The organism is Burkholderia sp. AU16741 (assembly GCF_002223345.1).
Taxonomy (GTDB): Bacteria; Pseudomonadota; Gammaproteobacteria; order Burkholderiales; family Burkholderiaceae; genus Burkholderia; species Burkholderia sola.
On sequence record NZ_NKEZ01000007.1, the window covers coordinates 1 to 460,189 of the forward strand.

General features: G+C 66.6%; 408 protein-coding genes, 1 tRNA gene, 12 pseudogenes and 2 riboswitches (1 of these 423 cut by a window edge). Of the genes and pseudogenes, 216 read left to right on the forward strand and 205 right to left on the reverse strand.

The genetic code is table 11. From position 1 onward, the window contains the following. Together CFB89_RS16810 and CFB89_RS16815 are read right to left on the reverse strand one after the other, a co-directional pair. Positions 1-142: SDR family NAD(P)-dependent oxidoreductase (locus tag CFB89_RS16810; RefSeq protein WP_131932263.1), on the reverse strand; the 142-nt coding region annotated here is incomplete at its 3' end. Between the two features lie 52 nt (positions 143-194). Next, on the reverse strand, positions 195-935 hold the full coding sequence (locus CFB89_RS16815) for an acetoacetate decarboxylase (RefSeq protein ID WP_089468834.1): 741 nt from the start codon (positions 933-935) through the stop codon (positions 195-197). Between the two features lie 432 nt (positions 936-1,367). Between CFB89_RS16815 and CFB89_RS16825 the strand changes: the two genes are divergently transcribed. Next, positions 1,368-1,949: an undecaprenyl-diphosphatase gene (locus tag CFB89_RS16825; protein WP_089468835.1), complete on the forward strand. Its 582-nt coding sequence runs from the start codon at positions 1,368-1,370 to the stop codon at positions 1,947-1,949. Positions 1,950-1,974: 25 nt separating this feature from the next. Here CFB89_RS16825 and CFB89_RS16830 read toward each other — a convergent pair whose 3' ends face one another. The 6 genes and pseudogenes from CFB89_RS16830 to CFB89_RS16855 all read right to left on the reverse strand — a co-directional run bounded on the left by CFB89_RS16830 (position 1,975) and on the right by CFB89_RS16855 (position 7,073). Continuing rightward, complete coding sequence (locus CFB89_RS16830) at positions 1,975-2,208, reverse strand: hypothetical protein (RefSeq protein WP_089468836.1); 234 nt, start codon at positions 2,206-2,208, stop codon at positions 1,975-1,977. A gap of 153 nt (positions 2,209-2,361) precedes the next feature. Further along, entirely contained in the window at positions 2,362-3,183 is an 822-nt protein-coding gene (locus tag CFB89_RS16835) for a siderophore-interacting protein (protein ID WP_089468837.1), read from the reverse strand. Positions 3,184-3,221: 38 nt separating this feature from the next. Continuing rightward, complete coding sequence (locus tag CFB89_RS16840) at positions 3,222-3,935, reverse strand: PadR family transcriptional regulator (RefSeq protein ID WP_089468838.1); 714 nt, start codon at positions 3,933-3,935, stop codon at positions 3,222-3,224. Positions 3,936-4,117: 182 nt separating this feature from the next. Continuing rightward, positions 4,118-5,206: pseudogene (locus tag CFB89_RS16845) on the reverse strand (2,3-butanediol dehydrogenase); the annotation flags it as partial. A 1-nt stretch (position 5,207) separates the two neighbouring features. Next, positions 5,208-6,521, reverse strand: a complete 1,314-nt coding sequence (locus CFB89_RS16850; RefSeq protein WP_089468839.1) for an MFS transporter — start codon at positions 6,519-6,521, stop codon at positions 5,208-5,210. An 18-nt stretch (positions 6,522-6,539) separates the two neighbouring features. Next, on the reverse strand, positions 6,540-7,073 hold the full coding sequence (locus CFB89_RS16855; protein ID WP_089468840.1) for a 2,4'-dihydroxyacetophenone dioxygenase family protein: 534 nt from the start codon (positions 7,071-7,073) through the stop codon (positions 6,540-6,542). A gap of 176 nt (positions 7,074-7,249) precedes the next feature. On the opposite strand from CFB89_RS16855, the gene CFB89_RS16860 reads away from it, so the two are divergent. After that, positions 7,250-8,221 (forward strand): helix-turn-helix domain-containing protein, encoded by a 972-nt coding sequence (locus tag CFB89_RS16860; RefSeq protein ID WP_089468841.1) that lies wholly within the window; start codon positions 7,250-7,252, stop codon positions 8,219-8,221. A gap of 203 nt (positions 8,222-8,424) precedes the next feature. Here CFB89_RS16860 and CFB89_RS16865 read toward each other — a convergent pair whose 3' ends face one another. Further along, positions 8,425-9,372, reverse strand: coding sequence for an aldo/keto reductase (locus CFB89_RS16865; RefSeq protein ID WP_089468842.1), 948 nt, complete (start codon positions 9,370-9,372; stop codon positions 8,425-8,427). Positions 9,373-9,720: 348 nt separating this feature from the next. Beyond that, on the reverse strand, positions 9,721-10,341 hold the full coding sequence (locus tag CFB89_RS16870; RefSeq protein ID WP_089468843.1) for a LysE/ArgO family amino acid transporter: 621 nt from the start codon (positions 10,339-10,341) through the stop codon (positions 9,721-9,723). A gap of 111 nt (positions 10,342-10,452) precedes the next feature. Between CFB89_RS16870 and CFB89_RS16875 the strand changes: the two genes are divergently transcribed. Further along, entirely contained in the window at positions 10,453-11,346 is an 894-nt protein-coding gene (locus CFB89_RS16875) for a LysR family transcriptional regulator ArgP (protein ID WP_006480142.1), read from the forward strand. A gap of 48 nt (positions 11,347-11,394) precedes the next feature. Here the strand turns inward: CFB89_RS16875 and fnr are convergent, their stop codons facing one another. The 3 genes from fnr to CFB89_RS16900 form a co-directional block, all read right to left on the reverse strand. Further along, positions 11,395-12,141 carry a fumarate/nitrate reduction transcriptional regulator Fnr gene (fnr, locus tag CFB89_RS16880; protein ID WP_089468844.1) on the reverse strand — a complete coding sequence of 249 codons (747 nt, stop codon included), beginning with the start codon at positions 12,139-12,141 and terminating at the stop codon, positions 11,395-11,397. Between the two features lie 103 nt (positions 12,142-12,244). Further along, positions 12,245-12,712 carry a universal stress protein gene (locus tag CFB89_RS16885; RefSeq protein WP_089468845.1) on the reverse strand — a complete coding sequence of 156 codons (468 nt, stop codon included), beginning with the start codon at positions 12,710-12,712 and terminating at the stop codon, positions 12,245-12,247. A 518-nt stretch (positions 12,713-13,230) separates the two neighbouring features. Further along, a complete protein-coding gene (locus CFB89_RS16900; RefSeq protein WP_089468847.1) occupies positions 13,231-13,638 on the reverse strand; it encodes a DUF3005 domain-containing protein in 408 nt (135 codons plus the stop codon). A gap of 279 nt (positions 13,639-13,917) precedes the next feature. Here CFB89_RS16900 and CFB89_RS16905 point away from each other — a divergent pair, with 279 nt between their 5' ends. Further along, positions 13,918-14,151 (forward strand): hypothetical protein, encoded by a 234-nt coding sequence (locus tag CFB89_RS16905; RefSeq protein WP_006480138.1) that lies wholly within the window; start codon positions 13,918-13,920, stop codon positions 14,149-14,151. 135 nt (positions 14,152-14,286) lie between these two features. Beyond that, positions 14,287-15,207: a serine O-acetyltransferase EpsC gene (gene epsC / locus CFB89_RS16910; RefSeq protein ID WP_089468848.1), complete on the forward strand. Its 921-nt coding sequence runs from the start codon at positions 14,287-14,289 to the stop codon at positions 15,205-15,207. A gap of 166 nt (positions 15,208-15,373) precedes the next feature. On the opposite strand, the gene CFB89_RS16915 is transcribed toward epsC, so the two are convergent. The 3 genes from CFB89_RS16915 to CFB89_RS16925 all read right to left on the reverse strand — a co-directional run bounded on the left by CFB89_RS16915 (position 15,374) and on the right by CFB89_RS16925 (position 17,835). Next, complete coding sequence (locus CFB89_RS16915) at positions 15,374-16,177, reverse strand: SDR family oxidoreductase (protein WP_089468849.1); 804 nt, start codon at positions 16,175-16,177, stop codon at positions 15,374-15,376. Continuing rightward, positions 16,177-16,812: a GTP cyclohydrolase I FolE gene (folE, locus tag CFB89_RS16920; protein ID WP_089468850.1), complete on the reverse strand. Its 636-nt coding sequence runs from the start codon at positions 16,810-16,812 to the stop codon at positions 16,177-16,179. The genes CFB89_RS16915 and folE overlap by 1 nt, the downstream gene beginning before the upstream one ends. A gap of 96 nt (positions 16,813-16,908) precedes the next feature. After that, complete coding sequence (locus CFB89_RS16925) at positions 16,909-17,835, reverse strand: LysR family transcriptional regulator (RefSeq protein ID WP_089468851.1); 927 nt, start codon at positions 17,833-17,835, stop codon at positions 16,909-16,911. A 117-nt stretch (positions 17,836-17,952) separates the two neighbouring features. On the opposite strand from CFB89_RS16925, the gene pobA reads away from it, so the two are divergent. The 7 genes from pobA (at position 17,953) to CFB89_RS16960 (ending at position 24,986) form a co-directional block, all read left to right on the forward strand. Then, positions 17,953-19,185 carry a 4-hydroxybenzoate 3-monooxygenase gene (gene pobA, locus CFB89_RS16930; RefSeq protein WP_089468852.1) on the forward strand — a complete coding sequence of 411 codons (1,233 nt, stop codon included), beginning with the start codon at positions 17,953-17,955 and terminating at the stop codon, positions 19,183-19,185. 144 nt (positions 19,186-19,329) lie between these two features. Next, a complete protein-coding gene (locus CFB89_RS16935; RefSeq protein ID WP_089468853.1) occupies positions 19,330-20,046 on the forward strand; it encodes a 3-oxoacid CoA-transferase subunit A in 717 nt (238 codons plus the stop codon). 69 nt (positions 20,047-20,115) lie between these two features. Then, positions 20,116-20,772, forward strand: a complete 657-nt coding sequence (locus tag CFB89_RS16940) for a CoA transferase subunit B (protein WP_089468854.1) — start codon at positions 20,116-20,118, stop codon at positions 20,770-20,772. A gap of 88 nt (positions 20,773-20,860) precedes the next feature. Next, complete coding sequence (locus CFB89_RS16945; protein WP_089468855.1) at positions 20,861-22,219, forward strand: 3-carboxy-cis,cis-muconate cycloisomerase; 1,359 nt, start codon at positions 20,861-20,863, stop codon at positions 22,217-22,219. 16 nt (positions 22,220-22,235) lie between these two features. Further along, positions 22,236-23,021 (forward strand): 3-oxoadipate enol-lactonase, encoded by a 786-nt coding sequence (gene pcaD / locus CFB89_RS16950; protein ID WP_089469406.1) that lies wholly within the window; start codon positions 22,236-22,238, stop codon positions 23,019-23,021. A gap of 9 nt (positions 23,022-23,030) precedes the next feature. Beyond that, positions 23,031-23,417: a 4-carboxymuconolactone decarboxylase gene (pcaC, locus tag CFB89_RS16955; protein WP_089468856.1), complete on the forward strand. Its 387-nt coding sequence runs from the start codon at positions 23,031-23,033 to the stop codon at positions 23,415-23,417. Positions 23,418-23,627: 210 nt separating this feature from the next. After that, positions 23,628-24,986 (forward strand): MFS transporter, encoded by a 1,359-nt coding sequence (locus CFB89_RS16960; RefSeq protein ID WP_089468857.1) that lies wholly within the window; start codon positions 23,628-23,630, stop codon positions 24,984-24,986. Between the two features lie 132 nt (positions 24,987-25,118). On the opposite strand, the gene CFB89_RS16965 is transcribed toward CFB89_RS16960, so the two are convergent. Together CFB89_RS16965 and CFB89_RS16970 are read right to left on the reverse strand one after the other, a co-directional pair. Beyond that, positions 25,119-25,367, reverse strand: a complete 249-nt coding sequence (locus CFB89_RS16965; RefSeq protein WP_089469407.1) for a hypothetical protein — start codon at positions 25,365-25,367, stop codon at positions 25,119-25,121. Between the two features lie 110 nt (positions 25,368-25,477). Continuing rightward, positions 25,478-26,095 carry a LysE family translocator gene (locus tag CFB89_RS16970; RefSeq protein WP_089468858.1) on the reverse strand — a complete coding sequence of 206 codons (618 nt, stop codon included), beginning with the start codon at positions 26,093-26,095 and terminating at the stop codon, positions 25,478-25,480. A 1,072-nt stretch (positions 26,096-27,167) separates the two neighbouring features. Between CFB89_RS16970 and CFB89_RS16980 the strand changes: the two genes are divergently transcribed. From CFB89_RS16980 to CFB89_RS16995, 4 genes are read left to right on the forward strand one after another with little or no spacing between them, the layout of a single operon-like run. Beyond that, complete coding sequence (locus CFB89_RS16980; RefSeq protein ID WP_089468859.1) at positions 27,168-28,358, forward strand: KamA family radical SAM protein; 1,191 nt, start codon at positions 27,168-27,170, stop codon at positions 28,356-28,358. Positions 28,359-28,405: 47 nt separating this feature from the next. Then, the gene (locus CFB89_RS16985; RefSeq protein WP_089468860.1) at positions 28,406-29,767 is read left to right on the forward strand and encodes an ATP-grasp domain-containing protein; all 1,362 of its coding nucleotides are present in this window, start codon (positions 28,406-28,408) and stop codon (positions 29,765-29,767) included. A 28-nt stretch (positions 29,768-29,795) separates the two neighbouring features. Further along, positions 29,796-30,500, forward strand: coding sequence for a 2OG-Fe dioxygenase family protein (locus tag CFB89_RS16990; protein WP_256979688.1), 705 nt, complete (start codon positions 29,796-29,798; stop codon positions 30,498-30,500). A 6-nt stretch (positions 30,501-30,506) separates the two neighbouring features. Beyond that, positions 30,507-31,772 (forward strand): MFS transporter, encoded by a 1,266-nt coding sequence (locus CFB89_RS16995; RefSeq protein ID WP_089468862.1) that lies wholly within the window; start codon positions 30,507-30,509, stop codon positions 31,770-31,772. 180 nt (positions 31,773-31,952) lie between these two features. Here CFB89_RS16995 and CFB89_RS34310 read toward each other — a convergent pair. Further along, positions 31,953-32,063, reverse strand: a pseudogene (locus CFB89_RS34310) (TetR family transcriptional regulator); the annotation flags it as partial. A 149-nt stretch (positions 32,064-32,212) separates the two neighbouring features. Between CFB89_RS34310 and CFB89_RS17000 the strand changes: the two are divergent. The 4 genes from CFB89_RS17000 to CFB89_RS17015 all read left to right on the forward strand — a co-directional run bounded on the left by CFB89_RS17000 (position 32,213) and on the right by CFB89_RS17015 (position 37,538). After that, entirely contained in the window at positions 32,213-32,368 is a 156-nt protein-coding gene (locus CFB89_RS17000; protein ID WP_306427130.1) for a hypothetical protein, read from the forward strand. Between the two features lie 367 nt (positions 32,369-32,735). Then, on the forward strand, positions 32,736-34,034 hold the full coding sequence (locus CFB89_RS17005; RefSeq protein WP_089468863.1) for a dicarboxylate/amino acid:cation symporter: 1,299 nt from the start codon (positions 32,736-32,738) through the stop codon (positions 34,032-34,034). 451 nt (positions 34,035-34,485) lie between these two features. Further along, entirely contained in the window at positions 34,486-36,420 is a 1,935-nt protein-coding gene (locus tag CFB89_RS17010) for an SMP-30/gluconolactonase/LRE family protein (protein ID WP_089468864.1), read from the forward strand. Positions 36,421-36,707: 287 nt separating this feature from the next. Then, entirely contained in the window at positions 36,708-37,538 is an 831-nt protein-coding gene (locus CFB89_RS17015) for a peptidyl-prolyl cis-trans isomerase (protein ID WP_089468865.1), read from the forward strand. A 25-nt stretch (positions 37,539-37,563) separates the two neighbouring features. Here CFB89_RS17015 and CFB89_RS17020 read toward each other — a convergent pair whose 3' ends face one another. The 14 genes and pseudogenes from CFB89_RS17020 to CFB89_RS17090 form a co-directional block, all read right to left on the reverse strand. Further along, positions 37,564-38,001: an N-acetyltransferase gene (locus CFB89_RS17020; RefSeq protein WP_089468866.1), complete on the reverse strand. Its 438-nt coding sequence runs from the start codon at positions 37,999-38,001 to the stop codon at positions 37,564-37,566. A gap of 42 nt (positions 38,002-38,043) precedes the next feature. After that, the gene (locus tag CFB89_RS17025; protein WP_089468867.1) at positions 38,044-38,997 is read right to left on the reverse strand and encodes a hypothetical protein; all 954 of its coding nucleotides are present in this window, start codon (positions 38,995-38,997) and stop codon (positions 38,044-38,046) included. A 467-nt stretch (positions 38,998-39,464) separates the two neighbouring features. After that, positions 39,465-39,755: a barstar family protein gene (locus CFB89_RS17030; RefSeq protein WP_089468868.1), complete on the reverse strand. Its 291-nt coding sequence runs from the start codon at positions 39,753-39,755 to the stop codon at positions 39,465-39,467. Then, positions 39,752-40,834 (reverse strand): MerR family transcriptional regulator, encoded by a 1,083-nt coding sequence (locus tag CFB89_RS17035; RefSeq protein ID WP_089468869.1) that lies wholly within the window; start codon positions 40,832-40,834, stop codon positions 39,752-39,754. The genes CFB89_RS17030 and CFB89_RS17035 overlap by 4 nt, the downstream gene beginning before the upstream one ends. An 82-nt stretch (positions 40,835-40,916) precedes the next feature. Next, positions 40,917-42,383, reverse strand: coding sequence for a xylulokinase (xylB, locus tag CFB89_RS17040; RefSeq protein ID WP_089468870.1), 1,467 nt, complete (start codon positions 42,381-42,383; stop codon positions 40,917-40,919). An 11-nt stretch (positions 42,384-42,394) separates the two neighbouring features. Beyond that, on the reverse strand, positions 42,395-43,330 hold the full coding sequence (locus CFB89_RS17045) for an AraC family transcriptional regulator (protein WP_089468871.1): 936 nt from the start codon (positions 43,328-43,330) through the stop codon (positions 42,395-42,397). A 29-nt stretch (positions 43,331-43,359) separates the two neighbouring features. Further along, positions 43,360-44,553, reverse strand: a complete 1,194-nt coding sequence (locus CFB89_RS17050; protein WP_089468872.1) for an ABC transporter ATP-binding protein — start codon at positions 44,551-44,553, stop codon at positions 43,360-43,362. 3 nt (positions 44,554-44,556) lie between these two features. Beyond that, on the reverse strand, positions 44,557-45,591 hold the full coding sequence (locus CFB89_RS17055; RefSeq protein ID WP_089468873.1) for an NAD(P)-dependent alcohol dehydrogenase: 1,035 nt from the start codon (positions 45,589-45,591) through the stop codon (positions 44,557-44,559). Between the two features lie 10 nt (positions 45,592-45,601). After that, positions 45,602-46,429, reverse strand: a complete 828-nt coding sequence (locus CFB89_RS17060) for a carbohydrate ABC transporter permease (protein WP_089468874.1) — start codon at positions 46,427-46,429, stop codon at positions 45,602-45,604. Further along, on the reverse strand, positions 46,417-47,376 hold the full coding sequence (locus tag CFB89_RS17065; protein ID WP_256979689.1) for a carbohydrate ABC transporter permease: 960 nt from the start codon (positions 47,374-47,376) through the stop codon (positions 46,417-46,419). The genes CFB89_RS17060 and CFB89_RS17065 overlap by 13 nt, the downstream gene beginning before the upstream one ends. After that, positions 47,360-48,625, reverse strand: coding sequence for an ABC transporter substrate-binding protein (locus CFB89_RS17070; protein WP_373559870.1), 1,266 nt, complete (start codon positions 48,623-48,625; stop codon positions 47,360-47,362). The genes CFB89_RS17065 and CFB89_RS17070 overlap by 17 nt, the downstream gene beginning before the upstream one ends. Positions 48,626-48,858: 233 nt before the next feature. Beyond that, positions 48,859-49,068, reverse strand: a pseudogene (locus tag CFB89_RS17075) (winged helix-turn-helix domain-containing protein); the annotation flags it as partial. A 311-nt stretch (positions 49,069-49,379) separates the two neighbouring features. After that, on the reverse strand, positions 49,380-49,535 hold the full coding sequence (locus CFB89_RS17085; RefSeq protein ID WP_011881216.1) for a DUF3309 family protein: 156 nt from the start codon (positions 49,533-49,535) through the stop codon (positions 49,380-49,382). Positions 49,536-49,659: 124 nt separating this feature from the next. After that, positions 49,660-49,866, reverse strand: a complete 207-nt coding sequence (locus tag CFB89_RS17090) for a DUF1737 domain-containing protein (RefSeq protein ID WP_089468877.1) — start codon at positions 49,864-49,866, stop codon at positions 49,660-49,662. 172 nt (positions 49,867-50,038) lie between these two features. Here CFB89_RS17090 and CFB89_RS17095 point away from each other — a divergent pair, with 172 nt between their 5' ends. The 6 genes from CFB89_RS17095 to CFB89_RS17120 all read left to right on the forward strand — a co-directional run bounded on the left by CFB89_RS17095 (position 50,039) and on the right by CFB89_RS17120 (position 55,639). After that, on the forward strand, positions 50,039-50,713 hold the full coding sequence (locus tag CFB89_RS17095; RefSeq protein WP_089468878.1) for a histidine phosphatase family protein: 675 nt from the start codon (positions 50,039-50,041) through the stop codon (positions 50,711-50,713). Between the two features lie 19 nt (positions 50,714-50,732). Continuing rightward, complete coding sequence (locus tag CFB89_RS17100; RefSeq protein WP_089468879.1) at positions 50,733-51,764, forward strand: phosphotransferase; 1,032 nt, start codon at positions 50,733-50,735, stop codon at positions 51,762-51,764. A 69-nt stretch (positions 51,765-51,833) separates the two neighbouring features. Continuing rightward, entirely contained in the window at positions 51,834-52,598 is a 765-nt protein-coding gene (locus tag CFB89_RS17105; protein ID WP_089468880.1) for an SDR family oxidoreductase, read from the forward strand. A 7-nt stretch (positions 52,599-52,605) separates the two neighbouring features. After that, positions 52,606-53,364 carry an SDR family NAD(P)-dependent oxidoreductase gene (locus CFB89_RS17110; RefSeq protein ID WP_089468881.1) on the forward strand — a complete coding sequence of 253 codons (759 nt, stop codon included), beginning with the start codon at positions 52,606-52,608 and terminating at the stop codon, positions 53,362-53,364. A gap of 45 nt (positions 53,365-53,409) precedes the next feature. Continuing rightward, positions 53,410-54,654, forward strand: a complete 1,245-nt coding sequence (locus CFB89_RS17115; RefSeq protein WP_089468882.1) for an acyl-CoA dehydrogenase family protein — start codon at positions 53,410-53,412, stop codon at positions 54,652-54,654. A gap of 79 nt (positions 54,655-54,733) precedes the next feature. Continuing rightward, positions 54,734-55,639 (forward strand): LysR family transcriptional regulator, encoded by a 906-nt coding sequence (locus CFB89_RS17120; protein WP_089468883.1) that lies wholly within the window; start codon positions 54,734-54,736, stop codon positions 55,637-55,639. Positions 55,640-55,660: 21 nt separating this feature from the next. Here CFB89_RS17120 and CFB89_RS17125 read toward each other — a convergent pair whose 3' ends face one another. The 4 genes from CFB89_RS17125 to CFB89_RS17140 form a co-directional block, all read right to left on the reverse strand. Beyond that, positions 55,661-58,684, reverse strand: a complete 3,024-nt coding sequence (locus CFB89_RS17125) for an FAD-binding and (Fe-S)-binding domain-containing protein (protein ID WP_089468884.1) — start codon at positions 58,682-58,684, stop codon at positions 55,661-55,663. Positions 58,685-58,723: 39 nt separating this feature from the next. Next, on the reverse strand, positions 58,724-59,485 hold the full coding sequence (locus CFB89_RS17130; protein WP_089468885.1) for a 2-keto-4-pentenoate hydratase: 762 nt from the start codon (positions 59,483-59,485) through the stop codon (positions 58,724-58,726). 50 nt (positions 59,486-59,535) lie between these two features. Then, positions 59,536-60,810 (reverse strand): MFS transporter, encoded by a 1,275-nt coding sequence (locus CFB89_RS17135; RefSeq protein WP_089468886.1) that lies wholly within the window; start codon positions 60,808-60,810, stop codon positions 59,536-59,538. Between the two features lie 148 nt (positions 60,811-60,958). Further along, positions 60,959-62,179 carry an alanine--glyoxylate aminotransferase family protein gene (locus CFB89_RS17140; protein WP_089469409.1) on the reverse strand — a complete coding sequence of 407 codons (1,221 nt, stop codon included), beginning with the start codon at positions 62,177-62,179 and terminating at the stop codon, positions 60,959-60,961. A gap of 183 nt (positions 62,180-62,362) precedes the next feature. Between CFB89_RS17140 and CFB89_RS17145 the strand changes: the two genes are divergently transcribed. Continuing rightward, positions 62,363-63,085: a GntR family transcriptional regulator gene (locus CFB89_RS17145; RefSeq protein ID WP_089468887.1), complete on the forward strand. Its 723-nt coding sequence runs from the start codon at positions 62,363-62,365 to the stop codon at positions 63,083-63,085. 49 nt (positions 63,086-63,134) lie between these two features. On the opposite strand, the gene CFB89_RS34940 is transcribed toward CFB89_RS17145, so the two are convergent. The 4 genes from CFB89_RS34940 to kdgT form a co-directional block, all read right to left on the reverse strand. Next, positions 63,135-63,341 (reverse strand): hypothetical protein, encoded by a 207-nt coding sequence (locus CFB89_RS34940; protein ID WP_179233458.1) that lies wholly within the window; start codon positions 63,339-63,341, stop codon positions 63,135-63,137. 207 nt (positions 63,342-63,548) lie between these two features. Then, positions 63,549-64,682, reverse strand: coding sequence for a J domain-containing protein (locus CFB89_RS17155; protein ID WP_089468889.1), 1,134 nt, complete (start codon positions 64,680-64,682; stop codon positions 63,549-63,551). Positions 64,683-65,111: 429 nt separating this feature from the next. Further along, positions 65,112-67,496 (reverse strand): DNA polymerase II, encoded by a 2,385-nt coding sequence (locus CFB89_RS17160; RefSeq protein WP_089468890.1) that lies wholly within the window; start codon positions 67,494-67,496, stop codon positions 65,112-65,114. A 517-nt stretch (positions 67,497-68,013) separates the two neighbouring features. Continuing rightward, complete coding sequence (kdgT, locus tag CFB89_RS17170) at positions 68,014-69,033, reverse strand: 2-keto-3-deoxygluconate transporter (RefSeq protein WP_089468891.1); 1,020 nt, start codon at positions 69,031-69,033, stop codon at positions 68,014-68,016. 250 nt (positions 69,034-69,283) lie between these two features. On the opposite strand from kdgT, the gene CFB89_RS17175 reads away from it, so the two are divergent. Further along, positions 69,284-69,655, forward strand: coding sequence for an SH3 domain-containing protein (locus CFB89_RS17175; protein WP_089469410.1), 372 nt, complete (start codon positions 69,284-69,286; stop codon positions 69,653-69,655). A gap of 18 nt (positions 69,656-69,673) precedes the next feature. Here CFB89_RS17175 and CFB89_RS17180 read toward each other — a convergent pair whose 3' ends face one another. Continuing rightward, positions 69,674-71,278 carry an EAL domain-containing protein gene (locus CFB89_RS17180; RefSeq protein ID WP_089468892.1) on the reverse strand — a complete coding sequence of 535 codons (1,605 nt, stop codon included), beginning with the start codon at positions 71,276-71,278 and terminating at the stop codon, positions 69,674-69,676. A gap of 427 nt (positions 71,279-71,705) precedes the next feature. On the opposite strand from CFB89_RS17180, the gene CFB89_RS17185 reads away from it, so the two are divergent. Then, a complete protein-coding gene (locus CFB89_RS17185) occupies positions 71,706-72,002 on the forward strand; it encodes a hypothetical protein (RefSeq protein ID WP_089468893.1) in 297 nt (98 codons plus the stop codon). Positions 72,003-72,024: 22 nt separating this feature from the next. On the opposite strand, the gene CFB89_RS17190 is transcribed toward CFB89_RS17185, so the two are convergent. Next, positions 72,025-72,339, reverse strand: coding sequence for a hypothetical protein (locus tag CFB89_RS17190; protein ID WP_089468894.1), 315 nt, complete (start codon positions 72,337-72,339; stop codon positions 72,025-72,027). 328 nt (positions 72,340-72,667) lie between these two features. Here CFB89_RS17190 and CFB89_RS17195 point away from each other — a divergent pair, with 328 nt between their 5' ends. Further along, positions 72,668-73,198 (forward strand): YcxB family protein, encoded by a 531-nt coding sequence (locus CFB89_RS17195; protein WP_089468895.1) that lies wholly within the window; start codon positions 72,668-72,670, stop codon positions 73,196-73,198. Between the two features lie 88 nt (positions 73,199-73,286). Here the strand turns inward: CFB89_RS17195 and CFB89_RS17200 are convergent, their stop codons facing one another. The 3 genes from CFB89_RS17200 to CFB89_RS17210 all read right to left on the reverse strand — a co-directional run bounded on the left by CFB89_RS17200 (position 73,287) and on the right by CFB89_RS17210 (position 77,208). Further along, the gene (locus CFB89_RS17200; protein ID WP_089468896.1) at positions 73,287-74,906 is read right to left on the reverse strand and encodes a histidine-type phosphatase; all 1,620 of its coding nucleotides are present in this window, start codon (positions 74,904-74,906) and stop codon (positions 73,287-73,289) included. Positions 74,907-75,088: 182 nt separating this feature from the next. Further along, positions 75,089-75,523, reverse strand: coding sequence for a phosphatase (locus CFB89_RS17205; RefSeq protein ID WP_089468897.1), 435 nt, complete (start codon positions 75,521-75,523; stop codon positions 75,089-75,091). A gap of 326 nt (positions 75,524-75,849) precedes the next feature. Beyond that, positions 75,850-77,208, reverse strand: coding sequence for an NAD(P)/FAD-dependent oxidoreductase (locus tag CFB89_RS17210; protein ID WP_089468898.1), 1,359 nt, complete (start codon positions 77,206-77,208; stop codon positions 75,850-75,852). Positions 77,209-77,308: 100 nt separating this feature from the next. Here CFB89_RS17210 and CFB89_RS17215 point away from each other — a divergent pair, with 100 nt between their 5' ends. Continuing rightward, a complete protein-coding gene (locus CFB89_RS17215; RefSeq protein WP_089468899.1) occupies positions 77,309-78,262 on the forward strand; it encodes a LysR family transcriptional regulator in 954 nt (317 codons plus the stop codon). A 21-nt stretch (positions 78,263-78,283) separates the two neighbouring features. Here the strand turns inward: CFB89_RS17215 and CFB89_RS17220 are convergent, their stop codons facing one another. Further along, a complete protein-coding gene (locus CFB89_RS17220; RefSeq protein WP_089468900.1) occupies positions 78,284-78,478 on the reverse strand; it encodes a hypothetical protein in 195 nt (64 codons plus the stop codon). Between the two features lie 193 nt (positions 78,479-78,671). Here CFB89_RS17220 and CFB89_RS17225 point away from each other — a divergent pair, with 193 nt between their 5' ends. Both CFB89_RS17225 and CFB89_RS17230 read left to right on the forward strand, forming a co-directional pair. Next, positions 78,672-79,589 (forward strand): AraC family transcriptional regulator, encoded by a 918-nt coding sequence (locus tag CFB89_RS17225; RefSeq protein ID WP_089468901.1) that lies wholly within the window; start codon positions 78,672-78,674, stop codon positions 79,587-79,589. 231 nt (positions 79,590-79,820) lie between these two features. Continuing rightward, positions 79,821-80,714 carry an NAD(P)H-binding protein gene (locus CFB89_RS17230; protein ID WP_089469411.1) on the forward strand — a complete coding sequence of 298 codons (894 nt, stop codon included), beginning with the start codon at positions 79,821-79,823 and terminating at the stop codon, positions 80,712-80,714. An 83-nt stretch (positions 80,715-80,797) separates the two neighbouring features. Here the strand turns inward: CFB89_RS17230 and tssE are convergent, their stop codons facing one another. The 6 genes from tssE to tssK all read right to left on the reverse strand — a co-directional run bounded on the left by tssE (position 80,798) and on the right by tssK (position 88,491). Then, positions 80,798-81,223 carry a type VI secretion system baseplate subunit TssE gene (gene tssE, locus CFB89_RS17235; RefSeq protein WP_089468902.1) on the reverse strand — a complete coding sequence of 142 codons (426 nt, stop codon included), beginning with the start codon at positions 81,221-81,223 and terminating at the stop codon, positions 80,798-80,800. 15 nt (positions 81,224-81,238) lie between these two features. Beyond that, positions 81,239-83,962, reverse strand: a complete 2,724-nt coding sequence (gene tssH, locus CFB89_RS17240; RefSeq protein ID WP_089468903.1) for a type VI secretion system ATPase TssH — start codon at positions 83,960-83,962, stop codon at positions 81,239-81,241. 136 nt (positions 83,963-84,098) lie between these two features. Beyond that, a complete protein-coding gene (locus CFB89_RS17245; RefSeq protein WP_089468904.1) occupies positions 84,099-84,584 on the reverse strand; it encodes an Hcp family type VI secretion system effector in 486 nt (161 codons plus the stop codon). Between the two features lie 108 nt (positions 84,585-84,692). Continuing rightward, positions 84,693-86,414: an OmpA family protein gene (locus CFB89_RS17250; protein WP_373559867.1), complete on the reverse strand. Its 1,722-nt coding sequence runs from the start codon at positions 86,412-86,414 to the stop codon at positions 84,693-84,695. Then, positions 86,411-87,142 (reverse strand): DotU family type IV/VI secretion system protein, encoded by a 732-nt coding sequence (locus CFB89_RS17255; protein WP_089468906.1) that lies wholly within the window; start codon positions 87,140-87,142, stop codon positions 86,411-86,413. The genes CFB89_RS17250 and CFB89_RS17255 overlap by 4 nt, the downstream gene beginning before the upstream one ends. Then, positions 87,139-88,491 carry a type VI secretion system baseplate subunit TssK gene (gene tssK, locus CFB89_RS17260; RefSeq protein ID WP_089468907.1) on the reverse strand — a complete coding sequence of 451 codons (1,353 nt, stop codon included), beginning with the start codon at positions 88,489-88,491 and terminating at the stop codon, positions 87,139-87,141. Before tssK ends, CFB89_RS17255 begins: the two co-directional genes overlap by 4 nt. Before the next feature lie 600 nt (positions 88,492-89,091). On the opposite strand from tssK, the gene tssB reads away from it, so the two are divergent. The 12 genes from tssB (at position 89,092) to tssJ (ending at position 109,079) form a co-directional block, all read left to right on the forward strand. Then, positions 89,092-89,604, forward strand: coding sequence for a type VI secretion system contractile sheath small subunit (tssB, locus tag CFB89_RS17265; protein WP_069230479.1), 513 nt, complete (start codon positions 89,092-89,094; stop codon positions 89,602-89,604). A 73-nt stretch (positions 89,605-89,677) separates the two neighbouring features. Then, positions 89,678-91,210 (forward strand): type VI secretion system contractile sheath large subunit, encoded by a 1,533-nt coding sequence (tssC, locus tag CFB89_RS17270; RefSeq protein ID WP_089468908.1) that lies wholly within the window; start codon positions 89,678-89,680, stop codon positions 91,208-91,210. Positions 91,211-91,293: 83 nt separating this feature from the next. Next, positions 91,294-93,633 (forward strand): type VI secretion system Vgr family protein, encoded by a 2,340-nt coding sequence (locus CFB89_RS17275; RefSeq protein ID WP_089468909.1) that lies wholly within the window; start codon positions 91,294-91,296, stop codon positions 93,631-93,633. Positions 93,634-93,642: 9 nt separating this feature from the next. Continuing rightward, positions 93,643-96,273 carry a hypothetical protein gene (locus CFB89_RS17280; RefSeq protein ID WP_089468910.1) on the forward strand — a complete coding sequence of 877 codons (2,631 nt, stop codon included), beginning with the start codon at positions 93,643-93,645 and terminating at the stop codon, positions 96,271-96,273. A 34-nt stretch (positions 96,274-96,307) separates the two neighbouring features. Beyond that, positions 96,308-96,817: a hypothetical protein gene (locus CFB89_RS34320; RefSeq protein ID WP_144030124.1), complete on the forward strand. Its 510-nt coding sequence runs from the start codon at positions 96,308-96,310 to the stop codon at positions 96,815-96,817. Positions 96,818-98,587: 1,770 nt separating this feature from the next. Next, entirely contained in the window at positions 98,588-98,845 is a 258-nt protein-coding gene (locus CFB89_RS17285) for a PAAR domain-containing protein (protein ID WP_089468911.1), read from the forward strand. Positions 98,846-98,911: 66 nt separating this feature from the next. Beyond that, complete coding sequence (locus tag CFB89_RS17290) at positions 98,912-100,087, forward strand: hypothetical protein (RefSeq protein ID WP_256979690.1); 1,176 nt, start codon at positions 98,912-98,914, stop codon at positions 100,085-100,087. After that, a complete protein-coding gene (locus CFB89_RS17295) occupies positions 100,084-103,890 on the forward strand; it encodes an ImcF-related family protein (protein ID WP_089468913.1) in 3,807 nt (1,268 codons plus the stop codon). The genes CFB89_RS17290 and CFB89_RS17295 overlap by 4 nt, the downstream gene beginning before the upstream one ends. A gap of 7 nt (positions 103,891-103,897) precedes the next feature. Continuing rightward, entirely contained in the window at positions 103,898-105,478 is a 1,581-nt protein-coding gene (gene tssA / locus CFB89_RS17300) for a type VI secretion system protein TssA (protein ID WP_089468914.1), read from the forward strand. Between the two features lie 9 nt (positions 105,479-105,487). After that, on the forward strand, positions 105,488-107,302 hold the full coding sequence (gene tssF, locus CFB89_RS17305; RefSeq protein ID WP_089468915.1) for a type VI secretion system baseplate subunit TssF: 1,815 nt from the start codon (positions 105,488-105,490) through the stop codon (positions 107,300-107,302). After that, positions 107,299-108,408, forward strand: coding sequence for a type VI secretion system baseplate subunit TssG (tssG, locus tag CFB89_RS17310; RefSeq protein ID WP_089469412.1), 1,110 nt, complete (start codon positions 107,299-107,301; stop codon positions 108,406-108,408). The genes tssF and tssG overlap by 4 nt, the downstream gene beginning before the upstream one ends. A 143-nt stretch (positions 108,409-108,551) precedes the next feature. Next, a complete protein-coding gene (tssJ, locus tag CFB89_RS17315) occupies positions 108,552-109,079 on the forward strand; it encodes a type VI secretion system lipoprotein TssJ (RefSeq protein WP_089469413.1) in 528 nt (175 codons plus the stop codon). Between the two features lie 154 nt (positions 109,080-109,233). Here the strand turns inward: tssJ and CFB89_RS17320 are convergent. Together CFB89_RS17320 and CFB89_RS17325 are read right to left on the reverse strand one after the other, a co-directional pair. Then, a pseudogene (locus CFB89_RS17320) lies at positions 109,234-110,431 on the reverse strand (benzoate/H(+) symporter BenE family transporter). Between the two features lie 174 nt (positions 110,432-110,605). Then, positions 110,606-111,631: a fatty acid desaturase gene (locus CFB89_RS17325; protein WP_089468916.1), complete on the reverse strand. Its 1,026-nt coding sequence runs from the start codon at positions 111,629-111,631 to the stop codon at positions 110,606-110,608. Between the two features lie 243 nt (positions 111,632-111,874). Between CFB89_RS17325 and CFB89_RS17335 the strand changes: the two genes are divergently transcribed. After that, on the forward strand, positions 111,875-112,699 hold the full coding sequence (locus tag CFB89_RS17335; RefSeq protein ID WP_089468917.1) for a phosphate/phosphite/phosphonate ABC transporter substrate-binding protein: 825 nt from the start codon (positions 111,875-111,877) through the stop codon (positions 112,697-112,699). A 50-nt stretch (positions 112,700-112,749) separates the two neighbouring features. Here the strand turns inward: CFB89_RS17335 and dbpA are convergent, their stop codons facing one another. From dbpA to CFB89_RS17365, 6 genes and pseudogenes are all read right to left on the reverse strand, one after another. Continuing rightward, complete coding sequence (gene dbpA / locus CFB89_RS17340; RefSeq protein ID WP_089468918.1) at positions 112,750-114,147, reverse strand: ATP-dependent RNA helicase DbpA; 1,398 nt, start codon at positions 114,145-114,147, stop codon at positions 112,750-112,752. Next, entirely contained in the window at positions 114,144-114,341 is a 198-nt protein-coding gene (locus CFB89_RS17345) for a hypothetical protein (protein WP_089468919.1), read from the reverse strand. Before CFB89_RS17345 ends, dbpA begins: the two co-directional genes overlap by 4 nt. Positions 114,342-114,628: 287 nt before the next feature. Continuing rightward, a complete protein-coding gene (gene mqo / locus CFB89_RS17350) occupies positions 114,629-116,272 on the reverse strand; it encodes a malate dehydrogenase (quinone) (RefSeq protein ID WP_089468920.1) in 1,644 nt (547 codons plus the stop codon). 550 nt (positions 116,273-116,822) lie between these two features. Next, positions 116,823-117,128, reverse strand: coding sequence for a hypothetical protein (locus tag CFB89_RS17355; RefSeq protein ID WP_179233461.1), 306 nt, complete (start codon positions 117,126-117,128; stop codon positions 116,823-116,825). A gap of 77 nt (positions 117,129-117,205) precedes the next feature. Beyond that, a pseudogene (locus CFB89_RS35660) lies at positions 117,206-117,313 on the reverse strand (Lrp/AsnC family transcriptional regulator); the annotation flags it as partial. 154 nt (positions 117,314-117,467) lie between these two features. Beyond that, the gene (locus CFB89_RS17365) at positions 117,468-118,337 is read right to left on the reverse strand and encodes a mechanosensitive ion channel family protein (protein ID WP_089468922.1); all 870 of its coding nucleotides are present in this window, start codon (positions 118,335-118,337) and stop codon (positions 117,468-117,470) included. Between the two features lie 280 nt (positions 118,338-118,617). Here CFB89_RS17365 and CFB89_RS17370 point away from each other — a divergent pair, with 280 nt between their 5' ends. Continuing rightward, complete coding sequence (locus CFB89_RS17370; protein ID WP_089468923.1) at positions 118,618-119,988, forward strand: M23 family metallopeptidase; 1,371 nt, start codon at positions 118,618-118,620, stop codon at positions 119,986-119,988. Between the two features lie 90 nt (positions 119,989-120,078). Here CFB89_RS17370 and CFB89_RS17375 read toward each other — a convergent pair whose 3' ends face one another. From CFB89_RS17375 to CFB89_RS17385, 3 genes are all read right to left on the reverse strand, one after another. Further along, positions 120,079-120,813 carry a fucose-binding lectin II gene (locus tag CFB89_RS17375; RefSeq protein ID WP_089468924.1) on the reverse strand — a complete coding sequence of 245 codons (735 nt, stop codon included), beginning with the start codon at positions 120,811-120,813 and terminating at the stop codon, positions 120,079-120,081. 158 nt (positions 120,814-120,971) lie between these two features. Continuing rightward, positions 120,972-121,790 (reverse strand): fucose-binding lectin II, encoded by an 819-nt coding sequence (locus CFB89_RS17380; RefSeq protein ID WP_089468925.1) that lies wholly within the window; start codon positions 121,788-121,790, stop codon positions 120,972-120,974. A gap of 123 nt (positions 121,791-121,913) precedes the next feature. Further along, positions 121,914-122,303 (reverse strand): fucose-binding lectin II, encoded by a 390-nt coding sequence (locus tag CFB89_RS17385; protein WP_089468926.1) that lies wholly within the window; start codon positions 122,301-122,303, stop codon positions 121,914-121,916. 961 nt (positions 122,304-123,264) lie between these two features. Here CFB89_RS17385 and leuA point away from each other — a divergent pair. Beyond that, positions 123,265-124,974, forward strand: a complete 1,710-nt coding sequence (leuA, locus tag CFB89_RS17390) for a 2-isopropylmalate synthase (RefSeq protein WP_179233487.1) — start codon at positions 123,265-123,267, stop codon at positions 124,972-124,974. Positions 124,975-125,117: 143 nt separating this feature from the next. On the opposite strand, the pseudogene CFB89_RS35775 reads toward leuA, so the two are convergent. Beyond that, positions 125,118-125,192: pseudogene (locus tag CFB89_RS35775) on the reverse strand (hypothetical protein); the annotation flags it as partial. Between the two features lie 22 nt (positions 125,193-125,214). Here CFB89_RS35775 and CFB89_RS17400 point away from each other — a divergent pair. Together CFB89_RS17400 and CFB89_RS17405 are read left to right on the forward strand one after the other, a co-directional pair. Beyond that, on the forward strand, positions 125,215-125,451 hold the full coding sequence (locus CFB89_RS17400) for a hypothetical protein (RefSeq protein ID WP_256979692.1): 237 nt from the start codon (positions 125,215-125,217) through the stop codon (positions 125,449-125,451). Positions 125,452-125,577: 126 nt separating this feature from the next. Further along, positions 125,578-125,760 (forward strand): annotated as a pseudogene (locus tag CFB89_RS17405) (helix-turn-helix transcriptional regulator); the annotation flags it as partial. A 38-nt stretch (positions 125,761-125,798) separates the two neighbouring features. On the opposite strand, the gene CFB89_RS34330 reads toward CFB89_RS17405, so the two are convergent. From CFB89_RS34330 to CFB89_RS17415, 3 genes are all read right to left on the reverse strand, one after another. Continuing rightward, a complete protein-coding gene (locus tag CFB89_RS34330; protein ID WP_144030125.1) occupies positions 125,799-126,494 on the reverse strand; it encodes a hypothetical protein in 696 nt (231 codons plus the stop codon). Between the two features lie 99 nt (positions 126,495-126,593). Next, complete coding sequence (locus CFB89_RS17410) at positions 126,594-126,914, reverse strand: helix-turn-helix domain-containing protein (protein ID WP_089468928.1); 321 nt, start codon at positions 126,912-126,914, stop codon at positions 126,594-126,596. Beyond that, positions 126,914-127,249, reverse strand: coding sequence for a SymE family type I addiction module toxin (locus CFB89_RS17415; protein ID WP_089469414.1), 336 nt, complete (start codon positions 127,247-127,249; stop codon positions 126,914-126,916). Before CFB89_RS17415 ends, CFB89_RS17410 begins: the two co-directional genes overlap by 1 nt. A gap of 894 nt (positions 127,250-128,143) precedes the next feature. On the opposite strand from CFB89_RS17415, the gene CFB89_RS17425 reads away from it, so the two are divergent. From CFB89_RS17425 to arsH, 4 genes are all read left to right on the forward strand, one after another. Then, entirely contained in the window at positions 128,144-128,491 is a 348-nt protein-coding gene (locus CFB89_RS17425) for a helix-turn-helix transcriptional regulator (protein ID WP_089468930.1), read from the forward strand. A gap of 22 nt (positions 128,492-128,513) precedes the next feature. Beyond that, positions 128,514-129,008: an arsenate reductase ArsC gene (locus tag CFB89_RS17430; RefSeq protein WP_089468931.1), complete on the forward strand. Its 495-nt coding sequence runs from the start codon at positions 128,514-128,516 to the stop codon at positions 129,006-129,008. 61 nt (positions 129,009-129,069) lie between these two features. Next, positions 129,070-130,143 (forward strand): ACR3 family arsenite efflux transporter, encoded by a 1,074-nt coding sequence (arsB, locus tag CFB89_RS17435; protein WP_089468932.1) that lies wholly within the window; start codon positions 129,070-129,072, stop codon positions 130,141-130,143. 20 nt (positions 130,144-130,163) lie between these two features. Further along, complete coding sequence (arsH, locus tag CFB89_RS17440) at positions 130,164-130,886, forward strand: arsenical resistance protein ArsH (RefSeq protein WP_089468933.1); 723 nt, start codon at positions 130,164-130,166, stop codon at positions 130,884-130,886. Between the two features lie 262 nt (positions 130,887-131,148). Here the strand turns inward: arsH and CFB89_RS35360 are convergent, their stop codons facing one another. The 3 genes from CFB89_RS35360 to CFB89_RS17455 form a co-directional block, all read right to left on the reverse strand. Beyond that, positions 131,149-131,274, reverse strand: a complete 126-nt coding sequence (locus CFB89_RS35360) for a hypothetical protein (RefSeq protein WP_256979693.1) — start codon at positions 131,272-131,274, stop codon at positions 131,149-131,151. Between the two features lie 64 nt (positions 131,275-131,338). Beyond that, positions 131,339-132,148, reverse strand: a complete 810-nt coding sequence (locus CFB89_RS17450) for a TlpA disulfide reductase family protein (RefSeq protein WP_089468934.1) — start codon at positions 132,146-132,148, stop codon at positions 131,339-131,341. 298 nt (positions 132,149-132,446) lie between these two features. Then, positions 132,447-133,451 (reverse strand): hypothetical protein, encoded by a 1,005-nt coding sequence (locus tag CFB89_RS17455; protein WP_089468935.1) that lies wholly within the window; start codon positions 133,449-133,451, stop codon positions 132,447-132,449. A gap of 192 nt (positions 133,452-133,643) precedes the next feature. Between CFB89_RS17455 and CFB89_RS17460 the strand changes: the two genes are divergently transcribed. Beyond that, on the forward strand, positions 133,644-134,369 hold the full coding sequence (locus CFB89_RS17460; RefSeq protein ID WP_089468936.1) for a class I SAM-dependent methyltransferase: 726 nt from the start codon (positions 133,644-133,646) through the stop codon (positions 134,367-134,369). Positions 134,370-134,537: 168 nt separating this feature from the next. Here the strand turns inward: CFB89_RS17460 and CFB89_RS17465 are convergent, their stop codons facing one another. After that, positions 134,538-135,575: an aldo/keto reductase gene (locus CFB89_RS17465; protein ID WP_089468937.1), complete on the reverse strand. Its 1,038-nt coding sequence runs from the start codon at positions 135,573-135,575 to the stop codon at positions 134,538-134,540. Between the two features lie 127 nt (positions 135,576-135,702). On the opposite strand from CFB89_RS17465, the gene CFB89_RS17470 reads away from it, so the two are divergent. The 6 genes from CFB89_RS17470 to CFB89_RS17495 all read left to right on the forward strand — a co-directional run bounded on the left by CFB89_RS17470 (position 135,703) and on the right by CFB89_RS17495 (position 140,601). Continuing rightward, a complete protein-coding gene (locus CFB89_RS17470; RefSeq protein WP_089468938.1) occupies positions 135,703-136,584 on the forward strand; it encodes a LysR family transcriptional regulator in 882 nt (293 codons plus the stop codon). Between the two features lie 179 nt (positions 136,585-136,763). Next, the gene (locus tag CFB89_RS17475; RefSeq protein ID WP_050017894.1) at positions 136,764-137,063 is read left to right on the forward strand and encodes a helix-turn-helix transcriptional regulator; all 300 of its coding nucleotides are present in this window, start codon (positions 136,764-136,766) and stop codon (positions 137,061-137,063) included. Positions 137,064-137,082: 19 nt separating this feature from the next. Continuing rightward, positions 137,083-138,435 (forward strand): pyridoxal-dependent decarboxylase, encoded by a 1,353-nt coding sequence (locus tag CFB89_RS17480; protein ID WP_089468939.1) that lies wholly within the window; start codon positions 137,083-137,085, stop codon positions 138,433-138,435. A gap of 183 nt (positions 138,436-138,618) precedes the next feature. Further along, positions 138,619-139,086 (forward strand): cupin domain-containing protein, encoded by a 468-nt coding sequence (locus tag CFB89_RS17485; protein ID WP_089468940.1) that lies wholly within the window; start codon positions 138,619-138,621, stop codon positions 139,084-139,086. A gap of 248 nt (positions 139,087-139,334) precedes the next feature. Continuing rightward, positions 139,335-139,715, forward strand: coding sequence for a hypothetical protein (locus CFB89_RS17490; protein ID WP_089468941.1), 381 nt, complete (start codon positions 139,335-139,337; stop codon positions 139,713-139,715). A gap of 64 nt (positions 139,716-139,779) precedes the next feature. Beyond that, on the forward strand, positions 139,780-140,601 hold the full coding sequence (locus CFB89_RS17495; protein WP_089468942.1) for an SDR family NAD(P)-dependent oxidoreductase: 822 nt from the start codon (positions 139,780-139,782) through the stop codon (positions 140,599-140,601). A gap of 77 nt (positions 140,602-140,678) precedes the next feature. Here the strand turns inward: CFB89_RS17495 and surE are convergent, their stop codons facing one another. From surE to CFB89_RS17510, 3 genes are all read right to left on the reverse strand, one after another. Further along, the gene (gene surE / locus CFB89_RS17500; RefSeq protein ID WP_089468943.1) at positions 140,679-141,458 is read right to left on the reverse strand and encodes a 5'/3'-nucleotidase SurE; all 780 of its coding nucleotides are present in this window, start codon (positions 141,456-141,458) and stop codon (positions 140,679-140,681) included. Between the two features lie 189 nt (positions 141,459-141,647). Further along, complete coding sequence (locus CFB89_RS17505) at positions 141,648-141,956, reverse strand: AzlD family protein (RefSeq protein ID WP_089468944.1); 309 nt, start codon at positions 141,954-141,956, stop codon at positions 141,648-141,650. Next, on the reverse strand, positions 141,949-142,683 hold the full coding sequence (locus tag CFB89_RS17510) for an AzlC family ABC transporter permease (RefSeq protein ID WP_089468945.1): 735 nt from the start codon (positions 142,681-142,683) through the stop codon (positions 141,949-141,951). Before CFB89_RS17510 ends, CFB89_RS17505 begins: the two co-directional genes overlap by 8 nt. Positions 142,684-142,808: 125 nt before the next feature. Here CFB89_RS17510 and CFB89_RS17515 point away from each other — a divergent pair, with 125 nt between their 5' ends. Further along, entirely contained in the window at positions 142,809-143,267 is a 459-nt protein-coding gene (locus CFB89_RS17515; RefSeq protein ID WP_089468946.1) for an Lrp/AsnC family transcriptional regulator, read from the forward strand. Between the two features lie 225 nt (positions 143,268-143,492). After that, on the forward strand, positions 143,493-144,062 hold the full coding sequence (locus CFB89_RS17520; RefSeq protein WP_089468947.1) for a hypothetical protein: 570 nt from the start codon (positions 143,493-143,495) through the stop codon (positions 144,060-144,062). Between the two features lie 58 nt (positions 144,063-144,120). Here CFB89_RS17520 and CFB89_RS17525 read toward each other — a convergent pair whose 3' ends face one another. The 4 genes from CFB89_RS17525 to CFB89_RS17540 all read right to left on the reverse strand — a co-directional run bounded on the left by CFB89_RS17525 (position 144,121) and on the right by CFB89_RS17540 (position 147,191). Continuing rightward, complete coding sequence (locus CFB89_RS17525; protein ID WP_089468948.1) at positions 144,121-144,753, reverse strand: LysE family translocator; 633 nt, start codon at positions 144,751-144,753, stop codon at positions 144,121-144,123. A gap of 140 nt (positions 144,754-144,893) precedes the next feature. Then, a complete protein-coding gene (locus CFB89_RS17530; RefSeq protein WP_089468949.1) occupies positions 144,894-145,763 on the reverse strand; it encodes a PASTA domain-containing protein in 870 nt (289 codons plus the stop codon). Positions 145,764-145,870: 107 nt separating this feature from the next. After that, positions 145,871-146,203, reverse strand: a complete 333-nt coding sequence (locus CFB89_RS17535; RefSeq protein WP_089469415.1) for a DUF2322 family protein — start codon at positions 146,201-146,203, stop codon at positions 145,871-145,873. Positions 146,204-146,486: 283 nt separating this feature from the next. Next, positions 146,487-147,191, reverse strand: coding sequence for a flavin reductase family protein (locus tag CFB89_RS17540; RefSeq protein ID WP_089468950.1), 705 nt, complete (start codon positions 147,189-147,191; stop codon positions 146,487-146,489). A 234-nt stretch (positions 147,192-147,425) separates the two neighbouring features. Here CFB89_RS17540 and CFB89_RS17545 point away from each other — a divergent pair, with 234 nt between their 5' ends. Next, positions 147,426-147,752 carry a thioredoxin family protein gene (locus tag CFB89_RS17545; protein ID WP_006485487.1) on the forward strand — a complete coding sequence of 109 codons (327 nt, stop codon included), beginning with the start codon at positions 147,426-147,428 and terminating at the stop codon, positions 147,750-147,752. A 10-nt stretch (positions 147,753-147,762) separates the two neighbouring features. After that, a complete protein-coding gene (locus CFB89_RS17550) occupies positions 147,763-148,182 on the forward strand; it encodes a secondary thiamine-phosphate synthase enzyme YjbQ (protein WP_089468951.1) in 420 nt (139 codons plus the stop codon). Between the two features lie 58 nt (positions 148,183-148,240). Here CFB89_RS17550 and atsR read toward each other — a convergent pair whose 3' ends face one another. The 3 genes from atsR to CFB89_RS17565 form a co-directional block, all read right to left on the reverse strand. Next, positions 148,241-150,061, reverse strand: a complete 1,821-nt coding sequence (atsR, locus tag CFB89_RS17555) for a hybrid sensor histidine kinase/response regulator AtsR (RefSeq protein WP_089468952.1) — start codon at positions 150,059-150,061, stop codon at positions 148,241-148,243. A 1-nt stretch (position 150,062) separates the two neighbouring features. Then, on the reverse strand, positions 150,063-150,566 hold the full coding sequence (locus CFB89_RS17560; RefSeq protein WP_089468953.1) for a molybdopterin-dependent oxidoreductase: 504 nt from the start codon (positions 150,564-150,566) through the stop codon (positions 150,063-150,065). Between the two features lie 68 nt (positions 150,567-150,634). After that, entirely contained in the window at positions 150,635-151,501 is an 867-nt protein-coding gene (locus CFB89_RS17565; protein WP_089468954.1) for a helix-turn-helix domain-containing protein, read from the reverse strand. Positions 151,502-151,856: 355 nt separating this feature from the next. On the opposite strand from CFB89_RS17565, the gene CFB89_RS17570 reads away from it, so the two are divergent. The 12 genes from CFB89_RS17570 (at position 151,857) to CFB89_RS34950 (ending at position 167,946) form a co-directional block, all read left to right on the forward strand. Further along, complete coding sequence (locus tag CFB89_RS17570; RefSeq protein ID WP_089468955.1) at positions 151,857-152,444, forward strand: tetratricopeptide repeat protein; 588 nt, start codon at positions 151,857-151,859, stop codon at positions 152,442-152,444. Between the two features lie 121 nt (positions 152,445-152,565). After that, entirely contained in the window at positions 152,566-153,393 is an 828-nt protein-coding gene (locus CFB89_RS17575) for a hypothetical protein (RefSeq protein ID WP_089468956.1), read from the forward strand. Positions 153,394-153,514: 121 nt separating this feature from the next. Then, a complete protein-coding gene (locus CFB89_RS17580; protein ID WP_089469416.1) occupies positions 153,515-154,531 on the forward strand; it encodes a hypothetical protein in 1,017 nt (338 codons plus the stop codon). 392 nt (positions 154,532-154,923) lie between these two features. Continuing rightward, positions 154,924-158,007 (forward strand): ATP-binding protein, encoded by a 3,084-nt coding sequence (locus CFB89_RS17585; RefSeq protein WP_089468957.1) that lies wholly within the window; start codon positions 154,924-154,926, stop codon positions 158,005-158,007. Positions 158,008-158,128: 121 nt separating this feature from the next. Next, on the forward strand, positions 158,129-158,317 hold the full coding sequence (locus CFB89_RS17590; RefSeq protein WP_089468958.1) for a hypothetical protein: 189 nt from the start codon (positions 158,129-158,131) through the stop codon (positions 158,315-158,317). A gap of 331 nt (positions 158,318-158,648) precedes the next feature. Next, positions 158,649-159,308: a response regulator gene (locus tag CFB89_RS17595; RefSeq protein ID WP_089468959.1), complete on the forward strand. Its 660-nt coding sequence runs from the start codon at positions 158,649-158,651 to the stop codon at positions 159,306-159,308. 81 nt (positions 159,309-159,389) lie between these two features. Then, positions 159,390-162,398: an ATP-binding protein gene (locus CFB89_RS17600; protein WP_089468960.1), complete on the forward strand. Its 3,009-nt coding sequence runs from the start codon at positions 159,390-159,392 to the stop codon at positions 162,396-162,398. Between the two features lie 345 nt (positions 162,399-162,743). Further along, complete coding sequence (locus tag CFB89_RS17605) at positions 162,744-163,340, forward strand: fimbrial protein (RefSeq protein ID WP_256979694.1); 597 nt, start codon at positions 162,744-162,746, stop codon at positions 163,338-163,340. Between the two features lie 65 nt (positions 163,341-163,405). Beyond that, positions 163,406-164,125, forward strand: coding sequence for a molecular chaperone (locus CFB89_RS17610; protein ID WP_179233462.1), 720 nt, complete (start codon positions 163,406-163,408; stop codon positions 164,123-164,125). Between the two features lie 230 nt (positions 164,126-164,355). Further along, a complete protein-coding gene (locus CFB89_RS17615; protein ID WP_256979695.1) occupies positions 164,356-166,734 on the forward strand; it encodes a fimbria/pilus outer membrane usher protein in 2,379 nt (792 codons plus the stop codon). 472 nt (positions 166,735-167,206) lie between these two features. Further along, the gene (locus tag CFB89_RS34945; RefSeq protein ID WP_179233463.1) at positions 167,207-167,470 is read left to right on the forward strand and encodes a hypothetical protein; all 264 of its coding nucleotides are present in this window, start codon (positions 167,207-167,209) and stop codon (positions 167,468-167,470) included. Between the two features lie 53 nt (positions 167,471-167,523). Then, a complete protein-coding gene (locus CFB89_RS34950) occupies positions 167,524-167,946 on the forward strand; it encodes a fimbrial protein (RefSeq protein WP_179233464.1) in 423 nt (140 codons plus the stop codon). Between the two features lie 105 nt (positions 167,947-168,051). On the opposite strand, the gene CFB89_RS17625 is transcribed toward CFB89_RS34950, so the two are convergent. Next, a complete protein-coding gene (locus CFB89_RS17625; protein ID WP_089468964.1) occupies positions 168,052-169,059 on the reverse strand; it encodes a fimbrial protein in 1,008 nt (335 codons plus the stop codon). A gap of 581 nt (positions 169,060-169,640) precedes the next feature. On the opposite strand from CFB89_RS17625, the gene CFB89_RS34955 reads away from it, so the two are divergent. The 4 genes from CFB89_RS34955 to CFB89_RS17635 all read left to right on the forward strand — a co-directional run bounded on the left by CFB89_RS34955 (position 169,641) and on the right by CFB89_RS17635 (position 171,975). After that, complete coding sequence (locus CFB89_RS34955) at positions 169,641-169,799, forward strand: hypothetical protein (RefSeq protein WP_179233465.1); 159 nt, start codon at positions 169,641-169,643, stop codon at positions 169,797-169,799. A gap of 49 nt (positions 169,800-169,848) precedes the next feature. Beyond that, a complete protein-coding gene (locus tag CFB89_RS17630) occupies positions 169,849-170,043 on the forward strand; it encodes a hypothetical protein (protein WP_089468965.1) in 195 nt (64 codons plus the stop codon). 521 nt (positions 170,044-170,564) lie between these two features. Next, positions 170,565-170,873 (forward strand): hypothetical protein, encoded by a 309-nt coding sequence (locus CFB89_RS34335; protein WP_144030126.1) that lies wholly within the window; start codon positions 170,565-170,567, stop codon positions 170,871-170,873. 73 nt (positions 170,874-170,946) lie between these two features. Then, a complete protein-coding gene (locus CFB89_RS17635; RefSeq protein ID WP_089468966.1) occupies positions 170,947-171,975 on the forward strand; it encodes a fimbrial protein in 1,029 nt (342 codons plus the stop codon). 263 nt (positions 171,976-172,238) lie between these two features. On the opposite strand, the gene CFB89_RS17640 is transcribed toward CFB89_RS17635, so the two are convergent. The 3 genes and pseudogenes from CFB89_RS17640 to CFB89_RS35365 form a co-directional block, all read right to left on the reverse strand. After that, complete coding sequence (locus CFB89_RS17640; RefSeq protein WP_089468967.1) at positions 172,239-175,589, reverse strand: GLUG motif-containing protein; 3,351 nt, start codon at positions 175,587-175,589, stop codon at positions 172,239-172,241. A gap of 183 nt (positions 175,590-175,772) precedes the next feature. Next, positions 175,773-176,960, reverse strand: coding sequence for a ShlB/FhaC/HecB family hemolysin secretion/activation protein (locus CFB89_RS17645; RefSeq protein ID WP_256979721.1), 1,188 nt, complete (start codon positions 176,958-176,960; stop codon positions 175,773-175,775). Between the two features lie 96 nt (positions 176,961-177,056). Further along, positions 177,057-177,509: pseudogene (locus CFB89_RS35365) on the reverse strand (POTRA domain-containing protein); the annotation flags it as partial. A gap of 754 nt (positions 177,510-178,263) precedes the next feature. Between CFB89_RS35365 and CFB89_RS17650 the strand changes: the two are divergent. The 13 genes from CFB89_RS17650 to CFB89_RS17710 all read left to right on the forward strand — a co-directional run bounded on the left by CFB89_RS17650 (position 178,264) and on the right by CFB89_RS17710 (position 194,406). After that, positions 178,264-179,622: an undecaprenyl-phosphate glucose phosphotransferase gene (locus CFB89_RS17650; protein WP_089468969.1), complete on the forward strand. Its 1,359-nt coding sequence runs from the start codon at positions 178,264-178,266 to the stop codon at positions 179,620-179,622. 35 nt (positions 179,623-179,657) lie between these two features. Further along, the gene (locus CFB89_RS17655; RefSeq protein WP_256979696.1) at positions 179,658-180,890 is read left to right on the forward strand and encodes a polysaccharide biosynthesis/export family protein; all 1,233 of its coding nucleotides are present in this window, start codon (positions 179,658-179,660) and stop codon (positions 180,888-180,890) included. Beyond that, a complete protein-coding gene (locus tag CFB89_RS17660) occupies positions 180,887-181,378 on the forward strand; it encodes a low molecular weight protein-tyrosine-phosphatase (RefSeq protein ID WP_179233466.1) in 492 nt (163 codons plus the stop codon). The genes CFB89_RS17655 and CFB89_RS17660 overlap by 4 nt, the downstream gene beginning before the upstream one ends. Before the next feature lie 7 nt (positions 181,379-181,385). After that, positions 181,386-183,638, forward strand: a complete 2,253-nt coding sequence (locus tag CFB89_RS17665) for a polysaccharide biosynthesis tyrosine autokinase (protein WP_089468971.1) — start codon at positions 181,386-181,388, stop codon at positions 183,636-183,638. A gap of 19 nt (positions 183,639-183,657) precedes the next feature. Then, complete coding sequence (wecB, locus tag CFB89_RS17670) at positions 183,658-184,836, forward strand: non-hydrolyzing UDP-N-acetylglucosamine 2-epimerase (protein WP_089469419.1); 1,179 nt, start codon at positions 183,658-183,660, stop codon at positions 184,834-184,836. A 28-nt stretch (positions 184,837-184,864) separates the two neighbouring features. Then, complete coding sequence (gene wecC, locus CFB89_RS17675; RefSeq protein ID WP_089468972.1) at positions 184,865-186,109, forward strand: UDP-N-acetyl-D-mannosamine dehydrogenase; 1,245 nt, start codon at positions 184,865-184,867, stop codon at positions 186,107-186,109. Positions 186,110-186,128: 19 nt separating this feature from the next. Beyond that, positions 186,129-187,397: a hypothetical protein gene (locus CFB89_RS17680; RefSeq protein ID WP_089468973.1), complete on the forward strand. Its 1,269-nt coding sequence runs from the start codon at positions 186,129-186,131 to the stop codon at positions 187,395-187,397. Continuing rightward, the gene (locus CFB89_RS17685) at positions 187,394-188,641 is read left to right on the forward strand and encodes a hypothetical protein (RefSeq protein ID WP_144030127.1); all 1,248 of its coding nucleotides are present in this window, start codon (positions 187,394-187,396) and stop codon (positions 188,639-188,641) included. Before CFB89_RS17680 ends, CFB89_RS17685 begins: the two co-directional genes overlap by 4 nt. After that, the gene (locus CFB89_RS17690; protein WP_179233467.1) at positions 188,638-189,654 is read left to right on the forward strand and encodes a glycosyltransferase family 4 protein; all 1,017 of its coding nucleotides are present in this window, start codon (positions 188,638-188,640) and stop codon (positions 189,652-189,654) included. Before CFB89_RS17685 ends, CFB89_RS17690 begins: the two co-directional genes overlap by 4 nt. Then, the gene (locus CFB89_RS17695; RefSeq protein WP_089468976.1) at positions 189,651-190,415 is read left to right on the forward strand and encodes a WecB/TagA/CpsF family glycosyltransferase; all 765 of its coding nucleotides are present in this window, start codon (positions 189,651-189,653) and stop codon (positions 190,413-190,415) included. The genes CFB89_RS17690 and CFB89_RS17695 overlap by 4 nt, the downstream gene beginning before the upstream one ends. After that, positions 190,405-191,160, forward strand: a complete 756-nt coding sequence (locus tag CFB89_RS17700; RefSeq protein WP_179233468.1) for a heparin lyase I family protein — start codon at positions 190,405-190,407, stop codon at positions 191,158-191,160. Before CFB89_RS17695 ends, CFB89_RS17700 begins: the two co-directional genes overlap by 11 nt. Before the next feature lie 485 nt (positions 191,161-191,645). Beyond that, complete coding sequence (gene poxB / locus CFB89_RS17705) at positions 191,646-193,367, forward strand: ubiquinone-dependent pyruvate dehydrogenase (protein WP_089468978.1); 1,722 nt, start codon at positions 191,646-191,648, stop codon at positions 193,365-193,367. A gap of 451 nt (positions 193,368-193,818) precedes the next feature. Continuing rightward, positions 193,819-194,406, forward strand: coding sequence for a class I SAM-dependent methyltransferase (locus CFB89_RS17710; protein WP_089468979.1), 588 nt, complete (start codon positions 193,819-193,821; stop codon positions 194,404-194,406). Between the two features lie 158 nt (positions 194,407-194,564). Here CFB89_RS17710 and CFB89_RS17715 read toward each other — a convergent pair whose 3' ends face one another. Next, a complete protein-coding gene (locus tag CFB89_RS17715; protein WP_089468980.1) occupies positions 194,565-195,704 on the reverse strand; it encodes an acyltransferase in 1,140 nt (379 codons plus the stop codon). After that, positions 195,701-196,507 (reverse strand): OXA-1043 family class D beta-lactamase, encoded by an 807-nt coding sequence (gene blaOXA, locus CFB89_RS17720; RefSeq protein WP_179233469.1) that lies wholly within the window; start codon positions 196,505-196,507, stop codon positions 195,701-195,703. Before blaOXA ends, CFB89_RS17715 begins: the two co-directional genes overlap by 4 nt. A 490-nt stretch (positions 196,508-196,997) precedes the next feature. Between blaOXA and CFB89_RS35665 the strand changes: the two genes are divergently transcribed. Both CFB89_RS35665 and CFB89_RS17730 read left to right on the forward strand, forming a co-directional pair. Further along, positions 196,998-197,348, forward strand: coding sequence for a hypothetical protein (locus CFB89_RS35665; RefSeq protein WP_089468981.1), 351 nt, complete (start codon positions 196,998-197,000; stop codon positions 197,346-197,348). A 128-nt stretch (positions 197,349-197,476) separates the two neighbouring features. Beyond that, complete coding sequence (locus CFB89_RS17730; protein ID WP_089468982.1) at positions 197,477-198,043, forward strand: hypothetical protein; 567 nt, start codon at positions 197,477-197,479, stop codon at positions 198,041-198,043. Positions 198,044-198,063: 20 nt separating this feature from the next. On the opposite strand, the gene CFB89_RS17735 is transcribed toward CFB89_RS17730, so the two are convergent. Continuing rightward, complete coding sequence (locus CFB89_RS17735) at positions 198,064-198,939, reverse strand: LysR family transcriptional regulator (RefSeq protein WP_027782171.1); 876 nt, start codon at positions 198,937-198,939, stop codon at positions 198,064-198,066. 161 nt (positions 198,940-199,100) lie between these two features. Here CFB89_RS17735 and CFB89_RS17740 point away from each other — a divergent pair, with 161 nt between their 5' ends. Then, positions 199,101-200,420 carry a DUF3422 family protein gene (locus CFB89_RS17740; protein ID WP_089468983.1) on the forward strand — a complete coding sequence of 440 codons (1,320 nt, stop codon included), beginning with the start codon at positions 199,101-199,103 and terminating at the stop codon, positions 200,418-200,420. Between the two features lie 34 nt (positions 200,421-200,454). Continuing rightward, on the forward strand, positions 200,455-200,658 hold the full coding sequence (locus CFB89_RS17745; RefSeq protein ID WP_089468984.1) for a hypothetical protein: 204 nt from the start codon (positions 200,455-200,457) through the stop codon (positions 200,656-200,658). Between the two features lie 105 nt (positions 200,659-200,763). Here CFB89_RS17745 and cynR read toward each other — a convergent pair whose 3' ends face one another. Beyond that, the gene (gene cynR / locus CFB89_RS17750; RefSeq protein ID WP_089468985.1) at positions 200,764-201,693 is read right to left on the reverse strand and encodes a transcriptional regulator CynR; all 930 of its coding nucleotides are present in this window, start codon (positions 201,691-201,693) and stop codon (positions 200,764-200,766) included. Positions 201,694-201,806: 113 nt separating this feature from the next. Between cynR and CFB89_RS17755 the strand changes: the two genes are divergently transcribed. The 4 genes from CFB89_RS17755 (at position 201,807) to CFB89_RS17770 (ending at position 204,150) form a co-directional block, all read left to right on the forward strand. Further along, positions 201,807-202,466 carry a carbonic anhydrase gene (locus tag CFB89_RS17755; protein WP_089468986.1) on the forward strand — a complete coding sequence of 220 codons (660 nt, stop codon included), beginning with the start codon at positions 201,807-201,809 and terminating at the stop codon, positions 202,464-202,466. A 36-nt stretch (positions 202,467-202,502) separates the two neighbouring features. Beyond that, on the forward strand, positions 202,503-202,973 hold the full coding sequence (gene cynS / locus CFB89_RS17760) for a cyanase (RefSeq protein ID WP_089468987.1): 471 nt from the start codon (positions 202,503-202,505) through the stop codon (positions 202,971-202,973). 97 nt (positions 202,974-203,070) lie between these two features. Beyond that, positions 203,071-203,538 (forward strand): nucleoside deaminase, encoded by a 468-nt coding sequence (locus tag CFB89_RS17765; protein ID WP_089468988.1) that lies wholly within the window; start codon positions 203,071-203,073, stop codon positions 203,536-203,538. A gap of 177 nt (positions 203,539-203,715) precedes the next feature. Next, entirely contained in the window at positions 203,716-204,150 is a 435-nt protein-coding gene (locus tag CFB89_RS17770) for an N-acetyltransferase (RefSeq protein WP_089468989.1), read from the forward strand. A 61-nt stretch (positions 204,151-204,211) separates the two neighbouring features. Here the strand turns inward: CFB89_RS17770 and CFB89_RS17775 are convergent, their stop codons facing one another. Then, the gene (locus tag CFB89_RS17775; protein WP_089468990.1) at positions 204,212-205,108 is read right to left on the reverse strand and encodes a LysR family transcriptional regulator; all 897 of its coding nucleotides are present in this window, start codon (positions 205,106-205,108) and stop codon (positions 204,212-204,214) included. 89 nt (positions 205,109-205,197) lie between these two features. On the opposite strand from CFB89_RS17775, the pseudogene CFB89_RS34340 reads away from it, so the two are divergent. Both CFB89_RS34340 and tam read left to right on the forward strand, forming a co-directional pair. After that, positions 205,198-205,339 (forward strand): annotated as a pseudogene (locus CFB89_RS34340) (RNA-guided endonuclease TnpB family protein); the annotation flags it as partial. 170 nt (positions 205,340-205,509) lie between these two features. Then, complete coding sequence (gene tam / locus CFB89_RS17780) at positions 205,510-206,295, forward strand: trans-aconitate 2-methyltransferase (RefSeq protein WP_089468991.1); 786 nt, start codon at positions 205,510-205,512, stop codon at positions 206,293-206,295. A gap of 41 nt (positions 206,296-206,336) precedes the next feature. On the opposite strand, the gene CFB89_RS17785 is transcribed toward tam, so the two are convergent. The 5 genes from CFB89_RS17785 to CFB89_RS17805 all read right to left on the reverse strand — a co-directional run bounded on the left by CFB89_RS17785 (position 206,337) and on the right by CFB89_RS17805 (position 210,890). Continuing rightward, complete coding sequence (locus CFB89_RS17785) at positions 206,337-206,927, reverse strand: GNAT family N-acetyltransferase (protein ID WP_089468992.1); 591 nt, start codon at positions 206,925-206,927, stop codon at positions 206,337-206,339. 128 nt (positions 206,928-207,055) lie between these two features. Continuing rightward, positions 207,056-207,940, reverse strand: coding sequence for a helix-turn-helix transcriptional regulator (locus tag CFB89_RS17790; RefSeq protein ID WP_089468993.1), 885 nt, complete (start codon positions 207,938-207,940; stop codon positions 207,056-207,058). 567 nt (positions 207,941-208,507) lie between these two features. Continuing rightward, entirely contained in the window at positions 208,508-209,899 is a 1,392-nt protein-coding gene (locus CFB89_RS17795) for an MFS transporter (protein ID WP_089468994.1), read from the reverse strand. Between the two features lie 213 nt (positions 209,900-210,112). Further along, a complete protein-coding gene (locus tag CFB89_RS17800) occupies positions 210,113-210,481 on the reverse strand; it encodes a hypothetical protein (protein ID WP_089468995.1) in 369 nt (122 codons plus the stop codon). Between the two features lie 22 nt (positions 210,482-210,503). Continuing rightward, on the reverse strand, positions 210,504-210,890 hold the full coding sequence (locus CFB89_RS17805; protein ID WP_089468996.1) for a helix-turn-helix domain-containing protein: 387 nt from the start codon (positions 210,888-210,890) through the stop codon (positions 210,504-210,506). A gap of 136 nt (positions 210,891-211,026) precedes the next feature. Here CFB89_RS17805 and CFB89_RS17810 point away from each other — a divergent pair, with 136 nt between their 5' ends. Next, entirely contained in the window at positions 211,027-211,665 is a 639-nt protein-coding gene (locus CFB89_RS17810; protein WP_089468997.1) for a glutathione S-transferase N-terminal domain-containing protein, read from the forward strand. Between the two features lie 5 nt (positions 211,666-211,670). Here the strand turns inward: CFB89_RS17810 and CFB89_RS17815 are convergent, their stop codons facing one another. Continuing rightward, positions 211,671-212,681 (reverse strand): sodium:calcium antiporter, encoded by a 1,011-nt coding sequence (locus CFB89_RS17815; RefSeq protein WP_089468998.1) that lies wholly within the window; start codon positions 212,679-212,681, stop codon positions 211,671-211,673. Between the two features lie 69 nt (positions 212,682-212,750). Further along, a riboswitch (yybP-ykoY riboswitch) is annotated at positions 212,751-212,918 on the reverse strand. A 115-nt stretch (positions 212,919-213,033) separates the two neighbouring features. On the opposite strand from CFB89_RS17815, the gene CFB89_RS17820 reads away from it, so the two are divergent. The 7 genes from CFB89_RS17820 to CFB89_RS17860 all read left to right on the forward strand — a co-directional run bounded on the left by CFB89_RS17820 (position 213,034) and on the right by CFB89_RS17860 (position 220,970). Then, complete coding sequence (locus tag CFB89_RS17820) at positions 213,034-213,309, forward strand: metal/formaldehyde-sensitive transcriptional repressor (RefSeq protein WP_089468999.1); 276 nt, start codon at positions 213,034-213,036, stop codon at positions 213,307-213,309. Between the two features lie 12 nt (positions 213,310-213,321). Then, positions 213,322-214,308, forward strand: a complete 987-nt coding sequence (gene dmeF / locus CFB89_RS17825) for a CDF family Co(II)/Ni(II) efflux transporter DmeF (RefSeq protein ID WP_089469000.1) — start codon at positions 213,322-213,324, stop codon at positions 214,306-214,308. 2 nt (positions 214,309-214,310) lie between these two features. Next, positions 214,311-214,496, forward strand: coding sequence for a DUF1289 domain-containing protein (locus CFB89_RS17830; RefSeq protein WP_089469001.1), 186 nt, complete (start codon positions 214,311-214,313; stop codon positions 214,494-214,496). A gap of 98 nt (positions 214,497-214,594) precedes the next feature. Beyond that, on the forward strand, positions 214,595-215,803 hold the full coding sequence (locus CFB89_RS17835) for an MFS transporter (protein WP_089469002.1): 1,209 nt from the start codon (positions 214,595-214,597) through the stop codon (positions 215,801-215,803). 330 nt (positions 215,804-216,133) lie between these two features. Beyond that, a complete protein-coding gene (locus CFB89_RS17840) occupies positions 216,134-217,948 on the forward strand; it encodes an ExeM/NucH family extracellular endonuclease (RefSeq protein ID WP_089469003.1) in 1,815 nt (604 codons plus the stop codon). Between the two features lie 699 nt (positions 217,949-218,647). Then, positions 218,648-220,495 carry a peptidase S10 gene (locus CFB89_RS17855; RefSeq protein ID WP_089469005.1) on the forward strand — a complete coding sequence of 616 codons (1,848 nt, stop codon included), beginning with the start codon at positions 218,648-218,650 and terminating at the stop codon, positions 220,493-220,495. A gap of 43 nt (positions 220,496-220,538) precedes the next feature. Next, positions 220,539-220,970, forward strand: coding sequence for a 2-oxoglutarate dehydrogenase (locus CFB89_RS17860; RefSeq protein WP_089469006.1), 432 nt, complete (start codon positions 220,539-220,541; stop codon positions 220,968-220,970). A gap of 256 nt (positions 220,971-221,226) precedes the next feature. Here the strand turns inward: CFB89_RS17860 and CFB89_RS17865 are convergent, their stop codons facing one another. After that, positions 221,227-222,306, reverse strand: a complete 1,080-nt coding sequence (locus CFB89_RS17865; protein ID WP_089469007.1) for a zinc-binding alcohol dehydrogenase family protein — start codon at positions 222,304-222,306, stop codon at positions 221,227-221,229. A 110-nt stretch (positions 222,307-222,416) separates the two neighbouring features. Here CFB89_RS17865 and CFB89_RS17870 point away from each other — a divergent pair, with 110 nt between their 5' ends. Next, entirely contained in the window at positions 222,417-223,208 is a 792-nt protein-coding gene (locus CFB89_RS17870) for a helix-turn-helix transcriptional regulator (RefSeq protein ID WP_089469008.1), read from the forward strand. A 93-nt stretch (positions 223,209-223,301) separates the two neighbouring features. On the opposite strand, the gene CFB89_RS17875 is transcribed toward CFB89_RS17870, so the two are convergent. From CFB89_RS17875 to CFB89_RS17900, 6 genes are all read right to left on the reverse strand, one after another. Continuing rightward, positions 223,302-224,780 (reverse strand): aminotransferase class V-fold PLP-dependent enzyme, encoded by a 1,479-nt coding sequence (locus CFB89_RS17875; protein WP_089469009.1) that lies wholly within the window; start codon positions 224,778-224,780, stop codon positions 223,302-223,304. 166 nt (positions 224,781-224,946) lie between these two features. Beyond that, on the reverse strand, positions 224,947-225,279 hold the full coding sequence (locus tag CFB89_RS17880) for a TrfB-related DNA-binding protein (protein ID WP_179233470.1): 333 nt from the start codon (positions 225,277-225,279) through the stop codon (positions 224,947-224,949). Further along, complete coding sequence (locus CFB89_RS17885) at positions 225,280-225,537, reverse strand: PAAR domain-containing protein (protein ID WP_089469010.1); 258 nt, start codon at positions 225,535-225,537, stop codon at positions 225,280-225,282. A 79-nt stretch (positions 225,538-225,616) separates the two neighbouring features. After that, on the reverse strand, positions 225,617-227,098 hold the full coding sequence (locus tag CFB89_RS17890) for a virulence factor (protein ID WP_179233471.1): 1,482 nt from the start codon (positions 227,096-227,098) through the stop codon (positions 225,617-225,619). Further along, positions 227,095-229,407, reverse strand: coding sequence for a hypothetical protein (locus CFB89_RS17895; protein WP_089469011.1), 2,313 nt, complete (start codon positions 229,405-229,407; stop codon positions 227,095-227,097). The genes CFB89_RS17890 and CFB89_RS17895 overlap by 4 nt, the downstream gene beginning before the upstream one ends. A 19-nt stretch (positions 229,408-229,426) precedes the next feature. Beyond that, a complete protein-coding gene (locus tag CFB89_RS17900) occupies positions 229,427-232,189 on the reverse strand; it encodes a type VI secretion system Vgr family protein (RefSeq protein WP_089469012.1) in 2,763 nt (920 codons plus the stop codon). Between the two features lie 814 nt (positions 232,190-233,003). On the opposite strand from CFB89_RS17900, the gene CFB89_RS17905 reads away from it, so the two are divergent. Both CFB89_RS17905 and CFB89_RS17910 read left to right on the forward strand, forming a co-directional pair. Then, positions 233,004-233,762 (forward strand): hypothetical protein, encoded by a 759-nt coding sequence (locus CFB89_RS17905; RefSeq protein ID WP_306427131.1) that lies wholly within the window; start codon positions 233,004-233,006, stop codon positions 233,760-233,762. 150 nt (positions 233,763-233,912) lie between these two features. After that, positions 233,913-234,016: riboswitch (SAM-I-IV-variant riboswitch) on the forward strand. Between the two features lie 42 nt (positions 234,017-234,058). Continuing rightward, positions 234,059-234,412 carry a hypothetical protein gene (locus CFB89_RS17910; protein WP_179233472.1) on the forward strand — a complete coding sequence of 118 codons (354 nt, stop codon included), beginning with the start codon at positions 234,059-234,061 and terminating at the stop codon, positions 234,410-234,412. Between the two features lie 907 nt (positions 234,413-235,319). Here the strand turns inward: CFB89_RS17910 and glmS are convergent. Further along, a complete protein-coding gene (gene glmS / locus CFB89_RS17915; RefSeq protein ID WP_089469014.1) occupies positions 235,320-237,149 on the reverse strand; it encodes a glutamine--fructose-6-phosphate transaminase (isomerizing) in 1,830 nt (609 codons plus the stop codon). 156 nt (positions 237,150-237,305) lie between these two features. On the opposite strand from glmS, the gene CFB89_RS17920 reads away from it, so the two are divergent. Next, on the forward strand, positions 237,306-237,797 hold the full coding sequence (locus CFB89_RS17920) for an Lrp/AsnC family transcriptional regulator (RefSeq protein WP_089469015.1): 492 nt from the start codon (positions 237,306-237,308) through the stop codon (positions 237,795-237,797). A 29-nt stretch (positions 237,798-237,826) separates the two neighbouring features. On the opposite strand, the pseudogene CFB89_RS35780 reads toward CFB89_RS17920, so the two are convergent. From CFB89_RS35780 to CFB89_RS17930, 3 genes and pseudogenes are all read right to left on the reverse strand, one after another. Beyond that, positions 237,827-237,958: pseudogene (locus tag CFB89_RS35780) on the reverse strand (3-methyl-2-oxobutanoate hydroxymethyltransferase); the annotation flags it as partial. 26 nt (positions 237,959-237,984) lie between these two features. Continuing rightward, positions 237,985-238,518, reverse strand: coding sequence for a methylated-DNA--[protein]-cysteine S-methyltransferase (locus CFB89_RS17925; RefSeq protein WP_089469016.1), 534 nt, complete (start codon positions 238,516-238,518; stop codon positions 237,985-237,987). Then, on the reverse strand, positions 238,515-239,987 hold the full coding sequence (locus CFB89_RS17930; RefSeq protein WP_089469017.1) for a bifunctional transcriptional activator/DNA repair enzyme AdaA: 1,473 nt from the start codon (positions 239,985-239,987) through the stop codon (positions 238,515-238,517). Before CFB89_RS17930 ends, CFB89_RS17925 begins: the two co-directional genes overlap by 4 nt. 323 nt (positions 239,988-240,310) lie before the next feature. Between CFB89_RS17930 and CFB89_RS17935 the strand changes: the two genes are divergently transcribed. Further along, entirely contained in the window at positions 240,311-241,603 is a 1,293-nt protein-coding gene (locus CFB89_RS17935; RefSeq protein WP_089469423.1) for an MFS transporter, read from the forward strand. 100 nt (positions 241,604-241,703) lie between these two features. Here CFB89_RS17935 and CFB89_RS17940 read toward each other — a convergent pair whose 3' ends face one another. Then, positions 241,704-242,807: a LacI family DNA-binding transcriptional regulator gene (locus tag CFB89_RS17940; RefSeq protein ID WP_089469018.1), complete on the reverse strand. Its 1,104-nt coding sequence runs from the start codon at positions 242,805-242,807 to the stop codon at positions 241,704-241,706. Between the two features lie 71 nt (positions 242,808-242,878). Between CFB89_RS17940 and CFB89_RS17945 the strand changes: the two genes are divergently transcribed. Continuing rightward, positions 242,879-243,715 (forward strand): NAD(P)-dependent oxidoreductase, encoded by an 837-nt coding sequence (locus tag CFB89_RS17945; RefSeq protein WP_089469019.1) that lies wholly within the window; start codon positions 242,879-242,881, stop codon positions 243,713-243,715. A 28-nt stretch (positions 243,716-243,743) separates the two neighbouring features. On the opposite strand, the gene CFB89_RS17950 is transcribed toward CFB89_RS17945, so the two are convergent. Next, positions 243,744-244,064, reverse strand: a complete 321-nt coding sequence (locus CFB89_RS17950; RefSeq protein WP_089469020.1) for a DUF1330 domain-containing protein — start codon at positions 244,062-244,064, stop codon at positions 243,744-243,746. Between the two features lie 177 nt (positions 244,065-244,241). Next, complete coding sequence (locus CFB89_RS17955) at positions 244,242-244,700, reverse strand: MerR family transcriptional regulator (protein WP_089469021.1); 459 nt, start codon at positions 244,698-244,700, stop codon at positions 244,242-244,244. A gap of 79 nt (positions 244,701-244,779) precedes the next feature. Here CFB89_RS17955 and CFB89_RS17960 point away from each other — a divergent pair, with 79 nt between their 5' ends. Beyond that, the gene (locus CFB89_RS17960; protein WP_089469022.1) at positions 244,780-246,024 is read left to right on the forward strand and encodes an NADH:flavin oxidoreductase/NADH oxidase family protein; all 1,245 of its coding nucleotides are present in this window, start codon (positions 244,780-244,782) and stop codon (positions 246,022-246,024) included. Between the two features lie 88 nt (positions 246,025-246,112). Here the strand turns inward: CFB89_RS17960 and CFB89_RS17965 are convergent, their stop codons facing one another. From CFB89_RS17965 to CFB89_RS17980, 4 genes are all read right to left on the reverse strand, one after another. After that, positions 246,113-248,236, reverse strand: coding sequence for a TonB-dependent siderophore receptor (locus CFB89_RS17965; RefSeq protein ID WP_089469424.1), 2,124 nt, complete (start codon positions 248,234-248,236; stop codon positions 246,113-246,115). A 40-nt stretch (positions 248,237-248,276) separates the two neighbouring features. Then, positions 248,277-249,752 (reverse strand): PepSY domain-containing protein, encoded by a 1,476-nt coding sequence (locus CFB89_RS17970; protein ID WP_089469023.1) that lies wholly within the window; start codon positions 249,750-249,752, stop codon positions 248,277-248,279. Positions 249,753-249,994: 242 nt separating this feature from the next. Next, the gene (locus CFB89_RS17975; protein ID WP_089469024.1) at positions 249,995-250,480 is read right to left on the reverse strand and encodes a hypothetical protein; all 486 of its coding nucleotides are present in this window, start codon (positions 250,478-250,480) and stop codon (positions 249,995-249,997) included. Positions 250,481-250,603: 123 nt separating this feature from the next. Next, positions 250,604-250,927, reverse strand: coding sequence for a DNA-binding protein (locus CFB89_RS17980; RefSeq protein ID WP_089469025.1), 324 nt, complete (start codon positions 250,925-250,927; stop codon positions 250,604-250,606). Between the two features lie 588 nt (positions 250,928-251,515). On the opposite strand from CFB89_RS17980, the gene CFB89_RS17985 reads away from it, so the two are divergent. Continuing rightward, a complete protein-coding gene (locus CFB89_RS17985) occupies positions 251,516-252,148 on the forward strand; it encodes a LysE family translocator (protein ID WP_089469026.1) in 633 nt (210 codons plus the stop codon). A 72-nt stretch (positions 252,149-252,220) separates the two neighbouring features. Here the strand turns inward: CFB89_RS17985 and CFB89_RS17990 are convergent, their stop codons facing one another. Next, positions 252,221-253,849, reverse strand: coding sequence for an NADP-dependent glyceraldehyde-3-phosphate dehydrogenase (locus CFB89_RS17990; RefSeq protein WP_089469027.1), 1,629 nt, complete (start codon positions 253,847-253,849; stop codon positions 252,221-252,223). A gap of 829 nt (positions 253,850-254,678) precedes the next feature. Between CFB89_RS17990 and CFB89_RS17995 the strand changes: the two genes are divergently transcribed. Continuing rightward, entirely contained in the window at positions 254,679-256,808 is a 2,130-nt protein-coding gene (locus CFB89_RS17995) for a TonB-dependent siderophore receptor (protein ID WP_089469028.1), read from the forward strand. Positions 256,809-257,002: 194 nt separating this feature from the next. On the opposite strand, the gene CFB89_RS18000 is transcribed toward CFB89_RS17995, so the two are convergent. Next, a complete protein-coding gene (locus CFB89_RS18000) occupies positions 257,003-257,950 on the reverse strand; it encodes a LysR family transcriptional regulator (protein WP_089469029.1) in 948 nt (315 codons plus the stop codon). Between the two features lie 226 nt (positions 257,951-258,176). Between CFB89_RS18000 and CFB89_RS18005 the strand changes: the two genes are divergently transcribed. Next, positions 258,177-259,205: a DUF1338 domain-containing protein gene (locus tag CFB89_RS18005; protein WP_089469030.1), complete on the forward strand. Its 1,029-nt coding sequence runs from the start codon at positions 258,177-258,179 to the stop codon at positions 259,203-259,205. Positions 259,206-259,443: 238 nt separating this feature from the next. Here CFB89_RS18005 and CFB89_RS18010 read toward each other — a convergent pair whose 3' ends face one another. The 3 genes from CFB89_RS18010 to CFB89_RS34960 all read right to left on the reverse strand — a co-directional run bounded on the left by CFB89_RS18010 (position 259,444) and on the right by CFB89_RS34960 (position 260,294). Beyond that, positions 259,444-259,641 carry a CsbD family protein gene (locus CFB89_RS18010; protein WP_006479804.1) on the reverse strand — a complete coding sequence of 66 codons (198 nt, stop codon included), beginning with the start codon at positions 259,639-259,641 and terminating at the stop codon, positions 259,444-259,446. A gap of 53 nt (positions 259,642-259,694) precedes the next feature. After that, a complete protein-coding gene (locus CFB89_RS18015) occupies positions 259,695-260,045 on the reverse strand; it encodes a BON domain-containing protein (protein ID WP_089469031.1) in 351 nt (116 codons plus the stop codon). A gap of 84 nt (positions 260,046-260,129) precedes the next feature. Continuing rightward, a complete protein-coding gene (locus tag CFB89_RS34960) occupies positions 260,130-260,294 on the reverse strand; it encodes a hypothetical protein (protein WP_176730214.1) in 165 nt (54 codons plus the stop codon). A gap of 399 nt (positions 260,295-260,693) precedes the next feature. On the opposite strand from CFB89_RS34960, the gene CFB89_RS18020 reads away from it, so the two are divergent. The 4 genes from CFB89_RS18020 (at position 260,694) to CFB89_RS18035 (ending at position 265,455) form a co-directional block, all read left to right on the forward strand. Then, a complete protein-coding gene (locus CFB89_RS18020; protein WP_089469032.1) occupies positions 260,694-262,226 on the forward strand; it encodes a helix-turn-helix transcriptional regulator in 1,533 nt (510 codons plus the stop codon). 143 nt (positions 262,227-262,369) lie between these two features. Then, on the forward strand, positions 262,370-262,561 hold the full coding sequence (locus tag CFB89_RS18025; RefSeq protein ID WP_089469033.1) for a CsbD family protein: 192 nt from the start codon (positions 262,370-262,372) through the stop codon (positions 262,559-262,561). A 418-nt stretch (positions 262,562-262,979) separates the two neighbouring features. Beyond that, positions 262,980-264,131, forward strand: a complete 1,152-nt coding sequence (locus CFB89_RS18030) for a branched-chain amino acid ABC transporter substrate-binding protein (protein WP_089469034.1) — start codon at positions 262,980-262,982, stop codon at positions 264,129-264,131. 151 nt (positions 264,132-264,282) lie between these two features. After that, positions 264,283-265,455, forward strand: coding sequence for an FAD-binding oxidoreductase (locus CFB89_RS18035; protein ID WP_089469035.1), 1,173 nt, complete (start codon positions 264,283-264,285; stop codon positions 265,453-265,455). 95 nt (positions 265,456-265,550) lie between these two features. Here the strand turns inward: CFB89_RS18035 and CFB89_RS18040 are convergent, their stop codons facing one another. After that, positions 265,551-266,732 carry a serine hydrolase gene (locus CFB89_RS18040; protein ID WP_089469425.1) on the reverse strand — a complete coding sequence of 394 codons (1,182 nt, stop codon included), beginning with the start codon at positions 266,730-266,732 and terminating at the stop codon, positions 265,551-265,553. Positions 266,733-267,009: 277 nt separating this feature from the next. Here CFB89_RS18040 and CFB89_RS18045 point away from each other — a divergent pair, with 277 nt between their 5' ends. The 3 genes from CFB89_RS18045 (at position 267,010) to CFB89_RS18055 (ending at position 269,455) form a co-directional block, all read left to right on the forward strand. Further along, positions 267,010-268,137, forward strand: a complete 1,128-nt coding sequence (locus tag CFB89_RS18045; protein WP_089469036.1) for an aminotransferase class V-fold PLP-dependent enzyme — start codon at positions 267,010-267,012, stop codon at positions 268,135-268,137. A 96-nt stretch (positions 268,138-268,233) separates the two neighbouring features. Next, complete coding sequence (locus tag CFB89_RS18050; RefSeq protein WP_089469037.1) at positions 268,234-268,803, forward strand: YdeI family protein; 570 nt, start codon at positions 268,234-268,236, stop codon at positions 268,801-268,803. Between the two features lie 190 nt (positions 268,804-268,993). After that, complete coding sequence (locus CFB89_RS18055; protein WP_256979698.1) at positions 268,994-269,455, forward strand: GNAT family N-acetyltransferase; 462 nt, start codon at positions 268,994-268,996, stop codon at positions 269,453-269,455. 119 nt (positions 269,456-269,574) lie between these two features. Here the strand turns inward: CFB89_RS18055 and CFB89_RS18060 are convergent, their stop codons facing one another. Continuing rightward, positions 269,575-270,150 (reverse strand): TetR/AcrR family transcriptional regulator, encoded by a 576-nt coding sequence (locus CFB89_RS18060; protein ID WP_089469039.1) that lies wholly within the window; start codon positions 270,148-270,150, stop codon positions 269,575-269,577. A 146-nt stretch (positions 270,151-270,296) separates the two neighbouring features. Between CFB89_RS18060 and CFB89_RS18065 the strand changes: the two genes are divergently transcribed. Further along, positions 270,297-270,989, forward strand: a complete 693-nt coding sequence (locus tag CFB89_RS18065) for a glutathione S-transferase (RefSeq protein ID WP_089469040.1) — start codon at positions 270,297-270,299, stop codon at positions 270,987-270,989. A gap of 308 nt (positions 270,990-271,297) precedes the next feature. Here the strand turns inward: CFB89_RS18065 and CFB89_RS34965 are convergent, their stop codons facing one another. Beyond that, complete coding sequence (locus CFB89_RS34965; RefSeq protein ID WP_179233473.1) at positions 271,298-271,717, reverse strand: AAA family ATPase; 420 nt, start codon at positions 271,715-271,717, stop codon at positions 271,298-271,300. A gap of 12 nt (positions 271,718-271,729) precedes the next feature. Here CFB89_RS34965 and CFB89_RS18080 point away from each other — a divergent pair, with 12 nt between their 5' ends. Next, on the forward strand, positions 271,730-272,104 hold the full coding sequence (locus tag CFB89_RS18080) for a VOC family protein (RefSeq protein WP_089469041.1): 375 nt from the start codon (positions 271,730-271,732) through the stop codon (positions 272,102-272,104). Further along, positions 272,104-272,781, forward strand: a complete 678-nt coding sequence (locus tag CFB89_RS18085; protein ID WP_089469042.1) for a hypothetical protein — start codon at positions 272,104-272,106, stop codon at positions 272,779-272,781. Before CFB89_RS18080 ends, CFB89_RS18085 begins: the two co-directional genes overlap by 1 nt. A 4-nt stretch (positions 272,782-272,785) precedes the next feature. Here CFB89_RS18085 and CFB89_RS18090 read toward each other — a convergent pair whose 3' ends face one another. Continuing rightward, positions 272,786-273,757 carry a LysR substrate-binding domain-containing protein gene (locus CFB89_RS18090; protein WP_089469043.1) on the reverse strand — a complete coding sequence of 324 codons (972 nt, stop codon included), beginning with the start codon at positions 273,755-273,757 and terminating at the stop codon, positions 272,786-272,788. Between the two features lie 135 nt (positions 273,758-273,892). Here CFB89_RS18090 and CFB89_RS18095 point away from each other — a divergent pair, with 135 nt between their 5' ends. Continuing rightward, positions 273,893-276,193, forward strand: coding sequence for an NADP-dependent malic enzyme (locus CFB89_RS18095; RefSeq protein WP_089469044.1), 2,301 nt, complete (start codon positions 273,893-273,895; stop codon positions 276,191-276,193). A 341-nt stretch (positions 276,194-276,534) separates the two neighbouring features. Here CFB89_RS18095 and CFB89_RS18100 read toward each other — a convergent pair whose 3' ends face one another. Then, positions 276,535-276,876, reverse strand: a complete 342-nt coding sequence (locus CFB89_RS18100) for a GNAT family N-acetyltransferase (RefSeq protein WP_256979699.1) — start codon at positions 276,874-276,876, stop codon at positions 276,535-276,537. Between the two features lie 513 nt (positions 276,877-277,389). Here CFB89_RS18100 and CFB89_RS18105 point away from each other — a divergent pair. From CFB89_RS18105 to CFB89_RS18115, 3 genes are all read left to right on the forward strand, one after another. Next, a complete protein-coding gene (locus CFB89_RS18105; RefSeq protein WP_089469045.1) occupies positions 277,390-278,589 on the forward strand; it encodes a PLP-dependent aminotransferase family protein in 1,200 nt (399 codons plus the stop codon). A gap of 12 nt (positions 278,590-278,601) precedes the next feature. Continuing rightward, on the forward strand, positions 278,602-278,793 hold the full coding sequence (locus CFB89_RS18110) for a hypothetical protein (RefSeq protein ID WP_089469046.1): 192 nt from the start codon (positions 278,602-278,604) through the stop codon (positions 278,791-278,793). Between the two features lie 96 nt (positions 278,794-278,889). Beyond that, a complete protein-coding gene (locus CFB89_RS18115) occupies positions 278,890-279,477 on the forward strand; it encodes a pyridoxamine 5'-phosphate oxidase family protein (protein WP_089469426.1) in 588 nt (195 codons plus the stop codon). A 24-nt stretch (positions 279,478-279,501) separates the two neighbouring features. On the opposite strand, the gene gcvA is transcribed toward CFB89_RS18115, so the two are convergent. Next, positions 279,502-280,392 (reverse strand): transcriptional regulator GcvA, encoded by an 891-nt coding sequence (gene gcvA / locus CFB89_RS18120; protein WP_089469047.1) that lies wholly within the window; start codon positions 280,390-280,392, stop codon positions 279,502-279,504. A 134-nt stretch (positions 280,393-280,526) separates the two neighbouring features. Here gcvA and CFB89_RS18125 point away from each other — a divergent pair, with 134 nt between their 5' ends. Continuing rightward, positions 280,527-281,231, forward strand: coding sequence for an SDR family oxidoreductase (locus CFB89_RS18125; RefSeq protein WP_089469427.1), 705 nt, complete (start codon positions 280,527-280,529; stop codon positions 281,229-281,231). Positions 281,232-281,433: 202 nt separating this feature from the next. Then, positions 281,434-282,711: an epoxide hydrolase family protein gene (locus CFB89_RS18130; RefSeq protein WP_089469048.1), complete on the forward strand. Its 1,278-nt coding sequence runs from the start codon at positions 281,434-281,436 to the stop codon at positions 282,709-282,711. A gap of 72 nt (positions 282,712-282,783) precedes the next feature. Here CFB89_RS18130 and CFB89_RS18135 read toward each other — a convergent pair whose 3' ends face one another. Together CFB89_RS18135 and CFB89_RS18140 are read right to left on the reverse strand one after the other, a co-directional pair. Next, positions 282,784-283,185 carry a hypothetical protein gene (locus tag CFB89_RS18135; protein WP_089469049.1) on the reverse strand — a complete coding sequence of 134 codons (402 nt, stop codon included), beginning with the start codon at positions 283,183-283,185 and terminating at the stop codon, positions 282,784-282,786. 107 nt (positions 283,186-283,292) lie between these two features. Next, a complete protein-coding gene (locus tag CFB89_RS18140) occupies positions 283,293-284,678 on the reverse strand; it encodes a PLP-dependent aminotransferase family protein (RefSeq protein ID WP_089469050.1) in 1,386 nt (461 codons plus the stop codon). Between the two features lie 162 nt (positions 284,679-284,840). Here CFB89_RS18140 and CFB89_RS18145 point away from each other — a divergent pair, with 162 nt between their 5' ends. The 8 genes from CFB89_RS18145 (at position 284,841) to CFB89_RS18185 (ending at position 292,915) form a co-directional block, all read left to right on the forward strand. Continuing rightward, positions 284,841-286,127, forward strand: a complete 1,287-nt coding sequence (locus tag CFB89_RS18145) for a hydroxymethylglutaryl-CoA reductase, degradative (protein ID WP_089469051.1) — start codon at positions 284,841-284,843, stop codon at positions 286,125-286,127. An 87-nt stretch (positions 286,128-286,214) separates the two neighbouring features. Continuing rightward, positions 286,215-286,712, forward strand: a complete 498-nt coding sequence (locus CFB89_RS18150) for a hypothetical protein (protein ID WP_089469052.1) — start codon at positions 286,215-286,217, stop codon at positions 286,710-286,712. Then, complete coding sequence (locus tag CFB89_RS18155) at positions 286,712-288,091, forward strand: tripartite tricarboxylate transporter permease (protein ID WP_089469053.1); 1,380 nt, start codon at positions 286,712-286,714, stop codon at positions 288,089-288,091. Before CFB89_RS18150 ends, CFB89_RS18155 begins: the two co-directional genes overlap by 1 nt. Before the next feature lie 256 nt (positions 288,092-288,347). Further along, positions 288,348-289,391, forward strand: a complete 1,044-nt coding sequence (locus CFB89_RS18165) for an alpha/beta fold hydrolase (protein WP_089469054.1) — start codon at positions 288,348-288,350, stop codon at positions 289,389-289,391. Next, positions 289,391-289,936, forward strand: coding sequence for a cytochrome P460 family protein (locus CFB89_RS18170; RefSeq protein ID WP_089469055.1), 546 nt, complete (start codon positions 289,391-289,393; stop codon positions 289,934-289,936). The genes CFB89_RS18165 and CFB89_RS18170 overlap by 1 nt, the downstream gene beginning before the upstream one ends. A gap of 282 nt (positions 289,937-290,218) precedes the next feature. Beyond that, positions 290,219-290,566 (forward strand): DUF4148 domain-containing protein, encoded by a 348-nt coding sequence (locus CFB89_RS18175; protein ID WP_089469056.1) that lies wholly within the window; start codon positions 290,219-290,221, stop codon positions 290,564-290,566. A gap of 83 nt (positions 290,567-290,649) precedes the next feature. Next, positions 290,650-291,441, forward strand: coding sequence for an alpha/beta fold hydrolase (locus CFB89_RS18180; protein ID WP_089469428.1), 792 nt, complete (start codon positions 290,650-290,652; stop codon positions 291,439-291,441). A 76-nt stretch (positions 291,442-291,517) separates the two neighbouring features. Further along, positions 291,518-292,915 (forward strand): amidase family protein, encoded by a 1,398-nt coding sequence (locus tag CFB89_RS18185; protein WP_089469057.1) that lies wholly within the window; start codon positions 291,518-291,520, stop codon positions 292,913-292,915. A gap of 296 nt (positions 292,916-293,211) precedes the next feature. Here the strand turns inward: CFB89_RS18185 and CFB89_RS18195 are convergent, their stop codons facing one another. Next, positions 293,212-294,504 carry a hypothetical protein gene (locus tag CFB89_RS18195; protein WP_089469058.1) on the reverse strand — a complete coding sequence of 431 codons (1,293 nt, stop codon included), beginning with the start codon at positions 294,502-294,504 and terminating at the stop codon, positions 293,212-293,214. A 79-nt stretch (positions 294,505-294,583) separates the two neighbouring features. Here CFB89_RS18195 and CFB89_RS34970 point away from each other — a divergent pair, with 79 nt between their 5' ends. From CFB89_RS34970 to CFB89_RS35375, 6 genes and pseudogenes are all read left to right on the forward strand, one after another. Then, entirely contained in the window at positions 294,584-294,760 is a 177-nt protein-coding gene (locus tag CFB89_RS34970) for a hypothetical protein (RefSeq protein ID WP_179233474.1), read from the forward strand. A 51-nt stretch (positions 294,761-294,811) separates the two neighbouring features. Further along, a complete protein-coding gene (locus CFB89_RS18200; RefSeq protein ID WP_089469059.1) occupies positions 294,812-295,531 on the forward strand; it encodes an SDR family oxidoreductase in 720 nt (239 codons plus the stop codon). 136 nt (positions 295,532-295,667) lie between these two features. Beyond that, positions 295,668-297,617, forward strand: coding sequence for an arylsulfatase (locus CFB89_RS18205; RefSeq protein WP_089469060.1), 1,950 nt, complete (start codon positions 295,668-295,670; stop codon positions 297,615-297,617). Between the two features lie 15 nt (positions 297,618-297,632). Next, positions 297,633-298,682 (forward strand): formylglycine-generating enzyme family protein, encoded by a 1,050-nt coding sequence (locus tag CFB89_RS18210; RefSeq protein ID WP_089469061.1) that lies wholly within the window; start codon positions 297,633-297,635, stop codon positions 298,680-298,682. A gap of 53 nt (positions 298,683-298,735) precedes the next feature. Continuing rightward, positions 298,736-299,491 carry a MetQ/NlpA family lipoprotein gene (locus CFB89_RS18215; protein ID WP_089469429.1) on the forward strand — a complete coding sequence of 252 codons (756 nt, stop codon included), beginning with the start codon at positions 298,736-298,738 and terminating at the stop codon, positions 299,489-299,491. Further along, positions 299,485-299,834, forward strand: a pseudogene (locus CFB89_RS35375) (flagellin N-methylase); the annotation flags it as partial. The gene CFB89_RS18215 and the pseudogene CFB89_RS35375, both read left to right, overlap by 7 nt. Here the strand turns inward: CFB89_RS35375 and CFB89_RS18225 are convergent. Together CFB89_RS18225 and CFB89_RS18235 are read right to left on the reverse strand one after the other, a co-directional pair. Then, positions 299,833-300,723 carry a hypothetical protein gene (locus CFB89_RS18225; protein WP_089469062.1) on the reverse strand — a complete coding sequence of 297 codons (891 nt, stop codon included), beginning with the start codon at positions 300,721-300,723 and terminating at the stop codon, positions 299,833-299,835. The pseudogene CFB89_RS35375 and the gene CFB89_RS18225 sit on opposite strands and share 2 nt — an antisense overlap. 155 nt (positions 300,724-300,878) lie before the next feature. After that, on the reverse strand, positions 300,879-301,811 hold the full coding sequence (locus CFB89_RS18235; RefSeq protein WP_089469064.1) for a LysR family transcriptional regulator: 933 nt from the start codon (positions 301,809-301,811) through the stop codon (positions 300,879-300,881). 205 nt (positions 301,812-302,016) lie between these two features. On the opposite strand from CFB89_RS18235, the gene CFB89_RS18245 reads away from it, so the two are divergent. The 4 genes from CFB89_RS18245 (at position 302,017) to pdeR (ending at position 310,527) form a co-directional block, all read left to right on the forward strand. After that, positions 302,017-302,790 (forward strand): putative hydro-lyase, encoded by a 774-nt coding sequence (locus CFB89_RS18245; protein WP_089469066.1) that lies wholly within the window; start codon positions 302,017-302,019, stop codon positions 302,788-302,790. 87 nt (positions 302,791-302,877) lie between these two features. Continuing rightward, positions 302,878-304,176 carry an MFS transporter gene (locus CFB89_RS18250; protein WP_089469067.1) on the forward strand — a complete coding sequence of 433 codons (1,299 nt, stop codon included), beginning with the start codon at positions 302,878-302,880 and terminating at the stop codon, positions 304,174-304,176. A gap of 128 nt (positions 304,177-304,304) precedes the next feature. After that, positions 304,305-307,943, forward strand: coding sequence for a hydantoinase B/oxoprolinase family protein (locus tag CFB89_RS18255; RefSeq protein ID WP_089469068.1), 3,639 nt, complete (start codon positions 304,305-304,307; stop codon positions 307,941-307,943). A 580-nt stretch (positions 307,944-308,523) separates the two neighbouring features. Then, a complete protein-coding gene (pdeR, locus tag CFB89_RS18260; RefSeq protein WP_089469069.1) occupies positions 308,524-310,527 on the forward strand; it encodes a cyclic di-GMP phosphodiesterase in 2,004 nt (667 codons plus the stop codon). A 49-nt stretch (positions 310,528-310,576) separates the two neighbouring features. Here the strand turns inward: pdeR and CFB89_RS18265 are convergent, their stop codons facing one another. Together CFB89_RS18265 and CFB89_RS35380 are read right to left on the reverse strand one after the other, a co-directional pair. Then, complete coding sequence (locus tag CFB89_RS18265; RefSeq protein ID WP_089469070.1) at positions 310,577-311,440, reverse strand: crotonase/enoyl-CoA hydratase family protein; 864 nt, start codon at positions 311,438-311,440, stop codon at positions 310,577-310,579. 494 nt (positions 311,441-311,934) lie between these two features. Further along, the gene (locus tag CFB89_RS35380; protein WP_256979724.1) at positions 311,935-312,225 is read right to left on the reverse strand and encodes a hypothetical protein; all 291 of its coding nucleotides are present in this window, start codon (positions 312,223-312,225) and stop codon (positions 311,935-311,937) included. On the opposite strand from CFB89_RS35380, the gene CFB89_RS18270 reads away from it, so the two are divergent. Both CFB89_RS18270 and CFB89_RS18275 read left to right on the forward strand, forming a co-directional pair. Beyond that, positions 312,143-314,059 (forward strand): DUF3857 and transglutaminase domain-containing protein, encoded by a 1,917-nt coding sequence (locus CFB89_RS18270; protein WP_089469430.1) that lies wholly within the window; start codon positions 312,143-312,145, stop codon positions 314,057-314,059. The genes CFB89_RS35380 and CFB89_RS18270 overlap by 83 nt on opposite strands. 35 nt (positions 314,060-314,094) lie before the next feature. Beyond that, a complete protein-coding gene (locus CFB89_RS18275) occupies positions 314,095-314,292 on the forward strand; it encodes a hypothetical protein (RefSeq protein WP_089469071.1) in 198 nt (65 codons plus the stop codon). A 31-nt stretch (positions 314,293-314,323) separates the two neighbouring features. Here the strand turns inward: CFB89_RS18275 and CFB89_RS18280 are convergent, their stop codons facing one another. Further along, the gene (locus CFB89_RS18280; protein ID WP_089469072.1) at positions 314,324-315,373 is read right to left on the reverse strand and encodes an AraC family transcriptional regulator; all 1,050 of its coding nucleotides are present in this window, start codon (positions 315,371-315,373) and stop codon (positions 314,324-314,326) included. A gap of 70 nt (positions 315,374-315,443) precedes the next feature. Between CFB89_RS18280 and CFB89_RS18285 the strand changes: the two genes are divergently transcribed. Beyond that, on the forward strand, positions 315,444-316,646 hold the full coding sequence (locus CFB89_RS18285) for an MFS transporter (protein WP_089469073.1): 1,203 nt from the start codon (positions 315,444-315,446) through the stop codon (positions 316,644-316,646). Positions 316,647-316,697: 51 nt separating this feature from the next. On the opposite strand, the gene CFB89_RS18290 is transcribed toward CFB89_RS18285, so the two are convergent. Beyond that, positions 316,698-317,570, reverse strand: coding sequence for an aldo/keto reductase family oxidoreductase (locus CFB89_RS18290; RefSeq protein ID WP_089469074.1), 873 nt, complete (start codon positions 317,568-317,570; stop codon positions 316,698-316,700). Between the two features lie 101 nt (positions 317,571-317,671). On the opposite strand from CFB89_RS18290, the gene CFB89_RS18295 reads away from it, so the two are divergent. After that, positions 317,672-318,571 carry a LysR family transcriptional regulator gene (locus CFB89_RS18295; protein ID WP_089469075.1) on the forward strand — a complete coding sequence of 300 codons (900 nt, stop codon included), beginning with the start codon at positions 317,672-317,674 and terminating at the stop codon, positions 318,569-318,571. 188 nt (positions 318,572-318,759) lie between these two features. Here the strand turns inward: CFB89_RS18295 and CFB89_RS18300 are convergent, their stop codons facing one another. After that, positions 318,760-319,521 (reverse strand): isocitrate lyase/phosphoenolpyruvate mutase family protein, encoded by a 762-nt coding sequence (locus CFB89_RS18300; protein ID WP_089469076.1) that lies wholly within the window; start codon positions 319,519-319,521, stop codon positions 318,760-318,762. A gap of 150 nt (positions 319,522-319,671) precedes the next feature. Beyond that, positions 319,672-320,139 carry a MarR family winged helix-turn-helix transcriptional regulator gene (locus CFB89_RS18305; protein WP_089469077.1) on the reverse strand — a complete coding sequence of 156 codons (468 nt, stop codon included), beginning with the start codon at positions 320,137-320,139 and terminating at the stop codon, positions 319,672-319,674. 81 nt (positions 320,140-320,220) lie between these two features. Between CFB89_RS18305 and CFB89_RS18310 the strand changes: the two genes are divergently transcribed. Both CFB89_RS18310 and CFB89_RS18315 read left to right on the forward strand, forming a co-directional pair. Next, positions 320,221-320,589, forward strand: a complete 369-nt coding sequence (locus tag CFB89_RS18310) for a YciI family protein (protein ID WP_089469078.1) — start codon at positions 320,221-320,223, stop codon at positions 320,587-320,589. 95 nt (positions 320,590-320,684) lie between these two features. Beyond that, positions 320,685-321,302, forward strand: coding sequence for a glutathione S-transferase family protein (locus CFB89_RS18315; RefSeq protein WP_089469079.1), 618 nt, complete (start codon positions 320,685-320,687; stop codon positions 321,300-321,302). Between the two features lie 61 nt (positions 321,303-321,363). Here CFB89_RS18315 and CFB89_RS18320 read toward each other — a convergent pair whose 3' ends face one another. From CFB89_RS18320 to CFB89_RS18340, 5 genes are all read right to left on the reverse strand, one after another. Next, positions 321,364-322,086, reverse strand: coding sequence for an HAD family hydrolase (locus CFB89_RS18320; protein ID WP_089469080.1), 723 nt, complete (start codon positions 322,084-322,086; stop codon positions 321,364-321,366). Positions 322,087-322,110: 24 nt separating this feature from the next. Then, entirely contained in the window at positions 322,111-323,082 is a 972-nt protein-coding gene (locus CFB89_RS18325; protein ID WP_089469081.1) for an ornithine cyclodeaminase family protein, read from the reverse strand. 110 nt (positions 323,083-323,192) lie between these two features. Continuing rightward, positions 323,193-324,323: a DSD1 family PLP-dependent enzyme gene (locus CFB89_RS18330; RefSeq protein WP_089469082.1), complete on the reverse strand. Its 1,131-nt coding sequence runs from the start codon at positions 324,321-324,323 to the stop codon at positions 323,193-323,195. A 101-nt stretch (positions 324,324-324,424) separates the two neighbouring features. Next, a complete protein-coding gene (locus tag CFB89_RS18335; protein WP_089469083.1) occupies positions 324,425-325,384 on the reverse strand; it encodes a LysR substrate-binding domain-containing protein in 960 nt (319 codons plus the stop codon). 134 nt (positions 325,385-325,518) lie between these two features. Then, on the reverse strand, positions 325,519-326,433 hold the full coding sequence (locus CFB89_RS18340; protein ID WP_089469084.1) for an NAD(P)/FAD-dependent oxidoreductase: 915 nt from the start codon (positions 326,431-326,433) through the stop codon (positions 325,519-325,521). 140 nt (positions 326,434-326,573) lie between these two features. Between CFB89_RS18340 and CFB89_RS18345 the strand changes: the two genes are divergently transcribed. The 4 genes from CFB89_RS18345 to CFB89_RS18360 all read left to right on the forward strand — a co-directional run bounded on the left by CFB89_RS18345 (position 326,574) and on the right by CFB89_RS18360 (position 332,505). Beyond that, positions 326,574-327,014: an Rrf2 family transcriptional regulator gene (locus CFB89_RS18345; RefSeq protein ID WP_089469085.1), complete on the forward strand. Its 441-nt coding sequence runs from the start codon at positions 326,574-326,576 to the stop codon at positions 327,012-327,014. A 261-nt stretch (positions 327,015-327,275) separates the two neighbouring features. Then, positions 327,276-327,866 carry a DUF2760 domain-containing protein gene (locus tag CFB89_RS18350; RefSeq protein WP_089469086.1) on the forward strand — a complete coding sequence of 197 codons (591 nt, stop codon included), beginning with the start codon at positions 327,276-327,278 and terminating at the stop codon, positions 327,864-327,866. Further along, the gene (locus CFB89_RS18355; RefSeq protein WP_089469087.1) at positions 327,863-329,701 is read left to right on the forward strand and encodes an Hsp70 family protein; all 1,839 of its coding nucleotides are present in this window, start codon (positions 327,863-327,865) and stop codon (positions 329,699-329,701) included. The genes CFB89_RS18350 and CFB89_RS18355 overlap by 4 nt, the downstream gene beginning before the upstream one ends. A gap of 5 nt (positions 329,702-329,706) precedes the next feature. After that, on the forward strand, positions 329,707-332,505 hold the full coding sequence (locus CFB89_RS18360; protein ID WP_089469088.1) for an Hsp70 family protein: 2,799 nt from the start codon (positions 329,707-329,709) through the stop codon (positions 332,503-332,505). A gap of 97 nt (positions 332,506-332,602) precedes the next feature. Here CFB89_RS18360 and CFB89_RS34360 read toward each other — a convergent pair whose 3' ends face one another. Then, entirely contained in the window at positions 332,603-332,833 is a 231-nt protein-coding gene (locus CFB89_RS34360) for a hypothetical protein (RefSeq protein ID WP_144030129.1), read from the reverse strand. 48 nt (positions 332,834-332,881) lie between these two features. Here CFB89_RS34360 and CFB89_RS18365 point away from each other — a divergent pair, with 48 nt between their 5' ends. Beyond that, positions 332,882-333,331 (forward strand): hypothetical protein, encoded by a 450-nt coding sequence (locus tag CFB89_RS18365; RefSeq protein ID WP_089469089.1) that lies wholly within the window; start codon positions 332,882-332,884, stop codon positions 333,329-333,331. Positions 333,332-333,387: 56 nt separating this feature from the next. On the opposite strand, the gene CFB89_RS18370 is transcribed toward CFB89_RS18365, so the two are convergent. After that, entirely contained in the window at positions 333,388-334,812 is a 1,425-nt protein-coding gene (locus CFB89_RS18370; protein ID WP_089469090.1) for a sensor histidine kinase, read from the reverse strand. Beyond that, on the reverse strand, positions 334,799-335,464 hold the full coding sequence (locus CFB89_RS18375; protein WP_089469091.1) for a response regulator transcription factor: 666 nt from the start codon (positions 335,462-335,464) through the stop codon (positions 334,799-334,801). Before CFB89_RS18375 ends, CFB89_RS18370 begins: the two co-directional genes overlap by 14 nt. 237 nt (positions 335,465-335,701) lie before the next feature. On the opposite strand from CFB89_RS18375, the gene CFB89_RS18380 reads away from it, so the two are divergent. Together CFB89_RS18380 and CFB89_RS18385 are read left to right on the forward strand one after the other, a co-directional pair. After that, complete coding sequence (locus CFB89_RS18380; RefSeq protein ID WP_089469092.1) at positions 335,702-336,727, forward strand: ABC transporter substrate-binding protein; 1,026 nt, start codon at positions 335,702-335,704, stop codon at positions 336,725-336,727. Positions 336,728-336,840: 113 nt separating this feature from the next. Beyond that, on the forward strand, positions 336,841-338,151 hold the full coding sequence (locus CFB89_RS18385; RefSeq protein WP_089469431.1) for an MFS transporter: 1,311 nt from the start codon (positions 336,841-336,843) through the stop codon (positions 338,149-338,151). 355 nt (positions 338,152-338,506) lie between these two features. Here CFB89_RS18385 and CFB89_RS18395 read toward each other — a convergent pair whose 3' ends face one another. Together CFB89_RS18395 and CFB89_RS18400 are read right to left on the reverse strand one after the other, a co-directional pair. After that, entirely contained in the window at positions 338,507-340,312 is a 1,806-nt protein-coding gene (locus CFB89_RS18395) for a sensor histidine kinase (RefSeq protein ID WP_089469094.1), read from the reverse strand. Then, positions 340,309-340,956 (reverse strand): response regulator transcription factor, encoded by a 648-nt coding sequence (locus CFB89_RS18400; RefSeq protein WP_089469095.1) that lies wholly within the window; start codon positions 340,954-340,956, stop codon positions 340,309-340,311. The genes CFB89_RS18395 and CFB89_RS18400 overlap by 4 nt, the downstream gene beginning before the upstream one ends. A gap of 335 nt (positions 340,957-341,291) precedes the next feature. Here CFB89_RS18400 and CFB89_RS18410 point away from each other — a divergent pair, with 335 nt between their 5' ends. Continuing rightward, positions 341,292-341,744 (forward strand): hypothetical protein, encoded by a 453-nt coding sequence (locus CFB89_RS18410; RefSeq protein ID WP_089469096.1) that lies wholly within the window; start codon positions 341,292-341,294, stop codon positions 341,742-341,744. A gap of 108 nt (positions 341,745-341,852) precedes the next feature. Further along, the gene (locus tag CFB89_RS18415) at positions 341,853-343,871 is read left to right on the forward strand and encodes a VTT domain-containing protein (protein ID WP_089469097.1); all 2,019 of its coding nucleotides are present in this window, start codon (positions 341,853-341,855) and stop codon (positions 343,869-343,871) included. Between the two features lie 8 nt (positions 343,872-343,879). Here the strand turns inward: CFB89_RS18415 and CFB89_RS18420 are convergent, their stop codons facing one another. The 5 genes and pseudogenes from CFB89_RS18420 to CFB89_RS35785 form a co-directional block, all read right to left on the reverse strand. Then, entirely contained in the window at positions 343,880-344,086 is a 207-nt protein-coding gene (locus CFB89_RS18420) for a hypothetical protein (protein ID WP_089469098.1), read from the reverse strand. Between the two features lie 30 nt (positions 344,087-344,116). Beyond that, complete coding sequence (locus CFB89_RS18425) at positions 344,117-344,587, reverse strand: hypothetical protein (protein WP_089469099.1); 471 nt, start codon at positions 344,585-344,587, stop codon at positions 344,117-344,119. A gap of 12 nt (positions 344,588-344,599) precedes the next feature. Continuing rightward, positions 344,600-345,148: a M35 family metallo-endopeptidase gene (locus CFB89_RS18430; protein ID WP_256979700.1), complete on the reverse strand. Its 549-nt coding sequence runs from the start codon at positions 345,146-345,148 to the stop codon at positions 344,600-344,602. Between the two features lie 129 nt (positions 345,149-345,277). Beyond that, entirely contained in the window at positions 345,278-345,832 is a 555-nt protein-coding gene (locus CFB89_RS18435) for a PAAR domain-containing protein (protein ID WP_256979701.1), read from the reverse strand. 197 nt (positions 345,833-346,029) lie between these two features. After that, a pseudogene (locus CFB89_RS35785) lies at positions 346,030-346,281 on the reverse strand (hypothetical protein); the annotation flags it as partial. Positions 346,282-346,433: 152 nt separating this feature from the next. Here CFB89_RS35785 and CFB89_RS18440 point away from each other — a divergent pair. After that, complete coding sequence (locus CFB89_RS18440; RefSeq protein WP_089469102.1) at positions 346,434-346,943, forward strand: GNAT family N-acetyltransferase; 510 nt, start codon at positions 346,434-346,436, stop codon at positions 346,941-346,943. A gap of 16 nt (positions 346,944-346,959) precedes the next feature. On the opposite strand, the gene CFB89_RS18445 is transcribed toward CFB89_RS18440, so the two are convergent. The 3 genes from CFB89_RS18445 to CFB89_RS18450 form a co-directional block, all read right to left on the reverse strand. Then, positions 346,960-347,913: a leucyl aminopeptidase gene (locus CFB89_RS18445; protein ID WP_089469103.1), complete on the reverse strand. Its 954-nt coding sequence runs from the start codon at positions 347,911-347,913 to the stop codon at positions 346,960-346,962. 58 nt (positions 347,914-347,971) lie between these two features. Continuing rightward, complete coding sequence (locus CFB89_RS35385; protein WP_006479692.1) at positions 347,972-348,094, reverse strand: hypothetical protein; 123 nt, start codon at positions 348,092-348,094, stop codon at positions 347,972-347,974. Between the two features lie 405 nt (positions 348,095-348,499). Next, on the reverse strand, positions 348,500-348,955 hold the full coding sequence (locus tag CFB89_RS18450) for an Lrp/AsnC family transcriptional regulator (protein WP_089469104.1): 456 nt from the start codon (positions 348,953-348,955) through the stop codon (positions 348,500-348,502). A gap of 116 nt (positions 348,956-349,071) precedes the next feature. Between CFB89_RS18450 and CFB89_RS18455 the strand changes: the two genes are divergently transcribed. Beyond that, complete coding sequence (locus CFB89_RS18455) at positions 349,072-349,617, forward strand: alpha/beta hydrolase (RefSeq protein WP_089469105.1); 546 nt, start codon at positions 349,072-349,074, stop codon at positions 349,615-349,617. A gap of 178 nt (positions 349,618-349,795) precedes the next feature. Next, complete coding sequence (locus tag CFB89_RS18460) at positions 349,796-351,046, forward strand: YbfB/YjiJ family MFS transporter (protein ID WP_089469106.1); 1,251 nt, start codon at positions 349,796-349,798, stop codon at positions 351,044-351,046. An 11-nt stretch (positions 351,047-351,057) separates the two neighbouring features. On the opposite strand, the gene hpaC is transcribed toward CFB89_RS18460, so the two are convergent. Next, positions 351,058-351,603: a 4-hydroxyphenylacetate 3-monooxygenase, reductase component gene (gene hpaC / locus CFB89_RS18465; RefSeq protein ID WP_089469107.1), complete on the reverse strand. Its 546-nt coding sequence runs from the start codon at positions 351,601-351,603 to the stop codon at positions 351,058-351,060. A gap of 350 nt (positions 351,604-351,953) precedes the next feature. On the opposite strand from hpaC, the gene CFB89_RS18470 reads away from it, so the two are divergent. Then, complete coding sequence (locus CFB89_RS18470; RefSeq protein WP_089436016.1) at positions 351,954-352,586, forward strand: response regulator transcription factor; 633 nt, start codon at positions 351,954-351,956, stop codon at positions 352,584-352,586. A 12-nt stretch (positions 352,587-352,598) separates the two neighbouring features. Here CFB89_RS18470 and CFB89_RS18475 read toward each other — a convergent pair whose 3' ends face one another. The 5 genes from CFB89_RS18475 to CFB89_RS18495 all read right to left on the reverse strand — a co-directional run bounded on the left by CFB89_RS18475 (position 352,599) and on the right by CFB89_RS18495 (position 356,752). Continuing rightward, complete coding sequence (locus CFB89_RS18475) at positions 352,599-353,342, reverse strand: SDR family NAD(P)-dependent oxidoreductase (RefSeq protein WP_089469432.1); 744 nt, start codon at positions 353,340-353,342, stop codon at positions 352,599-352,601. Between the two features lie 56 nt (positions 353,343-353,398). Continuing rightward, complete coding sequence (locus CFB89_RS18480) at positions 353,399-354,523, reverse strand: amidase (RefSeq protein WP_089469108.1); 1,125 nt, start codon at positions 354,521-354,523, stop codon at positions 353,399-353,401. Positions 354,524-354,554: 31 nt separating this feature from the next. After that, positions 354,555-355,076, reverse strand: coding sequence for a nuclear transport factor 2 family protein (locus tag CFB89_RS18485; protein WP_089469109.1), 522 nt, complete (start codon positions 355,074-355,076; stop codon positions 354,555-354,557). Positions 355,077-355,084: 8 nt separating this feature from the next. After that, positions 355,085-355,462, reverse strand: coding sequence for a hypothetical protein (locus CFB89_RS18490; RefSeq protein ID WP_011356094.1), 378 nt, complete (start codon positions 355,460-355,462; stop codon positions 355,085-355,087). Positions 355,463-355,558: 96 nt separating this feature from the next. Continuing rightward, on the reverse strand, positions 355,559-356,752 hold the full coding sequence (locus CFB89_RS18495) for an acyl-CoA dehydrogenase family protein (RefSeq protein ID WP_089469110.1): 1,194 nt from the start codon (positions 356,750-356,752) through the stop codon (positions 355,559-355,561). A 149-nt stretch (positions 356,753-356,901) separates the two neighbouring features. Here CFB89_RS18495 and CFB89_RS18500 point away from each other — a divergent pair, with 149 nt between their 5' ends. Then, complete coding sequence (locus CFB89_RS18500) at positions 356,902-358,449, forward strand: sensor histidine kinase (RefSeq protein WP_089469111.1); 1,548 nt, start codon at positions 356,902-356,904, stop codon at positions 358,447-358,449. 50 nt (positions 358,450-358,499) lie between these two features. On the opposite strand, the gene CFB89_RS18505 is transcribed toward CFB89_RS18500, so the two are convergent. The 3 genes from CFB89_RS18505 to CFB89_RS18515 form a co-directional block, all read right to left on the reverse strand. Next, positions 358,500-358,886 carry a 2-hydroxymuconate tautomerase family protein gene (locus CFB89_RS18505; RefSeq protein WP_053526569.1) on the reverse strand — a complete coding sequence of 129 codons (387 nt, stop codon included), beginning with the start codon at positions 358,884-358,886 and terminating at the stop codon, positions 358,500-358,502. A gap of 179 nt (positions 358,887-359,065) precedes the next feature. Further along, the gene (locus tag CFB89_RS18510; protein ID WP_089469112.1) at positions 359,066-359,569 is read right to left on the reverse strand and encodes an aromatic-ring-hydroxylating dioxygenase subunit beta; all 504 of its coding nucleotides are present in this window, start codon (positions 359,567-359,569) and stop codon (positions 359,066-359,068) included. Then, positions 359,566-360,849, reverse strand: coding sequence for a Rieske 2Fe-2S domain-containing protein (locus CFB89_RS18515; protein ID WP_089469113.1), 1,284 nt, complete (start codon positions 360,847-360,849; stop codon positions 359,566-359,568). The genes CFB89_RS18510 and CFB89_RS18515 overlap by 4 nt, the downstream gene beginning before the upstream one ends. A gap of 140 nt (positions 360,850-360,989) precedes the next feature. Here CFB89_RS18515 and CFB89_RS18520 point away from each other — a divergent pair, with 140 nt between their 5' ends. Beyond that, positions 360,990-361,907 carry a LysR family transcriptional regulator gene (locus CFB89_RS18520; protein ID WP_089469433.1) on the forward strand — a complete coding sequence of 306 codons (918 nt, stop codon included), beginning with the start codon at positions 360,990-360,992 and terminating at the stop codon, positions 361,905-361,907. A 115-nt stretch (positions 361,908-362,022) separates the two neighbouring features. Here CFB89_RS18520 and CFB89_RS18525 read toward each other — a convergent pair whose 3' ends face one another. Further along, a complete protein-coding gene (locus CFB89_RS18525; protein WP_089469114.1) occupies positions 362,023-363,012 on the reverse strand; it encodes a PDR/VanB family oxidoreductase in 990 nt (329 codons plus the stop codon). A gap of 215 nt (positions 363,013-363,227) precedes the next feature. Further along, positions 363,228-364,631 carry an MFS transporter gene (locus CFB89_RS18530; protein ID WP_089469115.1) on the reverse strand — a complete coding sequence of 468 codons (1,404 nt, stop codon included), beginning with the start codon at positions 364,629-364,631 and terminating at the stop codon, positions 363,228-363,230. A 410-nt stretch (positions 364,632-365,041) separates the two neighbouring features. Between CFB89_RS18530 and CFB89_RS18535 the strand changes: the two genes are divergently transcribed. Further along, on the forward strand, positions 365,042-366,160 hold the full coding sequence (locus CFB89_RS18535) for a porin (protein WP_089469116.1): 1,119 nt from the start codon (positions 365,042-365,044) through the stop codon (positions 366,158-366,160). Between the two features lie 38 nt (positions 366,161-366,198). Here CFB89_RS18535 and CFB89_RS18540 read toward each other — a convergent pair whose 3' ends face one another. Next, positions 366,199-367,236: a LysR family transcriptional regulator gene (locus CFB89_RS18540; protein WP_089469117.1), complete on the reverse strand. Its 1,038-nt coding sequence runs from the start codon at positions 367,234-367,236 to the stop codon at positions 366,199-366,201. Further along, positions 367,233-368,204: an AraC family transcriptional regulator gene (locus tag CFB89_RS18545; RefSeq protein ID WP_089469118.1), complete on the reverse strand. Its 972-nt coding sequence runs from the start codon at positions 368,202-368,204 to the stop codon at positions 367,233-367,235. The genes CFB89_RS18540 and CFB89_RS18545 overlap by 4 nt, the downstream gene beginning before the upstream one ends. Before the next feature lie 149 nt (positions 368,205-368,353). On the opposite strand from CFB89_RS18545, the gene CFB89_RS18550 reads away from it, so the two are divergent. Beyond that, positions 368,354-369,460, forward strand: coding sequence for an NAD/NADP-dependent octopine/nopaline dehydrogenase family protein (locus CFB89_RS18550; protein WP_089469434.1), 1,107 nt, complete (start codon positions 368,354-368,356; stop codon positions 369,458-369,460). Further along, positions 369,457-370,467 carry a 3-hydroxybutyryl-CoA dehydrogenase gene (locus CFB89_RS18555; RefSeq protein ID WP_089469119.1) on the forward strand — a complete coding sequence of 337 codons (1,011 nt, stop codon included), beginning with the start codon at positions 369,457-369,459 and terminating at the stop codon, positions 370,465-370,467. Before CFB89_RS18550 ends, CFB89_RS18555 begins: the two co-directional genes overlap by 4 nt. An 11-nt stretch (positions 370,468-370,478) precedes the next feature. On the opposite strand, the gene CFB89_RS18560 is transcribed toward CFB89_RS18555, so the two are convergent. From CFB89_RS18560 to CFB89_RS18595, 8 genes are all read right to left on the reverse strand, one after another. Further along, positions 370,479-371,816 carry an MFS transporter gene (locus CFB89_RS18560; RefSeq protein WP_089469120.1) on the reverse strand — a complete coding sequence of 446 codons (1,338 nt, stop codon included), beginning with the start codon at positions 371,814-371,816 and terminating at the stop codon, positions 370,479-370,481. Between the two features lie 170 nt (positions 371,817-371,986). Next, positions 371,987-373,033, reverse strand: coding sequence for an ABC transporter substrate-binding protein (locus CFB89_RS18565; RefSeq protein WP_089469121.1), 1,047 nt, complete (start codon positions 373,031-373,033; stop codon positions 371,987-371,989). Further along, positions 373,030-374,181, reverse strand: a complete 1,152-nt coding sequence (locus CFB89_RS18570) for an FAD-binding oxidoreductase (RefSeq protein ID WP_089469122.1) — start codon at positions 374,179-374,181, stop codon at positions 373,030-373,032. The genes CFB89_RS18565 and CFB89_RS18570 overlap by 4 nt, the downstream gene beginning before the upstream one ends. Next, positions 374,174-375,616, reverse strand: coding sequence for an NAD(P)/FAD-dependent oxidoreductase (locus CFB89_RS18575; RefSeq protein ID WP_089469123.1), 1,443 nt, complete (start codon positions 375,614-375,616; stop codon positions 374,174-374,176). The genes CFB89_RS18570 and CFB89_RS18575 overlap by 8 nt, the downstream gene beginning before the upstream one ends. After that, entirely contained in the window at positions 375,613-375,960 is a 348-nt protein-coding gene (locus tag CFB89_RS18580) for a (2Fe-2S)-binding protein (protein WP_089469124.1), read from the reverse strand. The genes CFB89_RS18575 and CFB89_RS18580 overlap by 4 nt, the downstream gene beginning before the upstream one ends. Then, on the reverse strand, positions 375,960-376,754 hold the full coding sequence (locus CFB89_RS18585) for an ABC transporter permease (RefSeq protein WP_089469125.1): 795 nt from the start codon (positions 376,752-376,754) through the stop codon (positions 375,960-375,962). The genes CFB89_RS18580 and CFB89_RS18585 overlap by 1 nt, the downstream gene beginning before the upstream one ends. Then, positions 376,751-377,734 carry an ABC transporter permease gene (locus tag CFB89_RS18590; RefSeq protein ID WP_089469126.1) on the reverse strand — a complete coding sequence of 328 codons (984 nt, stop codon included), beginning with the start codon at positions 377,732-377,734 and terminating at the stop codon, positions 376,751-376,753. Before CFB89_RS18590 ends, CFB89_RS18585 begins: the two co-directional genes overlap by 4 nt. Continuing rightward, positions 377,735-378,817 (reverse strand): ABC transporter ATP-binding protein, encoded by a 1,083-nt coding sequence (locus CFB89_RS18595; protein WP_089469127.1) that lies wholly within the window; start codon positions 378,815-378,817, stop codon positions 377,735-377,737. A gap of 294 nt (positions 378,818-379,111) precedes the next feature. Here CFB89_RS18595 and CFB89_RS18605 point away from each other — a divergent pair, with 294 nt between their 5' ends. From CFB89_RS18605 to CFB89_RS18620, 4 genes are all read left to right on the forward strand, one after another. Continuing rightward, complete coding sequence (locus CFB89_RS18605; RefSeq protein WP_089469129.1) at positions 379,112-380,017, forward strand: IclR family transcriptional regulator; 906 nt, start codon at positions 379,112-379,114, stop codon at positions 380,015-380,017. 284 nt (positions 380,018-380,301) lie between these two features. Beyond that, entirely contained in the window at positions 380,302-381,048 is a 747-nt protein-coding gene (locus CFB89_RS18610) for an SDR family oxidoreductase (RefSeq protein ID WP_089469130.1), read from the forward strand. Positions 381,049-381,200: 152 nt separating this feature from the next. Beyond that, positions 381,201-382,055 carry a DJ-1/PfpI family protein gene (locus CFB89_RS18615; protein ID WP_089469131.1) on the forward strand — a complete coding sequence of 285 codons (855 nt, stop codon included), beginning with the start codon at positions 381,201-381,203 and terminating at the stop codon, positions 382,053-382,055. A gap of 67 nt (positions 382,056-382,122) precedes the next feature. Further along, positions 382,123-382,596, forward strand: coding sequence for an SgcJ/EcaC family oxidoreductase (locus tag CFB89_RS18620; RefSeq protein WP_089469132.1), 474 nt, complete (start codon positions 382,123-382,125; stop codon positions 382,594-382,596). A gap of 110 nt (positions 382,597-382,706) precedes the next feature. Here the strand turns inward: CFB89_RS18620 and CFB89_RS18625 are convergent, their stop codons facing one another. Both CFB89_RS18625 and CFB89_RS18630 read right to left on the reverse strand, forming a co-directional pair. After that, entirely contained in the window at positions 382,707-383,654 is a 948-nt protein-coding gene (locus CFB89_RS18625) for a GlxA family transcriptional regulator (RefSeq protein ID WP_089469133.1), read from the reverse strand. Between the two features lie 160 nt (positions 383,655-383,814). Next, positions 383,815-384,336 carry a GNAT family N-acetyltransferase gene (locus CFB89_RS18630; RefSeq protein WP_089469134.1) on the reverse strand — a complete coding sequence of 174 codons (522 nt, stop codon included), beginning with the start codon at positions 384,334-384,336 and terminating at the stop codon, positions 383,815-383,817. Between the two features lie 338 nt (positions 384,337-384,674). On the opposite strand from CFB89_RS18630, the gene CFB89_RS18635 reads away from it, so the two are divergent. Then, entirely contained in the window at positions 384,675-385,058 is a 384-nt protein-coding gene (locus CFB89_RS18635) for a hypothetical protein (RefSeq protein ID WP_089469135.1), read from the forward strand. Positions 385,059-385,224: 166 nt separating this feature from the next. Here the strand turns inward: CFB89_RS18635 and CFB89_RS18640 are convergent, their stop codons facing one another. Then, positions 385,225-386,082: a helix-turn-helix transcriptional regulator gene (locus CFB89_RS18640; RefSeq protein ID WP_089469136.1), complete on the reverse strand. Its 858-nt coding sequence runs from the start codon at positions 386,080-386,082 to the stop codon at positions 385,225-385,227. 95 nt (positions 386,083-386,177) lie between these two features. Here CFB89_RS18640 and CFB89_RS18645 point away from each other — a divergent pair, with 95 nt between their 5' ends. Further along, positions 386,178-387,071, forward strand: a complete 894-nt coding sequence (locus tag CFB89_RS18645; protein ID WP_089469435.1) for an SDR family oxidoreductase — start codon at positions 386,178-386,180, stop codon at positions 387,069-387,071. 58 nt (positions 387,072-387,129) lie between these two features. Here the strand turns inward: CFB89_RS18645 and CFB89_RS18650 are convergent, their stop codons facing one another. The 3 genes from CFB89_RS18650 to CFB89_RS35390 all read right to left on the reverse strand — a co-directional run bounded on the left by CFB89_RS18650 (position 387,130) and on the right by CFB89_RS35390 (position 389,505). Next, positions 387,130-388,509 (reverse strand): FAD-containing oxidoreductase, encoded by a 1,380-nt coding sequence (locus CFB89_RS18650; RefSeq protein ID WP_089469137.1) that lies wholly within the window; start codon positions 388,507-388,509, stop codon positions 387,130-387,132. Positions 388,510-388,688: 179 nt separating this feature from the next. Beyond that, positions 388,689-389,264 (reverse strand): hypothetical protein, encoded by a 576-nt coding sequence (locus tag CFB89_RS18655; RefSeq protein WP_089469138.1) that lies wholly within the window; start codon positions 389,262-389,264, stop codon positions 388,689-388,691. A gap of 46 nt (positions 389,265-389,310) precedes the next feature. Further along, on the reverse strand, positions 389,311-389,505 hold the full coding sequence (locus CFB89_RS35390) for a hypothetical protein (protein WP_256979702.1): 195 nt from the start codon (positions 389,503-389,505) through the stop codon (positions 389,311-389,313). A 114-nt stretch (positions 389,506-389,619) separates the two neighbouring features. On the opposite strand from CFB89_RS35390, the gene CFB89_RS18665 reads away from it, so the two are divergent. Continuing rightward, positions 389,620-390,258 (forward strand): LysE family translocator, encoded by a 639-nt coding sequence (locus CFB89_RS18665; protein WP_027805824.1) that lies wholly within the window; start codon positions 389,620-389,622, stop codon positions 390,256-390,258. 192 nt (positions 390,259-390,450) lie between these two features. Here the strand turns inward: CFB89_RS18665 and CFB89_RS34365 are convergent, their stop codons facing one another. Beyond that, on the reverse strand, positions 390,451-390,687 hold the full coding sequence (locus CFB89_RS34365) for a hypothetical protein (protein ID WP_144030130.1): 237 nt from the start codon (positions 390,685-390,687) through the stop codon (positions 390,451-390,453). Between CFB89_RS34365 and CFB89_RS18670 the strand changes: the two genes are divergently transcribed. The 4 genes from CFB89_RS18670 to CFB89_RS18685 are packed head-to-tail and all read left to right on the forward strand — an operon-like array spanning position 390,686 to position 395,563. Continuing rightward, positions 390,686-391,474, forward strand: a complete 789-nt coding sequence (locus CFB89_RS18670) for a DUF3348 domain-containing protein (protein ID WP_089469139.1) — start codon at positions 390,686-390,688, stop codon at positions 391,472-391,474. The genes CFB89_RS34365 and CFB89_RS18670 overlap by 2 nt on opposite strands. A 10-nt stretch (positions 391,475-391,484) precedes the next feature. Next, complete coding sequence (locus CFB89_RS18675) at positions 391,485-394,292, forward strand: DUF802 domain-containing protein (protein WP_089469140.1); 2,808 nt, start codon at positions 391,485-391,487, stop codon at positions 394,290-394,292. Positions 394,293-394,295: 3 nt separating this feature from the next. Next, positions 394,296-394,940 carry an OmpA family protein gene (locus CFB89_RS18680; RefSeq protein ID WP_089469141.1) on the forward strand — a complete coding sequence of 215 codons (645 nt, stop codon included), beginning with the start codon at positions 394,296-394,298 and terminating at the stop codon, positions 394,938-394,940. After that, a complete protein-coding gene (locus CFB89_RS18685) occupies positions 394,937-395,563 on the forward strand; it encodes a DUF2894 domain-containing protein (protein WP_089469142.1) in 627 nt (208 codons plus the stop codon). Before CFB89_RS18680 ends, CFB89_RS18685 begins: the two co-directional genes overlap by 4 nt. 33 nt (positions 395,564-395,596) lie before the next feature. Here CFB89_RS18685 and CFB89_RS18690 read toward each other — a convergent pair whose 3' ends face one another. Together CFB89_RS18690 and CFB89_RS18695 are read right to left on the reverse strand one after the other, a co-directional pair. Further along, a complete protein-coding gene (locus CFB89_RS18690; protein ID WP_089469143.1) occupies positions 395,597-396,169 on the reverse strand; it encodes an NADPH-dependent FMN reductase in 573 nt (190 codons plus the stop codon). 124 nt (positions 396,170-396,293) lie between these two features. Continuing rightward, a complete protein-coding gene (locus tag CFB89_RS18695; protein WP_179233476.1) occupies positions 396,294-396,914 on the reverse strand; it encodes a histone acetyltransferase in 621 nt (206 codons plus the stop codon). Here CFB89_RS18695 and CFB89_RS34370 point away from each other — a divergent pair. Further along, positions 396,913-397,161: a hypothetical protein gene (locus CFB89_RS34370; protein ID WP_179233477.1), complete on the forward strand. Its 249-nt coding sequence runs from the start codon at positions 396,913-396,915 to the stop codon at positions 397,159-397,161. The genes CFB89_RS18695 and CFB89_RS34370 overlap by 2 nt on opposite strands. Before the next feature lie 325 nt (positions 397,162-397,486). On the opposite strand, the gene CFB89_RS18700 is transcribed toward CFB89_RS34370, so the two are convergent. After that, positions 397,487-398,770, reverse strand: a complete 1,284-nt coding sequence (locus CFB89_RS18700) for an isoprenylcysteine carboxylmethyltransferase family protein (protein WP_089469145.1) — start codon at positions 398,768-398,770, stop codon at positions 397,487-397,489. Positions 398,771-398,897: 127 nt separating this feature from the next. After that, the gene (locus CFB89_RS18705; RefSeq protein ID WP_089469146.1) at positions 398,898-400,988 is read right to left on the reverse strand and encodes a collagen-like triple helix repeat-containing protein; all 2,091 of its coding nucleotides are present in this window, start codon (positions 400,986-400,988) and stop codon (positions 398,898-398,900) included. 364 nt (positions 400,989-401,352) lie between these two features. Between CFB89_RS18705 and CFB89_RS18710 the strand changes: the two genes are divergently transcribed. Further along, positions 401,353-401,751, forward strand: coding sequence for a carboxymuconolactone decarboxylase family protein (locus CFB89_RS18710; protein ID WP_089469436.1), 399 nt, complete (start codon positions 401,353-401,355; stop codon positions 401,749-401,751). A 60-nt stretch (positions 401,752-401,811) separates the two neighbouring features. On the opposite strand, the gene CFB89_RS18715 is transcribed toward CFB89_RS18710, so the two are convergent. The 3 genes from CFB89_RS18715 to CFB89_RS18725 are packed head-to-tail and all read right to left on the reverse strand — an operon-like array spanning position 401,812 to position 405,282. Further along, positions 401,812-402,795 (reverse strand): alpha/beta fold hydrolase, encoded by a 984-nt coding sequence (locus tag CFB89_RS18715; protein ID WP_089469147.1) that lies wholly within the window; start codon positions 402,793-402,795, stop codon positions 401,812-401,814. A gap of 7 nt (positions 402,796-402,802) precedes the next feature. After that, a complete protein-coding gene (locus CFB89_RS18720) occupies positions 402,803-404,383 on the reverse strand; it encodes an NAD(P)/FAD-dependent oxidoreductase (protein WP_089469148.1) in 1,581 nt (526 codons plus the stop codon). Next, positions 404,380-405,282 (reverse strand): SDR family oxidoreductase, encoded by a 903-nt coding sequence (locus CFB89_RS18725; RefSeq protein ID WP_089469149.1) that lies wholly within the window; start codon positions 405,280-405,282, stop codon positions 404,380-404,382. Before CFB89_RS18725 ends, CFB89_RS18720 begins: the two co-directional genes overlap by 4 nt. An 87-nt stretch (positions 405,283-405,369) precedes the next feature. On the opposite strand from CFB89_RS18725, the gene CFB89_RS18730 reads away from it, so the two are divergent. Continuing rightward, positions 405,370-406,026, forward strand: a complete 657-nt coding sequence (locus tag CFB89_RS18730) for a TetR/AcrR family transcriptional regulator (protein ID WP_089469150.1) — start codon at positions 405,370-405,372, stop codon at positions 406,024-406,026. A gap of 271 nt (positions 406,027-406,297) precedes the next feature. Here CFB89_RS18730 and CFB89_RS18735 read toward each other — a convergent pair whose 3' ends face one another. Further along, positions 406,298-407,239 (reverse strand): LysR family transcriptional regulator, encoded by a 942-nt coding sequence (locus CFB89_RS18735; protein WP_089469151.1) that lies wholly within the window; start codon positions 407,237-407,239, stop codon positions 406,298-406,300. Positions 407,240-407,365: 126 nt separating this feature from the next. Between CFB89_RS18735 and CFB89_RS18740 the strand changes: the two genes are divergently transcribed. The 6 genes from CFB89_RS18740 (at position 407,366) to CFB89_RS18770 (ending at position 415,221) form a co-directional block, all read left to right on the forward strand. After that, complete coding sequence (locus CFB89_RS18740) at positions 407,366-408,010, forward strand: glutathione S-transferase family protein (protein WP_089469152.1); 645 nt, start codon at positions 407,366-407,368, stop codon at positions 408,008-408,010. Positions 408,011-408,047: 37 nt separating this feature from the next. Continuing rightward, on the forward strand, positions 408,048-410,120 hold the full coding sequence (locus tag CFB89_RS18745; RefSeq protein WP_089469153.1) for a pyridoxamine 5'-phosphate oxidase family protein: 2,073 nt from the start codon (positions 408,048-408,050) through the stop codon (positions 410,118-410,120). A 120-nt stretch (positions 410,121-410,240) separates the two neighbouring features. After that, a complete protein-coding gene (locus tag CFB89_RS18750; RefSeq protein ID WP_050014477.1) occupies positions 410,241-410,444 on the forward strand; it encodes a DUF2970 domain-containing protein in 204 nt (67 codons plus the stop codon). Between the two features lie 626 nt (positions 410,445-411,070). Continuing rightward, on the forward strand, positions 411,071-413,302 hold the full coding sequence (locus tag CFB89_RS18760; RefSeq protein ID WP_089469154.1) for a TonB-dependent siderophore receptor: 2,232 nt from the start codon (positions 411,071-411,073) through the stop codon (positions 413,300-413,302). A gap of 59 nt (positions 413,303-413,361) precedes the next feature. Continuing rightward, positions 413,362-413,994: a nicotinamide riboside transporter PnuC gene (pnuC, locus tag CFB89_RS18765; RefSeq protein ID WP_089469155.1), complete on the forward strand. Its 633-nt coding sequence runs from the start codon at positions 413,362-413,364 to the stop codon at positions 413,992-413,994. Between the two features lie 36 nt (positions 413,995-414,030). After that, positions 414,031-415,221 carry a phosphotransferase enzyme family protein gene (locus tag CFB89_RS18770; protein ID WP_089469156.1) on the forward strand — a complete coding sequence of 397 codons (1,191 nt, stop codon included), beginning with the start codon at positions 414,031-414,033 and terminating at the stop codon, positions 415,219-415,221. Positions 415,222-415,384: 163 nt separating this feature from the next. Here CFB89_RS18770 and CFB89_RS18775 read toward each other — a convergent pair whose 3' ends face one another. Then, a complete protein-coding gene (locus CFB89_RS18775; RefSeq protein ID WP_089469157.1) occupies positions 415,385-415,834 on the reverse strand; it encodes an OmpA family protein in 450 nt (149 codons plus the stop codon). Between the two features lie 15 nt (positions 415,835-415,849). Then, positions 415,850-416,566: a M35 family metallo-endopeptidase gene (locus tag CFB89_RS18780; protein WP_089469158.1), complete on the reverse strand. Its 717-nt coding sequence runs from the start codon at positions 416,564-416,566 to the stop codon at positions 415,850-415,852. A 302-nt stretch (positions 416,567-416,868) separates the two neighbouring features. Between CFB89_RS18780 and CFB89_RS18785 the strand changes: the two genes are divergently transcribed. The 5 genes from CFB89_RS18785 to CFB89_RS18805 all read left to right on the forward strand — a co-directional run bounded on the left by CFB89_RS18785 (position 416,869) and on the right by CFB89_RS18805 (position 425,123). Next, positions 416,869-418,182, forward strand: a complete 1,314-nt coding sequence (locus tag CFB89_RS18785; RefSeq protein WP_089469159.1) for a TolC family protein — start codon at positions 416,869-416,871, stop codon at positions 418,180-418,182. A gap of 26 nt (positions 418,183-418,208) precedes the next feature. Then, positions 418,209-419,678 (forward strand): efflux RND transporter periplasmic adaptor subunit, encoded by a 1,470-nt coding sequence (locus tag CFB89_RS18790; protein WP_089469160.1) that lies wholly within the window; start codon positions 418,209-418,211, stop codon positions 419,676-419,678. 128 nt (positions 419,679-419,806) lie between these two features. Beyond that, on the forward strand, positions 419,807-423,019 hold the full coding sequence (locus tag CFB89_RS18795; protein WP_089469161.1) for an efflux RND transporter permease subunit: 3,213 nt from the start codon (positions 419,807-419,809) through the stop codon (positions 423,017-423,019). Continuing rightward, on the forward strand, positions 423,019-423,702 hold the full coding sequence (irlR, locus tag CFB89_RS18800) for a heavy metal response regulator transcription factor IrlR (RefSeq protein ID WP_006490455.1): 684 nt from the start codon (positions 423,019-423,021) through the stop codon (positions 423,700-423,702). The genes CFB89_RS18795 and irlR overlap by 1 nt, the downstream gene beginning before the upstream one ends. Then, positions 423,699-425,123, forward strand: a complete 1,425-nt coding sequence (locus CFB89_RS18805; RefSeq protein ID WP_089469162.1) for a heavy metal sensor histidine kinase — start codon at positions 423,699-423,701, stop codon at positions 425,121-425,123. The genes irlR and CFB89_RS18805 overlap by 4 nt, the downstream gene beginning before the upstream one ends. An 82-nt stretch (positions 425,124-425,205) precedes the next feature. Here CFB89_RS18805 and CFB89_RS18810 read toward each other — a convergent pair whose 3' ends face one another. Then, on the reverse strand, positions 425,206-425,490 hold the full coding sequence (locus tag CFB89_RS18810; RefSeq protein ID WP_089469163.1) for a DUF4148 domain-containing protein: 285 nt from the start codon (positions 425,488-425,490) through the stop codon (positions 425,206-425,208). 206 nt (positions 425,491-425,696) lie between these two features. Between CFB89_RS18810 and CFB89_RS35395 the strand changes: the two genes are divergently transcribed. Next, complete coding sequence (locus CFB89_RS35395) at positions 425,697-426,026, forward strand: hypothetical protein (RefSeq protein ID WP_256979703.1); 330 nt, start codon at positions 425,697-425,699, stop codon at positions 426,024-426,026. Between the two features lie 115 nt (positions 426,027-426,141). On the opposite strand, the gene CFB89_RS18820 is transcribed toward CFB89_RS35395, so the two are convergent. The 7 genes from CFB89_RS18820 to CFB89_RS18850 all read right to left on the reverse strand — a co-directional run bounded on the left by CFB89_RS18820 (position 426,142) and on the right by CFB89_RS18850 (position 433,993). Beyond that, complete coding sequence (locus CFB89_RS18820) at positions 426,142-427,437, reverse strand: O-acetylhomoserine aminocarboxypropyltransferase/cysteine synthase family protein (RefSeq protein ID WP_089469164.1); 1,296 nt, start codon at positions 427,435-427,437, stop codon at positions 426,142-426,144. 158 nt (positions 427,438-427,595) lie between these two features. Then, the gene (locus tag CFB89_RS18825) at positions 427,596-428,891 is read right to left on the reverse strand and encodes a nitrite reductase (RefSeq protein WP_089469165.1); all 1,296 of its coding nucleotides are present in this window, start codon (positions 428,889-428,891) and stop codon (positions 427,596-427,598) included. 62 nt (positions 428,892-428,953) lie between these two features. Beyond that, positions 428,954-430,105 carry a DUF1176 domain-containing protein gene (locus CFB89_RS18830; protein WP_179233490.1) on the reverse strand — a complete coding sequence of 384 codons (1,152 nt, stop codon included), beginning with the start codon at positions 430,103-430,105 and terminating at the stop codon, positions 428,954-428,956. Positions 430,106-430,363: 258 nt separating this feature from the next. Further along, positions 430,364-431,179, reverse strand: a complete 816-nt coding sequence (locus CFB89_RS18835; RefSeq protein WP_089469167.1) for a nucleotidyltransferase domain-containing protein — start codon at positions 431,177-431,179, stop codon at positions 430,364-430,366. A 55-nt stretch (positions 431,180-431,234) separates the two neighbouring features. Beyond that, positions 431,235-432,458 carry an RtcB family protein gene (locus CFB89_RS18840; RefSeq protein ID WP_089469437.1) on the reverse strand — a complete coding sequence of 408 codons (1,224 nt, stop codon included), beginning with the start codon at positions 432,456-432,458 and terminating at the stop codon, positions 431,235-431,237. A 62-nt stretch (positions 432,459-432,520) separates the two neighbouring features. After that, positions 432,521-433,660: a slipin family protein gene (locus CFB89_RS18845; protein WP_089469168.1), complete on the reverse strand. Its 1,140-nt coding sequence runs from the start codon at positions 433,658-433,660 to the stop codon at positions 432,521-432,523. A gap of 260 nt (positions 433,661-433,920) precedes the next feature. Next, a tRNA-Phe gene (locus CFB89_RS18850) sits at positions 433,921-433,993 on the reverse strand. 337 nt (positions 433,994-434,330) lie between these two features. Here CFB89_RS18850 and rtcR point away from each other — a divergent pair. Further along, the gene (gene rtcR, locus CFB89_RS18855) at positions 434,331-435,947 is read left to right on the forward strand and encodes an RNA repair transcriptional activator RtcR (protein ID WP_089469169.1); all 1,617 of its coding nucleotides are present in this window, start codon (positions 434,331-434,333) and stop codon (positions 435,945-435,947) included. 34 nt (positions 435,948-435,981) lie between these two features. Here rtcR and CFB89_RS18860 read toward each other — a convergent pair whose 3' ends face one another. Next, the gene (locus tag CFB89_RS18860; RefSeq protein ID WP_089469170.1) at positions 435,982-436,734 is read right to left on the reverse strand and encodes a bifunctional 2-polyprenyl-6-hydroxyphenol methylase/3-demethylubiquinol 3-O-methyltransferase UbiG; all 753 of its coding nucleotides are present in this window, start codon (positions 436,732-436,734) and stop codon (positions 435,982-435,984) included. A 13-nt stretch (positions 436,735-436,747) separates the two neighbouring features. After that, positions 436,748-437,374, reverse strand: coding sequence for a LysE family translocator (locus CFB89_RS18865; RefSeq protein WP_089469171.1), 627 nt, complete (start codon positions 437,372-437,374; stop codon positions 436,748-436,750). A 163-nt stretch (positions 437,375-437,537) separates the two neighbouring features. On the opposite strand from CFB89_RS18865, the gene CFB89_RS18870 reads away from it, so the two are divergent. The 3 genes from CFB89_RS18870 (at position 437,538) to CFB89_RS18880 (ending at position 439,989) form a co-directional block, all read left to right on the forward strand. Further along, the gene (locus CFB89_RS18870) at positions 437,538-438,338 is read left to right on the forward strand and encodes a helix-turn-helix domain-containing protein (protein WP_089469172.1); all 801 of its coding nucleotides are present in this window, start codon (positions 437,538-437,540) and stop codon (positions 438,336-438,338) included. A 120-nt stretch (positions 438,339-438,458) separates the two neighbouring features. Continuing rightward, on the forward strand, positions 438,459-438,878 hold the full coding sequence (locus CFB89_RS18875) for an ATP--cob(I)alamin adenosyltransferase (RefSeq protein ID WP_089469173.1): 420 nt from the start codon (positions 438,459-438,461) through the stop codon (positions 438,876-438,878). A gap of 106 nt (positions 438,879-438,984) precedes the next feature. Next, entirely contained in the window at positions 438,985-439,989 is a 1,005-nt protein-coding gene (locus CFB89_RS18880) for a LysR family transcriptional regulator (protein ID WP_089469174.1), read from the forward strand. A 52-nt stretch (positions 439,990-440,041) separates the two neighbouring features. Here CFB89_RS18880 and CFB89_RS18885 read toward each other — a convergent pair whose 3' ends face one another. Then, complete coding sequence (locus CFB89_RS18885) at positions 440,042-440,962, reverse strand: LysR substrate-binding domain-containing protein (protein WP_089469175.1); 921 nt, start codon at positions 440,960-440,962, stop codon at positions 440,042-440,044. A gap of 108 nt (positions 440,963-441,070) precedes the next feature. Between CFB89_RS18885 and CFB89_RS18890 the strand changes: the two genes are divergently transcribed. After that, complete coding sequence (locus tag CFB89_RS18890; protein ID WP_089469176.1) at positions 441,071-442,153, forward strand: tartrate dehydrogenase; 1,083 nt, start codon at positions 441,071-441,073, stop codon at positions 442,151-442,153. A gap of 169 nt (positions 442,154-442,322) precedes the next feature. Further along, positions 442,323-443,633 (forward strand): MFS transporter, encoded by a 1,311-nt coding sequence (locus CFB89_RS18895; protein WP_089469177.1) that lies wholly within the window; start codon positions 442,323-442,325, stop codon positions 443,631-443,633. Positions 443,634-443,711: 78 nt separating this feature from the next. Here CFB89_RS18895 and CFB89_RS18900 read toward each other — a convergent pair whose 3' ends face one another. Further along, a complete protein-coding gene (locus tag CFB89_RS18900) occupies positions 443,712-444,227 on the reverse strand; it encodes a shikimate kinase (protein ID WP_089469178.1) in 516 nt (171 codons plus the stop codon). A 245-nt stretch (positions 444,228-444,472) separates the two neighbouring features. Here CFB89_RS18900 and CFB89_RS18905 point away from each other — a divergent pair, with 245 nt between their 5' ends. The 4 genes from CFB89_RS18905 to CFB89_RS18920 form a co-directional block, all read left to right on the forward strand. Further along, the gene (locus CFB89_RS18905) at positions 444,473-446,611 is read left to right on the forward strand and encodes a filamentous hemagglutinin N-terminal domain-containing protein (protein WP_256979704.1); all 2,139 of its coding nucleotides are present in this window, start codon (positions 444,473-444,475) and stop codon (positions 446,609-446,611) included. Continuing rightward, positions 446,611-448,437 carry a ShlB/FhaC/HecB family hemolysin secretion/activation protein gene (locus tag CFB89_RS18910; RefSeq protein WP_089469179.1) on the forward strand — a complete coding sequence of 609 codons (1,827 nt, stop codon included), beginning with the start codon at positions 446,611-446,613 and terminating at the stop codon, positions 448,435-448,437. The genes CFB89_RS18905 and CFB89_RS18910 overlap by 1 nt, the downstream gene beginning before the upstream one ends. Before the next feature lie 11 nt (positions 448,438-448,448). Further along, entirely contained in the window at positions 448,449-449,369 is a 921-nt protein-coding gene (locus CFB89_RS18915; protein WP_089469439.1) for a peptidyl-prolyl cis-trans isomerase, read from the forward strand. 146 nt (positions 449,370-449,515) lie between these two features. Beyond that, a protein-coding gene (locus CFB89_RS18920; protein ID WP_256979705.1) for a filamentous hemagglutinin N-terminal domain-containing protein crosses the window boundary here: on the forward strand, positions 449,516-460,189 show its 5' portion. It continues 1,182 nt past the right edge of the window; the window shows 10,674 of its 11,856 coding nt (coding positions 1-10,674); the start codon lies at positions 449,516-449,518; its stop codon lies off the right edge, out of view.

Below are 460,189 nucleotides of genomic sequence, written 5' to 3' on the forward strand. Positions count from 1 at the left end.
CGGCGACCGCGTTCGCGCCGTCCTGGTTCAGGTCGGCGATCGCGACGGCCGCGCCGGCCTTGGCCAGCTCCAGCGCGATTTCCTTGCCGATGCCGCTCGCGGCGCCCGTGACGACTGCGGTCTTGCCATTCAGGTTGCTCATGTTCGAATTCCTGTGGTGAAAGGATTGACAGGGAGAAAGGGCTGTTGACGTGTTACTGGGCCAGGTAATCGTAGACGACTTCGCCGAGGCCCAGCGTCAAATCTGCGACGAGGTGGCGCGCTTCGACGATCTCGAGCACGGGCAGGTCGGCCACCGGCGCGAGCGCGTGCGGCGCCAGCTCGAGCGAGGCGGGGCCCGTCCATGCGCCCTTCATCTTGATGTCCTGCATGTAATAGCGCACCAGTTCGCATACGCGCGCGGTGCCGTCGACGTGCGGAATGATCTTCAACAGGAAATTGGGGCCGGCGAGTCGTTTCGCCTGCTCTTCGATATCGAGTTCCTTGTGCTTGTAGCCCATCGTGCCGGTCGCGACACGCACCTTGCCGTAGTCGAGCGTGCCCAGGATGTGATCGGTGTTCACGTGCAGCGTGGGCGACGCGAGCTTCTTCGGGAAGCCCCACAGCTCGCGGCCGCCGGCGATCGGCGGGTGATCGTCGAGATACATCGCGAGCGTATAGCCGCCCGGCTGGCCGTCGTATTCGACGGGGATTACCTGGCCGCTTTCGGTGTAATCGCCGAAGCCGGTCGAATCGGCCATGCGGATGAATTCGTAATGCACGAGCGGCTCGGTGACCTGCAGCGGCTCGGGGACGATTTCGCGGAGGCGGTCCGGATCGGTGCGGTACGTGATGATCAGAAACTCACGATCGACGAAACGGTACGGGCCCATCGGGAACGCGGGGCTGGTCAACGGCATCGCAAACGCCTTCGATCGGACATCGCTGGGTTTCATGCGGACTCCTTGTTGTTGAGCGCTTCGTGGATGAGTGGTCGTAATCGTATGCCTGTGCGTTGCCGTTGTGCGATGCCGCATATGGAATTAATTGTTGCCGATTTCGAATTATTTGAGGCGTAAATATTGAGATGAACGAGGTAAACGGCCTGGACGGCACGAGGCCAAGCGAGGGTCGCATGCGTCGATGACGCCATCATGTGAAAAAGGTGAGGCTTTACGGGAGGCAGGGTGAGCTTTTACGGGGACGTTCACGTGGAAATGTGACAATTGTGTGAACTTGTGTTGCAGTGCAGGTTCTAAGTGCGTTCGCCGCGCGGGCCTCGTCCGGGCGGCTGCCGCATTCAGCCCCGCTTAAGCGGCCACGCTCTGGCATCGTTCGACGCCGGCGGGGCAACCGGCCGAACTTTTACGCCTCACGCAACCGGATTCATGCAGAACGTCAATCTCGCCCTCTTTTCCGCCATCAACGCCGGCGGTGCGTCGCACCCGGGCGTTGCCCGCCTCGCGATCTTCGCCGCCGACTGGCTCGTCTACGCGCTGCCCGCGATGCTGCTGCTGACCTGGATCTTCGGCGCGCGCCCCGCGCGGCGCCAGGCGATCGAAGCCGGCCTCGGCGTTTGCGTGGCGCTCGGGCTCGCGCAGGTGCTCGGGCATGTCTGGTTCTCCCCGCGCCCGTTCATGGCCGGCGTCGGCACGCAGTTGATTCCGCACGCGCCGGACAGCTCATTTCCGAGCGATCACATGACGTTCGCGTGGAGCATGACGGTCGGCCTGCTGCTCGGCGGTACGACGCGGGTCACCGGTTTCGTGATGGCCGCGATGGCCGTGGCGATCGCATGGGGCCGCGTCTATGCGGGCGTGCACTGGCCGTTCGACATGGCGGGCGGCGTGCTGGTCGGCACGGTCGGCGCGCTGGCCGCGCACCTGTACGGGCAACGCGTGACCGCGCCGCTCGAACGGCTCGGCGATTCGGTGCACGCGGTCGTGATGGGGCGCCGGCAGGCGCCGTAAGCGGAAGGCAACCGGCAGGACGCCGTCAGCCGGACGAGCCGGGTGTGCGGGCCGCGTCGGCCGAGGCGGACGGGCCGCCGCCCGCGTCGCGCAGTTCGGGGGTATCGGCCGGAGGCCGCGCGGCATCGCGGTTGAGGGCGCTTTCCGTCAGGATCGCGCACATCGCGACGAACAGCGCGACGACTACCGCGGCGAGGCCGCAATAGCCGGCGATCTTCAGGTGGCGAAGGAAAGGCGAAGCGTGGCTTTCTTTTGTCATGACCGGGCGCTCCTGGGCGGGCTGCGGCGGCTGTCGCCCGACAGCGGCGCGCAGACATAGATATATACCAGCCGCGATGCCGGTGCCAAGCCCGCCGCTGCGCCGGCGCCACGATTGTTTCAGCCGCCCGGCAACCGGGCGCCCATCCCCCGCTCAGTCTTCCAGCGTTTCGTGCACCGCCGCCGCGCCGCGCTTCCAGTAGGCCGCCGCGCGGATGCGCGACTTGTCGACGCCGCGGTCGCCGGTCAGGTGCTGGCGCACCGCACGCATCGACAGCGCTTCGCCGGCCGCCCACATGTAGCCGTCGCCGGACGACGGCAGCGGCAGATCGCGGACGGCGTTCAGCAGCGTGTCGCCGTTCGCCGTGTCGGCTTCGGCGCGGAAACGCCAGATTTCATGCACGTCGGCGCGCGTGTCGAACGAGATCTGTGCGGTGCGATCCGCGACTTCCAGCACGACCGCCGCGCGCGCGCCGGCCGGCAATTCCTCGAGACGCCGCGCGACGGCCGGCAGCGCCGTATCGTCGCCGATCAGCAGGTGCCAGTCGAAATCGGTCGGGATGACGAACGATCCGCGCGGGCCGCCGATGCCGAGCCATTGGCCGACGCGCGCTTGCGCGGCCCACTGCGATGCGGGGCCAGGATGGTTCAGCACGAATTCCAGATCGAGCTCGCAGGCGGCGCGATCGAAGCGGCGCGGCGTGAAGTCGCGCGCGACCGGCTTCGGTTCGCCTTCCGGAAACTTGGGGCCGTTCGCGCCGAGCGTCGGCAGCGCGGGCCGTTCCGCGCCGGGCGGCGGGAAAAAAACCTTCACGTGATCGTCGAACGACGCGGATTCGAAATCCGCGAGATCGGCGCCGCCGAGCGTGACGCGCAGCAGATGCGGCGTCACGGTATGCACGCGCAGCACTTGCAGCAGGCGGAACTTGAGGGTGTGGCGCACGCGGGTGACGGTGCGTTCGGACGTGTTCTGCATCGATCCGTTCTCCTTGGGTTGTGACGGGGCGGCGCGGATCACACGCCGGCGCCGCCTTCTATTTCGGCCGTCGCGCGGCGCATGATGGCCGCGATGCGGCGCTGTTCGTCGGCATCGGCGGCGCTCTTGTGCAGCAGCGCGCGCTTGAGCGCGAGACGCGCCTCGACGAATTCCGGCAGCCAGCCGGGCTGCGATGCGTCCGGCGCATCGGCGCCCGCCGATTCCCCGGCGAACGCGCGGCGCATGAATTCCATCTTGCGAGCGAGGTGCGTGAGGCGCGCGAACAGCGTGTCGACGCGTTCGCGCTGGGCATCGAGATGCTCGCGGCCGGCGTCGGTCAGCGCATAGCGCTTACGGTTGCCTTCCGCCTGCGACGCGACGAAGCCGACTTCGTCGAGATACGTGAGCGCCGGATACACCATGCCGGGGCTCGGGCTGTAGAAACCGTTCGAGCGCGTGTCGAGCGCCTTGATCAATTCGTAGCCGTGGCTCGGTTGCTCGGCCACCAGCGCGAGCAGCAGCAGTTGGAGATCGTCGGAGCTGAACTGGCGGCCGCGCGGCATCGCGTCGTCGCCGAAATCGCCAAAGCCGCCGCGCCCGCCCCGGCCGCCGAACGGGCCGCCACCGAATGCATCGTGGCCGCCGCGACGGTGGCGGCCGATCGCGTGCCAGAGACCGGCGAACCAGTCGGGGCGGGCATGCGCACCATGACCGTCGCATCGGGCATGGCCGCGGAAGTGGTTGTGTCGCATGATCGTGTCCTATATGTCGTAAAACATATCTAAAGATATATATCGAAAGATAGGGAGTCAAGGGGATTATTGGGGGCGGGATGGGGGGCGGCGTGACCGACGGCTTGCGGCGAAGCGGCCCCTACGGCGCTCTGTGGAATTTGAGACCGCATCGATCCCCAGGACCGCAACGCGTGATGCCTCCCGATGGTGGTGGCCCCGCGTGCCGGCCGTTGCGCGGGTGAAACGAGGATCTTGATCTGCGTGCGGTCGGCGAGCAGCGCATCGAAGCCGTCGGCGACGGCATCTTCGAGCGCGACGGTGCGCGTGACGATCGACGTGAGGTCGAGCGCGCCCGACGCGACGATGCGCAGCAGGTCTTCGTACGCGTGCCGGTAGCCGACGCTCGCGGTGAAGGTCAGCTCGTCGTTGACCGCGCGGAACGCGTCGAAACTTGCGTGCGGCATCAGGCCGACCATTACGACGCGGCCGCCTTTACGCAGTGCGCGCGTCGCCGATTCGAACGTGGCCTGCAAGCCGGCCGCTTCGAAACTCGTATCGACGCCGGGCCCGCCGGTGGCCGCGCGAATCGCGCCCTGCATCGACGATGGATCGAGCCCGCGCGCATCGAACGCATGCGTCGCGCCGAAACGCGTGGCCGCCGCGAGCCGTTCGGGCGACACGTCGACGGCGACGATCGTCGTCGCGCCCTGCAGCTTCGCGAGCATGATCAGCAGCAGGCCGATCGGCCCGAGCCCGAATACCGCGCAGGTGTCGCCGAGCCGGAGTTCGCCGCGCCGCAGCGCGTGCAGCGCAACGGCGGCCGGCTCCATCACGGCGGCCTGTTCGAGGCTCACGCCGTCGGGCAGGCGATGCAGCATGTAGGCCGGCACGACCGCGAAGTCGGCCATCCCGCCGTCACCCATCAGCCCGGCGAAGCCCATCGACACGCACAGGTTGTACGACCCCGAGCGGCAATACGCGCACTGGCTGCAGCGATATTCGGGCTCCACCGCGACGCGATCGCCCGCGCGCAGCGCCGTCACGCGTTCGCCGACTTCGACGACGGTCCCGCAGAACTCGTGGCCGAGCGTCAGCGGCGCGGTGCGGCGCGACAGCGGATGCGGCGCGTCGACCGGAATCGCGTGCGGGCCGTCCGCGTATTCGTGCAGGTCGCTGCCGCAGATGCCGCAATACGCGACCGCGATGCGCACGTCGCCGGGGCCGACGCGCGGCGTGTCGATTTCCACGAGACGGACGTCGCGCGGGCCATGCCATTGAAGTGCGCGCATGTCAGCGTCCTCCGAGGTTCGGGGTATCGAGACGGCCCGCGGTGGCGCCTGCGAGCGCACGCTTGTGCAGCACGGCCGGCGCGGTTTCGACGAGGCCTAACGACAGCACGCACGCGAGGATCGCGCCGGCGGCCGACGTCCACATCGCGAACTGCAGGCCGTAACTGTCCGCCGCGAAGCCGGCGACGGTCGGTGCGACGAAGCCGCCGATCAGCTCGCCGGCGCCCATGATCAGCCCGAGCGCGCTTGCGATCGCGCGCGGCGGCACCGTTTCGGCCGGGATCGTCGCCATGAACAGCGTGAAGCAGCCGAGCCCCGTGTACGTGGCGAACACGAGTGCGCCGAGCGCCCAGACCGAGCCGACGTGGATCAGCACGACCGGGCACGCGGCCGCGACCAGCGCGAACACGATCATCGTCGGCTTGCGGCCGATCCGGTCGGAGATCGCCGGCACCGCGAAGCCCCAGAACACCCACGCGGCGCCCACGCAGGTCATCACGACGCCCATGTCGGATGGCGACAGGTGGCGGCTTTGCACGAGGAACACCGGACCGAACGAGATGATCACGACGAACCACGTGAGGAAGAAGCAGCTGATCAGCACGCACAGCAGGATGTTGCGCTCTTTCAACAGCGCCCAGCGGCTGACCTCGGCGCCGCCGGCTGCCTGGGCGCCATGTGTGGTCGCGCTTTCCGCCTGCGCGTGGCGCACGCTGCCGGGCGGCGCTTCGCGCACCCAGCGCCACAGGCAGAACGCGATCAGGAAGCCCGGCACGCACGACACGTAGAACGCCTGGCGCCAGCCGTAGGCGGTCGCGATGCCGATCACGACCGGCGGGCCGATCATCGCGCCGAGCAGGCCGGCGGCCGAGCCCTGCAGCAGGCCCATGTTCAGCCCGCGGCGGCTCGGCGTCGAACTCTCGACCATCAGCGATTGCGACAGCGGCAGCACGGGGCCTTCGGCGATACCCATCAGCGCGCGAAACGCGATCAGGCTCGCGAAGCCGCCGACGAGGCCCGACAGCGCCGAGCACACGGAAAAGCCCAGCACGGCCGCGATCAGCAGCAGCTTGCGAGTGCCGCGCGCGTCGGACCACGCGCTCGTGACGGCGCCCGACAGCGCCCACGTGAGCGCGAGCGCGGACGACACCATGCCGAGTTGCGCGTTCGTCAGGTGCAGCTCGGCTGACATGAACGGGAACAGGAACGACAGCGCGAGGCGGTCGAAGAACACGAAGCCGAACGTCATGAACAGGATCAGCAGCAGCCGGTTCTCGTATGTCCAGGCAGGTCTGGAGGAGCAAGCGGAAGTCATCGTGAGCCTCGCCGCGCGTCAGCGGAACAGCTTTTCGATTGCTTGCGCGCCGAGGCCGACCTTCTCGTAATGCGCCTTGCACATCGCGATGTACGAATGCACGTCGAAGTAGCCGTCGGGATTGCCTGCTTCGTCGAGCCAGATCAGCGGGCCCTTGACGATGAAGAACGCGCGCATCGGCTCGGGGTGATCGAACGCGACGAGCGTGTGACCTTCGCCAGGCGTCTCGTACACGAAATCGCCGCGCGTGGCGGTCCATTCGTGTTCCAGGTAGCCCCATTTCCCCGACAGCGTGTACGCGAACACCTCGTGCGGGTGATAGTGCCGGTTCACGAGCCCGGCTTCCTTCGCCATCAGGATGTCGCACCATTTGTTCTGCGACGGCGAGATCCACAGCGGCCGCGACGAAACCGTTTCGGTGAACGGAACGTAATAGCGCTCGTCGTCGGTGGCCGCGTTCGGGATGTAGGCTTCGGGCAGCGCATCGGGCTTGAACGGATTGGCAATCGCCGGGATGTTTTGCCAGAATTCGGATACGGCTTTGTCGACCACGGTATGTCTCCTCGTATGGGTTGTCGTGGGCTCGACTTTAGCCAGCCGGTGCGCGCCGCTCTTGACTGGGCTGGACGAATTGCTTGACCGAGCCGGACATTGCATCGCACAAGAATCCAGACGAGCCATCCCCCAATCCGTGCCGCTCCGCACGACAGGCGCCAGCAGGAGGCGACGTGACGAATTCGACCGTTCTTTCATGCACGCGAGGCTCGACGGCCGACGTGCCGGCGCGCGACAGGATGGCGTACTGGGATGCGTTCAATGCGGCCACGCTGGTCGGCCTGCGCTGCTCGTCGCTGTCGCCGGCCGGGCTCGAGGCCGAGAAGACGGACATCGCGCTGCCAGGCCTCGGCATCGCCGACATCAGCGGGCAGGACCACGTGATCGAGCGCAGCCCCGCGCTGGTGCGCCAGTTGCCGAAGGAATCATTGTTTGCGTGCCAGATCATGAGCGGGCGCGCCTATTTCATCCAGCGCGACCGGTGCCTGCTCGCGGAAGCCGGCGATGTGGTCGTCTACGACACGCGCGTGCCTTATCTGTTCGGATTCCTGACGCCGATGCGGCAGTTGCTGATCGATATCCCGATCACGACGTTCGACGACCGCCTCGATGCGGAGCTGGCCGCGCTGCCGCTGCGCATCGCGCCGAAGCCGGGCGCGGGCGCGATGCTCGGCGCGACGTTGCGGGCGAGCGTCGAGCGGTTCATGCAGGCGCCAGTCGAGCGCGACGTCGCGCGGTTCGTCGAGCACACGCGCACGCTGATCGCGGAACTCATCGACACGGAAGTGAACGGCGCGGGCGCATCGCGCGCATCGCTGTCGTACCTGCTGACCGCGAAGCAGTACATCGCGACGCATCTCGGCGAGCCGGAGCTCGGACCGCAAGCCGTCGCCGATGCGGTCGGGTTGTCGCTGCGGCATCTGGGCCGCCTCTTCGCGGCCGAAGGCGAATCGATCACGCAGCACATCTGGTCGGAACGGCTGTCGCATGCGCACCGCGAGCTGACCGATGCACGGCTGCGCAAGACGAGCATCGGCGAGATCGCGTTTCGCTGGGGATTTTCGAGCCAGGCGCACTTCAGCCGCGCGATTCGCGAGCGCTACGGCGCGTCGCCGATGGCGCTGCGCGATGCGGCGCGTGCATGACGAGCGTGACGGACGTAACGGGAACGGCGGGCAAGGTGGTTCATCGGCGGTTCTTATGCGTGATTTTGATTCGGCGCGAAGAAGCCCGGTCGAGCCCCGCGGCCATCGGATGCTCGCCATTGTATCCACCCGTCCTGCGTGAATCGCAGGCAGGCCGCGGAACCGCTCGAGCGTGCGATTCCATCGGCCTGCCGCCAGCGGCTTCAGGGCGCGCTGGCCTCGTCGATCCGGCGGATGTCGTCCTGATCGAGCGTGACGCGGATCGCTTCGCCGAGCAGCGCGAGCTGCTCGAGCGACGTCGCGCTCGCGATCGGCGCGGTGATCGTCGGCCGCGCGATTTGCCATGCGAGCGCGATCGCGGCCGGCTGCGTGCCGTGCTTCGCCGACACGTCATCGAGCGCGGCGAGGATGCGCAGGCCGCGTGCGTTCAGATAGCCGGCGACGCGATCGCCGCGCACGCTCTTCTTCAGGTCGGCCTCGCTGCGGTACTTGCCTGACAGGAACCCGCTCGCGAGCGCGTAGTAGTTGACGACGCCGAGCTTCAGCTCGCGCACGACCGGCTCGAGATCGCGTTCGTAGTCGGCCCGATCGAGCAGGTTGTATTCGGGCTGGATGACCTGGTAGGCGGGCAGCCCGTCGCGCGCGCTGATGGTGGCGGCTTCGCGCAGGCGTGCGCCGCTGTAGTTCGACGCGCCGATGATGCGCACCTTGCCCGCGTCGATCAGCGTTTGATAGGCGCCGAGCGTCTCTTCGAGCGGGGCCGTGTCGGCCAGATCGCGATGCGAGAAATACAGGTCGATGTAGTCGGTCTGCAGGCGGCGCAGCGAATCGTCGACGGCCTTCAGGATGTTGTCTTTCGACAGCCCCGCGCGCGTGCCGAGCAGGCCGACCTTGGTCGCGATCACGACCTGCTCGCGCTTGCCGGAGCGCTTCAGCCACTTGCCGATGATCGTTTCCGATTCGCCGCCGTGGTTGCCGGGCGCCCAGGCCGAATAGACGTCGGCCGTGTCGATGAAGTTGATGCCGGTGTCGGCGAGTGCGTCGAGCAACGCGAACGATGCGTTCTCGTCGACGGTCCAGCCGAAGACGTTGCCGCCGAACGCGAGCGGCGAAACCTGGATGCTGGATGTACCGAGGGTGCGATGGGCCATGTTCCTCTCCGATAACTGCAGGTAACGGGATTGAACTGCGGGATGGGTCGAGGCGATCGCGGCGGGACGGCAGGATGCGCGGGGCGGTTCCGCCGTGGTCGCGGGACACCGGACATTCTCGCCGATCGTTTCGATTCGTGCAGGCGCGGTAACGTCGCGATGGTGGACGGATTGCGGCAGATGACGGAGGCCGTGTCCGCTGCGTGAGTCCGCCGGGTGGCTAAGTTCGATCGGGAGCGAATTTTTGCGGCGACGTGCGCGACGGGAATCACGCAGGTTGCGCGGGCGGGGCGCCGACGCGGACGGAAAGCCGGGCGGCACGCGGCCGCCCGTGCGTAGACGGTTCGGTCAGCGCAACTGCACCGCCGCGAGGAACAGCACCATGCTGCCGATCGCGCCATCCAGCACGCGCCACGCGACCGCCTTGCGGAACCACGGCGCCAGCAAACGCGCGCCATAGCCGAGCCCGAGGAACCACACGACGCTGACCGTCATCGCGCCGATCGCGAACGCGAGCCGTGCGCCTTGCGGCTCGCGTGCGCCGGCCGTGCCGATCAGCAGGAACGTGTCGAGATACACGTGCGGGTTGAGCCACGTGAACGCGAGCGTCATCAGCACGATCGCGAGCGCGCCCTGCGGCGGCGGCGCGACGGCGTCGCCGCGCACGTCGAGCGTGTCGTGGCCAGGCTTGAACGCACGGCGCAGCGCATTGATGCCGAACCACGCGAGATACGCGAGGCCGACGTACAGCACAGCGTGAACGAAGGTCGGATAGCGCTCGACGAGCACCGAAGCGCCGCCCACGCCAGCACCGATCAGGATCATGTCGGACACCGCGCACAGCAGCACGATCTTGCCGACGTGCGAGCGCATGATGCCCTGGCGCAGCACGAACGCGTTCTGCGCGCCGATGGTGACGATGAGCGACGCGCACAGTGCGGCGCCGTGGGAAAAAGCGAGCCAGTTCATGAGGGGGGGGCAGCCGTGGAAGCAGTAGACGAATGAATCGGGTAGCGCTAGTCTGCGGTCGGTATGGGAATAAGAGAAGCTAAATCACCTAATGTGGATTAAGGAAATCTAATGCTCGACTACGCGTTGCTCGATGCCCTCGCGGCGGTGATCCGGCACGGCTCGTTCGAGCGGGCGGCCAAGGAGCTGAACGTCACGCCGTCGGCCGTGTCGCAGCGCGTGAAGCTGCTGGAGGAACGGGTCGGCAGCGTGCTCGTCAAGCGCGGGCAGCCGTGCGTCGCCACCACGTCGGGCGCGCTGTTGTGCCGGCATACCGAACGCGTGCAACTGCTGGAAGCCGAGCTGGGCGGCCGGATGCCCGCGTTGCCGGGCCAGATCGCGAGCGCGTGGCCGACGTTGCGCGTGGCCGTCAACGACGACAGTGTCGCGACGTGGTTCATCGACGCGGTTGGGCCGTTTTGCACCGAGCGCGAGACGCTGCTCGACCTCGTGATCGACGATCAGGATTACACGGCGTCGCGTATCCGCGACGGCAGCGTGCAGGGCGCGGTGACCGCGCAGGCCGAGCCGATCCAGGGGTGCCGCTCGGAGCGGCTCGGGCGGATCCGCTATCGCGCGGTATGCTCGCCGGCGTTCTACGCTCGCTATTTCGACGCGGGAATCACGCGCGATGCGCTGCGCCGCGCGCCGTGCGTGATGTTCAATCCGAAGGACGGGTTGCAGGCGCGTTTCATCCGGCGCGTGACGCGCGCGGATCTCGATCCGCCGCAGCACTGGATACCGCACGTCGCGGGCTATCTGCGCGCATGCGAAACGGGATTGGGATGGGGGATGTGCCCGGACCGAATGGTCGACCGCCAGCTGGCGGCGGGTGAATTGATCGACATGTCGCGCGGGCGAACCATCGACATCGATCTGTACTGGCAGAGCTGGCGTTTGTCGATCGGCTGGCTCGACGATTTCAGCGCGGCGCTGAAGGCGCGCGCCGCGCTGTTTCTCGATTGACCGGCGACGTGACGCAGGCGGCGCGCACGCGGTGCGCGCCGGGCGGCGTCAGACGTGCTGCAGGCCGTCGAAGTCGATGATCTGCACGTGACGGCCCTGCATTTCGATCAGGCCGCGCTTCTGGAATTTCGACAGCGTGCGGCTGACCGTTTCGAGCGTCATGCCGAGATAGCTGCCGATGTCCTCGCGCGTCATCCGCAGGTTGAATTCCGACGGCGAGTAGCCGCGCTTCAGGTAGCGTGACGACACGTCGAGCAGGAATGCGGCGACGCGCTCTTCGGCATTCAGCGAACCGAGCAGCATCGTTTGCGACGTTTCGCGCACGATCTGCTCGCTCATCAGCTTGTGCATGCGCAACTGCATCGAGCCGGCTTCCGAGCACAGCGCCTTGAGCGCGCTGTACGGAATCACGCAGACCGAGCTGTCTTCCAGCGCGACCGCGGTGCGCGGGTGCGTATCGTCGCAGATGCCGTCGAGGCCGAGCGCTTCGCCGGCGAGATGCAGGCCCGTGACCTGTTCGCGGCCGTCATGGCGCGTCGCGACGGTTTTCAACGAGCCCGAGCGCACCGCGTACAGGTTGTCGAATGCGTCGCCTTCGCGAAACAGCGCTTCGCCGCGCTTGACCGGGCGTGCCGCGCAGATGACCGACTCGAGGCGGCTGAGCGCTTCGGGCGCGAGGCCCTGCGGCATGCACAGGTGCCGCATCGCGCACGACGAGCAGTGTGCGGCCTGGCGGGGAGCCCAGCTGCCGGTATGGGGCACGGCGGCGGGGCGGGTGGCGACGGGCGTCAGCATGATCGTTTACTCCGGCATTGGATCGACGAAATCATTGTCCCACCGCAAGTTGCCGCTGTCGGGTGACAAAACGTCGCGACCGGCCGCGCGTGCCGAACGCCGCTCAGGCAGCCGGCTCGTCCGCGTTGGCGGCCGCCGGGATCAGCAGCACCGGCAGCGTCGCGTGGCGCACGCATTGTTCGGCAATGCTGCCGAGCACGAGGCGGCGGAAGCCGCGGCGGCCGTGCGTGCCGAGCACGAGCAGATCGGCGCCGAACGCTTTCGCGCCGTCGAGGATCAGCGACGATACGTCGTTGATCGACGTCGCTTCGTTCAGCCGCGTTTCGCCTTTCACGCCGGCAGCCTGCATCAGCTTCGCGAAATCCTGCGCGAGCGCGTTGCCCTGCGCGACGAGCTGATCGCGCAACACGGACGGATCGTAGCCGGGCACGTTGTAGTAGATCGCGGCGTTCTCGACGACGTAGAACGGCTGCAGCTCCGCGCCGTGCGCTTTCGCGAGCGCCAGCGCGGCATCGAACGCATGGCGGGACGTGTCGCTGCCGTCGACGGCAACCAGAATACGCTTGTACATAGTGTCTCCGAATGGCGGGTTGAAACGAAGTCGGCCGGATGGCCGATCGGGCCGGGCAATGCGCCACGCTGCGAGGCAGGGTAAACCAACGGCCGCGATCGTGCAGCGAGGCGCCTGCCGTGCCGTGCGATCGCGCCGTCTGTGCCGGCCGTGCGTGGCCATGCGCGCCACGCGTGATGCATCGCGCGATGCGTGTCGTATGGTTCGGCTGCGTCGTCGGCGAAAACGCATGCGCGCGCATCGACCCGGCATGGCAACCATGCCGATGCGGCGCACGTAGCGCCATTCAATCGAAATCGCGCCGTGACGCCATGACTTCGATCAACGCATGTGCGTCGACACGATGCGCGGCATGCATGATTGCGAATCCCGATGCCAATACGCGGAATCGTTTACCGCGACATCGTGCGAGCACGTCTCGGCCCGCGGTCCGGTCGCGCGCGAATGCACCGCCATCGGTCATCGTCATCGGCCGATGGCGGTTCCCAAACGAACGATCGATTCAAACGTCGCGCGGGCTATCTCGGCACGACGGTCAACTCGATGACGCGCTCCGGCCGGCGGCCATGGCCGGGCCAGTACGCGCTGCCGTACATCCGATGAGCGGGACCGAACGGCGTGTCGCCCGCGGACGGCGCGTCGAAGCCCTTCTCGATCACCATGTAGCCGGCGCGCAGCGCGAACGCCGGATGGTTGCCGTCGGGGCGGCTGTCGAAACCGGCCAAACCGTCGCCGGCTTCCGGCATCGCATTGACGAGCGACGCGTTGCTGCGTGTGATCTGGTCCGGCGAGATCGGCCCGACGCCGGCGAGCCGCGACGCTTCGCGGTGCTTGCCGTCGGTGTCGACCGTGCTGTCGTGCGTGTCGTCGTTGTCGAGTTCGATGCTGCGCGGATGCGCACGACGTGTTTGAGCGGATGATTCCATCGCGGCTCTCCTGGCGGCGACACGCTCCGGATCGAAGCAAATCCCGTTCCGGGCACGACGGGAAAAGGCGCGCGGGCGATCGCCGCAGTCGCGCGACGCGCACTGATTTGTCATGATTTATTTCAGCTAGAAGACGCGTTTTCTACAGAGTATGATTCTTTTCCTGCGAAGCGGCGACAGGGGATGAAGTCTCGCCGCCTCTGCCCGCGCCGGGGCGCCGCAGCACCCTTAAAGACGGGTAGCGAACAACAAAGCAAAGGGACTAGAGGTGGCGGACTCATGCAAGCGACTACTGCCTTCACGCATCGCGGTTATCTGTTGAATTGCGCGCCCGCACGCGCCAGTGACGGTTCGTTCAAGCCCTACGTCGTGATCTCCCGATCGAGCGACGGGGAGCTCGTGGCGAACCGGTTCTTCCCGATCGAGCTCCAGTTCAACGACGAAGGCGACGCGATCGCGCACGCGCGCGACTGGGCCGTGCGCTGGATCGACGCGAGCAGCATCTCGATGTGACGCCCTCGCGCGTGCGGCGTCGGCCGTCCGGCCGATCCGCGGGGCGCCGCTCCCGGACAAAAAACGCGGTAATCTTGCGGAACCCGTCACTTTATTAGCGGCCGTGCAACCGCGCGCGGCTGCCCGCATTGGCCTATGTCGACATCACCCGCCCGTCAGTGGGGCCTCGAAGAAATCGTTGCCGGCTTGCGCGAGTCGCGCGAGGAACTCCATCGCACGCGCCATCCGCGCGGCATCCGCGAACTGCCGTCGCGCGATGCAATCTGCAAGATTGTGACCGGCCTGCGCGCGTCGATGTTTCCGACACACTACGGCGCGCCCGACCTGACCGACGAAAGCGTCGACTACTACGTCGGCCATACGCTCGAAAGCACGCTGCGCATCCTGTCCGAGCAGATTCGCCGCGCGCTGCCGTTCCTGCCCGAACACGTCGATACGCCGTTCGTCGAGCTCGACGAACGCGCGTTCGAGATCGCGCGCGCGTTCGGCCGGCAGTTGCCGGCGATCCGCGCGCTGCTCGTCAGCGACATCCAGGCCGCGTACGCGGGCGATCCGGCCGCGCAGCACATCACCGAGATCCTGCTGTGCTATCCCGGCGTGCTCGCGATGATGCACCATCGGCTCGCGCACGCGCTGCACCAGCTCGGCGTGCCGTTGCTCGCGCGGTTCATCAATGAAATCGCGCACTCGGCCACCGGCATCGACATCCACCCGGGCGCGCAGATCGGCCCGAGCTTCTTCATCGACCACGGCACGGGTGTCGTGATCGGCGAAACCGCGATCATCGGCGAACGCGTGCGCGTGTACCAGGCCGTCACGCTCGGAGCGAAGAGTTTCCCGGCGGATGGCGAAGGCGCACTGGTGAAGGGCAATGCACGGCACCCGATCGTCGAGGACGACGTGGTGATCTATGCAGGCGCGACGATTCTCGGCCGCGTGACGATCGGGCGCGGCTCGGTGATCGGCGGCAACGTGTGGCTCACGCATAGCGTGCCGCCCGGCACGAGCGTCGCGCAGGGCAAGGTTCGCGAGGGGGGGAGCGCCGAGAAGCCGTAACGTGGCGGCGGGCGAATGCGCGGGCGTCGTTTCGCGCAACGCGGCGGATGAAGCGCAATGAATCGACGGCCGGGCCGCCTTCGGGCGTGATCGGTCGTGAGCGGCGCGAAGCCCGCTCGACCCGGCACACGTTGCCGGCGCGCAGCCGCCTTCGTTCATCGAAGCCTCAGTGCTTGCCGTCCGGCGAGCGGTGCTTGTACAGCACGTCCTGATCGACGCGGATCAGGTTCTGGCCCGCATCGACGACGAAATCCACGCCGTTGTACGCATTGCCGGTCAGCAGCAGGATCGCGCTCGCGACATCGTCGGGGCCCGCGATGCGTGCGAGCGGCGTCGATGCGCGGCTCGCGTGTTCGAAGTCGGCCTGGGTCTGGTCGTCGCTCGGCAGCATCAGCCCCGGGAACACCGCATTCACGCGCAGCACCGGCGCGGACGACAGCGCAAGCATCTGCGTGAGGTTGCCGAGCGCGGCCTTCGCGACCGTGTAGCTGAAATGGTCGCGGTGAAAGTTTTCCTTGATCTTCTGGTCGACCACGTTCACGACGACGCCTTGCGTGCCGGCCGCGCGGGCCCGTTCGTAGAACGCGCGCGTGAGCAGGATCGGCGCGCGGCAGTTGACGGCCCACGCCTGGTCGAACGCCGCGAGATCGAAGCTCGGGAAATGGTCCTGCCAGAACACCGACGCGTTGTTCACCAGCACGTCGAGGCGCCCGAAGCGCGCATACACCTGGTCGATCAGCGCGGTGATCTGCGCGGCATCGGACAGGTCGGCCTGCAGCGCGACCGAATCGTGCCCGCGTTCGGCGATCGCGCGGGCGGCGGCGTGCGCGGCATCGGCCGAACGGTCGTAGTGCACCGCGGTGCGATAGCCGTGCGCGGCGAAATACTCGGCGAACGCGCGCCCGGCCCGGCGCGCGGCGCCGGTCACGAGCACGACGGGCGCGTGCGCCGTTTGCTTCGTCTGCTCCATCAGGTATTCGTCAGGTTGACCGAGGAAGGATTGGCGACGATCGACAGGAATTCGCGACGCGTCGACGGATCGGTGCGGAACGAGCCGAGCATGCGCGACGTTACCATCTCGACACCCGGTTTGTGCACGCCGCGCGTCGAGATGCACTGGTGCGCGGCTTCGAGGATCACGCCGACGCCCTTCGGCTGCAACACGTCGAACAGCGTGTCGGCGATCTGCACGGTCATCTTTTCCTGGATCTGCAGGCGCTTCGCGAATGCGTCGACGAGGCGCGCAAGCTTCGAGATGCCGACGACGCGATGGTTCGGCAGATACGCGACGTGCGCGCGGCCGATGATCGGCACCATGTGGTGCTCGCAGTAGCTCTCGAAGCGGATGTCCTTCAGCACGATCATTTCGTCGTAGCCGTCGACTTCGCTGAACGTGCGCGCGAGGATGTCGCGCGGCTCCAGCGCGTAGCCGGCGAAGAACTGCTCGTAGGCGCGTACGACGCGTGCGGGCGTGTCGAGCAGGCCTTCGCGCGCGGGATCGTCGCCGGCCCAGCGCAACAGCACGCGGACGGCGTCTTCTGCTTCTTCACGGCTCGGCCGCGCGGCGACCGGCTGGGATTGTGTGGTTTTCTTTCCCTTACCCATGTAGTGGCTCCATCGAAGGCCGCCTGCGGCGGCCGATATCCGGCCATTGTTTCATGCTTTCGCCGCTCGTGCGTGCGGGCCGCCGCCCACCTTTCTTCACTTCGGCCATTCGTCCTGCTCGTCGTTGAACAGCGACGCGACGACGCCGCGCAGCCACGCGGTGCGCGGGTCGTTGTGGTACTTGCGATGCCAGTGCTGCTTCAGGTCGAAGCGCGGCAGCGCGAGCGGCGGCTCGACGGGCACGATGAACGCGTGCTCGGCCGCATACGCATAGCCGATCGCATGCGGCACCGTCGCGATCAGGTCGGTGCGGCTCAGGATGAACGGCAGGCTCATGAAGTGCGGTGTTTCGAGCACGGCGCGACGCTGCATGCGCTGCTTCGCCAGATATTTCTCGAGCACCTCCTGGCTGCGCCCTTCGGCGCGCACCACCGCATGCCCGCACGCGAGGAACTGCTCGACCGTGAACGGCGGCGTCTGCTCGAGCGGATGGCCGCGCCGCATCAGGCAGACGAACCGGTGCGTGAACAGCCGCTGCTGGAAGAAGTTGTTGCCGTCGAGATCGGGGAAGTAGCCGACCGCGAGATCGATCGATCCGGCTTCGAGGCCGCGACCGACTTCGTCGTGCGCGAGCGAGACCGAACGCAGGTTCGCGTGCGGCGCATGCGTCGCGAACGCCTGCAGCAGCTTCGGCAGGAAGACGATCTCGCCGACGTCCGACAGCGCGATCGAGAACGTATGCGTGCTCGAGGCCGGGTCGAAGTCGTGCGGCGCGACGAGGCCGCGCTCGATCTGCGCGAGCGCGTCGCGGGCGGCCGGCAGCAGCGCGAGCGCGCGCGGCGTCGGCTCCATCCCGCGCGATGTGCGAACGAACAGCGGATCGCCGAAGTACTCGCGCAGGCGGCCGAGCGCCGTGCTCACGCGCGGCTGGCTCACGCCGAGCAAGTCGCCCGCGCGGCTCACGTTGCGCGTGTCGTCGAGCGCGACGAGGTAGGGAATCAGGTTCAGATCGAGCGGGTCCATCGCCGGGGCCGGTATCTTCAAAACGTATACAACATATCTCCTGAATCGCGTTGCCGCATAGTCGGGAAAGCGCTCAAATGTGTTCGACGATTCGAATTAATGTTCAGGAGACGAACAATGCGCACCCAAGTCGCGATCATCGGCGCTGGCCCGTCCGGCCTTCTGCTGTCCCATCTGCTGCGCCTGCAAGGCGTCGATTCCATCCTCGTCGAAGCGCGTTCGCGCGAATACTGCGAGAACCGCATCCGCGCCGGCGTGCTGGAGCAGGGCACGGTCGACACGCTGAACGACGCCGGCCTCGGCGAGCGGATGCGCCGCGAAGGGCTCGAACATCACGGCATCGAGCTGCTGTTCGACGGCCAGCGCCACCGCATCGACCTGTCGGAGTTGACCGGCGGGCGCGCGATCACCGTCTACAGCCAGCACGAAGTGGTGCGCGACCTGATCGCGGCTGGCATCGAGCACGGCCATCAGATGCACTTCGAAGTCAGCGACGTCGGGCTGCACGACGTCGAAAGCGAGCACCCGTTCGTCACGTTCAAGCACGCGGACGGTCGCGCCGACCGCATCGACTGCGATTACATCGCCGGTTGCGACGGCTTCCACGGCATCGCGCGCCAGACGATTCCCGCCGAGCGGCTGAACACGTTCGAGCGCGTCTACCCGTTCGCGTGGCTCGGCATCCTCGCCGACGCGGCGCCGTCGCTCGACGAACTCGTGTATGCGCATCACGACAACGGCTTCGCGCTGTTCTCGATGCGCTCGCCGACGGTCACGCGCCTGTACCTGCAGTGCAAGCCGGACGAAGACCTCGCCGAATGGTCCGACGCGCGGATCTGGGACGAACTGCACACGCGCTTCTCGAACGACACCGGCTGGACGCCGACCGAGGGCCGGATCACGCAGAAGAGCGTGACGCCGATGCGCAGCTTCGTGTCGGAGACGATGCAGCACGGCCGCCTGTTCCTCGCCGGCGACGCCGCGCACATCGTCCCGCCGACGGGCGCGAAGGGGATGAATCTCGCGGTGGCCGACGTTCGCGCGCTGTCCCGCGCGCTCGGCGCGCGCTACCGGACGGGCGACGCGACGCCGCTCGAACGCTATTCGGCGACCTGCCTCGAACGCGTGTGGCGCGCCGAGCACTTCTCTTACTTCATGACGAACATGCTGCATGCGTCGCCGGACGACTCGCCGTTCGTCAATCGCCTGAAGTTTGCCGAGCTGAAATACGTGACGCGTTCGCGGGCCGCCGCGCAGTCGCTCGCCGAAAACTACGTCGGCCTGCCGTTCGACGACGCGACGGCCCCCGAGGGAACCCGCCTTGACAACGCGCTGTGCGCGACTCTATGATCGGCCCATCGTTCGCTAATCGAATCTAGGTTCGAATAACGAACAAAAGCCGAGGGTCGACGAAGGCCTCCGGCGCGGCACGCGGCACCCGCGTGTCCCCTCGACAGGCCGCGCACGAGCTGCGGGTTCGCATCAGGAAGAGACATGGTCAACAAGATTTTCGAATCGCTTCAGTCGGCGGTTGCCGACGTCCACGATGGCGCGACAATCATGATCGGCGGCTTCGGCACGGCCGGCATGCCGTCCGAGCTGATCGACGCGCTGATCGAACAGGGCGCGCGCGACCTGACGATCGTCAACAACAACGCGGGCAACGGCGAGACGGGCCTCGCGGCGCTGCTGAAGGCGAAGCAGGTGCGCAAGATCATCTGTTCGTTCCCGCGCCAGAGCGACTCGCAGGTGTTCGACGCGCTGTACCGCGCGGGCGAGATCGAGCTGGAGCTCGTGCCGCAGGGCAACCTCGCGGAGCGCATCCGCGCGGCGGGCGCCGGCATCGGCGGTTTCTTCACGCCGACGGGCTACGGCACCAAGCTCGCGGAAGGCAAGGAAACGCGCGTGATCGACGGCAAGCCGTACGTGTTCGAGACGCCGATCCACGCCGATTTCGCGCTCGTGAAGGCGTACAAGGGCGATCGCTGGGGCAATCTCGTGTATCGCAAGACCGCGCGCAATTTCGGGCCGATCATGGCCAGCGCGGCGAAGGTCGCTATCGTCCAGGTGTCGGAAGTCGTGCCGCTCGGCGGGCTGAACCCGGAACACATCGTGACGCCGGGCATTTTCGTGCAGCGCGTCGTCGAGGTGCCGCAGGCCGCCCACGCGGCCGAACTGGCCGCCGAACACGCTGCATCGCAAGCCGCCTGACCCACTTGGAACTTTGTATGGGACCGGCGTAAGCGCTGAAGCGCCAACTCCGGTCGACAGGAAACCGACATGAAACGACTGACCCGCGATGAAATGGCCAAGCGCGTCGCCCAGGACATCCCCGAAGGCGCGTACGTGAACCTCGGCATCGGCGTGCCGACGCTGGTGGCGAACCACCTCGACTCGAGCAAGGAGATCTTCCTGCACAGCGAGAACGGCTTGCTCGGCATGGGCCCGGCGCCCGCGCCCGGCGAGGAAGACGACGAACTGATCAACGCCGGCAAGCAGCACGTGACGCTGCTCACCGGTGGCGCGTATTTCCACCACTCGGATTCGTTCGCGATGATGCGCGGCGGCCACCTCGACTACTGCGTGCTCGGCGCGTTCCAGGTGTCGGCGAGCGGCGACCTCGCGAACTGGCATACGGGCGCGCCCGATGCGATTCCGGCCGTCGGCGGCGCAATGGATCTCGCGATCGGCGCGAAGCAGGTGTTCGTGATGATGGAGCACCTGACGAAGCAGGGCGAAAGCAAGATCGTCGCGCAATGCTCGTATCCGGTCACCGGCGTGCAGTGCGTGAGCCGTATCTATACGGATCTGGCCGTGCTCGACGTGACGGCCGACGGCCTCGCGGTGAGCGAGATCTTCACCGACCTGTCGTTCGACGAGCTGCAGAAGCTGACCGGCGTGCCGCTGATCGACGCGACGCAAAAGGTCGCCGCCTGAACGGCAAGCGTGCCGGTGCGCGCATTCGAGCGCACGCCGGCACGCTTGGGTAGACAATAGGCGCACGCCGTTTCCCCATTCTGATGCCATGCTCGAAGACAGCGCCCGCCTGACCTCCCTGATCTGCGGCACCGAGCCGCTCAACCGGATCTGGTCGCCCCGCGCGACGATCCAGCGGATGCTCGACGTCGAGGCCGCGCTCGCGCGCGCGCTCGCCGCGCAACAAGTGATTCCCGCCACCGCGGTCGCGCCGATCGAACGCGCGTGCGATGCCGACCGGCTCGACGCCGATGCGCTCGCGCAAGGCGCCGCGCTCGGCGGCAATCTCGCGATTCCGCTCGTCAAGCAGCTCACCGCGCAAGTGAAGGCCGACGACCCCGAGGCCGCGAAATTCGTGCACTGGGGAGCGACGAGCCAGGACATCATCGACACCGCGACCGTGCTGCAGTTGCGCGATACGCTCGATGTGCTCGAACCGCTGCTCGACGAAGCCTGCGCGTCGCTCGCGGCGCTTGCGCGCACGCACCGCGCGACGCCGATGATCGGCCGCACGTGGCTGCAGCAGGCGCTGCCGATCACGCTCGGCCTCAAATTTGCCCAATGGCTCGACGCGCTGCTGCGCCATCGCGCGCGCTTCGCCGAGTTGCGCGAGCGGGCGCTCGTGCTGCAGTTCGGCGGCGCGGCCGGCACGCTCGCGAGCCTGCGCGAGCAGGCGGCCGGCGTGAGCGCCGCGCTCGCGGCCGATCTGAAGCTCGCGTTGCCGGCCGTGCCGTGGCATACGCAGCGCGACCGCATCGCGGAAGCCGCGTCGTGCTTCGGGATGCTGACCGGCACACTCGGCAAGATCGCACGCGACGTGTCGCTGCAAATGCAGACCGAAGTCGGCGAGCTCGGCGAACCGGCGGCCGCCGGCAAGGGCGGCTCGTCGACGATGCCGCACAAGCGCAACCCGGTCGGCTGCGCGGCCGTGCTGACGGCCGCCGTACGCGCACCGAATCTCGTCGCGACCGTGTTCGCGGGGATGGTGCAGGAGCACGAGCGCGCCCTCGGCGGCTGGCAGGCCGAATGGGACGCGCTGCCTGATCTCGCGCGCCTGACGGGCGGCGCGCTCGCGCAGATCGCGCAGATCGTCGCGGGTCTCGACGTCAATACCGACCGCCTCGCCGCGAACCTCGACCTGACGCACGGGCTGATCCTCGGCGAAGCCGTGATGCTCGCGCTCGGCGATCGCGTCGGCCGGCTCGATGCGCACCACGTCGTCGAGCATGCGTCGAAGGAAGCCGTGCGTACCGGCGCGACGCTGTTCGACGTGCTCGCCGCCGATGCGACCGTGTCGGCCCACCTGTCGCGCGATGCGCTCGCGCGGCTGCTCGATCCCGCACATTACGTCGGCGAGGCGCAGGCCTATGTCGACGCCGTGCTCGCGCTGCACGCGGGCGCGCAATAACCAGGAGAACCTTGAGATGCCTTTCGCCACTGTCAACGGCGTGAAACTGCATTACCGGATCGACCGTGCCGCACGCGACGACGCGCCGTGGCTCGTCTTCTCGAACTCGCTCGGCGCCGACCTGCAGATGTGGGCGCCGCAGATCCGCCCGCTCACGCGGCACTTCAATATCCTGCGCTACGACACGCGCGGCCACGGCCATTCCGACGCGCCGGCCGGTTCGTACACGATCGAGCAACTGGCGGGCGACGTGATCGGCCTGCTCGACCACGTCGGCATCGATTGCGCGCATTTCTGCGGGATCTCGATGGGCGGGCTGACGGGCGCCGCGCTCGCCGCGCGCTACCCGTCGCGCATCGTGCGCGCGGTGCTGTCGAATACCGCCGCGAAGATCGGCTCGCCGGAAGTGTGGGCGCCGCGTGCGCAGAAGGCGCGCACCGAAGGGATGGCCGCGCTCGCCGACGCCGTGCTGCCGCGCTGGTTCACCGACGCATTCGTCGAACGCGAGCCGCGCCTGTTCGATGCGATCCGCGACACCTTCGTGCATACCGACAAGGACGGCTATGCGGCGAACTGCGACGCGCTGAACGCGGCCGACCTGCGCGAGGAAGTGAAGAGCATCGCGCTGCCGGTGCTCGTCGTGACCGGCGCGAAGGACATGTCGACGCCGCCCGATCAGGGCCGCGCGCTCGCCGCCGCGATCCCCGGGGCGCTGCACGTCGAATTCGACGCCGCGCACATTTCGAACATCGAGTGCACCGACGGTTTCAACCGCGCGCTGCTCGATTTCCTGACTGCATGAGGCACGGCGATGGACGACCAGGAACGTTATGAAGCAGGGATGAAGGTGCGTCGCGCGGTGCTCGGCGACGCGCACGTCGACCGTTCGCTCGAGAACCGCACCGAGGTGACGGAGGAGTTCCAGAACCTGATCACGCGTTATGCGTGGGGCGAGATCTGGACCCGCGACGGGCTGCCGCGCCATACGCGCAGTCTGCTGACCATCGCGATGATGGTCGCGCTGAACCGCGGCGAGGAACTGGCGCTGCACCTGCGTGCCGCGCGCAACAACGGCGTGACGCGCGACGAGATCAAGGAGGTGCTGCTGCAGACCGCGATCTATTGCGGCGTGCCGGCCGCGAATTCCGCGTTCCATCTCGCGGACAAGATCTTCAAGGAACAGGATGGGGCCGCGTAGGCGCGGCAGGTTAAGCGCCAGCAGTGATCCGACCGCGCGGCCCGCCGATGCTGGCGAGCCGTGACGATCAACGCGCGCACCGGCAGCGAATCGGTGCGTGAACGAAGGAAAGGCGCGGCCACGAGGCCGCGCGTGTTGCATCTATATCAATGTTGGATGGGACCGGATCGCGCGCTGACGCGCCCACGCCGGCCGACAAGGAGACAAGCGATGAATCGCACACCCGTGGTCGATGTCCAGACCTTCATCAACGAGCAGCCGTTCGGCGGTTTTCAATGGCTCGTATTCCTCATGTGTTTCGTGATCGTGCTGCTCGACGGCTTCGATACGGCCGCGATCGGCTTCATCGCGCCGTCGCTGCTCGGCGAATGGAACCTCACCAAACCCGATCTCGCGCCCGTGCTCAGCGCCGCGCTGTTCGGCCTCGCGTGCGGCGCGCTCGTGTCAGGCCCGCTGTCCGACCGGCTCGGCCGCCGCTCGCTGTTGCTCGGCTCGGTGTTCCTGTTCGGCGTCGCGTGCCTGATGTCCGCGTTCTCGAACACGATCGGGCACCTGACCATCCTGCGCTTCGTCACCGGCGTCGGGCTCGGCGCGGCGATGCCGAACGCGGTCACGATGATGGGCGAATTCTGCCCGGACAAACGCCGCGCGACCGTGATCAACCTGATGTTCTGCGGCTTTCCGCTCGGCGCCGCGTTCGGCGGTTTCCTGGCCGCATGGATGATTCCGCATTTCGGCTGGCGCAGCGTGCTGATGCTCGGCGGCGTGACGCCGCTGCTGCTCGGCGTGCTGTTGCTGCTGAAGATGCCGGAGTCGGTGCGCTTCATGGTCGCGAGCGGCCAGTCCATCGACAAGATCCGCGCCACGCTCGCCCGCATCTCGCGCGACGCGCTGAACGCCGGCTCGTTCGCGCTGACCGAAGTCGCGCCGCAGACCGGCGGCAAGGGCCTCGGGGTCGTGCTGTCGCGCTCGTACGTCGTCGGCTCGGTGATGCTGTGGCTCGCGTACTTCATGGGCCTCGTGATCTTCTACGCGTCGATCAACTGGATGCCGATTCTGCTGAAGGATGCGGGCCTGACGCCGAAGAGCGCGACGCTGATCTCCGCGCTGTTCCCGCTCGGCGGCGTGGGCGCCGTGCTGTGTGGCGTGCTGATGGACCGCTTCAACGCGAACCGCGTGATCGCCGTGTGCTACGCGCTGACGGCGGTGAGCGTGTATGCGATCGGGCAGGCGGCCGGCAATGTCGGCTTGCTGGTGCTGGTCGTGTTCGTGGCCGGCGTGCTGATGAACACCGCGCAATCGTCGATGCCGGCGCTCGCCGCCGCGTTCTATCCGACCGAAGGGCGCGGCACGGGTGTCGCGTGGATGCTCGGCGTCGGCCGTTTCGGCGGGATCGCGGGGTCGTTCCTCGTCGCCGAGCTGACGCGCCGGCACTTCTCGTTCGCGGGGGTGTTCGCGACGATCGCCGTCGCGGGCGTGCTGGCCTGCGCCGCGCTGCTGATCAAGCAGATGGCGCGGCCGCATGGCGTCGCGCAGCCGGCGGGCAAGATCGAGTCGCTCGGGCATTGATTGACTGGCAGGCCGGTGCGGTGCGCCGGCCTCGTGAATGACGGACTCAGGTCGGTTGCAAGCAGATCGACCGACGCACGACACCAGACCGGGCCGCCTTCGCGGCCCGTCGACATTCCGGCCATCGCGCCGTTACTCCTCCGCGTCGTGTTCCTTGACGAAGTTGCGCAGATACGCGCGCAACGCCGCTTCCCGGCGGCGATGATCGTCGTGGTTCGCGGCGCCCATTTCCTCCTCGTCGCCGAACAGCGTCGGCGGCGCGCAGTAAGTGCCGACTTCGATGTTCTCGCGCAGCACGCGGATGTCGTGGGTGACCGGGTGATACTCGGCGATCCAGTGCATGCCTTCGATGTGCTCGCCCGCTCTCAGCATTGGCTTCATCAGCAATCTCCATGCAGAGCAGCGGTGCAGCCGCCGAAACGGTTGCACGCGCCCGTACCGAAAGGGTACGCCTGCATTACGTGAAGCTCAACGGGCGCGCTTGTGAGCGCTCACTGCGGCAGCAGATGGGCGATGAGCGGGTACAGCGACAGGATCAGCAACGCGGCCATCGTCACGTTGAAGATGCGCAGCGCGCGGGGATTCGACAGGAAGCGCCGCAGCCCGAGGCCGAACGCGGCCCACAGGCAGATGCACGGGAAGCCGATCAGGATGAACACGACGGACATCCACGCGGCGTTCATCCCGTAGTCGGCGGACAACTGGACCGTCGTCGCGGCCGTCAGCACCATCATCCACGCCTTCGGGTTGACCCACTGGAACGCGGCGGCTTCGATGAACGTCATCGGCCGCGGCTTGGCGCCGTGCGCCTTTACTTCGCCCGACGTGCCGATGCGCCATGCGAGGTACAGCAGATACGCGACGCTCGCGGCTTCGAGGATCGTGTACAGCAGCGGCAGGCGCTTGAATGCTTCGCCGAGGCCGAAACCGACGCAGAGCATCAGGATCGCGACGCCGATGCTGATGCCGAACAGGTGCGGCATCGTGCGGCGGAAACCGAAATTGACGCCGGACGCGAGCAGCATCGTGTTGTTCGGGCCGGGCGTGATCGACGTGACGAGCGCAAACAGCATGCCGGCAGGCAGCGCGCTGAGGGTGAGGAATTCCATCGCGGATTCTCCATTCGGTTCGAGGCTGGGATGGAGATCAGTTTAGCGACGGTTTTCTGTACGGTACCGGTACAGTTGAGTGGGCAAATGCCGGTACGGGGGCGTCGAATCACTTTGTGTGTACGAAAGGGGCTCGCGCAGCAGGGATACTCGCTCTTCATTCGCGACGAACGTATCTACATTTCCGGCGCGTTGCGACACGCGTCCGGCCTATCCACGCACACCCGCATTTACGAAAGGTGGGCAACTTGCCTATCAAACTGTAAGAAATCATGCCCTGATGAGCTCGATATTAGGCTTATTCAAAGCAGCATCGACGACGAGTATTTCCAAAATTTGGGATAGGCTAAATATTCTATTTTCTAGGCGTGCGTTAAACCTGATGTTTTTACGAGGTGCGCGATTCCTTAAGTATCGAATGATGTCGATGGGTAATTGTAAAAATGCGAGCTGTATGTGTGTTTCCCAATTGAAAGCACGACAGAGGCGTCCGGAAAAGTAGACAAGTGGGAAGGGACTGTTATGGATGGCCGGTGAAATTTTTCTTGCGCTACTTAAATTTGTTAACTTAGGATTGAGACTCATCGAATCGGGAATGCTTATATCCAGAACGGGAAATCTTTCAAACTCCTTTGGCCCGGTCGCCGCAGCGAAATGTCTTGCCGGGTGTAATAGCTCGCATGAATCGCGATCGAGCGGGAACTGTCGTTTTCGCATGCTGAAGCGAAAGTAAATAAACTGCTGCGAAGTATTTAATCGATGCCTCTCCATATTCGTGAGTAGGCTGAGCAGAGTTGCGTCCATATTTCTTTGTTGGGCCGTACTGTGGCTTGGGATTTCTGCATCGCGTAGCTATATCGACGACATGGCCCGATGGGATATTTCAGGTATCCCGTGGCCGGTGTTTTCATGGTTTGATGGATTTGCATTTTGCAGTGTTGTATGGGCCGTATTCCGGTTGAGTGTGGTGTCGATGGTTTTCTATATGGCGCTCGGATCATGGGTCGTGTTGAATTCATGAGCGAAACGATACGTTGATCGCATTTCTTTGGCTTAGAGAGGAATGAGTAAAATGTTGATTGGAAATTCTGGTGGCGATAAAAAATATTCGGACAACTATCAGACTTTTGATGTCGCGTCTGCCGAATGGCGTGACTGGCGCTGGCAGCAACGAAACACCATCCGAGAGGAAGCATCGCTACGCGAGGCCTGCGGGGGCTGGTCGGACGAACTGAGTTCGCACATTCAACACAACCTGAACGGCCGCAAGCTACAGATCACGCCCTATTACCTCCGCTTGATTCGCGAATCGCACGGCGACACCGACGCCGACATTGTCCGGAATCCGCTATGGCGTCAGGTCGTTCCGTTCTGGAGTGACGAAATCGTCGGAGGATACGATGGCGAATCGGAAAACTGGGAGCTGGCGCATGAAATGAAGACGCCGATCTGTCAGCACAAGTACGACAATCGCGTCATTTTGCGCATGGTCAACACGTGCAATTCGTATTGCCAGTTCTGCTTCGAGGCGCTCCGCACACTTGAAGTCAATAGCGAAAAGACCAACGCCAGCCGGGACACGTTCGGCGAAAGCGTGGCCTATATCAAGCAGAATCCGGCAATCGAGGAAGTTATTCTGAGCGGCGGCGACCCGCTGATGCTCTCCGACGCCAAGCTCGACGAGCATCTGTCCGCCCTGCGCGACGTCGGACGCGATCTCCTGATCCGGATTCACTCCAGATCGCTCACCTTCAATCCGTACAGGGTCACCGATCAGTTGGTCGCAATGCTCGAACGGCATCGGGTGAACGCATTCGGCGTTCACGTTTGCCATCCGGACGAACTCAGTCCGGCCTTCACGGACGCAGTGAAGCGGATTCGGTCGGCGGTGCCGATCGTATTTTCCAACATGCCATTCCTGCGCGGCATCAACGACGACGAGGAGACGCTGCATCGGCTCTTCATCGAACTGTATCGCCACGGCGTCAAACCGTACTACCTGTATCACTTCATGCCGTTCTCGCCGGGCGCGTCGGTCTACAAGGCTTCGATCCGCGACGCCATCCGCATCATGAACCGACTGAAGCGGCGCGTTTCGAACGTTGCGATGCCCGAGTATGTGCTGCCTCATGCGAAAGGGAAGTTTACGGTGCCGCTGTTCGAAGGCCAGGGCGACATCCCGCAGTTTGTAGAAACCGGCGAACAACGCATCTACCGGTTCGTCAACTGGCAGGGCGAAACGTGCGACTGGATCGACAACTGAACGGGCCTTGAGCGGTGTGCGGACTGATTTCTCATCCAGGTGAAAACATGCGACAAGACGCGGTTTTATTTGTGCAAATCGAGGGCTCCTTGCTGTCGTTGACCAGCTATCGGGATTATCACTTCGAGGTCGCTCGCAAGATGGGTCTCGCGTGCCTCACGGCCGTCGTGCGCCGGCACGTGCCGACGGACGGCGATGCAGGCGGGGCGCGCGACGACACGTGGTGGCTCGATTCGCTTTCCGTCGAGTCGCTGCTGAGATTGCTCGAGCGTCTGGACGCGCACTATGACGTGAAGGCCGTCTTTTGCTATGCGGGGCAGGCGTCGGCCCATGGAGAGGTGGGCGCGGTGGTCGCCGACGTTTGCCGGATGACCGGCCGAGTCCATTCTCCGTCGGCGGCCGTCGCCGCCTGCAACAACAAATTCCTGATGCGCGCGGCGCTGGAGGAACGGGGGGTACGGTCGATTCGACACGCAATGTGCAGCGATGTCGACGCATTGCGAGAAGCCGCCGACACAGTGGGCTATCCGCTGATCGCGAAACCGCCTTACGGCGCGGGCTCGGCCTTTACCGCCAAGTGTCGCGACTGGAACGAATTGCGCGATCACTATCAGCGATTTACCGCGCAACATGATCAGGCAGTGGTTTCGGACTACTACGGCATGCCGCACGACGTCCACACCCGTGACGGTGCCCAGGTTCGCTATGAGCCGGGCAAGAGCATTCTGCTTGAACAGTACATCGACGGCGTCGAAGGCAGCGTCGAATGTGTGATCGTCGACGATCAGGTTTATCCGGTGCTGATCAACGAAAAACTGATCCTGACGGAGAAGCGCGGCACGGTGCTGGAAAACCTGTTGATCTCGCCGCCGGTGTCCTTTCCGGCGCCCGCGATTGCCGAGATCAATCGGTATGCGATCGATTGTCTCGAAGCGATCGGCCTGCGCAACGCGATCGTGCACCTCGAGTTCCGTCTGTCGCCGACCGGCCCGATCGTCATCGAGATCAATCCGCGGCTCGGCGGACTGTATGTGAACGCGGCGCTCAAGGACATCGCGGGCCTCGACCCGTACGAGTTCTATCTGCGGATGCTGACACGGGCTTCCGGGCTGCACGAACGCCTGCGAAGCGCCTGCGAACGCGCGGCGGACGGGCGTCAGCATTACTCGATGTTCGCGCTGTTTCCAGAGGCGAGCGGAACGTTCAACGGAATCCGCGGGCTCGATTCCGTCGCCGGCGATCCGGCGATCATCGAATGCAAGGTCGCCTGCCCGGTCGGTAGCGAGGTCCGGGCGGACATCGAGGAAAATTATCTGCTGAAGGGCTGGGCGGCAGTAAATGGACGCGATCATGCGATCGATCTCTATGACCGGATCGTTCGCGATCTCGAGCCGGAAATCGTTTCCTGAACGAATGGCCCGACTCACGGGAGACACGATGTCCATCGATACCATCATTGACGAGTTGAATCGCAACGGCTATTGCCATGCACCACGCTTCCACGGCGTGATCCGCTGCGATGGCGACGAGGTCGTTGCGTTCAAGCGCCACTGGGAGCGCCTTGTCGTCGACGAGAACTATAAGCGCTACACGCGACGCGAACGGCGCTTCCTGCTGTATCGCTTCAAGCCGGGCCAACCGTTGAAAATTGACCGGAACACGAATTTCGAGCCAACCGCGACCTACGATGTGGACTATGTGCCGGGCGTCAATCGCTTGACCTATGCCGAGGACTCCTTCATAGAAAGCGCGATTCTCCGCCAGTTGCTGGACGTCGACATCGCCGTCCTCGGGGAGCGGCTGGTTGCGGGGCGGGAGTACAAGATCGATGTACATTTGTTCCGGATCATTGCGGAACAAGGTGAGGTCAGTCCGACCACATCGGGGATTCATCAGGACGGGTTGGAATGGGTCTTCATGCATTTTATCGACAGTCACAATATCCGGCCGGTCGTCTCGGAGATCCATGCGTCGAAAGTTTCCACTGTTCCATTGTTCGCACGGCCGCTGACGGATTTCCTCGATACCGTGGTCGTGAACGACGCCGTGCTGTACCACAGTGCCAATGCCGTTCAGCAAGCCAACCCTGACGAACTCGCGTTCCGGGACATGTTGCTGATTTCCTTTTCCTCAGCGAGATGAGCTGCCATGAAATCCGAGCTGGTTCTAGAAAAACGCGCTTCGTCTTCGTTGGCGCAGTTGTACGTCTGGTTGTCGTTCAAGACGATCTCCGACATCAGTTCGACGATGATCAGCATCGTTCTGGCGACCTACGCGCTCGAGGTCACGGGCTCCGCCGCGCTGCTCGGCTTGACGATGGCGTCGCGCCTGCTGGGCGCGGTCGCGGGCGGCGCCGCGGTGCCGCGGCTGAGCCGGTTCTCCCGCCGTACCCTGATCTTCGCCGCGGAAGCGGGCAGTGCACTGGCGATCGGCGTGCTGGCCACGTCGTCGCGTGCCGCCGACGCGTCGCTCATCTATTTCGTGCCGTTCTTCATCGGCCTTTTTCAGGGGATCTATCGGGTGTCCATCATGTCCGAGGTTCCGGAAATGGTCGGGCAGGAGGGCCGGCATCGTTTCAATGCGATCCTCAGTGCGACCGATGGGGTGTCGGTGGTCGGCGGCAGCCTGCTCGCATCGGTGATCACGCAGTACCTGGCCTACAAGAGCGTATTCCTGATCGATTCGATCACGTTCGCGATCTCCGCCATCGCATTTCTGATGCTGGTGGGCAACATGCCGCGCCGGCATCGACCGGCCGAGGAGACGCACGCTGCGGCCGAGGCCGGCGCACTGCCGCGCGCGGCGCGTTATCTGTCGGTCATCGTGATGCTCGTGATCGGCGCGCGCTTCGTCGAAGCGTTCGGCTCCGGTACGCACAATGTCGGCTTCCCGATCAGGTCGCAGCTGTTCGATCCGAATCAGCCCGCGTTTCTGTATGGCTGGCTGATGGCTGTGTGGGGCGTCGGACGGCTCGTTTCCGCGGCAGTGACGCCGCACTTGCTGGAGCGTCTCGAATCGCGTCACCAGCCGCTCGAGCCGTATTTCATCGTGTTGCTGATCTTGACCTTCGCGTGCTTCCTCGGCGTCTTCGAGGTGCGTGGCATGCCGGGCATGTTGGGCTTCGTCTTGCTGGCGGGCATTTTCGACGCCGCCACGGAGACGATCTACTATTCGCTCCTGCAGTCGACGCCCGCCGCGTCACGCGATCGCGTGATCGGTATCTCGTACGTCGCCGAGCGCACCGGCCTCGGATTGGGCATGCTGGCGGTCGGGTTCGTGTTCTCCCGGCTCGGCACGGACGTGACGGCGCTGCTGTTCTATGGTGGCTCCATCGCGGTGGCCGGTCTGGCGTTCGTGGGCGTCAAAAGACGGCTTGCGCAGGGGGCGGCGGCGGCGGTCGGGCAGATGGATTGATTCCGGATGTTTTCCCTGCTTCGTCAAGGCGGCCCGAGGCATCTTCTCCGAGCGCCCACAACGGGCCGACGAGCGCGAACGTCCAATGAGCGTCGAACAATCAAAGAGGCTTCCGCCGGTGCCCGCCGTCGGTGAGGTCATGAGCCTGCATGCCCCGCGCTGCGCTGCCGGCATAGGGTCCACGTCCGCGGCTTCCGTAATTTCATTGATCGCGACGCCTTCCATCCCCTTTTGCGCCATGAGTACAAAGGCGGCATCCAGCAGGCGCGCCCGCGTCTCGCGTGGCCGGCTGGGCGGGCGGCACGGGCTTCTCGTTCGTGAGCCTGGCCTGGTCCGATCTGATCGACACGGTCTTCACCGAGTCCTTCAGCCCGCCCCAACGCACCCTTTCAAGCACTTGAACCACAGCCTCACGGCCCCCACCCCGTGCGGCGGCCGACATGAGCGCGGGCGCGGTGTTTCGGTATTTCGCCGACAAGCGCGAGATGATCGACGCGATCATTGCGGTCGAGGTCGAGCGTGATACGTCGGTCTTCAACCGCATCCTCGGCAAGGACGGGCGGCGTTGGCTGCCGACATCGCGGCCGGTGAACTGACCGGGATGCCTGACGCCGGCCCCGGCCGGCGCGCGCCGCGTTGACGCATTCGCCCGCTCGCCGCGCCTTTCAGGGCAAGCCGCTCCCTACCGGATCCGCCGACATTCCCCGGCATCCGGCCGCACGGGAAGCGGGCCAGGCCGCGACACCGCCGCTTTCCCGACGACATCAAGACGCAAATCAACGCGCGGGGCTTTCAGATTTGAAAGCCGGTGCACCATTTGCGTTAGAATGCCCCCCCTTGTCCGCCCTGGCGATTGCTTGAAGCGGACAAGTCGTCCGCATGGCGACACAGGTTTCGATTCGCAGCCGGACGCGAATGATTGGCCCGCCGTTAGCAACATACGCCTTGTAATTTGGATCACTAATGAAGAAGCACAACATTACCAAGTACATCGTTGTCGCGATGATGCTTGGTATCGCCGTGGGTTACGCCTGCCACAGCGCGTTTCCCGACCCGAAGATGGCGAAGGAAGTCGCCGGCTACGTGTCGCTGCTGTCCGACGTGTTCCTGCGCTTGATCAAGATGATCATCGCGCCGCTGGTGTTCGCGACACTGACCGTCGGCATCGCGCAGATGGGCGACGGCGGCGCGGTGGGTCGCGTGGGCGTCAAGGCGTTCGGGTGGTTCTTCATCGCGTCGTTCACGTCGCTGCTGCTCGGCCTGCTGACCGCGACGATCCTGCAGCCGGGCAGCCACCTGAGCCTGCCGCTGCCGCCGTCCGATGCGGCGCTCAACCTGAAGACCGGTGCGTTCACGCTGAAGGATTTCGTCGTGCACCTGGTGCCGAAGTCGATCGCCGAGGCAATGGCGAACAACGAGATCCTGCAGATCGTCGTGTTCTCGATCTTCTTCGGCACCGCGCTGTCCGCGCTCGGCGAATCGGGCAAGCGCCTGACCGGCGTGATCGACGATCTCGCGCAGGTGATGCTGAAGGTGACGGGCGCGGTGATGGGGTTCGCGCCGGTCGCGGTGTTCGCAGCGCTGGCGTCGACGATCACGACCGAAGGGCTCGGCATCCTGCTCACGTTCGCGAAGTTCATGGCGAGCTTCTACCTCGCGCTCGCGCTGTTGTGGGCCGTGCTGACGCTCGCCGGCGTGACGTTCCTCGGCAAGCGCGCGTTCACGCTGCTCCGGCTGATCCGCGAGCCGTTCCTGCTGTCGTTCGCGACGGCCAGCTCCGAGGCCGCTTATCCGAAGCTGCTGGACGCGCTCGACCGCTTCGGCGTGAACCGCAAGATCTCGAGCTTCGTGCTGCCGATCGGCTATTCGTTCAATCTCGACGGCTCGATGATGTACTGCACGTTCGCGGTGCTGTTCATCGCGCAGGTGTACGGGATCCATCTGCCGCTCGGCACGCAGATCACGATGCTGCTGATGCTGATGGTGACGTCGAAGGGGATGGCGGGCGTACCGCGCGCGTCGCTGGTCGTGATCGCGGCGACGCTCAACCAGTTCAATTTGCCGGAAGCCGGGTTGCTGCTGATCATGGGCGTCGACATGTTCCTCGACATGGGGCGCTCGGCCACCAACGCGGTCGGCAACTCGATCGCGGCGGCCGTGGTCGCGAAGTGGGAAGGGCAGCTCGATGCGCCGCGCGACGACGACGATTCGGACGACGGCGCGCAGGTAGCCGAAGTGAAGGTGCGCGAAACGTCGGCATGATATGCGGCAATGCGGCGGCGCAACACCGCATTGCCTGACCGCGGCAAATGCTATTCGCCGGCCCGGATTCGATACGGATTCCGGCCGGCGATTTGTTTGGCGCAGTGGTTTTTCCCGATGTTTCAGAAATGGCATTCGCCGTTTCCATTGATCGACGTCGAATTGACGGCGCTATTTCCACAGGCAGCAGCCGGATTCTCCCGATTCCCGATCCGGCGCGGAAGTGACCATTCACTGACGCACGGTCGCACTCGCGGCAAGCGCGGGCGATTCGCAATTTTTTTCGATTTATATAACGCTATTCTCGCCCTGCGCATCAGTGAGCGCATGCCGTACGTCATACCGACCGCGCCGGATGATCCGGGGAAGAATTTACATCTCGCGGACTTCACGCCATCTGGCCGGCCGATCCGTCGTGTGAACGACTACCCGATTCAGGAGAGCCTCCGTCATGGTCGCCAGAAAACGCATCCAGGCTGCGGTCGTCGCCGCGGCGATCGCCGCGCTCGCGCCGGCCGTTCACGCAGCCAACACCACCGACTGGATCGCGAACACGTACGGCACGCTCGCGGCGCACGTCGGCAACGTCGCGCGCGCGATGTGGGTCGCGCCCGAAGGCGTGATCTACACGGCGTCGATGTGGGACGAGGATGAAGGCGGCGTCGCGATCTACCAGAACGGCAAGAGCCTCGGCTCGATCGGCGCGCATGCGGAATTCCAGGGCAGCGCGATCACGGGCAATGCAACGTCGCTGTTCGTCGCGCTGCAGCCGGGCAAAACGTATGGTAGCGGCGCGGTGGGGCGCTACAACCGCGCGACGAAGTATCGCGACCTCGTGATCCAGATCAGCGCGGCGACCAACCAGCCGCGCATCGACGTCGTCACCGGGCTCGCGACGGCCGGCTCGCTGCTTTATGCGAGCGACTTCTACGGTAATCGCGTGCGTGTGTTCACGACCGATGGCGTGTGGCAGCGGGACATCGCCGTGTCGGCGCCGGGCGCGCTCGCGGTGGACGGCGCGGGCAACGTGTGGGTCGCGCAGAAGAGTGCCGGCTCGATCGTCGGGTTCAGCCCGGCCGGCGCGTTGCTGAACACGATCCGGATGCCGGCCGGTTCGCACCCGTCGGCGCTGTATGTCGATACGGCGGCCGGGCAACTGCTGGTGGGCGACGAAGGCCCCGACCAGAACATCAAGCGTTATTCGATTTCGGGCCGGCCCGCGCTGGCCGGCACGTTCGGCGTGCGCGGCGGCTATCTCGACACGACGACGGGCATCAAGGGGCAGGTCGGCGCGCAACGCTTCACGCGCATCGTCGGGATCGGCAAGGACACCGGCGGCAACCTCTATGTGCTCAACAATCCGTGGGGCGGCAGCTGGGATCTCGGCCGCAACGGCGCGACCGACATTCATGCGTACGGCAGCAGCGGCAACCTGCGCTGGACGCTGCAGTCGCTGAACTTCGAAGGCATCGCCGCGCCGGACCCGGTCACGGACGGCGCGATGTTCTACGGCGGCACGCACATCTACAGCGGCAGCGCGGGCGGCAAGTTCGTCGCCAACACCGTCGATCCATTCACGTATCCGTCGGACCCGCGCATCAACATGAGCGACACGCAGCGCGACGAACACTTCGGGTTGCTCACGTCGGTCGGCGCGAACCGGATTCTCGTCGCGGCCGGCCAGAATCCGCCGGTTTTCTACTTCTATCACTTCAATGCGGCGAACGGCTACATCGCGATCCCGGACGGCTCGCTTCCGGGGCCCGCGTTCAACACGACGCAGCGCGTGACGGGCGGCTTCAGCGTCGACAGCCAGGGCGGCATATGGGCCGGGCTCGACAAGACCGGCGCGATCACGCATTACCCGCTGACCGGCTTCGACGCGAACGGCAAGCCGTCGTGGGGGGCAGGCGTCGCGACCCGCATTCCGGCCAGCATCCAGCCGCTCACGCGCATCGTCTATCTCGCGGACAGCGACACGATGGTGCTCGCGCAGGGCGCGCTCGGCAGCAACGACTGGACGTCGATCGGCACGCGCATCGAGGTGTATCACGGCTGGCGCGCGGGCAATACGACGAAGCCGGACCCGGTGATCACGCTGCCGCACAGCGGCGCGAAATCGATCGACGCGGCGGGCAACCACCTGTTCGTCGGCTACTGGTTCAGCAGCAGCGGGCCGCTGTGGCCGAACGTCGACGCGTTCAACCTCACCACCGGCAATCTCGACACGACGCTCGTCAACGCGAGCCCCGCGACCGTCGATACCAGCAGCGCGATCGATGCGATGTACAGCATTCGCGCGTACCGCCGCTCGAACGGCGAGTACGTGGTGATGAAGAACAACGTGAAGGGGAACAGCATCACCGTGTACCGGTGGACGCCCTGACCGTCTGAATGTTCGGCCGCCTCGGGCAGCGGCCGTACTCGCGAAGTCGTGAAAGCAATCGTGAGCGCAATCGATGCGTTTCCGCGGGATTGTTGCGCAACGCGCATGCAATGAACCGCGCGCACCGTGCGGGTACGCGCCATGCCGGGCACGTTTCCGAACCTCCCGACGTGGAAATGCGGTTCCGTGCACAATGGCGGCGGCTCCCGCAGACGGTATGCGGGCGTGCACGATGAACGGGCGCGGCTGCTCCCAGCCGCGTTTCTTATGCTCGAAGCGACCCAACGATGAAGATGAAAACGACACCGAACCGCCTGTTGACGATCGTCGCGCTGGCCGGCGCATTGAGCGGCGCTGTTCACGCGCAGACGGCCGCGACCGTCGCGACCGTCAACGGCACGCCGATCACGCAGGCCGACGTCGATACGCTGCTGCGCGCGTCCGGGCAACCCGATTCGCCGCAGATCCGGCAGGCGATCAAGAATCAGCTGATCACGCGCGTGCTGGTGCAGCAGGCGGCCGAGAAGGCCAACTACGCGGACAAGCCCGAGGTCAAGGCGGCGATGCAGCAGGCGAAGGCGACGGCCGAGGTGCAGCTGTACTTGCGCGACAACGTGAAGCCGGAGCCGGTCACCGACGAGCAGGTCAAGGCGCGCTACGACGAACTCGTCGCGTCGCTTGGCAAGAACGAGTACAAGCCGCGCGTGATCGTCGTCAAGGATTCGGTCGCGGCGGCGACCGTGCTGAGCGAGCTGAAAGCGGGCAAGTCGTTCGACGGGCTGGCGCGCCAGTACAGCCTGGCGCCGAGCCGCGATACCGGCGGCGAGCTGCCGTGGGTGAGCTTCAACACGCCGGCCGCGGAAGGCAAGACGGCCGGGTTGCCGCTGCCGGTCGCGCAGGCGCTCGAGAAACTGCCGGTCGGCGCGGTGACGAAGGATTCGATTCCGGTCGACGGCGTGCGGGCGATCGTGAAGCTGGATGCGAAGCGGCCGACGCAGGTGCCGGGTTTCGAAACCGCGAAGCCGACGCTTCAGCAGCAGTTGCAGGCGATCGCGGCCGAGAAGGCGAGCGCGCAGATGATCGGCAATCTGCTGAAGGACGCGAAGATCACGCAGTAATGCGAAAGCGTCGAATCGCCGCGCGTCACGCGCGCCAGATCATGTTCACGCTGGTGTCGGTTTCCGACGCGACGCGGAAGCCGAGCCGTTCGTAGAGCCGCCGCGCCGGATTGCCGTGCAGCACGCTGAGCGACACCGGCACGTGCGCGCGTGCCGCGTCGGTCAGCAACGCGTTCAGCACGGCCTCGCCGATGCCGCGGCCCTGGTGCGCGGGAAGGATCTGGATCTGGTGGACGTGCCATTCGCCTGCGGCGCGCGTCACCTTCAGCAGGCCGATGGCCGCGGTGCCTTCGCAGACGATCATCGCGTCGTCGAAGTGCGCGCGGATGCGCCGGTCGTGCGCTTCATCGTCGATCGGCGCGCCGACGCGCTGCAGGTGCTCGGTCATCGTCAGTCGACGGAGCATCAGCAGGAACGGGAGATCTTCCTGAGACGCGGCACGCAGATGGATCGCGGGTTTCATGAGTGGTGAGCGGTTGTGTCGGGCACGAGACCGCGACGTGGATCACAGGCCCGGCAGCTGAATCTGCAGGCCAGCCGCGCGATGTTCGAGGACATCCGTGACCTCATACTCGGTTTTTGCGCCGTCCAAAGTTTGCCACTGCTGCACACGGACATTGCACAAGAGGAGGTCTCCCTTGCTGAAACTGATCTGGCTGTTGTTCACGCGCGACAGGAAGCCGGCATCGGTGATCGTCGCGTGAATCGTCGCCGTTCCGTCGTGCAGCCGCCACTTGTTGTCGTCCTTGAACGCGAGCGACACGATCGAGAACGCCATCTTGCGATGCTCATCGAGCAGGAGCGCATCGGTTGGCTCCGGCGCATGAAACCATGCGATCTCGTTGCGGGCGACCATCTCGTACACCTCGGTATCGGTACCGACCGCGAAAATCTCGATGCCTTCGCGCGCGAGCGGCGCGAGCACTTGCGCGGTTGCACGGCGAACGCGGACGTCGCGTAGCAGCGTGAGCACGGGCAGGTCGATTTCGAGTGTGTCGCCATCGACGTCCAGCACCGCGGTGCGGCCCTGCATCCGGACGTGCGTGATCTCGCGCCCGCGCAGCCATTTGAGGACGGCGAAAAGCCCTTTCCTCGCCTTGGGTGCGGCGATGCCAAGGGCGGTCAGGATCGTGACCGCATTGGCGAGCGCCGTGCCTTCGTTGCCGCTCAGCATGTCGCGCATGCGGCCGAGCAGCGAGGTCGCGAGTGTGAAGTCGATGCCGAAGCTGCCGGTCTTGAAGCTGCCGCGCACGTTGACCTGCGGCCGGACCTGATCGCCGCATAGTGCGCGCGTCGACGCGTCGAGCAAATCGCCGAACGCCAGCAGCGCGGGCGCGAGTTCGCGCACGTCCATCTCGGACGATTCGAGCGCGGGCCCGTCGTACGTCACGCGAAATCGGCTCATCGCGTCGAAGGGGCCGATATCGGCCGGGCCGGTACTGTTTTCATGTGCGGTCATGTGGAATGCGGGTGTGAGAGGTGGACGATACCCGAAACGAATGCTTTCGGATGTCCTTCATGTTGAACGCGAATGGCCGTTTACGCGTGATTTTGGCCATCCGGACAAGACGACTTTTCCGACATGTCCCGATAGCGTCCGGCAAGCAACGAACTTTGCCGATCCCGGGCATGCGGTGAGCCCGGCGATGACGCGGAGGAGGGCGCGGCGGGATCCGGAGGCGAATCCATTTCCGGTTACTGCGATCATGAATCGGTCTGACGCACTGTGCGCGCAGATCGAGGCAATGCAACGCCAATTGAACGGCGAGCGATGGCTCGCGCTTCGCATCCGGCAGCGGGATGCGTACCTCTATCCGTTGTCGAACACGGTGAAACATCTGCTCGCTCGGCGGCTGGGCAGCAATCACGTGCCGTTACGCACGTTCATCGCGAGCGGCCGAATCTTGCGGCGCGTGTCGAGTTCGATCAATCGTACTCGACACGGGATGCGAAGGCCGGATATTGCCGAGCCATGTCCTGCAGACAGTCGCGCATCAGCCTCGCGTCGCGGGGAAAGCGGTGTTCGAATTCCGACCAGCCTTTCAGCCGAAGAATGCGCGGCATATCGACCAGCGCGGTAATGGCGTCCCGGAACGCATCCCAGTTTCTTCCATACCAATCCGGGAAACTCGACTGCTTTATCAGCCGTACATGCAACTGTTCGGTCGACTCGATATCGTCGAGCTCGATTTCTACCCGCGTGTCGCGTGCCGTCATGTTCTCCGACGGACAGATCGCGAAGTATTCATTTCGCGCTCCGTACCAAGCATCATAGCGCGCGCTTCCGGCCGCCGCGCAATCCGCTCCCGGACCTCCGGCGCCGCCAGGCACGTGGCGACGGCCTCATACCCCGGTGCACCGGGGTAAGGCGCCACACGCGCAGGCGGGCTGTGATTGGCCGGGCACAGCAGGATGGTTTCGTCGGGGCCGACCGCCGCGAGATCGAGGATCGCCGACGAGCGCGTCAGCAGGAACAGCGGCCGCATGCCGGCGGCCGCGCCTGCGCGCAGATGCGCGATCAACGCCAGTTGCGTAGCCTGGTCGAGGCCCTGTTCGATCATGTCGACGACCCGCGCGCGCGGACCTTCCGCTTCGAGGTGGACGAGCAGGGCGGTCAGCGCCGCCGACAGCGTCGCGCCGCTGCCGGCAAGCGCCGCCGCGGTGCGCTCGACGCGCGACTTCAGTTCCGGATCGGCGCGCAATGCATCGAATGCCGCGGCACAGTCGTCGTCCAGCCGATCGAGACCGACGAACACCGCGCCGGGCAACGCATCGGCCAGCCGAAGCGCGAGCCGCGTCTTGCCGCTCCCCAGCGAACCGATGATGTAGTTCAACGGCCGGATATCGCGACACTCGAACCGTTCGCCGCCCCACGGCCACGGCAGGTCGAACGCGACGCCGGCCGCGCCGGAGTCGACCAGCCGCGTCAATTCGCCGTTGGCCGGCATCCGTCCCCGTGCCAGGCCGGCACGTATCGCGCGCACACTGTCGAGCTTGCCAACGAGATCCTGAATCCCGCGATCGAGCGCCGCTTCGTGAGCCGCCAGCGCGGCATCGAGACTGCGCGCGTCGCCGTCGAGCACGTTCGCCACCTGAGCGAGACCGAGGCCGAGCTTGCGCAGCGCCGCGATATCCGCGGCACGCGCGAGGTCGTCCGGCCCGTACGCGCGGTAACCGGCCGGCGTGCGCTCCGGCGTGACGAGGCCGTGACGCTCGTACAGCCGCAGCGCCTTGATCGAGACGCCGAGCCGTGCAGCGGCGGCCGAAGCGTTCAAGCGGAGTGTGTCCGTACCCATCCGTCACCTCTTTGCTGTCGATTCGTTGCGATCAGCATAAAGGCGATCCCAAGGGCCGGGTCAAGCGCGATCGCGCGGCCGTTCAGTCGGCGGCCGCGAACTCGTCCCGCAGCGCGCGATACAACCGTCGATAGCGCGCGAGCCGGCCCGCCAGCAGGTCGACCGATGCGGGATCGGGCGTCACCGTTTCCGTGACGGGCGGCGCGATACAGACTTCTTCCAGGCTGTCGTTCGTCGCCGCCAGCCGTGCGAGCCGCGCGGCGCCGAGTGCCGCGCCGACCGCGCCGTCCGCATGGCGCTGCATCGCGATCCCGGTCGCATTCGCGCACAGCCGTGCCCAGAACGCGCTTTTCGAGCCGCCGCCGATGAACGACGCCACGTCGAGCGTCGTGCCGGCCGCGCGCAGCGCGTCGTAGCCGTCGGCCATCGCGAACGCGACGCCTTCCATCACCGCATATGCGAGGTCGTCGGCATCGTGTTCGTTCGTCAGCCCGAAGAACACGCCGCGCGCATGCGCATCGTTGTGCGGTGTGCGCTCGCCGCCGAGATAAGGCAGGAACAGCGGTGCGCGGGCGGCGGCCGCGTGTTCGGCGCGCGCGGCCAGCACGCCGGGCGTCGTGCCGTGCGCGCGCGCGAGCCAGTCGAGGCTCGCGGCGGCCGACAGGATCACGCTCATCTGGTGCCAGCGCCCTTCCACGCAGTGGCAGAACGCGTGCACGGCGGCGTCCGGATTCGGCGCGAAGCGGTCGTTGCCGGCGAACAGCACGCCCGACGTGCCGAGCGACAGGAAGCCGCTGCCGGCGCCCGTGACGCCCATGCCGATCGCCGACGCCGCGTTGTCGCCGGCGCCGCCGGCGATCGTCACGGGCCCGGTGATGCCCCATTCGCGCCGCAGCGCGTCGCGCAGCTGCGCGGCGGCCGCGTTGCCTTCGACGAGGCGCGGCATCTGCGCGCGCGACAGCTCGGTCGCGGCGAGCATCCGGTCGGACCAGTCGCGGCGCGCGCAGTCGAGCCACAGCGTGCCCGACGCGTCGGACATATCGGACACGAATTCGCCTGACAGGCGCCAGATCAGGTAGTCCTTCGGCAGCAGCACCTTGTGCACCGCGCGAAACACGGCCGGCTCGTATTTCGCGAGCCACAGCAGCTTCGGCGCGGTGAAGCCGGGCATCGCCATGTTGCCGGTGATCGCGCGCGATTCCGGCACCAGCGCCTCGAGCTCCACGCATTCGGTGCCGGCGCGCGTGTCGTTCCACAGGATCGCGGGGCGCAGCACCTGGTCCGCGCGGTCGATCAGCGTCGCGCCGTGCATCTGGCCGGACAGCGCGATGCCGCGCAGCGCGGCGAAGCCGGCCGGATGCGCGGCGCGCACCGACGCGATCGCGTCGAGCATCGCGTGCCACCACGCCTGCGGGCTTTGTTCGGACCAGTGCGGATGCGGCCGGCTGATCGACAGCGTGGCCGCGCCGCTCGCGAGGGGGACCGATCGGGAATCGGTGAGCAGAACCTTGACCTCGGACGTGCCGAGATCGATGCCGAGATATGTCACGTATGAAGCGGTCACGTATGAAGCGTCCTGTCTGGGGCGCGCGGCGGCGCGCGTCGCGGGGGCGGTGCGTCGTCGCGGCCGTGCGGTTCGTTGAGCCGGTGCAGCGCGCGGAACTTCGACGGCGGCACCTGTTTCATCGCGAGAAACTGACGGTTGAAGTTCGACAGGTTGTTGAAGCCAACCCGGTAGCAGATGTCGGTCACCGTCAGGTCGGAAAACATCAGCAGCTCGCACGCCTCGTTGATGCGCAGCCGGTTCAGGTAGCGCACGAACGACGAGCCGGTGTGACGCCGGAAAAACCGCGTGAAGGTGCTGACGCTCATGCCGGCGAACGCGGCGACGTCGGCTTCGCGCAGCATGCCGGGCAGGTTCTGCTGCAGGTACGACAGCACCTGGTTGATGGTCGACGACATGTAGTGCTGCGCGTCGCTGCGGTAGCCGGGCCCCGCGAGCACGCGCCGCTCGCGGCACGACGACAGCCGGTCGAACAGCGACATCAGGATCTCGACGCGCCGGCAGCCGTGCGCGTCAGCGAGTTCGAGCATCAGCGGCGCGACCTCGACGCCCACGCGGTCGGGAAACTGCACGCCGCGCGCCGCGTCGTCGATCAGCTCGATCACCGGCTGCAGCTCGCTGAACGCGTCGACCATCTTCTCGATCGCATCGCGCGAGAACTGCAGCACGACGTCGCGCGACGGCACGCGTTCTCCGTCGGCGAGTTCGCTGACCCAGTTGTGCGGCAGGTTCGGCCCGGTGACGATCAGGTTGCCGGGCCCGAAATCGCCGATGTGGTCGCCGACGAACACCTTGCCGCGCGACGCCTGGATCAGGTGAATCTCGTACTCCGGATGAAAGTGCCACTTCGCGACCGAATGCGGATAGTCGTGGACCCATGCGCGAAACGATTCGTCGCGGTGAGTGGGAACGATCTCGAGATCCGGGTTCATCGTGTGCTCCGTCGGGGCGTGCCGGCGTGCTACGGACGGGACATCGACCAGCCCGTCGCGGCAGGCGGCGTGGCGCGCGTCGCGGCCGTCGGCGGCGCCGCGTGCGCGGTCGGGTTCGCGTCCGGCAGCGCGACGTTGCGCTCGGTGCCGGCGTCGAACAGATGCAGGGCTTCTTCGTCGAAGCGAAACGCTACCACGGCGCCCGGCGCCGGGGTCATCGGGGCCGGCACGAGGGCCGCGCACGGCTGGCCGCGCCAGTCCAGCGTGACGAGCGCCTCCGCGCCGAGCAGCTCGACGAGCTCGACCGTGCCGGTCAGCGCGAGCGCGCCCGGGGCCGGATCGCCTTCGGCCACGAGCCGCAGGTGGTTCGGGCGAATCGCGGCCTTGACCTGCTGGCCGTGCTGCAGCCGCGCGAAGCGTGAAGACGCGAGCGGCCAGCGCGCGCCGTTGCAGTCGAGCAGCACGTTCGCGCCGACCCGCTCGATCGTGCCGTCCGCGAAGTTCATCGCGGGCGTGCCGACGAAGCCGGCCGCGAACACCGTATGCGGCTGGCCGTACAGCTCGGCCGGCGTGCCGATCTGCTCGATGTGGCCGCCGCGCATCAGCACGACGCGATCGGCGAGCGTCATCGCTTCGAGCTGATCGTGCGTGACGTACAGCGTGGTCGTTTTCAGTTGCCGGTGCAGCCGCTTGATGTCGCCGCGCAACTGCGTGCGCAGCTTCGCGTCGAGGTTCGACAGCGGCTCGTCGAACAGGAACACGGCCGGCGTCTTGATCATCGCGCGCGCGATCGCCGCGCGCTGCTGCTGCCCGCCCGACATCGCGCGCGGGCGGCGGTCGAGCAGCGCGTCGAGGCTCAGGATGCGCGCGACGTCGCGCACGCGGCGGTCGATCTCGTCGGCCGGCACCTTCAGCCGCCGCAGGCCGAACGCGATGTTGTCGTACACCGTCATGTGCGGGTAGAGCGCGTAGTTCTGGAACACCATCGCGACATTGCGCTCGCGCGACGGCAGGTCGTTGACGACCGCATCGCCGATCACGAGCTCGCCGCCGGTGATCGCCTCGAGGCCCGCGATCATCCGCAGCATCGTGGACTTGCCGCAGCCGGACGGGCCGAGCAGCACGATGAATTCGCCGTCGGCGATCTCGAGGTCGAGCGGATGCAGCACGGCGGGGCCGCCGTCGTAGTGCTTCGACAAAGCGTGGCAGACGATTCGGGCCATGGCTCAATCCATTTCGATCTGAATCTTGACGTCGCTCGGCTGGCCGCTCGCCGCTTCCTCGAACGCGCGCACGCCTTCGGAAAACGGGAACGTGCGCGAGATGAACGGCTTCACGTCGATCGCGCCGGACGCGATCAGCGCAAGCGCGCGCGGGAAGATGTTCGCGTAGCGGAACACCGATTCGATGCGGCCTTCCTTCGCCTGCAGCGCGACCACGTCGAGCGGCACCGGCGCGACCGGCATGCCGATCAGCACCGCGCAGCCGCCCGGGCACATCAGGTCGACGAGGCCCGCATACGCGTTCGCGCTGCCGCTCGCCTCGAACACGACGTCCGCGCCCCAGCCGCCCGATGCTTCGGCCACCGCATCGGCCAGCGGCCGCGTGCGCACGTCGACGGTCGTGACGGCCGGGTTGCCGGCGAACAGCGCGAGCTTGTCGGGCACGACGTCGGCGAGGATCACGCGCGCCGCGCCGCCGGCGAGCGCGGCGAGCGCCGTCATCGCGCCGATCGTGCCCGCACCGATCACGACCGCAAGGTCGCCCGGCTTCATCGCCGCCTTCTTCGCGGCCTGCAGGCCGATCGACAGCGGCTCGACGATCGCGCCTTCGGCGAACGACACGTTGTCGGGCAGCCGGTACGTGAACGCGGCCGGATGCACGACGAACGGCGTCAGGCAGCCGTGGATGGGCGGCGTCGCCCAGAAGCGCACGTCGGGGTCGAGGTTGTAGAGCCCGCGCAGCGTCGCGGGCGAATCGAGGCGCGGTACGCCGGGCTCCATGCACACGCGGTCGCCGACGCTCAGGTGCGTGACGCCCGCGCCCGTCTCGACGACGGTGCCGGACGCTTCGTGGCCGAGCACCATCGGCGCGTCGACGCGGAACGGGCCGATGCCGCCGTGCACGTAGTAATGCACGTCGCTGCCGCAGACGCCGACCGTATGCACCTTGATCCGGACGTCGCCGGGGCCGACCGCCTGCGGCAGGTCGATGTCGCGCAGCGCGAGTTCGCGCGTGCGTTCGAGGACGAGTGCTTTCAACGTGTTCTCCTTATTTTCCCTTGACCATCGAATTGAGCAGCCGGCTCAGCATGCCGACGAAGACGAGCGGCGGCAGCGCGAGCAGCACGGTCGACGCGTTGATCACGCCCCACGGCACTTCCTGGCCGAGCGACGTGAACGCGGATGCGACCACCGGCAGCGTCGCGCTGCGCGACGACGTGAGCGCGAGCGCGATCATCAGTTCGTTCCAGACCAGCACGAAGCTGAACACGATGCCGCCGAGCAGCGTGCTCGCGCACACCGGCAGCGCGATGTGCCAGAACACCGCGTACGGGCCGTAGCCGTCGAGCGCGGCGGCTTCCTCGATCTCGCGCGGCAGCCGGCGGAACACGGGGATCGACAGCCACGTGATGGTCGACAGCGTGACGAGCAGGTACGTGACGATCATCGACAGCTTCGTGTCGTACAGCCCGAGATCGACCCAGATCGCGATCAGCGGCAGCGCGACCGCGACGGGCGGCAGGAAGCGCAGCGACAGCAGGAAGAACTGGATGTCGCGCTTGCCGCGCACCGGGTAGCGCGCGATCGCATACGCGGCCGGCACGCCGAGCACCGCGCCGATCAGCACGGCCGCGCCGACGATCGCGATGCTGTTGCCGAGCCCGATCAGCACTTCCGGGCTCGACAGCACCTGTTCGTAGTTCGCGAGCGTCGGCGTGAAGAAGAAGCGCGGCACGGGCGTGACGATGTCGAGCAGGTGCTTGAGCGAATTGAGCACGGCCCAGAACAGCGGGAACGCGGCGACGAGCAGGATCGCGCCGGCGATCGCGACGGTGGAAACGGCGGCGGGGCCGCGGCGGGCCATCAGTCGTCCCATTTGTTGACCCTCTTCCAGATGAGCGTGAAGACGAGCGTGGTCGCGACCATCATCAGCACGGCCATGGCCGACGCATAGGACACCTTGCCCGCGAGGCCGATGCCCTGCTGGTACGCATAGAGATCGAGCGTCTCGGTCGCGATACCGGGGCCGCCCTTCGTCATCACGTAGATCAGGTCGAACGAGCGCAGCGACTCGACCATCTTGATGAACACGAGGCTCACGAGCGGCGCCTTCAGCATCGGCAGCGCGATGTACGCATGCACCTGCCACGTCGTCGCGTAGTCGAGCCGCGCGGCTTCGAGCGGCTCGGGCGGCAGCGTCTCCAGCAGCTTCAGGATCACGACCGCGAAGAACAGCCCCCACTGCCACACGTCGACGAGCGCGACCGCGTACAGCGCGAGATGCGGATCGGCGAGGAATGCGGTGTTCTCGACGCCGAGCGTGCCGAGCAGCCAGCTCAGGATCCCGGTGAGCGGCGCGTACATGAACTTCCAGATGAACGCGGCAGACACGCGCGGCAGCAGCACCGGCATGATCAGCACCAGCGACGCGAGGCGGCGCCAGCGGCCGTGCACGCGCTCGAACAGGAACACCGCGAGCGCGATCCCGACGAGCACCGCGCCGGCGACCGTGACGACTTCCCACAGCACCGACACCTCGATCGCGTTCAGGAAGCGCCGGTCCGACGCGAGCCGCACGAAATTGCGCAGGCCGACGTATTCGCTGTCCGGGTAGCGCAGCACGCGGTTGCGCAGCGCGAGGTTGATCGCGGCGATCGTCGGGACGAGGCTCAGGACCGCGAGCAGCGCGAGCGTCGGCGCAAGGAACACCCACGGCAGGCTCGTGCGGTCGCGGCGCGCGCGGCCGCGCCGGGCCGACGTGGCGGGAGAGGCCGGGCGGACGCCGAGCGCGCGTCCGCCGGCGCCGTCATTTGCGAGCGCCATGTTCGAGCGCGTCCTTCGCGTACTGGTCCGCGTCGTCGAGCGTGCCGCGGATATCCGTCTGCGTGCCGGTGAACACCTGTTCGAGCGCGATGCCGAGGTTGTCGCCGATATCCGGCCACTGCGGCGTGCGCCAGATCGTCACCTGCGTGACGGGGTTGGTGTCGTTCAGCCCGGCCTGGATCTGCGGTGCGACGTGCTGCTTGAAGTACGGGCTCGCGATCGTGCTCGAGCGGTTGTAGTCGCTGAACACGCCGTTACGCAGCCGCGCCTGTTCCTGGTCCTTGCTGGTCGCCCATGCGATGAAGCGGCCGGCGGCCATCCGCGTGCAGTCGTCCTTCGAGCCGACCGCCGAGATCGCGAAGCCGTGGCCGTACGCGGCCGACGGCAGCGGCGCGGGCGGCCGCGTGTAGCCGACCTTGCCGGCCACGCTCGACTTGCTCGCGTCCTCCATCCAGTCCGCGAACGGCGTCGATTCGATCATGAACGCGACCTTGCCCGAACGGAACGCTTCGAGCGCGTTGCTCCAGTCGTAGGTCGCCGAGCCCGGCGGCGCGTACTTGAACAGGTCGCTGTAGAGCTGCGTGGCTTTCACGGCGGCCGGCGAATTGAACGCGGGCTGGCCGCTCTTGTCGGTCCACGCGCCGCCCATGCCGAGCATGAACGGCGACCAGCGCCACACGTTCATCCCCGAGCCGCGCTGGCCGCGTGCGACCCAGCCGTACAGTTTCGGCGGTGCGTTCAGCTTCTTGATCGCGGCGACGAGCTGATCGAGCGTCTTCGGCACCGGGATGTGCGCGGCATCGAGCAGGTCGCGGCGGTAGAACAGGAAGTCGCCGCCGCCGATCAGCGGCGCGAAGTACGCGACGCCGTTGTAGCTCGCGACCGCGCGGCGGCCGGGCAGGAAGTCGTCGTAGTCGTATTCCTTCGGGTAGTACTTGAGGAGCGGCACGATCCAGTGGGCCGACGCGAATTCGGCGACGTTCGCCTCGTCGACGTAGTAGATCTGGTAGGAACCCGCGCCGGTCGACGCGTCGAGCCGCGATTTCGCGCGGCGGTCGTTTTCGCCGAAATAGCTGATCTCGACCTTCGTGCCGCTCTTCTTCTCGTAGTCGGCCAGCGATTTCTCCATCACCGACAGGCCGAGGCTCTTCTGCGCGAGCACCCGAAGGGTCGGCACCTTGCAGGTTTGCGCGGCCGCGACGCCCGGCAGGCAGGCGCCGAGCAGCACGCCGGCTGCGACGATTCGCATCTTGTTCACCCGTGTCTCCTTGATTCTGCTTGTTCGAATGCCGCCGATGACGGCAGGAACAATGGTGTGACGCGGGCGAGGCGATCACCACATCAAAAGAGTTCGGAAACCGATACTTTTTGCTCAGGGTCGGTCGTGCGATGCACAAAATGTGGTGGTCGGGCGCGAACCGCACGTGTGAGCGGCAAGGCCCGCGCGTTCCGTCCGTTCCGTCGGGAAGCGCTCGCTGTCGGCGCCGGCGCGAGATCGTCGAGTTGCTTGCGCAGCTTGCTGACGTGGCTGTCGACCGTGCGCTCCAGCGCGTCGCCTTCCGGCAGGCAGGTCGCCATCAGCTCGGCGCGGCTGAACACGCGGCGCGGCGCGCTCGCGAGTTGCGCGAGCAACGTGAATTCGGCGAGCGTCAGCACGAGCGTGTGGCGCACGCCGCCGACTTCGACCATCGCCAGGCGGTCAGAATCTCGACGATCTCGCGACGGGCGGCCTCACACGAGGCGACATGTTGGGACGCTATGGATCGCTCACGGAGGATGCGCTTGCGCATCGGCGAGAGGCTGTGGCGGGTCGGGAGTGCGCGCTCGCACGTCGCGCACGCGTATCGGCCCAACAGCTTTATCGAAATGTGCGCAGAGGAATCGGGGAGGCACTGCCGTGCTTTGTTGCGCGGGTTGCTTGCGTTTGTAAAGAAGTCGTGAGGGAAACCCCGGTGCTGATACCGGAACGCGCGTGCCCATACCGCAGGCACGCGCGTCCATCCTCAGATGCGACCGAGCAGCACCAGTATCACGACAATGACGACGATCAGCCCGACGCTCCCCGATGGCCAGTAGCCCCAGCTTCGGCTGTGCGGCCATGCAGGAAAGGCTCCAATGAGCAGCAGAATCAGAACGATGATGAGGATCGTACCGAGCATCGCATCCCTCCAGAATTTATTCGACACGGTGTGCGCTGTCGCAATTCGCGTGCCGCGACGAGGGACCGATCACGCCGCAAGGCACCGCGGCCGCATCGAACGATTCGGAAGCGGGCGACCGCGATTACGCGCCGGTGTCCGTGCCGGCGGCGTCCGGCCAGAGCAGGGCCTGGGCGACGACCACGTGATCGCCGTTGAAAGTGGCGGCGGGCGATCCGTACAGGCGATAGCCGAGCGCCAGCGCGTCCGATACGCGGTGGCAAAACGTGGCGTCGTCCTTGCCTGTCAGCAGGCGATAGCGGGGCAGGTCGTTAGGCGGGGAATGCGACATGGGCGGGACTCCTGTGAAGGGGGCGGATCGGGCAGTATAAGTCGGACAAACCTGCGCCGCCGGCGAAGGCGGGCGAGGCATTTACCTCATGAATGCCGATTCATTCAACAAATAAATTTTAAAAATGGCCGCCCGCTCGCTATGCTGAATCCTTCACTCAGGCGGGCATGCAATGGCTGAACTCTTTCTGGTACGGCATGGGCAGGCGTCGTTCGGCACCGACGACTACGACCGGCTTTCCGCGGCGGGCGACCAGCAGGGCGTGTGGCTCGGCGAATACTTTACGCGGCAGGGCCTGACGTTCGACCGCGTGATCTGCGGCACGATGAACCGCCATGCGCAGACGGTCGCCGCGATCCTGCGCGGGATGGGCGGCGAAGGCGTCGCGGTCGATCGCCATCCGGGTCTGAACGAATACGATTTCCACGGGCTGTTCGCGGCGGCCGCCAGCGACTACCCGGAGATCGCGCGGCTCGCGGCCGGCTCGATGAAGGAGCATTTCCGCGCGCTCCGGCAGGTGCTGCAACTGTGGACCGAGGACAAGCTCGGCGAGGCGGCACCCGAAACCTGGGCGCATTTCCAGCAGCGCGTGGCCGACGCGCGCGCGGCGATCCGCGCAGGCGGCGGCCAGCGCGTGCTCGCGGTGAGCTCCGGCGGCCCGATCGCGGTCACCGTGCAGCAGGTGCTCGCGGCGCCGCCGTCGAGCGCGATCGCGCTGAATCTGCAGATCCGCAACAGCAGTCTTTCGCAGTTTTTCTTCAACGCCGACGCGTTCCACCTCGCGTCGTTCAACGGCATCCCGCACCTGGAGGATCCCGAACGACACGCGCTGCGAACCTACGGCTGACCCACGAACGATCGCGACGATGACGAACCCTTCCCAGCAACTCGACGTAGCCCGCCTCACGCGCTATCTGGAAACGCACGTCCCGGGCTTCGAAGGCCCGGTCGACACGGAGAAGTTTGCCGGCGGCCAGTCGAATCCGACTTTCCTGCTGAATGCGAAAAGCGGCCGCTACGTGCTGCGCCGCCAGCCGCCGGGCGAACTGCTGAAATCCGCGCACGCGGTCGACCGCGAGTTCCGCGTGCTCGCCGCGCTGTCGGGTACCGCGGTGCCGGTCGCGCACCCGTATCACCTGTGCGAAGACCGCGACGTGATCGGCAGCCTGTTCTACGTGATGAGCTTCGAGGATGGCCGGATCTTCTGGGATCCCGCGCTGCCGGAACTGCCGAAGGCCGATCGCGCGACCTGCTACGACGCGCTGCTGCAGACGATGGCCGCGCTGCACGACGTCGATGTCGACGCGGTGGGCCTCGCCGACTACGGCCGCCCGGGCAACTACTTCGAGCGGCAGATCGGCGTGTGGACGAAGCAGTATCGCGCGGCCGAAACCGGTCGCCTCGACGCGATGGAGGCGCTGATCGACTGGCTGCCGAAGGCGTGCCCCGAGGACACGGGCCGCCCGGCGCTCGTGCACGGCGATTTCCGGATCGACAACCTGATGTTCGCGCGCGACGGCTACCGCGTGCAGGCCGTGCTCGACTGGGAATTGTCGACGCTCGGCAACCCGCTCGCCGATCTCGCGTACTTCTGCATGTGCCTGCGGCTGCCGTCCGGCGGCCAGGTGCGCGGGCTCGCGGGCCAGGATCGTGCCGCACTCGGCATTCCCGACGAAGCGGCGATCGTCGCGCGCTACTGCGAACTGCGCGGCATCGCGCCGATCCGCGACTGGCATTTCTACCTCGCCTTCAGTTTCTTCCGGCTCGCGGCGATCGCGCAGGGCGTGAAGGCGCGCGCGTTGCAGGGCAACGCATCGAGCGAGCAGGCGCTGCGCGTCGGCGAAATGGCCGGCCGGCTGGCCGAACTGGCCGTCGGCGTGATCGACGCGCATCGCTGACCTCGCCGCGAATCGCCGCGGTCACCACGCGGCGGCACGACAACACAATCAATGGAGGAGCACAGCAACATGGCAACGAATCTGTTCGACCTGACGGGCAAGATCGCATTGGTGACGGGCGCAAGCCGCGGCATCGGCGAGGAAATCGCGAAGCTGCTCGCGGAGCAGGGTGCGCACGTGATCGTGTCGAGCCGCAAGATCGACGACTGCCAGGCGGTGGCGGACGCAATCATCGCGGCGGGCGGCCGCGCCGAGGCGCTGGCGTGTCACGTCGGGCGCCTGGAGGACATCGCCGCGACGTTCGAGCACATCCGCGGCAAGCACGGCCGCCTCGACATCCTCGTGAACAACGCGGCCGCGAACCCGTATTTCGGGCACATCCTCGATACGGATCTCGCCGCGTATGAAAAGACCGTCGACGTGAACATCCGCGGCTACTTCTTCATGTCGGTCGAGGCCGGCAAGCTGATGAAGACGCATGGCGCCGGCGCGATCGTCAACACCGCGTCGGTGAATGCGCTGCAACCGGGCGACCGGCAAGGCATCTACTCGATCACGAAGGCGGCCGTCGTCAACATGACGAAGGCGTTCGCGAAGGAATGCGGGCCGCTCGGCATCCGCGTGAATGCGCTGCTGCCGGGCCTCACGAAGACGAAATTCGCCGGCGCGCTGTTCGCCGACAAAGACATCTACGAGACGTGGAAGGCGAAGATCCCGCTGCGCCGCCATGCGGAGCCGCGCGAAATGGCGGGCACCGTGCTGTATCTCGTGTCGGACGCGGCGAGCTATACCAACGGCGAATGCATCGTCGTCGACGGCGGCCTGACGATCTGAGCACGCGATGAAACTCGCCAGCTACGCCGGCCAGGCCGTGATGATCACCGGCGCCGCGAGCGGCTTCGGCGCGCTGCTCGCGAGCGAACTCGCCGCGATGGGCGCGCGGCTCGCGCTGGGCGACCTGAACGGCGACGCGCTCGAACGCGTCGCCGCGCCGCTGCGCGCGGCCGGCGCGGACGTGATTGCGCAGCGCTGCGACGTGCGCGTCGAAACGGACGTCGCTTCACTGGTGCATGAAGCCGTCGCGCGTTTCGGGCGGCTCGACGTCGGCATCAACAACGCGGGCATCGCGCCGCCGATGAAGGCGCTGATCGACACCGACGAAGCCGATCTCGACCTGAGCTTCGCGGTGAACGCGAAGGGCGTGTTCTTCGGGATGAAGCACCAGATCCGTCAGATGCTCGCGCAGCGCGAAGGCGTGATCCTGAACGTCGCGTCGATGGCCGGGCTCGGCGGCGCGCCGAAACTGGCCGCGTATGCGGCGTCGAAACATGCGGTAGTCGGGCTCACGAAGACGGCCGCGCTCGAATACGCGCGCCACGGCATCCGCGTGAACGCGGTGTGCCCGTTCTACAGCACGACGCCGATGGTCACCGACAGCGAGATCGGCGAGCGCCAGGATTTTCTGGCGCAGGGCTCGCCGATGAAGCGGCTCGGCCGCCCCGACGAAATCGTCGCGACGATGCTGATGCTGTGCGCGAAGGACAACAGTTACCTGACCGGGCAGGCCGTCGCCGTCGACGGCGGCGTCTCGGCCTTCTGAACCGAACCGAACGAACCGAAACACGAAAATCTCGAGGAATCGATCATGGACTTTGGCTACACCCCGAAAGTGGAAGCGCTGCGCGAACGCGTGAGCGCCTTCATGGACGCGCACATCGTGCCGCGCATCCGCCAGTGGAACGACGAAGTGCACGCGGGGCAGTATCCGGTGTCGTTCATGGAGGAACTGAAGGAACGCGCGAAGGCGGAAGGGCTGTGGAACCTGTTCCTGCCGCACCTGAAGGACGACGAGCCGGGCACGGGCCTGACGAACCTCGAATACGCGCCGCTCGCCGAGATCATGGGGCGCGTGAGCTGGGCGTCGGAAGTGTTCAACTGCAATGCGCCGGACACCGGCAACATGGAGCTGCTGCACATGTTCGCGACGCCGGAGCAACGCGAACAATGGCTGCTGCCGCTGCTGCGCGGGGAAATCCGCTCGGCGTTCGCGATGACGGAGCCCGACGTCGCGTCGTCGGATGCGACCAACATCACGACGCGCATCGAGCGCGTGGGCGACGAATACGTGATCAACGGCCGCAAGTGGTTCATCACGAACGCCGCGCATCCGAACTGCAAGATCTTCATCGTGATGGGCAAGACCGATCCCGCGGCCGAGTCGCATCAGCAGCAGAGCATGATCCTCGTGCCGCGCGACACGCCGGGCGTGACGGTCGTGCGCAACATCACGGTGGTCAATCACTACGCGCCGGAAGGGCACTGCGAGATCACGTTCGACGACGTGCGCGTGCCGGCGCGCAACCTGCTCGGCGAGGAAGGCAGCGGCTTCGCGCTCGCGCAGGCGCGCCTCGGGCCGGGCCGCATCCACCACTGCATGCGGTCGATCGGCGCGGCCGAGCTGGCGCTGGAACTGATGGTCGACCGCGCGCAGTCGCGCGTCGCGTTCGGCAAGCCGCTGAACCGGCACGGCACCGTCGGCGAATGGATCGCGCGGTCGCGCATCGAGATCGACCAGGCGCGCCTGCTGGTGCTGAAGGCCGCGTGGATGATCGACAAGGTCGGCGGGAAGGCCGCGCGCAAGGAGATTTCGATGATCAAGGCGCTCGTGCCGACCGTTTATACGGACGTGTGCGATCGCGCGATGCAGGTGTTCGGCGCGGCCGGGTTGAGCCCCGATACGCCGCTGGCCGACCTGTGGACCTGGGGCCGCGCGCTGCGCTTCGCCGACGGCCCGGACGAGGTGCACCTGCAGGCGATCGCGCGGATGGAGATCAAGGACGGCGAACCCGGTTCGACCGCACCGTACCTGACGCCGCCGCCGCGCGGTTGAGAGGCTCCCCTCCCGGGAGCATGAGGTGGACGAACGGGAGGCGCACGCCGTATTAAGATGCCGGCAAGGAGATCCGGCGATGCGCCTTTCGAAGATTGATCTGAACCTGTTCGTCGTATTCGAGGCGATCTACAACAAGCGCAACCTGACGCGCGCGGCCGAGGTGCTGAACCTCACGCAGCCGGCCGTCAGCAACGCGCTGGCGCGGCTGCGCAAGACGCTGAACGATCCGCTGTTCGTCAGCACGCCGGCCGGGATGATGCCGACGCCGATGGCCGAGAACATCGTCGGCCGCGTGCGCGAGGCGCTGCAACTGCTCGATTCGAGCGCGCACGAAGGCGACGTGTTCGATCCGGCTTCGTCGGAGCGCGTGTTCCGGCTCAGCATGAGCGACCTGACCGAAGCGCTGCTGCTGCCGGCGCTCGGCGAACTGCTGCAGACGCATGCGCCCGGCATGCACGTGCGCAGCTACACGATGGACCGCCGTGAAGTCGCGACCGCGCTCGCGAACGGCTCGGTCGACATCGCGATCGACGCGCCGCTGATCGGCGATCCGCATCTGCACCAGGCGCTGCTCGTGCAGGACCGCTACGCGTGCATGATCCGCGACGATCATCCGTTCAAGGGCGACACGCTGACCATGGACGACTACCTGTCGATGGGGCACATTCACGTATCGAGCCGCCGCAAGGGCAGCGGGCACGTCGATGCGGAACTGACGCGGCTCGGGCTGCGCCGCAACATCCAGATGCGCGTGCAGCACTACATGGTCGCGCCGCTGATCGCGATGCGCGGCGATCTCGCGCTCACCGCGCCGCTGCGGCTGCTGCAGCGCTATCCGGCGCGGATTCTCGAACTGCCGTTCGAGATGCCGGGGCTCGATTACTTCTGCTACTGGCATCGCAGCGCCGATCAGGATCAGGGCAGCCAGTGGTTGCGCGGGCAGTTGATGGCGTTGATGGGCGGGATGGGGGAGGGGCGGTGAAGCCGCGCGGCGATGGCGTCGTCAGCATTGCAGCGCCTGCGCCAGCACGCGCGCCACATGTACGGCCTGCGTCTGTGCGCCATCGTGAATCTGATGCCGGCAACTCGTGCCGTCCGCGACGACGATCGCACCTTCGGCCCGCGCCCGCACGGCCGGCAACAGCGACAGCTCGGCCATCGCCTGCGATGCGTCGTAATGCTCGGCTTCGTAACCGAAGCTGCCGGCCATCCCGCAGCACGACGATTCGACCGGCGACACCTTGAGCCCCGGAATCCAGCGCAGCACGGTCTGCACCGGCGTGAAGGCGCCGAACGCCTTCTGATGGCAGTGGCCGTGCACCAGCGCCTCGGCGGTTCCGTCGAGTTCGCGCAGCCGTAGCGACAACCGGCCGGCTGCCTGCTCGCGGACGAGAAATTCCTCGAACAGGAACGCGTGGCTCGCGAGTCGCGCCGCTTCGTCACCGTAACCATAGGCAAGAAACTCGTCGCGCATCGACAGCAGGCACGACGGCTCCAGCCCCACGATCGCGGCGCCGCGTTCGAGGTACGGCCGCAACGTATCGAGCGTGCGCTTGGCCTCGGCCTTCGCTTCGTCGACGAGCCCGGCCGCGAGGAACGTGCGGCCGCAGCACAGCGGCCGCTCGCCCGCGCGCACGTTGAAGTGCACGGTGTAGCCGGCCGCTTCGAGCACCGCTTGCGCGGCGCGTGCGTTGTCCGGTTCCTGGTAGTTGCTGAACGTATCGACGAAGAGCAGCACTTCACGGGGCGACGTGCCGGCACCCGCATGCGTCGCCGCATCCGCCAGAAACGGCCGCGCAAACGCCGGCAATGCGCGCTGCGGCGCCAGCCCGATCCATCGTTTCAGCGCCGACGCGACGATCGGCACGCCGTTCGCGAATGCGATCGCGCCGTGCATCCTCGACGCCCATGGTGCGTAACGCGGCAGATACGCGACGAGCCGTTCGCGCAAGGACGTGCCGTGCTTGCGGCTCCATGCGTGCCGCGCTTCGATCTTGAAACGCGCCATGTCGACGCCGGTCGGGCAATCGCGCTTGCAGCCCTTGCACGATACGCACAGGTCGAGCGCGGCCTTCACGTCGTCGCCGGCGAGGCCGTCGGCGCCGAGTTGCCCCGTCACCGCGAGCCGCAATGTGTTCGCGCGGCCGCGCGTCACGTGCTGTTCGTCGCGCGTCACGCGGTAGCTCGGGCACATCGTGCCCGCGTCGAACTTGCGGCAGTGGCCGTTGTTGTTGCACATCTCGACCGCCGACGCGAGCCCGTGCGTGACGTCGGCACCCGTGCCGGGCGCGGTTTCGTCGCCGGTCAGCGGGTTGCGCGTGACGTTCCAGGCCGACCAGTCGAGCGCGGGCTGCAGCGGCCGCGCGGCATAGCCGGGCGCGAAGCGGAAGTTTTCGCGCGCATCCATGCGCGGCGGATTGACGATCTTGTCGGGGTTGAAGCGGTTGTCGGGATCGAACAGCGCCTTGATCTCCGCGAACGCCGCATTCAGGCGCGGGCCGTACTGCCATGCGATCCATTCGCCGCGGCACAGCCCGTCGCCGTGTTCGCCCGAATACGCGCCCTTGTACTCGCGCACGAGCGCCGCCGCTTCCTCGGCGATCGCGCGCATGCGCGTCGCGCCGTCGCGCCGCATGTCGAGGATCGGCCGCACGTGCAGCGTGCCGACGCTGGCATGCGCATACCACGTGCCTTCGGTTTCGTGCTTGTGGAACACGTCGGTGAGGCGGCGCGTGTATTCGGCGAGATGTTCGAGCGGCACCGCGCAATCCTCGATGAACGACACCGGCTTGCCGTCGCCCTTCATGCTCATCATGATGTTCAGCCCGGCCTTGCGCACGTCCCACAGCGCCTTCTGTGCGCCGGCCTCGGTCATCTTCACGACGCTGCCGGGCAGCCCGAGATCGGCCATCAGTTCGGCGAGCCGGTCGAGTTGCGCCAGTTGCGCGTCGCGCGATTCGCCCGCGAACTCGACGAGCAGGATCGCCTGCGGCTGTCCGACCAGCGCCTGCTCGATCACCGGCCGGAACGCCGGGTTCTCCATCGACAGGTCGATCATCGTGCGGTCGACGAGCTCGACGGCCACCGGCTCGAGCTTCACGATGTGCTGCGCGGTGTCCATCGCCTGGTAGAAGGTCGGGAAGTTCACGACGCCGAGCGTCTTGTGCGCGGGCAGCGGCGCGAGCTTCAGCGTGATCTGCCGGCTGTACGCGAGCGTGCCTTCCGAGCCGACGAGCAGGTGGGCGAGATTCGCGTGGCCGTCGTCGGTGTACGCGCGCGGGTTCTGGCAGTCGAACAGGTCGAGGTTGTAGCCGGCCACGCGGCGCAGCACCTTCGGCACGCGCTCCGCGAGCTCGTCGCGCTCGCGTGTCGCGATCCGTTCGACGCCGTGCAGCAGGTCGAGCGTGCGGCGGTCGGTGACGGGCTGCGCGAGCGATCCGAACCGGCATTCGCTGCCGTCCGCAAGGATCGCGTCGATCGCGAGCACGTTGTGCACCATGTTGCCGTACTCGATCGAACGCGATCCGCACGAGTTGTTGCCGGCCATCCCGCCGATCGTGCATTGCGCGCCGGTCGACACGTCGACCGGAAACCACAGCCCGTGCGGCTTCAGCCATGCGTTCAGGTGGTCGAGCACGATGCCCGGTTCGACGGTGACGGTGCGCGCGTGCGCATCGAATTCGACGATCCGGTTCAGCCATTTGCTGTTGTCGACCACGAGCGCCTCGCCGACCGTCTGCCCGCACTGGCTCGTACCGGCGCCGCGTGCGAGCACGGGGATCTGGCGGTCGCGCGCGATGTCGAGCGCGACGCGCAGATCGTCCTGGTCGCGCGGCACGACCACGCCGAGCGGCATGATCTGGTAGATCGACGCGTCGGTCGCATAGCGGCCGCGGCTCGCGCGATCGGCGTGGACGTCGCCGCGCATGGCCGTGCGCAGCCGCTCGAACAGCGGCGACAGCGCGGCACCTTGCGACGGCACGAGATGGATGGGGCGAACCAGCGAGGGCGTGATGGCGGATGTCATGGTGGCGGTCGGTATCGGGGAGAACGGAACGGGCGACGCTCACGCGAGCGTGACGCTGACGGGCGGCAGCCCCGGCATGCGGCCGACGGCCGTGCCCGCGGTCCGCGGGAAAAACATTCCCGTGTACGAGCCGGTCGTGACGACGGTGCCGGCCGGCAGCGCGATCCCGCGCCGCGACGCGTGATTCACGAGCCACGGCAGCAGGCGGCGCGGATCGCCCGCGGGGTTGGCGCCCGTCGCGGCCTCGGCGATGTCGCGCCCGTCGAACGTGAAAGCGGGAGCCGGTGCGACGAACGGGAAATCCGCGCGATAGCCGGTCATCTCGCCGAGCACGAGCGCGCCGTGATTCTGCAGGTCGGCGAGTTGCGCGGCGGGGGCGACGTCCGGCCATTCGCGGAAGCGGCTCGCGACGATCTCGATCGCGGCGCCCATCTGCGAGATACCGTCGAACACGTCGTCGTCGGCATACGCGGCGGCGCGCGGCGCGAAGTCGCGGCCGAAGCGGAACGCGATCTCCAGTTCGAGCCCGAGCGGCCGGAACGCGCCGCGCGGCAGCGTGACGCCGCTCGCATGCCGGCAGTCGTCCGGCAGCGGCGCGCCCTGGATCGGGCCGTCGGGTTGCTTCGCGCCGACCTTCCACGCGCCGATCGCGGCATGGCGTGCGGCGAGCACGTGCGCCTGCACCGCATACGCGGCGTCGGCGCTGGCGGGGACGAGTTCGGGCGGCAGCGCGGCGAACGCGATGCCTTGGTGCCAGCCGGCAACGAGCCGGGCGGCGAGATCGTGGGTAGCTTGGGTCATCGTCGGTAGCGGAAGAAAAGGCGGGCGCCGGCGGCAGCGCCCGGTTGGCGTCAGGCCGGCGAACGATTGGCGGCCGGGCGTTCGGCGGGCGCATCGGCGAAGCGGCTTTCCGGCTGCATGCGGAACGCGAGCAGCACGCCGACGCCCATCAGCACCATGCTGCCGATGAACGGCAGCTCCCAGTTGCCGAAGCGGTCGATCACGAAGCCGGAGATCACCGGCGACAGGATCGCCGCGAGCGCGGAGCCGGAATTCATCATCCCGCTCGCGGTGCCCGAGTATTCCGGCGCGATGTCCATCGGCACGGCCCACATCGGGCCGATCGTCATCTCGGCGAAGAAGAAGCCGGACGCGAGGCACGCCATCGACACGTACAGGTGATGCGTGAACAGCAGCGGCAACAGCGACAGCAACGTGAGCAGCATGCATACCGACACCATCCAGCTGCGCGCGCGCTTGAGGCTGCCGGTGCGCGCATAGATGCGATCGGTGACGAGGCCGCCGAGCGTGTCGCCGACCACGCCCGCGAAGAACACCGCGGACGCGAACACGGCCGATTTCTTCAGGTCGAGGTCGTAGCTGTGCAGGAAGTACTGCGGAATCCAGCTCAGGAACAGCCACAGCGTCCAGCCGTAGCAGAAGTAGACGATCGTTACCGGCATCATCCGGCGAAACAGCGGCCCCCACGGCACGGTCGCGGGCTTTTGCTTCGGCGGCGGCAGCGCATCGAGTTCGGCCTGCGTGATGCGCGGATGATCCTTCGGATGTTCGGTGTAGACGAGCGCCCAGACCGCGACCCACACGATGCTGATCACGCCGCAGATGTAGAACGATTCGCGCCATCCGTACACGGCCATCACTGCGACGACGGCGGCCGGCGCGACCGCGTTGCCGATCCGCGAGAACGCATGCGTGATGCCCTGCGCGAAGCCGCGTTTCTCGCGCGGTACCCAGCGCGCCATCGCCGACGTGGCCGCCGGGAACGTCGCGCCTTCGCCGAGCCCGAGCAGCAGCCGTGCGGCGAGCAGCGATGCGAGGCCGCCGGCCATCCCGGTGAGCAGCGTCGCGACGGCCCACAGCAGCCCGCACGCGAGCAGCGTGCGGCGCGCGCCGAAGCGGTCGCTGACCCAGCCGCCGATGATCTGGAACACGAGGTACGGATACGCGAACGCGGAGAACACCAGGCCGATCTCCGTCCTGTTCAGCCCGAATTCCCGGCCGAACCCGGCCGCCGCCGTGCTCACGTTCACGCGATCGAGGTACGTGATGAAGTACATCACGCATAGCATCACCAGCACGATGCTGGTCGCCCGGAACAGCTTCATGGTGCGTCTCCTTGATGTTGTCTGGCTTGCCGCTGCCGCGGCGCCGGCTCTGGGGCCGGTTGCGTGCCGATGCAGCGCGGCCGCGCGTCGTGCGGGGCCGCAAAGGGGAACGAGCGGAGCGCCCGCGATGCGCCGCGGGCACCTGTGGTCAGGCCGCCGCGCGCAGCGCGGGCGTGTGGCTGTGCGTTCCGAGCGCGTCCATCGCCGCGACGACGCCGCTCGCGGCAACCGGCACGCCGGCGAGCTTCAGCCCCATCTCGCAGCCGGCGAGCGTCGCCATCAGCGTGAGGTCGTTGCAGTCGCCGAGATGGCCGATGCGGAACATCCGGCCGCGCATCTTGCCGAGCGCCTGCCCGAGCGACATGTCGAAGCGTTCGTAAATCAGCTTGCGCACGGCGTCCGCGTCGACGCCGTCGGGCATCATCACGCCGGTCAGCACCGGACTGTAGACGGCCGGGTCCGCGCACTGGATCTCGAGGCCCCACGCGCGCACCGCGCGGCGCGTCGCCTCGGCGAGCCGCTGGTGGCGCGCGAACACGTTGTCGAGCCCTTCGCCGAGGATCATGTCGAGCGCTTCGGCGAGCCCGTACAGCAGGTTGGTGTTCGGCGTGTACGGCCAGTAGCCGTTCCGGTTTGCCTCGATGATCTCGTGCCAGCCCCAGAACGCGCGCGGCAGCGTGGCGTGCTCGCTCGCCGCGAGCGCCTTGGCCGACACCGCGTTGAAGCTGATGCCCGGCGGCAGCATCAGCCCTTTCTGCGAACCCGACACCGTCACGTCGACGCCCCATTCGTCATGGCGGTAGTCGGCGGACGCGAGCCCCGAGATCGTGTCGACCATCAGCAGCGCCGGGTGGCCGGCCGCGTCGATCGCGCGGCGCACGGCCGCGATGTCGGACGTGACGCCGGTGGACGTCTCGTTGTGCACCACGCACACAGCCTTGATGACGTGCGCGGTATCGGCGCGCAGGCGCGCTTCGACCAAGTCCGGCTGCACGCCGCGGCGCCAGCCTTCGATGCCCGGCAGGCCGAGGAACTCGGGCTTCAGGCCGAGCGCCTCGGCCATCTTCTTCCACAGCGTCGCGAAGTGGCCGGTCTCGTACATCAGCACCGTGTCGCCCGCGCTCAGCGTGTTGGTCAGCGCGGCTTCCCACGCGCCGGTGCCGGACGCCGGATAGATGACCACCGGCTGCGTGGTCTTGAAGATCTGCTTGATGCCGGCCAGCACCCTGAGGCCGAGCGCGCCGAATTCGGGGCCGCGGTGATCGATGGTCGGATAGCTCATCGCCCGCAGGATGCGGTCCGGCACCGGGCTCGGCCCCGGAATCTGCAGGAAGTGGCGGCCGGACGGGTGGAAGTCGAGTTGCAGCATGGTCATTCTATCTCCGTGGTTGTATTTTGAATTTTGCATGCAAAATACTTTAGCAGAGCGATCCCGATGGAACCAAGCGTTGATTTCGCCGAAGATGCCGGTGTTTACCCGACATTAGCCATGCGATATTCGGGTCGGGCCACTTGCAGTAGAATCGCGGGAAGCAAGAAGGAAGGACTTTGCATGCAAGATATGAATGATCTGGAGCATGCCGGCGGCGCGCCGGCACTGCCGAAACTGGAGCGGCAACGGTTGCACGACACGGTTGTCGAGCATTTGCGCAAGTTCATCGTCGAGGGCGTGCTGACGCCTGGCATGCGGCTGAACGAGCGCGAGCTGTGCGAGACGCTCGGCATCTCGCGCACGCCGCTGCGCGAGGCGTTCAAGGTGCTGGCGGCCGAGGGGCTGCTGGTGCTGTCGCCGAACCGCGGCGCGAGCGTGTACCGGATGACGGAATCGGAGATCCGCGAGACGTTCGAACTGATGTCGGGGCTGGAGGCGTTTTCAGGCGAACTGGCGTGCGAACGCATCACGCCGGCCGAACTCGCCGAGATCAAGGCGCTGCATTACTCGATGCTCGCGTGCCGGATGCAGAACGACCTGCCCGGCTACTACAGCCGAAACCAGGAAATCCACGACCGCATCAACGAGGCCGCGCGCAACTCGGCGCTGCGCGCGACGTACCAGTCGATCAACCGGCGGATCATGTCGATGCGGTTCCGTTCGAACCAGCACGTCGAGAAGTGGGATCGCGCGGTGCACGACCACGAGGAGATGATCAAGGCGCTCGACGCGCGCGACGGCAAGGCGCTCGCGGCGATCCTGCGGCGGCATCTGCTGGAAAAGCGCGACGCGGTGCTGTTGCTGCATGCGGAAGTCGATACCGACGTACACAAGCTCGCGTAACGACGCCGGTCGCGGCGCGATGCAGCCGCGTCACTGCATGCGTGTCACGTCACGCAGCGTCGATATCCGCCGGCGTGGACGCAAGGCCGTCGGCATTCCCGCGCGCTGCGCCGCCCTCTGTCTGCGCGTGCTCCGTCCAGCGCTGGATCATGTTGCGGGTGCGCGCGGGCGCGAGCATCGTCTGTTCGGGCTTGAACAGGTTGAAGGATGGGGCCTGCGGGCCGGCCCACGGGTTCGAGCCGTAGGTCAGCGACACCCTCTCGAACGGCACGTTGTATTGGCGGCCGGGCGTGAGCTGCCCGCCCGCGGCAGTGGTCGGATTTCACGTTCTCGTCGTTTCTCGCGCGGATCGACCGCGTGTTCAACCCGACCGGCGAAACGGGGCCGGCCTCGCGGCACCGCGCGTGATGCGCGCCGTGTGAACGGGCACGGCGGCGGCGCGCACGTGCGTGCCACCGTTTCGTCAGAACGGCTCGTCGTCGAAGCAGGATGCGGCGGGCCGGCGCTTCAGGTCCTTCAGCCAGTCCCGGACCTTGTCCGGATCGTCGAACTCGCGCAGTGCGACGGTCAGATCGTGGTTGCTGCGCTGCATGCCGGCAATGTCCCGCGTCAGCATGCGCATCACCGTATCGGGCGCGATCTTGGTCGACGACGCGATGCCGTACGTTCGCCTGAAATCGTTCTCGACGTGCACGATCTCCCGGTCGAGCTCGCGGAGCTGTTCCTCCAGGATGCCGTTGTAGTGCGTCAGCCGCGCCTCGCTCAGGCCGTCGATCGCGCGCCGGTCGATCTGTTCGATCTCCAGTTGCAGCTCCAGCAGGTGCAGGAGGTTGCCTTTCGCATACGCGTGGTTGACGCGTTGCATCAGCACGGTCTTGCGCGCCTGTTCCTCGGGATCGGTTTCGCGATCGGGATGCAGCGCGCTGGCGAGCTTGCGATAGACGTCGCGAAGCGACTTGCTCGATTCGGCCTGCTCGGCTTCGCGTCGCGCCTGCGCGGCCGATTGCCGGGGCGCCTTCTTGCGCTTCGCGCGCTGTGCTTCGCGGGCCTCGTGGGCGGCCATGTCGCGCTTGAACTGTTCGTCGAGTTCGGCCTGCATGCGCGCGGCGAGTTCGTCGGGCGACAGCGCGTCGAGATCGTCCGCCGGTTCGGCGGCGGGTGCGGGATCCGCTTCCGGTTCCGGCTTCGTCCGTGCGGGGGCGGCCGCTGCGCGGTCGTTGTCATCGGACAGGCAGTGCCGGTTGTAGATGATTTTCAACGTCGCGTCGTCGCTGACGCCGAGCAAGTCGCGCGCCATGTCGGCGATCAGCGCGGATAGCGTGCGTTGTTCGGCTTTGCTCAGACCTTTCTGCAAGAACGCGTCGTCGAGCAGGTTGAGCAACTGGATTCGCAACGCCGTCGACGCCTGTTCGAGCGGCAGCAGGCCGTCGACGAACTTCTTCTGGAACGCCGGCATCACGGCGTCCCACGCGCCGAGCCGCTCGCGGCGCTTTTCGATCTGCTTGACGAGCGTATTGAACGTTTGCTGGGCTTTCGACAGGCTGGCTGTCTCGTGGCCGGGTGCGATGGCGACCGCGGCACCGCGACGTGCGGTCATGATGAGTGTCCTCCGGCCGCGGCAGGACGCGCGGCAGGCCGGTATTTTAGCCGGATGCCTGCGAGGCGGCGCGGAATTTAGGAACCTGAACGACCGGATAAACGGCGATTCCTGGCGGGCTGTGTTCGAGAATGCGAGAGCGCGCGCAAGGGCGCATGCCGCTGGGATCGTGCATCGGCACGTGCTGCGACGGCGCTACCCGCATTGACCACTCCTGATGCGCGCGACGCGGACAGAGACGGCAGCCGGAAGCGCGCGGTGTCCGAGTCCGATGTCAGGCCGGGGAAATGGGTGTTGCTTATCGTGCGGCGGGCGGGCGTGTACGAATGCCGATCGATGTCGCTATGAATCGATCGCGAAACAAGGGGAGACGCGCCGCTAGAAGGAAATCGGTTGCACGCGCAACCGGGCCCCCCGGAGTGGGGTCCGTCAGTCGCCGAACAGCTGCCCTTGCCCGGAGATCACGCGTTCGAAATCGTCGCGCAGGAACGGCAGGATCGCATCGGCGACGGGCTGAAGCTGGCGGCTCAGGTAGAACGCGTAGTCGATCGGCGAGCGCATCGTCTCCAGCGGCTCGGGGCCGGCCGTCGTCATCACGTAGCTGATCCAGCCGCCGCGCTGATACTGCAGCGGCCGGCCCTGCGCGTGATTGAAGTCGTCGGCGATCCGCGCCGCGCGCACGTGCGGCGGCACGTTGCGTTCGTATTCGCGCAGCGGCCGGCGCACGCGCTTGCGGTAGACGAGCTGATCGTCGAATTCGCCGGCCAGCGTGCGACGCACGTAGTCGCGAATGAAATCCTGGTACGGCTCGCGCCTGAACACGCGCCGGTACAACTCGCGCTGGAACTGCTGCGCGAGCGGCGTCCAGTCGGTGCGTACCGTTTCGAGCCCCTTGAACACGAGATCCTCGCCGCCGTCGGCCGTCGCCGCGAGGCCCGCATAGCGCTTCTTGCTGCCTTCTTCCGCGCCGCGCACGGTCGGCATCAGGAAGCGGCGGTAATGCCGCTCGTATTGCAGCTCCAGCGCGCTGTCGAGCCCGAACTGCTCGCGCAGATGGACTTGCCACCAGCGATTCACGTGCTCGACGAGCGCGCGACCCTTGGCGCCGGCTTCGTCGTCGTCATGCGCATGGCCGAGCCAAACGAACGTCGAATCGGTATCGCCGTAAATCACTTCGTAACCCTGAGCTTCGATCAGTTGGCGCGTGCGGTGCATGATTTCGTGGCCGCGCATCGTGATCGACGACGCGAGGCGCGGGTCGAAGAAGCGGCAGCCCGTCGAACCGAGCACGCCGTAAAACGAATTCATGATGATCTTCAGTGCCTGCGACAGCGGCGCGTTGCGCTGCCGCTTCGCGTCGTCGCGGCCTTCCCACACGCGGCGCACGATGTCGGGCAGGCAGTGAGCGGTGCGCGAGAAACGCGCGCCGAGAAAGCCGGGCACCGATGCGTCGTCGGCGGGCTGCGCGAGCCCCTCGATCAGGCCGACCGGATCGATCAGGAACGTGCGGATGATCGACGGATAGAGGCTCTTGTAGTCGAACACGAGCACCGAGTCGTACAGCCCGGGGCGCGAATCCATCACGAAGCCGCCGGGGCTGTTCTGCCCTGTCACGTCGCCGAGGTTCGGCGCGACGTAGCCGAGCCGGTGCATGCGCGGCAGGTACAGGTGCGTGAACGCCGCGACCGAGCCGCCGGTGCGATCGGCCGCGAGGCCCGTGACGCTTGCGCGTTCGAGCGCGAAGGAGAGCAGGTCGGCCTTGTCGAAGATGCGCGTGACGAGTTCGCAGTCCTTCAGGTTGTAGCGCGCGAGCGCGGGCTTGTCATGATCGAAGCGGCGCTGGATCTCGTCCATCCGCTGGTACGGGTTGTCGATCGACTTGCCTTCGCCGAGCAGCGATTGCGACACGTATTCGAGGCTGAACGACGGGAAGGTCCACGTCGCGGATTTCAGCATGTCGATGCCGTCGAGGATCAGCCGGCCGGCCGCGCCCGCGAAGAAGTGATCGGGCTGCTGGCCGTGCGCGCGCCAGTCGAGCACGCTGCCGCCGCGCCCGAGCTTCAGCGGGATGCCGAATTGCTCCGCGTGCGCGTGCAGGATGCGCAGGTCGAACTGCACGAGGTTCCAGCCGATCACCGCGTCGGGGTCGTGCGCGTCGAACCAGTCGTTGAGCCGCGCGAGCATGGCGGCGCGGCTGTCGCAATAGTCGAGGTTGAAGTCAAGGGGAGCTGCGCTGCCGCTTGCGTCGCCGTTCGGCGGGCCGAGCATGTAGACCTGACGTTGTCCGCAGCCTTCGAGCGCGATCGAGTACAGCTCGCCGTGAACGCTGGTTTCGATGTCGAGCGACACGCAGCGCAGCGTCGGGCGGTAACCGGTTGCGGGCTTCAGCTCGCCGCCGGTGAGCGTGCCGTCGCGGCCGGGCTGGCCGCGAAACTGAACGCATGCGGTGATGAAGCGCTCCATCGCGTAGCGGTCGGGCGGCTGCACGTCGGCTTCGTAGACATCGACACCGGCGGCGGCGAGCCGCTTCTGGAGCCCGGACAGATGGCGGTAGCGCTTGCAATAGAGGCCGACGACCGGGCGCTGCCGGAAGTCGCGCAGCGCGAGCGGGCGCAACTCGGCTTCGCGCTCGTCGGCCAGCGTCCGTTCGGCAAGCGCCTGCTGTTCGGCCGGGATGAACGCGACCGCTTCCTGCGGGCGCAACCGCACGCGGCGCGGACCGTGTTCGGTTGCCAGCCAGAACTCGATCTCGATGCCGGATGCGGTGTCCCGCCAGTGGCGGGTAAGGATGAAGCCCTGCTCGAACGCCGTCAAAACGCTTGCTCGTGGTGGATGCCCAGGCGGCGGATTTTAGCGCCTGGACGCGGTTTGCGCCGGCGTCGGGCCGATGGCACCAGATGGCAGGAAAGGCGGCGCGCGATGCGCCATCCCGTGCGGGCCGCATCGATCGGCCCAGCAACCAGTGGCGCATGACGATTGCGTGGCGCTTCTGCGTGACGTATTCCTCTATCGCGAGTCGAGGGCACCGTCACCGACGTGGGGCAGTGTCGCGGTGGCGCCGTCGCCATCCGGGAATTCGATGACGACGGGATGCGACTTGGCAGTGCGCGGCACATCATGGTCGAGCGTCACGATGCTGCCCCGGATAGAGGTGCGAATGGTGGGTACGCAGCAGGACGGAAGTGGGCATGGAAGGCACTCCGGAAAACGTCGGCTTGGGAGACGTGGGCCGGATTCTTGAGCCTACATCGAGGTGAGCGTTTGCAACGTCATGGCCGGCGAACGCCCGGATGTTCGGCACCTGAGGCCGCACCCGAACCACCCTCCCCCCTCAAACATGCCCCTCATGCTCGATCGCCCCGCCATGCGCCGCCCGCGCCGCGACCCCCACCGGCATCCCTGATGCCTTGGCCGCCCGTTTCGCCCACATCGCCGTCAGAATCGGCACGAGAATCGCCGTCACAAGGCACGCGGTCGCGACGATCGCCGTTGCCGCCGGCACCATCGGTTTGAACTTCGGAATCATCTCGCCGATGATCGCCGGGTTCGCGACCGCGGCGCCGGCCGTCGACGACGCGGCCAGCCCCGCCGTGCCATTGCCGCCGCCCAGAAACTTGTCGGCAAGAATCAGCGGCACGCCCGTCACGACGATCACCGCGAGCCCGAGCGCGATGCCCGGCAGCCCGCTCTGCGCGATCACGTTGAGATCGATGCCGTTGCCCAGCGCGAAGCCGAAGAACGGAATCAGCGGATGGACGCAGCGCCCGAACAATTCGCGCAACGCCACGTCGAGGTTGCCGAGCGTGAAGCCGATCAGGAACGGCAGCACCGCGCCGACGAAAAGCCGCGTCTCGAACACCGCGACGCCGGCCGCGCCGAGAATCAGCATGCTGACGAGCGGCCCCGATTCGATCGACATCAACACGAACGCGCCGGCTTCTTCCTTGGTGCCGTACTGCTGCATCACGGCCGCATAGAGGCCGCCGTTGGTCATGTCCATCGACGTCGTGATCGCCAGCAGCGACAGGCCCGCGAGCAGGCCCGTGCGGATGCCGTCGTCGGGGATGAACCGCGCGGCGATCACCGTCGCGAGCCACGCGACGACGATCTTCGTCGCGAGCAGCGTGCCCGACTTGCGCAGCACGACGCCTGTTGCGCGCAGGTCGATCGTCGCGCCCATGCAGAAGAACCACACGGCGAGGATCGGCACCGTGCCCGCGATGAGGCCGTTGGTGAACGAGCCGAAGTACTTCCCGGCATTCGGTGCGAACGTATGCACGCATGCGCCCAGCAGCATCGGGACCAGCATGAGCCCGCCGGGAATGCGGTCGATGGCCTGTTTCAGCTTCACGTCTCCTCCGTGGACGTCGATGCGTCCCGTTGTCGAATGATGTCTGCTGACTGACTATAGGACATGATTCGGAAGGGTGGTCCGTTTTTATGCGTTTCGATGGTAGTCGTATCATCCGGAAGCGGCCGGCATCGAAGCGACGAGTCGAAGCGACGAGTCGACGCGACCACGGCCGCGCAGGATCGAGCGTGTGCCGGCCGCGAACCGGCAAACCGAAAAAACGATAAGGCGTAGAGGGCGAACGATGAAGATGAAAATGACGATGCGCATGGGCATCGCGATACTGGTGCTCGGCGTGAGCCTGGGCGCGAACGGCGCGCACGCGAAGAGCGCGGTCGATTGCGGGAAGCTCGACGCGGCCACGAGCGGTCCGGACGACAACTTCCGGCCGCCGGCGTTCGGCACGGTCATCGGCACGGGGCGCGCGTATTTCCATTCGGCGCCCGACGCGCAGTGCATCACGAAGCGGACCTTCATCGTCCCCGGCGATTCGGTGACCGTCTACAAGTCGCACGGGCACTGGTACAACATCATGTACGTGAACGGCAAGACCGGCGACGACTTCGAAGGATGGATCGAAGAGGGCCGCGTGCACCTCGGCGGTCAATACGGCGCGCAGTAGTCGCCGTCGGCGGCGCCGCTACACCGTCGCCGCGGCGAAATCGCGCGTCAGGTTCTCCGCGCGCATGGGTCGCTGATACAGGTAGCCCTGCGCGTACTGGATCCCGACCGCATGCAGCGCGCGATGCTGGGCCTCGGTCTCCACGCCTTCCGCGATGATCTTCAGGCCGTAGTGATGCGCGACGGCCGCGATCCCCTCGATCAGCTTCGCACTGCCGGTATCCAGTTGCGAAACGAACTGGCGATCGATCTTCACGTAGTCGAACGGAAAGCGCGACAGCATGTCGAGATTGCTGTGATGCGTACCGAAATCGTCGATCGCGAACTTCGCGCCTTTGGATCGCAGCGCGTGGAAGATCTCGGTAGTGCGTGCGTTCTTCTCGAGCAGGATGCGCTCGGTGACTTCGAGCACCAGCGTGAAGCCTGGCGGCAGCGCACGGATCGCTTGCTCGACGACGGCCACGAACTGCGTGCGCTCGAGGTCCCGCGGTGCAATGTTCACGGCGATGCGTAGCGGCGCGGACGGTGTCAGCGCGGTCAGTTCGGACACCGCCGTGCGCAGCACGAATTCGGTGACCTTCGGCAGCAGCGTGCTCGATTCCACCTGCGGGATGAACACGGCCGGGCCGATGGCCCCCCACTTCGGATGGTGCCAGCGCAGCAGCGCTTCGACGCCGACCGTCCTGCGCGTCTGCACGTCGACGATCGGCTGGTACACGACATGGAACTCGTTGCGCCGGAGCGCATGGCGCACGGCCTTCAGCAACAGCCGTCGCGGCGCCATCGCGAGCAGGTAGGCAGCCATCACGAGGCTATCGGCCAGCACCACGATCGTCGCGCAGATCAGCCGGTAGTGGCGCCGGACCTGTGACGCATAGCGCGCCGATGCGACGGTCGACACCGTGAACGGCCAACGCTGCGACGCGATCGTGCTGCCGCCCGCAGGGCGTGCGTCCGTTTCCGGCGTGAATTTCCCGTGTTGATCGAGGCGGCCCGAACCCGCGATCGACAGCGTGGCCGTTTCCGCTTCGTTACTGGTGCCGTGGGCGAGCGCGTCGGCCACGTAGTCGCCTTCGATCACATACAGGACGCCCGCCCCGCGCGCGGTGGCGCGGAATACGGACAGCACCGGAATGCCACGCTGGAACGGCGTCTGGCGCAGCAGCGTGACGGTCATCGCGCCGGGGGCGGGCTCGCGTGCATACGCGTCGAGCGGCAGGTCGATCGAACCGAGTGCCGACGAGCACATCAGGCGACCGTCGTTCACCAGCCCGACCGCACGCAGATAGCGCAGGCGAGTGCCCACTTCGGCCAGCGTCCGGAACACCGTCGTGCAGGGCCGCCCGACGAGTGCGGTCAGCTCGTCCGCGTGTCGAAGGCGCACGCCGTCCAGGATGCGGTCCACGGAAGCCACGATGTCGTTTGCCGCGACGCGCTCGTGCGTGGTGACGGCTTCGCGTGCGTAGCGGTCGGCCAGCACGATCGCGACCGCGGGCACGAGGACGCAGATGATCGCGGCGGCGAAAAGGATGGCGCGCGGCCGCGCGCCGCTGCGGTGGAAAAGGGGCGTCGAGCCCGGCGCGCGCGCCCGTGGTCCCGCGATTGCCTTTGGTGTTATACGCATGGATTGGCAAGTCGAACCGGTCGATGCGCCGACGGCGCGCATGCCGCATGCCTGATTCGGGCCATGCGGCTCGCGCGCCGGTTTCGGACGCCTATCGATTCGGCCGTCGCGCCGGGCATTGGCCCGAGCCCGTCGCGATCGGCCATTTATCTGGCAGCATTTCTCAATAACGTGTGCGCATTGCGCGTGTATATCGACGCAGCGTACCGAAAAAAGCCCCGGCCGCACAGTGTGTGCAGCCGGGACAAAAGACACCGTCTCTTGGCACGAGGATGGTGCGCGGCCAGTATAAGACGCGGCGCGCTATTGCGAAATATTGTTGTCTAAATATTGATGAGGTTTCGTGATTGTGTCTCGGAGAGAAACATTTTCATGTGACGCCGTTGTCGGCAGACTGCCGCCCGCGTGTCAAAACCGGAGCGTTGTGATGGAAGAAAATGGCGCACCCACGGTCATCGTGACCGATGGCGCCGCCGTGGCGGACGGCGGTTCGCTGTGGATTCGGATCTCGGTGGACGGCGCCGCCCGCGACTATTCGCTCGATCGGGCGCTTGCGTCGTGCGGTACGCCGCATTACGACAGCATTCGCGGCGCGCACGGCGTGTTGTCGGAAGGAGAACGACGGGAATTGCGGGGGCTGCTGGAGCGCATCGCCGACCCCGCGATGTGGGCCGGCATCGTCGGCGCCTTCATCCAGGTGCTGAAGCGCCCCGACGAGCCGTGAACGAGGCGGTGCCGGCGGCGAGTCAGAAATCGTTGCGCATCTTGTGGAGCAGGCCGTCGGGCGATTGGTGCGTGTCCACCGCGGTGAGGATATCGGTCACGAACCACGGCAGATTCAGGTGTGTGTCGGAATCGCCCACGCAGACGCGGATCGGCGGCGCGCTGGAGGGGGCGCGGGCGCCTTGCGCGGCCTCCCGCGACGGCACGCAATTTTTCGCGTATGCCGCCTGAGCCTGAACCGGCGCGGCGGCCCCGGAGGAAGCGCCGGCGAATGCCGGCACGGGCAGGCTGACGGCGGTAAACAGGGTCAGGGCAGCGGCAAGGGCGACGCGTTTCATGAGGGCTCTCCGACGATGTTAGTTCGACCATGCGAGCCGGCGTGAGTTCGTCGGCGCGAGATGCGTGTCATCCCGAACCGGCCGCTTGGCCGCGTGCGACGCTGCCTGCGCTCCGACTGCCGGTCGCGCCACTTCTGCGGCGGTTCTCCACACGGGTGTCGTTCCGCGCATGTATATTGTCGCCGTGCATCGATCGGCCGGCGATCAGCGATATCACGCGGCTTCGTTTGCCGTCACCGTGTGCGCGCACTGCCAACCCGCCGGAGCGTGGTGCTCGCGGTGAAGCGCCAAGAGTAATTACAAGAACCAGAGAGCGTTCCGAGCCCCCATGAGCGATACCGAAGTCGTTTTCCAAATAACCGCGGATGACCTCGTCCATGCATACCGCCTGCATCTTTGGCGCAGGTACAACCCGAAATACCTGCTCAAGTCATTTGCGATCGGTACGATCGCGTACGTCGTCCTGCTCGTCGGCGGCGTTCGGGTAGCGAGCGGACATTTTCCGGAATGGCGCTATGTCTGGATGGCCGCGGGAATCGCGGCTGTCGTCGCGATCGGCGTGCCCATCCTGAATCATCTGATACTGCCGCGCGCAGGTCGCAAGATTTACGACCAGCAAAAGACGCTTCATCAGGTTTATACGGTCATTTTCCAAAGCGACCGGTTCATTGTGGAAACGCCGACTTCGCGCGACGAAATTCAGTATGCGGATCTCGTTCACTGGAGCGAGGATCGTCAAATGATCCTGCTGTATCAATCATCGGTGATGTTCCGCGTGGTACCGACGCGCGTGCTGAATGACGGACAAGTGGCATTCCTTCATCAAGTTCTGCTTCAGAACGGCGTGCGCAAAGTCTAGCGGGCGTGGAGCCCATGACGAAGTCCGGACGGTCTGCGCCGTCCGGGTTTCAAGGTGTGCTTGCGGCGCGAAAGCCTCACGCGTCAGATCACTGATACCCGTAACACCGCTTGAGCCCCGCGTAGTCGTAGAAGTGGCTGCCCGCCGCGATCTTCGCGCCGTCGCACGCGGCCTGGAAATCGGTTTCGCGTTCGTTGTACAGCATCTTCACGATGAGCCGCGACCCGTTGCGATAGACATCCCACTGCATGTTCGCGGCCATCGGCGACACCTGGTCGCCGCGCCACGAGTTGTTCGCATACGTGTACGTCTGCGCCTGCGGCGTCGGCACGAACACGTTCTTCAGGTTCATGATCGACGCGAACGGAATCACGATCTCCGCGTGCGTGAAGCGCAGCTTCGCGGCGTGCGTCAGGTCGCCGCGCGCGATCGCGTCGACTTCGCCGAAGAAATCGTCCTGCAGCACCTTCGCCATCCGGTAGGTCACCGGGTCGGCTTCCTGGATGCCGGGCCCCTTCTGGTAGTAGTCCTCGGCATCCTGCAGATACGCGAGGTACCGCGCCTGCTCGGCACCGATGTACTTCTCCATCGTGACGCCGCCGGTTTCCGCGGTCATCGCCGGTGCGACCTGCAGCAGGTCGTACAGCACGTTTACCGCATCGACGGCGGTCGCGATCTTCGTCTTGCCGTCGCCTTTCAGCGTGTTGGTGAACTTGCCGTCCGTCGACGTGAACGCATAGGTGCCGGTGTTCGCGAACGTGTAGCCGTCGGCGCCGAGCTTGGCGATGAAGGCCGGCGACACGAGCGCGGACAGCACCGTTTGCGCGACGTCGGCCGCCTGTGGCGCGGCCTTGATCGCCTTCAGCTTCGCGGCCACCGTCGCGTCGTTTGCATAGGTCTGGTACGCCTGGCTCGCCTGATAGGTCGCGTAGTACGGATCGCTCGTGTCGGTCACGAGATCGGTGGCCGGCTTCAGCGAATGGAAATACAGCAGGAAGCGGTTGGTGCCGGCCGGTTGCGCGACCGGTGCGCTCGCCGGATAGCCGGCGGGCGCGGCCGGCAGCGTGATGGCCGGCGCGAGTGCCGGCTGCGCGGCAACCAGCGCCGCCGAGAAATACGTCGAGCTGTCGACCGCGCGATCCTGGCCCGAGTTGACGACGACCACCTGCCGGTTGCCCGTGGCGAACAGCGCGGGCAGCCGCTGCGCGAGACGCGCGGCGAGTTGCTGATGTTCGCGGATGCCGGTTTGCGTGAGGTTGCCGTACCCGGGTGTCGAGATGCCCTGCACGCCATAGCCGAGCAGCGCATTGGCCTTCATCATCGCGTACGTGTCGGCCTTGAGCTGCACGCCGAGCGGCGTCAGCGCGCCGTCGGCCTCGGCCTTGACCAGCATCGCATAGATCGCGCCGTCGTATTTGAAGCCCGACAGCCCGCGCGAGCCGTGACGGGCGACGAGTTCGGTATAGACGGGCGCGTAGCCGGCCGGCGGCGCTTCATACGTCGCGGCATCCTGCTGCGGGCGGTACGGCGTCTTCGTCTGGTAGTAGGTCGCGGGTGCGGGGGGCGGCGTGGGCTGCGGCTGCGGTGCGGGCGCCGTGCCGTTGTTGCCGGCCGACGCGGCGGGCGGTGTCGAATCTGCACCGCCGCAAGCGGCGAGCAACAGGCAGGTAATCGCGAGGGTGGCGGCGGTGCGGGGCGGGCGTGTCATCGTGGCGGGCAACGGACGGGACGAAGCGCTTGTGCGTCGTCCCGTCTCCGGGGGAATGTGGTCGAGCCCGGAAGTGTTGCAAGCGACTTTGACAGCAGAATGTCAGGGTGCGGTCGGGCAATCGTCCGATTGCCGGCGGATCGACGTTGACGGCCGGCCGTGGTCGGCCCGTGTGCCGACGTTCAGTGCAGCCCGGCGGATGCGATCGAGCGCACCGTATCGGTGATGTTCACGCAGCGCGACAGCCCGAAATGCTCGGCTTCACGGCGTTCCGGTTCGCTGCTCGCGATCCCGACCGCGCGCTCGCGCGGCACGCCGAGCGCTTGCAGCGCGACATCGAACGGATGCCGATTCGATCCGGAGTCCTGTTGATTCGTATCCGTGACGACGACCGCGAAGCGGTCGAGGTTTGCGCGGCCGAACTGGCCTTCGAACATGTCGTTGAGCCGCGCGGCCGGCAGCGTCGTGACGAGACCGAGCCGATAGCCCTCTTCCGATGCGCGGTCGAGCCACAGGATGATTGCATCGCGCTGATGGCGCGATTCGCGCGAATCCGGGGTGGCTTCGATCTGCGCGAATGCTGCGTCGAGACGGGTGACGATGGCTTCGATGACCACGGTGATTCCTTTTCAGAAACGTGATGATCCGTTCGCCGACGGGAATGCCACACACCTTAGCGTCGTTCCGGAAAACGCGACCAATTAATATTTTTATCCGACTCATACGATTCGACTAATGAATGAGGCGGCGAGCCAGAGCGGGCGGGGGATGCGTGTCGCGCGGCATGTCCCGCATGAATGGCGTCGTGTCGACGTCGTTCAACGTGATGCACCGGCGTGGCGCGCATTGTGAACGCATCGAGTATATGCATATAAAAAAACGGCATATCGAGCGATGCCCGCCCGATATGCCGCGTCGCGATGCTGGAAGCGAACCGGGGCGATCAATGCAGCTTGATCGACGGCTGGTTGCGGCTTTGCAGCCAATGGCTCAGCGACTGGAACAGCGCGCGCTTCGTGCCGACCACGCTGAACAGGTGCTTGCGATACAGGAACTTGTACAGCCCGATCGCCGCGAGTCCGTCGACGATCAGCGAGCGCGAGCGCACGCCGATGTCCGCCTGATACACGGCGCCCGCATGCCCTAGCGACACGACGGTGCCCGCGTCGTGAAACGTGAAGCCGGCCACCGGCTTGCCGGCGATGCGGCGCGCGAATGCGTTGACCAGATACACGGCCTGCTGGTGCGCGACCTGCGCACGCGGCGGCAGGAACCCGCTTGCACCGGTCGACGGGCACGCCGCGCAGTCGCCGAACGCATACACGTGCGGATCGTCGGGCGTCTGCAGCGTGTCGGTCACGATCACCTGGGTCGAGCGGTTGAGCGCGATGTCGCCGATGTCTCGCAGCATCGCGGGGCCCGCGACGCCGGCTGCCCAGATCGTGATGTCGCTCGCGAGTCGTTCGCCGGTCGCGGTCGTCACGGCGTCCGCGCCGACTTCCGCCACACGCGTATCGGTCAGCACGTCGACGTTCAGCGCACGCAGCTGCGCGTGCATCTTGGCGGACAGCCGTTCGTCGAGTGCCGGCAGGATGCGCGGGCCGCCTTCGATCAGCCGGATGTGGACGTCGCGCGCGGACACCAGCGCCTTGAAACGATACGTGGTCAGTTGCTGGATCGCGTGGCGTAGCGCGGCGGCCAGCTCGACGCCCGTCGCACCGGCGCCGATCACGTTGATGCAGATCGGTGCCGCGCGTCGCGCGGGCTGCTGCTCGGCAACGTGATTCGCCTTCGTGCAGGCGGCGAGGAACTTGCGGCGGAAGTCCTCGGCGTGGTCGAGGTTTTCGAGCGGCAGCGCATGACGCTCGGCGCCCGGCACGTTGAAGAAGTTCGTCACGCTGCCGACCGCCAGCACGAGATCGTCATAGTCGAGCGTGCGCTGCGGCAGTATTTCCGTGCCGTCTGCATCTTGCACCGCCTCGATCGTCGCCGTGCGCGCCGCGCGATCGACCCGCTGCAGCGCGCCTTGCACGAAGCGGAAGCCGTGGCGCTTCGCCTGCGCCGCGTATTCGATCGTGTGGGAGGCCGGATCGCGATGGCCCGATGCGGCTTCATGCAAGAGCGGCTTCCAGAAGTGCGTCGGATAGCGGTCGACGAGCACGACGTCGGCCTGTCCGCGGCGTCCGACCGTATCGCCGAGGCGCGTCGCGAGCTGCAAGCCGCCGGCGCCGCCGCCGACGATCACGATGCGCGGCACACGCGGTGCGCGTTCCGTTGCAAGGGTGGGCGTGATGTTGTCCATGTTGGGCTCCCGCTGAATGACGATTCGGATGACATTGCTCAAGAACCGACGATATAGTTTCGTACCCAGTCGAACAATTTAATGTTTATAAGCGACTCATATGTATTCACTTATAGGAAAGACCGCGACGTTCAAGCAGTTGAAGGCGCTGGACATGATCGCGCGGCTCGGCAGCGTGTCGCGCGCGGCGGAGGAGCTGAACCTGACGCAGCCGGCCGTGTCGCTGCAGGTTCGCCTGCTCGAGGAGGCCGTGGGCGCCGCGTTGCTGCAGCGGGTGGGGCGTGGCGTGCAGCTGACCGCGGCCGGCGAGATCGTGGCGCGCTACGCGCGCGAGATCCTGCATCTGTGGAGCGAGGCCGGCGACGAAGTGGCCGCGCTAACGGGCGATCTCGGCGGCACGCTGCGGATCGGCGCGATCACGACGGCCGAATACCTGATCCCGCCGCTGCTGGTCAAATTCACCGCGACGCGTCCGCACGTGAAGACGTATTTCAAGGTCGGCAACCGCGACGACATCATCCGCATGCTCGCGACGCATGAAATCGATCTCGCGGTGATGGGCAGCGCGCCGAAGGAGCTGCGCACGCACGCGGTCGAGTTCGCGAAGCATCCGATGGTGTTCGTCGCGGCGCCCGGCCATCCGCTGATGCAGCGCAAGCGCGTCGCGCTGAAGGATCTCGAATCCGCGCACCTGCTCGTGCGCGAGCGCGGCGCGGGTACGCGCTCGACCGTCGAGAGCCTGTTCAAGAACGCGGGCTACCGCTTTCATGTGGGTTCCGAACTGTCGAGCAACGAGGCGATCAAGCAGATGGCCGAAGCGGGCCTCGGCGTTGCGTTCCTGTCGTTGCACGCGTGTGCGCTCGAACTGCGCACCGGGCTGCTCGGGCAACTGCCGTTTCCCGGCAACCCGATCGAGCGCGAATGGTATGTCGTCACGCTCGCCGACCGGCGGATCTCGCAGGTGACGGGGCTGTTCCGCGACTTCCTGATCAAGCAGGGCGCGCCGGTGATCGACGGCGCGACGGTGGCCTCGCACGAGCGGCGACGCAAATAGGTGGGGGTGTCGACCGTGCGGTCAGACGAGCCCGAAGTCGTCGTTGCTGTCGGGAATCGACGCGAGCAGCCGTTCGAGCCGGTACCAGCCGACGACGCGCAGGCACCACGCGGCGATGGCGGTGTGGCCGGTGCGGGAATCGGGGCTGGATGAAGGGCGGGCGGAAGACGGCGAACGCGCGACGAACGCTGCGCGTTGCGGGCAGTAATGGGGCATGACGGGACTCCGTAGGTGTCGGATGAGCTGATCGTAAGCGGTGCGGCGCCCGCCGGCGCGCACGCAAGGATCGTCCCGAGCAGAAACGGATGATCTTTTTCTGCTTGATTCGCCGGCGGCCGAGCAGGGCCGGCACGCCGGCCCGAAACGCGTCACAATGCGCGTTCGGCACCTGATCTGGTGGAGACCATCAATGAGCGATCCGATTCTTGCCGCGCCGACGGACAACGGCGTCCCCGTCAGCCTGCGCTCCAGCCGCGGGCTCGGCTGGCGCGGCTTCGGCGCGTCGCTGCTGGAAATTCGCGCGGGCACGTACCGGATTCCGGCGGCCGCGCATCACCGGATCGGCGTGCATATCGGTGCGCCGGTGCGCGCGGATTGCGTGTGCGACGGCGAGCGCGTGTCGCGCATCCAGGCGCACGGCGACGTCGACGTGATTCCGGCCGGCCTGCCCGGCCAATGGACCGACAGCGCAGATTGCCGGATCCTGCACATCGCGCTCAGCGACACGTTCGTGCGGCGCACCGTCGAACAGCTCGAACTGAAGCCGTCGCACGCGCAGATCCGCCGGCGGCTGCAGGTGCGCGACCCGCGGCTGCAGCACATCGCGTGGGCGATGGCCGCCGAACTCGAAGCGGAAGACGCATCGGATCCGCTCTACGCGGAAAGCCTGTGTACGGCGCTCGTCGCGCGGCTGGTCGACGGCCAGCCGGCGTTTCGCGAACGCCGGCGCACGCTGGCGCCGAAGGCCGCGGCGCGCGTGATCGACTATGTCGAGGCGAATCTCGACCGGCGCATGACGCTGGCCGAACTGGCGGCGCTCGTGTCGATCAGCGTGCCGCATTTCAAGGTGCTGTTCCGCGAAACGCTCGGGATGCCCGTGCACCAGTACGTCGTGCGGCGCCGGGTGGAGCGCGCGAAGGCGCTGCTGCTCGAAGGCCGGCTCAGCATCAGCCAGATCGCGCTGGAAGCCGGGTTTGCGCATCAGAGCCACATGGCGAACTGGATGAACCGCGTGCTGGGCGCGACGCCGACGGAGATTGCGCGGTCGGGCGCGCGGGGCGGGTTGCGGCTGGCTTATGACGGTGAGGATGGCGGGAGAGACGCATAACGCAACAGCGGTGCACGGGCGTTGCATTTGAGCCGAGGGTAATTGTTCAACAGGTTGTTGGACAATTACTGCATTCACCTTCTCCGGTTTTGACGCGCTTGCATCGGAGCGCCCCGCATGGCTACAGCCGCTCAACGCGTCATCCTTTCCTGCTCGATTCATCCCTCCGTGAGCGCCTTCGCGGCCGCGCATGCCGACAATCACAACACTTTCATCCATCAGGAGCGAATCGTGTTCGTGATCTTCGGCGCATCCGGCAACGTCGGCCTGTCCACCGTGACAGCCTTGCGCAACGCAGGCCATTCCGTGCGCGCGGTGCTGCGCGACGCACGTCATCGTGAACTTTTCGTGCAGCTCGGCTGCGATGTCGCGATCGCGGGTCTGGCGGACGCGAACGCGATCGCCGCGGCGATCGACGGGGCGCAGGCCGTGCAGCTACTGTGCCCGGCTCCGGCCGTCGATCCCGATCCGGCCGCGACGATGACGCGAACGATCGATGCAGCGACCGCCGCGCTCGCCGCGAATCCGCCGCCGGCATTGCTTGCGTTGTCGGACTACGGCGCGGAGCTCGAAGGCAACACGGGTATCACGCGTCTGTTCCGCGACTTCGAGGCACGTCTGAAGACGATCCCGACGCAGTTGACGCTGCTACGCTCGGCCGAGCATCTGCAGAACTGGGCGCGCGTGTTGCCGGTCGCGCTCGGCACGGGCGTGCTGCCGAGCTTCCACCACCCGGTCGGCGAGGTGTTTCCGACGGTCTGGGCGCCCGACGTGGGCGTCGTCGCGGCGAGGCTGCTGCTCGATGCACCGGAAGGCGGAAGCGGGCCGCGCATCGTCAGCGTCGAAGGGCCGCGGCGGGTGAGCGTGACGGCGATCGCGGATACGTTGGGCGCCGTGGCGCGCCGCGCGATCGTCGCGCACGCGTTGCCGCGCGATACGTGGAGCGCGACGCTCCTGCGTGCCGGGCTCAGCGAACGTCATGCACAGCTGATCGTCGATCTGTACGACGTGCATAACGCGGGGCGCATCGATGTGGAAGCCGACGTGTCGGAGCGGGTGTACGGGACGACGACGCTGGAGGAAGCGCTTGCCGTGCTGGTGCGCGCGCATGCGGCGCGGGCGTGAAGCGGGTAACCGGCATCTGGTGTCCATATCGACGGACCGGGATTGGCAAGTTGCGAAACCCGGCCCGGACGTGAGGGAGCACTTCAATCGTGCCCGACACACCGGCGTTTCAACCACATGCGTCCGGGAGGCTCGAAATATGTACCGAACCGCACAAGTCCGGCTTTTTTCAGATGGCACGTCATTTCAAAACTCACCAGCACGCCGGGATCGTCGTTTTCGAGGATGGCGACGTCGATGGAGCGGATACGAGGCTCATATTTCACGAGCGTCGCCTCCATCTGCTGCTTGAGCATGTGGGCTGACGCGGGCAGCGCCTTGTAGATGTTCGTCAGATCCGGCAGACCATAGTCCGGCAGATGCTTCAGCGCACCGGCTCGCGTGTTCAGGATGCGCTGCACATTCTGCTGGACGCTCATGCACTCGAGTGTCCGGTCGTCGTAAGCATCGAGCGGCTCACCGCCGATCTGGCCGAGCAGCATGTCGTGGAGAGAGGGACGCGCCTGCATGATCCTGGCCTCCGGTTACGGGGTCGCGCGGGTCGGCTTCGTCGCGCCCGCCACGACGTTGCTTCGGTCGATGAAATCGATCGTCACGCTCGCTTCGGCCGAACTCGACAACACGATCCTTTCCGGCGCGGCCCCGGCCGCCATGCGCGCAAGCAGTTCACGCGACACGTTCGGCAAAATCCGCTGGTTGAGGAACGCATCGACGTTGCGCGCACCGGACTCGCGCGCGAGGCAAAGCTCGGCCACCGTGTCGATCAATGATGCGTCGCACGCCAGCTCGACGTCGTGCTGCCGGCGCAGGCGGTCGGCGACCTTCGACAGCTTGAGCCGCACGATCGACGCGAGTGCGGCGGCATCGAGCGGCCGATAGACCAGCGACTGGAAGCGCGCGAGCAGCGCGGGCTGGAAGTGCGCCACGAGCTGCGGGTGGATCGACTCGAGCAGCGCCGCCTGGGAAACCCGCGGATCGTCGGCGGTCATCTCGTCGATTCGTGCGCTGCCGAGATTGGACGTCATCAGAATCACGCAATTGCGGAAGTCGATCTCGCGTCCTTCCCCGTCGCGCATCATGCCGCGGTCGAACACCTGATAGAACACGTCGAGCACGTCGCGGTGGGCTTTTTCGACTTCATCGAGCAGCACGACGCCGTACGGCCGCTGTCGCACGGCTTCGGTCAGGATGCCGCCGCGTCCGTAGCCGACATAGCCTGGTGGCGAACCTTTCAGTTGCGACACCGTGTGTGCTTCCTGATATTCCGACATGTTGATCGTCGTGAGGGCGGCCTCGCCGCCGAACAGCAGGTCGGCCAGGGCCAGCGCCGTTTCGGTCTTGCCGACGCCCGACGGCCCTGCGAGCAGAAAGACGCCGAGTGGCGCGTGTTCATTCTTGAGGCCCGCCTTCGCGGTGCGCAGGCTTTCCGCGAGCGCAGCCAGCGCATCGTCTTGCGCGACCACGCGTGTCGCCAGTTGCCGTTCGAGATTCAGCAGGCTCAGCAGTTCGTCTTCGACGAGGTTGCCGACCGGCACACCCGTCCATTCCGCAACGACACGTGCGACGGCCGCTGCGTCGACGTCGACCGAGATCAGCGGTGCGTTGCCTTGCCGGTCGGCGAGTAAGCGTCTGATGTCATCGAGCTGGCCGCGGCTGGACGCCGAGCCGCCTTCGGCGACCTCCGCTCGACGCTGGTGAACGAGGCGGACCAGCTCGCGTTCGCCGACATGGCGCGCCTGCAGGCCGGTCAGGATGTTCCGCGCCTCGGAAAGCGCGTGCTCCAGCGTCACGCGCCGGGGCGCGACGTCATCGATACCAGCCTGCGCGTCCGCGTCGAGCGTCGCCAGTTCGAGTTCGAGGGCGGAGACGGCGGCGCGTGCGCGTTGCAGTTCAGGGGGCGGCGATTCGAGCCCCATGCGCACCCGCGCGGCAGCGGTATCGATCAGGTCGACTGCCTTGTCCGGCAGTTGCCTTGCGGGAATATAGCGTCGAGAGAGTTTCACTGCCGCGATCAGCGCATCGTCCCGAATGTGCACGTTGTGATATTCCGCATAGCGGGTCTTCAGGCCGCGCAGCATCAGGCATGCCGCATCGTCGTCGGGTTCGCCGACCTTGATGATCTGGAAACGGCGCTCGAGCGCGGCGTCGCGCTCGAAGAATTCCTTGTATTCCGACCATGTCGTCGCCGCGATCGTACGCAGTTCGCCGCGGGCGAGCGCCGGTTTGAGCAGGTTCGCGGCGTCGGCGCCGCCGGCGGCATTGCCCGCGCCGATCAATGTGTGCGCTTCGTCGATGAAGAGCAGGATCGGCTCCGGTGAAGACTGAACCTCGTCGATGACGTTCTTCAAGCGTTGCTCGAATTCCCCTTTCACGCCGGCGCCGGCCTGCAACAGGCCCAGATCGAGTGTCAGGATGCGCACGTCGCGAATCACGTTCGGGACGCTTGCCTCGGCGACGCGCAGCGCGAGGCCTTCGACGAGCGCGGTTTTGCCGACGCCCGGTTCGCCGACGAGGATCGGATTGTTCTTGCGCCGACGCGCGAGCACGTCGACCATTTGCTGGATTTCGCGATCGCGGCCGAATACCGGATCGATCTCGCCGCGTCGAGCTTTGTCTGTCAGATCGATCGCGAAGCGGGAGAGGGCACCACCGTCCGTGGTTCGGCGGGGCGTGTGCGTTGCTGCCGCGACGGGGGCGGCCGATTCCGGCGTCTGATCGACGGCGGGGCCGATCGGGTGATCCTCTGCTTCGGCTTCGATATTTTCTGGTCGCGTGCTCTCGCATGAACGATGAGCAAGGCGCGGCAGGACGCGCCGGATCTGCGTGCTGCTGACGGACAGCAGAGGCCACGCGTTTTGCGCGCGCAGTACGTGGGGCCTATTGACGATCGCCTGCAGCAGGTCGCCGGACCGGATGGTCGCGTCGTCCGTCTCGGACGCGGCGTGCACCCATGCGTCCTGCAGTACGGTCGCCAGTTGCGGAGACAACGCCGGCTTGCCCCGAAGATTGCGTGGCAGATGTTCTATCGACGCGAGCAGCGCATCCCAGACGGTGTCGAGGTCGATACTGTAGTGCCGCAGGATCGCCGGGATGTCCCCGTCGCCGGCCTCCATCAGTTTCAGCAGCCAGTGCTCGACGGTGATCTCGTCCGCGAGACGCGTCTGGCATAAGCTCACGGCCGCTTCGAGCGCCTTCGCGCAGTGCGGATTGAGTCGGCGGAGCAGGTGGGTCGTGTCGCGCGGGGTCATGTCGATGCCTGGAGAGGGAAGGGGCGACGCGCAGTCGTTGGCCGGACTGGGTCTCGGGAACAGGAAGGCCAGCCTGAACCGGTCAGGCTGGCAAAAGAACCGCTCGAGGCGCCGGCGGTTCGACCATCGATAGGGATCAGGACCGCTCGTTCCAGGTGTCCTTGTGGATAATGTTGCCGTCCTTGTACGACCAGGTGATCGTTTCGTAACGAAGCTCCATGTTTTCGAGGTGGTTGTGCTTCTCGTAGGCCGGATTCTTGATGTCGTGCATGACCGGATTCACGGCGACGATCTTCACGTTGTCGAGCTTCGTGTTGAAGTACTCCTTCTCCTTGCCCGCATCGTCGATCTTGTACCACTTGATCTCGACCGACTTGAGCGTCTGGCCGCTCGTCACGGCCTTGTACAGATACGGCGTCGACGCGTCGGTTTCCTTCGTCAGCGTGATCGGCTTGTGGACGCGCGTGCCGGTCAGCTTGCCGGTATTGCCGTCGGTCGGGATATGTACGCCGTGGTCGAATGCGACGAGTTCGACGCTGCCTTCGCGTTCCTGAACCGTCACCGAGCCCTTGATGTCGGCGCCGCCGTCGTCCTTGAGCCACATGTAGGCCGGAATTGCCATTGCCTTGCTCCTTTATATTTCACTGTACGTACTACTAAACTTGCCAGGAGCGGGCCCCTGGGCTTGAGAATCCCGAAGCGGGTTGCTTCGGGGACTGAACCTGGATTGCTACCTTCCCGTGTCCGGTACCAGGGTAATTTCCACGCGACGGTTTCGCGCGCGTCCGTCGGGTGTGTCGTTGCTCGAGAGCGGGCGCGTCATGCCGTAGCCTTGAATCGCAAACCGGGTCGCGGAAATGCCGGATGCGTCGACCAGCCAGTCGCGCACGGCTTCCGCGCGCGCGGTCGAAAGCTTCAGGTTGCTGTCCGGATTGCCCACGTTGTCGGTGTAGCCGGCGACGAGGATGCGTTTATCGGGATGCGCGTGGATCATGTCGAGCGCGCCGACCATTGCACGGTTCGACCCCGGCTTCAGCAGTGCCTTGCCACTGTCGAACAGCGACATGCTGTCGAGCGAGACGACGGCGGGAGGAGGCGGCGGCGGCTCGTAAGATGCGATCGCGTTGTTCAGCATGGGGATCAGCTGCGCGCCCCGATACATGCCGAACGACAGGCGCAGCGGAATACCGGTGCGCGCGTAGCGATCGAGTTGATCGCGATCGGCCACGAGCGCCTGCAGTGCGTCCCGCTTTGCGGTGTCGTGCGTTTCCGGGATCGTCGAATAGCGGCCGAGATCGGCGGCGATACGATCCAGCAGCGCTTCGTTGTTCTTGGCCGCACCCCAGAATGCGACGGTAGCGGCGCAGGCGAGCAGGGCGAGTGCGTGGCCCACGGCGGCTTGACGGGGAGACGTCCGGTATCGTCGCGGTATCGCTTCGATCAGCGATTGCGGGAGCGGCCACGGCGTCGGCGAGGCGGTGGTGGTGACACGCGCCACTTGCGTCTGCATTTCGACATCGCGTTCCCACGGGTTCCGACATGCGCTCGCCGGTCCGTAGTCAATCCAGCCGGAACCGAACGGCGCCCATGGCGATGCGGGTTGTTGTCGGTCCGTCAGTGCGCCGAAAACCACGCGCTGCGTCCAGCCGACGATGGAGGCCAGCGCGGCGGCGCGTGCCGCTGCAACGCAATCGCCGGCCGCGCGCTGAACCTGGTTTTCCGCCGCGCGAACCACGGATTCGAAACGTTCGCCGACCGCGAGGCGGGTGGCCGACGACACGCCGTACCACACCGGCGTCGAGCGGTCGACGGGGCCAGTGGTGAGGCGCTGGTACACCGCGACATAGCCCGGCAGTCGCGTACCCAGCATGCGAGCGGCATCGCCGACGGCCTGCCGCACGGCACGCAGATTCTGGGTCAGCGTGTCGGTTTCCGCGTGCAGCGCAGGCGCGACCGACAGCACGACGCCGTCCGGGGCCCGCCCGCCGCGCCACTGCCGGACTGCAACGGCCGTGCGCGGCAGATCCTGAGCGCGATCGACGCGCAGCCAGATGCCGCCGTCGCCGAGGTGTACGCGACGGACTTCTCCCATACGGTCGAACAGTGCGGGCAGTCCGTCGCCGGTCACCAGCACGAGCGGCATGCGCGTGCGCAGCTTCACCGGAATGTCGGCTGTCGCCGCGCCCAGCGCGGTCAGCACATGTGCGCTCTGGCTACGCGCGCGGCCAAGCGTGCACGTACACCACACCATCAGCGCGAGCGCGGCAATCCCGACGATGGCCGAAAGTGCCCATGCGACGCCGGACCCGAGCGGAAGTACCAGCCAGGTCAACGCGAGCGCCAACACGGTTGCGAACGCGACCATGAGCCGCGACGGATACCCGAGGCCTTCGTGCCCGCGATCAGGCGGCCGCTTCGATTCCGTGGAGAGAACAGACAGGTCGGATTTCACGGGCGAACGGCTTTTGCCGCCACAAGATGTGCGAGCTGTCCGTCGAGAGTGGCGGACCAGATGCTCCATACGATCGTGGCAGCCGCGCATGCGAGTCCGGCGATCGCCCAAGGAGACAGCCGGTAGAACCAGTCGGATAAGCGCCGTCCGACGCGATCCGCGATGAATGGCCGATCGGGGGCGGGGCGCAGCGTCTCCAGTCTGGCATTTAAAGACGCGATCAGCGCGATCCGCTCGGCTTCGCCGTCACGGGCGTACCGGCCGACGAATCCCATTCCGAGGATGGCCGAGTAGCACTCGAGCAACGCGACGGGCGGCGCTGGGTCGCGCATGCGCGCGTCGAGCCGATCGAACACGCGTTCACCGGCTTCGTGCAGGTTGAACTGCTCCACCTGCAGCGGCTCGCGCTCCCATGCGGACCGGGATTCGCCAGGCAAGTGTCGCAGCGCTACTTCGTCGAGCAGCCCGCACTGTGCGACGAGCGCCTCGTTGCGCACGTCGTCCGGAAACCCCCGGTGCTGCAGCGCGCTCGCGAATTGCTCGACAAGCTGCTTGCAGCGCGCTCGCAACGCGACCGCGTCCTGAGTCTGTCCGCCCGAGGCGAGCGTGGTCACAAGCAGTGCGGTGTCGCGCAGCAGATCGCGCATCCCGTCGCCGGGGAGGTTACTGGCGCCCGTCGTGTTCGGCATCAGGGCGGTATCGCTTCGATTGGAGGTCAACACATTCATGAACGCAGCACCGCATAGAGTTCGAGCGAGGCGTCCGGTACCGACGCGGGCAGATAGATCTGGCAGGCTCGCGCAGCGAGCATCTTCGCGTGCACGGCGCTGGACGCGTCCAGCGCGAAATAGTGATTGTCCAGACGCACAGGGATCGCGCCTGGCACGCGCTGGACGGCCTTGAGCGGGACGCCAAGCAAAGCCGAATTGACGATGTGTTCGACGTCGTCGGGGGCGCCGATCTTGCATAGCCGTGGAAACTGCTCGATCAACTCGAATGCGGGCATCGGCGCGTTGACCGACAGGTACCAGTCGGCGGCATCCGCGACGATCCGCTCGTCGAGGAACTGGCCAGTCCACGTGGTCGGCCCCTTGCGGGTGAGGCCGATCGACACGACCCGCGACGGAATGATGGCGTCGAGCAGCGTGCGAATCAGCGATTCCAGTTTCGCGAACACCTCGTCGGCGCGCACATGGTCGTACACCGGAACATCGGTGAGTTGCGCTTCGGTCGAGAATGTCATCAGCGCGCTCGTCAGTTGCGCGAGTGCCGTGTACAGATGCTCCGGAGGGCGGCTCGGATGCGCAGCGAACAGTCGCAACTGAGGCCACGCCGCGTGGATGCAATGAAGCAGCCAGAAGAGTTGCACGTCGGCCACGCCGTATTCCGCGACGTCGGTCATGCGTTCGCTACGACGCGTACCGAGCGCGAGGGTCCGGGCGTGAAGGATGTCCGTCAGACGATTGATCCGCTCGACGTGCAGCGGATGGCTGGCGAGCGTGAGGCACGGCGGCACGAACTGTCGATCGATCTGGAACTGGCCGCTGGCGCCGCGCGTCAGTCGCGCGATCGCGCAGATTGTGTCGTCGGCGTGCGACTCGAAGTCGAACACGAGCCGTACTGCATGCCGTTCGACCGCGATTTCGGCTTCGGCGGTCCCGTTCAGGTCCGCGACCTTGACGAATTCTCGGTAAGCGCGCCGCGGGCGGGCGAGCGACGCCTCGTCGAAACGGCAGTTGCTGCCATTCGCGTCCGGCAACGCGAGCGCTGCGAACACCACGACGCTTTGCAGGTCCGCCGGCACACCTTGCGTCAGGTCGCGCGCAGGCGGCAGCGTATCGGCGACGGACGTATCGATCGGCGTGCCGTCCGGAAAACACAGCTGCAGGCGGGCGAGTTTCAGGCGCCCTGTCGACAGCGCTTCTTCGTCGACCTCGACGGCAAGCGTTCCCCACGGCTGTGCGACAGCCGCGCAGGCGTACTGACGTAGCGCAAATTCGGCCCATCTATCCTGTTGCTGAAAATGCTGCTGGGTCAGGATGAGGCCCTCGTGCCATAGCGGCTTCGCGATTCGCATGGTCTCTCGTGTGATTCGTTTGTTCGTTATTCAAGTCAAGGGCGTAACCTATACACGACATCTTTTCGGATGTGCAACCTATTTTGTGAATGTCCATATGATTTGGTTTACTAATTGAGAGATGTGAAATGTGAACGAAATTTACAATTCGCCGGGTGATTATTTTTGGGATATTTGGATTTTTTTGGGTGAATTCGAGAGGTGCAAAATAGGATGGCGTGCGATCAATGGAAAACGCACGGATCATCGTGTAGCAAGGGAGCGCGGCAGAGTTTCCAGTTACTTTGAGTAACGTCATACGGCTCGAATGTGATTTATCTCGAAAATATTGGAAGCAATTTAAATTTGTAAATTGTTTCGGAACGTTTGCGATTTTTTACATTTGATCGTTGTGGTTTTTTGGGTGACGCGCTTTGACTCATCCGGAGTTTGACGTGTATAAATCCCGAGCGATTTCGTCGAGCGGACGGAGGCCATGCGATGAAAGATAAATCGGGGCACGCTGCGCATTGCGTTCACGGGTGATATATCGAAGAGACCATCGCGACGAACACGCCGTGCGCCCACCAATGCCTGACCATCACTAAATAAGGATTGCAAATGGATAGCTTCCAGAGGGAAATTCCGAAGAGCCGTGTCTCGATCACGCTGGATTTGCATACGGGCGGGGCCCAGAAGAAGGTCGAGCTGCCGTTGAAGCTGCTCGTTGCCGGCGACTTCAGCGCGGGCCGCGAACAGGCGCCGCTGGCCGAGCGCAAGAAGGTCAATATCGACAAGAACAACTTCGACGCGGTCCTGGCCGACCATGCACCGGATCTCAAGATTGCCGCGGAGAACACCCTGGCCGGCGACGGCTCCGAACTGCCGGTGAATCTTTCGTTTCGCTCGATGAAGGATTTCGAGCCCGAGCAGGTTGCTCGCCAGATTCCCGAACTGCAAGCGATGCTGGCGATGCGAAATCTGCTGCGCGACCTCAAGTCGAATCTGCTCGACAACGGCATGTTCCGTCGCGAGTTCGAGAAGATCCTGAAGGACAAGCGCCTGTCCGACAAGCTGCGCGGCGAACTGGGACAAATCGCCACCGCCACCCTGCAACAGGAAGGCCATGCGTGAGCGCGGCCGGCCCAAGACGGCCGTCACCGCCTCCCGCAACCACGCAGCCATACCAAACGTGACTGAGAGAAACATGAACCAGAATGAATCGCGCCAGGGCGCCACGGAAACCATCGCGCTCGACAACGACAGCGTCTACGCCGCGCTGTGCAACAAGATCAACCTGAAGCCGGTCGCCGAGGCTCGGCCGCTCGAAGCGTTTCGCGACAACGACGCATTGTCGGAAGCATCGGCCGACGAACGGGTCGCACGCGGCATGGACGCGCTGCTCAACCTGATCGCGAAGGAAAGCAAGCCGGTCGATCGACTCGACAAGTCGCTGCTCGATTTCTACATCGGGCAGCTTGACCGGCAGATCAGCCGCCAGCTCGACGCGGTCATGCATGCGCCGGATTTCCAGGCGCTCGAAGGTCGCTGGCGCGGGCTGAAGATGCTCGTGTCGCGCACGGACTTTCGCAAGAACGCCCGCATCGAGGTGCTGGATGTATCGAAGGATGCGCTGCAGCGCGACTTCGAAGATTCGCCGGAACTGATCCAGAGCGGCCTGTATCGTCTCACGTATATCGAGGAGTACGACACGCCGGGCGGCCAGCCGATCAGTGCAATGATCAGCGATTTCGAATTCGCGAACTCGCCGATTGATGTCGCGCTGCTGCGCAATATTTCGAAGGTTGCGGCTGCCGCGCATATGCCGTTCATCGGCTCGGTGGGCGCAGCATTCTTCGGCAAGAAGTCGATGGAAGAAGTGGCATCCATCCAGGATATCGGCAACTACTTCGATCGTGCCGAGTACATCAAGTGGAAGAGTTTCCGCGACACCGACGATGCACGTTACGTCGGCCTGACGATGCCCCGCGTGCTCGGCCGTTTGCCGTATGGAAAGGACACGACGCCGGTGCGTGCGTTCAACTACGAAGAAGCGGTGAAGGGCCAGGACCACGACAAGTATCTGTGGGTCAACGCGTCGTTCGCGTTCGCGGCCAACATGGTGCGCAGCTTCGTCAGCAATGGCTGGTGCGTGCAGATTCGCGGCCCACAGGCGGGCGGCAAGGTGGAAGACCTGCCGGTTCACCTGTATGACCTCGGCACCGGCGTGCAGCCGAAGATTCCGACCGAAGTGCTGATCCCGGAAACACGCGAGTTCGAGTTCGCGAATCTCGGCTTCATTCCGCTGTCGTTCTACAAGAATCACGACTTCGCATGCTTCTTCTCGGCCAGCTCGACGCAAAAGCCGGCGCTGTACGAGACGAAGGAGGCGACGGCCAATAGCCGTATCAATGCGCGCTTGCCGTACATCTTCCTGCTGTCGCGCATCGCGCACTACCTGAAGCTGATTCAGCGCGAGAACATCGGCACGACCAAGGATCGGCGTCTGCTCGAGCTCGAGCTGAACAACTGGATCAAGGGGCTCGTGACCGAGATGAAGGATCCGGGCGACGAACTGCAGGCGTCGCACCCGCTGCGCGAGGCGAAGGTGACGGTCGAGGACATCGACGACAACCCGGGCTTCTTCCGCATCAAGCTGTTCATCATCCCGCACTTCCAGGTCGAGGGCATGGACATCGGGCTGTCGCTCGTGTCGCAGATGCCGAAGGCCAAGGGCTGATCCGCCGTTTCATGCATGACCCGTCGGGACGCTGATGGCTGTCCCGGCGGCGCCGTTGTGTTCGTGCACCTGAGAGAAAATCCATGTCGATGATCCTGCCGTCGCAGGCTTATGAATTGAAGCTGGCGCCTCATCCGGCGCCGACGTCCGTGCTGCGGTTTACGGGCCGGGACGCCGTGAGCGAGCTGTACCGCTACGACGTCGAATTCACGAGCCCGATGGCCGGTATCCCGATGGATCAAGTTATTGGCCGTCCTGCAAAATTCATCGTCGCGCCGGTCGATCCGAATTTCGACTACCTGCGCAGGATGTTTGGCGAGAACGCCGGCCAATTCAGCACGATGGCGCCGGCGTATACGATCCACGGCGTCATCACGCAGTTCGACGAGTTCGGCAGTTCGGCCGATCAGACCCACTATCGCGTGCGGCTCGAGCCGAAGCTCGCAGACTTGAACCGGGGTGTCACGAGCAGGTTGTTCCAGAAGCAGTCCGTCGAGGAGATCGTGACCGACACGCTGCGTCATTACGGCTACCGGGCCGGGGTCGATTTCCTGTTTCAGTTGCGCGGCGAATACAAGCGGCGCGAGTACGTTACCCAATATCACGAAACGACATTCGCCTTCATTCAGCGCCTTTGCGCGGAAGAAGGACTCTGGTTCCGCTGGGAGCAGAAGAAGGATCACGCCGTGATCGTGTTTGGCGATGATCTGGATGCTTACGCGCGGAAGCAACGCACCGTGTCGTACCGGAGAGACTCGGGGCTCGAAAGTTCCGGCGCGGACGCGATCAAAACGCTCGAGAAGCGGACCCGGCGCGTGCCCGAAGCCGTGCGTTTGCATGACTATAATCATCGGCAGGCCGGTGTGTCGCTGCTGGTCGAGGAAAACGCCGCGCGCGACGACACGACGACGAGCGGTGTTGATTACCGCTGGGGTGAGCATTACGAGACGCCGGAAGAGGGTAAGAGCGTGGCCCGCCGACGCCACGACGCGCATCTCGCCGCGCAGATCACGTTCAAGGGCACCGGTAATCCGTTCTGGCTCGAAGCCGGTGAAGTCATGCGGATCGAGCCGAACCCGGCCGACGCGAAGCATGGGGTCTTCGTTACTGCTGTGGAGTCGCAGGGTGGCCGCGATCAGTCGTATTGGATGACGTTCGAGGGGATTCCGTCCGGTCGTGTGTGGCGCACGTCCATCGATGCGATCAAGCGACCGGCGATCGACGGGATTCTGCCCGCGCGCATTACCTCTCCCGGGGATTACAAGTACGCGTATCTGACCGAACAGGGCTGGTATGTGATCAAGCTGCCGTTCGATCTCGATGAGTGGAGTCCGGGTGGGACAAGCCGGCCGGTGCGGTTTGCGAAGCCGTATAGCGGTGATGACTATGGGCATCATTTTCCGCTGATCGATGGGGCGGAGGTGGCCGTTGTTTTCACGCAAGGTCATCCGGATCGGCCGGTGATTATCGGGGCGATGCATGACAGCCTGCATCCGGATCTCGTCACCAGTCGGAACCATACCCGGAATCTGATCCGCACCGCCGCGCGGAATGAAATGCGGATGGAGGATAAGGAGGGTGTCGAGCATATTCATCTGACGACACCGTTTCAGATCAGTGAGCTGAACCTTGGGCACATGGTCGATGGTGAGTGCAAGGAGCGCGGACAGGGCGCGGAGTTGCGCACCGACGGCCCGGCGGCGATTCGGGGATCGAAGGGCGTGTTGGTTAGCGCGGAAGGACAGCCGAACGCCGCAGGCCCGCAGCTCGCGATGCAGGACGCCGACGCGACGCTTGAGCAGGCCGAACAGATCCTGAGTGCACTCAACGACTCGGCGAACGCGGCAAAGGCGCTACAGGCCGACATCGATCAACAGCGCGTGTTGATCCAGCAAAAGCTCCAACGGCTTCAGAAGCCGGTCCTCGTCGCAACCGCTCCCGACGGCGTCGGGCTCGTCAGCGGGCAGCAGATGCAGCTTGCCGCCCGCAAGCAGATGTTTGTGACCGCCGGCGACGGGCTCGACATCGGCGTGATGAAGCGTATCGCAGTGGCGGCCGGTGAGGCGATCTCGCTTTTTGCAGCGAAGCTCGGGATTCGCATCTTCGCAGCGAAAGGCAAGGTCCAGCTGCAGGCGCAGTCCGACGCGATGGAATTGATGTCGATGCAGGACATGACAGCGAGCTCATCGGATGGCGAAGTGATCATCACCGGTCGCAAAGGCGTCACGCTCGGCGATGGGGCCGGCGCCTACATCAAGCTCTCGGGCGGCAAGATCATTCTCGGCAGTCCCGCTGGAGAAATCGAACTCAAGGGGAATCTGACCGTCGTCGACCCTGACGGCGGCAGTTTCAAATTCCCGACATGGGCTGCGGCACCCGTCAACGACGTGAAGCACGCAATGAACTTCGGATTCTCCGAATAACGGACAACCATGGCAACTCAACCCAAACCGAAGACGCCGCAATCACCTACGCCGGCTCCGGCCAAGATAAAACCGCTGCCGTTCGCCTTTCCGTTTCTTCGAAAGGGACGGGGCAAGTCCGAGGCTTCCGCGCAATTTACCGATGAGCACGAGATCTACCGCCTCCTGGCCGAACGCGAGCCATCAGGCGCGTATCTCGTGAGCCGCAAGGGCATGTGGCATGGTGGCATCCACGTCACCGAGGCAGGCGCCGGGCAATCGCTGGATCTCGACGCGGGCCTGCGCTGCATTGCCGACGGCACGCTGATTGCATTTCGCGCCAACAAGACCTATCCAGTCAGCGAATTCGGCAAGGCCGGGAGCGAGACGCCCGTTCAGGCGCCTTACAGCACGGGCTTCGCGCTGGTGCGGCATACGATGGAGTTTCCGCGTGATGCGAAGCTGACGTTTTACAGCCTGTACATGCACCTGATGTCGTGGGAGGACTACGCAAACTTCCCGAAGCGGAGCAAGCCGTCGTACTGGCCACGGCAATGGCAGGTCACGCAGTACGCGCAGGACCAGCCGTCGCCGGGTCGTAACGGGCAGGTTCCCGATGAGTCGCAACAGGGGCTGCGGGTTCGAAAAAGCTATCCGCGCGGCGAAATCATTGGCCTCCTGCCGCAGGGTGCGAGCGTCAGCATCGGCAAGCAGGAAAAGGGTTGGGGGCAAGTGACGGATATGTGCGACGCATCGCTGTTTGCCCCCGAAGCTGGCAGCTATGTCGAGCCGGCCGACGCCGTTGGTGGCTGGGTTTTTATCGGCCAGGAAAACGGTGGACCAACCGTCGAGGAGGTCATGCAGGATTTGGTGTTCGACCGAGTAATCGTCACGACAGAACAGACGATTCGGCCGGGCGATCCGCAAGGAGCCGGAGGCGGAATACCGATCAAGGCTGGCGACCTGATCGGCCATCTTGGCCGCTACGATTCGCTGAACGAATGCATGTCCGGTACCCGGATGGCGCACATCGAAGTGTTCTGCGACGACGGCATTCAGTTGTTCCTGGAGCAGGGGCGCGCGTGGGTCAACCAGCACGGTCCGCAAAAAGAGGACTGGACGGCGCTGGGCCTGCCGTCGGAGCCGACGATCCTGCGGATTGCGCCGGGCACGGTGCTTTACCAACGCACCAAAGGTGACAAGTTCGTCCCGGGCGATGACCCGCAGTCGCGAAAGACGGACGCCGTTCAAGTGTATTCGCTCGCCGAGCTGGCACGTGATTCGAATCGGCGAGTTCCCGAGAAGCATCCGAATCCCAATCCGGGTTACCCGGTGAACTGGTGGCACGTCGAGGGGGTGAATGCGCTAGGTCAGCCGATCGACGGTTGGGTGTGCGACTTCAACTTCCCCGGCGGGCGGGTGACGCTGGAGTTTGCGCAGAAGTGGGTCGATTTCGAGTGTCTGGCGGAAGACCACGATCCCACACATACGATTTTCGCGACGACCCGGAAGTGGGCGGATTACGCGAGCGGCGCCGATGCTGCGGACCTTGCTTCGCGTTCGAACATCAGTCCATTGATGCTTAAGGTGTATGACGCCCTGTTCAAGAAAGGCGACGGCAAGCAAGCGGCTGATGAACTATGCACATTGTCGCAGACCGAGCGTGGCGGATATCCGTGGCTGATGCAGGCGGCGTCCCGGTTGATTGTGAAGCACGAAAGCGAATGGGCGAATCCATCGAAGTGGAAGCAGTTGATCGCCGAGTTGGAGAAGCAGGCGGGGCCCAAGGAGCAGCACGGCGAAGAGCAAAAGCGGATCGATATGCTCGCATGGTGGGATGACGTGAAGGCTCATGTCCCCACATTTCCGTCCCCGGATGTCTTTCATTTTAATCCAATTGGCTTGGCTGGGAATTTTTCGCGAGAACCGGAGGTTATTACACTTGAAATGCTTGCGGCTGTCGATCCAAATGGCAATAAAAACTACCATAGGCAGATCCTTCCCGCGCTCAATAAATACGCAAAAGGTTATCGGGTAACTACGCCAAAGAGAATTGCTCATTTTCTCTCGCAAATCGCCGTTGAAAGTGGCTTTAAGAATATCGAGGAAGGGCTTTCATATTCTTCGAAGAGAATGAAGCAGATTTTTGGATGCAACCCTGCACCAAAGGGCAAAAAAAAGTATAGCGAAGTAGATGGGGATATTGTTTGCAATTTCGGACGAATGCGGGATAAGTTGTGGACCGAGACTAGCAAATATGAGCACAATCCAAAAAACCTCGCAAGCTATGTCTATGGCGATCGACATAAAAATGGTAATGAAGAGTCCGGCGATGGTTATAAATACCGCGGTAGAGGGTTGATACAAACAACATTTAAAGGCAACTACATGGTGCTTACGGATGAGCATAATCGACGCTTCCCGGATGATCAACGTGACTTCGTGGAAAACCCGGATCTTGTTCTTAGCGATTTGGAGTATGGGATAGAATCGGCCTTTGTTTACTGGGCTGTTACTGGAGACGTAAATAGAATTGCAGATTCCGGGAATGTCCTTGCGGTCTCGAAGGTGGTGAACGGTGGAAAAATTGGGTATTCAGAGCGCCTTGCTGCCTACAACAATGTGGCGCCAATTCTTGGGCTAAAAAACGAGGTGGCGTAGAATGTTTCCCCCAAAACTGTTGGTGGCGAGCGCAATGTCGCTCCTTCTCCCGTTCAGCGCATATGGGGGTGAACTTGTCTCGAATTGCCCGAACGTAAATATAAATAACAGCGTTTTTGATGCCTCGGCGCTGGGGCGTAATTCTCGGATCTCCATAGAAAATGGCACACCCGAATATCCGATTGTTCTCGATCTTTACCAGTCGACAAAATATGGGTGTGAGAAAGCTGAATTTGCGCGATATTCTGTTGAGGGAGGGGTGCCGACGGTTGAGTCAATATTTTTTATGTCTCTTGATGGTCGCGTCAATGTATTCTCCATTGTTGCGTGGGATATAAACAGCCGCGGCGATGGAACCTATGGCCGGCTCTATCAGGTGTATGCCTATTTTTTTGATAAAAATGGAGTGCTAATTGAAAATGACCGTGTTTCTCAAGATGAAGCCATGACTGGGATCGATGGATATGCTCAGGGCGCGGAGTCAAAGTTTCGATACAGAACGGCTTCTGACGTCAAGAAATACTGGCGCCATGGATCGAGATAGATGAAGGTGGCGAGTTTGGTTGGTTATCAAACAGTTGACGGGCGGACTTTCGATGCAAAGCAATTCGATGCTCAATCTGCGTGGAAACTCAGCTTTACTGTGGGCGATGTAAGCACCTTCGCGGGATGCTATAGGATTTCAAATGATTCGTAGATCCCTATTTTTGTTCTTAGCGGTACTGCCCGCGTGCGTGCAGGCCCAGGTTAGTGTGTCGGGTGAATTAAGTGTTTTACAGTATGCCGATCGCGGGCACAACGCCTACCAATCTCTTCATTTTAAACGGTCAGATGGCGCGACGTTTACCCCTTTCGATGAAGGATTGAGATTCTATGAGTCCGACATGAACAGTTTGTCTCCGGACAAACGGTACTCGATCGTGAATTTTTTCGCTGAGGGAGATCTCACTAATTCAAGCGGTGTGTCTTTGCATTCCGAGTATATGTGTGCCTTCGTACGTATGAAGGACGGTTGCGTTGTGCACGTGGCGCAAGACGCAGTCTGTGGGGGAGAGTGGCGACCGCCTCACCAGTGGTCTGTCAACATTGAGCCGATCTTCGATAATCCACCTAATGTAACCGACATCTATGCCGCTTACTCATCGAAACACAAAGCCGGATACCAAATTTCGCGGCCGCCAATCTTGGCATATTTGGCAGAGGGTACCGCATTTGACAATCTGCTTGCGTGCGATCCCCCAAGTGCAGGTAACAGAAGTGTTTATTCGAAATTACTTGTTCAATTACAGTAGGATGAAGACATCGAAAACGCCGACAAGCTGAAGAAGATTTTGACTGGCGGCCAGAATGGCAATTCTATCCACGTAACATCGACGGAGTCGGGTGCCTGGGTGGAGCATGCAGTGATTTCAAAGAAGGCATATCTATATGCAATGCCTAATAAATCGTCATTTACCGGGGCCTATCTCGTGAAAGGTGATTCGGTATTCGTGAATGAATCTAGCTCGTCGACGGGCTTTGTGGTGTCAAGGTATCGTCAGAAGAACAGTAACGTTATCGAACGATGGATTCGTTGTGAAGATGTGAGTGCGTGTTTCTCGGGTAATTGACTCATTGGGTCCTAATTCCATATTTGATATTTTATTAAGGTGTGCGATGTTCGGTTGCGTTAATGAGCCGGTAAGCGAGCTTGCTGCAATTGTGGGCAATGACACGAATGGCCGTGGCAGGCGCGTCGATAATTTCAAGGAAATAAACGGCCGCGGGGATTTCAATTGATTTGTCGATCGCTACATGTGTCAGCTGGTCTTCTTGGTGTAATTCTTGGATGTCAAGTAGTTAATGCCGATGAGATTACATTGTGCCAGCCACATGAGGAAGTCTATTTCAGTTGTCCGATTGATGGGAAAGTAGTCTCGTTGTGCGCATCGGGGAATATTGCACCAGACAATGGGTACGTGCAGTACAGATATGGAGTGCCGGGTCGTGTCGAGCTTCAGTTTCCGGAAAAACCAAACCCTCCGAGGAATTTATTCGATATTATCGATATTTCAGTGGGAAATTTGAACTTTACACACATAAAATTCATGGCCGGAGCATACGGCTACGTAATTTATCAAGGTTCACCAAGTGGGGTGTATGTAAAAAGGCACGGGGGCCTTATATCAAATCATATGTGCGCACCGGGAATTTATCAGCAGCTAAATCAACGAGTATTTCGTGGATTAAGAACGAATTCATCTGTAGATGGTGTAGATGACTGACTGCATGCTTTTCCCTTCTTCGTGTCGGGTTTGAAAACTCTCTAAAATCGATGAAAAATCTCGCATATGAAGGCGACGCAACGAGCCACGGCGGCAAGATCCTGACCGGCTCGGATCGCATCAAGGTAAAGGGTCGCCGAGCCGCACGCGTCGGTGACAAGGTCTCATGCCCGATCCACGGCGATAACGAAATCGTCGAAGGTAGCGGCAGGATGAGAGATGGCACGACGCTGCTATCGCGCGACGGCGATCACACGCGGTGTGGCGCGGAACTGATTGCGTCGACCGACGGGGCGCGGGTTCGCTAAGCGATGCCTGTCGATTTCAATCGCGTGCCGCCGCGGGTGGCGGTGCCGCCTCCGCCTCAGGTCTCGATGATCATCTGGACCGTCCTGCTGGTGCTTGTGATGGCCGCGGGCGCGGGTCTGGCGATCATGCTCTGGCCAGCGGGCCGTCCGACCAACACGCTGTGGTTCGGATTCTGCGTCGCGGGTTACCCCTTTCTGGTTTGGGCTTTTGCGCTGTTCGCATGGTTCGGATACGGGTACGCCCGCCGTAACCAGGCGCTTGCGACGAACCGGATCAGCGACGAAGCGGATCAGGCCTGCCATGCGTTGGCGGCCAGACCGCTGGCGATACTGGGTCATGCCTGGTGTTTCGCCGCCAACGATTCGGAGAACGCGCTCGAGAGCATCCTGAACGGAAGCGCACTGTCGACACGGCGGCCAAGTGGCGCAGTCGCGGATAGCGACGTCCATGCACGTTGGCTCGACATCCCCGATCTGCGTTTTCTCCCCGGGAACGAACTTGTCGAACATGCGCGCCATCATGCGATAGGTATGTGGTTGCTCGAACGTTTGATCGACGATCTCCTGCCGCAGCTCCGCGCGCTTCCACCACGAACGCAGCTTCAGGTCGAGCTACAGCACCGGTCCAGAATGAAGTCCGAGATCGTCGAGACTCGGATACGGGAGTTGATCGCTGAACGCGTCCCTGTCTTGAAGGTCGACATGAAGTCTGGAGAGCGCACGTCCTCCCTCTTTCGAACGGACGCGTGGTTCGACAAGCGAGACGTCAACACGGCGCACCTGCTCATCGCCGTTGAGCTTCGCGATGCCGTCAGTACCGTCCTGTCGGGTGGTGTTGCAGAGGCGGGCGTGGCCCTGCTCGTGGGGGACTCGCGACTTACGTCGACGGCAAATTCCGTCGGGCTACGGTTGCATCGTCCTGCCAAGGACTCGCTTGATGCTGCCGCCCGGACGGTCGGACTGGCTGCTCGCTGGGGGCAATCTCCGCTCGACCATTTGCGCACAGTGTGGACACACGGCCTGACGAGTGAAAGCGTCGGCGCGGTTCGGCAGGCCGCGCCGTTTTCCGGTGAGACGCATTGGAATGTGCTCGAGGCGTCAGTCGGTGATTGTTCGGGTGCGGGACCGTGGCTTGCCGTCACCCTTGCCGCAGAAAGTGCCCGGATAACGGGCGACTCGCAAATGGTGCTGTGTGGCGACGGAAGAGATTTGATCGCCCTCGTGTGCAGAAAACAGACATGAACGACAACAAGAACGACACCAAGACTCGACCGGCGGGCCTCTTTATTGGCATCGCGGCCGCCATCGTCTTCCTTGCACTCGGTATCGCAGTGTTGGTGGAAGGGCCTCGGCATGGCTGGTCCCTTGAGATACGAATCATCATCGAGCTTATTCTGTTCTCGGTCTTGCTGGTGGTGATCCTGCTGGTCAAGTACCTGGAGGGAGTGCTGCTTTGGATCGCATCGTTGAAAGCTTCCCGCTGGTTCGCCCGATACGACGCTGGTCAGCGTGCAGTGTCGGTTGACCCCAACGATCAAAGCCAACCGCCAGGACAGGCCGACCGGGCTGCTGCGCTACGCAATACGCTGCGTGACTACCACGGATCGCGCTGGCGCTATCGCGCACGATGGGTACTGATTGCCGGCGATGAACCACTCGTGAAGCGTCTCGCGCCGGGTCTGATCGAAACCGGCTATGCGATCTCCGGCGAAACAGTCCTGTTGTATGCAAAGCAGACGAGCAGCACACTCGACACCGCGTGGCTCGACGAGATCCGCCGCCTGCGCCGCCGCCGTCCGGTCGATGCAATCGTCGCAGTCACACGTAACCGCAATTCCGTCGATACCCCATTCGACACCGACAATCTGTCGCAACGGCTCGCACGCCACGCGCGTGCGCTCCGCTGGGCCGCGCCGGTCTATCTGCTCAATGTGACGGATTTCGGCAGCGAGACGTCGAGTCCGGACGAGGCGATCGGCTTCACCTGGTCCGACGCGCGCGTCAGCTCGGATGCGCTCGATGCGTCGCTGCAAGACCTCTCCGACAACTTGGCGGATGCCGGTGTCGTGCGTCTGACGAAGGATGCCGGCGACCGCTTTCCCGCTGAGCTGTCGCAGCACATTTCGAACCTCGGAAGTGCGCTGTCGCGTCTGGTGCTACAAACGTCCCAATCAGGCATCTGGCGGCACGCGATCCACGGCCTTCTGTTTGCACCGCTATCCAGGGAACGGGAACCGGCACCGCCGCAGGCACCGGCCATCACAAACGATGACGACCCGCCGCACTGCACGATATGGCAAACCGTCGCCGATCACAGCCGCAAGATCCATGGTCGCCGCGTAGGCTTCTCTCTGTCGACCGCGGTTGCATGGTTCACAACCGGCCTGATCGGCTGCTGGATTGCCGGCACAATGCTGTCCGGCTTCGTCAACCGCGCAACGATCCAGAGCACAGCGGACACGATCGCTAACCTCTCGACGGTTCAGGACCACACAAAGGAGTTGCAAGCCCTGAACACTTTGGGCCAACAGATCGACACGCTCGAAGTCCATCAGCGCGAAGGCGCACCCTGGTCTTCGCGATTCGGTCTGAATCGCGACAGCGCACTCCTCGACGCGTTGTGGCCGAGCTACGCCGGCGCGGCTAACCGCATCCTCATCGCCCCGATTCGCCAGAAGCTCGAAGCGCGCCTGCAACAGCTCGCATCGCTGTCCGACGCTCAAATCGCCGATGGTGGCGACGCGCAGACCCAGGCCGCCTACGACACGCTCAAGGCCTACCTGATGCTCGCGAAGCCGGAGCGCGCCGTCGCGGCTTTTCTGACGCCCCAGCTTGCCGCGACAGCCGTGCCTGCACGTCCGTCCAACTCATCCTTGTCGCCGGGCGCCTGGGAAGACCTGCGTCTGCACGCTATCGCATTCTTCGCCAACCATCTCGGCCGCGCCCCCGCATCCAATGCATCCGCGTTCGCAATCACGCCGGACGGCAACCTGATTGCATCCGCCCGCCAAACGGTGATCGGTGTGCGGGGCATCCAGAATTCGACGGACGCGCTCTACCAGCAGATCATCGACGAAGCGACGCCGAAGTATCCGCCGGTCTCTCTCGCGACGTTGCTCGGCGACACGACGAGTCGAGGCCTGTTCAATACGACCGCGACCGTTCCGGGCGTTTACACGCGTGCGGCATGGGAGGAGCGCATCTCGAAGGCGATCGACGACGCAAGCGCGAAGCGCGACGTGTCTGGTGATTGGGTGTTGCGCCATGAAGGAAACGCCGTTGGCGCATCCGACAACAACGACAGTAACCTCCCTCCACCAACATTGAAAACCGAACTGCGCCAACGCTACTTCGACGACTACGCGCGCGCATGGGCGCTGTTCCTCAACAGCTTGCGCTGGCAATCCGCGCCGACGCTGTCGGCCACGGCCGACCAATTGACACTGCTCGGCGATTCGCAACGTTCGCCGCTCGTCGCGCTGATGAACGCGATCGTCTACCAGGCAGGCGCGGGCGCAAGTGCACAGTCACTCTCCGAGAGCCTGATCAACAAGGCGCAACAACTGGTCGGCGCCGACGAAAAGGATCCGTCGAAGCAGGCTCAACCGCAGCTTGCGCCGCTTGCCGCGGCCTTCGGCCCGATCCTGCGCCTGACCGGCAGCGATCTGGTGTCCGGCGCACCGGCCAACGGCAAGGCCGCCACTCAACTGGCCGCGACCGGCGACCTCGCTCTCGCGCGCTACCTCGAGCGGGTCACGGCGATGCGCCTGAAGGCATCGCAGATCGTCTCCGGCGCCGATCCGGATGCGATCGCGCGGCTGGCCGCTCAGTCGGTCCTGCAGGGCAAGACGTCCGATATTTCCGATAGCCGCGACTATGCGAGCCGCGTAGCCGCGAGCCTGGGAGAACAGTGGGCCGGCTTCGGTGCGCTGTTTCGTGCACCGTTCGATCAGGCGTGGCAAGTCGTCGTGCAGCCTGCGGCGGTGAGCCTGAACGAAATCTGGCGAACGGCGATCCTGGCCGACTGGAACAAGTCGTTCGGCGGCCGATATCCGTTCTCGGACGCCGACAACGACGCGTCATTGCCCGAGATGGCGCGCTTCATGCGGCCCGACAACGGCGTGATCGCCCAGTTCGTCGCCACGCAGCTCGCCGGCGTCATCGAGCGACAGGGCGATCGGTGGGTCGTCGCGCAAGGCGCCGACCAGGGCGCGCTTACGATCGATCCGGTCTTCCTGAGCGGCCTGAACAAGCTCGCGCGGGTCTCGACCGTGCTGTTCCCGTCCGGAGACGCGCGCGTGCGGTACGAACTGCAGGCAGTCCCGACGCCGGGCGTCACCGGCATGAAGTTCGTGCTGTCCGGGCGCGAACTGCGCTACTTCAACCAGAAGCAGGAATGGGTGCCGTTCGAGTGGCCGGGCCAGTCGCTCGAGAACCTGTCGCACATCGAATGGCAGACCGAGCAGGGCGGATTGCGCACGGCGCTCGACTCGCAGGGGCGCTTCGGCCTGATCCGGCTGCTGGAGCGTGCGAAGGTCGTCCAGCAGGACAACGCGCGTTACTTGCTGACCTGGATGCCGGACACGAGCCAAGGCATGCCGCTGAAGGTGCAATTGCGCGCCGAAGCAGGCGCGGGGCCGCTCGACATACTCCAGTTGCGCGACTTTGCGCTGCCGGCGCGGATTTTCGTCACCGGGGCGGCGGGTACTGGGCCGAAGCTGTCGACAGCCCGCCCGCCGCCGTTACCGGCTGCGGCAATCGCCGCGGCAAAGCACGCTGCCGTGCCGTTGCCGCCGGGACTTCCGGGTGCGATGTCGTTGCCGGATGAGCCTATGCCGGCGACGCCGGAACCGGCGCGTCGTCGAACCGTCGCGGTGGATTCGGCCCCCGCGGACGCGCGGCCGGCTACGTCCGCGATGAAGTCGCCCAAGGGCGATCCGGAGATGGCGGTGTCGTCTCTGGCGACAACGTCGATGTCCGCCGATGCTTCCTCCAAACCGTTCGGACACGCCCTCCAGTTGCTGGGCGACGCATTTGCGTTTTGAGACCTCCATGACGCTAGCCAATTTCGTAAAAACACTTGTCGGCGGTTCACGCATCGATTCACTGCACGAAGCGCGCCGGCATACCTGGGCGGCATGGCTTGCCCCGATACCTGGGGAGCACGCGCATGGCCGCGATCCCGGTTACGAGGATGCATTCTTCGAACTGAAGGACGAAGCGACCAAGCTGTCCGGAATCGACGACGGCCTGATTACCCGCGCATGCGAACAGCTTCTCAAGGAAACCGGAAAGGATCTGCGTCTGGTCGGTTACTACGCGTTTGCGCGGCTGCGTCAGGATGGTCCCGCCGGATTCGCCGACGGACTCGAGTTGGCCGCTTCGCTGGTCGACCGGTTCGGCGAGACATTGCTGCCTGCGCGAGCCGAGGCTAAGCGCGCGGCGCTGGAAATGCTGTCGACCGCGCGAATGATCGAAACGCTGGACAGCCGCGGTGACTTCGGCGCCGCGGATCGCGAGCGCGCGATTGCAGCGCTCGAGGTACTCGTCACCCGCACCGGTACGTGGTCCGACGCCGCCCGTCCGAACCTGCATCCGCTGGTTGCCCGCTTCGGGAGCAAGGACGAACCGGTTCGCAACGTGAGCCTGGACATGGCGATGCAGCAGACGTCCGCCTCAGCAAGCGCATCGAGCGGATCGATCGCATCGGCGCGCGACCTGCTCGATCATGCCCGCGCGATGTCGGCATGGCTGCGCGCTCAGGAAAACGGCTATTTGCCGTCGGTGCGTATCGCGCGCGGCGTTCGGTGGGACACCTTGCACGACGTGCCGCCGTCGGACGTCGCGTCGCACACGCGTCTGACGCCGCCTCGCGCCGAATTGCGCCAGCAACTGAAGCGGCTCGTGCTGCAGAAACAGTGGCACGAACTGCTCGAGCGCGTCGAAGGGGCATTCATGGAAGGCGTGAATCACCTGTGGTTCGACCTGCAGTATTTCCAGCACGTCGCGCTCGATCACGTCGGCGCGCCCTACCATGCATGGAGCGAAGTGCTGCGCACGGACTTTGCGTTGTTCCTCGAACGATTGCCGGGCATCGAGCGGCTTTCGTTCAGCGACGGCACGCCATTCTCCGACGACACGACGCTCGAGTGGATCGCCCGCCACGCGGTCGTGCGCGACCTCGAAGCGGGCGAGACCGTCGCGCCGCTACCGGTCTCCGCGGATAGCGAGGGCGATGCGGGCGACTGGGCGGAGATCGAGGCGCAGGCTCGCGAGCTGGTCGCGAGCGACGGTGTCGAGGCCGCGTTCGCATGGCTTGATGTGCTGCCCGGCATGAAGACCGAGCGTCACCGTTTCCTGCGGCGGCTCGTGATGGCGCGCGTGGCCGATCATGCGGGGCGACCCGATGCCGCCCTCGCATTGCTCGTCGAACTCGATACGTCCTCACGTTCGCTGCCGGTGATGCGCTGGGAGCCTGCGCTGGCGTTCGAGGTCAAGCAGCAACTCGTGCGAGCGTTGAAAGCGACGAGCAACCGCAAGGATGCCGACAAACCGACGCTCGCGCGCCGCATCGGCGAACTGCAGGCGGAACTTACCGTGCTCGACCCGGCGCGAGCGCTGACTCTTTCGTAACGAGAATTCATGGCAAACGACGATCCCATCCTGCGCTACTACGAAGCCGAAATGCGCTATTTGCGCGAGTCCGGCAAGGAATTCGCGAAGGCGCATCCTGATCGCGCACGGCTGCTCAACCTCGACCGTGTCGGCGATCGCGATCCGTACGTCGAGCGGCTGTTCGAGGGTTTTGCCTTTCTGACCGGGCGCCTTCGGCAGAAGCTCGACGACGAGTTGCCGGAACTGACGGAAGGGTTGGTCAGCCTGCTATGGCCGCACTACTTGCGCATGATCCCGTCGTTGTCGATCGTGGAACTCATCCCGCTGTCGGAAAAGCTTCAGAAGATCGAAGTCGTGCCGGCAGGCGTATCGGTACGCTCCGCGCCGATCGCCGTGCCGCCGCCGGCTGGCGCCGAAGGTTTGTCGCCGAAGACCGTGCAATGCATCTACAGGACCACGCAAGCGGTCACGCTGCAACCGGTCACGGTCACGCATGCCGGGCCGACCGTGCGCCATGACGGTCGCTCGGTGATTCGGCTCGGCTTCTCGCTCGGCGGGTCGGCGCGCCGGATGGAAACGGATCTGTCCCGGTTGCGCCTGTACCTGAATGCGGATCTGCCGACGGCATTCGCGATGCACCTTGCGCTCACGCGCCAGGTCGACACGATTCAATTGCGCATTCCGGAGATCCGCGACGGCGAGGCGATGCCGCTCGCCGGCGTCACGATCGAGCCGGCCGGCTTCACGGCCGACGAACGGCTGTGGCCGAAGGCCGATGCGGCTTTCTCCGGCTATCAGTTGCTGCTCGAATACTTCACGTTCCGCGAGAAATTCCTGTTCGTGGATCTGTGCGGACTGGACGTCACGAAGCTGCCCGAACGTACCACCCGGTTCGAGCTGGAGATCGTGCTGACGCAGACCTATCCGTCGGACCAGCGCTTCAGCGCGGAAAACGTTCGGCTATTCTGCTCGCCGGTGATCAACCTGTTCGAGCTGGATGCCGAGCCGATCGAGATCGATCATCACGAAACCGAATATCGCGTGGTGCCGGCCGGCCATCAAGGCGAACATGTCGAAACGTATTCCGTCGACGCGATCGAGGCATTCGACCACGAAACGGCCGAGCGGTATGAATACGTGCCGTTTGCGACGTTCCGCCATCGTGGCGGCATGCTGCGCCACGAGGCGCCGGAGCGGTATTTCCATTCGCGCGTGCGCTCGGGCGTGACGGGGTTGCACGAAACGTGGGTGGTGCTCGGTGGTCATGCATGGGAAACCATGGAGGCGCTGCCCGAGGAAAGCCTGTCGTTGCGTGTGACGGGCACGAACGGATTGCTGCCGCGCAAGGGGCTGCGGGAAGCCAGTCTCGACGAACTCGCGACCAGTTCGCAGAACGTCACCGGGGTGCGCAATCTCGTCTCGCCGACGCTGCCGCTGTATCCGCCGACGGAAGACCGGTTCCAGTGGCGGGTGCTGTCGCACCTGGCGCCGAACTTCCTGTCGATGATGAACGCGGAAGTGCTGCGCGGGGCGCTCGCGCTCTATGACTGGACGGACGACGAACTGAACCGTCGACGGCTCGCGGGCATCCTGTGGGTGTCACAGGCACTGATCGAGGAGGTATCGGGTGGCGCGGTCGAGCGCGGCGTGCTGATCGAGGTCACGCTCGACAGCCATGCGTTCGCCGGGGACGGTGACGTGATGCTGTTCGGCGAACTGCTGCATCGGTTCTTCGCGCTCTACGCGGACATCAACCTGTTCACGAAGCTCGCGGTCGTCAGCCTGCCGTCTCAGGCTCGGATCGAATGGCCACGCAGCAAGGCAGAGCGGGCGCCGTTATGAAACTGCACGACTTCCCGAATCTCGATCCGCTGGTCGCCTCGCTCCTGGCGCGCGCACCGCGAATGAACTTCATGCAGCTTTGCCGGTTGCTCGAAGTGCGTTTTCCCGATCAGCCCGGGTTCGGTACACGGGATGCGCTCGAACATGAACCGGTGCGCTTCCGGCCGCGGCCGCGACTGGGGTTCCCGGCGAGTGAGATCGCGTCGGTCGAGTTCGATGATGGGTCGGACACGTTCGGGCCTCATTCACCGCCAACCGTGCGCACGACTTTCATGGGGTTGTACGGCGTCGACGCGGCGATGCCGTCGCACCTGATCGACGAGATCGTGCAGCGCGAGGAAGGGCACGAGGCGGTCCAGGCATTTCTCGATCAGTTCAATCATCGGTATGTCACGTTGCTGTATCGCGCGTGGCGGAAGTATCGCTATCCCGAGCACTTCAGGCCCGGCGGCGTCGATGCGCATTCGCGCAACCTGTTGTGTCTGGCCGGGTTCGGGTGGGGCGACAAGCCGAAGCGCGCGGGCCTGCCCGATTCGAGGATGCTGGCGTTGCTGGGGCTCCTGATTCAGCGCACGCGCACGCCGGAGGGGCTGGCGGGCGTCGTTGCGCTGGCTATTCCGCGAGCCGAGGTTCGGGTCGACGAGTTCTGGCCGGTCGTGACGTCGACGGGGCGGCCGCGACCGCTTGCCGGTGCCAGGCCTGCTGTCGGGAAATCGGGAACCAGTCAACGTAACGGGTTGGGCGGAGGCTACGTATTGGGAAAGCGGATGGCGTATCGCAGCCGGGCGGTACGGGTGACGTTGCGTCCGGCCGATGCTCGGCAGGCGCAGGACCTCTTGCCGGGTGCAGGGCTGCATCGCGATTTGATGGCCTTTGTACAGTTGTACGTCGGTGTCAAGGCGGACGTACACCTGCGTATGGAGATGTCGTCGCGATACACGCCGGAACCGACGCTCGGTCAGGGAAACGCCGGGCCGGCGCCTCGGCTCGGCTGGACTACCGTGCTGGCCGCTGACGAGGAACGGATCGTCAACATTGCGCTTGGTGTCTACGAGGCTTTTCCTGCGCCGGTCCCGAATCCATACGTTGCCGCATCGCATGCTTGACCAGAAATGACGCATGGCCTTCTGATTTTTCGGATCAGCCGTTGCATCCGTTTTGCTGCGATCGGCTTGCGTTCTGCCTCGGGCCGGCAACTCTCGGCCTCAATACGCTGATGACCTACACCATGCACTGCTGAGGAGCATTGATGTCCATCCGTTTCGCTGTTTCAACTTTCCTGTCCGTCTTGCTGCTGTCCGCGTGCGGCGCCTGGCAATCCGTCTCGGACGCCTCGTCGAGTGCGTATCACGCGGTGTTCTTCAAGCAGGTCAAGGTGCTCAACGTCGATCTGTCCGCCCGGGAGGCACTGAACCCCGACGACGCCGGCCGCGCGACATCGGTCGCGGTGCGCGTGTATCAGTTGAAGGACCGGAAGATGTTCGATGGTGCGTCCTACGAGGATCTGCTGAAGAATGACCGGACGGTGCTTGCCCAGGACCTGCAGGCCAACCTTGCTGCGGTGTTGAATCCGGGGGCGTCGGCAAGTCTTACGCAGCCGATGCAGGCCGATACGAAATACGTCGCGGTCGTGGCGTTCTATCGCAACCCGGGCAATGGCGACGGCTGGAAGTACGTGATCGAAAGGAAGCAGCTCGACGCGGACAAGCCGTTGAAACTCGAACTTGTCGATCAGCTTCTGTTGGCCGGCGGCGCTATTCGCAGCACATCGAGATAGTGCCTGACTGGCGGGGCTTCATGACGATCCTTGAGATGCAAAGGACGTTACCTGACCCGACCCGCGCATTCGATGAACCGAATCGCGAGGGCCGACGAACCCGTGGTCGGGAAGGCATTGCACCGAGTGTTCGAGGACGACGTCATGCACGCGCTCAATCCCCCCGACGCCCCCGCACCCTGTTCAACACCCCATACGCCACCGACCCGATCACGATCCCCCAGAACGCCGACCCGAGCCCGAGCCACGTCATTCCCGACGCGGTCGCGAGGAACGTGATCACCGACGCTTCGCGATGGTTCTCGTCCTCGAAGATCCCGTGCACGTTCGCACCGATCGCGCCGATCAGCGCGAGCCCGGCCAGAATCGCGACGAATGCCTTCGGCAGCGCGAAGAACAGCGTGACGATCGTGCCCGCGAAGAGCCCGCCGATCAGGTAGAACACGCCCGGCGACGTACCGCCGCTCCGGATCCTCGTGCGCGTCCTTGCCGGTGCAGAGCGCCGCGGTGATCGCCGCGACGACGATCGTGATCCCGCCGAAGCACGCGACCGCCAGCGACATCACGCTGGTCGCGGTGATGATCGGGCGCGCCGGCGTGTGATAGCCGGACACGCGCAGGATCGTCATCCCCGGCAGGAACTGGCCGGTGAGGCTGACGACGACGAGCGGCAGCGCGAGGCTGAGCGTCGTGCCGAGCGTCCATTCGGGGGCGATGAAGATCGGCCGCGCGAGGCTCGGCGATACGTTGCCGAGATGCGTCATCCCGAGCAGCGTCGCGAGCGCGGCGCCCGTCAGCAGCACGAGCACGATGCTGTAGCGCGGCAGCAGGCGCCGGAAGATCACGTACGCTGCGATCATCCCGAAACCGAGCACCGGCTGCGCGGTCGCGGCGGAGAACGCCTGCATGCCGAACGGCAGCAGGATGCCGGCCATCATGCCGCAGGCGATGCCGCGCGGAATGTGGCGCACGAGGCGGTCGAAATAGCCGGAGACGCCGATCGCCAGGATGATCAGCGCAGCGGTGATGTAAGCGCCGACGGCCTGGTTGAGCGTCAGTTGCGGGAACAGGCCGACGAGCAGCGCGGTGCCGGGCGCCGACCACGCGGTGACGACGGGCACCTTCAGCTTCCAGCTCGCGAACAACCCGGACACGCCCGCGCCGATCGAGATCGCCCAGACCCACGACGACACCATTTCGTTGGACGCGTGGGCGACCTGCGAAGCCTGGAAGAAGATCGCGAGCGGGCCCGCGTAGGAAATCAGGACCGCGAGAAAACCCGCGGTGATCGCGGAGACGGACCAGTCGTTGCCGATCGTGCGGATCGCGCCGGGTGGGGTGTTCGGTTGCATCGTCGTCGGGAAATGCGGCGCGCGGCCGTGCGGCGGAGCCGGGGCGAATGATTGTCGGAAGCCCCGGATGAGCGGCCATTCTGCGCATTGCCGACGCAATTGGCAATTCACGGGCGACGACGGGTATTGTCGGCTTTTCGTAAGAATGGGTGCCGACACGCGGAAGCTCTGACGTTACGTGCTGATCTGCAACACCCGGTCGATCACCGCCACTTTCGCGCCGCTACCCGTCGACAGCGATGCCGTGCCCTCGTCGAACGGATGCACGGGCGGATCGGTCGGCGTCCACGCATGGCGCGCGAGCAACGCGCGATATCCGCCGCGAATCACGAAGCCGCCGCATTTCTTCGCATACGCGTCGCGCCGCATCCGGTATGCGCGCGGCAGGTCGTACCACGGCAGTTTCGGCAGGTCGTGATGGACGAGGTGATAGTTGTTGTTCAGGTACAGCAGCCGCATCGCGAAGCCGGCTTCGTTGATCGTGATGCGCGCCTTCGGATGCGGCGCGGCGCGATGTTCGTACAGCGAGCGGGTCATCGCGAGCGACAGCGCGGGCCACGTGACGGCCAGCAGGTAGTACCACCACGGCACGCCGATCGTCCATTGCAGCCACGCGAGCAGCGCGACCACGCAGGCAACGTGCGCCAGCCACATCGGCAGATAACGAAAGTCGCCGCGCCGGAACGCGGCGACTGCCTCGGCGAGCGTCGCCACGACGCTCGATGGCGGCCCGACGACGATACGTCCGATGAAAGTCTTGCGCGCGACCGTCAGCGCCCGGCGCCAGCGCGGCAGCCGCACCCAGCGTTCACGCGTGACGTAGTTCGTTTCGGGATCGATGCCCGGCACGGTCAGGTCTTCGTCGCGGTGATGGTCGAGGTGCGTGTCGCGATAGAGCGTGTACGGATACCAGACCGTCAGCGGCGGATAGCCGAGCAGTTTGTTCACGAAGGCGGAACGCGTCGGATGGCCATGCAACAGTTCGTGCTGCAGCGACAGGTGCCACGCGCCGAGCAGGATCAGCGGCGGCGTCGCGGCGGCGAGCGACAGGCGCCCTTCGCGCACGAGCAGCAGCACGGCGAGCCAGCCGCCGTAGATGACGACGACCAGCAGCCAGGTCGGCCACTCGGTGCGGGCGGTGAAGCGGGCGTCGAGCGCGGCGATCGCGCGAGCGTGATCGACGTCGAAGTATTCGGCCATGGCGTTGAGGCGGGATGGATCGGGCAGTGCGGGGAACGAGCGATGGAACCGGGCGCTCGGCCCGGGTGCGCAGGTGTCTCGCGGATCACGGTCGGCCTGCCCGGCATCGCGCACGGTGGCGGCGCCGGCAGGCATTCGAACGGTACCGGGGCGGCGCGCCTGCGCCAACCAATCGATTCGCATTTGCTTATCGTGTCGTGATCGATAAGCATCCGGGCCGCCGCCGATGCGTAAAATGCCCGCATGAAACCCTGGATCGCAGTCCTGCCGATGTACAACGTGACGCCGCGCCACGCCGCGCTGTGGCGCGCGCTGCTGCGCGACGCGCTCGATGCATTCGCGAACGCGGGCGGCCCGGCCGACGTCGCGCTGCGCGACGCGCCGTTCGACGACCTGCAGGCCCTGTGGCGGCGCGACGATCTGCTGCTGTCACAGACCTGCGGCTACCCGTACCGGATGCTCGGCTTGTGCGACGTCGTGCGATTGGTTGCGACCCCCGTTTTCGACGCGGACGGTTGCGACGGTGCGCGCTACAGCAGCGTGCTGGTCGTGTCGGCGCGCGTGCACGCGGGAGGTGCGACGACGCTGGCCGCATGCCGCGGGTTGCGGGCCGCGTTCAACGGCGAGGATTCGCACAGCGGGATGAACGCATTCCGGCACGCGGTTGCGCCGCATGCGCACGACGGGCGGTTCTTCGGATCGGTCACGCCGTTCGGTTCGCATCTGAACGTGCTGCGTGCGCTGGCGTCGGGAGAGGCGGATTGCGCGGCGATCGACTGCGTGACGTTCGCGTATGTGCGCGACGCGCTGCCCGATCTGCTGAAGGACATCCGGATCATCGGCGCGACGGCACCCGCGCCCGGCTTGCCGTTCGTCGCATCGCGGGCGCTGCCGGACACGCAGGTCGGCGCGTTGCAGGACGCGCTCGATCGCGCGGTCGCCGCCGATGCGGAACGGGCGCGCGTGCTGAGGCTGAAGGGGTTCGAACGGCTGTCGCCGGCCGACTACGACGCGATTGCGCGGTTCGCGCAGGCAGCCGCCGCGCACGGCTATCCCGAACTCAGGTGACGCACGGAGCGGCGCACGGCGGTGCGGCGACCGCCCGCGCCGCGCGCCGCTTACTCCTCGTCCATCAAGCGGACCTTGACCCGCTTGCCCTTGATCTTCCCCGCATTGAGCTTGCGCAGCGCGTCGCGCGCGACGCCGCGCTCGATCGCGACATAGGTCGAGAACTCGGTCACGTTGATCTTGCCGATCTGCTTGCCGTCGAATCCGGCGTCGCCGGTCAGCGCGCCGAGCACGTCGCCCGGACGGATCTTGTCCTTGCGCCCGCCGAGGATCTGCAGCGTTTCCATCGGCGGCAGCAGCACGCTGTCGTCCGCCGGCTTGAGCTCCGCGAGCGGATGCCATTCGACCTCGCGCTTCTGCGCCTGTTCGATCGCGCCGACGCGGCCCATCTCGTCCATGCTCGCGAGGCTCAGCGCCCAGCCGTCCTGATCCGCGCGGCCCGTGCGGCCGATGCGGTGCACGTGCACTTCCGGGTCGGGCGTCACGTCGACGTTGATCACCGCCTCGAGCTGCGCGATGTCGAGCCCGCGCGCGGCGACGTCGGTCGCCACCAGCACCGAGCAACTGCGGTTCGCGAACTGGATCAGCACCTGGTCGCGCTCGCGCTGGTCGAGCTCGCCGTGCAGCGCGAGCGCGTGGAAGCCCTGCGCGTGCAGCACGTCGAGCAGGTCGCGGCACTGCTGCTTGGTGTTGCAGAACGCGATCGTGCTCACCGGCCGGTAGTGGTTCAGCAACTGGCCGACCGCATGCAGCCGCTCGTCCTCGGTCACTTCATAGAAGCGCTGCCGGATCTTGCTGTCGTCATGGCGTTCCGCGAGCTTGATTTCCTTCGGATTGCGCAGGAACTGCTGGCTCAGCTTCGCGATGCCGTCCGGATAGGTCGCGGAGAACAGCAGTGTCTGGCGCGTCGTCGGGCACATCCGCGCGACCTTCGCGATGTCGTCGAAGAAGCCCATGTCGAGCATCCGGTCGGCTTCGTCGAGCACCAGCGTATTCAGCGCGTCGAGCTTCAGGTTGCCGCGATCGAGGTGATCCATGATGCGGCCCGGCGTGCCGACGACGATGTGCGCGCCGTGCTCGAGGCTTTGCGCCTGCGGACGCATCGGCGTGCCGCCGCACAGCGTCAGCACCTTCACGTTCTCCTCGGCGCGCGCGAGGCGGCGCACTTCCTGCGCGACCTGGTCGGCGAGTTCGCGCGTCGGGCACAGGATCATCGCCTGCACGTCGAAACGGCGCGTATCGAGGCGCGCGAGCAGCGCGAGCGAGAACGCGGCGGTCTTGCCGCTGCCCGTCTTCGCCTGCGCGATCAGGTCCTGGCCGGCCAGCGCGACCGGCAGGCTCGCGGCCTGGATCGGCGTCATGTCGACATAGCCGAGCTGCGCGAGGTTCGCGAGCGTGGCGGGCGTCAGCGGCAGCGCGCTGAACGGCGTGGCGGTCGGTTGGGTCAAGAGATGTCTCCGAGGTAGGGGCGGCCTTCCATCTGCTCGTAGACGACGTTGCCTTCGTCGTCCTCGAAGCGTTCGAGATAGTTGCGGGCGCCGCACAGCGGGCAGCGGAACAGCAGCCCCTGGCCTTCGTCCTTGATGACGACGTCGGACTGCTCCCACTGCGTGCCGCAGCTCTGGTTTCGGCAGGTAAACACGGTCTTTCTCCAGCTGAATTCGGTTGATGGCGCGCCCGGGCGGGCGCGGCCACGGCGGGCGGCGCTCGCGCGGCTCGGGCGCGGGCCGCACCGGCGGTGGCTCGGGTTGTATCGATGCGGATGATGGATCGGGCGGCGACGGGGTCGCGCGTGCCGCAATTCTAGCGGAAGCCGGTGCTTGCGCCCGGCGCGCGCCACGAAAAACGGCCGCCCCGGAGGGCGGCCGTGTCGGGCGGCATAACGGTGCCGCATGAGTGCCGCGCGGGTGCCGCGCAGCGTCGGACGCGTTACAGCGCCATGTCGGCCGACGCCTTCGCCGGGCGGGCCGGCGCGGCGCCGGTAGCCTGCGACGGCGCGCCGAGGTCGATCTTCGGCGGCGGCGACAGCTGCAGCACGTCGCTCGTATAGGTCCATTCCTCGACGACCTTCGCCGGGCTGTCGTTCAGCTTGGTGCCGTAGCTCGGCACGATCTGGCGGATCTTCTGCTGCCACTCGGGCGTCGCGACCTTGTCCTTGAACACCTTCCTCATCAGGTTCAGCATGATCGGCGCGGCGGTCGATGCGCCCGGCGACGCGCCGAGCAGGCCCGCGATGCTGCCGTCCTGCGACGCGACGATCTCGGTGCCGAGCTTCAGCACGCCGCCCTTGACCGGATCGCGCTTGATGATCTGCACGCGCTGGCCGGCTTGCCACAGGCGCCAGTCTTCCTTCTTCGCGTTCGGGAAGTATTCCTTCAGCGCGTTAAAGCGGTCGTCGTCGGACAGCATCAGCTGGCCGGCGAGGTACTGCACCAGCGGGAATTCGTCGACACCCACGCGCATCATCGGCGCGACGTTGTGCAGGTTGGTGCTCTTCGCGAGGTCGAAGTACGAGCCGTTCTTCAGGAACTTGGTCGAGAACGTCGCGAACGGCCCGAACAGGATGATCTTCTTGCCGTCGATGATCCGCGTGTCGAGGTGCGGTACCGACATCGGCGGCGAGCCGACCGACGCCTTGCCGTAGGCCTTCGCGAGGTGCTGCTTCACGACCTCGGGGTTGTCGGTCACGAGGAACGAGCCGCCGACCGGGAACGCGCCGTAGTCCTTCGCTTCGGGAATGCCCGACGCTTGCAGCAGGTGCAGCGCACCGCCGCCCGCGCCGATGAACACGAACTTCGCGTCGACCGATTGCGGCGGTTCGTCGGAATGCAGCTTCACCCACGACACGTGCCACGTGCCGTCGGCGTTGCGCGTGATCTCGCGCACTTCGCTCGACAGCGACAGCGTGAAGTTCGGCTGCGTCTTCAGGTAGCCGACGAACTGGCGCGTGATCTCGCCGAAGTTCACGTCGGTGCCGATCGGCGTCCACGTCGCGGCCACCTTCTGCTTGCGGTCGCGACCTTCCATCATCAGCGGCACCCACTTCTTGATCTGGTCGTAGTCTTCCGAATACTGCATCCCGCGGAACAACGGGCTCGCCTGCAGCGCTTCGTAGCGCTTCTTCAGGAAGCGGACGTTGTCGTCGCCCCAGACGAAGCTCATGTGCGGCGTCGAGTTGATGAACGCGTGCGGGTTCTTCAGCACGCCTTGCTTGACCTGCCACGCCCAGAACTGGCGCGAGATCTGGAACGACTCGTTGATCTCGATCGCCTTCGAGATGTCGACCTTGCCGTCCGCCTTCTCCGGCGTGTAGTTCAGTTCGGCGAGCGCCGAGTGGCCGGTGCCGGCGTTGTTCCAGCCGTTCGAGCTTTCCAGCGCGACGCCGTCGAGGCGCTCGACCATCGTCATCGACCAGTCGGGCTGGAGTTCGTGCAGCCACACGCCGAGCGTCGAGCTCATGATGCCGCCGCCCACCAGCAGGACGTCGACCTTCTTCGGGTCGGCGGCGTGCGCGGACGATGTCGCGACGCACAGCGCGAGCGCCGACAGTATTACCCGTAACGTTTTGATCACAGCAGATCCCTTTTTCAACTTGGAAGCATCGGTTTGCCATGCCGCCCGGCGTGCGGTTCCGTTGTGCCGAAACACGGGTCCGGAGATCCGGATCACGAATCCGGAATTCCGGATCGGCGATGCGCGTCGTTGCATTTGCGCACGTGAAGCCATTCGGAAGGACACCTTCGGATCGGCTCCCGCGAGCAGACTAGCGCCTGCGTCGCGACGGTGCGCCACGCGCCGGGGCCCTGACGGCAAGCCCGAGCGGACGGCGCTTCCGGCTGCGTTGAAAGAGGCCGCGCGCGACGCGTTTTGCGGGGGCGGGTTGGCAAGGGGCGCGTAATATAACCGAACTCGGACAACGTGTCGCAGACGACGAATATCCCCGTTTTCGTGGGGTTTTTTGTGCGTCCGGGTTTCCGGAATGACGGTGCGCGACGCGGGGAAAATCGATCGGGGTCGGCGGGGTGGGATGCGTGCGATTCGCATGCCATGCACCAGACCGGAACCTCATCGGATCGCGGCGTTGCACCGCGATCCGTTCACAGTTACATCAGTTAACCTCACTTCACTTCGTTCCGCCGTTCGCGCAGAACTGCTCATAAGCCTGTGCCGAATTCGCAAAGCCCTGCGCCTTCGCGAGTTCCCACGGACGCTCGCATTGTTGCGTCCGCGCGCACCACGCGTAGCCGGCCGAGCCGATGCAGCCGTGCGCGTCGCGATCGCCGCCGACCAGCGGGGGGGCCGCCTGCGCGGCGGTATCGGGCCGCGCGGACGCGTTGGCCGGCGCGGACGATTGCGCCGCACAGGCGCTCAATGCGAACACGCAAGCCATCGCGGCGGCAAACGATGCGGCGGGAGAGTAACGTTTCATCGGGTAGCGCTCCATGGGATGACGATCGACAGCGGATGCCCGTGCGCGGGCGCTTGAAAGCATGAGCGATCATGCGTCGGCACCGGCACGCGCGACGAGAACTTCACCTCGCGCAACGCGAGGCTCGACTGGATCGACGACACGCCAGCCGGATTCGTCAGCACGCGCTCAAGGAAACCGGCGAAGGTGCCGGTCACAGTCTATCGCGGCGTGATCGGCGAAACGCGCTTCGCGCCGCAGGGCGAGCTGAGGCACGGCGCGATCTCGGTGTTCACGTACAGGAGCGGCCGGAAGGTGGGTGCTGGACGTCGTCAGGATGCAACGCCGTGCGCCGCTGCCTTACGAAACCCGCACGCGTGCATCGCCGGTGCGACGCTCCGCGTCGTGCACGATGTGCAATTCCCGTGTGCGGATCGGCAGCGCGCAGTCCGCCTCGGCGAGCGCCTTGCGTACCTGGCGCGCGAGGCGCCAGCGCATCGCCCAGAACGTGTCGGTATACGTCCACACGCGCATGTTCGCGACGGCCGTGCTGTCGTCGAAGCGCATCACCATCACGTCCGGCGCGGGGTCCTGCAGCACGTCGGGATCGGCCGCGGCCAGCGCACGCAGCGCGTCGAGCGCGCGATCGATGTCGTCGTGCACGGACACTTCCACTTCGAGATCGAGGCGGCGCGTCGGGTTGCGCGTGTAGTTGCGGATCGAGCTGCCCCACAGCGCGCTGTTCGGCACGTACTCGCAGATGCCGTCCGGCTTGGTGAGACGCGTCATGAAGAGCCCGACCTCGTCGACGGTGCCCGCGACGCCCGAGCCGCCGTCGATGTAGTCGCCCACCTTGAACGGCCGCAGCAGCAGAAGCATGATGCCGGCCGCGATGTTCTGCATCGTGCCCTGCAGCGCGAGCCCGATGGCGAGGCCGGCCGCGCCGAGCACCGCGACGATGCTCGCGGTTTCGATGCCGAGCTGCGACAGCGCGCCGACGATCGCGACGATGCGGATGCCCCACACCGCGACGTCGCAGAGGATCGGCCGCAGCGTGTCGTCGACGCGCTCCTTGTTCGAGAGCAGCCGGTTCAACCAGTTGCCGACGCGTTTCGACAGCCACCAGCCGGCGATGAGCAGCGCCAGGCCGGCGGACAGCTTGAGGGAGAGGGCGGACAACGCGTTCCACAGGAACGTCCAGCGTTCCGGATGAAGATGGTCGAGAAACATGACGGGATTCCGGTTTTGAACACACAGTGCTCGGCGCGTGTCGCGCGCCGGCAGCCCTCGACTGTACACGGCAGCGCGGGTTCGGCGCGAATGCGTGGCGTCACGACTGCGTTGTTTTAGTACGAGTATTAAGCTGGCTTTCAAGAAAATAAGACAAGTCCTATTTGGCCGTTTCGACCGCGCCGATACACTTGCTTTCGAGTAGCCGGATCGCGCCGATCGTTCCTCCGCGAAGCCTGGTTTTTTCCCGATTTTTCAATGAATAGCGAGTGACGACGTCATGCGGTCAGACCTGCGTTTACGTGTCGCACGCGAGCAAGGTCGACCCGCACCTCGCGGCGATCACCGTTTCCCGATTGGCCGTGCATTACTGCGCGGCATCGTCGCGGCGGCCTGCGTGGCCGGCGCACAGGGCGCGGCAGCGCAGGCGTTTCACGACGCCGCGCCGGTCGCGCCCGCGACGGCGGAAACCACCGACCTTGACGACGTGCCTTTCTTCAATTCCGCGCGTACGACGTGGGGCGGCCTGCGTGCATCGTCCGCGCCGCTCGACGTCGCGTACGTGTCGCACGCGTTGAACGTGTCGACCGGCATCGGGCGCGGCGATCCGGTGGCGCGCTTTGGCGCCTGCGTCGCGTATCGCGTGCTGTGCGAGACCGCGCGCGACGCGGTCGAACGCGGTTATGCGTCGCGGTTCCATTACGGGCTGGCGTCGGCGCTGCCGGCGACGGGCGTGCAGTCGGCGTGGGCGCGAGGCGCGGTCGATCTGGCATCCGCCGAGCCGTTCACGTTCGCGCAGCCGGATCGCGGCACGCGGGCCGGCGCGATCGTCGACAGCCTGCACGCGTCGCTGGCGCGCGCGGATCTGCCGGCCGGCGTCGCCGCGCAGGTCGTCCGCGTGCTGGCCGGGCGCGTCGATCCGACGCAGCACGGCGCGCGGGGCGATACGTTCCGCGTGGCATTCGAGCCCGACCACGACGCAGCGCGGCCGGGCCGCGTACGCGTGACGGCGCTCGACGTCCGCTTTCGCGGGCAGAGTGTCGCGGCCGTGTGGTTCGCGCCGCAGGCCGGCTCGCCGGGTGCCTATTACGAACTCGACGGCATGCCGCTCGCCGGCGCGCGCTTCGCGATGCCGGTCGCCGCGACGCGCATCAGCTCGCAATTCGGCACGCGCGTGCATCCGGTGAGCGGGGCGCGTCACGTGCATTCGGGCGTCGATCTCGCGGCGCCTGCCGGCCGCGCCGTTCATGCGTCGGAGCGCGGCGTCGTGACGTTCATCGGCACCGAGCCGCGCGGCTACGGCAAGTACGTGGTGATTCGCCATGACGGCGGTTACGCGTCGTACTACGCGCACCTGTCGGCGTTCGAGCCGACGTTGCGAACCGGCGCGCGCGTCATGCGCGGTCAACGCGTCGGCGCGGTCGGCAGCACGGGCACGGCGACCGGCCCGCATCTGCATTTCGAGGTTCGTCGGCATGCCCGTCTCGTCGATCCGATCGAACTCGTGCATGCAGCCAAAGCGGCGCAGCTGAAGGGCGCGCAGCGCGTGGCGTTCAACCGCGTGGCGCGTGACGCACGCACGCAACTGGCGTCGGCCGCGTTCGCGCAGCCGGTGGCGATGTCGACGGCTGCCGGGCCGCAGGCGGGGTGATCGGTGCGAGCCTGCGCTCGCAGAGGGCCGAGGCACACCGGCCAATCGCCACGCCGGGCGGCGTGGCGACGACCGTCAGGCGCCTGCGGTTCAACCCAGCGGCCAGTTCAGGATCGCGATGCCGTCGTTGTAGTCGCCGTCGCCGCCATCTTCCGATCCGACCAGCCCGAAGTAGGTCTTCTTGAAGATGTCGACCTGACGCGAGCCGATCTGCGACGGCTTGCCGTTCGCCGTCACGACCACACGCACCTTGCCCTTGCCGGAGTTCACGATCTGCGTGTTCAGGTTCGCGTCCTGCGTGCCGGCGCCCTGGAACATCGCGGCCGGCTTCGGATTGTCGTCGACGAAGACCTCGATCGTCTGCTGCGCGGACGAATTGACCAGCGCGGTCACGCCGAAGGCGATGTTCGGCGGCAGGTTGAAGACGCCGTCGCGTTCGCCGCCGCCGGTCGGCACGGGCTCCGGCTGCACGGGTTGCGGCGTCGCTTGCGAGAAGTAATTGACCACCGCGCCGACGCCGAACTTCGCCGCGGCGCCGGGCAACACGCCCGGCGCGCCGGCCCACGTCACCGTGCACGCGACGACCTGGCCGGTCGCATCGGTTTTCACCTTGTTCTGCCAGCTGCCGACGTCGAAGCTGTACGGGATCGTCGCGATATCGACGAACACGTCGTACTGCGGCAGTTTATCGACGAGCTGCGCGGTCATGAACTGACGCATCCGGTCGAGCACCGCCTGATCTCCATTGGCCTGCACGGCAGTGGCGTCGTTGCCCGCGAGTTGCAGCAGCGCGTACAGGTCGTCGTGGGTAAAAGGTTGTGACATGTCGTCCTCGTCTTGATGGAAAGTCTCGCGCCGCGCGGCCGGTGAACCGATTTCACCGGGCCGCGCGCGGCGCTGAGCGTGGAACTGCAAATGACTGTTCGAACGATTCGCAATGCAGGGTGGGCGTAGCCATTGCGATGTTTCGCCACCGCCGCTGCTCAGCCGAGCGGCCAGTTCAGGAACACGATGCCGTCGTTGTAGTCGTCGTCGGCGCCATCTTCCGACCCGACGATCCCGAAATAAGACTTCTTGAAAATGTCGACCTGCCGCGAGCCGAGCCGCGACGGCCTGCCGTTCGCCATCACGATCACGCGCACGCGTCCCTTGCCCGAGTCGAGCACCTTCGTGCCGAGGTTCTGGTCCTGCACGCCGGTGCCCTTGAACGTCGCGGCGGGTTTCGGGTCGTCGTCGATGTAGATGTCGATCGTCTGGTCATTCGCCGCGTGGGCGAGTGCGGTGACGCCGAACTTGATGTTCGGCGGCAGGTTGAACGTGCCGTCGCGTTCGCCGCCGCCAATGTTGCCCGATCCGCCGCCACCGGTTTCGGTGCCCGGATTGCCGCCGCCTTGCGACGGCGATGGCGTGGCCGCTTCCCCGATCGCGGACAGGCTCGCGTACGAATCGATATGCATCGCACTGCCGCGCACGCTTTTCCACTGGCCCTTCACGAACGTGACGCCGCTGCCGACGTCGATCGTCGCGACGAGCGTGAACGGCATGCGTCCGGTGCTTTCGGGCACCTTCGACGAATAGGTGAAGCAGCCGTCCGCGACGACACCCTTGTCGGTCGCGATCGCGAAATAGATGCCGGGGAAGTTGTTGCCGGTCGCGTAAGGTGTCGGCACGTTGAGGGTGACCTGCAGTTTCCCGTCGCGAATCCCGGCCTTCGCGATGTCGATGTACAGGCCCGGGATATCGACGTAACGCTCCGACGTCGCGACGGGCGCGCTGACGATCGAAGCGGAAAGGAGCGGCATGGACGTCTCCGGTGATGAGGCGGTTTTTTCTGGATGGGGCGTGAGGGTCCGCGGAACGCGGCGCAAACCCGCCGGCCGCCACGGAGGCGGCTGGCAGAGATCGACCGTCGATTGCGCGTCAGGTCAGCCGATCGGCCACTGGAGCACGACGATTCCGTCGTTGTAGTCGCTGTCGTGGCCGTCTTCCGACACGACGATCCCGAAGTTGACCGTGAACGGCGAGCCGTCCGATTTCTTGCCGGTGATCGGCGCGAGGCGCGCATCGGTCGCCGATTTCTTCCCGTTTACCGACACTTCGAAACGGATCTTGCCGTTGCCGGAATTCAGCGTGGCTTCGCGCGGGCCGTCGCGCGTCGTCAGCTTGTGATACGCGGCGGGTTCCTGGCTGTCACCGATAAAAAGCTTGATGTGCTGTTGCTCGGCTGCATTCGCGAAGAAAATCGCACGGAAATCGGTATTCGACGGAATCGAAAACTCGCCGGCGCGATTGGATGACGTTTGAGAGTCGGCCATGATTGCCTCCAGATGGTTATTGGATAAGGCGTGCGCCTTGTCGCGCAAACGTTTTCAGTTTGAAGCGCGACATACAAAGCATGGCGAAAAATAAATAAAAAAATATTCATATAGGAATGGTTATTGTTCAGTAAATCGAAAAGCGGCGCTAATCGATTTAATGAAATGTGCTAAATGAAGGGGGTTTCGATATATTCGAGAAATGGTATCGATACGTATATCGGTTTCTTGAATGATGCGAGAGCGCGCAACGCGGAGCAAGACGGGCGAGGCGCAATCGGGCTTCGGAGCAGACGCTCGACGTTCGCATATGGCAGCGTTTCGTTTCAACATCGACATCTCTGTCGTGGCCGCGCCCACCGGCCACCGTCGAACGTCCACACCGAAACCCGATCGCAAGGGAGGGTGTGCGGCGACCGGCGAAGAGGACAGACCGACTCACTCCGAACATGAATAGGGCCTTACCGGCGCCGCACCCGTGAAGCATATCGACGGGGGACGGCGCCGCCTATCGGACGGGACTGATTCTGCGCGAACGCGCGTGTCGCGGGATCGGGCGAGGCGGAAGCGCACTCGTCCCCGGTTGACAACCGTGGCCACCCTGTGATTTGATGCCGGCCATGCACGCCGCTCAGTTCCTCTTCTCGCTACGACTACTAGCCCGCTTCTCCGGGCTGGGTCTGCGGCTGCGCGCTTTCCATCTGCTTCGTTCCTGAAGCGCCAGATTTTCCCCGCATCACCGACCTGGCCCCGGTTGTCGACCGGCGCCTGAGTTCGTCTTTCTTCCGTCATCACTCCGCTCCGTCCCGGTCGCTCAACCGCCAAGGCTGTCGTTTGCCGTACCGCTTTGCCGTTGTGCCGATTTTTTGCCGTTTTTACCGCTGCGCATGTAGCCGGCTCCTGACGCCGAAGGCTGCCGCGCCGCGTTTCACCGACAAACTGACCGAGGACCGACATCATGATGCTGAAGAACCCCGCGACGAAATACCGGCCGTTCACGCCCGTCAATCTGCCCGACCGCACGTGGCCGTCGCGCACGATCACGCAGGCGCCGATCTGGATGAGCACCGACCTGCGCGACGGCAACCAGGCGCTGTTTGAACCGATGGACGCCACGCGCAAGATGCGGATGTTCAAGACGCTGGTCGCGATCGGCTTCAAGGAAATCGAGGTTGCGTTCCCGTCCGCGTCCGAAACCGATTTCAACTTCGTTCGCGAGCTGATCGAAGGCGGTCACATTCCCGACGACGTGACGATCGAAGTGCTGACGCAGGCGCGCGACGATCTGATCGAGCGCACCTTCGCGTCGCTGCGCGGCGCGAAGCGCGCGATCGTGCACCTGTACAACGCGACCGCGCCGGAATTCCGCAAGATCGTGTTCGGCCTCGATCGCGACGGTGTGAAGCAGCTCGCGGTGAACGCCGCGCGCACGATCAAGCGGTGCGCCGATGCGGCGACCGGCACGCAGTTCACGCTGCAGTACAGCCCGGAAACGTTTACGGCGACCGAACTCGAGTTCGCGAAGGAAGTCTGCGACGCGGTGTTCGACGTGTGGCAGCCGACGCCGGCGCGCAAGTCGATCGTGAACCTGCCGGCCACGGTGGAAATCGGCACGCCGAATTACTACGCGGACCAGATCGAATGGATGCACCGCAACCTCGCGCGCCGCGATTCGCTGATCCTGTCCGTCCATCCGCACAACGATCGCGGCACCGCGGTCGCGGCGGCCGAACTTGCGGTGATGGCCGGTGCCGACCGGATCGAAGGTTGCCTGTTCGGCAACGGCGAACGCACGGGTAACGTCGATCTCGTGACGCTCGCGCTGAACCTGTACACGCAGGGCGTCGATCCGGGCCTCGATTTCTCGCAGATCAACGAAGTCGCGCGCACGTCCGAGGAATGCACGCAGTTGCCGATCCACCCGCGTCATCCGTATGTCGGCGACCTCGTGTTCACCGCGTTCTCCGGCTCGCACCAGGACGCGATCAAGAAGGGCTTCGCGGTGCAGCGCGCCGACGCCGTATGGGAAATGCCATATCTGCCGATCGATCCGAACGATCTCGGCCGCACGTACGATTCGATCATTCGCGTGAACAGCCAGTCGGGCAAGGGTGGTATCGCGTACCTGCTCGAACAGGGCTACGGCGTCGCGCTGCCGCGCCGCATGCAGGTCGATTTCAGCGCAGCCGTGCAGCGCCTGACCGACGACAGCGGGCACGAGGTGACGAGCGCGCAGATCTGGTCGTTGTTCCAGCAGGAATACGTCGAAAGCGATGCGCCGCTGCGTTACGTCGGCCATGAGCTGACCGAGCGAGATGGCCGCGAGACGATCGTGCTGACCGCCGACGTGCACGGCGAGCGCCGCGTGCTGCGCGGCGAAGGCAACGGGCCGCTCGATGCGCTGATGCATGCGTTGCATACGCCGCTGCGAATCCAGCATTACGAGGAACGCGCGCTGTCGCAGGGCGCCGACGCGAAGGCGATCGCGATCGCCGAGCTGGCCGGTACGGGGTTGCGCGGCAGTGCATTCGGTGTCGGCGTCGATGCGAATCTGACGACCGCGTCGATTCGTGCGGTGATCAGCGGCGTGAACCGCGCGTATGCGCGCGCGGACGCCGCGGTGCAGGCGACGTTCTTTGACGTGGCGCAGGCGGTGAAGGCCGTGGCGTAAGGGGACGGTGGCGGTCGCGCCGGGGCGCTCCGGTGTGGCCGCGTCGCAGCATGGTCGTTGCATTGCCCGCCGAGGGCAGCGTGCAGCGCCTGCTTCATGAAGTCCAGCCATGCGCGCGTCTTCGCATCGAGATACCGGCGCGACGGATATACCGGAAACATCCCCACTTCATCCGCGCGGTAGTCGGGCAGCGCGCCCGAACGCAGCGCGTCGTCCACGACGAAGTCCGGCAGCAGACCGATGCCTGCGCCTTCCTGTACCGCGATCCCAAGCGATGCGTCGGGTGCCGTCGCGGCGCCGTTCCAGCTCGGTAACGCACATGTGATCGTGAAGCTAGACGAGAAGCGCGTGACGACCGTGCCGACGTTTGAAGCAGCGAAGAACGTGCTGCGTCAGCAACTCGAAGCGCACGCGCAGCAGCGTGCGCTCGGGGTGGTGGTCGACAAGCTCGCTCAGCAGGCGACGATTCAGCAGTAAGCGGGGGTGTCAGGAAGTCGGTGGATCGTGTGATTCGCGGGGTGAGGCCGCTGCCGTTTGTGATGGCAGCGGCTTTTCTTTTGCGTCGAGCGTGTGCAGCGTGGCATAGGAGGGTAGATCGTTCGGCTAGCTGCGCGTAAAGGAGCGGGCTTGACGCAGGCGCAAGTCGCGGAGCGAATGGGAACCACAACATCCGCCGTATCCAGGCTCGAAGCCTCGCTGTCGAGCGAGAAGCATTCGCCGTCGTTTTCGACGCTGCGCAAATACGCTGCCGCATGCGGAAAGAAGCTCATTATCTCGTTTGCGTGACCGGGCCTGAAGTGCGCTGCGGTTAGCGTCGCGTCCGTCTAGACGGGTGAAGCGATGCGCGATGTGAGCGCGAGCGCGGCTTTGGTGGTCAGTTCCTTGGCGTCGTCGAAATGCAGATCGGCGAGCACGTTGCTCGTACAGCGAGACGCTACGTGTGGCAGTTGCATCCATGCGGCGGCAACTCCTTTGTTTTCGAATACGTCAATCGCACGTGCGATGCGATCCGATTCCTCGGCAGAGAGGCGCTCCGATTCGACGATACTGCGTGGGATCGTCGGACACGGGAGTTTCGGACCTACGAGTAATGTCTCGACCGGTTCATGCTGAAAATCAACTGCGTTCCGTAAGGCGATGTTGGTTACCATCCCTTGACCGATCAGTCGACGTAGTTCGAGCACATCGAATTGATCGAGAGAATTCTTGATGTCGTCGTAGACGGCTTCCAATCTCGTCGAATCGATATGTTGCCTGTTCGATTTCGTCGCCGTTGTACGGCCGCTGGTGGATTGCTTCAATGGCATCGCGAAACACCTCTCTACTGGAACGTCGAGACACCCATTCAGGATTCGACCTATGAGCGGCGAAGCAATCGTGTGCGGCCAGCGTTGAGGACACGTCGACCGGTTTTTAAAATCAGCCCGGTCCGATTGGCTGTAACAATCCGCCACGTTGAATGGATCGAGTGTGGCGACGGAGCCGCTTCGGCGGCGCCCGTTGAGCTCGGCCGTAGTCATGCTATGCAATTCGATAGCATTTATTCCTAACGCATGCCTCATGCGAGCGCTGATGCGCTTTCGGCTGCCACACACTTCTTGAAGCCGAGCTCTAGGCCGTCAGACTGAAACCGTGATTCCCGCCGGGCCAGACTCCCTCGCCGGCCTCACCACGATTTCCACATGCTGGCCGAACGACGCCAGCGTCAGCATCAGTTGGTCCAGCGTCACGTTCCGGAGCCGCTCGCGCTGCTCGGGGGTGACTACCGGCCGAGCCATTTCGGAGAGGGCCGCAGCCTCTTCTTCGGTCAGGCCGCGCGACGCCATCAATGCATTGAGCTTCAGTACGAGGACGGACTTGGCCGTCAGTTCACCGACGTCGTAGTAGTCGAAATCGTCAGGCACGTTGTCGCTGCGTTGATTCGATGCGTCGTCGTTCATCACGCTTCCTCCGTCATCATCGAAAAGCGCCGCTGCTGCCCGGTTCCGCGATCGATATCGGGGAATCCCGCGTTCTTGACCGAAGCGCAATCCGCGTCGTCTATCGGCGTGCTCACCAGCCGCTTGTGCGACACCTCGATTCGCAGGCGCTGCTCGGGATCGAAGCCTGCTGCCTCGATCCACCGGCCGCACAGTTTCGTCCACAGATACACGACAGGTGGTGCCATGTCGGACAGCCTGATGTGCGGAATGACGCGGCGAGATTGAAATGGCGATTGCGGGGAGACAAAACAATCGCGGAAATACGTTGGTGCGTTATGATTCGCGCCAGCCATGGTCAACTCCTTGGTGATGAGTTGGTTGTGGTCAGCGGCCCGCAGGTGGTAACAGCACCTGCGGGCCGCGCTCGTTTGCGCAGCCGATTTCGAGCGCCGCTCCATCACATGCATTGCATGCCGAAGCAGCCCAAGACTCTCCGCGAAAACGTGCAACCAATGTAGCGGAGAACATCGGGCGTCAGGCACCGGTCATGTACGAATTCATCGGCATTGGCCATTTGGCCGATGCCTGGAATGCTTGCTGCACAACGATGCCGGGACATTCACATTGGCTCGACGCCTCCTCGTTTCATCGTCGATGTGTCAGAAAGCGTTTCAGAGACGGCTTCGGTCGGCCCACCGTACGCCGCGCGAGTATCTCGTTCTCGCCCTGCCGATAGCGTTCTAACTCGCGCACGAACGCCGCCGCATCGCCACGCCAGCGTGAAAGCCGCCGCGACGGAGGCGGCGGAAGCCACGTCCGCGAAGCGCGTGCATTGCCCGTTGCGGGCATCGGGTCGGCGGGTGAGACGGTGGCGGTTGCGATGGCTGTGGCGTCGAATGCCGTGGTCGCGCAAGCCGCGACGCCGCGGCACGCCGTGCGACGCCGCCAGTGCGGCAGGCCGCCTCAGCGGCCGATACGCCGGCGGCCGCGCCGGTATCGATTCGACCCACGCCGTCGGCATGACGGCCGCCGAGTTCACGCAATGGCTTGCCGCGACGCGCGATACGTCGCGACCGGCAGCGGGCCGCACCGATCTATCGGTCGAGGCCTGAGTCATACGCGGTAGATCCCCCACGGACTTCGGGGAGGTGTCACGCGCCTCGCCTCCCCTCGACGGAGGACCGTCCTTGCGACGCCGTGCATCAGCATCGCTTCCATCGTTTCCATATTTCGACTATTATAGAAATATGGAAACGAACGAAACCATTGCCGCACTCGCGGCGCTTGCGCATGAATCCCGCCTCGCGATTTTTCGCGCGCTCGTGCAGGCCGGGCCGCAAGGCATGCCGGCCGGCCAGATCGCGACGCTGCTCGCCGTGCCGCCGTCCTCGCTGTCCTTTCACCTGAAAGAACTGGCGCACGCGCAGCTCGTGACGAGCCACCAGGACGGCCGTTTCGTGGTCTATTGCGCGAATTTCGACACGATGAACGGGCTGCTCGGCTATCTCACGGAAAACTGTTGCGGCGGCAATCCGTGCTCGCCGGTGTCCGGCTGCTCGCCTTCCGGAAAGGCCGACCGCCCCCGTCAATCCTGACGTGCATTCGCGCGCCCCGCCCATGACCACGAACGTCCTGATCCTCTGCACCCACAACTCGGCGCGCAGCGTGCTGGCCGAGGGCATGCTCAATCACTGGGCTGCGACGCTCGGCAAGGATGTGCGTGCCTACAGCGCCGGCAGCGCGCCGAGCGGCCGTCTGAATCCGTTCGCGCTGGAAGCGCTGACGCATGCCGGTGTCGACGTCAGCGGGTATCGCAGCAAAAGCTGGGACGAATTCGTCGACGACGATGCGCCCGACATGCGCGTCGTCGTCACGGTGTGCGACAGTGCGGCGTCCGAGACGTGCCCGTACTGGCCGGGCAGCCCGGTCAAAGTGCACTGGGGCTACGCCGATCCGTCGAACGCGACGGGTGGCGACGACGGCAAGCGTCTCGCCTTCGAACTGACACGGCAAGCAATCGGCTATCGGATGCTGCAGTTGCTGGCGTTGCCGCTCGATCGTATGAATGACGACGCACTCCGGGCAGCGCTGATTGAAATCGCGCAACACTGATCGCGCGCAGTGCGATGTGCCGAAACGGCGGCTGCCCATGACTTCAAGACCGAATCATCCAATGAATACGCCGAACGTCACGCCGCCCGGTACGGCGGTCGCGCAACCCGCGATCAACTTCTTCGAACGCTACCTGACCGTCTGGGTGGCGCTGTGCATCGTCGCGGGTATTGCGCTCGGTCAGGTGCTGCCGGGCCTGTTTCAGGCGATTGGCCATATCGCGTATGCCCAGGTCAATCTCCCGGTCGGGCTGCTGATCTGGGTGATGATCATCCCGATGCTCGTCAAGGTCGACTTCGGCGCGTTGCATGAAGTGCGTCGGCACGTGAAAGGCATCGGTGTCACGCTCGTCGTGAACTGGCTCGTCAAGCCGTTCTCGATGGCGTTCCTCGGCTGGCTGTTCATCCGCCATCTGTTTGCGCCGCTGCTGCCGACCGAACAGCTCGACAGCTATATCGCCGGGCTGATCCTGCTCGCTGCCGCGCCGTGCACGGCGATGGTGTTCGTGTGGAGCCGGCTGACGGGCGGCGATCCGCTGTTTACGCTGTCGCAGGTCGCGCTGAACGACAGCATCATGGTGATCGCGTTCGCGCCGCTGGTCGGCCTGCTGCTGGGGATGTCGGCCATCACGGTACCGTGGGCGACGCTGCTCACGTCGGTCGTACTCTACATCGTCATTCCGGTGGTCCTCGCGCAGATGCTGCGCAAGCGGTTGCTCGCGAATGGTCAGGCGGCGTTCGATGCCGCGATGACGAAGATCGGCCCGTGGTCGATCGCCGCGCTGCTGGCTACGCTCGTGCTGCTGTTCGCGTTCCAGGGTGAAGCGATCTTGAAGCAGCCGCTGGTGATCGCGCTGCTCGCGGTGCCGATCCTGATCCAGGTGTTCTTCAATTCCGCGCTCGCATACTGGCTCAATCGCGCAGTCGGCGAAAAGCACGCCATCGCGTGCCCGTCGGCGCTGATCGGCGCATCCAACTTTTTCGAGCTGGCGGTCGCGGCCGCGATCAGCCTGTTCGGCTTTCATTCCGGCGCGGCGCTGGCCACCGTCGTCGGCGTGCTGATCGAGGTGCCGGTGATGTTGCTGGTCGTGCGCCTCGTCAACCGGTCGAAGGACTGGTACGAGTGCCGGGCTTGAAATCGCGAGAGCATCTACCTATGACCGACTACCTGAACGACTTGCCGCAACTCGACGTCGAACTGTTCCGTGTGCCGGACGCCGTGCAACTGCGGCCTGCGGCGCCGTCGACGCATCCGCCGCGGCTTTTGCTGCTGTACGGTTCGCTGCGCGAGCGTTCGTTCAGCCGCCTATTGATCGAGGAAGCCGCACGGCTGCTCGTGGCGATGGGTGCCGAAGTGCGTGTGTTCAATCCGAGCGGCCTACCGCTGCCCGACGACGCGCCCGACAGTCATCCGAAAGTGGTCGAGCTGCGCGAGCTCGTGATGTGGTCGGAGGGAATGGTGTGGTGTTCGCCGGAACGGCACGGCGCGATGACGGGGATCATGAAGGCGCAGATTGACTGGATTCCGCTGTCGGTCGGCGCCGTGCGGCCGACGCAGGGCAAGACGCTCGCGGTGATGCAGGTGAGCGGCGGTTCGCAGTCGTTCAACGCGGTGAACCAGATGCGCGTGCTCGGGCGCTGGATGCGCATGCTGACCATCCCGAACCAGTCGTCGGTGGCCAAGGCGTTCATGGAATTCGACGAGGCGGGGCGGATGAAGCCGTCTGCCTATTTCGATCGCGTCGTGGACGTGATGGAAGAACTCGTGAAGTTCACGCTGCTGACGCGCGACGTCTGCCCGTATCTGGTCGATCGGTACAGCGAGCGGAAGGAAAGCGCCGACCAACTCTCGAAACGCGTCAATCAATCGCATATCTAGCGTTCGTCATCGAACGAACGCCGGGACGGCTGGACCAGCCGGATTCGAGCCGTGCCGTATCTAGCCGCCGCGCGTACGGTCGGATCACGCGCGTGAGCGTGCGAAACAGCGCACATTCTCCTTTCGAGCGGCGCGCGCATGCTGGCGGATCAAGTGCAACAGGCAGTCGATGAAGCAACGCGCCGCTCGTCGATCCGCGCGCCGTGCCGCGTGAACAGATGGTCGATCAGCGCGGCCTGGCCGTCCGCCGACGAATTCGGCATCAGTCGCGATCGAGCAGTTCGTGCACCGACGTCGCGCGTTCGCGCGAATGCCGGGCACTCACCATCACCGACGTGTCGTAGCGCAATAGCGGCTCGGACGCGAATTCGTGCGCGGCGCCGGTCATTGGACGGACGTGTCATTCGGCCGATACCGAACAGGTGGCGCGGCTTCTCGTCAGCCGCGGGGCGTTACTGCCCGAAGCGTTGCGTGACGGTGTCCTTCAACCGTGCGGCGGTCAACTCGCCCATGTGCGATTCGACGAGCTCGCCTTTTGCGTTGAAGAACAACGTGGTCGGCAACCCGCGCGAACCATACGCGTGCATCGCATGCAGCGACGGGTCGAGCAGCACGTGGTCGAAGCGCAGGCTCTGCTGGTCGAGGAAAGCGCGCACGGCTTGCGCGCTTTCCCCCTGGTTGAGCATCAGTATGGTGATGCCCGGGTGGTTGCGCTGCGCCTGTTCGAGGATCGGCATCTCGCGGCGGCACGGCGCGCACCACGTTGCCCACAGATTCACGACGGCCGGCTTGCCGACGAAGCCAGCCGGCAATACGGGCGTCGAATCGAGCGCCTGGAGCCGCATCTCGGCAAGCGGCGGCGCACCGCGCTGCAACGTCGCCAGCGTGCCTTGCGCGATGCCCCACGCACCGAGGCCCGCGACGATGCCGGCCAGCACCGGCCGACGCAATGCGGGCAGGCGGCGCAGGCGCCAGCCGGCGAACACCAGCGCGGCCGCGATGCCGATGCGCGCGTCGAAGCCGCCGTCGCCGAGCGCGACGATCGCGCGCGGTGACGCCGCATAGTCCGGCCACCACTGCGCGACGTAACCGGCACGCGCGGCAATCAACCCGAGCAGCAGCGCGTCGAGGATCAGGCTCGACGCGGTTTTGTGATGCCCGTCCGGCGGGCGGCGCTGGATGACACGCGCGACGAGCCACGCCAGCAGCGCGGCGACGGCGACTGCAACGACGCGGATCGAGAAGGGACCGATGCTCAGCATGAAGTAGGAAGAATGGACGTGATCGAGCGGGGCAGAAGACGGGCTCGTCCGCCGCGGCGACGAGCCGTCGACAGTCGTGCGGCGTTTCGACCGGTTGCCGCGCATGAGGGTTCCCTTCGCGAACGTAATGGCGTGTTGCGGCTCGTGATGGGCCTCCCCGGCAGCTCAGGCGTGCATGATGTTCACGTTTGGGTTGGCGCGGCGGTTTGCACCGAGGAAGTCGAGATAATATGCGGCGAGTGACGAACGGCGTTGGAGATTTGCTATTGCTTTCGCAGCGGCGTCGCTTCGTGGGCGATTACTGGCCGTTGCCCGCCCCTGCTTCACCGAGCCGATACGCGGTAAAGAATTCGTACCACGGCGACCCTTGCGCGACCGGCACGCCGAGCGCGGCCGTGCGCTGTTTCAGCGCGCCGAATACGTCGTTGATGAGTGCATTCGTCGCGCTGTCGCGGAATGGAACCGATTGCGTCCGCCCCGCGGCGAACGCGCCGTACGCGATCGCGAGCAGGCGTGCGCGGTCGTTCGTGCCCGCGATCGTCGCGTCGATCGTTTCGACGAAACGCGGCCGGTCCTCATCGCGCGCTGCGGACAGGCACAGGAACACGATCGCCGACAGCTCGTGCGGATCCTTCTCGCGCAGCAGCGCGGGCAGCCGTGTCACGATCCGGTCCACCCGTTCCTCACGCAGCGCATCGCCGAAGTCGAGCACGGCGGTCATGGGGTTCGTGTCTGTTTTCAGGCGGTCGAGCGCCAATTGCCGGGCCGACGGCGCGCCGTCCTGCGCTGCAGCCAATGCAGACCGCAACGCATCGGCCACCTGCTGCGTCCATTCCGGAAAAATCATTCGCACGTTGCCGAACTGCTCGCCGCCTTCCGCGGCCGGGTTCCACCGATAAACGATCGTGCCGCCGTGAACGAACGGCGAATACAGGTGCTCGGGCGTTTGCGGCAGCGGCCGCCGGTTGATCGGCAGCCATGCGAGCGTGAGCCAATCGTAACGGCCTGCCGCGGGGACGGCCGGGCTCGAACTCGCGACGACCTGCCACGTGCCGCGATTCGCATAGCGGCGGCGCGCGTCGGGCACCGGGACCGTCCGGCCTTTCGCGGTGTCGAAATACGTCTTGCCCGTGATGCTCGCGCCGCTGTCGGCGGCCGGCGTAATGGTCGAGATGACCCACGACGCGCCGTCCGCCGAGCGGTAGTCGGACAGCTTCAGCGTCGCCACGTCGTGCACCATGCGCGTTTCAGCCGCGACGGGGCTCGGCGTGGCATCGGCGAGCGCGGAGAAGATACCTGGCATGGGCTTTCCTCGGAATCGGGTGCGTATCGTCGAACGAGGCGATGCGCGGTGGCACGGGTGGCGGTGTCGTAACTGTAGAACGTCGTGACCGGAAACGGAAACTGGCCAAACGGGGTAATCGGTGCACGTCGTTCGCGCTTCGGCTTACCATGCACATCCTGAGCCGACGACGCCCACCGGGCGGGAACACGCATGACCGACACGAAAGCCATGACCGAACACTGGACACAGGTAGCCGACCAATGGATCGACTGGGCCGGCAAGCCGGGCCACGATGCGTTCTGGAAATATCGCGCGGGGCTCGCGGCCTACATCGGTCGCGGCACCGGCGTCGCGCTGGAGATCGGCTGCGGCGAAGGCCGCGTGAGCCGCGAGTTGAAGGCGCTCGGCTACGACGTGACCGCGAGCGACGCGGTGCCCGCGATGCTCGATGCGGCGCGTCACGCCGATTCCGCGCATCGCTATCAACTGGCCGACGCGGCGGCACTGCCGTTCGATGCCGCCAGCTTCGATCTCGTGATGGCGTACAACGTGCTGATGGATCTCGACGACATGCAAGACGCGTTGAACGAGGCGCGCCGCGTGCTGAAGCCGGGCGGCACGCTGTTCATCTCCATCGTGCATCCGTTCCGCGATCGCGGCGGCTTTGCCGGGCCGCAGCCCGATGCGCCGTTCGTGCTGACGGGCAGCTATTTCGGGCGCGAGCATTTCGACGGCGTGGAAACGCGCGACGGGCTGTCGATGCACTTCGCGGGCTGGTCGCTGCCGCTGCAGGCGTATATGGAGGCGCTGGAGGCGGCCGGGTTCGCGATCGTGTCGCTGCGCGAGCCGCCGCCCGATCATGCCGATACGGATCAACTGAAGCAGTGGGCGCGCGTGCCGCTGTTTCTGTGGATCAAGGCGCGACCGCTGGGGTGAGTGCGGAGGGGACATGTTCCCGGGACGACAAATGAGTGCGTAGGAACGGTGCCCCTCGCGCGGCAGAAAATGACCGGCGGGCCGGTTTTGTATCCCCGGCTATCAAGTGGGCGGCCGTCTCGCCGCGGCCAGGCACGCGTGCCGGCCTGATGCCGAGGCCTTCGCGGCTTACCCGCGCATCGGCGGATTGAGCCGCGCGAACGCCGCTTGCCGGCGATACGGGAAGTACGGATACGGCGCTTCCACCGCGCTTGCCGCATCGAGCTTCGCGACCTGCGCATCGGTCAGCGCCCAGCCGACCGCTCCGAGGTTCTGCCGCAACTGTTCCTCGTTGCGCGCGCCGACGATCACCGACGACACGGTCGGCCGCTGCAGCAGCCAGTTCAGCGCGATCTGCGGCACCGTCTTGCCGGTTTCTTTCGCGATCGCGTCGAGCGCATCGACCACGTCGTACAGGCGTTCGTCGTCGACCGGCGGCCCATAGCTGGCCGTTTCATGCAGGCGGCTGCCTTCGGGCAGCGGCGCATTGCGCCGGATCTTGCCGGTGAGCCGGCCCCAGCCGAGCGGGCTCCACACCAGCGCGCCGAGGCCCTGGTCGGCGCCGAGCGGCATCAGGTCCCATTCGTAGTCGCGGCCGACGAGCGAGTAGTAGACCTGATTGGCCACGTAGCGCGACCAGCCGTGCCGGTCGGCCGCCGCGAGCGACTTCATGATCTGCCAGCCGGCGAAGTTCGACACGCCGATATAGCGGAGCTTGCCCGCGCGCACGAGATCGTCGAGCGTCGACATCACTTCCTCGACCGGCGTGCCGGCGTCGAACGCGTGCAGTTGCAGCAGGTCGACGTAGTCGGTGTCGAGGCGGCGCAGCGCGTCGTCGACGGCGCGCACGAGCCGTGCGCGCGACGTGCCCGCGTCGTTCGGGCCGTCGCCGGTCGGCAGGCCCGTCTTGGTCGAGATCAGCACTTGGTCGCGGCGCCCCTTGAGCGCGGCGCCGAGCACGCGTTCGGACGCGCCGTCGGAATACACGTCGGCCGTGTCGAACAGGTTGACGCCGGCTTCGAGGCAGATGTCGACCAGGCGGCGCGCTTCGTCGACGCCGGTATTGCCCCAGGCACCGAACAGCGGGCCGGCGCCGCCGAACGTGCCGGCGCCGAAGCTCAGGACGGGGACCTTGAGGCCGGAGCGGCCGAGCGTACGGTATTCCATGTGCATTTCCTCCCGTCGTGTGAGCGCGGCGCGGCCGCATATCGATCATCCGGCGATCAATGTACCGTTTGCGACTTTTTCAGATAATCCCGAAGATGACGAAAATATCCTTCGGAAGGAGCGAACAATGCTGCTCGACAACCTCGCGCTGTTCCTGCGTATCGTGGAGAAGGGCGGGCTGGCCGCGGCGGGCCGCGAGGTCGGCCTGTCGCCGGCCACGGTGTCCGAGCGGCTGACGGCGCTCGAGCGCCACTACGGCGCGGCGCTGCTCACGCGCACGACGCGCGCGATCAGCCTGACCGACGAGGGGCGTACGCTGGCCGATGGCGCGCGACGCCTGCTGGCCGAGGCCGATGAACTCGAAAGCCGGGTGCGGCTGGGCGTGCAGACGCTGTCGGGGCCCGTGCGGCTGAGTGCGCCGGCCGATCTCGGGCGCGAGCGCATCGTGCCCGTCCTCGACGCGTTCCTGGCCGAGCATCCGGGCGTGACGGTCGACCTGCATCTCGGCGACGGGTATGTCGATCTCGTCGGGCAGGGGCTCGATTTCGCGATCCGTCGCGGCACGCTGGCCGACAGTTCCTTGCGCAGCCGCTCGCTCGGCCGCGCGCGGCGTGTGGTGTGCGCGGCGCCTGCGTATCTCGCCGCACACGGCACGCCACGTCATCCGGACGAACTCGCCGCGCACGACTGCATCGTGATGCGCTTCGGCCAGGAGTTGTATGCCGAATGGCCGTTCAGCATCGATGGCGCATTGAAGCGCGTGGTGGTGCGCGGCCGGCGCGTCGCCAACGACGGGGCGCTCGTGCGTGCGTGGTGCATCGCGGGGCACGGCGTCGCGCTGAAATCGCTGGTCGACGTCGAACGGGATCTGGCGTCGGGCGCGCTCGTCGAGGTGCTCGGCGCGTTCTCGCCGGGCGATGTGGATCTGCAGATCGTCTATCCGGGCAGCGTCGCGCAGCCGCGGCGCGTGCGCGCGTTGATCGACCGGCTGGCGGAGGCGCTCGCGTAACGGCGCGTGGCCCGTGCGCGGCTGGCGAGACGTTGCGACGGCGATCTCGCCGCGATCGCATCGAATGCGCGACGGTGCGCACCGGCGCGCGGCATCGCAGGCTGAAACCGCTGCTCAAACCCATTGCCCACATTTCGTCATTTAGCTAATATTCAAAACGTCAAACGAAGCCGAACCCCATGGACGACGTCATCCGCATCAGCGCCTTGGCCAACGAAAGCCGTCTCGCCGTGCTGCGCTGGCTCAAGCAGCCGCGCAAGCATTTCCCGCCACAGCCGCACGGCGACTTCGACGAACTCGGCGTGTGCTGCACGTACATCACCGAGAAGCTCGGCATCGCGCCGGCCACGACCACGCGCCACATGCGCATCCTCGCCGATGCCGGCCTCGTGCAGGCCACCCGCGTCGGCAAGTTCACGTACTACAAGCGGATCGACGGTGCGCTGCAGCAGCTCGGCCGCGATCTCTCTCAACTCTGACCTGACCGAGGCAACCGACATGGACGAACTCGCCCTGCTGGCCGACGCCGACCGGCGCGCGCACGCGTATCTGGCTGCAACGAACGACCGGCGCGCGTTTCCCGATGCGGCCGCACTGGCCGGCCTCGCCGCGTTCGACGAAGCGCTGCCCGATGCGGGCCGCCCGGCCGACGACGTGCTGCGCCTGCTCGACGAGCACGGCACGCCCGCGACGGTCGCATCGAATGGGCCGAACTACTTCGGCTTCGTGATCGGCGCGACGCTGCCGGCCGCGGCGGCGGCCGAGCGGCTGATGCTCGCGTGGGACCAGTGCGCGTCGTCGTACGCGAATTCGCCGGTGGCCGCGACGCTCGAGCGCCAGGCTGCGCGCTGGGTCGTCGAGGCGCTCGGGCTGCCCGAAGGCAGCGCGGTCGGCTTCGGCACCAGCGCGACGGCCTGCACGCTCGTCGCGCTGGTGACCGCGCGGCGCGCGCTGCTCGCGCGCAAGGGCTGGGATATCGACGAGGACGGCTTGATCGGCGCGCCCGAGGTGAAAGTCGTGATTTCCGCGCTCGCGCACATCACGGTGAAGAAGGCGCTGCGCGTGCTCGGCTTCGGGATGAGGCGCATCGTCGTCGCGCCGGTCGACGCGCACGGCCGGATCGACCCGGCGCAGTTGCCGCCGCTCGACGACATGACGATCTTCTGCGTGCAGGCGGGCGAAGTGAACACCGGCGAATTCGATCCGTTCGCGGCATTGATTCCGCCCGCGAAGGCGGCCGGCGCGTGGGTGCACGTGGACGGCGCGTTCGGCCTGTGGGCGCGGGCGTCGTCGAAGCGCGCGCTGACGGACGGCATCGACGGCGCGGACAGCTGGACGACCGACGGTCACAAATGGCTCAACACGCCGTACGACGGCGCGATGGTGATCTGCCGCGACGCGGCCGCGCTCGCCACCGCGATGAATAGCGACGCCGTGTACCTGAGCGGCGCGCAGGATGCGCAGAAGAACCTGAACCTCGAATTCTCGCGGCGCGCGCGCGGCATTCCCGTGTGGGCCGCGCTGCGCTCGCTCGGCCGCGCCGGCGTCGCGACGATGATCGAGCGGCATTGCGCGCAGGCGGCGCGGGTCGCGGACGGCCTGCGTGCGGCCGGCTACGACGTGCTGAACCGCGTCGTGCTGAACCAGGTGCTCGTGCGCGCCGGCACCGACGAGGAAACGGCGGCGATCCTCGAAGCCGCGCAGGCATCGGGCGACGTATGGTTCGGCGCGACCGTATGGCAGGGGCGGCCGGCGTTCCGGATCAGCGTGTCGTCGTGGCGCACCGAGGATGCGCACATCGATCGTCTCGTCGCGTTGCTGACGAAGCTGCGTGGTGTGCACGTGGGTTGAGCGTCACGCTTCGTTTTCCGCCTAAATGGTTGCGTATGCAACTTTCACGAATTCGATGAAGTGCAGCGCAGCCGGCGGAGCCTGCGATACGTCTGCAAGCGTGAAAATATCGGACAATAGCCGTTCCGCGCGGGCCGCGCCGGCACCGCGTCCAACCGAAGCATTCACGCTTGCGAGATCCCCATGTCGACTTCCTTTCCCCGGGAACTGCTGAAGGCCGCCGATATCGCGAAGATGGAACCCACGCGCGCGGTGCATTCGCTCAATCCCAATGCCGTGCGTCTGAAGCGGCAGCTCAGCGACCTGACCGGCCTCACGCAATTCGGCGTTCACCTGCTCACGCTGATGCCCGGTCACGAATCGGCCGAATATCACCGCCACCTGTACGAAGAGGAATTCGTGTATGTGCTGTCCGGTACCGGCGCGGTGACGATCGGCGGGCACGTCAGCGAAATCGGGCCTGGCGATTTCATCGGCTTTCCGCGCGGCGGCGAAGCGCATACGGTGCAGAACACCGGCGAAGCGCCGCTGGAGCTGCTCGTCGGCGGGCAGCGGCTCGAACACGACGTGTGCGAATACCCGCGAGTCGGCAAGCGGCTTTATATCGCGGGCGGGCTCGAAGAGTATGTCGAGCTGCCGAAACAGCCGTGACGGTCGGGTGTACGTCATCACCGTAGCAGGCCGTTCGTTCAATGGACGCGCTGGACGGCCGCGGGATGGTGCGTGCACGTCAACCACACGAGGACGTCCCGTTTCGGACGACTTGAGCGACACCTGTCGTCGGCGCGTGCATCGCGAAGCAGTGAGGGGCGCGAGCGCGGCCACGCCAGATTCGCGATTCGTGCGCCGAACGAGCCCGATTTCAATGGAACGACTGCAGCCGGCAGCTGCCTACCTCGATGCGTCAGATCCCTTTTCTTGCCTTTGCATTCGCGGCCCTTGTGCCCGGCCTGGTGTGGTCGTATTTGGCCGACGATCCCGGCTCGCTCAAATATTCCATTCCGATCGCCTACTTCGGCACCGCAACGTTCGCGGTCCCGCAATATCTGCTGGTCACGAAATACTGGCGCGTTTCCATCATTTCATCGTGCCTGTGCGGCGGCATCACGGGATTGTTGACGTGGATTGCCACCTGTTTCATTTACACGTCCATCTGGAATGACGATGTTTTCAAGGGCGGCTTGTCGGCCGTTCTGGGTTTCCTGGCGTGCCTGGGCCTGGGGACACTGGCGGGCTTGGTGTTCTGGCTGATGCATCGTTGGCAGCGATCCAAAGGGTAAATCCGCTTCTCGCGACTCCGTCGCGCTTATGATGGGGGAACGCCACTGACAGGGTTCCTACGCCATGGACGCGCCGCTCCCGCCGATGTCTGCCCCGATTGCCGAAACCGCTCCTGAAACCGAAGCCGCCGGCGAGCCGCGCGCGTCGCGCGTGCACCAGCCGGTCGCGCTCGTCACCGGTTCGACGTCGGGGATCGGCGCGGCCGTCGCGCGGCGTCTCGCGGCCGACGGCTACCTGGTGATCCTGCATTCCCGCAGCTCGGCCGACACCGGACGCGCGATGGCGCGCGAACTCGACGGCGCGTATGTGCAAGCCGATCTCGCCGACGATGCCGAACGCGTGCGGCTGATCCGCGACGCGCTCGCGGTGCACGGCCGGCTCGACGTACTCGTCAACAATGCGGGCATCAGCCGCGTGATTCCACATGACGATCTCGCGGCGGCCACGCCCGACGTGTGGCGCGAGATGCATGAAATCAACGTGATCGCGCCGTTCCGGCTGGTGGCCGAAGCGGAGGCCGCGCTGCGCGAAGCGGCGTCGCAGGGGCGGGCCGGATGTGTCGTGAACGTCAGCTCGCATGCGGGCGCGCGGCCGAAGGGCGCGTCGATTCCGTATGCGGCCGCGAAGGCCGCGCTCAATCACACGACGCGGCTGCTCGCGCGCACGCTTGCGCCCGCGATTCGCGTCAATGCGGTCGCGCCGGGGCTCGTCGATACGCCGCTAACCGCCGACTGGACGGAAGCGCAGCAGCTCTGGCGGGAACGCGCGCCGATGCGGCGCGCGGCGACGCCGGACGATATCGCGCAGACGGTCGCGATGCTCGTCGCGTCCGATTACGTGACGGGCGAGATCGTGATGCTCGACGGCGGGTTGAATCTGACGTGAGGCGCTGAGGCGGCGGCGCGGCGGCACGCGGTTATCGCGTGCGCAACCGCCCGGTCATTCGAAGAAGCGTCGTGCGATCAGCCGAGGTTCGACCGCAGCCGCGCGAGCGCCTGATCGTGCGTGCGCTCGAACTTGAGCGGCGTAACCGAGATATACCCGTCGCCGAGCGCGACCGTTTCCGAATCCGCGTCGTCGTCGCGCGGCGCGCGCGCGAGCTTCAGCCAGTGATAGTCGATCTCGCGCGGATCGCGTCCCGACACGATCTCGACGCCCTGCAGCGTGCCGGCGCCCTGGTTCGTCACCTTCAGGCCGCGCACGTCGTCGGCCGGCCGCGGCGGGAAGTTCACGTTGAGGCACGCGTCGCTGTCCCAGCCGGCGGCGACGAGCCGGCGAATCACGTCCGGCGCATGCGCGAGCGCCGTGCCCCACGGCACCGCGTTGCGATCGGTGAAGGCCTGGCTCAGCGCGATGGCCGGCACGCCCACGAGCATGCTCGTCATCGCCGCGCCGACCGTCCCGGAAAACACCGTTTCGGTGCCGAGGTTCGCGCCGCGATTCACACCGGACAGCACGACGTCGGGCCGCGCGCCCTTCATCAGGTGGCTGACCGCGATCGCGACGCAATCGCCGGGCGTGCCGCGCACCGCGAAGCGGCGCTCGCCCTTGCGATGCACGCGCAGCGGTTCGTGCAGGCTCAGCGAATGCGACGTGCCGCTCTGGTCCTCGGATGGAGCCACGATCCACACTTCGCGCGCGAGTTGTGTGGCGACCTGTTCGAGTATGTCGAGACCGGGCGCGTCGAATCCGTCGTCGTTGGTGAGCAGGACGCGGTCGAACAGCGGGCGGGTTGCTTGCATCGGGACGATCCTCGTGAAGAGCATGAGAGGGGAGTGCGGCATCGCGCAAGCCACAAGGCTAGCACTCCGGCGCGAGAATCGTCGTGTTGCGCCCAGGGTGCCGGCCGGCGCGGACGCGAAAACGGGCGCATCGCGCGCCCGTTCGTCGTGTCGTGGAATGTGCGTGCCGGCGTGGCAGGCCGGCCCCGCTCAGCCGAGCAGGTAGCGCAGCAGGCCGGCCGACGCGACGCCGACGATGACGGTCGGCAGGATCGACAGGCGCGTCGCGGCGAACAGCGTGATCGCAAGCGCGAGCAGGTCGGCCGGTCGCGTCGACACGAATGCCGGCGCGATCACCGAAATCAGCACGCAACCGGGCACGTTTTCCATCACCGACGCCGTCCGCGGGCTCAGCGTCCGGTTGCGCAGCAGCACGTAGCCGAGGATGCGCGACAGGTAGGTGGTCGACGCCATCAGCACGATCGTCGCGACGGTGCCGAAATCCGGAAGCTCAGGCATCGCGCGGCTCCCACAGCAGCGCGGCGACGAGCCCCGCGCAGGCGCCGGCCGCGACATACCACGCGCCGGGCAGCGCGAGATGGGTGGCCGCCGCGACGACGAGGCTCACGAACCACGGGCGGCTCGCACGCACCCCTTTCCACATCCCGCGCAGCAGCACCAGAAACACGGCCGTGAACGCCATGTCGAAGCCGTACTGTTCGACGTCGCCGATCGTCGGCCCGACCGCCGCGCCGAGCGTCGTCATCGAGATCCACGTCAGGTAGAGCCCCACACAGATGCCCGCGTAATAGGGCACGCTGATGTGCGTGGCCGAGCGCTCGCGCGCGTCGGCGAGCGACATCGCCCAGCTCTCGTCGCACATGAAGAACAGCGCGACGAACGCGCGGCGGCGCGGCAGGCGGCGGATATACGGCTCGAACGCGGCGCCCATCAGGATGTGGCGCGAGTTCACGAGGAACGACATCGCGACGATCAGCGCGATGTGCGGCGGCGACGTCCACAGATGGATCGCCGCGAATTCGGAGCCGCCGCCGAAGTTCAGGCCCGTCATCATCGGCACCTCGAACAGGCTCAGCCCTTTCTGCGCGGCCTGTGCGCCCAGCACCAGCGCAAACGGCACGAAACCCAGCATGACGGGCAGCGCCGCGCGCAAACCGCGGCCCATCTCGGCGACATAGGCGGGCCTGTCGCGAAGCCCGGACGACGTTGAAACGCTACTGCTCATTACTCCTCCTTCGGGGGAGGGATTGTCTGCTTTTTTGACTCGAATCGGGTTGCGTTGTCGCCAGATTTTTCTGAGAATTTGGCATTGAACGTGGGATATCGAAATTTTTTGGAATCGAATGCCAAATGAAACTTGACGCTATCGACCGCCGGATCCTGAGCGCGCTGCAGCGCGACGGCCGCATGCAGAACGTGGAACTCGCGCATGAGGTCGGGCTGTCGCCGTCGCCGTGTCTGCGGCGCGTGCGCCTCCTCGAGGAAGCCGGCGTGATCGAGAAATACGTGGCCGTGCTGAACCCGGCGAAGGTCGGCAAGGGGCTGACGATCTTCACGCGCGTGTGGCTGAAGGGGCAGGACGCGGAATCGGTGAACCGTTTCGCCGAGGCCGTCCAGCAGATGCCGGAAGTCGTCGAATGCCACCTGATGGCCGGCGACTGCGATTTCCTGCTGCGCCTCGTCGCGGCCGACATCGACGATTACCGGCGCTTCCAGATGGAATACCTGACGCGCATTCCCGGCGTGCTGAGTGTGAAGACCGACATTCCGATGCAGAAGGTCAAGCTCACGTCGGCGCTACCGACCTGACGCAGAGCGAGCCGCGCGGCGCGTGTCGACGAACGGTCATGGCGCGGAGACAATCGCCCGATAAACTGATGGGGTGAGTCGCATCCCACGTATTGCCGGTGCAGTCGCACGCTGGTCGATGTGCAAGCAACTAACGGTCAATGCCGACGCGATCGGCCGAGCGGCGCTGCGTGGCGCGCCGGGCCGCGCGTCGACGCGAATGCGTTTCTTCCTGTCGAGCCCTACATGCAGCCATTCAATACGCCGTGGAATTCGCTGGAAATCGTCAAGCTCGTGCTCGGCGTGCTGACGCCGTTGTCGGTCGCCTGTCTCGGCTGGCTCGTCGCGCGCCGGCTGAAGCGCCTCGAACTCGTGCAGTGGACCAACCAGCGGCTGATCGAAAAGCGGCTCGCGCTGTACGACACGGTCGCGCCGCAGCTCAATGCGCTGCTGTGCTTCTACACGTGGGTCGGCTACTGGAAGGACATCTCGCCGGACGACGTGATCCGCGCGAAGCGCGACCTCGACCGCACGTTCCACATCTACCGCTACCTGTTCGACGACGACGTGTACGACGCATATCACACGTTCATCCATGCGCTGTTCGAGATGCATACGGGGCCGGGCCGCGACGCGCGGATCCGCTCGCTGATCCAGGCGCCCGACGGCGATCGCAGCGTGCACGGTTCGTACGCGTGGAAGCCGGTGTGGTCCGAGCGTTTCGCGACCGCGAACGTCGTGCCGAAGGACGACGTGCTGCGGCATTACACGCGGTTGATGGAGCGGCTGCGCGTGGCGCTGGGGGCGACGCGCTGAAGGCTGCGGCGCGCGGTAACGACTGACATGCCTCGCCATCACTCCCGGTAGCCTGCCCTCAGTTCCGCCCCGCCACCGCGAGCCGCGCCGCGAGCCCCACGAACACCGACCCGAGCAGATACTGGGGCACCTTCGACGGCCGGCGGCGCGCGCCGATCCGCTGGCTTAGCCGGCTCGCGGAGAGAATCACCGCGCCGTTCACGACGATCCCGATCAGGTTCAGCACCGTCGCGAGCACGAGAATCTGCACGGCGATGGAACCCTGCTCGGGCCGCACGAACTGCGGGAACAGCGCGAGCACGAACAACGCCATCTTCGGATTCAGCAGATTCGTCGTCAGCCCCTGGCGAAAGATCGTCGCGGTCGAGCGCCGACGTTGCGACGCGACGGGCGATAGTGCGGTCGCATCCGAACGAAACGTCTTCCACGCGAGATACAGCAGATACGCGGCGCCTGCGAAACGTACCGCGTCGTACGCGAGCGGCACCGCGACGAAGAGTTGCGACAGCCCGAGCGCGGCCGCGAGCGCGTGGCAGTAGGTGCCGGCCTGAATGCCCGCGAGCGTCGCGAAGCCGGCGCGCCGCCCCTGGCTCACGCTGCGGGACGCGATCAGCAACATGTCGGGGCCGGGCGTAACGGTCAGCGCGAGACACGCGCCGGAGAACAGCGCGAGCGTGGAGAAGTCGATCATGGTGGTCCCTTTTTGCCGGTGCGGCGTAAAGGGAACTCAGTTTAGGAGGGCGCCCGAGGCCGGTCAATCGAGCGAACGGACAATGGCCGGACGGCACGGATCGCGTAACGCATGGATCGCGTACGTGCGGCCCGCACCCCTCACTGTTTGCGACAGGCCACCTGGTAGTCGATCACGGTATTCGCGGCTGGCCGGTCCGGCTCGCCGCCCACCGTCGTGACGCCGAGCACGCCGGCCGCGTTCCGGTAACGCAGCGCGCAATACCCGACGCCGGTGCCCGAGCACGCTTCGGCTTCGATGATGCCGTGCTTCGCGAGCGTTGCCGCGCCGTCCATCGCGTCCGGTTTCTCGCGCGGCCGCAGCGGCTGCCAGCCATGCGCGATCAGTATCTTGCGTGCCGCGTCGAGCGGCTTGCCGTATACGTTCGGCACGACCGCGCGGCCGTTGCAGTGTGTGCTTTCGGCCGCGACGCGGGTCAGCCGCAGTTCGCCGTTTCGTTCGTGCAGCTCGCCGACGGGCGGCGCGGGGCCGTCGCCGCCCCAGATCAGCAGCGCGCCGCTCTCCAGCCGGTCGGCCGAGCCGAGCTGCCAGCCCGCCTTGCGTGCCGTATAGCCGAGTGCGACGAGTGTGGTGCCGTCGAATACGCCGATATTGCCGTTGCGCGCAAAACATATCGCGCTCGTGCCTGCGTTGAATCCGCTCGCGAAGGTCACGACCGTGTAGCGCCCGAGCGGTGCCTCGGACGTCACGATCCAGTCGCGCTGCGCGACTTCGCGGCCGGCCGCCGTGGTCGTTTTTGCGCGATACCGCGTGCAGAACGGATCGAGCGAACCGTTTTCAGGCGAGTGCGGCAGCGTATCGAGCGGCACGAGCGACGCTCCGGCGATATCGGAGCCCGTGCGCAGCGGTTCGGCCGATGCCGTGCCGCCGAACGCGGCGCCGGCAAATATCGCGATCGAAACGATCGAGGCAAGATGGCGGGTGAGCGGTGAGGCAACGGAACGAAACACGCAGCTGTCTCCTGGGAAAGTGGGACGGGCGCGGCCATCGCGCGTTTTCGCCCCGATGTCGCGGTCGCGCGCACGGCCCGACGGCACGCGCGCGTGTCGCGGCCGATTCAGCCGTTCGCGACCACGTCGATGCGCAGCGCGTCGCCGCCCGCGGCGATCGCCAGCAGACGATCGACGTTCGGGTGCGCGCCCGGACGATTGCGCGCGTCGGCCGTATGCTCGGCGAACACCGCGAGGCCGTGTTCGGCCGCCTTCGCGTCGAGCGTGCCGAACGCCTGCTTCAGATAGTGGTACACCGCGAGCGAGCCCTGCTTGCCCGGCTGGTTCTCGATGGTCGCGACCACGTCGCCGTTCGCGCCGACGAGATCGATGCGCGCGATGCCGTCGATGGCCGGCAGTTGCGCGAGGTTGTCCTTGAATACTTGAGTCGGTTGAATCACTGAAAACACTCCGTCGGTTCGGTCATCGGCCAAGGTGGGTGGCCGGCCGTATCTTATCCGATCGGCTTCGGCACGCCGGCCCGCGTGCCGGTGTCGGCCGCGCGCCCATGCGAGCGCCGCGCCCGCGCGCTGCAACGCGTTGCCCGTCAGCATCGCGACCCGTATCCCGGTCGCACTGCCGCCGCCCGCGTCGTACAGCGCGCCCGGCATCGCGACGCCGAATTCCGCGCCGGCCATCCGCACCACGTTCATCAGCGCCGCCGCCGTGCCGATGCGTGCGGCGTCATGACCGTCCGGTGCCGGTCAGCATGCCCGCCTCTCGCGCGCGCTCGATGTCGGGGCTGCGATACGCGTGCTCGGGAATCTCGGCAAGCCGCGACGGATGCACCTGGCGCGGCGCCAGCCCGTAGAACTTCTGGAAGCTCATGATCAGCGGCGACCACTTGTCCGGATCGATGCGGTCGGGATGGCCATCCATCAGCAGGTCGGGGTGCGCGTGCACACGCTGGATGCGCATCTCGAACACGCGAATGCGGCCGCGCAGGTCGGGCATGTCTTCGCCGATCCCGTAAGTGGCCGCGACGACCGCTTCCATATGCACAGGACATTCGAGCGCGCGCGGCGGCGCGACGGTTTGCGACGCGACCTCGGTGAACCCGGCCGTGCCGAACTTGTCGGGTTCGAACACGTAGCCTTTCGCGCGCTTGCCGTCGGGCACCGGATACGTGCCGGTCGTGCGCGCGATCCGGTTGACCGCGTCCGCCTGCGCCGACGACGGCAGGTTCAGCACGCATTCGCCGGTGCGCAGCAGGTTGCGAGTGGTCTGCGAGCTGGCGGCGATGCCGATCACGCCGCGCCAGCCGAGCCAGAACGCGGACGAGATCGGCGCGAGATTGGCCGTGCCGCTTTCGTTCAGCGTGCTGACCAGCACGACGGGCGTGCCGAAGTAGAGGATGTTCGGTTCGGTGACGCAATGCGGCGCATTCATGGTCGAGTCCTTCGTTGACGGAATGGGTTCCCATGCTGATCCCGTCTCGTCGGCGCGGCGCTCCGAATCTTGTCGTGTCATTCCGAAACGTGCGTGCACAGGCGTCGCCGGCGTCGCGCCGGACCGAACCGGCAATGCGCGGTTTTTTCCGCTACAGTAAGTAATCGAAGGCCGCGCTCGCCGGCATCATGCCGGCGAGCGCGGTCACGTTCCGCCAATGCACACGAGGGCCTGATGGACACCGAGCAACGCTACACCGCCAACGCGCCGACCCGCGCGGAAGTCGACGCACTGGGCGGCGCAACCGTCATCGAATTCGGCGCGAACTGGTGCGGGATCTGCGCGGGCGCGCAGCCTGCTATCACCGCGTCGTTCTCCGCGCATCCTGCCGTGCGGCACCTGAAGATCGAGGACGGCCCAGGCCGTCCGCTCGGTCGCTCGTTCGGGGTGAAGCTGTGGCCGACGCTGGTATTCCTGCGCGATGGGGTCGAAGTCGCGCGCGTCGTGCGCCCCGCCGACGCGAAGCAGATCGAAGCCGACGGTTTCGCCGCGCTGGCCTGAGGTCACGACGATGCAACAGGCCATCACGCACATCGGCGTCGATACGCGCGGCAACGGCCTCGTCGAAGTCACGCAGCAGGTGCGTGCGTTCGTCGACCAGCAGGCGATCCGCACCGGCCTGCTCACCGTGTTCTGCCGCCATACGTCGGCGTCGCTGCTGATCCAGGAGAACGCGGATCCGTCGGTGCAGCGCGATATCGAACGCTATTTCGCGACACTCGCGCCCGAGGACGACACGCGCTACGAGCACGATACCGAAGGCGCCGACGACATGCCCGCGCATTTGCGCGCGGCGCTTACGCAGGTACAGCTGTCGATTCCGGTCGAGCACGGGCGCATGGTGCTCGGCACGTGGCAGGGGATCTATCTGTTCGAGCATCGCCGCGCGGCGCACCGGCGCGACATCGTGCTGCATCTGATCGGCGAGTAGGCCAGGCTGGCGCGCAAGCAGACGGACGGGAACGCGCGACGCCGCACCGGCGCGCGGCTCAGGCGAGCAGCTTTTCGACGAGCGCGCCGAGTTCGCGCAGGTGAACCGGCTTCGGCAGGAACGCGTCGAACACCCGCTGGTTCTCGCGCAACGCAGCCGATTCATACGCGCTGACGCCGAGAACCGCTGGATGCCGGCCGTCGTCGTCGGGCTCCGCCACCGCACGAATGCGTCGCGCCACGTCGAATCCGCTCAGGTCCGGCAGTTCGAGATCGAGCACGACGAGGTCGTAGCGGCCCGTCCTGAAGCGTGCGACCCCTTCCTGCCCGGAGCCGCACAGATCGGCCTCGATGCCGAGCGCCGACAGCATCGCGCCGAGCGTCTCGCGCGCGTTGTCGTTGTCGTCGACTACCAGCGCGCGCCGGTCGCGGTGCGGCAGCACGGGCGGCAGCGCGAGCACGTCGCCGGCCGCGGTGCCGGCCGCATCGACGCCGGGCACTTCGACCGGCAGCGTCACGACGAATTCGCTGCCTTCGCCGACCGCGCTGTGCACGTCCACATGCCCGCGCAGCGTCGTCACGATTTCGCGCACGACCGCGAGCCCCATGCCGATCCCGTCCACGTGCAGCCCGATCGCATCGTTCGCGCGATAGAACGGCTCGAAGATCTTCGACAGATGCTGCTTCGCGATGCCGGCGCCGGTATCGCGCACGGCGATCTTCACCTGCTGGCCGGCCGGCGCATCGGCGAGCGTGATCGCCACCGTGATCGAGCCGCCGGTCGTGTACTTGACCGAGTTCTCGATCAGGTTCGACAGCACTTGTCGCAGCAGCTTGCGGTCCGAGCGGATCGCGAGGCCGGGCGGCTCCACGCGCTGCGTGACCGTGATCCGTTTCGTCGCGATCCTGTCGCGCAGCGGTTCGAGCGCCTCGGCAAGCAGCGGCGCGATGCGGACGGTATCGAGTTCGGCGACGCGCTTCGTCGAGCGCAGCTTGATGTAGTCGGTGAGGTCCTTGACGAGCGCCTCCAGCGACAGCGCGGAATTCTGCAGCCGCCGGATCGTCTTCAGGTTCGCGTCGGACTGCGGGCGTGCGAGCAGGATCTCGATCGATCCGCAGATCGCCTGCAGCGGCGTACGCAGTTCGTGGCTGACCATCCCGAGGAACGCGTTCTTCGCCTCGATCATCTCGAACGCGCGATCGGACGCCTTGCGTTCGGCGTCGAGCGCCGCGTTCTGCCGTTCGAGCAGGTCGTCGCGCGTGCGCATCGTATAGAACAGCAGCAGGAACAGCGCGCACAGGATCACGCCGAGCACGATGCCGAGGATCAGGATCGCGCGCTGCTTTTCCTTCAATTGATGGAACGTGAAATCGCGCTGCGCCATTTCGATCGCGCGGAAGTAGTTCGCGAGGCCGTTGACCTTCGGCCAGTACGCATTGACTTCGTCGATCACCTGCCGCGCCTGCTGCGGCGAGTCGCGCAGCAGCGGCACCTCGCGCTTCAGGCGCGTCATGAATTCGCCGAGCGCATCGATCTCGTTGCGCGCGCGCGGAATGCGCAGCCAGTATTGGGACACTTCGGACGGCCGCTGCAGGAACCCGAACGACACCGACAGGCTGTCGAGCTGCATCTGCACGTGATCGAAATCGCCGTCCTCGCGCGTCGCGTAGAGAATCAGTTGCCGGTCGAAGCGCGTGTAGACGTTGCGGTATTGCGCGGCGGTCCAGAACACGCCTTCGCGCGGCCCCTCGAGCACGCCCTCGTTGACCGAGGTGGCGAGGAGATCCCACAGCAGGAACGCCCACGCGGCGAATCCCATGATCCACAGCGAGCCGAGGATCAGGATGATTTTTCTATTTTTCCATCGCCGCCGGGTCATGTCACTTCACGGTCAGACCGATGATCTGCCACGCGAACTTGGCTTCGCCGAGCGGCGTCTTCAGCTCGTCGGGATACTGGTCGCGCGGATACATGATCCACAGCGGGCCGTAGTTGTCGTTACCGAGCACCTTGCCGTTCATCGTGCGCGCGAGGATCACGCCGTACCTGGCGGCATCGGACACGGGAATCGTGAACGTGTATTCGTCGATGCAGCGGAATTCGATCTGCGTGCCGTGCGCGCCGACCGTCTTCAGCACGTCGGACAGGCGCGGGCCGGTGAAGGTGGCCTTCGGCGTCCAGCTCGTCGACGTGACGATCGTATGTTGCGGCAGCGCCATCAGCGCCTGCTCGGAAAAGACGTAGGTCATCTTCCCCTGCTGGTTGCTCTTGCTGATCTTGCCGTCGACGGTGAACGTGAACGACGAAGCGGCCCATGTCGCGGCGGCCATCCCGAGCAGGCAGGCCGTCAGCAGGCTTTTGGTCCAGATGGTTGAAACGCGCATGTCTTTCCCTCGGTCTGGTGGTTCGTGTAGCGGGTTGTCGTTCGGTCGTCGTTTCCGGCGCCCGGTTTTCAGTTCGTCGCCGCCGGCAGCGTGAGCTTCAGTTCGCGGGCGACTTCGGCGAACAGGATCGGCAGGCGCACCGGCTTCTCCTCGCAGCGCGCGTTGTAGTGCGACACGATGTGCGCGATCTCGTCCTCGCTCGCTTCGCCGGTCGAGATCTTGCCGGTCAGCAGGAAGATCGGCGCGCCGCTGTTCTCGCTCGAACGGATGCCGCGCACGAGTTCGGCGGCCGTCTGGTCGCCGAGCATCCAGTCGAGGATGTAGCCGTCGAAATCCTCGACTTCCAGCGCCTTGCGGAAGCTCGCGCCGTCGAAGTACGGAATCGCGTTCACGCCTTTCTCGATGAAATATTCACAGACCGTTTCGGCGACGTCGTGCGAATCGTCGACCACGGCGATCCGCGCCGCATACACGTTCGGCTGCGCCGAGCGCAGCTCGATCACGTCGACCGGATACGTGCGGCCCTCGCGCGCGTGCTGGCGTTCGGTGACGATCCATTCGCCCTGCCATTGCAGCGCGACGAAGTCGGTTTCGATCTGGCTGGTGGCCTTCGTCGAGATTGCCGCGCGGCAGCGCAAGCGCTTCGATTCGATCACGAACGTCGCATCGATCATCTCGGCCGCGGCCGGCTGCGTGCCCTTGTCGTCGAGCAGGATCGCGGGCGGCACCCCGAAGTGCGTCGCGATGTCCTGCAACTGCGACAGGTTCCACGGAATCAGGCCCTTCATCTTGCGCGTGACGACGGAGAAGCTCAGGCCGAGCACGTTCGCGATCGTCGTGTTGTGACTTCGCGGCGGAATGCCGTTCCGGTTCAGGAGGTCGCGCACCTTGTTGGCGGTGATGAGATCGACGTTGGCCTGCTCGGTGGTGGACATCTCGATGGGGTCTCCAAGGGTTTTTGCGAGGGAGAGCATATCAAAGCTGACGCGTCGCGCAAACTTTAAACACGCGAAGGACCTTGACATGACATTTTTCTCCATTATTATTGCTCACCACGTCACTATTGTTTGTTGCGTCATGTTTGGAGCGCGATGCCGGCACAGTCGGCAGCGAAAAGCAGCGGCAATGAAACAGTGACGGAACGATTCGAAGAGAGAACCTGAGAGATCCTTGGGCGCGTGTCGGCGTTGGCGGATTGTATCCGCTGCGCCGCACGCAACCGGGTACGAGCTCGCGGGGTACGAAAGCTCGAAGAATTGCGGCGCAGATAAAACTTGAGGAAAGTACCCAATGTATCGCCGTTTACTCGCACCGGGGCTGCTGTTGCTGTTGGCCGCGTGCGCGCAGGATCCGTCGGTTACCGCCAGGACGGTACGGATCTGCGACGACACAGGTTGTTCCGATCGCCCTAAAGATCAGGTCTCCTATCAAAAAAGGGACGATGCGGAAGAGCGGGACGATCCGCGCATCGCCGCGCTCAAGCAAACCGCGAAGACCCAGCCGAAGGCCGCCTACGACCTCGGCCTGCGCTACTTCCGCGGCGACGGCGTGCGCCAGGACAGCTACCAGGCCCTCAAGTGGATGCGCGAGGCCGCCGAGCGTGGCGACCTGAACGCACAAAAGGCGCTCGGCAGTTTCTACCTGTTCGGCCTCGAGGAAATGGGCTCGGATGCGCGCGAAGCGGAGAAGTGGCTGTCGATCGCGGCGGGCCGCGGCGACAAGGAATCGAAAAAGCTGCTCGAACTCGCGCGCAAGGCGAAGAAAGAAGACGAAGAAGACTGGAAGTGGCGCACGCAATGGCGTGACGTTTACTACGGCTACTGGTACTCGGGCTATCCGTACTACGGCGTCTGGCAGCAGACGTACTGGTACTACTGACCGGGACTGAAGCAACGGGGGCAGCCGCGGGGAGACCACCATCGCGCGCCACACCGGGGGGCTTATCGAAGTTCGCACGGACACATAAGCCGAACAACGACTCTAATCGATCGACAACGACATGAAGACCAATCTTTCCCAACGTCTCATTCAAGGCGCGCTGGTTGCAGCGCTTGGCGCATCCGTCGCGGGGTGCGGCGGCATGGTGACGCCCGGCGGGCAGAACGCCGGCGTGACGGGCGCGGCGGGCGGCGGCACGAGCGCCGGCGCCGATTCGGGGCTGCAGCGCTGCACGTCGCCGTTGGGCACGATCGCGGTCGACGACGGCCGCAACGCCGACTGGTGGGGCCAGTTCGGCAGCGCCACCAAGGTGACGAGCATCGATCCGCTGCTGCGCCTGGCGGTGCAGCAGTCGAACTGCTTCGTGATCACGTCGATCGGCAACCAGAAGAGCGACGCGCGCCTGTCGCGCATCACGCAACTGCAGCGCAACTCGGGCGAATACCGCGCGGGCTCGAAGCAGCAGAAGGGCCAGCGTGTCGCGGCCGACTACTACATGGAACCGCAGATCGTGATCAACGATTCGCCGATCGGCGGGATCGGCAGCATGATCGGCGGGCTGATCGGCAACAGCGCGGTGGCGGCGGTGGCGGGCCATCTGCAGACGAAGGCGTCGGTGGTGACGCTGACGCTGTTCGACGTGCGCTCGGCGGTGCAGATCGCGGCGTCGGAAGGCAGTTCGACGGCGACCAACTACGGCGCGGCGCTGGGCGGCTTCGGCGGTGGCGTGGGCGGCGCGCTGGCGGGTTTCTCGTCGACGCCGGAAGGCAAGGCGACGGTCGTCGCGTTCATCGACGCGTACAACAAGATGGTCGTCGCGCTGCGCAGCTACAAGGCGCAGGACGTCAAGGGCGGGCTGGGCCGCGGTGGCCAGCTCCAGGTGAACTGACGTTGCCGGGCCGGCGGGGGCCGCCGGCCGCTTGTTATTCCTGATTCGTGATGATCGGTGCGTGCGGCGTGATCCGCGCGTGCCGGCTTCGTTCGTCCTGTTCGTTCAGAAGGTGATCCCGATGAAAGCCGTTGCACTGATTGCATTGACCTGTCTCGCGCTGACCGCCTGCGGCGGCGACGATAATTCCACGCCCGCTTCGTCAGGCGGATCGGGCACGAGCAACAACGGCGGCAGCGGCGGGACGGGCGGCACCGGTTCGGGCGGAACGGGGTCCGGCGGTAACGGCTCGGGCGGTTCGGGTGGCGCCACGCTGACCTGGCGCTACGAGGCGCAACCTGCCGCGGCCGATCGGGCGAGCTTCCTGACGCTGATCAACAACGAAGGCGCGAAGGGCTACCGCTATCTGGGCGACTACTTCTACAACGCGGGCAACGGCGGCACGCAGTCGATCTTCGTGAACGACGGCACCGTGCAGACCTACACGTACCAGCTGCAGACGGCGCCGGCCGACATGACGTCCTTCGTCAACGCAGCCAACGCGCAAGGGGCGAGCGGCTACCGCTACGAAGGGCCGCTCACGTACGGCGACCTCTATCGCAAGGACGGCGGTTCGTCCGCCACCTACACGTACACGACGACGGGCCTGCCGGCCGACGCGAATGCGTTCCTCACGCAGGCGAACGGCCAGGGCCAGTCGGGCTACTGGTTCCTCGGCCCGATGGTGGTGGGCACCGCGCAGGCGAACGTGTACATGAAGAACAATGCGTCGAACGCGACCTATACGTACGACGCGCTGGCGCCGACGTCGACGGTCAGCGACTTCATCGCCCAGGCCAACAGCGAAGGGGCGAAGGGCTATCGCGCGAAGGGCGGGATGGCATTCGGCACGACGATCTCGTGGATCTACGTGAAGGACCAGACGCAGTCGCCTACCTTCACGTACCAGTCGGCCGCGATCCAGTCGACCGGCGCGAACTTCGTGCAGCAGGCGAACACGTTCGGCGCGCAGGGCGCCGCGTATCTGAGCGACCTCGCGCTCGGCACCCCGTCGCCGGTGATGGCTTCGTTCTATTTCACGCCGAAGAACTGCACGGGCTTCCTGTGCACGACGCTGAATCCGCTCACGCAGAACTGAGCGGACGTTTCCGGCGCGGGGGCACGAGACGATGCCCCCGTTGCCGGATGCGCGGTATCGCGGGCCTCGGGCGCGTTGCGTCCACCGTGGATGCGTCTTTTGCCGCCGGCTTGCCGGCGGTATTTCATTTGCGCGACCGCCACGCGAATCGGCGAGGCGACCTGGGCGAGCGGATCAGTCGTCATGACACGATTGCGCGATGAATTTTCGTTCAAGTTCAAAATCGTCTATGAATCAAATAGGACGTGTACTAAAAAGATAATACACAACTGATTTTCGCAGTGTCGTTTGGCATGATCGGGACATCGCCATCCCGAATGTATCCACCGTGACGCCCGGCCCGGCAGGGACTCTGCCGCCGGCCCGCCCTCCGGGCGCCGTCACGTCGAGCCATGCCATACAGCACACTCCAGTCCATTCGCCGTTACCAGAGCATCTCGATGTTCGGGGGCGGCATCGTCGTCACGGTCCTGATCCTGATCGCCTGCGGGCTCGGGATCACGTCGATCGTCTACGGCTATCTGGACGGCGAGCGGCGCAATTTCCTGAACGGGGTGGAGGAGACGGTCGATCAGGTGCAGGTGGCCGAGACGTCGTTCCGCAACGGCGTCGCGAATACACAACTGATCTGGCGCGAGCTCGATGCGGCGCCGGCGGACGTCACGAAGGCATTCTTCGATAACGGTCAGCAGCTTGCGATCACCCCGTTCCCGTCGCTCGTGGTCGGCGTGCCGGGCCAGACCGCGCAACGCGACGAGGTCGCGCGTTACCTGGCCCTGTCGTTCCTGCTGTCGCGCATCTGCGCGGCGAGTTCGATCAATCGCGGGCGCACGCTCGAGGGTTACCACTACAGCACGCGAACCGGGATGTTCGGGCTCGTGCCCCACCTGTCGCGCGACAACCCGGCGCTCGCGTCGGCCGACGCACGCACGAAGGTGTTCGATGCGCTGCACGTGAATTTCGACGGCCTGCCGTCGGCGCCGAACGACGGCAGGCCGAACGTCCATTGGCTGCCGCCTTACCTCAATCCGGTCACGGGGCAGGCGCGCATCCGGCTCGCCGCCGAGGCCCGGTCCGACGGCCAGCCGTTCGCGGTGCTGGTCACCGAATACGCGCCCGAATATCTGCTGTCATGGCTGCCAGAGCGCACGCAGGCCGGCGTGTTCTTCATTACGTCCGGGGACAACCGGCTCATTGCGATCGATCCCGGTGTCGAGCGTACTAACGCGCTGAGCGAGCGCTTGTTGAATCTCGACGTCGTACACGGCGATCGGGCATCCGGCGAGCCGCTCTTTCGCGACGGCGCGATCGTTTTCCGCAGCAAGCTCGCGGCGACGGGCTGGACGATCGCGTATGCGCTCTCCTGGGCCGACGTGGCAGCCGGTATCGGTGTGCAGGCCGGTGCGCTGGCGGCGGCGACGCTCGTCACGATCGTCGTGATGTGGCTGCTGCTCGCGCGATTCCACCGGCGCGTGCTCGTGCCGGTCTACGCGCGCTCGGCGCGCGTGTTCGACAGCGAGGCGCTGTGCCGCAGCGTGATCGCGATGGCGCCGGTCGGTATCGGCCTCGTGTCGCTGTCCGACCGGCGGGTGATGCTCGCGAGTGACGCGCTGACGCAGATGTTGCTGCCGCACGGCGGCGATCATCATGTGTTGTCCGCGCAGGTGCTCGAGAAGTACGACTCGTTCGTCGCGGACGGTGGGGCCGGGCGGACGATGACGACCGAGTTCGTACTCGATGCACACGGCGATGCGCCGCTGCATCTGGAGGTCATCGCGCACAGCGCGCGTTACGAGGGCGAGGACGTGCTGATCGCCGCGTTCGCCGATACGAGCGCGCAGCGCCGCCTCGTGCACCAGCTCGAGGAAGCGGTGCGCGCGGCCGATTCGGCGAATGCGGCCAAGTCGTCGTTCCTTGCCGCGACGAGCCACGAGATCCGCACGCCGCTGAACGTGATTCTCGGCAATCTCGAACTGCTCGAACGCACGGCGCTCGATGCGTCACAGCAGAGCCGCGTGCAGACGCTGCGCGCGTCGGCCGAGGGGCTGCTCGCGATCGTCAGCGACATCCTCGACTTTTCGAAGATCGAAGCCGGCGCGATGTCGGTCGAGTCGATCGAGTTCGACGTGATTTCAGTGATCGAGCGCGAGCTTGCGGCGTTCGCGCCGGTCGCGAAGGCGAAAGGGTTGCCGTTGTTCGCCGATATCGACGCGAGCGGTGCGCAGCGCATGCGCGGTGACCCGACGCGGCTCGCGCAGGTGGTCGGCAACCTGTTGAGCAACGCGATCAAGTTTACGAGCGCAGGGCGCATCGTCGCACGCGTGGCTGTGGGACGAAGCCCGCACGGTTCGCCCGAACTCGCGATCGGCATCGAGGATACGGGCATCGGAATCGACCCTGCACAACGGGCGAGGCTGTTCAAGCCGTTTTCGCAGGTCGACGCGTCGATTACGCGGCGGTACGGCGGCACGGGGCTTGGGCTCGCGCTGTGCGATCGGCTGGTCGCTGCGATGGGCGGGGCGATCGCGGTCGATAGCGCGCCGGGCATCGGCAGCCTGTTCACCGTTCGCCTGCCGTTGCGCATGGGCATTGCACCGAAATGTCCGGCCGGCGCTGGGGCGGGCGCCGGCAAGACGCTGATCGTCGTGTCGCCGGAGGACGCATGGCGCGCGTTCGCGTTTCCGCATCTGCGTGCATGGGGCTTCGAGGTCGCGATGCATCCGAGTCCGATCGGGATTGCCGCCGGGTGCCTCGTGCGCGCTCATGCGATCGTGCTCTTCGGCGATTCCGATCAATGGCGGCGCGAGGAGCTCGACAGCCTCAGCGGCGGTGCGCCGGTCATACTCGCCACGCCGGACGGCCCGACGCAGCCCGACGTCGCGGGTCGCACGATCCGTGTGTCGAGCTATTCGCTGAACGGATTGCGCACGGCAATCGAGCAAGCCCGCGTCGCCACTGCCGAATTGCTGCACGGGCGGGGCCGCGCGGCCGATGCCGTTCAGCCGGCGCTGCCGGCTTCCGGCGCGCGCGTGCCACGCGTGCTGATTGCCGACGACGCGTCGGTCAACGGATCGATTTTCCGAGAGCAACTCGATGTGCTCGGCTGCACGGTCCGGTGCGTGTCGTCCGGTGGCGCGGCGCTCGACACGCTCGCCAGCGGCGCATGGGATGTGCTGCTGCTGGGTGCTGACCTGCACGACATGCCGGCGCGCGAGCTGGCGGAGGCTGTCCACGCCCGGGCGCTGCCGTGCGAGATGATCGTCGTCGCGTCGCATCTCCCGCCCGACGACGCCCGGCGTTACGCGGCATCGAACGTCGAATGCGTGCTGACCAAGCCGGTGACGCTGGCCGACCTGCGCCGCGGTCTGGCACGCATCGCGCGGCGGCGCGGAATCACGTTTCCCGCCGGTGCGGCGGACGAGCGGCCGGGGGCGAGCGTCACGGCCGCCGCCGCCGCGCATTGGCCGGGACGATAAAAATGAAGCGACGTCGGCGCGGTGGAGATCGCCTGCGTCGGAACGGGGAAGGCAGACACGCCGCATCGCGTCGGTGCCGCGTGATTTCGACTGAAGAAGGAAGGGTAAGGCCGTGCGCTATATGGGAAAGGTGTTCGGGCTGCTGCTCGGATTTGCGACGCTGCCGGAGAAATCCAGACGGGATTTCCTCACGCAACTGAACGAATTCATGATGATGTCGCCATCGCAGAAGCGGCGGATCATCACCGAATGGCAGCACGCCGCGGATGACGGATCGGGCGAATCCGACACATCCTCGGTCAAACGTTAGACGGCGGCCTGGGCCGCCCTGCGGGACGCGATGGATCGACGGCGTGGGGGCGCCGCCGATCGGTTGCGTGCGGGCGTCGGATCAATGCAGGTTCATGCAGCAACAACGCCGTGCGCGGCGGGGCCGTCGTTGCATCGGATCGGTGCGGGCGCAGGCCGCCATGCCGCATCGCACCGCCGCGAAGCGGAACCCGGCTATTATCTTAAAATTACGCTGCGCACCGCCCGGTTCGCCGAACGTTGCAACGCGACCGTGTTGCAGGATGGATTCGAATCATGGCGCGTCGCACAACATGGCACGTTAGGCCGCGTGTATCGGGAGAAGAACAGAGATGGATGAATTTTTTGTGCGAGTGATGGTCGCGGACGATCATCCTTCGTCCGCACTCGGGATGTCGCAGGCGCTCGCGGGCAGCAGCACGATCAAGCTGCTGGGTACCGTCTCCAATTCGACCGACCTGGTGGCGATGCTCGACGAACAGCAGAGCGACGTGCTCGTGGTCGATTACGTGATGCCCGGCGGCAAGTACGGCGACGGCCTGTCGTTACTGTCGTTCCTGCAACGCCGCTATCCCGCGCTGCGCCTCGTGACGATCACGATGATCGACAACCCGAGCGTGCTGCTTGCGATCCAGAAGCAGGGCGTCGGATGCATCCTGAGCAAGTCCGATGCGATTTCGCACCTGGTCGGCGCGGTTCATGCGGCGTTCGTCGGAGCGAACTATCTGTCTCCGTTCGTCAAGAAGCTGCTGGAGGAGTGTCAGCCGTCCGCAGGTATCCGCACGCTGACTGCCCGCGAGATCGAAGTCGTGCGGTTGTACGGGGCTGGCCTGACGGTCGGCGAGATCGCGGTCCAGCTGCACCGGAGCAAGCAGACGATCAGTTCGCAAAAATCGAGTGCGATGAAGAAGCTCGGCATCGTCCGTGATGCGGACCTGATTCGCTACGCGAGCGAAGGCCAGTTGCCCGAATTGCCGGCGACCGATGCCTAGACGGGCAACCGGCGGGCAGCACCGAGCGACCCGGACGGCACGTGATGCCGTGCCGGCACCCACGCAACTTCGACGATACGTATGCCCGGCAAACTGAAAACGGTGATCGCGCACGCCACCGCGGCGGCGGGCCGCAAGCCGTTCGAGCCAGGGCGCGTGCGACGCCAGCAGCAATGGCTGCTGTACGGAAGCGGCGTGGTGATCACGGTGTTCGTACTGGTCTGCACCGCGCTGGTTGCGCGACTCGACCTGCAGGAATCGGTTGTGCAGTTCCGCTCGGACTTCCTGGTACGCAAGGCCGATCTGTTGGCGGAGATGGAGGTGGTCAGGGCGCTCCAGAATCGCTACGTCGAGAACCTCGAACTGATCGCGCGGCAAGGTCCGACTGCATCGCCCGACACGCTCGGGCGGTTCGTCGACGATCGCGGCAGATTGGTCGCAGTGGGCCAGGCAGGGCGTGTGGCGTTTGCCGCGTTCGCGGTCGCTCCATCGTCGCAACCGGTGAGCGCCTACGCACCCTTGCTCGGCAAGCTGCTGGCGCAGGTCGAGCTCACCGGCAGCATGCCGATACAACAGCCCGGCGACCCGGGGATGGGCGGGTATCTGGTCGACCCGGACGGCAATTTCGTCGTTGTGACAGGCTATCCGCTGGTCAAGCAGGCGGTGGCGCTTCCGGCCGGTTTCGACATCAAGGCATTGATCCGGCAGTTGCAACCGTCGCGCGATTTCGTGTCGGCGGCGGCTGCGCCGGATTACCGGAAGATTCTCCTTGATCGCCGCGAGGATCCGCTGACCGGACGCTCGGTGCTGCGGTTCGTGCAGGCGGTGCGCGATGGGCAGGGCAAGCCGATCGCCTGGTTCGTCGTGGTCACGCGGCCGGCGGTCGACGATTTTCTCCGTTCCTCGTCGGCGGGCAGGGACTACGCGCTGGTCAGCCCGAACGGGCAGGTCCTGACCGGTCGCGCGGCCGATCCCACGCTGACTGCCCGGGCGCTCGACCTTACGCGTACGGCGCATGGCGAACGCGCCGCGGCCCATCGCGTCGGCATGAACATCGTGATCGGCGACCCGATGCCGGGGTTCCGCGAAGTGCTGACCGCGACGATTTCATGGCGTAGCCTGTTTGACGATGTGGCCGTCCGCCTGGGCATTGCGGTCGGTCTCGCGCTGCTCGCGATCGGCACGGTATGGTTCGCGATCGTCATGTTCGACCGGCGCGCGCTGCGTCCCGCCAATCGCCGCGCGATCCGCCTGATCGAAAGCGAGGCGCTGAACCGCACGCTGATTCGCACGGCGCCGGCCGGGCTCATGTTGCTGTCGCTGGCCAACGGCGAAACCATGGTGCGTAACGACGCGGCACAGGTCTACGGCGACACCGGTCCGGCGCCGTCGCTCGGCAAGCGTATCTGGCAGGCCTACCAGGGCAGCATGGCGAGCGGGAAAGCGCGGCGCGTCGTCACGCATGAGTTGCCGGTCGAGCGTGCCGACGGCGGCACGGCCTATCTCGCCGCGCACATCGTCCGTACGCGCTATCGCGGCGTCGACGTGCTGCTCTGTACGCTGACCGACATCACCGCGCGCAAGCAGGCCGAGGACAAGCTGCGCGAGGCGCGGGAAGCCGCGGACGATGCGAACAAGGCGAAGTCGACCTTCCTCGCGACGATGAGCCACGAGATTCGTACGCCGCTGAACGCGATCGTCGGCAATCTCGAATTGATGACGCGCGGGGCGTTGCCGGTCGACGAGCGGCGGCGCCTGCAGACGGTGATGTCGTCGTCGGATGCGCTGCTGCGCGTGATCAACGACGTGCTCGACCTGTCGAAAGCCGAATCCAACCAGATGGTGCTGGAGGCCGTGCCGTTCGATTTGCGTGCGGTGCTGCGCGACGTCGCGGCGATCTTCCGCCCGCTCGCGGAGGCGAAGCATCTGGCGCTCGACTGCCGGATCGCGCCGGAACTGGCCGACGGCTACATCGGCGATCCGACCCGGCTGCGCCAGCTCGTATCGAATCTCGTCAGCAATGCAATCAAGTTTACGGAGCGCGGCGGCGTAAGCATCGACGCGCGGCCGGCACCGGGCGAGGGGGCGGCGCGCACGCTCGAGATCGCGGTGCGGGATACCGGAATCGGCATTCCTGCCCGCAGCCTGCCATCGCTGTTCGACGTCTACATCCAGACGGATGCGTCGATCTATCGCCGCTTCGGCGGTACCGGGCTGGGTTTGCCGCTGTGCCACCGGATCGTCCGGCTGATGCATGGCGATCTGGCGGTCGAGAGCCAGCCGGGCGAAGGCGCGGCGATCACGGCCTTGTTGTCGCTGCCCGCCGCACCGGCCGATTGGCGGGTAGCGTTCGACGAACCGCACGCCGAGGCGCCGATTGCGCCGGCGCGGCCGCACGAAGACGAAGCGCCATTGCGTGTACTCGTTGCGGAAGATCACCCGGCGAGCCGCGCGCTGCTGCGCGATCAACTCGAGGCACTGCATTACGACGCGACGATCGTCGCGAACGGCATCGAGGCGATGCGTGCGTATTTTTCGCATCCGTTCGACGTCGTGCTGACCGATCTCGGCATGCCGGAGCTCGACGGGTTCGCGCTGGCGAACTTCTTGCGCGAGCAGGGGGCGAGCGTGCCGGTGATCACGATGACCGCTCATGCAACCGAGGAGGACTACCGTCGCTGCACGCAGGTCGGCGCGGTGGAGGTCGTGCTCAAGCCGCTGTCGATCGACGCGCTCGACGCAGTGTTGCGGCGGCACGGCAAGCGCGAGCCGACGGCGGAAGCCGATCCGGCGATGGCGAGCGCCGCGCCCCTCATGACGGACGAGATGCGCGATGCGTTACGGACAGCGACGCAGCGCTCGCTGGTCGTGATCGACGACGGGCTGTTGCGTGGCGCAGTCGATCCGGTCCGGACCGAGCTGCATTCGATGCGCGGCGGTTTCGCGCTGGCCGGCAATGCGCCAGCAACCGACGCATGCGCACGAGGCGAACGTACGCTCGCCGACGGCGGCATCGACGCGCTGAAGCCCGAATGGCCGGCGATACGGGCGGCTGTCCAGGCCGCGCTTTCGAGGTTGTCCGGCAACTGAGCCGCCTGGCGTCGCATCTGGCCACGTGGCCAAACGTCGCGAGTCGATTGACAGGCGGCATGCGGTTACCGACCGCAGGCGGGTTCATCCGAGGCCGTCTTCCTTTCCTCTCGTGTTCTCGTTCTCGAGCGTCCGCTCGCGGGACGGATCTCGGCCACATTGTATGAAATCCTTGTATTTGATCGGAGTCAGGTATTCACACGGTTGAAAATCAAAATTTAGTACCCGTACTAGGAATTTCTATGTAGATATCGTTCGGCAACTAAATACCAAATGTGCGTGGATTGGCATCATTCATCCTGCTCTGCAAAGAGTCGTTCAATCACGTTTCATTTGGAGAAAATCGTGGCTCTCAACAAGAAAATTCTCGCCGCGGCAGCAGTCGTGGGCATGGTCGCAGCAGGTTCGGCAATGGCCGCTGACGGCACGATCAATTTCACCGGCAGTATCACGGCGGCATCGTGCTCGATCACGGGTGGTGCGGGCACCAACGTGACCGGTGAAAAGGGCAAGCAGGACATCGCGGTCAACCTCGGCAAGGTCAGCGTCGATTCGATCGGCGGCACGGCTGGCAGCGGCGTCGCGGGCGGCACGTCGATCAACCTGAACCTCGACTGCGGCAATACGGCAACCGACCTGACGTTGATCAAGATGAAGTTCGATCCGCGCGCGGGCTCGGGCATCGACGGCAAGAACAACAAGCTGCTGCAGGTCTCGGGTGGCGCGAAGGGTGTCGGCATCGGCATCTACAACGGCAGCAACACGCTGCTGAACCTCGCGGCCAACGAGACGATCGATGCACCGCTGGTCAAGGGCGGCACGGAAGCCGCGCCGGTCTACACCGCGGCACTGGATCTGCGCGCTGGTTACGTCGCCAACGGTGACAAGATCGAAGCAGGTACGGCGAACGGCACGCTGCCGTTCACGCTGACGTACGAGTAAGTCGTTCAATCGAGCGGTGAAATGGCACGAGCCATTTCGCCGCCGCCTCCAGATTCGAATCCGATATGAAGAAATCTCTCATTGCCGGGCTGGTCGCGGCCAGCTCGATGTTTTTCTTGTCCGCGCCGTCGCATGCCGGCATTTCGCTGTCCGGTACGCGCGTTGTTTATCCTGGGCAAAGCAAGGAAGCATCCGTCGTCGTCAAGAATCAATCGAAGGGCGACGTGATGATCCAGTCGTGGATTGAGTCCCTCGATGAAAAGCAAGGCGATTTGCCGTTTGCCCTCACACCATCGCTGAGCCGGCTCGGAGGCGACAAGCAGCAGATCCTGCGCATTTTCTATGCAGGAGAAGGCTTGGCGGCCGACCGCGAATCGGCGTTCTGGTTGAGCGTGCAGGAGATTCCGCAACGCGCGAAGGGCGATAACTCGCTGCAAATCGCCGTTCGTCAACGTATCAAACTCTTTTATCGGCCCGCCGATCTGCCCGGCAAAGCAGACGAGGCGCCTGCCCAATTGAAGTGGCGTTGGAGTAGCGACGGCGGAAAGCCGGCGCTGGACGTCGTCAATGACACTCCCTATTTTGTTTCGCTCGGCCACGCACGCCTCAAGGTCGGCACGAATGCCTATCCGATCGTCACCGAGATGGTCGCACCCAAATCCGTAAAGCGGCTGTCGCTCAAGGACTACACCGGGCATGCGCAACCGGTGAACGCCAAGGTCGAATTCAGCTCGATCAACGACTTCGGCGCAACTGTCGACACGCAAGCCGATATGTCGAATTAGCCCCCCAAGCGTCGGATGGCCGTCTGGATTTTTCACGATAAATAAATACGTTGTACTAATAAAGGAGAGGTGCGTATATCCGATAGCTCGATCGAGTGACAGGTGCGCGCAATAAAGACATGAACACAACTGTCAAGAAAATCGTAGAGGCTTGCCAGCGCGCGTCTTGTCTGATGGCGTTCGGCGCCATCATTGCACCTGTTTCCGGTAATGCGGCCGAGTTCAACGAGATGTTCCTCAAGAAGGGGGACGGTCCCGTCGAACTCACGTACTTCGAGCGCGGCAGTTCGGTCGCGCCGGGCATCTACGACGTAGACGTATCGTTGAACCAGCGGCGCGCGAAGCGGGAGTCGATTGCGTTCAAGGCGGACGAATCGGGCGAAGTACGTCCCGTGATCACGTATGGTTTGCTCAAGTCGCTCGGCGTCGATTTGAAGCGTCTTGAGCGCGAGCACAAGCTGGAAGCGGGGCTGGACGACAAAACGCTCGTTCGTCTCGACCAACTGGTCGACGGTGCGGCGGCGAGTTTCGACGTCGGTACGCTCACGCTTGATATCAGCGTCCCGCAGATCTATGCGCCGGGGCAAATACGTGGTCTTGTCGATCCGTCGCTGTGGGATGAGGGTGTCGCCGCGGCCTATTCGAACTATCAGGCGAACTTCAGTCACGATACGAATTCCGGATATCGCAGCGACTATGGGTATCTCGGGTTGCGCAATGGCGTGAACATCGGTGCCTGGCGGTTCCGTAACGAGTCGGCGCTGTCGTGGCGGCGTGGTTCGCCTTCGGATTTCAGCGTCAACCGCAGCTACGTTGAGCGCGACCTGATCGGCATCAAGGGCCGATTGGCCGCGGGCGAAGTGTACTCGTCCGGTGAAATCTTCGACAGCGTGCGTTTTCTTGGTGTACAGGTCAGCTCCGATACGGGGATGCTGTCCGACAACGAAGTCGGCTATGCGCCGGTGGTGCGCGGTATCGCGCAAAGCAACGCGGTCGTCGAAGTTCGTCAGAACGGTTACGTGATCTATTCGGCGTCCGTGACGCCGGGCGCGTTCGAGTTCCGGGACATCTATCCGAGCGGCTCGAACGGCGACCTCGAGATCAGGATCATCGAGTCCGACGGGAGCACGCGCACTTTCCGGCAATCGTATTCGTATCTGCCCGTCATGATTCGTCGCGGCACGATGCGTTACGCATTTTCGGCCGGTCAGTATCGTGGCTATGGTCAGTCCCGCCCCAAGTTTGCCCAAGGGTCGCTGGTCTACGGCGTGTCGGACAACCTGACCGGTTATGGCGGCTTGATCGGCGCCGAGCGCTATGCGGCGATTGCGCTCGGCGTCGGCTATAACTCGCCATTGGGCGGAATCTCGTTCGACGTCACGCACAGCCAGTCGAGCACGCAAGGCCGCAAGTCGACCGGGCAGAGTCTCCGCTTCCTGTATTCGAAAACGCTGACATCTACCGACACGACCTTCACGATGGTCGGCTATCGCTACTCGACCGACGGCTATCGCACGTTCAGCCAGCACGTCGACGATCTCGATCGCCAGGGCGGGGGTGGGTATCGTCGTCAGAAAAGCCGCGTCGACCTGAACATCAACCAGTCGATCGGGTCGAGAGGTTCGATTTACGCGAGTGTCGGCGACACGAGCTACTGGAACCGCGGCGGTTCGAGCCGCAACATTCAGTTCGGCTATAGCGGCGCACTAAAGAATCTCAGCTACAGCGTCTCGGTCGCGCATACGCGGGACACTGGCGCATTCGGCCGTGCCGACACGCAGTTTTCCGCATCGGTCAGCATCCCGATCGGCGGCGGTGTGCGTTCGCATCGTGCGTTCGCGAACACGGTGGCGTCGACGAGTGGCGACGTGAGCGTTCAGGCGGGCGTGAACGGGTTCTTGAACGAAGCCAATACCGTCAACTACTCCGTGCAGGGCGATTACCGCAAGGATTCGGGCGGATCGGGCGGCGTGGGTCTCGGTTGGGATACGCCGATGGCCAAGCTGACGTCGAACTACACGCAGTCGGGCCGCGGGAAACACGCCGACGTCGGTGCGGCGGGTTCGATCGTCGTACACAGCGGCGGTATCACGTTGGGCCAGACGGTGGGCGAGACTTTCGCGATCGCGGAAGTGCCGGGCGTGCGTGGCGCACGTTTCTCGTCGTCGTCGAGCATCAGCACCGACCGTCGTGGCTACGCGATCGTGCCGTATGCGCAGCCGTATCGCTACAACTGGCTGAACATCGATACCGAGAGTCTTGGTTTCGACACGGACCTGACCGACAACTCGAAGTCGGTGGTGCCGACGCGCGGCGCAATCGTCAAGGCGCGCTTCACGGCAGAGACCGGTCGCCGTGTCCAGTTCGACGTGACGGGCAGCAACGGTGACAAGGTGCCGTTCGGTGCGACCGCGTACGACGAAAACGACAAGGTGCTCGGCATGGTCGACAACGCATCGCGTGTGCTTGTGTTCGGCGTCAAGGATCAGGGGCGCCTGTCGATCCGCTGGAGCGAGGGTTCGTGCGAAGGCAACTACGCGTTGCCGGAACGGAAGAAGACGCTCGCATATGAGCGGGTGGCGATGAGTTGCAAGATGGCCGGCCGATGATTGGCAGATGAAGTGAGGAATTTGGCGGGATGCCAAGTCGGAATGTTGAGCGTCCCGTATTCAATAGCTTCGGGTCGTCGCCGGAGATGGTGAAAATGGACGTGCAAGTCGCGAAATAACTGGCTGGCGCCTTTTATACGTGGATCTCGATTTGCTGCAAATACTTGCGGTGAAAGTAGGCAAGCGGCTTTGCTCTTTAGGTCGGGAGAGAGTGATGAAAATATTTGCCATTTGTACGTTCGCCATTGTCGCTGCGATTCCAGTGTCCGCGTTTGCGGTATGTCAGGTCAGGCAAGACTCGGGCCAAATTGTCCCTTTTCAGAGAGTCGAATTTCCATCCTTCCAACCCGCAGTGTTCGATCCCGAGATTCCGAACGGTACTGTCTTGTATCGAGCCAACTGGACCGCTAGCGGTGTAGGGGGTGCCGCTACCTGAGATGGGAAAATCATGGGCGCGCGGATGTATCGGGGAATGGATACCTATAATGCGACCTATAGTACATATGTGACTTCTGTAGAGGGCGTTGGTTATCGAATCGCAGGGGGCATCAATGCGCCCCAATGGTGGCCACAGCAGGACTACTGCGATGGGGCAGCTGCGCCTCTGGCGGATTCGGCCTACTTTACGATCGAGCTTGTCAAGACCGGACCGATCACGTCCGGAGGGGTTTTAACCGGCAGATTGGGCAAACATATTTCCCCGATCAAGGATATGCGGCCCGTCGCGTTTTCTTGACCGGTGGCTTACCGATCAAGCCTACGGTGCCGACCTGTCCCGTACGGAACAAGGTGATTGGCGTACCGCTTTGGTCGGTCTCGGCCAAGTCGCTCGAGACCAGCGGTGGATCCGACCTCAGACCATTCTCGATCGATTTGGACTGTTTTGGCGGGTCGCAAGGAGCGTCGACCAGAATGTTTATAACCATGACCGATGCCGCGAGCCCGGGCAATCGCGGTGGCGTGCTGACGCTGGCGTCGACCGGTTCCAGCGCGGCGGCTGGAGTCGGCGTGGAAATCCGGCGAGCGGATGATGCCATTGTCCGTTACGGATCCGACTCGTCCGCATCCGCTAATCCCAATCAATGGTTTGTCGCACAGTGCGGTAATGGGCTTGTGTCCATTCCGTCGAAAGCGCGCTATCTGCGAACCGTGGGGCCGATGAAGGGTGGAACGGCTAATGCAACGGCTACCTTCGCGATGAGCTATCAGTAAGCCGTGCAATGCAGGTTTCAACGGCCTTCAACTCAAGGCTGATTTCCCCGAATCCGGGTTAAAGCCCTGGCTGGGTTCTATCGTCACTTGCAGGGGATCGCGATTTCACTGGTAACTCATCGTGAAGTTTGCGATCGCGTTTGCCGTTCCCGACTTGATACGCGGGCTGGTCTGCACATAGCGCGCCCGCAGTGCGATGCTCAGGCCAGCAGCGCCTTGGGCAACCGACCCGCCCAGCCATTGATTGGTGTTGCCGATAGCAGAGGATGCGGGACCGTATCCGAGCACGTCGTCACCCTTCAGAATCTGAAGGCCCACGCCGGTGGCTGTCGAGTCTTTCGACAATGATAGCGTTGTCGACGTGTTCCCCGGGTTCGTTGCATCGGTCAGCGTGACATATACCTTCGCGGTGGTACCCCTGTCGCCGCCCGAACAGGAAAGGTCGATCCCGAACGATCGCGACGGCGCGCTCGAGCCGACACCGGTGAAGACCGTCGAGGCCATTGTCTCGCCCATCGGCACCTGTATGCGCGGGGTCGTGACCGTGCAGCTCGGCACTTTGGGCGTGACCAGAACAGGTGCGGCGAAGCGATATTCGACCAGTAACTGCCCGGCGTCGTTGTCTACCCTGTAGTTGGCATAGGCGCCGCTCAATACGCCGCTCTCCGTTACGTTTCCGGTCTTGATCAGTTGGATTTTGGGTGCGTAATAGATGTTCCAGTACACCTGTGCTATTGGGAGTCCCGTCGAAGTGAAGGGAGCGACCTCCCCTAAGGGCGATATGATTCGCAACCCGACATTGGGTATGTTAGTCGGATAGATTTTGGATGCGTCGGGTATGCCGACGCCTGTTATGCGTCTCCGGAATGTGAAAGAGCAGGTTGTCACGGGATCCCACGGATTGATCGCATTGGTGAAGGTAAGCGCGTCCGCTTTCGCCTCGTAAATGATGCCGCCGATCGGAATGTCTCCGGGGCTGAAAGGCGGCGGGTTGAATCCGTTAACGGCAACGATGAAGTAATCTCGGCCGTCATTTGTGGTGGCCGTGCATGCTGCAAGAGCATGAATTGGAAGTACTGCTGATAGAAAAAGTACGAATTTTATTTTCTTCATTATCGAGCATTGGAATGAGGAGAGGTCACCCGAATTTCGGGGCTATAGATCGGCGATGGGTGCTGAATGCGGCATCCGTTCCCGATCGACTAGTGTGGTGTGGTCAACGACGTTGGCCAATTATCTATTGGCAGAGCGACGAGCGAAATGAGACAAGTACTAAATTCGCTTCCGGAACGGTGTCGCAGGCGCATGCATGAAGAACGGATTTGGTGCTTCGAGCCGGCTGCATACAGACCGCATCCACGCATTGACAAACGTCGGTCGCTCGATATTCGGTCCCTTGGAAATCCGAATAGCTGGCCGCCCGGTACGCCCGGCCGGCCAGCCTTAGCCAACGACGCGGAGGCCGTCAGCTACGCGCGTTCACGCCGCGCGCCGCGTCAAGGCGTTCGGGCGTCATTGAACCCACGACACCGAACGCCAGACCGGCATGCCCAGGGTTTCACTTGCCTGTAGCTGATACCGACCAGTTGACCGTGGAACCGGTTGTAGCCGTCCGTGACGGAGATCCGGCAGCGGGTCGACGAGTTTTGGAAGGGGGGCGAAGTTTCCGCGCGCAAGGCCGGCTGGCTATCGTGATGACCGTGAATGCGACCGATGAGGATCGGCGAAGCTGTGCGGAGGTCGGCGCGGTCGAGGCAGTGTTCGAGCGGCTGTCGATCACTGCGCTCGACGCGGTGCTGCACCGGCACGGCAAACGCGAGCCGATGCGGCGGTGGCGGCGCCACCTGTCATGACGGACGAGATGCGCGACAAGCTGCGAATGGCGACGCTGCACTCGCTTCCATGATTGACGATGCGTCGTCGCTTGATGCAGTCGATCCGGTCCGGATCGAGCTGCGCTCGTTGCGCGGCGGCTTTGCGCTGGCCGGTGACGCGTGCGCCGCCATGGAAGGGATCGTCAACGACGGCAGAACGGACACGTCCAAGGATCGCTGGCCAGCGTTCCGGGGCGAGATCGCATGCGCCGTCGATCGCTGATGGCCGATCGAACGACATTCAGAGCTGGGCCCGTCCTTGCCGGTTCAGCGTGGCAATTGCGACGCCGCCCGTCGGCACGGCAAACCGCAACCGGCGCGAAAGTAGCCATTCCGCCCATCCTGGACGCAGGCACCCGGATGAATCGATTCATGGAGACGTGTGTTGCCGAATTTCGCCTGGGACAAATCTCATGAATCTCGCAAATTGATAAGAAAATAACTATTTTATGTGCCATGCGTGCATTTCAGAATTTTATTTTTCTCGTGGGGCGCTCTATAAAACTTGATTTTTCTAATAAATAATAGAATTTTCATAAAATTGCGTCATTAGTTCTCGTACGACCAATAAAAAATCAAATGTCGTTCTCCAACTAGATACTGAATTTGTAAACATTGTCATCATTATGCGCACTCTTATTCGGGTTTCCATTCCGATAAGGCGCTTCTGAATTGAGTCAAGACTGGAGAAGATAGTGACGGCTTTCAACAGGAAGATTCTCGCCCTGGCGAGCAGCCGCAGGGATGTTCGGCGCAGGTTCGACCACGGCGGCCGGCGGCACGAACGTGAAGGGTGAAAAGGCAAGCGAACATCGACGTGAACCTCGGCACGGTGAGCGTCGATTCGATCGGCGGTTGGTCGGCCACGGCATCGTGGGCGGCACATCGATCAGCCTGAACCCGGACTGTGGCAACACGGCAACCGCCGTGACGCTCGTCAAGCGTGCCCGTTTTTGGCATCCAGGTTCAAGGGCGCCTGTCGATTCGCTGGAGCGACGCTTCGTGCGAAGGCAACTACGTGCTGCCGGCGCGGCGGAAGGCGGTCGCATATGACCGCGTGGCGATGAACTGCAAGACGGCGGATCGGTAAGCGCCGAGTGATGGTATTGCGACAGGAGATTATTTCATGCGAAAGATGGAGTCCATTGGACGTTTATCGATTGTTTTTGGATTTTGGTCCGCGTTCTGCACGGGCTCGGCGGTGGCGGCCACGGCAGGCGACTGCTCGTTCTACGACATAGTCCACCAACCGACCGTGGGCGTGAGCGTCGAATCCTATGCGTCGTGGGAAATGGGTGAATTCGATCCGAGTGTGCCGGATGGAACCGTACTGTCGGAAGCGGTGGCAAGTATCGTGAGAGAAAACGATGTCTATTCGGCTTCGTGTAAAACGGACATCGGGCGGACGACCCTCGCCGGCATCGGAACACGCGGGCCGTACGAGACCTACGCATCCAGTGTTTCAGGTGTGGGCTTGCGTCTTTTGTCGAATGATGGCAAGTACGTTTATCCCTATAAAGAGTTCAGACTGGGGGGGCGCCTGCCCCTCATGGCGCTCAGAAATACAAGAATTCAACTCGTCAAAACCGGGCCCATTACGGCTCAAGGAAAAGTGACGGGACAAATCGCGCAATACACATTCGACGATAAAAATTTAGTCGTAGGCAGGCTCTATATTGCGGGCAGCGTGGAGATCAAACCCAAGGTGCCGACCTGTAGCGTCCTCACGAAAACGATCACCGTTTCCATGGCGAGCACGAACGCAAAGCGCTTTACCGGGGTCGGTTCGACGTCGCCCGGCAAGGCGTTCGACATCAGGCTGAACTGTGGAAACGGCACGTCCGGGGCGACGACCAAGATGTACATCACAATGACGGACGCCACCCATCCCGCTAACCGATCCACCATGTTGTCCCTCAGCAAGGATTCGACTGCGAGCGGTGTCGGCTATCAAATCGTGCGCCAGACGGACGGATCGCCGGTTACCTACGGGCGCGATTCTTCCGAGGCGGGCAATCCGGGACAGTGGTTTGTCGGTCAATATGGAAACCAGAGCGTGGATATTCCGCTGGTGGCGCGCTACGTTCAGACTCAGCCGAAGATCGCGGCCGGCACCGCGAATGCAGCGGCCTCTTTCACGATGAACTACCAGTAATACGCGCGATGCCGGGTTCGAATGGCCTCGAACCGGCAACCGATCCGGAAAGGTCACTCGCCCGGATGAAGCCGGTGTCGTTCGTTTCCTTTCCGCCTTCCCCCAAAAGTCAAAAAGCCGGCCGTCGGGTATGCCCGATCGGCCGGCTTTTTTGACCGGCAGCCCGGAGGCTGCCGGCCCGACACGGTGATGCCGCTGGCGACACGTCACGGCGTTCGGTCAACGGTGCGAACCGATCACGCGGAACGCCGTGCCGACGACGCTCAGGGTTTCACTTGCCCGTAGTTGACACCGACCAGTTGACCATGGAACTGGTTGTAGCCGTCCGTGACGTCGATCCGGCTGGTGGTCGATGAACCCTCGAAGCGGCCGAAGTTTCCGCCCGCGAGGCCGCCGAGCCTTGCATAGCGGCCGCCGGAAACCGTACCGCTCGACGACGACGCGGTGACGAACCCCCCGTTGCTGCCGATGAGGCCGCCGACGCTGGCATTCGCGCCGCCCTCGGCATCGCCCGATGCACTCGACAGGGTCACGTTGCCCTGCTCATTGGCGCCGATCAGGCCACCGACCACGGAGCTATCGCCGGCCTTCGCCGAGCCGCTCGCGCGGGATTCGGAAACTTGCGAGCGATTGCGCCCGATCAGGCCGCCCGCCGCGCTCGAATGGCCGGCCACGACGTTCCCGCTGGCTTTGGCCGCGTGGATCGTGCCGTTGTTGACGCCCGCGAAGCCGCCCGCGTTGCTCGCATAGCGGGCGGTGACGTGGCCGGACGCGGTCGACGTGTCGATCTTGCCCGCGTTGTAGCCTGCGAAGCCGCCGACCGTGCTGCTGTCGGTGGCGATCACGTCGCCGGACGCGCCGGATGCGTCGATCGTGCCCTCGTTGAGGCCGACGAAGCCGCCCGCGGTGCTTGCGCCGCCGCCTTGGACCCGGCCAAGTGCGCGGGACGTTTCGATGAAGCCGCTGTTCACGCCCGCGAAACCACCGGCGGTCGAATGGTCCCCGACGCGCACGCTGCCGGTCGCCTTCGATGCCCGGATGCGCGCGTTTTGATCGTTGCGGCCGACGAAGCCGCCGGCCGTGCTGTCCGAACCGACGACGAGGTCGCCGGTCGCGGTCGACGCGTCGATCTCCCCGGTGTTGGCGCCGACGAGCCCGCCGGCCGCCCAGATATTGTCGCCCGCCGTCACGCGGCCGTTGGCCTGCGAATTGCTGATGCGGCCGTGGTTCGCGCCGACCAGCCCGCCGACTATGCCGTAGTGGCCTGCCACGACCTCGTTGTCGGCGACGGACGATTCGATCGTGCCGAAGTTCAGGCCGACGAGGCCGCCAGCGGTCGAGATGTCGCGGACCAACACGTTTCCGCTGGCGCGCGACGATTCGATGGTGCCGAGGTTGATGCCCACCAGGCCGCCGGCGATCGCGTTGCCGTTTGTCCTCACGGTGGCGGAGGCGGAAGACGACGACTGGCGAATGATGCCGTTTTCGCGGTTGAGCCCGACGAGGCCGCCCACCATTGCCGCGTCGCCGTTTGCCATCACGCTGCCCGCGCTCGACGAGCGCTCGATCGTTCCGTTGTTGATCCCGACGAGGCCACCCGCGGAGCCGTCCAGCCCGACGCCGACTTGTACGTCGGCATGGCTGTCGCGAATCGTCGCCGTGGTCGGCGGTTGGTCCAGCAGCGTCAGGTTCTCGCCCGCGAGGCCACCGGCCGCGAGTACGCCGCGATCGCCCCCCACGGAACCTGATACCGTCGCGTGCTCGATCGTGCCGCCGTAGTTGCCGCCGACCAGGCCGCCGACGATCGTGCGACCCTTGGCCGACACGGCCACGTTGAGGGCCGTCACGTTCGAGATCACGCCGGTGTTGATGCCGGCGAGCGTGCCGACCAGAACCGGGCTGCCGTACGGCAGCCCCGTTGCGATCGTCATGGTGCTGCGCAAGTTGAGGTTTGCGATGCGACCGGCGTTCTGGCTGAACAGGCCGACGGTCGTCGAGTCGGGATTGTAGATGGACAGGCGGCTCAGCGTATTGCCGAGCCCGTCGAAGACGCCCGAGAACGCGCTGTCGCCGCCGATGCTGCGGAGGCGCTCGGTGTAACCGTTGTCGATCGCGTTGCCGAGTACATAGCGGCCCTTCAGGTCCGTGCCGATGTTGCGCAGGTCGGCGATCGTGTGCACCACCTTGTAGTCTTCGCCGTTCGAACGATACGACGCATTGTCGCCGGACAGCGTGACGACGGCCTGGTCGCCGGTGAACGTATGGCCGTTCTTCGAATTCAGCTCGAGATGGGCGTTACGGCCGGTCAGCTTGATCGCGTCGTTCACGCGGATCTTGTCGTCGGCATTGACGACGACACTGGCCTTTTCGCCTGCAGCAGACAGCGCCTGCTTCAGTTCGACGTCGCCGTGCTGCGCGGTGAGCGTCAGCGATCGGTCGCTGTTCCACGCGACGGGACCGTCGACGGTCAGGTTGCCGCGCGTGTTCGTCAGCGCGACGTTCGTGGTATCGAGATTGCGCGACAACGTGTCGGCGCCGATCGACCGGTCGCCGCCGCCTTGCCCCTTCACGCCGGCGTTGGCTGCCTCGATCGTCCACGTACCGGCCGTGTTGCCCGCGCGCGTGTCGACCTGCGTGTCGGCCGCGACGTTCACGCGTTCGCCGCGGGTGAGTACCGTGCCGGCCGCGTCGCCGCCGGCATCGAGCTTGCCGGCGACATTGACGGTGCCGCCGTCGAGCGTGATCTTGCCGCCTCGGCCGGAGAGCCCCTTCGCTTCGATCGTGCCGGTGTTGTTGACCACCGCATTGAGCAGGTTGCCGGCCGCCCGCGCGGTCATCAGCACTTCGCCGCCGTCGGCCTTCAGCAGGCCGCCGTTGGTTGCCTGCGCATCGACCGCGCCGCCTTCGACCTGCAGGCTGAGCAGGTCGCTGCCGTCGAAATTGACCTTGAATACATTGCCGGCGCCGAGCGCGACGCGCCCCATCTTCGCCTGGATCACGCCGTTGTTCGACACGCGTGCGCCGAGCAGGGCGACACTGCCGCCGTCGGCGGCAGTGATCTTGCCGTCGTTGGCGATCGACGCGGTGGACGTGCCGGAGAAGCGGTAGTTGCCGGCGAGGAAATCGCCGTCGGAGATGTTCTGTGTCGATGCGACGAGGCCGCCGACGTTGATCTGCGCGCCGGAGCCGAACAGCACGCCGTTCGGGTTGACGAGGAAGACTTTGCCGTTGGCGTCGATCTGCCCGTGAATCTGGCTGCCGTTGTTGCCGATCACGCGGTTCAGCGCGATGGACTGGCTGCCGGGTTGGTGGAACGACACGCGCTCGCCGCCGGCGACGCTGAAGTCCTGCCAGTTGGCGATGAGCTTGTCGGAATGCTGGTTGATGGACATCGATTTGCCGTCGGCGTCGCGAATGATGTCGGCTTTGCCGGTGGCGATGGTTTCACCGGTGGGCAGCGCGAAAGCGGGCAGTGCGGCGAGGCCGAGCAGCGAGAGGGCGGCCGCCGCGAGACGCTTGCCGCCCGCGGACTTGCCGTGTCGGCGCGCGGTTTCCCCCACCGCGGTCCAGCATCCCTGGGTCTGGTTCCATACCAGTGCGTAGGTCTTGTTCATGAATTGTTGTCTCTCTTTGAAGATCCACAGTTAGCGCTCCGCGTAATCATCTGTATACCTAATGATCGCGCGAAGACGTTGATCCGGAAGCGCTCGATCGAGGTGCCTCCGACGATGCGAACCGCGGTGCGGCTCGCAGTACTCACGACCCGGCACGTGACCGGGCCGCTCGTCCAAAGCCGCTCAGAAATACTGTGCGGCCTGTATCCAGACGGTCGGCGAGCGGGTGGCCGACGCGACCGCGTAAGCCGGACCAAGCGGCAGCGCGGCGCTCAGGTTGATTTGATGACGCTCGCCGAACCAGCTCGCACCGACGCCGAGCGACGACAGCTGTACGGTGTTGCGCTCGCGCGCCCACGGCTGCTTGCTGAGCTGCACGCGGCCGGTGTCGACGAACGTGCTGAATTGCCAATGGGGTGCGGCGAAATAACGTAATTCCGCGCTCGCTTGCCAGCCCTGATCGCCGTTACCGGCGCTGAGTGCGTACGCACGCACGCCGTAGGGGCCGCCGAGACTGAATTTTTCGGAAGAATCGAGATTGCGCGACGACAGTTGCGCGCTGAATTGCGTATAGAGCTGCAGCCGGGCGCCGAGCGCTTGAAGGCGCAATGCGTTGACGTTCAACTTGGCGAAGTGGCCTTGCGTATGCGTCAAATCGTTCCACCCGAGCGCATCGTTGCCGCGCAGGCGGCCGATGCCGATGGTGGCCGAGAAGCCGTTTCTGCCGCCGCCGCCGACGCCGTCCTGGCTGTTGCCGCTCACGCCGATGGTCCACAGGTCGACGGCCTTGTCGTTGTCGGTGTCGAAGTAGCCGTAAATGTCGCGCAGGTGTTTGTTGTCGTACGTGAACTGCGCGTCGAGCCGGGTTCGGCGGCCGCGCATCAGCGGCTGCGTGACGAACACCGAGCGGACGTCGGCGTTGCCGTGAGAGCGGAGATATTTCATGCTGCCGCCGACCCGGTAATACATGTCGGAATAGGCCACGCCGATGCGCGTCGACGCCGGGCCGACCGGCACTTGGTAGGCCGCGCGGTAGTAGCGCTGATTCGTATTGCTGGTGAGGCCGCGCATCGAGAAGCGATCGCCGAGCCGCAACGGCGAGTTGACGTCGACGCTGCCGGTTGCCCGATAACGGCCGGTCAACGGATCGCCGAAGTTGTCGAATTCGAGCGAGCCGGCGGCGAGCGGGCCGCGCTCCGCGTCGATCACGAGATCGGTCGTACCGGGTTCGGCGCCGGCCCGCAGCGTGCCTTTCGCGTCGACGCCGGCCATGTCGTCGAGCAGCATGAGACTGCGCTCGAGGCTCGCGCCTTGGGCGACGTCGCCGGGATGCAGCGCGGCGAGCGGCTGACGTAATGCACGATCAAACACACGCGTTCGGTTGTGCAGCTCGATTTTGCCGTAGCGACCTTCGACGACGGCGATGCGAACAACGCCGTCGTCGACGTCCTGCCGGGGCAGGTAGGCGCGGGCGAGGACGTAGCCGCGTTCGCGATAGCGGGTGGTGATTCGGTTCGCCGCTTGCTGCAACTCGCCGAAGCCGAGTTCGCGACCGACGAGATCGGCGAGCAATGTTTCGAGCCGGGCCGTTGGAATCGCCGTGTTGCCTTCGATGACGAACGCGCGGACCACGACGCGCGGGCCCGCGACGTCTTCGGCCGCCGGCGCGGGTGCAGCCGGCGCAATGTCGATGTCCGGGCGGGTGGCGGCAGGCAGGGATGGACGCACGGCTTCGATGTCACGAATCGATTGCCCCGCGCTGGGGACCTGTGCATGCGCGAGACCGAAACCGGGAAGGAGCCATGCGATGGCGACGTAACCGGTGCGCCGGAGAGCGTCGCGCAGGGCGCGGGTGCCGGTCGGCGTCGCGGGAGCGCGTGCAGAGGCGACGTGCGAAATGAACGGCTGGCCCGCTGACATACTGGAGGCGGCTGCCGATGGGCCGACGATCACGGACGCTGGCGTGCGACGGATGATAGAAATATCTCACCCCGGAGAAATAATTATGGATCTGTCTCGGTCTTTAGAGACGGTCCGTTGAGGATGCCGGGGATATTACGAAAGGGACGCGGTCGTGGATATTGAACAAGTACGAGCGCGCGGGGGAAATGCCTCAGTCTTGCATGATTCTTTGCGAGATGCGCGGGGGCGTCACATGCGGCTCTGTCGGACGAGGCCGAAAAGCGGCGGCGCGGATCAGTCGTGGTCTGAAGAGGACTGCCACGTAACTGCTTGACCGTGAATGGTTCTTTCAATAGGGGCGGCTGTTTTGCTGAGATTAGGACGAAACACAGGCTAATCCCAATTTCTTTAGGACACGTCCGATTAAAAATGCGCTTTCACGATGGCAATATACGGGCTTACATTGTTTTGATTCGAGGCGTCCTGTAAATCAGCGCGGCGTGTCTTGGTTTTTTACGTCACGGAATGGCGCTGTATAAATCGAATAGTTAATAGTTTATGACGTTTTTGCTGGCTTGTCGTCATAAGCAATGATTTGTATCTCTAAATAACAGGATGAAACTCGTCGTCGATTTGACAATCGATCCGTGTCGGCACGACCGCATCGCGTAAATACTCGCTGCCGTCCCGCCGTCGTTCGATTTCGGCGGCTGGTCGCTCAGATATGCATTCGTTCGACTCTGTTGATTACGCACTCGTTGCTCGCGGGAAGATGTCCTGGTTTCGGCTGGCCGATGGCGGCCTGCTTGTCGCCGCGGCATGGGCGGCGAAGCGCTGGTTCGACGACGCGCCCTGGTCGGCGGCCGATGCTGCGTTGACCGCTATTGCCATCGCCTGCGCGCTGGTCCTGTTTCCATTGATCGGCCTGTACGGCAATCGCGAGCGACGTATGTCGTGGCGTCGCGTGTGGCCGGCGCCGGCTGGTCTTGCCGTCGCCCTGTGCGTCGGCGTGATGTCCGTTACGGCACTCGACTGGCAATCCGGCGCGGCGCCCGGCTGGGTGATCGGCTGGTTCGTGTTGTCGACGGTCGCGCTCGTCGCGTCGCACGCCCTGCGGCAATGGCTGGGCGTCCATGGCGCGGCGCGGGACACGAGTCGCAAGCCTGTCGCGCTCGTCGGGTATCGCGAGCGATGCCTGGCGCTTGCGAGTTGTGATGCGCGCGAGGTCGGGGCGCCGTTTCAGGTGGCCGCGATCTTCGACATGTCCGGTGCCCCCGCACGCGATGCGGACAAGTTTGAAGTGCATGTCGATCTCGGCAGGTTCGTCGACTGCGTGCGCCGCGTGCACGTCGGCGAAATCTGGATCGTGCTGCCGCTGTCGGAGGCCGACCGCATCGGCGCGATCGTTCGTGCGTTCGACACGGATCTCGTGGATATCCGCTTCATGCCGGACCTCGCCGATCTCACGCCGCTCCATCCGCGCCGCGCGAGTCGCGGCCGCGCGCTCGATCTCGTGGCCGCGCCGCTGTCGGCACGGGCGCTCGCAGGCAAGGCCGTGTTCGATCGCGTGTTCGCAGGGCTGGCGCTGATCGCGATCGCGCCGCTGATGGGGGCGATCGCGATCGCGGTGAAGTGCTCGTCGCCGGGGCCGGTGTTGTTCCGGCAGCAGCGCAGGGGCGCGTACGGGCGCATTTTCACGATCTACAAGTTCAGGACGATGCGCGAGCACGACACCGACGCGCCGGGCGAAGTGCGTCAGGCGACGCGCGGCGATCCGCGCATCACGCGCGTTGGCGCGCTGCTGCGGCGGACGAGCCTCGACGAGTTGCCGCAGTTCCTGAACGTGCTGAAGGGCGACATGTCGGTGGTCGGCCCGCGTCCGCACGCGGTGGAGCACGACCGCTTCTACCAGCATCGGGTCGACGGCTATATCCAGCGCTACCGGATCAAGCCGGGCATTACCGGCTGGGCGCAGGTCAACGGGCATCGCGGCGAGACGGATCGCGTCGAGAAGATGCAGCAGCGGGTCGAACACGATCTCTATTACCTGAACAACTGGTCGTTCGCGCTCGATATGCGGATCGTGGTCGCGACCGTGACGTGCGGATTCACGCATCGCAACGCTTATTGAACGACGCGTCCACGCACGCGGCTTGGAAAACACGAATGGAAACTGGAAAACGGTCCCGCTCCTGGGCGCAACGCTCGCGAGCGGCGCTGACGGCCTTGCCCGTCGTGCTGTTGTCCGCTTGCGCGGTCGAGCCGGGCATGCACATGAACTTCGCGAACGAAGCGTCGGACAACGGCGGTATCGCGACGCGGACGCTCGACGACGGCCTGACGGTATCGATGCGCCGCATCGATGCGGTGTCGTTTGATCGAGCGCAGCAAGCATCCGCTTCGCGTGACGTGGCGTCGGTGCCGATCGGTCCGATCGACGGTGCACTGATCGCCGCCCAGCGGCGCGATGCCCGCGCACGGGACGAACGCACGCGCGCCGCGCTGTTTGCCGCGTCGGCGCCGTACGCGATCGACGCGGGCGACGTGTTGCAGATCACCGTGTGGGATCACCCCGAACTGGCGGCTGCGCAGGGCAATCCTGGTAATCAGCAGACGCGTGCCGCCGATCCGCCGACGGGCTTCGTCGTCGATCAGGTCGGCAACCTGGCGTTTCCGTATGCGGGCGAACTGCACGTCGCGGGCATGAGCACGAGCGAGATTCAGGCCGCGCTGCGTGCGCGGCTGTCGAAATGGTTCGTCGCGCCGCAAGTGACGGTGCGCGTCGCGTCGTATCGCGCGAATCGTGTCTACATCGACGGGGAAGTCCATGCACCGGGCGCGCAGCCGCTCAACGACACGCCGATGACGCTGCTCGAAGCCGTCACGCGCGCGGGCGGCTTCACGGCCGAGGCCGATCAGAGCCGCATGACGCTCGTGCGCGGCGGTGTCGCGTATCCGGTCGATCTGCCGGGGCTGATTCGCGCGCGTCTCGATCCGTCGCGCATCGTGTTGCGCAAGGGGGACCTGCTGCAAGTCGGCGCGCGCGACCAGTTCGGCGTGTACGTGATGGGGGAAGTCAACCGGCCGACGACCGCGCTGCCGCTACGCAACGGTCGGCTCACGCTGGCCGATGCACTGTCGCAGGCCGGCAGCGTCAATCAGGCTACGTCCGATCCGAAGCAAACCTACGTGATTCGCGCCGCCGAGGGACGGCAGGCGCAGGTATTTCATCTGGACGGACGATCGCCGGTGTCGATGGTGCTGGCCAACGCATTCGAGCTGCAGCCGCGCGACGTCGTGTACGTCGACAGCACGAAGCTCGCGCGCTTCGGCCGCGTGCTTGCGCAACTGTTGCCGGCCATCAACGCGGGCCTGACCGCCGCGATCGTCACGAAATGATGAACCGGATCCTGGTGGTGTGTACCGGCAACGTCTGCCGCAGCCCGGCCACGCAGGCGCTGCTGTCGCGCGCATTGCCCGGCCGCACGATCGAGTCGGCCGGCCTCGCGGCGATCGGCGGCACGCCGATCGATCCGGTGATGAACGAATTGCTGGCCGCGCGCGGCTTCGGGGGGGCGTCGCACCGGGCGCGACGCGTCGACGATCGCGTCTGCCGGTGGGCCGACCTGATTCTCGTGATGGAGACCGCGCAGCGCCATCTGATCGAGCGGAGCCACCCGATGACGCGCGGCCGCGTGTATCGCCTCACCGAGCGCTACCGGACCGACGTCCCCGATCCGTATCGCCGAAGCCGCCACGTGTACGACTACGCGCTGAAGCTGATCGAGCACGGCGTCGTCGACTGGGCCGACCGGATCGCCCGCCTCGAATCGGACTGGCCGCGACGCCCTGATCCCGGCGCGGATGCGCCGGAACACTTGAAGTGAGCCTCAGATGAATGCAACCAATCCTGGTCGACTCCTTGAACGCGATGCCGACGAGCTCGACGTGCGAGGCCTGCTCGACGTGCTGATCGCGCACGCGGGCCGCATCGTCGCGGTCACTGCGACGTGTACCGCGCTCGGCGCCACGTATGCGCTCGTCGCGAAGCCGGTCTACAAGGCCGACATTGCCGTGCAGGTGGAAAGCGGCGGCTCCGACCTGCGCAGCATGGCGGAAGGCGGGCTCGTCGGCGGCCTCGGCGCGCTGTTCGACGTGAAGTCGACCGACGACGGCGAAATGGAAATCCTGCGCTCGCGGCTCGTGACCGAACCGGTGGTCGACGTCCAGCGCCTGTATATCGACGCGCGGCCGCGCCGTGTGCCGGTGATCGGGGCCGCGCTCGCGCGCTTCAATCGCGGGCTGTCGACGCCCGGCCTGTTCGGGATAGGCGGATTCGTCTGGGGCAAGGAGCGCATCGACGTGGCCGCGTTCGACGTGCCGTCCGACTTCCACGAGCACCCGTTCATCGTCACGTTGCTGGGCGACGGTCGCTATCGACTGTCCGGCGACGATCTCGATCGCGACGTGGAAGGCGGGATCGGCGAGCCGCTGCGCGTGAAGACGGCCGCCGGCGATGTGATGCTGCAGGTCGCCGGCGTCGACGCCGCTGCCGGTGCGCAGTTCGTCGTGAAGGCCGAGTCGAAGCAGGTCGTGCTCGCCGAACTGCGGAAGAAGCTGTCGATCGCGAACCGCGGCAAGGATCAGTCCGGCGTGATCGGCGTGTCGTACGAAAGCCGCGATCCGGTGCGCGCGGCGGCCGTGCTGAACGCGATTGCCGACAACTACGTGCAGCAGAACGCGAACCGCAAGGCGGCGACCGCCGAGAAGTCGCTGGCGTTCCTCGACAATCAGGTACCGACGGTGGAGCGTCGGTTGCGTATGGCGGAGGACCGTCTCAATGCGTACCAGGCCCGCCATGAAATCGTCGATCTGACCGAACAGGCAAAGGCGATGCTGACGCAATCGACGACCGTGCAGACGTCGCTGTTCGAACTCGAACAGAAGCGGCTTGCGTTGGCGTCGACGTTGACGCCGGCGCACCCGGAGCTCACCGCGGTCGACCGGCAGATCGCCGCGGCCCGCGCGCAGATCGGGAGGGTGAACGACGCGATCCGGCGCCTGCCCGACGCGCAGCGCAACATCGTGCGGCTGCGCCGCGACGTGACGGTGCAGACCGAGATCTACGTCGGCCTGCTGAACAGCATCCAGCAGCTTCGCGTCGCGACCGCGAGCAAGATCGGCAACGTGCGCGTGATCGATCGCGCGATCGTGCCGGACGAACCCGTGCGGCCGAAGCCGTTACTGATCACGGCGATTGCCGCGCTGGTGGGCCTCTTGCTCGGCACGTGCGGCGTCGTCGGCCGTGCGGTGCTGTTCGGCCGCGTCACCGATCCGGCCGAGATCGAGCGCGACACGGGCCTGAACGTGATGGCGACGATTCCGCACAGCGCCGCCCAGCGCCGGCTCGCGCAGCGCGCCGCCGCGGCGCAGGGCGCTGCGCCCATCCTGTCGCTTGCACGGCCGAACGAACCGGCGGTGGAGGCGCTGCACAGCCTGTGCACGGCGCTGCGGTTCCAGCTGCTGGACTGGCCCGAACGCAACCGCGTGCTGATCACCGGGCCTTCCGCGGGCGTCGGGAAATCCTTCGTGTCGGCCAACGTCGCCGCCCTGCTCGGACAGTCGGGCCAGCGCGTGTTGCTGATCGACGGCGACCTGCGACGCGGGGAGCTGGCGAAGCGTTTCGGTGTACGGCCGGATATCGGCCTGTCGACCTTGCTTCGCGGCGGCGCGACCGTCGACGACGCCATCGTGCGTGATATCGCGCCGAACGTCGATCTTCTGCCGGCCGGCCCGCGTACCGACCGGCCGGTCGAGCTGCTGTCATCGGATCGGCTGTCGGCATTGCTGACGCGTGTCGGCCGCGATTACGGCGTCGTGCTGCTCGACGCGCCGCCGCTGCTGCCGGTGACGGACGCCACGGTGCTGGCCGCGCACGCGGACACGATCCTGCTCGCCGCGCGCTCCGGTGTGACGACCACGGGCGAACTGCTCGAATCGGCGAAGCGCATCGAGCGTGTCGGCGCGCGCACGACGGCCGTCGTGTTCAACGGCTTCCGGCCGGGGCTGCGCTCCGCCCGGTACGGCAACTACGGCGCTTACGCGTATGACCGCGCCGATTCGCACACCGCTGCGGATCGCCCGTGATCCGTCGATGGAGAATCCGATGACCCACCCCTACGAAAACATTCTCGTGACGTTCGGCACCCGTCCGGAAGCCATCAAGATGGCGCCGCTCGTCCATGCGTTGCGGGCTCGCGAAGGCGTGCGCTGCGGCGTCTGCGTGACGGCCCAGCATCGCCAGATGCTGGACCAGGTGCTCGACCTGTTCGGCATCGTGCCGGATTTCGATCTCGACCTGATGCGCGCCGGGCAGACGCTCGGCGGCCTGACCGGGCACATCCTCAATGCGCTCGACCCGGTGCTCGATGCGTTCCGGCCCGATCTCGTGCTCGTCCACGGCGATACCACCACGACGCTCGGCGCGACGCTCGCCGCTTACTACCGGCGCGTTCCGGTGGGGCACGTGGAAGCCGGCCTGCGTACCGGCAACCTGTATTCGCCATGGCCGGAGGAGGCGAATCGCCGGGTGACGGGCGCGCTCGCGCTGCACCACTTCGCGCCGACCGAGACGTCGCGCGCGAACCTGCTGGCCGAAGGCGTCGAGGCCGGACGGGTCCACGTGACCGGCAACACGGTGATCGACGCGCTGCTGACGGTCACCCAACGCCTGACGCACGATCGGGCGCTGGTGCAGCAGATGCGCGAGCGATTCCCGTTCGTCGACGACGCACGACGCATGATTCTCGTCACCGGCCACCGCCGCGAGAACTTCGGTCGCGGCTTCGAACAGATCTGCGAGGCGGTCGCGACGATCGCGAAGCGCTATCCGGCGTGCCGGATCGTCTATCCGATGCACCTGAATCCGAACGTGCGGGAGCCCGTCACGCGGCTGCTCGGCGACATCGACAACGTCATGCTGATCGAGCCGCAGGAGTATTTGCCGTTCGTCTATCTGATGAGTCGCGCGTGGCTGATCCTGACCGATTCCGGCGGCATTCAGGAAGAAGCGCCGTCGCTCGGCAAGCCGGTGCTCGTGATGCGCGACACCACCGAGCGGCCGGAAGCCGTCGCGGCCGGCACGGTCCGGCTGGTCGGCACCGAGGTCGAGCGGCTGGTCGGCGCGGTGATCGAGCTGTGGGAGGACGGCCGCGCCTATCGCGCGATGAGCCGCGCGCACAACCCGTACGGCGATGGCCGCGCGAGCGGGCGGATCGCCGATCTGCTCGTGTCGCCGCCCACGTCGATGCAGGGGCCGGCTCATCTGGCCGGCACGCTCTGCTGAATTCCCTGACGTCTGGAGAACCTCATTCATGTCATTCGAAACCGTTTCCGTCATCGGGCTGGGCTATATCGGCCTGCCTACCGCAGCGGCATTTGCCGCACGTCGTAAAAGCGTGATCGGCGTCGACGTGTCGCAACATGCGGTCGACACGATCAATCGCGGCCAGATTCACATCGTCGAACCCGAGCTCGACATGCTCGTGCATGCGGCCGTGACGCAGGGCCATCTGCGTGCGACGACGGCGCCCGAGCCGGCCGATGCGTTCCTGATCGCGGTGCCGACGCCGTTTACCGACGGCAACAAGCCCGACCTGAGTTACATCGAGGCCGCGTGCCGGTCGATCGCCCCGGTGTTGAAGAAGGGCGATCTGGTGGTGCTGGAGTCGACGTCGCCGGTCGGTGCGACCGAGCGGATGGCGGCGTGGCTCGCGGCGCAACGCCCGGATCTGACGTTCCCGCAGCAGGCCGGCGAGCGCTCGGACATCCGTATCGCGCATTGTCCGGAGCGCGTGCTGCCGGGCCACGTGGTGCGCGAGCTCGTGGAGAACGACCGCGTGATCGGCGGGATGACGCGCAAGTGCGGCGCGCGTGCACAGGAGTTGTACGCGGTGTTCGTGCGCGGCGAGTGCATCCTGACCGATGCGCGTACGGCGGAAATGTGCAAGCTGACCGAGAACTCGTTCCGCGACGTGAACATCGCGTTCGCCAACGAACTCTCGGTGATCTGCGACCACCTCGACATCAACGTGTGGGAACTGATCCGGCTGGCGAACCGCCATCCGCGCGTGAGCGTGCTCCAGCCGGGGCCGGGCGTCGGCGGACATTGCATCGCGGTCGACCCGTGGTTCATCGTCGATTCGGCGCCGGAGCATGCGCGATTGATTCGCACCGCGCGCCATGTGAACGACGACAAGCCGCATTTTGTGGTCCAGCGCGTGCGGCACGCGGCGAGCCGTTTTCGCGAGCCTGTGATCGCGTGTCTCGGCCTCGCGTTCAAGGCCGATATCGACGATCTGCGCGAGAGCCCGGCGATGGAGATCGTCGACGCGCTCGCCGAGCATACCGACGCGACGCTGCTGGTCGTCGAACCGAACGTCGACGCGTTGCCGGCGTCGCTCGAGGCAAAGGCCCGGCTCTGCGATCTGCATACCGCGCTGGCGGAAGCCGACGTGATCGTCATCCTCGTCGATCACGCGCCGTTCCGTCGCATGGACCCGGTGCGGCTGCAGACCAAGGTCGTGATCGACACGCGCGGCGTGCTGGCGCGCGCGTGACTGACGGGATGCACGCGTCATGATGCGGAACGACGATGCCGGAAAGCTGCTGGGCCGTCTCGAGGCGCTCGTCTGTACGGGCGCGCCGGGCCTGTATCGCGTGCTGACGTTCTGGGTCATCCAGCGAATCTATTCGCTGGACGAACTCGGACATGCGGCGTCCAACATGTCGATCGCGCAGATGATCGGCTTCTTCACGGCCATCGGCTGGGCGACGCTGATCCTGGTGCGCGTGCCGGCCAGCGACGGGCGGCAGGCGGCGCGCGACGCGTTCTACTCGCTGGTGTCGATGGCGGGATGGACGACCGTGGCCGCCACGTTCGCGTGCGTGCTGGTATCCGCGAGCGGCTTTCTCGCGTTCGATCTCGGCGGCGTGATCGCATTGATGTGGGGCTGGACCGTGTATCAGCTTGCGCGGCATTTCTTCGTGTCGACGCGTCGCTACCGGATCACGATTGCGTTCGACTGCGTGCTGATCGCCGGTTCGTGCGCGATGCTCCAGGCCGGCACGCGTTACGGCTATTCGGCCTCGATGTGCCTGGCGCTCTCGCTGATCGTGGTGGCCGTCGCGATGTTCGTCGCGATCGGTGCGCCGGCGCGTGGCGTGTTCTCGGCGCGTATCGACATGAAGGGGCTGCAGTTCGGGCTGACCAATTTCCTGTCCGGCGGTATCGCGCTGGCGACCGTGCCGGCGGCCAAGGCGATGTGCGGTGCGTCGTTCGCGGGGATGCTGTCGCTGTTCGCGTCGGTGACGGCGGTCGGCAACCTGCTGCCGCGCGCCATCTCGATCGCGCAGTTGCCCGATCTCGTGAAGCGGAAGAAGGACAAGGCGCCGCTGGATACGACGCTGGGTGCGATGCGGCGGAATATCGGGCGGTCGAATGTGGTCGTGCTCGTCGCGAATCTGGCGATCGTGGTGGGGCTGACTTATCGGGCGGGGCTGGATAGCCCGGACACGTCCATGACGCTCGCGGGCGGTGCATTGCTGGCGATTCAGTGCGCGGCCGGCGTGCTCGGCGTGGTGGGCAGCAACGTGATGATGGCGTTCGAGAAAAGCGCCGTCACCGCGCGGATCAACCTCGGTACGTCGGCGCTGTTCGTCGCGTTGCTCGGCGGCAGCGTCGCGATCGGCGGCGAAGCCGGGTTCTTTTGCATGCTCGCGTCGGCCATCGTGGTCACGCTGATCCGGAACGGGATCGTGGTCTTGCATGCGCGACGGGTATGTTCCGCGTATGCGGCATCGAACAGCGTAGGCAACGTTGCGGTCGCGTCGGGAGTGCGCCCATGAGCGTCGCGATTCGAGCGCCGGCGATGGTGGATCGTCGCTCGCGGGTCGCCGACCTGGGCGCCGGCCTGCTGGCGTTGGCGTATTTCGTCTTCTGCGTCAGCGATACGTTGCTCACGCTCGACGACGATCGCTCGCAGGTCGTCAAGATGGGCGCGTTCGCGCTGGTGTTCGCGGCGATCCTGCTGCGTCCGCGCGTTCATCGGCTGGCCGTCGTTGTGCTGCCTGTCGCGGTGTCGCTGTGCATCGGCATGCTGATGTCGTTCAATAAGGCGGCGGGCGTCGAGGAACTCGTCCGCTTCCTCTTTCCGGTCGCGATTACGGTGGCGATCTTCCCGTACCGCGACCGGCTCGACGTGCTGGTCAAGACGTTCATCGGCGTGGTCGTCAGCAACGATCTATTCCAGTTGTACTTCTATGCTTCGTACGCGAGCGGGCTGCCGTTGTTCATGCCGGTCCGGATTGACTCGGGGCTGTTCCTGCGCGCACAGGGATGGATGGGATTCTTCTCGGAATTCAGCTTCATCAATCTCTGCGCCTTCCTGCTGTGCCGCTGGTACTGGTCCGGCCGCCGCGCGGCGATGGCGTCGTGGGGCTTTCTGTTCTTCGGATTGCTCGGCTTCTCGTTCAAGCTGTTCGCGGCGCTGGCGTTCTATCCGTTCGTGAGGAACGTCAGGGACGTTCGCGCCTGGCTGGCCGCGGCCGGCATGGCGGGCGCGATGCTCGTGCTGACGGCGATGGGCGCGCTCGATTCGCTGTTGAAGGTCGGCATGGCGAAGATCCTGTTCTATGTCGTCGCGGGCAATTCGGCGCGCGCCGAGTCTTATCGCGTGATGTTCGAATCGATCCGCAACGGCAATCTGCTCGGCGAGGGGCTGGGCAGCTTCGGCGGCCCGGCGTCGGTCAAGTTCTCGTCGCCGCTGTACCCGCTTTATCACTTCGACTGGTATGGGCTCGGCGGGCTGTTGAAGACCACCGACACGTTCTATCCGCACCTGTTCGTCGAGATGGGCGTGTTCGGTGCGATCGCGTGGCTCGTGTTCGTGATGGCCTATGGACAGGCACGGCGCAAGCCGACCGTCTGGTTCTACCTCGTCGGTGCGTTTTGCTTCGACAACATCTTCTCGATGGCATTCGTGTCGCCGTCTTACGTATTTTCCGCATTGCTGGCCATGTACGCGTTTTCATGGGGGCGGCCGGGGGCCGCCCGCGCGTCTCGCCATGGTGCGGTGGAGGTTCGCTCATGAAGATTCTCGTCGTCACGAACATGTATTTCGGGAGCAACCGCGCGAGCCCATGGCAAGGCGTGTTCGTGACCGAGCAGGTCGAGGCGCTCCGGCGTTCGGGGGGCTGCACGGTCGACGTGCTCGTCATCGAAGGGTATCGCGGCAAGGTCGAATACCTGCGATCGATCGGACAGGTCTGGAGGGCGGCGCGCGCGGGACGGTACGACATCGTGCATTACCACTTCGGCCTCAGCGCGTGCTCCGCGCCGCTGGTTCGCCTGCTGACGCGGGCGCGAATCGTCATCACATTCCACGGCACCGACATCCTCGGCCCGTTGTGGATGCGGGCCGTGTCGAAAACGATGGCCTGCTTCGCGCACGCATGCATTGGCGTGAGTGCGGAAATTTCGTCGCGTTTGCGCCGGCTGTGCCGGCGCTGCGAGACGATTCCGTGCGCAGTCGACGAGACGGTGTTCGTCGAGCACCGCGACGATGCGTGCGTTGAATCCGCGTTGCCCGTCGTCGTGTTTCCGTCTTCCGCGCAACGTCCGGAAAAGAACTATCCGCTGTTTGCGCAGGTGCTGCGGCAACTGTCGGAACAGCACGGCATCCGGGTGCAGGAGCGGCATATCGACGGGTTCGAGCGAGACGAGGTGCGCGACCTGCTGGCGCGTGCCGCGTGCCTGCTGATGACGTCGACCCGCGAAGGCTCGCCGCAATCGGTCAAGGAGGCGATGGCGGTCAATCTGCCGGTGGTATCGGTCGATGTCGGCAACGTGCGGCATCTGCTCGACGGTGTGTCGCCCGGCATGGTCGTGTTCGATCACGACGCGGGCCGGCTCACGAACGAGCTGGCGGATGTGCTGAAGGCCGGCATGCGATCCAACGGTCGCGCGCGGCTCGCGGCGCTCGGGCACTTCTCCGCCGATGTGTCCACGAAGTTGAAGACGCTGTATGCGTCGCTCTGCCCGACGCCGCGATTCTCCCGCGCGGCGCGGACTACCGAAAAACGCGATAACGAGGCCATGCAATGAACCGTGCCGAATTCTTTTCATGCCCGATCGATCTGATGTCGATGAACGAGACGGTCGACTGGATCGATACGAGAGTCGAGAAGCGGGAATTCACGCAGCACGTGGTCGTCAACGTCGCGAAGGTCGTTCACCTGCAGCGCGACGCGGCGCTTGCCGCGTCGGTTCGCGCGTGCGACATCGTCAACGTCGACGGCATGGGCGTCGTGTGGGGCGCGCGGCTGCTCGGTATCCCGGTGCCGGAGCGCGTCGCGGGCGTGGACCTTTTCCAGCGCTTGCTCGCACTGGCCGAAACGAAAGGGCTGCCGGTCTATCTGCTCGGCGCGACGCAGGAAGTCGTGGAGCGGGTTGTCGCGGTGACGGCGGCGCGGTATCCGCGACTGCCGATCGCGGGATATCACCACGGCTATTTCTGGAACGATGAACAGGCGGTCGTCGACGACATCCGTCGCTCGGGCGCGCGGTTGCTGTTCGTCGCGATCACGTCGCCGCGCAAGGAGAATTTCATCAATCGCTGGAAAGCGCAGTTGGGCGTCGATTTCGTGATGGGCGTAGGCGGGACGTTCGACGTGGTGGCCGGGAAGGTCAGGCGGGCGCCGCTGTGGATGCAGCGCGGCGGCCTCGAATGGGCGTTCCGCGTGATCCAGGAGCCGAGGCGGATGTGGAAGCGCTATCTGTCGACCAACAGCCGGTTCCTGATGATGCTGACGGGCGCATATGTGTCGCGATTGTGGCGACGAAAGGAAGCGGTCGATGCGCAGTAGAGTCGTGCTTGCCGCCTGCCTTGTCGCATCGGCGTGTCAGGCGGGCTCGTATGGCGGCTCGCCTGAGGAAACGCACTTCTATCGATCGGACTGGGCGCGCGGCGTCGATCCGCGGCTGCGTCTGCAGGCGCCGGCACCCCGGAACATCGCGACCGGCGGCATCCCCGGGATTCACGGCCCGCTATTGAGGGTGACGATGAGCCGCTCGCAGGACTTCAGCGACGTGGCGAGCGGGACGCCGCGTTCGGAGGTCAGCTTCTTTCCGGTGTTTCGTTTCGTCAACGGACGCGACTACGAAGTGCGCTGGTCGACGGTGATTCCCGCCGACTACCGGTTCGATGCTCGACAGCCGGAACTCATCGCGCAGTTGCATCAGGGCAGCAACGACGGATCACCGCCATTCGCGTTGCTGCTGAACGCCGGGGCATACGAAGTCGACGTGCGCGGCGCGCCGGGTACGCCGAGCCGATCGTTTGCGTTCGGCGATCCGTCGACGGACAGAGGGCGAATGGTTCGATGGGTGCTGCGGTATCGCCCGGACGATCGCGGCGTCGACGCGCTGACCGAGGTGTTCCGGAACGGCGAGCGCGTCGTGCATGCGGCTGGCGTACCCAACGCGTTTCCGAACGAACGCCAGGCTTACTTCAAGCTCGGCCTGTACAAATGGTGGTGGACGACGCGCCCCACCGACGTGACCGACCGGACGATGTATTACGGCGACATCGAGATGCAGGTATTGCGGTAGGTCGCGGTGGGCAAGGCGATATCGGCTTCACGCATGGCTCGCCGTTCGGGCGCGGCCGGCAAGCGGTGCACCGCCGAGAGAAAATAATAGTCAGAGATGCGGGAAATGAGCGTGCGAAATCAAATCGCGGCGGTCTACGTTATCGGCGATTCGCTCGAAGATGAAGTAATTTCGGTTCGTGAAAAAGTGGGCTCGCGCAATGAAATTAGATTGCGGTATTCGGGGAAATTCTGTCGACGCATGCGCTGCCGGTGTAGTGCAGGCACCGCGGGCAACTGGGCGGACGCTCGCCGCCGATCCCCACGCATCCAACCTCGCCCAAAGGGCGCCCGAGCCGTCTGGACGGCCGCAGCCGCGCCGTCGCGCATGCCGCTGCACCGTCACGACGCCGCCTGGCGCGATCGCGTATGCTCGTTCCGTCAGCGGCGAAGGCAGCAGACGCCGGAGCCGGATCAATCGACAACCGATCAACGAGCGAGGGCATCATGGCAAGACAGACGATGGCGGAATACCTGGCGAAGACGCTGGCGGCAGCGGGCGTCGAGCGCATCTGGGGCGTGACGGGCGACAGCCTGAACGGCCTGTCGTTCAGCCTGAGCCAGATCGGCTCGGTCCGCTGGATGCATACGCGGCACGAGGAAAGCGCGGCGTTCGCGGCGGGCGCCGATGCCGCGTCTACCGGGCGGCTCGCGGTGTGCGCGGGCAGTTGCGGCCCCGGTAACCTGCACCTGATCAACGGGCTGTACGACTGCCACCGCAATCACCAGCCAGTGCTCGCGATCGCCGCGCACATTCCGTCCACCGAAATCGGTCTCGGTTATTTCCAGGAAACCCATCCGCAGGAGCTGTTCCGCGAATGCAGCCACTTCGCCGAGCTCGTGACGAACGCGTCGCAGTTCCCGCGCGTGCTGGCGCGGGCGATGCGCACCGCGATCGAGGAGCGCGGCGTGGCGGTGATCGTGCTGCCGGGCGACATCGCGCTCGGCGACGGCCCGGACGAGGCGCCGGCGTGGAGCGAATCGGCGCCGCCGTCGATCCTGCCGGCCGATGCCGATCTCGACCGGCTCGCGGCGCTGCTCAACGCGTCCGACGCGGTCGCGCTGCTGTGTGGCAGCGGCACGCAGGGCGCGCACGACGAAGTGGTCGCGCTGGCCGACACGCTCGGCGCGCCGGTCGTCCATGCGCTGCGCGGCAAGCAGTTCGTCGAGTGGGACAACCCGTTCGACGTCGGGATGACGGGGTTGATCGGCTTCAGCTCCGGCTATCACGCGATGGAATCCTGCGACACGCTGCTGATGCTCGGCACGGATTTCCCGTACCGGCCGTTCTATCCGGCGAACGCGAAGATCGCCCAGATCGACTGGAAGGGCTCGCAGCTCGGCCATCGCGCACCGCTCGCGCTGGGGCTCGTCGGCACCGTCAAGGAAACGATCGCGGCGCTGCTGCCGCGGCTCACGCGCAAGACGCAGCGGCGCTTCCTCGAGAATGCGCTGAAGCACTACGCGGCCGCGCGCAAGGGGCTCGACGATCTCGCGGTGGCCGAGCCGCCGGGCCGCGCGATTCATCCGCAGTACCTGACGAAGATCGTCGACGAAGTCGCGGCGGAGGATGCGATCTTCACGGCCGACGTCGGCACGCCGACGCTATGGGCCGCGCGTTACCTGACGATGAACGGCAAGCGGCAACTGCACGGCTCGTTCAACCACGGATCGATGGCGAACGCGATGCCGCAGGCGCTCGGCGCGCAGGGCGCGCATCCGGGGCGTCAGGTCGTGTCGCTGTCGGGCGACGGCGGGCTGTCGATGCTGCTCGGCGATCTGCTGAGCGCGCGCCAGCTCAAGCTGCCGATCAAGGTCGTCGTGTACAACAACAGCCTGCTCGGCTTCGTGTCGATGGAACTGAAGGCGGCCGGCTATCTCGACACGAACGTCGACCTGAGCCCGACCGATTTCGCGGCGATCGCGAAGGGCGCCGGTATCTTCAGCGTGCGCGTCGAGCATTCGGAGAACGTCGAGCACGCGCTACGCACGGCGTTCGAGCATGACGGGCCGGCCGTGGTCGACGTCGTCACGTCGAAGTACGAGCTCGCGATGCCGCCGAAGATCGAACTCGCGCATGCGAAGGGTTTCAGCCTGTTCATGCTGCGCGCGATTCTCAGCGGGCGCGGCGACGAGATCGTCGAGCTGGCGAGAACCAACTTGCGGTGACGGCGGGTCGCGCGTCGCGTAGCGGCCATGGCGCGCGGGTGACAGCGCGCGGGCTGTGCCGCCCACGCCCGCACGGCTTCGGCGAACGGTGGCGGCAGCGAGCAAGCGCGCCAACATACTGGCCCCATTTCGCTCGCCGTGGTGGCGACGTCCGGTGATTTCGACGCGAACGACGCCGTACCGCGGCCGATTCGGACCGTTCGCGCGCTATCCAGTGCACTTGCGGGAACCCGTCAAGCGTTGACTCGGCACGCATTGGTCAGGCGAATCAGGGTCGATCTTCACGTCGCCTTAAGTTTGCGTTTCCTAGAATCGATTGACCGTCGCGCGTCCTGCGGCGGACCGATTCTCCCAGGAGGATGCGCATGAATCTTGCCCGTGTCGTCGTAGCCCTGTTCCGCGCGGTCATTGGCACGCCGCCGCCGACCGCACGAACGGCGGAGGCCCGCCGATGACGTGGCCGAACGCGTGGCGTGTCTCGGCACTGTTCGTGCGTGAGTGGGTCGGCCGGCCGGCCGCGGTGGGTGCGTTGTGCCCGAGTTCGCGACATCTGGCGCGCGAGATGGCCGATGCGGTGCCGGACGGCGGCGGGCTGGTCGTCGAACTCGGCGGCGGCACCGGCGCGATCACCGCGGCATTGCTCGAACGCGGCGTTGCGCCACGGCGCCTCGTGGTGGTCGAACGTTCGCCGGCGTTCGTGCAGCATCTGCGGCGACGCTTTCCCGGTATCTCGATCGTATCGGGCGACGCCCGGCGGCTCGAGCGGCTGTTGCCCGCGGGCGCCACGGTCGATGCGATCGTGTCGTGCCTGCCGCTGCGCACGCTGCCGCGCGAGGACGTCGCGGCGATCGTCGGTCAGTGCCATCGCGTGCTGTCGGCCGACGGCGTGATGATTCAATTCACCTACGACCTGCGCGCGCCCGGCCGTCATCCGCTGGGCGATTCGGCATTCGTCGCATGCGACAGCCGGATCGTGTGGGCCAATCTTCCGCCCGCGCGCATCGTGACCGTGCGCCGCGTCGCAGCATACGCCGGCTGATTCCGGCCGCGCGGGGCGTCGCATCCGGTCATCGGCCATGCCGATTCTTGCGGTTTCCCTTCATCTTGTCCCCGCTTCGGATTCCTGCATCGTGTTTGCGATTGCGATACAGCCGAGCCCTGGCCGGTTTTTGCTTTGCTCGCCGCCACGTGGAGAAGCTAGACGCGCGCGCTGTCCGGTACCTGCGCCGCAGGCCGCGACGCGACGCGCTTGATGAGGCGATCGAGCGGCGTTGCATAGCCGCGTGCGATGACCGCGCTCAATACTGACGACAGCGCCAGATACGCGACGAGCAGCGCCAGCTTGTCGTCGCCATGCGTGGCGGACGGCGGCCAGAACGTGCGCAGCGCGCCTAGCACGATCAGATGGAACAGATACAGCTCGTAGCTGAGCCGGCCGCTCCAGCGCAGCGGCGCGAGCAGGCGGCCGTGAGTGGATGCGGGTTCGGCATGCGCGCCGATCAGCAGCACGGCCGTGCCGAGCGCCATCGCCGATACGCCGAGCACATGGCTTTCCGCGATCGGCCACGCGAGATAGAGCACCGTCATCGCGGTTGCCGCGAGCCATTGCACGGGCGCGGCCGCGAGCACCTGCCAGCGCGCGCGTTCGGCGAGCAGCGCGGTACAGCAGCCGATCGCGATGCCGTCGAAGCAGGCGAAGTACGCATACAGGAAGCCGCCTTCGTCGCCCGGATGCGTAAAGCGGTACACGGGACCGATCGCCGCAATCAGCAGCCAGAACGCGAACAGCCGCGCGTCGCGGCGCAGCGCGATGCACAGCAGCGGAAACGACAGATAGAACACCTCTTCCACCGACAGCGACCACAACACGCCGAGCGCGTAGTTGACCCATCCGTACGCGCCGATCAGCACGTTCATCCAGAACGTGAGCGATGCCAGATTCACGAGCCAGTACGACACGGCGATGCCCTGCGGCGCGTGGTTCGTGAAGATCGGCACGCCGGCCGCCGCGAGGCCGTTGACGAGCGCGAGCAGCAGAAGCAGGCACGGGACGATCCGCGCAATGCGCGACACGTAGAATGCGCGCACGTCGAGCGCGCCGAGGCTACCCCAGCGGCGGCGCGCGTTCGACGTGATCAGGTAGCCCGAGATCGCGAAGAACATCGTCACGCCGTAGTTGCCGTTGCGCACGATCGCATGAATCGTGTCCCAGCCGAGCACGTGCGCGAGCGCGGTGTCGCGCAGCGGATACGCGATGTTGAAGTGATGCAGCAGAACGAGGAGGATCGAGACGCCGCGCAACAGGTCGATCTGGGCGTTGCGGGGGACGGCGCTCATTGCGGCCGGGTCGGGTCGGCCAGTGTCGGCAGCGCCGCGAGGAACGTGTCGCGCGAGCGCAGGCCGGCATTCGGCGTTTGCCGCTCGTCGTCCTGGATCAGGTTCGCGAACACCAGCGTGCGCGACCCCTTCGTCGCCCAGCCGACGAACCAGCCGTACGCGTGCGCAGCATCGTACTTGATGCCCGGGGAGCCGGTGCCGGTCTTGCCGTGCACGGTCCAGCCGCCCGGTTGCGCGTCGAGCAGCGTGATCCGGCCAGTCATGTCGTATGCGTGCGCGCTGACGGGCAGCGTCCGCTGCGCGATCTTGCGCATGAACGCGACCTGTTCGAGCGGCGAAATTCGTAGCGACGAATTGACCCATGCGCCCATCATGCCGGGGAATTCGCCCTGCTGGCTGGTGGCGTCGGCGTTGCCGTAGCCGAACGCGCTCGTGTACTGCTGGAAGCGCGCCTGCCCGAGCGCCTGCGTGACCTGCTCCGAATACCAGAAGATCGACAGCTTCATCCAGCGCGCCGGATCGGTCGGTTCGCGCCACGGCGCGCCGCCCCAGTCGGGGTAGCCGGCGTGGAAATCGAGCGTGGGCGTGTGCGCGTCCTTCAGCACGCCGGCGTCGAAGCCCATCAGGCTGATGGCGACCTTGAACGTCGATGCCGGCGTCACGCGGGTCGTGCAGTCACCCTGCTGCACGAGCACCTTGCCGGTGGTGGCGTCGGCGACGACGGTGCAGACGGGATGGGCGTGAGAGGACGTGGCGGCCAGCAGGCCGGCGCAGGCGAGCAGCGCGTAATGCCAGTGCTTCAAGTGCAGCTCCTTGGAACGTGTGCGGAAGGTGTGCGGGGCGGACGGGAAGCGGGAGGATGACCCCGTGCGCAATCGAAGCGACGGCCGGCATCGATGAACGAGGGAGATCGCGGCCGTCGGGAGTGGCTCACAGTGTATCGGCGGATCGCCGGCTGTCGACCTGTCATGGTTGACGGGGTGCATGCGACCTTCACCGGTTCACGCGGCTCATGTCGATCACACGCTCATCACCGGACGGTCATGGCTGCAGGCAACGGGTGGAAAGCGCGCGGCATATCGCCGCGAACCCGGCGAGCCGAGTCCGCCAAACGGGCGATCGGGCGTCGACGTGGCTGCCCGGCGCCCGCGCCGCCAGCGCGACGTACGGGGTGCGATCCCGGCGCATGCCTGCCGTTTTTTGCACGACCGACCCGTTTTTTTGCACGGCATTGATACGGTCTCTTCTAAGCTGGGTACGTGTCGAACAGCCGAGACGGCTTCCGTCCGCGCCATGACCTTCATTCATCCCTTTCCAGCGTTCGATGTCTCCGGCCGCCGGTTGCGTGCCGGCGCATCCCGCAACGCCGTGCCGTTCCCGGCGCCGCACCCGCGCCTGCAACTGCCCGTCACGCTGACGGCCGACTCCGCCGCGGCCGCGCACGCCCGGCTTGCCGCGTTGCTGCATTCCCCGCTCGGCGTGTATGTCGTCAGCGCGCGCGCCGTGCGCAACATGATTCACGTGCACTTCGACATCGCGCCGGAAGATCCGGATTTCACGCTGCACACGCTGATCGCGCAGCAAGTCGACGCGGTGATCGGGCCGGTCGCCCGCCCGTTGCGGGTTTTGCCCACCGCCCGTTGAGCCGGGAACGGCGATTGCTCGGCTAATCCGCCGCCGATTCGCCGGCCGCCGTGCTGTCCGCCGGCCGGTGACGGTGGACGTTTGTGCGCTGCGTCGAACGCGGCGCTACCCCTGAACAGGGAGGGCCTATGTACCTTACGGAAGAAGTGCGTATCGCGCGCCCGGCTGCCCGTCGCGCGCATACCGCGGCGTTGCCGTCGGGCAGGCAGCTTGCCCGGCAGTTGATGGTGACGGTTCGCGCGGCTGACGTGCTGCTGCGCCAGGCGATTCGGGTGCCCGATCGCCATCAGTGGTCGGTCGACGCCGAACGTGTCGATGCGGCCGGCGGGCCGCTCGCCGCGTGGGATTCCCACGTGACGTTTCGCATCGTCAAAGTATTCGCGCCGGCGTTCGATACGGACGCGTGCGCGGCCGACCCCGATCAAGTGGCGGTCGAGATCCGATTGTTTCTTCCCGAACAGGCTTACGTCGCCGAGCGGCGGATCGGCGTCTTCGGCCGGCGGCACGGCCACCGGTTCAGCGCGACCCTGTCGGTCACGGCCGGCTCCCAGTGGGGCGGCCGGCGCAGCGAGCACGTTTCGCCCGCGGAGCGCCACGTGCACGGCGACACGCTGGAAGCGCTCGTCGATACGGTGGCGGCCATCGTCAATGCGGCGTTGCTCGCGGCCGGGCATGGCACGACCGGCCATCGGTGACGCCGCGGCGAGCGGCCGGCTCACGCGTCGCCGGTTTGCCCGGTCTGCCGCTGCAGGTCTTCCATCAATTGTTCCGCGAGGAAGTCGCACGGCGGCCGTTTCGACTTCGTGCTGCGTGCGAGGATCAGCTCGAGCGGCGGCAGGTCGGGCAGCCCGTGCGAGCGGCCGAGCATCGACAGTTGCGCGGGGATCGCGCAACGGGCGAGCGGCGCGACCGCGAGGCCGGCTTCGACCATGCTGAGCAGCCCGAGCAGGCTCGGGCTTTCATACGACGTGCGGTATGGCACTTTCGCGCGTTCGAGGCTGCGGATCGCGTTCTCGCGGGCGACGCTGCCGGGCATGAACACCGCGATCGGCAGCGGCCGTTCCTCCCACACGCGCGGCCCGTTCGTCATCGCGGCCCACGCCATCGGCTCGTGGCGGATGAAGTCGCCGGTGAGCCCCTTGATGCGCGTCCCGCACACGAGATCGACGGTGCCCTCCTTGATCAGCGGCGCGAGCGCGCTGCTCGGCAGCCCCATTACCTGAATCTCGACCTTCGGGTAGGTCGCGGAGAATTTCTTCAGCACCGACGGCAGCAGCGACGACGCATAGTCGTCCGGCACGCCGATCACCACCTTGCCGGTCACTTCCGGCCGCACCACGGCCGCCCATGCCTCGTCGCGCAGCGCCAGCATTCGCCGGGCGAATCCCAGCAGCACCTCGCCCTCGCGCGTCAGCACGATGCTGCGCGGCTTGCGCACGAACAGCGGCCGGCCGATCGCGTCTTCCAGGCTCTTGATCTGCATGCTCACGGCCGACTGCGAGCGGTTCACGGCCTCGGCCGCGCGGGTCATGTTGCCGGTTTCCGCGACGGCGACGACGGTGGCCAGCACGTCGTGATCGAGCATCTTCATGGGTATCAGGAAAACTGAACGTAACGATCAGCATTATGCGTTTTTATTGTTGCTGTGTGTCTGCCATAGTGCAATCGCGCTGGCGTTTTGCGCGAGCGTGACGCGGCGGTCGGGCCGGATGATCCGGCGGGCAGGACTGAACAGGGAAGCGTGGTGAATCGATGATGGACCATCCGTTGCGCGCCGCACTGGCCGCGGAATTGCATGCCCGGCCGTTCCTGCGGCTCGCCGAAGCCGTGTCGCTCACGCATTACGCGATCTATGCGGACGGCCAGCCCGACATCCACGAAGCGCTGCTGCATGCGCTGTGCCGCGATACCGGCATCGACGCGCCGCACGAAGGCGCGACGCACTATGCGGTGCAGTCGCCGTGCGGCTGGCATCTGAAGTGGGAGCGCCACACCGAATTCTCGACCTTCACGTTCGTCGCGCCGCGTCGCGACACCGGTTATTTCGACGATCTCGCGATCGACGGCATTCCGGCCGCGTGGTTCGCGCGGCTGGCCGGCATCCGTTTCGTCGCGGTGCGGATGGAATTGCTGTCGGGCGACGCCGCGCGGCGCGTGTGCGGCGACCTGCGGCGCTGGATCGACGGGCCCGCGCTCGTCGGCAGCCGCGTGCTCGGCGGCGGCAAGGTGTTCTGCGACTGGCACGTGCGCGACGACGGTTTCATGCGTTTTCTCGTCGTCGACGAGGATTTCCGCGAGGAGCAGGGCGGCCGGCTGTTGCAGCGCCTGTATGAAATCGAAACGTACCGGATGATGGCGCTGCTTGCGCTGCCCGTCGCGCGCCGGATGAGCCGCGAGCTCGACGAGATCCACGCGGCGCTGCATGCATTGATGCAGCGGATGGACGCGAGCGGCGCCGATGGCGACGACACGGCGCTGCTCGTCAAGCTTACGCATCTCGCGGTGCGGGTCGAATCGTTGTCGGGTGCGGGCGCGCGCTTCAGCGCGTCGCGCGCGTACGAAAAGCTCGTGCTGGCCCGCATCCACGAGTTGCGCGAGGAGCGTATCGAAGGGATGCCGACGATCGCCGAATTCATGGAGCGGCGCTTCGCGCCGGCGATGGAAACCTGCCGCAGCGTGTGGGCGCGTCACGAGCAGATCGCCGCGCGGATCGCGCGCGCGGTCGACCTGCTGCGCACGCGCGTGAATCTCGCGCAGGAAAAGGACGTGACGCGCCTGCTGGCCGGCATGGAGCGCACCGCGCGCAACCAGCTTCATTTGCAGCACGCGGTCGAAGGGCTATCGGTGGCCGCCATTTCTTACTACGTGCTGTCGCTCGCGACGGCGGCGTTCAAGGCGCTGCACGTGATGAACCTGCCGGTCGATCCGGAACTGGCGGAAGGGCTGCTGATCGCGCCGGTCGTGTTCGCGGTGATCCACATCACGCGGCGCACGCGTGCACAGCTCGCGCGGTCCGAGGCCGCGCATGACGGCGCGCCCGTGCCTGCGGCGGTGTTGAAGCAGGCTGGCTAGAACATCGACGACATATCAAGGCAAAGGAGTGGAGATGACTTTTTCGCAGAAGCAAACGGGTTTTGATAGTGGCTTCGATGCCGCGTTCGACGAACCGGCCGCGGACGACGCGGGTACGCCGGAAGAAGCGCGCGTGAGCTCGTATCGGGCCGTGCTGCAGGAACCGATGACCTCGCTCGTCGGCAATACGATTGATCGGCCGGAGGTCGCGGCCGTGGCGATTCTCGGGTACAACTGACGCGCGTATCGTTCGCGTCGTTTCGACGTCCCGCCGGCGTTTCGTTCGACTGAAACGCCGGACGTCCGCGCGGGACGGTTCGTCTTCCGTTCCGCGCGACTGCGTTCAGCCGGCCGCCTTTCTGCGCGTTGCACGCGCCCTGCCTTCCCCCTTCGAATTTTCCGCCCCCTGCGCGAGCGCCAGCTCGACGAACGCACGCGCGGCCGCGCTTCGGTACGCGCCCTTGCGCTGCAGCAGCACGGCCGTGCGCCGCAGCACGGCCGGATCGAGCGCGACCGCGACGAGATCGTCATGCCCTGCCGCGATCGTTGCCGGCAGCAGCGTCGCGAGAGTCGTGCGGCGCACGATTTCGATCACCGCACCGAGCGAATTCGCTTCCATCAGCACGCGCGGCTGCACGCCGTGCGCGCGGAAATAGCGGTCGATCTGCGTGCGCGTCGCGAACTCCGCGGTGAGCAGCACGAGCGGCGCGTCGTGCAGCGCGTGCAGCCCGGCCTTGCGTTTGCCGGCGAGCGCGTGCCCGCGGTTCACGACGAGCGCGAGCGTTTCGACCAGCAGCGTTTGCGCATCGATATCCGCCGCCTGCACCTCGTCGAATGCAATGCCGACATCGAGCTCGCCGTCGCCGAGCAGCGCTTCCATGCGGTCCTGCGACATCTCGCGTATCGATAGCGACACGTCCGGGTAGCGGCCGTGAAAGGCCTCGACGAGCGGCCCGACGAGATAGCTCGTGAAGGTCGGCGTGACCGCGACGCGCAGCGAGCCGCGGCTCAGATCCTGCACGTCGTGAATGGCCCGCCGGCCCTCGGCGAGATCGTGCAGCGCCTGCCGCGCATGGCGGAAATACACGTCGCCGGCATCGGTCAGCCGCGTGACGCGCCCGGTGCGGTCGAACAACTGCGCGCCGAGCGTGTCCTCGAGCTGGCGGATCTGCTGCGACAGCGCGGGCTGCGATACGTGCAGCGCGGCGGCCGCGCGCGTGAAGCTGCGGTGTTCGGCGACGGCCAGGAAATAGTGGATGTGGCGCAGCAGCATGGCGGCTCCTATAAGTCGTGCTTATCCATCGGATCATAAATCAGTCTTTTACGTTATCGGAAGCCGGGCGTAACCTGTCCTTCATCGATTCCACCGGCACCGGAGAACACGCGATGAAGGACATCATCGAAGGCTTCCTGAAGTTCCAGCGCGACGCGTATCCGGCGCGCGCCGCGCTGTTTCGCGATCTCGCGCGCAGCCAGCACCCGCGGGCGCTGTTCATCTCGTGCTCGGACAGCCGGCTCGTGCCCGAGCTCGTCACGCAGCGCGAACCGGGCGACCTGTTCGTGATCCGCAACGCGGGCAACATCGTGCCGTCGTACGGCCCGGAGCCGGGCGGCGTGTCGGCGTCGGTCGAATATGCGGTTGCCGCGCTGCGCGTGACCGACGTCGTGATCTGCGGGCATTCCGATTGCGGCGCGATGACCGCGATCGCGACCTGCCAGTGCATGGATCACATGCCGGCCGTCGGCCACTGGCTGCGCTATGCCGATTCGGCGCGGGTCGTGAACGAGGCGCGCTCGCATCGCAGCGAACGCGAACGGATCGATTCGATGGTGCGCGAGAACGTCGTCGCGCAACTGGCCAACCTGAAGACGCACCCGGCCGTGCGGCTCGCGCTCGAGGAAGGGCGTCTCGCGCTGCACGGCTGGGTCTACGACATCGAATCGGGCCGCATCGACGCCTACGACGGCGCGAGCGGCCGGTTCGTGCCCCTCGCGGACCATCCCGGCGTCCGCGCCACCCCCGCGACGCAGCCCGTCGCGGCCTGAATCGCCCCTGCTCCCACTCCACTACGAGGAATTGCCATGATCCAGTCCCAGCACAGTCAGACGGCGCGTCACGCGCTGGCGGAAACCGTCGTCCTCGCGAAGGCGCGCAAGGACCTGTCGTTCGCGCAACTCACCGAAGGCACGGGCCTGAGCGAAGCGTTCGTCACGGCCGCGCTGCTCGGCCAGCATGCGCTGCCGGCCGACGCGGCGCGCGTCGTCGCCGACAAGCTCGGCCTCGACGACGACGCCGTGCTGCTGCTGCAATCGATTCCGCTGCGCGGCAGCATCGACGATCGCGTGCCGACCGACCCGACCATCTACCGTTTCTACGAAATCCTGCAGGTGTATGGCACGACGCTGAAGGCGCTCGTGCACGAGAAGTTCGGCGACGGCATCATCAGCGCGATCAATTTCCGGCTCGACGTGAAGAAGGTCGACGATCCGGAAGGCGGTTCGCGCGCGGTGATCACACTCGACGGCAAGTACCTGCCGACCAAGCCGTTCTGACGCTGGCGCGGCGCCGCTACGACGGTGCCGCGCCGTATCGCCCGACGTGTGCCGCCGGCGCACGTTCCCGCCAAGCCGTTTCAACGAGGACACACCCATGGATTTTGTGAAGCGCACGATCGATCTCGCGATGAAGAACGTGGAAGAGGGCGGCCGCCCGTTCGCGACGGTGATCGTCCGCGACGGCGAGATCGTCGCCGAGAGCCCGAATCTCGTCGCGCAAACCGGCGACCCGACCGCGCACGCGGAGATCCTCGCGGTGCGCGACGCGTGTCGCAAGCTCGGTACCGAGCACCTGACCGACTGCGAGATCTACATCCTCGCGAGCCCGTGCCCGATGTGCCTCGGCTCACTGTACTACTGCAGCCCGAAGCGCGTGATCTACATCACGACGCGCGAGGATTACGCGCCGTTCTATCGCGACGACCGCAAGTACTTCGAGCTCGATACGTTTTATGCGGAATACACGAAGCCGATCGGGGAGCGCCGGTTGCCGATGGTGCAGCAGAAGCACGATGGCGCGATCGACGTGTACCGGCGCTGGAAGGAATTGAACGCGAAGTGACGCGATGCGTGCGACGGTGGCGCGGTTCAGCGCGGGGCATGACGATCGGCGCGGTCGTCGCGGCCTGGCGGCGGCGGTGCTCGCGGTGGCGTGAGCGCATGACGACGCGCTATAGTCGTGCGACGCCCGCCGCGGCCCCGCACGCCCGGCGCTCTTCACACGTACGCGTTCGCCTCCATGACAGCCCATCCCGACGTCACCCTACAACTGACCGACACGGAGCAGCCGGCCGCCCGAGACTTCATCAGCCGCAAGCTCGGCGAATTCAACCATGCGATGACGGGGCGCGCCGACACGGCCGCGCTCGACGTCTACGTGACCGATCCCGCGACCGGCGAGGTAGTGGGCGGCCTCACCGGCCGTACGTCGCTTGGCCTGTTCTTCATCGATCTGTTCTATCTTCCCGAATCGCTGCGCGGCGGCGGCTTCGGCAGCCGGTTACTGTGCGAGGCCGAAGCGGAAGCGAAGCGGCGCGGGTGCGCGCGTGCGGTGCTGTACACGATCTCGTTCCAGGCGCCGGACTTCTATCGGAAGCAGGGTTACGAGACGTTCGGCGAAGTGCCGTGCGAGCCGGAAGGCGCGGCGCGCGTGTTCATGGTCAAGGTGCTTTGAGCGGCAACGGGCGGCTTCGCGGCATCTCGTGACACGCCGGTTGCCGCGCATCGCGCACGGATCACCGCCCGGGCGCCGCCCGCTCGACGATCATGTCGTACAGCGCCCGCGCGGCCGGCGACAGTTGCGCGTTGCGGCGCATGACGAGCACGAGCGTGCGCGACACCGACGGCTCGACGAGCTCGATCGTGCGGATCATCGGATACGCATTCTTCTGGATCGCGAGCTTCGGCACGACGGCCGCGCCGAGCCCTTCGGCGACGAGCCCGAGCGCCGTCGAACTGCGCTGCACCTCGTAGAACGAATGCAGCGATACGCCGCTCGTCTTCAGCGCCCCTTCGAGCAGTCCGCGATTGCCGCTCACTTCGCCGGCGAAGATCAGCGGATGCGGCTGCAGCGCCACCCAGCGGATGCGCCGCCGCTTAGCGAGCGGATGATCGTCGCGACACACGAGCACGTAAGGATCGTGCGTGAGCGGCACGCTGACGAGTTCCGGGTGCTGGTCGCCGGCGATGCTGATGCCGAATTCGGCCTCGCGCCGCAACACGGCCTGCAGCACCGACGCCGACGCGTGATCGAGAATCTTCACGCGATCGTGCGGCCGGTGCCCGGAGAACGCGCGCAGGATGCGCGGCAGGTACTGCACGCCGACCGTCGGCACGCACGCGATCGTGACGTCGCCGCGCTGGCTCAGGCCCGTCTCCCGGATTTCGGTCAGCGCGTCGGACAGTTCGTTCAGCAGCCGGCGCGCTTGCGGCAGGAAACGCCGGCCGATCTCGGTCAGCGTGGTGCGGCGCGTCGTGCGTTCGACCAGCGCGACGCCGAGATATGCTTCGAGCTTGCGCAGCCGCTGCGTGATCGCCGTTTGCGTGACGTGCAGCGTATCGGCTGCCTGCCGGAAGCTGCCGCCATCGGCGATCGCGACGAAAGCCTGGACACCGAGCGTATCGATCTTCATCAGAATTTGCTCCGAGAGACCCCGCCATTGATGGGGGGAAGGAAAGGAGTGCTGTTGACAGGTAGCCTCTTCCGCGGGTCAGATCACCTGCATGCTTTTCGACCGGCGAGAAGCTGCCCAATGACCAGTTCGGTCGACGCGCGGCGGAGAAGCTGGCGAAAGCGCAAGCGGCATATCGCGAAGCTGCACGCCAAGGTCGCGAATGCGCGTGTGCATCGCCAGGTGTTGGACCCGTCCGCCTTTAGGCGGAGGACGACGTCAACAGAATTTTGAATCAATCACGATATTAAATTCATTTTACTTAAGGTCGGGCGCGGTCGCAGAATGCGCTGCATCGGCCGCCTGCGGCATTCCGTTGCGCGGATGCGCGGCGGCCGCCCATGCCGACAAGGAGCCCTATCGTGACGACCCCGCTCGATCAATATGCGAACCAGTACGTGCAGTTCGAGGACGAACGCACGCGCCCGGTGCGCGACCTGCTGGCCGCCGTGCCGAACACGCCGATCCGCACCGCGATCGATATCGGCTGCGGGCCCGGCAATTCGACGGAAGCGCTGATCGCTCGCGCACCGGATGCGACGATCCACGGGATCGATGCATCGGCGGACATGGTCGCGGCCGCGCGCAAGCGCCTCCCGGCGCTGCGTTTCGACCTTGCCGACGTTACGACCTGGGACGACCCGGGCGGCTATGACCTGATCCTGTCGAATGCGGTGCTGCAATGGGTGCCCGCGCACGACACGCTATTCCCGATGCTCGTCGGCCGGCTCGCGCCGGGCGGCCATCTCGCGGTGCAGATGCCCGACAATCTCGACGAACCGGCGCATCGGCTGATGCGCGAAGTTGCGGCGGCCGGCCCGTGGGCCGACAAGCTGAAAGCCGCGGCGCGCACCGAGCGGTTCGATGCGCGCTACTACCATGCGCTGCTCGCGCCGCTGTGCGCGCGCGTGGACGTGTGGCGCACGACCTATTACCACCCGCTGCGCGGCGGCGCGGACGCGGTGGTCGAATGGTTCAAGGGCAGCGCGCTGCGGCCGTTTCTCGCGGCGCTCGACGCGTCCGAGCAGCGCGCGTTCGTCGCGCGCTATCGCGATGCGCTGGCCGGGCCGAACGGCTATCCGGTGCAGGACGACGGCGCGGTGCTGCTGCCGTTTCCGCGCCTGTTCATCGTGGCGACGCGCAAGTAACGCGGCATCGATACGGCATTGACGCGCCGAATGGCGCCGCGTCAGCGCACCGGCCGCACCGATGCCGGGTCGACCGTGCGGCTTCGCGCGGTCTGGCCGTCGCGCAGGTCCTTGTACCAGAACAGGGCGACTTCCCCGGCATTTTCGCCATCGGCGTACAGGAAGCGGTCGTGGCCGCCGAGCGCGAAGCCCGCGCGCGCATACGCCGAGCAGGCGGCGACGTTGTTCGTCTGGGTTTCGAGCCGCATGAAGCCGAACCCTTGGCTGCGCGCCCACGCTTGCGCGGCCGCCAGCAGGAGCCGCCCGATGCCCTGGCGCCGGCAGTGGCGGTCGACGGCCAGCTCCGCGATCTCGGCCATGCCGTTCCAGCTTTCCTCGATTGCGACGAACCCGGCGAGCCGCTCGCCGGCCGTCGCGCGAAACAGCGCCGTTCGGCCCGGCGCTTCGCTCGCCCGGCGGGCCGGATCGAAGCCGTAGTCCTTGCGCCGCGCCGGCAGCGCGCGAAGATCGAGCAAGTCCTGATACGGCGCATTCAATTCCCACGCGATGTCGAACGAGAAATCGCATGCGTTCAGCTCATCGGCGGCAAGCGCGCGCGTCGGCTCGATGCTGATGTGTTCGGCTCGGTCCATGGGTGGGTGTCCTGTCTTCGGCGGAGTGGCGTGGTGGCGTTCGCGATGCGATCGTCGGCGCGTCGAATCGCGTGCTTGTCGTTGCTTCGTTTACCGCACTGGGACGCAGACGCAGCGAGCGGCCCGGGTCAGCGCGGGATGGCCGGCGGTGCGCCGCCGTCGTGCGATCCGCCGGCAGCGCGCGCGGCGGCCGCCGCTCCCCACGCGGCGAGTTCGCGTTTCGTGCGCACGCCGAGCTTCGCGAATGCGCGCTTCACGTACGACTCGGCCGACGCGACGCGCACGCCGAGAATGTCGGCGGTTTCCGGCACGGTCTTGCCCGAGAGCAGATGCTTGCAGGTTTCGTATTCGCGCTTCGACAGCTTCACGCCGTCGGCCGCGAGACGCGCATCGAATTGCGCGAGCGGATGGAGATCCGGCGTCGCGTGCGCGATGCGCCGCGCGGCGGTGGTCGACGCATGCAGTTCGAGCAGCGGAAACAGCATGTCGCTGATGCTGCGGAAGCGGTTCATCTCGGCGAGCGTGAACGGCGGCCGGTCGCGGCCGCGCTCCAGGGCGATCGAATGCTGCGAATAGCGGGTGCCGCGTGCGAGCACGCATTCATGCCCGATATGCACGTCGTCGAACAGCCGCTGGCGGAATTCGCCGGGCGGGATCGCCGCGATGTCGCGCACGACGAGCATCGTGCCCGTTTTGCCGCGCAGCCCCGCGAACAGCGGGTCGCTGTCGAGAAAGCGCTCGTAGTAGAGCGTCATCACGTCGGAGATTTCGGTGGACGCGGCGCCGATGCCGCTGCTGCCGATCCATTCGCAACGATAGCCGGTGGGCATCGTGCCATCGACGCGCGAGCGTTCGACGTGTGCGACGTCGAGCGGCACGACGTCGTTCAGCAGTTGCGTGAGGCGCGGCACGAAGTGCGGCGTGCCGACCGTCTCGATCAGCTCGCCCAATGCCTTGAACGACAGGTTGACGCGATCGTCGTCGCGGTGGATGGAGTTCACGTTGAGCAGCATGCGGTTCCCAAGGGCCTGTTCCGCCCATGACGCGCGTTCCGTTGATACGAAAAAAGCATCTGCCCGGCTCGCGATCGGGAGGGCATGCCGGCAGGCGTCCTGTCGAGCCGTTCGCCCCGTAAAACGTCGCGTGTCATCCCGAAGAGGGCATATCGGGGCAGTGTAAACGAGTCGCGGCCTTTTTCAATCGACCGACAAGCGATGCCGATGAACAACATGATCAGGCGCATCCTGCCGCCGGGCGCACGCTTGGGTGAATCGAAGACACGCGACTTCGGAGGGACGAGAGCGATTGGCGCGCGGCCGAAGGCAAGCGCGGCAATTGAATCGGCTGCGGCCAGGAAGGCAAGGGAGGGTTGGTAGCGTTTCCGGAGTCGACCGCATCGGCGGCGTGGCGCGCCAAGCGGGGCAACGTCGGCGCACCGTCGGCGTCGATACCGATACAGGTGCGCTCGACTACGCCGCCAGGTCATCCTGGCGATCTCGCGCGTGACGGGTGTCGGCGGTTGTGACGCCGACCGGGGCAGCGGTCAAGCAGCGCGGCACAGGTGTGCCGCCCTTGTGCGTCTACGCGTCGATACGTTCCACCTTGCCGACGAGCAACCCGTACGACAGGCTGCCGGCGAGCGCCATCGCGGCGATGTAGGTGATCGCACGCGAGAAGTCCGCGCCGTCGACCAGCAGCCCGATCACGATCGGCGTCGCGATCGCGGACAGGTTGCCGATCAGGTTGAACACGCCGCCCGTGAGGCCGAGGAGTCGCGCGGGCGCGAGCCCCGACACGAGCGACCACGTGATCGACGCGAAGCCGTTGCCGAAGAATGCGAGCGTCATGAACGCGATCACCCAGCCGGTGGAGCTCACGTAGTTCGCGCCGATGATGCAGGTCGAGATCAGGAGCCCCGAGATGATCGGCAGCTTGCGCGCGAAGCCTTGCGATGCACCGCGCCGCATCAGCCAGTCCGACAGCACGCCCGAGCAGAGCACGCCGACGAACGCGGCGAGGAACGGCAGCGACGCGAGGAAGCCCGACTTGATGAAATCCATCCCGCGATACTTGACGAGGTAGGTCGGGAACCACGTGAGGAAGAACCACAGCGTCGAATTCAGCGCGAACTGGCCGAGGTAGATGCCCCACAGCTTGCGCCGGCCGAGCACGACGCCGAGGTCGCGCCACGTCGACGGCGCGCGTTCGCCGCGCGCCGCGATGCGGTCCTCGAGATCGACGAGCCCGCCGCCGTCGCGAATCAGCGCGATTTCGGCCGCATTGACGCCGCGCAACGCGCGCGGCTCGCGATACACCGCATACCAGATCGCGGCCCATGCGATGCCGGCGAGGCCGGTCGCGACGAACACCATGTGCCAGCCGAGACGCGCTTGCAGCCACGCGAGCACCGGCGTGAGGAACGCGAGGCCGACGAATTGCCCGGACGTGTAGCCGCCGATCGCGCTCGCGCGTTCGCGGGTCGGGAACCACGTCGTCACCACGCGGTTGTTGATCGGGTAGGCCGGCGCTTCCAGCGCGCCGACCGCGAGGCGCAGCACGATCAGCCCGACGAACGAGCCGGCGAAACCAAGCAGCAGCGTCGCGGCCGACCACAGCGCGAGCGCCGCCGCATACAGCACGCGCGGCGACACCTTGTCGACGAGCCACCCGCCCGGAATCTGCATTAGCGCATAGGTCCAGCCGAACGCGGAGAACACGAGGCCCGCGCGAACCGGATCGATGTTCAGCTCCTTGAACAGCTCGGGCGCCGCGATCGACAGGTTGCTGCGGTCGAGGTAGTTGATCACGACCGTGACGAACAGCAGCGCGAGGATCAGCAGCCGTTTGCGGCTCGGCGGCGTGGCCGGGGCCGTGGTTGCGCGAGTGGCGGATATGGATTCGGATGAGGCGCCGGCATGCGCGGATGGCCGCTCCGGCGGGTTGACATGGGTGCGTGACGTGGATTGGGCCACGGTCGTCTCCTGTGTTCTATGCGCCGGCCGGCGCTCGCGAACGAGACGGCCGAATCGAATGGCATTGGGGCGAACGTTAGAGCCGTGGCGTGGCGCGCGTCAACATCTGGGCAGGCATCCCTATTAATGGGACGCATGGCGCTCAGTATGTGGGAACGAGATCCGACAGGCATGTGCCGGCGTCGTGGCGAAGGAGCGTGCGTCTGCAGCCGGTCAGCCGTGCGTGCTGTCGTCGCGATAGCCGTTCTTGCCGACGAAGATCTCCTGCAGCGCGGCGCGCAGCGTGACCGGATCGTACTGGCCGGTCGCGAGATGGATCACGTAACGCGTCTGGCCGTCGAGGCGCGCGGCGACGCCGGGCTCGATCTCGACGTCGATCGTATCGTCGGTCAGCCGCACCGACAGATCCTTGACGCGCAGGTTGAGCTGGTCGCGCACCATCACTTCGATCAGCGTGTCGTCCGGAAAGCGCGACAGCGCGAAGCAATAGTCCTGCTCCGCATCGTGACAGTAGATGTTGGCGAAGCTTTCGTCGTCGTCGAGATCGGACGTGGCCGCGCCGACGGTAGCGTGAAGTTCCATGAACCTGATTCCTGCGTGATGGTTATCGGGGAGAATGCATGGCGGCTTCGGTTGCAACACCGGCGTCGGCGTCGGGCGTTGCATCGGCCCGTGCGTCGCGCGCCTTCAGCCACAGCCCGAATTCGCGCATCACGTCGACCACCGGCCGCAGTCGGTCGCCGTCGGCGGTGAGATCGTACTCGACGCGCACCGGCACTTCCGGGTAGACGGTGCGCCGCACGAGCCCCGCGTCTTCCAGCGCACGCAGGTCGAGCGTCAGCATCCGCTGCGAGATGCCCGGCATGTCGCGCCGCAGGTCGCTGAAGCGGCGCGGCCCGTCGAGCAGATACGACACCAGCAGCAGCCGCCAGCGGCCGCCGAGCAGGCGCATCGCTTCTTCAACGGAACATCCTGTCGCACTCGTTTTCATCGTGCCGAATCCTGGTCGGTAAATTTTTTGTGACTACGGCACAAACGACTGCCGTCTTCCCGGCGCCGCGCCAATGCGAGATATTAGCGCCCGCGTCGCGGCGAATCGATACATGGACAACCCACGAAGGAAACGCATGAAGCTCTATCACGCTCCCGGCAGCTGTTCGCAGGCGATCTGCATCGTACTGCGCGAAGGCGGATTCGACGCCGAGATCGTCAAGGTCGACGCGCGCAAGCATGTCGTCGACGGCGGCCGCGATTACTACGACGTGACCGAACTCGGCTATGTGCCGCTGCTCGAACTCGACGACGGCACGATGCTGCGCGAAGGGCCGGTGATTGCCCAGTATCTCGCGGACCAGCGCCCGGAGGCCGAGCTCGCGCCCGCTTACGGCACGCTCGCGCGCTACCGGCTGATGGAATGGCTGAACTTTCTCGGCACCGAGATCCACAAGGGCTTCATCCCGCTGCTGTATGCGGTGCAGGCGGGGAAGTACGTCGAGCCCGTCCGGCAGAAGCTCGACGGCCGCTTCGCGTGGATCGACCGCCAGCTCGACGGCAGGACGTTCGTCACCGACGACACGTTCACGGTCGCCGATGCGTACCTGTTCGCGCTGACCGGCTGGGGCAAGGCCGACTGGATGCGTTCCGTGTACAACGCGGATATCGACCTGAGCCGGCATGCGCATCTGCGTGCGTGGTACGAGCGGGTGCGCGAGCGGCCGGCGGTGCAGCAGGTGTTGCAGGCGGATGCACGGCCGGCCGCGACCTGACCCATTCAGCGCGTCAGCGTCAACGCCAGATACGCCGCATACCCCGCGCCGTTCGCGAACAGCGCCCAGATCGCGAGCCCGCGCGTGCGCGCGTTGACGCGCAGCCAGACCGCCGCCGCGAGCGTGATGATCACGCCGGTCAGCACCTCGGGGCGCGGCTCCCACGGTGTCAGCATGACGCCGATCGCGGGCAGCAGCGTGCCCTGGAACACCATCGCGCCGGTGATGTTGCCGAACGCGAGCGTGTCCTTCCCGCGGCGGATCCACAGCACGCTGTTGACCTTCTCCGGCAGTTCCGTCGCGATCGGCACGATGATCAGCGACAGCAGCAGCGCCGACACGCCGAGCACGTGCGACACGCCTTCGACGCCGTGAATGAAGCCCTTCGCGCCGCCAACCAGCAGCGCGACGCCGATCAGCAGTTGCAGCACGATCGTCGCCAGGTTGGTCGGCAGGCCGACGCGCGACAGGAACATCGCGTGCGGCGCCTCGGTGCCGTGCCCGGCATCGACGAGCCCGGTCGACGCGCGGAACGTCATCACGACGTACATCACGTAGAGGCCGACCAGCATCGCGGCGAGCAGCGCGCGCACGGCCCAGTTGTGATGCGGGACGAACATCGCGACGGTCGCCAGCGAGAACGCGGCGAGGAAGGTGTTCACGTCGCGCACGAATCCCGTGCGTTCGGGCGCGATCGTGCCGCGCAGCCCGCGCGAGCGCATCACGGCGAGCGTCATCAGGAACGTGGTGAGCGTCGCGAGCATCAGCGGCGCACCGAGAATCGCGCCGACGCCGATTTCCTCGTTCACGGCCTGATTCGACGTGCCGCCGGCCAGCGCGAGCAGCGGCACCATCGTTTCGGGCAGCGCGGTGCCGACCGCCGCGAACAGCGAGCCGGTCACGCCTTCGGAAATCTTCAGGCGTTCGCCGAGATGTTCGAGCGCGTTGGTGAAGACTTCGGCGGCGACGAGGATGACGATCAGCATGAACGCCAGTTCGACGAACATGAAGGTCATGCGGCACCTCCGCGGGTAGCGATGGCGTGGGGCAGGTGAGCAGGGAAGAACATGGGGACTCCGTGGTCGGACGCTGACGAACCATGACACATCCGCCGCCGTCCGACCAGGAACGACGCGATGTGCCGATGGTCTCGCCAGGCCGATCAGGCTGAACGCGCCACGGCCGCAGGCCGAGTGTGTTGACGCGTTCGCTTTCCGGGGACGGAAAGCAGGCTACTCCCCAAAGACGAAAAGCAGTCTAGCCGAGCGGTTTTTGTTCGACAAGCCTGCGTCTTGAAAAATATACCCCTCCACCCTATAGGGGCAGCATTTCGGAGATATACTCCCCTCCCCTATACAGGAGCCATCGATGAGTCATACCGTCCGCGAGAAACAGAAGCTGCTGAACCGCGTGCGCCGTATCAAGGGACAGGTCGAAGCGATCGAGCGCGCGCTGGAGGAAGAGCGCGGCTGCAACGACGTGCTGCAACGGATCACGAGCTGCCGCGGCGCGATGAACGGGCTGCTGGCCGTCGTGCTGGAAGACCACATCCGGTCGCATCTCGTCGATGCGGATACACCCGACGCACACGAGGGCAGCGCGACCGAGCAGCTCATCGACGTCGTGCACAGCTATTTCAGGTAACCGGGCAGGAACATGAACGAATTCGACCGCACGCCGGCCGGCGGTGTGCACGGCCACGCGTTTCTGGGCGCCGCACATGCGCGGAACGAGCGGAAGACGTGGATGGTCATCGGCCTGTGCACGGCGATGATGATTGCCGAGATCGTCGGCGGCACGCTGTTCGGCTCGCTCGCGCTGGTCGCCGACGGGCTGCACATGTCGACGCACGCGGGCGCGATGCTGATCGCGGCGCTGGCCTATACCTATGCGCGCCGGCACGCCGACGATCCGCGCTTCGTGTTCGGCACCGGCAAGCTCGGCGACCTGGCCGGCTTCACGAGCGCGATCGTGCTCGCGATGATGGCGCTGCTGATCGGCTACGAGGCGATCGCGCGCCTGCTGGCGCCGGTGCCGATCCACTTCGAGGAAGCGATTCCGATCGCCGTGCTGGGGCTTGCCGTGAACCTCGCCAGCGTGTGGCTGCTGAGCGGCGATCACCATCACGGGCATGGCCATCATCATGCGCACGACCACGATCATGATCACGACGGCGCCCACCACGATCACGGTTCGCACTCGGCCGCGCATCGCGACCACAACATCCGCTCGGCTTACGTTCACGTGATCGCCGACGCGGCCGTGTCGGTGCTGGCGATCGTCGGCCTGTTGCTCGCGCGCGCGTTCGGCTGGGTCTGGATGGACCCGCTCGCGGGCATCGTCGGCGCGCTGGTGATCGCCAACTGGGCGTACGGACTGATGCGCGATACGGGCGGAATCCTGCTCGACGTCAACGTCGACCGCAAGCTGACGGACAACGTGCGCCGTGCGATCGAGGCGCTCGGCGACACGGTCAACGACCTTCATGTATGGCGCGTGGGGCCCGGGCACATGAGCGCGATCGTGTCGGTCGAATCGGGCGATGCCGCGCGCGACGCGCGTTTCTACCATGCGCTGCTCGCGCGCTTCGACGGCATGTCGCACGTGACGGTCGAAGTGATGACGCCTGCGAAGGCGGCCTGATCGTGGCCGTAAAATCGCCGTGTATCGAGCTGTGCACGTTCGACGGCCGCACGGGCTTGTGTGTCGGCTGCCTGCGCACGCGCGACGAGGCGCGCGGCTGGAAGAAGCTGACCGATCATCGCCGGCACCAGATTCTGAACGACCGTACGCGCCGGCAGGCGAAGCTGCGGCGCGACGCGGCGCAATAGCAAGCATGCACACGTTCCCGCAGCCCGCGATCAGGGTCGCGGGCGTGCGGTAGCATCACAGGCATTCGGCATCACGATTCCTGAATCGGGAGCGATCCATGCAGACCGACGCGTCGACCGGCATTCTTCGGCAGATTCCGCGCAGCGTGTGGGTGCTCGGCTGTGTCAGCCTGCTGATGGACGTGTCGTCCGAAATCATCCACAGCCTGTTGCCGATGTTCCTGATGGCCGGCCTTGGCGCGAGCGCGACGACGATCGGCGTGATCGAAGGGATCGCCGAGGCGACGTCGCCGGTCGTCAAGGTGTTCTCCGGCACGCTGAGCGACTACCTGCGCAATCGAAAATGGCTCGCGGTCGCCGGCTATGCGCTCGGCGCGCTCAGCAAGCCGCTGTTCGCGATCGCGCCGACGATCGGCGTCGTGGTGACCGCGCGGATCGTCGACCGTGTCGGCAAGGGGATTCGCGGCGCGCCGCGCGATGCGCTCGTCGCCGACGTCACGCCCGTTCACCTGCGCGGCGCCGCTTACGGGTTGCGCCAGTCGCTCGACACGGTGGGCGCGTTCCTCGGGCCGCTGTTGGCCGTCGTCATCATGCTGGTGTGGCGCGACGATTTCCGCCTCGCGTTCTGGCTGGCCGTGATTCCGGGTGTGCTGGCCGTGGTGCTGCTCGCGTTCGGCATCGACGAACCGGCGCGCGCGCCGGGCGAGAAGCGCGTGAATCCGATCCGCCGCGCGGTCGTCGCGCAACTCGGCGCCCGCTACTGGTGGGTCGTCGCCGTCGGCGGCGTGTTCGCGCTGGCGCGTTTCAGCGAGGCGTTCCTGGTGTTGCGCGCGATGGGCAGCGGCGTGCCCGTCGCGCTCGTGCCGCTCGTGATGGTCGCGATGAACGTCGTGTACGCGTTGTCCGCTTACCCGTTCGGCAAGCTCGCCGATACGACGGGCCACACGAAACTCATGGTGGTCGGGCTCGTGCTGCTGATCGCCGCCGATATCGTGCTGGCGCACGGCGCGCACTGGCCGACCGTGCTCGTCGGCGTCGCGCTGTGGGGGCTCCATATGGGGATGACGCAAGGGCTGCTCGCGACGATGGTCGCGCAGGCCGCGCCGGCCGAACTGAGGGGCACGGCGTTCGGCGTGTTCAACCTGGTCAGCGGTATCGTGACGCTCGTATCGAGCGTCGTCGCGGGCGTGCTGTGGGATCGGGCGGGCGCCGCGGCCACGTTCTACGCGGGGGCCGTATTCAGCGCGGCGACCATCGTGCTGCTCGTGTGCGTTCGCCCGTCTTTCGACGCCGGGCGGGATCGCTAGCGCCGAATGCGCGCGGCGGATGGTCTGGCTATCGGTGCGCGCGAGAAACGCATGTTCTCGAACGTCCGCTGCAGCCGTTTGCAGTCCTCGATGTTCGATTCGATCAGCGCTTCGTATTCTTCGGCCGTGCTCGTGTCGAGCGCGTTGCCGGGAACGGGCTAGCGCGGCGCATTTTCCTCGGAAGGTTCGCTGCCGTGTCGAGACTTGGCCATACGACGCAGGGCGATCGCGGCGTGATGACGGCAATTACATCGGCCTGTCTGATTATTACCAAAAACTGTCATTGAGCGCCGCTAAGCTTTCGCCACCCTCACAACCGGGATTCCCGCCATGCGTTCGACAATCCGCCTGTTTGCCCCGCTATTGCTGCTCCCGACGCTCGCCGCGCCGGTATTCGCCGCCACCGCCGCGCCCGTCAGCCCGAATTGCGGCGGCAGCACGACGCCGATCGCCGATATCCAGGGGCCGGGCGCACCGTCGCCGCTCGCCGGCCAGAACGCGTCGATCGAAGCCGTCGTCACCGCGGATTTCGGCGGCACGGACGGCTTCGGCGGCTTCTTCGTCCAGCAGGCCGACGCGCAGCGCCGCAATCAGCCGGGCGTGTCCGAAGGCCTGTTCGTCTATGCGCCGAAGGTGCGTGCGAAAGCCGGCGATCTCGTGCACGTGACGGGCAAGGTCGAGGAGAAATACGGGCAGACGCAGCTTACGCTGTCGGGCGCGATCGCGGTGTGCGCGAACGGCCAGACGGTCACGCCCGCGACGCTCACGCTGCCGGTCGACAGCCCGAACGCGTTCGCCGCGTACGAAGGGATGTTGGTGCGCCTGCCGCAGACGCTGAGCGTCACCGACAACTACGAACTCGGCCGCTACGGCAGCGTGATGCTCAGCAACGGCCGGCTGCGTACGCCGACGAGCGTCGTGCCGCCCGCGCAGGCCCAGACGCGGATCGATGCGAACGCACGCAACCGCCTGATCCTCGACGACGGCTCGAACAAGCAGAACCCCGCGACCGTGCCGTATCCGGCGCCGGGCCTGTCGGCTGCGAATACGCTGCGCGCCGGCTACACGGTGCGCGACGTCGAAGGCGTGCTCGAAGTCCGTTACGGCGCATGGCGCGTGCAGCCGCTGCCCGGCGCGGCCGTGCCGGCGTTCGACAAGCGCGAGAACCCGCGCACGAACGCACCGGCGCGCGATCCGAAATCGAACCTGCGCGTCGCGTCGTTCAACGTGCTCAACTACTTCAACGGCAACGGTCTCGGCGGCGGCTTCGACGATCCGAACAATCGCGGCGCGAAGACGTTCCAGGAATTCCAGCGCCAGGAAGCGAAGATCGTCAGCGCGCTGAAGGCGATCGACGCCGACGTGATCGGCCTGATGGAAATCCAGAACAACGGCTACGGCGAATTGAGCGCGGTGCGCCAGCTCGCGGCGAAGCTCGGTAGTCAGTGGCGCGTGGTCGATCCGGGCACGTCGCGGCTCGGCGGCGACGCGATCGCGGTCGCGATGATCTACGACAGCCGCAAGGTCGAGCCGGTCGGCCGCGCGGCGACGCTCGCGATCGATGACAAGAACCGCCAGCCGCTCGCGCAGTCGTTCCGGCTGGTCGGCGGCAACAAGCAGGCGCTGACGGTGGCCGTGAACCACCTGAAGTCGAAGAACTGTCCGGATGCCGCGAACGACGATCTCGACCAGGGCGACGGCCAGGGCTGCTGGAACCCGACGCGCACGCGCGCGGCGGCGAAGGTCGCCGACTGGCTGGCCGGCAACCCGACGGGCGTCAAGAGCCAGGGCGTGCTGCTGATCGGCGACTTCAACAGCTACACGTACGAAGACCCGATCCGCACGCTCGAATCGCGCGGCTACCGCAACCTCGTCGCGCGCTGGATCGGTGCGAACGCGTACAGCTACGTGTACAACGGCGAAGCCGGTTATCTCGACCACGCGCTCGCGACGCTGCCGCTCGCGTCGCACGTGAAGGCCGTGCACGAATGGCACATCAACGCGGACGAGCCGCTCGCGCTGCAGTACACGCTCGCATACAAGTCGGCCGAGCAGCAGAAGACGTTCTATGCGGCCGATGCGTATCGTTCGTCGGATCACGATCCGGTGCTGATCGATATCGCGCTGCCGGGCGGCGGGAAGTAATCGTGGTTTGAGTTTTTACGACGGGTGCGACGGCCGGCAATACCGGACATCGCGCCTGTCCCGAAAGCCGTTCGAATACCGGGTAAATAATTCCGCGAATAATTAATCGAGCCGGTATTTTATGGATGATGCGCTGCACATCGGCACTTCGCTTGAAAAGCGATTGAGGTGGAAGGAATCATCGAATTGCATGTACATGCTGGGGCATTCGCTTTAATCGGCCAGTGATAATAAAATTGAAAGAATAACTCTATCGTTTTGAAGGCTTTCGATTTTGCTGCGCCAAGACGGGGAAGGCTTCTACATTCCGCGTGAAAAGTAAAATATTCGGCGTAGCATTGCCGCCAAAACGCACCGTGCACGAATAATCCCGTTTTCTTTCAAATTCCACACACTGTCTGCCCTTCGCATCATTGCGGGATTTTTAATATCCGAATGATCTTTGACAACGCGGCGCAGCACCGCCTATTTTTGTCATGTCGTAAATTTCGGTAATACAAAAGTTGACCAAACTGCAGGGGGCGCGTCCGAGCACCATTCTCGCCAGCAGTTTGCTGTGTCTGTATCAAGTTCAGTCTCTGAGAAGTCCGATTCCCAACCGCCGACTGCCGACCGTGCAATGCGAGTGGCGGGTAGGCCTGCGCGTGTCGCAGGCGTTGGCGGCCTTTGTGATGCGGTATCCGAAGCCAAAGGAAAGAGATGAAACCAGACAGGAGCAGTACCGGCAGCCGCCGTGTTCGTCGCGGCCGGCTGGCCGGGCTAGGCGCATTGACCGTCATGACACTGGCGCTCGCGGCATGCGGCGGCGACGATTCGTCGTCCGTCGGCGCGTCGAGCCTCGCGCAGGCCACCGCGAGCCAGCAGGCCAGCGCGCAGGCGGCCGGCACGCAGGCGCCCGCCGCCAACCAGCCGTACGTCGACCCGGTCGCATACTCGATGAACGCGACCGACGGCCTCGCGCCGTCGCAGGTATCCGAGAAGGCGGCCGTCATGCATTACCAGTGGAAGGGCGGCGGCAGGACGATCGACTACACGACGACCACCGGCCATCTGACCGCGCAGGACGCGAACGGCAATCCGGAAGCGTCGATGTCGTATGTCGCGTACACCGCGCCGAGCACGAACGGCAAGCCGCGCCCGGTCACGTTCGTCTATAACGGCGGGCCCGGTTCGTCGTCGATCTGGCTGCGGCTCGGCTCGTTCGCGCCGACCCGCGTGGCCACGCCCGATCCGCTGTTCGGCAACAACTGGCCGAACTATCCGCTCGTCGACAACGCGGACAGCCTGATCGACACCACCGACCTCGTGTTCATCGACCCGCCCGGCACCGGGCTGTCGGAAGCCGTGTTGCCGAACACCAACCAGAAGTACTGGGGTTCCGACGTGGACGTGAACATCATGCGCGACTTCATCCAGCGCTACCTGAACGTCAACAGCCGCGGCACGTCGCCGATCTACCTGTACGGCGAATCGTACGGCACGCCGCGTACCGACATGCTCGCGCTCGCGCTCGAATCGGCCGGCGTGCACCTGACGGGCATCGTGCTGCAGTCGTCGATCCTGAACTACTTCGCGGACGCGGTGGAAGCGGTGGCGATCACGCAGTCGACCGAAGGGTTATTGCTCGACACCGATACGGTGGCCGGCTATCTGCCCGGCTATGCGGCGGTCGCGGCGTACTTCAACCAGGTGTCGCCGGCGCCGGTGAACCAGGATCTGTACGCACTGCAGACGGAACTGTTCACGACGCTGATCTACAACCAGTTGCAGAAGTACTCGCAGTCGTGGGTGTTGAGCCAGCTCGGCATTCCGGATGCGCTCGGCACGCCGGTGTTCCCGAGCGACGCGACGCTCAGGCTCTGGTCGATTCCGTCGAGCCTCACGCAGCAGGCGCTGCGCGGCTATTTCAACGCGAATCCGTTCGGCACGAGCCTGCTGCCCGGCACGACGATCGGCCGCTATGACGGGCGCGTGTCGCTGCCGAATTCGGACCCGCGGCTGCAGAACGACGGCGATCCGTCCGACATCCTGATCTCGCAGCCGTTCACGAACGCGCTCGCGACGCAAATGCCGGACTACCTCGGCTATACGGCCCCGAACGCGACCTACCTGCCGCTGAACGACGACATCATCGGCGTCTGGGACTTCTCGCACGACGGCCAGCCGATGCCGGACACGATCCCCGATCTGCTCGGTGCGCTGCAGCTCAACCCGAAGCTTCGCGTGCTCGCGGAGAACGGCTTCCACGATCTCGCGACGCCGTTCTTCAGCACCGAGAAGCAGCTCGCTCGGCTGCAGACGGTGAAGGGCCTCAATCCGAAGCTGCAGGTGAACTTTTTCCAGGGCGGTCACATGATCTACCTGGACGACGTCGCTCGTCCGCAGATGAAGCGGGATTTGCAGACGTTCTACAAGGGCGCGCGGATTCCGACGGCGCTGACGCTGCACACGCTGCCGCCGCCGTGGCCGGATGAAAACCCGCCCAGCGTACCGACCGGCGGCGCCCCGGGCGCGACGGCCGCGACGACGCTGGCGGCGGCCCCTTGAGCGACGGACTCCTTATCGAAGGAACCCTCTATTCATCCATTGAATGCGAGCGATCATGTCCCTAATCCAATTGATGCGGCGTATGTCTCCGTTGATCGTGCTCGGTGCCCTGATGAGCAGTGCCTACGCGTTGCCGCCGCAGGCGGTGGCGCCGGTGAAGCTGCCGCACGGCGGGCGCGGTGTCGACGGTCCGTTCTTTCCGGCCACGCGGGCGGCGCCGGTGTTGCCGTCGACCGGCGCGGCGTTGCAGCAGCAGGCGCAGCAGCGCGTCGACGCGCGGCTCGGCGGCAATACCGTGCTGAGCAACGGCGCGGCCGTGACGAAGGCGCAGGCGCAGAGCAGCGGGCTCGGCTTCGTGTCGAAGCATTTCGACGAGATCGATGCGAAACACACCGGCCGCGTGACGATGAGCGACGTGCGGCAGTTCATCCGGCAGCGGCAGGTGCAGGCGCAGCAGGAACAGCAGGACGAGTGACGTAGCGAGGCAGGGCGGCGGCCGGTGCGATGGAGATCGCACCGGCCGCCGCGCGTTTTTCATCCCGCATGCCGCGGGCATCGGGGGCGTCCTATTCCGTCTGTCGCTCGTCGCGTCCGGTTCGATCCGCGCGTCGGGGCGGAGCGATTCGGTGCTGCCCGGCGTGCTCGCCGATATCGCGGCGCGCTACGACGATGCGACGTCCAGCTGGGTCGCGCTGCAACTGGCGTATCCGAAGTAGTACCCGTCGTGCAGGCTACGGCGCGATCACCGTCATCCTGAACGGCCCGCCATGTTCCGCCGCATGCGCGACCGCGTCGTTCGCGTCGTCGAGCGCGAAGACCGTCACGTCGAAATGCCCGAGGTCGAGCAGCCCGCCGCGCACGAGCCCCGTCATCAGCGTTACGGCTTCCGTCGGGTACATCCATTTGCCGCGCAGCGTGATGTCGTTGCGCATGATCCACGGATACGGCAGCTCGAGCCCGGCTCCGCCGAGCATGCCGACGCCGCCCATCAGCACCACGCGTCCATAAGGACGCACGGCCATCACGGCGGCGCGCACCGTCGTCGCCGGCACCGACGGCGGCATCAGGTCGATCACGCAGTCGATCGGCCCCGGCGCCGCCTGCTGCATGCGGATGCGGTCCGCGGTTTCGTCGCCGGTCAGCGCGACCGTGCGCACGCGTTCGCCGAAGCGGCGTTCGAGATCCGCCAGCACGCGTGCATTGCGGCCGGGCGCGACCACGCATTGTGCGCCCATCGCCAACGCGACCGCGATACAGGCGCTGCCGAAATTGCCGGTCGCGCCGCTGACGAGCAGGATTTCACCGGCGCGCAGGTCGGACGCAAGCAGGCCGCCGTACGGCACCAGCAACGTATTGAGCGCGCACCAGCGCGCGGCGTCGGCCGGCGTTATCGCGCCGATCTGCACCGCGTTCTCGGTCGGCACGCGCAGCCGCTCGGCGAACGGGCCGTCGTGAAAATAGCGCTGCAACTGCTTGCCGCCTTCGCCGCGTGCGCTCCAGCCCTGCAGCACGATGTCGGGCATCCGCGCATCGTCGCGCGAGCGTACGGTCGGGTCGCAGAACACCCAGTCGCCCGGCCGCAACCGCGTCGCGTCGGGGCCGGTTTGCCGGACCCGGCCGATCGCGCCGCAGCCGGGCACCATCGGCAGTTCGATCGGATAGCGGCGCTCGCCGCTGAACACTTCCCGCGCATAGGACAAGACCGGTGTCGCGACGACATCCACGATGACTTCGCCGGTGCCGAGCACGGGGTCCGGCATCGTTTCGATCGCGAGCGGCTGGCCGAGCGACTTCAGAATCGCAGCTTTCATGACGCTTCCTGAGGGTGGGGGACGCGCCGATTCTGGCAGGCTTAGAATTCGCAACAAGGCCCGGCGCGAGCCCAGGATTGGCCGGTACCACCCTGCATGGAGCGACCCCGATGACCGTCACCACGCGAACCCCGTTCGGCGATTTCCTGCGCTCGCGGCGCAAGAAGCTGCGCCCGGATGCCGTCGGCCTGCATGACGGCCCGCGCCGGCGCACGCCCGGCCTGCGGCGCGAGGAAGTCGCGGAACGGGCGGGCATCGGCGTCGACTGGTACGTGCGGCTCGAGCAGGGGCGCGACGTCAACCCGTCGGATGCGACGCTCGACGCGCTGGCGCGTGCGTTGCGGCTCGACAAGGCCGAAGCCGCCCATCTGCGCATGCTCGCGCGGCGCGATGCGTCACGTGCGTTCGTGCCGGAGCGCGTGCCGCCGACCATCGCGCGGCTCGTCGCGCATCTTCAGCAGCCTGCCTACGTGACCGGCCGGCGCTGGGACATCCTCGCGTGGAATGCCGCTGCGGCCGAGCTGCTCGGCTTCGACCGGCTGGCACCAGCCGATCGCAACATCCTCGTCTACATGTTCATCGAGCCGCATGCGCGTGCGCTGTTCGCCGCGGGCTGGGCCGACGAGGCGCGCCGGATGATCGCGCTGTTTCGCACGAACCACGATCTCTACGCGAACGATCCGGCGTTCGTCGAACTGGTCGCGCGCTTGCGCGTCGGCAGCGGCGAGTTCGCGCAATGGTGGGATGCGCACGACGTGCGCAGCGGCGTGTCGGGCGAGAAGGTGCTCGTGCATGCGCAACGTGGCATCCAGCGCTACGAGTACGCGACGTTCCAGGCGAACGACGATCCCGCGCTGAAGCTCGCGATCTATACGCCGGTGAGCGACGATGAACGGACGTGATGCGGAAGTGACCGGCCCCACCTGGCGGCCACGCGGCGAAGCATCGGCTCCATGCGTGAGCGCAGGTGGTTGGGTGTAACGGCGGGGGGCGGCTTATGCCGTGCGTCGCGCGGACAACCGATTCCACAGCATGCCGGAGCGGCTGCCGCTGCGGCAATACGCGAGCACCGGCTTCGGCAGCATGTCGACCAGTGCGCCGAACGCATCGACTTCCGCGTCGCCGATGCGGTCGCGTTCGACCGGCAGGTAGCGCGCGTCCATGCCCAGTTCGCGCGCGGCGGCGGCGATCTCCTCGAACGCCGGCTGATCCGCGCCTTCGCCGTCCGGCCGGTTGCAGATCACCGCGCGGAAACCGGCATTGCGGATCGCCTTCAGGTCGGCCGGCGTGATCTGCCGCGACGCGGTGAAGCCGGTCGCCGCGGCTGCCCGGCATTGCTCGATCGCCCGCGCGAAACAGGCGATCGCGTAGTCCACATCCTGCTCCGTCGTGAAACGCCCGAAACTGATGCGCACGGTGCGGCCTGCCGCCCCCGCATCGAGGCCGATCGCGGTCAACACGTGGGACGGCGCGCCGCTGGTCGAATTGCATGCGGAGGTGGACGACACGGCGAGCGCTTCGCCGAGCATGAACGGGAAGAAGCCCGGCGCGTGCACCGTCAGGCTCAGCGTGTGCGGGATGCGACGGGCCGCGGCCGCGTTCTGCGTGACGTCGCCGAGCGTGGACAGCGCTTCGGTGAGCCGCGCGCCGAGCGCCGCGATCCGTGCGGCTTCGCCGTCGAGTTTTTCGGCGGCGAGTTCGCACGCGATGCCCATGCCGACGATCTGATGCGTGGCGAGCGTGCCCGAACGCAATCCGCGCTCGTGGCCGCCGCCGTGGATCTGCGGCGCGATCCGGCTCGCGATCTCGCGGCGGACGAACAGTGCGCCGATGCCCTTCGGGCCGTACACCTTGTGGGCGGACATCGACATCAGGTCGATGCCGAGCGCGCGCACGTCGATCGGCGTCTTGCCGAGCGCCTGCGCGGCGTCGACGTGGAGCAGCGCGCCGGCCGCCTGCACGATGCGGGCGATCGCGCCGATGTCGGTCAGCGTGCCGATCTCGTTGTTCACGAGCATCAGCGACACGAGGCCCGTGTCCGGGCCGATCGCAGCCGCCACCGCGTCGGCGGTGATTTCGCCGTGGGCGTCGGGCGTCAGGAAGGTGACCTGCATGCCATTCCTGGACAGGTTCGCCATCGTGTCGAGAATGGCCTTGTGCTCGAGGCGGCTCGTGATCAGGTGGCGCTTGCCGGTCGCGTTTTCCGCATAGCCCTTCAGCGCGAGATTGTTCGATTCGGTGGCGCCCGAGGTCCAGACGATCTCGTCGGCGTCCGCGCCGATGAGGGCGGCCACTTGCGCGCGGGCGTGCTCGACCTTGTCTTTCGCGAGCCGGCCGGCGGTGTGCGAGCTGGATGCGGGATTGCCGAAGATGCCGTCGAAGCCGAGACAGGCCGTCATCGCTTCGATCACGCGGGGATCGGCGGGGGTCGTGGCTGCGTAGTCGAGGTAGTGCAGCGGGGTGGGTTCGCTCATGTCCGTCTCTTGCTGATTGCGTAGTGACGGAAATGATACGGGGGACAGAAAGGAAAAAGGATCCAAAGTTGGTTGGGGATTCGGCTCGAAGTGGAATTACGTTTTCTTTGTGATGGGATTGGAGGAATTCATTTCTCCGTGGGTTCGCTGGCTGGAATCGTCGCGATTACGTCGCCGCATCGGGGCCGGGTTGGGTCGATAACCGGTGCGCATCCCGCACCCATGCCAGCAGCGCCTGCTCGTACCTCGACGGAATCGTGACCGTGAGCGTCGTCAGGCGGGCGGCGTTGCATGGCAGCTCGAGATAGCGTCGCCAGGCTTTTCGCACAAGTTGCGACATCGCGGAGTGCGTCATGCCGAGTTCGGCGGCCAGCGCTCGCTGTGATCTGCCCTTCACGAAAATCTCATGCAACGCCCACTGGTTCAGCGGCTTGATCCTCGTATCGTGCATCCGTAACAGCAGGAACTGTTGGGCGGTCATGCGTCGGGTCGTCGGCATTCAGATTCGCCCCGAATGTTGAAGCGACGAGATCAATTCCGCGCCGCACGAAGTCTTGTGGCCATCGAACGCGGCGGGGTGGCCGTCGATGTCGAAGGCCGGGTCGCCTTCGGCAATCGTGCAGGCGCCATGAATCGGACACGAGCACGCGTCGCCGATACGAGCGACCGCGCGTCCCATCACCGTGCTTTTTCGGGCGCCGGATTCGACCCGGCCGCCGTGGGTGTGCGTATCTTCTACCCGGATAATTCCCCGCATGGGATTTCGTCCTCCAAATGGTTTGAGGTCTGACGCGGCGATCACGTTCGGATGAAGCAATCTGCTGCACCGGTGTGCATCACCATGAATAGCCTTGCATGCCGTAATTTGTATCGTGCCGACGCCCCCACCACGGCAGGTAGGCATTGTTGCCGCCGCGTGCGCGGAACCAGTCCTTGTCGGGATCGATCGGCGTGAGCTTCGACGGTGGTCGGACGACGACCGCGACGGGATGCTCGGGATCGGTCGTGCCGGCGACGAGTGCGTTGCCGCCAAAGTGATTGATCCGGCCGATGGCGAGCGCGACGTCGGTCAATGCGCTGCCGGTTCCCATGTCGCCGAGTAGGGCGGCCGTGTTGAATGTCTGCTTGCGGTGGTCGTATTCGGGGAGGGTTTCGGTCAAGGTCTGCGCGAGCACGGCAAGACGTGCCGACGATGCGTCGCTGCCTTTACCTGCGTCGTGAACGATGTAGTGGAGATCCGAGACCGCGACGCCGGTGTTGCGTGCCGCTTGGTCGATGGTCGCCTTCCACGCCTGCACGGCGCGGGTCGTGCCGACCTTCTGCGGAAAATCACGCGTGTTACTGGTTGCGGCCTTGCCGATCCAGGCAAGCGGTTCGCGCTCAGTGTTGAACGTTGGACCAGCGAGGAACAGCACGACAAGGTTCTCGTTGATCTGCGCATCCGCGGGCGGGAAGTTGGGCGCGTCCCAGTTCATCACCCAGACGCTCTTGTCGGGGTTCGACTGCAAGTAGTCCAAGGCTTTGTTCAGGGATGTGAATCCGGCGTTTGGCCCGCCTTGTGTGATTTGCACATCGGGAGGCGTGTCGCGGCTCCACAAAGTCTTGGGGAACGGCGGGCCGATTTCGAAGTATTCGACAATCTCCTTGGTCAATGTTGCTCTGGCATAAATCGGGTCGAGCCTTGGGGGTATCGCAACTTCAACGTGAATGCCGGCGAGTTCGCGCCAGTCTTTTGAATTGTCTGGATTCACCGTGTAGAAGTACTTTGCGTTTGTCGCATAACGGGTATGCATCAACCCAAGTGCCTCGTTGATGTACTTGTGATAGAAGCCTTTAAACGTCTCTGTCCCATCATTGCCATACGCAATGCCTGCTACAGATTGCAGCGTTGCGAACGACTTCGGATCGGTTCGCACCATGTCATCGTTCTTGTTCGGTGCTGAGAGCCCTTGCGTCCACAATAATTGCCATTGCGTCGGGTAGTCTTTACGCTCCAATGGATTTAACCAGATTAACCCAGCGACCTGTACGACGAAAGGCTTCGACGCTTCTTCCGCAGAAGGCTCCGCATGCGTTACGAGTTCCGTCGCGGGGGCCGCGTGTGCCGACCGTACCATGGCCGTGGTGAATAGGAGCACCAGGAGTGCAGCCAGGCTGGGCACGACTACAAATCGCTTCATCCAATCTCCTATTTCCAGTTGTATCGGGTCCGGTTGTTCTACGTGCGCAATCAACGACGCCATGAGTATGGCCGCGATCATCCATGCTGCGACCGCAAGGGCTGCACGTCGCGGCCAGGTAGCGATCAGTGCCTTCATATCGCACCCCCCACCTTCAGATAGAACTGACCCTCTCGTTCATCCGTGATCGTGTCCGGCATCTTGCCTTCACTGCTTTCCGCATGTACCCATTCATGCATCGGCAATGTGTCGAGCATCCCTTTTGTGAAGTAGTCGGCATATTTCTTGTTTGAACTGTCCTCTGGGATACCGTTTCCCATCCGCCAATCGGCTTCAATCCGTAGCGCTTTCATTTGCTCGGGCGTCAGATAGCAAACCCCGATCGCCACGTCGTACGCAAGTGCCTTTTCGGCGTGCTCCGGATTGGTCATCGTCGTGGAATGGTTCGTCGGACTGTTGGTCGAGCCACGATCGAGCCAATCGACAATCTGCTTGTCGCGCCATTCCTTGTAGCCCTCCGGCATTTCGCTCTTGCCGTCCTCGCCGATCACGTGGCCATCACCATCGAGCCATGCCGTATTCAGCGTTCGCCGCGCCTCCATCCGCATCAACGCGCGGTCCTCGTAACGCTGTCCGGCTTCGCTCTTTGCCGTCCCTTGCGCGACACTGTCCGCGTTCTTCGCCTCGTACTGATCGTAAGGATCGTCCGCGCGCTTGTCTGCCTCGCTCTTGCTTGCGTCGCGCCACGCGGCTGGCGGATCGTTGCCTTCGTTGAAGTCGCTCACCGCGGCGCCGTCCGTCGTTTTGACCGGCTTGCCGAACCGCTTCGCTTTCGGCGGGAATGGCTCGTCGAGTGCCGGAGCGTCCGCCACGATGGTCCATCTCTGTGGCGGATTGGCATTCACGCGGAACATGTTCAACGCCGAGCTGAACCCGGTCACGACGAACATGAGCGGCGCAGTCGCCAGTGTTGCCGCCACTCCCCAGATGGTCTCATTCCCTTTGAGCGCACCGATGAGATTGAATTTGGCAGGCGGCGAAGGCGGATACCAGAATCCCGACGTCGTTCCCTTTTTGTTATGCCGCCAGTCATCTTCCCAATACCGATAGCGCTCCTGCACGCCAACCTGGAAGCCGGAGGCAAAGACGCGCTGCGTCAGCACGCCGGGGACGCTGATATCGTTCAGCTCGTTCTCGTCGATGCCGCGCCAGCCGATGCCCTGAACCGTGACCGCCGAAATCACCTGGTCGTGTGGACAGCAATACGCGGTGACGCGACCATATGTCGACCCGTTCAGGCCGTGGCGAGCCCGATCCTCTTGTGCCGCATAAGACCGCTTGCTGCTCGGCGATACCCGTTCGTTGGCCATGTCCTCATCGATCTTGCCGGCGGGCAGTTCGTAGGCTTTGCGCGTGCCGATGATCGACAGAAACTTGCCGAACGTTTTCGTGCGCGCGGCGTAGGTCTGCCGTCCGCGACGACCGCTGCCGTCCCTGGTCGCGCGTTGCGACCAGGTATCCATGAACGTATCGGATGGATTCGGGCCGTCTGCGCGCGCAAGGCTGTACGGCGCATTCGCCAGTACGTAGGCATCCGCCACGCAATGCCCGCTACGTCCCCACGGATCTTCGACATCGGGCAGTGCATCGCCGAAGAACGCCGCCGTCAGGCCTACGATGTTGCCCTGGCTATGGCACACGACGGTAATCGGCACGTCGGCCTGCATGCGGCGAATCGACTCGATCAGCCTCGCAAGGCGCAACGCCGCGAGCACGCCATACGCACGGGGCGGTGCGCGATACAGCGGCCGGTTGGTCGGGTTGATCCCCTGGACGCTCAACCACCCGGCCGCACGATCGTCGAGGCCGCCGTGCCAGAGATCGGGCAGGCTCGCGCAGCCATTCGTGAACGGGCCGCCGCCCCAATAGTCCTTCTCGTTCAGAAAGATCTTGTCGCCGTACTCTTTCAGCTCTGCGGCGGTTGCCCGATAGCCCCATCGGAAATGGATGACCGGCGAGAAGGACGGATCGGCTTTGATGTAGTTGCCGGACCAAAGCTTCGGATTCAGAAACCCGTCCGGCGTCACGCTTTCCGTGTACTTCGCGGGCACCAATTGCCCGGCGTCGATGCCGTGATACTTGAGTTGATCATCCAGTCGCCCGAGCCGGCGGTTCAGGCCATCGCACAACCCTTGCTCGGCCGCCTCGAACCATTCACCTTCGGAGTTCACGCCATGGACGAAGATGACGACACCAGGCAACGGCATTTGCTTGATGCAGATCAGCCGGGTGTCTTTCGTCCACATCGAGACCCCGTCGCTCCGGCCGACGACGATCTGAGGTGGCTCCGGGCGCCGCGCAGCCACGTCGGGCACGTCGGTCTTCGCGGCGTGCTCGTTGGTGCGTGCGTCCTCTTCCGGCCGAGGATCGAGAGATGAATCAATCATCCGGACTCCTGCGCTTGCGTTAAACATTCTTCTTGGTGAACTGCACCGCGAGCCTCTCGAACCGGTCGGTATCGACCGCCGGCAGTTCCCCGGCCGTGTCGGTCGTCAAACTCGACAGCGTTCCCGATGCTTTTCGAACCTGTCCTTCGAACCCCGGCGCCGCGTTACCGTCCGTCGGGCGGATCAGCTTCGGGATGCGGCCGAGCGTATGTCGATCGAAGGCCGGCAGATCGACGCTCATGCTTGCGGGGCCGTCCCACGCATGACCATCGGATTTCACGGTGAACTTGCCGGGGCATCCGAGTTCGATATCGCTCCCGTGCAGCTTGAGATACGCACCGCCGGACGTGACGAATACGACTTCGTCGCTTGCCGTGCCGGCAAGCCTGCCGTCGGCCGCAGTCAACTGGATGTTTTTGCCGGACTCGATTTGCGTGTCGTCATTCTGCGATTGAAGGGCCACTTTCCCCTGATGCGCGATCGCCGATACACCGACGCCATGCGCGAACATCGCGACGCCGCGCCCGGCATGCAGATTGATTCGCTCGCCGCTCGTGATTTGCATGTGTTGCTGCGCGATCTGATCGATGTTCTCGCCCGCATACGTGACGTGCGTTTTCGGCGTGACGTTCAGCGACCCCGCTTGCGCGCCGAACGCCATGAACGCGGATGCGTCGTCGGTGGAGCCGGATTCCACCCGGCCGGGTTTCCAGTGACGGAATGCATTGGCGATGTTGTCCTGGCCGGCCGTGTCGGCGGATTGCCCGCCGTGCTGGCCGGCGTGATCGCCGAGCGACTTGAACAGCGCCATGCATTGATCGAGCAAGCGGATCAATTCATCGCGATCGAGCTGACCACCGGTTGCGTGCGAACGCGCATAGGTCGTCAACAGCATGCCCTGGGCGGCGCGCAACGCCGCAGCGGCGTCGGTGCGCAACTCCGCGCCTTCGCCCCGATCGCTCCCGTGCCCGTCCTTGCGCGGCTGCGTCAGGTAGCCGAGATTCAACTGGGTATGCGCATGTTCGCTTGCCAACTGCGCGGAGATTTGCGATGGCGTATCGTCCAGGCGAAGCTGATTGTGTCGGCGGCCCTTGATCTCCCGCGTCTTGATCCCGGACACGTAGCGATTGCCCGGCAGCGCGCCGGTATTGCTGAAAGTCGCGGGTGGATTCGCGCCGTTGCTCAACACGCCGATAATCACCAGACGGTCCGGGTCGCCCGACAGGCTTCCCAGCAGGACCTCCATGCCGACACGCGGCAGGAACAGCGCGCCGAAGCATTCGCCCGCGAGACTCGCGGCGACGCGAATCGGCGCGCTGTCGCCGGCCAGGCCGTTCGTGCCGGCGCCTTGCGCGTGCGCATGGTCCGCCGGATCCAGCCCGTGAATCTGCACACGCACGCGGCCGGCCTTGTCGCAAAACACCTCTTCGCCCTGCGTGCCGACGATCGTGCCGGTCAGCAGGTGAACCGGCGGCACGTCGATCGCCGGATCGTAGGCGGGCTTCAGCGGCACACCGCGTTGCACGCACGTGAAACTGTTCTCGTAGCGCGTGTCCGTTGATCCCGATGCGTCGGGTGGCGGGGCGATTGGCGTGAGGTTGTGGCTCGCCGTGAATAGCCCGCTTGTGCGGACCGACAGGTCTTTCGGCAGGTTGTTCCAGATGACGTGTCGAATCGACGTGACGACGAACCGGCGACGATCGATCGACTTCATGTCCAGTTCCGGGTCGCCCGTCAGCGTGAATCCGTGCCCCACCAGCATGTCGCGCACGGTGCCGATGCCTTCGAAGCGCGCGGCCGCGAACTGATGGGCCAGCATCCGGTCGTGCGCGATGCGCGCGTGATCGTTCCACGAGTCGCCGACGTGCGGGATGTCGATCGCGACGTCGGTCAGCAGGCGCGCAAGATCGTTCCCCGACTCGCCCTGGTCGAGGCCGGTGACGGCCTCGAAGTCGTCCATGCGAGCGGTCTTGTAATCCCACGACGGGCGGCGTACCTTGCCGGGCGACAGGCTCTGGTCGTACGCAAAGAGGGTGACGGTGTCACGTTGCTCGACGCCGGCGTCGCGCGGGTGAAGGCGCACGGTGCCGGCCGGTGCGTCCGGCAGACGATGCGGATCGTCGCAGAACACGAGCGTGTGAATCGGCCGCTCGTCGGTCGCGCTGCGCCTTCCGTCGACCGGCGCGGCCTTGGCAAAGACGGTGATGCCTTCCCGGCGCAGCAGACGCCGGATGAAGCGTGCGTCGGATTCGTTGACCTGCCGCGTCAGCTCGCGTGCCGGATACCGATCGGCCCGCAATGCCGACAGGTCGAAATCGAACGCTCGCGCGAGTGCGGGGCTACGCTGTTTCCACTCGTTCATCAGCGTCGCGAGAATGTCCGGCACGCTGCGCGAGCGGAACAGGCGGGCGTTCGTGCGACGATCCATCAATGAAAGGGCGTCGCACACATGGAGCTGATAGACGGTTAGTTCGCCGTCGGATTGACCGGCTCGCACTTCGCGCACGATCGCGTTGATCGCCTGGATGTTGCCGCGATCGGTCGTCAGCCGGATCGATACGGGCAAACCGAGAAACAGCCCAGGCGGCAGATGATCGTAGGTCGATACGCAGGTCAGTTGCCCTTCGATGCCCGACATCAGCCCCTCGCGGATATCGGCATGATGGAGCGCCAGCAGATGGCCGACCGCGCGTTGCGCCTGCCCGAAATGAAGGGAGACGGGACGCTTGTTCAGGTCGACCCGACCCGACGCAAAATTTCTCAAAGTTGCTGCTATCGACATAACGACAATCTCGTTATTGTTGTTCCGGATTCGGATGGGTTCGAATCCGCCTCTCAGGGTGGCAATGCGACGGCGCTTGGAATTTCGGTGCGAAGAATAGCAAGCTATTTCTAGCTTCAACTAATATTTTTATTTTGAGATGGGAAATAATTTATTTTGAGACAATGATTAATGTTTGGTTGGTTTGAGTGGCGTTTTTGTTTGGGTGGGAATATATCGAGTCGATTACTCTGGATTGGTATTTGTCGTGCCTCTTTTGTCCATATCATGTAAATGAAGCCTTTTTGTCAGGACGTGATTGAATTGGAAGTTGGGAATTCGGAATTGTCCCGAATCGAAATGAGCAACGTTACGGCACACCGATTGAAATCGGCGTGAGCGGGCTTGTGCAATGGCACACGATGTGTACGCCCGCCGATCGGATGCCGGAGAAAGCATCTTTCAACATACAAATCCGCCGCCGGATGGTTCGGTTGCGCCGGTGAACGGCGAGCTGGATTCGGACGAATTCCGCGAGCCAGGCGATGCCGCGCGGTGCGTTTGCGGATGCTCGATGGGCGCCGCTGCTCGCTTCCCGTCAGTTGTTGTCGTCAAGGCAACACGGTAGTGTTGTGCTGGCCGTTGACGTGCAGCGGGGCTGATAACGAAGCTGTGACGAAACGTACCGGCATCGACGAATTTCGAACGGCGGGTGCGTTGCCGATCATTCCACCCTATAGTGCTCGTCGTTGATCGATCCGCAAGCAATCGGGGGTTCGTCGTGTTTCACCGGAAATTCAAATTGGGTTGTTCGCGCTTCGCGTGCATCGTCGCCATGACGACGATGCTGGCGCCCGTCGCGGCGCATGCAGAGGGCGAGGTCGGCGACACCCCGACGCACGTTGCGTCGGCTGTCGATCACGGCGCGTCGCCGGCACGACCGATTGTCGGCGACGATCCGGTTGCGATCCGGGATGCGCTGCAGAAGGTGCACGCCAGCACGCTCTCACCTTCGTTGCGCGACCGGGTTCGCGGCGCGGTCGCCGGTGCCGCCGGCCGGCACGACGCGAATCCCGATCTGGCGGCCGTCGGTCTGGATCGTGACGTGACGTTCGTGGTGCCGGTGCGGTACGGGCTGAGATACCGGTCGCGGCGGCAACTGCTGACGCTGGACGTCGACCTGTTCGATGCGGAGCGCGACGGTCGGGCAGGCATCCTGCTCCACAAGGTGACGAAGGGGCCGCGCGGGCGCGGGCTCGTGATTGCACCGGAAGCGAAGGCGAAAGGGTACATCCAGCACGTCGACATCATCGAACTCGAATCCGGACAGGGGAACAAGACCACGGTTCGGAGCCGCATGCGGCTTTCGCCCGCCGAATACGCGCAAACGCATGGCGACTTCGCACTGGTTTTTTCCGGACGCCTGGTTCGGCCTTACCTGACCGAACAAACCGAACATGCCGATCCGAGTATCGAGGAGCCGACGGACATTTCGACGCGGGTCTCTACGTTGCACATGGATCTTCGTGACATCCGGCTGGTGAGTCCGTCGAGCGGCGTTGTGGTGTCGAAGAAGCTGCGGTTGTCGAAGTAGCGGGTTTCGGTGGGCAGGTGATGCCGGTGCGCGGAGAGGGCAGGGCCGGATTAGCGAAACCGTCCGGCCGGAAGGCCGCTTTCCAGGCAGCTTGTTCAACGCCGGATTTTCGGTATAATGAACCAACGTTCGGAATGTCGAACGTGAGAATTCAAGCATCCAGAGTCGGGTTTTCCGACGCCAACCTGCCCTCCCGGGCAAGGTGGACGCCCTTGAGGCGATGCGGCCGATCGACGGCAACGAAACGGGAGCAGCATGGCTGGCACCGGTTCGATAACCATTCATCCGGAGCAACCATGAGCCAAGTTTCCTCCGCTTCCCGCCCGCCCGTCTGTGAAGACTGGTCGCATTTTCTTCCCGGTTTCACGTTGACGCACACGGTTCATCTCGTTTCGAGACGGAATCCTGGCATCGTCTCGACCGCGGCTGCCGTACTCGAAGGGGAAACGGCGACGGTCGATCGGTGGGCTATTACCCGATGTGGTGACGTTCTCGAGCAGAAGATCGTGCTCGGTGAGATGACGGAAGGGCAAGCGGTTCGGGTGCGTGAACGGCTTGCGGCGCTTGACGGCGTGCTCCGGACTAGGGTCGAGCATCATTTCGTTCGGGCGAGGGCGGCGGTGGGAAGTGCGTCGGAGGGCGGCCACTAGACGATGCATGCGCGTCGTCGCTGTATCCGGTGATATGTATGAAGCTGGACTGGAGCAAACGGACAGTGTCAGTTCATCTGACTCAATTCGGCTAGAAGCTGCGATTCGACGACCCGGTCTCAAAGGAGACGCTCATACTCCCGATATGCTCGAAGTTGGCGTCCTGTTTGTAACAGTGTGAGGTGTAGAACGATATGGTGGAAGGCTGGCACGGAGACGATTACATCGTTCTATTTGCAGACGAAGAGGCAGCGGCCACGGCGAGCGCCTGCGGATTTCCTTATCACATGTTCTACGGCGAACTGCGGTGTGCGAAGCGCCGTGACCGGACACGCGCAGGTCATACCACGCGATGGAATCTTGCGCTTCGATACCGTCGACATAGCGGACGCTTACTTGCCGGCCCTATGAAGCGTTCGCTGAGTCAAGTTCTCAATTAGAGGCTGTTTTTTTCGGCGTGGCAGCGGTTGCCGTCAATGCCGTTGACATGGCGCAGTCGCGGTCGGGCGCTTAGCCTATGGTCTAGTGATATGAATCGTGGGATTTCGGAAACAAAACGACTAAACGTCGCCACGAATTCGTTGCAATGTACAAGTGACCGCATCATGTACATTCAACGCTCTCGGCTTGAACCATAAGTACCAACGGCCGCCAAATGGCGGTCGCTGCTTAGGGGTTGTGACCACATTACTGCTCTGCTCAAGAAAAATGACACCAGCTCACGAGTTGCTTAAGGAAAGCGATGGTTACGCATTGTTTTGTGAAAAATACAGAATGGTATTCATGTAAATCAATGATTTATAAGGTAAAGTAATCTGCCAATATTTCACGAAATTGCGCGATGTTTTTTGCCTGAAATTTCAACATATTTTTCCTGCTCCAAGGTTGCCTGCGGCACCGTGCCCCCTCACTCCACCGTCACCGACTTAGCCAGATTCCTAGGCTTATCAATATCCGTCCCCCGAGCCAACGCAGCGTGATACGCAAGCAATTGCATCGGCACCGTATGCAAGATCGGCGACAACGGCCCGTAGTACTCATTCAGCCGAATCACCTCGATCCCTGCACTCGGCACCAACCCACAGTCCACATCCGCGAACACGAACAGCCGACCATTCCGCGCACTGACCTCATGCATGTTCGACCTGAGCTTTTCAAGCAGCATGTCATTCGGCGCAACCGCGATCACCGGCATTTCATTGCTGACGAGCGCCAGCGGCCCATGCTTCAGCTCGCCTGCTGGATAAGCCTCCGCATGAATATAGGAAATCTCCTTCATCTTCAGCGCGCCTTCGAGCGCGATCGGATAATGCATCCCGCGCCCGAGAAACAGCATGTTGTCGCGTCGCGCGAGCAACTCCGACCACGCCATGATCTGCGGTTCCAGCGCGAGCACCTTCGACATCGCATCGGGCAGATGCCGCAGCGCGCGCAGATGTTCCTTCTCCTCGTCGTCGCTCAACCGCCCGCGCACCTGCGCCAGTGACAGCGTCAACAGGAACAGCGCAACGAGCTGCGTCGTAAACGCCTTCGTCGAAGCCACGCCGATTTCTACCCCCGCACGCGTGACGAATTGCAGCGCGCATTCGCGCATCAGCGCGCTCGTCGCGACGTTGCAGATCGCGAGCGTATGCATCATCCCGCTGCGTTTCGCGACATGCACCGCGCCGAGCACATCAGCGGTTTCACCGCTCTGCGACACCGCCACCACCAGCGTGCGCGGATTCGGCACACCGTCGCGATAACGAAACTCGCTGGCGATTTCCACAGTCGCCGGCAACTTCGCGATGCTCTCGATCCAGTACTTCGCGGTCAGCGCGGCGTGATAGCTGCCGCCGCACGCGAGCAGCAGCACCGAATCGACGTCGTTGAACACACGCCACGCTCCATCGCCGAACAGCTCGGGCATGATCGACGAAACGTCGAGCAGCGTATCGGCCACCGCCTGCGGCTGCTCGAAGATCTCCTTCTGCATGTAGTAACGATACGACCCGAGATCGGCCGCGCCGCTATGCGCGGCGACGCGTTGCACCGCGCGTTCGACGCGCTGGCCGTTCGCATCGACGATCCAGTAGCGATGCAGCTGGACATCGGCGACGTCGCCGTTCTCCAGATAGGCAATGCGATCGGTGATGCCCGACAGCGCAATCGCGTCGGAAGCCAGAAAATTCTCGCCTTCGCCGACCCCGACCACGAGCGGCATCCCGTCGCGCGCGCCGACGATCCGGTGCGGTTCGTCGCGGCACATCACGGCGATCGCATAACTGCCACGCAGTCGCGCCACCGCACGCCGTACCGCATCGAACAGGTCGCCGTCGTACAGGTGGTCGATCAAATGCGCAATCGCCTCGCTGTCGGTCTGGCTCGCGAACACGTAGCCGTGCGCCTGCAGTTCCGCGCGCAGTTGGTCGCAGTTCTCGATGATCCCGTTGTGCGACAGCGCGATGCGCGCATTCGCGTCGCTCGGCGAGAAGTGCGGATGCGCATTGAGCGTGACGGGCGCGCCATGCGTGGCCCAGCGCGTATGCGCGATGCCCGTGTAACCGGCCAACGCCAACTCGGCGATCTCGCGCTGCAGGTTCGCGACGCGATCGACGCTGCGGGCGCGCGCCAGCGCGCGGTCGCGGTAGACCACGACGCCGCACGAGTCGTAGCCGCGGTATTCGAGCCGTTTCAGGCCGTCGACCAGGTTCGGCAGGATGTCCCGCTGGGCAACCGCCCCGACGATTCCACACATATCGCGCTCCGTAAATGTCCTGTCTGGATCAGTGAGAGCGATAGTAGAACCGGTGAAATGGAATTAAATTTCAAAAATTCAGAAAATATGAAACAGACAGATGATCGACTATCATGTTGAAATTAAATTTCACTTACTGAAGGGGAGGAACGGTTAATGGCCGGCATTACCCTCGACGATCTCGACCTGCGCATCCTCGCGATCCTGCAGGACGACGCGTCGGTGTCCAACCTGCAACTCGCCGAGCGCGCGCTGTCGTCGCCGCCCACCTGCATGCGTCGCGTGCGCCGGCTGACGGAGGCCGGCGTGATCCGCCGGCAGGTCGCGGTGCTCGATCCAGTGGCGATCGGCACGGGCGTCACCGCGCTGATCGAGATCAGCCTCGACCGGCAGACGGCCGAAGACTACGACGCGTTCGAAGCGTATGTGTGCGCGGAGCAGGCCGTCACGCAGTGCTACCGCGTGTCCCCGGGGCCCGATTTCGTCGTGATCGCCGATCTGGCCGACGTCGCCGAATACGACGAATTCGCGCGGCGGCTGTTCACCGGCGCGTCGAACGTCCGCAACGTGCGGACGTTTTTCTCGACGCATCGCGCGAAATTCGAAGCGAACGCGCGGATCGCGCATGCGATGCGCAAGCGCACGTAGCGTGAGGTAAGCCCGTCGTTCGTCCCGCATCACGCAGCGGTGGCCGCGTCCGCCAGTTGCAGCGGCTTGCCGTACCCGAAGCAATGCGCGGGCTCGGGAAACACGTCGAAATTCCGCATGACGCCCGGCGCGTATGCGAAGCGTGAAGCGCGCCGGCCGGTGTTGAGCGCGTAATGCGCCCCCTCCATCAGAACGCAAGCGCCTGCTGCAGCGGTTGATACGCGCCGCGCGAAAACCCCGCGCCTTCGAGCGACAGCAGCGCACGCTTGCGATCGATGCCGCCCGCATAGCCGGTCAGGCTGCCCGACGCGCCGACCACGCGATGGCACGGTACGATGATCGATACCGGATTGCGGCCGACCGCGCCGCCCACGGCGCGCGCGCCGCTCATCGGTAATCCGACGCGTTCGGTGATGTCGCCATACGACACGAGTTCGCCGAACGGAATCGCAAGCAGTTCCTTCCAGACCCGTCGCTGAAACGCGGTGCCGCGCAGGTGGATCGGTACCGAAAACGTGTCGCGCGCGCCGGTGAAATACTCGGCGATTTCTTCCGCGACCCGGCGTGCGAGCGGCGACTTGGCGAGTGCGTCCGCTTCGCGCACGATCGCAAGCGACGGAAAGTATTTCTGGCCGACGAAGTACAGGCCGGTCAGCACATCGTCCTCGATGCGCACGGCGATGTCGCCCAGCGGGCTCGGAATCAGGTGAGCGGGAGTCATCGCGACACATCTCCATGAAGGCGCCACACGTGCAGTGCGGCATACGCGCGCCACGGCGCCCAGCGCGCCGCTGTATGCGGCACGGAGGACGGCCCGGGCGCGGGTTCGGTCCGGGCGGGCAGCCACGCGTCGTCGGCGGGGAACGCGTTCGGCCAGGCCATCGCGCGCATCGCGACGTACTGCACCGCGCGTTCGTCGAAGCCGGGCAGCGCGCGCAGCGCGGCGAGCGTCGCGTCGAGCGGCGCCATCGGTTCGAGCGCGAGCGTGCCGTCGTCGACGGCGCGGGCGAGCGACACGATCGCGCGTGCGGCGTCGCGCTCGACGCCGACCGTTTCGAGGGCCGAAGGCGGCAGCGCGGCCAGCGTCGCGGCGCAGGGGAGTGCATGCGTGAGGCCCGGCGGCGCGCCGTCGACCGAATGACCGAAGCGTGCCGCGATCCGTGCGAGCAGCGGCGTATCGGCCTGCGCCTGGGCAAGCTGCTCGCCCACGACCGCGCGGATCGCGATCTCGAGACCGTCGAACGCGCCGGGCACGCGCAGGCCCGGCGAGCCGCTCGCGAGATCGCCGAGATGCGCATCGATCACGTCGGGGCGGCTGTCGAGATCGAACAGCCGGCGCACGCGTGCCAGCACGGCCGGCACGACCGGCGTCAGCGCGGGCGACACGGTGACGGCCAGCGCGAAGCGCTGCGGCACGTGCGCGACGGACAGCCAGCCGGCCACGCGGCGGCCGTCGTTTCGATTCGGCAATTCGACGATGCGCGCATAACCCTTCGCGTCGATCCGCTCGACGCCGTCGATCTGCCGCTGCGCGAGAAAACGCATCAGGTCGGCCCACGCGAACGGCGGCCGGTACGGCAGCGGGAAGGTCATGTCGCCGTCGGCCGCCGCACCGGCCCCTTTGCGCAGCCGCAGCGGATTGAGGCCGTAGCGCTCGCGGAACAGGTCGTTGAAGCGCCGCACGCTGCCGAATCCGGCCGTCGACGCGACGACGGCGACCGGCAGCGCGGTATCGGTCAGCAGCCGCTTGGCCATCAACAGCCGCTGCGTCTGTGCGAACTCGACCGGCGACACGCCGAATTGCGCGCCGAAGATCCGGCGCAGATGGCGTTCGGTCACGCCGACGCGCCGCGCGAGCGCATCGACGGAATGCGCGTTCAGGAAACCGTCGTCGATCAGCGTCGCGGCAGCGTCGGCGAGATTGCCGGACAGGTCGAGCAGCCCGTGGCCGGGCGCGAGTTCGGGGCGGCAGCGCATGCAGGGCCGGAAGCCGGCTTTCTCGGCGGCCGCGGCGGTCGGGTAGTAGCTGCAGTTTTGCGCCTTCGGCGGCTTCACCGGGCAGACGGGGCGGCAGTACACACCGGTCGTCGCGACGCCGACGAAGAACCAGCCGTCGAAGCGGCGGTTCCGCGAAAGCAGGGCGTCGTAGCAGGTGTCGGGATCGAGGCGCATGCGACGACTGTAAACCATCCTCGTGGTCGATTCTGGCTGGAATCGGACATGTGTCTCGGCGGTCGCGCGGCTGCCGGGCCGCGGCGGGAAAATGAGCGGAAAAACGGTTAATGCCACTCTGCGAAACAGTCGTCTCTTTTGCCGCGACCAATTTGAGATGACTCATCGAAATCCCGGACTGACACGGCACCGGCAGGCGGCCTATCCTTTGAAAAACGTTTTCCAGACGGATCGGCGAAGCAGGCCGCGCGCAGCAGCGCGCCGCCGCTCGCCCCGGCGCCGGTCGCCGGTCAACGAACTTCGTGCGGCGCGACGGGCGCGACCGCGCATCGGAGACATTCATGCCCTCTGTCGTCGTCGGCGCCGTGCGCGCGGCCGCCAGCCGCTACCGCTGGACCGTTTGTGCGCTGCTGTTTTTCGCGACCGTGATCAACTACATGGATCGGCAGATCCTCGGCCTGCTCGCGCCGATGCTGCAGCACGACATCGGCTGGAGCCAGGTGCAGTACGGCCGCATCGTGATGGCGTTTTCCGCGTTCTATGCGCTGGGCCTGCTCGGCTTCGGGCGTATCGTCGACTGGCTCGGCACGCGCGTGTCGTACGCGGTGGCGATGCTGGTATGGAGCATCGCCGCGATGCTGCACGCGGCGGTCGGTTCGGTGACGGGCTTCGCGGCCGTGCGCGCGCTGCTCGGGATCGGCGAGGGCGGCAACTTTCCGGCCGCGATCAAGACGACGGCCGAATGGTTCCCGCGCCGCGAACGCGCGCTCGCGACCGGCATCTTCAACTCGGGCGCGAACATCGGCGCGGTATTCGCGCCGGCGATCATCCCGGCGATCGCGGTGGCCTACGGCTGGCGCGCGGCGTTCGTGATCATCGGCGCGATCGGCATCGTGTGGCTCGCGGTGTGGCTGGTGATGTATCGCACGGCCGACACGCGCGCGCTCGCCGCGGAATACGACGAGCCGCGCGACGAGGCCGAAGCGCTCGACGCGGCGAACGCGAACGCCGGCGCGCCGCGCTGGGGCGAACTGATCCGCAAGCGCGAGACGTGGGCCTTCCTGATCGGCAAGTTCCTGACCGATCCGGTGTGGTGGTTCTACCTGTTCTGGCTGCCGAAGTGGCTGAACGAATCGCGCGGGATGGACATGCAGCACATCGGTTTGCCGCTCGTCTGCATTTATGCGCTGACGACGGTCGGCAGCATCGGCGGCGGCTGGCTGTCGTCGATGCTGCTGCGCGCGGGCTGGAGCGTGAACCGGGCGCGCAAGACGGCGATGCTGATCTGCGCATGCTGCGTGCTGCCGATCGCGTTCGTGTCGCAGGTGCAGAGCCTGTGGATCGCGGTGCTGATCGTCGGCCTCGCCGCCGCCGCGCACCAGGGCTGGTCGGCGAACCTGTTCACGACCGCGTCCGACCTGTTCCCGCGCCGCGCGGTCGCGTCGGTGGTCGGCATCGGCGGGATGGCCGGCTCGATCGGCGGCGTGCTGTTCTCGGAAGTGATCGGCCAGGTGCTGCAGCGCACCGGCCACTACTGGGTGCTGTTCGCGATCGGCGCGTCGGCCTACCTGATCGCGCTGGCCGTGATGCACGTGCTCACGCCGAAGATGAAGCCGGCGAGACTCGATGCGTGATTGCGTATCGGCCAAGCGAAAACGCCGCCCTTCACTCGGGCGGCGTTTTTCGTTCCGGGACGCGACGCGACGTGACGTGACGCATCGCGTCGCGATCGCGTCAGCCGGCCGAGGCCGTCGACGCGCGCATGATCAACCGCGGCTCGAACGTCGAATAACTCGCGTCGGTGCGCCCGGCGAGCGCGTCGATCAGTTTCTGCATCGCGAGTTCGCCCATGTTCTCGCTCTGGATGTCGACGGTCGTCAGCGCGGGCGCCGCGTATTCGCCGTACGGCACGTTGTCGATGCCGGCGACGGATACGTCCTGCGGCAGCCGGAAGCCGAGCGACGCGGCTTCCTTCATGAAGCCGAGCGCGATCAGGTCGTTGTAGCAGATCACGGCCTGCGGGCGCTGCGGCCCGAGCATCACGCGCGAGCACGCGCGCTCGCCGGCCTCGGCAGTCGGCGCGTGCGCGTCGTGCACGTCGAGCGTGAGCCCCGCTTCGGCGAGGCAGTCGCGCGCGCCCTGGATCCGTTCGTCGTTCACGCGCGCGGTGCCGAAGCCGAGATAGGCGATGCGTGTATGGCCGAGGTTGAGCAGATGGCGCGCGAGCATGTAGGTCGACAGCCGGTTGTCGATGCCGACGCTCGGAATCGGCAGGCCGGGGCTGCGGCGCAGCAGCACGAGCGGCTTGTTGAGGTCGAGCATCCAGCCGGCTTCCTCGTCGGGCATCCGCGTGCTGACGATCAGCCCGTCGACGCGCTGCGCGAGCGCCTCGATCAGCGAGCGTTCGCGCGCCTGGCTCTCTTCGGTATCGACGAGCAGCAGCGTGTAGTCGTGCTGCAGCGCGACGCGGTTCGCGCCTTTCACGACGTTCGTGAAGTGCGGGTTGCTGATGTCGAGGATCACGAGGCCGATGGTGCGCGTGCGGCCGGTGATCATCGAGCGCGCGAGCGGATTCGACCGGTAGCCGAGCCGCTCGATCGCCTCCTTCAGCCGTGCCTCGACGGTCGGCGAGAAGCGCTGCGTGCCGTTCACGTACTTCGAGACCGTCGCGACCGACACGCCGGCTTCCGCGGCCACGTCGCGGATCGTCGAGGAAACTTTTTTCATGCGAAGGGTAACGTTTTCGTTCGATAACGCTCGATTGTGGCAGAAAAAGCCGGCGTGCAGACCGCCGCCGATATCGGGAAAGTGCGGATGGCTGCGAGCGAGTTCGACCATTGACGCTCGGCGGCGCGCCCGCGTATAGTTGGAAAACGTTTTCCATCTTAGGTCAGATCCAAGGAGATTCGATGAACGCCTCATCCACCGCCGCGCGCAAACCGTTCGGCCGCCTGCTGCTGACGGGCGCGGCCGGCAACCTCGGCCGCCAGTTGCGCGGCGCGCTCGCCGACTGGGCCGACGTCGTGCGCGTCAGCGACATCGCGGCGCTCGGCGATGCGGCCGCGCATGAAGAACTCCGCGTGGTCGACCTGGCCGACCGGCCGGCCGTGATGCAGCTCGTCGACGGCGTGGACGCGATCGTCCACCTCGGCGGCATTTCGGTCGATGCGCCGTTCGACGATCTGGTCGGCGCGAACATCACCGGCACGTACAACCTGTACGAAGCCGCGCGCAAGCACGGCGTGAAGCGCGTCGTGTTCGCGAGCTCGAACCATGCGATCGGTTTCCATCCGGTCACCGAAGTGCTCGACTCCGATGCGCCGCTGCGTCCCGACAGCCTGTACGGCGTGACGAAGTGCTTCGGCGAATCGCTGTCGCGTTACTACTTCGACCGCTTCGGGATTGAGACGGTGTGCCTGCGGATCGGGTCGTCGTTCGAGGTGCCGAAGAACCCGCGCATGCTCGTCACGTTCCTCAGCTATCGCGACTTCATCGAACTCGTGCGCTGCTCGCTGCTGACGAACCGCGTCGGGCACGCGATCGTCTACGGCGCGTCGGACAACCCGGTGAAGTGGTGGGACAACACGAAGGCCGGCTTCCTCGGCTTCCGCCCGCGCGACAGTTCCGAGCAGTTCGCCGGGCTGTTCCCGGTGACGGCGCCGACCGCCGAGTACGACGACCCCGCGCAGCGGTTCCAGGGCGGCGGGTTCGTCGTCGGCGAGCCGATGGAGCGGAAGGCGTCGTAAGCGTCGGCGGCGTTGCCTGCGTCGAGATTCAGCGCAGGATGTCGGTGGCCTTGTGCCGCTCGTCGACGCCGTCGATCAGGATCAACGGGCCGCTCGCGTGCCGGGCGCGCAGCGGCTGGATCTGCCGGTACGCAGCCGAGTCATACCACGCGCGCGCCGTGTCGAGATCGGGAAACGCGATCGCGATCAGGTCGCCATGCCACACGCCTTCGCGTACCTCCGAGCGTGCGCCGTGAATCACGAAATGGCCGTCGTACGGCGCGAGCGTGCCGTCGATCCGTTCGAGGTACTCGACGATGTCGTCGCACATTTCGACGTCATGCAGGTGGGCGATGGCGTAGGCGGTCATGGCGGGCTCCGTGGCGGGATGCGGTCGAGAGTCGATGGAGCCCATGATCGCGGCGCGGGCGGCGCGCGTCGATTACCCGCGACGTAAGCAAATCGGGACAACCGCGTCACATCGTGCTTCAGGCCGCGGCGCGCATGGCTCGACGGACGGCGCCGCGCCATTCCGCATCCCGATCCATCACGCCCGCTTGCGCGCCGGCCGCACGACGGGCACCGGCTCCAGCGGCTCGCTGGCCTGCTCGCCCAGCCGGTCGAGCATCCGTTGCGCGGCCCCCGTGCAATCCTCGCCGGCCGGCTTGTTCTCGATCTCGTCGATCAGCATTTCCAGATGCTGCCGGTTCTGCGCGAGACGCCGCTCGAGCAGCGCGATTTCGTCGACCTTGTGCCGCAGCGCGACCAGCAGTTCGTCGTGCGGCCATGCGCCGAGATCGGGCGGCAGCACCGCGCGGATCTCGTCGAGCGAGAAGCCTGCGCCCTGCGCGCGGTCGATGATCGCGAGCCGCGTCAACGCTTCCGGCCCGTATTCCCGATAGCCATTCGCCTGCCGGCGGGCCGGTTCGAGCAGGCCGCTCGCTTCGTAGAAGCGGATACGCGACGCCGCGAGGCCGCTCGCCTTCGCCAGTTCGCCGATTTTCATGATGGGCTCCAAAAGGGCTTGACCTTAAAGTTGACTTTAAAGTTATCGTGGGGCCATCGTCAATCGAGGATGTTCCATCATGAATCTGTTTGCGCCGCTCACACTGCCCAACGGGGCGGTGATTCCGAACCGTCTGGCCAAGGCCGCGATGGAAGAAAACATGGCCGATGCGGACCACGCGCCGTCGGACGCGTTGCTGCGCCTGTATCAGGCGTGGGCCGACGGACAGGTCGGCCTGATCCTGACCGGCAACGTGATGGTGGACGGCCGCGCGATGACGGGGCCGAATGGCGTCGTGCTCGAAAGCGACGCGCATCTCGACCGTTTCCGCCGCTGGGCGCAGAGCGCGCGCTCGAACGGCGCGCACGTGTGGATGCAGATCAATCACCCGGGGCGCCAGATGCAGGCGGCGCTTGGCCAGACGACGCTTGCGCCGTCGGCCGTGCCGCTCGCGCTCGGCGCGCTGTCGAAGCAGTTTCCGGTGCCGAAGGAAATGACGGCAGCCGATATCGCCGACGTGCAGCAGCGCTTCGTGCGCGCCGCGCAGCTCGCGGAGCAAAGCGGCTTCACCGGCGTGCAGGTGCACGCGGCGCACGGCTATCTGCTGAGCCAGTTCCTGTCGCCGCTGACGAACCGTCGGCAGGACCAGTGGGGCGGCAGCATCGAGAATCGCGCGCGTTTGCTGCTCGACATCGTGAAGGCGGTGCGCGCGACGGTGTCGCCGGCGTTCGTCGTCGCGGTGAAGCTGAACTCGGCCGATTTCCAGCGCGGCGGCTTCAGCGCGGACGACGCGAAGCGCGTGGTCGAACTGCTGAATCCGCTCGGTGTCGATCTCGTCGAACTGTCGGGCGGCAGCTATGAAGTGCCGGCGATGCAGGGCGAGGCGCGCGACGGCCGCACGCTGGCGCGCGAAGCGTATTTCCTCGAATTCGCGCGCGACATCACGGCCGTCGCACGGATGCCGCTGATGGTCACGGGCGGCATCCGGCGCCGCGCGGTGGCCGAGCAGGTGGTGAACAGCGGCGTGGCGATGGTCGGCATCGCGACCGCGCTGTCGATCGACCCGAACCTGCCGCGCGACTGGCGCGCGGGCAAGGACAGCGCGCCGGTGCTGCAGCCGATCCGCTGGAAGAACAAGGCGCTGGGCGCGCTGGCGAACATGGCCGTCGTCAAATTCCAGCTCACGCGGTTGAGCGAAGGGCGCCGCACGCACCCGCAGGTGTCGCCGCTGCGCGCGCTGGTGCGGCAGCAACTGGCCGCGCAGTGCCAGACGCGGCGCTACCGGAAGTGGATGGCGGGGCGCGCGGCGGGCACGCGTGCGTGATGCATCGATGCGAGCTGGCGATGCCGAGCGCTGACCGGCACGCCGCCGCGCGCATGCCGCCTTGCACGGTGCGCGGCGGCATGCGCGCTCAGAACCTATAGTTCGCCAGCACCTCGAACCGCCGGTCGTTGCCGAGCAGATACTGCGTTTCGTCGTAGTACGCGGACTGCACATAGCGGCGATTGAACACGTTGTACGCGCGGGCGATGATCGTCGTGTCCTTGCGCGGCTTCCACGCGAGGCCGAGATCGACGGTCGTGTACGACGGCATCACGAGTTGGTTCGCGGTATCGGCGAACCGTTTGCCGACGTACTTGACGCCCGCGATGCCCGTCCAGTCCGGCGCGAAGCGCCAACTCACCCACAGGTTCGCGAGCCGCTGCGGCACCGACACCGGCACGTTGCCCGCGCGCGATACGATCGTGCCGCCGGACGACTGCCGGAAATCGTCGTATTTCGCGCGCAGGATCGACACGTTCGCGTCGACGCGCCAGTCCTTCGCGATCTCCGCGCCGACCGTCGCCTCCAGCCCGCGCGACGACTGCTGGCCGACCTGGATCGACTGGTTCGGATTCACCGGGTCGGCCGTCAGCAGGTTGTTCTTCACGATCCGGTACGCGGCGAGCGTCCATTCCGCCTTGCCGTCGAGGAACGACTGCTTCACGCCGATCTCGATCTGCCGGCCGGTCGCGAGCGTGAAATTTGCCTTCGATGCATTCAGCGACAGCAGCGAGCTGACCGGATCGGCCGCGACCGAATATTGGCCATACACGGCGAGGCCGGGCCGCACGTCGTACACGGTGCCCACGCGCCAGCCCGTGTTCGCGAACACCTTCGTGAATGCGCCGCCGTTCACGAGATCGTCGCGGTTCACGCTCGCATGGTCGTAGCGCAGCCCGCCGATCACCGACCAGCGCGGCGTGATCTCGAGCCGGTTCTCCGCGAACAGCGCGTACTGGTTCGACTGGCTGCGGTACTTCGGAAACGTGCCGGCCGTGTTGATGAAGTTGCCCGGATCGAAGTCGAACGGATCGACCGTCGACGTGCCCGCATACGGCGCGTTGTTGTCGTGCTGGAACGTCGTGTGGTTGAACTCGAAGCCCGCCGAAAACGTGTTGCGCATGCCGAGCAGTGCGCCGCCGACGGTGGCCGTCGTCACGTTGCCGTATTGTTCCTGGTCGTGAAAGATTTCCGTATAGCTGCTGCGCCGAACCTGCGCGCTCGGCGGCAGGTACGTGTAGTACTCCGCATCCTTCCAGTGACGGTTGCTCTTCATCCGGTACAGCGTGCTCGTCACGTTCAGGCTGTCGCTCGGCTGCCAGTTCGCCGCGACGGTGGCCCAGCTGTCGCGGAACGCGATGTCGGCGTCGCCGACGTTGTAGTTCTTCTTGTCGAGCGCGCGATCGCGCGCACCATTGACGAGCGGCGCGCCGAAATACTGCATCGGATGCATGAAGCCCTGCGCGTACGACGCCGTCACGAACAGCTCGGGCGTCACGTCGTAGCGCAGCGCGCCGGAGATCGACAGGTTGCGCGAATCGCCGCGATCGACCCAGTTCGACGATCGGTTGCCGCTGATGTCGAAGCGGTACGACAGCGTGTCGTTGATCGCGCCGCCGCTGCCGAACGCGGCGCGCGCGGTTCCTTCGGTGCCGCCGCCGACCTGCAGTTCGTTGCGGATCGGCGTGCGCGTCGGCTTCTTCGGGACGATGTTGACCACGCCGCCGATCGCGCCTTCGCCGTAGATCACCGAAGCGGGGCCGCGCAGCACGTCGATATGGTCGACCGACCACGTGTCGAACGGGAACGTGACGCCGATCGCGCCGTACGGGCGCACGCCGTCGTAGAGCTGCGTGACCGACGACGCGCCGACGAAGCCGCGCGCGGCGAGCTCCGAATTGCCGTTGCCGGGATGCGGCGACGCGCTGATGCCGGCGGCGCGGCTCACGGCGTCGACGATCGAACTGTCGCCGCGCGTGTCGAGTGTCGCGCGGCTGATCTGCTCGACGCTCGCGGGCGTTTCGAGCGAGGACAGCCCGAGATGGCTGCCGGTGTCGAGCGGTTGCGTCAGCGCGGGCGCTTTCTGCGCATCGACGCGAATCGGTGCGAGCGTGGCGCCGCTGCCGTCGACGCCGTTTTCCTGTGCGTGTGCCTGCCCGGCCGGCGACAGCGCCGCGAGCACGGCAGCAGGCAGCATCGATCTGAACTTCATCATTTCGGTATCCTTCGAAGGGGAGAAGCGCTTGCGTCCATCACGCCGCGGCGCGCGCCGCGCGGCCGAACAGCAGCCGGTCAAGCACCCAGACCGCGACGATCGTCAGCCCCATCAACGGGAACACGATGCCGAGCAGCACGAGCCCGGCGATCCAGCCGCGCATCGGCGGCGCGCCGCGTTCGCGCGACGGTGCGCCCAGCGTCCGGGCCGGGCGGCGCTTCCACCACATCACGGTGCCCGTGACGGCCATCGCGGCCAGCCCGAGCGACAGCACCGCGCAGACGATCTGGTTCGCGAGCCCGAAATAACGGCCCATGTGCAGCGACGTGCCGTACGACACCGCTCGCGATACCGCGCCGTAGTCGTCATAGCGGATGTCCTTCAGTACCGCGCCGCTGTACTGATCGACGTAGATCGTGCGTTCGGCCTTCGGGTCGGCCGGAAAGTACGACGCGGTGAACACGCCGTCCGCGCCGGACGGCAGCGCGAGCGTATAGCCGCTCGTCACGCCGAGCCCGGCGACGATCGCGATCGCGCGGGCGAGCGGCAGCGGCGCGGGCGTCGGCGCGGACGGCGAATGCGGCACGGGCACGTTGCCGACCGCCCACGGCGTTTGCGGCAGCGGCAGGTCGTCCATCACCATCCCGGGCATCGATTCGTCCGATTCGTGGTGATGGCCGGACGGGGCGGTACCCGGCGCATGCGCACGCGCGGTCTCGGCCGTCGCGGCGGCGCCCGGGCGCGTCGAGCGCACCGACGCACCGCCCCACGCGCCTTCCGGCGCGCCTAGGTTCACGGTCGCGGCGAGCGCCTTGAAGTTCTTGCCCCACGAGCCCGACCACGGCAGCCCGGACAGGATGAATGCGATCGTGCCGGCCGCGAGCCAGATGCCGGCCGTCGCGTGAACGCTCTTCCACAGCGGCCGGCCGCGCAGCGACAGGTCGGGCTGCAGCGCACGCCCGACGCGTGCCGCGCCGCGCGGCCACCACAGCGCGATGCCGGTGCCGATCATCACGAACGTCCAGCAGGCGGCGAGTTCCATCAGCAACTCGCCGGTCTTGCCGAGCAGCAGCTTGCGATGCAGCATCCGGTCGACCTGCATGAAGCGGTTCTCGACGCTCAGCGTGCCGAGCACGCGGCCGTCGTACGGGTTCACGTACACGCTCTCGCGGCTGCCGTCGCGCAGCCGGAAAACATACTCGGCGCTGCGATCCGGCGCGGTGGAGACTTGCACGGAAACCGGCGTTGCGCCGGCCGGCATCGCGGTGCGGGCGCGGGCGAGCAGCGTGTCGGCATCGAGCCGCGGCGTCGCGCGCGGTTCGACGACCAGCCGGTGCGGATACAGCAGCGGCTCGCTCTGCGGCTGGAAGCAGTAGAGCGTGCCCGTGATCGCGAGGATCACGAGGAACGGCATCACGAACAGGCCGGCATAGAAATGCCAGCGCCAGAGCGTCCGGTAACCGGCGCTGGCGGAACGGGCGGGCGAGATGGCCCGATCGACGATGGTCGACATGGTGTGAACTCCTCGGGTGCGTCGAACGGCGGAGCCGGCGCGGGCCGGCTGCCGTCAACGTGCGTCGCACCCGCGTGCGTGCGTCGGCGCGGCAGGCGGCGCGGCGCGCTGCGCAAACGGGGCGCAGGGCGGCGTCGCCCGCGCGAAGCGGGCAGGCGGGTGAACGCGTGAATCAGGTCGGGCGAAACGAACGGCGTGAACGCGCATGCACGTCGACGTGCATGCGCCACCGGGCGGAACGTTCAGCAGAACCGGGGAGGAGCGCGGGAGGGCGGGCGATCGTCGAATATCGATCGCACGAAAGGATGGCTGTAGACGTGAACGCGGAAGCGCCGCGGCGGCGCAGCGGGAAACAGCAGCGCCAGCAGCACGAACGAGGCGAGCGCGGTGAACAGCGCGGCGCCGAATGCGCACAGACTGTCGCCGTCGCGAGAGGATGGGGCCTTGTCGGCGTGCTTGTCATGCTTGAGTGCATCGACGAGCGCGAGCGCATCGTTGGCCGGCGTGATCGGCGCGCTCGCGTCGAAGCGGGCGGCCAGTGCGGCGCCGGCGACGATCAGCGGGCCTCGGCCCGAACACAGCACCACCGAGCCCGCCTCCGGACCGTCCGGATCGAGCATCACGGCGCCCGACATCAGCGCGCGGGACAGCAGCGTCACGAGGAGGAACCCCCACAGCCACTGTCGCGCGACGCCTGGCCGGAGCAGGAAGCGGCGAAGTGCGTTCATGGCGCGCGATTGTACCTCCGTTTGCGCGGAGGGGCAGGCGGGCCGTGCGTGTGCGGCGGGCGAATCACGCACGGCCGGCGTGGCCGCGGCGGTCGTGCACGGCCGCCGGTCCGTTGTGCCGGCTCACACCGGATACGCGTCGTCGACCTTCAGGTTCGCGAGCCGGAACAGCGTGCGCAGCGTCTGCGGATGAATGTCGCGGTGCGCGGCGAGCGACGTCAGCATGAAGTCGAGCACCTTCGCGTAGCGCAGCAGCACGAGGCAGCGCGCGAGATCGGGCGTGCGGCCGCGCATGTCTTCGGCGAGCGTGACCATTTGCGTCGACAGCGCGTGCGCCATCTCGAGTTCCATCTGCTGTTTTTCGGTCCAGTCGGGCAGCGGCTGTTCGAGCACCTTCGCGAGGAACAGCTGGAACGACGAATCGGACGAATTGGGCTGCGCATCCATGGAGAGCCTCGTTGCGTGTGCATATCGTACGGGCGCGTCCGGCGAGCGCCCGGGGTGAATTCATGTCCGCGCGGTAACGGGCGCGGCTTCTGCCCGAACGGAATGCAGATTCCGTACCAGCACCGCCGGACGATTGTTGAGTAATGTTGAGCCGCGATCCGGCATCGCTCGGCGAGTCCCGTCGGGACTGGATTGCGCAGATGGCCGAGGCGTGCGTCTACGGGCGGGAGGCGGGCGGCATGGGGCGTCCGACGCGGCGCGACGATGCGAAATGCTTCACGGATGTAACGTAACGCGGGCATCCGACGCATCGCGCGTTTCTGCCGGCGATAGGCCGGAACGACGCGTGCCGGCGGATGGCCGCGCCCGCCGTACGTTCGCCGACGAGAAACGGCTGCACGCCACGCCCCGCCGCCGTGTCGCACGCACCGGTGGCGAATGCGCCGGTTGTTTCAAAACAGAGACGGTCGGCGCGCGACGAACGGTTGCATGGCCACACAACTGGCCCAGCGAATTGCCGCGCAATTGTCCATGGGCAGACGGCGCGGGTTTGCCAACAATCTCCCGACCATCTCCGCGAGGTTCGACATGAGCGTCCACGCTTTCTTCTCCGCCAACCTGCTGCTTGCCTACACCGCTTATTTCATCGGCACGGCCAGCCCCGGGCCGAGCAATCTCGCGATCATGTCGGTCGCCGCGAACCAGGGGCGCAAGGCGGCCCTTGCGTTCGCGCTCGGCGTGATTTCCGGTTCGATGTTCTGGGCGACGGTGGCGGCGCTCGGCATCTCGGCCGCACTGCTCGCGTGGTCGAAGCTGCTGGTCGCGATCAAGGTCTTCGGCGGGCTGTACCTGCTGTGGCTCGCATTCAAGTCGGGGCGCACGGCGCTGTCGGGCCCGCCGGCGACAGCGGCGAACGCGGCGCGCGAGCAACGGCTGTCGCGCTTCTACGTGCGCGGCGCGATGCTGCACCTGACCAATCCGAAGGCGATTCTCGTATGGGTGTCGATCGTCGCGCTGTCGTCGAACGGCGCGGGCGGCGCGCATGGCGCCGTCGTACCGGGCTGCCTCGCGATCGGCTGCCTGGTGTTCGGCGGCTATGCGCTGGTGTTCTCGATGGATGGGGCGCGCCGGCTGTACGTGCGCGGGCGGCGTGCGATGGAAGCGTGCCTGGCCGTCGTGTTCGGCGTGGCGGGGATCCGGCTGCTGGTGACGAACGTGTAGCCGCGCGATGCGTGCGTGAAACCCTCCGCCGCACCATGTGCGGCGGAGGCCCCGGCATCGATCAAGCCGGCTTCAGAAAATGAAGCCCGTATTGATGAACTTCGAGTGGTGATCCGACACGATCGAATCGAGCAGTTGCTTGCTGCTGTCGGTCTGCTTCGCCGCGACCATCGAGCGGATCGAGAACGCGCGCAGCGCGTCGGTCACCGACAGCGTGCCTTCCGCCGAATCCTTGCGTCCCGCGAACGGGAACACGTCGGGCCCGCGCTGGCACTGGCAATTGATGTTCACGCGGCACACCTGGTTCACGAGCGGATCGACGAGCGCGCCGATCTCTGCCGGATCGGAACCGAAGATGCTGACCTGCTGCCCGTGCTCCGACGTCGTCACGTAGTCGAGCGCGGTGTCCACGTCGTCGAACGGCGCGACCGGAATGATCGGCCCGAACTGCTCCTCGCGGTACAGCTTCATCCCTTCGGACACCGGATACACGACGGCCGGGTAGAACAGCGTCTTGCTGAATTCGCCGCCCTGATGGTTGACGACCTGCGCACCCAACGCCCTCGCGTCGTCGATCGCGTCGGTCATGTACGCGGTGCGATGCATGCCGGGCAGCGGCGTGATGCTGACGCCCTTTTCCCACGGCATGCCGATCTTCAATTGCTCGAGCGCGGCGGTGAAGCGCTTCAGGAATTCGTCGACGATCGAGCGATGCACGAGCAGTATCTTCAGCGCGGTACAGCGCTGGCCGTTGAACGACAGCGCGCCGAGCAGGCACTCCTTCACGGTGAGGTCGAGATCGGCGTCGGGCAGCACGATCGCCGCATTCTTCGCGTCGAGCCCGAGGATCGCGCGCAGCCGGTGCGACTTCGGATGCTGCTTCTTCAGATGATCGGCGACCTTGCTCGAGCCGATCAGCGCGAGCACGTTGATCTTGCCCGACGCGAGCATGTGCGGCACGACCACCGCGCCCGGCGCGTAGATCGTATTGATCACGCCCTTCGGGAACGCGTCGCGGAACGCTTCGAGCAGCGGCTCGAACAGCAGCGTGCCGTATTGAGGCGGCTTGAACACCACGGTGTTGCCCATCAGCAGCGCGGGGATCAGCGTCGCGAAGGTTTCGTTCAGCGGATAGTTGTACGGGCCCATGCACAGCACGACGCCGAGCGGCGTGCGGCGGATCTGGCCGATCGTGCCTTCCGCGATCACGAAGCGCGAGTTCGCGTTGTCGAGCTCCTTCAGCGCGTCGATCGTCTGCGTCATGTACGTGACGGTGCGGTCGAACTCCTTCTGCGAATCGGCGAGGCTCTTGCCGATCTCCCACATGATCAGGTTCACGACGAGTTCGCGCTGCGCGACCATCCGCTTGATGAAGTCCTGCATGCACGCGATGCGCTGCTCGACCTTCATCGTCGGCCACTCGCCGCGGCCGGCGTCGTACGCGCGCACCGCGGCGTCGAGCGCCGCGTCGCTTTCCGTCTCGCCCATCACCGGGTAGCTGCCGATCTCGACCTGTTCGACGCTGCCGTCCGCCTGCCGCACGCACACGGGCGACAGCACGGTCTTGGTCGTGCCGTCCCATGGTCGCAATTCGCCGTCGACGAGCGACACGCGCTGGTGAATCGGCGAAGCCAGCCGGAATTCGGCGGGGATGTCCTGTAACGCGGGAAACAGGTGCTGCAGGGAGGCGGAATCGGGCATGACGGTCTCGTTTGACGGGTGTCCGGGAAGGACGGGCGATGCGAATCCTGAAGGGATGATCCTCGATCCCGAATCGGCATCATGACGCGCGGGCGACGCCTCGTCACGCGCGAACATGGCCGACTCGACGAATGGAACCAGTTCCATTTAAAAGGAACGTCGCAACGAATGCAACACAGCGAGAATCGCGTCGCAATTACCGTAAGCATTCGGAAAGACTGTTGCCGAATCGCCGGGATAACAGCTGGGGTGCAACCGCAAACGTTTTACTTCCGCAGAATTGAGCGGATAATGGTCTGACGCGGTGAGGAAAAAAATGCAGTGAACCTGAGAGCAGACGTAGTGAAGAATAGAAGAAGATCCGCCGCACCGCCGATACGAGGTCGGCTGCCCGGAGCGCCGGGTCGGGGTTGCCCGGTCCGGCGCGCACCGGACTATTGAATCCGTCCCGCCTGTTTCTCCCGATTCTTTGTCATCCTCTCCAGCGTCTCCCGTCTCCCGTCTCCATCGCCCCCTCCCGAATCCCGCCTTTTCCCAAGCGTTGCCACATGCGGCGACCGGTTAAATTCTTTCGTTTTTATTACGGTCTCAGCCGCCCGATCGTCTAAACAGAAAGGCATTCGTCAGGAATGCAGAGCGCAATGCGCGTTCACGTTGCGGGCAGGCGACACGGTGAAAATTAATTAAAAACACGAATCATTCTCGTTTATTATTTCGCCGCATTACGGGCCGTGACGAGGCGTCACGGCTTTTTTCGTGCCGGTTGCGCGGGCCGGCAGCGATCCGCGCCGGCCGTTCGCCGTTTTCTTCACCACCTTCTACGTTCACGATGAAACTCAACACGAGCGCGTGCCATGCGCTTCTGATCGCCACGTCGCTGGCCGGCGCCCGCACTTCGTTTGCGCAGGCGACCGACGCCGCGGCGACCCTGCCCGCGATTTCCGTCAACGCGGCCGCCGAACATGCGTCGTACGACGGCGGCCACTCGCGCGCGGCGACCAAGACCGACATGTCGCTGATGGACGTGCCGCAGACTGTGAACGTCGTGCCGCATGCGGTGATCGAGGATCAGAACGCGACGTCGCTGCAGGACGCATTGCGCAACGTGCCGGGCGTCGGTTTCTCGGTCGGCGACGGCCAGCGCGACCAGATCACGATCCGCGGCTTCAACAGCATCACGGACCAGTACGTCGACGGCATTCGCGACGACGCGCTGTATTACCGCGACCTGTCGAACGTCGATCGCGTGGAAGTGCTGAAGGGGCCGGCGGCCGTGCTGTACGGGCGCGGCTCGGCGGGCGGCATCGTGAATCGCGTGCTGAAGCGGCCGCAGGCGAACCCGGTGAACGACGTGGGCGTGGCGCTCGGCACGCGCGGCGAGCGGCGCGGCGAATTCGACCTCGGCTGGAACGCGAACGACGCGGCGCGCTTTCGCATGACCGGCGCGGCCGAGAATTCGAACAGCTTCCGCGACCAGTTCCAGCTCAACCGGCAGGCGATCGCGCCGTCCGCGCAGTTCAAGCTCGATCGCGACACCGTGCTGAACGTCGAATTCGACTACCTGCACGACCGCCGCACGTCCGACCAGGGGATACCCGCGTATCGCGGCCGGCCGGTCGACGTGCCGATCAACACGTACTACGGGTCGGCCGACGGGGTGAACAGTTCGTACAACGACGTCTCCGCGAAAAGCGCGACGGTGTCGCTGGATCACCGCTTCAACGATTCGCTGTCGTTCCACGGCGCGATCCGCGCGTACGACTTCTCGCTCGAGCGGAAGAACTACGTGACGTACGAGCCGATCAAGACCGCCGCGCACCCGGTCGTCACGCTCGACCAGTCGACGCGCCAGCGTACCGATCACGGCATCGACGGCCTGTTCGAACTCACGCAGAAGACGTCGCTGTTCGGCATGCGCCACGAGCTGCTGTACGGGCTGGAGCTGTCGCAGCAGCAGAAGTTCGACACGATCTACAGCGTGACGAAGGTCGCGACCTACGACCTCTTCAATCCGCAGCCGGTCGTCCTCCCGGGCGTGCCGATCGGCTCGCGTGCGAAGACGAACGCGTCGACCGTCGTCGGGCTCGCGGGCGTCTACGCGCAGGACCTGATCTCGCTGACCGAACACTGGAAGGTGCTCGCCGGCCTGCGCTTCGACTACCTGAACCAGATCCGTCACGACTACACGTCGTCGAACGTCAATCTCGACCGTACCGACCACGCGTGGAGCCCGCGCGTCGGGCTGATCTACGAACCGCTCGACTGGCTCACGCTGTACGGGTCGTTCAGCCAGTCGTTCTCGCCGCTGGCCGACACGCTGATCAGTTCCGGCGCGTTCTCGAACGGCGCCGCGCTCGCGCCGCAGAAGACCACCGCGTATGAAGTCGGCTCGCGCTTCGACCTCGGCGGCAAGGCGACGGCCAGCGTCGCGCTGTTCGACATGCGCCAGACCAACCAGCAGATCGGCGACCCCGCGAATCCCGGCTACGCGCTGCCGATCGGCACGCAGCACGTGCACGGGATGGAGCTCGGCTTCACCGGCGAGATCGCGCCGAAGTGGTCGGTGTATGCGGGTTACGCGTACCTGAACGGCACGGTGGACGGTTCCGCGCAATCGACGGCGGCCGGCCTCGCGGTGTCGAGCAACACGCCGGGGCTGATGCCGCGCCACAGCGCGAACCTGTGGCTCAAGCGCGAGCTGCCGTACGGCTTCTATGCGGCGGCCGGCATGCAGTTCCAGTCGGCGCGCTATACGTCGGCGAGCGATCTCGTCACGCTGCCGTCGTTCACGGTGTTCAACCTGGGCGCCGGCTATCGCAGCAAGAAGGTCGACGTGACGCTCACGCTCGACAACCTGTTCAATCGCCGCTACTTCATCGCCGCGCACGGCAACGCGGACCTGTACAACATGCCCGGCGATCCGCGTACGCTGACCGCCACGGTGAAGTGGCACATGTAACGCACGCGGTGTGCGACGATGCGGGGCGCCGTCACGATGCCCCGCATCTGAATGCCCATGATCGCGCCTCGCGATCAATGTGCCGAGCATGAGCGGCCGCGCCCGCGCGCTGCTGGTGAAGATCGTGTCAGCCGACGCGCTGGCGCGGCACGCATGCGGCGCCAGCGCGCGATGACATCGGCGCTACCACGCCATTACTCGACGTCTTCGTCATCCTCTTCATCGTCGTCGTGCACATCGCGCTCCGGCGCCGCATACGCGCTGGCCTGTTCGAGCAGCCAGCCGCGGAACGATTCCAGCGGCTTGCTGTGGCTGAACTCGGTCGGATACACGAGGTAATACGCCGAATCGCCGACGGTTGCGGCGTCGCACGGCACGACGAGGCCGAGCTGCTGCAACTGCTCCTCGACGAAGAACTTCGGCACGAGCGCGACGCCGAGCCCGGCCGCGGCCGCGCTGATCAGCATCGTATGCAGTTCGTAGCGCACGCCCTGCATCGTGCGGATGTCCTCGACGCCGTGCGTCTCGAACCACTGCGCCCACGCGCCGGGGCGCGTCGTCGAGTGCAGCAGCGGATACGCGAGCAGATCCTCGACGCGCTCCACGGGCCCGTTCAGCAGCGCGGGCGAGCAGATCGGCACGACTTCCTCGCCGAACAGGTAGTCGGACGACGTGCCGGGCCAGGTCGGCTTGCCGTAGTGGATCGCGGCTTCGAAGTGCGTGTCCTCGAACGAGAACAGGTCGGTGCGGCTGCCCATGTTCACGCGCACGTCCGGCGTGCGGTCGTAGAAGCTCTTGATGCGCGGAATCAGCCAGTGCGACGCGAAGGTCGGCAGCACCGCGAGTTCCAGGTAACCGCCGCCGCTGCCGTGCGCGATGATCGACAGCGTGTCGCGATCGAGCGCTTCCAGCGCGCGCCGCACCTGCGTGCCGTACAGCTTGCCGGCGCGCGTCAGCACGACGCGCTGCTTCACGCGCGCGAACAGCCGCACGCCGAGGCTCGCCTCCAGCGTCGCGATCTGCCGCGACACCGCGCTTTCGGTCAGGAACAGTTCCTTGGCCGCGTGCGTGAAGCTCTCGTGGCGGGCGGCGGCTTCGAAAGCCACCAGCGCGCCCATGTTGGGGATCTTGAATTTGCGCATGATGCTCGATTCATCTGATAAAAAGGGCCGCGCCGGACGGGGGCGAGAGACGAGCGAAAAGCGGCTGATAATTCCAAAAACTCATCACATATCAATTTAATCTCGCTTTACGCCCCGCTGCAACCCTTTGAATAATGCTTCCCGTGCCAGGTCAGGCGCCCGCGGGCGGCCGGCCGACGAGTTTGCCGGCACGTTTGCCGGCGGGTCCCCCGAGACGAGAATCCTGATGCGCAATCCGAATATCGACAGCTTGCTGACGAAGCTGCTGGGACAGGCGAAGACCGACGCCTTGTTCTCGACCCTGAACATGCCGGCCATCCTCGAGGAATGGGAGGACGGCATCGTGACGCGCGCGGAAATCGCACAGGCGATGAACATGGCGCTGTTCGAAGGGTTGCTCGAGCGTTCGGCGAACGGCCGCGCGTATACGGCCGACGCGATCGAACGCGGCGGCTCCGTCTATTTCGACCACGGCGCGCTGCGCACGGTGCGCTGGCCGCACACGGGCGCGCTGCCGCCGGGCGAGGCCGCGTTCACGCGTATCCTGCGGCCGCTCGGCTTTCGCCTGAACGGCCGCTACCCGCTCGACAAGCTCGGCATGACCGGCCGCGCGTATGCGCATGAAGACGCGCCGGACGAAATCGCGCAGTTCTTCGTCAGCGAACTGCATCCGGAGCGCTTCTCGAAGGAATTCCAGCAGGCGGTGACGAACGTCGTCGGCTCGTCGCGCGATCCGCTGTCGCCGGCGGCCGTCGCGCTGCTGTGGGAAGTCGAGCGCGAAGGCTGGCTGCCGCTGGATGCCGCGCATGCGCTGCTGCCGGAAATCGTCGGCGCGTTCGCGCGTCAGCACGACGTGCCGAACGAACTCGACTACGAGACGCTGTTGATGGAATCGGCGGAAATGGCGTGGATCGCGACCGAAGGCAATGCGTTCAATCATGCGACCGACCGCGTCGCTGACGTGTTCAAGCTGTCCGACGACGAGAAGGCGAAGGGCCGGCCGATGAAGCCGGAAGTCGAACGCTCGCGCTCGGGCCGCGTGTTCCAGACGGCCTATCGCGCCGATACGGTCGAGCGCGAGTTCCGCACCCGCGACGGCGGCACGGTGAAGCGCGACGTGCCGGGTTCGTTCTACGAGTTCATCACGCGCAAGCGCACGTTCGACCAGGCGTCGCGTCGCTGGGTGACCGACCTGCGCTTCGACGCGGGCAACGCGCAGGGCATCTTCAAGATGACGGCGAACGCGGTGAAGTAAGCGCGACGCATCACGTACCGCACGCAAAAGAGAAGGGCCGGCGGCTGATTTCAGCCGTCGGCCCGTTTTCGTCGACGAGGCGTCGCGTGCGTCAGAAGAGGTGCGACACCAGAAAGAACAGCACCAGCAGCCCGATCGGTACGCCGAGCAGCCAGGCGATCAGATATTTGCCCATGTCGTTATCCTCCTCGTGGCCGCGACGCAGCGTGCGTCGCGGCGGGGTGAAACGGGCCGCGCGTTACAGCTCGCGGTCGAATTCCTTCAATTGCTTCTCGGCTTCGTCGCGGGCGATCCCGTAACGCTCCTGGATCTTGCCGGCCAGGTAATCGCGATTGCCTTCCGCGACCTGGAGATCGTCGTCGGTCAGCTTGCCCCACTTGGCCTTCAGCTTGCCGGTGAGCTGCTTCCACTGGCCCTTGATCTTGTCTTCGTTCATGGTGTGCTCCTTGTGTAAGGGGAGAAAAGTGCGGCGGTGGGCCGCGTGGTAGCTCAGGCCTTCGCCTTCAGGCCGGATGCGTCGACGTGCTTCACGCCCTTGATCGCGCGCGTCACGGCGACGGCTTTCTTCACGGCGGTCTTCGTCGGCAGCACGCCCGTGAGCGTGACGACGCCATCCACCGTCTTCACGCTGATGTCGGTGCTTTCCACACCCTTGGTCGTCGCGAGCTCACCCTTCACCTTGGTCGTGATCCACGTGTCGGTGACAGGTTGATTCGATTCGCTCGCCATGCTGCTGTCGGTCGACGAGGCCTGGGCATGCGCGTTCGTGAGCGGGGCAGCGGACAGCAGGAAGGCCGCGCTGACGGCGAGCAGGGTCGAAAGGTGCGAGGTCTTGTTCATTGATGTTCTCCTTCGATTGGCGGGTTGAATCAATCAGTGAGGGAGCACGGATCGTTCCCGTGCGCTCCCATCCGCTTCCGTGGCTTAGCGGGCGATCGGCGTGTCGTAGCCGGGTTCGCGCGGCGGCATGTCCGGGCGCGGCACGTCGGGCGGCAGCGGCACCGGTGGATCGGTCCCCGGCGCCGGTTCGGGCGGACGGTCCGGGGCTGGTTCAGGCCGCGTCGGATCGGGTGTCTGTTGCAATTTCATCGGTATGTCCTCCCTCTGCGGTAGGAAAGAGCAGCGCGTGAGCGCCGATGCAGTACCAGCGTACCGACACGAACGCGAGCGGACATCGCGCAAATTCACCTGTTCGACTAGTGCGTTTGCACCGCGGGATGGAACGCGCGGGCGGGCACGCGACGTGCACCATGGCCCGGGCAACGCGGCATGACGGGCGTCGAGGCCGTGCGGCGCCGTTCGGCGGGGCGCCGCACGAAACGCGGGCGGCGTGCGAATGTACTATTCGAGATAGTGCATCCGCGCCTGTCGCGCCGTTGCGCCGCACGTGATCATCGCCGCACCCGCGGGCCGGCGCTTCACGCTGCAACGGGCGCCCGGGCCGCGCACGGTTGACCGCTCATGTAAGACGACAGGGACAACGAACCGATGAACGAACCAGTAGACGAACAGGCGCTCAAGTCGCATACCGACCGGCGCCAGCTTCACCAGATCATCGCGGGGCTTACCGAGGGCGTGATCCTGATCGAGCCCGACCAGCGCATCGTCTGGGCGAACGAGGCCGCGCTCGCGATGCACGGCGTGACCGAGCTGAAGGCGCTCGGCGCGGACGTCACCGAATACCGCGAGCGGTTCCGGCTGCGCTACCGGAACAACCATCCGGTGCGCGACGGCCACTATCCGATGGATCGCGTGATCGCCGGCGAGGAGTTCAGCGACGTGACGGTCGAAGTCGAATCGGCCGCCGACGAATCGGTGAGCTGGGTGCACCGCATCCGCAGCCTGGTGCTGACGAACGCGGCCGGCGCACCCGACTGCCTCGCGCTCGTGCTGCACGACGCGACCGAATGGGCGAGCGCCGAGGAGCGCTTCGAACGCACCTTCAACGCGAACCCGGCGCCGGCCGTGATCTGCCGGCTCGACGACTTGCGCTACGTGAAGGTCAACCAGGGCTTCCTCGACATGACGGGCCACGCGCGCGACGACGTGCTCGGCCGCTCGGTATACGAGGTCGACGTGCTCGAACAGGCCGAGCGGCGCGAGCTGGCGATCGAGCGGCTCGGCGAAGGCGCGACGATCCCGCAGATGGAAGCCGTGCTGAAACTGGCCGACGGCAGCACCAAGGCCGTGGTCGTCGCCGGGCAGCCGATCGACATGAACGGCGAGGCGTGCATGCTGTTCACGTTCATGGATCTCGAGCCGCGCAAGCAGGCCGAGCGCGCGCTGATGCAAAGCGAGGAGCGCTTCGCGACGGCCTTCCGGATGGCGCCGGTCGCGACCGCGATCGTCACGGCCGACCGTTTCGAGCTGCTCGACGTGAACGACGCGTTTGCGGCGATGACGGGCCACGTACCGGCCGACCTGCTCGGCAAATCCGCGGACGAGATCGGGCTGTGGGCCGAACGCGGCGCGTGGCCGCGCATCGAAGGCCGGCTCTCGCGCGACGGCCACGTGCGCAACGTGGACGTGCAGATCCGCACCCGCGACGGCGACGTCCGCGATTGCGTCGTGTCGGCCGACCCCGTCGCGATTCACGGGCGCGACTGCCTGCTCGTCGCGCTGCTCGACATCAGCGACCGCAAGCGCACCGAGATGGAGCTCGTCTATGCGATCGAGACCGCGATGCAGGACGCATCGTGGTTCAGCCGCACGCTGATCGAGAAGCTGGCGAACGTGCGGCGCGCGAATGCGCCGGATGCGGGCGCGCAGTTGTCCGACCTGACCGCGCGCGAGCGCGACGTGTTCGACCTGCTGTGCCATGGCCTCGCCGACAAGGAGATCGCCGGTCGCCTCGGGCTGGCGCCGAACACCGTGCGCAATCACGTCGCGACGATCTACGCGAAGCTCGACGTGCACAGCCGCGCCGAGGCGATCGTCTGGGCGCGCGAGCGCGGGATCGTCGGCGCGACCGAAACGAACGGCGCGCGCGGCGACAAGGGCGGCGGGAAGGACAAGGACTGACCGCGGCGGGTACGAATGCACCATGCCGATTGGTGCATCCGCATCTACCGCGCGCGGCGCCCGCTTGCGATCCTGTCCACTCGGCGGTGCGACGGAGGGCGCCGCATCGCCGGCTCTCCCTCAAACCATCGCAGGAGATGACCATGGACAAGAATCGCGTCGAAGGCAAGCTCAAGCAGGTCAAGGGTTCGGTCAAGGAAGCAATCGGCAAGGTGACGGGCGACCGCGAGACCGAAGCGGAAGGCCTGGCTGAACAGCGGGCCGGCAAGCTGCAGGAAAAGGCCGGCGAGGCGGCCGATGCGGTGCGCAACCAGACGGATACCGATCGGCACTGATCGACGACGCGGGCGCCCGCCGTGGGTGTCGCGAAGGCCGGCCGGACGGCATTGCGACGATGATGCGTTGCCGGCATGACCCTGGCCGGCCTTGATCGGGCGGCGCGGCCGCCATTTCCCGCAAGACCCTCCATTCACGGCCCGCCGTCGTACGGGCCGCGGATCGGCCATGACCGCGGAACTTGATGAAAAATCCTCACAACATAGTTCCGATATTTCGTTTGCTGCACGGGTATTGGCTACCCACAATCCATTCACCTCTTTCGCGATGAAAGGTTCTTCGGAGACGGAATCGCGGTGATCGGCGAACCGGTCGCGCGCATTGCGCGTCGGCCGCGCAAGGAATCGCCGGCGCGCAGGAGGTTGCCGACGCGCGCCGATCGCGCGTTGCATCCCGACCCTCACGAGAAGGACTGCCATGACGTTCCGCATTCGTTCGCTTTCCGGCGCTGCACTGACCGCCGTCCTTCTCGCGTTTCAGCCGGGCGCGGCCCATGCACAGGAGACGATCGTCAAGGTCGGCGTGGCCGGCCCGCTGACGGGCGGCGGCGCCGCGTACGGCAAGGACATCGAGAACGGCGTGCGCATGGCGGTGGACGAAGCGAATGCCGCGCGGACGACCGTCGGCGGCAAGCCGGTGAAATTCGTGATCGCGTCGCAGGACGACCAGAGCGATCCGCGCACCGGCGTGCAGGCCGCGCAGCAGCTCGCCGACGCGCAGGTGGCCGTCGTGATCGGCCACTTCAATTCGGGCACGACGCTGCCCGCGTCGAAGATCTACGCGAAGGCCGGCATTCCGATGATCACGCCGTCGGCGACCAATCCCGACATCACGCGCGCCGGCCTCGGCACCGTGTACCGCGTGATCGCGACCGACACGCAGAACGCCGGCAATGCCGGGACGTATGCGGCGAGCGTGACGAAGGCGAAACGCATCGCGATCCTCGACGATCGCACCGCGTTCGGCCAGGGCGAAGCCGACGAATTCGAGAAGGCCGTGAAGGCGAACGGCGGCACGATCGTCGCGCGCGAATTCACGAACGACAAGGCCGTCGACTTCAGCGCGCAACTCACGAAGATCAAGAGCACCCACGCCGATCTCGTGTTCTTCGGGGGCCTCGACGCACAGGCCGCGATGCTCGTGAAGCGCATGCGCCAGCTCGGCATCCGCGCGCAGTTCCTCGCGGGCGGCGGCGTGATGAACGCGAACTTCATCAGGCTCGCCGGCAATGCGGCCGAAGGCGCATCGGTGTGGGAATACGGGCAGCCGCTGTCGCGTCTCGCGAAGGGCAAGCAGTTCGAAACGAAATTCAAGCAGAAGTACGGCGTCGACATGCTCGCGTACGCGCCGTTCGCATACGACGCGACGTGGATCGCGATCAACGCGATGCAGAAGGCGAACTCGACGAAGCCGGCCGATTTCAACGGCGCGCTGAAGGGCACGCGCTACGACGGCATCACGGGCACGATCGCGTTCACGAACACGGGCGACCTGAAGAACCCGAGTTCGACGCTGTATGAAGTGAAGAACGCCGCGTGGCAGCCCGTCACGACGAAATCGGCGGACTGAACGCAACAGGCGCGCGGACTTTCGCGGCGATGCCGGACGTGCTGAAATAGCCGAAGCGATCGCCCGCGAAGTGTGCCCGCGCGACGCCGCGCGGGGCGCGGCACGCATCACCCACAGGCCCTGCGCCTTTTACGTGCAACCGGAGTCAGTCGTGAGTTCTCAAGTCGTCATCGTCGGCGGTGGTGTGATCGGCAGCTCGATCGCTTATTTCCTGCGCGCCACCGACCCCACGGTCGCCGTGACCGTCATCGAGCGCGATCCCACCTATGCCAAATCGTCGTCGGCGCTGTCGGCCGCGTCGATTCGCCAGCAGTTCTCCACGCCGCTGTCGATCGAGATGTCGCTGTTCGGCATCGAGTTCCTGCGCACGATCGGCGAACGGCTCGAAGTGGACGGCAACCGGCCGTCGATCGATCTGCACGAAGGCGGCTACCTGTTTCTCGCGACGCCGGCCGGCGACGCGACGCTGCGCGAGAACCATGCGCTGCAGACGCGCCTCGGCGCCGATATCCGGCTGCTGGACCGCGACGCGCTGCGCGCGAAGTTTCCGTGGCTGAACGTCGACGATCTCGTGTCGGGTGCGTATGGCGCGAGCGGCGAAGGGTGGTTCGACGGCTACGGGCTCGTGCAGGCGCTGCGCAAGAAGGCGCAGGCGCTCGGCGCGCGCTACGTGCCGGCCGACGTGAAGGACGTGGTGCGCGACGGCCGCAGGATCACGCATGTCGTGACGGGCGACGGCGAGCGCCATGCGTGCGACACGCTCGTCAATGCGGCCGGTGCATGGACGCGCACGCTGTCGTCGATGATGGGTATCGACATTCCCGTGCATGCGCGGCGGCGCAGCATCTTCAACGTCTCGTCGCCGGCGAGGCTCGCCGATTGCCCGCTGCTGATCGATCCGACCGGCGTGTATTTCCGGCCGGAAGGGCGCACGTATATCTGCGGCACGTCGCCGAGCCCCGATCGCGACCCGGACGACCTGCCGCTCGACGAAGTCGACCACGACCTGTTCGACGACGTGATCTGGCCGACGCTCGCGCACCGCGTGCCGGAATTCGAGGCGCTGCGCGTCGAGAATTGCTGGTCCGGTTACTACGAATACAACGTGTTCGATCATAACGCGATCATCGGCTACCACCCCGAACTCGACAACGTCGTGTTCGCGAACGGCTACAGCGGCCACGGGCTGCAGCAAGGGCCGGCGACCGGGCGGGGCGTCAGCGAACTCATTCTGGGCGGGCGTTACGACACGCTCGACCTGTCGTCGCTCGGCTGGGCGCGTGTGCTGGAAAACCGGCCGATCGTCGAAAAGAACGTCGTGTAGTGCGGCGTGACCGCCCGGTATGGGGTGGGCGGGATTCTCCTTGTGTCTCAAACCCGTTGGCCCGACGTTGTCGGGCTTTTTTTCGTGTGCACGCGTTAGCCGACGCCGTAGACGGCATCGCGCAGATCGAGCGTGTACTGCCCGTTCATCCCTTCGTAGAGCGTGTTCGACAGCGACACGACGGTGAGCCCGCGTGCGCGGTCGACGAACCACGAATGGCCGTAGACGCCGCCCCAGCGCCAGGTGCCGACGGATTCGGGCGACGCGGCCGCCTGCGGGTCGCGCAGCACCGAGAAGCCGATCCCGAAGCCCGCGCCCGGCAGATCCGGCAATTCGGAATCGCCGGTCTGCACGCGTCCCATCTCGTCGACCAGCTCGGCCGGCAGGATCGCGCCGCCGCCCGCGCGCAGCGTCTCCAGCACCGTCAGCACGTCGCCCGCGGTGCCGACCATTCCGGCGCCGCCCGACGGGAACGCTTGTGGATTCAGCGCGCGCGACGGCGAGTACGTGACGCCGACGAAGCCTTCTTCGATGGGTACCGTCTCGTTCTCCGCGAGCCGATGCGGCTGCGGCGTGTCGTTCACGTACGGCGTGGCGAGCCGCGCGGGATCGCGTGCGACGAAGCCCGTGTCGCGTGCGCCGAGCGGGCGCAGCACGAGCGCATCGATCGCGTCGGCGAGCGGCACGCCGCACACAGCCTCGATCAGCGCACCGATGACGTCGATCGACAGCGAATAGTTCCAGCTCGTGCCCGGTGCGAACAGCAGCGGCACGCTCGCGATCCGGCGCAGGTTGTCGGCGAGCGTGATCGAGGCGCCGTCGAGCCCGTCGGACACGCCCGCACGCGCATAGGGGCCGTTCGCGTCGGTTTCGTTGAAGCGATAGTCGAGGCCGGCGGTATGCACGAGCAACTGGCGCACCGTGATCGTCGGCACGCGGCCGTCGGGCAGCGCCGGACGGAATTCGGGCAGCCAGCGCGTGACGTCTTCGTCGAGCGACAGCTTGCGTTGCGCGACGAGCGCCATCGCGGCCGCCGACACGATCGGCTTCGTGACCGACGCGAGCCGGAACTGCGTGTCCTCGCGCATCGGCGTACGCGACTCGCGGTCCGCGAACCCGGCTGCGCGGCGATAGACGAGCTTGCCGTCGCGGGCGACCAGGACGACCGCGCCGACGAGGCGTTGCGTATCGAGCTGGCGGGACAGGACCGCGTCGATGCGCGCGGCGAGCGCGGGATCGATTGACGACTGCAGTGACGATGCGGGAGAGGAGGTCATCGTGAATTCCGTCGTGAGGGGGCTGGTCGTCATGTTAGGCGGCTGTCGCCGCATGCGTCGTTAACCCTTACACCGAACAGGGCGATGTGCGCGGCATGCGCCGGCGTCGGCGAATACCGTGCCCGGCAGCGGGAAAAAATATGCGCCAATCGGCCGGCGGCGTTCGCTAGAATCTGCTTTCGTCGAGGAAATGACGCAGTTGCATGGTGCAGGGCAGTATCGAATCGAAGACGCTGCTTGTCCTGATTCCAACGTTCATCTTTCGCCGGAGGCGAGCATGCCAGGTTTACTTCCCGATGTTGACCGCGAGGGGCTCCTCGAATATTCGGTGGTGTACACCGATCGCTCGGTCAACCATATGTCGCAGCGCTTTCAGGGCGTCATGCGCGACATTTCCGCCACGCTGAAAAAAGTCTACAACGCGAAGTCGGTCGCGATCGTGCCGGGCAGCGGGACGTTCGGCATGGAAGCCGTGGCGCGACAATTCGCGACGAACAAGAAATGCCTCGTCATCCGCAACGGCTGGTTCAGCTTCCGCTGGTCGCAGATTTTCGACATGGGCAGCATTCCGTCAGAGACGACGGTGCTGAAGGCTCGCCCGGTCGAAGCCGGCAGGCAGGCCGCGTACGCGCCGGCCCCGATCGACGAAGTGGTCGCCGCGATCCACGCCAACAAACCCGATTTCGTGTTCGCGCCGCACGTCGAAACCGCGTCCGGCATCATGCTGCCCGATGAGTACCTGCGCGCGGTGGCCGATGCGGTGCATGCGGTCGGCGGCATGTTCGTGCTGGATTGCATCGCGTCGGGCACCGTGTGGGTCGACATGGAGGCAAGCGGCGTCGATATCCTGATCAGCGCGCCGCAAAAGGGCTGGAGTGCGTCGCCGTGTTGCGCGATGGTCATGTTCAGCCCGCTCGCGCGCGAACGCATCGATTCGACGACCAGCACCAGCTTCGCGTGCGATCTGCGCAAGTGGCTGCAGATCATGGAAGCGTACGAGGGCGGCGGGTTCGCATATCACGCGACGATGCCCACGGACAGCCTCACGACGCTGCGCGACGTGATGAAGGAAACCGACGCGTACGGTTTCGACAAGGTGAAGGCGGAACAGCTCGAACTCGGCGAGCGCATTCGCGCGCTGCTGACGGAGAAGGGGTTCAGGAGCGTGGCCGCGAAGGGGTTCGAGGCGCCGGGTGTCGTGGTCGGTTATACCGACGATGACGGTATTCGCACCGGGAAGAAGTTCGCCGACGTCGGTTTGCAGATCGCGGCCGGTGTGCCGTTGCAATGCGACGAACCGGAGGATTTCAAGACGTTCCGGCTCGGGTTGTTCGGTCTCGACAAGCTGCACGATGTCGATGGCGCGGTGAAGCGGTTTGCCGATGCGTTGAACCGGATCGTTTGAAGCGGTTTTGCGGAATCGGTGGCTTCGGTGGCCGCCGCTCGTTGGTCGAGTGGCGGCTTTTGCGTCGTTGAAGACGCAACCATTCAGGATCGTGACATGACCGAAGGCGCGCTGACGTTTGCCAGTCAAGCCGAATGGGAACGCTGGTTGGGGCAGAACGGCGGCACGTCGACCGGAGCATGGCTGCGGCTCGCGAAAAAAGGCGCGGGGCAGCGAACCGTCACCTATGAAGCGGCGGTGGAAAGTGCCCTCTGCCACGGCTGGATCGATGGTCAAAAGAAGGCCGACAGCGCGCAATACTGGTTGCAACGCTTTACCCCGCGCTCGGCGAAAAGCATCTGGTCCAAACTCAACAAGGACAAGGCCGAAGCGCTGATCGCCGCAGGCAGAATGCGCGCGGCCGGCATGCGCGAAATCGAGAAGGCCAAAAAAGACGGCCGCTGGCAGGCGGCTTATACGTCGGCCAGCAACTCGACCGTGCCGGATGACCTGCAGGCGGCTCTGGACGACAATCCAACAGCCGCGAAGTTCTTTGCGACGCTGAACAGCCGTAACCGCTATGCGATCCTGTTCCGGATACAGAATGCCAAGAAACCGGAAACACGGGCACGCAAAATCGCGGAATTCATCGACATGCTGAAGCGGGGCGAGACTTTTCATCCGTAGGGCGTAGGTTTCCGACGAAGATCTTATCGAACGCGATCGACGAGAATTGTTCTGGTCGCCATATGAATGGAAAAACAGGTGGCTAGCGTCAGGTCAGTCACGGTGTGCGCCGGGATGGTAGCGCCAACATAACGGGAAAAGAGCGATGGTTTTGAAAAGTGTCCGTAGAGCGACGGTAGACGATGTGCCGGTGCTGACACAGATCCGGAACGATGCACATGCCAAGAAGGTCGCGCACGGCGACTACGTGTGGGGCAAGGAAGGCGATGGCTTCTCCGAACGGTGGGTGCGAAACCATGTCGGCGAGAAAGCCGTGTACGTCGTCGAACAGGAGGGCGCGCCGGTCGGAACGTTCTCGCTCGACTTCGACGAGGACAGGCACTGGGGGCCTCAAGAGCCGATCGCAGGTTACGTGCACGGCCTCTGTGTGCGGCAAGGTTTCAACGGGTTCGGGCTCGGCGGCTTCATGCTCGACTGGTGCGCGCATGAGGTGAGCCGCTTGAATCGGCGTTTGCTTCGACTCGACTGCGGCGCTGAAAACACGAAGCTTTGCGCTTACTACGAGTCGCTGGGCTTTGTTCGCGTTGGGTTGAAAACGGACGGTATCGTCTGGTCTCTTTACGAAAAACCCGTCAGTTCAGCCGGCGGGTGATCGCGGCACCCCGGCGGCAAACCTCGGCGACGGCATCCACGTGAACCTGGGTCGCGCGATTGAACATCGTGCGTTCGCGAACGTTCGACATCATCCGAAGCCGCGTCAGCGTTACCCTGCTACGCCGGCAGAAGCCCCGCTTTCCGATAATTGTCGATCAGCGCGTCATAGAGCGAGAGATCGCCGCGACTCCGCGCGATGAGCTGGGCGCCGGCGATGGCGGCGAAGATGGCCCGCGCCCGCGGTTTGCTTTCCCGAGCGCCGACTATTGCCGCTGCGAACAGGACCTTGCTGAGCCACGCGACATTCACGTCGGCGAAGGCCAGCACTTCCTTCATCACGACTTCCGGCAGATCGTCGGTTTCTGCCGCCATGAAGCTGCACAGGCACAGGCGGTTGCCGGTCGCGAGCGCCTTGCGGAAGGTATCCGGGTAGCGGCGCAGGCAGTCCAGCGGATCGCGCGATCCGGCCAGCATGTCGTCCAGCGCCGCCGCTGAATCCTCCCAATAACGCCTCGCCACCGCGGCGCCGAGATCGGCCTTGCTGTCGAAATGATGGTAGATGCTCGCGGCCTTGATGCCCACCTCGTTGGCGAGATCCCGATAGTTCAACCCGCCGTAGCCGTGCGTCTGCGCGAGCCTCGTGGCGGCTGCCAGGATTTTCTCTCTCGAATTCGAACTCGCGTCGTTCGTCACCGCTTCAGCCTCCGCGCGCAGGAAATGGATGTTGACACCCTGGATAGTACCTTATATGGTTAACCTAACAAACGTTAGGTAGATTCACGGGGCGACGTGTTTCACGTCGCCCGATCCCTTGCAACCGACTACGGAGCGCCCGTGCAATGACTTCCAGCAACGTCGATTTCGACCCAGCCCAACTGCCCATGATGAAGATCCACGATTTCCCGACAGGGCCCTATCCGACACGCGTGCGCATCGCGCTGGCCGAAAAGGGGCTGCAATCGCGCGTCCAGTTCGTGATGGTCGATCTTTACAAGGGCGAGCATAAAAAGCCCGAATTCCTCGCCAGCAAGAATTATTCGGGTACGTTGCCGGTGCTGGAACTCGATGATGGAACCTGCATTGCCGAGTGCACGGCCATTACCGAGTACCTCGATACGCTCGATGGCGTACCCACGCTCACCGGCAGCACGCCGCGCGAAAGGGGCATCATCCACATGATGAGCAAGCGCGCCGAGCTGGAACTGCTCGACGCGATCAGCGTTTATTTCCATCACGGCACGCCGGGCCTGGGGCCCGACGTGGAGACGTATCAAAACCCGGAGTGGGGATTCCGTCAGCGCGACAAGGCGCTGAGGGGCATGCGCTACTTCGATGCGGTTCTGCAACGGCAACCGTATGTTGCGGGCGAGACGTTCTCGATGGCCGACATCACCGTCATCGGTGGTCTGATCTTTGCGATGCTCGTGAAGCTGCCGGTGCCTGAGGAATGCGAAGCGCTTCGAGCCTGGTACGCGAGAATGCTGGAGCGTGAGAGCGTCAGGAACCAGCCCGTGTTTGCGATGCTGACCTGAGCTGACCCTGTATCGGTCGATAACGGCAGATGAGGCGAGCGAACGGATGGCCGCGCTATCGCGTCAAGCGATACAAAACATCGGGATAACCCTCCTCGTTTCTGCTGCCGTCGCTGTACGCAATGGCAACGAACCCGTGCTGCTCGTAAAACGCGGCAGCGTCTCGGTTCATTTGGCGCGCGGAATGCTGCTGAAGGGGCTGAATTCAGCAGGTTCGCGCGATATATCGAGTTTGCAGCACGGACAATTGGCGCAGCGTCCGGCCAGAAGCAGGCATCGCATTTCGCCTTCAGCCGGACACTCGAATGTCATGACCCAGTCCGGAAACGGACCTTTCCTGTCTCGTCATAGATAATGATGTTGAATCCTTCGCCGAATGCGGGCGGAACGAAGTAGCGGGTGATCTGATCGTACTGCTCCTCCGATGTCTGGAAAGAATGCTCGCCTGACATGTTCCTCAGCAATAAACGAGATTTGCAGATCTCGTCGCTCACATCCAAATAGCGAAGTCGATGCTCGCAGCCAACAGCCTGGAATAGTGAGTGGCCCCACGCACGCGGAGCGGCCATCCGACGCAGGACGGCAGCTAACGCCTCGAAAGCGGCCCTTCCATTGGCGCTGATCCCAACGATGGCTCCGGGTCGTTCGAGCCGGTAACAGACCACCACCGCATATGGCACCATTGCGGTCATCGCGACATCACACCAGCGTGCCGACTGACCATCCATCGGAGTGAGCTCATGTTTGACCACGTCAAATTCGGCGTCAGCGACTACGCCGCCAGCAAGGCGTTTTTCCTGAAGGCACTCGAACCGCTGGGTGCCGAAATCGTCGGGGAAGGCGAGCCGTCGTACGGGATCGAGATCGGGCTGCCCAGCAAGTCTTCGCTGTGTCTGTTCCCGACCGACGAGAAACCGGCGCCTCTCCACATCGCATTCGTGGCCGACACGCGGCAGCAAGTCGATGCGTTCCATCGCGCGGCGCTGGAGGCCGGCGGCAAAGACCATGGCGCTCCCGGGTTGCGGCCGCATTATCACGCGAGCTACTACGCGGCGTTCGTCATCGATCCGGATGGACACAATATCGAGGCGGTGTGTCATCGGGCGGAGGCGTGATGCGCTGGATCGGTAAAACGCTCGCGGCAATCGCAAGCATTGCGGTCGTCGGCATCGCCAGCGTTCAAGCGGCGCCCCGCGAAACGGCATTCCCGCGCTTCACTCAGACGGAAGGCAAGCTCGACGGCGACGGGCTTCCGCTCTCCGGCGTGAAGCTCTGCGTGCTGCCCGACCGTGCGCCGTGCTTCGAGATGCCGCCGGCGCCGCTTCCTCATTCGTCGAAGGAGCTGTACCAGTTCGGCCTTAATCCACGGTCCGAGCGGTTGCCGATTGCGTCGGGCGGCTCGTGGGTGTTCTTCTCGGGAATGTTCTCGGGTGGCGGCAGCGGGATGCTGGAGCGCGTGGCCGTGCTGCGTGTCGGCGCGAACGGCAAGATCGAGAACCTGATGCCGAATGTCACCGAAACGGAGATGGCCGATCGTGCGATGTGGAACGTGCCGGAGGTGTCGTCGTATCCGCTGTTCGTCCGGGCCGACTATGTGTGGGGCCAGGACGAGGATCATTTCGGCCAGCACTTCTTCGACGTCGACGCATGGGTGTTCGATCCTGCCGCCAATCAATACGCGAAGCGCTTTTCCTACCGTACGAGCAAACGCTACGACAGGGGCGAGGGTTCGGACCACGTGCTGGCCGCTGAGCGTGCGGAAATCCTGCGTCGCCTTGCCGCCGGCAAGTAACGCGCTATCGCTGCGCGTCCCCGTACGTCTCCTTGCACACCACGCGTAGCGCGTCGACGAGCAGATCGCGCGCGGGCGATTGCGAATCGGCGGAGCGCGTGAACAGTGCGATCGGCGGCAGCGTCCACACCAGCGAATAAGGCACGATCGCCACGCCGGCGATCCGCACCAGTTCCTCCGCGATATCGGCCGGCACGATCGACACGGCCTCGTCGCTCGACGCGATCATTTCGCCGATCAGCTTCGACGAATAGCTTTCGACGATCGGCACCGGCGGCGCGATGCCGGCCGACAGGAACAGGTCGGTCACCTGTTCGCGCATCGGCGTATGCGGCGCGCCGAGAATCCAGTCGAGCGCATGCAGCTTGTGCCAGTCCAGCGGCGCGCGGGCGAGCTTGGCGGCCAGCCGCCGGCTCGCGATCATGCGCGGCTGCTGCTGGTACAGCACTTCGAACGAAACCTGCCCGAGATCGATCGCCGACGACGCGCGCCCGATCACGATGTCGACGCTGTGATCCCGGAGTTGCAGCAGCAGCTGATCGCTGGTGCCTTCGTGAATCGTCACGGTCAGGCGCCGCTCCATGCGCGCTTGCAGCCGCTTCAGCGCGGCCGACAGCATCTGGCCGGAGATGAACGGAATCACGCCGATATGCAGATGGGCCGCATGCCCGGCGGCGACGGCCTCCATCTCGCGGGCGAGGTGGTCGAGATCCTTGATCATCGCCTTCGCCCGTTCGAGCACGACCGCGCCGAGCGCGGTGGGCCGCATGCCGCGCGACGAGCGCTCGAACAGCGGCGTGCCGAACATGCTCTCCAGTTCGGACAGCGCGTTCGTCACGGCCGGCTGGCTGCTCGCCATGTGCTCGGCGACGCGCGTCAGCGAGCCGTGCTGCTGGATCTGCAGCAACAGCACCAGATGCCGAATCTTCAGACGCGCGCCGAGCCGCCTGACCACGTCGTTTGCATCGAAATTCATTGACTGGTCATGCATTCATCAGGAAAAAGTGATGGGACGATATTAAAACAGAATCATCATGTTATGGCGGATCCCTAGAATCACCTTCATGGATCGCGCCGGGACTGGCCTGGCGCCCACGCCGGGACCCAAAACATGAAACAGACAGAGACACAGCAGCAGGCCGCGTTCGACTATCACGAGTTTCCGACCCCCGGGAAAATCTCGGTCGTCGCCAGCAAGCCGCTGGTGACCCAGCGCGATCTCGCGCTGGCCTATACGCCCGGCGTGGCGAGCGTGTGCGAGTCGATCGCCGCCGATCCGCTGCAGGCGCACCGCTTCACGAGCCGCGGCAACCTCGTGGGCGTGATCACGAACGGTACCGCCGTGCTGGGCCTCGGCAACATCGGCCCGCTCGCGTCGAAGCCGGTGATGGAGGGCAAGGCCGTCCTGTTCAAGAAGTTCGCCGGAATCGACGTGTTCGACATCGAGATCAACGAGACCGACCCGGACAAGCTGATCGACATCATCGCGGGCCTCGAACCGACGTTCGGCGGCATCAACCTCGAGGACATCAAGGCGCCGGAATGCTTCACCGTCGAGCAGAAGCTGCGCGAACGCATGAAGATTCCCGTCTTCCACGACGATCAGCACGGCACGGCCATTACCGTTTCCGCCGCGTTCATCAACGGGCTGAAGGTCGTCGGGAAGTCCATCAAGGAAGTGAAGGTCGTGACGTCGGGCGCCGGTGCGGCCGCGCTGGCGTGCCTGGACCTGCTGGTCGACCTCGGGCTGCCGGTGGAAAACGTGTGGGTGACCGACATCGAAGGCGTCGTCTATCGCGGCCGTACCGCGCTGATGGACCCGGCCAAGTCGCGCTTCGCGCAGGAAACCGATGCGCGCAAGCTCGCCGAAGTGATCGGCGGCGCGGATGTGTTCCTGGGATTGTCGGTCGGCGGCATCCTCACGGCGGAGATGCTCAAGCAGATGGCGGCGCGTCCGCTAATTCTCGCGCTGGCGAACCCGACGCCGGAAATCTTCCCGGAACTGGCGCATGAGACGCGCGACGACGTCGTGATCGCGACGGGCCGCTCGGACTATCCGAACCAGGTCAACAACGTGCTGTGCTTCCCGTACATTTTCCGCGGGGCGCTGGACGTGGGCGCGACGACGATCACGCGCGAGATGGAAATCGCCGCGGTGCATGCGATCGCGGGGCTGGCCGAGGAAGAGCAGAACGAAGTCGTCGCGGCGGCTTATGGTGCTTACGACGTGTCGTTCGGCCCGCAATACCTGATTCCGAAGCCGTTCGACCCGCGCCTGATCGTGCGGATCGCGCCGGCCGTCGCGAAGGCGGCGATGGAAGGCGGCGTGGCGACGCGTCCGCTCGCGAATCTCGATGCGTACGTCGAGCAGTTGCAGCAATTCGTCTACCACTCGGGCGCGTTCATGAAGCCGCTGTTCGCGACCGCGCGCCAGCTCGTGCGTGACGGCGGCAAGGCGCGGATCGTGTTCACCGAAGGCGAAGACGAGCGGGTGCTGCGTGCGGTGCAGGTGATCGTCGACGAGAAGCTTGCGCGGCCGATTCTGGTCGGGCGTCCGGAGGTGCTGCTCGCGCGGATCGAGCGGTTCGGGTTGCGCTTGCGACTCGGTCAGGATGTCGAAGTGACCAATCCGGAATATGACGAGCGTTTCCCGCAGTACTGGACGAAGTATTGGGAACTGCGGTGCCGCGACGGTATTTCGAAGGAAATGGCGCGCGTGGAAATGCGCCGCCGCCTGACGCTGATCGGCGCGATGATGGTGCAGCTCGGCGACGCGGACGGGATGATCTGCGGGACGGTGGGCGAGTATCACAATCATCTGCGGTTCGTGGATGAAGTGATCGGCAAGAAACCCGGTGCGTCGACTTATGCGGCGATGAACATCCTGTTGCTCGATCAGCGGACGGTCGCGCTGGTGGATACGCACGTGAACGACAACCCCGATGCGGAGCAGATCGCGGAATTCACGATCGCGGCGGCGCGGCAGATGGAATGGCTGAACCTGACGCCGAAGGTGGCGCTGCTGTCGCGGTCGAATTTCGGGTCGGGGAGTGCGGCGTCGGGCGTGAAGATGCGCCGCGCGCTGGAGATCGTGCGCGAGCAGGCGCCGGATATCGAGGCGGATGGCGAGATGCATGGCGACTGCGCGCTCGATGAAGGGCTGCGGGCGAAGCTGCTGCCGATGTCGCCGTTGAAGGGGGCGGCGAATTTGCTGGTTTGTCCGAATGTGGATGCAGGGAATATCGCTTACAACCTGCTCAAGACCGAGGCGGGAAGCAATGTGGCGGTGGGGCCTTTCCTGTTGGGCGTCAATGCGCCGGTGAACATCCTTACTTCCAGCGCCACCGTACGGCGGATCGTGAATATGGCTGCGTTGACGGTGATTGAGGCGAATCGGGGTGTCGCGGGCTGATCGGGTGTTGTGGGGCGGCTCGGGCCGCCCTTCGTTTGTCGGCATTCGGCGGCCGCTATCCCTGTAGCGATGTGTATTTTTGCGATTGCTCTTACGACGGCGGGCTTCTTTCAAGAAGCCAAATTGCCAAGCGGATCATCATGACAACGCTAAAGGCAAAGTAGTATCGCAAAGAATGACGCGATACAAGGATCGCATCATGGAAAGCTCACTGAACATCCGCAATTGAGGTGAGCCGAGTGACTGCTCGGGGCAGCAGTCAATGGACTGACCGCCGTCGGCTCGCATTTCGCGAGATATGGTTGCGTCCAGTGCGCAAAAAGGATTCAGCGCGACCTGCGTCATTTAATGCAAGGAAACATACCTGCTTTCTCGGCAAGTACCGACGGCTGGAAGCCATAGCGCTCATAGCACTTCGGCGTCCCGTGATCCGCCATCAGACTGACATAGGCAGTCGGCGGCGCGTTCTCGTGAATGTAGTTCATGAGTGCTCGCATGATCAGATCGCCTACACCCTTCGTCTGGTGTGTCGGCAATACTGCGATATCCACGACCTCGAAGAAGCAGCCACCGTCACCGATAATCCGGCCGATTCCGACCGGAGTGCTACCCGAGTACGCCACGACGCTAAAGAGGCCGTTCTGCAACCCGATAGTTGCAGCTTGCTCGGATTTCCGGCTCAACCCGCAGCAACGCGAATGTCGATATATGTCGATACGGAGGGCGCTTCCTGATGGATGATGTATTCCATGTGAACCCTTCAAGGTGGACGTGCAGGGGATGTGCGGTGCTCGATGAGCATCGCTAGGTCAGGCCGGCTTAGTTGAAGAGCGGTATGCGTGTTCGCATTCAGGCAGCGATCGTTGAAGGGAAGGATATCTTATGGTCCCGCTGCCCGAGTGGTCGTCGCATCGCCGTGACCACCCCCGGCGAAACAATCGCCCGGATCAAACACCCGTTCGACGAACCGTCCCTGAACCCCGTATCCCCCCGCACGCCCCCTCCGCACCCCTAACCCCCGCCCAGCCGCGATTTAATGACCAAACCGCAAGACCTAGTGCATAGATATCGTTTGCCGAGCCCTTAATGACTATCGACAATCGTGGCTCGAATTCACCGCCGCGGCGTCAGAAGCGCCTTGGCGGCCGGCACTCGGCGGCTATCCCGGCCTTCCGCGCCCACCCGCTCACGACGACATGTACGCGTTCTCGCCCTCATTCCAAAATCCTGCCGGCTCGCCGATCCGCGAGTTGTTCAAGTACCTGTCCGAACCGGGCATGATTTCGTTCGCGGGCGGTTATCCAGCCAGCGATCTGTTCGACGTCGACGGCCTGAATGCGGCGGCCGAACGCGCGTACGCGCAGCCCGTCCGCTGCCTGCAGTACGGCCCGACCGACGGCCTCGCCGAACTCAAGCAGCAACTGATCGCGCTGATGGCGCGTCGCGGCGTCGCGTGCACGCCAGCCGAACTGTTCGTCACGACCGGCTCGCAGCAAGGTCTCGACCTGCTGCTGCGCGTGATGGTGTCGCCCGGCGACGTCGTGCTGACCGAACAACCGGCGTACCCGGCCACGCTGCAGGCGATGCGTTTGCAACAGGCGCGCATCGTGACGATTCCCGTCGACGGCGAGGGCCTCGACGTCGATCGTCTCGGCGAACAACTCGCGTCCGGCGCGATCGCGCAACCGAAGCTGCTCTACACGGTCCCGACTTTCGCGAACCCGACGGGCGCGACGCTCACGCGCGAACGTCGGCTGAAATTGCTGCGTCTCGCGGTGCAATACCATTTCCTGATCGTCGAGGACGATCCGTACGGCGACCTGCGTTTCGCGGGCGAAGCCGTGCCGTCGATGCTCGCGCTGGCCGGCGAGGTGGACGGCGCGCGCGACTGGCTCGTGCATTTCGCGAGCCTGTCGAAGATCGTCGCGCCGGGGCTGCGCGTGGGCTGGACGATCGCGCCGGCCGAAATCGCGCGGCGCTGCGTGATCGCGAAGCAGACGGTCGACCTCTGCAGCGCACCGTGGACGCAGGCGACCGCCGCCGAATATCTGGCGGACGGCGCGCTCGAACGTCATCTGCCGCGCATCACGGCCGCGTACCGGCGCAAATGCGACGCGATGTGCGATGCGCTGCGCGACGGCTTCGGCGATGCGATCGAATTCCATCGTCCCGAAGGCGGGATGTTCGTGTGGGCGGGGCTCGGTGCGGTGTCGTCGGACGCGCTGCTGCAACAGGCGATCGCCAACAAGATCGTGTTCGTACCGGGCAGGGCGTTCTTCGCGGACAACGTCGACGCAGCGTCGCTGCGCCTGTCGTTCGCCGCGCCGGACGTCGATGCGATCCGGGAAGGCGTCGCGCGCCTCGTGCGCGCGTATGGTGCGGCGCGGGCCGCGTGAGGAGACGTCAGCATGACTATCACCGTCAACGAAACGGCCTCGGTGGGCGTGGCGGCGAGCGCCGCCTATAAGCAGCCGGCGAAGCATCGCTCGTCGCAGATCAGCGCCGGGCCGCAGTATGTGGCCGACGTGCTCGGCCGCTTCGGCGCGGAGCCGGCAACCGATGCCGGCGATGCGGCGTCGGTCGTGCTCGGCTACAACTGACGAGCACAAGGCCGGCGGCTCGCGCCACATGCGCGCCATCGCCGACATAAGCGGTTAAGCTTGCGCGATCGAAACACCGACGATCGCCGCCGCCTCATGTCCGACCCGACCTCCGAATCGCTCGCGCAAACGTATGACCGCCTGTGGTCCTGCCTCGAAGCCGGCGTGAGCGAAAAGCGCTCGCCGTTCACGATGCCGCAGGCGGCCACGCTCGGCCTCGATGGTGCGCCGAAGGTTCGGACGATCGTATTGCGTCAGGTGAGTCGCGCCGAGTGCGTGCTGTCGTTTCATACCGATGCGCGTTCGGAAAAAGTGGCGGAGTTGCGTCGCGATCCGCGCATCTCGATCGTCGCGAACGATCTCGACGCGCTCGTGCAGATTCGCGCGGAAGGTGTGGCGTCGATCTGCGAGGACGAAGCGCAACGGCGCGCGATCTGGGCATCGAGCCGCCCGCATACGTTGCTGCTGTATCGCGCGCCGTTGCCGCCCGGCACGTCGATCGCAGCGCCTGAAGCCGCGCATATCGGCGGCACCGCACCCACTGGCGACGGCTACGCAAACTTCTGCCTGATCCACATGACGATCGCGCGCATCGACTGGCTCGAACTTGCGCGCGCCGGCCATCGCCGCGCGGTATTCGACGTGAACGAAAGCGGTTACGACGCCCGCTGGATCGCACCCTGACGCTGGCCGAGCGCGCTCAACCGCTCAAGGCCGCCCGTCCGATGCGGCCTCGATCATCCACTCGCGCATCACCACGATCGCATCGTCGTCGCGGCGCTCGGCCGGATACACGAGATAGAACCCTACCGACAGCGGAAACGCGAAGTCGAACGGCTTGCACAGCCGTCCGGCGGCGATGTCGCGCTCGACGAGCGGCTCGGTCGCGAGCGCGATGCCCTGGCCGGCGACGGCCGCATCGATCGCGAGCGACGTCTGGTTGAAGCGCAGCCCCTTGTGCGGATCGACGTCGACCGGTTCGGGCATCGCCGCGAGGAACTCGGGCCACAGGTCGTGTGCATCGTGTAGCAGCACCTGCCCGGCGAGCGCGCGCGGCGAAGCCGGCGCGGTCAGCACCGACGGGCTGCACACCGCGCACACGTCGAGCGGGAACAGCGCATGAGTGGCGAGATGCTTGCCGAACGGCGGCTTGCCGTAGCGGATCGCGAGATCGACGCCGTCGTGGCGGAACGTCGCGATCTGCGGGTCGGCGATCACGCGCACGTCGTAGTCGGGATGTGCTTCGGTGAACTGCGCGAGCCGAGGAATCAGCCATTTCGACGCGAACGACGGCGTCGTGCTGATCGTCAGCGCGGCGCGCCGCTTCACGAGCTTGTCGGTTGCATCGGCGATCGCGTGCAGCGCACGCTGCACGTCGGAGAAATACGCGGCGCCGTCGTGCGTGAGTGCGAGGCCGCGCGGCAGGCGCTCGAACAGCTTCAGGCCGAGCACGTCCTCGAGGTGGCGCACCTGCTGCGCGACGGCGCCCTGCGTGACGCCGATCTCGTCGGCGGCGGCGCGGAAGTTGAGGTGCCGGGCGGACACTTCGAACGCGCGAAGCGCATTCAGCGGCGGCAGGCGGGAAGGGCGTGGCGGCATCGTTTGGCTGTAGAAAAGCTATCGGCTGACGGCAGAAATACTGGTTCGACAGCCGGAATCGATGCGCCTACATTACCACCATGGCGCGCCGAATGGCGGCTGCGCGGCGGCAGAATCGGAACGAGGAACGGATCGTGACTGTAGAAAAAGTAGCGTTGATCACGGCGGCGGGCAAGGGCATGGGCGCGGCGATCGCGCGCGAACTGGCGGCGACGGGCTATCGCGTCGCGCTGATGTCGCCGTCGGGCAGCGCGGTGGCGCTCGGCGAGGAACTCGGCGGTTTCGGCATCAAGGGCTCGGTGACCGAAGAGGCCGATATCGACAAGCTCGTGCGGGAAACGATCGCGCGCTACGGCCGCGTCGACGCGGTCGTGAACAACACCGGCCATCCGCCGAAGGGCGAGCTGCTGGCGATCACCGACGACAACTGGCACGCGGGGCTCGACCTGATCCTGCTGAACGTGGTGCGCGTGATGCGCCGGGTGACGCCGATCTTCCAGAAGCAGGGCGGCGGCGCGGTGGTGAACATCTCGAGCTTCGCGGCGGATGCGCCCGAGCAACCGATGCCCGTGTCGTCGGCGCTGCGCGCGGCGCTGAGCGCATGGACGCGCCTGTACGCGGAACGCTATGCAGCCGAGAACATCCGGATGAACGCGGTGCTGCCGGGCTTCATCGACAGCTGGCCGGAAACGCCGGAGATCGTCGCGCGTATTCCGGCCGGCCGTTTCGGCCAGACCGGCGAGATCGCGAAGACGGTCGCGTTCCTGCTGTCGGACGGCGCGGGCTACATCACCGGGCAGAACATTCGCGTCGACGGCGCGATCGTCAAGGCGCTCTGAATATCACCCCGGCGGGCGGCCGTACGGGCTTGGCCGCTCGCGGCCAGCAGCTACAAACGCGTACAAATCAGACAAATCCGGGATACATCGGACCTTTCAAATGGGCGACGCCGCGTGGCATGGGCGCGCCGGATTGAAAGCCTCGGCGCGCTCCCGCGCGCGGCATGTTCACTTTCCATTTCACGAAAGGAGATGCCGAACGATGTCTTCCACACCGTTTTCCCCGATGCGTCGCCACCTGCTGGCCACTTCCGTGGCCGCCGGGGTCTCGGCGATGCTGCCCGCCGCGCTGCATGCGGCCACCGGCGCGAGCGGCATACGCCCGTTCACCGCGCACATTCCCGATGAGGCCGTGGCCGACCTGCGCCGTCGCATCGCCGCGACGCGCTGGCCGGGCCGCGAGACCGTCGCCGACGAATCGCAGGGCGTGCGGCTCGCGCGCATGCAGGCGCTGCTGCGCTACTGGGGCACCGACTACGACTGGCGCAAGGGCGAGGCGCGCCTGAACGGCTTCCCGATGTTCATCACGGAAATCGACGGGCTCGACATTCATTTCATCCACGTGCGGTCGCGGCACGAGAACGCGATACCGATGATCATGACGCACGGCTGGCCCGGTTCGATCTTCGAGCTGCTGAAGGCGATCGGCCCGCTGACCGACCCGACCGCGCACGGCGCGAGCGCGGACGATGCGTTCCACGTCGTCGTGCCGTCGCTGCCGGGCTTCGGCTTCTCGGGCCGGCCGACGAAGACCGGCTGGGGCTCCGATCACATCGCGCGAGCGTGGGGCGAGCTGATGGCGCGGCTCGGCTATACGCGTTTCGTGTCGCAGGGCGGCGACTGCGGCTCGGTGATCTCGCACCGGATGGCGATGCAGCGCGTGCAGGGCCTGGCCGGGATTCACGTGAACATGCCGGCGACGGTGCCGCCGGATATCGCGACGCTGCTGGCGACCGATGCGCCCGCGCCGGCCTCGCTGTCGCCGAAGGAGAAGGCCGCGTACGAGAAGCTCGCGACGTTCTATCGCGACAACTGCGGCTACTCGGCGATGATGGTCACGCGGCCGCAGACGGTCGGCTATGCGCTGGCCGATTCGCCATCAGGACAGGCTGCCTGGATGTACGACAAGATTTCGCAGTGGACGTACAGCGGCGGCGTGCCCGAACGCTCGATTCCGCGCGACGAGATCCTCGACGACATTTCGTTGTACTGGCTGACTAACACCGCGACGTCGTCCGCGCAGATCTACTGGGAGGATCACTCGAACAACTTCAACGCGGTGGATATCTCGCTGCCGGCCGCGATCACGGTGTTTCCCGGCGAGATCTACCAGGCGCCGCGTAGCTGGGCCGAGCGCAGTTATCACAACCTGATCTACTTCAACGAAGTCGACAAGGGCGGCCACTTCGCGGCATGGGAGGAACCGGAATTGTTTGCGCGTGAAGTGCGTGCGGGATTCCGGCCGTTGCGGCGCGTGTAGGCGGCGGGCGACGGTGCGCGCGGGCCGGTTCGAACAACGGCCTGCGTTTGTCGATGAAGCGCACCGTGCGCATCAAATGATGCGGCATGTGTTGTGGACGTCTCTCAACCACGTAAGCAGTCCCGTGGCGGCATAGACGCTAATCAGCGCAATCAGGAATCGAAGCCACGTGATCTTGAAGCGCGGAAGGCGACGGGCGAGCGCGGCGAATGCGATGCAGGCCACCAGGCCGACGGGTATGAACGCCGGATAATTCCGGGAGACACCGAAGATCGCGGCGGCGGAAAAGAACACGACCCAGACCACGGCGCCGCCGAGCGTATCGCAGAATGCGGTCGAGTAACCGGAGAACCACGCGAGCAAAAGCGCCGCACTTCCGAACACGGTCCAGGCCGTGGCGAGCCAGAGTGGCGTGCTGGTTGCAGCCTGCTTCAGCGCGGGCGTGCCCGGTTCATTGGTATTGGCGTCGGTCAAATCGGTCCCCTCGAGTCGGATGGATGGTTGTCATGGCGGGCCGGATATCATCGTCATCCCGCATCGCACGGCGCTTGCCGGTTGCTCCGTCGAGTCCGGCGAGCACGCTACGCCACCTCACTCAACGCCTGCGCGAACCGCTTGTCCGCGAGATACGCGACATTGAACCGGCAGTACTTCGACGGACGATCGGCCTGCGGCGAAAACACAGCGCCCGGCGCGAGAATCACGCCACGCTCGAGCATCGCCTGCGCGAGCGGCATCGAATCGGGCCAGCCGGGCAGCGCGGCCCACAGATACAGGTTCTGGTCGCAGGGCCGATAGACCTCCGCGCCGAGACGGCCGAGCGCATCGAGCGCGGTGCCGGTCGCGCGCCGCAGCTTCTCCTGAAGATGATTCGTGTGCCTGAGAAAGTGGCCATCGCTGACGATCGCATCGAGCGTACGTTCGCAGTATTCCGAGCTGCTGACATGCGTCAGCATCTTCACATCGGCGAGATCGCTCGCAAGCGCGGCATTGCACGCAAGAAATCCGACACGCAACGCCGCCGACACCGATTTCGAAAAACTGCCGATATAGATGGTCCGGCGCAACTGGTCGAGCGTCGCGATGCGCGTGAGCAAGCGCGGCCGCAGGTCGGCGAGCGCATCGTCCTCGACGATGATCAGGTCGTGCGCGTCGGCGAGTTGCAGGATGCGATGTGCCTTGGCCGCGCTCGTATCGGTCGCGGTCGGGTTGTGGCCGACCGATTGCGTGAAGAACAGCTTCGGGCGGTGCGTGGCGACGAGCTCGGCCAGCTTCGAGACGTCGGGGCCGTCGATCTCGCGCGGCACGCCGACGATGGTCGCACCGCTCAGCTTCAGCTTGCCGAACAGCGGGTAGTAGCCGGGATCGTCGACGAGCACGGCGTCGCCGGGGCGCACGAAGTAGCGCAGCACGAGATCCATCGCCTGGTTCGCGCCGTGCGTGAGCACGATCTGCGCGGGCGGCGCCTCGATCTCGTAGCCGGCGAGCTTCTGCTGCAGCGACTGGCGCAACGGCAGGTAGCCGAAGCGGCTGCCGTAACGGAACAGCGACGCGGCGCTCGTGCGCATGATGCGCTGCTGGTACTGGTTCAGCCGCGTTTCCTCGAGCCACTCGATCGGCGGGAAACCTTCGCCGAGGTTGAGCACGTCGGGCTTCACGTGCAGCTGCTCGCGCATCAGCCACACGATGTCCATCGCGCGGTCGAGCGAACTCGGTTCGTCGATCTCGGGCGCGGCCGCCGCGCGCCGCGTGACGAAGAAGCCCGAGCCGCGGCGCGGCTCGATCAGGCCGTCGGCCGCGAGCATCTCGAACGCGCTGATCACGGTGTTCTTCGAGCAGCCGGACGCCTCAGCGTATTCCCTGATCGAAGGCAGCTTCGCGCCGGCCGGCAACACGCCTTCCTCGATCTGTCTGGCGAGATTGTCCGCCATCGCGCCAGACAGGCTGGCTTTTGCACGCTGTTTCATCGGCGGGTTCCGTCGGGCCGGCTCACTGTCATGGGTACGGTTGGGCGACTGTCTGCGCGTTCTGTACCTTTTCAATGGGTACAGCGTGACTATTATTCGGCTATCCGCTGCCCGCCGCAAGCACCCACGGGCCATACCGCCACCCCGAACAGCAGACCCCTCATGCCCATCGATTCCGCCTTGCCGAACTTCCGCTCGCTCACGCCCGAGCAACGCCTGTCCCACCTGTCCCGTGCCGTCGGGCTCGACGATGCCGAGCACGCGCTGCTCGCGAAACCGGGCGCGCTGCCGCTCGACACCGCGAACGGGATGATCGAGAACGTGATCGGCACGTTCGAGCTGCCGATGGCCGTGGCCGGCTACTTCCGGATCAACGGCAAGGACGTGATCGTGCCGATGGCCGTCGAGGAGCCGTCGATCGTTGCGGCCGCATCGTATATGGCGAAGCTCTCCCGCGCGGCCGGCGGCTTTCGTGCGTCGAGCAGCGGCCCGCTGATGCGTGCGCAGGTGCAGGTGATCGGCGTCGACGATCCGTACGGCGCGCGGCTCGCGATCCTGCGGCACGCGGCCGAGCTGATCGATCTCGCGAACAGCCGCGACAAGGTGCTCGTCGGCCTCGGCGGCGGCTGCCGCGACATCGAGGTCCATGTGTTCCCCGACACGCCGCGCGGCGCGATGGTCGTCGCGCACCTGATCGTCGATGTACGCGACGCGATGGGCGCGAACACGGTCAACACGATGGCCGAAACCGTCGCGACGCGCATCGAAGCGATCACCGGGGGCCAGGTACGGTTGCGGATACTGTCCAACCTCGCGGATCTCCGGCTGGCCCGCGCAGAGGTACGGTACTCGGCCGCCACGCTCGCGACCGACGCCTATTCCGGCGAAGACGTGATCGACCGCGTGATCGACGCGTACGTGTTCGCGGCAACCGACCCCTACCGCGCGGCGACACACAACAAGGGCATCATGAACGGCATCGATCCGGTCGTGGTCGCGACCGGCAACGACTGGCGAGCGGTCGAAGCCGGCGCGCATGCGTATGCGAGCCGCAGCGGCCGCTATACGTCGCTGACGACGTGGGAGAAGGCCGCCAACGGCGACCTCGTCGGCACGATCGAGATGCCGATGCCGGTGGGGCTCGTCGGCGGTGCGACGAAGACGCATCCGCTCGCGCGTCTCGCGCTGAAGATCATGAACGTGACGTCCGCTCAGGAACTCGGTGAAATTGCGGTGGCGGTCGGGCTTGCGCAGAATCTCGGTGCGCTGCGCGCGCTCGCGACCGAAGGCATCCAGCGCGGCCACATGGCGCTGCATGCGCGCAACATCGCCGTTGCAGCGGGCGCGACCGGTGCCGACATCGACCGGATCGCGCAGCAGATGGTCGCGGCGAAAGACGTGCGCACCGACTTCGCAGTCGAGTTGCTCGCGGGCCGCAGCGGCGGCTGATGCGCGGACTGTCCGCCGCGTCGCGAACGCGGCGGGCAGCGCGCCACGCCGGCCAGGCCGGCGATAGATCAATCCAGGAGGAGACACATGGAACAGACCGGTTCAAGCGCGGTCGCAACCGCGCCGCATCGCGCGCGGTCGTTGGCCGGCGCCGATGCGTCGGCCACGACGCTCGTCGAGGTGTGGGGCGACACGGTGGCGACGAAACATCTCGCGTGGTCGGTGCTGCTCGGCATCGCGATCAGCCTCGGCGCGTTCGAGATCGGCCGCGTGGTGCTCGCGTCGTTCGTCCACGACGCGGCGATCGCGCGGGCTTACGCGATGCTGATCGGCCTCGGCGGCTGCCTGCTGGCCGGCACGATCTGCGCGAGGCTGTTCAAGCCGAAGCGCACGGTGATCGAACATGCGGCCGGCGGCGCCGAGCGCCACGAGGCATTGCGGCAGCTCGCCGAAGCATCGGGCGGGCTCGGCTCGACGAGCGACCTGTCGGCCAGCGCACGCGCCGAAATGGAGGAGCTCGGACTGCTCGATCTCTTCGCGTCGTACGACGCATCGTCCGAGCGCACACGCGCGGGAGGCCGCTGATGGACGCGCTGCTGCATGCGATGCCGGCCGCGTTCGCGATGGGGCTGCTGGGCGCGATCGTATTCTCCGGCATCGGGCTGATCTCGGGCACCGACGAAACGACGACGATCGCGCCGCTCACCTTGCTCGTCGCACTGCTCGGCGTGCCGCCGGCCGGCGTGTTCACGTTCTTCCTCGCGGGCGCGGTGGCCAAGCACATCACGCATTCGATCCCGACCGCGCTGCTCGGTATTCCCGGCGACACGATGGCCGCGCCGCTGTTGCAGCAGGCGACGCTGTTGCGTGCGCTCGGCGTGCCGCACATCGCGCTGCGCAAGATGATCTCCGGCGCGATCGTCGCCGCGTTCGTCGCGCTGCCGCTCGCGGTGCTGTTCGCGGCGCTGCTCGCGCCGTTCGGTACGGCGATCGCGAAGGCCGCGCCGTGGGTGTTTCTCGCGGCGGCCATCGGCATCGCGTACTTCTCGGCGGGGCACTGGGCGTCGGTGCTGCTGCTCGTGCCGTTCGTGATGCTGGTGGTCGGCTTGCAGGCGCTGACGGGCCGTTACGGCGTGAAGCTGAGCGTCAGCTACTTCCTCGGGATCGCGATCGGGCCGCTGGTGGCCGACCTGTTTTCGATCCTGTCGCCGGCCGAGCGTCGGCGCATGCGCCGCGACGGGCCGTCGACGTTCGTGCTCGCGCCCGACGTCAAAAGCTGGCGCGGCTATTTCCCGAGCCCGCTGAAGGTGCTCGACCGCGAGCAGGTCGCGTGGACGATCGGCACGGCTGCCGTGTCGAGCGCGACGTTCGTGTTCAGCCCGGTCGCGATGACGGTGCTGATGGGCGAGATCGTCGGCGCGCGCGTGCGTCATGCGTACCAGCGCCTGACGACCGTGATCGCCGCGCGCAACGGCGTGACGGAAGCGACCTACATCGCCGAGGCGCTGATTCCGCTGATCGCATTCGGGCTGCCGCTGAGCCCGGTGGCGGCCGGCCCGGCCGCGCCGCTGTTCAATGCGCCGCCGCGCTTCACGGTCGACGCGGCGTCCGGGCAGATCCACAACCTGCATACGTTGATGAGCTGGCCCGAGTTCCTCGGCTACGGGCTGCTGTCGATCCTGCTGGCGGCGCTGATCGCGTATCCGCTCGCGATGCACCACGCGCACCGCGCGGCATCGTTCGTCGCGCGCAAGCTGAGCCACGAGGCGATCATCGCGACCTTCGCGGGGCTGATCGTCGTGATCGGCGTGTGGGAAGGGCAACTGCTGGGGCTCGCCGTGATCGTGACGATCGGCCTGTTCGGCGGGATGCTGTCGCGCCTGTTCGCCTTCAACACGGGCGTGCAGTTCATGGGCTACTACGTCGCGGTGCTCAGCGTGCCCGCGATCGCCAAGCTGTTCTGACGTATCGACGTGCGGGGCCGCGTGTGCCGCGCGGCCGCCCGAACGTGGCGTTTTCCGCACGTTTTTTGAATCGCCGTGTGTCGTGTTCGCACACGGATACGTTGAGATACAAAGCCTCCTGACGGTTCGGATATAAAACCGGTGAAGCAATTCACACGGCGGCGCGGTGCCATTCGCCACCGCCGCGAACGACGACACCCGATTGCCCGCACGTGCCGCGGGCTCTTCCTTAGCGATCGACAATGGAGAACGAGTCATGACCGATACCGTGAACACCCGACGCCGCCTGATCCTGGGCACCACGCTGGCAAGCCTGAGCCTGGCCGACCTCGGCTTCGGCGCGCTCGCGCAGGCGCAGTCGGCGCCCGAGGCAGCCGGGGCGAAACGCCCGGCCGGCGTCGCGTCGCTGGGCACGATCCACCAGATCGACGCGGGCGTGCTGAACGTCGGGTATGCGGATCTGGGCCCGAAGAACGGCCCGGTCGTGTTCCTGCTGCACGGTTGGCCGTACGACATCTACAGCTACGCGGAAGTCGCGCCGCTGCTCGTCGCGGCCGGCTATCGCGTGATCGTGCCGTATCTGCGCGGCTACGGCTCGACGACGTTCCGCTCGGCCGACACGGTGCGCAACGGCCAGCAGGCGGTGACGGCCGTCGACATCGTCGCGCTGATGGATGCGTTGAAGATCGACCGCGCGGTGTTCGGCGGCTACGACTGGGGCGCGCGCACGGCCGACGTCATCGCGGCGCTGTGGCCGCAGCGCGTGAAGGCGCTGGTGTCGGTGAGCGGCTACCTGATCGGCAGCCAGGCGGCGAACGCCAAGCCGCTGCCGCCGCACGCCGAATTCCAGTGGTGGTATCAGTTCTACTTCACGACCGAGCGTGGCGAACTCGGCTACACGCAGAACCGCGATGCGTTCAACAAGCTGATCTGGCAACTCGCGTCGCCGAAGTGGCAGTTCTCCGACGAGACCTATGCGCGCTCGGCCGCATCGTTCCGGAATCCCGATCACGTGGCCGTCGTGATCCACAACTATCGCTGGCGTCTCGGGCTCGCGAAGGGCGAAGCGCAATACGACGACATCGAGCGGCGTCTCGCGGCCGGGCCTTCGATCACCGTGCCGACGATCACGATGGAAGGCGACGCCAACGGCGCGCCGCATCCGGACCCGGCCGCGTACGCGAAGAAGTTCACCGGCAAGTACCAGCACCGGACCATCACCGGCGGCATCGGCCACAACCTGCCGCAGGAAGCGCCGCAGGCCTTCGCCGATGCGATCCTGCAAGTGGAGCATCTCTGATGCGGGCCCGCGTGGGGGGATGGCGGCGCGGCGCGCGCCGTGCGCTCGTCGGGGGCGTGCTGCTCGCCGGCGCGTGGTCGGCGAGCGGCCCGGCCGCGTTCGCGCAACAGTCGACGCCCGCCGCCGCGGCCGCGTCGCCGATCTACGGCGTGACGATTCCGCCCGGCTACCGGAAGTGGGAAATGGTCGCGCCGGCCGAAGAGGCCGCACCGCTCGACGAGTTGCGCGTGGTGCTCGGCAATCCGGTGGCGATCCGCGCGCTCGAGAAGGCGACGCTGCCGTTCCCGGACGGCACGATCCTCGTGAAGCTCGCGTACAAACGCAAGCAGTCCGACGAGTTCGCGCCCGCGACGGTGCCCGGCCAGGCGACGACCGTGCAGGTGATGGTGAAGGATTCGCGTCGTTACGCATCGACGGGCGGCTGGGGCTTTGGTCGCTTCATCAACGGCGTGCCGGCCGATATCGGCCAGCATCAGACGTGCTTTGCCTGCCATCAGGCGCGGGTGAAGAACCACGATTACGTGTTCACGCGGCTCGCGCCGTGACGTGACGCGGCGGTGTGAAGGTGACGGAAAGGCGTGCCCCGCGAGGCACGCCTTTTTTCGTGGTGCGTCGCGCGGGCGAATCGCATCGCATCGCCAAGCGAGTATGTATCGCACTGTATCTGTGGCCGCTCCTGAAAAACTGGCATGCAGAAAGCCCCGTTTCGGAAACATGCCGGATACGTGCGCGGGTTCTACTGTCGACATGCAGCAAACGTTCGGTGTCACACGTTCGCACCGGACGCCCAGTGATCGACACCTCAACCTCGTTCAAGGAGAACCTTCATGAAAGCCGCTCGAATCCTCGCTGTTGCCGTCCTCGCCGTCGCCCCCGCGCTGTCGTTCGCCGATACCGGCCACAGCCTCACGCGTGCCGAAGTGCGCGCCGATCTCATCCGCCTCGAGAAGGCCGGCTACAACCCGGCCGGCAGCGAAGCGCACTACCCGGACGACGTCGCCGCCGCGGAGAACGCCGTCGCGGTTGCCCAGCAGGTCGCGCGTTCCGACCAGAACGGCCCGTCGAAGTCGCAAGGCGACAACGTGGCCGATGCGTCGGCGCCGGCCGCCCATCGCGACGCCGCGCAATCGCGCGCCGCACGCTACGCCGCCGACGACCTGTACGCGCATTCGTGATCCCGCGCCGCGCTTGCCGCATGCAGGCGCGGCCGCTCGGGAGCACGTCACTTCAACGACACGATAAACAAGGGAGCATGACGATGGCCGGTTTGATGAAACGCGTTCTGGTATCCGCCGCGATGATCGGCGGACTGTTCGGTGCGGTCGCGGCGCAGGCCGCGCCGAAGGACGACCTGAAGGGCACCAACGTCGTGCTCGTGCACGGCGCATTCGCCGACGGGTCGAGCTGGAACCGCGTGATCCCGCTGCTCGAGGCGCGCGGGCTGCACGTGGTGTCGGTGCAGAACCCGCTGAGCTCGCTTGCCGACGACGCGGCCGCGACGAAGCGTACGATCGACGAACAGAAGGGGCCGGTCGTGCTGGTCGGCCATTCGTGGGCGGGCGTCGTGATCAGCGACGCGGGCAACGACGACAAGGTGAAGTCGCTCGTGTACGTCGCGGCGTTCGCGCTCGACAACGGCCAGTCGATCGCCGACGTCACGCAGGGGCTGCCGGCACCGTCATGGGCCGGCGAACTGCGCAAGGACGCCGGCGGTTTCGCGCGGCTGTCGGACAAGGCGATCGCGCAGGATTTCGCGCCGGATCTGCCGCCCGCGCAGCAGCGCATCGTTGCCGCGACCCAGGGGCCGTGGTATAGCGGGTGCATCTCGGAGAAGGTCGCGCAAGCCGCGTGGCATGCGAAGCCGTCGACGTTCGTCGTCGCGACGCAGGACCGGATGATCGATCCGAAGCTGCAGGAAGCGATGGCGAAGCGGATCGGCGCGACGGTCGCGCGCGTGAACGCGAGCCACGTCGCGATGCTGAGCCAGCCGAAGGCCGTGGCCGACGCGATCATCGCCGCCGCCGAGCGCGCGAAGCAGGATACGCAGTGAGCGAATGCGGCGCCGCGCTTTCGTGAGGAAGCGCGACGCCGCGCGTGATTGTGATGTCTTTTCACCAGGAGAAGTCATGACCGAACTCTGGCAACTGTCGGCAACCGAACTCGCAAAACGCGTGCGGCAGCGTGACGTGTCGGCGCGCGAAGTGGCGGACGCCGTGCTCGACCGTCTCGATACGGTGAATCCGGCGATCAACGCGGTGGTCGAACATCGCCCCGACGACGTGCGGCGGCAGGCCGACGAAATCGATCGCGCCATCGCGCGCGGCGACGATCCGGGGCCGCTCGCGGGCATACCCGTGACCGTGAAGATCAACGTCGATCAGGCGGGCTTTGCGACGACCAACGGCACGCGCCTGCAAGCAAACCTGATCGCGCATGCCGACAGCCCGGTGGTCGCCAACATCCGCAAGGCCGGCGGGGTGCTGCTCGGCCGCACCAATTCGCCGACGTTCGCGCTGCGCTGGTTCACGTCGAATCGCGTGCACGGTCACACGCGCAATCCGCGCAATCCGTCGCTGACGCCGGGCGGATCGAGCGGCGGGGCGGCGGCCGTGGCAGCCGGGATCGGGCCGCTCGCGGTCGGCACCGACATCGGCGGCTCGGTGCGCTACCCGGCCTATGCGTGCGGCGTGCACGGGATCCGGCCGTCGCTCGGTCGCGTGCCGGCATTCAATGCGTCGTCGCCCGAGCGGGCGATCGGTGCGCAACTGATGTCGACGGCCGGGCCGATCGCGCGCACGATCGACGATCTCTCGCTTGCGCTGCGGGCGTTCTCCGCACCGGACCCGCGCGATCCGTGGCATGTCGCGGTGCCGTTCGACGGGCGCGCGGTGCCGAAACGCGCGGCGCTGTGCGTGCGTCCGCGCGGCCTGGAGGTCGTGCCCGAAGTCGAGGCCGCGTTGCGCGATGCCGCGCGCCGGCTCGTCGATGCCGGCTGGACCGTCGACGAGATCGACGATACGCCGCCGATGCGCGAGGCCGCGCTGCTGCAGGAACAGCTTTGGCTCGGGGATGGCTTCGACGCGCTGGCGAACGCGGTCGAACAGGACGGCGATCCGGGCGCGGCCGCGGTGATCGCCGCCGTGCGCGGCAAGGTGCGCGATCTGCCGGCCGACGTGGTCAGCCGCGCGCTGGTCCGACGCACGACGTTGACGCGCGAGTGGCGGCTGTTTCTCGATGCATATCCGGTGTTGCTGCTGCCTGTTTCGTCGGAACTGCCATTTCCGGACGATCTCGACCGGCAAGGGCCGGACGGCTTCGAACGCGTGTGGGAAGCGCAGCTCACGTTGCGCGCGCTGCCTGCGATGGGGCTGCCGGGGCTGGCCGTCACGACGTCGGTCGTGGATGGCGTGCCGGTGGGCGTGCAGGTGGTCGCCACGCATCATCGCGAGGATCTGTGTCTGCTCGCGGGACGCGATATCGAGGCGCGTGGCGTGCCGGTCGCGGTGGTCGACCCGGTGGTATGACCGCGATGAAGTCGGTGCGCTGGTGCGGGACGTCAGGAGGCCGGCAAGCTCGCCGAGTTCGCGCAGCCATGCGCCGTCGACCATCATCACCAGGGTGACGGCGCCCGTGCGTTGCGCGAACAGGCTGCCGAGCCGTTCCGGGCGCAGCAGCCGATCGTGGCCTGCGTCGTCCCGTGCGACCGGCATCACGACGGGCACCAGCGCACTGGCGTGCTCTGTGGTGGATCGCGAACCCATTCTAGTGAACGGATGCGCGCTCGCAAGTAAAAAGGTCGTAAAGGCGTGTGAGTCGCGCGTTACGTGCACTGCCATAGATGCGCGCTGGTGCGGCACGGCGCGCACCAGAACGTGTAGTTCGCGCCGCCACTGCCCCACAGCCATTCGCCGCCGTCGACCTGCGGAAGTTGCGAATCGAGCTGCATCGCGAAGTGCATCGTGCGGCCGCAGTCGGGACAAGCGGGATACCACGCGGACTGCACCCACGACGGCGGACCGCCAACGCGGCTCAGGTTCTGCCGGTCGTTCGACTCGCCCCAGTCCTGCCAGGTCCATCGTGCAGGGGCGGCGAAGAGTGCGACGTCGGATTCGACGAAGGCTGCCGCCGGGTAGTCGGGCTCGATCGGGGCATCGTGCTGCTGCGACGGGTGAGCGATCGCGTGGCCCGAGTCGTCGTGCCGGTAGAACAGCGGGCCGTCGCTTTCCCAGCCGAGACAGGACAGGCGCGTGTCGAACGACACGGGTGTCGCGCTGTCGATGCCGGCTTCGGCGGGTTGCGGCAGTGTCAGCAGCCGGTGCAACGGCTGATGACACAGGCCGCATCGATGCGGCGATACGCCGCCGAAGTGCGCGGTCGATCGAGGCGATTCGCCTGTGTGCCAGGTCGCGTGATTCGCCTGGATCTCGCGTTTCCACTTCGGCATCGCGCGAAGCGCCGGTGCACGCAGCGTGCGTCCGAAGTCGACATGCAGCGGCGCATCGTCGTGCAATGCACGCAACGTGCCGTGCTCCAGCGTGTAGCCCGCGGACATGAGCGCGTTCGCGGCTTGCTCCGGATCGTCCGGGAACAGCCGGCCCGCTGCGTCGAGCACGGCTGCCGGTCGCCGCGAATGGAGCAGCGCGACGGCGCGTGCGCGTGCCGCATCGTCAAGGGCTGGGGCTTCCGCCAGCCGTTGGCGCCACGCATCGATCGTCGCGGGATCGAGCGCCCGCCACGCGTGTTCGGCGAGATACAGGCTCGGTGATCGCCGGGCGAGGGCCACGTCGAGCAGTGCGTCCCAATGACCGACGAACACCTGTGGCGAGCGCAGCGCCACGCTCGACAGCACATTCGCGAGCCGCGCATTCCACGCGCCTTCGAGCACCCGTCGCCATGCTTCGGAGGCAACCTGATCGAACGCGGCGCCGTCCATCAGGTCGAGTGCGGCGTCGATGAACGTCGCATGCGGCAACGTGCGATCGAACGATGCGATCACCAGATCGACGAGTGCGGTCGGCTCTTCGCGCCGCAGCGCCAGCATCCGCGACATCGGGTCGTTGCCGGTCCAGCCGAGGCGTTCGTAGTCGTCAAGAATGGTTTGTGCGGTAGACATGGGAGCGGAACGGTGGGGGAACTTCATCTTACCCGAGCAAGGTAGCGGCTCCGTATACGGTCGATCCAAAGAAAAACGCGTGACGACTTTCGTCGCCACGCGTTTTCCGTCACTACATGATCAACGTTTTCACGCCAAGGACGGCGAGGGTATGGAGAACGTTGTAGCGACCGCTCGACGCGACGACGGCGACGACGACCATACGCGTTTCCCATCGCTGCGGCACAATCGCCCGGAGCACGCGCACGCCGGATGACTACAGGCGTGTCGCGCCATTTCCTCCGCCTTCCTCGTCAAGAGCACGTCCATGTCATCCCGCACTTATCTCGTCACCGGCGCGTCGCGCGGCATCGGCTTCGCGATCAGCACCACACTCGCCCGCCGCGGCCATCGCGTCGTCGGCCTCGCTCGCCATGCGCAGGGCGTCGACTTCCCCGGCGAATTGCTCGCGTGCGATCTCGCCGATATCGAGCAGACCACCGCGACGCTCGCGCGGATCGGCGCGAGCCACGACGTCGACGGCATCGTCAACAACGCCGGCATCGCGTTGCCGCAACCGCTCGGCAAGATCGATTTCGAGTCGCTGCAAGCCGTGTTCGATCTCAACGTGCGGGCCGCGATCCAGGTCACGCAGCACTTTGCCGATGCGATGAAGGCGCGCGGCCATGGACGCATCGTCAACATCTGCAGCCGCGCGATTTTCGGCAGCCTCGACCGCACCGCGTATTCCGCCGCGAAGAGTGCGCTGGTCGGCTGCACGCGGACGTGGGCGCTCGAACTCGCCGAACACGGCGTGACCGTCAACGCGGTCGCGCCCGGCCCGATCGAGACGGAACTGTTCCGCCAGACGCGGCCGGTCGGCAGCGAAGCCGAACGCAAGGTGCTCGCGACGATCCCGGCACGCCGGCTCGGCACGGCCGACGACGTCGCGGCCGCGACCGCATTCTTTCTGTCCGACGAAGCCGGTTTCGTCACCGGGCAGGTGCTGTCGGTGGACGGCGGCGGCAGCCTCGGCGGGCGCGGCTGACGCACGTCGGCGCGGGGCGCGGCGGACGACGCGCCGCGCATATTCCCCCACCCCGTTAGCATGTGACGAATCCGACTTTGGCCGTTGCGCGCGCGACGCTAAGATCGCCGATCCCGTAGATCGAGCGTCAACAAGAATGAAAAAGTCCGCGTCGCCGTTGCATGCTGTTCGTTTCCGTGTCGTTTGCGCCGCGATTGCCGGCGCGGTGTCGCTCGCGTCATGCGGCGGCGTCGACAGCAATCCGCCGCCGCAGGCCAGCGCGACGCCCCCGGCCAAGCGCCCGAACATCCTGTACATCATGGCCGACGATCTCGGCTATTCCGACATCCATGCATTCGGCGGCGAGATCGACACGCCGAACCTCGATGCGCTCGTCGCGTCGGGCCGCATCCTGTCGAACCACCACACGGGCACCGTCTGCGCGATCACGCGCGCGATGCTGGTGTCCGGCACCGATCACCATCTCGTCGGCGAAGGCACGATGGGCGTGCCGACCGACGAGCGGCGCGGGCTGCCGGGCTACGAGGGCTACCTGAACGATCGCGCGCTGTCGTTCGCGCAACTGCTGAAGGACGCCGGCTATCACACGTATATCGCGGGCAAGTGGCACATCGGCTCGGGCATCGTCGGCAGCGCGACGGGCAGCGGGCAGACACCCGACCAGTGGGGTTTCGAGCGCAGTTACGTGCTGCTCGGCGGCGCGGCGACGAACCACTTCGCGCACGAGCCGGCCGGCTCGTCGAACTACACGGAAGACGGCCGCTACGTGCAGCCGGGCCAGCCCGGGCAACCGGGTGGCACGGGCGGCAGCCCGGCCGTGTTCTATTCGACCGATTTCTATACGCGGAAGCTGATCTCGTACATCGACGCGAACAAGCAGGACGGCAAGCCGTTCTTCGCGTACGCGGCCTACACGTCGCCGCACTGGCCGCTGCAGGTGCCTGATCCGTGGCTGCACAAGTACGCGGGCGTGTACGACGCCGGCTACGACGCGATCCGCAACGCGCGGATCGCGCGGCAGAAGGCGCTCGGCCTGATTCCCGCCGATTTCAAGCCGTTCGACGGGCTGCCGGAGACGACGGCGGCATCGCCCGCGACCGCGAACAACGGCACGGCCAGCGCGAAGTACATCAACGCGGTGCATTCGGCCGCGGACGGCTACGGCGACTACGGCCCCGGCAAGGTCGACAAGCTGTGGTCGAGCCTGTCGCCGGCCGAGCGCAAGGCCCAGGCACGCTACATGGAAATCTACGCGGGGATGGTCGAGAACCTCGACTACAACATCGGACTCCTGATCCAGCATCTGAAGGACATCGGCGAATACGACAACACGTTCATCATGTTCCAGTCGGACAACGGCGCGGAAGGCTGGCCGATCGATTCCGGCGCGGACCCGACCGCGACCGACACCGCGAACGCGCACGAGCCGACCTATTCGGCGCTCGGCACCGACAACGGCAAGCAGAACGCGCAGCGCCTGCAGTACGGGCTGCGCTGGGCCGAAGTGAGCGCGGCGCCGTTCCGGCTCACGAAGGGCTATTCGGGCGAAGGCGGCGTGTCGACGCCGACGATCGTGCACCTGCCCGGCCAGTCGCAGCCGTTGCCGACGCTGCGCGCGTTCACGCACGTGACCGACAACACGGCGACCTTCCTCGCGATCGCGGGCGTCACGCCGCCGTCGCAGCCGGCGCCGCCGCTGGTGAACACGCTGACGGGCGTCGATCAGAACAAGGGCAAGGTGGTCTACAACAACCGCTACGTGTATCCGGTGACGGGCCAGTCGCTGTTGCCGGTACTCACCGGTTCGGCGACGGGCGAAGTGCATACGACGCCATTCGGCGACGAAGCGTATGGCCGCGCGTATCTGCGCAGCGCCGACGGCCGCTGGAAGGCATTGTGGACCGAGCCGCCGCTCGGCCCGCTCGACGGTCACTGGCAGCTTTACGATCTCGCGGCGGACCGCGGCGAGACGACCGACGTGTCCGCACGGCACCCGTCGGTGATCGGCACGCTGGTCGACCAGTGGAAGGCGTACATGAGCAACGTCGGCGGCGTCGAACCGCTGCGTCCGCGCGGCTACTACTGATCCGGGAGCGACACGATGCGGCTCCGCTTCTGGACGATCGGCGCGGCGCTGGCCGCTACGCTGTTCGCCGCCGCGTTCGCGGTGGGTTACGCGAATCCGGCGGCGCCGACAGGCGGCGCATTCGACGCGCCGAATCGCGGCCGCGCGCTCGCGCCGCTCGGTTCGGAGCGCGAGTGCAAGCGCTATTCGGGGCTGCCGGCGAAGTGGCGCGACGATCCGAAGGCGGGCATGGTGCACCTGCACGGCGGCGCGTTCGTGTTCGGCAGCACGCGCGGGTATGCGGACGAGCGTCCGGCCGGCGACGGCAAGACGCGTGTCGGCGGCTTCTGGATCGACCAGACCGACGTGACGATCGCGCAGTTCGCCGTATTCGTGCAGGCCACCGGTTACGTGACCGAGGCCGAGCAGCAGGGTGGCGCGGCGGTGTTCCATGTGCCGACGCGCGACGAGCTGAATGCACGCGACCTCGCGTGGTGGTCGTGGGTGAAGGGGGCGTCGTGGCGGCATCCGCGCGGGCCCGGCAGCGACGTGGACGGGCTCGGCAACCTGCCGGTGACGCTCGTCACGCAGCGCGATGCGCTCGCGTATGCGCACTGGCTCGGCCGCGACCTGCCGACCGAGGCCGAATGGGAATACGCGGGCAAGGCCGGCCGCGACGACACATCGCTCGATGCGGCGCCGCGCGACGCGAACGGCCAGCCGGCCGCGAACTACTGGCAGGGCGCGTTTCCGGTGCTCGATACGGCCGAGGACGGTCATGCGGGGCTGGCGCCCGTCGGCTGCTACGCGGCGAACGGCTTTCGTCTTTACGACATGATCGGCAACGCATGGGAATGGACGAAGGATGCGTACACGGGCCCGCATCAGTCGCATACGAACGGCGACATGGCAGCCGTCGCACCGCCGACGCGCCGGCACGATACGCCGATGGTCATCAAGGGCGGCTCGTTTCTGTGTTCGCGCGATTACTGCGTGCGCTATCGTGCGTCGTCGCGCGAACGGCAGGACGCCGATCTCGGTGCGTCGCATATCGGATTCCGAACGATCCTGAGGGACGGGTCGTGACGACGGGCCTCGGGCGATTCGTTGCAGCGTGGCTGTTCGCTGCGTGCGCGGTGATGCAGCAGGGTTCGGCGATGGCCGCCGAAGCCGCGGTGCCGGCCGTGCGCGTCGGCGTCACGCGCGGCGTGCATGCGCAGATCCTCGACGAAGTGAAGCGGGTGGCCGCCGCGCGCGGGCTCGGTGTCGACGTCGTCGAATTCGACGATGCGTCGCGCATCGACACGGCACTGGCCGACGGGCGGATCGACGCGGCCAGCTTCGAGGATGCGCAGCGCCTGAGCGCCACGTGCGCGGCGAAAGGCTATGCGCTGAGCGCCGTCGCGCCGACCGTCACGCTGCCGCTGGCGTTCTATTCGCGCAAGCTGAAGAACCTGAACGAACTGCAACCCGGCGCGACGGTCGCGCTGCCCGCCGATCCGCGCGGGATGGCGCGCGCGCTCGTGCTGCTGCAGAACGACACGCTGGTGGCGCTGCGCGAAAAAGCCGGCCTGCATGCGACGCTGCGCGACGTGACGGGCAACCGGCTCGCGCTGAAATTCGTCGCGCTGCGCGGCGACCGCCTTTACGCGGCGCTCGATACGGCCGCGTTCGTCGCGATCGACAGCGACGACGCGGCCCGCGCCGGGCTGCAGCCCGCCCGCGACAGCATCAGCCTCGAGGACGCCCGCTCACCGTATGCGAACGTGCTCACGGTGCGCGACGCCGATCGCGCGAAGCCGTGGGTCGCGCAACTCGTCGCCGCGTATCACTCGGACGACGTCGCGCGCTTCATCCTCACGCGCTACCATGATTCGGTGCGGCGTCCGTGGTAGACACCTACCTGCTTGCGTGCACCGCGTGCGGCCGCTGTTGCAACAGCGCGCCGACGCTGTCGTCGCGCGAACTGTTCCGGCATCGGCATCGCTTCGTCGGCGCGTTGACGATCCGCCGCGTGCCGAAGCGGCGGATCGGCGAACGCTGGCGGGCGGGCGCGAGCATGCGGACGACGTCGCGGCGGCCGATGCGCTGGCCGACCGGCTGTTTCATCGCGGCGGCGGCGTGCAGGGCGCATGGCTCGCGCTGACGCTGCAAGGCTACGACTATCCGTCGCCGGGCCGTTGCGCGGCGCTCGCCGACGACGGCCGCTGCGGCGTGCACGCGCACAAGCCGCCGGTCACGCGGCCGCGCCGGTTTCTCCTGGCGTCGCCGGTTCGTGCGCCGCGCGCTCCCAGATCGGGAACGTCGCGTTCTGGATCGACGTCTGCGCGTCGATGACCTTGCGGTGGTCGATGCCGGGCAGGTCGAGCAGCCGGTCGACCGCGGCCCTCGCGCCTTCGGCATCCTGCGGGAAGGCACACGCGAATTGCTGGTTCGTATCGAACAGAATCCACCAGACATCCGACGCGAACGGCCCCTGGTCGTTGGTTTCGATCACGATCGCGCCGAGATCGGCGAGCGCGATGCCGCGCGTCGCACCGGTTCCGTCGGTCGCTTCGATGCGCGTATCGGTTGCCGTCACGGTCCAGCCGCTTTGCCGGGCAGGCGGCCGGGGCGATGACGGCGCGGCATTCGGCCGGGCCGGGCTGCCGGTGCCGGTGACAGCGCCGTTCGGTACGACCCCATCCATGGCCCCGACGGCACGGCTCGGCGCCACGCCATCCTGCCGTTTGCGCCCGTCGATCCACGGCAGCGCGGCGGCGCCGACCATCGCCGCGATCCACAGGTAGTACCCGGCCCCGAACGTGCGGATCGTTTCGTAGTTCGCGTCGGTCGGGATCGTATGCCAGCCGAGCGCGAAGACCACGACCACGGCCAGCAGCGCGGACACGGTACGGCTAGGCCGCAGCAGCGCGACCACGAGCAGCGGATTGCCGAGCCACGCGAATTGCAGGTCGAGGATCGCGAGCGGCCCGAGCGCGAGCACCGTGTAGCCGCGCCACCAGCTCACGGCGCCGGCCGCATTCGGCGGTTCGGCCGCGACGGGCAGCAGCAGCGACGCGACATACAGCGCGACGATCACGACGCGCGCGAGATTCAGGCGGGACGAAGCGGAGCGAATCTGCATGTTGCCTTCTTGTGGTGCACGATCATGCGAAGCGACGAATGCCGGACGGCCGGGCCGTCATTCACGATGCGCGGCGCCGAGATGGCGACGCGCCGAACGCGATTGTGGGCGATTCGCGCGGCGATGTCGAACGCGCGTCGTTCGCCGCTGCACAATCAAAGCGCTTCGACCAGCAACCGCGTGCTCTTTTCGCAATACTCATGACATGCCGCCCGCGCGGCGATCGACGCACCGTGCACGAACCGCGGCGCGTCCGCCCGTCGCGACATCGACACGACGATCGACGGCGGCGACGGCTGCAGCGGCAGCTCGACGACTTCGCCGCTTTCGATCAGCGCATCGACGAACAACACCGGAATCGCGGCGACGCCGAAACCGTCGCGCACCAGTTGCACGATCACCGAGATCGATGGCGACCCGGTAATGCGCGTTTCCGACAGCGGCACGCCGTGTGCATGCGCGAGCGTGCGGACGATGTCTTCCAGCGCGCGATGGGGCGCGGTGCCGCGCCCGTAGGTGAGGATCGGCTGGCGCAGCACCTGCCGCGCGAGGCCGGTGCGCGTGTTCGGCAGCAGCCCGGCGCGCGCGATCCAGCGCACCGGGTAGTTCGCGAGCGCGTCGCACACGACCGACGCCTCGTCGCTGCCCTCGACGCGGATGATCAGGTCGAGCTCGCCGGCCATCAGCCGGCGCTGCAGCACGACGCTGACGTCGACGGTCAGGTCGATTTCCAGTTGCGGATAGTCGGCCGCGAGCCGCCGCATATAGTGCGGCAGCCAGCTGTGCACGACCGTCTCGATCACGCCGAGCCGCAGCTTGCCGCCCAGTGCACGCTCGCCGGACGCGGCGGCCTGCAGTTCCTGCGTCGCCTCGACCACGGCTTTCGCATAGCCGAGCAGGTATTCGCCGTTCGGCGTGAGCCGGAACGCGCGGCTGTCGCGATCGACGAGGACAGTGTGCAGCTCGTCCTCGAGCGCTTTCAGGCGTTGCGAGATCGCGGCCGGCGTCGCATGCAGCGCTGCCGCGGTCGTGCGGAAGTTGCGCAGCTTCGCGAGCATGACGAAGGTTTCGAGAAAACGCGTATTCATGGCGGTCGGACGAGCAATGGATGCGCAGCTTGCCGGCGACGAAAAGTGAACGGGACCGGGGAAAACCCGCAGGACCGTTAAGAAATTCTATACAACGGGCGCAAAAAAACTCGTTGGCGACAAAATTTTTTCCTTTCTATTCTTCGCCATATCCGATGACACACCACCGTCATCGCCCCGCCATCCCGATTTGCGACCGACCATCATGACGCCTTCCGAATTCCGCCAGTCCGTGCGCCGCGGCGCGTTCCGCGGCCCGACCGCAGGCCATTGCGGCCCGTTTGCCCAGGCGAACCTCGCGATCCTGCCCGACGCGTACGCGCACGATTTCCTGCGCTTCTGCCAGGCGAACCCGAAGGCCTGCCCGCTGCTGGGCGTCGGCGAACCGGGTGCGTTCCGGATCGCCGCGCTCGGCGAGGATCTCGACATCCGCACCGACGTGCCGCGCTACAACGTGTATCGCGACGGCCGCCTGACCGAGCAGGCCGAATCGCTGGAAGCGCTGTGGCGCGACGATTTCGTCGTATTTGCGATCGGCTGCTCGTTCTCGTTCGAGGACATGCTCGCCCGCGAAGGGATCGGGCTGCGCCACGTCGAGGAGGGTCGCAACGTGCCGATGTACCGCACGTCGATCCCGAACCGCCGCGCGGGGATCTTCGGCGGCCAGCTCGTCGTGTCGATGCGGCCGCTGCGCGGCGCCGACGCGATCCGCGCCGTACAGATCACGAGCCGGTTCCCGGGCGTGCACGGCGCGCCGATCCATATCGGCCATCCGCGGGAACTGGGCATCGAGGATCTGGACGCGCCCGAATTCGGCGACGCGGTGACGATCCGCGACGGCGAGCTGCCGGTGTTCTGGGCGTGCGGCGTGACGCCGCAAACCGCGCTGATGGACGCGAAGCTGCCGATCGCGATCGCGCATACGCCCGGCCACATGCTGATGACCGACATCACGAACGCGTCGCTCGCCGTGTTCTGACCCGGCCGGCCCCGCACGCGACGCACCTTCGACAGACACACCGCACCCCACGCCATTCGATCGGCGCACAACGACAGGAGCATCACCATGGAAAGCAAGACCCTCGCGGCGCCCGCCGCCGAGCCCGCGAGCCGCGAGCGCAGCGGCCTGTTCTCGTGGTACGCGGATGCGCAGCCGCGCGAACGCCGCGCGTTCTGGAGCTGCAAGGTCGGCTACATGCTCGACGGGATGGACACGCAGATGCTGTCGTTCGTGATCCCGACGCTCGTCGCGACCTGGGGCATCACGCTCGCCGACGCCGGCTTCATCGGCACGGTCACGCTGCTCGCGTCGGCGCTCGGCGGCTGGATCGCCGGCATCCTGTCCGACCGCATCGGCCGCGTGCGCACGCTGCAGCTCACGGTGCTGTGGTTCGCGGTGTTCACCGCGCTGTGCGGGCTCGCGCAGAACTACCACCAGCTGCTGGCGGCGCGCGCGCTGATGGGCTTCGGCTTCGGCGGCGAATGGACGGCCGGCGCGGTGCTGATCGGCGAGGTGATCCGCGCGCGCGATCGCGGCAAGGCGGTCGGCCTCGTGCAGTCGGGCTGGGCGATCGGCTGGGGGCTGTGCGCGCTGCTGTATGCGCTGCTGTTCTCCGTGCTGCCGGCCGAGCAGGCGTGGCGCGCGCTGTTCCTCGTCGGGCTCGCGCCCGCGCTGCTGGTCGTCGCGATCCGCCGCTACGTGAAGGAGCCGGACGTCTACGAGAAGGAGAAGGCCGCGCAGGCGAAGGTGACCGACGCGCCGCGCCTCACCGAGATTTTCGCGCCGAAGCTGATCACGACGACGCTGCGCGCGGCGCTGCTGACGACCGGCGCGCAGGGCGGCTACTACGCGATCACGACGTGGTTGCCGACCTTCCTGAAGACCGAACGGCACTTGACGGTGATGGGCACCGGCGGCTATCTCGCGATGATCATCTTCGGTTCGTGGGTCGGCTACCTGACGAGCGCGTATCTGACCGACCGCCTCGGCCGCAAGCCGAACTTCATCCTGTTCGCGGTCGGCTCGATGGTGATCGCGTTCGCGTACACGTCGCTGAACCTGACCAACGCGTCGATGCTGTGGCTCGGCTTCCCGCTCGGCTTCTTCGCATCGGGCATCTTCTCGGGGATGGGCGCGTTCCTCACCGAATTGTTCCCGACCCGCGTGCGCGGCTCCGGCCAGGGCTTCTGCTACAACGTGGGCCGCGCGATCGGTGCGCTGTTCCCGTTCCTGATCGGCGCGCTGTCCAAGCAGTACGGGCTCGGTACGAGCATCGGCCTCTTCGCGGTCGCCGCCTACGGCGTGGTGATCGTCGCCGCGCTGACGCTGCCCGAGACCCGCGGCCGCGAACTCGACGCCGCCTGACCGACGGCAGCCGCGGGGCGTCCGGCCCCGCGTTTTTCTTCCCCTTTCATCGACACCGTGACGCGGCGCGCGACGCGCGCCGTGCGGCGGCGCTCGTCCCTCGAATCAACGACGCATCGACCGACATCATGACTGACCGACACCTTTCCTCCGTTCCCTCCGACGCCGCGCGCTGGCAATTCTGGATCGACCGCGGCGGCACGTTCACCGACATCGTCGCGCGGCGGCCCGACGGCACGCTCGTCACGCACAAGTTGCTGTCGGAGAACCCCGAGCAGTATCGCGACGCGGCCGTAGCCGGCATCCGCCACCTGCTCGGCCTCGCGGCAGGCGAGCCGATCACGCCCGCGCAGGTCGACATGGTGAAGATGGGCACGACGGTCGCGACCAACGCGCTGCTCGAACGCAAGGGCGAACGCACCGCGCTCGCGACCACGCGCGGCTTTCGCGACGTGCTGCGCATCGCTTACCAGAACCGGCCGCGCCTGTTCGATCTCGACATCGTGCTGCCCGACGCGCTGTACGAGACGGTCGTCGAGATCGACGAGCGCGTCGGCGCGCACGGCGACGTGGTCGTGCCGCTCGATGTTCAGGGTGCCGAAGCGTCGTTGCGCCGCGTGTTCGACAGCGGCGTGCGGGCGCTCGCGATCGTCCTGATCCACGGCTATCGCCATACCGCGCACGAACGCATGCTGGCGGCACTCGCGCGCCGCATCGGCTTCACGCAGGTGTCGGTGTCGCACGAGGTGTCGCCGCTGATGAAGATGGTGTCGCGCGGCGATACGACCGTGGTCGACGCGTACCTGTCGCCGATCCTGCGCCGCTATGTCGAGCAGGTCGCGCACGAGATGCCGGGCGTGAACCTGCAGTTCATGCAGAGCAGCGGCGGGCTCACGCGCGCCGATGCGTTCCAGGGCAAGGACGCAATCCTGTCGGGCCCGGCCGGCGGCATCGTCGGGATGGTGCGCGCGGCGCGCGCGGCCGGCTTCGAGCAAGTGATCGGCTTCGACATGGGCGGCACGTCGACCGACGTGTCGCACTACAACGGCGAATTCGAGCGCGTGTTCGAGACGCAGGTGGCCGGCGTGCGGATGCGCGCGCCGATGATGAGCATCCATACGGTCGCGGCCGGCGGCGGCTCGGTGCTCGGTTTCGACGGCGCGCGGCTGCGCGTCGGGCCCGAATCGGCCGGCGCGAACCCGGGGCCGGCCGCGTACCGGCGCGGCGGCCCGCTGACGGTGACCGACTGCAACGTGATGCTCGGCAAGATCCAGCCCGATCATTTCCCGCGCGTGTTCGGCCCGCATGCGGACCAGCCGCTCGACCGCGACGGTGTGGTCGCGAAGTTCGCGGCGCTCGCCGACGAAATCCACGCGGCGACGGGCCGGCGCGAGACGCCCGAGGCGCTCGCCGAAGGGTTCCTGGAGATCGCGATAGGCAGCATGGCGAACGCGATCAAGAAGATTTCCGTGCAGCGCGGCCACGACGTGTCGCGCTACGTGCTGACGACGTTCGGCGGCGCGGGCGGCCAGCACGCATGCGGCGTGGCCGATGCGCTCGGCATGACGCAAGTGTTCGCGCATCCGCTCGCGGGCGTGCTGTCCGCATACGGGATGGGCCTCGCCGACCAGACCGCGATGCGCGAGCGCGCGGTGGAAGCCGTGTTGTCCGACGAATCGCTGCCGGCGCTGAACGCGGCGCTCGACCGGCTGGCCGACGAAGCCATCGGCGCGCTGCTCGAACAGGGCGTGCCGCCGGAGCGCATCGCGACCGAGCGGCGCGTGCATCTGCGCTACCACGGCACCGATTCGGCGCTCGACGTGCCGGCCGGCTCGGTCGCGGCGATGCAGCAGGCGTTCGAAACCGCGTACCGGCAGCGCTACGCGTTCCTGATGCCCGGCACGCCGCTCGTCGCCGAGCTCGCGTCGGTCGAGGCGATCGGCCGCTCGGACGCGCCGGTCGACATCGCGCCGCTGGCGCCGCGCGAGGCGGGTGCGGCGGCGCAAGCGCGCACGGCCGTGCGCTTTTATTCCGGCGGCCAGTGGCACGACGCGGCGCTGGTCGTGCGCGACACGCTGCGCGCCGGCGACGCGATCGACGGCCCCGCGATCGTCGCGGAGAAGAACGGCACGACCGTCGTCGAGCCCGGCTGGCGCGCGGAGATGACCGCCCAGGGCAATCTCGTGCTGACGCGCACGACGCCGCTGCCCACGCGCCGCTCGCTCGGCACCGACGCCGATCCGGTGCGGCTCGAGATCTTCAACAACCTGTTCATGTCGATCGCCGAGCAGATGGGGCTGCGGCTGCAGAACACCGCGTACTCGGTGAACATCAAGGAGCGGCTCGACTTCTCGTGCGCGATCTTCGACGGCGACGGCAACCTGATCGCGAACGCGCCGCACATGCCCGTGCACCTCGGCTCGATGGGCGAGAGCATCCGCACGGTGATCGAGCGCAACCGCGGCCGCATGCGCGACGGCGACGTGTTCATGCTGAACGACCCGTACCACGGCGGCACGCACCTGCCGGACGTGACGGTCATCACGCCGGTGTTCGCGGACGGCGCCGACGCGCCGCTGTTCTACGTCGGCTCCCGCGGCCACCATGCGGATATCGGCGGCACGACGCCGGGCTCGATGCCGCCCGATTCGACCCATATCGACGAGGAAGGCGTGCTGATCGACAACTGGCAGCTCGTGTCGGCCGGCGTGCTGCGCGATGCCGAGACGCGCGCGCTGCTGGCATCCGGCCGCTATCCGGCGCGCAACGTCGAGCAGAACATGGCCGACCTGCGCGCGCAGGTCGCCGCGAACCAGAAGGGCGTCGACGAGCTGCGCCGGATGGTCGCGCAGTTCGGCCGCGACGTCGTGCTCGCGTTCATGACGCACGTGCAGGACAACGCCGAAGAAGCCGTGCGGCGCGTGATCGGCGCGCTGCAGGACGGCGCGTACCGCTACCCGCTCGACAATGGCGCGGAGATTCGCGTCGCGATCCGCGTCGATCGTGTTGCTCGCCGCGCGGAGATCGATTTCACCGGGACTTCCGCGCAGCTCGGCAACAACTTCAACGCGCCGAAGGCCGTCTGCATGGCCGCCGTGCTGTACGTGTTCCGCACGCTCGTCGGCGACGACATCCCGCTGAACGCCGGCTGCCTGAAGCCGCTGACCGTGATCGTGCCGGCCCGCTCGATGCTGAACCCCGAGTACCCGGCGGCCGTCGTGTCGGGCAACGTCGAGACGTCGTCGGCGATCACCAACGCGCTGTACGGCGCGCTCGGCTGCGTCGCGTCGAGCCAGGGAACGATGAACAACTTCACATTCGGTAACGATCAATACCAGTACTACGAGACGATCGCGGGCGGCAGCGGCGCGGGCGACGGCTTCGCGGGCGTCGCCGCGGTGCAGACGCACATGACGAACTCGCGGCTCACCGATCCCGAGGTGCTCGAATGGCGTTACCCGGTGCGGCTCGATTCGCACCGGATCCGCGCCGGCTCGGGCGGCGGCGGGCGCTGGCGCGGCGGCGACGGCGCGGTGCGGCGGATCCGTTTCCTCGAGCCGATGACCGCGTCGATCCTGTCGAACAACCGGATCCACGCGCCGTTCGGCGCGGCGGGCGGCGAAGCCGGCGCGCTCGGCCGCAACACGATCGAGCGGGCGGACGGCACGGTCGAGTCGCTCGACCACATCGGCCGCGCGCAGATGGCGCCGGGCGACGTGTTCGTCGTCGAAACGCCGGGCGGCGGCGGCTACGGCGCGGCAGGCTGAGTCGCGCCCCGGCGCGGACGCTCCGCGCCGGGGCGGGTGGCGCATATTGCAACGAACTGGGGAATAAAGACGCGCATTCACGCGCAAACGGAATCAAAAAGCAGCGGAAACGCGGCTCGCGGCAGCCGATTCGACCCTGCCGCCGCGGCCTCACCAAAGATCAGGCCCCATATCGATGGATCGGCCTCGCATGCCCGCCCGGCGGGCGCCGGGCGGCCACGCCGCCGTCGATGCGCACTGCACCTTGCGCGCATTCGCAATGCGGCTAATCATGAAAAGTCCGTCTTGCCAATCGAGTCCCGATTCCTTGACACAATTATCTAAATGTGAGTGCCAATCTTCATTGTCATTTGATAAGATGGCTCTCATTCGTAAGGCAGATCTCATCATTCGTAAGGCAGAACCTGCGCGCATCACGCGCGAACGCCGGTCGCATCAGCTGCAAACAAGGACGGGACGAGGCCGCTGTCATGGCAATCGCGGCTGCCCTGCCGGGTAGGCGCGCCGCGCGGCCCGGGAAGGCGGCGGGGTCACTCGCCTCCGTCTACACTGTGCGTTTTTTTTGGATCGGGGCGTGTCCATGGATGACGAAAACGATAGCGCGGTGCTCGAGGCGCACGTCGGTACGCGCAGCCCCTGCTGGCGTCTCGGCAGCGACAGCAATGCACTCGAACTGGCCGCGGTCCGCGGCCTGACCAACGTCGCGGTCGCGCTGACGGTCGAACAGGCTGCGCGCATCCGCGCGCTGACCGGCGTCACGTCGCACCTCGTGCTCGAAATCGTGCTGTTCGGGAGCCCGGTCAGCCTCCATCTCGTCGGCAGGAAGGTCAATACGGTCGACTGGGCCGGCACGGCGTCCGCCTATTCCGATACCGAGTCCGTCGCCGGCGATCTGTCGCACGGGCTCGCGTTCGCCGAGCAGGTCGTGTCGGAGGTGAATTCGCTCGTCGTGATCCTCGACCGCAACGGGATGGTGCAGCGCTTCAACCGCCTGTGCGAGGAAGTGACGGGCAAGCGCGAGGTCGACGTGATCGGCCGCAGCGCGTTCGAGCTGTTCATGAGCCCGGAGCAGGGTGCGCAGTCGCGCACCAACATCACGGGCTTCTTCGCGAGCAACCAGCCGTTCGCGGTCGAGCGCTACATCAACACGGTCAACGGGCCGCGCCTGTTCCAGTTCCGCAACAAGTTCGTGCAGAGCGGCAGCGGCGTCGAAGAGCAGTTCCTGATCTGCTCGGGCATCGACATCACCGAGGAGCGCAACGCGCAGCACCGGCTCACCGAGCTCGCGAACACCGACGTGCTCACCGGGTTGCCGAACCGCCACGCGATCAGCGAGCGCATCCACGCGGCGATCGCGCAGGAGGACGCCAATACGCACGGCCAGGTCGGCATCCTGTTCCTCGATCTCGACAACTTCAAGCGCGTCAACGATCACTACGGGCACATCACCGGCGACCGCCTGCTGCAGGACGTGTCGGCGATCATCAGCGGCTGCCTGCCGTCCGGCGCTACGCTCGCGCGGCTCGGCGGCGACGAATTCCTCGTGCTGTTCGAACACGGCACGCGCCCGCTGCTCGAGGCGACCGCGCAGATCATCCTCGAACGGCTGCGCACGCCGATCCATCTTGGGCTGATGGAGGTCTACACGAGCTGCTCGATCGGCATCGCGATGTATCCGCAGCACGGCGATTCGCTGGAGACGCTGATCCGCTGCGCCGACACCGCGATGTACGTCGCGAAGGAGGAAGGCAAGCATACGTATCGCGTGTTCTCGCTCGAGATGAACCAGAAGGTCGCGAAGTGCATGTGGCTCGACACGAACCTGCGCAAGGCGCTCGAGGAAGAGCAGTTCGTGCTGTACTACCAGCCGGTCGTCGACATCGCGACGGGCGACGTGCATGCCGTCGAGGCGCTGATCCGCTGGCAGTCGCCCGATCGCGGCCTCGTCGCGCCGATCGAGTTCATCCGTTTCGCGGAAGAGTCGGGGCTGATCGCGCCGCTCGGGCGCTGGGTGATGCGCACCGCGGCCGCGCAGGCCGCCGCGTGGAAGGCGAAGGGGCTCGGCATCCGGATCGCGGTGAACGTGTCCGCGCGGCAGTTGCAGGACATGAACATCGTCCACCAGTTCGCGTCGATTCTCGACGGCGCGGGGCTGAAGCCCGGCCTGCTCGACATCGAGCTGACCGAGAGCTGCTTCATCGAGGACGAGGAGGCGGCCATCGGGCTGATGCGGCAGTTCCGCCAGCTCGGCGCGGAGATCCATCTCGACGATTTCGGCACCGGCTATTCGTCGCTGTCGCAGTTGTCGCGTCTGCCGCTCGACGCGATCAAGCTCGATCGCACCTTCATCACGGCCATCGACCGCAATCCGCGTTCGCAGGCGCTGGTGCGCTCGGTCGTGTCGCTCGCGAAGGCGCTGAATTTCGCGGTGGTCGCCGAAGGCGTCGAAACGCATGCGGAAGCCGAATTCCTCAAGCAGCTCGACGTCGATCACGCGCAGGGCTACTACTACGCGCGGCCGATGCCGGCGCAGGCGTTCGAGGCGTGGCTCGCGGAGACGAGAAAGCTCAGGCTGATCGCCTGAGCGTCGTTCCGGAAAAAGGCGCCGCCGGCCATCGGCGGCGCCCGCCGCATTACACCGTGCGCAGCTTCGACACGCGCCGGTTCTGCAGCATCACCAGGCGTTCCATGTACGCGAGGTCCTTCGGCTCGATCGTGAACGCCGCATGCACCCACGCTTCCGTGATGTCCATCAGCTCCGAGCGCGACAGCTGGAACACGCGTTCGCGGGCGCGCAGCATCGCGCGGATGCCGTTCAGCTTCGGCTTCGCCACGTCGATGAAGGTGCGCGTCGTCAGATACGCATCACCGGCGTCGAACGTCTCGTCGATCAGCCCCTGATCTTCGTACCACTCGGCCGCATGCGTTTCGCCGGTCGCGATCAGCGATTCCGCGAGGCCGCGGTTCGCCTTGCGCGCGACGAGCGAATAGCCGCCCATGCCCGGGAACAGGTTGAACGCGATCTCGGGGAACCCGAGTTTCACGCCCTTCTGCGCGAGCACGTAGTGATGCGCGAGCGCGGCCTCGAAGCCGCCGCCGAGCGCGCTGCCCTCGACCATCGCGATCGAGATCGCGCCGGTGCCGAAGCCCGTGTAGATCTCGTACACGCCGTCGATGCACGAGCGCGCGTAGGCCATCAGTTGATCGCGCCGGCCGCTGCGGATCGCGTCGACGAAGAAGCTCAGGTCGCCGCCGACGTTGAACAGCTCGGGGACGAGCGAGCCCGTCACCCAGAAGTCGAACGTGAGGCCCGAGTCGCGTGCGACGCGCGCGAGATGGATGATGTCGGTGACGAGTTGTTGGTTGAAACACGGCCGCGGCTCCGATCGCAGCATCATCCACATGACATTACGGCCTTCTTCGTAGAAGGCGGTCAGTTGCGAGAGTTCGCCGGCTTCGTAAAACGGGCGGCATGCCGGATGAGATTGGAGTTGCATGGTATGTCCTCGTGAGTTGTGGTTTTTGACGCGCGCCGCGCCAGGCGCCATGCGGGAATCGGGTCGCCTGCATGGCGCCTGGCGCGAGGCATCGCCATTGTTGCCCGCGCACAAATGTCGAATTGCGGGGAAAAACGCACGACCGGGACGCCGGCGCGGATCGCGTTCGGGCGAAGCGACGGGGGGCGACGGACGGCGGAACGAGGTGCCGAGGTCGGCGGGTCGGAGGGGGCGGGCGCGGGGCGCGGCGGCGACGACGCGGCCGGCGTCGCCGGTCGCTGACGCGCCGAAAACGGCGTCCTGACGCCGATCAGTCGTTGCGGGTTCGGGCGACCGGCGTAGGGGCGGCTCGTCTCGCCGGGAGCGTGAGGGATCGCGCGGCGCGCATGGCCGCGCGGTGTCGATCGGTTCCGGATGCTGCCGCATCGAGATGCCGCGTCGTCGGCAAGGTGCCGAACCCGCTCACACCCAGCCACGCGAGCGCAGTCACGCGGTCAACCGATGTCGAAAGCGCCGTCGATCGGCACGATGTCTCCTCCCTGATCGCGCGGCTTGACGCTCGCCGGCACGTCGCCCACACTGGCTCGCACGACGGCCCGCGTGCGGGTGGCGCGGGCGGCCGTCATGCACGCGTCACGCGGGACGACTTCCGCACGGCGCGCGGCGCCGACGTCCGGCAACGAACGCGCGGAGAACTTCGACGTGGTGCGTTTTCCTTCCCGATGGACCGCCTGCCTGTTCGCGTGCGCCGTGGCGTTCGGCGCGGGTACGGCCGTGGCCGACACGGGCGACGCGGACCCTTTGCATGACATGCCCGACGCGGCGGATGCCGCGCCCGTCACGCTCGTCAGCGACGTCCACGAATTCGTGATCCAGCACGACGGTTCGCTCGACGAGCACGACGATTCGACGCTGCGCGCGAACGACGCGAACGGCATCGACGCGGTCGCGCAGCGCTACGTGTGGTTCGACAAGAATCTCGAGAAGGTCGAGCTGCTCGCGGCCGAGACGATCGACCGCGACGGCGTCGCGCATCCGGTCGGCGCGGACGCCATCCGCGACGTGCAGGAGCCGCGCTCGGCCGGCGCGCCGACGTTCCAGGACGGGCTGCTGCGCACCGTCGTGTTCCCCGGCGTCGAGGCCGGGTCGAGCACCCGCGTCGCGTTCCGCAAGACCCGCACGAAGCCGGTCAATCGCGGCTACTTCGGCTACACCGTTGAGCCGTCGCGCGAGCCGGTCGACAGCCAGCGGCTGATCTTCGACCTGCCGGCCGACATGCCGCTGTATGCGGATGCGCGCGGCTACGTCGCGCTGCCGCCCGTCACGGCGAACGGCCGCACGCGCTACGAATTCGACTACCGGCATGGCGCATACGATCGCATCGAGCGCGGCGCGGTCGGCTACCCGACCTACGGCGACCGGCTCGTCGTGTCGACGCTGCCCGACTACGCGGCGTTCGCCGCGCGCTACCGCAACGCCGCCGTCGACCCGAGCGCGAACGATCCGGCGGTCGTGCAACTGGCGCGCGCGCTCACGGCGAATGCCGCCGATCCGCGCGACAAGGCGCGCATCCTGTACGACTGGGTGCAGGCAAACGTGCGCTACGTCGGGCTGTTTCTCGGCGAAACGGCCGCCGCGCCGCATCGCGTGACCGACATCCTGCGCAACCGCTACGGCGACTGCAAGGATCACGTCGCGCTGTTCGGCGCATTGCTCGCGGCGGTCGGCATTCGGAGCGAGCCGGTGCTGATCAATCTCGGCGCGGTGTACACGCTGCCGTCGGTGCCCGGCTACGGCGGCGGCGCGATCAATCATGCGATCACGTGGCTGCCCGATCTCGCGCTCTACGCGGATACGACGACGGCCGGCATCGCGTTCGGCTACCTGCCGCCGATCGTGATGGATCGCCCGGCGCTGCTCGTCGATACGGGCATGCTGTCGCGCACGCCGGCCACGCAGCCGCGCGCCCGCACCGCGCGGATCGCGATCGATGCCGCGCAGCCGGGCGCCGCGCGTGTTCAGGCGTATGTGCGGGACGACGGCTGGACCGCCGAACTCGAACGCAGCCTGTTTCGCCGCGCGCCGCGCGACCGCATTGCGCAACTGGCGAACGAGCGCCTGCGGCAAAGCGGCCTGCGCGGCCGCGCGCAACTGTCGACCAGCGACCGGCGCGTGACCGACGGGCCGTTCGACGTGACCGTGACCGGCACGCTCGATCATGTCGTGTGGCCGGACGGCACGACCGCGTTGCCGGCGCTGTCGAGCCTGACCGGCGGTATCGCGACGCAGGTCGAGACGTGGCTGGCCGAGCCCGTCCGCACGCAGCCGTGGGGCTGCATCGGCGGCACGTTCGACGAGACAGGCCAGATCGCGCTGCCGGCGGGCGTGGTCCTGACCGATCTGCCGACCGATGCGGCCGTGCACGACCGCTTCGTCGATTTCACGTCCCATTACGTGTTCGATGCGGCCGCACGCGTCGTGCAGGTCACGCGGCGGATGAACGCGGATTTCGGCCGTCAGGTGTGCACGCCGGACGAGTTCGCGGCGCTGCGCGCGTCGCTCGAGCGCATCGAGCGCGACACGCAGGCGCAGATCGTCGTGCGGGCGAAACAGCGTTGAGCGGCGCGGGCACGGTATTCGCTCCGAACCGGCGAGTGAGCGCCATTGCCGACGCGCAGGAGGACATCATGACGGAACGGGATCACGAGATCGCCGAACTCTCGAAGGAATTGCTGGGCAGGATCGTGCAAGGCACGGTCGCGGCCGGTGCGGCAGTCGATGTGGAGCAGTGCGCGGCGCTCGCCGTGCAGTGCGCGACGGCGCTCGTCGACAGGCTCGACGCGTTGAAGTGATGCAGGGCGGCGCGGCGGCGCGCGTCGGGCGTTACGCTCCGGCGGGCACGTCGCCGTCCGCGCGCACGGCGCCCGGCGGCTTGCCGACCACGCGCTTGAACGCGCGGCTGAACGCGGCGAGCGAACCGTAGCCGAGCCGGTACGCGACCGCTTCGATCGTCTCGCCCTCGCGCGCGATCCACTGCGCGGCGAGCCGCATCCGCAGCTCGGTCAGGTAGCGCACGGGCGTCATCCCGGTCGCCGCGAGGAAGCGCTCGGCGAACACAGAGCGCGACACGCCCGCTTCGGTCGCGAGCTCCGCGACGCTCCAGTTGCGGCCCGGGTCGCGATGCAGCGCGACGATCGCGCGGCCGAGCTTCGGCTCGCGCAGCGCCTGCACCCAGCCGGTCGCGTCGCCGCATCCGCACTCGACCCAGCCGCGCACGATGAACGCGGCGACCACGTCCGCGAGCCGCGCGAGGATGCCCGCGAAGCCCGCGCGCGCCGTGCACGCTTCGCGCTCCATCGCGTCGAGCATCGGGCGGATTTCCGGATAGCGGGCAAGCAGCGTGCCCACGTGCATGAACGCGGGCATCGTGCCGACCAGCGGCTGCATGCTGCCGAGGTCGAGTTCCATGCACGCGCTGAAGATCAGCGCATCGCCGGCGCCCGGCTCCGTCGTCGCGCAGGTCGCGGGCGACACGCCGGCCGACGCCACCGACGCGACCGTATCGCAGATCTTCGCGATCTCGAAGCCGTTGATCTCGCGGCACGGCACGTCCGGATCGGACACCAGCGCGTGCATGCCGCCGTGCGGCAACAGGATCGCGTCGCCGGCCTCGAGCCGCATCGTCTCGCCCGACGCATCGCGCAGCAGCACCGGCCCGCGCACGACGAAATGGAACTGCGCGCGGCCCGGCGCATGGCCGAAATTCAGCCCGAACGGCCGCGCGACCTGGATGCGGCGGTACTGGACGCCGCTCAGGCGCATCCCCAGCAGCAACTCGCTGACGAGGTCGTGCGCGTCGGGAATCGGGGGCAGAAGGGGATCGGGCATAGCGAGATACGGACGTTCGATCAACAAGAACGGATTGTATGTCATAGACCGTCCTGCCGCTGTTCCTTACGATACGCCCTCGTCAGTACTTTCCCTAACCGACACGGAACCCCGCATGAATCCCGGAATCTCCTCGGCCGCCTCGACGGCGGCCCCCCGCGAACCGGCCTGGGGCGCGGTATTCGCGATGACGCTCGGCGTGTTCGGGCTCGTCACGGCCGAATTCCTGCCGGCGAGCCTGCTCACGCCGATGGCCGACAGCCTCGGCGTGACCGAAGGCGTGGCCGGACAGGCCGTCACGGCCACGGCCACGGTCGCGCTCGTCACGAGCCTGCTGATCTCGGCGCTCACGCGCACGATCGACCGGCGGCGCGTGCTGCTCGTGTTCTCGGTGCTGCTCGTCGTATCGAACCTCGCCGTCGCGTTCGCGCCGAACTTGGGCGTGCTGCTGTTCGGCCGCGTCGTGCTCGGCATCGCGCTCGGCGGCTTCTGGACGATGGCGACCGCCACCGCGATGCGGCTCGTACCGACGGCGATGGTGCCGCGCGCGCTGTCGATCATCTTCAGCGGCGTGGCGGTCGCGACGGTCGCATCCGCGCCGATGGGTAGCTACTTCGGTCACCTGATCGGCTGGCGCAACGTGTTCCTGATCGCGGCCGTGCTCGGCGGCATCGCGTTCGTGTCGCAGATCCTCACGCTGCCGTCGATGCCGCCGAGCGGCACCACGCGGCTGCGCACGCTGATCGACGTGCTGCGCCGGCCGACCGTCGGCCTCGGGATGTTCGCGACGATCCTCGTGTTCACCGGGCATTTCGCGTTCTTCACGTATCTGCGGCCGTTCCTCGAACAGGTGGCGGGCGTCGGCGTGAACGGGCTGTCCGCGATCCTGCTCGGCTACGGCATCGCGAACTTCGTCGGCACGTCGCTCGCGGGCCGCGTGCTCGAACACCGGCTGCGGCCGATGCTGATCGGCATGCCGGCGTTGATGGTCGTGCTCGGCATCGCGCTGGTCGTGCTCGGCCGCGCGCCGATGATCGACGCGGTGCTGGTCGCGTTGTGGGGGATGGCGTTCGGCGGCGTGCCGGTCGCGTGGTCGACGTGGGTCACGCGCACCGTGCCCGACGAGGCCGAGAGCGCGGGCGGGTTGATCGTCGCGGCGATCCAGCTTGCGATCGCGACGGGCGCGGCCGCCGGCGGCGTCGTGTTCGACGCGAACGGCGCGGCGGGCGTGTTCGTCGGCGCGGCGATCGTGCTGGCGGTGGCGGTCGCGACGATCGTGACCGGCGTGCCGAAGCGGGTCGGCGTGGTCGCGTCCTGACCGGCCCGGCGGCCCGCGCGCTGCACGGGCTGCCGGGCGACCGTCCTTGCGTCAGGCGCCGCTGGCGATGCGGTCGAGTTCCGCGAGCGCGTCGGCCGGCAGATCGAGATCGGCCGCCGCGAGATTCTCGCGCAGATGCGCGACCGACGACGTGCCCGGAATCAGCAGGAGATTCGGCGCGCGACGCAGCAGCCACGCAAGCGCGACCTGCATCGGCGTCGCGCCGATCCGGGCCGCGACGCCGGACAGCGTCGACGACTGCAGCGGCGAGAAGCCGCCGAGCGGAAAGTACGGCACGTACGCGATGCCGTCGCGGGTCAGCGCGTCGATCAGCGCATCGTCGCCGCGATGCGCGATGTTGTAGTGGTTCTGCACGCAGACGATGTCGCAGATCCGCCGGCCTTGCGCGACCTGCGCCGACGTGACGTTGCTCAGGCCGATGTGCCGGACGAGCCCGCGCCGCTGCAGCTCGGCGAGCGTGGTCAGCGGCGCTTCGATCGATCCTTCGGCCGGCCCGTGCGTGTCGAACATGATGCGCAGGTTGACGACGTCGAGCACGTCGAGCCCCAGGTTGCGCAGGTTGTCGTGCACGGCCCGTTCGAGTTCGTCGGGCGCGAAGGCGGGCAGCCACGATGCGTCGTCGCCGCGTCGCGCGCCGATCTTGGTGACGATCACGAGATCGTCGCGATACGGATGCAACGCGTCGCGAATCAACTGGTTCGCGACGTGCGGGCCGTAGAAGTCGCTGGTGTCGAGATGATCGACGCCGGATTCGACGGCTTCGCGCAATACGGTCAATGCGGCCTCGCGATCTTTCGGCGGGCCGAATACACCGGGGCCCGCAAGCTGCATCGCGCCGTAGCCGATCCGTTTGACGTGGCGATCGCCCAGCTTGAAGGTGGCGGTGTGGCGAATGTCGGGCATGACCGTGCTCCTGTGGAAGAGATGAATGCGTTCAGCATAAGGACGCGTCGGCTGCACGATAAGTAGGCATAATTCGCACGGGTTGTACGAAAAGGCGAACAATGCAAACCGATCTGGGCGATCTGAACGCGTTCATGGCCGTCGCACGCGCGAGCGGCTTCCGCGACGCCGCTCGCATGACGGGCCTCAGTGCGTCAGGGTTGAGCGAGGCCGTGCGCCGGCTGGAAGCGCGGCTCGGCGTACGGCTGCTGCACCGCACGACGCGCAGCGTCGTGCCCACCGAAGCCGGCGAGCGCCTGCTCGCGCGTCTCGGGCCCGCCCTGACCGAAGTGGCGGCGGCGCTCGACGGTATCGATGAATTCCGCGGCCGACCGGCCGGCACGCTGAAGCTCAACGTGCCGGTCAGCGCATCGCGGCTCGTGTTGCCGGCGATCGTGCCGCGCTTTCTCGATGTGTATCCGGACATCCGGCTGGAGGTGACGGCCGACGAAAGTTTCGTCGACGTGCTGGCGGCCGGATGCGACGCGGGCATCCGCTACGACGAACGGCTCGAACAGGACATGATCGCGGTGCCGATCGGCCCGCGCATCCAGCGGTTCGCGACCGCGGCGGCACCCGGCTATCTCGACCGGCATGGCCGGCCGCAACATCCGCGCGACCTGTTCGGCCATCGGTGCCTGCGCGGGCGTTTCGCAAGCGGCGCGATGCCGCCGTGGGAGTTCGAGCGCGACGGCGAGGTCGTGCGGGTCGAGCCGCCGGCCGGGCCGCTGCTGGTCCAGATCGGCGGGGCGACGGAGCTGATGGTCGATGCGGCGATCGCCGGGACGGGCATCCTGCATCTGTTCGAGGACTGGGTGCGTCCGCATTTCGACAGCGGCGTGCTCGAACCCGTGCTCGAACCATGGTGGCGGCCGTTCTCGGGGCCTTTTCTGTATTACCCGGGGCGGCGTCTCGTGCCGCCGGCGCTACGCGCGTTCATCGATTTCATCAAGGCATCCTGAGCATAGGCCGGCGCGCCGTGGCGTGCGCGTCGAGCAGGGGCCGCGCGCCGTCGTTGCTGATGCAGCAGACCTGTGCGCGCTGCACGCGCCGCGGCAGCGCGCGAGCACCGACGCGCAGGAGCCGGCGCCGATTACACGGAATGCCGTCGTGTGATGTGCGGCAGGGCGCGCACGCCGCCGCGAATCCGTTACCCGCCTTGCTTGACCAGCGCCGCCAGCGCTTTCATCGCCTGCAGATACGGATACGGCCCGTGGCTGATGCGTGCCACGCCGTAATCGGCGAGTTCCGCGATCGTCGGTGTGTCCGACACGCGCATCACGTTCACCGGCAGCGGCGACGCGGCCGTCAGTGCGCGAATCAGCGCCGGTGCGCGCAGGCCCGGCACGAACAGGCCGTCGGCGCCGGCCGCCGCATACGCGCGGGCCCGCGCCAGCGTCGCGTCGAGCAAGCGTTCGTCGTGCGTATCGGCTGCGGCCGTGAAGAACACGTCGGTGCGCGCGTTGATGAAGTAGTCGGCGCCCGCGCGATCGGCCGCCTGCCGGGCTGCCGCGAGGCGGGCCGCCGCTTCGTCGACGTCGCGCAGTGCGCCCGTGGCCGGAAAACTGTCTTCGAGATTGCAGCCGATCGCGCCGGCCTGGATGCTGAGCGCGATCGTTTCGGCGACGTCCTCCGGCCGCTCGCCGTAGCCGCTTTCGAGATCGACGGTGACGGGCAAGTCCGTCGCGCGCACGATCCGCTCCAGCACGTCCATCATGAAGGTGCGCGGCATCTGCTCGCCGTCGGCGAAGCCGTTGGCCGCCGCGACCGACCAACTGCCGGTGGCCAGTGCGACGGCGCCCGCGTCGGCAGCCGTACGCGCACTGCCGGCATCCCAGACGTTGAACAGCGCCAGCGGTTGGCCCGCGCGGTGAAGCGACCGGAAAATCGCGCCTTTCTCGTTGTTGCCCATGCTCGTCTCCTGATGGGGGGATACCGGACCGGTTGTCGTGCCGAGCGATATTGCCACCGAATCGGGCGGCGCGACCGGCTTGCGCAATGTCTGCTGACAGCGCGTGACAGGAAGTGCGTGCGACCGCCGCGGCGCGATCCGCGCGGCGCTTCAGTCGCGTGAGCCCGGTTCGATCGACAGCGTGCGCAACTGGCCGCGCAACTGGTCGACTTCGCCCGGCGCGAACGGTCGCTCGATCTCGGCGTGCGCCTGCTGCCACAGCGGGAACGCTTCGGCCAGCAGGTCGTGCCCGTCCGGCGTCAGCGAGAGCAGGCGGCTGCGTCCGTCGTCGGGATCCTGGACGATCGTGACGAGGCCACGCCGCTCGAGCGGCTTGAGTGCGGCCGTGAGCGTGGTGCGGTCCATCGCGAGCAGCGACGCGACCGATTTCATCGGCGCCGGTTGCGGCCGGTTCAACGACATCAGCAGCGAAAACTGGCCGTTGGTGAGGTCGAGCGGGCGCAGCACCTCGTCGAAGATGCGCGCGAGATTGCGGGCCGCGCGCTGCATGTGCAGGCACAGGCAGCAATCGCGCACCATCAGCGTCGTCTCGAAGGGAAGCTTTTCTTTTCGTGCCATGTTGCAATTGTGTTGATATCAACCTATCTTGTCAACGTCGAGGCGCGGCAACCTGCCGCGTCCGTCATCGGAGGAGAAGGCATGAGTGCGCAACAACAGTTGTATCTCGCCGTATTTCTCGGGAGCCAGGATAGCCCGGCGATGAAGGCATGGCTCGCGCTGCCGGAGGACGAGCGGCGCACGCGTGAGCGCGACGGCATCGCCGCATGGCATGCGTGGGTCGACCGGCATCGCGACGCGATCGTCGAGCTGGGCGGGCCGCTCGGCAAGACCAAGGCCATCGATGCAGGCGGCATCCGCGACACGACCAATGCGTTGACCGGCTTTACCGTCGTGCGGGCGGCGTCGCACGACGCGGCCGCCGCGCTGTTCGACGGGCATCCGCATTTCACGCTGTTCCCGGGCGAGTCGGTCGACGTGATGCCGGTGCTCGCGATTCCCGGCGCGTGAGCGGCACGTGATGCCCTGCGACGCGCGTCGCTTCGTTCGATGCGCAGTGGCCCGGCATGCAGACATTTTCCCGACATTCTGGATGGAGACTGGCGATGAAGCTTTACGGATTTGCCGGCACGCGCTCGCAGCGCGCGCTGTGGGGGCTGAAGGAACTGGATGCGGATTTCGAATTCGTGTCGGTTAACCTGCTCGAGGGCGAGCACAAGCGGAGCGAATTCCTGCGCCTCAATCCGGCCGGCAAGGTGCCCGTGCTGGTGGACGGCGACCTCGTGATTCCCGAATCGGCCGCGATCGTGCTGTATCTCGCGGACAAGTACCCGGAGAAGGCGCTGCTGCCCGTCGATCCGGCGTTGCGGGCGGAGGCCTATCGGTGGGTCATGTTCGCGGTGACGGAGCTCGAGCAGCCGCTGTGGCGAATCACGCGGCACACGTTCCTCTATCCGCCGGAGAAGCGCTCGCCGGCCGATATCGAACTGGCGCGCGAGGATTTCACGACGATGGCCGCGATTCTCGACAAGCATCTGGAAGGGCGCGAGTTCATCGTCGGCGATACGCTGACGGTGGCCGATTGCGTGACGGCCTACCTGATCGACTGGGCGAGCGAATGCCACCTGATCGAACCGTTCCCGCAGCTGCGCGCGTATCTCGAACGGCTGTATGCGCGGCCGAAGGCGCCGCAGCGGATCGCGGAGGCGAGGAAGGCGGCGTGAAAGTGAAACGGGGAGCGGGGCCATGCGCGGCGCGGCGTAACGCGCCGCGCCCCGCCTACGATCACGAAACCGTATCGGGCCCGCCCAGCGCACGACACAGCATCGCCAGATCGCGCAACCTGAGATGCGGCGTTACCGCATGCGGCGGCGCCGGCTCTTCTTCCGCCGAAGGCTCGCGCACGACCCACGCGGCCTGAAGCCCCGCATTCACCGCGCCGACGATATCGAGGTGGAAGTCGTCGCCGACGTGCAGCAGTTCGGCCGGCCGCACGCCGAGTGCGTCCGCCGCCGCATGGAAGATCTCGGGTTCGGGCTTGGCGAAGCCGAATGCCCGCGCGCTGAGCGTCGTGCGGAAGAATTCGCCGCCGCCAGTGAGCCGAAGATCGGCGTTGCCGTTGGTGACCGCGATCAACGGAAAGCGTGCGCTCAACCACGCCAGCGCCGGCAGCGCGTCTTCGTAGAATTCGACGCGGTTACGCGCCGCGTAGAAGACGTCGTAGGCGCGCTCGGTCAGCGAGACATCTTCGTTCGCGCGTTCCAGCGCCAGCCGGATCGACCCGATTCGCATCGCGCGAAAGTCGCTGGCGAGATCCGGGCACAACCGTTCGTATTCCTCACGCAGCGCAGCGAGTGCCCGTTGCGTGGGCAGCACGCGCTCGGTATTCGGCGCGTGCTCGATCAACCATGCGCGAAGCGTCGCCTCGGCCCGTACGACGGATGGCCCGAACGGCCACAGGGTGTCGTCGAGGTCGAACGAGACGGCGGAAACTTGGGCGACACGCATGGCGGTTGAAAGCGGGAAGTCGTTTTACCAGGGCCACGGAACGGAGGTTCCGGTGCCGTTGTCGAGCGCGTGTCGATACAGCAAGCGCGCGACGGTCAGGTCCTGCAGCGCGAGCCCCGTCATGTCGAAGACGGTGATCTCGTGCGCGGCACGGTCGACCGATGCCGCACCCGCGAGGATGTCACCGATTTCCGTGCGCGGCAAATCCGGCGCCCACTGGCACTCGCCGATGCTGCGCGCCTGATCGTGATCGTCGACGACGATGCGCGCGCGCTCCAGCACGCCGGCCGGAAGTTCGCGCTTGCCCGCGGTATCGGCGCCCACGCAGGTCAGGTGGGTGCCCGGCTGAACCGCATCCGCGTCGAACAACGCGCCGCCGCCGGGCGTGGCGGTGATCACCACGTCGCTATGGGCGACCGCATCGTTTCGGTCGTGCGCCACGCCGATCGCGCATCGAGCGACGAAGTGCGCTTCGAACGCCGGGTCCGGCTCGCCGCTGACGGTCACGTATTGCACCGTGCATCGCTGCGGCAGCAGCGCGAGCGCGTAGTCGAGCTGCACGCGCGCCTGCACGCCGGTGCCGAACACGCAGAGCCGCGTGCTGTCGCGACGCGCGAGCTGTTGCAGCCCGAGGCCGCCCGCGGCGCCGGTTCGCGCGGTGGTGATCGCGTTGCCGTCCATGATGCAGAGCGGCCTGCCCGTCGCCGGATCGAACAACGCGACGGTGGCCTGATGCGGCTCGCCGCCGCGCGCGCGGTTGCCGGGCCAAAACCCGGCGGCCTTGAAGCCGAGCAGGTCCTGGCCGGCGACGTCGCCCGACTTGATGCCGAACACGCCGCCGGTATGGAGCTTCTCGCGCACGACCGGGAATACGCGTCCGGCCCTTTGACTGTGCAGCACGAAGGCTTCGCGCACGGCCGCCATCACTTGCTCGGCCTGCAGGGCGGGCTCGACGGCATCGCGGTCGAGGAGAAGAAGGCGGGCGTCGGTCGGCATGGTCGGGGTGCCTTTGCGGTACGGGGCGAATCGAGGATGTTTAAATTTTGTCCAAATATGGACAAATAGTCAATGTGTGTGGCGGACGCGGGAAGGAAGGCGGCTAGCGCTTACCACCCGTAGAAGCGCGGCCACGTTTGCGCGGCGCCGTCATCGCCGACGGCCTGATATTCGGGATGTTGCGCGCCGGTCGCGCACGCATGATTCGGCAGGATGCGCAGCCGCGTGCCGATCGGAAACCGTTGCGCGATGCCCGTATCCGGCGTACCGGTTCGCGACACGATCCCGTGTTCCTGGTTGGCGCCGCTCAGCAGGTAGCCGCCGAGCACGTCGCCGTCTTCGGTGCAGACCTGCCCGTAGCCGAAATCGTGTGCCTGGCGCTGCGTGCCGCGGTCGCGGCTCATCGCCATCCAGCCCGCGTCGACGATCGCCCAGCCTTTCTCTTCCTGATGGCCGATGACGGTGGTCAGCACCGACAGCGCGATGTCGGACGGCGCGCACACGCCGATGTTGTGCATCACGAGGTCGAACATCACGTACACGCCGGCGCGCACTTCGGTCACGCCGTCGAGTCGTTGCGCCGCCAGCGCGGTGGGCGTCGACCCGATGCTCACGACCGGGCACGGCAGGCCGGCTGCCCGCAGGCGTTCCGCGGCCCGCACGGTGCGGCTGCGCTCCTGCTCGGCGATCGCGACCAGCGCCTCGTGCGTGTCGTATTCGTAGCTGGAACCCGCGTGAGCCAGCACGCCGCCGAGCAGCATGCCGCCGTCGGTCAGCGCGCGGCCGACGTCGATCAGCAGGTCGGCCTCGGGCGGGATGCCCGAGCGGTGGCCGTCGACGTCGACTTCGATCCACACGTCGAAACGTTCGCCGTGCTCGCGCCCGAAGGCGGCGATCGCGTGGGCGGCCGGCAGGCTGTCGGCGACGATCTTCAGGTCGCAGCCTTGCCGCCGCAGCGCGAGCGCCTGACCGAGCTTGGCGGGCACCATGCCGACCGCGTAGACGATGTCGCGGATGCCGTCCGCGAAGAACTGCTCGGCTTCCTTGAGCGTCGATACCGTGATGCCCTGCGCGCCGGCCGCGATCTGCGCGTCGACGACCTGCCGGCATTTGGTGGTCTTGACGTGCGGCCGGAACCGCACGCCGAGCGCGTCCAGATGCGTCTGCATGCGCGCGATGTTGCGCTGCATGCGGCCGACATCGATCAATGCGGCCGGGGTGTTGAGGGTGCGAAGGTCCACGATGCGTCCGATTGCGGGGTTGCCGATGCGGACACTGTAGGGCGGTTGGCTCGCGTCGTGTTTAATGCGGGGCTAATCTGCCATTAAATTCAATTTAAGGCTCACGCCTTGCCGCGCCACGGCGGCGGATCGAGAAACTGCCGCGCGGCGTCGAGAAAAATCCGCTGCCGCGCGGAGCGGCCGGTACGCGACGGCAGCAGCGCCGTTACCGGCGCGGGCGGCAGGCGCCAGCCGGGCAGCAGCCGCACGAGCTTGCCGTTCGCGAGCAGCGGCGCGACGTCCCACTCGGAGCGTTCGACGATGCCGAGCCCGGCCAGCGCCCATTCGGTGATGACGGTGCCGTCGTTGGACGACAGCGCGCCGGTCACGCGGATGACGGTCGCCCGCCGCGATTCGCCCTCGACGCCGCTCGCGGGCGAGAAGCGCCAGCGCGGGATGTCCTCGTCGTTCTCCCGCAGGCACAGGCAGTCGTAGCGGGTCAGGTCGGACGGATGATTCAGGTCCTTGAGGCGGCGCGCGTACCCGGGGCTCGCGCACAGGAAGCGCTCGTTGGGCGCGAGCGGATAGCCGATCCACGAAGACGACTTGAGGCTGCCGACATGGACGACCACGTCGGCGCCCGATGCGCTGGTCAACGGGCTTTCCGACAGGTGGAGCGAGATTTCGAGCTTCGGATGCGCGCGCTGCACGTCGCGCACGATCCGCGCGACGTACTTGCGGCCGAAGCCGAGCGGGGCGACGACGCGCAGCGTGCCCTGCACGTCGCCGTGGTCGCCCGCGATGCTGACCGGCAGCGCCTCCATGCGCTCGAGAATGCCGACGGCCTCCTGGTACAGCCGCTGCCCTTCGTCGGTCAGCGAAATCCCTTTCGGCTGCCGCACGGCGAGCCTCGCGTTCAGGCGCGCCTCCATCCGCTGCAGGCGGATCGTGACCGCGGGCGGCGTGAGGTCGAGCAGCCGGGCCGCCGCGGCCAGGGAGCGCGACGTGCCGATCGCGCGGACGAGTCGAAGGTCGTCGAGGTCGAGCATTTCATGGCTCTTAATGCGGAGGGTGTCGAGCATTAAACCGCAGATCGCGCGGGGAAGCTATCGACGTGGCGTGGAGCGGCTGCGATGAGGATGGCCGGAACGCGGCCGCCGCTTTCGCCCGATACATCGAATTTCCCGATCGACCGTGACGCCCGCTGTACGCCCGCCTACGCATCCAATCCGAAAATCAGCGACCGATGTGCGCCCACGCCGGCCGCCACGCCCGAGGCCGATGCGAACGTCGCGTTGGTCATCAGGCTCGACGCATCGCCGGCCGCATACACGCCGGCGACGCTCGTCTGCTTCCACGTATCGACGCGAATCGCGGTGCCGAGCGGTCCCTCGTCGAACGCGCAGCCGAGCTGCTGCGCGAGGTCGCTCGCCATGGCGGTGCGCGCGCCGACGAACAACGCATCGATCGGCACGACCTGCCCGTCGGCGAGCCGCAGCGCGTCGATACGCGGCGCGTCGCCGAGGATCTCGACGACCGGCGCGCGCTCGATGCGCACGCCGCGCGCGGCCAGCAACGCGGCTTCCTCTTCGTTCGCTTCGACCACGCCCTGCGTGAACCACGTCGTCGGGCCCCAATCCGGAATCAGGATCGCCTGATGGACCGACAGCGGATGCGTGGCGAGCACGCCGAGCCGCTGGCCGCTCACTTCATACCCATGGCAGTACGGGCAGTGCAGCACGCTGACGCCCCAGCGTTCGGCGAGCCCCGGCAGCGCGGGCAGTTCGTCGCGGATGCCGGTCGCGAGAATCAGCCGGTCGGCGCTCGCGCGGCTGCCGTCGGCGAGTGTCACGTGAAAGCGCCCGTCCGTGTCGCGCTCGGCCGTGCGCGCCTCGCCTTCGACGCGCTGCACGGTCGGATACGCGGCAAGCTGCGCGCTCGCTTCGGCGACGATCCGCGCGGGCGGCTTGCCGTCCTGCCCGAAGAAGCCGTGCGCGTGTTCGGCAAAGCGGTTGCGCGGCCGGCCGGCGTCGATCACGAGCACGCGGCGGCGTGCGCGTGCCAGCTGCATCGCGGCCGACAGCCCGGCAAAGCTGCCGCCGATCACGATCACTTCATGATGGGTATCCATACATCCACTCCTTTCTGAACCTGCGTGATGGACAGACATGCTTCGCTGGCGGCCAACTCATGAAACACGAGAGGTTGCATGATAGGGCGGTGATATCATTCATGCAACTTCAGAAGTTTCGAGAAAGGGGAGTCCCACCCGTGAGAACCGACAGCCGTTTGTCGCGCATGCTGCATGCGCTGATCCACATGGACCAGGCCGACGGCCCGCTGACGTCGGAGATGATCGCGACGATGCTGGGCACGAATCCGGTCGTCGTGCGGCGCCTGCTCGGCGGCTTGCGCGATGGCGGCTACGTGCAGTCGGAGAAGGGGCACGGCGGCGGCTGGGCGCTGAGCGTCGCGCTCGACGCCATCACGCTGCTCGACGTCTATCGCGCGGTGGGCGAGCCGCCGCTGTTTTCCGACCTGGTGTCCGAGGACGCGCCCGAATGCCTGGTCGAACAGGCGGTCAACGCGCATCTGTCGGCGGCGCTGAAGGACGCCGAAGCAGCGCTGCTCGCGCGCTTCGGCGAAGTCACGCTCGGCATGCTGTCGCAGGATTTCGAAGCGAAGGCGGCGCGGCTGCGCAAGCCGCGCTGACGCAGCGCAGCACGCCCGTCGTACGCGCATGACGCACGCTTCGGCGCGCCCCGGCGCGATCGAAACCGTCGCGCCGCGATGTTCTGTCCCCCAACTTCTGCCCGGTTCGCCCGCCACAGGGCAAAATACGGGTTTTCCGCACCCGCGAGGGCGCGTTCGAATCACGCGCCGGGCGGCGCCAGTGCGCAGGCCGCGCGCCGCCGCCGGGCGCCCAGGCAAGAAACGCTCGCCCCGCCGCGAGCCCACAGGAGTCCAGACCCCATGCCCGAATCCAACCTGTCCTTTTTCGGCCGGCTGTCGCTGGCCGTCGGCACGTTCTTCTCCGTGCTCGGCAATCGCGAATTCGCCGCCGAAGTGCTGCGCGTGCGCGATGGCGCCCCGGCCCCGGCCCCGGTCGCGCCGGCCCCGACGCCGGCTGCCGCGCCCGTCGCACCCGCGCCGGTGAAGGCGCCGGCCCCGGAGCTGCGCGAAGCGAGCCCGCAGGCCGCCCTGCAACTGCTCGGCCTGCTGCAACGCGATGCGCGTTTCATCGATTTCGTCGAGGAAGACATCGCCGGCTACGCGGACGCCGACATCGGCGCGGCCGCGCGCCTCGTGCACGACGGCTGCCGTGCCGCGCTGCGCGAACACTTCACGATCGTGCCGGTGCGCGACGAAGCCGAAGGCAGCCGCGTGACGCTGCCGGCCGGCTTCGACGCGACGGCCGTGCGCGTGACCGGCAACGTGGTCGGCTCCGCGCCGTTCACCGGCACCGTCAGCCATCGCGGCTGGCGTGTTTCCGACGTGCGCCTGCCGAAGCTGACGGGCAGCCACGACGCATCGGTCGTCGCACCGGCGGAGGTGGAACTGTGAGCGATCCGCGCTATTCGATCGGTATCGACCTCGGGACGACCCACTGCGCGCTGTCGTACGTCGACAGCAGCACGAGCGACGGCGAAAAGATCGTGCAGCAGGTGCTGCCGATCGCGCAGCTCACCGCACCGGGCGCGCTGGAATCGCGTGACCTGCTGCCGTCGTTCCTCTACCTGCCGCATGAAAGCGAGCTGACGCAGGGCGACCTGACGCTGCCGTGGACGGCCTCGCGCGCGTTCGCGGTCGGCGAGATGGCGCGCACGCGCGGCGCCGGCACGCCGATCCGCCTCGTGTCGAGCGCGAAAAGCTGGCTGTGCCATCCGGGCGTCGATCGCCGCGCGGCGATCCTGCCGAGCGATGCGCCGCCGGAAGTCGCGCGCGTGTCGCCGCTGGAAAGCTCGATCCGCTATCTGACGCACCTGCGCGAAGCGTGGGACCACGCGCACCCGGATGCGCCGTTCGCCGACCAGGACGTGACGGTCACGATTCCCGCGTCGTTCGATCCGGCCGCGCGCGAGCTGACGGCCGAGGCCGCACGCGCCGCCGGCTACTCGCGGATGACGCTGCTCGAAGAGCCGCAAGCGGCGCTCTACAGCTGGATCCAGAAGAGCGAAGGCGGCTGGCGCAAGCAGGTGCAGGTCGGCGACCTGATCCTGTGCGTCGACGTCGGCGGCGGCACGACCGACCTGTCGTTGATCGCGGTGGTCGAGCGCGACGGCAATCTCGAACTGCATCGCGTGGCGGTGGGCGAGCACATCCTGCTCGGCGGCGACAACATGGACCTCGCGCTCGCGCACGTGGTCGCACGCAAGCTCGCACAGCAGGGCACGCAGGCCGATCCGTGGCAACTGCGCGCACTGACCTACGCGTGCCGTTCGGCGAAGGAAACGCTGCTGTCCGACCCGACGACCGACGCGGTGCCGCTCGTCGTGCCGAGCCGCGGCTCGAAGCTGATCGGCGGCTCGATTCGCACGGAGCTGACGCGCGCGGAACTGACGCAGACGATCCTCGAAGGCTTCTTCCCGCAGGTCGATGCGGCCGCGCGCCCGGTGAGCCGCGCGCGTGTCGGCCTGACGCAGCTCGGCCTGCCGTATGCGCAGGATGCCGGCATCACGCGCCATCTCGCGGCGTTCCTCGGCCGCCAGGTCGCGGCGCTCGACACGCTCGAAGGCGTGCAGCGCACGCTGCCGCAAGGCGCGACGTTCCTGCATCCGACCGCCGTGCTGTTCAACGGCGGCGTGTTCAAGTCGACGCTGCTCACGCAGCGCGTGCTCGACACGCTCAACGGCTGGCTCGCCGCCGAAGGCGCGCCGCCCGCGCGCCTGCTCGAAGGCGCGGATCTCGATCTCGCGGTCGCGCGCGGCGCGGCGTACTACGGCTACGTGAAGCGCGGCCGCGGCGTGCGCATTCGCGGCGGCACGGCGCGCGCGTACTACGTCGCGATCGAATCGGCGATGCCCGCGGTGCCGGGGCTGGAGCCGCCGGTGCAGGCGCTGTGCGTCGCGCCGTTCGGGATGGAGGAAGGTTCGGACGCGGCGCTGCCGCCGCAGGAGTTCGGTCTGGTCGTCGGCGAACCGGTGCAGTTCCGCTTCTTCGGGTCGTCGGTGCGTCGTCAGGACCAGGTCGGCACGCTGCTCGACTACTGGTCGGCGGAAGAGCTGCAGGAGCTGGAGGAAATCCAGGCGACGCTGCCCGCCGAAGGGCGCACCGTCGGCGAAGTCGTGCCGGTGAAGCTGCATGCGCGCGTGACCGAAGCCGGCACGCTCGAACTCGAGGCGATCCCGAGCGGCACGAACGAGCGCTGGAAGGTCGAGTTCGACGTGCGCGGCGCCTGAGCGCAATGAAGCGTTATACGGTCGGCATCGACCTCGGCACGAGCAATACGGTCGTCGCGTACGTCGAGGCGGGTTCCGACGCGATCCGCGTGTTCGACGTCGAGCAACTGGTCGGCCCCGGCGCGGTGGCCGCGCAGCCGCTGCTGCCGTCTGTGCGCTATCACCCGGCGGCGGGGGAGCTGCCGCCGGATGCGTTGCGGCTGCCGTGGGCGGCCGATGCGAAGGCCGCTCCGAACGCGGATGCGAAGGCTGATCCGAAGGCTGATCCGAAGGCCCACGCTAATGCGGCCGGTGCACGGCCCGCCGTGATCGGCCGCTACGCGCGCACGCTCGGCGCGCAGGTGCCGGGCCGGCTCGTGTCGAGCGCGAAGAGCTGGCTGTCGCACGCCGCGGTCGACCGGCTCGCGGCGATCCTGCCGTGGGGCGCGGCCGACGGCGTCGACAAGGTGTCGCCGGTCGATGCGAGCGCGAGCTACCTGGCGCACGTGCGCGACGCGTGGGACGCACGCTTTCCCGATGCGCCGCTCGCGCGGCAGGACGTGATCCTGACGGTACCCGCGTCGTTCGACGACGGCGCGCGCGCGCTGACGGTCGAAGCCGCCAAACGCGCGAAGCTGCCGGCGCTGCGGCTGCTGGAGGAGCCACAGGCCGCATTCTACGACTGGCTGTACGGCCAGCGCGCGACGTTGCGCGACACGTTCGCCGCGCCGCGGCGCGTGCTGATCTGCGACGTCGGCGGCGGCACGACCGACCTCACGCTTGTCGACGTCGCGCCGGGCGACGACGGCGAGCCGACCTTTACGCGCGTCGGCGTCGGCAATCACCTGATGCTCGGCGGCGACAACATGGACCTCGCGCTCGCGCGCCTGGTCGAGTCGCGGCTGACCGAGCCCGGTACGCGGCTGTCGGCCGCGAGCCTGTCGCAACTCGTCGAGCGCTGCCGTGCGGCGAAGGAGCGGCTGCTCGGCGACGACGCGCCGGCGTCCGTCACCGTCACGCTGCTCGGCGCGGGCAGCAAGCTCGTCGGCGGCGCGCGCTCGGCCGAGCTGACACGGCAGGAAGTCGAGCAGATCGTCGTCGACGGGTTCTTTCCGCAGGTCGAGGCCGGCGAATTGCCGCGCCGCGCGCGCGCGGCGATCGTCGAATTCGGCTTGCCGTATGCGAGCGACGCGGCCGTCACGCGCCACGTCGCCGCGTTCCTGAACCGTCATGCGGAAGGCCCGCTGCCCGACACGCTGCTGCTCAACGGCGGTGTGTTCCGCGCGGGCGCGCTCGCCGGCCGTCTCGCGCAGACGCTCGGCGCGTGGCGCGGCGCACCGCTCGACGTGCTGCACAACGCGCATCCCGATGTGGCCGTCGCGCGCGGCGCGGTGGCCTACGGGCTGGCGCGTGCCGGCCATGCGCCGCGCATCGGCGGCGGCTCCGCGCGCAGCTATTTCCTCGTGCTCGACGATGGCGAAGGCGACGCGGGCGCACGCGGCGTCTGCCTGCTGCCGCGCGGTGCGGAAGAGGGCCGCGAGATCCGGCTCGACGATCGCACGTTCGCGCTGCAGCTCGGGCAGCCGGTGCGCTTCCACCTCGTATCGACGGTGGCAGACACGAAGTATCGACCCGGCGATCTCGTCGATCTCGACGGCGGCGATTTCGTGCGGCTGCCGCCGATCGCGACGGTCGTCGACGCGAAGGCGGGCGGCGACGCGCGCGAAACGCCGGTGAAGCTCACCGCGTCGCTGACCGAGGTCGGCACGCTCGAAATGCATTGCATCGCGACCGACGACGCGGCGCGCCGCTGGCGGCTCGAATTCCAGTTGCGCGGCGATGCGCCGGTTCACGGCGACGATGCGGCGCCCGCCCGGCATCCGCGGCTCGACCAGGCGATCGAGCTGATCGAGCGCTCGTTCGGCAGCAAGGTTGCGGGCGTCACGCCGAAGGACACGCGCCGGTTGCGCGCGCAACTGGAACAGGTGCTCGGTGCGCGCGAAGACTGGGACGTCGCGCTGGCGCGCGAACTGTTCGACGCATTGCTCGCGCGGGCGCGGCGGCGGCGCCGCTCGGCCGATCACGAGCGCGCATGGCTGAATCTCGCCGGGTATTGCCTGCGTCCGGGCTTCGGCCATCCGCTCGACGCGTGGCGCGTCGAGCAGCTGTGGCCGCTGTTCGACGACGGCATTCAATACGTGACCGACGCGCAGGTGTGGTCCGAGTGGTGGACGCTGTGGCGGCGCGTGGCCGGCGGCCTCGACGACGATGCGCAGACGCAGGTGCGCGACGCAATCGCGTTCCTCGAACCGTCCGACGACAAGCGGCGCAAGCTGCCGTTCGATCCGGCCAAGGTCGGGCCGGCGGACATGACGCGGTTGTCCGCGTCGCTCGAACGGCTGCCTGTCGAACGCAAGGTCGAACTGGCCGAGCGCCTGATCGTGCAATTGCAGAAGCCGGCCGAACGCGCGTTGTGCGCGTGGGCGCTCGGGCGGATCGGAGCAAGGCGGCCGTTCTATGGCAGTGCGCATAGCGTCGTGCCGGCGGAAATCGTCATTGGCTGGCTCGATGCGCTGTTCGCGCTCGACTGGAAGCAGGTCGAGCCGGCTGCGTTCGCGGCGGCACAGATTGCGCGGATGACGGGCGATCGTTCGCGCGATCTGCCGGACGATACGCGCGAGGCCGTCATCAAGCGCCTGTCGGCCACGAATGTATCGGCGGCGTGGATCGACATGGTCCGTGAAGCGATCGCGTTCGACGAAGCCGATACGGTGCGCGTGTTCGGCGAAACGCTGCCGGCCGGGTTGAAGCTGTTGGGAGATTGAGAGCAGTACGGGACGCTTCGATCTCGTTTGCGGATCGAAGCGTCCGGTCTCGGTCGCGGTCGTGCCGCCCATGGCACGACCGCGAAGCCGGTTTCATTCAGGCGTGCGGCACCACTTCGCGACGCTTTTCCGCTGATTCGATTTCTGCTCCATCGCACGCGGTTACCGAACGGGTATCGCCAATACCGAAACGGGCATTGTGTTGTCGACGCACAAGGCGTGATGCGGGCACGGCCGCGCCGCGTTCGTGCGTGCGGTCACCGTGCGGCGACGGCGAATGTGCGTTCATGAGTCGCCTGGAAAAATCGTCACCGATACCGAAATTCACGGTAGATTGACGGTCTCCTGATCTCGACCGCCACGGGGTTGCCGCGCCATGTTGACCTATTCGATCCAGAAAGTCGGCTACGATTTCAATCAGCTCGATCAGCAGGGCGCGACCGACTACGCGTCGTTCGTTCATGCGTTCGATGCGTTTCCTTGGGCGGCTCAGCATGTCGAATGGAACGAGACGCAGGACGGCCCGCTACCGGCGCTCGTGCTGCAGCATGCCGACGATCAGCGCGAGCTGTGGGTGACTGCGTTGACGGACGCACACTCGGACGGTTTCCAGCTCAATGCGGTGTCCATGCGGATGAAGAAGGGGCTTTTCGGCATCGGCAAGGGCAAGCTGGAGCAGCACGTCGAGACGATCGACGTGAGAAAGCGCGTCGATGTCGACGCGTTGTGCCGGTTGTTCTGCGCGCGCCAGTATGACGAGCTGGACGAACGGGTTGCGCGACATGCGCAGCGCAACGCCGACGACGATCGGGACAGCGACGACTGAACGCGTGTCGTCCGGCGGCGTTCAATCGGGCCTGACTGCGCCGGATCTGCGGTTGCCTAAGCGTCGCTTGCGGCGTGCGTCGTCGCCGCGCGCGGAAACGTCAGCACCACCGCGAACCCGCCTGCTTCGGGAAACGCGAACCCGACGCGCCCGCCGTGCGCCTTCATCACTTCCTGCACGATCGCGAGCCCGAGCCCGGACCCGGTACGCCGCTCGCTGCCGTCCGGCGCGATCCGCACGAACGGCTGCAACGCCGCGCCCCAATGCTCGCGCGGTATCCCGCGCCCGTTGTCGGTGACGGTCAGCGTCACCGCCTGATCCGCGTTCCCCATGGTCGCGACCGACACGACGATGTCGTCCGCATGCCCATGCAGCAGTGCGTTGTGCAGCACGTTCGACAGCGCCTCCTGAAGACTGATCGCATCGCCGTCGATCCATGCATGCGGCGCGTCGCTCGCGAACGCAACGGCCACGTCTCGCTCGCCGGCGAGCGGAATCGTGCGGCCCAGGACCTCTTTCGCGAGCGCGACGAGTTCGACCGGTTGCAGCGGCACGGCCTCGGTGCGGTGAATCACCATCGCATGATTGAGCAACTGGCCGGTGAGCCGGCCGACGTCCGAAGAGGTCGCACGCAACGCATCGAGCCGCGCCGCGTGGCGCGCCGGATCCGATTCGCCGTCGAGGAGCTCGATCTGCGCGTCGAGCCGCGCGAGCGGGGTGCGCATCTGATGCGCGGCGTCGGCGATGAAGCGCTGCATCGCGTTGATCCGCTCGGCGAGGCGATGCATCAGGCCGTTGATCGACCCGATGATCGCGTCGATTTCGCTCGGCGTATCGACGGCCACCGGCCGCAGGTCGGCCGGGTCGCGCGCGGCGATGATCGTGCCGATCTGCGCGAGCGGGCGCAGGCCGCGCCGGATCGCGAGGCCGCTCGCGCCGATCGCGAGCACGCTCATCAGCAGGATCAGCGTCCATACCTTGATGCTCATGTCGTTTGTCAGTTGCTGGCGGGCGTTGGTTGTCTGCGCAACCGTCACGAGCGCCCAGCCCGGCGTGCTCTCCTCGGGCATGTAGCGCGCGATCGTCGCGGTGCGCACCCGGTGACCCTGGTAGACGGCATTCGCGAACGCGGGGCCCTGCTTCGCGGCGGCGAGCGTCGCCGGGCTCGCGAGATCGTTGTAGCCGGCCACGACCACGCCGCGCGAATCGACCACCTTGTAGTAGACGAGGTCGTAGCGCGACAGCGTCGACAGCGCGGCCACCGGCGGATTCAGCGCGAGCACGCCGCCTTGCACGTAGAGGTTTTCCGCGACCTGGATCGATGCGCCGGCGAGCAACTGGTCGTACGCGCGTTCGGCCGCGACGCCCGCGTAGTAGCGCGCGGTCGCCGCGAGCGCGAGCGCGCCGGTCGCGACGACGAGCGCGATGAACAGCAGCGTGCGCCCGAACAGCGTCTTCGGGAACCAGTCAGTGCGCCGCAATCTGATACCCCATTCCGCGCGCGGTGCGGATTTCGACCGAGCTGCCCTGCAGCTTCCTGCGCACGCGCGTCACGTATTGCTCGACCGCGTTCGCGGTCGGCTCGTTGCCGAAGCTGAACAGTTGATTCAGCAGTTCTTCCTTCGAGAAGATCCGCTGCGGGCGGCTCGCGAGGATTTCGAGCAGCGCGAATTCCTGGCGCGACAGCGACAGCGGCTGGCCGTCGAGTTCCGCGAGGCGGCTGCTGCGGTCGATCGCGAGGCCGGCGAGCGTCAGCACGTCGTTCGCGTGGCCGCTGTTGCGGCGCAGGAGCGCCTGCACGCGTGCGTCGAGTTCGCGGTAGTCGAACGGCTTCACGAGGTAGTCGTCGGCGCCGAGGCCGAGGCCGCTCACACGGTCGTCGATCGCCGAGCGCGCGGTGACGAGCAGCACGGGCGTCGTGCTGCCGGACGCGCGCAGGTGGCGCAACACCGTGAAGCCGTCCATGCCGGGCAGGTTCGCATCGAGCACGACGAGATCGAAGCGCTCGACGCGCAGCAACCCGTTCGCGGTCGCGCCGTCGGTTTCGAGATCGACGGCGTGGCCGAGCCGCGCCAGCCGGCTGCGGATCGCCGCGCCGATTTCGGCATCGTCCTCCACGACGAGAATGCGCATGGTGCCGTTCGCAGGTAGGTGGATTAGGGGTTTTCCCGGGGCAGGGATGTCAGCATTTTCTCAGACTCGGCCGATAACCTGTGTCGAGCCGGAAGCAGGATGCAAGGACGGCATTAATACCAGAAATATTCAAGGAGACGGCAACATGCAGCATGTCACGGGCACGACGAACGCGCGCCGCGGCGCCACGCCGGCTTGCGCGCGGCCGCTGGCCGTCCGCCGCACGGCGGTGCGTGCATGATCGCGTCGCCGCGCCGCCGCGCGTTGATCGCAGCCGGCCTCGGCGTGCTGGGCATGCTCGGAGCGCCGGCGCTCGTGCGCGCGAAGCCGCGCACGGTGCGGATCTCGAAAGGCTATGGCGTGCTGTACCTGCCGCTGCTCGTGATGGAGAAGCAGCGGCTGTTCGAGCAGCATGCGGCGCGCCACGGCGTGCGCGACGTCGCGGTCGACTGGGTGCTGCTCGACGGCGGCAATTCCGTCAACGACGCGATGATGGCCGGCACGCTCGATTTCGCCGGCGCCGGCGCGCCGGGTTTCATCGAGCTGTGGGCGCGGGCGCGCGGCATTCCGAACGTCGAGGTAATAGGCATCAGCGGGCTGTCGACCACGTCGCTGTCGCTGAATGCGAACCGCGCGGGCCTCGTGTCGCTGCGCGACTTCACGCCGTCCGACCGGATCGCGGTGCCGGGCATCCGCACGTCGCTGTCGGCGGTCGTGCTGCAGATGGTCGCGAGCCGGCAGCTCGGCCCGACGCATTTCGCGCAGCTCGATTCGATCACCGTGAACCTGCCGCATCCGCAGGCGATGCAGGCGCTGATCCGCCGCGAGAACGGCGTGACCGCGCACTTCACGTCGCCGCCGTTCTCGACGCTGGAACTGCGGCAGCCGGGTATTCACCGTGTCGTGAGTTCGGTCGACGTGCTTGGCCCGATGACGCTCGACGTCGTGTTCGCGCCGAAGCGGCTCGTCGATACGGAGCCGGCGCTCGCCGCCGCGTTTCTCGGCGCGCTCGACGAAGCGAACCGCCTGATCGCGCAGGACCCGCGCGCGGCGGCCGCGCTCTATGCGTCGTCGTCCGGCGTCGGCGTGTCGCACGACGACGTGATGCGGATGCTCGCCGCGCCGGACACGCGCTTCTCGGTGCGGCCGAACCAGCTGATGGACTACGTCGACTTCCTGTACCTGGCCGGCACGATCAAGGCGAAGCCGCGCGCGTGGCACGAGATGTTCGCGCCGATGCTTGACGACTACCGGTCGGGTTGAGCCACGCGGGCCGCGATCCGAGTCCATTCATTGAACCACGTGACGCCCGCGCGTTCATCAAGCGCGGCGCCGATTCAACCGATATGCAACCGATTCCCCTCAAGGAGCCTGAAGTGAACGCTACCGACACCCTGGACCCCGCGTCCGCCGAAGAACAGCGCATCATGTCGAAGATGGCGCGGCGCCTGCTGCCCATCCTCGTCGTGATGTTCCTGATCGCGTTCATCGACCGGCAGAACGTCGGTTTCGCGAAACTGCAGATGGTGCACAGCCTCGGGATGACGGAAGCCGCGTTCGGGCTCGCGTCGTCGCTGTTCTTCATCGGCTACCTGCTGTTCGAGGTGCCGAGCACGCTCGCGCTGCATCGTTACGGCGCGCGGGTGTGGCTCGCACGCATCATGCTGACGTGGGGGCTCATCACGGTGCTGATGGGCTTCACGACGTCGATGCCCGCATTCTGCTCGCTGCGCTTCGTGCTCGGCATCGCCGAGGCCGGCTTCTATCCGGGCGTGATCTATTATCTGACGCTGTGGTTTCCGCAGAGCTACCGCGCGAAGGTGCTCGGCATCTTCACGCTCGGCAGCGCGCTCGCGAACATGCTCGGCTCGCTGGTCGGCGGCCTGCTGCTGAGCCTGAACGGCGTGTGGGGGCTGGCGGGCTGGCAGTGGGTGTTCGTCGCGACGGGCATTCCGGCCGTGATCGTCGCGATCGTCGTGTTCCGCGTGCTGCCCGCGTCGTTCCGCGAAGCGCCGTTCCTCGACGAGCGCGAGAAGCAGATCGTCGCGGCCGCGCTGGAGCGCGAGAAGCCGGCGCAGGCCGAGCATGGCCAGCCGTGGAAGGCGCTGCTCGATCCGCGCGTGATGCTGTTCGCGGCGACCTACATGCTGATGTCGACGTCGCTGTACGGCGTCACGTACTGGCTGCCGACGCTCGTGAAATCGTTCGGCGTGTCGAGCACCACGAACGGGTTCCTGAGCATGCTGCCGTGGGCGCTCGCGGTGGTGCTGCTGGTGTGGCTGCCGGCGAAGCTGCGCCGCGCGAAGAGCATCCTGCGCACGATCGCGATCGTCGCGGCGCTCGGCGCGCTCGGCTTCCTGCTGAGTCTCGTGCTGCCGTCGACGCCGCTGCGCTTCATCGCGCTCGTGCTGGGCGGCGCGTGCATTCCGCTGCTGTATCCGTGCTTCTGGTCGATGCCGCCGCGCTACTTCACCGGAGCACGGGCGGCCGCGAGCGTCGCGGCGATCAACTCGATCGGCAACCTCGGCGGCTTCTTCAGCCAGAACCTGATGCCGTTCGCGGGCAAGGTGACGGGCACCGCGTTCGGGCCGATGATCGTGCCGATCGTGTGCCTCGCGTTGCTCGGCTTCGGTGCGCTGGTCGCGTGGACGCGCTCGGAGCGAGGGATGGTCGCGGCGCGGGCGTGATGGCGTGCGGCGTTGCCGCAGCGTCGGCCGGTTTCCGATGCTCCGGAAACAGGACGACGCATGCCGGTTCGGCGGCAGGTACTCGAGCGCGCTACCGTGCCGGGCACATGCGACGAATGGAGCGGGAAATGACGAAAGGGGCGACGATGAACATGTCTTGCGACGGCGTTGCGCATCGCGCGCGGCACGCGTTTGTCGCACGTGGGCGGGCATCGCGTGACGAGGCGGGGCGGATCGGCGAATACATCGATGCGGCAAACGTGCGCGCGGAACTCGAGCGCCTGCCGAAAGCGGCGCCCTCGACGAAGGCAGTCGACTAAACCATCGTTGTCCGGCGCCGCCCGCCGCCCCTTGTCTACCCCCGCGAACCTCCGTGCTCGCCATGCGCGAGCGCCACAGGCGACGGCACCCGCGGAATCTCGACCTCGACCGTCGTGCCTTCGCCGAGCGTCGTCGCGATCCGCAGCGTGCCGCCGACCAGATACGCACGCTCGCGCAACCCCACCAGCCCGAACGAAGCCGACTTGCGCGGCACGGCGGGGTCGAAGCCCGCGCCGTCGTCGCGTATCGTCAGCGCGATCGCTTCGCTGCCGCACGCGAGGTCGACGTCCGCGTGCGATGCGGCCGCGTGCCGGGCGACGTTCGCGAGCGCTTCCTGCGCGATGCGGAACACGGCCGTCGCATACGGCTCGTCGAGTTGCAGCTCGGGCGGCTCGACGTGCAGCGAACAGGTAATCCCGTGACGATGCCGGAAATCTTCCACGAGCCATTGCATCGCCGCCGCGAAGCCGAGATCGTCGAGCATCAGCGGGCGCAGGTCCGACGCGATGCGGCGCGTCGCGGCCACCGCGCCGCGCGCGAGCGCATGCATCGCCGCGATCTTGCGTGCGAGCGATGCGTCGTCCTGCGGCACGCGGTCGATCAGCCATTCGAGATCGTTCTTCAGCGCCGCGAGCGACTGCGCCAGTTCGTCGTGCAGTTCGCGCGCGATGCGGCGCTGCTCGGCTTCGCGGGCGCTGGCGCTGATCGCGGCGATCTCGCGCAGCTCCTCGCGCGACGCCTGAAGCGCCCGTTCCGCGCGCACGCGCTCCTCGACTTCGCGTCGCAAGTCGCGGTTCGACGCGCTCAGCTGCGCGGTGCGTGCGGCGACGCGCTGTTCGAGCCGTTCGTTCGCATCGTTCAACTGCGCGCTTTTCTGTACGACGAGCAAATGCTGAAAGCGTGCGCCGGCCAGCGCACGTACCGTCTGCGCGTGCAGCCGGCCGTTCTCGAACAGCATCGCGAACAGCACGACGCCCGATGCGACGAGACCATACGCGCGCCCCGCATAGAAACCGAGATCGAAGCGGCCGTGATTCAGCATCGACGACAGCGCGATGTCGAACAGCCACGCGACGAGCACCGTCATCACCCACAGGTCGAGCACGGAATGGCGGCGCCGCTGCCGCCACATCAGCATCAGCGCGACCAGGTTCAAGCCCCAGACGACGGTGATCGCTTTCGTCATCGTCGCGGTCATCCGGTTGCCGCTCATGATGTGCGGCAGCAGGTCGTGGCCGGCCGTCGCGAACAGCGCGAGCGCGACCGTCGCGCCGATCGCGGCGGCGATGCAGAGGCCGACCGGAATCGCCGCGCGGCGCTGCGGTGCCGGAGCCGGGGCCGGACGCCCGCGCGACGTCGCGCGCAGCAGCGCGTACGCGGCGACCGACAGCGGAAAGCCGCCATGCCAGAACAGGTACAGCCATGCGGTGGTCTGCTCCCCGGCGCCGAGCAGGCCGGTCGGCGCGAACAACCCGGGGAAGGTCAGCATGTGCGTGCCGGCCATGAACGCCGTGAACAGGTAGCCGCCCGCCAGCACGAGCAGCGGCTTCTCGCGCAGGATCGCGTACTGGCCGAGCAGCAGGCCGGCCGTCACCATGTCGTCGACGACGATCGCCGACTGATACACGGGAATGAACGCCCAGCCCGGCGCGAGCGGCTTGGCCGCGAACGGCGCGAGCGCGGCGAAGATCACGGCCGATACGAGCACCGTCGCGAGCGCGAGCCGCCGTTCGCGCCGGCCCGGCGGCAGCGACGACATGAACAGGCGCGACGTGTCCCGATCAGCGTCGTTCGGCGGCGGCGGCGGCGGAGCGGGCGGGAAGCGGAAGGCGGCCATCATGCGTCGTCGGCCCCGAGATCGAGATCGTGGCGCACCGTGTAGCGGACCAGCGCGGCTTCGTGCGGCAGCCCCATCTTCTCGAGGATCCGCGTCTTGTACGTGCTGACCGTCTTCGCGCTCAGCGCGAGTTCGGACGCGATTCGCGTGACGGTCTGACCGGCGACGATGCGGCGCATCACGTCGAACTCGCGCGCGGACAGTCGCTCGTGCGGCAGGGCCTGAGCCGGCGCGCGCAGCGTGTGGGCGAGGCTTTCCGCCGCGGACGGGCTCACGTAGACGCCGCCCGCCGCGACCTTGCCGACAGCCTCGACGAGCTCGGCGGTCGCACTGTCCTTCGTCAGGTAGCCGGTGGCGCCGGCCTTGAACGCGCGCGCCGCGTACTGCGCTTCGGTGTGCATCGTCAACACCAGCGTGCGCAGCGACGGCGCCTGGCGCTTGACCAGCCGGATCAGCTCGATGCCGGTCGGCGCGGGCATCGACAGGTCGAGCAGCAGCACGTCGGCGGCCATGCGCTCGGCCAGCGCGAGCGTGCCCGAGCCGTCGCTCGCCTCGCCGACGATCTCGAAACCGCCGGCCATCTCCAGAATGTGACGCAGTCCGTCCCGCATGACTGCGTGATCGTCAGCCAGAATTACCCTGATCATCTTCCAGCGTTCCTCTTCGGGATGACGCCGCGCGTTGCTGTCGTTGCTGTCCGGTTTGTCGCCGCGGCCGTTCTTCTGACCAATATATTCCCCCGGACCCGAAAACGGTACTCGTTCGCGAAATTTTCAAGACGGTTGATCGAGGAATCCGCACTGCGACGAAATAATTCACGGGACAGCACCCCGTGCGCCGCCCATGCGAACCAGGGTATTCCCGGATGATCGTTGCACCCGATGCGGGCCGGCGCGGCCTCGACGGGCCGGCCCCGCGAATCGTTCCGATTCGGGACTAAACTGGTGCCCGATGCCGTCCGTTCGAACCGAGGAGCCCCGCAATGATCGACCTGGCCGATATCCTGCCGTCCGCATTGCCTGCCGCGGTCGCCTGGGCCGAAGCGGAGGCGGCGCGCGGGCTCGCGCAGGGCGCGCCGCTGACGCCGGCGCAAGCCGACGACGCGCGCACGGTGGACGTCGCGCACCCGGACCGGATTCGCGTGATGACGGTCGAGCGCATGCCGTTTCCCGACACGCCGACGCTTGCCGCGATCGCCCGCGATACCGGGCTGCTGGCGCCCGGGACGATCGGCCTCACGCTCGGTCACGCGGTGTACGTGCTGCGCGGGCAGGACACGCGCCGGCTGCTGACCCACGAGTTCCGTCACGTGCATCAATACGAGGCCGCCGGCTCGATCGGCGCGTTTCTTGCTCGCTATCTGCACGAGATCGCGACGGTCGGCTACCACGATGCGCCGCTCGAGGTCGACGCGCGGCAACACGAGTTCGATTGACGCTGGCCTCCGACGCCGGCGCGAGCACGCGCATGTCGCGATGAACGTATTCGATGCCTCTGCCGGCCCGCTGTTCGCGCATCGGGCCGCACCGTTCGGGAGTGTGCGATGAGCGACGCGATCCATGCGTGGGTCGGCGCGATCGGCGCGCATCCGCTGCTCGTACTGGCGATCGTGTTCGTGGCCGCGTGTGCCGAAGCGATCGCGCTGATCGGCACGGTCGTGCCGGCCGGCGCCGTGATGTTCGCGGCCGGGGCACTGATCGGCGCCGGTGCGCTCGACGCATGGGCGACGATCGGCGTCGCGGCAGTCGGCGCGGTGATCGGCGACGGGATCAGCTACGAACTCGGGCGACGTTACCGCGGGATGATCCGCGAGATGTGGGCGCGCTTCGGCTCCGCGGGCGTCTACGCACGCGGCGAGGAGTTCGTGCTGCGTCATGGCATGAAGAGCATCGTGCTCGCGCGCTTTCTCGCGCCGGTGCGGGCGGTCGTGCCGGTCGTCGTGGGCTGCGCGACGCTGCCGCGCCGGTCGTTCTATCCGGTCAACGCGATCTCGGCGCTCGTGTGGGCGCCCGTGCACGTCGCGCCCGGCATCCTGTTCGGCGCGTCGGCCGCGCTGGCCGCGGCGATCAGCGTGCGGGTCGCCGCGATCCTGCTGGTCGTGGCCGCGCTGGTCGCGCTCGTGTGGATCGGCGTGCGCGTCGCGCTGAGACGCGGCTGGCCGTTGTTGTGTCGTGCGCTCGCCGAAGCGGTGCACGCGTGCGTGCGTCGCTGGCCGCGGTTCGGCGCGCGGCTGCACGACGGGATCGCATACCTGCGCGGGTTGCCGGGCGCGGTGCCCACGCTCGCGCTGTTGTTCATCGGCTGCGTGTGGCTGTTCGCGGGGATCGTGCAGGACGTCGTCGCGAACGATCCGCTGATGCATGCGGACATCGCGCTGTACGCGTTCCTGCAGCGCCTGCGCACGCCGCCCGTCGACGCCGCGATGAGCGCGCTCGCCGTGCTGCATGGGCACGACACGGGGCTGATCGTCGCGGCCGCGTTTCTCGTCTGGCTGATGATCCATCGCTGCTGGCTGACGGCCGTGTGGTGGCTCGCGACGGTCGGCGTCGCCGTCGTGCTCGTGCCGGTGTTCGGCGCGGGCGCGCCCGGCGCGACGCCCATGAGCCTGCCGCCCGGCGCGCTGCACGTGCCGCTGCCGGACGGCGACGCCGCCTTCGCGATCCTCGCGAGCAGCGGCCTTGGCTGGGTGCTCGCGCGCGATCGGCCCGCGCCGTGGCGCATTCCGGTGGTGACGGCGGTCGTGCTGTGGATCGTGCTTGGCGGCTTCGCGCGGCTGTACGTCGGCGATACCTGGTTGTCGGGCCTGCTGGGCGGGTGGAGCCTCGGGCTCGCATGGTTCGCGTTGCTCGCCGGCGCCTATGCGTACTGGCGCGTGCGCGAGCACGTGCAGCCGCGCGGCGCGCTCGTCGCGGTCGTCGTCGTGCTCGCGACGGCCGGCGTATGGACGGTGCCCGCGCAATGGCAGCGCGATCGCGCGGCGCGTCCGCGTGTCGGCGACGTGGTCGCGATGACCGTCGACCAGTGGTTGCGTGGCGGGTGGCAGCGCGTGCCGACGCGGCGCACCGAGATCGGCGGCGACCGCGAGGAATATCTGCCGCTGCAATGGAGCGCGACGTCGGACACGCTCGACCGCCATCTCGCGCAGGCCGGCTGGCAGCGCGCGACGCCGTGGTCGCCGGCCACCGCGCTGCGCTGGCTAGTGCCGCAGGCGCCCCCCGATACGCTGCCTGTGCTGCCGCGCTATACGCATGGCGAGAGCACGCGGCGCGTGTTCGTTCGCGTCGATCCGGCCCACCCGGAAAGCCGCTTGGTGCTGCGGTTGTGGCGCTATCCGTACGTGTTGCAGGATGCGCTCGGCATGCGGCCGCTGTGGTACGGCGCGCTGTATCGCGAAACGCTGCGCCGGCCGGCGCGGCTGATGACGATCGTGCACACGACGACGATCGACGATGCGGCGGCGATCGCGCACGCGTTGGCGGTGGAGCCGACGATCGCGCATCCGCCGGCGGGGATGAAGGCCGCGCCGGATGGGATGCTGCTGGTGTGGATGGTTCAGCCGTGAGGGGGCATTCAGGTTTGCGGGCCGGTAGACGGAAGACCGGAAAGGTTGCCGGCTTCAATGACCGCTTGCAGTGCGACGACGGCCGCGGCGTGATTGTCGGGACCGCCGAGCGATTCAACCGCGACCTTCAAATAGGCGGCTGCAAGCCCGGTGGCGGTGCGTACTTCGACGATTTCCGCGTCGTGATGCGATACAGCGCCGTGGGATGGGTTCATGGTCGCTTCGTTGATATGGGTCGGGACGGGCTAGCGAATGGCTTTGGATGTCGGCGTCACGCGGGGATCGCCGCACAAGCGCTCGCACCCTCCGTCGCATATCGGGACCAGCGTCACGGCAATCTGATTGAGCGAAAGGCGTCCGTCGTTGTCGACGTCCGGGTGTTTGATTGTCCTTGTATCTACCCAGATGTTCTGTTCACCGATGCCTAACTGGATAAGGTAGGTTTTCAGGGCAACGGCGCGCCGATGAGCGAGGGCGGCAGGATCGCGTTCCCGGACGTAACCTCCTGCATAGACGATCCCGCGTATGCCGACGTTTGGCCAGTTGCGGGCTTCCAGAACCATTTCAGCGATCCGTATCCGTGCCTTGTTGGGGATGTCGGTGGAGTTCAGCGGCAACGTATCCGCCATGTCCGTCGAAATCGTGCAGGCATAGGCGAGCGGTGTTGCGACGAATATCGAAAGCGCGAACAGGTGAGCGAAGAAAATGAGGCGCATTACGCGAGTTCCTTATCCGTCAAAGCCGACATAGCACGCAAGACTGTCCGCGTTGCGAATTGCTTTGTCGGGATTGGATTGTGCCCAGAAGGTCAAACCGATTGACACGCCATACATTTCGTCGGTGGAGTCGAACACATCCGCGAAATGCGTGCATTCGTGAATGAGTGTGAGTAGTTGGCATCCTCGCCAGCGTTGCGCCGGCGGCGATGTGCAGAAATGCGAATAGATCGCGATGATACGCTTCTCGGAATCGGGCTTGCATACTGCGGCATCCGTGTCGCCGTTGTCCGGAAAGACGGTGCACGTGATGTTCCGTTGTTTCTGCTGATCCCATCTGATGACGTTCTCCGGTTTGAGCGATTGCATGACGTCCAACAGCTTTGGCATTCCGAGCCGCAGGGTATCGCGTGCGATGTCGTCGCTTCGGCCGAACCACTTCCGTGCGCGCGACTGCTCGGCATCGTCCCATCGCGCCAGCCCGGCAACGCGATCCTGAATCAAAGGAACGGCCATGTCGCGAAGTCGGACAATCGATGCCCGGAATGTTTTGTTCGACATGTTTTGGCATATCGGTGTCAGGTCCAGTTCGATATCCCGGATCGAGTCCGCTGTCGTATTCGTGGCAACGGTGCCGACTGATTCCCATCCGTGTTCGCGCGGCGGATTCGTACTTCTATTGCACATTGGTTAGGTTCCCCGATATATCTCGATGTCGATTACGTCCTGACCGGATGTCTCGACCCGGCATGTCAGACCTTTTTCATCGGTCCGCCCCTCGACGAGCCGACCTGAAGAGTCCGTGATTCGATAACGGATGTCGGCGAGTGGCCATCCGGAAAATCGATCGATCAACCGGATCTGCTCGTCGTGAACTGCCGGTGCGGGGCACCGGTGGAAGGGACTCGATTCCGCGAGCGGCGCGTTTCCCGACGACTTTAGAAATATCCCAGGGTTGCGGCCTGCAACGACGCGATTTTTCATGCATGGGCACGTGACCCGGTCACCGTCGACCACGACGTTTCGGCCGATTTCTGACATGCCCTGTCCGGAGCCGATAATTTTGAAGGTGCCCTCGCAATTTCCGCATGTCGCTTTATCGCCGCTCAATGCGACACGTTTCCCTTTGTCGTAAATCGTCGAAGAAATTGCGATGACGAAGCCGCGCGTTGTTGTCGGATCGTTATCCCGGACAGCCGCTTTTCTCATTGGGGTCCCCCGCTTTGCCAGTGTTTGTTGTCGCATGTTCGACATCGCCCCACGGTTGCCGAGAATTGACGGCAGCGAGCGCTTACCGACGCCGAACCAGGCAAATGGGGAGAACCGCTACTACTTGGTCATTCCGCAGTTTTCTCCATCGATTTGGAATGCTGATGATAAGGTAGGAGGTTCGCGAAATGCCGTATTATTGAGATGGGATGGCGGTAGATTGTTGCGGATTGTCAGAGTGATCGGGGAGGCATGAATGGCGCGCGGTGGCGTGGATTCAGTCGATTCAGATTGCGACGAAACAGCGCTCGCGAATCGGCCAATGCAGACGTGTCTGCGTGGCCCGATCTGCCCCGACGCGCAAACCTTGCGAGCGTGCGCGATGTATCCCGCGCCGAGCGTAGATAAAACGCCTGCAGCTGAAACACATGACGGTGCGCCCGCGCGTCGGAAAACAGCACTGCCTGGCTACCCGGCTTCATCAACCCTTCGAGTTTCCGCCAGGCGTCCAAGCGCTGATACGGCACGCCGCCAGTCGCATATCGCAGCGCGGCGATAACGCGACCGTCGATGAATCGCGGTACGATCGCTCGTTTGCCCGTCTGGCTTGCCGACATCACCTCACGAGAGCCCCCGCATGATCACGATTCGCCCGATGACCGACGACGATTTCGCCCGTTTCTGGCCGACCTACCGCGCCATCGTCGCTGCTCAGGAAACCTATGCATTCGATCCCGAGCCGGCCCAGGAAGCGGCACGCGCACAGTGGCTCGACGCGCCGCTCTGCACGTGGATCGCCGAAGAGGACGGCGTGGTGCTCGGCTCGTATTTCCTGAAGGCGAACGCGGCCGGCCCCGGCAAGCACGTGAGCAACTGCGGCTACATGGTGAGCGAGGCCGCGCGAGGCCGCGGCGTCGCGCGCCTGATGTGCGAGCACTCGCAACAGGTGGCGCGCGAGCGCGGTTTCCTCGCGATGCAGTTCAATTCGGTGGTCGCGACGAACGAGGTCGCGGTCGCGCTGTGGCAGAAGCTGGGATTCGAGATCGTCGGCCGGGTGCCGCGCGCATACCGTCACGCGCGGCTCGGCTTCGTCGACTGCTTCGTGATGTTCAAGTGGCTCGGCGACGCGGCGGCCGCCGAAGCCTGAGCAACCCGCCGCCGCGTCAGACGGCGAACGCGCCGTCGAACACGATCCGTTCGTCGAGCGCGAGCGTGCCGCGCGCGAAGATCAGGTCGAGATGGTGGCTGCCGTTTTCGCCGCCGCCGAGGCCGAGATGCAGGCCCGGATGGCGTTCCTCGAACCCCGCGTTGCGGCCGTACAGGCCGCGAATGCCGAGGTTCGTGCCGATGCCGAATTCCTCGATCCGCCGGTGATTCGCGTGCCGGTCGAGATAGGTCGTGAAATCGCGCCGGAAGCCCGCATCGCCGGTGTCGAAATCGACGATCGTGCTGTGTTCGACATGCAGCGTCGCGAGCCGCTCGGCCACCTTGTACTTGATCGCGAACGGCACGGTGCCGAGAAACGTGCCGCTGAACACGACGGTGCCGTTCAGGTCCGTCACGTGCGTCGCGATCTCGCCGGGCACGACGTCGAGGTTGCCCATGCCGTCCACGCTCGTCCATTTCTGGTCCGGCGTGAGCGAGCCCGTCAGCGTGTTGCCGGCTTCGTCGATGAAGCGGATCCGCGACGCGCGTGCGGCGGCGTCGATCAGCCGGCCGTTGCGCGCGGCGATGTCGTCGAGCGATTCGGCGAACGCCTCGTCGAGGTGCGGGCCGTAATCCTTGAATAAAACCGATTTGCTCCAGTGTTCGACGATCGCGGGGCGGATCGCGGCGAGAAAGGGCGGCCCGCTCGGCGACGGCGTCGGCAGGCACGACGAGTCGTACAGCAGCACGAACAGGTCGGCGTCGTCGAGCGCGGCGGCGATGTCGGCGGGCGCGGTGCTTTCGAGGCAGAGGGTGGTCGCGTCGAGCGAATCGGGCAGGGCGGAAAAGGCGCGCAACGCGGTGTCGCGGTTGCGGGTGTCATAGCCGACCAGCAGTTTTCCCGATTCGCCGCGTGCCAGCTTGTCGCGCAGCGCCGGGTGAAAACCGAGCGCGCGGTGCAGGTTCAGCATGCGTATCTCCGGAAGCGGCGGAAGGGCCGAGGCCCTTCCGCGAGAACGGGTGGCCCGCTCAGACCGGCCAGAGCGCGGTGCCGAACGGCACCACGGCGTCCTCGACCATCATGTCGACGGCCTCGGGGTGCGTGTCTTCCTGCATCCAGTCAAGCAATTCGATTTGCTGGGTTTCCTGCATGTCAATTCTCCTGTGGTGAACATGAGTGATTCAACATGAAAGCGCGGCAAAAATATTGCCGCTCCTCGTTCGGAATTTTGTGAATGCCGGGCGAGTGGCGTCGATATTAGTCGGACGAATTTACGAATGCAATGCGTTGTATTGTTTTTAGCAGAAGCCTGCTAAACACGAGGATTTTCGATCCACATATTGGAAAACGTGATTAAAACGAGCGACAGATCACGCTTCTTTTTTTTTAAGAAATCGAACCGTGCGCGACGAAATGAATTCGGTTATTTTTAATTTGAATTCAATTGACCGGATTGATGCGATTCATGTCACTCACGAAAACCGTGTGCGCGATCGCCCGGTGCTCGAACCGGTCTGCCGATTCCATGCGTCACGCAGCCGGTCCGCCGGCGAGCGTCATCCGAGCAGCGCCTTTCCGATCGCCTTCGTCGGTTCCGAGCGCAGCACCAGCGAAGTCGTGACCGCGCCGAAGCGGGCAATCGCGTCGATGAGGGTTTCGAGCTGGCCCGGCGTCGGCACCAGCACCTTCAGCAGAAAGCAGTCCTCGCCGGTCATGCGGTGGACTTCGATGACGTGCGGCATCTCGGCGAACGCGCGCAGCGCCGGCTGGATGTGCTCGTGCGTTGTCTTGAGCCGGATGATGGCCATCATGCCCAACCCCAGCGCCGCCGGATCGACCCGCGCGCCGTAGCCGGCGATGATCCCGCGTTCTTCCAGCCGCTTGACGCGCTCCGACGTGGCGGGCTGCGACAGCCCGATGCGCCTGCCGATTTCCGACAGCGGCGTCCGCGCGTTGTCCTGCAGCGCTTCGAGGATCGCAAGATCCAGGCGATCCAGTGCTTCGTCCGGCATGACGGGCCTCCGATACCGTTGATTCATCGGCATTTTGTCTCAATAACCGATGACTTGCCATTCCATGCGGACTCACGCGTGGTCACACTCTGGGCTTCAAGTTGACGGAGGGCGTAATGGATCGAGCGATCGTGATCGTGCCGGGTATCGGCAATTCGGGACCGGATCATTGGCAGAGCCACTGGGAGGCGGCGTTTCCCGCCGCCGCGCGCATCGCGCCGGCTTCATGGGACGCGCCCGATCTGGCCGACTGGATGGCGGCGCTGGACGAGGCCGTCGCGAACGCCGGGGCAGCCCCGCTAGTCGTTTGTCATTCACTCGGGTGTCTGTTGTTCGCGCATTGGCATGCGGTGTCGTCGCGCGCGGTGCGCGGCGCGTTTCTCGTGGCCATGCCCGACCCGGCGGGGCCGCGCTTTCCGGTTGCCGCCGCCGCGTTCGCGAACCTGCCGAACGGCGGGTTGGGGCGCGTGCCGGTGCTGGCGATCGCGAGTGCGGACGATCCGTACGATCCGTCGGGGCGCGCGCTCGAATGGGCAACGGAACACGGCGCGGCGCCGCTTCTGCTCGGCGCGCGCGGCCACCTGAACGCGGCGTCCGGGCTGGCCGGATGGGCCGAAGGGCGGGCGCTGCTGACGGCGTTTGCGGCCGGACTCGGGCGGTAGCGCGTGCCGGCGCCGGCTGGTCTCCCGCGTTTTCCGGCCGTCGTGTCGGGGAGCGGGAACCGGGCGCGGCGCCCGTCGCGGGTATGCCGCTGCCGCGTGTGCCGATTTCGTGGCGGCTCCAGTATGATCGACCGACGGCGGCGTGAGCCCCGGAACCGAACAACGAAGGAGACACCCGATGCGCGTAGTGCCGCAACCGCAGCGTGCCGGCCGCTCGCGGCCGGACGCCGGCGCAACCGATCCCGGCCGCATGGCGGCCTGGCGGCTCGCGATGTGCCTGTCGCTCGGCAGCGCGATCGCGCTCGGCCTCGCACGCTTTTCCTATGCGCTGCTGCTGCCGCCGATGAAGGCCGATCTCGACTGGACGTTCGCGCAGGCCGGCGCGCTGAACACGGCGAACGCGGCCGGCTACCTGATCGGCGCGCTCGCGTTCCCTCTGCTGTCGCGGCGCTGGCGCGCGGGGACGCTGCTTGCCGCCGGTTGCGCGCTGACCGCCGTGCTGATGGCCGCCTGCGGGCTCGCGTCGGACATGCATGTGCTGCTCGCACAGCGACTGGCGACGGGTGTCGGCAGCGCGTTGATCTTCATCAGCGGCGGCGTGCTGGCCGCGCGGCTCGCATCCGCGTCGCCGCGCGATGCGGGGCTGCTGCTCGGCCTGTACTACGGCGGCACCGGATGGGGCATCGTCGCGTCGTCGCTGCTCGTGCCGGCCACGCTCGTGCCACGCGTGCACGGCTGGCAGCCCGCGTGGTTCGCGCTCGCGGCGGTGTGCGTGCTGTTCTCGGCGGTGGCCGTGCTGGCCGCGCGCCGCATCGAGCATGCGCATGCGGCACCGGCCACGCGCGCCGACGGTGCGAAACCGGCGGCGACCGCGAGCCCGGCCCGCTTCGCGCTCGCGCTGGCCGGCTACGGCCTGTTCGGCGTCGGCTATATCGGTTACATGACGTTCATCGTCGCGCTGCTGCGCGGCGCGGGGATCAGCGGCACGGTCGTCGCCGCGTTCTACGTGATGCTCGGCGTCGCGACCGTCGTGTCGGCGCGGCTGTGGTCGGGGCTGCTCGACCGGATGCGCGGCGGCCAGGCGCTCGCCGTGCTCAACGCGCTGCTCGGCGTCGCGACGCTGATGCCCGCGCTGTTCGTGCACCCGGCCGCCGCATTCGCATCGGGCTTGCTGTTCGGCGCGACGTTCCTGTCGGCGGTCGCGTCGACGACGGCCTTCGTGCGGCACAACCTGCCGCCCGACGGCTGGGCGAAGGGGATCAGCGCATTCACGACAGTCTTCGCATTCGGGCAGATCGCGGGGCCGGTCGCGATCGGCTGGGTGTCGGACAGTGCGGGGCTCGCGCGCGGGCTCGTGTATTCGGCATTGACGCTGTTCGTGGGCGCGGCATTCGCGGCCGGGCAGCGCGCGTTGCGCACGTCCGCGTAGTCATGTGCCGGTCACCGCACGCACGCGGTGCGCGACACGCGATGAAACGCGCGGCTGAAGTAGATCAGGCTGTCGCCGTCGTCGCGCACGCGAATCGACGTCGCCTCGATGAACATCACCGAATGCGAGCCGACTTCCTTCATCTCGGCGATCGTGCCCTGCAGGCTCGCGAGCGCATCGCGCAGCACCGGCACGTCCCGTTCGCCGCGATCCCACACGGGCAATGCGAAGCGCTGCTCCATCGGCAGGTCGGTGAGCCCCGCGAAGTGTCGCGCGAGCAACTCGTGCTCGGCCGGCAGCACGTTGATGCAGACCTGACGGTTGCGCTCGAAGGTCGCATGCATCGCGCTCGACCGGTTCAGGCACACGAGCAGCGTCGGCGGCGCGTCGGTGACGGAACACACGGCGCTCGCGGTGATCCCGCAGCGGCCGTGCGGGCCCGCGGTGGTGATCACATTGACGGCCGCGCCGAGATGGGCCATCGCCTGGCGGAAGGCCTTCTGCGCGTCGGTCGGTTCGGCGCGCGCCGGTTGCGGGGTATCGGTCGTTGCGGACATGGGCGCTCCAGGTTGGATGAAGGCGGCGATCGCGGGCGCTGTCGATGCAGCCTCGCGTGGCCGACGATGACCCAAGCGTACGCCGCGAAAAGGCGGCCGACCATTCGCACGATTGGCGATCGGGATGGCGTTCCTGCCGACGCGTCTAAAGGTTCTACCTAGATGCACGCCATCGCGCGCGCAAAAAACCGCGATTGCGCGTTCGCGCGGCACGTGAAGGGGTTTGCAGCGGGTTTTCGGCTCGTTATGATGTGCCGCACCCCCAGCGAACGACGCTCGCGACACGCCGGCCACCGGCGTTGCGCGCGGCGCGTGCGATACCGATACCGACATTCAGCGAGACACCCGCGATGACGTCACCCGCACCGATCGTATATATCGTCGACGACGACGGCGGCATGCGGACGTCGCTCGCGTGGTTGCTCGAATCGGTGGGCATCGCGTCCGAAGGGTTCGCGAACGCGGCCGATTTTCTCGCGCGCTTCGACGTGAACCTGCCCGCGTGCCTCGTGCTCGACGTGCGGATGCCGGAGAAAAGCGGCTTCGACGTGCAGGCCGAACTGAATGCGCGCGGTGCGACGCTGCCGGTGATCTTCGTCAGCGGACACGGCGACATTCCGATGTCGGTACGCGCGCTGCAGAACGGCGCGATCGATTTCGTCGAGAAGCCGTATAACTCGCAGCAGATGCTCGAGCGCGTGCAGCGCGCGCTGCGGCTCGCGCAGCAGCGGCACGCGGTGAGCCAGCGTCACCGCGAGCTGCGCCAGCGGCTCGATGCGCTGACCGCGCGCGAGAAGGAAGTGCTGCGCGGTGTCGTGGACGGCAAGGGTAGCAAGCAGATCGCGTCGGATCTGTCGATCAGCGTGAAGACCGTCGACGTGCATCGCGCGAGCATCAAGGAGAAGCTCGGCGCGACGTCGATCGCCGCGCTCGTGCGCGACGTGATGGTCGTGTGGGGCGACGACGGCGCGTCGTCGCGATGAGGCTCGGCGCGTTCAGCGCATGTACAACCCGCCGTTGATGTCCCAGCACGCCCCGTTCGCGAAATGCGCGTCGCCCGATGCGAGCAGCACGGCCGCATCCGCGACGAACCGGGCCGACCCGAGCTTGCCGCCCGGCAGGCTCGCGAGCACCTGACGCAGTTTTTCGGGCGCGACGCTTTCGTACACGATCGGCAGATCGAGCGGCCCCGGCGAGATCGCGTTGACGGTCACGCCCTGCGCGGCGAGATCGCGTGCGAACACCTTGGTCAGCGTCAGCGTGCCGCCTTTCGCGGCCGCGTAGTGCGCGCCCGTCGCGGAGCCGCCGTTCTGCCCGGCGAGCGACGCGATGTTGACGATGCGGCCCGCGCCGCGCTGCGCGAAGTACTGGCCGAACACCTGGCAGCCGAACAGCACGCTGCGCAGGTTCACGTCGATCACGTGGTCGAACTGCTCGGCCGTGATCTCCATCGCCGGCACGACCTTCGATGCGCCCGCGTTGTTGACGAGCACGTCGATCGTGCCCCAGCGCGCGACGAGCGCATCGCGCGCCGCTTCGAAATCGCGTTTCGACGTGACGTCGAGCGGCAGCGCGATCGCGCGTTCGCCGCTCGGGTCGAGTTCGCGTGCATGCGCTTGAACGGCGTCGGCGGCGATGTCGGCCAGTGCGACGCGATAGCCGGCCGCATGGAAGCGTTCGGCGAGGACGGCGCCGAGCCCGCGCGCGGCGCCGGTGACGAGGACGACTCGATCTGACATGGTGTGGCGTTCCGTGGTTCGCGGGCGCACGCCTGTGGCGGCGCTCGCATCGTGGTTCATGCGGCCAATGCCGCTTCGAAGTGTGCCGCGATCGCGCAGACCCGTTCGTCCGCGCCCTTGCGTCCGACGATCTGCAAGCCGGCCTTCAACGGCGAACCGGCGAGCGGCAGCGGCAGGCTGAGCGCCGGATGGCCGCTCAGGTTGAACGGCCGGATCAGCGACGACATCGCGATCACCGAGACGCCGTCGCGGGCCTGTTGCAGCGTGATCGGCAGTGCGGGCAGCGTCGGCAGCACCAGCACGTTTGCGTGTTCGAGCGCGGCATCGACCTGCGCGGTGAAGCGTGCGCGCACGGCTTCGGCTTGCGCGAGCGCGGCCGGTGTCGTCGTCGCGGCCGTGCGCAGTCGTGCGTCGAGATCGGCGCCGAGCTTGCCTGTTTCGACCAGATGACCGAACGCGCGCGACGTTTCCGCATTGATCACGGCCAGCCCTGCCGCGAACGCGGCCGGCATTTCATCGAGCACGACCGTATGCGAACGCAGACCCGACGCGCGAACGGCCGCATCGAGCGCGGCCGCGATCGCCGGATCGGCTTCGACGGCGAGTTGCGCGACCGTGCAGCCTTCGACGGAGGCGCTCGCCTGCGCGCGTTCGAAACCCGGCGCGATCGCGGCCATCACCGCGACGAGCGTGCGGATCTCGCGCGCGAACGGCCCGACGCAATCGAGCGTGGTGTCCGCGGGCGCGACCCCGCGCCGCGACACGCGGCCGAACGTCGGTTTCAGCCCGGCCACGCCGCAGCACGCGGCCGGCCCGCGAATCGAGCCGCCGGTATCGGTGCCGAGCGCCGCGTCGACGGCGCCGAGCCCGACGAGCGACGCGGAACCGCTCGACGAGCCGCCCGGAATGCGCGTGGCGTCCTGCGGATTGACGGGCGTGCCCGTGTAGTCGTTGATGCCGGTCATGCCGAACGCGAGCTCGTGCATGTTCGCCTTGCCGGCGATCTGCCAGCCGGCGTCCAGCAGCAGGCGGACCACGTCCGCATGCCGCGCGGCGGGCGGCGCATCGGCGAGCGCGCGGCTCGCCGCACGGGTCGGATGGCCGGCGATGTCGATCGTGTCCTTGATCGCGATCGTCGGGCCCGGGCCGCCGAGCGTGAAGGTGTCGATGAATCCTGTCATGGTCGGTATCGTGCGAAAGCAGCGGGAAACATCAGGCCCGTGGCGCGGCGGCGAGCGGCCACGGGCCGTCGAGCACGCGTTCGGTGCGGAAATGGCGAATCAGCCAGGCGGAGCCGTCGGCGGTCGGCGTGAAATCGATCGTCAGCCGCGCGGCGATCAGTTCGGCCGAGCCGTTTGCGTAGCGCGACGCTTGCAGCATGATCCAGCGGCCGCGCGCGCTGGCATGGCCGGCGCCGATCTCGATCGACTCCGACGTCAGAAAGTGCAGGTTCGCCGAGAAATGCGGATCGGGCGGCAGATAGCGGCCGAGCATCGCGACGATCGCGGCCGTGCCTTCGAGGCGGCCGAACTTCTTCGTGTACTGCGGGCCGATGCCTTCCCACACGGCGTCGGCCGTGAACAGTTCGGCCAGCGACGGGCCCTCGCCAGCCGCTTCGGGCACGTCGCACAGTGCCATGTAGCGCGTGATCGTCGCGCGCACCGCGCGCTCGGCGTCGAGCGTCGCGACGCGCTGCGTGAGCGCGTTGATCGCCGCGGGAGACAAGTCGATCATCGCGCGCCTCACGCCGCGGGCTTCGCGGCCGGCGGCACGGTCAGCGCGCGGCCGACGCGTGCCTCGATCTTGCCGTAGCGCCACAGGTTGTATTCGCCGACGGGCGTCGTGCGGTACAGGTTGCACACGGCGACCGTCGTGTCGAAATCGGCGACGTCGGCCATGATGTAGAAGGTCCACGGCGCGCCGTCGGCCTGGCCGACCACGAGGCGGTCGTCGTCCATCACGCCGAGCACGCGCACGCCGGGCATCGCTTCGACGGCCGCGAGCATTGCACCATACGCCTGCCACACTTCGCCGATCTTCTCGCGCGGCAGGTCGAAGAAATTCTGCGACACGCCGCAGCAGAACAGCACGCGCAGCGGCAGCGGATTCGAATCGGACATATCGGGTTCTCCAGAGGGATCGGTGGGGTGCGCGAGCCGGCCGGCGACGGTGCGGCGGCTTCATGCGCGTTCATCAAAAGTGTCGGTCGATGCCGGTTACAGATAGCCGGGAAACGGCGTGGCGCCGGTGAACACCGCGCCCGCGCCGTCGAAGTTGCCTTCGGCGAGGAACGCGTGCTGCGTGACGACCATCGCATCGCGCAGCAGCCGCTGCAGCGGATGCGACCGATAGATCGCCGCCGTGCCGCCGAGGCGGTATGCGCGCTCGACGACGCTCGCGCCTTCGCGGGCGATCTGCGTGGCCGCGAGCCGCAGCAGGCTGACCTGATCGGGCGTCACCGCGTTGCCGGCGAGGATCGATTGCCACACGGTATCGGTCGCATCGTAGAAGAACGCGCGCGCCGAGCGCAGTTGCGCTTCCGCCTTTGCGAGCTCGATGCGGAAATACGCGCGATCGGCGAGACGCGGCGCGCCGGTCGTCGTCTGGCGGCCGCCCGACATCCGGTTCACGACGTCGAGCGCCGCGCGCGCGAGGCCGAGGTTGACGACGGCCAGCACCTGCGCCGCATACGCGACGGTCGGGTAGCGGTACAGCGGCTCGTCGACGGTCGCCTCGCCGCCGCGCACGAAGGTCCACGCCTCGGGCACGAAGCGGTCGTTCACGCGCAGGTCATGGCTGCCGGTGCCCTGCATGCCGACCACGCTCCAGTTCTCGACGATCTCGACGTCCGCGGCGCGGAATACGGCCGTGCGCGGCTTGTTCGGCGCGGCGTGCTGCGCGCCGGGCACCGCGATGCCGACGCCGAGCCAGTCGGCGCCCTTGCAGCCGCTCGCGAATTTCCACGTGCCGTTCACGCGCCAGCCGCCCGGCGCGTCCTGCGCGGGCTGCACCGGGAACAGGCCGCCCGCGAACACCTGGTCCGGGCCGCTCGCGTACAGCTCGGCCTGCGTGTCGAGCGGCAGCGCGGCGAGATAGACGTTCGCGGAGCCGAAGCTCGCGACCCACGCGGCCGAGCCGTCGGCGGTCGCGATCCGTTCGATCATGTCGAGGAACGCGGTCGGCGCGAGCGCATCGCCGCCGAAGCGGCGCGGCGTGCCCGCGCGATAGATGCCGGCCTGCTTGAACAGCGCGATCACGTCGCGCGGCACGTGCGACAGCCGGTCGAATTCGTCGCGGCGCGCGGCGACGGTTTCGATCACCGCGTCGAGCGGCGACAACGGCGTGGCCGCGGGGCGTGCCGCGGCCGGCGAGGTCGGCGCGGATTCGATGGCGAGGGCGGCTTGCGGCATGAAAGTCTCCTGGGGATGGGGGCGATGTCGATGTCGGTTGTCGGGGGCAAGACGATGCAGCCAGTCTAGAAACGCCGAAAACACGCAGCAATTGGTGCGTTGGGCCGCGCGACTGGTGACGCTCCGTGCCGGCCTAAAGAAATCTTCAGATGCGATCGGCGCGCGCCGGTGCTATGTTGGGTTTCCGGCCGCGCGATGCCGCGCGCCTTCCTCCGAATCCGATCATGAGTTTTCCCGACGAAGACGATTTCCACCGGCTGCTCGACGCGCTGACCACGTGCGTGCTGCTGCACGACGCGCGCACCCGGGCGATCGTGTGGGCGAATCGCGCCGCATGCATCGCGCTCGGCTTTTCCGTCGAGGAATTGCTGCCGCTGAAGGCGCCGGACATGACGCGCCCCGAACCGAAGTACCGGCGCGAGATCGCGGTGAGCGCGTGGGATCGTGCGCTCGTCGATGGCCCGCAGGTGTACGAATGGTGCTATCGCTCGCGTACGGGCGTCGACATGCTGTCCGAGGCCACTGCGACCTACGTGCCGCTGCGCGGGCGCGACGTCGTGATGGTGCAGTTCCGCGACATCAGCGCGGAAGAGGCGGTGCGCCAGCAGTTGCGCCGCTACGAGGCGCGGCTGCGCGAGTTCATGCAGGATCTCGACGAAGGGATCGCGGTCGTGACGCCGCACGGCGGTGTGCAGTTCATTAGCGAGTCGGGCCGCCGCGTGCTCGGGCTCGCGCCCGACGAGCCGCTCGGCGAGGTGCTCGACTACTGCTCGGCGGTCGATCGCGACCGGCTCGTCGCGCAGTTGCGCGACGCGCCGTCCGCGTGCCCGTCCGCGCCGCAGCGCTACCGGATCGTGCGGCGCGACGGCTCGGCATGCTGGCTGCGCATCCTGTGCCGGCAGGTCGAGATCGAAGGCGATCTCGACGGGCTGCTCGTGCAGTTTCGCGACGTGAGCGACGAAGTCGCGATCGAGGACGCGCGGCGCGCCGAGGCGCGGATGCTCGAATACGCGGGCCGCTACAACGCGATGGGCGAGATGGCGACCGTGATCGCGCACGAACTGAGCCAGCCGCTCGCGGCCGTGCGCAATTTCATCGAAGGCGCGGTGCGGCGGCTGAACGGCAACGGCGCCGTCGACGACGCGATCTGGGGGCTGCGCAGTGCGGACCGGCAGGCCGAGCATGCGGCGCTGATCATCAAGAGCGTGCGCGAATTCATCGTGAAGCGCGAGCCGGTCGTCGCACGGGCCGACCTGCGCGACATTCTCGCGGACGTCGCGTACTTCATCGAGCTGCGCGCGAAGGAGGCCGGCGTGACGGTCGCGATCGTGCAGGCCGACGCGCCGCTGCCGATCCGCTGCGAGCGCGTGCTGATCGGGCAGGTGATCCTGAATCTCGCGTTCAATGCGATCGAGGCATTCGCCAGTTGCGAGCGCGTGCCGCGCACGCTGACGCTCGGCACCGCGAATGTCGATGGGCACGCGCAACTGCGTGCGATCGACAACGGGCCCGGTATCGCCGAAGGCGCACACGACCGGCTGTTCGACGGCTTCTCGTCGTCGAAGGCCGGCGGCAACGGGATCGGGTTGTCGCTGTGCAAGAGCATCGTCACGCGCCACGGCGGGCGAATTGCCGCGAACCCGGCCGCGGGCGGCGGGCTCGACTGCCGCGTGACGCTGCCGCTCGCCGACGGTTGAGCGCAACCGCACGGACGCGTGGCGGCGAGGCAGCGACGCGCGACGCATGGTCAGCGTCCCAGCGCTCGCGCGGTCTGGCCGCCGATGCCGAAGTCGGTGTTCGGAATGTCCTTGATGATCACACGCGTCGCCTGCAGCGGCGCATCGAGCACGTTCGCGCCCGCGTCGGACAGCGCGGCGATCAGCGCGCGCTTCTGTTCGTCGGTGCGCCCGGCGATCAGGATCGCGACGATCACCGGCAGCGACGGCGGCGCGCCGTCCGCGGCGCTGCGGCCGCCTAGGCCGATATGCGTCGCGGGCAATTCGGTGAGCAGCACGCGCACCGATTCGATCGGTGCGCCGATCGCGTCGACGGTCGCGTGGCTGAGTCGTGCGATCAGTTCGGCCTTGCGCGCGTCGTCGTGGCCGGCCGGCAGGAAAACTTCGAGTGTGGGCATGAGGGGCCGGAAAGGTGAAGGTGACGGGCTCACCGTTGCGTGAGCGATGGCGAAGCGCCCGCCGCTGAAAGGTGAAGGTGACCGGTTCACCTTTGCGCGGGCGACGGCGAACCGGCAGCCGCTCACAGGTGAAGGTGCCCACCTCACCATTGCGTTGGCGACGGTGAGCCGGCCACGGCTTACAGCAGGAAGCCGATCGCGCTGAGCGCTTCGGTCGAGTCGATCAGGCGCACGACTTTCTCGGCGATCCGCATCTCGCCTTCGGCATCCACGTGCAGCTTGTGCGTGACGTCGGCCGCGAACAGCGTCGCGACGCCGCGCTTGTACGCGACCACGACCTGCGCCGATTTCAGCTCGACGTTATCGGCGCTACCGCTTTCCAGCGTGAAGCGCGACACGGTGCGCACCGTGCGCGCCGCGTCGGCGGCCGACGCCGAATAGCCGGACACCATCCGCTGCACGCGCTTCTCGCGCATGTCCTGGTCGTCGAACACGTAGTTCAGCGTCGCCGCGAAATCGGTCGCGTCGGGATCGATCGGCACCACGTAGTGGCCGGCCGGCTCCCACAGGTCGAGCCACGCGCGGTAGTCGCGGCGGTCGAGCATCTCGGCTTCGCGCCACACGAATTCGACCGCGCGGGCGAAGGTCTGCTCGGAAAAGAGGGCGTTGCGGTCGTCCATCATTGCTGCTCCATCATGTTGCGCCATTGCCGGTAGGCCTCGCGCATGCCGGTTTCGTCGGTCGCGTGCGCGGTCTTTTCGCCGTTCGCGGCGGTCGTCTCGCGGTTCAGCCCGCGATTCACGAGGATCGGTACGTCGGGTCCCGCATGCGCGCCGCGCTGCACGCGCTCCCACGCTTCGGCATCGTCGGGGCTGCCGAAGCCGAACGGGCCCTGGAAATGCTCGTGGATGCGCAGCCGCTCGCGGTTCGCTTCGTCGGGGCCGCCGTCCATCGCGAGCGCGACGTGGCGGATCTCGGTTTCGTTCGCGGAGATCGGCCGCAGCACGCGGAAGAACGCCATCGACAGCGCGAGGTTCGGGAACAGGTTCAGGTTGAAGCCGACGCCCATCAGCGAGCGCACGATGCGGCGCACCGCTTCGGGCGGGTGACGCTCGGCGAGTTTCGCCGCGAGCGGCGCGAAGCGTTCGGGCAGCGGTGCGCCGTCGTCTTCGTCGAGGTCGATCAGCTCCGGCATCAGCACCGCGAGGCTGTGGCCGTTGCCGAGCGCGCGGCAGAACGCGTGCTCGCTCGTCATGAAGCTCGTGATCGCGGCGGCCGTCTCGTCGTCGATCGACTTCATCCACGACTTGTGCACGACCGGGAAGTGATAGAGATCGGTGGTGTTCTCGAGCTGGATCTTCCAGTTGCCCTTGAACTTGAACTTGTGCTCGCCGTTCGCCTTGATCGGGTAGCCGGCGCCCTGTTTCATGAACAGGTCGATCCACGGCTTCGCGCCGCCGAGGAAATCTTCCAGCGGCTCGATCGCATCGTTGAAGCTCGCGAAGATCAGCCCCTGGTACACGCCGACGCGCAGCTTTACGAGCGGCAGGTCGCCTTTGTCACACACGCCTTCGTAGCCGTCACCGTACGGCAGCGCGCGCAGCGTGCCGTCGAGTGCGTACGACCAGCTGTGATACGGGCACGTGAAGCCCTTCGCGTTGCCCTTGTGCGCTTCGCACACGGTCGCGCCGCGATGGCGGCAGCGGTTCTGCAGCACGTTGACCTCGCCGGTCTTGTCGCGCACGACGATCACCGGCTGGCGGCCGATCGTCGTCGTGACGAAGTCGCCCGGGTTCGGCAGTTCGCTCTCGTGCGCGACCCAGATCCAGGTGCGGTAGAAGATGCGGTCGAGTTCGGCTTCGAACAGCGCGGGATCGTGATACATCGCGGGCGCGATGCGGTCGGGCTGCGCGAGGCCGTGCAACGCGCGGGTGTCGATCGTCTGGTAGGCAATGTCGCTCATCGTCGTCGTGGGGAAAGAGTCGCGAAAATCGGGCCGGGCTGTGCGCGGCGTCCGAAGACGAGTCTCGTCTTCTGCCGCATATCGGTCAAATTGATCTAAAATCGATAATCAAATAAATGCGGCAAATGATGGAGGTCACGATGACATCGGTCGATCATCTCGATCTGAACCTGTTGCGCGTATTCCAGGCGATCGTCGAGGAACGCAGCCTGACGAAGGCCGGCGAGCGGCTTGCGTTGTCGCAGCCGGCCGTCAGCTATTCGCTCGGCCGGCTGCGCACGCTGTTCGACGATCCGCTGTTCGTGCGCACGCGTTCGGGGATGCAGCCGACGCCGGTCGCGCTCGAACTCGCGGGCATCGTCGGCAAGGCGCTCGACATGGTGCGCGTCGCGCTGCGCTACGCGGAGCGCTTCGATCCGACCACCAGCACGCGCACGTTCCGGCTGTCGCTGTCGGATGCCGGCGAGATGGCGTACCTGCCGGCGATCTGCCAGGCGTTGCGCGAGCGCGCGCCGCGCGTGACGCTCAGCGTGCAGCCGCTGCCGGTGGAGGAGATCGAGGAAGCGCTACGCGCGAGCCGGCTCGATTTCGCGATCGGCAACCTGCCGGAATTGATGCCGCGCACGCGCCACCAGGTGCTGTTCGAGGAAACCTACGTGTGCATGACGGGGCGCCGGCGCGGGCTGCCGACGGCGGCCGCGCTGAGCCTCGAGCAGTTCGTGCGCGCCGCGCACGTCAACGTGAAATCGGTCGAGCACAGCCACCACGCGCTCGACGACGCGTTGCGCGTGCAGGGCGTGGGCCGCAACATCGCGCTCGAGGTGCCGCACTTCGTCGCGCTGCCGAGCGTGCTGTCGGTCACCGATCTGTATGCGACGCTGCCGAAGCGGCTCGCGCAGATTCTCAATCGCGACAATGCATTCCGCCTGTACGACCTGCCGGTCACGCTGCCGCCCGCGCCGGTGACGATGCACTGGCACGAGCACTTCCACGAGGACGAGGGCAACGCGTGGATGCGCGCGCTGCTCGCCGAGATCGTCGAGCGTTTCGACGAGTGATGGTCGGGCGGCTCCCGCACGACGCCACCGCCGTGGCGGAGTGTCCGTCGCCCGCGCGCCTTTACATCAGTCAATCAGTAGATCGGCGCGGCAACATGGCGGCGCGCTCGGCGCATCAGAGATCGAGCACGAGCACCGCCGAGCGCGCGCGCGACACGCAGCAGCAGATCACCGTGTTGCTCGCGCGCTCGGCCTTGCTCAGGCAGTGGTCGCGATGATCGGGTTCGCCGTCGAGCACCGGCACCATGCAGGTGCCGCATACGCCTTCGCCGCATGACGTGTCGACCTCGATGCCGATCGCCGCGAGTGCGTCGACGATCGACGTATCGGGCGCGACGCGCACCGATTGACCGCTGCGTTTCAGGCGTACTTCGAAGCCATCGGCCGGGCTCGCGCCGGCTTCGGCATTGCCTGCATCCGCGGCGACGGGATCCGCCGCGAAGCGTTCGAGATGAATCGCATCTTCCGGGATTCGCTCGGCCGCGGCCGCGACAACGGCATCCATGAACGGCCCCGGCCCGCACGTATAGACATGCGCTTTCAGATCGATCGACTCGATGCAGCGGCCGAGTTCGGCCGCGAGCGCATCGGGCTCGACGCCGTAATGAAACGTCACGCGCGACGCGAACGGTTCGGCGGACAGTTCGTCGACGAAGGCGGCATGCTCGCGGCTGCGTGCGAAATAGTGCAGCCGATAACGCGCGCCGCGCTTGTGCAGCGCATACGCCATCGACAGCAGCGGCGTGATGCCGATACCGGCCGCGACCAGCACGTGCTCGCTCGCGTCATCGGTCAGACGAAACAGGTTGCGCGGCGTGCCGATCGACAATTCCGCGCCGACGCTCACGTCGTCGTGCAATGAACGCGAGCCGCCGCGCGACTGCGCTTCCTTCTTCACCGCGAACAGATAGCTGCCGCGCTCGTCCGGGTTGCCGCACAGCGAGTATTGCCGCGTGATGCCGGACGGCGCGGTGACGTCGATATGGGCGCCCGGTTCGTACGCGTCGAACGGCTGGCCGTCGACGCGCGAGACCCGGAAACAGCGGATGTCCTGCGCCGCGTCGATCAGCGCGTCGATCCGGACCTGGTGGCGGTTCGCTTGCATGGGAAATTCCGTGGGGGAGAGGAACGCGGCGCGGCAGAGCCCCGCGCCGTCATGCGATCGAGAATAGGGATGGGCATTGCATAAATCAAATCGATTAAAAAGCGATACCGGAATAAGTGGGATGGATGATGGTGGGCGTGCCGATTGTCGCCGGTCAGCGTTGCGGCGATCGCGCGGCCGGTGCGCCGACCACGCGATCGGTGAACCGAGCGACTTCAGCGAGCGGCAATGGCGTTGCTGCCGTCGACGGCCGCGTCAGCCGGCACCGCGGCCGCTGCATGACCGCGTTCGCGCTCGAGGCTGCGGCGGTAGTGGCGGCAGCCGGCGGCGAGCAGCAGCGCGGCGAGCGTGGCCGCCGCGACGTTGACGATCGACATCGAATGACCGACCGCGGCCGGCGCGCCGAACACGCGGTCGGTAAACAGCGCGACGACGGTCGTGCCGATGCCGAGCGCGATCAGGTTCGACACGAGCAGGAACAGCGCGGAGATCTGCGCGCGCATCTGGTTCGGCGCGAGCGTCTGCATCGCGGCGGTCGACGTCGGCATCGGGAACGACGCGAAGAACATCGCGATCACCAGCATCGCGAGCGACGCCGGCATGCTGTCGAGCTGCGTGAACAGCGTCGCGGGAATCACCATGCATGCGGCGCCGATCGCGCCGGCACGCATCGGCGCATCGCCGCGGCCGCGCCGCAGGAGCCAGTCGTTGAGCCAGCCGCCGCAGAACACGCCGGCTGTGTTCGCGACCAGCAGCACGATGCCGAGCGTGTAGCCGGCTTCGACGGCCGTCATCCCGAAGCGGCGGATATAGAACGCGGGCGTCCAGCTCAGCAGGCAGTACAGCGTCATCGCGTAGAACGAGAAGCCGAGGTAGTGGCACGCGAAGGTCGCGCGATGCGTGCCGACGAAGCGCAGCGAATCGCGCATCGACACGCGCCGCACGGCGCCCGAGCGATCCTGCGCGAGCCCCTTGCGCTGCGGGTCGCGCACCGTCGCGGCGAACAGCAGCGCGACGAGGATGCCCGGCAGCCCGACGATCAGGAACGTTACCTGCCACGCATGCACCCGCCCGACGACCGGCAGCGTGAATGCGCTCGCATGCTTGAGCAGCGCGATCACGTAGCCGCCGATCAGGAACGCGATGCCGCCGCCGATGAACGAGCCGAGCGAATACACGGCGATCGCGCGGCCGAGCTTCTCCTTCGGGAAGTAGTCGGCGAGCATCGAATACGCGCCGGGCGACAGCGCGGCCTCGCCGACGCCCACGCCCATCCGTGCGACGAACATCTGCACGAAGTGCTGGCTCATCCCGCACGCGGCGGTCGCGACGCTCCACAGCGCGATGCCGAGCGAGATGATGCGCGGGCGCGCATAGCGGTCGGCGAGATACGCGACCGGCAGCCCCATCACCGCGTAGAACAGCGAAAAGGCGAAGCCGTTGAGCAGGCTGAACTGCGTATCCGACAGGTGCAGGTCGCGCTTGATCGGTTCGATCATCAGCACGAGGACCTGGCGATCGACGAACGAAAAGACGTACGCGAGCATGCAGATGACGACGACATACCATTCGTACGTATAGCGCTTGCCGTCGGCAGCGCGGGCCGTGGATGCGGACATGCGGGTTCTCCAGGAGCGGGCGGTGGAAAAGCGCGGCATCGGCCTCGCGGGCCGGGCGCCGTCGCGGCACGAAAGCGTGCGGATGACACGATCGGAGACGCAGCGTAGTCGGCCAATTTCGGCCGCCATAGCCGGAGTGACAGCCGCGCCACACGGACATTTACCGACCCGGATAAAGAAAACACCGAGGCCGTGCGCGCGGGCCGCCGTGCAGCGCGCGTGCGGCGGGGCCCGTGCGCGTCATGCGGCCCGTCTATAAGCGTTATAGAGCGCATTGCGTCGACGTCCGAAATTGTCGTTCCTAGACTCGGCCCGGTTTTGATCGGCAGCGTTCGCATCCGAAAGCGAACGCGCTTCACATCGAGCGGCGCGAGGCCGACAGGCGCCGCAACTTCTACGGGACGACGCAGATGAACCAACCGAACGGGCGGGCCGACCGGCTTGCCGTACCGCTTGCCGCGCTGCTCGCGAGCATGACGCTGCCTGCCGTCGCGCAATCGAGCGTGACGCTCTACGGCCGCATCGACACCGCGATCGAATACGCGAACGCCGGGCCGAATCACGTGACGCGCATGGGTAGCGGCAACCTGTGGGCGTCGCAGTGGGGGCTGAAGGGCGTCGAGGATCTCGGCGGCGGCTATGCGACGATCTTCAAGCTCGAGGACGGCTTCAACGCGGCGAGCGGCGCGTTGTCGAACAGCAGCGCGCTGTTCGGCCGCGAGGCGTGGGGCGGCATCACGGGGCCGTTCGGCGGCGTGCAGTTCGGCGAGCTCTATACGATCCTGCATACGACGCTCGTCACGTACAGCCTGCCGGGGCTCGGCGCGGGGCTCGCATGGGGCAACGCGACCAACAACTTCGTCGGGCCCGCGTTCCTGCGCGTGCGCAACGCGATGCGCTACACGTCGCCGCGCTACGCGGGCTTCATGCTGCGCGCGATGGCCGCGCGCGGCGCCAACGGTGCAGCCGGCCAACCGGCGACGCTCGGCGATACGTACGGCGCCGGCATCAACTACGTGCGCGGCGGATTGTCGATCGACGTCGATACCATGCAGCAGAAGTTCAGCCCGGTCGCCGCATCGACGCTCGGCGCGACGAGCACGGCCGCGAACGGCAACTACACGCTCGGTGCAATCTCGTACGACTTCAACGTCGTGAAGATTGCCGCGCTGTACCTGCGCCATCGCGGCGGCCCCGACGTCGCGACCGCGATCGACAGCCTGAGCGCGTATCCGCACAGCGACATCATGGAACTGAGCGCGACGGTGCCGATCGGTCGCGCGTCGCTGTTGCTGAGCGTCGGCCATTACCGGAAGGTGGCCGACAGCGACGGCAACGCCGATTCGTACGGCATCCGCTTCGACTATCCGCTGTCGAAGCGCACGGTGCTGTATACGGGCGCCGCGATGGTGCGCAACGGCGCGCATGCGCGCTTCGTCGTCAACGGGGCGGCCGGCGGCGGCGTCGCCGTCGCGAAGCCGGGCGCGACCGCGAGCTCGCTCGTCGCGGGCATCCTCACGTCGTTCTGAGCGTGTCGGCGCGCCCGTGCCCCTGCTCGCTTGCGCCGCTACGCGCAGGCGGGCGGCTGCGGCGCGAGCCATGCGTCGAACGGCGCCTGCTCGCCGATGTTGAACAATTCGAGCAGCAGCGCGCGCAGCCAGCGGTGGCCGGGGTCCGCATCGAAGCGGCGATGCCAGTACGCGTTGACGGTCCATTCGCCGGCGCCGGCAATCTCGTACAGCACGCACGGCTGGCGCGCCGCGAACGTGATCGCGATCGTCTCCGGCAGAATCAGCGCGTAATCGCCGTCCTGCAGCAACGCCGGCACCACCATGAAATCGGGCAGCGCGGCGCGCACGCGCGGCATCAGTTCGTGCCGTTCGAGCAGTTGCATCGACTGCGGATGCGACGTGATCGCGACGAAGCGCAGCGTGTCGGGCGCCGTGCCGTCGAGTACGAAATCGGCGGCCAGCCCGATGCGTTGCGCGGTGCGGCGCGGCATCAGCAGCACGCAGCGCTCGTGCAGCAGCGCGGTGCGCTGGAAATGGCTCGACGCATCGGCGAAATGCCCGAGCGCGAAGTCGATGCGCCCCGATTCGAGCGCGACGTTGAGCTGGCATTCGTCGACGTGCAGCGTCTCGATCACGGCGCCCGGCGCGCGCCGGGCGAACGCGGCGAGCAGCGTCGGCAGGAACGCGCTCGCCGCGAAATCGCTCATGTGCAGGCGGAACACGCGCTGCGTGCTGTCGGGCGTGAAGCGCGAGCCTTCGTCGAGCACGTCCTGCAGGATCGCGAGCGCCTTGTCGACCGAGATCGCGAGCCGTTGCGCGCGCGGGGTCGGCTCGACGCCGGTGCCGGTGCGCACGAACAGCGCGTCGCGGAACATCAGCCGCAGCCGGCCGAGCGCGTAGCTCACCGACGGCTGCGTGACGCCGAGCCGCAGCGCCGCGCGGCCGACGTGCCGCTCCTCATAGACCGCGCGAAACGTCTTCAACAGGTTGAGATCGAGATCCTGCACGCGCAGGCCGTCGGCGGAGTCGTTGTCGTGCGGCGCGGAGTCGGGCCGAGCCAAGGCGGCGGGGCGGCCGGGAGCGGAGAGCGTCATCGTGTTTGCCTCGCGGTGACGGAAGGCGCGTGGCCGTAACGCCGCGCATACGCCTTCGCGAAATGGCCGAAGCCAAGGATGCCGTGCGCGATCAGCACGTCGGTCACGCTGCGCGCGTCGCCGCGTTGCAGCACCGCGTGCACGGCGGCGAGCCGGCGCTCGCGCACGTACGCGGCCGGCGTGGTGTGCAGGAACGCACGGAATGCATGCTGCAGCGTGCGCGGCGCGACCTCCGCGACGGCCGCCAGCGTGGCGAGCGCGAGCGGCTCGCCGAGGTGCGCGTCGACGTGCGCGCACGCGCGCCGCACGTGCGCGGGCAGCGGTGGCGTGCCGCGCAGCAGCGCGTCGCTGTAGGCGTGCGGCAGGTGCGTGAGCAGCAGCGACATCAGCCACGCGGTAAGGTCGGCGCCGAACACCGGCGACGCGGCGATGCCCGGCTGCGCGCCGAGCCGGCACAGGTACTCGAAGGTCGGCAGCATGAGCGCGGCGCCTGCGCCGGCGCCGCCGGCTGCCACGTCGAATTGCAACGGCCGCGTGAGCGTCGCGTGCAGCATGTCCTGCAACTTGCGTTCGAGCGCGCCGCGTTCGAGCCGCAGCACGAGGTTGCGGCAATCGGGGCTCGTACGCAGGCGGCTCGCGAGCGCGGGCGACGACACGGTCAGCTCGCCGGGGCCGGCGCGCGCGACGACGTTGCCGGCTTGAAGCTCGCACGCACCGGCGAGCGTCAGCCGGAACAGGAAGTGATCGGCGTCGTCGCCGAACTCGATGCGCGTTTCGCGGCCGTAGCAGAGTTCGAGCAGCGCGCCGTGATGCAGCGGCACCTCATATAGCTCCGCGCGAAACGGATCGCGGCTGGACGCGGCCATCCGGTGCGGCCCGAGCCGATGCGCGACCGCGCGTTCGACTTCGTCGGGCGCACGTAGCGTGCCGAGCCGGTTCGGCGCATGGCGGGAAAGGGCGATGTCCATTCGTAGACCTCGTAGCGGATGCGGGGGCGATGCGGCCTGCGCCGCGCCGCGATTGCGTTGCGCGAACCGGCGCGTCGTTGCGCGTTTTGAAGCGACGCGGCGCAGGCAACCGTGTAGTCTCGGACGTACTCGATCACCAGGAGAAGACGATGAAGGTATGTGTTCTGGGCGGTGGCCACGGCTGCCATGCGGCGGCCATCGACCTGCTCGAAAAAGGCCACGACGTGACGTGGTGGCGACGCGATCGCGAGCCGCATGCGCAGCTGCGCGCGCTTGGCGTGCTGAACGTGACGGACTATCGCGGCAAGCGGGCGGTGCCGCTCGGCGATGCGCCGGGTGCGATCCGCCTGGCCGACGATCTCGCCGCCGCGCTGCACGGCGCGCGGCTCGTCGTGGTGCCGCTGCCGGCCACGTCGCACGACGCACTCGCCGCGCAGGTCGCGCCGCTGCTGGAGGACGGCCAGGTCGTGTTCCTGCCGCCCGGCACGTTCGGCAGCGCCGTGTTCGCCCGCGCGGCGGCCGACGCCGGCAACCGCTCGCGCGTCGCGTTCGCCGAAACGGGCACGCTGCCGTACCTGGTGCGCAAGCATCGCGACAACGACGTCGTGATCAGCGCATACGCGACACGCCTGCCGACCGGCGTGTGGCCGGCGAACGCGGGCGGCTGGGCGTTCGACGTGCTGCGCGCGGGCTATCCGTCGGTCGAGCCGGTCGAGGATGCGTTGTCCGGCGCGCTGATGAACGCGGGCCCGGTGATCCACCCGCCGCTGATCCTGATGAACGCCGGGCCGCTCGAACACTTCGACGCATGGGACATCCACAACGAAGGCACGCAGCCGTCGATTCGCCGCGTGACGAACGCGCTCGACGCAGAACGGATCGCGGTGCGCGAAGCGCTCGGCTATCGCGCGCCGCATTTTCCGCTGGCCGATCACTACGCGACCGACGGCGACGAATGGATGTACGGCCGCGGCGCGCACGGCAAGCTGACCGATAGCGGCGACTGGCGCGAGAAGATCGATTTGCGCGCGCATCGCTACATGCTCGAGGACACCCGGCTCGGGCTGTCGTTCGTCGTGTCGTGCGGGCGCTGGGCCGGCGTGCCCACGCCCGTCGCGCAGGGGCTGCTGAGCGTCGCGAGCGCGGTCGCGGTGCGTGATCTGTATGCGGAAGGCCGCACGCTGGAGCGGCTCGGGCTCGCGGCGTTGTCGAAAGACGCGCTGCGCGCGCTGCTCGATACGGGGTATGCGGCATGAAGGCGGCCGACGATGTGACGCGCATCCACGTGCTCGGCGCGGGACGCATGGGGCAGGGCATCGCGCTCGTGTTCGCGTTCGCGGGCCTCGACGTGACGCTGATCGACTTCAAGCCGCGCGATGCGGCCGGCAGGCGCGCATTCGACGAACGCACGCGCGACGAGATCGCCCGGCCGCTGCATGCGCAGGTCACGCTCGGCCGCATCGATGCCGCGCAGGCGGATGCCGTCGTCGCGCGCATCGCCCTCGTGGCACGGGACGGCGCGGCCGACGCGGTGCGCGATGCCGATATCGTGTTCGAAGCGCTGCCCGAAGTGCTCGATGCGAAGGCCGACGCGCTGCGCTGGCTCGGCGAGCATGTCGATGCGCACGCAACGATCGCGTCGACCACGTCGACGTTCGTTGTCACCGAATTGCAGCGCCACGTTGCGCACCCGGCACGCATGCTGAACGCGCACTGGCTGAACCCCGCGCTGCTGATGCCGCTCGTCGAGGTCAGCCGCAGCGATGCGACCGATCAGGCCGTCGTCGACGCGCTCGCCGCGCTGCTCGAACGGGTGGGCAAGAAGCCGGTGATCTGCGGGCCCGCGCCCGGCTACATCGTGCCGCGCATCCAGGCGCTCGCGATGAACGAGGCCGCGCGGATGGTCGAGGAAGGCGTGGCCAGCGCGGAGGACATCGACACCGCGATCCGCACCGGTTTCGGCCCGCGCTTCGCGGTGCTCGGGCTGCTCGAATTCATCGACTGGGGCGGCTGCGACATCCTGTACTACGCGTCGCGGTACCTGGCCGGCGAGATCGGCCCGCGCTTCGCACCGGCCGCGAGCGTCGTGCGCAACATGGAAGCCGGGCGTGACGGCGTGCGCACGGGCGCCGGCTTCCACGACTATGCGGCGGTCGACGTGCCCGCGTACATGCGCCAGCGGCTCGGCGAATTCGCGCGGCTGCTCGACCATCTCGGGCTCGCACCGGCGTTCGACAGCGCGCGGCGCGACGCCGGGCGCTGAGTGTCGCGCGGTCATGCCGGGTCGCGGCGCGAATCGTCGGCGGGCGTGATGCGCGTCTCGCGCATCACGCACAGCGTCGCGATCGTGACGAGGCCGAGCGCAATGAGGAACAGCGACACCGGCCACGACGCGTGATAGCGCGCGAGCAGCGCGGTCGCGATCAACGGCGACATCCCGCCCGCGAAGATCGACGCGACTTCGTGGCCCAGCGCGACGCCCGAATAACGCACCTCGGTGCTGAACAGCTCGCCGACGAGCGCGGGCAGCGTACCGATCATCGCACCGTGGCTCACCGCCGTGCCGACCGTCAGCGCGAGCCACACGAGCGGCGTCACGCGCGTGTCGAGCAGCCAGAAGAACGGAAACGCGCATGCGACGAGGCTCAGCGCGCCGATCAGGTACACGGGCTTGCGGCCGATCCGGTCGGACAGACGGCCCCAGGCGAGCATCGCGCCCATCTCGACGATCATCGCGATCATCACGCCGGTCAGCATCGTGCCGTTCGGAATCCCGACGTATTTGCCGTAGACGAGCGAGAACGCGAGGAAGATATACGCGCCGCCGTTCTCGGCCACGCGCAGACCCATCGCCAGCAGGATTTCCTTCGGATGGCGGCGGATGCACTCGACGATCGGCAAGTGCGTGTGTGTGCCGCGCTTGCCGGCCTGCTCGAAGTCGCGGCTTTCCGGCAGATGGCGGCGGATATAGATGCCGATCGCGAAAATGACGATACTCGCGAGGAAAGGCAGCCGCCAGCCCCAGGTGCGGAACATATCGTCCGGCAGCGCCTGCGCGGCGAGAAATGCGGCCGACGACAGCACGAAGCCGCCGCCCACGCCGAGCTGGCTCCACGCCGCGTAGTAGCCGCGCTGCTCGGGCGGCGCGTTCTCGCTGATCATCAGCACGCCGCCGCCCCATTCGCCGCCGGACGCGATGCCCTGCAGCAGGCGCAGCACGACGAGCGCGGCCGGCGCCCACAGGCCGACCTGCGCATAGGTCGGCAGCAGGCCGATCGCGAAGGTCGACGCGCCCATGATCAGCAGCGTCCATACAAGCGACGCCTTGCGCCCGTAGCGATCGCCGACGTGGCCGAACACGATCCCGCCGAGCGGCCGCGCGACGAAACCGAGCGCGAAGGCCGCGAACGCGGCGAGGCTGCCGGCGAGCGGCGAGGCGCCGGGCGGGAAGAACACGTGGCCGAACACCAGCGCGGCGGCCGTGCCGTACACGAAGAAGTCATACCATTCCATCGCGTTGCCGGCGACGGAGGCGATGACGATCCGGCGTAGCTGCCGGTCGGCGAGCGGCCGGACGGCGCTCGGGGATTGCACGGTGTCGGTCGGGTACATGGCGGACTCTGAAGGGGGAGGCGGGCGCGTGCCGTCTGTTGCAGCACTGCGGGCTAGTGTTGTCGGCCCGCGGCTCCCCGGTCAAATCCGCAGAAAAAGGGGAGTGTCATCACTCCGGCAAATGATGGTCAGCCTTCGCGGGGCGCCGTGGCAGCGCGCGCCAGTGCCCCTTACCGCTCGATCTGCCGGTTCCAGCGCGTATCCCACTGTGCACGGCGCGCGTTGATCGCGGTCCAGTCGACCACCGTCACCTTGCGCACCAGATCGTCGACGTTGCCGACGCTCTGCTGCATCGCGGCCGGCATCTTCGCGAGACGGTTGGTCGGAATCTGCTTGCCGGCCTCGGCCGCCTTCGTCTGCGCGGGCGCGGACAGCAGGAACTGCGCGAGCTTCTGCGCCAGTTGCGGATCGGGATTGTTCGCGACCACGCACAGGTCGACGAGCAGCAGCACCGGGCCTTCCTTCGGGTTCGCATACGCGACGGGGATGCCCTTGTCCTGCAGGTCGCCGACGCCGGTCGGCGTCAGCGGGAACAGGCCGGCCTCGCCGGTCTGCACCATCTCGGAGATCTTCGCCGAGTTCGGGATGTACTCGACGACGTTCGGCCCGACCGTGCTCGCCCACTTGCTGAAGCCGGGCTCGACGTTCTGTTCGTTGCCGCCGAGCAGCCGGTTGATCGCGAGGAAGCCGTGCAGCCCGAACGTGCTGCTCGACGCCGACTGGAATACGACCTTGCCCTTGTATTTCGGATCGGCGAAATCCATCCACGACGTCGGCGGCGCCCAGCCCTTCTCGGCGAACAGCTTCTTGTTGTACGCGATGCCGGTCATCCCGAGCTGCACGCCCGCGCCGACGTCGTCCTTCATCCGCGCGAACGGGTACAGCTCCTTGAGCACCGGCGAATCGTCGAGCTTCTGGCATACGCCCAGGCTCACCGCGCGCGCCATCACGCCGTCGTCGAGGAACGCGACGTGGATCTGCGGCTTGTTGCGGTTCGCAAGCAGCTTCGCGAGCACGTCCGACGACGTGCCGGGCACGATCACCACCTTCACGTTGTTCGCCTTCTCGAAGTCGGGCAGCACCTGGCTCGTATAGGCCTTTTCCATCGGCCCGCCGTTCATGCCGACGTAGATCGTCTTCGTTTGCGCGAACGCGGGCGTGTGGGCGCCTGCGACGCAGAGGGCGGCGGCCGCCGCGATCGTTCCGAGCAGTTTCATCTTTGGATTTCCTCTTGACGGAAAGGGGCGGTCGGCGCGGCTTCGCGGAAGAAGCGGCCGATCGAGAATGCATCGAGTGGGGTGGCGGTTTCACCGGTGGTGACGAGATCGGCGAGCACGTCGCCGACGCCCGGTGCGAGCAGGAAGCCGCCGCCGGAAAAACCGAACGCGTGCAGCAGGTTCGGCGTCGTCCGGCTCGCGCCGATGATCGGGTTGTGGTCGGGCGTGCAGCCTTCGACGCCGCTCCACGTACGGATCAGCAGTGCGTCGCGCAGCGCGGGCAACAGCGCGCACGCATCGCGCATCACCGCGCGCGTCGTGTCGACCGACGGCTGGCCGAATTCGCCGTCGCCGCGGCCGCGACCGCCGCCGATCACGCAGTTGCCGCGCGCGACCTGGCGCGCGTACACGCCGCCGCCGTACACGCCGAGGTTGTGCGCGATGAATGGCGGCAGCGGCTCGGTCACCCACATGTTCGGGTAGATCGGCTCCATCGGTACGGCTTCGCCGAAGCGTTCGGCGATCGTGTTCGCCCATGCGCCGGCCGAATTGATCAGCCACGTCGCGGTGTGCGCGCGGCCGCCCGCCTGCAAGTGAAAACGCGTGCCGTCGTGATGAACCTCATCGACGGCGGTGTGCTCGAACACGTCCGCGCCCGCCGCGCGGGCCGCGCGCGCGAACGCGGGCGACACGAGGCGCGGGTTCGCATGGCCGTCGGTCTCGCACAGCGAGCCGCCGAGCGCCGCGCGGCTCAGCCACGGGTAGCGGCGACGGAACGCGTCGCCGCGCATCACCCGCAGCGGCAAGCCGTGTTCGCCGGCGAGCGAGGCGTACGCGTCGAGCGCGTCGAGATCGGCGTCGCTGCGTGCGAGCCGCAAGTGGCCGGACACGACGAATTCGCCGTCGATGCCGATCAGCTCGGGCAGGCGATCCCAGATACGCCGTGCACGCAGCGCGAGCGGCAATTGCTCGGCCGGGCGGCCCTGACAGCGCACGCCGCCGTAGTTCACGCCGCTCGCCTGCGCGCCGCAGTCGCGCCGCTCGAACAGCCCGATGCGCAGCCCGCGGTGCGCGAGCGCGAGCGCGGCCGACGCGCCGACGAGGCCGCCGCCGACGATCGCGACGTCGTAATGCCGGATGTCACTCATCGCGCGCCTCGTCGGGAATCGCCGCGACGTCGTCGCCCGCGAGCGCGGCCGAGATCGGGAACGGCTTCACGGGCGGTTGCGCACGCAACCGGCCGACGTCGGCGAGCGGCCGGCCGGTTGCGGCGGCCAGCACGAGCGCGGCCGCGTCGCCGCACATGCGGCCTTGGCAGCGGCCCATGCCGACGCGCGTCAGCGCTTTCAGCCGGTTCAATTCGGTCGCCGCGCCGTCGCGCACGCAGCGGCGCAGCGTGCCCGCGTCGATTTCCTCGCAGCGGCACACGATCGTGTCGTCGGGGCAGCGGGCAGCCTGTTCGGCCGGCGGCGCGAACGCCGCCTCGAGGCCCGCGCGGAATGCGCCGATGCGCGCGAGCGTGTGGTCGAGCACCGTCGCGTCGGGTTTGTCGGACGGCGCGAGCGACGCGATGCCGGCATCGTCTAGCAGCGCGAGCGCCGCGCGTCGGCCCGATGCCTCGGCCGCATCGGCGCCCGCGATGCCCGCGCCGTCGCCGGCGACGTAGAAGCCGCGTACCGACGTGCGGCCGGCCGCGTCGCGTTCGGGCAGCCACGCGCGATTGAGCGGGTCGAATTGGAACCGGCAGCCGGCGAGATCGGCGAGTTGCGTTTCGGCACGCAGGCCGAAGCCGAGACCGAGCGCATCGCAATCGAGCATGCGCGGCGGCGCGGACTGCGCGTCGTCGCCGGCGGCGCGCCATGCGAGCCCTGTCACGTGCTGATCGCCGAGCACGCGCTCGAGCGTGACGCCCGTTTCGATCGCGACACCATGCGCGCGCAGCCAGCCGTTGTAGTAGAGCCCTTTCGCGAAGATCGACGGCATGCGCAGCAGCGCGGGCGCGGCGGCGGCCTGGCGGCGCAGCGGGCTCGTGTCGAGCACGGCCGCGACGTGCGCGCCGGCCTTTGCATACTGATAAGCGACGAGGTAAAGCAGCGGCCCCGTGCCCGCGAACACGATGCGCCGGCCGATCGCGCAGCCCTGCGCCTTCAGCGCGACCTGCGCGCCGCCGAGCGTATAGACGCCCGCGAGCGTCCAGCCCGGCACGGGCAGCATGCGGTCGGTCGCGCCGCTCGCGACGATCAGGTGCGAGTACGGCACCGTCACCTCGCGGCCATCCTGCAACGTGTCGACGCGGCCCGCGCCGCACGACCACGCGAGCGTGTTCGCCCGATAGTCGACGTGCGACAGCAGCGCGGCCATCGTCCGGTGCACGGCGTCGGCCTTCGCGGCCTCGAAGCCGTACAGCATGCGCTTGCCGCGCACGAACGCGGCGTCGGCCGGCGGTTGACGATAGATCTGTCCGCCCCAGCGCGCGTTCTCGTCGATCACGACCGGGCGCAGCCCGGCGTCGACCAGCGCCTCGGCCGCGCGCACGCCGGCCGGCCCCGCGCCGATGATCACCGGTTGCAGTGCGGCGCTCACGCTGCGTCTCCGGGCGTGATCGGCCGCGCGGCCGTGAGAATCCGCATGCCTTCGGCGATCGGCGTCGAGCATGCGCGCACGCGTGCGCCGGCTTCGGTGCGCACCCAGCAGTCCTGGCAGGCGCCGATCAGGCAGAACCCGGCGCGCGGCTGACCGCTGAATTCGCTGACGCGCACGCGACGCTGCGCGACGAGGATGGCGGTGAGCACGGTGTCGCCGGCCAGCGCGTGCGCGGGGCGGCCGTCGAGCGTGAATGCGACGGCGGCGCGTTCGCGTTCGGCGACGCGCACGAACTGCGCGCCGTCGTCCGCGATGCCGGTGGAACGGGAAACGGGAGTCGTCATCAATGTTGGCCGATCAGGATGCGGTTCAGGCCGTACACGCGATCGAGCAGCAGCATCGCGCCGGCCGTGATGAAGATGACGAGCGCCGATACCGACGCCATCATCGGGTCGATCGATTCGGTCGCGTACATGTACATGCGCACCGGCAGCGTGACCGTTTGCGGCGACGTGACGAAGATCGACATCGTCAGTTCATCGAAGCTGTTGATGAACGCGAGCAGCCAGCCGCCGGTGATGCCGGGCACGATCATCGGCAGCGTGATACGGCGGAAGGTCGTCCACGGGTCCGCGCCGAGCGAGCACGCGGCCTGCTCGATGCTGCGGTCGAGGCCCGCGACGGACGCGAGCACGAGCCGCATCACGAACGGCGTGATGACGATCATGTGCGCGAGCACCAGCCACGCGAACGAGCCGGTCGCGCCGATCAGCGCGAAAAAGCGCAGCAACGCGATGCCGAGCACGAGGCCGGGAATCACGAGCGGCGACAACAGCAACCCGTTCAGGAACGCGCGGCCGGGAAACGTCGCGCGGCCGATCGCGAGGCCGGCCGGCAACGCGATCGCGAGCGACAGCGTGGCCGATGCGAACGCGAGCTTCACGCTGTTGAGGAACGCGGTGACGAAGTCGGGATAGTCGAGGATCGCGCGGAACCAGCGCAGCGACACGCCGTGGGTCGGCAGTGTCAGCGTTTCGTCGGGCGTGAACGCGACGAGCACGACGATCGCGAGCGGCGCGAGCACGAACAGGATCACGAGCGTGTGGAACGCAAGGGCGAAGGGGCCGTTCTTTCTCATCGCGTTGCGCCTCCGAGGCTGCGCGCGTAGCGGCGTTCGAGCACGCGGTAGTAGGTGAGCATCACGACGAGGTTGGCGGCGAGCAGCAGCACCGCGATCGTCGCGCCGAGCGGCCAGTTCAGCGAGCCGAGGAATTCGTCGTAGACGGCCGTGGCCGCGACCTTCAGCCGGCGTCCGCCGAGCAGGCCCGGAATCGCGAACGCGCTTGCCGACAGCCCGAACACCATCAGGCTGCCCGACAGCACGCCCGGCATCAGTTGCGGCACGACGATGCGGCGCAGCGTCGTGAACGGCGACGCGCCGAGCGACAGCGCCGCGTGTTCCGTCTGCGGATCGAGCCGCTGCAGCGCGGTCCACACCGGAATCACCATGAACGGCAGCATCACGTGCACCAGCGCGATCACGATCGCGAACGTCGTGTATTCGAGCTTGTACGGCCCGAGGCCGACGAGCCCGAGCGCCTGGTTCACGAGGCCGCTCGTGTTCAGCAGCATGCTCCACCCGAACGCGCGCACGACGACCGAGACGAGCAAAGGCGCGAGGATCGCGAGCAGGAACAGCGAACGCCACGGGTCGCGCATCTTCGACAGCACGTACGCTTCCGGCGTGCCGATCGCGACGCAGATCGCGGTCGTCAGGGCGGCGATTCCGAACGTGCGCGCGAAGATCGTGTGGAAGTACGACGAGCCGAGCACGTCCGCGTAGTTGCCGAACTGGAACGCGGCGATCGGGCCGGTGGCCGGGTCGAAGCGGTAGAACGTCAGCACGAAGGTCATCGCGAGCGGCACGAGCACGAGTGCGGCGAACAGCGCGAAGGCGGGCGCGCACATCAGCCACAGCGGCGCGTGGGCGCGCCACGTCGCGCGCATCGGGTGCGCGGCGGTGGCGCGTGCCGGCACGGCATCGTTTGACACCGCGGCCGACTGCGCGAGCCCGGCCGGTGCGCCGTCGGTCGAGAGCGGGCGGGAAGGCTGTCCCATTCACGCCTCCCGACGCATCACGCGCACGGCGTCGCTGTGCCAGTCGATGCCGACCGGCGCGCCTTCCGCGAGCGGCTCCGCGCCTTCGTTCTGGCAGCACACGAGCACTTCGCCGAGCGCGCTGTCGACGCGGTAAAGCCACTGGCTGCCGAGGAAGAAGCGGCTCGTGACGGTCGCGGCGAAGCGGCCGGCGTCGGGCGCGCACAGCCGCAGCTTCTCGGGACGGATGCAGACCGATACCGCATCGCCGACGCGGATGTCGCGCTCGCGCGGCGGCAGGTGCGCGGTGCGGCCGGTCTCGGCGAGATCGTGCCCGAGGTCGATGCGGATCGCGTCGCCGTCGTGCGCGACGATCGTGCCGGGCAGCAGGTTCGCCTTGCCGATGAACTGCGATACGAAATGATTCTCCGGGCGTTCGTACGCGCGGTACGGCGTATCGGTCTGCGTGATGCGGCCGGCTTCCATCACGACCACGCGGTCGCTGATCGACAGCGCTTCCGACTGATCGTGCGTGACCATGATCGTCGTCGTGCCGATCTTGCGCTGGATCGCGCGCAGCTCGAACTGCATCTCCTCGCGCAGCTTCGCGTCGAGGTTCGACATCGGTTCGTCGAGCAGCAGCACCGGCGGCTCGATCACGACCGCGCGCGCGATCGCCACGCGCTGCCGCTGGCCGCCCGACAGTTCGCGCGGAAAACGGTGCGCGAGCGCGTCGAGGCGCACCAGCGCCAGCGCCGCGCGGATGCGTTCGGCGCGCTCGGCCTTGTCGACGCCGCGCATGTCGAGGCCGAAGCCGACGTTCTCCGCGACGCTCATGTGCGGAAACAGCGCATAGCTCTGGAACACGATGCCGAGCCCGCGGCGGTTCGGCTTCAGGTGCGTGATGTCCTGCCCGTCGAGCGCGATGCGGCCGCGCGTGACGTCGACGAAGCCGGCGATCATCTGCAGCGTGGTGGTCTTGCCGCAGCCGGACGGCCCGAGCAGCGACACGAATTCGCCTTGCTCGACCGACAGGTTGACGTCCGCGACGGCGGTGAGTTCGCCGAAGGTTTTCGTCAGATCCGTAAGCGTGAGAAACGACATGGGGAGCTCCGGGTTCGCACACCGCATGGCCGGTGCGCCGATGACGCGGACTCTAGCCAGCCATATTTCGGAGCGTCAATTTGGAATTCTGCTGAACGGGAGGAATTTCCGAAAAATTCCATTCAATGGAACGAATGGGAAAGCCGCCTGCGAATCGTTCCGTTGGATGAAGGGCGGCCGACCCGCGAAACGCACGCGTCAATCCCGTGCACACCCGGATGCCCGCGGATTTTCGGCCGGACGACAATGGCGGCTATCGTATTCCGTTCAATGAAATCGTCGAGGAGAGCCGGCATGCAGGAACCCCATTCGACCGGAACGTCGCCGGCGGCACGTACGCCGTGCCCGGACGAGGACGCCGTCGATCCGGCCGATACGGCCGATACGACCGGCGCGCCGGGCACCGGCATGCTGCAGCGTGCGTTCGCGATCCTGCGCGCGCTGGCCGGCATGCAGCAGGACGGCGTGCGCGTCACGCATCTCGCGAAGGCCGTCGGCCTCACGCAGGGCACCGCGCACCGGATCCTGCAATCGCTGATCGCCGAAGGGATGGTCGAACAGGACGAGCAGTCGAAGCTGTACCGGCTGAGCGTCGACTTCTTCGCGCTCGCCGCGCTGGCCGGCAACCCGAGCAGCATGCGCACGCTGTGCCGGCCCGCGCTGCTGCGGCTGTGCGCGAGCCTCGGCGAAACCATCTTCCTGCTCGTGAAGAGCGGCTTCGACGCCGTGTGCCTCGACCTGTGCGAAGGGCCGTTTCCGATCCGCTCGTTTACCGGCGACATCGGCGGGCGCATCGCGCTCGGCGTCGGGCAGGGCAGCCTCGCGATCCTCGCGTTCCTGCCGGAGGCCGAGCGCGAGGAAGTGATCCGCTTCAACGTGCCGCGCATCCGCGGCTACGGCGTACTCGACGAGGTGTACCTGCGCACCGAAATCGAACGCGTGCGGCAACTCGGCTACGCGGGCCGCAACAGCGGCGTGCTCGACGGGATGGCCGGCGTCGCGGTGCCGATCCTCGATCGCACCGGTTATCCGGTCGGTGCGCTGAGTGTGGGCACGCTCGCGTCGCGGCTCGGCGACGACCGCATGCCGATGGTCGTCGAACTGCTGCGGCGGCAGGCCGACGCGATCGGCCCGCGCACGAATCCGTTCGACGCCGCGTTGCGGCGGCCGATGCACGGGCTAGCGGGGAAAACCGCATAGCGGCGTTACGCGTTGCCGTTTCGTCGGCTTGCTTGCGCAAGCCATTCACGTTCGATCGAGGCGCGCAGGGTCCAGTGGACCTGCGCGCTTTTGTTTTTTTTACGGCGTCGCTTGCCGGCTCGGACTGACTGAAGCGAATGGCGCTTTTCGAGGGTTATACGACCTTTGCGACATTTGCCTCCCGCTCCATACTTGACGTGAACGATCAAGCCGGAACACGCACGCACACGCCATCGCGTGTCGCGTATCCGGCCTGGTACTCACGACATGAAAAGGAACGGAAGATGAGACTCGGCAACAAATCGGCGTTGATCACGGGCGGTACCAGCGGCATCGGCTTGGCCACCGCGAAACGGTTCATTGCGGAAGGCGCGCGCGTCGCGGTGACGGGGCGCGACGAGGCCGTATTCGAGCGCGTGAAGGCGGAGCTCGGCGAGCATGCGCTCGTGCTGAAGGGCGACGTGCGTTCGCTCGACGACATGCGCGCGATTGCCGCCGAGGTCGACGAGACGTTCGGCGGCTTGGACATCGTGTTCGCCAACGCGGGCTGGGCTTTCCCGTCCGCCGTCGACGACATCGACGACACGCTCTATAACGACATCATGGACGTCAACGTCAAGGGCGTGGTGTTCACGCTTCAAGCGGCGCTGCCGTACTTGCGCGAAGGTTCGTCGGTGATCCTCAATACCTCGTTCGTCGATCAGACCGGCAAGCATGGCATCTCGTTGACCGCGGCGGCGAAGGCGGCCGTGCGATCGCTGGCCCGCAGCTGGTCGTACGAATTTCTCGACCGGAAAATCCGTTTCAACGCAATCGCGCCCGGCCCGATCGATACGCCGCTGCTCGCCAAGTGGGGCAAGCCCGACGAATGGGTGCGCGAGCGCAAGGCCGAATTCGCGCAAGCGATTCCGGCGGGCCGCATGGGCACGGCCGACGATATCGCGTACGCGGCGCTTTATCTCGCCAGCGACGAATCGTCGTACGTCGTGGGCACCGAGCTGGTCGTCGATGGCGGTGTGTCGCAGCTTTGAGCCGGCGCTTCGCGCTGCCCGCGCCCGGCACGTCACCCCGCCTCATCCCCATCCCCGATTTCACGTCCGCCACGCGATTCGCCGTGGCGATTATTCGACCTGGCCCGGCGTGGTGCGCTTACCCATGGGCCGAAGTGCAAGGAGCAATCATCTTGACCGACAGTAGCGATAACCATGCCTCTGCCAGGCAACTCACGCAGGCAGGCCGTTCGCGCCGCGATGCCCTGAAGTTCGGCGGCGCCGCCACGCTCGGCGCCGTGCTCGGCGGCGGCGCGTTGCTCGGGCACGCCACGCCTGCGCCTGCACCGACGGGCAACGTCGGGCTGCTTGCGCCGAACGAGCCGCTCAACATCCTGATCGTCAACTACGACGGCGGCACGCTGCTCGACTTCGCGGGCCCAAGCGAGATCTTCCACCGGCTGCCGAATACGAACGTTCGCTACGCGAGCCTCGATGGCGGCAACGTGACGCTCGAATTCGGCGTCGTGTACGGCAAGACCGAACGGCTGGCCGATATCGACAAGACCGACGTGATCCTCGTGCCCGGCGGTTCCGATTTGTCGGCGCCGATGCGTCCGGCGTATCAGGCGCAGATCCGGCGTCTCGCGGAAAGCGCCAGGCACGTGACGTCGGTGTGCAACGGCTCGCTCGTGCTCGCCGCGACGGGCGTGCTCAACGGCAAGCGCAGCGCGTGCCATTGGGCGTTCGTCAACAAGCTGGCCGAATACGGCGCGATTCCCGTTCCCGATCGCTTCGTCGAAGACGACGACGGCCGCTTCATGAGCGGCGGCGGCGTGACGGCGGGCATCGACTTCGCGCTGCGCGTGGCGGAGAAGCTGCGCGGCCGGCAGGCGGCCGAATACACGCAGCTCGTCGTCGAATACGATCCCGATCCGCCGTTCCATTCGGGTCATCCGAGAGATGCACGGCCCGAACTCGTCGCGATGGTCGACAAGAAGCTGCCCGGCGCATCAAAGGGACTCGCACGCGTTCCCGGCGTTCGCTGACACGCTTGCCGGCGACGCGTGCAGGGGCGCCGCCTCTTCAATTCACACCCGATCCGGAAATCACTCGATGCGACAGATTCATCTTTGTACGGCTGCGCTTGCAGCGTGCGTGTCCTTTTTTGCGTTCACGGCGCCGGCTGTCGCCGGTGGTGCGCAACGTCTGCTCGAAGCGGCCATCAAGGCCGAAAACGCGCGCTGGGCGGATGCGTTCTCGCGAGGCGACTACGACGCGATCGGCCGCCTCTATACCGACGACGGCGCGCTCTTGCCGCCGGGCGGCGACAAAGTCATCGGACGCCGCGCGATCGCCGACTACTTCACGAGCGGATATGCGGGATCGAAGCCCGGCACCGTCTCGTTCAGCAACTATGAGTTCTACGGTAATGAACGGGTCGTGACGGAGGTATCGAATGCGGAGGTTCGCGACGGTGACGGCAAGCTCAAGGTCCGCGCGAAGCAGACGCTCGTTTTCATGAAGCAGCACGGCACGTGGAAGCTGCATCGCGACATGTGGAACGCTTACCCGCCCGTCAAGGATTGACGGACATCGACGTCCGGCGAAATGGCGCGCCGCGTTGTCACGCTACGCGCGCGCCAATCATCCGTTAGCGAGACGTCGACCCCGCAGCGCGCCGATCGGCGCGCGGTCGATCAGCGCGCTGCGTTCGACCGGCTCTCGCGTCGAACCGCTTGCGGCGGGTGTCCGAGCAGCTTGATGAAGGCTCGGCGCATCCGCTCCGGATCGGTGAAGCCGACCGCCAGCGCAATCTGCTCGATCGGTTCGCTGCCGCCCTGCAGGCGCAGCCTCGCGGCTTCGACGCGCAAGCGCTCGACGGCCCTCGCGGGCGTTTCACCGGTTTCCCGGCGAAAGGCGCGCCCGAACTGCCGCACACTCAAGCTGGCCGCATCGGCGAGCCGCTCGACCGGCAACGCCTCCGCCAGATGTTCCCGGGCGAAATTCAGCGCGATGCGGATGCGATCCGATTCCGGCTCCATCTGCGACATCGCGGAGAACTGCGACTGCCCGCCGGGCCGCCGATACGGCACGACCAGCAGCCGCGAGACCTCGCGCGCAATCTCCGCGCTCATGTCCCGTTCGATCATGCCGAGCGCGAGGTCGATGCCGGACGCGATGCCCGCCGACGTCCAGACGCGGCCGTCGACGACATAGATACTGTCGCCGTCGACCCGCGTGCGAGGAAAGCGCGATTGCAATTGCGCGGCGTAGCGCCAGTGCGTTGCCGCTCTCAAACCGTCCAGCGAACCGGTTTCCGCCAGCAGAAATGCGCCCGTACACACGCTTGCCACGCGCGACGCCTTGGCGGCGAGTTTGCTGGCGGCGGCGATATTGTCCGGTGTCTGCATCGGCGCGATATCGCCGCCGACGAACACGACGGTGTCGAACGCGCGTCGCCCGATCGGCTTCGTGTCGATCGACAGGCCGGTATTGCCGGGAATCGGGCCGCCGGACGGCGAGATGACGTGAAGATCGTAGGGCGTGTGGCCGGCGGCCGTGGCGACCTGATTGAAAGCCGACAGCGGGCCGCCCAGATCGAGCGCGTCGTAGCCGCTGCAAACGAAGAATCCAATGCGATGCATGCCGAACCAATTGATCGAGAGACCCGGAATGGCGGATTTTACCGGGAACCCTCGGTTTGTGCCGTTTGACTCGAAACGAGGGAAAAACGACGTTTACACCGTCATCGATCCACGATAGTCGTTTGCGCCGCGCCGAGGCGATGCCGACAGGAAGCGACGATCAGCGGCGGTAGATGAACTCCAGGTCGGTCGATTCGCCGACCTTGAAATCGTACGTACCGACACGTTTGAAGCCTGCCTTCTCGTAGAACGCGATGGCCTTCGCGTTGCCCGACCACACGCCCAGCCATACCGGACCAGGGCGCGTTTCGGCGAGATACGCGAGCGCGGCGTCGAACAAGGCCCGCCCGGCGCCGGTTCCCTGGGTGCCGCGTCGAAGATAGATTTGATGGACCTCTCCCGACCCGTCCGCCACTTCCGGGTGCGGCAGCTTGCACGGCCCCGCGTGCGCATACCCGACCAGCGTGCCGTCGTCGCCTTGCGCGACCCACGTGCGGCACTGCGGGTCGCCGAGCTGCCCGGTGATCGCTGCCACCGAATAGGCACGGGCTTCGTATTCGGCCAGATCGTCCGGCGGGTAGTCGATGCCGAATCCGTCCTGCAGAAAGGTTTCGCGAAACGTATCGCGTTTCAATTCGGCAAGCGGGACGGCATCGGCCAGGGTCGCAACGCGGATCAACATGGAGCTTCTCTCGGTTCGGTGTCGGGCCGTCAGTTTATCGTGGGCGGCCTCGCGCCCGCGCGCCGCCACCGGCTAACCCGCGAGCGTCGCGGTCGGACGCACGACGATCTCGGCGACACGCGCGATCCGCGCAGGGGCATGATCCGGCGCGCGGTCCCGGATGTGGCTGCCCGATCCGGGAAAAGAACCGATTTTGCAGCGCAGCGAAACGCGGCGGCGCTTACCGCGCCCGGCATGCGTAGCGAACCGAAACCGCCGGCACGGCAATCATGCGGATGCCGATGGTTGACCGTCGGCGGACATGCTAGGATTTCCGTCAAACAACTCCGGAGACTGCGATGCCGTTCATCTGCGAAAACGTCGAATGCCGTGCCGTGCTGGCTCGCGGGCAGGTCAGGCACCATCAGGAGGGCGCGGGCTGGTGCTTCTACTGCCCGGATTGCAACACCCGAAACGAGTTGATGAATGTCGGCACGGTCAGCGGCCCTGTCGAGCTGGTTCAGCCGGAGCGGGCCAGCCCGCCGCACCGGGTCGTCGCGACGGCCCGGCCGCTGGACGACGGCCGCTACGCGGCGCAGTTGAGCGTCCAGCGGGCGCTCGCCGTGAAAGGCACCTACGCGGCCGAGGAGCACTGGAATGAGCTCGGCGTATTCGGCGACGCGCAGGAAGCCGTCGCGCATGCGAAATCTTTCGCGACGGACTTGCTGCAGCGCGTCGCATAGTCGGTACGTTTCCGTGAATGAACAAGGGGCGTCGCGCATTCGTGCGCGACGCCCCTTTGCGTTTTTCGCGCGTGTTCGTGAGTGGTGATAGCGAACGACGAGATTTGTTTCGCGATCCGCCGATACGTGTCGTCCCGAATCAGGCTGCCGAGAAAGCCGCGTAAGGTTACACAGCCGGCGCTTGCGCCGCGCGGGCCCGTTCGCGGGCCGCGACGAGTTCGCGGATCCGCGCACGGTCGGCCGGCGTCACCGGCGTGAAGATCACGAGGCTCAGGTCCGGGCTGCCGGTGACCGAGAACGCCGAATATTCGAGCGCGATTCGGCCGGCTTGCGGATGGCGAATCTCCTTCGTGCCTTCGTCGTGCGTACGGATAGCGTGGTCGCGCCACATCGCGTCGAATTCGGCGCTGGTCGCGCGCATCTCGTCGACGAACGCCTGCACGCTCTGCGTCGCGCCGCTGCGCGCGACGTCCGCGCGAAACGCGCCGACCGCGAACCGCGCGACGCGCTCCCAGTTCGGCTGCGCGTAACGCACGCCCGCGTCGACGAAGATCAGCCGCAGGATGTTGCGCGCGGCCGGCGGCAGCGTCGCGTAGTCGGTCAGCGTCGCGGCCGCCGCGTCGTTCCACGCGGCGACGTCCCACGTCGCGGTGCGGATGATCGCGGGGCTCGCGTCGAGCGAATCGAGCACGTGCCGCAGGCGCGGCGTCACGCTGGCCGGCGCGTGATAACGCACCTCGGGCGGATGGCCGACGCCGATCAGGAACAGGTGTTCGCGTTCGGCGTCGTTGAGCATCAGCGCGCGGGCGAGCCGGTCGAGCACGTCGGCCGACGGTGCGCCGCCGCGGCCCTGTTCGAGCCACGTGTACCACGCGGCGCTCACGTGCGCGCGTTGCGCGACTTCCTCGCGCCGCAGGCCCGGCGTGCGGCGGCGCGTGGCCGGCAGCCCAAGCGCAGCCGGGTCGAGTTTCTCGCGGCGGTCCCGCAGGTACGCGCCGAGCAGGTTGTCGGGGGCGTCAGCCATATCCTGTTAGTTCGTTTACTCGTAAACCGTCACGACTTCACCGCGCGCGGCCATCGGCAGATAGTAGGCCTCCATTTCATCCGGAGGTGCTGAACATGCGTGTCTTTGTTACGGGAGCGTCGGGATTCGTCGGCTCGGCCGTCGTCGCCGAACTCGTTGCCAACGGGCACTCGGTGCTCGGGCTCGCGCGGTCCGATGCGGCCGCGGCGGCGGTTGCCGCAGCCGGCGCCGACGTCCATCGCGGATCGCTGGAGGATCTCGACAGCCTGACGCGCGGCGCCGAAGCCGCCGACGCGGTGATCCACACGGGATTCAATCACGATTTCTCGCGCTTCGCGCAGAACTGCGAACTCGACCGCCGCGCGATCGAGACGATCGGCGCGGTGCTCGCCGGCTCGGCGCGGCCGCTCGTCGTCACGTCCGGCCTCGCGCTCGTCGCGCCCGGCCGCGCGGCGACGGAGGACGATCCCCACGTGCCGGTGTCGGCGCACTATCCGCGTGCGTCGGAGGCGACAGCGGTCGCGCTCGAAGCGCGCGGCGTGCATGCGTCGGTCGTGCGCCTGCCGCCGTCCGTGCACGGCGACGGCGATCACGGCTTCGTGCCGCGCCTGATCGCGTTCGCGAGGGAGAAGGGCGCATCGGCGTTCGTCGGCGACGGCGCGAACCGCTGGCCGGCCGTGCACCGGCTCGACGCGGCGCGCGTGTACCGGCTCGCGATCGAACGTGGTGCGGCCGGCGCGCGCTATCACGCGGTCGACGATACGGGCGTGCCGTTCCGCGAGATCGCGGAGGTGATCGGCCGGCGGCTGAACGTGCCGGTCGTCGCGAAGTCGGGGGCGGAAGCCGGCGAGCACTTCGGCTGGTTCGCGATGTTTGCGGGAATGGATGCGCCCGCAACCAGCGAGCGCACGCGGGCATCGCTCGACTGGGCGCCGACGCAGCCGCGACTGCTGGCCGATATCGACCGGCCGCGGTATTTCGAAAGCTGACGGGCGGCTCGGGCCGTGACGAACACTCTCCACGTCGCGGCCGCCCGCCTGCCGTACGTCACTCGACCGGATGCAGATCCTGCAGCAGTGTCGGCAGCAGCTCCGACACGGTCGGGTGGATATGCATCGCGCGGCTGATCGTCGTGTACGGCGCGCCGGCGGCCATCACGTCGAGGATCCCGTGCACGACCTCGTCGCCGGTCACGCCGAGGATCGATGCGCCGAGGATCGCGTGGTTGTCCGCGTCGACGATCACCTTCATGAAGCCCTGGCTCTCGCCCTTCTCGACCGCCCGGCCGACGCGCGTCATCGGGCGCGTCCCGACCAGCAGCCGGCGGCCCGTCTGCTTCGCTTCCGCGAGCGTCATGCCGACGCGGCCGAGCGGCGGGTCGATGTACATCGCATACGCCATGATGCGGTCGGACACCTTGCGGGGATCGTCGTCGAGCAGGTTCGCCGCGACGATCTCGTAGTCGTTGTACGCGGTGTGCGTGAACGCGCCGCGCCCGTTGCAGTCGCCGAGCGCCCAGACGCCTGGCACGTTCGTGCGCAACTGCTCGTCGACGGTGATGTAGCCGCGTGCGTCGGTGTCGATGCCCGCGCGGTCGAGCCCCAGATCGTCGGTGTTCGGCACGCGCCCGACCGCGAGCAGCAGGTGCGAGCCCGCGACCTCGCGGCCGCCGCCCGCGCAGTCGAGGCCGACGACGATGCCGTCGCCGTCGCGGCGTGCGCTCAGGCAGTTCGCGTCGAGTTGCACGTCGATGCCTTCCTTTTCGAGGATCTCGCGCACCGCCTGCGACACGTCTTCGTCCTCGCGGCGAATCAGGCGCGAACCTTTCTCGACGATCGTGACCTTCGAGCCGAAGCGGCGGTACATCTGCCCGAATTCGAGCCCGACGTAGCTGCCGCCGACGATCACGAGGTGGTCGGGCAGGAAGTCGACGTCCATCATCGTCGAATTGGTCAGGTACGGCACCGAGTCGAGGCCCGGCATCGCGGGCACCTGCGCGCGTCCGCCGACGTTGATGAAGATGCGTTCGGCTTCGAGCACGTCATCGCCCACGCGCACCGCGTTCGCGCGTTCGAAGCGGGCATGACCCTGAAAGACGGTCGTGTTGTCGAGGCCGCGCACCCATTGCTCGACGCCGTGGTTCGAGCGTCCCGAGATCTGGTCCTTGCGCGCCTTCACAGCTTTCATGTCGACGGTGACGGGGCCGCCGACCGACACGCCGTATTCGCCGGCGCGTCGTGCAAGCTGCGCGGCGTACGCGCTTGCGATCAGCGTCTTGGTCGGGATGCAGCCGGTGTTTACGCAGGTGCCGCCGAAGCGGCCGCGCTCGACGATCGCGACTTTCATGCCGGCGCCGGCGAGCCGCGCGGCGAGCGGCGGCCCGGCCTGGCCGGTGCCGATGACGATCGCATCGAAGTGTTGCGTCATGACGTCCTCCTGTGCGGGGGCAACGAGGAAAGAGGCCGGCGCAAGCCGCATGCCGTGCCGGCGGTTGCGCGGGCGACGAGCGCCTATGGTAGACCTGTTGGCCGGGCGCGGCGAGCGGCGGGCGGACGGTGCGTCGCGTTGAAAAACGGCACCGCCGCGGGCGGCGCGGCGTGCAGCGTCTAGTCCTTGCGCTGCCACTGCCCGAACGACACCGGCCGGTGCGCGTCGGCGCGCGTGACGGTGACGTGGTCGGGCCGGTCATCGAGCGGAAACGATTCGGTGACGATCTGGCTCGAAAACAGCCAGCCATGCGTGCGCGGGTCGTAGCGGAACGTGACGTAGTCGGTCCAGTGCTGCCCGCACGCGACGATGTTCTGCACGGTGAAATAGCGGCCTTTCACCGACAAGCCGTTGTCGGCGGCATCTTCAGGATCGAAAGGATCGCACTGGCCGCCTTCGTTCGCGCGCAGCACGACCTGGTCGTTGCGCGTGGCGAGCCGGTAGATGTGGTCGGCCTGTTCCTCGTAGATCAGCAGCGGGCGCGGCGACGGCTGGTCGCGCGTGTCGACCGCGCGGTGCACGACGACGAGAAAGCTGTGCCGCCCGTTGTCGAGATCGGGGCCGGCTTGCGCGAGCAGCGGCTGGTAGCCGGGTGGGAGTTGCGCGGCGATCGATTTCGGCAGGGTGTCGGCGCGGGCGCCGAACGAGACGGCGGCGAGCAGCGGGAGCAGGGCGGAAAGGCGAAGAGCGCGCATGGCGGGCGGTTTGGTCGAAAGAGGAAAGGGATTGAGCCGTGCGCCGTTACGCATTGCGCCCGGGAAGCTCGGCGCCCGGCGCGGGAATGTCGGGTCCGTCGTCCGCGAGGGCGAGGCTGACGGTCGGGCTCGCGACGGACTCGCGAAAGATCGCTTCGCCGACGGCGGCATCGTCGGGATAGCGGGCGGCGCGGATCTCGATCATGGGGCGGCGCGAGATGACGGGAAAGAGGGCCAGCATAGCAGCGCACGGCCGCTTTCGGCCATGCGCGAGGCGTGCCAGAATCGACCGCTCGACCGTCGGAAACGACACGCAGGCGCCGGCGCAGCGGCGTCGCTGACCAAGGAGACTTCGATGACCGCATCGGCTGCCGTACTCGCCATCCTGGCTGCGCTGTTCCTCGGCGCGATGATTCCGGGCCCGAGCTTCGTGCTGGTGGCCCGCAATTCGATCGGGCTGTCGCGCCGCGACGGGCTCGCCACCGCGCTCGGCATGGGGATCGGCGGCATCGTGTTCGGCGGCGTCGCGCTCGCCGGGCTCTACACGCTGCTGCAGGCCGTCGAATGGCTGTATGTGGGCCTCAAGGTCGCGGGCGGCGTGTACCTGATCTACATGGCGTCGAAGATCTGGCGCGGCGCCGACCGGCCGATCGCGATGGACGATCCGCAGGCGATGGCGGGCGGCAGCGCGCGCAAGTCGTTCTGGACCGGCCTCACGACCCAGCTCAGCAACCCGAAGACGGCGATCTGGTACGGCAGCATCTTCGCGGCGCTGCTTCCGCAGCATCCGCCGCTGTGGTGCTACCTCGTGCTGCCGCCGCTCGTGTTCGCGGTCGAATTCGGCTGGTATACGCTCGTCGCGCTGTGCTTCTCGACGCGCCGGCCGCGCGAACTCTACCTGCGCGCGAAAAAGTGGGTCGACCGCATCGCGGCCGGCGCGATCACGCTGCTCGGGCTGCGGCTGATCCTCAATGCGCCGAAAGCGGGGATCTGAGCGCTTCTTTATCGGCACGTGGCGGCGACGGCCATGCCGTCGCCGGTCAGCGGCGGGAACCGGCCGGCCCGCCCGGGCCGCTCGCCCGAGTGCGCGTCGGCGTCCCGAATGCCATGATTACCGGTTCATCGTTGGGCCAGGGTCAGGCGCGGCGTGCGGAACGCCCGCACCCGTCGCCGCGGCTCGGCCCGTTCATCGTTCATGGCGGGCCGGCACTGCAAACACGTGACGCATGACTTCCCGATGGCGCGACCGCTCGCCGGCCGCCGCCGACCGTGCTTCCCACCCTCTCACCGCCGCCCGCCGAGCCTTGCGCGACGGGCGTTCCCGTGTATCGCGCGGCACGCCGAACCGCGCCGCTTCCCCGATTCTGGCGGTCGACCGCCCGACGACGTGTAAACTGCTGCCTTTTTTGACGGTTTGCAGCATGGTGCAAGCATCTCCGCGCCCGGCGTTGAGCGGTCCGACGCTCGTCCGGCTGCTCGCGCGCCTGGCCGATGCCGACGTCGCGGAATCCCGGCAGACGCTGTCCGACCGGCTGAGCCAGTGGCTCGGCTGGACCGACGCGATCACGCTGTCGTCCGCGCTGAATGCGAACCCGCCGGGCGTCGCGGCCGGCGTGCGCGGCTACGACGCCGAGCGCGACTGCGCGCGCGTGCGCCACGACCTCGCGCAGGCGATCGCGGCCACCAACCGGCCGCGGGCGCGGCGCCGGCCGGGCGACCTGCCGCCGCCGGCCGCCGACACGGCCGATTTCGCGGACTTTCGCCAACGTTATCTGACCCTGCAACAGGACATGGAAACGGCGATCGGCCAGTTGCGCGGCCGCCTGCGCGTCGCGCTCGCCGCGCGCTCGTCCGGGATGGCGCGACTCGCGACGCTCGACACGATCATGGAGCGCGTGCTCGGCGCGCGCGAGCGCAGCCTGCTGTCGGCCGTGCCCGCGCTGCTCGGCACGCGCTTCGCGCGGCTGCGCGACGCGGAGCGGCAGGCGCTGGCGGAGGCCGAAGCCGCGGCCGCCGCGGCGCCCGACACCACCGACGCGTCCGCTCCGGCCGACGAAGGCGCGGTGGCCGACACCCCGGTCGTCGCGGCGATCGTGCCCGGCGCATGGCTCGATACGTTTCGCGACGAGATGCACAGCATCCTGCTTGCCGAACTCGAGGTCCGGTTTCAAACGGTAGACGGGCTGCTCGCGGCCCTTCGCACCTGCTAATCAACACGCTATGTCCAGAATTCGCCTTGATCTCGTTGTCTTCGTCGCCGGTCTGCTCGCTGTGGGCTGGATCGGTGCCGGCTATGTCGCGTCGAACCCGCTGGCGGCGGCCGTCACGCTGCTGATCGGCGCGTGCTATGTCGCCGGCGCATGGGAGCTGCTGCGCTACCGGCAGGCGACCGCCACGCTGTCGCACGCGGTCGCCGGCCTGACCGAGCCGCCCGCGAAGCTCGACACGTGGCTCGACATGCTGCATCCGGGCCTGCGCGGCGCGGTGCGCGCCCGGGTCGAAGGCGCGCGCGTCGCGCTGCCGGGCCCGGCGCTCACGCCTTACCTCGTCGGCCTGCTGGTGCTGCTCGGCATGCTCGGCACGCTGCTCGGGATGGTCGTCACGCTGAAGGGCACGGGCGCCGCGCTCGAAAGCGCGACCGATCTCGATGCGATCCGCGCGTCGCTGATCGCGCCGGTGAAGGGGCTCGGGTTCGCGTTCGGCACGTCGATCGCCGGCGTCGCGACGTCCGCGATGCTCGGGCTGTTGTCCGCGCTCGTGCGCCGCGAGCGGATCGACGCGGCCCAGCAGCTCGATGCGAAGATTGCGACGACGCTGCGCGTGCATTCGTCCGCGCACCAGCGCGACGAATCGTTCCGGCTGCTGCAGCGCCAGGCCGACGTGATGCCGGCGCTGGTCGACCGGCTGCAGACGATGATGACGACGCTCGAGGCGCGCAGCGTCGCGTTGCACGATCGTCAGCTCGAAAGCCAGCAGGCGTTTTTCGACCGGACCGAGCGGGCGTATGCGGGCCTGGCGTCGAACGTCGGCGACGCGCTGAAGGAAAGCGCGGCCGAAAGCGCGCGTGTGGCCGGCGCCGCGTTGCAGCCGGTCGTCGCCGCGACGATGACGGGGCTCGCGCAGGAGATGGCCGCGCTGCGCGACACCGTAACGGGCGCGGTGCAGCGTCAGCTCGACGGGCTGACGAACGGCTTCGAGAAGACCACCGGCAACGTGACGGCCGTCTGGAACCGCGCGATCGACGAGCAACGTCAGGCGGGCAACGCGGTCGCGCAGCAGTTGCAGACGACGCTCGGCCAGTTCACCGACACGTTCGCGCAGCGTTCGTCGGATCTGCTCGATGGCGTCGCGACGCGCCTCGAATCGACCGAGGGCCGCCTGTCGGCCGCATGGCGCGACGCGCTGGCGCGTCAGGAGCAGGTCGGCGAGACGCTGGCCGGCCAGCATGCGCGCGCGCTGGATGAAGCCGCCGCGACGTTCGAACGCCATTCGGCCGCGACGCTCGCCGCGATGCAGGAGTCGCATGCGGGGCTGCAATCTCAACTGGCGGCGCGCGACGAAGAACGCCTCGCCGCGTGGAACGACTCGCTGGCCGCGATGGCCGCGAAGCTCGGCGAAGAATGGCAGCGCGCGGGCGTGCACAGCGCCGGCCGCCAGCAGGAAATCTGCGATGCACTTGCGCAAACGACGCGCGACCTCGCTGCACAAGCGTCGACGTTCGAACGACGCTCGAACGATCTGCTGACGACGATTCGCGATTCGCACACCGGCCTGCAGTCGCAACTGGCCGCGCGCGATGAAGAACGTCTGTCGGCCTGGAACCATTCGCTTACTGCGATGGCCGCGAAGCTCGGCGAAGAATGGCAGCGCGCAGGCGTGCACAGCGCCGGCCGCCAGCAGGAAATCTGCGATGCCCTCGCACAAACGACGCGCGACCTCGCAGCACAGGCGTCGACGTTCGAACAACGTTCGAACGATCTGCTGACGACGATTCGCGATTCGCACACCGGCCTGCAATCGCAACTGGCGGCACGTGACGAAGAACGTCTGTCGGCATGGAACGATTCGCTGACTGCGATGGCCGCGAAGCTCGGCGAAGAATGGCAGCGCGCAGGCGTGCACAGCGCCGGCCGCCAGCAGGAAATCTGCGATGCCCTCGCACAAACGACGCGCGACCTCGCAGCACAGGCGTCGACGTTCGAACAACGTTCGAACGATCTGCTGACGACGATTCGCGATTCGCACACCGGCCTGCAATCGCAACTGGCCGCACGCGACGAAGAACGCCTCGCCGCGTGGAACGATTCGCTCGCGGCGATGGCCGCCGCGCTGCGTGACGAATGGGCGCGGACGAGCGCGCAAGCCGCCGCGCGCCAGCAGGACATCTGCGACACGTTGACCCGCACCGCGAACGGCATCACCGCGCAGGCTCAGGTGCACGCGAGCGACACGATCAACGAAATCTCGCGCCTCGTGCAGGCCGCGTCGGAAGCGCCGAAGGCGGCGGCCGACGTCGTCGCCGAGTTGCGCCAGCGCCTGTCCGACAGCATGGTGCGCGACACCGCGATGCTCGAGGAGCGCAGCCGCCTGCTCGCGACGCTGGAGACGCTGCTCGGCGCGGTGAACCACGCGTCGACCGAACAGCGTACCGCGATCGACGCGCTCGTCAGTACGTCGGCCGATCTGCTCGACCGCGTCGGTGCGCGCTTCAACGACACCGTCGACGCCGAAACGCGCAAGCTCGATTCGGTGGCCGCGCAGGTCACGGCCGGCGCCGTCGAAGTGGCGAGCCTCGGCGATGCATTCGGGACGGCCGTGCAGGTGTTCGGCGAATCGAACGACAAGCTGCTGACGCATCTGCAGCGCATCGAGGCCGCGCTCGAGAAATCGCTCGCGCGCAGCGACGAACAGCTCGAGTACTACGTCGCGCAGGCGCGCGAGGTGATCGACCTGAGCGTGATGTCGCAGAAGCAGATCGTCGAGGATCTGCAGCAGCTCGCCGGCCGGCGAGCGAGCGTCGGAGCGTAACGCATGCACGACGAAATCGACGGCGGCGCGCAATCGGCGCCGGTATGGCCCGCGTTCGCCGACCTGATGTCGGTGCTGCTCGGCGCGTTCGTGCTGATCCTCGTCGGCGTGATCGGCATGCAGCTTCAGCTCACGTCGAAGCTCGAGGAAGCGGTGCGCGCGCGGCAGCTCGAAGCGCAGCAGCGCAAGTCGCTCGAACAGGCGCTCGCCGGGCCGCTCGCGGCCGGCCGCGTGACGCTCGTGAACGGGCGCATCGGCATCAGCGGCAACGTGCTGTTCGCGTTGAACTCCGACCAGTTGCAGCCCGCGGGCCGCGACTTGCTGAAGACGCTGGCCAGCCCGCTCGCCACGTACCTGAAGACGCGCGACGAGATCCTGATGATCAGCGGCTTCGCGGACGACCAGCAGGTGCACGCCGGCAACCGCCTGTTCGCGGACAACTGGGAACTGTCGGCCAAGCGCGCGTTGACGGTCACACGCGCGATGATCGATGCCGGTGTGCCGGCCTCGTCGGTGTTCGCGGCCGCGTTCGGTTCCGAACAGCCGGTCAGCTCGAACGCCGACGATGAAGGCCGCGCGAAGAACCGCCGCGTGGAGATCGCGCCGGTGCCGCGCAAGTCGGCGTCGAACGGAGGAAAGGCCAAGTGACGGGCGGCGCGACGCACGCGCGCGCGACGCTCGACGCATGGCGCGAGCAGGGCGCCGATCGGCTCGATCCGGTGCGCTTTCAACGGATCGACGCGCTCGAGAAGCGCGCGGCCGTGCTCGATGGCGCTGCACGTGCGTTGCTCGATGCGCGGCTTGCAATGCTGATCGAAGGGTTTGCGCAGATCGTCGCGCGCGCCGGTGACGCCGAAGCCACGCGCGAGACGGCGCGAGCCGCGGCGGATGCGCCCGCGTGCGGCGCGCTTGCCGCGCTCGTCGCAGGGCTCGGCCGCGATGCGCAGGCCGACCGGCGCGGGCTCGATCCCGAATTGATCGATTACTTCCGTGCGACGTGGTCGAAGGTCCGCACGGAACAGCAATACCGTCAGTCGCTCGACCAAGTGCCGCGCAACGCAGGGCCGCTCAATTCGAACAGCCTCGTGCACCGCTCGCTCGCGACGATGCGCGAGCTGTCGCCGGAATACCTGCAGCAGTTCCTGTCGTACGTCGATGCGCTCGCATGGCTCGAGGATCTCGCGGGCGGCGGCGCGCAGCCCGAGAAGGAAGCGCCGCGCGCGAAGGCGGCCAAACCGGCGAGAAAGACGACGCGCGCGAAGGCGCGATAACGCCACGGCGCACGCGTTCGGCGTGTGTATCGTCTACCGGCCTGCAGCCGGGTCGTCGATCGCCGCGCGCAGCGCGTGCAATGCTTCGACGAGCGCCGACGCGAACGGCGGATGGGCGGCGATGCCCGCCGCGTCGAGCTGGCTCCCGAGAATCGGCAGCGTGATCGATGCGGGCTCGACGATGCGCGCCGACATCACCGACAGCGTTTCCCGCAACGCCGCGTCTGCGTGCTCGGCGCGCGGCGACGCGTTCAACACCGCGACCGGCTTGTACACGACGGCCTCGCATCCCACGATCCAGTCCAACGCGTTCTTCATCACGCCCGTCACGCCGTGCGCGTATTCGGGGCTGGCGATCAGCACGCCGTCGGCCGCGTTCAGGCGGTCGAACAGATCGCGCACCGCGGCGGGCGTCGGATATTCGGCATCGGGATTGAACAACGGGAATTCGCCGAGACGATCGAAGCGCGTGATATGCATGCCGCGCGGGGCAACGAGTGCGGCTGCGTCGAGCAGCGCGGCGTTGTACGACTGCGCGCGCAGGCTGCCGCACAGTGCGACGAGGTCGATGCGGCGCTCGGAAGCGGTTCGGGTGTCGTTGGCCATCGCGGAACGTGTGGGGAGGTGGCTCGCGCGGCGGCGCGCGGATCCGGCGAATTATCGCATCGGTGCGTGAGCCGCATGAGCCGCATGAGCGACGTGCCGCACGTGGCCGCCGCTCCGCGGAGTGTCATTCGTGTTCACCGCGCCGCGCGTTCACGTTCGCATACTCGGCGGCATCGATGCCGGTCATCCCGGTTGCTTGCGCCAGTTCACCGAGGGTCCACCCGTTTCCGAGCAACAGCCGCCGCGTATGCAGCGCACCGTGCACGTCGTCGGCAACGGTGTCGCCGAGATAACGCAGCGCGCGGCCTTCGACATCGACGAAGCCATGCCCGTAATCCTGCGCGAGCGCCGTCCACAACCGCGCGGCGCCGACCGACTGGCGCGCGCCGCTGATCAGACACAGGCCCGCGTCGAGCGCCCATCGATACAGCGTCGTCGCGAGTCCCTTGCGTTGTGCCGAGCCGCGCAGCCGCGTATGCGGCGCGCGCAGGTAGCGGTCGGCACGGCGCGGGATTTCGGGAAGTCGGTTGAACACCGTATAGCCGGCGAGCTGCCGGGCCGACGGATCCTCGATGTAAAGGAAGTATTCGCCGTCCGCCTTGCGGTGGCGGACGATCAGGCCCGAGCCGCCGAGCGCGATGGCCGGCAGCCCGTGCAGGCGATGGCCCGGCAGGTGCAGGCGTTCATAAAGGGTGTCGAGTTCGTCGTCGATGTCGTGCTGGGAATGCTGTACGTCGATACGCATGGCAAAAGGCGCCCGTCTCGGGCGCATCGAGAAAGGGGTTCATGGCAACGGGAGAACGGAAATGGAAGCGGCCCCCGGGCTCGGCGAAGCGAGCCGGGGCCGCGAATCAGCCGGGGATGTGCTGGAAACCGGCGGCGATCGCGGCGAGGCCCGCGATGCAGAGTGCGAACAGGATCAGGACTTTGTGGATCACGCCTCTTTCCTCATGAATGCGCGGCGCCGGCGGGCGGCGTCGCGGAGACGGTGAGCGGCGGGCACGGCCCGCACGGCCGTCGTGCGGGACGACGGTCGGGTGTCCGGGCGACGGGCGCACGCGGACGGTCGGCACCATACGCGATGGGCAGCGGGCGGGCAATCGGGCCGACGGAGAAAAGCGATGAAGCGCGACGAATCGCGGTGTTTCGCGACAATTAGCCGCATGGGGCGCGTTGAAACGTGCGGGGATCCACGCGAAAGTGCATCGTCAAGCGGCGGAGGGCCTACCTGGAAAAGTGTCGCGGGGGTGAATGCCGGGACAGGTCGACATCCGCGCCAGGACAGGAGCGGCATGGACGACCGCCCCCGTCGCTCCATCACACCGCCTGCCGCTCGCCGAACGCCTGCCTGATCCGCGCGAACAACCCGTGCTGCGCGATCCATTCGGCATACGCGCGATAGTCGGGATCGCGCATCAGATGACGCTCTTCCGTTTTCGCGCGCGTGTAGTAGATCAGGTTGACCGCGACGAGCCCCGCGCAGTGCATGAGCCCGAGCTGCCAGCCGAGCGGCTCGACGAACGGCACCGACACCATCCAGTACGACAGGTTCTTCGTGATGTAGGCCGGATGCTTCGTGAAGCGGTACGGGCCCGACGTGATGATTCCGCGGTTGGTGAGGTTCGAGAACCGCAGCCCGAACGAGATCGTGCACAGCGCGTAGGTCAGCAGCAGCAGGATGATCACCGTGCCCCAGATCACGCGCAGCGTCGGCGCCGACAGCAGCCAGTTGTCCCAGAACATCGAGCCTTCGTAGCGGATGTAGTTGTTCGAGATCAGCGACCAGAACGGCTGGTAGCAGATCAGCGCGGCGACCCAGCCGAGCGTCGTCGGCTCGACCGTGCGCACGTGGCTGTCGAGGATGCGGAACGTGCACAGGTAGCCGACGGTGCCGAACATCAGGTCCATCGTGAACGACAAGTCGTACATGAACACGAAGGTCGCGATCGTCATCGGCGCATGCATCGCGTTCGCGAGCGACGCGCTCAGGTGATCGGCGTCCTTCGACAGATAGACGGTCATCAGCGGCAGGAAGAACGCCTTCACGCCCCAGCCGGCCAGCATCTCGCGCACGGGCTTCCAGCTCGCGGGCTGCTCGCGTCGGAACAGGAAGCGGCCCCACAGCAGGTACGCGTCGTCGGTCTCGCGCTGGTGGCGGTCCATCCACGCGAAGTAGAACGGCGCGGCGACGATCACGTACGGCGCAAGCGAGCGCAGCAGCGACCAGAACGGGAGGTAGAACGCGCCGTGGTATTCGGGCAGCAGCCAGTAGATCGCGCCGATGCCTGCATAGATCGACGTCAGCGCGCCGAGCCGCGTCGCCACGCGCGCGATGCCGAGCGGCCGGACGGCCTGCCGCGACAGCCCCGCGCTCGGACGCAGGTAGACGCGCGAGATGAAGAGTTCGTGCAGTGCGATCGTGCCGATGATCGCGAGGCTCGCGATGACCGCGCGGGTGGCCGCGTCGAGGGACGGGTGGTCGCGCGTGACCCACAGCGCGAAGAGTCCGGCCGCGATGCCGAGCAGGCCGGCGCGCAGCGGCGTGGCGGAACGGGGTGGGCGGTCCGGGGCGGCGACGATGCCGTCGAGCGTGGAGTTCATGATCGGATCCTCGTAGGGATGAGGGCCGGCGCCCCCGCTTGGCGGGTGGCGCCGGCCGTCGGCCGGGCTGTTTATGGATGCGCGCCCGGCCATTGGCCTGTCGTTCTGATACGTGATGCGTTACGGCTTACTTCTTGGTGACGCCGCCCAGCAGACCGCCGAGCAGGTTCGTCACCGGCGACAGCAGGTTGCCGGTGCCGCTGGCGGCGCCGCCACTCGTGCCGCCGGTCAGGCCGGTCACCACGGAGCCGCTGCCGCCCGGCGTCGTCACGGTGGCCGTTGCGCCGCCAGGGCTGACCGTGCCGACGGCGCCGGCCGAGCCGGCCGGCGTGCCCAGCGCACCCGTGAGCGTGCCGACCGGGCCGCTCGTCAGTACGCCGCCGAGCGCGCCGGACACGTTGCCGCCCGGTGTCGTGACGGTGCCGGTGAGGCTCGCGCCGAGCGGCGTCAGCGAGTTGACGAGGTTGGTGACCGGCGCGAGCAGGCCGCCGACGCCTGCGCCGCTCGTCCCACTGGTGCCGCCGGTGCCGCTTGAGCCGATGCTGCCGAGCGCACCCGTCACCGTGCCGAGCAGGCCGGTGATCGGCGCAAGCGGGCCGCCGCTGGTACCGCTCGTGCCGCCTGAGCCGCTCGAGCTGCCGCCGCCGAGAGCGCCCGTCAGCGAACCGAGCACGCCCGTGATCGGGGCGAGCGGATTGGTGCCGCTGCTGGAGCTGCCGCTGGACAGCAGGCCGCCGGCCGATGCCACGGTATTGCCGAGCTGGGACACGCTGCTCCCAACGCTCGTGCCGACCGGATTGCCGGTGGCGCCGCCGACCTGCGAACCGGCGAGGCCGAGGCCGCTGCCGAGCGTGTTCAGCAGGCCGCTGAGCGGGGCGCCGAGCAACGTGGCGTTGCCGAGCGTCTGCGTGACGCCCGGCGTCGTGACGCCGCCGGTCAGCGTGTTCGTGATCGGGTTGATCACGCTGCCGAGCTGCGTCTCGAGTTGCTGCACCGGCGCGCTGTTCAGCGCCGTGTTCAGCGCCGATGCGGTCGAGTTGACCGCGGTGCCGACCGTGTTGACGAGACTGCCGACCAGGGTCGTCGCCGGCGCGAGCGGCGACAGCGGACCGGTGCCGAGGCTCGTCACGGCATTGCCGAGATTGTTGACCGCGCCGCCGGCGCCGGTCAGCAGGCCGGTGGTCGACGTGAGCGTCGGCCCGAGCGGGTTCGGCGACACGCCGATCGAACCGAGGCCGGCCGCGACGCCGTTGCCGAGCGATTGCACGCCGTTGCCGAGGCTGCTGACCGCGTTGCCGACGCTGTTGACCGTCGTCGCGTTCGTGCCGGGAATCTGCACGCCGCCGATCTGGGCGCCACCGTTCACGACCGTCGTACCGAGCGCCGTCACGAGGTTGCCGGATTGCTGAAGGACATTGCCGAGGGGGGTGACGCCGGTGCCCGACGTGCCGGAAGTGCCCGACGTGCCGGAAGTGCCCGACGTGCCGGAAGTGCCCGACGTGCCGGAAGTGCCCGACGTGCCGGAAGTGCCCGACGTGCCGGAAGTGCCCGACGTGCCGGAAGTGCCCGACGTGCCCGACGTGCCGGAAGTGCCCGACGTGCCGGAAGTGCCCGACGTGCCGGAAGTGCCCGACGTGCCGGAAGTGCCCGACGTGCCCGACGTGCCGGAAGTGCCTGACGTGCCTGACGTGCCGGAGGTGCCTGACGTGCCGGAGGTGCCCGACGTGCCGGAGGTGCCCGACGTGCCGGAGGTGCCTGACGTGCCGGAGGTGCCCGACGTGCCGGAGGTGCCCGACGTGCCCGACGTGCCGGAGGTGCCCGACGTGCCGGAGGTGCCTGACGTACCTGACGTACCTGACGTACCGGAAGTACCTGACGTACCGGAAGTGCCCGAAGTACCCGAAGTACCCGAAGTGCCCGAAGTGCCCGAAGTGCCCGAAGTGCCCGAAGTGCCCGAAGTGCCCGAAGTGCCCGAAGTGCCGGAAGTGCCCGAGGTACCGGAAGTGCCCGAAGTGCCGGAGGTACCCGACGTGCCAGAAGTACCCGACGTACCGGAACTGCCCGACGTACCCGAAGTCCCCGAACTACCACCCGTCCCGGACGTGCTCGGCTTGATGGTCGGCGGGGTCGTCGGTCCATCGACCGAGCCGCAGCCGTACAGCGCGAGCAGTGACGAGACGGCCATCGTTACCGTCGTCTTCTTGAGGAGAATGTGCATGTTGGCCTCGACATTGGAAGTGTGTCCAAGCCTTCACTGCAAATTCCGAGCCACGACATGTTTCGCGAAACGGTGTCGTGATTTGTTGCGGAAATCGGGAATATCGATGCGATTTAAACGGAGGAATGGCGATTTCGCGCGACAGGCACGCGCGGCGCGCGAGCATCGCGGCCGTGATGTTCCCGTCAGGCGCCGTAACGCGCGACGGGATGTTACGTAGCGCTCGATCGCACGTGACGCGCCCGGCCGCGAATCGAGGCCCGCATCTTTGACGAAACGCGCCGTCCCGCCGAACATGACGCGAACCCCGGCCGCCGGCGCGGCAGCGGCCACGGCCACGACGCCAAATCACCAGGACACCGACATGAGCGAACAGGACAGGGAATATGGCAAGGCGCGGCGCATCGACGTGATGGGCGAGGCGTTCGTCGAGCGCGCGATGAGCGATCTCGACGGGTTCTCCCGCCCGCTGCAGAACTGGCTGAACGAGCATGCGTGGGGCAGCACGTGGCAGCGGGGCGGGATCGACCTGAAGACGCGCAGCCTGTGCACGTGCGCGATGCTGGCGGCGCTCGGCCGCGGCACGGAACTGAAGGGGCATATCCGCGGTGCGCTCAACAACGGCGCGAGCCTCGTCGAGATTCGCGAGGTATTGCTGCACAGCGTGCTGTACGCCGGCGCGCCGGCCGCGGTCGAGGCGTTTCGCAGCGCGCGCGAGGTGCTCTCGGAGCGCGGGCTGTCGATACCCGACGACGAAGCCTGATTGCGTCGCGGCGTTGGCTCCCCGCGACGGAAACCGGCCGCCGCGCTTCGCCGCCGCGAGCTACGCGATGCGCACGGGCTGCGCCGCAACGTCGGCCGGCGCGGCGGCGACTTCGAGAAGCCAGTCGGCCGTCGCTTCGGGCATCGTGACCGGCAGCATGTGCCCGCCCTCGACGACCTTCAGCCGCACGCGCGCCGATTTCTTCGCGAGCGCGTCGCCGTGCTCGCGCCAGTTCAGGATCGGATCGGCGTGGCCGTACAGCACGTCGACCGGCAGCGCGAGCGCCGCGTAGCGACGCTCCATTGCTGGCAGGTCGACGGGCGCCGACAGCAGGTCCGTCGCCGTCGCGTAGAACACGTGCGGGCGCATCCCGAGCAGGCCGCCACCCTTGACCGGGAAGTCGCGCGGCACGTCCTCCGGCGCGAACACCTGGCGCACGGCGCTGCGGCCCGTCAGGATCGTCAGCGGGATCGCGAAGGTCCACGACACGAAACGGCGCACGAGCGGCGACGGCAGCATCAGCGGCTTAAACGGCGCGGGCGGCTCGGTCTGCTCGTGCGACAGCGGCGCGATCAGCGCGAGCCGGCTCACGCGGTCCGTATGGTTGAGGCCGACCGCGAGCGCGATCGCGCCGCCGAGCGAATGGCCGACCAGCACGGGCTTGTCGAGCTTGAGCGCGTCGATGAACGCGGCGACGGTGCGGGCCTGCGCGAACACGTTCGCCTGCGAGGCCGCGCCGCGCAGCGAGCGGCCGGCGCCGGGGCGGTCGATCAGGATCACGCGATGCTGCTGCGCGAGCCGCGTGAGCGGCAGGTACGCGAAATTGCGCCATTGCCCCGCGAGCCCGTGGACGAACACGATCGGCGGGCCGTTGCCGTATTCGACGTAGTGGATACGATCGCCGTCGATGTCGACGAAGCGGCCTTCGGGCGGAAACGCGCGCGTCACGCGACGGGCCACGTAGCCGGAAAACAGCGCGAGCGCGGCGAGCACCGCGACGACGCCGAGCAGCACGTTCTGGATCAGGTGGAGCGTAGGAGTCATGTCGGCCTCAGCGGGTTTCGAGTGCGGGTTCGGCAGCCGGTGCGGTGGCGGCCGCGCCGGTTTTTGCGCGGCGTTCGAAATGCATCGCGGAATCGGCGAGCGTGCTGAACTTCAGCGACGCGAGATCGAGCACGTAGTTCTGGTGGAATTTCCACGGCTTGCGGTGCCCCTGCTTCGGCAGGATGCCGGCCGCGCGCTGGATGTAGCCGGAGCTCAGGTTGACGGCCGGCACGTCGCCGAGATCGCCCGCGCCGAGCCGCGGCACGCACGTGTCGTACCCGTTCGCGCGCATGTGGTTGAGCAGCCGGCACACGTAGCGCGCGATCAACTCGGCCTTCAACGTCCACGACGCATTCGTGTAGCCGAACGACGACGCGAGGTTCGGCACGTCGCTGTACATCATCCCCTTGTACGACACCGTTTCCGGCAGATCGACCGGGCGGCCGTCGACGGTCACGCGCGCGCCGCCGAGCATCTTCACCTTCAGCCCCGTCGCGGTGACGATCACGTCCGCGTCGAGCTGCTGGCCGCTCTTGAGCTGGAGGCCGGTCGGCGTGAAGCGTTCGATCTCGTCGGTGACGATCGATGCGCGGCCCGCGCGAATCGCCTTGAACAGGTCGCCGTTCGGCACGAGGCACACGCGCTGGTCCCACGGCATGTAGCGCGGCGTCAGGTGCTTCGCGACGTCGAAGCCGGGGCCGAGCTGCTTGCTGGCCGCGCGGATGATGAATTGCTTCGTCCGGTCGGGCTTGCGGCGCGACACGTTGTACAGGTACATCGTCAGCAGCACGTTCTTCATGCGCACGAGCCGGTGCGCGAGCCGCGACGGCAGCACGCGGCGCAGCGCGTTCGCGATCTTGTCGCGCGCGGGCAGCGACACGATGTAGGTCGGCGAGCGCTGCAGCATCGTCACGTGCCGCGCGTCGGCCGCCATCGATGGCACCAGCGTGACGGCCGTCGCGCCGCTGCCGATCACGACCACGCGCCGGTTCGCGTACGACAGGTCTTTCGGCCAGTGCTGCGGATGCACGAGCTTGCCTTCGAACGTATCCATGCCTGGCCAGTCGGGCAGGTAGCCGGCGTCGTAGTCGTAGTAGCCGCTGCACATGAAGAGGAAGCGGCAGGTGTAGACGAGCGTGTCGGTCGCGCCGTTTCGCGTGCGCTCGATGCGCACCGTCCAGCGCGCGCGGTTCGAATCCCAGTCGGCCGCGACGACCTTCCGGCCATAGCGGATCGTCTTGTCGATGCCGTAGGTGCGCGCGGTGTCGCGGATGTAGTCGAGGATCGTCTGCCCGTCGGAGATCGCCTTCTCGCTGTGCCACGGACGGAAGCTGTAGCCGAGCGTGAACATGTCGGAATCCGAACGAACGCCCGGATAGCGGAACAGGTCCCAGGTGCCGCCGATCGCGTCGCGCGCCTCGACGATCGCCACGCTCGCATGCGGGCAGCGCTGCTTCAGGTGATACGCGGCGCCGATGCCGGACAGGCCGGCGCCGACGATCAGCACGTCGAGGTCGCGGCGATCGTCACTGTCGTGGCGGGCGTCGGCAGCGGGCGGCGCGTCGCGCCGGTCGGTCGTCGAGGTCATGCGGGGTCCTGGGTCGGCGTGGTCGGGCGCGCGGCCGGAGCGTGGGCGCGTTCGAGGTTGCGTGCGCGGGCGCGGCGCACGTGGCGCAACATCAGCCACTGGTAACCGGCGCCGAGCAGCCGCGCGATCCTGTCGAGCCGGCGCGCGTCGGCGCCGACCAGCACGCGGCGCGCATTGCGCTCGACGCCCGCGAGGATCTGCCGCGCGGCCTCGTCGGCCGTCGTCGCGTTGATCAGGCGGTTCGCCTGGCGGCGATGGGTCGCTTCGTCCTGGCCCGTCAGCGCGTGGATGCTGGTATCGACGCGGCCCGCGTCGACGATGCTCGTCGCGACGCCGCCCGGATGCACGCAGGTCGCGCTCACCGGCGCGCCGTCGAGTTCGAGTTCCATGCGCAACGCCTCGGTGAAGCCGCGCACCGCGAACTTGGTCGCGTTGTACGCGCTTTGCGTCGGCATCGCGACGAGCCCGAACAGGCTCGACGTGTTGACGACGTGGCCGTCGCCCGACGCGCGAAGATGCGGCAGGAACGCCTGCGTGCCGTGCACGACGCCCCAGAAATTGATGCCGACGATCCACTCGAGATCGGCGAGACGCGCGGTTTCGGCGCTGGCGGCCAGCGAGACGCCCGCATTGTTGAAGATCAGGTTGACCTTGCCGTGCTCGGCGCGAACGAAATCGGCCCACGCGAACACCGCGTCGCGGTCGGCGACGTCGAGCCGGCGCGTGCTTACGCGTACGCCGTGCTGCGCGCAGGCAGCCGCCGTGCCGGCGAGGCCGGCTTCGCTGACGTCGGCGAGCGCGACTTCGCAACCGCGCCGCGCGAGCTCGACCGCGAGGCTGCGGCCCATGCCCGAACCGGCGCCCGTGATCGCGGCGACCTTGCCGGAAAACCCCTTCATTCGTCGTCCTCCCGTTCCGCTTGCGCTGCACCGGCGGCGCATCTATTGTGGTGTTGCTCGTCACCACTTTAGTTTTCGGGTGTCCTGATGTCAAATAGCGGAATGGAGAAAGCACTCGAAACGGAAAAAAAGGGCCGGTCGTATGGCGGCGTGGCGCCCGAGGTGCGGGCCGCCGAGCGGCGCGACGCGTTGATTCGCGCGGCGACGCGCGTGTTCGGCACGGTGGGTTTTCGCAAGGCGACCGTGCGGTCGATCTGCCAGGAAGCGAAGCTGAACGACCGCTATTTCTATGCGGCGTTCGACAGCACCGAGGATCTGTTGCGCTGCACCTACCTGCATCACGCGCAGCAATTGCATGACGCGGTCGCGCGGGCGGTCGCCGCGCGCGGCGGCGATTTGCGGGAGCGTGTCGACGCGGGGCTCGCCGCGTTCTTCGCGTTTCTGCGCGATCCGTGCGCGGCGCGCGTGCTGCTGCTCGAGGTGATGGGTGTGAGCGCGGATACCGACATGACGTACCAGCGCATGCTGATCGACTTCGGCAAGCTGATCATGGCGATCGGCGCGCCGGGAGAAGTCGTCACGCCTGCCGAGCGTACCGAGCAGCGGCTGATCGGGCTCGCGCTGGTGGGCGCGATGACGAACGTGGGCGCGGCGTGGCTGCTGACCGACTATCGCGATCCGGAGGCGCAGATGATCGCGAGTTGCAGGAAGGTGCTGCTGGGGACGTTGCGGGAGGCGGGGTAGCGGCAATGCGTGACGTGACGGTTCGCCATCAATCATGCGTTGATACGGGCGGCCATCCGGATCTTGGCCGATTGCAGGCAATGAGCGGTATGTCGTCGATATCGAATCGTCGGGAGCGTCTCAGGCGACGCTGGTGTTGGCGACGCTGCTGTCTTCAGGCGAGCGCGAAATCGAGCAGGGCCGTTTTCGTCCTGTCGAGTGCGTGTTCGCCGATATCGAGGGCTGCGACGAATGAGTCCCGAATGTAACGTCGTCCGGTTCGACTGACACGCTAACGCGTGCGGCGTCGCTTCGCGGGTACGACCACGGGCGTCTCCCCGATCCGCGCCTTCATCGCCTCGATGAACGCGCGCACCTTCGGCGACGGCAGCCGCGTCGACGGATACACCGCATGGATCCCGGCCGGCGCCGTGTGCCAGCCCGGCAGCAGCCGCACGAGCCGGCCGGCCGCGACGTCGTCCGCGGTCGAGAAATCCGTCAGCAGCCCGAAGCCGCCGCCCGCGAGCACGATCGCGCGGCACGCGGTCGCGGTGTTCGACACGACCGGCGCGACGCAGCGCACCGATGCACGGCCGCCCCGCACGTCATCGAGTTCGAGCGTATGCGGCCGCGGCAGCGACGACAGCATCACGAACGGCAGCGCGGCGAGCGCATCCGGATCGCGCGGCAGCCCGTGTCGCGCGACGAACGCCGGGCTCGCGACCAGCCATTTCTCATAGGTGCCGAGCTGCACCGCGCGATAGTTCGAATCGGCGAGACGGCCGATGCGGATCGCGACGTCGAGGTTGTCCGCGACCAGGTCGACGACGCGATCGTTCGCGACGAGTTCGACGGCGAGCGCCGGATGCCGGTCGCGCAGCGCGACGACGGCCGGCGCGACCACCAGCGCGCCGTAGTCGATCGGTACGCTCACGCGCAGCGTGCCGCGCAGCGGCCCGGCGTCGGACGACACCGTGTCGAGCGCGGCTTCGGTGGCGCGCACGATGTCGCGGCACGCGTCGTAGAACACGCGGCCGGCATCGGTCACGCTCAGCCGCCGCGTCGTGCGCACCAGCAGGTTCGCGCCGACCTCGGATTCGAGGCGCTGCATGTGCGTGCTGACGACCGTCTTCGCGAGGCCGAGCCGCTCGGCGGCGGCCGTCAGCGAGCCGGCGTCGACCACCGCGACGAAGATCGCCAGCCGGTTCAGGTTCACGTCGCGCAGATCGGCCATCGTCGATTGTCCTATGAAAGCGGAGAATGTTTCCGCGATTATCCGTCTTCTGGCGACGAACGGCGAGCGTTACGCTGGAGCCGTTCGTCGCCGATCCCCGGCGGCGCGAGATTCCGGAGTGTTTCCATGTCTGCCGCCAGCAAGCCCGCCTCGCCCATTCGCGTCTATTCGTTCCTGCTGTCCGGGCACGCGCATCGTGTCCGGTTGTTCCTGTCGCTGCTCGGGTTGCCGTCCAGGACCATCGACGTCGATCTCGCGGCCGGCGCGCAGCGCGAACCGGCGTTTCTCGCGCTCAATCCGCTCGGGCAGGTGCCGGTGATCGACGACGGCGGCACCGTGATCGCCGATTCGAACGCGATCCTCGTGTACCTCGCGAAGCGCTACGGCGATGCGCACTGGCTGCCCGACGATCCGGTCGGCGCGGCCGTCGTGCAGCGCTGGCTGTCGTACGCGGCCGGGCCGATTGCATCGGGCCCCGCGGCCGCGCGGCTCGTGACCGTGTTCGGCGCGCAGCTCGACCCGGAAGCGGCCAAGCGCACGGCCGGGAAGGTGCTCGACGTGATCGATCGCGAGCTGGCCGGCAAGCCGTTCGCGGCCGGCGCGCAGCCGACGATCGCGGACATCGCCGCGTACACGTACATCGCCCACGCGCCGGAAGGCGGCGTGTCGCTCGAACCGTATCCGCACGTGCGGGCGTGGCTGGCGCGTATCGAGGCGCTGCCGGGCTTCGTCGCGATGCCGACGACGCGCGCGGGTCTGCTCGCCGCTTGATACTCACGGCTGCCGCGCTTGTTCGGGAGAGAACGCGATGAATGCGCCAACCGCCGTCGTACCGGGGTGGGAACTCGATACCGCGCCGTTTCACGCGGGCGAGCTTGCCGTGCAGCAGCGCGCAGGCGTGACGGACGCGGCGAGCGCGGCCGGCCGGCGCGGGATCCGGCGCTTCATGCCGGATCAGCACCGGACGTTTTTCGCGCAACTGCCGTTCTTCGTGCTCGGCGGCGTCGATGCAAACGGCCAGCCGTGGGCGACGCTGCGCGTCGGTACGCCGGGGTTCGTCACGTCGCCGGACGCCCACACGCTGCGCATCGCGGCACCCGCGCTGCCGGGCGATCCGCTGGCCGGCGCGTGGCAGGCGGGCGCGCCGCTCGGCGGGCTCGGGATCGAATTCGATACGCGGCGGCGCAATCGCGTGAACGGCGTCGTGCGCGCGGTCGACGGCGACGCGCTGACGATCGCGGTCGAGCAGAGCTTCGGCAACTGCGCGAAGTACATCCAGGGCCGCAAGCCCACTTTCGTCGCGCGGGACGTCGGAGCGTCCGTCGCGCCCGACGTGTCGGACGCATTGAGCGACGCGGATCGCGCGCTGCTCGCGCAGGCCGATACGTTCTTCGTCGCGAGTGCGAACACGTCGGCGGAGGCGGGCGCGGCGCGCGGCGCGGACGTATCGCATCGCGGCGGGGTGCCGGGCTTCGTGCGCGTCGACGATGCGCGTACGCTGACCACGCCCGATTTCAGCGGCAACCGGTTCTTCAATACGCTGGGCAACCTGCAGCACGATCCGCGCGCGGGGCTGCTGTTCGTCGATTTCGACAGCGGCGATCTGCTGTACGTCGCCGCGCACGCGGAGATCGTGTGGGACGGGCCGCTCGTCGCGTCGTTCGACGGCGGGCAGCGCGTCGTGCGTTTCCACGTTCGGGAAGTGCGGCGCGTGCGGGCCGTGCTGCCGTTCCGGTGGTCGGCGGTCGAGCGTGCGCCGCAGTTCGCGGCGATGGCGACGGCGGCGTCGGCGTCGGGCGGTGCGGCGGCAACGGCCGAACCGGCGCCATCCGCCGCCGTGCCGGCATCGGCTCCCGCATGGCGAACGCTGCGCATTGCGAAGATCGTCGACGAAACGCGCGCGATCCGGTCGTTCCATTTCGAACTGGCGGATGGCGGCGTATTGCCTGCGTACGAAGCCGGTCAGCATCTGACGCTGCGCATCGCGCTGCCGGGGAGCGACGCGCCCACGATTCGCAGCTACACGCTGTCCGACGCGCCGGGCGGCGCGCATTACCGGATCACCGTGAAACGGGAAGGGCGCGTATCGGCGTGGCTGCACGATCACGCGCAGGCCGGCATGACGCTCGACGCGCAGATGCCGCGCGGCCGCTTCACTTTCGATCTCGCGAGCCCGCGCCCGGCCGTGCTCGTGTCGGCCGGCATCGGCATTACGCCGATGGTCGCGATGCTGCGCCGCGCACTGGCCGGCGACGCGCCGTCGCGCCGCGTCGTGTTCGTGCATGGCGCACGCGAAGCGGCCGACCGGCCGTTCGCCGCCGAACTGGCGCGCATCGCGGCCGCCGATGCACGCGTGTCGCTTCACTGGTTCGACAGTCATCCTCACGACGGCTCGGCCGCGCGGGCCGGGCGCATCGACATCGGGCAACTGAAGCGGGTCCTTTCATTCGACGATTACGATTTCTATCTGTGCGGGCCGGCGGCATTCATGCGCGACCTGTACGACGGGCTGCGCGCGCTGAACGTGCCGGACGAACGCATCCGTTTCGAGGCGTTCGGGCCGTCGAGCGTCTCGCGCAGTGCGACCCGCGCGGCTGTCGCGCCAGCGGCGCCGAGCGTGCCGGTCGTGTTCCGGCGCACGGGGCGCGAAGCCGCGTGGACGCCCGCCGACGGCACGCTGCTCGAATTCGCGGAAGGGCAGCGCGTGGCCGTGCCGTCCGAATGCCGCTCCGGTTCGTGCGGCACGTGCGCGACGCGCGTGCTGTCCGGCGCGGTCGACTACGAGCAGATGCCCGATGCGGCGATCGAACCCGGTTGCGCGCTGCTGTGTGTCGCACGGCCCGCGCAACGCGCGACGGAGCCGCTCGTGCTCGACCGCTGACGCGTGTGCGACATGCCGCCGCAGACGGCCTGCTGCGCGAAAAGCGCACGCAACTGCTGCTTTTTTCGAATGCTGTCCGGATCGACGATAGGGTCAACCGATTCGATAAAGGAGCCCATCATGAAACTGCTCGGCATGGTTCGCCTGGTCCTGTGGAGTTTCTTCGGCGTGCGCAACAGCAAGGCGCACGCGAACGATCTCGCGAACGCCAACTTCACGCTGCTGCCGTTCGTGGCGCTGCTGCTCGCGCTGCTGGTCGGCGCGGTCATTTACGGCGTCGTGCATCTGGTTGTCGATCCGACTGTGACGATGCAGGGGTTTTGAGCGAGCGGACGGTGAGCCGTTAGCGGGCCGCCGTTCCCGCTCCCGTTTCCGGCCACCTGACCGGTGCATGACGACGCCGGCATCAGCGCCGGCACGCACGACGCGAATCGCGACCGCATCGTCGCCGTCGCCGCCGTTATCGCGCCGCCTGCACCGTTCGTCCCCGTCCCCGCCTTCCCCGTCTCCCATTCCGCCCGATTCCGCGGCCCTTTGCCGCGCCCGGGGTAAAATGCGCGCCACGCCGCGATGTCGCGCGCGACGGGCAGGCCGCCGTTCCGATGAACGGCCGGCGCGACTGCCCGCCGCCCGCACCGGGGCGTTCGAAGCGTCCCCCGCATGACACGACCGCGCGACGCAGCCGGCCGCCCGACAGGCATCCGACGAACCCGTCGGCCGCTGCGTCGGCTTCCGGCGCGTCATCCGAATCCGATGTCCCATCCTGCGTTGTTCCGACCGGTCGGCCCGCTTGCACGCCGCAGGGTCCGGTTCGTCCGATGAATATCGTGTCGACGGCTCGTGTCCGGCGATGGGCGCGGATGCGGTTGCGGTTGCAAGCGCACGCTTCGCAGCTTCGTAACGGCTTTCGGGTTTCGACAGGTCGAATGGCGAGTTTTCCCTCCAGAACAATGACGGTGAATAGAACAACAGCGGCGCGCGCACGGCGGCGGCGCGCGAAGGTCGGGCTCGGCGTCGGTCTCGGCGTCACGCTTTTCGCGGCGCAGGCGGCCGCGGCTCAGGGCGACACACCTGCGCCGGGCGCCGATGCGACCGCCAGCACGACGCTGCCCGCGATCACGGTGAGCGGCGAGCGCGGCCATGCGTTGCGGGCGCGCGAAGCATCGGTCGCGGGGTTCGACGACGCACCGTTGCGCGACACGCCGGCGTCCGTGAACGTCATCACGCGCGCGGTGATCGACGATCAGCAGGCGAAGCGGCTGAGCGACGTCGTGCGCAACGATGCGTCGGTCGTCAACGACTACGCGCCGGTCGGTTATTTCGAGGGCTTCGCGATCCGCGGTTTTCCGGTCGATCTCGCGAGCGCGATCCGGATCGACGGGCTGACGGTGTCCGGCGAGCAGAACGTGCCGCTCGAGAACAAGGAGCGCGTCGAGATCCTGAAAGGGCTCGCGGGCATCGACAGCGGCGTCGTCGCACCGGGCGGCGTGATCAACTTCGTGACCAAGCGCTCCGCGAACGTCGCGAGTGTGACGGGGGGCGTCGACAGCCGCGGCTCGACGTCGGCGGCCGTCGATCTCGGCCGCCGCTTCGGCCCGGACAACCAGTTCGGGTTCCGGATCAATGCGGCGAAGGAGAACATGCACTCGTATATCGACGGCACGAACGGACGGCGCACGTTCGGCTCGATCGCCGCCGACTGGGACATCAGCCCGCGCGCGAGCCTGCAGCTCAATGCCGAGTTCCAGCAGTGGATCCAGCGTTCCGCGCCTGGCTACCAGTTGCTCGGCGGCACCGTCGTGCCGTCGGTGAAGACGACGTCGAAGGCGCTCGGCACGCAGCCGTGGGCAAAACCGGTGACGACCGACGCGCTGAACCTGAACGCGCGTTTCGACTACCAGTTCAACGACGACTGGAAGGCCTATATCGCTGCCGGCCGCAGCCGCACGATGATCGACGACAACAGCGCGTTCGCGTACGGCTGCTCGTACGCGGCGAGCTGCGCGGCCGGCGCGACGTCGCCGTTTTTCTTCGGCGCGAACGGCGACTACGACGTGTACGACTTCCGCAGCCCCGGCGAATACCGGCGCAACGACGATCTGCGCGCGGTCACGACCGGCAAGTTCGCGACGGGGCCGCTGCGGCACGAGCTGACGCTCGGCGTGAGCGTGCAGCGCCGCGTCGTGCACATGGCGACTGCCGTGTACGACTATGTCGGCAGCGAGAACATCTACGGGCCCGACGTCGCGTTTGCACCGTCGCCGAACACGCCCGGGCCGTCGTATCCTCAGCTCGATTCGTGGCAGTACGGCGTGTTCGGGCTCGACCGCATCAGCCTCGGCGAACACTGGCAGGTGCTCGCGGGCGGCAAGGAAGTGCTGCTGCGCCAGCGCAGCTGGAGCAGCCTCGACGGCGAGGCGACGCATACCGACCGCTCGGTGTTCCTGCCGCAGGTCGCGCTCGTCTACAAGCCGGTGAACGTGCTGTCGCTGTATGCGTCGTACAGCAAGGCGCTGTCGCTCGGCGATCAGGCGCCGGTGCGCGCGACCAACGCGTATGCGTTCCTGCCGCCCGTCGAATCGCACCAGATCGAGGTCGGCGCGAAATACGACTGGCTCGACCGGCTGAGCCTCACGGCCGCGGTGTTCTCGATCAGCAAGCCGTTCCAGTTCGCCGATCCTGACGCGTCGGGCACGAGCTACACGTTCGTGCAGCGCGGCACGCAGCGGCACCAGGGGATCGAACTCGGCGCGGCCGGGCGCGTGACCGAGCGGCTGGGCCTCACGGCCAGCGTCGCGGCGATTCGCGCCCGCGCATACGATTCCGGATCGCCGGCGTACGAAGGGCACCAGATCATCAACGTGCCCGCGCTGCGCGCGTCGCTGTATGCGGACTACGCGGTGCCGGGCGTCGTGGGCCTGAACGTGCTCGGCGGCGTGGAATACAGCGCTGCGCGCAACGCGAACGAGGAGGGCACCGCGCGCGTGCCGTCGTGGTTCGTGTTCAATCTCGGCGCGCGTTATACGACGAAGATCGGCGGCCATCGTACGGTGTTGCGCGTGTCGGTGGACAATCTGTTCAACAAGTTCTACTGGCGCGACGCAGGCGAGCAGCAGGGCGATGCGTACCTGTTCCCGGGTGCGCCGCGCACCGCGCGCGTATCGTTGACCTATGATTTCTGACCGACCGGAGGCAGCCGCGTGACGCGCGGCCCCGGCAGTTCACCAGGAGAGCACAGACGATGTCCCCACTCGAAATCGCCGGCGTGATCGTCAGCGCGCTCGCGATCTGGCTGACCGCGAAGCGGCGCATGCTGTGCTGGCCGGTCGGCCTCGCGTCGGTCGCGCTGTACGGCTGGATCTTCTTCGATGCGAAGCTGTACTCGGACATGCTGCTGCAGGGCGCATTCGCGGTGCTGCAGGTGTACGGCTGGCAGCGCTGGCTCGCGCAGCGCGCGAGCGAGGCCGGCGGCGGCGCGGTGACGGCCGGCGACGTCGCGCCCGTGACCGGCGTGCAGCCGCTCAAGATGCTGCCCGACCTGATCGCGGCCGTCATCGGCAGCGCGCTGCTCGGCGGGATGATGGCGCGCTGGACCGACGCGGCGCTGCCGTTCGTCGATGCGTCGCTGACCGCGTTCAGCCTCGTCGCGCAATACTGGACCGCGCGGCGCTACATCGCATCGTGGGGGCTGTGGATCATCGTGAACGTCGTGTACGTCGGGATGTTCGTGTTCAAGGAACTGTATCTGACTGCCGGGCTCTATGCGCTGTTCATCGGGCTGGCCGTCGTCGGCTGGCGCGACTGGAGCCGCACGGCCGCCGCATTGCGCGCGGCCGCTGGCGGCCCGCTCGCATCGGGCGGCGGCGCGCGCTGATCCGCGCACGGATTCAACCACGGAGCAACGTCGTTCATGTCATTCCCCCTCGAGCCGGACGGCCCCCTGTCGCGCGACGTCGCACCGCCGCAATTCGGCGTGGACGGCGAGCAGGCCGAACGCGACTGGCCGCTGATCACGCACGACGAGGTGGCGGCCGTGCTCGCGCGGATCGACGGCGCGGGCGAGCCGGTGCGGCTGACGTGGCACAGCCCGCGACAGTTCGCGGCAGCGGTGCTCGTGCGAATGGCGGACGGGCGCGGGTTGTTCGTCAAGCGACATCACGCGAGCTTGCGCGATGTCGCGGGGCTCGAGGAAGAGCATCGCTTCATCGCGCATCTGCGCGAACGCGGGATGCCGGTGGTGGACGTGCTGGCCGATCGTCACGGCGCGACCGCCTTTGCGTTTGGCGAGTGGACGTATGAGGTGCACGTGCTCGCGCCCGGCGTCGATCCGTATCGCGGCGTGATGTCGTGGCAGCCGTTCACGCATCCGTCGCACGCGTACGCGGCCGGCCGCGCGCTGGCCGAACTGCATCGCGCGTCGGCCGGCTACGATGCGCCCGCGCGGCCCGTGCGCACGCTGCTGTCGAGTTTTCGCGTGCTGTCGTCCGCCGATCTGGCGGGCGCGCTCGAACGCTGGGTCGATGCGCAGCCGCTGCTCGTGCGTGCGCTCGGCTCGCGCGACTGGCGTGGCGACGTGGCCGAGGCGATCGGCCTGTATCACGCGCGTCTCGTGCCGTTGCTGCCCACGTTGACGCCGCTGTGGACGCACGGCGACTGGCATGCGTCAAACCTGCTGTGGACCGAAGCGGGGCCCGGCGCGCAGGTGCGGACCGTGCTCGATTTCGGCTTGTCGGATCGCACCTGTGCGGTGATGGACCTCGCGCTGGCGATCGAGCGCAATACGGTCGACTGGATGGCGCCGGCCGATGCGCGGCGCGTGGAATACGAGCAGATCGACATGCTGCTCGACGGCTATGAATCGCTCGAACCGCTGAGCGACGATGCGTATGCGGCGCTCGTCGCGCTGCTGCCGATCGTGCATACGGAGTTCGCGCTGTCGGAAGTCGCGTATTTCGGCTGCATCATCGATGCGCCGGCGACCGTGGATATCGCGTACGACGGCTACCTGATCGGGCATGCGCGCTGGTTCGGCGAGCGCGACGGGCGGCAACTGCTCGACTGGCTCGTGCAGCGGCGGCGGGGGAAGCAAGGGCGCGTTTGATTCTCGAAAATGCGCGGATAGCTTCCCGGGTTCGGTGATCGACATATCGCTCGAATCGAACATCGAAATCTCGTTCGGATGGATTCGATGGACCGTCGCACGCGAGCGTTGGAGGTACACGGGTCAACGCAAGCGCGGCGGCGGTAAATGAGCCGATTTCATGTCAATGGCCGGTACAGCAGTTGTCGAGGCAGCCGGGGCTCACTTGAATGGCGACTTCGCGTGTTTCCGATGTCGATCCAGCTGCACTGCTGGCTGGATAAATTTGCGTTTTTATCTGAATCGGTGCGTTTGTCAGACCGTCGTCTATGACGACTTTCGCCGTCTCGGAAGCTCGCTTCGTTGCGAGTCGTTCAGGATCAGCCTCAATCTTGGAAGCGCTGCCAATTACAGTGATCCAGTTTTGTATCGGATAATCGAAATTCATTGCTGAAATCCATCGTCCAATTCGTATTTTCTCGGATTCGGAGATCTCGTGACTGTTGTGGGAGAAGGCCACGAAAAATTGCCGTGACGGCAGATTTTGTGACCCCTGACATTCCGCCGCAGAGCTTGCCGGGAAAAGGAGCAACGTTGCGATAGGCACGATTAGTGACGTGATAAAAATTCTCATGCTGAATTCGGCTCCTTACTCCGCAAATAATTCTTCGCCGTAGATCACGAACCCTGTGAGGGTATCCGCGTTCCTCAATGCCTGGTCGGGATTGGTCCTTGCCCATGCGGCCGCTGTGGGATCGAGCCCGTAACGAGGGTCGCCGCTACCGAAGGTGTCGACGAAGTGAGTGACTTCGTGAATGAGCGTGGATAGGCGGGAATCTCCGAACATATTCTGATCGCGCAAGCCGGTACAAAACTTCATCGCAATGCTGATAAGCCTGCGCTCCGTGTTGGGCCCGCAAACGTGAGCGGCTTCATTCTCGATGTCGATCATGTTCGGAACACAGCCTAACATTCTATCGAGCTTCGGATCGCTTCGAACGAAATGGTGTGGCGTCAGCGTTTTGAGAACGGAGAGATGTCGTGAGAAGCCGATGAGAAGGTATTTTCGTGTATTTTCATCGCATCGATTGAACCAATATATCATTCTGTCTTTGGTTGTTTTGTCATACCGCTTCAGATCGGTGATCCTGCGCTCAACCAGAATTATGGACCACTTAAGCAGCCGAGATACCATGATTCTAAATTCTCGATTGGTCATATTAGGGCAGATGGGTGTTGTGTTGATGTAAACGTCAACCACCGATCCCGGGTTTGTGTTGGTGACGGCCCCGGAGTGAACGAGAAACCATTCTTTGTCTTCGCCGGTGTCAAAGTCGTACTCGTTGTGATCGAAGAGGTTTTTCACTGATTAAAAGTCTCGATTCGCAGGTTTTCAAGGAGGCAGCACGACCGTGATGTCATAAAACAGCATGGTTTTGTTCATGTTGCCGGGACCTTGAACAGTCATCTTTTCGAGCGAATACGTCTATAGAACTAGTTCTAAATTTTGAAACGTATTTTTTATGCTGACGTGACCGGCAGGGCAGATATGCACGTCGATTCGGCGAGTACACCGCGCCCAACATGACGGAAATATCATCTTCGCCTCATGTTCGCACTGCGGCAGGTCCGTAGCATCGGTCGCGAACCGTTACCGCAGAACCGAACATGCTCAAGCTCAACCTCGTCGCGGCCATCGTCCTTGCGATGGCCGCGACGGCTCATGCGCAGTCGTCGCTGTCGCCGGGGCCGATCACGATCGCAGCCAGCAGCGCGACGCCGATCGGCGCTCTCCCCTCCGATACGCTCCCTGCATCGTCATTGACGCTCTCCGATGCGCTCGCGGTCGCGGCCCGCAACAACCCGGCGCTGCGCGGCGCGCGCGCGGACGTCGATGCGTCGGCCGGCGCACTGATGCAGGCCGGCGCCCGTCCGAACCCGGAAATCTCGTTCCTGCAGGAAGGCTTCAGTCGCGCCGAGCGCACGTCCACCGCGCTGATCAACCAGACCATCGAACTGGGCGGCAAGCGCCGCGCGCGGCTCGACGTCGCGTCGTACGGCCGCGAGGCGGCCAACGCGTCGCTCGACGACCAGGGCGCGGCCGTGCGCGCCGATGTGATCGCCGCGTTCTACGGGCTGCTCGCCGCGCAGCGCCAGCTTCAGGTGACCGAGGAATCGGCCGCGATCGCCGCGCGCTCGGCCGATCTCGCGGGGCGCCGGGCGCAGGCCGGCAAGGTGTCGCCGGTCGAGGCGACCAAGGCGCAGGTGGCGGCGGCCGGCGTGCAGATCGAAGTCGTGACCGCGCGCGGCCGTGTCGACGTCGCGCGCGAAAAGCTGAACGCGGTGATGGGCGAAGCGCGCAACGACCGGCTCGCGGTACGTGGCGACCTGGAAACGGTGCCGCCGGTCGAGCCGCTGTCCGCGCTGACCGCGCAGCTCGACGATTCGCCGCTCACACGGATCGCGCGTGCCGAAATGCTGCGCTCGAATGCGGCCGTGTCGCTCGAACGCGCACGGCGTATTCCGGACGTGACGGTCAGCGCGGGCGTGAAGCGCGTGACCACGGGCGGCGTGCCGGACAACCAGGCCGTGGTCGGCGTATCGATCCCGATTCCGCTGTTCAACACGAACAAGGGCGCGCTGCTCGAGGCGACGCACAAGGCCACGCGCGCGAACGCCGATCTCGATCGCGAACGCACGCGCCTGCGACTGGAACTGACGCAGGCATACGCGAATTTCGAGGCCGCCGAGCAGGAAGCGCAGCGCTTGAAGTCCGACATCCTGCCGGCCGCGCGCCTCGCGCTCGATGCGATGTCGCGCGGCTACGAACTCGGGAAGTTCGGCTTCCTCGACGTGCTCGACGCACAGCGCACGCTGTTCCAGGAGCAGTCGCAATACGTGCGTGCGCTCGCCGGCGCCCATGCGGCCCGCGCCGACATCGGCCGGCTCGTCGGCACGCCGCTCGCGGCCGTCGCGCAATAAGCGCTCCTCTTACCGGAAGGATCATCATGTCACGCAGCAGAATCTTCGTTATCGCGGCGGCCGTGCTCGGCGGCGCCGGAATCGTGATCGGCGCGCTCGCCGTCACGCGGAGCGTCAACGGCGCATCGGCGCCGACGGCCGCCGAAGCCGTGCAGCAGGCCGATGGTGCCGGCGCGCGCGGCGGTGTCGTGCTCACGCGCGGCAAGCTGTCCGTCGAGATCGTGATGACGGAAAAGCCCGGCGACGCGCGGCTCGTCGTCTATCCGTCCGTCGACGGCAAGCCGCTGGACAAGGGCGTGACCGTGTCCGGCACGCTGGTGCGGTACGACCGCACGCAGGAACCGTTGCGGTTCGACGCGGCCGGCCAGAAGTTCGTGTCCGCGCAGTCGATCGCGAAGCCGCACGTGTTCGATGCGACGATCGACGTGAAGGCCGGCAACGATGCGGCGTCGTTCCCGTACGCGCTCGCCGACGGCGCGATCGCGCTGACCGACGCGCAACTGGCGACGTCGAAGATCGCGCTCGCGAACGCCGGCCCCGCGCAGATCGCGACACCGTTCCAGCTTCCCGGCGAAATCAAGTTCAACGAGGATCGCACCGCGCACGTGGTGCCGCGCGTGGCCGGCATCGTCGAGCAGGTGTCGGTGTCGCTCGGGCAGAACGTCGCGAAGGGGCAGGTGCTCGCCGTGATCGCGAGCACCGATCTGGCCGACCGCCGCAGCGAGCTGCTGACGGCCGAGCGCCGGCTGTCGGGCGCCCGCGCGACCTACGAGCGCGAACGCACGCTGTGGCAGGAGCGCATTTCGGCCGAGCAGGACTACCAGCAGGCCCAGGTGCAGTTGCGCGAGGCCGAGATCGCGGTGCAGAACGCGCGGCAGAAGCTCGCCGCGCTGAACGCGCCGGTGGGCGCGGGTGCGCTGAACCGCTACGAACTGCGCGCGCCGTTCGCCGGCACGATCGTCGAGAAGCATGCGACGCCGGGCGAGGCGATTGCCGCCGACGCGAGCATGTTCGTGATCTCCGACCTGTCGACCGTATGGGCCGAAATGGCGGTGCCGGCGCAGCGGCTCAACGACGTGCGCGTCGGTCGCGAGGCAACGGTGATCGCGACCGCGTTCGAATCGCGCTCGAGCGGCCCGATCGCGTACGTGGGTTCGCTGCTCGGCGAGCAGACGCGCACCGCGCCGGCGCGCGTCGTGCTGCCGAACCCCGATCGCGTGTGGCGTCCCGGGATGTTCGTCAACGTATCGGTCGACGCGGGCCCGCAACGCGTGCCGCTCGCGGTCGCGAGCGACGCGCTGCAGGACGTCGACGGCACGCCGTCGGTGTTCGTGCGTTCGCCGAAGGGCTTCGTCGCGCAGGCCGTCGAAACGGGGCGGCGCGACGAACGCGCGACCGAAGTGCTGAAGGGGCTCAAGCCCGGCCAGGAATACGCGGCGTCGAACAGCTTCGTGCTGAAGGCGGAGCTCGGCAAGGGGAACGCGGAACATGAGTGAGCAGCAATACGCATGCACCGTGGCGCGACTGGCGGCCCGCCACGCAGCCCGCTTTCCGATTCGCCGGGTGACCGGCCGCGCGGCCCGTCCGGTGCGCTCGACCGTTACCCGTGTCAAGGAATCCCGACATGTTTGAGCGCCTGATCCGCTTTGCGATTGCGCACCGCTGGCTCGTGATGCTGGCGATCGCGGCCGTGGCCGCGTTGGGCGTGTTCAGCTACCAGCGGCTGCCGATCGACGCGGTGCCCGACATCACCAACGTGCAGGTGCAGATCAACACGTCCGCGCCCGGCTACTCGCCGCTCGAGGCCGAGCAACGCATCACCTACCCGGTCGAGACCGTGATGGCCGGGCTGCCGGGGCTGGAACAGACGCGCTCGATCTCGCGCTACGGGCTGTCGCAGGTGACCGTGATCTTCAAGGACGGCACCGACATCTACTTCGCGCGGCAGCTCGTCAACGAGCGCATCCAGGAGGCGAAGGACAAGCTGCCGGCCGGCATCGCGCCGGCGATGGGGCCGACGTCGACCGGCCTCGGCGAGATCTACCTGTGGACCGTCGAAGCCGACGCCGGCGCGCGCAAGCCCGACGGCACGCGCTATACGGCGGCTGACCTGCGCGAACTGCAGGACTGGGTCGTGCGGCCGCAACTGCGCAACGTGCGCGGCGTGACGGAGGTCAACTCGATCGGCGGCTACGTGAAGGAATACCGCGTCGCGCCGAACCCGACGAAGTTGATGTCGTACGGGCTGACGCTCGCCGACGTCGTGCGGGCGCTCGAGCGCAACAACGACAACGTCGGCGCCGGCTACATCGAAAAGCGCGGCGAGCAGTATCTCGTGCGCGTGCCGGGCCAGGCGCGCACCGTCGACGACATCGCGAACGTCGTGCTGACCAACGTCGGCGGCGTGCCGGTGCGGATGAAGGACGTCGGCGTGGTCGACATCGGCCGCGAACTGCGCACCGGCGCCGCGACGTCGAACGGCGAGGAAGTCGTGCTCGGCACGGTGTTCATGCTGATGGGCGAGAACAGCCGGACGGTGTCGAAGGCCGTCGCCGCGAAGATGGAAGACGTAAACCGCACGCTGCCGGCCGGCGTGAAGGCGGTTCCGGTGTACGACCGCACGGTGCTCGTCGAGAAGGCGGTCGCCACCGTGAAGAAGAACCTGCTCGAAGGCGCGGTGCTCGTGATCGCCGTGCTGTTCCTGTTCCTCGGCAACATCCGCGCGGCGCTGATCACCGCGCTCGTGATTCCGCTGTCGATGCTGATGACCTTCACCGGGATGGTCAACGCGAAGGTGAGCGCGAACCTGATGAGCCTCGGCGCGCTCGACTTCGGGATCATCGTCGACGGCGCGGTGGTGATCGTCGAGAACTGCGTGCGGCGGCTCGCGCATGCGCAGTCGGCGGCGGGGCGCCCGCTCACGCGCGACGAGCGTTTCGCCGAAGTGTTCGGCGCATCGCAGGAGGCGCGTCGCGCGCTGATCTTCGGGCAACTGATCATCATGGTCGTGTACCTGCCGATCTTCGCGCTGACCGGTGTCGAGGGCAAGATGTTCCATCCGATGGCGATTACCGTCGTGATGGCGCTCGCGGCCGCGATGGTGCTGACCGTCACGTTCATTCCGGCGGCCGTCGCGTTGTTTATCGGCGAGCGGGTCGAGGAGAAGGAGAACCGGCTGATGGGCTGGGCGCGGCGCGCGTACGCACCGGTGCTCGCCGCGTTCATGACGCGCCCGGCGCGCGTGATGATCGGGGCGGGCGTGATCGTGCTGGTCACGCTCGGGCTCGCGACGCGGCTCGGCAGCGAGTTCATCCCGAGCCTGAACGAGGGCGACCTGGCCGTGGCCGCGCTGCGGATTCCCGGCACGAGCCTGTCGCAGTCGGTCGAGATGCAGAAGTCGATCGAGAAGACGCTGAAGGCGCGCTTCCCCGAAATCGCGCGCGTGTTCGCGCGCACCGGCACGGCCGAGATCGCGGCCGACCCGATGCCGCCGAACCTGTCGGACGGCTACATCATGCTGAAGCCGGCCGACACGTGGCCTGACCCGAAGAAGCCGCGCGAGCAGCTCGTGCGCGAGATCGAGGACGCGCTCGCCGAGCTGCCGGGCAACGCGTACGAGTTCTCGCAGCCGATCCAGCTGCGCTTCAACGAACTGATTTCCGGCGTGCGCAGCGACGTCGCCGTGAAGATCTTCGGCGACGACATGGCCGTGCTGAACCAGACCGGCGAGCAGATCGCGGCTGCGTTGCGGAAGGTGCCGGGCGCATCGGAGGTAAAGGTCGAGCAGACCACGGGCCTGCCGGTGCTGACCGTCAACCTTGACCGCGACAAGCTCGCGCGCTACGGCGTGAGCGTCGCCGACCTGCAGGACTCGGTGGCCGCGGCCGTCGGCGGGCAGAAGGCCGGCACGCTGTTTCAGGGCGACCGCCGCTTCGACATCGTCGTGCGGCTGCCCGACGAACTGCGCACCGACATCGAGGCGATCAAGCGGCTGCCGATCGCGCTGCCCGCGCCGGCCGCCGGCGCCAGCGCGCCGCTCGCGGCGGCGCCGTACGTGCCGCTGGCCGAACTCGCGACGATCGACGTGGCGCCGGGCCCGAACCAGATCAGCCGCGAGGACGGCAAGCGGCGGGTGGTGGTCAGCGCGAACGTGCGCGGGCGCGACGTCGGCTCGTTCGTCGCCGATGCGCGCGAGCAGTTGCAGCAGGACGTGCGCGTGCCGGCCGGTTACTGGATGTCGTGGGGCGGCCAGTTCGAGCAGCTGCAAAGCGCGAGCGAGCGCCTGAAGCTCGTCGTGCCGCTCGCGCTGTTCATGGTGTTCGTGCTGCTGTTCGTGATGTTCAACAACGTGAAGGACGGGCTGCTCGTGTTCACCGGCATTCCGTTCGCGCTGAGCGGCGGTGTCGTGTCGCTGTGGCTGCGCGGGATTCCGCTGTCGATCACGGCGGCGGTCGGTTTCATCGCGTTGTCCGGCGTGGCCGTGCTCAACGGCCTCGTGATGATCTCGTTCATCCGCAACCTGCGCGACGAAGGGATGCCGCTCGACGCGGCGGTGCACGACGGCGCGCTCACGCGGCTGCGGCCGGTGTTGATGACCGCGCTGGTCGCGTCGCTCGGCTTCCTGCCGATGGCGTTCGCGACCGGCACCGGCGCCGAGGTGCAGCGCCCGCTCGCGACGGTCGTGATCGGCGGTATCCTGTCGTCCACCGCGCTGACGCTGCTGGTGCTGCCGGTGCTGTACCGCGTGAGCCACGCGGTGTCGTGGCGCGCGGCGTTGCGCGGCGGTTTCGCCGCGGGCATGATGCGCCGGCTGGGTTTCTTCAAGGGTAACGCGTGATGCGAATTCTGATTGTCGAGGATGAACCGAAGACGGGCGCGTATCTGCGCAAGGGGTTGACCGAGGCCGGCTACGTCGTCGATTGGGTCGAGGACGGCATCACGGGCCAGCATCAGGCCGAAACCGAGGAGTACGACCTGCTCGTGCTCGACGTGATGCTGCCCGGGCAGGACGGCTGGACGCTGCTGCAGAACCTGCGGCGCAGCAAGTCGACACCCGTGCTGTTTCTCACCGCGCGCGACGACGTCGGCGATCGCGTGAAGGGCCTCGAACTCGGCGCGGACGACTATCTCGCGAAGCCGTTCGATTTCGTCGAACTGACCGCGCGCATCAAGTCGATCCTGCGGCGCGGCCAGCCGCGCGATTCGAACACGCTGCGCGTGGCCGATCTCGAACTCGACCTGACCCGACGCAAGGCCACGCGGCAGGGCGACACGATCCTGCTGACCGCGAAGGAGTTCGCGCTGCTGTGGCTGCTGATGCGCCGCGAAGGCGAGATCCTGCCGCGCGCGACGATCGCGTCGCAGGTATGGGACATGAACTTCAACAGCGACACGAACGTCGTCGATTCGGCGATCCGCCGGCTGCGCTCGAAGATCGACGACGCGTACGAACCGAAGCTGATCCATACGGTACGCGGGATGGGCTACGTGCTCGAAGCGCGCGGCGGCGCGGCCGCATGATCGCGCGCTTGCTGCCGCGGACGCTGCGCGGCCGGCTGACCGCGCTGATCATCCTGTCGACGTCGGTGATCCTCGCATCGAGCGGCGTCGCACTGTACGAAGCGCTGAGCAACCGCGTCGAAACGACGGCAGCCGAGCAGATGGCCGGCATTTCCGCCGCATTGGGCGCGCATCTGGCCGAGGCGCGCACGACGGACGACGTCGCGCGCAATGCCGATATCTGGATCGACCAGTTGCACGGTCATCCGAACATGGATCTCGCGATCTTCGATGCAGCCGGCACGCGCGTCGTCGGCACGCCCGGCTTCCGCCCTTATACGCCGCTGTTGTCGATGAACGTCGGGCGCGCGCCGTCCGGCGTCGCGCCGCCCGGCGCGCGGCACCAGTATCTGGTGACGACCGTGCCGCTCGCCGGTGCAGGTGCGCCCGTGGTGCGCGTCGCCGTGCAGTACGACCGCAGCGCCGACATGCTGCTGTTGCGCACGCATGCTTATACGATCGTCGTGATCCAGGTGTTCGGCGTGGTGATCGCGGCCGCGATCGCGTACGGCATCGCCGCGCTCGGGCTGAGCCCGCTGCGGCGGTTCGCGGCGCGGGCCGAACAGATGTCGACGAGCCGGCTCGCGCATCCGCTGCCGGAACTCGATACGTCCGGCGAGCTGAAGGAACTCGAGCATGCGTTCAACGGGATGCTCGCGCGGCTGAGCGAGTCGTTCACGCGGCTGAGCCAGTTCTCGTCGAATCTCGCGCACGACATGCGCACGCCGCTGACGAACCTGCAGGCAGCCGCGCAGGTGGTGCTGTCGCAACCGCGCAACGCGGACGAATACCGGAGCGTGATCGAATCGAGCATCGACGAATACCAGCGGCTGTCGCGGATGATCGAGGACATGCTGTTTCTCGCGCGCTCGGAACAGGCCGGCACGTCGATCAGCGTGCGGCGGCTGAATGCGGCGCGGGAGGCGGAGCGGGTGGCCGGCTACTACGAGCCGCTGGCGGAAGATGAAGGCGTGACGGTGATGGTCGACGGCCACGCGTGGGTCGATGCGGATCTGACGCTGTACCAGCGTGCGTTGAGCAACCTGCTGTCGAATGCGCTGACCTATGCGCCGCGCGGCAGCGTCGTGACGATCGATTGCGTCGAGCAGGGCGGCGCGACGACGATCGCCGTGTCAGATACGGGGCCCGGCATCGCGGCTGAACATGTCGGGCGAATTTTCGAACGCTTTTATCGCATCGATCCGTCACGCCACAATTCGGCGTCGGGCACGGGGCTCGGCCTCGCGATCGTCCGGTCGATCATGGACAATCACGGCGGTGAATGCGGCGTCGACAGCGAGCCGGGCCGCCGCACGACCTTCTGGCTGCGCTTCCCGCGACGGCCGGCCGAGCCCGAACGGCCGGCCGCCATCGGCACCTGACGGCGCAGGCGGACTCGCCCGCGCATTCGCCGTCAGGCAGCCGCCCACGGCGCGTTGCCGGCGGCCGTCTGGCCGCGCATCGTTACTTCGCGGCGAGGTCGTCGTGGTTGTCGGCCGGCGGCTTTTTCTCGCCGCCATGCACCGAAATCACGTGAAGCGCCTTATTGCGCGCGACGACCTCGGCGGTCGGCGGGTACTGCGTCTTGCTGATCGGCACGATGCCGTCGTGCTGCGCCTGCTTCAGTTCGTTGACGACCTGCGTGCGGGTCTTGCCTTGCGTTTGCGTTTGGGCGAATGCGGCCTGCGTGGCGATGCCGAGCGACAGCGTGGCGGTGACGAACAGTGCTGCGAGTTTTGCCGTTTTCATCGAGTGCTCTCCTTGATCGGGGCCGCCGGGTGGCGAACCATGGACCCAGTATGCGAAAGCAGCCGTGCGTGATCGTGATCGCGAGATGAAAAATGCGTCAGATTTCGGCGCGCGCGGGAGTGCGGGGCGGATTCCATCGACATGACGCAACCGTCATGTTCGCGTCATGGGGGCGATGAGCGGGAAGCGGAACATGCAGTCTGCCGTTGGCTGAGCGCGCCGGCGGAATTCGTGTCGCCCGCGACAGCAGCATCGATAGAGGCGGGGCCGTTCAGACCTTTATCCCGGACCGAAAATTGCATCGTCCCGCCATTCGTTTCTCCTTGATCGCAGTCCTGATCGTCCCGTTGTTCGCGGGCTGTGCATCGACACGTTCCGGCACCACGGCCCTCGCTTCCGCCGCCGCGCGCAAGCCCGTGCCGGCCGACCTGCCGCCGGGCGAACAGGTCGACTATGCGGGGCATCGTTGCGGCAATCCGAACCTGTATGTGAAAACGCATCCGTGCGTATACCCGCAGCGCAATTCCGCGCGGTGATCGTTGGACCCGCGCGTCGCCCGGCATCAACCGGCGATTGACCACCTTGAAGCCGCCCCAGGGGCAAGCGGTTTGACGCGGGCGCATCGGCAAGTGGCCGGCGCGCCCGTTCCGCTCAAAGCCGCGCGAGCGCCTGGTCGAGATCGGCGAGCAGGTCGTCGATATGCTCGATGCCGATCGACAGCCGCACCGTTTCTTCCTTCACGCCGGCCTTCGCGAGTTCGGCCGGCGACAACTGGCGGTGCGTCGTCGATGCCGGGTGCGTCGCGAGCGACTTCGTATCGCCGATGTTGACGAGCCGCGTGAACAGTTTGAGCGCATCCTGGAACTTCGCGCCGCCGTCGCGGCCGCCTTTCACGCCGAACGTCAGGATGCCCGGCGCACGGCCCGACAGGTAGCGGGCGACGAGCGGATGGTCGGGGTGATCGGGCAGGCCCGCATAGTTCACCCATTCGACGTGCTCGTGGCGCGCGAGATGCTGCGCGATCTTCAGCGCGTTGTCGCTGATCCGCTCGACCCGCAGCGCGAGCGTCTCGATGCCCTGCAGGATCTGGAACGCATTGAACGGCGAGATCGCCGCGCCCATGTTGCGCAGCGGCACCACGCGGGCGCGGCCGATATACGCGGCCGGCCCGAACGCTTCGGTATAGACGACGCCGTGATAGCTGACGTCCGGCTCGTTCAGCCGCTTGAAGCGGTCGGCGTGCTCGGCCCACGGGAACGTGCCCGAATCGACGATCGCACCGCCGAGGCTCGTGCCGTGCCCGCCGAGATATTTCGTCAGCGAGTGCACGACGATGTCCGCGCCGTGCTCGAACGGGCGCAGCAGATACGGCGACGGCACCGTGTTGTCGACGATCAGCGGGATGCCGTGGCGATGCGCGACCTCGGCGAGCGCGGCGATGTCGGTCACGTTGCCGAGCGGGTTGCCGACCGATTCCGCGAAGATCGCTTTCGTGCGCGCATCGATCAGCGGCTCGAACGACGCGGGGTCGCGCGGATCGGCGAAGCGCGTGGTGATCCCGTATTGCGGCAGCGTGTGCGCGAACAGGTTGTAGGTGCCGCCGTACAGCGAACTCGCGGACACGATGTTGTCGCCGGCTTCGGCGATCGTCTGGATCGCATACGTGACGGCGGCTTGTCCCGATGCAAGCGCGAGCGCGCCGATGCCGCCCTCGAGCGCGGCGATCCGCTGCTCGAGCACGTCCGTCGTCGGATTCATGATCCGCGTGTAGATGTTGCCCTGGACCTTCAGGTCGAACAGGTCGGCGCCGTGCTGCGTGTCGTCGAATGCGTACGCAACGGTCTGGTAGATCGGGACGGCGACCGCGCGCGTGGTCGGGTCGGGACGATAACCGCCGTGCACGGCGATGGTTTCGAGACGCCAGTTCGAATGGGCCTGATCGGTCATGGGTGCTCCGTTTGTTGTTGTGAAGGTCGAGGGGGCCTGCCGTCCGGCGATTATAGGAGCACGTGTGCAGGTGCCTTTAGAACGAATCGTGGGTTGCTTATGGGCGCGCGGCGCATAGAATGCGTCTTTCCGCAGACGGCGTGCGGGCGCACCGCACACTAGTTCTTGTCGGGATTCGAGTCGCTGCACTGGTCGGGATCGTCGCGCAACAGGACGCGGCGGATGCGGCCGTTGTCGTAGAACGGCACGTCCGGGCAGAACTTCATGCCGGCGCGCGTCGACGTCCGTTTCCAGGCGACCTTTTCGGTACGCGCGAGCGTCGGCGCGCCACCCGGCGCGCCCGGTTTCCAGATGTCGATATACACCCGCGACATCTGAGGCGAATCGCCTGTCTCGCAGTCCTTCAGCGCGCCCAGCGTCGAGCGCAGCCCGGTATCGGTCTGCTCGATGCGTTGCGGATACTCGATATGGCCGTTGCCGTAGCCGGGCACGACATAGCAATAGCGACGCGTGTTTCCGTCGAGCACGGGCAGCAAGTAGCTGCTCGCCGAGTCGACCTCCTTCACGTCGTTGCCCTGCCAGCGGTAGGTCGTCACGCCGTGCTCGCAGCAGCTCGCGCGCCAGCTCGTCCAGATGAGCCGGTGGACCGGGTCGAAATCCGGCGACGTGATGTCTTGCAGTCCCTGCGGCGCATCGGCGAAGCGCCGCGTTTTCGGGTTGAAGATCCACGTCTGGTACGGGGTGTTCGGACCGGCCCCCATCGATTGCGCGAGCATCAGGTCGGGCCAGCCATCGAAGTTCGCGTCGGCGAAATCCGGTGTAAACAGGTTGCAGGTGCCCCGCGAATCGGTCGCGAGCGTCTGGACGAGGCGGCCGTGGTCGTACAGACGGATTGCGGTGACTTCAGGCACGTCGGTGCACGAACCGCCATCGTCCGGCAGATGGTCGGCGACGAGGCGGATGTCGTAGGGGAACGGCCTGCCGTCCTGTTTCGGCGCGAGCGACACGGGCAGCGTACGCTTGCCGTCCGGCGAAGCCCATGTGCCGGCCACCGCGTTGTCGAGGAACGCAACGCGCCACGTGCCCGTCACGCGATCGGCGTCGGCTTTCGCCCCGCTATCGCGTTCCGACAGCGTCGCACCATGCGCGTCGAGCGTTCCCTTCAATGCGAGCCGATAGCGTTTGTCGGACGTGCAGGGGGCGTAGCAGTACCAGCCCGACACCGTGTCGGCGACGCGCGACAACGAGACTTCGACGTGCCGGTTGCCGATCGTGCCGGCCCAGTGGCGCGACCAGAACGGGATCTCGACCGGCTCGTCGGCGTTTGCCGCGCGCACCGGCATCGACGCGAATGCGGAGATGGCGATCAGCGCGAGCGCAAGCGCGCTGCGCCAGCCGCGCTTGCGCCGCGTCGCGGCCGCGTGGCGCGACGCGGTGATGAACGGGTGATGCATGGTTCGGCCCCTCGGTTTGTTATCGGTTATGTCTGCCGGCGTGTTTCGGTGCGATACGTGCGTCAGCGGCTTCCGGTCGCATCGGCGCGTCGATACAGGCGTGGCCACTGATCGTCGAACAGGCCGTTGCACGTGCCGTGCGTCGCGATATCGCCGAGCATGAAGCGCCGGCCGTCGAAGATCCACGATGCGGTCGAGCCGCAATCGCCGGCACTGCGCAGCCTCACCTTGCTCGACAGCGTCGCGCTGGCGGGATCGTAGCCGGCGTCGGTCAGTTCGTTCGCGAACGACGCCGAATCGAGTCCCGCGTTTGCGTTCTCGCCGAAATTCATCGCCGTCGGCGAGTAGGGCGCGGTTCGCCGCACGCGATACCACAGGTCGGTGTGGTTATACAGGCTGCTGGTCTGGCACGGGATCGCGACGAGCGCCTCGTCGGCCGAGATCGCCACGGCAGTGGACGCCTTGCTGCGATCGCGCGCCGGCATTTCGTCTTCGACCTCGGCCGCACATTGCTTCACGTCGCCGCCGAACTTCGCGAGCACCGCATCGACGAGCGGGCGCCGTTCGGCGCTCGACAGGGGCGAGGCGGGCGGCGGCGCGGGCGTGACCGCGGGCGGCAGCGCGGGCGCGGCCGGCACCGACGATGCAGGCCGGGTGCCCGGGCGCAGCAACGCCGTGACGGTGCCGACACGGCCCTGCGTGTCGTCGATCAACAGCAGCGCGGCACTCAATCCCGTCAACGGTGTGCGGGCGGTTTGTGCCGACGCCGGATCGCCGAAGCTCAGCAGTTGCCCATTGCGCGACGCGGTGAGCCAGGCGGCAACCGTTGCCGGATCGTCGGTCCGGATACGGAACGGGTGCGCGTCGTCATCGTCCGGTTTGCCGCCGAATGCATGCCATCGGGCCGCCATTGCATCGAACGGCCGGCCATCCACGCGTGCGGTGCGCAGGTCCAGCGGCGCCGAGGCGTAGAGGTCGAGCGAGGCTTGCGCGTCGGGGCCGGCATCGCGCGTCACGCGCAGAATGAGGTGGGGGCGTGCGTCGTCGATATCGTCCGCGTGGCTTTCGGCAATGCAGCGGTTGCCGTTGTCGCAGACGACCGACCAGTTCTTGAAGTCGCGTTCGACCGGTGGCCGCGCGAGCGGCAGAGCCTCGGCAACGAACGGGCAAACGGCGAGGAGGGCGGCGATGGCGAGCGAAAGGCGGTGCGACATGACGGTTCGTATCGACTGTGGATGGACGGGCGGAAGACGTCGGACTGCAAGCGTATCGTCAGCAAGCGGGGCAGGTCGAAGGCTGCGGCGCATGCGGCGGCGCGCTCTGGCGAACGGCATCGAGTATACCGCCGAGATGGGCTGCGATCGTGACGACGACACGTAGCAAGCGGGCGCGGTCGTTGCTCGCAGGCATCGATCGGACGCGTGCGGATGCAAAAACGGCGCGATCCCCGGAGGCATCGCGCCGTTCACTTTTCATCGGCCGTCGACCACGTCGCGCAGGAACGCGTCGAGCATCGCCACGTCGCCCCACGGCCGCTTGTATTCGCGATCGTGTTCGGCATCGGCGAGCATCGTCTCGACCAGCGCGTGGATCGCCGGCCGGCGCGGCCCGTATTCGCTTTCGTTCGCGCTCATCTTCAGCGCGAGCAACGCATCGAGCTCCGCGCGCACCGTCGGCTCGTGCACGGTGCCGTCGACGAGATCGACGAAGCGCATCGGCGGCATGCCGAGCCCCATGTCGATCCAGCGCACCGCGAGCAGCGGACGCAGTACGTACAGGTACTTCTTGTAACGCACCGTGTCGCCTTGCAGATAGCCGCGAAAATTCTTCTTCGCCATCGCGAGGTAGTGATGACGCCCGCGTACCGGCGAGAAGAACGCCGATGCGAGCGACCTGAGCCGCGGCGCCCAGCGCGTATCTTCGCGATACACGACAGGCGAGTCGAGCCATTCGAGCAGCGTCGGGTTCGAGCGTCGCAGCAATTGCAGCGCCTTGCGCAATTCCCAGCCGCCGACGTCGAGTTCGTCGTCGAGCGGCCGTTCGATCACGTCGCGTTGCGGTTCGACGCTCAGGTACCAGTCGCGCCGGTGTGCATACACGAAGCGTACGTCGTAATCGCTGTCCGGCGACGCGAATCCCCAGCCGCGGCTGCCCGATTCGCACGCGAACAGCACGCTCACATCGTGGCGGCGCTCGACTTCCGCGAGCTCCGCCATCACGCGCGCCCGCACCGCCGGGTCGATCGGGTGCGCGCTGCGCACGGTCGTCATCGTCTTGTCGGTTTTCATCGTTGTCGTTTTCCTTTCGTTGTGCGCGGCCGCCGGCCATCGGCCGCGCACCGCGCTAACCCTTCACGCACACCACCTGGCGCAGCGTGTGCCCCACTTCGACGAGGCTGCGCTGGGCCGCCATCACCGCGTCGATGTCCTTGTAGGCCATCGGGATTTCGTCGACGACGCCCGCGTCCTTCCGGCATTCGACGCCCTGCGTCGCTTTCGCCTGATCGTCGGCCGTGAAGCGGCGCTTCGCTTCGGTACGGCTCATCGTCCGGCCCGCGCCGTGGCTGCACGAGCAGAAGCTCTCCGGGTTGCCGAGCCCGCGCACGATGAAGCTCTTCGCGCCCATCGAGCCCGGGATGATCCCGAGTTGCCCCTTCTGCGCGGACACCGCGCCCTTGCGCGTGACGAGCACGTCTTCGCCGAAGTGGCGTTCGCGCTGCACGTAGTTGTGGTGGCAGTTCACCGCATGCTCGTCGACCGAGAACGGTGTGCCGATCACGCCGCGCGCCGCGCCGATCACCGCGTCCATCATCGCCTGCCGGTTGCGCCGCGCGTAGTCCTGCGCCCAGCCGACCGCCTCGACGTAATCGTCGAAGTGCCGGCTGCCTTCGGTGAAATACGCGAGGTTGCGGTCCGGCAGGTTCGCGATGTGCTGGCGCATGTCGGCCTGCGCGAGTTCGATGAACAGGCTGCCGATCGCATTGCCGACGCCACGCGAGCCGCTGTGCAGCATGAACCACACGCGGTCCGCCTCGTCGATGCACACCTCGATGAAGTGGTTGCCGGTGCCGAGCGTGCCGAGATGCGCGTAGTGGTTCGTCTTTTCCAGCTTCGGATACTTGTCGACGATCCGCTGGAAGCCCGGTTGCAGCGACTTCCACGCGTCGGTCACGGCGGCCGGCGTGCGATCGCCCCATGCGCCCGGATCGCGGCGGCCCGGCGCGCGGCCGTGCGGCACCGCGCGCTCGATCGCACTGCGCAGCCCACCCAGCGAATCCGGCAGGTCGGACGCCGTCAGCGTCGTGCGCGCGGCCATCATCCCGCAACCGATGTCGACGCCGACCGCGGCCGGAATGATCGCGCCCTTCGTAGGAATCACGCTGCCGATCGTCGAGCCCTTGCCGAGGTGCACGTCCGGCATCACCGCGACGTGGCCGAAGATGAACGGCATCTGCGCGGTGTTGCGCAGTTGCGCGCGCGCTTCCTCTTCGACGGCGACGCCTTGCGTCCACATCTTCACCGGCTTGCCGTTCGCCAGTTCCATCACCTGATAATCCGTGTCTGTCATCTGCTTCACCTGATTCATTTCGGAATCCGACGCGAGTCACCTGCCTCGCGCCGGATGCTGCATTACGCGCCCTTGATGCTGACGAGTCCGTTCAGCACCTGGTCGAGACCGCCGAACACCGAGATGCGGTCGATCCGTTCCGCGACGCGCTCGAGCGTTTCCAGCTCCTTGAGCCGCAGCGCGGTTGGGTTCTCTTCCATCACTTTCGCGGTGTTCAGCAGCGAACGCGTGGCCGCCGTTTCCTCGCGGCGGCGAATCACGTTCGCCTGCGCGGACTTCTCCGCCTCGACCACTTGCGCGAGGATCGTCTTCATGTCGCCCGGCAGCACGATATCCTTCACGCCGACACTGCGCACGTCCACGCCCGAATCGCCGAGACGGGCACGCACTTGCGCGATCACGACGTCGTCGATCGACTGCTTGTCCTCCAGCAGCTCGTCGAGCGAGCGCGTGCCGACCGCCGAACGCAGCGCGAACTGCAGCTCGCGATACAGGTGTTCGACCGGTTTCTGCAACTGGCCGAACGCGTGCAGCACGTCCGCGTAGCACCACGTCGCCGACAGGTTCAGCCGCAACGCGACCTTGTCGCGCGTCAGGATTTCCTGCCCGCCGACTTCGATCGCCTGCAAGCGCAGATCGACGAGTTCGACCGCGACGTCGCGGTTGAAGCGCCAGAACGCCGACGTACCCGCGTCCAGCAGCCGCTCGATCCTGCCGTCGATCTTCAGTACACCGACGTGGTACGCCGGCACCTGCGCCAGCAGCACGCCCGTCAGCCCCGCCACGCCGCGTGCACGCAGCGCCGGCTGCGCGATGCGCTTCACGAGCGCGGCCGGCAGCATGCTGTCCTGCGCGAGATCGATGCGCTCGAGACGGTGCGCGGTCAGGCCGCGCCAGTACAGCCGGCGCGTGCCTGGCGCCAGGATCTCGACGAGCACGTCGTCTTCGTAGCGCAGGCCCGCTTCATCGTCGGCGAGATCCATCGCGACGAAATACTGCGCGAGCACGTCCTGTGCGTCGTGACGCAGGTAATCGGCCAGTGCGGCGTCGGCGAGCGGCGCATCGAGACGCGCGGTCTGCACCGACAGGCGCTTGAACGGATCGAAGGCCTTGAACACGCCCGGTTCCAGCACCTTCACGAAATCGCCCTCGTTCATCAGCAGCGCGCGTTCGTTCTTTTTCACGACATGTCGCATCCACATATTCTTGTCCTTATCTTCAATGGCCGCCGGGGTGACACGCATCGTGCGGATCGCGGGGCGACGCAACCGGGCGGGCGGCGCGCCGGCCCGGCGTCGAAGTGCACGACGACGCATCCTGCATCGCGTCGTCGTGCGCCTTCGCGCGGGCCGTGCGGCCGTCCGGCCGATCGCGCGGAACCGCAACCGGTCCGACGCGCGGCGGGCCTTGCGGCCCGCACCGGCGGGTACTGCTTCTATCAAGATGACTGTCCTTGCGGACAGCGTTCGGGCGGGATTCGAACCCGCCACCGGCCGGCTTTCGCCGGCTGCTCCACCTGACTGAGCTTCCGAACAATGGGGCGCCCCGGGATTCGAACCCGGGCGAGGCATCCTGGCGCGCCCCCTGCCTTCGTCTGTCCATGGCGGCATGCGCTGCCGCGACGAACGAGGTTCGGCGGCGGCGCACCAGCAGGGCTTTGTGAACCCTGGCTCGTGGGCCAGCGGGACATCCGGCGCTTTGTATTTAGCGAGGAGCGTGCCAGTGCGCGCACTTGACCTTCAAATATTTTTTTAAGCTTTTGAAAATAAACAGTATTTTTATTTGGTGCGTGATCGGGTGCGAATGCCTCCTGCCGCGCGTCGTCCGAAAAATCCGATAGAATTGGATCACCTCTTATCCCATGAGATAAAGATGCGAAAGACTGTCGCGATCGGTTTTCTCGGCACCGTGCTCGACCAGGGTGGCCGCGCGCCGCGCCGTTACCGCAAATGGCGGCCGACGATTTCGCTGTGCGAGCAGCCCGCCCTTCCGATCGACCGGCTCGAACTGCTGCATTCGCTGGACTACACGCGTCTCGCCAACCAGGTGCGAGACGATCTCGTGCGCGTGTCGCCGCACACCGACGTGCGGCTCACGCCGGTCACGATCCACGATCCGTGGGATTTCGAGGAGGTCTATGCGACGCTGCACGACTACGCTCGCGCGTATCCGTTCGACCTCGAACACGAGGATTACCTGATCCATATCACGACCGGCACGCACGTCGCGCAGATCTGCTGGTTCCTGCTCGCGGAAGCGCGCTACCTGCCCGCGCGCCTCGTGCAGACGGGGCCGCCGCAGCGAACCGACGAAGGGCCGAGCGGGCCGGGCACGATCTCGGTGATCGATCTCGACCTGTCCCGCTACAACCGGATCGCGCAGCGCTTCACGCGCGAGCGCGACGAAACGGTGTCGTTCCTGAAGGCCGGCATCGCGACGCGCAATGCACGCTTCAACGCGCTGATCGAGCAACTCGAGCGCGTGGCCGTGCGTTCGCGCGCGCCGATGCTGCTGGTCGGGCCGACGGGAGCCGGCAAGTCGTTTCTCGCGAAGCGCGTGTACGAGCTGAAGCGCGGCCGGCATCGGCTCGCCGGGCCGTTCATCGAGATCAACTGCGCGACGCTGCGCGGCGACGCGGCGATGTCGACGCTGTTCGGTCACGTGAAGGGCGCGTTCACCGGCGCGCAATCGGCGCGCGCGGGGTTGCTGCGCGCGGCGGACGGCGGGCTGCTGTTTCTCGACGAGATCGGCGAACTCGGGCTCGACGAGCAGGCGATGCTGCTGAAGGCGATCGAGGAGAAGCGCTTCCTGCCGGTGGGCGCGGACGTCGAGGCGACGAGCGATTTCGAGTTGATCGCGGGCACGCACCGCGACCTGCGGCAGATGGTGGCGGCCGGGACGTTCCGCGAGGATCTGTATGCGCGGATCAACCTGTGGACTTACGAATTGCCGGGGCTCGCGGAGCGCCGCGAGGACATCGAGCCGAACCTCGAATTCGAACTCGACCGTTTCGGCCGCGAGCAGGGCGAGCAGGTGCGTTTCAACGTGGAGGCGAAGCGGCGCTATCTCGCGTTCGCGGCGTCGCCGCGCGCGACGTGGGCCGGCAACTTCCGCGAGCTGTCGGCGTCGGTCACGCGGATGGCGACGCTGGCCGACGCGGGGCGGATTACCGAGGCGCTCGCCGAGCAGGAAGTCGAGCGGCTGACGCGCACGTGGTCGTCGCCGGGTGGGGCGGGGGCGTCGGATGCGTGCGTCGACGCGGTGTTCGGCGCGCGTGCGGCGGAACTCGACCTGTTCGACCGTGCGCAACTCGAGCGCGTGCTCGACGTGTGCCGCACGTCGGCGAGCCTGTCGGAAGCCGGACGCACGCTGTTCGCCGTGTCGCGGCAGAGCAAGAAGCAGCCGAACGATGCGGACCGGTTGCGCAAGTATCTCGCGCGGTTCGGACTCGATTGGGATGCGGTGCGGCGCGCGCTCGATGGCGTGTGAGCGCGAGGGGCGCGTGATCTCTGCGTTGCGCCCGTTACGCGTGGCAGATCGCGATGATTTCCGCGCTGCTCGCCTCGTCGAACGGGGCATGCTCCCAATCGCCGTACCAGTCGGCCGCCGCGAAACCGGCCGCCGTCACGCGCGCCCGCAACTCAGGTTGCGCGATGAAACGCAGCCGGCTCGTATTCGTCAGCACCGTATCGTCGCGGCGGAAGCGGTAGCGCGTGTCGAACGTCACGATCGCGTCGTCGATCGCACGCACCGCGTGATGGAGATCGACGATGCCGAATGCGTGCGACTCGACGCTGCGTGCGGACTGCGCGGGCGTCCATGTTCGCCATGGTTCGGTGCGCGGGTTGCGGGTGTCGAACAGGAAACGGCCGCCGTCGGCGAGCACGCGCCGCACGCCGCGCAGCGTCGCGTCGACGTCGTCGTCGCTCAGCAGGCACTGGAACGCGTGCCCGGTCATCACGACCGCATCGAACGGCGCGCCGGGCGGCAGGCCGTCGAGCGCGCACGCGAGCCAGCGTACCGCGTCGGCGCCCGGCTGGCGTCGCGCGTAATCGATCATCGCCGGCGCGGGATCGATCGCGACGACATCATGCCCGGCCGTCGCGAGCCGTCGCGCGAACGTGCCGGTGCCGCAGCCGAGATCGAGGATGCGTCGCCGGCCGGCGCCGATCGCGGTGGCGTAGAACGCGAAGTCCCGATCGCCCGCGTTGAACAGGTCGTACACCGCGACGAGGCGCGGGTCGGTGTAGAGCAGGTCCGCGTCGGCGCGCGTCATGCGGCCGCGCGCATCAGCGCTGCTGCACGGCCACGCGCAGCCCGAGCGCGATGAAGATCGAGCCGATGATCTTGCCCTGCCAGCGCGTGAGCCACGTGAGCCGCTTCACGATGCGGCCGAGCGGCCGGATCGAGCACGCGATCAGCGTCGTGTAGAGCGAACTGAGCACGACGAAGATCAGCCCGAGCGCCGCGAACTGCACGAACGTTGAACCGCGCTCTGGATGCACGAACTGCGGCATGAACGCGAGGAAGAACAGCGCGGTTTTCGGGTTCAGCACCTCGGCGGGAATCGCCTGAAGGTACGCCCTGAGCGGCGTGACGGGCGACACCTTCGGCAGCGACGGATCGGCCGCCTTCTCGAGCAGCGCGCGCACGCCGAGATAGATCAGGTACGCGGCGCCGGCCAGCTTCACGACGTTGAACGCGAGCGCCGACGTCATCAGCAGCGCGGACAGCCCGACGGCCGCGAACAGCGTATGCACGAAGTCGCCGCTCGCGACGCCGAGGCCGGTCAGGATGCCGGTCTTGCGGCCGCCTTGCACGGTGCGGCTCAGCACGAGCAGCACGGCGGGGCCGGGAATCAGGAACAGGCCCAGGACGACGGCCGTGAAGGTGGTCAGCGTGGTCAGGTCGAACATGGCGGCTCCGGCAGGTGGCGCAGCGGCAGGGGATCGGCGCATTGTATTCCGTCCGGTGCACGGCCGCAGACGCGCGTCGAACGGCGCGGCCGCGCCGGCGCGTTTCTGGTATAAGCACGACAGGACGCGCCGGCGTCCGGCCTTCTTCACAGCCCGTCGTTCCATGCGCGACCTTCCACCGATCACCGATCCCGCCGCGGACGCCGACGTCTATCACGTGCCGCGTCCGCTCGTCGTGTTCGGCGGCTCGGTCGTCGAGCCCGAATGGCGGCTCGAGCGGCACAGCCATCGCCAGGCGCAACTGCTCTACACGCTGAGCGGCGTCGTCTATTGCGAGATCGACGGCGGCGTGTGGACCGCGCCGCCGCAATGCACGGTCTGGATTCCGGGCGATGTCCCGCACGCGGCGCGCGGCTCGGCCGGCGCGACCTTCTACGCGGTACTGGTCGAACCCGACGCGGCGCTCGACCTGCCCACGCGCTGTTGCACGCTGGCCATGTCGCCGCTGTTGCGCGAGCTGCTGCTGAAGGCGGCCAGCTTCCCGAACCTGTACGACGTCGACGGGCCGCAAGGGCGGCTGGTGGCGACGCTGCTCGACGAACTCGTCGCGGCGCCGGTCGAGGATCTGTACCTGCCGATGCCGACCGACCGCCGGCTGCGCAAGCTGATCGACCATCTGCTCGCCGATCCGGCCGACAAGTCGCCGCTGGCCGAACTCGCGCGGCGCGCGGGCATCAGCGAGCGCAGCCTCACGCGGCTCGCGACGAAGGAGCTCGGCATGAGCCTCGGCGACTGGCGCCGTCGGCTGCACGTCGCGCTGTCGCTGCGGATGCTGACGACCGGCCGCCGCGTTCACCAGATCGCGATCGATCTCGGCTACGAGAGCGCGAGCAGTTTCGTCACGATGTTCCGCAAGGCGACCGGCAAGTCGCCGACCCAATACCTGACCGACCGGCAACGCTGACCGTCCACGCGGCACGCTCACGCACGTTTGGCCGGATTGAAAAAGCAGTTGGCCGGGATGAGAAATGACGCATCGGGTCTCGATCCATAAGATGAGAATCGTTCTCATCTGGAGGTCGACATGCAAATCGTCACGACTGAATTCCCGTTTGTCTGGCTGCGTTACAGCGGCTCGACCTACACCGATCCCGCTCGCCTGATCGCCGAACTCGACGCGTTGCTCGCGCGCCGCGAACGCTTCGTCTTGCTGACCGACGATGCGCCGTCCGGCGACGATCGTCCGGACAACGATCACGAGATGCGCAAACAGCTCGCGAAGTGGAGCAAGGCCAACCGCGCGCTGTCGCGCGAACGGATCCCCGGGATGATCGCGATCGAGCCCAACGCGGCGCGCCGCGTGGCGCTCAATGCCTTTTCGGGCGCCTTCGAGAAGGTCTGGGGCTATCCGCTGAACGCGGCGGCGAGCCGCGACGACGCACTGGCGCTCGCGCAACGGCTGCTCGCCGAACCGGCGCCCGCCGTCGCGGCGGCGAACGCCTGACCCGAGGGCCGCGCGGGTCGCGCGGCTCGCGTCGACATCGACATCGACACGCCGCACGGTGCGCGAATGCGCGCGGCGGCATATCGCAACCACGCAGAGGTGTTGGGTGGACAATCCGATCCGCGCGATGCGCATCTTCACGCGCATCGTCGAAATGAACAGCTTCACGCGCGCGGCGCAGGCGCTCGGCATTTCGCGCGCCACCGCGACGCGCACCGTGCAGGAACTCGAAGCGGCGCTCGGCATGCCGTTGTTGGTGCGCACGACGCGCGCGCTGCGGGCGACGCCCGAAGGCGACGCGTATTACCGGCGCTGCGTCAGCATCACCGCGGACGTCGACGAGCTCGAAGCGAGCATCCGCGGCGCCGCGCTGCATCCGAGCGGGCCGTTGCGCGTCGAATTGCCGGCGTCGGTGGCGGGCGCGATCGTGTTGCCGGCGCTCGGCGAATTTCATGCGCGGCATCCCGATCTCGAGCTGATCCTCGCCGTGGCCGGGCGCGCGGGCGATCGCATCGGCGACGCGATCGACTGCAGCGTCCGGCTCGGCGCGTTGCCCGATTCGTCGCTCGTCGCGCGCCGGCTCGGCTCGCTCGAGCGCGTGACGTGCGCGAGCCCCGCGTATCTCGACCGCTTCGGCGTGCCGTGCACGCCCGACGATCTGGACGCGCATCGCGCGGTAGCCGGCGCGCACGTGTGCGGTCAGCGTCCGGCCGAGCTCGAGTTCGTGGTGGACGACGCGGTGCGCAAGGTGCAACTCGACGGCATCGTCAGCGTGGACGACGAGCAGGCGTATCTCGCGTGCGGCGTGCACGGCCTCGGGTTGATCCAGCCGACGCGCGTCGCCGCGCAACCGCAGATCGACGCGGGGCGATTGCGGGAAGTGCTGCCGCGCTGGCAACCCGATGCGCTCGCCGTGTCGGCCGTCTATGTGAAGCGCCCGCATGTGTCGCCCGGCGTGCGGGCGTTCGTCGACTGGATCGCGGAGCGCTTCGTGCAGGCCGGGTATGAGCAGGCGGGACTGGCGGCGGCGGGGGCGGTGGGATGGCGGCCGGCGTTGGCGGGTGCGGCCGCTAGCGGCGATCGCTACGGCGGGCTGGTAGCGGTGGCCTGACGGCGGGATGCGAGCCGTGCCTGACGCTGCCATGCACAAGTGACCGACACCCCTACGTCGCCTTCAGCCGCTCCAAATCCTCCGCCAGGAAATCGACGAACGCGCGAATCCGCGTGGACATCTGGTGACGCTGCGCATACACCGCGTAGATGTCGGCGCTCGGCGTTTCATGGTCGGGCAGCACGACGACCAGCCTGCCGTCGGCGAGATAGTCGCGCAGATCCCATTCCGCGCGCATCAGGATCCCGTGCCCGTCGAGCGCCCACTTCACCGCGATCTCGCCGTCGTTGGTCGTCAGGTTGCCGTTGATCCGTACGGCTTCCGTGTGGCGGCCCGCGCCGCGCCCGCTCGTCAGGCGCCACACGCCGTAACCTTCGTCGCCCTGCCGGATGCCGATGCAGTTGTGTCGCGTGAGGTCGTGCGGCGTGCCGGGCGTCCCGTGCCGCGCGAGATACGCGGGCGCCGCGCACAGCAGCCGGCGGTTCGGCGCGAGCCGCCGCGCGACGACACGCGTGTCGGGCGGTTCGCCGAAGCGGATGCACACGTCGAATGCGTCGTCGGTGAGCGGCGGCGGCATCACCGACAACTGCAACTGCACCGACACCTCCGGATAGCGCGCGACGAAGCGCGAGATCGCCGGGCCGACATGGCTGCGCCCGAAACCGAGCGTCGCATTCACGCGCAGCAGGCCTTTCGGCCGCTGCTTCGCGCTGCCGAGCAGTTCGCCGAGTTCGTCCATCTGATCGAGGATCCGGCGTGCGTACTCCAGATAGACGTCGCCTTCCGGCGTCAGCATCATCCGCCGCGTCGTGCGGTTGACGAGCGTCACGCCCGCGCGCCGCTCCATCTGCGTGAGCCGCTTGCTGACGGCCGCCGCGGTCAGCCCGAGTTCGCGCGCGGCCGCGCTCAGGCTGCCCGAGGCGGCCAGCGTCGAGAAGAAGCCGAGATCGGCCGGCTGGACGGTATCCGCCATGACGGGATTCATGAATTGAAGTTAAAGATGCTTTGAGTATAGCCCCGGTTTACGTACTTCCAGTTCGGTAAAGTGCGTACACGCTCACGATCGATCGAGGATGTCCGCATGAAGACCTACCGTATCGCAACGATTCCCGGCGACGGCATCGGCAAGGAAGTGGTGCCTGCGGCCAAGCAGGTGCTGGAAGCGCTGGCCCGCGGCAGCGACCGCTTTGCGTTCGCGTTCGAGGATTTCGACTGGGGCGCCGATTACTACCGCCGGCACGGCGCGATGATGCCGGCCGACGGCCTCGACGCGCTGCGCGGCAAGGACGCGATCCTGTTCGGCTCCGCGGGCGACCCGGACGTGCCCGACCACGTGACGCTGTGGGGGCTGCGCCTGAAGATCTGCCAGGGCTTCGACCAGTACGCGAACGTGCGTCCGACGCGCATCCTGCCGGGCATCGATGCGCCGCTGAAACGCTGCGGGCCGGACGACCTGAACTGGGTGATCGTCCGCGAGAACTCCGAAGGCGAATATGCGGGCGTCGGCGGCCGCGTGCATCAGGGCCATCCGATCGAGGCCGCGACCGACGTGTCGATCCTCACGCGCGCCGGCGTCGAACGCATCATGCGCTTCGCGTTCCGGCTCGCGCAGTCGCGACCGCGCAAGCTGCTGACCGTGATCACGAAGAGCAACGCGCAGCGGCACGCGATGGTGATGTGGGACGAGATCGCGAAACAGATCGCGCAGGAGTTTCCCGACGTGACGTGGGACAAGGAGCTCGTCGACGCGGCGACCGCGCGCATGGTCAACCGTCCGGCGTCGCTCGACACGATCGTCGCGACCAACCTGCACGCGGACATCCTCAGCGATCTCGCCGCCGCGCTTGCGGGCAGTCTCGGCATCGCGCCGACCGGCAACATCGATCCCGAGCGGCGCTACCCGTCGATGTTCGAGCCGATCCACGGCTCCGCGTTCGACATCATGGGCAAGGGGCTCGCGAATCCGGTCGGCACGTTCTGGTCGGTCGTGATGCTGCTCGAGCATCTCGGCGAGACGGAAGCGGCCGCGCGCGTGATGCACGCGATCGAGGCCGTGACGGCCGACCCGTCGCTGCATACGCGCGACCTCGGCGGCAGTGCGACGACCGCGCAAGTGACGGCGGCCGTTTGCGAGCGCGTCGCGAACGCGGCAGTCGCGGCCTGACGGCGGCGACGCGGCGGCGGCCGCGCGTGCGCGCCGCCGAGCGCCGAGCGCTCGCTTCATTCAGGCATTTTCAGCCCGCGACTCGCGCATGCGACGCGAGCCGGGCGCCGGCCGGCGCGCGGGGTCCAACGACCGACGGCGCACGGCCCGACCTCGAAGGAGGAGACACATGCAAGCGGATCTGGAAACCCGCGTCGCGCGGAAACTGATGTGGCGCATCATTCCGTTCGTGATGCTGCTTTACTTCGTCAGCTTTCTCGATCGCGTCAACGTCGGCTTCGCGGCGATGACGATGAACAAGGCGATCGGCCTGTCGCCGACCGCGTTCGGGTTCGGCGGCGGCCTGTTCTTCATCGGCTACTTTCTGTTCGAAGTGCCAAGCAACCTGATTCTCCATCGCGTCGGCGCGCGCATCTGGATCGCACGCGTGATGATCACGTGGGGGATCGTGTCGGCGGTGTCCGCGTTCGCGGCCGGGCCGACGAGCTTCTACGTGCTGCGCTTCCTGCTCGGCATGGCCGAAGCCGGTTTCTTCCCCGGCGTCATCCTGTACCTGAGCCTGTGGTTTCCCGCGAAGCAGCGCGCGGTGGCCGCCGCGTGGTTCATGGCGGCAGCGCCGATCTCGACCGCGATCGGCTCGCCGCTGTCGGGCGCGATCATGCAGATGCCGCCGATGTTCGGGCTCGCCGACTGGCAAGTGCTGTACATCGTCGAGGCGCTGCCGGCGGTCATGCTGGGCTTCGTCGTGCTGAAGCGCCTGACCGATGCGCCGTCGCAGGCCGCGTGGCTGCGGGCCGACGAACGCGACTGGCTGATCGCGAAGCTGAAAGCGGAAGCGGACGCGCGCCACACGCACGCCGGGCACACGGCCGGCGCATGGCAGGCGCTGCGCGACCCGCGCGTGCTGGCGCTCGCGCTGATCTACTTCGGCACGTCGGCGGGGCTGTACACGCTCGGCCTGTGGGCGCCGCTGATGGTCAAGCAGTTCGGTTTCACTGCATTGCAGACGGGCATGCTGACCGGCATTCCGAGCATCGCCGCCGTGGTTGCGATGATCGTGTGGGCACGGCATTCGGATCGCACCGGCGAGCGCACATGGCACGTCGTGATTCCGTGCGTGCTGGCCTGCATCGGCTTCGTGTTCGCGGGGCGGGCGAGCACGGCGTTGCTGACGGTGCTCGCGCTGGTCGTCGTCAACATCGGCATCAGTGCCGCGAAGGCGCCGCTGTGGGCGATGCCGAGCGCGTTCCTGTCGGGGGCCGGCGCGGCGGCGGGGATCGCGATGATCAATTCGATCGGCAATCTCGGCGGGTTCGTCGGGCCGTTCGCGATCGGCTGGTTGAAGCATGTGACGGGCGGGTATGCGGCGGGGCTGTATGTGGTTGCGGGGACGCTCGCCGTGTCGGCGGTGGTGACGTTGATGTTGAGCCGGACGGGGGCGCGCGAGCAGGTCGTGTCGGGCGTACGGCAACATCATTGAGAGCGGCGCGCGTTCGCTTGCATGCGTCCGGACGTGCATGCGGTGCGCCGACGACGGCGCACGGCCGAAGCCGCCGCGTCAATGGACGGGAAGGGCCACGCGGCGAGCGATCGCCGTCGCGCACCCATCGGCCGACGCGTTCGACGTATCGATCACGCAATCGCTGAACGCGCGCGACGCATAGCCTTCGCGATACATTTGCGCGACGCGTTCCCGCTCCCAGTCCGTCAGGGCGCGCGTGCCGCGATTCGACGCCGCAACCGCCTCGGGCGGCGCGAGCGTCACGACGAAAAGACGCGCATCGCGTGCGTTGCACGCCGCGCGCAGCCGCTCGAATTCCGCTTCGCCGATTGGATAAGCGATCACGAGGTGGCGTTCGCGCGCTTGCGCGATCCGCGTGACCAGCCGCTCCAGCGCGATCGCCCATTGCACGTCGAACGGCGCGTCTTCAGGCGCGTCGTGATCGTCGCCGTCGATGAAGCGCGCATCGGGCAGCATGCGTGCGAGCGCGCGACCGATCGTCGTCTTGCCGCTGTTGATCGGGCCGTTCAGATGGATGACGGTGAGCGGCGTGTTCGTCGATGTAGAGGACATGAGGAGCAGGATGGATCGGACGCCTTCATTGTGCCTCGGCGTGAAATCTATTTGTAATGTTGACTCCGAAGCGATTAGAAAAATTATTCGATCGAGCACCCTAAAGAAAGGCGTCGCCCCGCCGTTACTCTTCCTCGGTATCGCAAAAAAAGTATGACGAAAGCAGTACAACCACACGACCAAAAAACCGAGGGCGCACGGCCGGCGAAGCCGTGCGCGGGACCAGAATGGGATGCACCGATTCAATGGGGCGTGCAGGCACCGGGGGCTGGCGCGCGCTGTGCCTTTGCCTTGCCGTAACGGGACTGCTGCCGCACTGCGCCGCCGCCGCGGGGATCGTCGCGGACGGCGGCACGCCCACGAGCGTGTCGGTCGGGCCGAATGGCCGGCAGCTCGTCAATCTTGCGCCGGCGGTCGCCGGCGTATCGAGCAACACGTATTCGTCGTTCAACGTGACGACAGCCGGTGCGACGCTGAACAACGTCGGCATCAACGCGCGCACGATCGTCAACCAGGTGACGAGCACGAACCGCAGCCTGATCGAAGGCGAGATCGCCGTGGCGGGGCCGCGCGCGAACGTCGTGCTTGCGAACCCGAACGGCATCACGGTCAACGGCGGATCGTTCGTCAACACGGGGCGCGTCGCGCTGTCGACCGGCAGCGTGAGCTTCAACGACCTGCAGATCGCCCCTGGCGTCATCCAGCGCAACATCGTGCTCGATACGTCGACCGGCACGATCGTCGTCGGGCCGGGCGGCCTGGCCGGCGCGTTGATCGGGCTGGATCTGATCGCGAAGAACATCCTCGTCGACGGCGCGATCGACAACACGTTTTCGTCGGCGACGGCCGGTGTGCGCCTGCTGGCCGGACGCAGCCGTGTCGAGCTGAACACGGGGCTGTCGCCGAACGACAATGCCAACGACTGGCTCTCGCGTACCGCGACGACCCAGCCGGACACCGCATCGTCCTACGCGATCGACATCACTGCCGCAGGCAGCGTGACGAGCGGGCGCGTGCAGTTGATCGTCACGGATCGCGGCCCCGGCGTGCGCAGCGCCGGCGCGATGAATGCGTCGCTCGGGGATTTCACGCTCACGTCGAACGGCAACGTCGAGATGTCGCATGCGAAGATCGACGTCGCGCGAGACCTCGACGTCACCGTGCAGGGCGGCATGACGCTGACCGACACCGACCTGAAGTCGCGTGGCGGCCACGCGAATGTGTCGGCAGCCGATGCGATCGCGTTGACGGGCAGCAGCCTGATGGCGTCGGGCAGCGTCAAGCTGAATGGCGCGGGCATCGCGCTGAATCCCGACGACGCGATGAAGGGCGCCACCGTGGCATCGTCGCAAAGCGGCGTGGTGCTCAAGAGCGCGGCGGACATCGTGAATGTCGGCTCGCTGGTGCAAGGGCAGGCCGCGATCGACGCGGACCCGGATTCGGCGGGCGCGGTGACGCTGAATGCGGCGGGCCGCATCCTGAACCAGTCGCTGCCGCAGACGGGGATCGGCATCCTGTTCGGCGTGAAGGGCGACGTGTCGCTGACCGCGGGCGCCGATATCGTCAACCGGAATGCACGGATCCTGTCGAACCAGAGCGTGTCGATCGACGCGGGCGGAGATCTGCAGAACATCGTCGACCACAGCACCGGCGTGCAGAACGGTGCGGTGGTCGGCTTCTCCGAGCAGGGCGGCCGCTTCCTGTTCTTCAAGCATCGTAGCGACGGCTTCACCGTCGACTATGGCGCGCTGGCCGACGCATCGAAACTCGCGTACATCACGGCCGATGCGGGCAACGTGAGCGTGCGCGCCGCGAACGTGACGAATATCGGCGGATCGATCCTGTCGAATGGCGGCGCGATCGACATCGCTGCGCGTGACAACATCCTCACGCAAGCCATTCTCACCGGGCAGGCATCGTACCGGCGCTCGTGTTTCGTGTTCTGCCGCGCGAGCGCATCGTCGAACGTGCAGGCGTTCGGCGGTGCGATCGAGGCCAAAGCCGACATCCAGTTGAAAGCCGGTACGCAGATCACGAACACGGGCGGAACCGTGCTTGCGTACGGCGCATTGACGCTCGACGCGCCGAAGACGCTCGCGCAGGGCGTGCCGGGCTACACGGTGATCAATCGCGATCACGACCTGAAGGCGTGGTTCGGCAATCGTTGGGCGGCGATCTATGCGGCCGACACCGGCGGCGTGTTCACAGGAGGAACCGGCAAGGTGCGCCTGACCGGCGAGGCCGACATCGACGGCGGTGCGTACAGCGCGCCCGACGGTGTGCTCGCGGCCGGCGGCATCGTGACGATCCGGCCGCCGCATCGCGATCTCGTGACGATCGGCAACCGCAATCACATGGGTCTCGTGTCGTGGTTCGGCCTGTGATGTCGCACAAGGATCACCGCATTGCCGCCGCGCTCGCGTTGACGATCGGCGCAATGTCGCCGTGCGCGCATGCACAGCTCGCGGGCGCGCCGCCGGCCGGCGCGCTTCCGGGCCTCGGCGCGCTCCCGGCCGGGTTGGCGGTGCCGCGTGCGGAACAGGATCCCGCGCAGCGTCTGCTGCAGGAGCAGCGCGACCGGCAGCGCCGCGACGAGATCGCGCAGCCGCCGGCGCAGATCGCGGTGCCCGAGCAGCCGGCGATGCCCGACCTGCCGCCGGGCGCCGACGTCGACACGCTGCCGGACGTCGCGCCGACGTTCCTGATCGAGCGGATCGAATTCACCGGCGACGCGATGCTCGGGCAGCACGAACTGGACCGTATCGCGGCGCCGTTCATCGGCAAGCAACTCGGGCGCAACCGGATCAACCTGCTGCTGCGCCGGCTGACCGAAGCGTTCATTGCGCGCGGCTACATCACGACGCGTGCGTACCTCGGGCCGCAGAATCTCGCGTCCGGCACGCTGAAGATCAATCTCGTTCCCGGCCGCGTGGCCGCGTTGACGCTGAACGGCAAGCCGCTGAGGCCGCGCGATCCCGACGAGAAGTGGTACGAGGTGCGCGGCGGCGGGCTGCTGACCGAAGCCGGCACCGCATGGGCGTTCGCGAGCACGCCGGGCGACGTGCTGCGTCTGCCCGATCTGGAGCAGGGCGTCGACCAGATCAACCGGTTGCGGCGCAATCAGGCCGAAATCCGGATTCTCCCCGGCGAAGCGCCGGGCGATTCGATCGTCGCGATCTCGAACCGCTACGGCGACCGTCTTCATTACGATTTCGGCATCGACAACTACGGCAGCTCGCAGACCGGCAAGACGCGCTATCGCGCCGGTGTCGAAGCCGACAACGTGATCGGACTCCAGGAATCGCTGTCGTTCAGCTACGTCGGGACGACCGACACGAATGCGGTCGTGTTCTCGGCGGCGGTGCCGTACGGCTATCAAACGTTCAGCTACACGGCGTCGATGTCCGAGTACCAGCAGGCGATTGGCGACGTCGCGCTGATCGCGGGGCGCACGTTCAGCCAGATGCTCGGCTGGAACGACGTGCTGGTGCGTTCGCCGCGCGGGCGCATGAGCGTCGACGTGACGCTCAACAAGCTGCGCACCGAGCGCGACCTCAACGGCATGCCGTTGTCGCCGCAGAACCTGACGGTGTTGCGTGTCGCGCTGAACGGGCTGTCCCGCTTCGTCATGCGCGATCAGGGTGCGGCCGCGACCTGGGATGTCGGCGTGTCGCAGGGTTTGCCTTGGCTGGCGGCCAGCCACGATGCGTCCGACATCGGCATCGACGATGCGCACAGCCAGTTCACGAAGCTCGATGCCACCGGCACGCTGCAGTTCACGTTCGGCAATTTTGCCGGTTCCAGCTGGGCGTATCGCGGCACGCTTCGCGCTCAGTACAGCCGCGTCGCGCTGTTCGGCAACGAGCAGATCTTTCTGGGCGGCATGGGCTCGGTCCGCGGGTTTACCGAAGGCGGGATCGCCGGTGACAGCGGCGCATTCGTGCGCAACGAGCTGGCCTGGCAGAACGTACCGGCGTGGCACGACGCGCGCATCGAACCGTACGTGTTTCTGGACGGCGGCAAGACGCACCTGAACGCGCAGGGCGGCTGGCCGTCGCTCGTCGGCACGGGGGTCGGCACGCGTGCGCAATGGCGTTTGAAAGGCGGGACCCTGTCGACCGAAGTGCTCGTCGGGCAGGCGCTCGCGCAACCGGCGGCGCTCGGCAAGAAAGCCAGCGTGTTGCTGGCAACACTCAACTGGACGGACTGATGGAGAACTTCATGAATCGCCTGTCGAACGGTCGCGAGCTCGCGATGCAACCCAACCTGCCGGAGCGTATTCGCAAGCTCGGCGTCGCGCTCGTCGCGGCGATGCTTTGCGGCGCTGTCGTCCCGCACGCGTACGCGGTCCCCAAGGCGGCGAAGAAACCCGCCGATGCCACCGCCACGATGCCCGCCGATGCGATCGCGAGCGTAAACGGCGTGCCGATCCTGCAAGCGCAGGTCGACGAAGCCGTGCGCGCGTCGAAGGCACCCGATACGCCGGCGCTGCGCGCGGCGCTGAAGAACCAGTTGATCGCACGCGAGCTGTTTCGACAGGCGGCGCTCAAGCAGCACTACGACACGAAACCGCAGGTCGTTGCCGCCACCGAGCAGGCGAAGGCGCTCGCGATGACGCAGGCGTACCTGCGCGATCAGGTCAAGCCGGCGCCCGTCACGGATGCGGACGTCAAGGCGCGCTACGACGCGGTTGTCGCGACACTCGGCGAGAACGAATACAAGCCGAGCGTGATCGCGGTCAACGACGCGGACACCGCAAAGCAGATCCTCGCGCGGCTCAAGAAAGGCGAGGACTTCGGCGGGCTCGCGCGTCAGTTCAGCAAGGGGCCGGCCGCGGCGCAAGGCGGCGCGCTGAACTGGATCTCGTTCAAGACGCCGATCGAAGCAGGCCACACGCAGAACTGGCCGCAGCCGCTTGCCGAAGCGCTCGTGAAACTGCCGCAGGGCGGGCTGACCCGCGAGCCCGTGCAGGTCGGCGATGCGTACTGGATCGTGCGTGTCGACGACAAGCGCCCGACGCAGGTGCCGCCGTTCGACCAGGCGAAAGACACGCTGCGGCAACAACTCGAGCAGGTCGCGATGGAGAAGGCGACCGCGCAGGTGGTTGCGGATCTGATCCGCAACGCGCGGATCCAGCAGTAAGTAGCCGTAGCAGGTAGCAGCGTCGGGCAGCCGCCCGGCGAACACGCATGCGATGCCGGGCGGGGAAACCCGGCATCGCTCGGCGCCACGGTCGGCCGGCCGATGGCGTACGGCGCGGGGCCACGAAACGAAGCGAACAACAGAAGATGAACACGTCCAAGCGTAAGACCTTGCAGCAGCTTGCCGCCGCCGGTGCGGCGCGAATCGGTGCACGTGCGCGGTCGGCGGCAAGTGCGCCGCGATTCCTCGCGGTCGAGCCGGTCGCGGGATCGTACCGCTGGTGGCAGCGTGCGACGAGCGCGCTGCTCGCACTGACGATGTTCATCGGACCGATCGCGGTCACCGTCGAGCAAGGCCGCGATGCAGCCGGCGTGCTCGGCGCGGGCAATCGCCGTCTCGACGACGACGCATGGCAGCGGCTGCTCGATCTCGCGTCGCTGCGCGTCCGATTCTCGATGCAGCTCGCGGCCGCCGCGCCCATCGTTGATCCCACGGCGCCGATCTCGTTTCAGCCTGCCATCACGCAGTCGACCGGCGCAGGCGGTGGCGTGCCGGTCGTCAATATCACCGCACCGAACGCGGCCGGCATTTCGCTGAACCAGTATCAGCAATTCAACATCGATCCGGTCGGGCTGATTCTGAACAACAGTCTGATGTCAGGCACGTCGCTGACGGGCGGCAACGTGCAGGCCAACCCGAACCTGAACGGCCGCACGGCGAGCGTGATCGTCAACCAGGTCACGTCGACCGGCAATGCATACGCGAGCTTGCTGAATGGCCCGCTCGAAGTGTTCGGCGCACCCGCGACCGTCGTGATCGCGAATCCGAACGGGATCACGACGCGCGGCGCCGGCTTCACCAACACGATCGGCGTGACGTTGTCGACCGGCGCGCCGCAGTTCCTCAATGGTGTCGGCGGCAGCGCGACCGACTTCGCGAACGCGAAGGCGCTCGGCTACAACGTGACCGGCGGTCACCTGCAGATCGAAGGCAATGCCGGCGTCAACGGGCCCGGCGCGGGGATCGAGGGGACCGTGGGCACGATCGACCTGATCGGCGAGACGATCGGTATCAACGCGCCGCTCTATGCCGGCACGCGCATCAACGTGATCGCCGGGCGTCAGTTCGTGACACCGGCCGCCGTCGACACATACGGCACCACGTACGGCACGGCGTCGAACGGCTCGGACAACTCCGCCGCGGCGATCAATGCCGCGAACGGCGGCGCGAATCGTTCGCTCGCGATCGACGCGACCGCGTTCGGCGCGATGACGGCCGGGCAGATCCAGGTGGTCAGCACCGCGGCGGGGATGGGGGTGCGATCCGACGCGCAGCTTGCCGCGAACGCAGGGGACTTGCTGCTGTCGGCGAACGGCGACGTCTCGGTCGCGGGCTCGGCCGCGCAGCAGCAGGCGACGGTCCATAGTGCCGGCAACGTGTCGATGACCGGGACGCACATCGGGGTCGGCGGTTACGCGATCGACGCGAATGGCGACGTGACGTCGACCGGATCGATCCAGTCCGGCGGCAAGCTCACGGTGGCGTCAGGCGGCAACGTGAACGTCGCGAATGCCCAGGCGCACGGCGACATGACGGTCGCGGGCGGCGCGAACGTCACGCTCGGCGACGTACAGGGTGGCGGTGCGTTGTCCGTTACCGCACGCGGTACCGACGGCACGGGCGACGTGAACCTGAACGGCACGTCGGTCGTGACCGGCGCAACGACCGTGCAGGCGGCCCGCGACGTCAACGTGAACGGCCAGACCAACAGCGACACGCTGCGCGTCACCGCGCAACGCGATGCGACGGTCAACGCGGCGCTGCAGACCTCCGGCGCGCTGGCGTTGACGGCGACGCAGGGCAGCGTCGTCACGCATGCGACGGTGAAGAGCGGTGGCGATCTTGCGCTGACGTCCGGACAGGACACCGTCGTTGCGTCGCAGGCGACCGCGCAGAACGCGGTCAGCGTGCAGACGGGGCGCGACCTGAGCGTGAGCGGCTCGCTCGCGAGCGGAACGACGTTCGCCGCCGATATCGCGCGCGACGCGTCGGTCGGCGGTTCGCTGATGGTGGGGACCGATGCACGCGTGGACGCGGGGCGCAACGTCGATACGTCAGGTGTCTTGATCGTCCAGCGCAACGGGTTACTGAGCGCACGCAACGACATCACGGGAAGCGGTTCGATCGCGTTCGGCCAGAACGGCGCGTTGAGTGCCGCGCATGACGTCGCGCTGACCGGCAAGCTGCTCGCCAATGGCCTGCAGGTCGACGCGGGCAACAGCGCGAATCTCGCGACGGTCCAGGCGGGCGGCGCATTCGGTGTGACGGCAAACGGTAACGCCGGCGGCGGCGACGTCGTATTCAACGGCAACGCGGCGGCACTCGGCGCCGCCGACGTGCGCGCGTCGCGCGACGTCGTCGTGAACGGCACGCTCGCCGGTGGCGCGCAGGTCGCGCTTGCCGCGCAGCGCAACGTGATCGTCGGCGGCAGCGGCACCGTGCAGGCCGTCGGCGATCTGGCGTTGATGGCGGCCAGCGGCAGCGTCGCGTCGGCCGGCACGTTGAACGGCGCGGGCGCGCTAAGCGCGCAGGCTGCGCAGGATGTCTCGCTGACTGGCGCGACGACCGTGACGGGCGACGTGACCGCCACGGCGGGCCGGGATCTCGTGATCGGCGGTGCGTTGGCCGGGCAGGGGGGCGCGACGCTCACGGCCGCGCGTGACGTCGTCGCCGGCGGCAACAGCGGCTTCGCACAGGACACGACGTTGAGCGCGGGGCGCGATATCGGCGTGACCGGCGCGTTCCAGGGGCGCGCCGTCTCGATGACGGCAACCGATTCGATCGCGCTGAACGACGTGCAGGCCAACGCGGGGCTGCGGCTCGCGACGCGCACGGGCGACGTTTCGATCGGCGGCAACGTGAACTCGCTGACGAACGGAACGATCGACGCGGCGCGCGACGTGTTCGTCAATGGCACGTTGCGCACGGCAAGCGGCCTGACCATCGGCGGCGGCCGCGATACGTCGATCGGCGGGACGGTCCAGTCGAACGGTGACGTCGCGCTGACGAATGCGGCCGGCTCGCTGACGAGCACCGGCAATATCCAGTCGGGCGGCAATCTGTCGGTGAACGCCGCGCAGTCCGTGGATCTCGGCACGCACTCGACGTCGTCGCTCGGCGACCTGACCGTCGACGCGGGACGCGACCTGACGATGAACGGCTCGGTCGTCGCGCAGGGCAACGGCACGCTGAACGCCGGCGGCGCGATAGGCGGCGCGGCCGCCGTTGCGTTCGGGCTCGCGGCGAACGTCGGTTCCGGCGGCGATACGACTCTCACCGGTTCGCTGCGCGGCGGCAACGTGCGGACGACGGCCGGCGGATCGGCCACGCTGCACGACGTGCAGGCTGCCACGACGCTCGCGCTCGGCGCGGCGAACGACCTGAGCGTGACCGGCGCGGTGACGGGCGGCGCGGACGTGGTGCTGGCCGCCGCGCGCAATATCGACATCGGCGGTTCGTTGCAGTCCGCCGGCAACACGTCGCTGCTGGCGACCGGCGGCACGATCGGGTCGACCGGTGCGATCGCGAGCAACGGCGCATTCGACGCGCAGGCAGGCAATGACATCAACCTCGGCGGCAACACGACCGTGTCGCGCGACACGACGCTTGCGGCCGGACGCGACGTCAACGTAAGCGGATCGCTGGCCGGGCAGGGACAAGGCGTCGTCAATGCGGCGCGCGACATCGTCGGCGCAGGCACGTTGACGTTCGGTCAGCAGGCGACGCTCGAAGCCGGGCGCGACGTCGCGCAGCGAGGACTGATCCAGGGGCAGTCGGTCAGCGTGACGGCGGCCGGCAATGCGGCCGTGAACAACGTCGAGTCGACCGGCATGATCGCGCTGCGCGCGAACGGGACGAACACCGCGACGGGCGCGGGCGATCTGCGCATCGACGGTTCGGTCGCCGCCGCGGGCGCGATCACGGCGTTCGCGCAGAACGACGTTGCAATCGGCGGCAAGGCCGCGAGCGGTTCGACGATCGGCGTGACCGCGCAGCGGGACATCGCGGTGAGCGGCGCGATCGAGTCGGTCGGCGATACGGCGCTGGCTGCGCGGCAAGGCAGCCTCAACGCGACCGGCGGCATCAACAGCGGCGGCAAGCTCGCTATCGCGACGGGCCTCGACCTGTCGCTCGGCGCGAGCACCAGCGCGATCGGCGACGCGACGCTGACGGCCGGCCGCGATGCCACGCTGAACGGCACGATGGTCGGACAGGCGAACGGCACGGTGACGGCCGCGCACGACATCAACGGCGGCGGCAAGCAGGCGTTTGCCGCGACGGCGACCTATGCGGCGCAGCATGACGTCGCGCTGACCGGCGGCACGCAGGCGGCGGCGATCACGGTGACGGGCGGGAACAACGCGACGTTGCACGATGCGTCGTCGTCGACCACGTTGACGCTGACCGCGAACGGCAACGCCGGCGAAGGCGATGCCGGCATCACGGGTGCCGCGTCCGCGCAGGAGGCGGCGAACGTGACGGGCGCGCGGGATGTGTCGATCGGCGGCATACTCGGCAGCGGCGATGCGCTCGCATTGACCGCGCAACGCAACGTGGCGGTCAGCGGCGGTGTGGAGTCGAACGGCGATCTGAAGGCAACCGCGGCGAACGGTAGCGTCATGCTTACGGGGTCGACCACGACGGCGGGCGCGTTCAACAGCCTGTCCGGGCTCGATACGCAGCTCGGCGGCCAGATCGCGGTGGGGAAGTCGACGAACGTGCAGGCCGGCCGCGATATCGCGTTGACGGGGACACTCGCGGGTCAACGCGACGGCACGCTGAGCGCGGGCCGCGACATCATCGGTGCGGGCGCCGCGGCATTCGCCCAGGCGGCGACGCTCGATGCCGCGCACGACGTCGCGCTGACGGGCGCGCTGCAAGCCGCGGCCGTCAACGTGACGGGCGGCAACAATGCCGGGCTCGGCACGGTCCAGGCCGTCAACGGCAATCTCGACGTCACGGCGAACGGCGGTGCCGGCGGCGGCGATGTGACGCTCGGCGGAGCGGCCACCGCGTTCGGCGCGATGCAACTGCAAGCCGCACGGGACGTTTCCGTTGCGGGCGCAATCAACACCGGCGGCACGACGACGATCAATGCGGCGCGCGGTGTCGCGCTGTCGGCGGTCAATTCGGCGGGCGATCTCGCCGTAACCGCTTCGGGCGGCAACGCGCGTGCGACGAGCCTGACGACGCAGGGCAACCTGAACGTCGGCGCTGCACAGGACATCGCGGTGACGGGGCAGAGTGTCGCGGGCGGCAATGCTTCGCTGAACGCGGGCCGCGACATGATGCTCGCCGGCGTCGGCGCGCAGCAAGACGGAACGTTGACGGCGGGTGGCTCGGTGACGGCCGACGCGATCGCGTTCGCGCACCAGGCGAGCGTCACCGCGGGCGGCAATATCGCGGTGACGGGCAACGTCGCGACCAACGGCGATCTCGCGATGACCGCCGGCAACGATTTGTCGGCCGGCTCGGTGCAAGCGGGCGGCGCGATCGGATTGCGGGCGCAGGGCCGCAACGGCGCCGGCGACGTGATGGTGAACGGCGCGGTGACGTCGGGTAACGCGACGACGATCGCGGCCGCGCGCGATGTGGGGCTCGGCGCCGCGTCCAGCGGCGGTGCGCTGAACGTGACGGCCGGACGCAGCCTCGGTGTCGCGGGCGCGATCAATTCAACCGGCGACGCGACGCTGACCGCGACGGCGGGCAATCTCGGCGTCGGCGGCGCGGTCGTGTCGACGGGGAATGTGCGGGCCAATGCGGGCGGCGGACTCGCGCTGCTTTCCGGCGGGCTCGTGAACGGCGATACGGCGTTGACGTCGGGCGGCGCGATGACGCTCGGCGGCGCGCTGTTCGGTCTCGGAGCCGCGAGTATCAACGCGGGCGGTACGCTGGGCGGCGGCGCGGCACTGACGTACGGCAAGGACATCGCCGTCAATGCCGGAAACGGCATCACGCTCGGCGCGATTCAGGGCGCCGGCAAGTTGACGGCGGTGTCCGGCGGCGACATGTCGCTCGGTGCGACCACCGCGGTTGGCGACGTATCGGCAAAGTCGACGGGCGGCAGCGTGTCGTTCGGCGGCCTGTTGCAGTCGGGCGGCAATGTCGCGGTTCAGGCCGCGAACAACGTGTCGCTCGCGGGTGGCGTGGGGTCGATGGGGACGGTCGACGTCAACGGCATCGGCGGCAACGTGTCGGTCGCGGGCGTGTCGGCGAACGGCGACGCGACGCTGCATGCCGGACAAACCGTCGCATTGAGCGGCAACAGCATCGTTGCGGGCCAACTGGGCGTGTCGGGCGGCAACGTCACGCTGAGCGGTTCGGCCGTCGGATCGAAGAACGTGACCGTTTCCGCGCTGGGAACGGTCGATGCCGGTAATGCATCGCTCGTCGCATCGCAGAACCTGCAGGTGAACGGCTCGAACGTGACGCTCGGCAATGCGACGGTCGGCGGCGCGCTCACCGCGCAGGCATCGAACCAGCTCACGCTGGCGGGCGGCAAGGCAGTGAACGTCGTCGGCAACGCGACGCTGGCTTCACAGAACGGGCTGTATAACGCCGCGAACGTGCTGGCCGGATCGCTCAACGTATCGGCGACGAACCTGACGAATGCGGCGGGTGCGTCGCTCGCGTCGATCGGCACGACGACGATCAACGCGTCGAGCTTCGCGAACGCCGGGCTGGTGAACGGCACGACGACCAACGTCACCGTCGGGGGCGCGCTGACGAACGTGGGCGGCTCGCTGATGGCGGTGAACGCGCTCAACGTCAATACCGGGACGCTTAATAACCAGAACGGGATCGTCTTTGCCGGCAATCCGCAGGCCGCGACCGGTGCGACCGGCGACGTGTCGTTGACGATCAATGGCGGCAACGGCGCGTTCTACAACGCGGGCGGACAGTTGCTCGCGCAACGGAACATGGGGATCAGCGCCGTCAACATGGCGTTCGATCCGTCGCAGGGGACGATCAGCCAGGGCGGCAACCTGTCGATCACGGCCGGGTACGTGAACGTCGGCGGCACGTGGAATTACGGCGGGCAGAGCGTTGCGTTGACGGGGCTGAACGGGATCACGAACAACGGCACGATCACCGGGACGTCGCCGTTGACGCTGACGGCAGGCGGCAGTTTCGAGAATCACGGGCAGGTCACCGGGGCGGATGTGACGTTCAACGGCACGCTGAATAACGCGGCCGGGGCGGTGGTGCATGCGGATAACGCGTTGACGCTGAACGGCGATACGACGAATCGCGGGACGGTCGAGGCGGGTAGTGTGCTGACCGTGAATGGGGGGAATTACGATAACCAGGGTGCGACGACGCAGTCGAAGGGGGATGCGGTATTTCGCTTGAGTGGGACGTTGCAGAACACGGGTGGGTCGATTGTTGCCGGGCGGAATGTCAGTATTTCCGCAGGTGCGGTGGTGAACGACCAGACGGCGCCGGGCGCGGCGGTGACGACGACGCAGGACGTCGTCGATCCGGGATTGCTGTGGTCGGGGGCGGTTGGCGCCGAGACATACTGGTATCAGTACCGGATTCCAGGGCCGGGGGATTCCGGTCTGACTCTCGGCGATACGACGTTCAGCTTCAATACGACACTCGGCAATCTGCTGTCGCCGACGGGGGCGCAAGCTGCCATTACGTCGAGGTCATCGACGAATCCGTGTCGGGAGTATTGCGACCTGAGCGTTTCGTCGCCCGTCGCGGGATCCGGAACGGTCACGTTTAACAAATTCCAGGTGTACGTTGGCGACAATTCTCGCGGCAATCCTCAGTATCAGACCGTATGGTACGTCGGCAACGGGCCGCAACCGGGCGCATTAGGCACGCGCACGTTTACACTGCCGACCGTCCACGAAACCACGACGACCCAGACGCCCGGGACGTCGGGCGTCATTTCGGCCGGCGGGTCGATTTCGCTGTCGGCCGGCTCATTATCCAATCGCGGTGGCCAAATTGCCGCGCAGGGGGATGTCGGGCTGAACATCGGGTCGCTCGGTAATGGCGCGGTCGCGCCGACGATGATCAATCAATCGGTGCGCACCGTCGATCAGGGCGAATACACGGCGTTCCTGAATCAGTTGAAATCGATCGGCACGATTGCCGTCAAGGACGCGCAGCGTGAGGCTGACGGCATTAAGCCGACCGTGTTCAGCATCTTGCCGAATTCAGCGGCGCCGACTTCCGTCGGAACGGTCAATTCGTCCACGCCGACCGGCATGATCGCCGCCGGTCACAACCTGACGGTAGGCGGCGGAAATCTCGTCAACGAAGGCCTGATGTACGCGGGCAACGACGTCGCCATCGCGTCGGGTACGCTCACCAACCAGGGCGGCAATCAGCAAAACTATTCGAGCCAGGTCGGCTGCGCATCCGGCGTGCCGAACTCCGCCTGCGGCAACGCAGGCCAACCGCGCGGCAACAACCCGACCACGACGACGTTCGGCTACAGCCAGAACGACGCGACGATCTATGCGGGCCACGATCTCGTGATCGCAGCCGGCCAGATCAACAATACGTACGGCAACCTGCTCGCGGGCCACGACATCGTCATCGGCGGTGTCGGCACGACCGCAAGCTCGACCACGCCCGCACAGAGCCTGAACAACACGTCCGGCAACATCGTCGCCGGCAACGACATCAAGCTCAACGTATCGGGCGCGATCACCAACAATCTGCCGCCGCCCGTGCCGGTACACGAGAACTACGGCAAGCACGAGCAATATTCGGGCTGCATGACGGCCGGCGGCTACAAGGAAAGCTACTGCGAGGGCTATGTCGACCAGCAGTCGGGCAGCTCGTCGGTGATCAGCGCGGGCAACAACCTGCAGATCAACGCGGGCAGCCTGACGAACATCGGCAGCCTGATCGCGGCCGGCAACAACGCGACGATCGCCGTCGCAGGCCCCGTCGTGAACGAGGCGCAGGTGCTGAACGCCTACTGGCACTCGCATTGGGTGCAGGAAACCGGCATGTTCAGCAGCGACAAGCGTCACGACATCTGGGCGTGCGGCGCGCCGGAGCAGTGCAAGGCGCTGTACGGGAGCGCATACACGAGCACGGGCGGCACCATCGATCCGCCGACGCCGGTCGGCAACATCGCGGCGACGATCCAGGCGCCGAACCTGTCGATCTCGTCGGGCGGGCAGATCCAGAACGTGGGCAACGTGATCGGCACGTATGTGTCGTTGACGGGCCAGAAGCTTATCAACGGGATCACGACAGCGAATACCTACACGCCGCGTGTCAATGCGCCGTCGCAGGTCATTTCGCTGAGCCCGGTGGACTTGCCGGGGCTGAACCTGTCGGTGCCTCGTGCAGTCGGTACCGGCAAGCTGCCGACACCTGTCGCGGGCGCTGCGTCGTACGTCGACGCGTCGCTCGGCGGGTCCGTGCTCGGCTCGCTCGGTCCGCAGGACTTGCTGAACAATCTGCCGTCGGCGCTGCAGCCTTCGTCGACGCTGTTCTATTACAACCCGCAGGAAGAGGACCTGCTGTTGCAGCAGGCGGCGCTGAAGCAGACCGGCAAGTCGAGCTTCGTTGACGGGCTGACGTACGACAACGAGAAAAACCTGTCCGTGACGGCGCAGGAAAAGATGTACCTGTACCAGAACGCGGTCGACTACTCGAAGGCGAACGACCTGCAACTGGGCGCCGCGCTGACGCAGGAGCAGATCAACACGCTCGACAAGCCGATGCTGTGGTACGTCGAGCAGACGGTGCCGGACCCGTCGTGTCACGCGACGGGAGCGGCGACGTGCCCGACGATTACCGCACTGATGCCGCAGGTGTATCTGCCGCAGGACACGCAGGCGATGTCGGCGGGTGGCAACATTTCCGGTCATGACGTCACGCTCAAGTTCAATCAGGACGGTAACGGCAGCATTCTCAATACGGGGAGCATCACCGCGTCGGGGACGCTGAGCGTCGACACGCACACGCTGACGAACCAGGCGAACCAGGTCAACGTCGGTGAGATCTGGCAGAAGGTCGATGGCGGGTATCTGAAGACGACCGGGACGGTGGTGCAGCCCGGCGGGTTCATGAGCGCGGCGAACATGGACCTGAACGTGCAGGTGCTGAACCAGATCGGTGGGGCACTGCAGAAGCTGGCGGCCGACGGGACGATCGATCAGAGTGGGACCCAGCAGGCGCTTGCGGCGCTTCAACAGCAGCTCGGCGGCAATTTCACGCAAACGGCACTGAGCGACAACCTTCATCAGGATTTCGTGAAGGAGGGCGGCTCGTTCGGGATGACGCAGATCTTCTCGATGGTCGTCGCTGTTGCCGCGGCAATCATGATGCAGCCGGAAATATCCGCTGCGATCGCGTCGATGTCGGGCGCTGCCGAAGCGGCAACCACCGCGGCATTCATGGCGGCACAGCAGGGACTGACAGGTGCTGCCATTACCGCGGCCGCAAGTGCGGCAGGCGGTTCTCTGGCCGTTGGTGGATTGGCCAACACCATGATTGCAGTCGGGTTGAGTTCGTTTGCATCGAGCGCGCTCGGCCAGGTGGTCGCTAGCGGCAAGATTGATTTTGGCGCGAGCCTGAAGAATGGCCTGATCGGAGCCGTGACTGCCGGGCTGACGAACGGCATCACGTTTGACAGCGGTTCGGGCTCGTTCGGGTTCAGCGCGAATGCTGCATTCGAGGGAAGTGCGCCGTCTCTTTCGGCACTGGCCGGTGTGCAGAACACGGGCAATGCGCTGGTGCCGCAAGCGGGCGCCGCATCTGTGTCCCTGCCTGCCGCCGCG

Coding starts and splice junctions, on each gene's coding strand:
- CFB89_RS17450 (WP_089468934.1), bottom strand. CDS start 132,148: ATGCTGAGCATCGGTCCCTTCTCGATCCGCGTCGTTGCAGTCGCCGTC.
- CFB89_RS17430 (WP_089468931.1), top strand. CDS start 128,514: ATGACCACGAACGTCCTGATCCTCTGCACCCACAACTCGGCGCGCAGC.
- CFB89_RS18775 (WP_089469157.1), bottom strand. CDS start 415,834: ATGAGAATTTTTATCACGTCACTAATCGTGCCTATCGCAACGTTGCTC.
- gcvA (WP_089469047.1), bottom strand. CDS start 280,392: ATGCCGCCACGCCCTTCCCGCCTGCCGCCGCTGAATGCGCTTCGCGCG.
- CFB89_RS18375 (WP_089469091.1), bottom strand. CDS start 335,464: ATGCGCATTCTCGTCGTGGAGGACGATGCCGAAATCGGCGCGGCGATC.
- CFB89_RS17580 (WP_089469416.1), top strand. CDS start 153,515: ATGAAAGCCGTTGCACTGATTGCATTGACCTGTCTCGCGCTGACCGCC.
- CFB89_RS17990 (WP_089469027.1), bottom strand. CDS start 253,849: ATGCCCGATTCCGCCTCCCTGCAGCACCTGTTTCCCGCGTTACAGGAC.
- CFB89_RS17800 (WP_089468995.1), bottom strand. CDS start 210,481: ATGGAACTTCACGCTACCGTCGGCGCGGCCACGTCCGATCTCGACGAC.
- CFB89_RS18630 (WP_089469134.1), bottom strand. CDS start 384,336: ATGTTGATCCGCGTTGCGACCCTGGCCGATGCCGTCCCGCTTGCCGAA.
- CFB89_RS17855 (WP_089469005.1), top strand. CDS start 218,648: ATGAAACCAGACAGGAGCAGTACCGGCAGCCGCCGTGTTCGTCGCGGC.
- CFB89_RS17125 (WP_089468884.1), bottom strand. CDS start 58,684: ATGACATCCGCCATCACGCCCTCGCTGGTTCGCCCCATCCATCTCGTG.
- CFB89_RS18510 (WP_089469112.1), bottom strand. CDS start 359,569: ATGATGGACGACCGCAACGCCCTCTTTTCCGAGCAGACCTTCGCCCGC.
- CFB89_RS18640 (WP_089469136.1), bottom strand. CDS start 386,082: ATGGCTGACGCCCCCGACAACCTGCTCGGCGCGTACCTGCGGGACCGC.
- tssK (WP_089468907.1), bottom strand. CDS start 88,491: ATGCGAATCGCGAAGCCGCTATGGCACGAGGGCCTCATCCTGACCCAG.
- CFB89_RS18290 (WP_089469074.1), bottom strand. CDS start 317,570: ATGCCCGACATTCGCCACACCGCCACCTTCAAGCTGGGCGATCGCCAC.
- CFB89_RS16985 (WP_089468860.1), top strand. CDS start 28,406: ATGCGACAAGACGCGGTTTTATTTGTGCAAATCGAGGGCTCCTTGCTG.
- CFB89_RS17180 (WP_089468892.1), bottom strand. CDS start 71,278: ATGCGTATAACACCAAAGGCAATCGCGGGACCACGGGCGCGCGCGCCG.
- CFB89_RS18530 (WP_089469115.1), bottom strand. CDS start 364,631: ATGTCCGCATCCACGGCCCGCGCTGCCGACGGCAAGCGCTATACGTAC.
- CFB89_RS17505 (WP_089468944.1), bottom strand. CDS start 141,956: ATGCCTGAGCTTCCGGATTTCGGCACCGTCGCGACGATCGTGCTGATG.
- CFB89_RS18215 (WP_089469429.1), top strand. CDS start 298,736: ATGCAGCAGGGTTCGGCGATGGCCGCCGAAGCCGCGGTGCCGGCCGTG.
- CFB89_RS18380 (WP_089469092.1), top strand. CDS start 335,702: ATGATCGCGTCGCCGCGCCGCCGCGCGTTGATCGCAGCCGGCCTCGGC.
- CFB89_RS17965 (WP_089469424.1), bottom strand. CDS start 248,236: ATGAAGTTCAGATCGATGCTGCCTGCTGCCGTGCTCGCGGCGCTGTCG.
- CFB89_RS17030 (WP_089468868.1), bottom strand. CDS start 39,755: ATGACGGCACGCGACACGCGGGTAGAAATCGAGCTCGACGATATCGAG.
- folE (WP_089468850.1), bottom strand. CDS start 16,812: ATGGGTAAGGGAAAGAAAACCACACAATCCCAGCCGGTCGCCGCGCGG.
- CFB89_RS18835 (WP_089469167.1), bottom strand. CDS start 431,179: ATGAAAACCGACAAGACGATGACGACCGTGCGCAGCGCGCACCCGATC.
- CFB89_RS18165 (WP_089469054.1), top strand. CDS start 288,348: ATGACCGATACCGTGAACACCCGACGCCGCCTGATCCTGGGCACCACG.
- CFB89_RS17895 (WP_089469011.1), bottom strand. CDS start 229,407: ATGATTGATTCATCTCTCGATCCTCGGCCGGAAGAGGACGCACGCACC.
- CFB89_RS18210 (WP_089469061.1), top strand. CDS start 297,633: ATGCGGCTCCGCTTCTGGACGATCGGCGCGGCGCTGGCCGCTACGCTG.
- CFB89_RS17560 (WP_089468953.1), bottom strand. CDS start 150,566: ATGCGCGTTTCAACCATCTGGACCAAAAGCCTGCTGACGGCCTGCCTG.
- CFB89_RS18810 (WP_089469163.1), bottom strand. CDS start 425,490: ATGAAAACGGCAAAACTCGCAGCACTGTTCGTCACCGCCACGCTGTCG.
- CFB89_RS17610 (WP_179233462.1), top strand. CDS start 163,406: ATGAAGAAATCTCTCATTGCCGGGCTGGTCGCGGCCAGCTCGATGTTT.
- CFB89_RS18790 (WP_089469160.1), top strand. CDS start 418,209: ATGTCACGCAGCAGAATCTTCGTTATCGCGGCGGCCGTGCTCGGCGGC.
- CFB89_RS18665 (WP_027805824.1), top strand. CDS start 389,620: ATGACCGCATCGGCTGCCGTACTCGCCATCCTGGCTGCGCTGTTCCTC.
- CFB89_RS17905 (WP_306427131.1), top strand. CDS start 233,004: ATGACGACGATGCTGGCGCCCGTCGCGGCGCATGCAGAGGGCGAGGTC.
- CFB89_RS17200 (WP_089468896.1), bottom strand. CDS start 74,906: ATGACACGCCCGCCCCGCACCGCCGCCACCCTCGCGATTACCTGCCTG.
- CFB89_RS17525 (WP_089468948.1), bottom strand. CDS start 144,753: ATGATCGACTTCTCCACGCTCGCGCTGTTCTCCGGCGCGTGTCTCGCG.
- CFB89_RS17925 (WP_089469016.1), bottom strand. CDS start 238,518: ATGACTCCCGCTCACCTGATTCCGAGCCCGCTGGGCGACATCGCCGTG.
- CFB89_RS18545 (WP_089469118.1), bottom strand. CDS start 368,204: ATGGACATCGCCCTTTCCCGCCATGCGCCGAACCGGCTCGGCACGCTA.
- CFB89_RS18340 (WP_089469084.1), bottom strand. CDS start 326,433: ATGGATACCCATCATGAAGTGATCGTGATCGGCGGCAGCTTTGCCGGG.
- CFB89_RS16830 (WP_089468836.1), bottom strand. CDS start 2,208: ATGACAAAAGAAAGCCACGCTTCGCCTTTCCTTCGCCACCTGAAGATC.
- CFB89_RS35390 (WP_256979702.1), bottom strand. CDS start 389,505: ATGCTGGCCCTCTTTCCCGTCATCTCGCGCCGCCCCATGATCGAGATC.
- CFB89_RS18400 (WP_089469095.1), bottom strand. CDS start 340,956: ATGATCAGGGTAATTCTGGCTGACGATCACGCAGTCATGCGGGACGGA.
- CFB89_RS18235 (WP_089469064.1), bottom strand. CDS start 301,811: ATGAATACGCGTTTTCTCGAAACCTTCGTCATGCTCGCGAAGCTGCGC.
- CFB89_RS18910 (WP_089469179.1), top strand. CDS start 446,611: ATGTCGCACAAGGATCACCGCATTGCCGCCGCGCTCGCGTTGACGATC.
- CFB89_RS18425 (WP_089469099.1), bottom strand. CDS start 344,587: ATGCGCCTCATTTTCTTCGCTCACCTGTTCGCGCTTTCGATATTCGTC.
- CFB89_RS18440 (WP_089469102.1), top strand. CDS start 346,434: ATGATCACGATTCGCCCGATGACCGACGACGATTTCGCCCGTTTCTGG.
- CFB89_RS18610 (WP_089469130.1), top strand. CDS start 380,302: ATGAGACTCGGCAACAAATCGGCGTTGATCACGGGCGGTACCAGCGGC.
- CFB89_RS18795 (WP_089469161.1), top strand. CDS start 419,807: ATGTTTGAGCGCCTGATCCGCTTTGCGATTGCGCACCGCTGGCTCGTG.
- CFB89_RS18675 (WP_089469140.1), top strand. CDS start 391,485: ATGTCCAGAATTCGCCTTGATCTCGTTGTCTTCGTCGCCGGTCTGCTC.
- CFB89_RS18535 (WP_089469116.1), top strand. CDS start 365,042: ATGAACCAACCGAACGGGCGGGCCGACCGGCTTGCCGTACCGCTTGCC.
- CFB89_RS17820 (WP_089468999.1), top strand. CDS start 213,034: ATGAGTCATACCGTCCGCGAGAAACAGAAGCTGCTGAACCGCGTGCGC.
- CFB89_RS17565 (WP_089468954.1), bottom strand. CDS start 151,501: ATGTCCACCACCGAGCAGGCCAACGTCGATCTCATCACCGCCAACAAG.
- CFB89_RS17060 (WP_089468874.1), bottom strand. CDS start 46,429: ATGGGACGACTGATGGCCCGCCGCGGCCCCGCCGCCGTTTCCACCGTC.
- CFB89_RS17765 (WP_089468988.1), top strand. CDS start 203,071: ATGGATTTTGTGAAGCGCACGATCGATCTCGCGATGAAGAACGTGGAA.
- CFB89_RS16960 (WP_089468857.1), top strand. CDS start 23,628: ATGAATCGCACACCCGTGGTCGATGTCCAGACCTTCATCAACGAGCAG.
- CFB89_RS17840 (WP_089469003.1), top strand. CDS start 216,134: ATGCGTTCGACAATCCGCCTGTTTGCCCCGCTATTGCTGCTCCCGACG.
- CFB89_RS18025 (WP_089469033.1), top strand. CDS start 262,370: ATGGACAAGAATCGCGTCGAAGGCAAGCTCAAGCAGGTCAAGGGTTCG.
- CFB89_RS17865 (WP_089469007.1), bottom strand. CDS start 222,306: ATGAAAGCTGCGATTCTGAAGTCGCTCGGCCAGCCGCTCGCGATCGAA.
- CFB89_RS17375 (WP_089468924.1), bottom strand. CDS start 120,813: ATGTCACAACCTTTTACCCACGACGACCTGTACGCGCTGCTGCAACTC.
- CFB89_RS18320 (WP_089469080.1), bottom strand. CDS start 322,086: ATGCGTGTCGCCCAAGTTTCCGCCGTCTCGTTCGACCTCGACGACACC.
- tssJ (WP_089469413.1), top strand. CDS start 108,552: ATGTCCATCCGTTTCGCTGTTTCAACTTTCCTGTCCGTCTTGCTGCTG.
- CFB89_RS34960 (WP_176730214.1), bottom strand. CDS start 260,294: ATGAAATTGCAACAGACACCCGATCCGACGCGGCCTGAACCAGCCCCG.
- dmeF (WP_089469000.1), top strand. CDS start 213,322: ATGAACGAATTCGACCGCACGCCGGCCGGCGGTGTGCACGGCCACGCG.
- CFB89_RS18225 (WP_089469062.1), bottom strand. CDS start 300,723: ATGCAGATTCGCTCCGCTTCGTCCCGCCTGAATCTCGCGCGCGTCGTG.
- CFB89_RS18280 (WP_089469072.1), bottom strand. CDS start 315,373: ATGACATACAATCCGTTCTTGTTGATCGAACGTCCGTATCTCGCTATG.
- CFB89_RS17735 (WP_027782171.1), bottom strand. CDS start 198,939: ATGAAGATGCTCGATCACGACGTGCTGGCCACCGTCGTCGCCGTCGCG.
- CFB89_RS17000 (WP_306427130.1), top strand. CDS start 32,213: ATGAGCGCGGGCGCGGTGTTTCGGTATTTCGCCGACAAGCGCGAGATG.
- CFB89_RS16885 (WP_089468845.1), bottom strand. CDS start 12,712: ATGTACAAGCGTATTCTGGTTGCCGTCGACGGCAGCGACACGTCCCGC.
- CFB89_RS17685 (WP_144030127.1), top strand. CDS start 187,394: ATGAGCGTCGCGATTCGAGCGCCGGCGATGGTGGATCGTCGCTCGCGG.
- CFB89_RS18720 (WP_089469148.1), bottom strand. CDS start 404,383: ATGACCTCGACGACCGACCGGCGCGACGCGCCGCCCGCTGCCGACGCC.
- CFB89_RS18875 (WP_089469173.1), top strand. CDS start 438,459: ATGCAAATCGTCACGACTGAATTCCCGTTTGTCTGGCTGCGTTACAGC.
- wecB (WP_089469419.1), top strand. CDS start 183,658: ATGACCCACCCCTACGAAAACATTCTCGTGACGTTCGGCACCCGTCCG.
- CFB89_RS17950 (WP_089469020.1), bottom strand. CDS start 244,064: ATGACCGCCTACGCCATCGCCCACCTGCATGACGTCGAAATGTGCGAC.
- CFB89_RS18105 (WP_089469045.1), top strand. CDS start 277,390: ATGTACGCGTTCTCGCCCTCATTCCAAAATCCTGCCGGCTCGCCGATC.
- CFB89_RS18180 (WP_089469428.1), top strand. CDS start 290,650: ATGGCCGGTTTGATGAAACGCGTTCTGGTATCCGCCGCGATGATCGGC.
- CFB89_RS18485 (WP_089469109.1), bottom strand. CDS start 355,076: ATGATCGACTTGTCTCCCGCGGCGATCAACGCGCTCACGCAGCGCGTC.
- CFB89_RS18735 (WP_089469151.1), bottom strand. CDS start 407,239: ATGGCCGATCTGCGCGACGTGAACCTGAACCGGCTGGCGATCTTCGTC.
- CFB89_RS17995 (WP_089469028.1), top strand. CDS start 254,679: ATGAAACTCAACACGAGCGCGTGCCATGCGCTTCTGATCGCCACGTCG.
- CFB89_RS18460 (WP_089469106.1), top strand. CDS start 349,796: ATGCGCGTAGTGCCGCAACCGCAGCGTGCCGGCCGCTCGCGGCCGGAC.
- CFB89_RS17155 (WP_089468889.1), bottom strand. CDS start 64,682: ATGACCGCACGTCGCGGTGCCGCGGTCGCCATCGCACCCGGCCACGAG.
- CFB89_RS35360 (WP_256979693.1), bottom strand. CDS start 131,274: ATGACCGGCGCCGCGCACGAATTCGCGTCCGAGCCGCTATTGCGCTAC.
- CFB89_RS16870 (WP_089468843.1), bottom strand. CDS start 10,341: ATGAACTGGCTCGCTTTTTCCCACGGCGCCGCACTGTGCGCGTCGCTC.
- CFB89_RS18170 (WP_089469055.1), top strand. CDS start 289,391: ATGCGGGCCCGCGTGGGGGGATGGCGGCGCGGCGCGCGCCGTGCGCTC.
- CFB89_RS17280 (WP_089468910.1), top strand. CDS start 93,643: ATGGCAACTCAACCCAAACCGAAGACGCCGCAATCACCTACGCCGGCT.
- CFB89_RS17135 (WP_089468886.1), bottom strand. CDS start 60,810: ATGAAGCTGTTCCGGGCGACCAGCATCGTGCTGGTGATGCTATGCGTG.
- CFB89_RS18710 (WP_089469436.1), top strand. CDS start 401,353: ATGAGCGAACAGGACAGGGAATATGGCAAGGCGCGGCGCATCGACGTG.
- CFB89_RS34370 (WP_179233477.1), top strand. CDS start 396,913: ATGGCAAAAGGCGCCCGTCTCGGGCGCATCGAGAAAGGGGTTCATGGC.
- CFB89_RS18150 (WP_089469052.1), top strand. CDS start 286,215: ATGGAACAGACCGGTTCAAGCGCGGTCGCAACCGCGCCGCATCGCGCG.
- CFB89_RS17470 (WP_089468938.1), top strand. CDS start 135,703: ATGCTGCTCGACAACCTCGCGCTGTTCCTGCGTATCGTGGAGAAGGGC.
- CFB89_RS18295 (WP_089469075.1), top strand. CDS start 317,672: ATGCAAACCGATCTGGGCGATCTGAACGCGTTCATGGCCGTCGCACGC.
- CFB89_RS16875 (WP_006480142.1), top strand. CDS start 10,453: ATGCTCGACTACGCGTTGCTCGATGCCCTCGCGGCGGTGATCCGGCAC.
- CFB89_RS17940 (WP_089469018.1), bottom strand. CDS start 242,807: ATGGTCGAACTCGCTCGCAGCCATCCGCACTTTCCCGATATCGGCGGC.
- CFB89_RS17805 (WP_089468996.1), bottom strand. CDS start 210,890: ATGAAAACGAGTGCGACAGGATGTTCCGTTGAAGAAGCGATGCGCCTG.
- tssH (WP_089468903.1), bottom strand. CDS start 83,962: ATGACCCCGCGCGACACGACCCACCTGCTCCGCCGACTCAATCCGCAC.
- CFB89_RS17085 (WP_011881216.1), bottom strand. CDS start 49,535: ATGCTCGGTACGATCCTCATCATCGTTCTGATTCTGCTGCTCATTGGA.
- CFB89_RS18090 (WP_089469043.1), bottom strand. CDS start 273,757: ATGAATTTCGATGCAAACGACGTGGTCAGGCGGCTCGGCGCGCGTCTG.
- CFB89_RS18420 (WP_089469098.1), bottom strand. CDS start 344,086: ATGAACCCATCCCACGGCGCTGTATCGCATCACGACGCGGAAATCGTC.
- CFB89_RS17285 (WP_089468911.1), top strand. CDS start 98,588: ATGAAAAATCTCGCATATGAAGGCGACGCAACGAGCCACGGCGGCAAG.
- CFB89_RS18870 (WP_089469172.1), top strand. CDS start 437,538: ATGCGCGACCTTCCACCGATCACCGATCCCGCCGCGGACGCCGACGTC.
- CFB89_RS34330 (WP_144030125.1), bottom strand. CDS start 126,494: ATGACTACGGCCGAGCTCAACGGGCGCCGCCGAAGCGGCTCCGTCGCC.
- CFB89_RS17115 (WP_089468882.1), top strand. CDS start 53,410: ATGGACTTTGGCTACACCCCGAAAGTGGAAGCGCTGCGCGAACGCGTG.
- CFB89_RS16865 (WP_089468842.1), bottom strand. CDS start 9,372: ATGGCCCATCGCACCCTCGGTACATCCAGCATCCAGGTTTCGCCGCTC.
- CFB89_RS17740 (WP_089468983.1), top strand. CDS start 199,101: ATGATGGACCATCCGTTGCGCGCCGCACTGGCCGCGGAATTGCATGCC.
- CFB89_RS18915 (WP_089469439.1), top strand. CDS start 448,449: ATGAATCGCCTGTCGAACGGTCGCGAGCTCGCGATGCAACCCAACCTG.
- poxB (WP_089468978.1), top strand. CDS start 191,646: ATGGCAAGACAGACGATGGCGGAATACCTGGCGAAGACGCTGGCGGCA.
- CFB89_RS18520 (WP_089469433.1), top strand. CDS start 360,990: ATGACATCGGTCGATCATCTCGATCTGAACCTGTTGCGCGTATTCCAG.
- pcaD (WP_089469406.1), top strand. CDS start 22,236: ATGCCTTTCGCCACTGTCAACGGCGTGAAACTGCATTACCGGATCGAC.
- CFB89_RS18065 (WP_089469040.1), top strand. CDS start 270,297: ATGACTTCCAGCAACGTCGATTTCGACCCAGCCCAACTGCCCATGATG.
- CFB89_RS18830 (WP_179233490.1), bottom strand. CDS start 430,105: ATGTCGCACCGCCTTTCGCTCGCCATCGCCGCCCTCCTCGCCGTTTGC.
- cynS (WP_089468987.1), top strand. CDS start 202,503: ATGATCCAGTCCCAGCACAGTCAGACGGCGCGTCACGCGCTGGCGGAA.
- CFB89_RS17520 (WP_089468947.1), top strand. CDS start 143,493: ATGCAGCCATTCAATACGCCGTGGAATTCGCTGGAAATCGTCAAGCTC.
- CFB89_RS17220 (WP_089468900.1), bottom strand. CDS start 78,478: ATGCCCCATTACTGCCCGCAACGCGCAGCGTTCGTCGCGCGTTCGCCG.
- CFB89_RS18565 (WP_089469121.1), bottom strand. CDS start 373,033: ATGAAACTGCTCGGAACGATCGCGGCGGCCGCCGCCCTCTGCGTCGCA.
- CFB89_RS18895 (WP_089469177.1), top strand. CDS start 442,323: ATGCAAGCGGATCTGGAAACCCGCGTCGCGCGGAAACTGATGTGGCGC.
- CFB89_RS18495 (WP_089469110.1), bottom strand. CDS start 356,752: ATGCCGCAAGCCGCCCTCGCCATCGAATCCGCGCCGACCTCGCCGGCC.
- CFB89_RS18730 (WP_089469150.1), top strand. CDS start 405,370: ATGTCAAATAGCGGAATGGAGAAAGCACTCGAAACGGAAAAAAAGGGC.
- CFB89_RS18590 (WP_089469126.1), bottom strand. CDS start 377,734: ATGGGACAGCCTTCCCGCCCGCTCTCGACCGACGGCGCACCGGCCGGG.
- CFB89_RS18625 (WP_089469133.1), bottom strand. CDS start 383,654: ATGCATCGCATTGGATTCTTCGTTTGCAGCGGCTACGACGCGCTCGAT.
- CFB89_RS17355 (WP_179233461.1), bottom strand. CDS start 117,128: ATGAAACGTTACTCTCCCGCCGCATCGTTTGCCGCCGCGATGGCTTGC.
- CFB89_RS17515 (WP_089468946.1), top strand. CDS start 142,809: ATGAAACTTGACGCTATCGACCGCCGGATCCTGAGCGCGCTGCAGCGC.
- CFB89_RS18015 (WP_089469031.1), bottom strand. CDS start 260,045: ATGAACAAGACCTCGCACCTTTCGACCCTGCTCGCCGTCAGCGCGGCC.
- CFB89_RS17120 (WP_089468883.1), top strand. CDS start 54,734: ATGCGCCTTTCGAAGATTGATCTGAACCTGTTCGTCGTATTCGAGGCG.
- CFB89_RS16965 (WP_089469407.1), bottom strand. CDS start 25,367: ATGAAGCCAATGCTGAGAGCGGGCGAGCACATCGAAGGCATGCACTGG.
- CFB89_RS18020 (WP_089469032.1), top strand. CDS start 260,694: ATGAACGAACCAGTAGACGAACAGGCGCTCAAGTCGCATACCGACCGG.
- CFB89_RS16825 (WP_089468835.1), top strand. CDS start 1,368: ATGCAGAACGTCAATCTCGCCCTCTTTTCCGCCATCAACGCCGGCGGT.
- CFB89_RS17540 (WP_089468950.1), bottom strand. CDS start 147,191: ATGAATGCGCCGCATTGCGTCACCGAACCGAACATCCTCTACTTCGGC.
- CFB89_RS17425 (WP_089468930.1), top strand. CDS start 128,144: ATGGAAACGAACGAAACCATTGCCGCACTCGCGGCGCTTGCGCATGAA.
- CFB89_RS17960 (WP_089469022.1), top strand. CDS start 244,780: ATGAATCTGTTTGCGCCGCTCACACTGCCCAACGGGGCGGTGATTCCG.
- CFB89_RS17920 (WP_089469015.1), top strand. CDS start 237,306: ATGGCCGGCATTACCCTCGACGATCTCGACCTGCGCATCCTCGCGATC.
- CFB89_RS18550 (WP_089469434.1), top strand. CDS start 368,354: ATGAAGGTATGTGTTCTGGGCGGTGGCCACGGCTGCCATGCGGCGGCC.
- CFB89_RS17935 (WP_089469423.1), top strand. CDS start 240,311: ATGCCCTCTGTCGTCGTCGGCGCCGTGCGCGCGGCCGCCAGCCGCTAC.
- CFB89_RS17050 (WP_089468872.1), bottom strand. CDS start 44,553: ATGGCCCGAATCGTCTGCCACGCTTTGTCGAAGCACTACGACGGCGGC.
- cynR (WP_089468985.1), bottom strand. CDS start 201,693: ATGCTGCTGCGCCACATCCACTATTTCCTGGCCGTCGCCGAACACCGC.
- CFB89_RS18085 (WP_089469042.1), top strand. CDS start 272,104: ATGCGCTGGATCGGTAAAACGCTCGCGGCAATCGCAAGCATTGCGGTC.
- CFB89_RS18435 (WP_256979701.1), bottom strand. CDS start 345,832: ATGCGACAACAAACACTGGCAAAGCGGGGGACCCCAATGAGAAAAGCG.
- CFB89_RS17545 (WP_006485487.1), top strand. CDS start 147,426: ATGGACACCGAGCAACGCTACACCGCCAACGCGCCGACCCGCGCGGAA.
- CFB89_RS18395 (WP_089469094.1), bottom strand. CDS start 340,312: ATGATGGCCGCCTTCCGCTTCCCGCCCGCTCCGCCGCCGCCGCCGCCG.
- CFB89_RS17225 (WP_089468901.1), top strand. CDS start 78,672: ATGAGCGATCCGATTCTTGCCGCGCCGACGGACAACGGCGTCCCCGTC.
- CFB89_RS18205 (WP_089469060.1), top strand. CDS start 295,668: ATGAAAAAGTCCGCGTCGCCGTTGCATGCTGTTCGTTTCCGTGTCGTT.
- tssE (WP_089468902.1), bottom strand. CDS start 81,223: ATGCAGGCGCGTCCCTCTCTCCACGACATGCTGCTCGGCCAGATCGGC.
- tssF (WP_089468915.1), top strand. CDS start 105,488: ATGGCAAACGACGATCCCATCCTGCGCTACTACGAAGCCGAAATGCGC.
- CFB89_RS17035 (WP_089468869.1), bottom strand. CDS start 40,834: ATGGGTACGGACACACTCCGCTTGAACGCTTCGGCCGCCGCTGCACGG.
- CFB89_RS17770 (WP_089468989.1), top strand. CDS start 203,716: ATGACAGCCCATCCCGACGTCACCCTACAACTGACCGACACGGAGCAG.
- CFB89_RS17480 (WP_089468939.1), top strand. CDS start 137,083: ATGGACGAACTCGCCCTGCTGGCCGACGCCGACCGGCGCGCGCACGCG.
- CFB89_RS17485 (WP_089468940.1), top strand. CDS start 138,619: ATGTCGACTTCCTTTCCCCGGGAACTGCTGAAGGCCGCCGATATCGCG.
- CFB89_RS17985 (WP_089469026.1), top strand. CDS start 251,516: ATGAGCGTCCACGCTTTCTTCTCCGCCAACCTGCTGCTTGCCTACACC.
- CFB89_RS18365 (WP_089469089.1), top strand. CDS start 332,882: ATGTTGACCTATTCGATCCAGAAAGTCGGCTACGATTTCAATCAGCTC.
- CFB89_RS18670 (WP_089469139.1), top strand. CDS start 390,686: ATGGTGCAAGCATCTCCGCGCCCGGCGTTGAGCGGTCCGACGCTCGTC.
- CFB89_RS18115 (WP_089469426.1), top strand. CDS start 278,890: ATGTCCGACCCGACCTCCGAATCGCTCGCGCAAACGTATGACCGCCTG.
- CFB89_RS18770 (WP_089469156.1), top strand. CDS start 414,031: ATGTCATTCCCCCTCGAGCCGGACGGCCCCCTGTCGCGCGACGTCGCA.
- CFB89_RS17680 (WP_089468973.1), top strand. CDS start 186,129: ATGATGCGGAACGACGATGCCGGAAAGCTGCTGGGCCGTCTCGAGGCG.
- CFB89_RS17190 (WP_089468894.1), bottom strand. CDS start 72,339: ATGAAACGCGTCGCCCTTGCCGCTGCCCTGACCCTGTTTACCGCCGTC.
- CFB89_RS16940 (WP_089468854.1), top strand. CDS start 20,116: ATGAAACGACTGACCCGCGATGAAATGGCCAAGCGCGTCGCCCAGGAC.
- CFB89_RS34955 (WP_179233465.1), top strand. CDS start 169,641: ATGACCGTGAATGCGACCGATGAGGATCGGCGAAGCTGTGCGGAGGTC.
- CFB89_RS17070 (WP_373559870.1), bottom strand. CDS start 48,625: ATGCGAATCGTCGCAGCCGGCGTGCTGCTCGGCGCCTGCCTGCCGGGC.
- CFB89_RS17655 (WP_256979696.1), top strand. CDS start 179,658: ATGGAAACTGGAAAACGGTCCCGCTCCTGGGCGCAACGCTCGCGAGCG.
- CFB89_RS17635 (WP_089468966.1), top strand. CDS start 170,947: ATGCGAAAGATGGAGTCCATTGGACGTTTATCGATTGTTTTTGGATTT.
- pcaC (WP_089468856.1), top strand. CDS start 23,031: ATGGACGACCAGGAACGTTATGAAGCAGGGATGAAGGTGCGTCGCGCG.
- CFB89_RS17005 (WP_089468863.1), top strand. CDS start 32,736: ATGAAGAAGCACAACATTACCAAGTACATCGTTGTCGCGATGATGCTT.
- CFB89_RS17130 (WP_089468885.1), bottom strand. CDS start 59,485: ATGACCCAAGCTACCCACGATCTCGCCGCCCGGCTCGTTGCCGGCTGG.
- CFB89_RS18155 (WP_089469053.1), top strand. CDS start 286,712: ATGGACGCGCTGCTGCATGCGATGCCGGCCGCGTTCGCGATGGGGCTG.
- CFB89_RS18300 (WP_089469076.1), bottom strand. CDS start 319,521: ATGGGCAACAACGAGAAAGGCGCGATTTTCCGGTCGCTTCACCGCGCG.
- CFB89_RS17370 (WP_089468923.1), top strand. CDS start 118,618: ATGCGGTCAGACCTGCGTTTACGTGTCGCACGCGAGCAAGGTCGACCC.
- CFB89_RS18410 (WP_089469096.1), top strand. CDS start 341,292: ATGATCGACCTGGCCGATATCCTGCCGTCCGCATTGCCTGCCGCGGTC.
- CFB89_RS16980 (WP_089468859.1), top strand. CDS start 27,168: ATGTTGATTGGAAATTCTGGTGGCGATAAAAAATATTCGGACAACTAT.
- CFB89_RS18690 (WP_089469143.1), bottom strand. CDS start 396,169: ATGGCCAACGACACCCGAACCGCTTCCGAGCGCCGCATCGACCTCGTC.
- CFB89_RS17695 (WP_089468976.1), top strand. CDS start 189,651: ATGAACCGTGCCGAATTCTTTTCATGCCCGATCGATCTGATGTCGATG.
- CFB89_RS16925 (WP_089468851.1), bottom strand. CDS start 17,835: ATGGACCCGCTCGATCTGAACCTGATTCCCTACCTCGTCGCGCTCGAC.
- CFB89_RS18140 (WP_089469050.1), bottom strand. CDS start 284,678: ATGAAACAGCGTGCAAAAGCCAGCCTGTCTGGCGCGATGGCGGACAAT.
- tssG (WP_089469412.1), top strand. CDS start 107,299: ATGAAACTGCACGACTTCCCGAATCTCGATCCGCTGGTCGCCTCGCTC.
- CFB89_RS17090 (WP_089468877.1), bottom strand. CDS start 49,866: ATGTCGCATTCCCCGCCTAACGACCTGCCCCGCTATCGCCTGCTGACA.
- CFB89_RS17595 (WP_089468959.1), top strand. CDS start 158,649: ATGGATGAATTTTTTGTGCGAGTGATGGTCGCGGACGATCATCCTTCG.
- CFB89_RS17710 (WP_089468979.1), top strand. CDS start 193,819: ATGACGTGGCCGAACGCGTGGCGTGTCTCGGCACTGTTCGTGCGTGAG.
- CFB89_RS17660 (WP_179233466.1), top strand. CDS start 180,887: ATGATGAACCGGATCCTGGTGGTGTGTACCGGCAACGTCTGCCGCAGC.
- CFB89_RS18585 (WP_089469125.1), bottom strand. CDS start 376,754: ATGAGAAAGAACGGCCCCTTCGCCCTTGCGTTCCACACGCTCGTGATC.
- CFB89_RS18620 (WP_089469132.1), top strand. CDS start 382,123: ATGCGACAGATTCATCTTTGTACGGCTGCGCTTGCAGCGTGCGTGTCC.
- glmS (WP_089469014.1), bottom strand. CDS start 237,149: ATGTGTGGAATCGTCGGGGCGGTTGCCCAGCGGGACATCCTGCCGAAC.
- CFB89_RS17495 (WP_089468942.1), top strand. CDS start 139,780: ATGGACGCGCCGCTCCCGCCGATGTCTGCCCCGATTGCCGAAACCGCT.
- CFB89_RS17385 (WP_089468926.1), bottom strand. CDS start 122,303: ATGGCCGACTCTCAAACGTCATCCAATCGCGCCGGCGAGTTTTCGATT.
- CFB89_RS18310 (WP_089469078.1), top strand. CDS start 320,221: ATGAGTGCGCAACAACAGTTGTATCTCGCCGTATTTCTCGGGAGCCAG.
- CFB89_RS17380 (WP_089468925.1), bottom strand. CDS start 121,790: ATGCCGCTCCTTTCCGCTTCGATCGTCAGCGCGCCCGTCGCGACGTCG.
- CFB89_RS18285 (WP_089469073.1), top strand. CDS start 315,444: ATGAATCCCGGAATCTCCTCGGCCGCCTCGACGGCGGCCCCCCGCGAA.
- CFB89_RS17465 (WP_089468937.1), bottom strand. CDS start 135,575: ATGGAATACCGTACGCTCGGCCGCTCCGGCCTCAAGGTCCCCGTCCTG.
- CFB89_RS16900 (WP_089468847.1), bottom strand. CDS start 13,638: ATGGAATCATCCGCTCAAACACGTCGTGCGCATCCGCGCAGCATCGAA.
- CFB89_RS18715 (WP_089469147.1), bottom strand. CDS start 402,795: ATGACTCCTACGCTCCACCTGATCCAGAACGTGCTGCTCGGCGTCGTC.
- CFB89_RS18360 (WP_089469088.1), top strand. CDS start 329,707: ATGAAGCGTTATACGGTCGGCATCGACCTCGGCACGAGCAATACGGTC.
- CFB89_RS17945 (WP_089469019.1), top strand. CDS start 242,879: ATGAACGCCTCATCCACCGCCGCGCGCAAACCGTTCGGCCGCCTGCTG.
- CFB89_RS18515 (WP_089469113.1), bottom strand. CDS start 360,849: ATGAGCGACATTGCCTACCAGACGATCGACACCCGCGCGTTGCACGGC.
- CFB89_RS18005 (WP_089469030.1), top strand. CDS start 258,177: ATGCGCAATCCGAATATCGACAGCTTGCTGACGAAGCTGCTGGGACAG.
- CFB89_RS18185 (WP_089469057.1), top strand. CDS start 291,518: ATGACCGAACTCTGGCAACTGTCGGCAACCGAACTCGCAAAACGCGTG.
- CFB89_RS18705 (WP_089469146.1), bottom strand. CDS start 400,988: ATGCACATTCTCCTCAAGAAGACGACGGTAACGATGGCCGTCTCGTCA.
- CFB89_RS34335 (WP_144030126.1), top strand. CDS start 170,565: ATGTTCGGCGCAGGTTCGACCACGGCGGCCGGCGGCACGAACGTGAAG.
- CFB89_RS18560 (WP_089469120.1), bottom strand. CDS start 371,816: ATGTACCCGACCGACACCGTGCAATCCCCGAGCGCCGTCCGGCCGCTC.
- CFB89_RS17400 (WP_256979692.1), top strand. CDS start 125,215: ATGCCTGCGCCTTCCTGTACCGCGATCCCAAGCGATGCGTCGGGTGCC.
- CFB89_RS16970 (WP_089468858.1), bottom strand. CDS start 26,095: ATGGAATTCCTCACCCTCAGCGCGCTGCCTGCCGGCATGCTGTTTGCG.
- CFB89_RS17325 (WP_089468916.1), bottom strand. CDS start 111,631: ATGGCCGAATACTTCGACGTCGATCACGCTCGCGCGATCGCCGCGCTC.
- CFB89_RS18820 (WP_089469164.1), bottom strand. CDS start 427,437: ATGACCGATCAGGCCCATTCGAACTGGCGTCTCGAAACCATCGCCGTG.
- CFB89_RS17045 (WP_089468871.1), bottom strand. CDS start 43,330: ATGAACCCGGATCTCGAGATCGTTCCCACTCACCGCGACGAATCGTTT.
- CFB89_RS18335 (WP_089469083.1), bottom strand. CDS start 325,384: ATGCTCGACACCCTCCGCATTAAGAGCCATGAAATGCTCGACCTCGAC.
- CFB89_RS35665 (WP_089468981.1), top strand. CDS start 196,998: ATGACCTTCATTCATCCCTTTCCAGCGTTCGATGTCTCCGGCCGCCGG.
- irlR (WP_006490455.1), top strand. CDS start 423,019: ATGCGAATTCTGATTGTCGAGGATGAACCGAAGACGGGCGCGTATCTG.
- CFB89_RS17870 (WP_089469008.1), top strand. CDS start 222,417: ATGACCGTCACCACGCGAACCCCGTTCGGCGATTTCCTGCGCTCGCGG.
- CFB89_RS17835 (WP_089469002.1), top strand. CDS start 214,595: ATGCAGACCGACGCGTCGACCGGCATTCTTCGGCAGATTCCGCGCAGC.
- CFB89_RS17255 (WP_089468906.1), bottom strand. CDS start 87,142: ATGAATGTGTTGACCTCCAATCGAAGCGATACCGCCCTGATGCCGAAC.
- pnuC (WP_089469155.1), top strand. CDS start 413,362: ATGTCCCCACTCGAAATCGCCGGCGTGATCGTCAGCGCGCTCGCGATC.
- CFB89_RS17095 (WP_089468878.1), top strand. CDS start 50,039: ATGGCTGAACTCTTTCTGGTACGGCATGGGCAGGCGTCGTTCGGCACC.
- CFB89_RS17775 (WP_089468990.1), bottom strand. CDS start 205,108: ATGAAGATCGATACGCTCGGTGTCCAGGCTTTCGTCGCGATCGCCGAT.
- leuA (WP_179233487.1), top strand. CDS start 123,265: ATGCTGAAGAACCCCGCGACGAAATACCGGCCGTTCACGCCCGTCAAT.
- CFB89_RS17245 (WP_089468904.1), bottom strand. CDS start 84,584: ATGGCAATTCCGGCCTACATGTGGCTCAAGGACGACGGCGGCGCCGAC.
- CFB89_RS18505 (WP_053526569.1), bottom strand. CDS start 358,886: ATGCCCACACTCGAAGTTTTCCTGCCGGCCGGCCACGACGACGCGCGC.
- CFB89_RS18080 (WP_089469041.1), top strand. CDS start 271,730: ATGTTTGACCACGTCAAATTCGGCGTCAGCGACTACGCCGCCAGCAAG.
- CFB89_RS17195 (WP_089468895.1), top strand. CDS start 72,668: ATGAGCGATACCGAAGTCGTTTTCCAAATAACCGCGGATGACCTCGTC.
- CFB89_RS18645 (WP_089469435.1), top strand. CDS start 386,178: ATGCGTGTCTTTGTTACGGGAGCGTCGGGATTCGTCGGCTCGGCCGTC.
- tssC (WP_089468908.1), top strand. CDS start 89,678: ATGAACCAGAATGAATCGCGCCAGGGCGCCACGGAAACCATCGCGCTC.
- CFB89_RS17025 (WP_089468867.1), bottom strand. CDS start 38,997: ATGACCGCACATGAAAACAGTACCGGCCCGGCCGATATCGGCCCCTTC.
- CFB89_RS18605 (WP_089469129.1), top strand. CDS start 379,112: ATGCAGGAACCCCATTCGACCGGAACGTCGCCGGCGGCACGTACGCCG.
- CFB89_RS17625 (WP_089468964.1), bottom strand. CDS start 169,059: ATGAAGAAAATAAAATTCGTACTTTTTCTATCAGCAGTACTTCCAATT.
- CFB89_RS16915 (WP_089468849.1), bottom strand. CDS start 16,177: ATGGAGCAGACGAAGCAAACGGCGCACGCGCCCGTCGTGCTCGTGACC.
- CFB89_RS17590 (WP_089468958.1), top strand. CDS start 158,129: ATGGGAAAGGTGTTCGGGCTGCTGCTCGGATTTGCGACGCTGCCGGAG.
- CFB89_RS18490 (WP_011356094.1), bottom strand. CDS start 355,462: ATGTCCGATTCGAATCCGCTGCCGCTGCGCGTGCTGTTCTGCTGCGGC.
- CFB89_RS17880 (WP_179233470.1), bottom strand. CDS start 225,279: ATGCCGACGACCCGACGCATGACCGCCCAACAGTTCCTGCTGTTACGG.
- CFB89_RS34945 (WP_179233463.1), top strand. CDS start 167,207: ATGGATACCTATAATGCGACCTATAGTACATATGTGACTTCTGTAGAG.
- pdeR (WP_089469069.1), top strand. CDS start 308,524: ATGGATGACGAAAACGATAGCGCGGTGCTCGAGGCGCACGTCGGTACG.
- CFB89_RS18750 (WP_050014477.1), top strand. CDS start 410,241: ATGAAACTGCTCGGCATGGTTCGCCTGGTCCTGTGGAGTTTCTTCGGC.
- CFB89_RS17970 (WP_089469023.1), bottom strand. CDS start 249,752: ATGTCGACCATCGTCGATCGGGCCATCTCGCCCGCCCGTTCCGCCAGC.
- CFB89_RS18000 (WP_089469029.1), bottom strand. CDS start 257,950: ATGCGCAAATTCAAGATCCCCAACATGGGCGCGCTGGTGGCTTTCGAA.
- CFB89_RS18250 (WP_089469067.1), top strand. CDS start 302,878: ATGGAAAGCAAGACCCTCGCGGCGCCCGCCGCCGAGCCCGCGAGCCGC.
- CFB89_RS18695 (WP_179233476.1), bottom strand. CDS start 396,914: ATGCGTATCGACGTACAGCATTCCCAGCACGACATCGACGACGAACTC.
- CFB89_RS18265 (WP_089469070.1), bottom strand. CDS start 311,440: ATGCAACTCCAATCTCATCCGGCATGCCGCCCGTTTTACGAAGCCGGC.
- CFB89_RS16835 (WP_089468837.1), bottom strand. CDS start 3,183: ATGCAGAACACGTCCGAACGCACCGTCACCCGCGTGCGCCACACCCTC.
- CFB89_RS18865 (WP_089469171.1), bottom strand. CDS start 437,374: ATGTTCGACCTGACCACGCTGACCACCTTCACGGCCGTCGTCCTGGGC.
- CFB89_RS17570 (WP_089468955.1), top strand. CDS start 151,857: ATGTATCGCCGTTTACTCGCACCGGGGCTGCTGTTGCTGTTGGCCGCG.
- rtcR (WP_089469169.1), top strand. CDS start 434,331: ATGCGAAAGACTGTCGCGATCGGTTTTCTCGGCACCGTGCTCGACCAG.
- CFB89_RS18680 (WP_089469141.1), top strand. CDS start 394,296: ATGCACGACGAAATCGACGGCGGCGCGCAATCGGCGCCGGTATGGCCC.
- CFB89_RS17575 (WP_089468956.1), top strand. CDS start 152,566: ATGAAGACCAATCTTTCCCAACGTCTCATTCAAGGCGCGCTGGTTGCA.
- CFB89_RS18525 (WP_089469114.1), bottom strand. CDS start 363,012: ATGCAAGCGAACCGCCACCAGGTCCGGATCGACGCGCTGATCGACGCG.
- atsR (WP_089468952.1), bottom strand. CDS start 150,061: ATGACCCGGCGGCGATGGAAAAATAGAAAAATCATCCTGATCCTCGGC.
- CFB89_RS18045 (WP_089469036.1), top strand. CDS start 267,010: ATGCCAGGTTTACTTCCCGATGTTGACCGCGAGGGGCTCCTCGAATAT.
- CFB89_RS17890 (WP_179233471.1), bottom strand. CDS start 227,098: ATGAAGGCACTGATCGCTACCTGGCCGCGACGTGCAGCCCTTGCGGTC.
- CFB89_RS18540 (WP_089469117.1), bottom strand. CDS start 367,236: ATGACGCTCTCCGCTCCCGGCCGCCCCGCCGCCTTGGCTCGGCCCGAC.
- CFB89_RS18745 (WP_089469153.1), top strand. CDS start 408,048: ATGAATGCGCCAACCGCCGTCGTACCGGGGTGGGAACTCGATACCGCG.
- CFB89_RS18445 (WP_089469103.1), bottom strand. CDS start 347,913: ATGCTGAACCTGCACCGCGCGCTCGGTTTTCACCCGGCGCTGCGCGAC.
- CFB89_RS17600 (WP_089468960.1), top strand. CDS start 159,390: ATGCCCGGCAAACTGAAAACGGTGATCGCGCACGCCACCGCGGCGGCG.
- CFB89_RS18010 (WP_006479804.1), bottom strand. CDS start 259,641: ATGAACGAAGACAAGATCAAGGGCCAGTGGAAGCAGCTCACCGGCAAG.
- CFB89_RS18655 (WP_089469138.1), bottom strand. CDS start 389,264: ATGCGCGCTCTTCGCCTTTCCGCCCTGCTCCCGCTGCTCGCCGCCGTC.
- CFB89_RS17015 (WP_089468865.1), top strand. CDS start 36,708: ATGAAGATGAAAACGACACCGAACCGCCTGTTGACGATCGTCGCGCTG.
- CFB89_RS17415 (WP_089469414.1), bottom strand. CDS start 127,249: ATGGCTGGCGCGAATCATAACGCACCAACGTATTTCCGCGATTGTTTT.
- tssA (WP_089468914.1), top strand. CDS start 103,898: ATGACGCTAGCCAATTTCGTAAAAACACTTGTCGGCGGTTCACGCATC.
- CFB89_RS17175 (WP_089469410.1), top strand. CDS start 69,284: ATGAAAATGACGATGCGCATGGGCATCGCGATACTGGTGCTCGGCGTG.
- CFB89_RS17475 (WP_050017894.1), top strand. CDS start 136,764: ATGGACGACGTCATCCGCATCAGCGCCTTGGCCAACGAAAGCCGTCTC.
- CFB89_RS17955 (WP_089469021.1), bottom strand. CDS start 244,700: ATGAAAATCGGCGAACTGGCGAAGGCGAGCGGCCTCGCGGCGTCGCGT.
- CFB89_RS16815 (WP_089468834.1), bottom strand. CDS start 935: ATGAAACCCAGCGATGTCCGATCGAAGGCGTTTGCGATGCCGTTGACC.
- CFB89_RS18860 (WP_089469170.1), bottom strand. CDS start 436,734: ATGACGCGCGCCGACGCGGACCTGCTCTACACCGACCCGCGCCTCGTC.
- CFB89_RS17815 (WP_089468998.1), bottom strand. CDS start 212,681: ATGACCTTCATGTTCGTCGAACTGGCGTTCATGCTGATCGTCATCCTC.
- CFB89_RS16995 (WP_089468862.1), top strand. CDS start 30,507: ATGAAATCCGAGCTGGTTCTAGAAAAACGCGCTTCGTCTTCGTTGGCG.
- CFB89_RS18570 (WP_089469122.1), bottom strand. CDS start 374,181: ATGAGTGACATCCGGCATTACGACGTCGCGATCGTCGGCGGCGGCCTC.
- CFB89_RS18805 (WP_089469162.1), top strand. CDS start 423,699: ATGATCGCGCGCTTGCTGCCGCGGACGCTGCGCGGCCGGCTGACCGCG.
- CFB89_RS18095 (WP_089469044.1), top strand. CDS start 273,893: ATGAAACAGACAGAGACACAGCAGCAGGCCGCGTTCGACTATCACGAG.
- CFB89_RS18040 (WP_089469425.1), bottom strand. CDS start 266,732: ATGACCTCCTCTCCCGCATCGTCACTGCAGTCGTCAATCGATCCCGCG.
- CFB89_RS17785 (WP_089468992.1), bottom strand. CDS start 206,927: ATGGACCGAGCCGAACACATCAGCATCGAGCCGACGCGCGCGCTTGCC.
- CFB89_RS18450 (WP_089469104.1), bottom strand. CDS start 348,955: ATGCCGGACGAAGCACTGGATCGCCTGGATCTTGCGATCCTCGAAGCG.
- CFB89_RS18785 (WP_089469159.1), top strand. CDS start 416,869: ATGCTCAAGCTCAACCTCGTCGCGGCCATCGTCCTTGCGATGGCCGCG.
- CFB89_RS18845 (WP_089469168.1), bottom strand. CDS start 433,660: ATGTGGATGCGACATGTCGTGAAAAAGAACGAACGCGCGCTGCTGATG.
- CFB89_RS18455 (WP_089469105.1), top strand. CDS start 349,072: ATGGATCGAGCGATCGTGATCGTGCCGGGTATCGGCAATTCGGGACCG.
- CFB89_RS17365 (WP_089468922.1), bottom strand. CDS start 118,337: ATGTTTCTCGACCATCTTCATCCGGAACGCTGGACGTTCCTGTGGAAC.
- CFB89_RS16935 (WP_089468853.1), top strand. CDS start 19,330: ATGGTCAACAAGATTTTCGAATCGCTTCAGTCGGCGGTTGCCGACGTC.
- wecC (WP_089468972.1), top strand. CDS start 184,865: ATGTCATTCGAAACCGTTTCCGTCATCGGGCTGGGCTATATCGGCCTG.
- CFB89_RS18145 (WP_089469051.1), top strand. CDS start 284,841: ATGCCCATCGATTCCGCCTTGCCGAACTTCCGCTCGCTCACGCCCGAG.
- CFB89_RS18555 (WP_089469119.1), top strand. CDS start 369,457: ATGAAGGCGGCCGACGATGTGACGCGCATCCACGTGCTCGGCGCGGGA.
- CFB89_RS17980 (WP_089469025.1), bottom strand. CDS start 250,927: ATGGATGCGCAGCCCAATTCGTCCGATTCGTCGTTCCAGCTGTTCCTC.
- CFB89_RS18030 (WP_089469034.1), top strand. CDS start 262,980: ATGACGTTCCGCATTCGTTCGCTTTCCGGCGCTGCACTGACCGCCGTC.
- CFB89_RS17460 (WP_089468936.1), top strand. CDS start 133,644: ATGACCGACACGAAAGCCATGACCGAACACTGGACACAGGTAGCCGAC.
- CFB89_RS17745 (WP_089468984.1), top strand. CDS start 200,455: ATGACTTTTTCGCAGAAGCAAACGGGTTTTGATAGTGGCTTCGATGCC.
- pobA (WP_089468852.1), top strand. CDS start 17,953: ATGCGCACCCAAGTCGCGATCATCGGCGCTGGCCCGTCCGGCCTTCTG.
- CFB89_RS16905 (WP_006480138.1), top strand. CDS start 13,918: ATGCAAGCGACTACTGCCTTCACGCATCGCGGTTATCTGTTGAATTGC.
- CFB89_RS18500 (WP_089469111.1), top strand. CDS start 356,902: ATGCGATCGGCGCGCGCCGGTGCTATGTTGGGTTTCCGGCCGCGCGAT.
- CFB89_RS18195 (WP_089469058.1), bottom strand. CDS start 294,504: ATGTCTACCGCACAAACCATTCTTGACGACTACGAACGCCTCGGCTGG.
- fnr (WP_089468844.1), bottom strand. CDS start 12,141: ATGCTGACGCCCGTCGCCACCCGCCCCGCCGCCGTGCCCCATACCGGC.
- CFB89_RS17455 (WP_089468935.1), bottom strand. CDS start 133,451: ATGCCAGGTATCTTCTCCGCGCTCGCCGATGCCACGCCGAGCCCCGTC.
- CFB89_RS17210 (WP_089468898.1), bottom strand. CDS start 77,208: ATGGACAACATCACGCCCACCCTTGCAACGGAACGCGCACCGCGTGTG.
- CFB89_RS18740 (WP_089469152.1), top strand. CDS start 407,366: ATGTCTGCCGCCAGCAAGCCCGCCTCGCCCATTCGCGTCTATTCGTTC.
- CFB89_RS18825 (WP_089469165.1), bottom strand. CDS start 428,891: ATGCATCACCCGTTCATCACCGCGTCGCGCCACGCGGCCGCGACGCGG.
- CFB89_RS17700 (WP_179233468.1), top strand. CDS start 190,405: ATGCGCAGTAGAGTCGTGCTTGCCGCCTGCCTTGTCGCATCGGCGTGT.
- CFB89_RS18325 (WP_089469081.1), bottom strand. CDS start 323,082: ATGCCGACCGACGCCCGCCTTCTTCTCCTCGACCGCGATGCCGTCGAG.
- CFB89_RS17900 (WP_089469012.1), bottom strand. CDS start 232,189: ATGTCGATAGCAGCAACTTTGAGAAATTTTGCGTCGGGTCGGGTCGAC.
- arsB (WP_089468932.1), top strand. CDS start 129,070: ATGAATACGCCGAACGTCACGCCGCCCGGTACGGCGGTCGCGCAACCC.
- CFB89_RS18175 (WP_089469056.1), top strand. CDS start 290,219: ATGAAAGCCGCTCGAATCCTCGCTGTTGCCGTCCTCGCCGTCGCCCCC.
- CFB89_RS18760 (WP_089469154.1), top strand. CDS start 411,071: ATGACGGTGAATAGAACAACAGCGGCGCGCGCACGGCGGCGGCGCGCG.
- CFB89_RS18415 (WP_089469097.1), top strand. CDS start 341,853: ATGAGCGACGCGATCCATGCGTGGGTCGGCGCGATCGGCGCGCATCCG.
- CFB89_RS17790 (WP_089468993.1), bottom strand. CDS start 207,940: ATGCTGCTCAACGTGAACTCCATCCACCGCGACGACGATCGCGTCAAC.
- CFB89_RS17910 (WP_179233472.1), top strand. CDS start 234,059: ATGAGCCAAGTTTCCTCCGCTTCCCGCCCGCCCGTCTGTGAAGACTGG.
- hpaC (WP_089469107.1), bottom strand. CDS start 351,603: ATGTCCGCAACGACCGATACCCCGCAACCGGCGCGCGCCGAACCGACC.
- CFB89_RS18890 (WP_089469176.1), top strand. CDS start 441,071: ATGAAGACCTACCGTATCGCAACGATTCCCGGCGACGGCATCGGCAAG.
- CFB89_RS34320 (WP_144030124.1), top strand. CDS start 96,308: ATGTCGCTCCTTCTCCCGTTCAGCGCATATGGGGGTGAACTTGTCTCG.
- CFB89_RS17275 (WP_089468909.1), top strand. CDS start 91,294: ATGTCGATGATCCTGCCGTCGCAGGCTTATGAATTGAAGCTGGCGCCT.
- CFB89_RS17100 (WP_089468879.1), top strand. CDS start 50,733: ATGACGAACCCTTCCCAGCAACTCGACGTAGCCCGCCTCACGCGCTAT.
- CFB89_RS17110 (WP_089468881.1), top strand. CDS start 52,606: ATGAAACTCGCCAGCTACGCCGGCCAGGCCGTGATGATCACCGGCGCC.
- CFB89_RS17215 (WP_089468899.1), top strand. CDS start 77,309: ATGTATTCACTTATAGGAAAGACCGCGACGTTCAAGCAGTTGAAGGCG.
- CFB89_RS18050 (WP_089469037.1), top strand. CDS start 268,234: ATGACCGAAGGCGCGCTGACGTTTGCCAGTCAAGCCGAATGGGAACGC.
- CFB89_RS17295 (WP_089468913.1), top strand. CDS start 100,084: ATGAACGACAACAAGAACGACACCAAGACTCGACCGGCGGGCCTCTTT.
- CFB89_RS18635 (WP_089469135.1), top strand. CDS start 384,675: ATGCCGTTCATCTGCGAAAACGTCGAATGCCGTGCCGTGCTGGCTCGC.
- CFB89_RS16990 (WP_256979688.1), top strand. CDS start 29,796: ATGTCCATCGATACCATCATTGACGAGTTGAATCGCAACGGCTATTGC.
- CFB89_RS17690 (WP_179233467.1), top strand. CDS start 188,638: ATGAAGATTCTCGTCGTCACGAACATGTATTTCGGGAGCAACCGCGCG.
- CFB89_RS17885 (WP_089469010.1), bottom strand. CDS start 225,537: ATGCGGGGAATTATCCGGGTAGAAGATACGCACACCCACGGCGGCCGG.
- CFB89_RS18725 (WP_089469149.1), bottom strand. CDS start 405,282: ATGAAGGGGTTTTCCGGCAAGGTCGCCGCGATCACGGGCGCCGGTTCG.
- CFB89_RS16840 (WP_089468838.1), bottom strand. CDS start 3,935: ATGCGACACAACCACTTCCGCGGCCATGCCCGATGCGACGGTCATGGT.
- CFB89_RS18650 (WP_089469137.1), bottom strand. CDS start 388,509: ATGACGCAACACTTCGATGCGATCGTCATCGGCACCGGCCAGGCCGGG.
- CFB89_RS18700 (WP_089469145.1), bottom strand. CDS start 398,770: ATGAACTCCACGCTCGACGGCATCGTCGCCGCCCCGGACCGCCCACCC.
- CFB89_RS34965 (WP_179233473.1), bottom strand. CDS start 271,717: ATGGATGGTCAGTCGGCACGCTGGTGTGATGTCGCGATGACCGCAATG.
- CFB89_RS17665 (WP_089468971.1), top strand. CDS start 181,386: ATGAATGCAACCAATCCTGGTCGACTCCTTGAACGCGATGCCGACGAG.
- CFB89_RS18595 (WP_089469127.1), bottom strand. CDS start 378,817: ATGTCGTTTCTCACGCTTACGGATCTGACGAAAACCTTCGGCGAACTC.
- CFB89_RS17585 (WP_089468957.1), top strand. CDS start 154,924: ATGCCATACAGCACACTCCAGTCCATTCGCCGTTACCAGAGCATCTCG.
- CFB89_RS17140 (WP_089469409.1), bottom strand. CDS start 62,179: ATGCTGCAACTCGACTTCCACCCGTCCGGCCGCCACTTCCTGCAGATT.
- CFB89_RS17615 (WP_256979695.1), top strand. CDS start 164,356: ATGTTCCTCAAGAAGGGGGACGGTCCCGTCGAACTCACGTACTTCGAG.
- CFB89_RS17630 (WP_089468965.1), top strand. CDS start 169,849: ATGATTGACGATGCGTCGTCGCTTGATGCAGTCGATCCGGTCCGGATC.
- CFB89_RS18130 (WP_089469048.1), top strand. CDS start 281,434: ATGTCTTCCACACCGTTTTCCCCGATGCGTCGCCACCTGCTGGCCACT.
- CFB89_RS17185 (WP_089468893.1), top strand. CDS start 71,706: ATGGAAGAAAATGGCGCACCCACGGTCATCGTGACCGATGGCGCCGCC.
- CFB89_RS18305 (WP_089469077.1), bottom strand. CDS start 320,139: ATGGCACGAAAAGAAAAGCTTCCCTTCGAGACGACGCTGATGGTGCGC.
- CFB89_RS17490 (WP_089468941.1), top strand. CDS start 139,335: ATGCGTCAGATCCCTTTTCTTGCCTTTGCATTCGCGGCCCTTGTGCCC.
- CFB89_RS17975 (WP_089469024.1), bottom strand. CDS start 250,480: ATGAACGCACTTCGCCGCTTCCTGCTCCGGCCAGGCGTCGCGCGACAG.
- CFB89_RS18480 (WP_089469108.1), bottom strand. CDS start 354,523: ATGACAGGATTCATCGACACCTTCACGCTCGGCGGCCCGGGCCCGACG.
- CFB89_RS18255 (WP_089469068.1), top strand. CDS start 304,305: ATGACTGACCGACACCTTTCCTCCGTTCCCTCCGACGCCGCGCGCTGG.
- CFB89_RS17730 (WP_089468982.1), top strand. CDS start 197,477: ATGTACCTTACGGAAGAAGTGCGTATCGCGCGCCCGGCTGCCCGTCGC.
- CFB89_RS17640 (WP_089468967.1), bottom strand. CDS start 175,589: ATGAACAAGACCTACGCACTGGTATGGAACCAGACCCAGGGATGCTGG.
- CFB89_RS18905 (WP_256979704.1), top strand. CDS start 444,473: ATGGGGCGTGCAGGCACCGGGGGCTGGCGCGCGCTGTGCCTTTGCCTT.
- CFB89_RS17860 (WP_089469006.1), top strand. CDS start 220,539: ATGCGAGCGATCATGTCCCTAATCCAATTGATGCGGCGTATGTCTCCG.
- epsC (WP_089468848.1), top strand. CDS start 14,287: ATGTCGACATCACCCGCCCGTCAGTGGGGCCTCGAAGAAATCGTTGCC.
- CFB89_RS17065 (WP_256979689.1), bottom strand. CDS start 47,376: ATGGCGCTCGCAAATGACGGCGCCGGCGGACGCGCGCTCGGCGTCCGC.
- CFB89_RS17550 (WP_089468951.1), top strand. CDS start 147,763: ATGCAACAGGCCATCACGCACATCGGCGTCGATACGCGCGGCAACGGC.
- CFB89_RS18580 (WP_089469124.1), bottom strand. CDS start 375,960: ATGACGACTCCCGTTTCCCGTTCCACCGGCATCGCGGACGACGGCGCG.
- CFB89_RS17755 (WP_089468986.1), top strand. CDS start 201,807: ATGAAGGACATCATCGAAGGCTTCCTGAAGTTCCAGCGCGACGCGTAT.
- CFB89_RS35385 (WP_006479692.1), bottom strand. CDS start 348,094: ATGCAGGAAACCCAGCAAATCGAATTGCTTGACTGGATGCAGGAAGAC.
- CFB89_RS16945 (WP_089468855.1), top strand. CDS start 20,861: ATGCTCGAAGACAGCGCCCGCCTGACCTCCCTGATCTGCGGCACCGAG.
- CFB89_RS34365 (WP_144030130.1), bottom strand. CDS start 390,687: ATGCTGCAAACCGTCAAAAAAGGCAGCAGTTTACACGTCGTCGGGCGG.
- CFB89_RS17810 (WP_089468997.1), top strand. CDS start 211,027: ATGAAGCTCTATCACGCTCCCGGCAGCTGTTCGCAGGCGATCTGCATC.
- surE (WP_089468943.1), bottom strand. CDS start 141,458: ATGCAAGCAACCCGCCCGCTGTTCGACCGCGTCCTGCTCACCAACGAC.
- CFB89_RS17650 (WP_089468969.1), top strand. CDS start 178,264: ATGTCCTGGTTTCGGCTGGCCGATGGCGGCCTGCTTGTCGCCGCGGCA.
- CFB89_RS18885 (WP_089469175.1), bottom strand. CDS start 440,962: ATGGCGGATACCGTCCAGCCGGCCGATCTCGGCTTCTTCTCGACGCTG.
- tssB (WP_069230479.1), top strand. CDS start 89,092: ATGGATAGCTTCCAGAGGGAAATTCCGAAGAGCCGTGTCTCGATCACG.
- CFB89_RS18470 (WP_089436016.1), top strand. CDS start 351,954: ATGACGTCACCCGCACCGATCGTATATATCGTCGACGACGACGGCGGC.
- CFB89_RS18110 (WP_089469046.1), top strand. CDS start 278,602: ATGACTATCACCGTCAACGAAACGGCCTCGGTGGGCGTGGCGGCGAGC.
- CFB89_RS17290 (WP_256979690.1), top strand. CDS start 98,912: ATGATCATCTGGACCGTCCTGCTGGTGCTTGTGATGGCCGCGGGCGCG.
- CFB89_RS17510 (WP_089468945.1), bottom strand. CDS start 142,683: ATGAGCAGTAGCGTTTCAACGTCGTCCGGGCTTCGCGACAGGCCCGCC.
- CFB89_RS17105 (WP_089468880.1), top strand. CDS start 51,834: ATGGCAACGAATCTGTTCGACCTGACGGGCAAGATCGCATTGGTGACG.
- CFB89_RS17930 (WP_089469017.1), bottom strand. CDS start 239,987: ATGGTTTACAGTCGTCGCATGCGCCTCGATCCCGACACCTGCTACGAC.
- CFB89_RS17145 (WP_089468887.1), top strand. CDS start 62,363: ATGCAAGATATGAATGATCTGGAGCATGCCGGCGGCGCGCCGGCACTG.
- CFB89_RS18840 (WP_089469437.1), bottom strand. CDS start 432,458: ATGACAGACACGGATTATCAGGTGATGGAACTGGCGAACGGCAAGCCG.
- CFB89_RS18245 (WP_089469066.1), top strand. CDS start 302,017: ATGACGCCTTCCGAATTCCGCCAGTCCGTGCGCCGCGGCGCGTTCCGC.
- CFB89_RS17875 (WP_089469009.1), bottom strand. CDS start 224,780: ATGAGCGAACCCACCCCGCTGCACTACCTCGACTACGCAGCCACGACC.
- CFB89_RS18430 (WP_256979700.1), bottom strand. CDS start 345,148: ATGTCGAACAAAACATTCCGGGCATCGATTGTCCGACTTCGCGACATG.
- CFB89_RS16850 (WP_089468839.1), bottom strand. CDS start 6,521: ATGACTTCCGCTTGCTCCTCCAGACCTGCCTGGACATACGAGAACCGG.
- CFB89_RS18315 (WP_089469079.1), top strand. CDS start 320,685: ATGAAGCTTTACGGATTTGCCGGCACGCGCTCGCAGCGCGCGCTGTGG.
- CFB89_RS17020 (WP_089468866.1), bottom strand. CDS start 38,001: ATGAAACCCGCGATCCATCTGCGTGCCGCGTCTCAGGAAGATCTCCCG.
- CFB89_RS17335 (WP_089468917.1), top strand. CDS start 111,875: ATGAAACCCTGGATCGCAGTCCTGCCGATGTACAACGTGACGCCGCGC.
- CFB89_RS18200 (WP_089469059.1), top strand. CDS start 294,812: ATGTCATCCCGCACTTATCTCGTCACCGGCGCGTCGCGCGGCATCGGC.
- CFB89_RS17010 (WP_089468864.1), top strand. CDS start 34,486: ATGGTCGCCAGAAAACGCATCCAGGCTGCGGTCGTCGCCGCGGCGATC.
- CFB89_RS17715 (WP_089468980.1), bottom strand. CDS start 195,704: ATGAGCGCCGTCCCCCGCAACGCCCAGATCGACCTGTTGCGCGGCGTC.
- CFB89_RS18900 (WP_089469178.1), bottom strand. CDS start 444,227: ATGTCCTCTACATCGACGAACACGCCGCTCACCGTCATCCATCTGAAC.
- arsH (WP_089468933.1), top strand. CDS start 130,164: ATGACCGACTACCTGAACGACTTGCCGCAACTCGACGTCGAACTGTTC.
- CFB89_RS18350 (WP_089469086.1), top strand. CDS start 327,276: ATGCCCGAATCCAACCTGTCCTTTTTCGGCCGGCTGTCGCTGGCCGTC.
- CFB89_RS18475 (WP_089469432.1), bottom strand. CDS start 353,342: ATGTCAGATCGAGTCGTCCTCGTCACCGGCGCCGCGCGCGGGCTCGGC.
- CFB89_RS17410 (WP_089468928.1), bottom strand. CDS start 126,914: ATGAACGACGACGCATCGAATCAACGCAGCGACAACGTGCCTGACGAT.